The 431,093-nt window shown below is 40.9% G+C and carries 399 protein-coding genes, 1 tRNA gene, 1 other RNA gene, 9 pseudogenes and 5 riboswitches (1 of these 415 only partly in view); of the genes and pseudogenes, 80 read left to right on the top strand and 330 right to left on the bottom strand.

The features are described from left to right. The 7 genes and pseudogenes from KP78_RS07215 to hxlR all read right to left on the bottom strand — a co-directional run. A pseudogene (locus KP78_RS07215) lies at positions 1-192 on the bottom strand (iron-containing alcohol dehydrogenase); the annotation flags it as partial. A gap of 191 nt (positions 193-383) precedes the next feature. Then, complete coding sequence (locus tag KP78_RS07210) at positions 384-1,721, bottom strand: glucose-6-phosphate isomerase (protein WP_041087412.1); 1,338 nt, start codon at positions 1,719-1,721, stop codon at positions 384-386. Positions 1,722-1,792: 71 nt separating this feature from the next. Then, positions 1,793-2,692 carry a phosphogluconate dehydrogenase (NAD(+)-dependent, decarboxylating) gene (gnd, locus tag KP78_RS07205; protein WP_041087411.1) on the bottom strand — a complete coding sequence of 300 codons (900 nt, stop codon included), beginning with the start codon at positions 2,690-2,692 and terminating at the stop codon, positions 1,793-1,795. 82 nt (positions 2,693-2,774) lie between these two features. Continuing rightward, positions 2,775-4,232 carry a glucose-6-phosphate dehydrogenase gene (zwf, locus tag KP78_RS07200; protein ID WP_041087410.1) on the bottom strand — a complete coding sequence of 486 codons (1,458 nt, stop codon included), beginning with the start codon at positions 4,230-4,232 and terminating at the stop codon, positions 2,775-2,777. A gap of 574 nt (positions 4,233-4,806) precedes the next feature. Then, positions 4,807-5,829, bottom strand: coding sequence for an NADH:flavin oxidoreductase/NADH oxidase (locus KP78_RS07195; RefSeq protein ID WP_041087409.1), 1,023 nt, complete (start codon positions 5,827-5,829; stop codon positions 4,807-4,809). A gap of 221 nt (positions 5,830-6,050) precedes the next feature. Further along, positions 6,051-6,842 carry a putative hydro-lyase gene (locus KP78_RS07190; protein WP_041087408.1) on the bottom strand — a complete coding sequence of 264 codons (792 nt, stop codon included), beginning with the start codon at positions 6,840-6,842 and terminating at the stop codon, positions 6,051-6,053. 254 nt (positions 6,843-7,096) lie between these two features. Further along, a complete protein-coding gene (gene hxlR, locus KP78_RS07185) occupies positions 7,097-7,462 on the bottom strand; it encodes a transcriptional activator HxlR (RefSeq protein ID WP_041087407.1) in 366 nt (121 codons plus the stop codon). A gap of 209 nt (positions 7,463-7,671) precedes the next feature. On the opposite strand from hxlR, the gene hxlA reads away from it, so the two are divergent. The 3 genes from hxlA (at position 7,672) to KP78_RS07170 (ending at position 9,719) form a co-directional block, all read left to right on the top strand. Next, positions 7,672-8,304, top strand: a complete 633-nt coding sequence (gene hxlA, locus KP78_RS07180) for a 3-hexulose-6-phosphate synthase (protein ID WP_041087406.1) — start codon at positions 7,672-7,674, stop codon at positions 8,302-8,304. A gap of 9 nt (positions 8,305-8,313) precedes the next feature. Next, positions 8,314-8,871, top strand: a complete 558-nt coding sequence (gene hxlB / locus KP78_RS07175) for a 6-phospho-3-hexuloisomerase (RefSeq protein ID WP_041087405.1) — start codon at positions 8,314-8,316, stop codon at positions 8,869-8,871. Positions 8,872-9,002: 131 nt separating this feature from the next. Beyond that, positions 9,003-9,719 carry a 3-ketoacyl-ACP reductase gene (locus KP78_RS07170; RefSeq protein ID WP_041087404.1) on the top strand — a complete coding sequence of 239 codons (717 nt, stop codon included), beginning with the start codon at positions 9,003-9,005 and terminating at the stop codon, positions 9,717-9,719. A gap of 428 nt (positions 9,720-10,147) precedes the next feature. Here the strand turns inward: KP78_RS07170 and KP78_RS07165 are convergent, their stop codons facing one another. The 12 genes from KP78_RS07165 to yhfZ all read right to left on the bottom strand — a co-directional run bounded on the left by KP78_RS07165 (position 10,148) and on the right by yhfZ (position 22,515). Beyond that, positions 10,148-11,281, bottom strand: a complete 1,134-nt coding sequence (locus KP78_RS07165; RefSeq protein ID WP_041087403.1) for a zinc-dependent alcohol dehydrogenase — start codon at positions 11,279-11,281, stop codon at positions 10,148-10,150. 367 nt (positions 11,282-11,648) lie between these two features. Beyond that, positions 11,649-12,518 carry an aldose epimerase family protein gene (locus tag KP78_RS07160; RefSeq protein ID WP_041087402.1) on the bottom strand — a complete coding sequence of 290 codons (870 nt, stop codon included), beginning with the start codon at positions 12,516-12,518 and terminating at the stop codon, positions 11,649-11,651. A 46-nt stretch (positions 12,519-12,564) separates the two neighbouring features. Further along, positions 12,565-13,383: a histidinol-phosphatase gene (locus KP78_RS07155; protein WP_200889211.1), complete on the bottom strand. Its 819-nt coding sequence runs from the start codon at positions 13,381-13,383 to the stop codon at positions 12,565-12,567. 411 nt (positions 13,384-13,794) lie between these two features. Beyond that, the gene (gene nagB / locus KP78_RS07150; RefSeq protein WP_041087401.1) at positions 13,795-14,544 is read right to left on the bottom strand and encodes a glucosamine-6-phosphate deaminase; all 750 of its coding nucleotides are present in this window, start codon (positions 14,542-14,544) and stop codon (positions 13,795-13,797) included. 54 nt (positions 14,545-14,598) lie between these two features. After that, entirely contained in the window at positions 14,599-15,786 is a 1,188-nt protein-coding gene (locus KP78_RS07145; RefSeq protein ID WP_041087400.1) for a phosphopentomutase, read from the bottom strand. Between the two features lie 3 nt (positions 15,787-15,789). Continuing rightward, on the bottom strand, positions 15,790-16,953 hold the full coding sequence (locus tag KP78_RS07140) for a YhfX family PLP-dependent enzyme (RefSeq protein ID WP_041087399.1): 1,164 nt from the start codon (positions 16,951-16,953) through the stop codon (positions 15,790-15,792). A gap of 7 nt (positions 16,954-16,960) precedes the next feature. Further along, entirely contained in the window at positions 16,961-18,067 is a 1,107-nt protein-coding gene (locus KP78_RS07135) for an aminotransferase class V-fold PLP-dependent enzyme (RefSeq protein WP_041087398.1), read from the bottom strand. A gap of 162 nt (positions 18,068-18,229) precedes the next feature. Next, complete coding sequence (locus KP78_RS07130) at positions 18,230-19,144, bottom strand: phosphotriesterase family protein (protein ID WP_052474662.1); 915 nt, start codon at positions 19,142-19,144, stop codon at positions 18,230-18,232. 52 nt (positions 19,145-19,196) lie between these two features. After that, positions 19,197-20,690, bottom strand: a complete 1,494-nt coding sequence (locus tag KP78_RS07125) for a YhfT family protein (protein ID WP_041087397.1) — start codon at positions 20,688-20,690, stop codon at positions 19,197-19,199. Between the two features lie 10 nt (positions 20,691-20,700). Further along, a complete protein-coding gene (locus tag KP78_RS07120; protein WP_041087396.1) occupies positions 20,701-21,072 on the bottom strand; it encodes a DUF2620 domain-containing protein in 372 nt (123 codons plus the stop codon). Next, positions 21,072-21,428, bottom strand: coding sequence for a PRD domain-containing protein (locus tag KP78_RS07115; RefSeq protein WP_041087394.1), 357 nt, complete (start codon positions 21,426-21,428; stop codon positions 21,072-21,074). The genes KP78_RS07120 and KP78_RS07115 overlap by 1 nt, the downstream gene beginning before the upstream one ends. A gap of 166 nt (positions 21,429-21,594) precedes the next feature. Beyond that, a complete protein-coding gene (gene yhfZ / locus KP78_RS07110; RefSeq protein WP_041087392.1) occupies positions 21,595-22,515 on the bottom strand; it encodes a GntR family transcriptional regulator YhfZ in 921 nt (306 codons plus the stop codon). 394 nt (positions 22,516-22,909) lie between these two features. Between yhfZ and KP78_RS18550 the strand changes: the two genes are divergently transcribed. After that, positions 22,910-23,686 (top strand): HAD family hydrolase, encoded by a 777-nt coding sequence (locus KP78_RS18550; RefSeq protein ID WP_052474661.1) that lies wholly within the window; start codon positions 22,910-22,912, stop codon positions 23,684-23,686. 457 nt (positions 23,687-24,143) lie between these two features. After that, on the top strand, positions 24,144-25,610 hold the full coding sequence (gene katA / locus KP78_RS07100; protein WP_041087390.1) for a catalase KatA: 1,467 nt from the start codon (positions 24,144-24,146) through the stop codon (positions 25,608-25,610). Between the two features lie 264 nt (positions 25,611-25,874). On the opposite strand, the gene KP78_RS07095 is transcribed toward katA, so the two are convergent. The 3 genes from KP78_RS07095 to KP78_RS07085 all read right to left on the bottom strand — a co-directional run bounded on the left by KP78_RS07095 (position 25,875) and on the right by KP78_RS07085 (position 28,722). Beyond that, the gene (locus tag KP78_RS07095) at positions 25,875-27,167 is read right to left on the bottom strand and encodes a glycosyltransferase family 4 protein (RefSeq protein WP_084219798.1); all 1,293 of its coding nucleotides are present in this window, start codon (positions 27,165-27,167) and stop codon (positions 25,875-25,877) included. Next, entirely contained in the window at positions 27,158-27,814 is a 657-nt protein-coding gene (locus KP78_RS07090) for a PIG-L deacetylase family protein (RefSeq protein WP_041087388.1), read from the bottom strand. The genes KP78_RS07095 and KP78_RS07090 overlap by 10 nt, the downstream gene beginning before the upstream one ends. 119 nt (positions 27,815-27,933) lie before the next feature. Next, positions 27,934-28,722, bottom strand: a complete 789-nt coding sequence (locus KP78_RS07085) for a hypothetical protein (RefSeq protein WP_157841457.1) — start codon at positions 28,720-28,722, stop codon at positions 27,934-27,936. Positions 28,723-29,205: 483 nt separating this feature from the next. Here KP78_RS07085 and KP78_RS07080 point away from each other — a divergent pair, with 483 nt between their 5' ends. Both KP78_RS07080 and KP78_RS07075 read left to right on the top strand, forming a co-directional pair. Then, entirely contained in the window at positions 29,206-29,823 is a 618-nt protein-coding gene (locus tag KP78_RS07080) for a hypothetical protein (RefSeq protein ID WP_041087384.1), read from the top strand. Positions 29,824-30,136: 313 nt separating this feature from the next. Continuing rightward, positions 30,137-30,328 carry a hypothetical protein gene (locus tag KP78_RS07075; protein WP_041087382.1) on the top strand — a complete coding sequence of 64 codons (192 nt, stop codon included), beginning with the start codon at positions 30,137-30,139 and terminating at the stop codon, positions 30,326-30,328. A 193-nt stretch (positions 30,329-30,521) separates the two neighbouring features. On the opposite strand, the gene ilvD is transcribed toward KP78_RS07075, so the two are convergent. From ilvD to KP78_RS07055, 5 genes and pseudogenes are all read right to left on the bottom strand, one after another. Beyond that, on the bottom strand, positions 30,522-32,225 hold the full coding sequence (gene ilvD / locus KP78_RS07070) for a dihydroxy-acid dehydratase (protein WP_041087380.1): 1,704 nt from the start codon (positions 32,223-32,225) through the stop codon (positions 30,522-30,524). Positions 32,226-32,488: 263 nt separating this feature from the next. Next, positions 32,489-32,626 (bottom strand): anti-repressor SinI family protein, encoded by a 138-nt coding sequence (locus tag KP78_RS19040; protein ID WP_084219796.1) that lies wholly within the window; start codon positions 32,624-32,626, stop codon positions 32,489-32,491. A 149-nt stretch (positions 32,627-32,775) separates the two neighbouring features. Next, on the bottom strand, positions 32,776-33,378 hold the full coding sequence (locus tag KP78_RS07065; RefSeq protein WP_041087378.1) for a TetR/AcrR family transcriptional regulator: 603 nt from the start codon (positions 33,376-33,378) through the stop codon (positions 32,776-32,778). 461 nt (positions 33,379-33,839) lie between these two features. Then, positions 33,840-34,764, bottom strand: a pseudogene (locus KP78_RS07060) (family 4 glycosyl hydrolase); the annotation flags it as partial. Further along, the gene (locus KP78_RS07055) at positions 34,763-35,143 is read right to left on the bottom strand and encodes a helix-turn-helix domain-containing protein (RefSeq protein WP_041087377.1); all 381 of its coding nucleotides are present in this window, start codon (positions 35,141-35,143) and stop codon (positions 34,763-34,765) included. The gene KP78_RS07055 and the pseudogene KP78_RS07060, both read right to left, overlap by 2 nt. Before the next feature lie 299 nt (positions 35,144-35,442). Here KP78_RS07055 and KP78_RS07050 point away from each other — a divergent pair, with 299 nt between their 5' ends. Next, positions 35,443-35,847: a secondary thiamine-phosphate synthase enzyme YjbQ gene (locus tag KP78_RS07050; RefSeq protein WP_041087649.1), complete on the top strand. Its 405-nt coding sequence runs from the start codon at positions 35,443-35,445 to the stop codon at positions 35,845-35,847. A 122-nt stretch (positions 35,848-35,969) separates the two neighbouring features. Here KP78_RS07050 and KP78_RS07045 read toward each other — a convergent pair whose 3' ends face one another. From KP78_RS07045 to KP78_RS07015, 7 genes are all read right to left on the bottom strand, one after another. Continuing rightward, positions 35,970-36,797: a methyl-accepting chemotaxis protein gene (locus tag KP78_RS07045; RefSeq protein ID WP_041087375.1), complete on the bottom strand. Its 828-nt coding sequence runs from the start codon at positions 36,795-36,797 to the stop codon at positions 35,970-35,972. A gap of 211 nt (positions 36,798-37,008) precedes the next feature. After that, on the bottom strand, positions 37,009-37,401 hold the full coding sequence (locus KP78_RS07040; protein ID WP_084219792.1) for an enoyl-CoA hydratase-related protein: 393 nt from the start codon (positions 37,399-37,401) through the stop codon (positions 37,009-37,011). Positions 37,402-37,590: 189 nt separating this feature from the next. After that, positions 37,591-38,190, bottom strand: coding sequence for a response regulator transcription factor (locus KP78_RS07035; RefSeq protein ID WP_041087374.1), 600 nt, complete (start codon positions 38,188-38,190; stop codon positions 37,591-37,593). Beyond that, complete coding sequence (locus KP78_RS07030) at positions 38,187-39,323, bottom strand: sensor histidine kinase (RefSeq protein WP_041087372.1); 1,137 nt, start codon at positions 39,321-39,323, stop codon at positions 38,187-38,189. Before KP78_RS07030 ends, KP78_RS07035 begins: the two co-directional genes overlap by 4 nt. 144 nt (positions 39,324-39,467) lie before the next feature. Beyond that, positions 39,468-40,520, bottom strand: coding sequence for a Delta(5) desaturase DesA (desA, locus tag KP78_RS07025; protein ID WP_041087370.1), 1,053 nt, complete (start codon positions 40,518-40,520; stop codon positions 39,468-39,470). 196 nt (positions 40,521-40,716) lie between these two features. Continuing rightward, positions 40,717-41,100 carry a PilZ domain-containing protein gene (locus tag KP78_RS07020; RefSeq protein WP_041087368.1) on the bottom strand — a complete coding sequence of 128 codons (384 nt, stop codon included), beginning with the start codon at positions 41,098-41,100 and terminating at the stop codon, positions 40,717-40,719. Between the two features lie 294 nt (positions 41,101-41,394). Further along, positions 41,395-42,330 (bottom strand): SDR family oxidoreductase, encoded by a 936-nt coding sequence (locus tag KP78_RS07015; RefSeq protein WP_422723696.1) that lies wholly within the window; start codon positions 42,328-42,330, stop codon positions 41,395-41,397. A 568-nt stretch (positions 42,331-42,898) separates the two neighbouring features. Between KP78_RS07015 and KP78_RS07010 the strand changes: the two genes are divergently transcribed. Beyond that, positions 42,899-43,102, top strand: coding sequence for a hypothetical protein (locus KP78_RS07010; protein ID WP_041087366.1), 204 nt, complete (start codon positions 42,899-42,901; stop codon positions 43,100-43,102). 93 nt (positions 43,103-43,195) lie between these two features. Beyond that, complete coding sequence (locus tag KP78_RS07005; protein WP_052474658.1) at positions 43,196-43,411, top strand: helix-turn-helix domain-containing protein; 216 nt, start codon at positions 43,196-43,198, stop codon at positions 43,409-43,411. A 173-nt stretch (positions 43,412-43,584) separates the two neighbouring features. Here the strand turns inward: KP78_RS07005 and KP78_RS19980 are convergent, their stop codons facing one another. After that, positions 43,585-43,740, bottom strand: coding sequence for a hypothetical protein (locus KP78_RS19980; RefSeq protein WP_157841456.1), 156 nt, complete (start codon positions 43,738-43,740; stop codon positions 43,585-43,587). Positions 43,741-43,977: 237 nt separating this feature from the next. Here KP78_RS19980 and KP78_RS07000 point away from each other — a divergent pair, with 237 nt between their 5' ends. The 4 genes from KP78_RS07000 (at position 43,978) to KP78_RS19030 (ending at position 46,296) form a co-directional block, all read left to right on the top strand. Beyond that, positions 43,978-45,171: an aminotransferase-like domain-containing protein gene (locus tag KP78_RS07000; RefSeq protein WP_041087364.1), complete on the top strand. Its 1,194-nt coding sequence runs from the start codon at positions 43,978-43,980 to the stop codon at positions 45,169-45,171. A 461-nt stretch (positions 45,172-45,632) separates the two neighbouring features. Then, a complete protein-coding gene (locus KP78_RS19035) occupies positions 45,633-45,746 on the top strand; it encodes a YjcZ family sporulation protein (RefSeq protein WP_327063165.1) in 114 nt (37 codons plus the stop codon). Positions 45,747-45,773: 27 nt separating this feature from the next. Then, on the top strand, positions 45,774-45,983 hold the full coding sequence (locus KP78_RS19710) for a hypothetical protein (RefSeq protein WP_131272606.1): 210 nt from the start codon (positions 45,774-45,776) through the stop codon (positions 45,981-45,983). 175 nt (positions 45,984-46,158) lie between these two features. Further along, on the top strand, positions 46,159-46,296 hold the full coding sequence (locus KP78_RS19030; protein WP_084219789.1) for a YjcZ family sporulation protein: 138 nt from the start codon (positions 46,159-46,161) through the stop codon (positions 46,294-46,296). Positions 46,297-46,562: 266 nt separating this feature from the next. Here KP78_RS19030 and KP78_RS06995 read toward each other — a convergent pair whose 3' ends face one another. The 20 genes from KP78_RS06995 to KP78_RS06905 all read right to left on the bottom strand — a co-directional run bounded on the left by KP78_RS06995 (position 46,563) and on the right by KP78_RS06905 (position 65,940). Next, a complete protein-coding gene (locus tag KP78_RS06995; protein WP_041087362.1) occupies positions 46,563-47,027 on the bottom strand; it encodes a hypothetical protein in 465 nt (154 codons plus the stop codon). Positions 47,028-47,199: 172 nt separating this feature from the next. Beyond that, a complete protein-coding gene (locus KP78_RS06990) occupies positions 47,200-47,457 on the bottom strand; it encodes a hypothetical protein (protein WP_084219787.1) in 258 nt (85 codons plus the stop codon). A 169-nt stretch (positions 47,458-47,626) separates the two neighbouring features. Next, positions 47,627-47,848, bottom strand: a complete 222-nt coding sequence (locus KP78_RS06985; RefSeq protein ID WP_041087360.1) for an SHOCT domain-containing protein — start codon at positions 47,846-47,848, stop codon at positions 47,627-47,629. A 24-nt stretch (positions 47,849-47,872) separates the two neighbouring features. Next, complete coding sequence (locus tag KP78_RS06980) at positions 47,873-49,171, bottom strand: cell wall-binding repeat-containing protein (protein WP_041087358.1); 1,299 nt, start codon at positions 49,169-49,171, stop codon at positions 47,873-47,875. 695 nt (positions 49,172-49,866) lie between these two features. Continuing rightward, positions 49,867-50,748 (bottom strand): MetQ/NlpA family ABC transporter substrate-binding protein, encoded by an 882-nt coding sequence (locus KP78_RS06975; protein WP_041087356.1) that lies wholly within the window; start codon positions 50,746-50,748, stop codon positions 49,867-49,869. A gap of 22 nt (positions 50,749-50,770) precedes the next feature. After that, positions 50,771-51,421: a methionine ABC transporter permease gene (locus tag KP78_RS06970; protein WP_041087644.1), complete on the bottom strand. Its 651-nt coding sequence runs from the start codon at positions 51,419-51,421 to the stop codon at positions 50,771-50,773. Positions 51,422-51,434: 13 nt separating this feature from the next. Then, the gene (locus KP78_RS06965; RefSeq protein ID WP_041087354.1) at positions 51,435-52,457 is read right to left on the bottom strand and encodes a methionine ABC transporter ATP-binding protein; all 1,023 of its coding nucleotides are present in this window, start codon (positions 52,455-52,457) and stop codon (positions 51,435-51,437) included. A gap of 221 nt (positions 52,458-52,678) precedes the next feature. Then, a riboswitch (SAM riboswitch) is annotated at positions 52,679-52,789 on the bottom strand. A 680-nt stretch (positions 52,790-53,469) separates the two neighbouring features. Next, positions 53,470-53,829: a transfer-messenger RNA gene (gene ssrA, locus KP78_RS19025) on the bottom strand. A 151-nt stretch (positions 53,830-53,980) separates the two neighbouring features. After that, positions 53,981-54,445: an SsrA-binding protein SmpB gene (gene smpB, locus KP78_RS06960; protein ID WP_041087352.1), complete on the bottom strand. Its 465-nt coding sequence runs from the start codon at positions 54,443-54,445 to the stop codon at positions 53,981-53,983. Positions 54,446-54,509: 64 nt separating this feature from the next. Continuing rightward, positions 54,510-56,900 carry a ribonuclease R gene (rnr, locus tag KP78_RS06955; RefSeq protein ID WP_041087349.1) on the bottom strand — a complete coding sequence of 797 codons (2,391 nt, stop codon included), beginning with the start codon at positions 56,898-56,900 and terminating at the stop codon, positions 54,510-54,512. Positions 56,901-56,965: 65 nt separating this feature from the next. Beyond that, positions 56,966-57,712: an alpha/beta hydrolase gene (locus KP78_RS06950; protein ID WP_041087347.1), complete on the bottom strand. Its 747-nt coding sequence runs from the start codon at positions 57,710-57,712 to the stop codon at positions 56,966-56,968. A 134-nt stretch (positions 57,713-57,846) separates the two neighbouring features. Continuing rightward, positions 57,847-58,080, bottom strand: a complete 234-nt coding sequence (gene secG / locus KP78_RS06945) for a preprotein translocase subunit SecG (protein WP_041087345.1) — start codon at positions 58,078-58,080, stop codon at positions 57,847-57,849. Positions 58,081-58,290: 210 nt separating this feature from the next. Continuing rightward, positions 58,291-59,583: a phosphopyruvate hydratase gene (eno, locus tag KP78_RS06940; RefSeq protein WP_041087343.1), complete on the bottom strand. Its 1,293-nt coding sequence runs from the start codon at positions 59,581-59,583 to the stop codon at positions 58,291-58,293. A 22-nt stretch (positions 59,584-59,605) separates the two neighbouring features. After that, positions 59,606-61,138: a 2,3-bisphosphoglycerate-independent phosphoglycerate mutase gene (gpmI, locus tag KP78_RS06935; RefSeq protein ID WP_041087341.1), complete on the bottom strand. Its 1,533-nt coding sequence runs from the start codon at positions 61,136-61,138 to the stop codon at positions 59,606-59,608. Further along, a complete protein-coding gene (tpiA, locus tag KP78_RS06930) occupies positions 61,131-61,892 on the bottom strand; it encodes a triose-phosphate isomerase (protein WP_041087339.1) in 762 nt (253 codons plus the stop codon). The genes gpmI and tpiA overlap by 8 nt, the downstream gene beginning before the upstream one ends. 55 nt (positions 61,893-61,947) lie before the next feature. Beyond that, complete coding sequence (locus KP78_RS06925) at positions 61,948-63,135, bottom strand: phosphoglycerate kinase (protein ID WP_041087337.1); 1,188 nt, start codon at positions 63,133-63,135, stop codon at positions 61,948-61,950. A 144-nt stretch (positions 63,136-63,279) separates the two neighbouring features. Continuing rightward, on the bottom strand, positions 63,280-64,290 hold the full coding sequence (gene gap / locus KP78_RS06920) for a type I glyceraldehyde-3-phosphate dehydrogenase (protein ID WP_041087335.1): 1,011 nt from the start codon (positions 64,288-64,290) through the stop codon (positions 63,280-63,282). A gap of 47 nt (positions 64,291-64,337) precedes the next feature. Next, a complete protein-coding gene (locus tag KP78_RS06915) occupies positions 64,338-65,372 on the bottom strand; it encodes a sugar-binding transcriptional regulator (RefSeq protein ID WP_041087642.1) in 1,035 nt (344 codons plus the stop codon). A gap of 132 nt (positions 65,373-65,504) precedes the next feature. Beyond that, positions 65,505-65,744, bottom strand: a complete 240-nt coding sequence (locus tag KP78_RS06910) for a glutaredoxin family protein (protein ID WP_041087333.1) — start codon at positions 65,742-65,744, stop codon at positions 65,505-65,507. Between the two features lie 124 nt (positions 65,745-65,868). Further along, a tRNA-Arg gene (locus tag KP78_RS06905) sits at positions 65,869-65,940 on the bottom strand. 433 nt (positions 65,941-66,373) lie between these two features. Here KP78_RS06905 and clpP point away from each other — a divergent pair. After that, positions 66,374-66,970, top strand: a complete 597-nt coding sequence (gene clpP / locus KP78_RS06900) for an ATP-dependent Clp endopeptidase proteolytic subunit ClpP (protein WP_041087331.1) — start codon at positions 66,374-66,376, stop codon at positions 66,968-66,970. A 98-nt stretch (positions 66,971-67,068) separates the two neighbouring features. On the opposite strand, the gene KP78_RS06895 is transcribed toward clpP, so the two are convergent. The 16 genes from KP78_RS06895 to KP78_RS06820 form a co-directional block, all read right to left on the bottom strand. After that, entirely contained in the window at positions 67,069-67,326 is a 258-nt protein-coding gene (locus KP78_RS06895; protein WP_041087329.1) for an HPr family phosphocarrier protein, read from the bottom strand. A gap of 27 nt (positions 67,327-67,353) precedes the next feature. Next, the gene (gene whiA, locus KP78_RS06890; protein WP_041087327.1) at positions 67,354-68,304 is read right to left on the bottom strand and encodes a DNA-binding protein WhiA; all 951 of its coding nucleotides are present in this window, start codon (positions 68,302-68,304) and stop codon (positions 67,354-67,356) included. A 38-nt stretch (positions 68,305-68,342) separates the two neighbouring features. Then, complete coding sequence (locus KP78_RS06885; protein WP_041087640.1) at positions 68,343-69,323, bottom strand: gluconeogenesis factor YvcK family protein; 981 nt, start codon at positions 69,321-69,323, stop codon at positions 68,343-68,345. A gap of 5 nt (positions 69,324-69,328) precedes the next feature. Beyond that, positions 69,329-70,216 carry an RNase adapter RapZ gene (gene rapZ / locus KP78_RS06880; RefSeq protein ID WP_041087325.1) on the bottom strand — a complete coding sequence of 296 codons (888 nt, stop codon included), beginning with the start codon at positions 70,214-70,216 and terminating at the stop codon, positions 69,329-69,331. A gap of 38 nt (positions 70,217-70,254) precedes the next feature. Further along, positions 70,255-70,713, bottom strand: coding sequence for an NUDIX hydrolase (locus KP78_RS06875; RefSeq protein WP_041087323.1), 459 nt, complete (start codon positions 70,711-70,713; stop codon positions 70,255-70,257). Between the two features lie 345 nt (positions 70,714-71,058). After that, positions 71,059-72,009: a thioredoxin-disulfide reductase gene (gene trxB / locus KP78_RS06870; RefSeq protein WP_041087322.1), complete on the bottom strand. Its 951-nt coding sequence runs from the start codon at positions 72,007-72,009 to the stop codon at positions 71,059-71,061. Positions 72,010-72,082: 73 nt separating this feature from the next. After that, the gene (locus KP78_RS06865; RefSeq protein ID WP_041087320.1) at positions 72,083-73,621 is read right to left on the bottom strand and encodes a tetratricopeptide repeat protein; all 1,539 of its coding nucleotides are present in this window, start codon (positions 73,619-73,621) and stop codon (positions 72,083-72,085) included. 144 nt (positions 73,622-73,765) lie between these two features. Then, the gene (hisIE, locus tag KP78_RS06860; protein WP_041087318.1) at positions 73,766-74,434 is read right to left on the bottom strand and encodes a bifunctional phosphoribosyl-AMP cyclohydrolase/phosphoribosyl-ATP diphosphatase HisIE; all 669 of its coding nucleotides are present in this window, start codon (positions 74,432-74,434) and stop codon (positions 73,766-73,768) included. Then, positions 74,431-75,189, bottom strand: coding sequence for an imidazole glycerol phosphate synthase subunit HisF (hisF, locus tag KP78_RS06855; protein WP_041087316.1), 759 nt, complete (start codon positions 75,187-75,189; stop codon positions 74,431-74,433). Before hisF ends, hisIE begins: the two co-directional genes overlap by 4 nt. Next, the gene (gene hisA, locus KP78_RS06850) at positions 75,189-75,917 is read right to left on the bottom strand and encodes a 1-(5-phosphoribosyl)-5-[(5-phosphoribosylamino)methylideneamino]imidazole-4-carboxamide isomerase (RefSeq protein ID WP_041087314.1); all 729 of its coding nucleotides are present in this window, start codon (positions 75,915-75,917) and stop codon (positions 75,189-75,191) included. Before hisA ends, hisF begins: the two co-directional genes overlap by 1 nt. Continuing rightward, entirely contained in the window at positions 75,914-76,552 is a 639-nt protein-coding gene (gene hisH, locus KP78_RS06845; RefSeq protein ID WP_041087312.1) for an imidazole glycerol phosphate synthase subunit HisH, read from the bottom strand. The genes hisA and hisH overlap by 4 nt, the downstream gene beginning before the upstream one ends. Continuing rightward, positions 76,553-77,146: an imidazoleglycerol-phosphate dehydratase HisB gene (gene hisB / locus KP78_RS06840; RefSeq protein ID WP_041087309.1), complete on the bottom strand. Its 594-nt coding sequence runs from the start codon at positions 77,144-77,146 to the stop codon at positions 76,553-76,555. Positions 77,147-77,181: 35 nt separating this feature from the next. Further along, positions 77,182-78,459, bottom strand: a complete 1,278-nt coding sequence (gene hisD, locus KP78_RS06835; protein WP_041087308.1) for a histidinol dehydrogenase — start codon at positions 78,457-78,459, stop codon at positions 77,182-77,184. Positions 78,460-78,505: 46 nt separating this feature from the next. After that, positions 78,506-79,144, bottom strand: a complete 639-nt coding sequence (hisG, locus tag KP78_RS06830; protein ID WP_041087306.1) for an ATP phosphoribosyltransferase — start codon at positions 79,142-79,144, stop codon at positions 78,506-78,508. Beyond that, entirely contained in the window at positions 79,141-80,328 is a 1,188-nt protein-coding gene (locus KP78_RS06825; protein ID WP_041087305.1) for an ATP phosphoribosyltransferase regulatory subunit, read from the bottom strand. The genes hisG and KP78_RS06825 overlap by 4 nt, the downstream gene beginning before the upstream one ends. A 518-nt stretch (positions 80,329-80,846) precedes the next feature. Then, entirely contained in the window at positions 80,847-81,596 is a 750-nt protein-coding gene (locus tag KP78_RS06820) for a SurA N-terminal domain-containing protein (RefSeq protein WP_041087303.1), read from the bottom strand. Between the two features lie 267 nt (positions 81,597-81,863). Between KP78_RS06820 and KP78_RS06815 the strand changes: the two genes are divergently transcribed. After that, positions 81,864-82,466, top strand: a complete 603-nt coding sequence (locus KP78_RS06815; protein WP_041087301.1) for a biotin transporter BioY — start codon at positions 81,864-81,866, stop codon at positions 82,464-82,466. Beyond that, complete coding sequence (bioB, locus tag KP78_RS06810; RefSeq protein WP_041087299.1) at positions 82,463-83,467, top strand: biotin synthase BioB; 1,005 nt, start codon at positions 82,463-82,465, stop codon at positions 83,465-83,467. Before KP78_RS06815 ends, bioB begins: the two co-directional genes overlap by 4 nt. Positions 83,468-83,637: 170 nt before the next feature. Here the strand turns inward: bioB and KP78_RS06805 are convergent, their stop codons facing one another. Genes KP78_RS06805 through hprK form a run of 5 tightly spaced genes read right to left on the bottom strand, consistent with a single transcriptional unit; the run spans position 83,638 to position 87,556 of the window. Further along, the gene (locus tag KP78_RS06805; RefSeq protein WP_041087298.1) at positions 83,638-84,150 is read right to left on the bottom strand and encodes an acyltransferase; all 513 of its coding nucleotides are present in this window, start codon (positions 84,148-84,150) and stop codon (positions 83,638-83,640) included. Then, positions 84,147-84,800 carry a pyrophosphatase PpaX gene (gene ppaX / locus KP78_RS06800; RefSeq protein ID WP_041087296.1) on the bottom strand — a complete coding sequence of 218 codons (654 nt, stop codon included), beginning with the start codon at positions 84,798-84,800 and terminating at the stop codon, positions 84,147-84,149. The genes KP78_RS06805 and ppaX overlap by 4 nt, the downstream gene beginning before the upstream one ends. Continuing rightward, complete coding sequence (locus tag KP78_RS06795) at positions 84,784-85,737, bottom strand: nucleoside recognition domain-containing protein (protein WP_041087294.1); 954 nt, start codon at positions 85,735-85,737, stop codon at positions 84,784-84,786. Before KP78_RS06795 ends, ppaX begins: the two co-directional genes overlap by 17 nt. A 23-nt stretch (positions 85,738-85,760) precedes the next feature. After that, the gene (gene lgt, locus KP78_RS06790; protein ID WP_041087292.1) at positions 85,761-86,594 is read right to left on the bottom strand and encodes a prolipoprotein diacylglyceryl transferase; all 834 of its coding nucleotides are present in this window, start codon (positions 86,592-86,594) and stop codon (positions 85,761-85,763) included. A gap of 26 nt (positions 86,595-86,620) precedes the next feature. Then, complete coding sequence (gene hprK, locus KP78_RS06785) at positions 86,621-87,556, bottom strand: HPr(Ser) kinase/phosphatase (protein WP_041087290.1); 936 nt, start codon at positions 87,554-87,556, stop codon at positions 86,621-86,623. Between the two features lie 180 nt (positions 87,557-87,736). On the opposite strand from hprK, the gene KP78_RS06780 reads away from it, so the two are divergent. Next, on the top strand, positions 87,737-88,426 hold the full coding sequence (locus KP78_RS06780; RefSeq protein ID WP_052474657.1) for an N-acetylmuramoyl-L-alanine amidase: 690 nt from the start codon (positions 87,737-87,739) through the stop codon (positions 88,424-88,426). 51 nt (positions 88,427-88,477) lie between these two features. Here KP78_RS06780 and KP78_RS06775 read toward each other — a convergent pair whose 3' ends face one another. The 4 genes from KP78_RS06775 to uvrB all read right to left on the bottom strand — a co-directional run bounded on the left by KP78_RS06775 (position 88,478) and on the right by uvrB (position 95,471). Then, positions 88,478-88,720 (bottom strand): hypothetical protein, encoded by a 243-nt coding sequence (locus KP78_RS06775; protein ID WP_041087288.1) that lies wholly within the window; start codon positions 88,718-88,720, stop codon positions 88,478-88,480. Between the two features lie 283 nt (positions 88,721-89,003). Beyond that, the gene (locus KP78_RS06770; RefSeq protein WP_041087286.1) at positions 89,004-90,287 is read right to left on the bottom strand and encodes a DUF4097 family beta strand repeat-containing protein; all 1,284 of its coding nucleotides are present in this window, start codon (positions 90,285-90,287) and stop codon (positions 89,004-89,006) included. 308 nt (positions 90,288-90,595) lie between these two features. Next, complete coding sequence (gene uvrA, locus KP78_RS06765) at positions 90,596-93,481, bottom strand: excinuclease ABC subunit UvrA (RefSeq protein WP_041087284.1); 2,886 nt, start codon at positions 93,479-93,481, stop codon at positions 90,596-90,598. Positions 93,482-93,488: 7 nt separating this feature from the next. Next, positions 93,489-95,471, bottom strand: coding sequence for an excinuclease ABC subunit UvrB (gene uvrB, locus KP78_RS06760; protein ID WP_041087282.1), 1,983 nt, complete (start codon positions 95,469-95,471; stop codon positions 93,489-93,491). 863 nt (positions 95,472-96,334) lie between these two features. Between uvrB and KP78_RS06750 the strand changes: the two genes are divergently transcribed. Next, the gene (locus KP78_RS06750; protein ID WP_041087279.1) at positions 96,335-96,733 is read left to right on the top strand and encodes a S41 family peptidase; all 399 of its coding nucleotides are present in this window, start codon (positions 96,335-96,337) and stop codon (positions 96,731-96,733) included. Between the two features lie 80 nt (positions 96,734-96,813). Here the strand turns inward: KP78_RS06750 and KP78_RS06745 are convergent, their stop codons facing one another. From KP78_RS06745 to KP78_RS06455, 60 genes are all read right to left on the bottom strand, one after another. Next, entirely contained in the window at positions 96,814-97,050 is a 237-nt protein-coding gene (locus KP78_RS06745; protein ID WP_041087277.1) for a CsbA family protein, read from the bottom strand. A 36-nt stretch (positions 97,051-97,086) separates the two neighbouring features. After that, positions 97,087-97,725 (bottom strand): HD domain-containing protein, encoded by a 639-nt coding sequence (locus KP78_RS06740; protein ID WP_041087275.1) that lies wholly within the window; start codon positions 97,723-97,725, stop codon positions 97,087-97,089. A 136-nt stretch (positions 97,726-97,861) separates the two neighbouring features. After that, positions 97,862-99,055, bottom strand: a complete 1,194-nt coding sequence (locus KP78_RS06735; RefSeq protein WP_052474656.1) for a PDZ domain-containing protein — start codon at positions 99,053-99,055, stop codon at positions 97,862-97,864. Positions 99,056-99,247: 192 nt separating this feature from the next. Then, complete coding sequence (locus KP78_RS06730) at positions 99,248-100,678, bottom strand: S41 family peptidase (RefSeq protein ID WP_235420858.1); 1,431 nt, start codon at positions 100,676-100,678, stop codon at positions 99,248-99,250. 92 nt (positions 100,679-100,770) lie between these two features. Then, positions 100,771-101,340 (bottom strand): TlpA family protein disulfide reductase, encoded by a 570-nt coding sequence (locus tag KP78_RS06725; protein ID WP_052474655.1) that lies wholly within the window; start codon positions 101,338-101,340, stop codon positions 100,771-100,773. Between the two features lie 140 nt (positions 101,341-101,480). Then, positions 101,481-102,890, bottom strand: coding sequence for a murein hydrolase activator EnvC family protein (locus tag KP78_RS06720; RefSeq protein ID WP_041087274.1), 1,410 nt, complete (start codon positions 102,888-102,890; stop codon positions 101,481-101,483). Between the two features lie 48 nt (positions 102,891-102,938). After that, entirely contained in the window at positions 102,939-103,823 is an 885-nt protein-coding gene (gene ftsX / locus KP78_RS06715; protein WP_041087272.1) for a permease-like cell division protein FtsX, read from the bottom strand. Continuing rightward, a complete protein-coding gene (ftsE, locus tag KP78_RS06710) occupies positions 103,813-104,499 on the bottom strand; it encodes a cell division ATP-binding protein FtsE (RefSeq protein ID WP_041087270.1) in 687 nt (228 codons plus the stop codon). The genes ftsX and ftsE overlap by 11 nt, the downstream gene beginning before the upstream one ends. Positions 104,500-104,770: 271 nt before the next feature. Continuing rightward, on the bottom strand, positions 104,771-105,094 hold the full coding sequence (cccB, locus tag KP78_RS06705; protein WP_041087268.1) for a cytochrome c551: 324 nt from the start codon (positions 105,092-105,094) through the stop codon (positions 104,771-104,773). 112 nt (positions 105,095-105,206) lie between these two features. After that, positions 105,207-106,079 carry a YitT family protein gene (locus KP78_RS06700; RefSeq protein ID WP_041087266.1) on the bottom strand — a complete coding sequence of 291 codons (873 nt, stop codon included), beginning with the start codon at positions 106,077-106,079 and terminating at the stop codon, positions 105,207-105,209. A gap of 252 nt (positions 106,080-106,331) precedes the next feature. Beyond that, positions 106,332-107,436, bottom strand: a protein-coding gene (gene prfB / locus KP78_RS06695; protein ID WP_106388535.1) for a peptide chain release factor 2 whose coding sequence is annotated in 2 segments (ribosomal slippage) — positions 106,332-107,363 and positions 107,365-107,436 — 1,104 coding nt in all. Because the reading frame shifts where the segments join, the coding sequence is not laid out codon by codon here. Positions 107,437-107,733: 297 nt separating this feature from the next. Then, positions 107,734-110,247 (bottom strand): preprotein translocase subunit SecA, encoded by a 2,514-nt coding sequence (secA, locus tag KP78_RS06690; protein WP_041087262.1) that lies wholly within the window; start codon positions 110,245-110,247, stop codon positions 107,734-107,736. Positions 110,248-110,800: 553 nt separating this feature from the next. After that, positions 110,801-111,628: a DUF1028 domain-containing protein gene (locus tag KP78_RS06685; protein ID WP_041087630.1), complete on the bottom strand. Its 828-nt coding sequence runs from the start codon at positions 111,626-111,628 to the stop codon at positions 110,801-110,803. Positions 111,629-111,718: 90 nt separating this feature from the next. After that, positions 111,719-112,252, bottom strand: a complete 534-nt coding sequence (locus KP78_RS06680; RefSeq protein WP_041087260.1) for a chromate transporter — start codon at positions 112,250-112,252, stop codon at positions 111,719-111,721. Next, the gene (locus KP78_RS06675) at positions 112,249-112,845 is read right to left on the bottom strand and encodes a chromate transporter (RefSeq protein ID WP_041087258.1); all 597 of its coding nucleotides are present in this window, start codon (positions 112,843-112,845) and stop codon (positions 112,249-112,251) included. The genes KP78_RS06680 and KP78_RS06675 overlap by 4 nt, the downstream gene beginning before the upstream one ends. A gap of 41 nt (positions 112,846-112,886) precedes the next feature. Beyond that, entirely contained in the window at positions 112,887-114,497 is a 1,611-nt protein-coding gene (locus tag KP78_RS06670; protein ID WP_041087256.1) for a gamma-glutamyltransferase family protein, read from the bottom strand. 240 nt (positions 114,498-114,737) lie between these two features. Next, a complete protein-coding gene (locus tag KP78_RS06665) occupies positions 114,738-115,844 on the bottom strand; it encodes a YecA family protein (protein ID WP_235420857.1) in 1,107 nt (368 codons plus the stop codon). A gap of 157 nt (positions 115,845-116,001) precedes the next feature. Then, a complete protein-coding gene (gene hpf / locus KP78_RS06660; RefSeq protein WP_041087251.1) occupies positions 116,002-116,577 on the bottom strand; it encodes a ribosome hibernation-promoting factor, HPF/YfiA family in 576 nt (191 codons plus the stop codon). 201 nt (positions 116,578-116,778) lie between these two features. Next, positions 116,779-116,901, bottom strand: a complete 123-nt coding sequence (locus KP78_RS20585; RefSeq protein ID WP_422723693.1) for an ATP-binding protein — start codon at positions 116,899-116,901, stop codon at positions 116,779-116,781. A gap of 45 nt (positions 116,902-116,946) precedes the next feature. Next, a complete protein-coding gene (gene fliT, locus KP78_RS06655) occupies positions 116,947-117,300 on the bottom strand; it encodes a flagellar protein FliT (protein WP_041087249.1) in 354 nt (117 codons plus the stop codon). Further along, entirely contained in the window at positions 117,300-117,701 is a 402-nt protein-coding gene (gene fliS / locus KP78_RS06650) for a flagellar export chaperone FliS (protein WP_041087247.1), read from the bottom strand. The genes fliT and fliS overlap by 1 nt, the downstream gene beginning before the upstream one ends. A 76-nt stretch (positions 117,702-117,777) precedes the next feature. Then, positions 117,778-119,859, bottom strand: coding sequence for a flagellar filament capping protein FliD (gene fliD, locus KP78_RS06645; protein WP_052474654.1), 2,082 nt, complete (start codon positions 119,857-119,859; stop codon positions 117,778-117,780). Between the two features lie 111 nt (positions 119,860-119,970). Beyond that, positions 119,971-120,345 carry a flagellar protein FlaG gene (locus tag KP78_RS18545; RefSeq protein ID WP_052474653.1) on the bottom strand — a complete coding sequence of 125 codons (375 nt, stop codon included), beginning with the start codon at positions 120,343-120,345 and terminating at the stop codon, positions 119,971-119,973. A gap of 91 nt (positions 120,346-120,436) precedes the next feature. Then, positions 120,437-121,582, bottom strand: coding sequence for a UDP-4-amino-4,6-dideoxy-N-acetyl-beta-L-altrosamine transaminase (gene pseC, locus KP78_RS06635; RefSeq protein ID WP_041087246.1), 1,146 nt, complete (start codon positions 121,580-121,582; stop codon positions 120,437-120,439). A gap of 12 nt (positions 121,583-121,594) precedes the next feature. Next, positions 121,595-122,641, bottom strand: a complete 1,047-nt coding sequence (gene pseI / locus KP78_RS06630) for a pseudaminic acid synthase (RefSeq protein WP_041087245.1) — start codon at positions 122,639-122,641, stop codon at positions 121,595-121,597. Positions 122,642-122,651: 10 nt separating this feature from the next. Next, on the bottom strand, positions 122,652-123,665 hold the full coding sequence (pseG, locus tag KP78_RS06625; protein WP_041087243.1) for a UDP-2,4-diacetamido-2,4,6-trideoxy-beta-L-altropyranose hydrolase: 1,014 nt from the start codon (positions 123,663-123,665) through the stop codon (positions 122,652-122,654). Position 123,666: 1 nt separating this feature from the next. Further along, the gene (locus tag KP78_RS06620; protein ID WP_041087242.1) at positions 123,667-124,389 is read right to left on the bottom strand and encodes a cytidylyltransferase domain-containing protein; all 723 of its coding nucleotides are present in this window, start codon (positions 124,387-124,389) and stop codon (positions 123,667-123,669) included. Next, entirely contained in the window at positions 124,386-124,925 is a 540-nt protein-coding gene (gene pseH / locus KP78_RS06615; protein ID WP_041087240.1) for a UDP-4-amino-4,6-dideoxy-N-acetyl-beta-L-altrosamine N-acetyltransferase, read from the bottom strand. The genes KP78_RS06620 and pseH overlap by 4 nt, the downstream gene beginning before the upstream one ends. After that, entirely contained in the window at positions 124,922-126,124 is a 1,203-nt protein-coding gene (locus KP78_RS06610; RefSeq protein ID WP_041087238.1) for an acyl-CoA reductase, read from the bottom strand. Before KP78_RS06610 ends, pseH begins: the two co-directional genes overlap by 4 nt. Then, entirely contained in the window at positions 126,124-127,194 is a 1,071-nt protein-coding gene (locus tag KP78_RS06605) for a LuxE/PaaK family acyltransferase (RefSeq protein WP_041087236.1), read from the bottom strand. The genes KP78_RS06610 and KP78_RS06605 overlap by 1 nt, the downstream gene beginning before the upstream one ends. Then, positions 127,191-128,549: an AMP-binding protein gene (locus tag KP78_RS06600; RefSeq protein ID WP_041087234.1), complete on the bottom strand. Its 1,359-nt coding sequence runs from the start codon at positions 128,547-128,549 to the stop codon at positions 127,191-127,193. The genes KP78_RS06605 and KP78_RS06600 overlap by 4 nt, the downstream gene beginning before the upstream one ends. A 42-nt stretch (positions 128,550-128,591) precedes the next feature. After that, positions 128,592-129,335 (bottom strand): SDR family NAD(P)-dependent oxidoreductase, encoded by a 744-nt coding sequence (locus KP78_RS06595; RefSeq protein WP_041087232.1) that lies wholly within the window; start codon positions 129,333-129,335, stop codon positions 128,592-128,594. Positions 129,336-129,347: 12 nt separating this feature from the next. Then, positions 129,348-129,587, bottom strand: a complete 240-nt coding sequence (locus tag KP78_RS06590) for an acyl carrier protein (RefSeq protein WP_041087230.1) — start codon at positions 129,585-129,587, stop codon at positions 129,348-129,350. Positions 129,588-129,616: 29 nt separating this feature from the next. Further along, on the bottom strand, positions 129,617-130,972 hold the full coding sequence (locus KP78_RS06585) for a sugar phosphate nucleotidyltransferase (RefSeq protein ID WP_041087227.1): 1,356 nt from the start codon (positions 130,970-130,972) through the stop codon (positions 129,617-129,619). A 19-nt stretch (positions 130,973-130,991) separates the two neighbouring features. After that, the gene (locus KP78_RS06580) at positions 130,992-132,161 is read right to left on the bottom strand and encodes a glycosyltransferase family 2 protein (RefSeq protein ID WP_041087225.1); all 1,170 of its coding nucleotides are present in this window, start codon (positions 132,159-132,161) and stop codon (positions 130,992-130,994) included. Between the two features lie 17 nt (positions 132,162-132,178). After that, entirely contained in the window at positions 132,179-133,306 is a 1,128-nt protein-coding gene (locus KP78_RS06575) for a glycosyltransferase (RefSeq protein ID WP_041087223.1), read from the bottom strand. Positions 133,307-133,336: 30 nt separating this feature from the next. Next, positions 133,337-134,902, bottom strand: coding sequence for a glycosyltransferase family 4 protein (locus tag KP78_RS06570; RefSeq protein WP_041087222.1), 1,566 nt, complete (start codon positions 134,900-134,902; stop codon positions 133,337-133,339). An 11-nt stretch (positions 134,903-134,913) separates the two neighbouring features. Further along, the gene (locus KP78_RS18540) at positions 134,914-136,026 is read right to left on the bottom strand and encodes a glycosyltransferase (protein ID WP_052474652.1); all 1,113 of its coding nucleotides are present in this window, start codon (positions 136,024-136,026) and stop codon (positions 134,914-134,916) included. Further along, a complete protein-coding gene (locus tag KP78_RS06560) occupies positions 136,023-136,967 on the bottom strand; it encodes a GDP-L-fucose synthase family protein (protein ID WP_041087220.1) in 945 nt (314 codons plus the stop codon). Before KP78_RS06560 ends, KP78_RS18540 begins: the two co-directional genes overlap by 4 nt. A gap of 97 nt (positions 136,968-137,064) precedes the next feature. Then, a complete protein-coding gene (gene gmd / locus KP78_RS06555) occupies positions 137,065-138,087 on the bottom strand; it encodes a GDP-mannose 4,6-dehydratase (RefSeq protein ID WP_041087218.1) in 1,023 nt (340 codons plus the stop codon). Between the two features lie 15 nt (positions 138,088-138,102). Beyond that, positions 138,103-140,073 carry a glycosyltransferase gene (locus tag KP78_RS06550; protein ID WP_131272603.1) on the bottom strand — a complete coding sequence of 657 codons (1,971 nt, stop codon included), beginning with the start codon at positions 140,071-140,073 and terminating at the stop codon, positions 138,103-138,105. 4 nt (positions 140,074-140,077) lie between these two features. Further along, complete coding sequence (locus tag KP78_RS06545) at positions 140,078-140,983, bottom strand: class I SAM-dependent methyltransferase (RefSeq protein WP_041087214.1); 906 nt, start codon at positions 140,981-140,983, stop codon at positions 140,078-140,080. A gap of 44 nt (positions 140,984-141,027) precedes the next feature. Then, on the bottom strand, positions 141,028-142,023 hold the full coding sequence (locus KP78_RS06540) for a TylF/MycF/NovP-related O-methyltransferase (RefSeq protein WP_052474651.1): 996 nt from the start codon (positions 142,021-142,023) through the stop codon (positions 141,028-141,030). A 114-nt stretch (positions 142,024-142,137) separates the two neighbouring features. Beyond that, complete coding sequence (locus tag KP78_RS06535) at positions 142,138-143,379, bottom strand: hypothetical protein (protein WP_200889210.1); 1,242 nt, start codon at positions 143,377-143,379, stop codon at positions 142,138-142,140. A 359-nt stretch (positions 143,380-143,738) separates the two neighbouring features. After that, the gene (locus KP78_RS06530; protein ID WP_052474650.1) at positions 143,739-144,587 is read right to left on the bottom strand and encodes a hypothetical protein; all 849 of its coding nucleotides are present in this window, start codon (positions 144,585-144,587) and stop codon (positions 143,739-143,741) included. 41 nt (positions 144,588-144,628) lie between these two features. Next, positions 144,629-147,442: a motility associated factor glycosyltransferase family protein gene (locus KP78_RS06525; RefSeq protein ID WP_052474649.1), complete on the bottom strand. Its 2,814-nt coding sequence runs from the start codon at positions 147,440-147,442 to the stop codon at positions 144,629-144,631. A gap of 120 nt (positions 147,443-147,562) precedes the next feature. Beyond that, positions 147,563-148,135: a DUF8042 domain-containing protein gene (locus KP78_RS06520; protein ID WP_041087212.1), complete on the bottom strand. Its 573-nt coding sequence runs from the start codon at positions 148,133-148,135 to the stop codon at positions 147,563-147,565. Positions 148,136-148,380: 245 nt separating this feature from the next. Further along, a complete protein-coding gene (locus tag KP78_RS06515) occupies positions 148,381-149,205 on the bottom strand; it encodes a flagellin N-terminal helical domain-containing protein (protein ID WP_041087211.1) in 825 nt (274 codons plus the stop codon). 176 nt (positions 149,206-149,381) lie between these two features. Next, positions 149,382-149,597 carry a carbon storage regulator CsrA gene (gene csrA, locus KP78_RS06510; protein ID WP_041087209.1) on the bottom strand — a complete coding sequence of 72 codons (216 nt, stop codon included), beginning with the start codon at positions 149,595-149,597 and terminating at the stop codon, positions 149,382-149,384. Further along, a complete protein-coding gene (fliW, locus tag KP78_RS06505) occupies positions 149,597-150,043 on the bottom strand; it encodes a flagellar assembly protein FliW (protein ID WP_052474648.1) in 447 nt (148 codons plus the stop codon). Before fliW ends, csrA begins: the two co-directional genes overlap by 1 nt. A 12-nt stretch (positions 150,044-150,055) precedes the next feature. Further along, positions 150,056-150,634: a DUF6470 family protein gene (locus tag KP78_RS06500; RefSeq protein WP_041087205.1), complete on the bottom strand. Its 579-nt coding sequence runs from the start codon at positions 150,632-150,634 to the stop codon at positions 150,056-150,058. A 32-nt stretch (positions 150,635-150,666) separates the two neighbouring features. Further along, positions 150,667-151,758, bottom strand: a complete 1,092-nt coding sequence (gene flgL / locus KP78_RS06495; RefSeq protein ID WP_041087203.1) for a flagellar hook-associated protein FlgL — start codon at positions 151,756-151,758, stop codon at positions 150,667-150,669. Between the two features lie 21 nt (positions 151,759-151,779). Continuing rightward, positions 151,780-153,387, bottom strand: coding sequence for a flagellar hook-associated protein FlgK (flgK, locus tag KP78_RS06490; RefSeq protein WP_041087201.1), 1,608 nt, complete (start codon positions 153,385-153,387; stop codon positions 151,780-151,782). Between the two features lie 24 nt (positions 153,388-153,411). After that, positions 153,412-153,951 carry a flagellar protein FlgN gene (locus KP78_RS06485; protein ID WP_235420856.1) on the bottom strand — a complete coding sequence of 180 codons (540 nt, stop codon included), beginning with the start codon at positions 153,949-153,951 and terminating at the stop codon, positions 153,412-153,414. Then, on the bottom strand, positions 153,944-154,207 hold the full coding sequence (gene flgM, locus KP78_RS06480; protein ID WP_041087197.1) for a flagellar biosynthesis anti-sigma factor FlgM: 264 nt from the start codon (positions 154,205-154,207) through the stop codon (positions 153,944-153,946). Before flgM ends, KP78_RS06485 begins: the two co-directional genes overlap by 8 nt. A 118-nt stretch (positions 154,208-154,325) precedes the next feature. Then, positions 154,326-154,742 carry a TIGR03826 family flagellar region protein gene (locus tag KP78_RS06475; protein ID WP_041087195.1) on the bottom strand — a complete coding sequence of 139 codons (417 nt, stop codon included), beginning with the start codon at positions 154,740-154,742 and terminating at the stop codon, positions 154,326-154,328. Positions 154,743-154,823: 81 nt separating this feature from the next. After that, positions 154,824-155,546, bottom strand: a complete 723-nt coding sequence (locus KP78_RS06470) for a ComF family protein (protein ID WP_235420855.1) — start codon at positions 155,544-155,546, stop codon at positions 154,824-154,826. After that, the gene (locus KP78_RS06465; RefSeq protein WP_235420854.1) at positions 155,516-156,667 is read right to left on the bottom strand and encodes an ATP-dependent helicase ComFA; all 1,152 of its coding nucleotides are present in this window, start codon (positions 156,665-156,667) and stop codon (positions 155,516-155,518) included. Before KP78_RS06465 ends, KP78_RS06470 begins: the two co-directional genes overlap by 31 nt. A gap of 458 nt (positions 156,668-157,125) precedes the next feature. Next, entirely contained in the window at positions 157,126-157,968 is an 843-nt protein-coding gene (locus KP78_RS06460) for a DegV family protein (RefSeq protein ID WP_041087192.1), read from the bottom strand. 219 nt (positions 157,969-158,187) lie between these two features. Then, positions 158,188-158,724, bottom strand: a complete 537-nt coding sequence (locus KP78_RS06455) for a transposase (protein ID WP_041087190.1) — start codon at positions 158,722-158,724, stop codon at positions 158,188-158,190. Between the two features lie 308 nt (positions 158,725-159,032). Here KP78_RS06455 and treP point away from each other — a divergent pair, with 308 nt between their 5' ends. Both treP and treC read left to right on the top strand, forming a co-directional pair. Beyond that, the gene (gene treP / locus KP78_RS06450; RefSeq protein ID WP_041087188.1) at positions 159,033-160,466 is read left to right on the top strand and encodes a PTS system trehalose-specific EIIBC component; all 1,434 of its coding nucleotides are present in this window, start codon (positions 159,033-159,035) and stop codon (positions 160,464-160,466) included. 142 nt (positions 160,467-160,608) lie between these two features. Further along, the gene (treC, locus tag KP78_RS06445) at positions 160,609-162,297 is read left to right on the top strand and encodes an alpha,alpha-phosphotrehalase (RefSeq protein ID WP_041087186.1); all 1,689 of its coding nucleotides are present in this window, start codon (positions 160,609-160,611) and stop codon (positions 162,295-162,297) included. A gap of 125 nt (positions 162,298-162,422) precedes the next feature. On the opposite strand, the gene KP78_RS06440 is transcribed toward treC, so the two are convergent. Beyond that, positions 162,423-163,028, bottom strand: a complete 606-nt coding sequence (locus tag KP78_RS06440; protein WP_052474647.1) for a Cif family virulence factor — start codon at positions 163,026-163,028, stop codon at positions 162,423-162,425. Between the two features lie 120 nt (positions 163,029-163,148). Here KP78_RS06440 and treR point away from each other — a divergent pair, with 120 nt between their 5' ends. Beyond that, positions 163,149-163,868 carry a trehalose operon repressor gene (gene treR / locus KP78_RS06435; protein WP_041087184.1) on the top strand — a complete coding sequence of 240 codons (720 nt, stop codon included), beginning with the start codon at positions 163,149-163,151 and terminating at the stop codon, positions 163,866-163,868. A gap of 276 nt (positions 163,869-164,144) precedes the next feature. Here treR and KP78_RS06430 read toward each other — a convergent pair whose 3' ends face one another. Together KP78_RS06430 and KP78_RS06425 are read right to left on the bottom strand one after the other, a co-directional pair. Continuing rightward, entirely contained in the window at positions 164,145-164,819 is a 675-nt protein-coding gene (locus tag KP78_RS06430; RefSeq protein WP_041087182.1) for a response regulator, read from the bottom strand. 31 nt (positions 164,820-164,850) lie between these two features. Next, complete coding sequence (locus tag KP78_RS06425) at positions 164,851-165,990, bottom strand: sensor histidine kinase (protein WP_200889209.1); 1,140 nt, start codon at positions 165,988-165,990, stop codon at positions 164,851-164,853. Between the two features lie 337 nt (positions 165,991-166,327). Here KP78_RS06425 and KP78_RS06420 point away from each other — a divergent pair, with 337 nt between their 5' ends. Next, positions 166,328-166,969: a YigZ family protein gene (locus KP78_RS06420; protein WP_041087180.1), complete on the top strand. Its 642-nt coding sequence runs from the start codon at positions 166,328-166,330 to the stop codon at positions 166,967-166,969. A 161-nt stretch (positions 166,970-167,130) separates the two neighbouring features. Further along, the gene (locus KP78_RS06415; protein ID WP_041087178.1) at positions 167,131-168,213 is read left to right on the top strand and encodes an LCP family protein; all 1,083 of its coding nucleotides are present in this window, start codon (positions 167,131-167,133) and stop codon (positions 168,211-168,213) included. 549 nt (positions 168,214-168,762) lie between these two features. Here KP78_RS06415 and KP78_RS06410 read toward each other — a convergent pair. The 7 genes from KP78_RS06410 to murJ form a co-directional block, all read right to left on the bottom strand. Continuing rightward, positions 168,763-169,806 (bottom strand): glycosyltransferase family 4 protein, encoded by a 1,044-nt coding sequence (locus tag KP78_RS06410; protein WP_041087176.1) that lies wholly within the window; start codon positions 169,804-169,806, stop codon positions 168,763-168,765. 198 nt (positions 169,807-170,004) lie between these two features. Beyond that, the gene (locus tag KP78_RS06405) at positions 170,005-171,111 is read right to left on the bottom strand and encodes a glycosyltransferase (protein ID WP_041087174.1); all 1,107 of its coding nucleotides are present in this window, start codon (positions 171,109-171,111) and stop codon (positions 170,005-170,007) included. A 1-nt stretch (position 171,112) separates the two neighbouring features. After that, complete coding sequence (locus KP78_RS06400) at positions 171,113-171,841, bottom strand: WecB/TagA/CpsF family glycosyltransferase (protein WP_041087171.1); 729 nt, start codon at positions 171,839-171,841, stop codon at positions 171,113-171,115. 61 nt (positions 171,842-171,902) lie between these two features. After that, entirely contained in the window at positions 171,903-173,177 is a 1,275-nt protein-coding gene (locus tag KP78_RS06395) for a nucleotide sugar dehydrogenase (RefSeq protein ID WP_041087169.1), read from the bottom strand. Between the two features lie 472 nt (positions 173,178-173,649). After that, positions 173,650-176,094 (bottom strand): cell wall-binding repeat-containing protein, encoded by a 2,445-nt coding sequence (locus tag KP78_RS18535; protein ID WP_052474646.1) that lies wholly within the window; start codon positions 176,092-176,094, stop codon positions 173,650-173,652. Between the two features lie 227 nt (positions 176,095-176,321). After that, positions 176,322-177,671 (bottom strand): O-antigen ligase family protein, encoded by a 1,350-nt coding sequence (locus KP78_RS06385; RefSeq protein WP_162835576.1) that lies wholly within the window; start codon positions 177,669-177,671, stop codon positions 176,322-176,324. A 596-nt stretch (positions 177,672-178,267) separates the two neighbouring features. Next, positions 178,268-179,782, bottom strand: a complete 1,515-nt coding sequence (gene murJ / locus KP78_RS06380) for a murein biosynthesis integral membrane protein MurJ (RefSeq protein WP_041087166.1) — start codon at positions 179,780-179,782, stop codon at positions 178,268-178,270. Between the two features lie 661 nt (positions 179,783-180,443). On the opposite strand from murJ, the gene KP78_RS06375 reads away from it, so the two are divergent. Genes KP78_RS06375 through KP78_RS06360 form a run of 4 tightly spaced genes read left to right on the top strand, consistent with a single transcriptional unit; the run spans position 180,444 to position 183,793 of the window. Beyond that, entirely contained in the window at positions 180,444-181,382 is a 939-nt protein-coding gene (locus KP78_RS06375) for a glycosyltransferase family 2 protein (RefSeq protein WP_041087164.1), read from the top strand. Further along, positions 181,379-183,121 carry a DUF6020 family protein gene (locus KP78_RS06370; RefSeq protein ID WP_052474645.1) on the top strand — a complete coding sequence of 581 codons (1,743 nt, stop codon included), beginning with the start codon at positions 181,379-181,381 and terminating at the stop codon, positions 183,119-183,121. Before KP78_RS06375 ends, KP78_RS06370 begins: the two co-directional genes overlap by 4 nt. Before the next feature lies 1 nt (position 183,122). Next, positions 183,123-183,470: an EamA family transporter gene (locus KP78_RS06365; RefSeq protein ID WP_041087162.1), complete on the top strand. Its 348-nt coding sequence runs from the start codon at positions 183,123-183,125 to the stop codon at positions 183,468-183,470. After that, on the top strand, positions 183,467-183,793 hold the full coding sequence (locus KP78_RS06360) for an EamA family transporter (protein WP_041087160.1): 327 nt from the start codon (positions 183,467-183,469) through the stop codon (positions 183,791-183,793). The genes KP78_RS06365 and KP78_RS06360 overlap by 4 nt, the downstream gene beginning before the upstream one ends. A gap of 724 nt (positions 183,794-184,517) precedes the next feature. On the opposite strand, the gene KP78_RS06355 is transcribed toward KP78_RS06360, so the two are convergent. From KP78_RS06355 to KP78_RS06315, 9 genes are all read right to left on the bottom strand, one after another. Continuing rightward, complete coding sequence (locus KP78_RS06355) at positions 184,518-185,252, bottom strand: SIMPL domain-containing protein (RefSeq protein WP_041087158.1); 735 nt, start codon at positions 185,250-185,252, stop codon at positions 184,518-184,520. 22 nt (positions 185,253-185,274) lie between these two features. Continuing rightward, positions 185,275-187,503, bottom strand: coding sequence for a cell wall-binding repeat-containing protein (locus KP78_RS06350; protein WP_052474644.1), 2,229 nt, complete (start codon positions 187,501-187,503; stop codon positions 185,275-185,277). Positions 187,504-187,990: 487 nt separating this feature from the next. After that, positions 187,991-192,631: a cell wall-binding repeat-containing protein gene (locus KP78_RS21050; RefSeq protein WP_041087156.1), complete on the bottom strand. Its 4,641-nt coding sequence runs from the start codon at positions 192,629-192,631 to the stop codon at positions 187,991-187,993. A 577-nt stretch (positions 192,632-193,208) separates the two neighbouring features. Further along, entirely contained in the window at positions 193,209-194,534 is a 1,326-nt protein-coding gene (locus KP78_RS06340; RefSeq protein ID WP_041087154.1) for a cell wall-binding repeat-containing protein, read from the bottom strand. Positions 194,535-194,847: 313 nt separating this feature from the next. Further along, on the bottom strand, positions 194,848-195,462 hold the full coding sequence (locus KP78_RS06335; RefSeq protein WP_131272600.1) for a hypothetical protein: 615 nt from the start codon (positions 195,460-195,462) through the stop codon (positions 194,848-194,850). Between the two features lie 285 nt (positions 195,463-195,747). Beyond that, positions 195,748-196,365, bottom strand: coding sequence for a hypothetical protein (locus KP78_RS06330; protein WP_041087150.1), 618 nt, complete (start codon positions 196,363-196,365; stop codon positions 195,748-195,750). Between the two features lie 260 nt (positions 196,366-196,625). After that, positions 196,626-197,399 (bottom strand): tyrosine-protein phosphatase, encoded by a 774-nt coding sequence (locus tag KP78_RS06325; RefSeq protein WP_041087148.1) that lies wholly within the window; start codon positions 197,397-197,399, stop codon positions 196,626-196,628. Between the two features lie 20 nt (positions 197,400-197,419). After that, entirely contained in the window at positions 197,420-198,118 is a 699-nt protein-coding gene (locus KP78_RS06320) for a CpsD/CapB family tyrosine-protein kinase (RefSeq protein WP_041087146.1), read from the bottom strand. A 2-nt stretch (positions 198,119-198,120) separates the two neighbouring features. Continuing rightward, on the bottom strand, positions 198,121-198,858 hold the full coding sequence (locus tag KP78_RS06315) for a YveK family protein (RefSeq protein WP_041087144.1): 738 nt from the start codon (positions 198,856-198,858) through the stop codon (positions 198,121-198,123). Between the two features lie 198 nt (positions 198,859-199,056). Here KP78_RS06315 and KP78_RS06310 point away from each other — a divergent pair, with 198 nt between their 5' ends. Together KP78_RS06310 and KP78_RS06305 are read left to right on the top strand one after the other, a co-directional pair. Continuing rightward, positions 199,057-199,875, top strand: coding sequence for an SGNH/GDSL hydrolase family protein (locus KP78_RS06310; protein WP_041087142.1), 819 nt, complete (start codon positions 199,057-199,059; stop codon positions 199,873-199,875). Between the two features lie 22 nt (positions 199,876-199,897). Next, the gene (locus tag KP78_RS06305) at positions 199,898-200,926 is read left to right on the top strand and encodes a C40 family peptidase (RefSeq protein WP_041087140.1); all 1,029 of its coding nucleotides are present in this window, start codon (positions 199,898-199,900) and stop codon (positions 200,924-200,926) included. Between the two features lie 311 nt (positions 200,927-201,237). On the opposite strand, the gene KP78_RS20570 is transcribed toward KP78_RS06305, so the two are convergent. Then, positions 201,238-201,405, bottom strand: a complete 168-nt coding sequence (locus KP78_RS20570) for a hypothetical protein (protein WP_235420853.1) — start codon at positions 201,403-201,405, stop codon at positions 201,238-201,240. A 46-nt stretch (positions 201,406-201,451) separates the two neighbouring features. Next, positions 201,452-201,799, bottom strand: a pseudogene (locus KP78_RS06300) (glycosyltransferase); the annotation flags it as partial. Between the two features lie 274 nt (positions 201,800-202,073). Between KP78_RS06300 and KP78_RS06295 the strand changes: the two are divergent. Next, positions 202,074-203,342: a helix-turn-helix domain-containing protein gene (locus tag KP78_RS06295; RefSeq protein ID WP_041087138.1), complete on the top strand. Its 1,269-nt coding sequence runs from the start codon at positions 202,074-202,076 to the stop codon at positions 203,340-203,342. A 641-nt stretch (positions 203,343-203,983) separates the two neighbouring features. Here the strand turns inward: KP78_RS06295 and KP78_RS06290 are convergent. Together KP78_RS06290 and KP78_RS06285 are read right to left on the bottom strand one after the other, a co-directional pair. Continuing rightward, positions 203,984-204,442 carry an IDEAL domain-containing protein gene (locus KP78_RS06290; protein ID WP_235420852.1) on the bottom strand — a complete coding sequence of 153 codons (459 nt, stop codon included), beginning with the start codon at positions 204,440-204,442 and terminating at the stop codon, positions 203,984-203,986. A gap of 409 nt (positions 204,443-204,851) precedes the next feature. Further along, positions 204,852-205,640 carry a LysM peptidoglycan-binding and 3D domain-containing protein gene (locus KP78_RS06285; RefSeq protein WP_041087136.1) on the bottom strand — a complete coding sequence of 263 codons (789 nt, stop codon included), beginning with the start codon at positions 205,638-205,640 and terminating at the stop codon, positions 204,852-204,854. A 212-nt stretch (positions 205,641-205,852) separates the two neighbouring features. Between KP78_RS06285 and serC the strand changes: the two genes are divergently transcribed. Both serC and KP78_RS06275 read left to right on the top strand, forming a co-directional pair. Next, a complete protein-coding gene (serC, locus tag KP78_RS06280) occupies positions 205,853-206,953 on the top strand; it encodes a 3-phosphoserine/phosphohydroxythreonine transaminase (RefSeq protein ID WP_041087134.1) in 1,101 nt (366 codons plus the stop codon). A 27-nt stretch (positions 206,954-206,980) separates the two neighbouring features. Then, positions 206,981-208,171, top strand: coding sequence for a phosphoglycerate dehydrogenase (locus KP78_RS06275; protein WP_041087132.1), 1,191 nt, complete (start codon positions 206,981-206,983; stop codon positions 208,169-208,171). Between the two features lie 612 nt (positions 208,172-208,783). Here the strand turns inward: KP78_RS06275 and ilvE are convergent. After that, on the bottom strand, positions 208,784-209,683 hold the full coding sequence (ilvE, locus tag KP78_RS06270; protein ID WP_041087130.1) for a branched-chain-amino-acid transaminase: 900 nt from the start codon (positions 209,681-209,683) through the stop codon (positions 208,784-208,786). A 286-nt stretch (positions 209,684-209,969) separates the two neighbouring features. On the opposite strand from ilvE, the gene KP78_RS06265 reads away from it, so the two are divergent. Then, positions 209,970-211,406: a carbon starvation CstA family protein gene (locus tag KP78_RS06265; RefSeq protein ID WP_041087128.1), complete on the top strand. Its 1,437-nt coding sequence runs from the start codon at positions 209,970-209,972 to the stop codon at positions 211,404-211,406. 1,071 nt (positions 211,407-212,477) lie between these two features. On the opposite strand, the gene KP78_RS06255 is transcribed toward KP78_RS06265, so the two are convergent. The 26 genes from KP78_RS06255 to KP78_RS06125 all read right to left on the bottom strand — a co-directional run bounded on the left by KP78_RS06255 (position 212,478) and on the right by KP78_RS06125 (position 244,026). Further along, the gene (locus KP78_RS06255; RefSeq protein WP_041087124.1) at positions 212,478-215,384 is read right to left on the bottom strand and encodes a PQQ-binding-like beta-propeller repeat protein; all 2,907 of its coding nucleotides are present in this window, start codon (positions 215,382-215,384) and stop codon (positions 212,478-212,480) included. Between the two features lie 62 nt (positions 215,385-215,446). Then, a complete protein-coding gene (locus tag KP78_RS06250) occupies positions 215,447-216,421 on the bottom strand; it encodes a Gfo/Idh/MocA family protein (RefSeq protein ID WP_041087123.1) in 975 nt (324 codons plus the stop codon). Further along, positions 216,418-217,014, bottom strand: a complete 597-nt coding sequence (locus KP78_RS06245; RefSeq protein ID WP_041087122.1) for a hypothetical protein — start codon at positions 217,012-217,014, stop codon at positions 216,418-216,420. The genes KP78_RS06250 and KP78_RS06245 overlap by 4 nt, the downstream gene beginning before the upstream one ends. Further along, the gene (locus tag KP78_RS06240; protein WP_041087120.1) at positions 217,007-217,855 is read right to left on the bottom strand and encodes a sugar phosphate isomerase/epimerase family protein; all 849 of its coding nucleotides are present in this window, start codon (positions 217,853-217,855) and stop codon (positions 217,007-217,009) included. The genes KP78_RS06245 and KP78_RS06240 overlap by 8 nt, the downstream gene beginning before the upstream one ends. Further along, entirely contained in the window at positions 217,852-218,823 is a 972-nt protein-coding gene (locus KP78_RS06235) for an acetylxylan esterase (RefSeq protein ID WP_041087118.1), read from the bottom strand. Before KP78_RS06235 ends, KP78_RS06240 begins: the two co-directional genes overlap by 4 nt. Then, positions 218,816-220,426, bottom strand: a complete 1,611-nt coding sequence (locus KP78_RS06230; RefSeq protein WP_235420851.1) for an FAD-dependent oxidoreductase — start codon at positions 220,424-220,426, stop codon at positions 218,816-218,818. Before KP78_RS06230 ends, KP78_RS06235 begins: the two co-directional genes overlap by 8 nt. Further along, positions 220,392-221,462 (bottom strand): Gfo/Idh/MocA family protein, encoded by a 1,071-nt coding sequence (locus KP78_RS06225; RefSeq protein ID WP_041087116.1) that lies wholly within the window; start codon positions 221,460-221,462, stop codon positions 220,392-220,394. The genes KP78_RS06230 and KP78_RS06225 overlap by 35 nt, the downstream gene beginning before the upstream one ends. A gap of 15 nt (positions 221,463-221,477) precedes the next feature. Then, positions 221,478-222,527 (bottom strand): Gfo/Idh/MocA family protein, encoded by a 1,050-nt coding sequence (locus tag KP78_RS06220; protein WP_041087114.1) that lies wholly within the window; start codon positions 222,525-222,527, stop codon positions 221,478-221,480. Then, a complete protein-coding gene (locus tag KP78_RS06215) occupies positions 222,517-223,554 on the bottom strand; it encodes a zinc-dependent alcohol dehydrogenase (protein ID WP_235420850.1) in 1,038 nt (345 codons plus the stop codon). Before KP78_RS06215 ends, KP78_RS06220 begins: the two co-directional genes overlap by 11 nt. Positions 223,555-223,577: 23 nt before the next feature. Then, entirely contained in the window at positions 223,578-224,996 is a 1,419-nt protein-coding gene (locus KP78_RS06210; RefSeq protein WP_052474642.1) for an extracellular solute-binding protein, read from the bottom strand. A 33-nt stretch (positions 224,997-225,029) separates the two neighbouring features. Then, positions 225,030-225,842 (bottom strand): carbohydrate ABC transporter permease, encoded by an 813-nt coding sequence (locus KP78_RS06205; RefSeq protein ID WP_041087112.1) that lies wholly within the window; start codon positions 225,840-225,842, stop codon positions 225,030-225,032. Between the two features lie 12 nt (positions 225,843-225,854). After that, the gene (locus KP78_RS06200) at positions 225,855-226,796 is read right to left on the bottom strand and encodes a carbohydrate ABC transporter permease (protein WP_052474641.1); all 942 of its coding nucleotides are present in this window, start codon (positions 226,794-226,796) and stop codon (positions 225,855-225,857) included. 132 nt (positions 226,797-226,928) lie between these two features. Then, entirely contained in the window at positions 226,929-228,197 is a 1,269-nt protein-coding gene (locus tag KP78_RS06195; protein WP_041087110.1) for a sugar ABC transporter substrate-binding protein, read from the bottom strand. A 232-nt stretch (positions 228,198-228,429) separates the two neighbouring features. Continuing rightward, positions 228,430-229,260 (bottom strand): carbohydrate ABC transporter permease, encoded by an 831-nt coding sequence (locus KP78_RS06190; protein WP_041087108.1) that lies wholly within the window; start codon positions 229,258-229,260, stop codon positions 228,430-228,432. Further along, positions 229,257-230,135: a carbohydrate ABC transporter permease gene (locus KP78_RS06185; RefSeq protein ID WP_041087106.1), complete on the bottom strand. Its 879-nt coding sequence runs from the start codon at positions 230,133-230,135 to the stop codon at positions 229,257-229,259. Before KP78_RS06185 ends, KP78_RS06190 begins: the two co-directional genes overlap by 4 nt. A gap of 54 nt (positions 230,136-230,189) precedes the next feature. Further along, positions 230,190-231,536 (bottom strand): extracellular solute-binding protein, encoded by a 1,347-nt coding sequence (locus KP78_RS06180; protein WP_041087104.1) that lies wholly within the window; start codon positions 231,534-231,536, stop codon positions 230,190-230,192. Positions 231,537-231,788: 252 nt separating this feature from the next. After that, positions 231,789-232,670 carry a Gfo/Idh/MocA family protein gene (locus KP78_RS06175; RefSeq protein ID WP_041087102.1) on the bottom strand — a complete coding sequence of 294 codons (882 nt, stop codon included), beginning with the start codon at positions 232,668-232,670 and terminating at the stop codon, positions 231,789-231,791. After that, positions 232,670-233,986, bottom strand: a complete 1,317-nt coding sequence (locus tag KP78_RS06170; RefSeq protein WP_041087100.1) for a GGDEF domain-containing protein — start codon at positions 233,984-233,986, stop codon at positions 232,670-232,672. Before KP78_RS06170 ends, KP78_RS06175 begins: the two co-directional genes overlap by 1 nt. A 61-nt stretch (positions 233,987-234,047) precedes the next feature. After that, a complete protein-coding gene (locus tag KP78_RS06165; RefSeq protein ID WP_041087098.1) occupies positions 234,048-235,100 on the bottom strand; it encodes a dihydrodipicolinate synthase family protein in 1,053 nt (350 codons plus the stop codon). Further along, positions 235,100-236,116: an NAD-dependent epimerase/dehydratase family protein gene (locus KP78_RS06160; protein ID WP_041087096.1), complete on the bottom strand. Its 1,017-nt coding sequence runs from the start codon at positions 236,114-236,116 to the stop codon at positions 235,100-235,102. The genes KP78_RS06165 and KP78_RS06160 overlap by 1 nt, the downstream gene beginning before the upstream one ends. Before the next feature lie 404 nt (positions 236,117-236,520). Continuing rightward, on the bottom strand, positions 236,521-238,053 hold the full coding sequence (locus tag KP78_RS06150) for an AbgT family transporter (RefSeq protein ID WP_041087092.1): 1,533 nt from the start codon (positions 238,051-238,053) through the stop codon (positions 236,521-236,523). 139 nt (positions 238,054-238,192) lie between these two features. Further along, a complete protein-coding gene (locus KP78_RS06145) occupies positions 238,193-239,503 on the bottom strand; it encodes a hypothetical protein (protein ID WP_041087090.1) in 1,311 nt (436 codons plus the stop codon). Then, on the bottom strand, positions 239,451-240,743 hold the full coding sequence (locus KP78_RS06140) for a M20 family metallo-hydrolase (RefSeq protein ID WP_052474640.1): 1,293 nt from the start codon (positions 240,741-240,743) through the stop codon (positions 239,451-239,453). Before KP78_RS06140 ends, KP78_RS06145 begins: the two co-directional genes overlap by 53 nt. Further along, complete coding sequence (locus tag KP78_RS06135; protein ID WP_041087088.1) at positions 240,736-242,043, bottom strand: amidohydrolase; 1,308 nt, start codon at positions 242,041-242,043, stop codon at positions 240,736-240,738. The genes KP78_RS06140 and KP78_RS06135 overlap by 8 nt, the downstream gene beginning before the upstream one ends. Beyond that, on the bottom strand, positions 242,043-243,242 hold the full coding sequence (locus tag KP78_RS06130) for a M20 metallopeptidase family protein (protein ID WP_041087086.1): 1,200 nt from the start codon (positions 243,240-243,242) through the stop codon (positions 242,043-242,045). Before KP78_RS06130 ends, KP78_RS06135 begins: the two co-directional genes overlap by 1 nt. Before the next feature lie 268 nt (positions 243,243-243,510). Beyond that, on the bottom strand, positions 243,511-244,026 hold the full coding sequence (locus KP78_RS06125; protein ID WP_041087084.1) for a hypothetical protein: 516 nt from the start codon (positions 244,024-244,026) through the stop codon (positions 243,511-243,513). A gap of 263 nt (positions 244,027-244,289) precedes the next feature. On the opposite strand from KP78_RS06125, the gene KP78_RS06120 reads away from it, so the two are divergent. Next, complete coding sequence (locus tag KP78_RS06120; protein ID WP_041087082.1) at positions 244,290-245,231, top strand: hypothetical protein; 942 nt, start codon at positions 244,290-244,292, stop codon at positions 245,229-245,231. A gap of 65 nt (positions 245,232-245,296) precedes the next feature. Here the strand turns inward: KP78_RS06120 and KP78_RS06115 are convergent, their stop codons facing one another. Beyond that, positions 245,297-245,788, bottom strand: a complete 492-nt coding sequence (locus KP78_RS06115; RefSeq protein WP_084219766.1) for a sigma-70 family RNA polymerase sigma factor — start codon at positions 245,786-245,788, stop codon at positions 245,297-245,299. Positions 245,789-246,051: 263 nt separating this feature from the next. On the opposite strand from KP78_RS06115, the gene KP78_RS06110 reads away from it, so the two are divergent. Next, positions 246,052-246,555, top strand: coding sequence for a competence protein ComK (locus KP78_RS06110; RefSeq protein ID WP_041087078.1), 504 nt, complete (start codon positions 246,052-246,054; stop codon positions 246,553-246,555). A 229-nt stretch (positions 246,556-246,784) separates the two neighbouring features. After that, positions 246,785-247,714 (top strand): polyisoprenyl-teichoic acid--peptidoglycan teichoic acid transferase TagU, encoded by a 930-nt coding sequence (gene tagU, locus KP78_RS06105; protein WP_041087076.1) that lies wholly within the window; start codon positions 246,785-246,787, stop codon positions 247,712-247,714. Positions 247,715-247,750: 36 nt separating this feature from the next. Here the strand turns inward: tagU and KP78_RS06100 are convergent, their stop codons facing one another. After that, positions 247,751-248,893, bottom strand: coding sequence for a CapA family protein (locus KP78_RS06100; RefSeq protein WP_041087074.1), 1,143 nt, complete (start codon positions 248,891-248,893; stop codon positions 247,751-247,753). A 306-nt stretch (positions 248,894-249,199) separates the two neighbouring features. Here KP78_RS06100 and KP78_RS06095 point away from each other — a divergent pair, with 306 nt between their 5' ends. Further along, positions 249,200-250,843, top strand: coding sequence for a diguanylate cyclase (locus KP78_RS06095; protein WP_235420849.1), 1,644 nt, complete (start codon positions 249,200-249,202; stop codon positions 250,841-250,843). A gap of 73 nt (positions 250,844-250,916) precedes the next feature. On the opposite strand, the gene galU is transcribed toward KP78_RS06095, so the two are convergent. The 22 genes and pseudogenes from galU to KP78_RS05980 all read right to left on the bottom strand — a co-directional run bounded on the left by galU (position 250,917) and on the right by KP78_RS05980 (position 278,671). After that, entirely contained in the window at positions 250,917-251,804 is an 888-nt protein-coding gene (gene galU, locus KP78_RS06090) for a UTP--glucose-1-phosphate uridylyltransferase GalU (protein ID WP_041087072.1), read from the bottom strand. A gap of 133 nt (positions 251,805-251,937) precedes the next feature. Continuing rightward, entirely contained in the window at positions 251,938-254,007 is a 2,070-nt protein-coding gene (locus tag KP78_RS06085; protein WP_235420848.1) for an LTA synthase family protein, read from the bottom strand. Between the two features lie 226 nt (positions 254,008-254,233). Beyond that, positions 254,234-256,543 carry a S8 family serine peptidase gene (locus tag KP78_RS18530; RefSeq protein ID WP_052474639.1) on the bottom strand — a complete coding sequence of 770 codons (2,310 nt, stop codon included), beginning with the start codon at positions 256,541-256,543 and terminating at the stop codon, positions 254,234-254,236. 384 nt (positions 256,544-256,927) lie between these two features. Further along, positions 256,928-257,458, bottom strand: a complete 531-nt coding sequence (locus KP78_RS06070) for a VanZ family protein (protein ID WP_084219760.1) — start codon at positions 257,456-257,458, stop codon at positions 256,928-256,930. Then, a complete protein-coding gene (gene gloA2, locus KP78_RS06065) occupies positions 257,455-257,835 on the bottom strand; it encodes an SMU1112c/YaeR family gloxylase I-like metalloprotein (protein ID WP_041087069.1) in 381 nt (126 codons plus the stop codon). The genes KP78_RS06070 and gloA2 overlap by 4 nt, the downstream gene beginning before the upstream one ends. Before the next feature lie 592 nt (positions 257,836-258,427). Further along, positions 258,428-259,772: pseudogene (locus tag KP78_RS06060) on the bottom strand (transposase). Between the two features lie 121 nt (positions 259,773-259,893). After that, positions 259,894-260,898 (bottom strand): UDP-glucose 4-epimerase GalE, encoded by a 1,005-nt coding sequence (galE, locus tag KP78_RS06055; protein ID WP_041087068.1) that lies wholly within the window; start codon positions 260,896-260,898, stop codon positions 259,894-259,896. 23 nt (positions 260,899-260,921) lie between these two features. Then, the gene (locus tag KP78_RS06050) at positions 260,922-261,947 is read right to left on the bottom strand and encodes an NAD-dependent epimerase/dehydratase family protein (RefSeq protein WP_041087067.1); all 1,026 of its coding nucleotides are present in this window, start codon (positions 261,945-261,947) and stop codon (positions 260,922-260,924) included. Continuing rightward, positions 261,928-263,298 (bottom strand): UDP-glucose dehydrogenase family protein, encoded by a 1,371-nt coding sequence (locus KP78_RS06045; protein WP_041087065.1) that lies wholly within the window; start codon positions 263,296-263,298, stop codon positions 261,928-261,930. The genes KP78_RS06050 and KP78_RS06045 overlap by 20 nt, the downstream gene beginning before the upstream one ends. Before the next feature lie 384 nt (positions 263,299-263,682). After that, the gene (locus KP78_RS06040; protein ID WP_235420867.1) at positions 263,683-264,027 is read right to left on the bottom strand and encodes a serine O-acetyltransferase; all 345 of its coding nucleotides are present in this window, start codon (positions 264,025-264,027) and stop codon (positions 263,683-263,685) included. A 123-nt stretch (positions 264,028-264,150) separates the two neighbouring features. Then, positions 264,151-265,236, bottom strand: a complete 1,086-nt coding sequence (locus KP78_RS06035) for a CgeB family protein (protein WP_041087064.1) — start codon at positions 265,234-265,236, stop codon at positions 264,151-264,153. Positions 265,237-265,258: 22 nt separating this feature from the next. Further along, the gene (locus tag KP78_RS06030) at positions 265,259-266,491 is read right to left on the bottom strand and encodes an O-antigen polymerase (protein WP_235420847.1); all 1,233 of its coding nucleotides are present in this window, start codon (positions 266,489-266,491) and stop codon (positions 265,259-265,261) included. Positions 266,492-266,603: 112 nt separating this feature from the next. After that, a complete protein-coding gene (locus KP78_RS06025) occupies positions 266,604-267,734 on the bottom strand; it encodes a CgeB family protein (RefSeq protein ID WP_235420846.1) in 1,131 nt (376 codons plus the stop codon). A gap of 10 nt (positions 267,735-267,744) precedes the next feature. Continuing rightward, complete coding sequence (locus KP78_RS06020) at positions 267,745-269,031, bottom strand: lipopolysaccharide biosynthesis protein (protein WP_041087060.1); 1,287 nt, start codon at positions 269,029-269,031, stop codon at positions 267,745-267,747. Further along, positions 269,018-270,115, bottom strand: a complete 1,098-nt coding sequence (locus KP78_RS06015; protein ID WP_041087059.1) for a glycosyltransferase family 4 protein — start codon at positions 270,113-270,115, stop codon at positions 269,018-269,020. Before KP78_RS06015 ends, KP78_RS06020 begins: the two co-directional genes overlap by 14 nt. A gap of 633 nt (positions 270,116-270,748) precedes the next feature. After that, entirely contained in the window at positions 270,749-271,873 is a 1,125-nt protein-coding gene (gene wecB / locus KP78_RS06010; protein ID WP_041087057.1) for a non-hydrolyzing UDP-N-acetylglucosamine 2-epimerase, read from the bottom strand. 4 nt (positions 271,874-271,877) lie between these two features. Next, positions 271,878-272,987, bottom strand: coding sequence for a capsular polysaccharide biosynthesis protein CapF (locus KP78_RS06005; RefSeq protein WP_041087055.1), 1,110 nt, complete (start codon positions 272,985-272,987; stop codon positions 271,878-271,880). Positions 272,988-272,989: 2 nt separating this feature from the next. After that, a complete protein-coding gene (locus KP78_RS06000) occupies positions 272,990-274,006 on the bottom strand; it encodes a polysaccharide biosynthesis protein (protein WP_041087053.1) in 1,017 nt (338 codons plus the stop codon). Further along, positions 273,999-275,243 (bottom strand): glycosyltransferase family 4 protein, encoded by a 1,245-nt coding sequence (locus tag KP78_RS05995; protein WP_041087051.1) that lies wholly within the window; start codon positions 275,241-275,243, stop codon positions 273,999-274,001. The genes KP78_RS06000 and KP78_RS05995 overlap by 8 nt, the downstream gene beginning before the upstream one ends. Before the next feature lie 15 nt (positions 275,244-275,258). Next, complete coding sequence (locus KP78_RS05990; RefSeq protein ID WP_041087049.1) at positions 275,259-276,122, bottom strand: NAD-dependent epimerase/dehydratase family protein; 864 nt, start codon at positions 276,120-276,122, stop codon at positions 275,259-275,261. Continuing rightward, complete coding sequence (locus KP78_RS05985) at positions 276,119-276,757, bottom strand: sugar transferase (RefSeq protein ID WP_041087047.1); 639 nt, start codon at positions 276,755-276,757, stop codon at positions 276,119-276,121. The genes KP78_RS05990 and KP78_RS05985 overlap by 4 nt, the downstream gene beginning before the upstream one ends. Before the next feature lie 87 nt (positions 276,758-276,844). Next, the gene (locus KP78_RS05980) at positions 276,845-278,671 is read right to left on the bottom strand and encodes a polysaccharide biosynthesis protein (protein WP_041087045.1); all 1,827 of its coding nucleotides are present in this window, start codon (positions 278,669-278,671) and stop codon (positions 276,845-276,847) included. A gap of 805 nt (positions 278,672-279,476) precedes the next feature. Beyond that, positions 279,477-279,561, top strand: a riboswitch (cyclic di-GMP riboswitch). A 362-nt stretch (positions 279,562-279,923) separates the two neighbouring features. Here KP78_RS05980 and KP78_RS19015 point away from each other — a divergent pair. Further along, positions 279,924-280,079 (top strand): annotated as a pseudogene (locus KP78_RS19015) (transposase); the annotation flags it as partial. Positions 280,080-280,126: 47 nt separating this feature from the next. On the opposite strand, the gene KP78_RS19975 reads toward KP78_RS19015, so the two are convergent. The 6 genes from KP78_RS19975 to KP78_RS19965 form a co-directional block, all read right to left on the bottom strand. After that, on the bottom strand, positions 280,127-280,333 hold the full coding sequence (locus tag KP78_RS19975; RefSeq protein ID WP_041087043.1) for a hypothetical protein: 207 nt from the start codon (positions 280,331-280,333) through the stop codon (positions 280,127-280,129). A 260-nt stretch (positions 280,334-280,593) separates the two neighbouring features. Continuing rightward, entirely contained in the window at positions 280,594-280,800 is a 207-nt protein-coding gene (locus KP78_RS05970) for a hypothetical protein (RefSeq protein WP_041087041.1), read from the bottom strand. Positions 280,801-281,014: 214 nt separating this feature from the next. Continuing rightward, positions 281,015-282,424, bottom strand: coding sequence for a sucrose-specific PTS transporter subunit IIBC (locus KP78_RS05965; protein ID WP_041087038.1), 1,410 nt, complete (start codon positions 282,422-282,424; stop codon positions 281,015-281,017). Positions 282,425-282,612: 188 nt separating this feature from the next. Continuing rightward, on the bottom strand, positions 282,613-283,605 hold the full coding sequence (locus KP78_RS05960) for a LacI family DNA-binding transcriptional regulator (RefSeq protein ID WP_041087036.1): 993 nt from the start codon (positions 283,603-283,605) through the stop codon (positions 282,613-282,615). 93 nt (positions 283,606-283,698) lie between these two features. After that, positions 283,699-283,836: a YwzD family small protein gene (locus KP78_RS19970; RefSeq protein ID WP_157841451.1), complete on the bottom strand. Its 138-nt coding sequence runs from the start codon at positions 283,834-283,836 to the stop codon at positions 283,699-283,701. A gap of 709 nt (positions 283,837-284,545) precedes the next feature. Then, positions 284,546-284,704, bottom strand: a complete 159-nt coding sequence (locus KP78_RS19965) for a hypothetical protein (RefSeq protein WP_157841450.1) — start codon at positions 284,702-284,704, stop codon at positions 284,546-284,548. A 233-nt stretch (positions 284,705-284,937) separates the two neighbouring features. On the opposite strand from KP78_RS19965, the gene KP78_RS05955 reads away from it, so the two are divergent. The 4 genes from KP78_RS05955 to KP78_RS05940 all read left to right on the top strand — a co-directional run bounded on the left by KP78_RS05955 (position 284,938) and on the right by KP78_RS05940 (position 291,654). After that, positions 284,938-285,603, top strand: coding sequence for a hypothetical protein (locus KP78_RS05955; RefSeq protein WP_041087034.1), 666 nt, complete (start codon positions 284,938-284,940; stop codon positions 285,601-285,603). A 15-nt stretch (positions 285,604-285,618) separates the two neighbouring features. Then, positions 285,619-286,899, top strand: coding sequence for an efflux RND transporter periplasmic adaptor subunit (locus tag KP78_RS05950; protein ID WP_041087032.1), 1,281 nt, complete (start codon positions 285,619-285,621; stop codon positions 286,897-286,899). A 368-nt stretch (positions 286,900-287,267) separates the two neighbouring features. Then, entirely contained in the window at positions 287,268-288,833 is a 1,566-nt protein-coding gene (locus KP78_RS05945; RefSeq protein WP_041087030.1) for an SWIM zinc finger family protein, read from the top strand. Further along, positions 288,820-291,654, top strand: coding sequence for a DEAD/DEAH box helicase (locus KP78_RS05940; protein WP_041087028.1), 2,835 nt, complete (start codon positions 288,820-288,822; stop codon positions 291,652-291,654). Before KP78_RS05945 ends, KP78_RS05940 begins: the two co-directional genes overlap by 14 nt. Before the next feature lie 196 nt (positions 291,655-291,850). Here the strand turns inward: KP78_RS05940 and KP78_RS05935 are convergent, their stop codons facing one another. Next, the gene (locus KP78_RS05935) at positions 291,851-292,225 is read right to left on the bottom strand and encodes a single-stranded DNA-binding protein (RefSeq protein ID WP_041087025.1); all 375 of its coding nucleotides are present in this window, start codon (positions 292,223-292,225) and stop codon (positions 291,851-291,853) included. A gap of 252 nt (positions 292,226-292,477) precedes the next feature. Between KP78_RS05935 and KP78_RS05925 the strand changes: the two genes are divergently transcribed. Continuing rightward, positions 292,478-292,906 (top strand): YwpF family protein, encoded by a 429-nt coding sequence (locus tag KP78_RS05925; RefSeq protein WP_041087022.1) that lies wholly within the window; start codon positions 292,478-292,480, stop codon positions 292,904-292,906. 99 nt (positions 292,907-293,005) lie between these two features. Here KP78_RS05925 and KP78_RS18525 read toward each other — a convergent pair whose 3' ends face one another. From KP78_RS18525 to KP78_RS05880, 8 genes are all read right to left on the bottom strand, one after another. Next, positions 293,006-293,374 carry a hypothetical protein gene (locus KP78_RS18525; RefSeq protein WP_052474636.1) on the bottom strand — a complete coding sequence of 123 codons (369 nt, stop codon included), beginning with the start codon at positions 293,372-293,374 and terminating at the stop codon, positions 293,006-293,008. 329 nt (positions 293,375-293,703) lie between these two features. Continuing rightward, entirely contained in the window at positions 293,704-294,126 is a 423-nt protein-coding gene (gene fabZ / locus KP78_RS05910) for a 3-hydroxyacyl-ACP dehydratase FabZ (protein ID WP_041087021.1), read from the bottom strand. A 156-nt stretch (positions 294,127-294,282) separates the two neighbouring features. Then, complete coding sequence (locus KP78_RS05905) at positions 294,283-294,549, bottom strand: DNA-directed RNA polymerase subunit beta (RefSeq protein ID WP_041087019.1); 267 nt, start codon at positions 294,547-294,549, stop codon at positions 294,283-294,285. 13 nt (positions 294,550-294,562) lie between these two features. Then, positions 294,563-295,402, bottom strand: a complete 840-nt coding sequence (locus KP78_RS05900) for a flagellar hook-basal body protein (RefSeq protein ID WP_041087017.1) — start codon at positions 295,400-295,402, stop codon at positions 294,563-294,565. A 152-nt stretch (positions 295,403-295,554) separates the two neighbouring features. Continuing rightward, complete coding sequence (locus KP78_RS05895) at positions 295,555-296,394, bottom strand: flagellar hook-basal body protein (RefSeq protein ID WP_041087015.1); 840 nt, start codon at positions 296,392-296,394, stop codon at positions 295,555-295,557. A gap of 139 nt (positions 296,395-296,533) precedes the next feature. Further along, positions 296,534-297,535, bottom strand: a complete 1,002-nt coding sequence (gene mreB / locus KP78_RS05890; protein ID WP_041087014.1) for a rod shape-determining protein — start codon at positions 297,533-297,535, stop codon at positions 296,534-296,536. Between the two features lie 200 nt (positions 297,536-297,735). Then, positions 297,736-297,981 (bottom strand): sporulation transcriptional regulator SpoIIID, encoded by a 246-nt coding sequence (gene spoIIID, locus KP78_RS05885; protein ID WP_041087012.1) that lies wholly within the window; start codon positions 297,979-297,981, stop codon positions 297,736-297,738. Positions 297,982-298,548: 567 nt separating this feature from the next. Further along, positions 298,549-299,175, bottom strand: coding sequence for a M23 family metallopeptidase (locus tag KP78_RS05880; RefSeq protein WP_235420845.1), 627 nt, complete (start codon positions 299,173-299,175; stop codon positions 298,549-298,551). A 103-nt stretch (positions 299,176-299,278) separates the two neighbouring features. On the opposite strand from KP78_RS05880, the gene KP78_RS05875 reads away from it, so the two are divergent. Then, entirely contained in the window at positions 299,279-299,806 is a 528-nt protein-coding gene (locus KP78_RS05875) for a VanZ family protein (RefSeq protein WP_235420844.1), read from the top strand. A 312-nt stretch (positions 299,807-300,118) separates the two neighbouring features. Here KP78_RS05875 and spoIID read toward each other — a convergent pair whose 3' ends face one another. The 15 genes from spoIID to upp all read right to left on the bottom strand — a co-directional run bounded on the left by spoIID (position 300,119) and on the right by upp (position 313,226). After that, positions 300,119-301,138: a stage II sporulation protein D gene (gene spoIID / locus KP78_RS05870; protein WP_041087009.1), complete on the bottom strand. Its 1,020-nt coding sequence runs from the start codon at positions 301,136-301,138 to the stop codon at positions 300,119-300,121. Positions 301,139-301,292: 154 nt separating this feature from the next. Beyond that, the gene (gene murA, locus KP78_RS05865) at positions 301,293-302,594 is read right to left on the bottom strand and encodes a UDP-N-acetylglucosamine 1-carboxyvinyltransferase (protein WP_041087007.1); all 1,302 of its coding nucleotides are present in this window, start codon (positions 302,592-302,594) and stop codon (positions 301,293-301,295) included. Between the two features lie 545 nt (positions 302,595-303,139). Beyond that, complete coding sequence (locus tag KP78_RS20565; RefSeq protein WP_052474674.1) at positions 303,140-303,337, bottom strand: DUF1146 family protein; 198 nt, start codon at positions 303,335-303,337, stop codon at positions 303,140-303,142. A 201-nt stretch (positions 303,338-303,538) separates the two neighbouring features. Further along, a complete protein-coding gene (locus tag KP78_RS05855; protein ID WP_041087005.1) occupies positions 303,539-303,943 on the bottom strand; it encodes a F0F1 ATP synthase subunit epsilon in 405 nt (134 codons plus the stop codon). 22 nt (positions 303,944-303,965) lie between these two features. Continuing rightward, positions 303,966-305,375: a F0F1 ATP synthase subunit beta gene (gene atpD, locus KP78_RS05850; RefSeq protein ID WP_041087004.1), complete on the bottom strand. Its 1,410-nt coding sequence runs from the start codon at positions 305,373-305,375 to the stop codon at positions 303,966-303,968. Between the two features lie 222 nt (positions 305,376-305,597). Continuing rightward, positions 305,598-306,458 carry an ATP synthase F1 subunit gamma gene (atpG, locus tag KP78_RS05845; protein ID WP_041087002.1) on the bottom strand — a complete coding sequence of 287 codons (861 nt, stop codon included), beginning with the start codon at positions 306,456-306,458 and terminating at the stop codon, positions 305,598-305,600. 117 nt (positions 306,459-306,575) lie between these two features. Further along, complete coding sequence (atpA, locus tag KP78_RS05840; RefSeq protein ID WP_041087001.1) at positions 306,576-308,084, bottom strand: F0F1 ATP synthase subunit alpha; 1,509 nt, start codon at positions 308,082-308,084, stop codon at positions 306,576-306,578. A 26-nt stretch (positions 308,085-308,110) separates the two neighbouring features. Next, positions 308,111-308,647: a F0F1 ATP synthase subunit delta gene (locus KP78_RS05835; protein ID WP_041086999.1), complete on the bottom strand. Its 537-nt coding sequence runs from the start codon at positions 308,645-308,647 to the stop codon at positions 308,111-308,113. Next, positions 308,644-309,165: a F0F1 ATP synthase subunit B gene (atpF, locus tag KP78_RS05830; protein WP_041086997.1), complete on the bottom strand. Its 522-nt coding sequence runs from the start codon at positions 309,163-309,165 to the stop codon at positions 308,644-308,646. The genes KP78_RS05835 and atpF overlap by 4 nt, the downstream gene beginning before the upstream one ends. Positions 309,166-309,314: 149 nt before the next feature. Then, a complete protein-coding gene (gene atpE, locus KP78_RS05825) occupies positions 309,315-309,527 on the bottom strand; it encodes a F0F1 ATP synthase subunit C (RefSeq protein ID WP_039813889.1) in 213 nt (70 codons plus the stop codon). An 88-nt stretch (positions 309,528-309,615) separates the two neighbouring features. Beyond that, on the bottom strand, positions 309,616-310,329 hold the full coding sequence (gene atpB / locus KP78_RS05820) for a F0F1 ATP synthase subunit A (RefSeq protein ID WP_041086996.1): 714 nt from the start codon (positions 310,327-310,329) through the stop codon (positions 309,616-309,618). A gap of 5 nt (positions 310,330-310,334) precedes the next feature. After that, positions 310,335-310,724, bottom strand: coding sequence for an ATP synthase subunit I (locus tag KP78_RS05815; RefSeq protein ID WP_041086995.1), 390 nt, complete (start codon positions 310,722-310,724; stop codon positions 310,335-310,337). Between the two features lie 6 nt (positions 310,725-310,730). After that, entirely contained in the window at positions 310,731-310,949 is a 219-nt protein-coding gene (locus KP78_RS05810; RefSeq protein ID WP_041086994.1) for an AtpZ/AtpI family protein, read from the bottom strand. Between the two features lie 325 nt (positions 310,950-311,274). Then, the gene (wecB, locus tag KP78_RS05805; protein WP_041086993.1) at positions 311,275-312,435 is read right to left on the bottom strand and encodes a non-hydrolyzing UDP-N-acetylglucosamine 2-epimerase; all 1,161 of its coding nucleotides are present in this window, start codon (positions 312,433-312,435) and stop codon (positions 311,275-311,277) included. A gap of 161 nt (positions 312,436-312,596) precedes the next feature. Next, entirely contained in the window at positions 312,597-313,226 is a 630-nt protein-coding gene (gene upp, locus KP78_RS05800; protein ID WP_041086991.1) for a uracil phosphoribosyltransferase, read from the bottom strand. Positions 313,227-313,747: 521 nt separating this feature from the next. Between upp and fmdA the strand changes: the two genes are divergently transcribed. Next, the gene (fmdA, locus tag KP78_RS05795) at positions 313,748-314,932 is read left to right on the top strand and encodes a formamidase (protein WP_041086989.1); all 1,185 of its coding nucleotides are present in this window, start codon (positions 313,748-313,750) and stop codon (positions 314,930-314,932) included. Between the two features lie 29 nt (positions 314,933-314,961). Beyond that, on the top strand, positions 314,962-315,243 hold the full coding sequence (locus KP78_RS05790; protein ID WP_041086987.1) for an FmdB family zinc ribbon protein: 282 nt from the start codon (positions 314,962-314,964) through the stop codon (positions 315,241-315,243). Between the two features lie 59 nt (positions 315,244-315,302). Here KP78_RS05790 and glyA read toward each other — a convergent pair whose 3' ends face one another. The 18 genes from glyA to KP78_RS05695 all read right to left on the bottom strand — a co-directional run bounded on the left by glyA (position 315,303) and on the right by KP78_RS05695 (position 331,582). Continuing rightward, positions 315,303-316,544: a serine hydroxymethyltransferase gene (gene glyA / locus KP78_RS05785; RefSeq protein ID WP_041086985.1), complete on the bottom strand. Its 1,242-nt coding sequence runs from the start codon at positions 316,542-316,544 to the stop codon at positions 315,303-315,305. A 275-nt stretch (positions 316,545-316,819) separates the two neighbouring features. Next, positions 316,820-317,353 (bottom strand): TIGR01440 family protein, encoded by a 534-nt coding sequence (locus tag KP78_RS05780; RefSeq protein ID WP_041086983.1) that lies wholly within the window; start codon positions 317,351-317,353, stop codon positions 316,820-316,822. A 32-nt stretch (positions 317,354-317,385) separates the two neighbouring features. Then, positions 317,386-317,829, bottom strand: a complete 444-nt coding sequence (gene rpiB, locus KP78_RS05775; RefSeq protein ID WP_041086982.1) for a ribose 5-phosphate isomerase B — start codon at positions 317,827-317,829, stop codon at positions 317,386-317,388. A gap of 38 nt (positions 317,830-317,867) precedes the next feature. Beyond that, positions 317,868-318,317 (bottom strand): low molecular weight protein arginine phosphatase, encoded by a 450-nt coding sequence (locus KP78_RS05770; protein WP_041086981.1) that lies wholly within the window; start codon positions 318,315-318,317, stop codon positions 317,868-317,870. 272 nt (positions 318,318-318,589) lie between these two features. Next, positions 318,590-319,132, bottom strand: coding sequence for a manganese efflux pump MntP (locus tag KP78_RS05760; protein ID WP_041086979.1), 543 nt, complete (start codon positions 319,130-319,132; stop codon positions 318,590-318,592). A 327-nt stretch (positions 319,133-319,459) separates the two neighbouring features. Then, positions 319,460-320,524 (bottom strand): L-threonylcarbamoyladenylate synthase, encoded by a 1,065-nt coding sequence (locus KP78_RS05755; protein WP_041086978.1) that lies wholly within the window; start codon positions 320,522-320,524, stop codon positions 319,460-319,462. A 226-nt stretch (positions 320,525-320,750) separates the two neighbouring features. Then, complete coding sequence (locus tag KP78_RS05750) at positions 320,751-321,374, bottom strand: stage II sporulation protein R (protein WP_041086977.1); 624 nt, start codon at positions 321,372-321,374, stop codon at positions 320,751-320,753. A gap of 72 nt (positions 321,375-321,446) precedes the next feature. Then, positions 321,447-322,313 carry a peptide chain release factor N(5)-glutamine methyltransferase gene (prmC, locus tag KP78_RS05745; protein ID WP_041086976.1) on the bottom strand — a complete coding sequence of 289 codons (867 nt, stop codon included), beginning with the start codon at positions 322,311-322,313 and terminating at the stop codon, positions 321,447-321,449. Further along, a complete protein-coding gene (prfA, locus tag KP78_RS05740) occupies positions 322,297-323,379 on the bottom strand; it encodes a peptide chain release factor 1 (protein ID WP_041086975.1) in 1,083 nt (360 codons plus the stop codon). Before prfA ends, prmC begins: the two co-directional genes overlap by 17 nt. A gap of 53 nt (positions 323,380-323,432) precedes the next feature. Beyond that, positions 323,433-323,897, bottom strand: a complete 465-nt coding sequence (locus KP78_RS05735; protein WP_041086974.1) for a hypothetical protein — start codon at positions 323,895-323,897, stop codon at positions 323,433-323,435. Positions 323,898-323,950: 53 nt separating this feature from the next. Beyond that, a complete protein-coding gene (locus tag KP78_RS05730; protein ID WP_041086973.1) occupies positions 323,951-324,568 on the bottom strand; it encodes a thymidine kinase in 618 nt (205 codons plus the stop codon). Between the two features lie 346 nt (positions 324,569-324,914). Next, positions 324,915-325,115, bottom strand: coding sequence for a 50S ribosomal protein L31 (gene rpmE / locus KP78_RS05725; RefSeq protein ID WP_041086972.1), 201 nt, complete (start codon positions 325,113-325,115; stop codon positions 324,915-324,917). A 131-nt stretch (positions 325,116-325,246) separates the two neighbouring features. Further along, entirely contained in the window at positions 325,247-326,539 is a 1,293-nt protein-coding gene (gene rho, locus KP78_RS05720; protein ID WP_041086971.1) for a transcription termination factor Rho, read from the bottom strand. Between the two features lie 262 nt (positions 326,540-326,801). Continuing rightward, the gene (gene glpX / locus KP78_RS05715; RefSeq protein ID WP_041086970.1) at positions 326,802-327,764 is read right to left on the bottom strand and encodes a class II fructose-bisphosphatase; all 963 of its coding nucleotides are present in this window, start codon (positions 327,762-327,764) and stop codon (positions 326,802-326,804) included. A gap of 81 nt (positions 327,765-327,845) precedes the next feature. Then, positions 327,846-329,132 carry a UDP-N-acetylglucosamine 1-carboxyvinyltransferase gene (locus KP78_RS05710; RefSeq protein WP_041086969.1) on the bottom strand — a complete coding sequence of 429 codons (1,287 nt, stop codon included), beginning with the start codon at positions 329,130-329,132 and terminating at the stop codon, positions 327,846-327,848. Between the two features lie 179 nt (positions 329,133-329,311). Continuing rightward, the gene (fsa, locus tag KP78_RS05705; protein ID WP_041086968.1) at positions 329,312-329,953 is read right to left on the bottom strand and encodes a fructose-6-phosphate aldolase; all 642 of its coding nucleotides are present in this window, start codon (positions 329,951-329,953) and stop codon (positions 329,312-329,314) included. A 216-nt stretch (positions 329,954-330,169) separates the two neighbouring features. After that, positions 330,170-331,027 carry a class II fructose-bisphosphate aldolase gene (locus tag KP78_RS05700; RefSeq protein WP_041086967.1) on the bottom strand — a complete coding sequence of 286 codons (858 nt, stop codon included), beginning with the start codon at positions 331,025-331,027 and terminating at the stop codon, positions 330,170-330,172. Positions 331,028-331,216: 189 nt separating this feature from the next. Continuing rightward, complete coding sequence (locus KP78_RS05695; protein ID WP_041086966.1) at positions 331,217-331,582, bottom strand: response regulator; 366 nt, start codon at positions 331,580-331,582, stop codon at positions 331,217-331,219. 211 nt (positions 331,583-331,793) lie between these two features. Here KP78_RS05695 and KP78_RS05690 point away from each other — a divergent pair, with 211 nt between their 5' ends. Further along, positions 331,794-332,315, top strand: a complete 522-nt coding sequence (locus tag KP78_RS05690; RefSeq protein ID WP_041086965.1) for a DUF2529 domain-containing protein — start codon at positions 331,794-331,796, stop codon at positions 332,313-332,315. Positions 332,316-332,402: 87 nt separating this feature from the next. On the opposite strand, the gene KP78_RS05685 is transcribed toward KP78_RS05690, so the two are convergent. The 13 genes from KP78_RS05685 to KP78_RS05625 all read right to left on the bottom strand — a co-directional run bounded on the left by KP78_RS05685 (position 332,403) and on the right by KP78_RS05625 (position 349,989). Continuing rightward, positions 332,403-333,389, bottom strand: coding sequence for an ABC transporter permease (locus KP78_RS05685; protein WP_041086964.1), 987 nt, complete (start codon positions 333,387-333,389; stop codon positions 332,403-332,405). Beyond that, on the bottom strand, positions 333,379-334,896 hold the full coding sequence (locus tag KP78_RS05680; RefSeq protein WP_041086963.1) for a sugar ABC transporter ATP-binding protein: 1,518 nt from the start codon (positions 334,894-334,896) through the stop codon (positions 333,379-333,381). The genes KP78_RS05685 and KP78_RS05680 overlap by 11 nt, the downstream gene beginning before the upstream one ends. A gap of 70 nt (positions 334,897-334,966) precedes the next feature. After that, positions 334,967-336,073, bottom strand: a complete 1,107-nt coding sequence (locus KP78_RS05675) for a sugar ABC transporter substrate-binding protein (protein ID WP_041086962.1) — start codon at positions 336,071-336,073, stop codon at positions 334,967-334,969. Between the two features lie 98 nt (positions 336,074-336,171). After that, positions 336,172-336,280: riboswitch (SAM riboswitch) on the bottom strand. Between the two features lie 132 nt (positions 336,281-336,412). Continuing rightward, positions 336,413-338,008, bottom strand: coding sequence for a CTP synthase (locus tag KP78_RS05670; RefSeq protein WP_041086961.1), 1,596 nt, complete (start codon positions 338,006-338,008; stop codon positions 336,413-336,415). Positions 338,009-338,313: 305 nt separating this feature from the next. After that, a complete protein-coding gene (rpoE, locus tag KP78_RS05665; protein WP_052474633.1) occupies positions 338,314-338,844 on the bottom strand; it encodes a DNA-directed RNA polymerase subunit delta in 531 nt (176 codons plus the stop codon). Positions 338,845-339,033: 189 nt separating this feature from the next. Then, complete coding sequence (locus KP78_RS05660; RefSeq protein ID WP_041086959.1) at positions 339,034-339,213, bottom strand: hypothetical protein; 180 nt, start codon at positions 339,211-339,213, stop codon at positions 339,034-339,036. Positions 339,214-339,330: 117 nt separating this feature from the next. Continuing rightward, positions 339,331-342,597 carry a fused isobutyryl-CoA mutase/GTPase IcmF gene (gene icmF, locus KP78_RS05655; RefSeq protein ID WP_200889202.1) on the bottom strand — a complete coding sequence of 1,089 codons (3,267 nt, stop codon included), beginning with the start codon at positions 342,595-342,597 and terminating at the stop codon, positions 339,331-339,333. A 15-nt stretch (positions 342,598-342,612) separates the two neighbouring features. Then, on the bottom strand, positions 342,613-343,194 hold the full coding sequence (locus KP78_RS05650; RefSeq protein ID WP_422723695.1) for a TetR/AcrR family transcriptional regulator: 582 nt from the start codon (positions 343,192-343,194) through the stop codon (positions 342,613-342,615). Between the two features lie 84 nt (positions 343,195-343,278). Beyond that, positions 343,279-344,418, bottom strand: coding sequence for an acyl-CoA dehydrogenase (locus KP78_RS05645; RefSeq protein WP_041086957.1), 1,140 nt, complete (start codon positions 344,416-344,418; stop codon positions 343,279-343,281). A 56-nt stretch (positions 344,419-344,474) separates the two neighbouring features. Further along, positions 344,475-345,611 carry an acyl-CoA dehydrogenase gene (locus KP78_RS05640; RefSeq protein ID WP_041086956.1) on the bottom strand — a complete coding sequence of 379 codons (1,137 nt, stop codon included), beginning with the start codon at positions 345,609-345,611 and terminating at the stop codon, positions 344,475-344,477. Positions 345,612-345,632: 21 nt separating this feature from the next. After that, the gene (locus KP78_RS05635; protein ID WP_041086955.1) at positions 345,633-346,484 is read right to left on the bottom strand and encodes a 3-hydroxybutyryl-CoA dehydrogenase; all 852 of its coding nucleotides are present in this window, start codon (positions 346,482-346,484) and stop codon (positions 345,633-345,635) included. A 20-nt stretch (positions 346,485-346,504) separates the two neighbouring features. Continuing rightward, a complete protein-coding gene (locus tag KP78_RS05630; RefSeq protein WP_041086954.1) occupies positions 346,505-347,686 on the bottom strand; it encodes an acetyl-CoA C-acetyltransferase in 1,182 nt (393 codons plus the stop codon). Between the two features lie 191 nt (positions 347,687-347,877). Further along, complete coding sequence (locus KP78_RS05625) at positions 347,878-349,989, bottom strand: (Fe-S)-binding protein (protein ID WP_041086953.1); 2,112 nt, start codon at positions 349,987-349,989, stop codon at positions 347,878-347,880. Positions 349,990-350,165: 176 nt separating this feature from the next. Between KP78_RS05625 and KP78_RS05620 the strand changes: the two genes are divergently transcribed. The 3 genes from KP78_RS05620 to KP78_RS05610 all read left to right on the top strand — a co-directional run bounded on the left by KP78_RS05620 (position 350,166) and on the right by KP78_RS05610 (position 352,130). Then, entirely contained in the window at positions 350,166-351,359 is a 1,194-nt protein-coding gene (locus KP78_RS05620; RefSeq protein ID WP_041086952.1) for a phospholipase D-like domain-containing protein, read from the top strand. Positions 351,360-351,649: 290 nt separating this feature from the next. Beyond that, positions 351,650-351,838, top strand: coding sequence for a hypothetical protein (locus tag KP78_RS05615; protein ID WP_041086951.1), 189 nt, complete (start codon positions 351,650-351,652; stop codon positions 351,836-351,838). 4 nt (positions 351,839-351,842) lie between these two features. Continuing rightward, a complete protein-coding gene (locus tag KP78_RS05610; RefSeq protein ID WP_052474632.1) occupies positions 351,843-352,130 on the top strand; it encodes a DUF5412 family protein in 288 nt (95 codons plus the stop codon). A gap of 209 nt (positions 352,131-352,339) precedes the next feature. Here KP78_RS05610 and KP78_RS05605 read toward each other — a convergent pair whose 3' ends face one another. The 13 genes from KP78_RS05605 to KP78_RS05545 all read right to left on the bottom strand — a co-directional run bounded on the left by KP78_RS05605 (position 352,340) and on the right by KP78_RS05545 (position 364,361). Next, complete coding sequence (locus KP78_RS05605; protein ID WP_052474631.1) at positions 352,340-353,014, bottom strand: hypothetical protein; 675 nt, start codon at positions 353,012-353,014, stop codon at positions 352,340-352,342. Next, entirely contained in the window at positions 353,011-353,604 is a 594-nt protein-coding gene (locus tag KP78_RS05600; protein WP_041086950.1) for a cob(I)yrinic acid a,c-diamide adenosyltransferase, read from the bottom strand. The genes KP78_RS05605 and KP78_RS05600 overlap by 4 nt, the downstream gene beginning before the upstream one ends. A gap of 2 nt (positions 353,605-353,606) precedes the next feature. Continuing rightward, the gene (locus tag KP78_RS05595; RefSeq protein WP_041086949.1) at positions 353,607-354,047 is read right to left on the bottom strand and encodes a bifunctional adenosylcobinamide kinase/adenosylcobinamide-phosphate guanylyltransferase; all 441 of its coding nucleotides are present in this window, start codon (positions 354,045-354,047) and stop codon (positions 353,607-353,609) included. Then, entirely contained in the window at positions 353,999-354,634 is a 636-nt protein-coding gene (locus tag KP78_RS05590) for a histidine phosphatase family protein (RefSeq protein WP_052474630.1), read from the bottom strand. The genes KP78_RS05595 and KP78_RS05590 overlap by 49 nt, the downstream gene beginning before the upstream one ends. Then, a complete protein-coding gene (locus KP78_RS05585) occupies positions 354,586-355,392 on the bottom strand; it encodes an adenosylcobinamide-GDP ribazoletransferase (protein ID WP_041086948.1) in 807 nt (268 codons plus the stop codon). Before KP78_RS05585 ends, KP78_RS05590 begins: the two co-directional genes overlap by 49 nt. After that, positions 355,389-356,894: a cobyric acid synthase gene (locus KP78_RS05580; protein WP_041086947.1), complete on the bottom strand. Its 1,506-nt coding sequence runs from the start codon at positions 356,892-356,894 to the stop codon at positions 355,389-355,391. Before KP78_RS05580 ends, KP78_RS05585 begins: the two co-directional genes overlap by 4 nt. After that, entirely contained in the window at positions 356,891-357,472 is a 582-nt protein-coding gene (locus tag KP78_RS05575) for a bifunctional adenosylcobinamide kinase/adenosylcobinamide-phosphate guanylyltransferase (RefSeq protein WP_041086946.1), read from the bottom strand. Before KP78_RS05575 ends, KP78_RS05580 begins: the two co-directional genes overlap by 4 nt. Further along, on the bottom strand, positions 357,448-358,530 hold the full coding sequence (gene cobD, locus KP78_RS05570; protein ID WP_041086945.1) for a threonine-phosphate decarboxylase CobD: 1,083 nt from the start codon (positions 358,528-358,530) through the stop codon (positions 357,448-357,450). Before cobD ends, KP78_RS05575 begins: the two co-directional genes overlap by 25 nt. Next, entirely contained in the window at positions 358,505-359,473 is a 969-nt protein-coding gene (gene cbiB, locus KP78_RS05565) for an adenosylcobinamide-phosphate synthase CbiB (RefSeq protein WP_041086944.1), read from the bottom strand. Before cbiB ends, cobD begins: the two co-directional genes overlap by 26 nt. 1 nt (position 359,474) lies before the next feature. Continuing rightward, entirely contained in the window at positions 359,475-360,941 is a 1,467-nt protein-coding gene (locus KP78_RS05560) for an adenosylcobinamide amidohydrolase (protein WP_041086943.1), read from the bottom strand. A gap of 2 nt (positions 360,942-360,943) precedes the next feature. Continuing rightward, positions 360,944-361,954: a FecCD family ABC transporter permease gene (locus tag KP78_RS05555; RefSeq protein WP_200889216.1), complete on the bottom strand. Its 1,011-nt coding sequence runs from the start codon at positions 361,952-361,954 to the stop codon at positions 360,944-360,946. A gap of 7 nt (positions 361,955-361,961) precedes the next feature. Continuing rightward, positions 361,962-362,939 carry an ABC transporter substrate-binding protein gene (locus KP78_RS05550; protein ID WP_041087567.1) on the bottom strand — a complete coding sequence of 326 codons (978 nt, stop codon included), beginning with the start codon at positions 362,937-362,939 and terminating at the stop codon, positions 361,962-361,964. Positions 362,940-363,091: 152 nt separating this feature from the next. Continuing rightward, positions 363,092-363,279, bottom strand: a riboswitch (cobalamin riboswitch). 110 nt (positions 363,280-363,389) lie between these two features. After that, the gene (locus KP78_RS05545) at positions 363,390-364,361 is read right to left on the bottom strand and encodes a ring-cleaving dioxygenase (RefSeq protein WP_041086941.1); all 972 of its coding nucleotides are present in this window, start codon (positions 364,359-364,361) and stop codon (positions 363,390-363,392) included. Between the two features lie 363 nt (positions 364,362-364,724). Between KP78_RS05545 and KP78_RS18995 the strand changes: the two are divergent. After that, positions 364,725-365,132, top strand: a pseudogene (locus tag KP78_RS18995) (transposase); the annotation flags it as partial. Between the two features lie 107 nt (positions 365,133-365,239). On the opposite strand, the gene KP78_RS05535 reads toward KP78_RS18995, so the two are convergent. From KP78_RS05535 to speE, 9 genes are all read right to left on the bottom strand, one after another. Continuing rightward, positions 365,240-366,376: a bifunctional cystathionine gamma-lyase/homocysteine desulfhydrase gene (locus tag KP78_RS05535; RefSeq protein WP_041086939.1), complete on the bottom strand. Its 1,137-nt coding sequence runs from the start codon at positions 366,374-366,376 to the stop codon at positions 365,240-365,242. Then, positions 366,373-367,302 (bottom strand): PLP-dependent cysteine synthase family protein, encoded by a 930-nt coding sequence (locus KP78_RS05530; protein WP_041086938.1) that lies wholly within the window; start codon positions 367,300-367,302, stop codon positions 366,373-366,375. Before KP78_RS05530 ends, KP78_RS05535 begins: the two co-directional genes overlap by 4 nt. Before the next feature lies 1 nt (position 367,303). Continuing rightward, positions 367,304-367,780 carry an S-ribosylhomocysteine lyase gene (locus tag KP78_RS05525; RefSeq protein WP_041086937.1) on the bottom strand — a complete coding sequence of 159 codons (477 nt, stop codon included), beginning with the start codon at positions 367,778-367,780 and terminating at the stop codon, positions 367,304-367,306. Positions 367,781-367,926: 146 nt separating this feature from the next. Continuing rightward, positions 367,927-368,562 carry a class I SAM-dependent methyltransferase gene (locus KP78_RS05520; RefSeq protein WP_041086936.1) on the bottom strand — a complete coding sequence of 212 codons (636 nt, stop codon included), beginning with the start codon at positions 368,560-368,562 and terminating at the stop codon, positions 367,927-367,929. 255 nt (positions 368,563-368,817) lie between these two features. Then, the gene (locus KP78_RS05515) at positions 368,818-369,720 is read right to left on the bottom strand and encodes a prenyltransferase/squalene oxidase repeat-containing protein (RefSeq protein ID WP_041086935.1); all 903 of its coding nucleotides are present in this window, start codon (positions 369,718-369,720) and stop codon (positions 368,818-368,820) included. 296 nt (positions 369,721-370,016) lie between these two features. Then, the gene (gene argS, locus KP78_RS05510) at positions 370,017-371,690 is read right to left on the bottom strand and encodes an arginine--tRNA ligase (protein ID WP_041086934.1); all 1,674 of its coding nucleotides are present in this window, start codon (positions 371,688-371,690) and stop codon (positions 370,017-370,019) included. Next, the gene (locus KP78_RS05505; RefSeq protein WP_041086933.1) at positions 371,687-372,130 is read right to left on the bottom strand and encodes a YwiB family protein; all 444 of its coding nucleotides are present in this window, start codon (positions 372,128-372,130) and stop codon (positions 371,687-371,689) included. Before KP78_RS05505 ends, argS begins: the two co-directional genes overlap by 4 nt. Before the next feature lie 239 nt (positions 372,131-372,369). Then, on the bottom strand, positions 372,370-373,242 hold the full coding sequence (speB, locus tag KP78_RS05500) for an agmatinase (RefSeq protein WP_041086932.1): 873 nt from the start codon (positions 373,240-373,242) through the stop codon (positions 372,370-372,372). Between the two features lie 13 nt (positions 373,243-373,255). Then, positions 373,256-374,086, bottom strand: a complete 831-nt coding sequence (speE, locus tag KP78_RS05495) for a polyamine aminopropyltransferase (RefSeq protein ID WP_041086931.1) — start codon at positions 374,084-374,086, stop codon at positions 373,256-373,258. A 316-nt stretch (positions 374,087-374,402) separates the two neighbouring features. Here speE and KP78_RS05490 point away from each other — a divergent pair, with 316 nt between their 5' ends. Beyond that, positions 374,403-376,472 (top strand): transglycosylase domain-containing protein, encoded by a 2,070-nt coding sequence (locus KP78_RS05490; RefSeq protein WP_052474628.1) that lies wholly within the window; start codon positions 374,403-374,405, stop codon positions 376,470-376,472. Positions 376,473-376,770: 298 nt separating this feature from the next. On the opposite strand, the gene KP78_RS05485 is transcribed toward KP78_RS05490, so the two are convergent. Next, positions 376,771-377,286 (bottom strand): YwhD family protein, encoded by a 516-nt coding sequence (locus KP78_RS05485; protein WP_041086930.1) that lies wholly within the window; start codon positions 377,284-377,286, stop codon positions 376,771-376,773. Between the two features lie 13 nt (positions 377,287-377,299). After that, complete coding sequence (locus tag KP78_RS05480; protein ID WP_041086929.1) at positions 377,300-377,956, bottom strand: site-2 protease family protein; 657 nt, start codon at positions 377,954-377,956, stop codon at positions 377,300-377,302. Positions 377,957-378,148: 192 nt separating this feature from the next. On the opposite strand from KP78_RS05480, the gene KP78_RS05475 reads away from it, so the two are divergent. Beyond that, on the top strand, positions 378,149-378,337 hold the full coding sequence (locus KP78_RS05475; protein ID WP_041086928.1) for a 2-hydroxymuconate tautomerase: 189 nt from the start codon (positions 378,149-378,151) through the stop codon (positions 378,335-378,337). A gap of 311 nt (positions 378,338-378,648) precedes the next feature. After that, positions 378,649-379,548 carry a DMT family transporter gene (locus tag KP78_RS05470; protein WP_041086927.1) on the top strand — a complete coding sequence of 300 codons (900 nt, stop codon included), beginning with the start codon at positions 378,649-378,651 and terminating at the stop codon, positions 379,546-379,548. A 131-nt stretch (positions 379,549-379,679) separates the two neighbouring features. Here the strand turns inward: KP78_RS05470 and KP78_RS05465 are convergent, their stop codons facing one another. The 6 genes from KP78_RS05465 to KP78_RS05440 all read right to left on the bottom strand — a co-directional run bounded on the left by KP78_RS05465 (position 379,680) and on the right by KP78_RS05440 (position 386,206). Next, a complete protein-coding gene (locus KP78_RS05465) occupies positions 379,680-381,572 on the bottom strand; it encodes a PTS fructose transporter subunit IIABC (protein WP_041086926.1) in 1,893 nt (630 codons plus the stop codon). Between the two features lie 13 nt (positions 381,573-381,585). Next, positions 381,586-382,500, bottom strand: a complete 915-nt coding sequence (gene pfkB, locus KP78_RS05460) for a 1-phosphofructokinase (protein ID WP_041086925.1) — start codon at positions 382,498-382,500, stop codon at positions 381,586-381,588. Next, on the bottom strand, positions 382,497-383,249 hold the full coding sequence (locus KP78_RS05455; RefSeq protein WP_041086924.1) for a DeoR/GlpR family DNA-binding transcription regulator: 753 nt from the start codon (positions 383,247-383,249) through the stop codon (positions 382,497-382,499). The genes pfkB and KP78_RS05455 overlap by 4 nt, the downstream gene beginning before the upstream one ends. A gap of 170 nt (positions 383,250-383,419) precedes the next feature. Beyond that, positions 383,420-383,923 carry a YwgA family protein gene (locus tag KP78_RS05450; RefSeq protein WP_041086923.1) on the bottom strand — a complete coding sequence of 168 codons (504 nt, stop codon included), beginning with the start codon at positions 383,921-383,923 and terminating at the stop codon, positions 383,420-383,422. 52 nt (positions 383,924-383,975) lie between these two features. Further along, positions 383,976-385,277: an HD domain-containing protein gene (locus tag KP78_RS05445; protein WP_041086922.1), complete on the bottom strand. Its 1,302-nt coding sequence runs from the start codon at positions 385,275-385,277 to the stop codon at positions 383,976-383,978. A 704-nt stretch (positions 385,278-385,981) separates the two neighbouring features. Continuing rightward, complete coding sequence (locus tag KP78_RS05440; protein ID WP_041086921.1) at positions 385,982-386,206, bottom strand: YuzB family protein; 225 nt, start codon at positions 386,204-386,206, stop codon at positions 385,982-385,984. Positions 386,207-386,413: 207 nt separating this feature from the next. On the opposite strand from KP78_RS05440, the gene KP78_RS05435 reads away from it, so the two are divergent. Further along, on the top strand, positions 386,414-387,172 hold the full coding sequence (locus tag KP78_RS05435) for an RsfA family transcriptional regulator (RefSeq protein ID WP_041086920.1): 759 nt from the start codon (positions 386,414-386,416) through the stop codon (positions 387,170-387,172). Positions 387,173-387,215: 43 nt separating this feature from the next. On the opposite strand, the gene lipL is transcribed toward KP78_RS05435, so the two are convergent. Then, a complete protein-coding gene (gene lipL, locus KP78_RS05430; protein ID WP_327063159.1) occupies positions 387,216-388,088 on the bottom strand; it encodes an octanoyl-[GcvH]:protein N-octanoyltransferase in 873 nt (290 codons plus the stop codon). A 126-nt stretch (positions 388,089-388,214) separates the two neighbouring features. Beyond that, positions 388,215-389,186: a phosphate acetyltransferase gene (gene pta / locus KP78_RS05425; protein ID WP_041086918.1), complete on the bottom strand. Its 972-nt coding sequence runs from the start codon at positions 389,184-389,186 to the stop codon at positions 388,215-388,217. A 264-nt stretch (positions 389,187-389,450) separates the two neighbouring features. Here pta and hemQ point away from each other — a divergent pair, with 264 nt between their 5' ends. The 3 genes from hemQ (at position 389,451) to gerQ (ending at position 391,339) form a co-directional block, all read left to right on the top strand. Continuing rightward, on the top strand, positions 389,451-390,200 hold the full coding sequence (gene hemQ, locus KP78_RS05420; RefSeq protein ID WP_041086917.1) for a hydrogen peroxide-dependent heme synthase: 750 nt from the start codon (positions 389,451-389,453) through the stop codon (positions 390,198-390,200). 187 nt (positions 390,201-390,387) lie between these two features. Next, positions 390,388-390,810, top strand: coding sequence for a cell wall hydrolase (locus tag KP78_RS05415; RefSeq protein ID WP_041086916.1), 423 nt, complete (start codon positions 390,388-390,390; stop codon positions 390,808-390,810). A gap of 100 nt (positions 390,811-390,910) precedes the next feature. After that, a complete protein-coding gene (gene gerQ, locus KP78_RS05410; RefSeq protein ID WP_041087564.1) occupies positions 390,911-391,339 on the top strand; it encodes a spore coat protein GerQ in 429 nt (142 codons plus the stop codon). A gap of 77 nt (positions 391,340-391,416) precedes the next feature. Here the strand turns inward: gerQ and KP78_RS05405 are convergent, their stop codons facing one another. The 6 genes from KP78_RS05405 to KP78_RS05380 form a co-directional block, all read right to left on the bottom strand. Then, complete coding sequence (locus tag KP78_RS05405) at positions 391,417-391,983, bottom strand: GNAT family N-acetyltransferase (protein ID WP_041086915.1); 567 nt, start codon at positions 391,981-391,983, stop codon at positions 391,417-391,419. Positions 391,984-392,099: 116 nt separating this feature from the next. After that, positions 392,100-392,471 (bottom strand): DUF423 domain-containing protein, encoded by a 372-nt coding sequence (locus tag KP78_RS05400; RefSeq protein WP_041086914.1) that lies wholly within the window; start codon positions 392,469-392,471, stop codon positions 392,100-392,102. Between the two features lie 39 nt (positions 392,472-392,510). Then, positions 392,511-392,789, bottom strand: coding sequence for a YwdI family protein (locus tag KP78_RS05395; RefSeq protein ID WP_041086913.1), 279 nt, complete (start codon positions 392,787-392,789; stop codon positions 392,511-392,513). Between the two features lie 2 nt (positions 392,790-392,791). Beyond that, positions 392,792-393,001 carry a hypothetical protein gene (locus KP78_RS05390; RefSeq protein WP_041086912.1) on the bottom strand — a complete coding sequence of 70 codons (210 nt, stop codon included), beginning with the start codon at positions 392,999-393,001 and terminating at the stop codon, positions 392,792-392,794. Positions 393,002-393,171: 170 nt separating this feature from the next. Beyond that, complete coding sequence (locus KP78_RS05385) at positions 393,172-393,843, bottom strand: uracil-DNA glycosylase (RefSeq protein ID WP_084219737.1); 672 nt, start codon at positions 393,841-393,843, stop codon at positions 393,172-393,174. A gap of 27 nt (positions 393,844-393,870) precedes the next feature. Next, positions 393,871-394,518, bottom strand: coding sequence for a DUF4230 domain-containing protein (locus tag KP78_RS05380; RefSeq protein WP_084219735.1), 648 nt, complete (start codon positions 394,516-394,518; stop codon positions 393,871-393,873). Positions 394,519-394,827: 309 nt separating this feature from the next. Between KP78_RS05380 and pdxK the strand changes: the two genes are divergently transcribed. From pdxK to bshB2, 6 genes and pseudogenes are all read left to right on the top strand, one after another. Next, positions 394,828-395,664, top strand: coding sequence for a pyridoxine/pyridoxal/pyridoxamine kinase (gene pdxK / locus KP78_RS05375; protein WP_041086911.1), 837 nt, complete (start codon positions 394,828-394,830; stop codon positions 395,662-395,664). A 469-nt stretch (positions 395,665-396,133) separates the two neighbouring features. After that, positions 396,134-396,409, top strand: a complete 276-nt coding sequence (locus tag KP78_RS05370) for a hypothetical protein (RefSeq protein WP_041086910.1) — start codon at positions 396,134-396,136, stop codon at positions 396,407-396,409. A gap of 74 nt (positions 396,410-396,483) precedes the next feature. Beyond that, positions 396,484-396,639: a transposase gene (locus tag KP78_RS19705; protein WP_131272594.1), complete on the top strand. Its 156-nt coding sequence runs from the start codon at positions 396,484-396,486 to the stop codon at positions 396,637-396,639. Continuing rightward, positions 396,614-396,849: pseudogene (locus tag KP78_RS05365) on the top strand (transposase); the annotation flags it as partial. The gene KP78_RS19705 and the pseudogene KP78_RS05365, both read left to right, overlap by 26 nt. Positions 396,850-396,998: 149 nt before the next feature. After that, on the top strand, positions 396,999-397,346 hold the full coding sequence (locus KP78_RS05360; protein ID WP_041086909.1) for a YojF family protein: 348 nt from the start codon (positions 396,999-397,001) through the stop codon (positions 397,344-397,346). Between the two features lie 39 nt (positions 397,347-397,385). Continuing rightward, positions 397,386-398,069, top strand: coding sequence for a bacillithiol biosynthesis deacetylase BshB2 (bshB2, locus tag KP78_RS05355; RefSeq protein WP_041086908.1), 684 nt, complete (start codon positions 397,386-397,388; stop codon positions 398,067-398,069). Between the two features lie 45 nt (positions 398,070-398,114). Here bshB2 and KP78_RS05350 read toward each other — a convergent pair whose 3' ends face one another. The 5 genes from KP78_RS05350 to sda form a co-directional block, all read right to left on the bottom strand. Continuing rightward, positions 398,115-399,557: a glycoside hydrolase family 32 protein gene (locus KP78_RS05350; protein ID WP_041087558.1), complete on the bottom strand. Its 1,443-nt coding sequence runs from the start codon at positions 399,555-399,557 to the stop codon at positions 398,115-398,117. A gap of 5 nt (positions 399,558-399,562) precedes the next feature. After that, positions 399,563-400,519 carry an aminoimidazole riboside kinase gene (locus KP78_RS05345; RefSeq protein WP_084219733.1) on the bottom strand — a complete coding sequence of 319 codons (957 nt, stop codon included), beginning with the start codon at positions 400,517-400,519 and terminating at the stop codon, positions 399,563-399,565. Positions 400,520-400,671: 152 nt separating this feature from the next. Beyond that, positions 400,672-401,718 (bottom strand): PQQ-dependent sugar dehydrogenase, encoded by a 1,047-nt coding sequence (locus KP78_RS05340; protein ID WP_041086906.1) that lies wholly within the window; start codon positions 401,716-401,718, stop codon positions 400,672-400,674. A gap of 137 nt (positions 401,719-401,855) precedes the next feature. Continuing rightward, positions 401,856-402,725 (bottom strand): Cof-type HAD-IIB family hydrolase, encoded by an 870-nt coding sequence (locus tag KP78_RS05335; protein ID WP_041087556.1) that lies wholly within the window; start codon positions 402,723-402,725, stop codon positions 401,856-401,858. A gap of 149 nt (positions 402,726-402,874) precedes the next feature. Beyond that, positions 402,875-403,015 carry a sporulation histidine kinase inhibitor Sda gene (gene sda, locus KP78_RS18990; protein ID WP_235420842.1) on the bottom strand — a complete coding sequence of 47 codons (141 nt, stop codon included), beginning with the start codon at positions 403,013-403,015 and terminating at the stop codon, positions 402,875-402,877. A 442-nt stretch (positions 403,016-403,457) separates the two neighbouring features. Between sda and KP78_RS05330 the strand changes: the two genes are divergently transcribed. Then, positions 403,458-404,810 carry a YjiH family protein gene (locus KP78_RS05330; RefSeq protein WP_041086905.1) on the top strand — a complete coding sequence of 451 codons (1,353 nt, stop codon included), beginning with the start codon at positions 403,458-403,460 and terminating at the stop codon, positions 404,808-404,810. Positions 404,811-404,885: 75 nt separating this feature from the next. On the opposite strand, the gene KP78_RS05325 is transcribed toward KP78_RS05330, so the two are convergent. The 3 genes and pseudogenes from KP78_RS05325 to KP78_RS05315 all read right to left on the bottom strand — a co-directional run bounded on the left by KP78_RS05325 (position 404,886) and on the right by KP78_RS05315 (position 408,383). Beyond that, positions 404,886-406,178 carry an ATP-binding protein gene (locus tag KP78_RS05325; protein ID WP_157841448.1) on the bottom strand — a complete coding sequence of 431 codons (1,293 nt, stop codon included), beginning with the start codon at positions 406,176-406,178 and terminating at the stop codon, positions 404,886-404,888. Between the two features lie 185 nt (positions 406,179-406,363). Beyond that, positions 406,364-407,326 carry an L-threonine 3-dehydrogenase gene (locus tag KP78_RS05320; protein WP_041086904.1) on the bottom strand — a complete coding sequence of 321 codons (963 nt, stop codon included), beginning with the start codon at positions 407,324-407,326 and terminating at the stop codon, positions 406,364-406,366. Between the two features lie 604 nt (positions 407,327-407,930). Next, positions 407,931-408,383 (bottom strand): annotated as a pseudogene (locus KP78_RS05315) (2-thiouracil desulfurase family protein). Positions 408,384-408,627: 244 nt separating this feature from the next. Beyond that, positions 408,628-408,732: riboswitch (SAM riboswitch) on the top strand. Between the two features lie 72 nt (positions 408,733-408,804). Between KP78_RS05315 and KP78_RS18985 the strand changes: the two are divergent. The 10 genes from KP78_RS18985 (at position 408,805) to KP78_RS05270 (ending at position 416,638) form a co-directional block, all read left to right on the top strand. After that, positions 408,805-408,960, top strand: coding sequence for a YezD family protein (locus tag KP78_RS18985; RefSeq protein WP_106388533.1), 156 nt, complete (start codon positions 408,805-408,807; stop codon positions 408,958-408,960). A 75-nt stretch (positions 408,961-409,035) separates the two neighbouring features. Next, a complete protein-coding gene (locus KP78_RS05310) occupies positions 409,036-409,752 on the top strand; it encodes a phosphoadenylyl-sulfate reductase (protein WP_041086903.1) in 717 nt (238 codons plus the stop codon). A gap of 15 nt (positions 409,753-409,767) precedes the next feature. Next, entirely contained in the window at positions 409,768-410,862 is a 1,095-nt protein-coding gene (locus KP78_RS05305) for an inorganic phosphate transporter (RefSeq protein WP_041086902.1), read from the top strand. A 5-nt stretch (positions 410,863-410,867) separates the two neighbouring features. Next, entirely contained in the window at positions 410,868-412,013 is a 1,146-nt protein-coding gene (sat, locus tag KP78_RS05300; RefSeq protein ID WP_041087553.1) for a sulfate adenylyltransferase, read from the top strand. Positions 412,014-412,025: 12 nt separating this feature from the next. After that, positions 412,026-412,634, top strand: coding sequence for an adenylyl-sulfate kinase (gene cysC / locus KP78_RS05295; RefSeq protein ID WP_041086901.1), 609 nt, complete (start codon positions 412,026-412,028; stop codon positions 412,632-412,634). 1 nt (position 412,635) lies between these two features. Next, positions 412,636-414,255, top strand: coding sequence for a nitrite/sulfite reductase (locus tag KP78_RS05290; protein WP_041086900.1), 1,620 nt, complete (start codon positions 412,636-412,638; stop codon positions 414,253-414,255). Further along, positions 414,255-414,473 (top strand): DUF3906 family protein, encoded by a 219-nt coding sequence (locus KP78_RS05285; RefSeq protein WP_041086899.1) that lies wholly within the window; start codon positions 414,255-414,257, stop codon positions 414,471-414,473. Before KP78_RS05290 ends, KP78_RS05285 begins: the two co-directional genes overlap by 1 nt. 4 nt (positions 414,474-414,477) lie before the next feature. Further along, on the top strand, positions 414,478-415,257 hold the full coding sequence (cobA, locus tag KP78_RS05280) for a uroporphyrinogen-III C-methyltransferase (protein ID WP_041086898.1): 780 nt from the start codon (positions 414,478-414,480) through the stop codon (positions 415,255-415,257). A gap of 21 nt (positions 415,258-415,278) precedes the next feature. Further along, positions 415,279-416,031, top strand: coding sequence for a sirohydrochlorin chelatase (locus KP78_RS05275; protein ID WP_041086897.1), 753 nt, complete (start codon positions 415,279-415,281; stop codon positions 416,029-416,031). Position 416,032: 1 nt separating this feature from the next. Further along, positions 416,033-416,638, top strand: a complete 606-nt coding sequence (locus tag KP78_RS05270) for a precorrin-2 dehydrogenase/sirohydrochlorin ferrochelatase family protein (RefSeq protein ID WP_235420841.1) — start codon at positions 416,033-416,035, stop codon at positions 416,636-416,638. A gap of 11 nt (positions 416,639-416,649) precedes the next feature. On the opposite strand, the pseudogene KP78_RS18980 reads toward KP78_RS05270, so the two are convergent. Next, a pseudogene (locus KP78_RS18980) lies at positions 416,650-416,892 on the bottom strand (ATP-binding cassette domain-containing protein); the annotation flags it as partial. A 192-nt stretch (positions 416,893-417,084) separates the two neighbouring features. After that, the gene (locus tag KP78_RS05265) at positions 417,085-418,272 is read right to left on the bottom strand and encodes a glycine C-acetyltransferase (RefSeq protein WP_041087551.1); all 1,188 of its coding nucleotides are present in this window, start codon (positions 418,270-418,272) and stop codon (positions 417,085-417,087) included. Positions 418,273-418,679: 407 nt separating this feature from the next. Here KP78_RS05265 and KP78_RS05260 point away from each other — a divergent pair, with 407 nt between their 5' ends. From KP78_RS05260 to KP78_RS05250, 3 genes are all read left to right on the top strand, one after another. Further along, a complete protein-coding gene (locus tag KP78_RS05260) occupies positions 418,680-420,068 on the top strand; it encodes a tetratricopeptide repeat protein (RefSeq protein WP_041086894.1) in 1,389 nt (462 codons plus the stop codon). An 88-nt stretch (positions 420,069-420,156) separates the two neighbouring features. Then, positions 420,157-421,926, top strand: coding sequence for an ABC transporter ATP-binding protein (locus KP78_RS05255; RefSeq protein WP_052474617.1), 1,770 nt, complete (start codon positions 420,157-420,159; stop codon positions 421,924-421,926). 106 nt (positions 421,927-422,032) lie between these two features. After that, positions 422,033-422,296 carry a hypothetical protein gene (locus KP78_RS05250; RefSeq protein WP_041086892.1) on the top strand — a complete coding sequence of 88 codons (264 nt, stop codon included), beginning with the start codon at positions 422,033-422,035 and terminating at the stop codon, positions 422,294-422,296. Positions 422,297-422,453: 157 nt separating this feature from the next. Here the strand turns inward: KP78_RS05250 and KP78_RS05245 are convergent, their stop codons facing one another. From KP78_RS05245 to ybaK, 6 genes are all read right to left on the bottom strand, one after another. Next, positions 422,454-423,734: a DUF2254 domain-containing protein gene (locus KP78_RS05245; RefSeq protein ID WP_052474615.1), complete on the bottom strand. Its 1,281-nt coding sequence runs from the start codon at positions 423,732-423,734 to the stop codon at positions 422,454-422,456. Between the two features lie 176 nt (positions 423,735-423,910). Next, positions 423,911-424,315: a cytochrome-c oxidase gene (locus KP78_RS05240; protein ID WP_041086890.1), complete on the bottom strand. Its 405-nt coding sequence runs from the start codon at positions 424,313-424,315 to the stop codon at positions 423,911-423,913. Between the two features lie 154 nt (positions 424,316-424,469). Beyond that, positions 424,470-425,567, bottom strand: a complete 1,098-nt coding sequence (locus KP78_RS05235; protein ID WP_041086888.1) for a PRK06851 family protein — start codon at positions 425,565-425,567, stop codon at positions 424,470-424,472. 143 nt (positions 425,568-425,710) lie between these two features. Beyond that, a complete protein-coding gene (locus tag KP78_RS05230; RefSeq protein ID WP_052474613.1) occupies positions 425,711-426,379 on the bottom strand; it encodes a YczE/YyaS/YitT family protein in 669 nt (222 codons plus the stop codon). Positions 426,380-426,603: 224 nt separating this feature from the next. Then, positions 426,604-426,948 carry a YflT domain-containing protein gene (locus KP78_RS05225; RefSeq protein ID WP_041086886.1) on the bottom strand — a complete coding sequence of 115 codons (345 nt, stop codon included), beginning with the start codon at positions 426,946-426,948 and terminating at the stop codon, positions 426,604-426,606. Between the two features lie 233 nt (positions 426,949-427,181). After that, positions 427,182-427,667 (bottom strand): Cys-tRNA(Pro) deacylase, encoded by a 486-nt coding sequence (gene ybaK / locus KP78_RS05220; protein ID WP_041086885.1) that lies wholly within the window; start codon positions 427,665-427,667, stop codon positions 427,182-427,184. Between the two features lie 171 nt (positions 427,668-427,838). On the opposite strand from ybaK, the gene KP78_RS05215 reads away from it, so the two are divergent. Continuing rightward, positions 427,839-429,242: an MFS transporter gene (locus KP78_RS05215; protein ID WP_052474611.1), complete on the top strand. Its 1,404-nt coding sequence runs from the start codon at positions 427,839-427,841 to the stop codon at positions 429,240-429,242. A gap of 143 nt (positions 429,243-429,385) precedes the next feature. On the opposite strand, the gene KP78_RS05210 is transcribed toward KP78_RS05215, so the two are convergent. Continuing rightward, a protein-coding gene (locus tag KP78_RS05210) for a DNA topoisomerase III (RefSeq protein ID WP_041086883.1) crosses the window boundary here: on the bottom strand, positions 429,386-431,093 show its 3' portion. The gene runs 479 nt beyond the window's last position; 1,708 of the gene's 2,187 nt are visible here — the last part of the coding sequence; the start codon falls outside the window, past its right edge; its stop codon occupies positions 429,386-429,388.

Genomic DNA, 431,093 nt, shown 5'->3' with positions numbered 1-431,093 from the left:
TTCTACTCCTTCAATCAGCTGAATTTCAAAGCCAGCTTCTTTTAGATTCGATTCAATTTTATTAAGATAGCCTGATTGTTTAATCGATTCTCCTCCGATAACGATCGTAGCTTTTTGACCTTCAAGATCTTTCAGTGCTTCAATCGCTCCTTCTCCATAAAATACGTCTCTAGGTATTGTAAAACGATTCATATGTTTTATTCTCCTTTTCAAAAAAATGAGCGCTAATCCTCATCAATAACATTTGCAGCACTCTTTCTTTTAATCTAAGTACAACTATAACACCCAAAATATTACCTACACAATATTATTGCTTATACTATACATAATTATAATAAGTATATAAAGTATACCATTAATCATAACAATGTTCTAACACGTTATTATTTAGACAGCCGCTCCATTAATATTGCTTTTTCAGCTTCAAATCCAGGTTTCCCAAGCAGAGCAAACATATTTTTCTTGTACGCCTCTACTCCAGGCTGATCAAATGGATTTACACCGAGCAAGTGCCCGCTTATGGCACAAGCCTTTTCGAAAAAGTAGACCATTTCTCCGTATGTGAATTCATTCATTTCATCAAATTCAATGACGAGATTTGGCACTTCTCCATCAATATGGGCCAGCAATGTTCCCTGAAACGCTTTATTATTCACTTCATTCATTGTTTTACCAGCTAAAAAGTTTAATCCATCAATGTTTTCGGGATCCTCTTGTATCGTTACTTCAATACGGGGCTTCTTCACCTGCAGAACGGTTTCAATCAGGTTGCGCTTGCCTTCCTGTACATACTGACCCATTGAATGTAAATCAGTTGAAAAATCAACAGAAGCAGGGAATAGCCCTTTCTGATCTTTTCCTTCACTTTCTCCAAACAGCTGCTTCCACCATTCTGAAACATAATGTAGAGATGGCTCATAGTTAACAAGCAGCTCGATGTCTTTTCCTTTTCTGTGAAGAACATTTCGAACAGCAGCGTACTGATAGCTTTCATTTGTTGATAGATCTGAGTTGTTGTATTTGCGGGCAGCCGCTTCTGCTCCTGCCATCATTTGATCAATATTAAGACCTGCTACAGCAATAGGCAAAAGTCCTACCGCTGTTAGCACTGAGTAACGTCCGCCTACATCATCCGGGATGACAAAGGTTTCATACCCTTCTTTATCAGCAAGATTTTTTAGCGCACCCTTTTCACGGTCAGTTGTTGCAAAAATACGTTTTTTTGCTTCTTCTTTTCCGTATTTTTTCTCCATGTACTCACGGAAAATACGGAATGCAAGAGCCGGCTCAGTCGTTGTTCCTGATTTAGAAATCACATTAACAGAGATATCCTTTTCCTCTAATAGCTCAAATAAATGAGAGATATACGTTGAGCTGATATTTTGTCCGGCAAAATAAACCTGTGTTTTATCAATCATTTGATTATGAAACGTATGGGATAACGCTTCAATGGCAGATCTTGCACCTAAATAAGAACCGCCAATCCCAATCACAATAAGCGCATCAGAATTACTTTTAATTCTGTCAGCGGCTTGTTTAATTCGTGCAAATTCATCTTTATCGTAGTTAAGAGGAAGATCCACCCAGCCAAGAAAATCAGAGCCCGGCCCCTTTTTGTCATGAAGCATATTGTGAGCGACTTTTACAAACTCACTTAGATTCTCTACCTCACTTTTTTTCATAAATGACAATGCATTTGAATAATCAAACGAAATAGACATTTTCCATTCCCCTTTCATTTAGAAACTTCAGTCTTATGACTGAAGTTTCATGTCTAAAATTTTTGCTGCTGCTATTTCCCGCTCTTTTCTACTGCATGTCCGCCAAATTCATTGCGCAATGCAGCGACTACTTTTCCAGTAAAGGTGTCATTGTCCAATGAACGATAGCGCATCAATAATGACATCGCGATAACAGGAGTTGCTATTTGCAGATCAAGTGCAGTTTCAACAGTCCATTTCCCTTCACCGGAAGAATGCATGACACCTTTAATATCATCTAATTTGGCATCTTTAGAAAACGCGTTTTCAGTCAGTTCCATGAGCCATGAACGGATAACGGATCCGTTGTTCCAAACGCTAGCGACTTTTTCATAATCAAAATCAAACTCACTTTTTTCCAGTACTTCAAATCCTTCTCCAATAGCCGCCATCATCCCATATTCAATTCCGTTATGAACCATTTTCAAGAAGTGTCCGCTTCCCGCTTTTCCAGCATATAAAAATCCTTTTTCGACCGCAGTATCTTTAAAAATTGTTTCTACAACGCTCCAAGCTTCCGGATCGCCGCCGATCATATAGCATGCACCAGTGCGCGCTCCTTCCATTCCGCCGGATGTTCCTGCATCCATAAAGCTCACGCCTATCTCCTTTAGCTCATTGTATCTGCGAATCGACTCTTTATAGTGAGAATTACCAGCTTCGATCACAATGTCGCCTTTACTTAATAATGGTCTTACTTCAGTAAGCACGGAGTCAACGACAGCATGCGGAACCATAATCCAAAGAACACGTGGTGTTTCAAGTGATTCAACAAGCTCCCTTAAGCTTGACGTACCAGTTGCTCCATAGTTTTCCATTTCTGAAACTGCACTTGGGTTTACGTCAAACGCAACCACTCCATGGTTATTATCAATTAAATTTTGACCTAAATTTAATCCCATTTTTCCTAATCCAATTAATCCAACCTTCATCTTGACTTCCTCCTAAAAGATACAAATTCCACTTTTTTATTTTTCTCCATTATCTAGAACTTACACGATTAAAAAATGATTTTTACCACCAATGAAAGCCGTTTTCTTCAAGCAGCTTGTCTGATGCTTCTGGTCCCATTGATCCTGCAGGGTACGTTTGAAGCGGAATGCTGTTTTCCTCGAATGCTTCCAAAACGGGCTGTACCCATTTCCACGATAGCTCGACCTCATCCCAATGCGCAAAAAATGTTGAATCGCCTTGCAATGCATCAAACAGTAATATTTCATAGGCTTCAGGCACTTCTTTTGTAACCGGTGAAAAATCAGCTGTTACAGGTTCTATCATGCCATTTTTCAATGGGTTTTTACTGTTTAACTGGAAGGAAACTCCTTCATTCGGACTTATATGAACGACTAATAAATTCGGTGCAGTCTTTTGATCTTCTGTTTGGTAAAGATCCTTTAATGTGTTTTTAAATTCGATGACGATACGCGTTGATTTTTCTTTCATTCTCTTTCCTGTACGGATGTAGAAAGGTACCCCTTTCCAGAAATCATTGTCTATCCATAAGCGTGCCGCAACAAATGTATCATTTGTAGAAAAAGCATCAACTCCTGGCTCTACTGTATATTTAACAACAGGCTCACCTTTAATTTCTCCTGCATCATATTGACCGCGTATAATGTGAGCTCCGACCTCTTCTTTCGATAATAAACGTAAAGATTCCATCACTTTTCTTTTCTCATCGCGAATATCATCTGCACTGATTTTCTTTGGCAGATGCATGGCTGTCATCATCAGCATTTGAAGCATGTGATTTTGTACCATATCACGAATTGCACCAGCCTGGTCGTAATAACCTGCCCGATCTTCCACACCTACGATTTCACTTGCAGTAATTTGTACATTGGCAATGTACTCTTTATTCCAAATCGCTTGAAGTACCGGGTTTGCGAATTCCAGCGTTTCAAGGTTTTGAACCATTGGTTTTCCAAGATAATGATCAATACGGTAAATTTCATCTTCTTTAAATGCTCTGCTTAATTTAGTATTAAGATCGCGAGCAGACTCCAAATCATGACCGAACGGCTTTTCAATAATTAGGCGTTTCCAGCCTTTCGTTGTTCCTAATCCGCTTTCTTTAATATTTAAGGCAATATCATCAAAAAATTCAGGAGCAACCGATAAATAAAAGAGGCGGTTTTCAGGAAGATTCAATTCTTTCTCTCTCTGTTTAATAAAAGTAAGCAAATTTTTATAGGCTTCAGGCTTTGTCACATCCAGCTGCTGATAACGAAATGCTTTAATAAATTCACCAAACTCGGCATTATTCGCTACAGTTCTTCTGGAAAATGTCTTAAGCGACTCTTCAACATGGGTTTGAAATTCATCATGAGATAAAGATGATCTTCCTAATCCAATAATGGAATAGGCCTCTGGCATTTTCTCATCAAGAAATAAATTATATAAAGCTGGGAATATTTTTCTTTTTGCTAAATCCCCAGTAGCCCCAAACAATACAAATGACATTGACTCCACTTTGCATTCCTCCACTTGATGTTTTTTACAGCACTATATTTTTAAGACTTTCGTCTATTGAAAATCTTTATCCCATCGTTGTCGTTCTCTTCATAGATAGGCACTAGCATTCCCAAATTCCGCAATTACTTGCGTGAGAGTAAGTATAATACGTATATTTTATTTACGTAAGTACGCACTTTATATACATCTAGTTATAAAAAAAGAACATAGTGTGAAAAAATATACTGTATGAGGAGATGAATAAATAATAAGGTAATAAAACGTACGCAGAGAGGTTTTTTAAAGAGGATTTGTACTATTAATGTAAAATTTTATATGAGATTTTTTAAAAAATGCTGCGTTAAAGATAATTTTTTATTTTGTCAAGATGTTTATTATTTCGGGTGTGGGAGACTCCTTCTTAGAAATGCGAGACTCCACAAGCAAGCGTTGAGCCAAGGAGCTTTGGACCGCTTGCAGAAAGTGAATGCCTGAACCGGAAATCAGCAAGTTAACAGAGCCTATAAAAAATAATCTCCATATAAAAGCTCCCTCAAATATTTTTGAGGGAGCTTCAATTATAAATTATTTCTTATCGTATACTGTACGCTGCTGCCAGAGGAACCGGCGTAAGCGGATCTCCTCCTAATTGAAGAGACGCTTCATTCGCCCAGTAAGGATTTCTCAGCATACCTCTTCCAACCGCAACAAGATCGGCTTTTCCTTCACGGATGACTTCATCGCTTAGCTTAGGATCTTCCATTCTGCCTACTGCAATGGTTGGTACATGCAGTGCTTTTCTAATTCCTTCAGATAAATCAACCTGATATCCAGGTCCGCTTGATGCAGGGCCACTTTCTCCTTCACCGCCGGAAGAAACGTGGAATACATCGACACCAGCTTCTTTATAACGCTTTGCCAATTCAATAACATAGTCCAAATCATAGCCGCCTTCTGCGTACTCAACTGCAGAAATTCTAAAGAGCAGCGGCATGTCTTCAGGCATCACTCGACGGGCAGCTTTAATGATTTCTACGCCGAATAAACTCTTGTCTTCACCGTATTTATCTGTACGTTTATTTGTCAGCGGTGATTGGAATTGATGGATTAGGTAACCATGGGCACCATGAATTTCAATTGTATCAACACCAGCATTTAACGCACGTTTAAATGCTTCTTCAAACTTTCCAACCATTTCTTCCACTTCTACAGTAGACAGTTCACGCGGTTCCTTGTACTGCCCTGAAAATTGAATCGCTGATGAGGATACAGGTACTGCTGCATCTTCGGCTTTACGACCAGCGTGAGCAATTTGAATTCCTACTTTTGCGCCGTAAGCCTGGCTTGCTTCTATAATTTTTTTGAACGCTGGAATTTGATCATCTGACCAGAGACCAAGATCATAATCCGTGATTCTTCCATCAGGCTCTACATCCGTCATTTCCATGATGATCAGTCCCGCGCCGCCAATCGCACGGCTTGTATAATGTGAAAAATGCCAATCATTCGGCTTACCGTCCTTTTCCGTTACTGAATACTGGCACATTGGAGGCATCACAATGCGATTTTTCAATTGAAGTCCTTTAATTTGAAACGAATCTAATAATGTAGGCATAAAAACTTCCTTTCCCTTGCAGAATACTGTTTTTTAAGACCTTAAATAAGAAACGCTTTAAGGTACTTAAATATTATTACATTCCACACCGTATGTTAGTCAAACAACTCGGCTTATAATTTGTTCTTGTGTGGGGAAAATTTAACCATAAAAAAAATAGCGCAGCAAAAAGACACGCTATCTACTATAGTATCTTATTAAATTTTGGAACGATTTTTATCCTACAAAACAGAAAACTTTTCGTTTTTCAAATCAGTGATAAACATATGTCCTGGGGCATGTGTAATCATGATTTCCGGCTTTACTTGCATCGCTACTGCCTGCGGAGTGACTCCGCAAGCCCAAAAGACAGGAACCTCTCCCTCTTTTATGGTCACACGGTCACCGAAATCCGGTTCGTTAATATTTTTAATGCCAATGCTTTCAGAATTTCCGATATGAACAGGCGCCCCGTGCACGGAAGGAAAACGGCTCGTTACCTGTACAGCTCGGATGGCATCCTTTTCAGTCATAGGGCGCATGCTTACTACCATCGGACCTTCAAACCGGCCGGCTTTTACACTTTGAATATTCGTTTTATACATTGGAACATTGCAATTTTCCTCATTATGGCGAATTGGAATGCCGTTTTTTATTAGTGCCTCTTCAAATGTAAAGCTGCAGCCAATTAAAAAACCGACCATATTCTCATCCCAAAGATCCGATACATCTGTTTTTTCCTCTACAAGCTCTCCATTTCGATACACACGATATTTTGGAATATCTGTTTTAATATCACCATTTGGCGCTGCTAGACTGGCAATGCCTGATCCCGGCTCAGTCACATCAATGATAGGACAAGATTTCGGGTTACGCTGGCAAAAAAGAAGAAACTCAAACGCCAAGTCCTTTGGAAGCACAGCTAAGTTAGCCTGAATAAATCCGTTAGAAACACCTGATGTTGGCTTCACCCATTGATTATTTCGAATCATTTCACGAGCCTCAGAAGGGCTCATCATCGTAAGAGCAGACATTCGCAAATCCCCCAATTCTTTATACAATTACGCTATTATTTTCCCATTTAAAAATAAGTTCTTACAACTGCCTGAAACTTCAGATAGTTTCTTTTATTATAATCTATTTTATTCGGCAATCAAAATATTTTCCCATCGCTTCAAGGATTATAAAAAAAAACGCATGCAGCAGCCTTTTTAAAAAAGCAGCCACATACGGTATTTAATAAACAGTTCGGTTAATGATATACATGCTTAGGTTCATACGCTTTTGCTTATTTGATGGATTCTCTTCGATCTTCGCTATTCCTGTTGATGATATCCATATAATCTTTACCCCATTTATACATCGAATCCAAAATCGGCATCAAGCTCTGGCCTTGTTCTGTCAGTGAATACTCAACCTTAGGAGGAACAACAGGATATACTTTTCGTTCAACGATCAGGTCTTCCTCCAGCTCTCGCAGCTGGTTCACAAGCATACGCTGCGTAATTCCAGGCATTAGGGCCTTTAATTCACCAAAACGCTTCGTTCCTTCTTTTCCGAGATGCCATAAAATCAGCATTTTCCACTTACCGCCAATAACTGAAAGGGTCAACTCTTTCTCACAATTAAACATTTTTCCTTCCATACGAGACATTCGTTTCACCTCCACCCTTATTATAACCAATAGTATACTTTTTATCACTATGTAAAATAAAAGTGCGTACTTACAAAATAATATTATAGGACTTATAATGATAACTGTGCAGAGATAGGAAACAATTGGTGTTCCTATTTTGAAAGTAATATCAGCCCTCGGGGTATATTACTACTTGCAACAAAAAAATTTTTAGGAGTGTTAAACAGATGAAATTACAACTAGCATTAGACCTTGTAAATATTCCACAAGCAATTGAATTGGTTAAAGAAGTAGAAGAGCATGTAGACGTAGTAGAAATTGGTACTCCTGTCGTTATTAACGAAGGACTTAAAGCAGTTAAAGAACTTAAAGCTGCATTCCCTAACCTAACAGTATTAGCTGACCTTAAAATCATGGATGCTGCTGGATACGAAGTAAGCCAAGCATCAGCTGCAGGCGCTGACATCATCACAATTCTTGGTGCGGCTGAAGATGCATCAATCAAAGGTGCAGTTGAAGAAGCGAAAAAACAAGGCAAACAAATCCTTGTTGACATGATCGCTGTAAAAGACATCGCAACTCGCGCTAAAGAACTTGATGAGCTTGGCGTAGACTACATCTGCGTTCACACTGGTTACGATCTTCAAGCTCAAGGCCAAAACTCTTTCGAAGACCTTGCAACAATTAAAAGCGTTGTTAAAAACGCAAAAACAGCTGTTGCAGGCGGAATCAAGCTTGAAACTCTTCCAGAAGTAATCAAAGCTCAACCAGATCTAGTAATCGTTGGTGGCGGTATTACTGGACAAGAAGACAAAAAAGCTGCAGCTGCTAAAATGCAAGAACTAATCAAACAAGGTTAATCATTCATTATGCAGACAACTCGATATTTTAACGAAATCCTTGATGAGTTAAGTCGAGCAGCAGACTTACTATCTGATGAACAAGCTGAACAGCTGGTCAACCAAATTCTTGAAGCAAAGAAAATCTTTGTAGCAGGAGCAGGAAGATCTGGTTTCATGGGTAAATCCTTCGTGATGCGCATGATGCATATGGGATTAGATGCTTATGTTGTCGGTGAAACGGTTACAGCTAACCTGGAAAAAGATGATATTCTTATCATCGCATCCGGCTCAGGAGAAACAAAAAGCTTAGTCTCAATGGCCGAAAAAGCGAAAAGCTTAGGTGGAACAGTTATTGCTGTGACCATCTTCCCTGAGTCTACAATTGGAGAATTAGCGGATCTAGTCATTAAATTACCTGGATCTCCTAAGGATAAATCGACGAGTGATTATAAAACCATACAGCCAATGGGATCACTTTTCGAACAAACCCTTTTACTATTCTTCGATGCAGTTATTTTACGTTTCATGGAGAAAAAAGGGCTTGATTCCAATACAATGTACGGGAAGCATGCTAACCTTGAGTAATTAAATATTTGTACTGAACAGAAAGACCGAAAGTTCTCTAATAAACTTCTCGGTCTTTCTGTTCAGCTTTTTTAGCTGAAATTGACTATAATAGTATGGGGTTAAAAATTGGTTGGATAAGGAGCGATAAGATGATTTCATTAAATGGAAAAAATGCGTTGATTACTGGAGCAGGAAGAGGCATCGGCCGAGCAACTGCCATTGCCTTTGCGAAAGAAGGAATCAATGTTGGATTAGTCGGTACAACACTCGCAAATCTTGAAAAAGTAGCAGCAGAAGTGAAAGAACTGGGTGTTAAAGCTTCTGTAGCTGTTGCAGATGTTACTGATCTTGAAGCTGTTCAGCAAGCAGCAGATCAAATCAAATCTGAATTAGGCCAAATTGACATTCTAATCAACAACGCTGGAATTGCTAAGTTTGGAGGATTCCTCGAGCTTTCAGCAAGTGAATGGGAAAATATTATAAATGTTAACCTAATGGGTGTTTATAATACTACTAGAGCCGTTCTTCCAGATATGATTGAAAGAAAAGTAGGAGACATCATCAACGTTTCTTCATCTGCTGGTCAAAAGGGAGCTCCAGTAACGAGCGCGTACAGTGCTTCTAAATTTGCCGTTCTTGGATTAACGGAATCACTTATGCTTGAAGTAAGAAAGCATAACATTCGCGTTACGGCACTAACGCCAAGTACAGTTGCTACTGATCTAGCAATCGAAACAAATCTTATCAGCGGCAACCCTGAAAATGTAATGCAGCCAGAAGATCTTGCTGAACTGATGGTCGCACAGCTTAAATTAAACCCGCGTGTTTTCATTAAAACAGCTGGCATGTGGTCAACAAATCCATAAACATAACGAAAATTTAAAAATCGTGCCGACCCATTCCTTCGCTTTCCGCGGAATGGGCCGGCACTTTATTTTCCTTCCTCCTTACGAAGAAATAGGAAGGAAGGATCCATCATGAGACAACCTCAAAACGCCCGTCGCAATCGTCAAATGCTTTCCATTGATCAACTCAACTAGTGCCAATCGATCACTTACTTCGCTCTGTCGGTGCCTACATTGATTTTTCCTTTATTAATCAAACCGTTTCTCCTAAAAAGAGAAGGAAAGGTGACCTCATAATCAAGATGTGTGCTCGATTGTCATTCGACCCCACACTTTAATTCGCTTTCAGGTGACAATTATTTTACATAAGTTAGAAATTCAACACGCTGAAAAAGCAGACCAATTCAATGTTCTGCTTTTCTGTTTATTTGAGTAGATAAAGAAATCAATTAAGGCTTTAATACAATTTTAATGGCATTATCTTGGTGATCATTAAAGATTTTATATGCATTGCTTGCATCATCAAGCGAGACTTTATGGGTAATGATCTCTTTTGGATCAAATTCCTTGTTCATTATTTTTTCATATAGCATTGGCATAATTGGGATAACCGGAGCCTGTCCCATTTTCAAGGTAATGTTCCTTGAGAAAAAAGCGCCAAATGGGAAGTTGTTATAGTTTCCTCCGTACACCCCTGTAATTTGAACAGTACCAAATTTCCGCACCGCTTTTGTTGCAATTTGAATCGGTCCAAGCGTTCCTCCTTGGAGCTTCAGTTTTTGCTCGACAAACTCAAGAGGAGACTTCTTCCCGTCCATCCCTACGCAATCAACCACAACATCTGCTCCGCCTTTAGTAATTTCCTTTAAATGCTCTCCCATATCAGGATATTTGGCAAAGTCAAAGATCTCCACATTATTCATTTTCTTCGCATGATCTAAGCGGTAGCCAATATGATCAATCGAAATGACCCTTTTTGCACCATGCATCCAAGCGAATTTTTGGGCCATCAAGCCTACAGGACCACACCCGAGAACGATTACTGTATCCCCTTCTTTGACACCAGCATGACTTATACTCCAATAAGCAGTTGGAATGACATCTGATAAAAAGAGCAAGGATTCATCTTCCAGTTCACACGATTCTGGAACAAGAAAAGGAGTGAAGTTTCCAAACGGTACTTTTAAATATTCAGCCTGGCCACCTGGGTGATTCCCGAATTTTTCAGTATAGCCAAAATAACCTCCCGAATCATAATGAGGATTTGAGTTATCACATTGGCTTGTCAGATCATGCTGACAATACGTACATTGTCCGCACGCTACATTAAAAGGAACGACAACACGGTCTCCCTTTTTTACTTTCGTTACGTCAGGACCTACTTCCTCCACAATGCCCATAGGCTCATGTCCAATTACATAGCCTTTCGGCAACGGCATATTCCCTTGATAGAGATGTAAATCAGATCCGCAAATCGTCGTTGATGTTATCTTAACGATGACATCATCTTTCTTTTCAATTTTCGGGTCGTCTACTTGCTTTACCGCCACATTATTTGGCCCTTGATACGTTACAGCTTTCATTTCTAACACTCCAATCAAAAGGAAAAGTAGATTTTCATCTTTCATGTTAACGCTCACGAAAATGCCCTAATGCTGACGATTAAATTGATGTACATTTGAAGCCTTTAAATTAACACAGTACAAAGTATTGCCTGAGATTATTCATTTATGCAATTTAGTTAAAAAGGAATAATTAAAAACCTGCTTTACAAGTTATGGATTACGAATTGCTGCTGACATCTCAGCAGACTTTGCCGCGGCAAGATTTCTTCGTCCGACAAAGGAAAAAGCTAGGAAACGCTCCCGGTATTACAGTATCCTCAGCAAATAAAATGTAAAAATACATATAAAAAGAGAAGAGGCTGTTACTCCCTCTTCTCTCTGCTGTTTATATAACTGAAATTGTTAACATCGTTTTTAACGATTCACCCGGATGCACAAAGATTAGCTCTTCTTTGCGATTCAGTTCATCTGTTTTTGCCACCCATGGCTCCACACAAACAAAATCCTGTCCTTCCTCTGTCCATAAATAAACATAGGCAAATTCTTCTCCATAGGTCATTTGAATTTTTTTGTTTAGCTCAGGCAGCTCAAACGCTATTTCCTTTTTCATCCCATCTAATAAGACCACGGATTCCTTTTTCCCAGAAAGATCGATACCGTCACTTACATTTTTAATCTCCCCATCATTATAATCCAGATAGGTTTGAGCATCCGTTTTATAGTTAAGATTTTTATCAGCTGTTTTAAAATAGGGATGAAAACCCGGATAAATTGGCATTTTTTCATCTGATTTATTTACGTATTCCTGATGAATGTTTAACGTATTGTTTTTTAATACATATGTAAAAATGACTTCGAAATCAAATGGATAGGATTGCCTCGTTTCTTTACTACTCGTAAGCTTCAAAGTTATCGAGGCTCCATCGGTTTCGGTTGTTTGTGTTTCCACGACCTCCCACGAAAGATTACGGGCAAATCCATGGTTTTTCATTTTATATTCAATTCCATCCCATTCATATTTCCCATTTTTAAGCTGACCTGATATCGGAAAAAGAATAGGATTACCACCTCTAACGTTTGCATCAGCGTCGTAGAAGGTTTCTTTATTCAGGAAAAATATTTCTTCACCTTCTACTCCAAAGCTTGTAATAATCCCGCCTCTCTCTGGAGCAACCTTTAGCCACGAATCAGCCTTCGCGTCTGTTAACTCATATAGTACATATTTTTGATCATCTAACTGTTTTATCTGATACATTTTCAGCCTTCCCTTCATCCAGCATGAAATAACGAGCCAGTCTTCGTTAAATATCAATCGTGAACATTTTCTGTTCTTTAAAATATACCCATTCTTTAAAGCCGATTTGCTTGAGCCTTTCTCTTACTAATTCAAAATCATCACCGACTCTTTCTGCTTCGTGGGCATCTGATCCAAAAGTAACCCTCACACCATAAAAACTGGCCATTTCGAGTATATCATCTGCAGGATACCAACCACCGCAATCCTTTGTTTTGCCTGATGTATTGATCTCTATTGCAAGATCGTACTGTGCAATGACTTTTAATGTATGGGTTAATGCGTCGGTCTGAATCGTTGAAAAAGCAGGATAAAACCCTTTCATTGCATCAATATGACCAAGAATTTGAAAGATTCCGCTCCGTGCAGAGCGTTCGATAAGATGATAGTACGTTTCTTTTGTTTGCTGTTTTTCTTTAGCAGAAAGTCCTTCCCAGCGACCCTTATTAAAAATGTTAATCCCCTCAACATGATGTACCGACCCAATAATATAATCAAAGGGATATTGTTTATACTGCCTACGATACAGCTCAATGTGCTCCGGAAAAAAATCAGATTCAACACCTAGCAATACATCGATTTTTTCTTTATACTCTTTTTTAAGCTGAAGAACTTCTGAAATATATAAAGGAAATTCTTTTTTGCTCATAGCAATATGAGGATGAGGATGCTCCTCATCGCTTGCAAAATACGGTGAGTGATCAGATATGCCAATCATATGAAATCCTTGTTTAATAGCTGATTCAATATAATCCCGAGTAGTACCTTTAGCATGCCCGCAGCGATGGTGATGGGTGTGAAAATCAAATTTAATAGATTCGCTCATTTTCTATTCACGCCTTTCCAGATTTTAAAAGAGATAAGTTAAATTAGTAGACACTTTCACTTTATAATAAGACTCCGTTAAACATGTCCGGTGAGTTCCTCTTCAGGCGCCCGCTCTAATCAACTCGGTGCAAAAAATGAATGAGAGCTTTTTAGTTGAAAGACTCTATTAAAACAGCCTGTTGAATTCCATTTAAGGCCTTCACTTTCCACGGGCGGTATATCAACGCCTGCGGGGTCTTCGTTTGACGCTTTGCCTAACTCCTTCCGCACCATGTAACCTAGCACCAAAATCTACAAAGATACTTACCATAGCTTATACTAACAATAGAACAAACTCGAATGAAATGAAAATAAGCCTAATCCCTGGTGTCCAGTAAATTTGGCTTATTTTGCAATTCATATAGCATTATTAGTTACTGACAGTGCTGAGCTTTTCAAGTTTTGATGCCGCTTGTTCGTCTGCTACTACAATCACATTCGGATGATTTCTTAATACAGAAGCCGGACAATTATTGCTGATCTCTCCATTAAACATTTGATAGAGGGCTTCAGCTTTTTTCTCTCCTGATGCCAGAAGAACGATTTCTTTACTTTTTAAAATCGTTGCAATCCCCATGGTAATAGCATGGGTCGGCACCTCATCCAGGCTATTAAAATAACGGGAGTTGGCTTCTCTCGTAGATTCTTCAAGCTCTGTCACATGAGTCGTCCGATCAAATGGCGTTCCTGGTTCATTAAAGCCGATATGTCCATTTTCTCCAATTCCAAGAAGCTGCAGATCTACACCTTTCAGTTTATCGATTGCATCTTCATATCTTTGCGTTTCCTGCAGAATATTTTCAGCAGTACCATTTGGAAGATGAACATTTTCTTTCGGTATATCAATATGATTGAACAAATGCTCAAACATGTAATATTGATAGCTTGTTTGAGCATCAGCCGCTATCCCTACATACTCATCCAAATTGTACGTATGAACATGCTGATAGGAAGTCTTTCTCTTTTTAAAATCATCAATTAATAATTCATAGGTTCTGACAGGGGTCCCTCCTGTTGCAAGACCAAGTGAAACCCTGTTAGAAGAACGTACTTTTTCAAGAATTTTTTCTGCCGCAAAAGCACTTAATTCCTCATAGTTTTTAACTTTAACAAGTTTCATCCGCTGCACTCCTCTCGTTAAAGGCAAATATCAAATTTGGATTCTAATAAAGCTCTACAAAATCTCCTGCAGAAAGCTTTTACCAAACTCAGGTTTCTCAACACCTACGAAATCCGCCATCGTTGCTGCAATATCAGCCATTGTATCTCTCGTTCCGATTGTAACTGCTTTTACATGTTTACCAACAATCAATATTGGCGTTTGTTCTCTTGTATGATTTGAATGGCCAATTGTTGGATCGTTCCCATGATCTGCTGTGATAATTAACAAATCGTCATCATTCATTTCTTCTATAAATGATGCTAAAAATCGATCAGACTCTTCTAATACTTCCTTATACCACTGACTGTCTTCTTTATGCCCGGCTAGATCTGTCTCTTGAACATTTACAAGAAAAACAGCGTTCTCTTCACTGTTTCTATAATAGCTGCGGTAGGTCTCCAGCACGTCCTTTGTATTGACCACAGGGTCTTTAAATCCCTCTGCCTGAATTACGTCAGCGGTTTTTCCAATACGGTATACGGGAACGTTGTTTTGTTCGGCCATGTATGCAAATTGTTTTTGGTAATCAACGCCATAGCCTAAATGAAGTACGCGATACCCCTCACCATATACATTTGCTTTTGGACTATCCACTCCCCATTGACCAGGATGATTCTCTTTCACAACCGATAGAATGGTTTCAATTGTTGTCTTTTCATTGCCAAAAATAATCACTCTGCTTGTATCAACATTTTCTCTAACGATTTTCCCTATTTCAGTAAGCTCCTCAAACGATAGATGGTTCAAATCACCGACGACATTTATAATGTTTCCAAGCTGTGATTCAAGATTATCGCCAATAACCACTGAACCATTAACAAGCAATGCCGTTCCCCGGTCAACTGCATATTTTACTTCATAGCCCTTTGCTTCCAGTGCAGCCTTGATATGAATCCCCACATCCATCATTAAACGCTTATTGGGTTCTTTCGGCTTGCTTCCCATTAACTCCTGATGCCCTAAAAATGTATCTGCCCCTGGGTGTGCTAAGTTACTTTTACCGTATGCTGCAACAGGAACACCCTCATTGTCCACTATTTTCCCAAGCCCAAGCTTATATAATGTAGGAATTAATAAATCAACGGCCTCTCGTATATGCTTATAGGTATTGGCATTCACATCTTCAGGCTTGACAATTTTACAATCATCCATTGCCCCGATACCGAATCCGTCGAGTACAAGGAGAGTCATTTTTCTCATTCCTTACATCCCCCTTCTTTGAAAATAAACTAACTCGGGATTATGAAAGTTCACGTTTCTTACATAGGCAACATGAGCCCTTGTAACAAAGATTTGAGTTCGAAATGCTTGTATAACTGAATCCCCGACCTTCATTTGATCTTGTTTTTTTAAACAGCCGTAATAATCAATATTTTCAGGTGACACTAGATCGACAGTTGTACGCTGGTTTAGTACGTCCGATCCATTACTCCCAAATAATGCACCTTCCATATTTGAACGCGGATAATAACCGCCCGCAATTGTATAGGCGTACTCCTCATCCATATGGGAAATTTCAGAAGTATACACAATGCTAGGAATCTCTTGCAAATCATCTCGATACGCATGTAAAGGCGTCGTTCCAGTCAGCGCATGACCAGGTTCACCATGAGTGACACCAAATTCTTTTAGCATTGGAATCGTATGACAGCTTGTCGCACTAGGAGCATTGATATGAGTAACAGCAATCCCTTTATTTTCAAAGATTTCACGTGCCTTCTGAATGGTTTGCATATTAGAAGTAAAAGCGAAATCGTCTTTTTCATCGTTTATTTGTAATACTGGAAAACTGGTTATACCAATGACCCGAATTCCTTTTAATTTCAATATTTCATCCAAATAACCATCCAGCTGACCCAATAAGAAGCCGCCAAATTGGCCAGGATATACCATGTCCTCCGGCTTAATTACTCGAAGAATTACATTTTGAATTTTACCTAAAGCAAGGGCTGCATCAGATAATTGCTTGGCTCTTTCGCTCGAAAACAATGTCACTACTTCAGGCTTTAAATACGTTAATACTTCATTCCATTGGGACTTGCTAGGCTGTACAATATGTCCAATATTACCAATCTCGCAATTGGTCTTTTTGAGCTCAAATGCTTCATCAATATCTACGGCTACTGCACGTTTAATTCCATTTTGTTCAATTACTTGCCCAACAAAGCCGCTTCGGCCGATTTGTTTGGTCATATAATATAAATTCATTTCATGCTGTTGTGCTGTTAGACTGAGCTTATTTACGTTATGTTCAAGTGAATCTAAATCAATTACATACGTATTAGCTGGAATTTTCCCCTCTTGATGGAGATTAGCTGCTGCTCTAATTAGTCCTTCATTTCGTCTTAGTGTCATATTGATAAACATGGGTGTGTTACCCCCTTGATATTTCTTCCATTACATTTTGTAAAATTCGTACAACGGTATTTGCAGAAGATTTCATAGGATTTACTCGTGCCCCATGTTGTCTTAGCTCGGGTCTGCTTTCAATAAAGCTTCCAGATACCCGGTAGATCATTGGTATTAATTCATAGCGCGACTCAGCACCAACCGGATAAGTTGCTGCCCCAAACTTAGAAGCCAATTCAATCACTTGCTCAGCAATTGGCTGCTCGAATTCTATAATGACATTTTTTGATTGTGAGTTTGTCATATAAGCCTGCTTGATTCCGCTTACCTCACCCTCGCTTAACCGGGAGCATAAATGCTCAACCTGCTCATTTTGAATGGCAAGCATCACTGGTGCAGAGGATAAACTGATGAGTAATTCATGTGCTTCATGGCCTTGCACTTGTCCTCCGCCCGAATAATTCCGATCGTGAAGCTGCTGGATTTTCTCATTTCCACCTAGAATAATTCCGATTCCTTCAGGCCCTAAAAGCTTAAAACCAGAGAATGCAGAAAAGTCTGCCCCACACTGGGTGCCGATTTCTATTGTTTTCATGGCACAATAATTATCGTCAACCACAATCGGTAAATCCCGACCATGTTCTTTTACAAGTGAAATGATCTCTTTCAAGTTATAAGTATCGTTCGGCTGCTGACGAGAATGCTGAACATAAAAAACCTTCGATTGTTTATCCTCCTGAAGAGCTTTAATCAATGCGGCTCGATCATTAAAATTAACGCGTTTTTGCTTTAATCCCATTAAACGAAAGGTTTCCTTTGTTGTTGTATACATTGGTGCTTCATGAACAATACACTGTTCACCGGGCTCCATTAATACGCTAAGAATGTTTCGAATGGCGCCCGTTCCACTTCCCCGAACCAATGCACACGCTTCTGAATCAAAGGTTTTTGCCAGTACACTTTCGATCCTCGCTGTCATTAATGGACGATTATAGGCTGGATGAATACCTACATCACCTGTCTGAAAAAACTCATTATTTTTGAATTCCTTTGTTACTTCATCCATTAGCCGAAATTGAAGCTCTTTCGCTTCTTCAAAAGTCATGTTTTTTAATACAGATTGATCAGCCATCACGTACCCTTCTTTCTAACACAAGCTATGTTAAAGTCCATTGTTTATTTATGCACAGCGTTAATTGGAGAGGAAATCAACAGACACGTTTAACAAAGCCCTAATATAAGAAATTAAAGTGAATTTTCGTACGTCTTTCTTCTATAAAATATTGTTATCAAATTAAAAAGCTAAAAACCTACGCGGGTTTTGAACAAGCATTTTATCAATGGTTTCTTCCTTTACTCCGTTATTTAATAATGCAGGAATGAAATCCTCGAAAAGATGATTGTAACCATATCCATCAAAGCTTTTTAGATGAGATTTTCTTGTAATATCACAAGATAGCATCAATTGATCTTCGTACCCGAGATTAAGTAATTCGATCAGATTGCTAAGTCTGTCTGAATCTCTTCTGTAGCTGTTTTTTCCTACTGTATCGAATTGAATAAACGCACCGCTTTTTAACAATTCAAGCTGTTCTTCAATATCTTCATTTAAATCCTGATGCCCAAAAGAAATACGGCTCATATCAGCATTATTTTCTTGAAAAAGATCAAGCTGCCCTTTTCCCATTGTTCCGATTTCACAATGCGTACTGATTGGAGCACCTGTTTTTTTATGAGCAAGGATCGCAGCTTCAAAAACCTTCTTCTCCGTTTCGGTGATCTCTTGATAGCTGCTGCCGATTTCAGCTATCAAACCAGCTTTGATCGTCGTATCGTCCATTCCATCTTCAATTTCACGAATCATGATTTCGGCAAGCTCTTCTTTCGTTTTTTCAAAAACAAAAGATGGATATACTGATTCTTTATAGAAGCCGGTAGAAGCTATAATGACTAAATTATGCTTTTTTGCAATATCGAACATCGCTTTGGCATCCCGGCCCATCCCAATATTTGATACCTCGACGACAGTATTACATCCCGATTCGATAATTCTCTTTATTTCTTGATCCAGCTCTGGTGAATTTTCAAGCTTGGAATCTGCATCTTTTTCCTCGCGAACTTCTGATAGATCAAATACAAGATGCTCATGAATCATCGTTTTTTGTAAAAATTGAGGATCGACCGGACCTGTAACAGATTGAATTTTCATATAAAATCTCTCCTAAAGGAAAAGGTAGGAATGCTCCTACCTTTCAATGAATTTATACTAATTGAAGGAAATACAGTACGTTTAGGATGATACCTGTTAAGATAATCGCTACTGGACCAGCAGCAAGCTTCATAACAGGACGTCCAAGACCTTCGTTGGCAGCATACAGCAAAATGTAAATGGTTAGAGATAAGCCAACTGCCTCTGGTGCCATTACCATTGCGGCAAATGCTCCACCGATAAATAAAGCAAGCTCAATCATCGAGTTCATGGATGAACGGATGTTGTCAGATGCTTCACGCAATGACGGGAAGCGCTGAAGGAAACGTCCAATTCCACGAAGAGCAATAATTTCCAAACAAATCCAAACTGCTCCAGCAATCCCTGCCAAAAATGGATTCGGCAATAAATAACCAATTGGGAATACGAAGGTTAAACCAACAACCCCATATACACCTGTTGCTAAAGCGGTTGTAACGATCAATGGGATAAAACTGATCCCCCTGATAAAATCAGCGATCGCCGCACTTTGTAATAGATCGGCCTGTTCTTGCCCCGTAGCCTGCCATGCCTGCTGAAGAATTGGACCAGACACCTCGGAACCAGTCATTAGCCCCATATTGGCCGCGATAGCTAAAAGTGCACCGATACCTGCTAGAATAGGAATACCTTTATAAATGCGTTTTGTACGAGCGTCAAATAGACTCTCTTCATCTGTATCTACACTGATTGCTACTTTGTTTTTAAGATCTTTTCTGATGGCAAAACCAACTAATAAAATCATACCCATTAACATCAGTACAGCGATTTGCATGGTAAAGCTTGAAATCGTCGTACCTAGTGAAAAATTATTTGTAGCTTGCGAGATTAAATCCTGTATTTGCTGGTTATTCCCAGCAGCATCTGTAAGCGCATTAACTTTGGCAGCAAAGTCACCATCTGCAGGCAGCGTAATGCCAGCCAATTGACTTGCTTGCTCTAAATTCGCATCAGCGTTGTCTGTAAAATTACCGCCAACAACAGGCAGCAATTGACGAACAATCAATACGATAAATCCAGAAATAAGTGCTCTAACCCATCCAAATTGATAGAGGATCGCAATGATCGGAAAAGCAGTAAAGGCAACAAGTACAGGCGTTGATAGTTCACCTAGCGCGCTAAAGATATCAACAGGCAGCATGGCAAAAACGGTTTGAACGCCAGTAAGCCCAAATAATGCTACAAGTCCCCAAGCTCCACCAAGTGCTGCAGCCATCCACCATCTCGTTGCGATAACACCTAAAATATCTGTGGGAAGGAATAATAGCCATGGATTTAATAGATCAAATGACACGGCGAACGAAATTCCAACAGATACGATAAATCCAATACTTAACCCGAATGAAATGGACGCAAGTTCCGTCCGTTTCATTCTGCCTTCCAAATATTCAGGAATAATCGGGCGAATCCCATCATGAAATACCGCTTTACCCCAATGGGCAGCCATTGCCGTTAAAGCTGTAAGTGACATTATGACTAAAACTTCAATTAACGAAACATTTTCCATACCCTACCTCCTACGCAAGGTTATTTTTTTTAAGCAGACTATTAACAATGAGTGGAACTGCTTCTTCAATACCTTCAACGGACATCCCAAAAGCAATTTTACCTTCAGATACCAATTTCTCGATTTCAGCTGGATTTGGTTTTTTACCATTTTTCGCTACAGTCGAGCAATTTGAATAGCCTAAAATACCGATACATACTGAAAGCGCAGCTCCGCCTCCACTATTACAAGCACCTAAATAATAATCAGCGTCTCCAGCCTTTATTTTTTTTGCAGCATCAAAATCAGAAGTAACGGTTACTTGAACCTTATCTCCTCCGGCAGCTTTTGCACTTCTTTCAATAACGTCTTTTTTAAGACCTCCAATAACGATTCGTAACATTATGCATTCTCCTCTCCAGTTAATAGACAAAAGTATAGTGTGATAAAAGCGGCTTCGGCATCAACATTTAAGCTTCCAGCAGATAAAACCTCTTTAGCAAATTGGTAGTATTTCGGATTTGCTTCAATAACGCTTTTAAGTTCATCAGAAATCTCTGTAACAGGATTATTTTCTGAAATTCTCTGTAAGGCCACTGACACATGACTAGCAAAGGATCCAGCATTTTCCTCTGTCAATATTACGTCCAAATATTTTTCAACTTCATCAAAAATACCTGGTAACCGATGATAAATTTCATCGTTTATTTGATTCGTGTCATGCAGTAAATCTACTCTTTCTTTTAAAGTAGCATCCAAGGTTGTTCATCCCCCTTATATTTTCAACCAAATATACAATATACTATATACTGTATATTGAGTTTATTAATTCTCAGCAATTCATAAAGTACAATTAATCATTATCACCTTGAAGCTGATCACCCCCAAAAATGCAGCCAAATGAAAAATCTTTATACAATATATACTAGTATTTTGGAATTATATTCCCCTTAACAACATCTGATTGAATTTCAACGATCTTATTTTTTGAAAGCTGATTAATAATGTACTCCATCTTTCGATTATCCTTCTTTATCACACAAACCGCTTCATTCATTTGACTTTCGTAGTTGATTGCCAGTGGTGAAGCAAGTGATTGAATATGAAATAATGTCGGATCTATTTCATCAACATTCCAAATCGTTGCATCAATTGTTTTTGCCTTTAGATGTTGAAGCATATGCATATAATTAAATTCAAGGTACTCAATAGTTAATCCAGTTGCTTCAGCCTGCGTTAATATCTTTTGATCCGTAGAAAAACTGTCGATTCCAACCTTCATTCCATCTTTGAGCTGTTTATTTTCTGGATTTGAAAAAATAACGGCATGTTCCGAAACATATGTTTTTATTCCAAATTCCAATGCTATTTTTAAATTACTTTCATTTTTTAACGCTTCCTGAGCAGAATACTTTGATATAAGAGCAAAATCGTATCGTCCTTCCTTTACTCCTTCCAGCCTAAGCTTAGAGCCTCTCATAAAAGCGATATTTAGAGAAAGTCCTATTCCTTCTAATTCAGAAGTAAGTCCTGTTGCCAGTCCTTCATACTTTTTGGAATAAGGCAGCGGCATTACAGCAGTAATTTGATTTACTCCTGAAAACAGGAGTAAATTCGACAGGTTCTTAGCTCTTAGAAACGTGCCTAAATGTCCTCTTGGTTCGAGTGTTATACATTTTTCTTTCTCCAGCCTTTTTAATGCAGACTGGATGGTTCCCCTTCCAACTTGATACTTCTCAGAGAAATCACCTACTTTCGGCAGTCTTTCATCCACTTCAATAAAGAGTAATTCCTCAGCGATTTTTTGTAAAACAATACCTTTTTTTGAATAGAGATCTTCTCTCATTCCACATCACCATTTTATCCAATGTACATTTTTTTGTATTTTCACAAATTTAATTTATCATACTCAAAAAACGATTTCAATATTTTTTTCAGAATGTTTAAACTATACATCCATCGACCATGAATGATCAATCATAATCAAAAATGTAATAGCTGATTTATTTTATTGATTATTTCACAAAGTATTGTACAATTTTTTGTACTTTCTCTATACACAAATTATCACATCCAGAAAACGTTTTCAATCATTTTTTCCAAAAAAATATTTCCAATTATTCACTTCAATCATTTTACTTTACTTTCTATATACAATAATCTGTATTTTGTATAATATGTTTACGTTCATATTATTTTGTGTTTTATCGCATATCATAAAAATTTAGAGGAGGATCTTGATGTATAGAATTGTCTTTCTTGATATTGATGGAACTATTTTAAATTCTCAAGAACAGCTTGATGAGCAGCTAGTTAAAACAGTCCGGGAAATTCAACAGAAGGGTGTGCTCGTAGCGTTGGCAACGGGGCGATCTTTAGATGGGGCGATCCCGTATGGTGAAAAATTAGGAACTTCTATCTATGTTACTTATAACGGGGGATATGTTCTTTCAGAAGGCAGTGTAATCCACGATGTCAAAATCCCATCCAGCCTAGCACATGTTCTTTGTAAAAGGACACATGAATTGAACGGAGTCTTTATTCATTTTTCAGATCGCACTTCACGTTCCAACCATCCACCTCGCGGAATAGAATACCTGCTGCCTGAAGCGGTAGAATCGAATATCATCGATACAAAGCAAGACGCGCACCGACTGGCTCTTTATATTCAGGCTGAGCACCGTGCTGCTCTTCAAGAAATGATTACTGAGGCTGCTGGTTTTGATGAAGGAGACCGACTGGAAGTATTTCCAGCAGGCTCAAAATGGACAGGCATTTTACCGCTAATCAATCAGCTTGGAATTACGCAAAATGAAGTCGTTACAATTGGTAATGGCACAAATGATATCGAAATGCTGGAAGCTGCCGGGTTAGGAGTTGCTATGAAAAATGCCCCAGACTCTGTGAAAAAAAGCGCTGATTGGGTGACTGAGGATAATGACCACCAAGGAGTGATCCTTGCTTTAAGAAAAATATTTAATTTAACTGCCTATTCCGACTTAGCAATGAAGCAATAGAAGCGTTTGGCTAGAATCAGCTATTTTGACATTCTTGTCAACGTTCAATCTTCATTAATTATAAGTCTTTTAATTACAGCATGCTCTACAAATTAGAAATCATCCTTGGACAAATTTAAGGGTGATTTTTTCATTTGTTAATATAGTAAATGATTAAATGAGAAACATGATTTCATTGGCTGCTAAAAAACTTTCGACGAAAACAGAAGTTGATCTACACAATCATGCCCGTTAAAGCATCTTTTGGACATCATTGCTTAACCCTCGCCTCTCACTTCTTCAAATATCCACTTGCCTATCAATAGCTTAATTAGTAAATAATGTTATAATTTAAAAGGATATACATTTCTACTATATTTATTACACATTATAATCATTATAATAAAGAATTGATTTTTAAATGATATGTGCTATTATTATAAATGTGTAAAAAATTATATTAAGAGGTGATTCTATAATGAGTAACGAAAAGAAAACTCTTACCACTGGCTGGGGTGCTCCGGTCGGAGATAACCAAAACTCTATGACAGCTGGTTCACGCGGACCAACATTAATTCAAGACGTACATCTTCTAGAAAAATTGGCGCATTTTAATAGAGAACGAGTTCCTGAGCGTGTTGTTCACGCGAAAGGTGCCGGCGCGCACGGTTACTTTGAAGTAACGAACGATATCTCAAAATATACAAAAGCAAATCTATTTTCAGAAGTAGGAAAGCGTACTCCACTATTCACTCGTTTCTCAACAGTTGCTGGAGAATTAGGTTCTGCAGATACTGTTCGCGATCCTCGTGGATTCTCAGTGAAGTTTTATACTGAGGAAGGAAATTATGATATTGTTGGTAACAACACGCCTGTTTTCTTCATTCGTGATGCAATTAAATTTCCTGATTTTATCCATACACAAAAACGTCATCCACAAACACATTTGAAAAACCCTAATGCTGTATGGGATTTCTGGTCTTTATCACCTGAATCTCTGCACCAAGTAACATACCTCATGGGTGACCGCGGTATCCCTGCAACACTTCGTCACATGCATGGCTTCGGAAGCCATACATTTAAATGGACGAATGCTGAAGGCGAAAGCGTATGGATCCAGTATCATTTCAAAACCGAGCAAGGCATTAAAAATCTTACACAAGATGTTGCTGACAAAATTGCCGGTGAAAACCCTGATTACCATACAGAAGATCTATTCAATGCGATTGAAAATGGGGACTTCCCTGCTTGGAAATTGTATGTACAAATCATGCCATTAGAGGATGCAAATACGTATCGTTTTGATCCATTCGATGTAACAAAAACATGGTCTCAAAAAGACTATCCTCTAATCGAAGTTGGTCGTATGGTATTAGATCGCAACCCAGAAAACTATTTTGCAGAAGTAGAGCAGGCAACATTCTCTCCTGGAACTTTAGTACCTGGTATTGATGTTTCTCCAGATAAAATGCTACAAGGTCGTTTGTTTGCATACCACGACGCACATCGCTATCGTGTAGGAGCTAACCACCAAGCATTGCCAATTAACCGTGCACGTAATGAAGTGAACAACTACCAACGTGATGGTCAGATGCGCTTTGACAATAACGGCGGAGGCTCAGTTTACTACGAACCAAATAGCTATGGCGGCCCAACAGAAGCACCTGAAGCTAAGCAAGCATCATTCGAAGTTACTGGACAAGCAGGCAATGTAGGGTATGACCGCGATGATTTCTATACTCAGCCTGGTGACCTATATCGTCTACAAAGCGAAGAAGAGCGCGCACGTCTTGTTCAAACCTTCGTGAACGGATTGAAACCTGTTGAAAAAGACGAAATTAAGCTTCGTCAAATTGGCCATCTCTACAAAGCAGATCCAGAATTCGGAACTCGCGTTGCAGAAGGTTTAGGTTTATCTGTACCTGAAGAAGTTAAATCTAACTAATTTGTAAAATCAGTACCGTAAAAAATCATGACTCTTTTATGAGTCATGATTTTTTTATTCTCAATATTATTCTCCGTTTCTCAATTAGAAAGCATTTGTTGATCTCAATAGATACTTTTTTCATAGGAGTGCATTATGTAACTATTTTTTTCTAGTATATACATCTTGCTATTTCTCATTTTTCCAATTCTCCCGTATACTTCTGAACAAGCAAAAAGAAACAAACGTGGGGGTGTTGTAATAGATGCTGGCGCCCTTCCCCCACTAAAATGATTCATACCCAGCAAGAATCCCTTTCACCATTATTTCCGCGGTTAAGTGTTGATGTGCATAGCTTTTTGCCTTTTCAGCTAACGCTTTTCGCAACTCCCGGCTGCTAATAAGGAGCAGCAGACGATCAGCTAATTCATTTACGTTGCCTGGATCTACCACGAATCCAGTTTGCTGATCTTGTATAATTTCCGGAATTCCACCACAATTCGTGGTAATGATGGCCTGTTCTCCAAACATGGCTTCAATTACCGAAATCGGCATATTATCATTAATTGTTGGCAATACATAGATATCAGACTGCCTTAGCAATTCAGGAATATCACTTCGTACTCCATAAAAATAAACATTTGAAAGCCCCAAGTCCTGAACTTGCTGCTCAAGATTTCCTCTCATTACGCCATCACCTACGATTCGCAGCTCTACATTTGGCAATGATCCCTTAATCTTATCAAGCGCCTCCAATAAATAACGATGACCTTTTCTTGGTGATAAACGAGAGATGACTGTAATGATAATCTTGTCAGTATTTTCACATTTCTTCTCTTCATACTCCCATTCAATACCTGTGTTCACCTTAATCAGCTGATCTTTCCGTGCACCAAATTCACATAATGGTGCACGAAAATTATCACTTATCATAATAACTTTCCTTGCGTTGAAAATCGCTCTTTCTTCAATACAGCGAAAATAGGCTTCCTCTATAGAGCCAGAAATTAATTTGCCAAATTTGAGTCTGCTGCTTGTAAAAGAGCCATGAGGAGTAAAAAATATCGGTTTTTTATACCAATTATTTAATCTTCCTAAAACATTTGCTGTAAATAAATCCTGTGCATGCAATATGTCATAATGCTCAAGATCCATTTCGCTTAAAAACCTCTCATAACGATACAAACCATTACAATTTCTTACGATTCTTTCACTGTATTCGCCATAACGATTTGTAAAAAAATCTCGAAGCACTTGTGAATAATCCGTATACGTTTCATTTTTGCACTGATTTGGAGAGATCACATCCACTTGATGTCCAAGTGACTCAAATCCTTTTTGAAATGTAGAAAGATATTTGGATAGACCTCCTACATGAGGATGATCCCAGAATGTAGTCAGTAAAATCTTTAATCTTTTCTTTTTATCTTTAGAAAGATTTGATTTAAACATAAACGGTTGTTCCTGAACCTCTTCTTTTATTTCCTTTATTCCATAGTAGTGATCCAATGCTTGAATCACATAAGGTGCAGGAAAAGGCAAGGAATTGAAATACTCATTCTTCTCCATTATCTCCATATCTTTCTCGTGATTTCAAACGCTTCAGCGTATGGCACACCAACCGTCATACCTCTTACACGTGCAAGATATCTGACACCATCGTAGGATCTTGGATGAGGAAAATCACGCATTTCTACATCGTAATGATGCAGTGCCTCGATTTTATCTTCTATCTCATCTGTTATTTCCACAAAATAATTCGGCTTGAATGTTTTGTCATCCGTTTGCTGCGACCACTCACTTGATGATACCGTTTCAAAGCAAATAAGATCGATTGACGGAGTACCTGGTAATGGGCGAACAGCTGTTAAAACAGCCTGATACGTAACTTGATGATCTCTGTTAACATCACCATAATGATGTGTAAAAACCATTGATGGCTGATATTCTTTTATTAAAGCTTCAATCTTTTTATTAATGGTATGAAGTGCGAAACTCTCCATTTCTAAATTTGGATAATCTAAACAGATAACTTTCTCAATACCTATATGTTTGTTGGCATTTTCAACGAATTTCTTTATATGATGTGCCTCTTCTTTTCTTCCCAGTGCCATAATAACTGAAATTACCTTATAGCCTTTTTTAATAAGCTTTTTTAAAGTACCTCCTAAACCTAATAATTCATCATCGGGATGTGCAGCTATCACTAATATATTTTTACTCATTCTCATCCACCCTAATATTAATTTATATATATAAATATGAGAGGGAGAAATTAGTGTGCTGATTAGATGACGTTTTATTGTAAAATAAGCCATTTCCTCACATCCCTTTTTACGTTCTATTAGTGTTTTTTAATCGTCAGCGGCACATCAATAAACTGAAACCTCAAATGACCTTCACGATCCACCCATAGAAAATAGTCATTGCTGATAAAAATGAATCTCCCGGTATCAATGATTTTTTTGCCACTGTAAACTGTGATCCTGTCTCCAAGGACCAAGGCATATCGCGCCGTAAGGTTTTTCTGAATCAAATATTCGTTTATGGCTTGCTGTTGAATGGGATTTTCTTTTTGTGCGATTGATTTTTTTTCAATCTCAGATAGCCTTTCTGCCGATTTATGCAGCTCACTGTCGCTCCGATTTTTATTTTTTGCATGTTTTTTGATGCTATTATCAAGACCTTTAGTTTTGATCCCCTTTTTATTCTCTTCTGCTTTTATTCTTTTCTCAGGTCTCTGTGTTTTGATGCTCTTTTCACTCTCTTGTATTTTTATGCTTGTTTTTGAACCTGGTGTTTTGATATTATTTTCTATTTCTTGTGATTTAATTTTTTTAACACGCTTCTGTTTTGGATTGACCTTTTTTATTGAAGAAACTGTACTTCCCTCATCGTTTAGAACTCTTGTTTGCACTGGTCGTTTCAAAATATATTTATCCCTTTGAAATCGTCTTCTTTTATTCTTTTTATGGTCTTTCACAATAGAAATCCGTTCTGTTGGAGTATGAGTCTTCAATCTTGGTTCAGTGTCAATCGCAGGTAATGGGATGGCATCAGGAGAGTTATTGGAATGACGAATTTTTTTTTGCACAGATTTATGCGTTGAAATTTCGGTTAATAGATCGGACACCTGGCGGTAAGTCGGAAGTTTTTCGATATCAGCTGCTCCTGCCTGGTCATTTTTCATTTGGATTTTTTCTGCTTCTTTTTTTAGAAGCGTTAAACGATTAACTTTCGGCTTTTTACCAAGATGAAAAATTCCCTGAGAAGAATCCTCTGAATGTATGATACTGCTTCCTTGTATGAAATGAGGTGGTATGCATTGAATTTTCTTTCTTAGATTAATCCATGCAACCTGTTGGCAGCTGCACGGTATTTTTCTATAGCGACCATCTAATGAATAGAATTCGGCTGGCGAAAAGATAGGGGGGAATATCGTGGTATTTAAATAAAACGCACAATAAATCATAAGTATCACCCCATTTTCATTCAAGTTACTACAGCATATGCCCAGTTACGAAATCGGTGAGGAGAAATGAGTCAACATTTATATGCCGATACATACAATATATTACATTTGTATATTTTGCTAAAAAAAAGAGGAGTGACATTAATGGATCAAAATCATGAAAGCCATGATTTTCATTATGCAACTGATGATAGAGATGAAAGTAATAATTACCAATGGAGCAGTGAAGAAAGTGACTCAAGTTGCGATGACGATAATCAGCCGCCGAATGATGATAGCGACACAATAGCTGCTATCCTAAATCGATTATTTGTCTTAGGGGATAAGCTGCAAGTTTTTGTAGGCGCTAAACAGATCAATGGCACGGGTGTTTTTATTTCCGCAACAAACAATGTACTGATTTGGGCAGACAATAATGGCGACGTTATATTTCAGCACATCGGGGGAGGGTTGGGTGTTCGAAAGGTAGGATCTGGAAAGAATAAAGACAACAGTAAGAAAACTAAGCATTCCAAAGAAAAAGACAAAAACGATTGCCACTCTAAAGGTGGTCATACGTTGGAAAGAACAAAAATTCATCAAGATTTTGGGTCACAGGATGAAATAACTAACATTGAATCAGAGACAACCAATTTAGTAGAAATAGCTGACGAGCAGGAAGCATCATTAGAAATCACATTGCTTGATCATCCGATTGAAAAACACAATGAAAATCAAGATGAGCTCGCTGGAGAGGCTCCAAACACAGGATGGATGCATTAAACTCCACCGCTTTCCCATCTAAGTCCTCCACTTTCTCATTTCTAACGACTGAAAATCCTTTTATTATGCAATATATTTTTCTGATCAAAAACCTACCTCCTGAGGCTAGGTTTTTTTGTTGTATTTTCATCATAAAGAAAGCCTGCTGCAAAGTTACTCATTACTAAATAAAAAAGGAGCTTTATTCTACATTGAAGGAAGGGGAACAGTTTTATTAAATAAATATAATCGACAAAATGGGTATACGCCTTTCCCTCTTACTGGTCTTTTTAATATAAATATATAGAATTTAAAAAAGGAGGAATGAATAAAGATGAGCTTAGGAGCTAGATTAAATGAAGTGTTAAACCTCGGGGACAAAATCCGCGTAAAAATTGGTGATGACAATATCGATGGTACAGGAAGCTTTATCCAAGCAACGGATGACTTCTTAGTATGGGCTGATGATGACGGTGAAGTATTGTTCACAGTTCTTGGCGGCGGCGTATCCATTAAGAAAGTATAATTCATTTTTTGCTGGAGGGATCTCTTATATGAGAGTCTTTCTCCAGCCTCTTACTATTTGCCTGTTGCGGTTCTTCGATGCCTCATCTACGTCATCTTTGAATAACCATATTACTTCGTTCGATCTACAAAAAAATGTCTACATAAACGAAGAGAAGACAGCTACTTTTCGAGTAGCTGTCTTCTCTCCTTCCTTATTCTAAATCAAGATCCGTTACTGCACCTTTTGAAGAGGATGAAACAAGACGGGCATATTTTGCTAAAATTCCGCTCTTATGCTTAGGAGCTGGTTTTTTCCATTCATTTCTACGCTGCTCAAACTCTTCTGGTGTAATGTCAAAATTAATCTCCTGTGTATCACTGTCAATTGTTACAATGTCGCCTTCTTTCAGCAGCCCGATTGGTCCGCCAACATGTGCTTCAGGAGAAACGTGGCCAATAACAAATCCGTGCGATCCGCCAGAGAAACGTCCATCTGTCATCAGCGCGACTTTTCCGCCAAGACCACGGCCAACAATCATAGCAGTAATAGAAAGCATTTCAGGCATTCCTGGCCCGCCTTTTGGTCCTACATGACGGATAACCAGCACATCACCAGCTTTAATCTGATTGTCTTCAATCGCTTTTGTTGCTTCTGCTTCGCTGTCATAAACGCGTGCAGGTCCGACAAAGCGGCTGATTTTTTGGCCTGACATCTTCGCAACGGCACCTTCTGGAGCAAGATTTCCACGAAGAACAACAAGCGGGCCATTTGGCTTTAATGGATTATCCATTGGACGGATCACGTCTTGGCCTTCTTTTAATGAAGGAACCTCTGCCAGGTTTTCTGCTACAGTTTTACCCGTTACAGTGATGCAATCTCCATGCAGCAGACCATTTTCATTCAAAAGCTTCATAACAGCAGGTACTCCACCAACCTCATAAAGATCCTGCATTACATACTTACCGCTTGGCTTAAGATCGGCAAGATGAGGAACATTTTGTCTTACGCGTTCAAAGTCATCAAGTGTTAGGTCAACTTCCGCAGAGTGTGCCATCGCTAAAAGATGCAAGAAAGCATTCGTCGAGCCTCCAAGCGCCATTACAACCGTAATAGCATTTTCAAATGCTTCTTTCGTCATGATGTCGCGAGGGTATATATCTTGTTCGAGCAGGTTTACAACGAGCTCACCCGCTTGACGGCACTCAGATTCCTTGTAGTCGTTTACAGCAGGAGTAGAAGATGAACCAGGAATACTCATCCCAAGTGCTTCTACTGCCGCTGCCATTGTATTCGCGGTGTACATACCTCCACAAGCTCCAGCTCCTGGGCAAGCATGACACTCAACCTTATATAGTTCTTCCTCATTAATTAGCCCTTCTTGGAACTGTCCTACAGCTTCAAATGAAGAAACGATATCGATATCTTTCCCATTAAGCTTACCTGGCTGTATGGTACCTCCGTATACATATACAGACGGAATATTCATTCTTGCAATCGCCATGACACAGGCAGGAGTTGTCTTATCACAGCCGCCAATAGCAACAATTCCATCCAAGCGTTCTGCACTTGTTACCGTTTCAATGGAATCCGCAATGACTTCACGGCTTGGCAAAGAATAAAACATTCCTTCATGCCCCATTGCAATGCCGTCAGAAACCGTAATTGTATTAAAAATCATTGGTGCTCCGCCATTATCTTTAGCTCCAGCCTTCGCTTGTTCAGCTAGACGGTCAATATGTATATTACATGGCGTTACCTCACTCCATGTACTCGCGATACCAATCATCGGTTTTTTAAAGTCTTCATCTTTAAAGCCTACTGCTCTCAGCATCGATCTGTTAGGAACACGGTTCACTCCTTCGCTGATTACATGGCTTCGGATACGCAAATCTTTCTTGTTTTCCAACGTCTTCATCCTTCCTAATTACAAGATCTATCAATTATATAAGTCAGACAATTTTATAAATCGTGACTGTATAATTCATATCATACTCATTTAAGACAAACTTCGCAATGAATAGTCTGAATTTAACGATATTTATATAAGCTAAAGCGTTTTCTCTGTAAAATACTTTTTCAATTAGGAAATATTGGGTTATAAAAACAAAAAACGTACTTACTCATTATAGAAAGTACGGTTACCATATATCTATTAAGTTCTTATAATTGCTGTTGATTTTACTTTATCTCTACTTTATTCTGATGAATAAATTCTCTAACTTCCTCAAGCGTCAAACCGATCTCTCTTGCTGCATGCATAAGAGCTACCCACTCTTCATCAAACACCTGGTTCAGCTTTGCTTCTGTTGAGTTCATATGGATAACCCTCTCCCAGAAATGATTTATTTAATAAATCGCGCTTTAATAAAATGACGAACCGTTTAGACGATTTTGCCAATCAATAATCATTTAGAACAGGTTTCTACGATGATTAAATAGGAAAGTGAAAGCAGAAACATACTTATCTAGCGATCTGGATCGATGAGCAGTCCATACAAAAATATATGCACAATCTCCTTTGCAATACTAAATGGATCCTTTAATCCTGAAAATACTGCCGTTACAGTTAACCTTTCAATAATACCAACTAGACTGTTAGCAAAAATCTCCATATCGACGTGAGCATGGAAATACCCATCCCGTTGTTCAGATCGTAAATTTTCTTTTATTTGAATCGCCATTTGCTTCTTAATTTCTTCTGCCTCTGCTGATATAAAAAAACCAATACGGGTTAAATTTTGATTTTCAGCAAAGAAACGAAAGATTCCCCCTAATCCCTGGGTAATTCTTTCTGGCAGTGAGTTTAAATCAATTCCAGGTTCGAGCCGGCTCTGTTCCGTGAGCTCAGAAAGCTTCGTACGAAACAAGCAGACCAATTCCTGAAATATACTCTCTTTACTTTGAAAATATAGATAAAAAGAAGGTTGAGTTAAGTTTGCTTTTTTAACGATGGTACTAATTTTTGTATCATGATAGCCTTTTTGAGCAAACTCATCTGCAGCAATTGAGAGTAATAGAGCTCTGCTCTGCTCCCCGCTCGCTCCCTTCTTCCTTCCTCTTTGACTCATATATGTACAACTCCCACATAACATTACAATATATTACTTTTAAGTATTATATTGTAGTAATGAGGATTCAGTCAATATAGTTTGGGGGAAAATTTAAATTTTGTTAATATAAACGTTGAATATACATAATTGAAGAGATTAATTTCTTCTCTTTCCATTCTTTCAACAAAATAATAGAGGCAGCGATGGAGAACTTTCTATTCGACGTACAAGTTATAGCTGATTTTCTCTTTTTGCAGATAAGAAATTGTTCAACCGTTCTTTTTGAATATATTCTATACGTTTATGAAAAATCCCTTTATCTATAGCATTCTTTCAAAAGAAGAATTCCTTCCTTTATCAAAATAAACTAGCTTACTTGAATAATTCAATCACAGTTTTATTTGAACATCAAAATCAATTGGTTCCAGCGCATGTCAATAACACCGGAACCAATTGATTGTTCTTGTAATGTTAGGTTGTTAAGCTTCTATCGCTTTAAAGAAAAGAGGCAAATGCTCTTTATGTGCTTCCAGCATTTCATCAACAATTTCCTTCGCAAGTTTATCAGAAGCAACAAGCGGGTTAATCCTTAAAGCGAGGACAGCGAGTCCATAATTTCCTGATACTGCTGCTTCAGCCGCTACCCTCTCGAATGATTTAATTTGTTGTACAAGTCCTCGTACCGCTACCGGAAGATCTCCCATTGCGATTGGCTTAGCCCCTTCCTTCGTAATGGTACAGCTGATTTCAACTGCCGAGTCGTTCGGAATGCTTGAGATGGCACCGTTATTCATTGTATTGACAGGCTGCACTTCACCCTTATCCATATAAATAGAGGTAATTAAACGAACCGCCTCTTCAGAATAATATGAACCGCCTCTTTTTTCCAATTGCGGTGGTTTGATATCAAGGTTTGGATCCTTATACAGCTCGAATAAATCCTTTTCATGTCTTTGAACAACTTCGGCACGTGTACCTTCATTCTCAGCATTTTTCTGTTCTTTCTCTACCATTTCTCTCGTTTTATAGTAGTACATGTGATACGGACAGGTTAAAACATCGAGCGCTTTTACAAATGCAGGCTCCCAGCCAAGTCCTTGAATATTTTTAACGAAACTGCTGTTATTGGGGTCTCTAAGCAGATCGATTACCTTATCTTTAACACTTTCTCCGTCTACATATACGTCTAAGCCATAAACCATGTGTTAAGTCCTGAAAAGTCAATTCGCACGCGTGAATGATCAACGTTTAACAGCTTTACAGTCCCCATTTCCATCCTGATTGGAACATTACACAGCCCCACTATTTTTTTATGTTTGAATAGCGTAATGCAGCTTCTGTTACCATGCCTGCAGGATTCGTGATGTTAATCATCCAGGCATTTGGACAAACCGCTTCCATATTATTTTGTTTTCAGGAGAATTAAACTACCCATTGTATTAAAGCTAAAATCGCGATCCGTCCTGTTAAAGATATATTCTGCTATGCAATAACGCAGTTTTACCTCTTTACCTTTTAGCTTAAAGCCGTAATTCGGTTTTGCTCCAAATTGTATCCCGTGAGTCTCCATAACTTTCTTCACATCACGTAAATTATTTTGAATGGTTGATTTGCTAATGAATAACTCATCTGCTAGTTCCTCTATTTTTAAATAGCCTTCTGCCAGCGACAGCCGATAAATTAAATAGTGCACACGCTCTGCTGAGGCTGCAGGAATTGCTTCATTTTGAATTGATTTTTTTTTGAATATTATCTTCCAAAAAAACGCGAAACAGTTGATCATTATGTATAATCAGCTTATAATCCGCTCCCCTGGTTGATCTGATTTCTCCTCCGTGACCTGAAATAATAGCTTCAAGCTCTTTACGATCGTATCCTGTTTATAACAGAATACTTTATATAATTACTGCCTACAACAGCATTTATCTAATGTTTCATCGTTATTATTGGAGGTTAAATAATCATTAACACATGTTATCGATAGAGGTGTCATCCCATTTAGCAGAAGCCTCCTCCTTCGTTGCTCCAGCTAATTTTGTTAAAACTAAAGGAATAATAAGGAATTCAGAAAGGATGAAAGAGATGGAGAAAATTTATCATATTAATACGAACTACAGGGATCAAATGATCGATATCACAATGATGATCGAGGATTGGATCCGCGATCAAAACGTTCATGATGGGATTGTAATTGTTTCCTCTCTTCATACTACAGCAGGCATTACGGTTAATGAAAATGCGGATCCGGACGTTAAGCGAGACATGCTTATGCGCCTGGATGAAGTGTATCCATGGGAGCATCCTGAGGACAGACATGCAGAGGGGAATACTGCTGCACATTTGAAAACGAGTACAGTTGGTCATTCCCAAACACTGATCATTTCTAATGGAAAACTTGTTCTTGGAACTTGGCAGGGTGTCTATTTTTGTGAATTTGACGGACCCAGGAAAAATCGAAAAGTTGTTGTGAAGGTAGTAAAAGGGTAATATGCGCCCCACCCTTTTTCGGATTTTTTCTCACAAAGAAACGGACTGCCTTGAAAGGTCAGTCCGTTTTTTAAAATTGATCTAACTTATGTATCACATTAAAAAGCCGATTGTTTTTATTGTTACTTCTTTTCCTCAATCAAAAAACTATTGGACATTTCCATCGCTTCTTTCAGCGATTTGTTTATCTCTTCTATCCCATTTACCTGCTTATCTCCTACCTTGACAACATTATGAATGGATTCAGAAATCGACCCTACCACCTTTTGAATATCATTCAAGGAGGTATCAATGAGGGAAGTAAATTCAAAGATATTTGTTGATAATTTTTGAATTTCATTGGCTACAATTGCAAATCCCTTGCCGGATTCCCCTGCTCGTGATGCTTCAATTCTCGCATTGATTCCAAGAAGCTGAACACGTTTAGCAATTTGATTAATATTTTTTATAATATCGTTAATTTCCTTTAGCTTTACCTCAGATTGCTTTTGCTCTTCGGCAAGTGTGCTGCTAGTCAATACTAAAAAATTTGCACCTTCATGTATTTGATTCATATTTTCATTAACAGCAGATAACGATCGCTCAACATTTTCATGAAATTCTTTTAAAATCTTTTCATATTTTGTTTCTAATGCGATACCCAGCCCGCCAATAATTCTATTATTCTCATCATGAACTGGCATCACTCCTGCTGTAAGTGATAAATTATACAAATGCTCAGGGATTTTCACGACAAGCTTTTTATTCTCTCTCACAGCAGCTGAAAGCGGAGTTTGCGGGCTAACCGTGTCACCTACGCTAAGACCCAAGCTGAATTTTTCACCGGGAAATGAACCTATACATACATAATCCTTATCAATAAGCGTAATGTTCGAATCGATCGCTAAAGCATTTTTCAAAAGAGGGATTGCAAATAAAATCTTTTCTAATATTGGGTGTGTTTGATCCATTCTATGCCTCCGTCTTAAATAGTATAAAAGTATTATATCAATATTCCCATAAATTGCAAAATATTCTATTAACATATTTAAACTATCTAGTTATAATATCGACTTTACTTTTTTTATCGTAAAGAAAGGTAGATAGTTAAGTATTATAGAGAATATTTCCCTGTCAAATATAAAAGGACCCACGTAGCCGTGAGTCCTTTTTCAATATTGATCAATAATTTGTAAATACAAGTTTTCGTTTTTCTATAAAAGCTTGAATTCCCTCTTTATGCTCTTGCTTCACAAACATTTCCTCTTGTGCTTTTCTTTCCATATCCAAGGTTTCTTCAAGTCCAACATGAAGAGAATAATTAATCAATGACTTGATTCTTCCATAGGCTTCACTTGGCCCCTCGGCAAGCTGATTTGCCAAATTAATAGTTATATTCCCTAACATAGCTGCAGGAACGACATGGTTCACAAAGCCTAATTGATACGCTTCGGCTGCCAAAACCGGCTCAGCAGAAAAAAAGATTTCTTTCGCAATATATGGTCCAACAACCTTAGTTAATGAATAGGACAAGCCCCCATCTGAACAGAGTCCGACCTTCGAAAAGCTTGCAATAAACTTCGCATCGTATTATTAAATCATATTGATCAAAACAGCTACTAAATTCAGCACAAGGGCTACTATTTGAACATTACATATATATACCAAAACCCTCCAGATGAGTAGGACACTGGGGGGTTTTTCTAGTTAGTATATCTATATAGAAGATGATCTATTTTCATTTATAAAAATTGCATCAGCCAACTATTTAAACCAGCCCTTTTCCTTAAACCGGGAAATCGCTTCAATCCGATTACTTACATCAAGCTTATCAAGGATGACTGAAATATAATTACGGACGGTGCCAGTTGTTAGATATAGCTCATTCGCAATTTCCTTTGTATTTTTTCCTTCCGCAATGAGTTCAATGACCTGTTTTTCACGTTCCGTCAGCGGGTTTTCATCACCGAAAGCCATATCCACTAATTCTGGAGCATAGATGCGGCGTCCATCCATGATCGTTCGGATCGAGTTTGCCAGTTCTTCACTTGGACTGTCTTTTAACAAATAGCCGCTAACTTGAGCTTTTCTGGCACGCTCAAAATAGCCGGCTCGGGCAAATGTTGTCAAAATAATGACTTTACAAGGGTGGTCAATTAGTTCTTCCGCTGCATCCAGCCCGCTTTTCAATGGCATCTCAATGTCCATGATACAGATATCCGGGTTAAGCTGCTTAACCAGTGCCAATGCTTCTTCACCGTTTTTCGCTTTACCGACCACTTCCATATCCTCTTCCAAATCCAGTAAAGATCCTAGAGCTCCAAGTAGCATTCGCTGATCTTCAGCGATCACAATTTGAATCATACCAATCCCTCCTGTTTATTCTGTTGAATGACATTTGGCACCCTAATATTAAGTGTCGTACCATTTGACGTTGAAATGTCCAAGCTGCCATTCACAAATTCCAATCGTTCTCTCATCCCGATGAGACCATGTCCTTTGAATGAATCCATATCACCTTCGATACCAATCCCGTTATCCTTTACTCTTACTAGCAGTTCATCCGGTGACTGCTCAATCAATACCTTACATGAAGAAGCCTTGCTATGCTTTACTACATTAGTGACAGCCTCTTTCAAACACATACTCACCACATTTTCGACTAATAGAGGTGTATTTTTGAGCTTTGGATTTCCTTCAATTGAAGAATCTATTTGTGCAGCAGTCAATATTTGCTGAATACGAAAGATTTCATCCTCCAATTTTGTCCCACGCATATCCGCCACCATTTCACGTACTTCTTTTAAAGCTGTTCTTGCTGTTTGATGAATATCATTAATCTCATTTTTCGCCAAATCAACATCTTTGTACAATAATTTCCCAGCCAAATCACTTTTCAGTCCAATGAGTGACAGCTTTTGTCCCAGCGTATCGTGTAAATCGCGTGCGATTCGCTGGCGCTCTTCCATCACTATAAGTTGAGAAATCCTTATATTAGCATCTTCAAGCTGATCTTCAAGCTTTTCTCGTTTATTTCGATTGTATGTGTTAAATGGCAGCAGAATGACGCCGATCACAGATATGACAATAAACGGGAATTGCGAGAAAAATAATTCGTTTTGTGTAAAAAAGCTTAGATTCACGGCAAGAATTGTTGTGAGAAGATGAACCACGTACAACGTAATAAAACCCACTTTATTTTGAATGTTTCCTATTAAAAACGCTAAAAAGAGTGCGAAATAAACAAACCCAAAATAAAGTGTCATCACAATGCTGATCGCAATTTCAACACCTACCCAAAGATATAGCTTCCAGCCTTTGGAAGTGAAAGAAAAACGGTACGCCATAAAAAACAATAAAATCATCAAAATACCAAAAATAATTTCAATCCAGGAAGATAATCGGAAAAGAAAATAAAATGGCAAAAGACAAAAGATAATCCATACATAGATACTAAGGCCTACATTTTTCGGGAAAATATTATACCAGCTTTGCATAGTTGCCTCCTTATTACCCTCACTTCATTATGAAATAAGCCTATAATACAATAGGAAAAAAAGCTATATTTCTTCTTTATTCATTATGATTAACATCGAAAAAACCATTCAATGCAGCGCTGAATGGTTTTTTCGCATTGCTATTTACTTTCCTTGAAGGCTTGTTTTACTATTATCCATTTGAACGCTTGATTTCGCTTCATTTAGAAGATGCTTTACCTCTTTAAAGCTTACAAACGTTTTTCGTTTTTCATCATATAGACGAAAACGAATCGATTTTAAGCTTGACCCCATTGTAATTGTCGTTGCTTGATGCAATGGCGGTGTGGATTCATGCGCTTTTTCCAAATTATAATTGGGAACTCTCGGGCTTAAATGGTGTACATGATGGTAGCCAATATTTCCTGTTACCCATTGAAGTACTTTTGGCAGTTTATAATATGAGCTGCCATCGACCGCTGCTTTTACATAGTCCCACTCTGTTTCATCTTCAAAATAAGAATCTTCAAATTGGTGCTGCACATAAAATAACCAGATACCAAGTGCTCCCGATACGAACATAATTGGTCCGTGAACAATCAAGAAAGCCTGCCAGCCGATTGCCCAGATTAAAAGTGCGTAGATGGCAACAATCGACAAGTTGATAATATACATACTCATACGTTCTTTTCTTCTTGCATCTTTACGGTTTAAACGGTTTGAAATAAAGAAAAGATAGAGCGGACCTAATCCAAACATAACGATTGGATTGCGGTAAAGACGATACGCAAGTCTCTTTTTAGACGAAGCTGCTACATATTCATCTACTGTCATCACCCATACATCACCCGTGCCGCGTTTATCCAAGTTACTGCTCGTCGCGTGATGAATAGAATGTTCTCGTTTCCATTTTTCATAGGGAAACATCGTAATAATCCCTGTTATCGTTCCAAGAAGATTATTCGCTTTTTTATTCTTAAAGAATGATCCATGACAGCAATCATGAAAAATAATAAAGATCCGAACGACAAATCCCGCTGCCACAACGGCTAATGCTAGCGTTAACCATATGGAGATGGATAAGCTTTGATAGGCAAGGAACCAAAGCAGGAAAAAAGGCGGAATGGTATTAATGATTTGTTTTATACTCGATTTCATATCCGTTTTTTCAAAAGGTGCGACACTTTTTCTTAATTGAGCTGTTTTTTGTTTACTCATGTTGTCCTCCTTAAGCCGGTTAATTTAAGTTCACTGAACTGTTATCCTTATCATAGAAGAATTAAGGAGGACAAAGAAGTCATGATCGTCAAGTAATGAGTATGACAAGTGTCATATATATGATTTTTAAACATCTTTAAACACTGGAGGAGTAACCGCTCATTTAAAGATTTTCTAAAAAAAACTTTTTGTCTATTCACTGTTTTTTTGCTCTGTATGATTTTTTAACGAAAAGCTTTAATTGATGAATGAGCTCTTCGCGCATCTCTTCATCGTCAATAAATTGCATCCCGTAATAGTAGCGGTCATACTTTTTCTTTCTCCAAATAATAGTTCCTTCAACCGTATATTCAGTGTCATTAATTGCAAAATGAACAACCAATTTTACCTGTTTGTCATCTGATACTGGGATGCTTAACAAACTACTTAGTTTCATGCCGCTTGGGCTTAAGTCGATTAACATCGCCTCCCCTTCCGATGTTTCAATCACCTCGCCATTGACTTCAGAAATTGAAAACATAACCCCTAAAGGCTCGTCAAATGAAAAGCGAAAGGCTTCATCTCTATTATGTCTCTTCATCTAATCCACCCTTAAGAAAAATAATTCGAACAATTAAATAGTATAAGAAAAAGACATTGACCACAATATTAATGACCTTTTTCACCTATTTATGAAAGAATAGTGAATATTTGGTGATTAAAGCAGAGAATATATTCTATTCTGCAAAATGTATGTTTTTATGCCAAGAGAGAGTAATAAGCGGAAATTACCTAGAGAATAAATTGGGCTGGTAAATATATCTCTTACTACTAACTGCTTCAATTTAAAAAGAACAACAAAAAAACCGATCAATAAATCGGTCTTTTTTTCAACTTATGAATGCGTCGACTCCCCACCGTCAACATGGAGAACCTGACCAGTGACAAAGCGTGAGTCGTCTGAAGCAAGATAAACATAGGTTGGGGCAAGCTCAAATGGGTGGCCTACCCGCTGCATCGGATTAAATGCCCCGTACACAGCCACTTGGTCGGAAGAGAAGCTTGCTGCAATAAGCGGTGTCCAGATCCTGCCCGGTGCGACGGCATTGACCCGTATTCCTTGATTAACCACATTTTTCGCTAACGCACGTGTAAAGCCAACATTGGCAGCTTTTGTTGCTGTGTATTCAATCATTTGTTTTTCCCCGGCATAGGCAACTACAGAAGATGTATTGATAATCGAACTGCCCGTTTTTAAATAAGGAAGCGCGGCTCTCGTTGTGTAAAAGTGAGAGTATATGTTCACCTTAAAGGTATCATCAAATTGTTCATCTGTTATGTCTAGTAAGCTTAATTGCTGGAATTGAATTCCTACGTGGTTACAAAGAATATCAAGGCGCCCAAACGTGCGGATTGTTTGTTCCACAATTGCCACACATTGCTCTTTATTTCGCAAATCACCCGGCATTAATAGGCAGCGCCGTCCCAGCTGCTCAATTCTCATTTTCGTCCGCTCCGCATCCTCATGCTCATCTAAGTAAGCAATGGCAACATCCGCGCCCTCTTTTGCAAATGCAATCGCTACAGCCGCTCCAATTCCGCTGTCTCCTCCTGTAATAAGTGCGACTTTATCCTCCAATTTACAGCTTCCATGGTAGTTCGGATTTTCAATAATAGGTCTCGGAACCATTAGTCCTTCTACACCTGGATGGCGAAGCTGGCGCTGCTCAGGCAAATTTATGGGGATATCCTCATAACGCGTAATTCGTCCATAGTTTGGGTACATCGGGTAAGGCTGTATTTGTAAATTCGCATCAAACATTTGCTGCATTTGCTGAAGCTGCTGCAATGGATCAGGATAATGGTGTTGTTGAAACGTATTATATTCTGAATACATCTGAAAACCTCCTACTTATCATACTCGCTCTACATTATGTAAGAAGGCTGCTGGTCGTGCGTGTCACCTCTAATTCCTCTAAATTCATGCTCTTTATTTACTTTGTCTGAATACACTAAAATGCACGAAAAAATAAAGGAGGAACTTGAAGTGAGATATGAATTTCATCCCCATGTAAGATTATTGCTCCAAAAATACTCAGATCAAAAAGTACAAATGCTGTACGATGTGAATCCGTATACTTGGTCTATGCCAAAAATTGGACCCAGACCGCCCTTTTATGCAAATCCGCGTTATGTATTGAATTATCCTTTAATTTAGACTTTTAAAATGCCTGTGCATTGATTAATCGATCTATATGCAGATATTTTTCCTACAATCGTACTTTTCGAGATCTAATAGATTGTATATTTTTGGTTTAATAAAAAACTTAAACGTAAAATTATTTTACCTGTCTATGTTAAACTAGTAGCAGTATTGATTGCATAAAGGATGTGGCATCATGAAAAGATTCAAAATCGTTATCCCAATTATGATTATTGTGGCGATATTAGCGACATGGATACTTGCAAAGGATCATTCGGCCGTTCCTCTTCAAACGCGTATTTTAATTATCGCAGGCGGAACACTCTTATCGGGCATAATCACCTATTTTCTTTCGCAGCAAGATGGTGATGGCGTAGACCCGAAACCAGAAAATAAATAATGATCTGCTAAAACCCACCTCGGAATGATATGCTCCCCTTTAGGTAGACAGATTTAAAAATAAAATCTGCTACTTTAAAGGGGTGTATTTTTTGTGCCTAAAAGAACTTACTCTGCGGAGGATAAATTAGAAATCTTGAAAGCATGTGAGGATGGAACCTATTCAATCAATGAAATCACCCAAATATACAATATGCATAGATCTACCATTATGAAATGGAGACATAATTTCGATAAGTATGGTGCCGAAAGTCTTAAAAAGTCTACAACTTCGAAAAAGTACTCGAAGGAACTAAAGCAGCTGCAATAAGAGATTATCAGTCAAGTGAATATTCCCTTAGGGAAGTTACAAGAAAGTACGAACTATCGGATAAAAACAGAAGAAATCATCAGTATTTAGTTTTAAGTGATAAAAACAATGAATGAACTAGGTAAGAGTTTATGACGAAGCTTTTTACCTCTAGTGTTAAGCACTAGAGGTAATTATTTCGTGTTTTGAAAGTCTGGTGTGATTGTTTTTATATGGCCAATGACAAATTTATAGCACATCTCTAAATCTTGAGAAATCTTTTCCTCTTTTAAAATCATTCTTAAAGTCGCTTGCGTATCAATAAGCTGCTGAACATGATTTTGCTGCATGGACTTCCCTCCCTATTGTAATTATTTATCCTTATTATCACCCCATAGAAAACTATTTAATCAGATAGCTATTCAAATTTTTCAAATCGTTCACTTATAAAAGTTTGATTTCTTATATAATCTGCTTCATTTTTGCAATTTTATGTGAACAATCTCTCATATGTATTGACTTTTTCCTATAAAATAATATGATTAATAATCATATTCTGAAAAATCAAATTATTAAGGTGGGACATCATGAAATACGGATTTGCAAATCGAGTAAAACATCTACAATCTTCAGCAGTACGAGACCTCTTAAAAATAGTTGAAAAAGGAAACGTCATTTCATTTGCCGGCGGGTTACCAGATGACAATTTGTTCCCAGTTGATGCAGTGAAGGCTGCTTTTGAAAAATCATTTCATGCAGAAAAATCATCCCTTCAATATGGAACAACAGAAGGATATGCACCATTGCGTGAGGTCATTGTCGAGCAGATGAAGGAGAATGGAATCCAGTCAAATATTGAGGAGATACTGCTGACAACAGGGTCACAGCAAGCGATCGACTTGTTTGCCCGTGTGATGTTTAACCCTGGAGACGTGATTTTGACAGAAAATCCAACCTACCTGGCTGCCCTTCAAGTTTTTCAATCCTACGAGGTTAAGATCGTTCCTGTCCGCTCCGATGAAGACGGGATGCTGCCGGATGACCTCGAATATAAAATGAAAAAATTTAAACCTAAATGTATTTATGTCGTTCCCACCTTTTCAAATCCAGCGGGCAAAGTCTGGTCACTGGAAAGAAGACAATTCTTATTAGAAATGGCGAAGAAAAAAAAGGCCATTATTCTTGAGGATGATCCCTACGGGCAAATTAAATTTAACAGTGAAGAAATCTATACACCAATTGCTGCTCTAGATGATGGAACACATGTCTTATATACAAGTACATTTTCAAAAACAGTCGTACCAGCATTGCGTACTGGCTGGATTAAAGGACCTCATCAGATTATTCGAATGATGTCGCAGGCAAAGCAGGCGGCGGATCTTCACTCTAATTCATTATCACAACATGCCTTATACCATCTTTGCCGTGACTTTGATTTGGACGGTCATATCCAAATGCTTCGAAAAACATACTACGAGCGAATGAGGATCATGCATGACTCACTGCAAGCCGCTAATATACCAGGACTATCCTATGTCATACCAAAAGGCGGTATGTTCCTATGGGTACAATTGCCTGAAGCCATGAACGCGGTTAATTTACTGCATCAAGCAGTTAAGCAAGGTGTCGCCTATGTACCTGGTGCACCGTTTTATGTAACAGATCAGAAGCTCAATACGATTCGATTAAACTACACACATTCCTCACCAGAAAAACTGGTCAAAGGCATGGAATTATTAATAAATGTATTTGCAGAAACAGAGGATCATATTTATTCATAAATACTTTCTCGCTAATATGAAAAAGAGGCTTCCCAAACATGGGGAAGCCTCTTCCTGTTGAGAAGATATTTTTTATCGGTTACTTACGCACGTAATATCTCAGGAATTTTTCATTAGAACGTCTGTAAAGAGTAAAGAACTCATTAAATTGCAGCAATCAAAAACAGCTACGATTCTGTCCACTCTTGTCCCTTCCGTTTCACTTTTTTTATACTACAAATCTTAAAAAATTTGAGCTACAGCCCCCACTTCTTCGCGTATTTCCCCAAAAAAGAGCATATGCTGCACCACACGCTCTTTTTATTAGCGGAATTTTTATTTAGGTATGAACATCAACATTTTAATCACTTTGTAAACCTAAGTAACTTGTCTAATCCATCTTATATCCTAAACCATATTTTACTAGTGGGGCTATATTTTTCTCCCTATGATATTCCAGGGGGTGACAGAAATGATTGGAAGTGATTGATTTGAGTGATGGATTTGGACGTAGTTTTGCATTAGTGGTTGTATTATTCGTAGTTCTTATCATTATTATTATTGGTTGTTCTAGTATGGGGATCGGAAGTTACTAAACCCTCGTCATATGAAGCTGGCTATGCGTGAATTCCGTTATAAGCTGTTGTTATGCAGCTTGCCGTTCACTTCTTGTTAAAAACAGTATTGAAGAGAGACATCAGGGTCGTACTGTGGAGGTTGTAGATCGTAATGGCAGAGTTCATCGAAGTGTGATAGTGGCTGCGGATCCGCCAAGAGGGATGTTTTTATCCGAGACGATTTTAGAAGGAGAAGACAGAAGACGCATCTTTTAAATTCATCATAAAATACTGCATTGTTACTCATGCAGTATTTTATTAGAATTTTTAATAAAGAATAAATTACGAAGATTTGAGAGTTATGTCCAATCCAGCACTTTCTTAAAAACATAGATTAATAATGAGAATGCTCTTTTGCTTCTCAAAAAGGGCTAATAGGGGGTGAAAACAAATGTGTGGATATGGTGGCGGATACCCAGGCGCTGGATACGGTTACGGAGGCGGCGGATATGGCGGCTTGGGCAGTAGCTTTGCGCTGATCGTTGTTTTGTTTATTCTATTAATTATTGTTTTGGCAGCTGTTTGTTAAATGATGATTATTGACGTGAGATTTCGGGTCTGGGTACTTTTTCATTAGTCGTTGTACGATTTTTTCTGCTTATTGTTGTCAATGTTTTTATCTAGGTGTTCACTGACCTTTGGTCAGTAAAAAGTTTGATTAAGTGGAGAAAATAATAAGAAAAATGTGAAATAAGTGAATCGATATCTTCCTAGATCGAATTCACTTATTTTGGTTTCTTATATAAAAAACGTAAGAACGCTCTTCGTTTGGATGTTATTTAAGAAGTAATGCATCTAATCGGTTTTTTCATTCGATTTTAATTTCTTTAACAGTGGCAGAAAATAAGGTTTGGCTTCTTTTATTAATGGTTTTATCTTATTAAATGATTTAACAAGGGTATCCATCGTTACAAAAAGATCTTCGACATTCACATTGTTAAGAAAATTTTCTTGCTGATTAGGAGAAATGCTGACCTTTTCCTTATTGGCTACTGATTCTTTCCTTCTGCTACCAAAAATCCAATCATCAAATGGATGAGATCGCCTTTCCATGGATGATGACTCATTCTGTTCAACCCGTTTTTGTACATGATTTTCATTATGAGCTTTTTCATCCCGCTCTTGTCTTCTATTACCGAAAAACCAATTATTGAACTGATTCGATCTATTCTCGAAAGTAGATGACTCTACCTGATTCAGTATTTCAGCTGAATGCTCCTCGCTTTCTATATGCATCTCCTTAAAATTTTCTTGCTCCATCTATCACGTTCTCCTTTCATTTCCTTTCTACTTAATAGACTATGATCAAACTTTTCATTATGTCTGGACATTTGTATCATCACCTAAATAATAGACAATATTCCAATCATCAAATAAAAACACACACCTGTCTTTAAATGATCGGCAGGTGCGTGAACTGTTTCATTCGTTTTTAATCAAGTATTTCAGACTCTGTACACTCATCATTTGGTTTGTATCCAATTTCCTGGGCATTTTCCAAAGTGGAATCCTCAATAAAATTTGTCGCGTCAGCTTGTTCAAAGCAGCCAGGTGTTACATAGGTTTGTTTATGATGATCTAAAATAACCCGCGGATTTGAAGGCTTGGATAAATCATTCACGATATACATACTAACAGCTGCTAAAAAAAGAACAAAGATTGCTATGGTAAGAGTTTTTTTGTGCTTCATTTTATACTCCTTTAAATAATTAGTAGTAGGGGAATAAATCAATGCCTTATCTATTTTACAATAAAAAGTTGAATTGTTGGCTTCATTTCAAATTACACTTATTTTTGATACACGAAAAAAATAACGCAAAAAAACCGATTTCCTATTAGTAAGGAAATCGGCTTTCAGATTAGTCTCGAGATAAGAGAACCTTTTTACTTTTATATTCTTCTTCATTAATATCGCCGTTTGCGAATTTTTCTTTTAAAAGGCTAAGTGCACGATCTTCCTTTTTATCCGACTCCCTTGAAAACAACCTAAAGACTCCAAAGAATAAAACGGCTAAAATAAGAATCCACATGATCATATTAAAGATTCCTATGCCATTCATGTCGATCATACCACCCATCATAAAAATCAGGCCCTCCTTTTGAAATTAATGACCTCCATGGCCTCCACCATCTTCTGATACAATTTCAAGTTTATCATCAAGAATTCCTTGCGTTGTAAAAGGTACAGCGGCATCAGACCCGATCAAAAAGCCATGATTATAAGGTCCGTTTTGCGGTTCATCTGTAAAGGTTGGTTTAATTTGAGCAAGGAATTCATAAACGGTTTCCGTTACCTCGCCTTCTTCTAACCAAATTAACGGAGAATGTTTACCTAAGTGAGAGAATGGAGCAGCTGCCAAGGCTAAATCACTGGTTGAACTGGAGACAAATGAAAGACCGTGACCAGGTTCAGCCAATCCCCATCCAAATGAAGAATCTTCATCCTTAAACTTGGCAAATTCGATAGATGTTGTCACTGGATCCTCTCCAGCAATTCTCGTTACATTTCCATATTCGGCTAACTCTTTCTCGATTTCAGATGAAATAATTGCGTCAGGGCCTAATACATAAATATCTGCTTCTTCACGCTCTTCCAAGGCTGCAATCGTGGCTTCAGGAATGCCGTTATTGTCTACATATAGTACAGGTTCAGCCATGTGGGCAATCCAATTAATGGCGATTAGTGAATAAAGCTTCGCTTCTTCTTCAGAAGAGACAACAATGACGCCATTTGGAAACTCTCCGCCAGATACCTCTGCATAGATTCGGTCGATTTCAGCCGCAAATCCAGCAGCATCCTCTCCATTAATTTGCTGCGTTTCATACTCTCCTAATTGACCAAGTGTATTTTCCGATGCATCCCCCATAATCATGATCTGTGCTCCATCCACGTTTCCTTTAGGATTTAACCGATTTATTTCATTTAGCGTCTGCTCTGAAACTTCTCCATTTTCCATAAACAACACTGGACCATCATTCGGATGATGAATTAAATCCGCTGCCGCCAAGCTAAATTGCCAGTTTTCCAACGGCGCAAGGATCACCGTTCCAGGCTGGTTCTCTGCGTGAGTAGCCGGCCAAACGGTTTGTGAAGTAAGGACCGCCGTATCTTCCGGATTTTCAGCGTTTAAACGCGTAATATTTTTTGTATTCATGGTCACCAAATTATTCACTGCATTTTCATTCATTTCTGTAGGGGCTGCTGCAAATTCGTCTAGTCGATCAGAAGATGCATCCCCCTCTTCACCTTCCATATCCATATCACCGGCATCCATTTCTTCCATATCTCCATGATCCATATTCTCATGGTCCATCTCTTCATTGCTAGATCCCGAATCCGTACATGCTGCTAGAAATACGGCCAGTAAAGCAGGCAGCAAAAAGACCCATATTGATTTTTTCATATAACGATTCCTCCATCTGCTCATTTTCTTATACAAGCACCCGGTTTCATACCAATTCCCTGTAATTACTGTAACAAGAAAATGTGCAGAAAGTTTGATGAAGCTCTTTATGTAACGCATTTTATGTATTGAGTGGATTTTCCTTGTGTATTCATAAATATAAGTTTAATCATAGGAATGGAGAGAACATAAAAAATCGATCCCTTCATCATAAAGGAATCGATTTTTTCAACTCTGGAAAATCAAGATAAGCGGATGAAAAATACAATAAAAGATAAAATACCAAGAACCACAATCAGAAGCGTTTGTTAGAACGAATCCTTAACACGAATATGAGTTAGTACGCCTCCAATAGCTGTAGCCCCAAGCAAAAGCGCCCCCGCCCTGATATCAACTGGCGTAATTGAATTCTTCTTACCGATGAGTTTATCTGCTTGTTATTTTTAAGCATGGGGGAGACATGTGTATCAAGTGCTACACCATCTTGATACATCTACATAAACATCCATAAATCCTTCTTTGTCCTTCAAATGCAAATCGAGCACAATCCCTGTTAAAGGATTACGCTCGATTGTAGAAAAACTAATTTTTGTTATCTAGATAACACACATATTTAGTTAGCTTCAAAAGATATTAAGTAAGATTATTTACACCACAGCTACCCATCTTCTAAATGAGGTTAATAGCTTTTATTTTCATTCTGCTGCTGGCTGCGTCCATGCATCTTTATAATTCAATAATTCCTCTAAAGATACAAATGTCGGGATTGAGCTTCCTTTATACTCTTCAATAATAAAATTTTCGACTTCTTCAGAATGATAGATTTCAACTAGTTTTTGCAGTTCAGGACGATCGGCGTCCCCCTTTTTAACTGCAATAATATTGATATATGGCTTTGCAGTTGCGCTTTCATGGAATAAAGCATCTTCTAACGTAAGACCTGCTTCAACGGCAAAATTGTTATTAATGATAGATGCATCTACATCATCTAAGAAACGCGGTGTATTTCCGGCTGCAACAGCCTCAAATTGTAAATTTTTTGGATTAGCAGCAATTTTGTCTAAAGAACCGATTCCTTCAAAATCTTCTGTTAACGTTATTAAACCCGCTTCCTGAAGAAGCAGCAATGCCCGGCCAAAATTCGAACCTTCATTCGGAATGGCAATAGTAGCGCCGTCTTCAAGATCTTCAAGGTTAGTATGCTCTTTAGAGTAGATACCCATAGGGGCAATAACAGTCGAACCAATAGCCTCTAACTCTAAATTTTGATTTGCTACAGCCTCATCAAACCAAGAAATGGTCTGAAATGCATTTGCATCAATTTCCCCTTCGTTTAAGGAAACGTTCGGTAGGATATAATCATTAAATTTAACAAGCTCAATGTCCAGCCCTTCTTCTTTTGCAATGTCAACAATATAATCCCATGTTCTAGTATCTCCGCTGCTTACGCCGACTTTAACTTTTGTCAGCTCATTAGAATCACCTGCTGATTCATTATTTTCATTACTTTCGCTTCCACAAGCGGCTGCAAATACTGCAATTGCCAATACCAGTACTGTTAATAAGATTTTCTTCATTTTTCCTACCTCCATTTAATTGTTATCTTCTTCTAATTTTTTTTGAAACAATATTCCCAGTAGATTGTAATAATTGAACAATAATTACAAGCGCTGCTACCGTTACAATCATGGTCATCGTATCAAATCTCTGATAGCCATAGGATAAGGCCAGATCTCCTACACCCCCTGCACCAACTGCACCAGCCATTGCTGTAGCTCCAACGAGACCGATTGTTGCAGTTGTAAAGGTGAGAATTAATGAGCTTAGCCCCTCAGGAATCAAGAAGCGGTAAATAATTTGCCATGTTGTTGCTCCCATCGCCTGAGCCGCTTCAATGATTCCTTTATCCACTTCCAAAAGAGAGTTTTCCACTAGACGCGCAATATAAGGAGCAGCATAAAACACAAGTGGTACAATAGCTGCATTCGTCCCAATTGCAGTTCCCACCACAAACCTTGTAAAAGGAATGAGAGCTACAAGCAAGATAATGAATGGAACAGATCGTAATATATTTATAACTGGATTTAAACTATTAAAAATCCACTTGTTTTCAAAAATATGATCCTTCCTTGTGATGACTAGTAAAATGCCAAGCGGAAGTCCAATCAGCCCTGAAAATAACAATGATAGAGCCACCATATAAAGTGTATCTCCAAATGCAGTCAGCAACTGTTCTGCTGTTATCTGCATCCCCCATAATGTATTAGTCATTTATTACCACCTCCTGTACAAGGATTCCCTGGTCTTTAATATATTGAAATGTCTCGTCGATCTCTCTTTTATCACCCGTCACTTCGATAATTAAATTTCCAAACGGGGTTTCTTGAATCTCAGAAATATTAGCTGATAGAACATTTAAATGAACTTCATATTTTTTTGCGATCGTTGATAATAAAGGCTTACCTGACGTAGATCCTACAAAGTTTATTTTCCAAATGACAGGCGCATCTTTTTCGTTATTTTTCAGGAAGCTTTCTGGAACCTCATCATGGATAACTGTCCGCACAAAGTTTTTTGCGGTATCTGTTTGGGGTTTTGAAAAAACATCAAGCACAGAGCCTTGTTCAACAACCTTTCCAGCTTCCATAACAGCTACCTTATTGCATATTTCCTTAATCACTGACATTTCGTGTGTTATCAGTAAGATCGTAATGTTATATTCCTTGTTGATTTTCTTTAAAAGCTGCAATACCGCATTTGTGGTTTGAGGATCCAATGCAGACGTTGCTTCATCACACAAAAGAATCGATGGATTAGTTGCCAGCGCTCTTGCAATGCCAATCCTTTGCTTTTGTCCTCCGGATAACTGATCCGGATAATTTTTTGCTTTGTTTGATAAGCCAACAAACTCCAATAGCTCTTCTACTCTTTGTTTAATTTCATTACTGGGAGTTCCAGATAAAACGAGCGGCATAGCTACATTATCAAAAACAGTTTTGGAATTTAGCAGATTAAAATGTTGAAAAATCATACCTATTTTTTTCTTCTCTGCTCTTAATTCTTTCGGTTTTAAAGAGGTTAAATCTTTTCCTCCAACAAGCACCGTTCCTTCTGAAGGTTGCTCAAGGAGATTGACCAAACGGATCAACGTACTTTTTCCGGCTCCACTATAGCCGACAACACCAAAAATATCCCCTTTTTCAACGGTCAAATTGATACCCTTCAAAGCTTCGAATGCTTGTTTTTTTGTTTCATATACTTTTTTCACATCTTGAAATTCAATCATAATATCCGCTCCCATGTTATTAATTTATTATCGAAGTAGAAAAATATAGAGCGCTTGTTAATTACTAAAACTCACTTGATTACCAATCCAGTTTTCGTTTCGTATTCCTGTTAAACATAAAAATGCCTCTTCTGTCTTTTGAAAGAAGAGGCATAATACTTTGTAATTTAACTAAAAGAATAAACTAATAAACTCTTAATTTAATTTATCGTAGAAGCTTCTTCTTATCTTTCAGAATTAATCTGTTGGAATTAGCACAGTGTTTTTACAAACGTAAAAATCTGCTGCCGAGGTATCATAGGGCCAAGTCCCTCCACATCTCTAGATAAGAATAACTATTAAGTTATTTTCACACTATATAATTTAATTTTCACAATGTCAATGCAATTTAAAGAGATCATAATTATCTTTCATTTCAAAATATTCGTATATATCTTAACTTGTTTTATAAAATATTCTCGAAACAATAGCCTATAATGTGAATTCTAATTTTAATTTTTTAGCTTATTTAGGGTCGAATGCTTATTATTAACGGTATCTTCTGAAAACGCAGCAGATAGAATGCAAAGCGGACAAACAGAACAGGTGAACAAATAAAAAATGCAGCAGACGAATTTATTAATTCCCAATCTGAATTCCGTAAACAATCTTCTTTATCTATCTTCACAACCATCAAATTTAATACTTATAATAATGATTGGAATGCATATGCAAACCAAGTAATGGATTTATAAAGCTTACAAGAGATTGATGAAAAGGACCCTCTCACAACAATATTTGTAAGCCCGCGGTGATTGATTTAGCAACCAACAAAAGTTTGTTAACAATTGGAATTTTATTAATATCTAAGATTTGGTTAGCAGTAATCTATAGTTCATCTTTTTCTTTGGGAATGATCCATACAAAAAGAAAAAAGAACTACTGATCAACTGTCAGCAGTTCTTTTCACTATAGTACTATTTATTACAATATTTTTTGAAATTAGATTCCACCAAAGATTTAATTATGTATTTGGTGGAGACGGTGGGAGTCGAACCCACGTCCAGAAACTCCAATACTTAAGCATCTACGAGCGTAGTCAGTCTATTCGCAATTCGCCAGCTCTTATGCCGACAGACAGGCGTCCGAGTGGCTAACCTGATTGTTCTCTTCAGGCGACCTCAGGTGGTGGCCGACTGCGTAGCTCACTTCAGAATGAACCTCAGGACAGGTCTACATGAGCGATAGACAAGTGAGGCCTCAAGTGCTTATTAGGCAGCTAGAGCGAAATCTTGTTTGTTGTTAACTATTTGTGTTGACGTTTGTGACGGAGTCGATCCCTCCGGCTCGCAACTCAAGCTCGAAACATTCCTGTCGAATCCGTAACGTCCCCTTAATAAAGGAAGAAAAAGGATGCTATCCACTTTTCTTGTACGGGAATCCAGTCAGAATGACCGGGCAAAAGTTACATAAAGTCATCTGCGACGACCTAATTCAGTATACCATAAAAAACGTTTTTATCAACCTTTTACGTTAGGGAATAATTACCTCAAATTATCCTTAAACGCACGCTCCATATCGCGTTTCGCTTCTTTTTTCTTTAATGTTTCGCGTTTGTCATAATTCTTCTTACCCTTTCCAAGACCGATTAAAACCTTCGCGAAGCCATCTTTTAAATACATTTTGAGCGGCACAATAGAATAACCCTGCTGCTTCGTTTCACCTATTAGTTTATTAATTTGATTTTTATGCAGCAACAGCTTGCGTTCACGCAGCGGATCATGATTATAGCGGTTCCCCTGCTCATAAGGACTGATATGGGCGTTGTTTAAAAATACTTCGCCATTGCTGATTCGCGCAAAAGAATCCTTGAGGTTAATACGACCCTGGCGAATTGATTTGATTTCCGTTCCTTGAAGCACGATTCCCGCCTCATATGTTTCTTCAATAAAATAGTCGTGGTTGGCTTTTTTGTTTTGGGCGACGACTTTTCCTGTTCCTTTAGGCATTTGCGACTCCTCCTACTAGCGAATGAAGCGGCAGAATAGTCATCTGCCGCGCACACTTTCTTTATTACCGCTTTTTCTTACGGCTTTTTTGATTCTTAGTGTTCTTATTCTTTGCGCTTGCTGGAATTCCTTCATAAAACTTTTTCTTTTTGCTTTTTTTCTTTTTTTCTGATGTAGCAACAGACGGACGTTCACTGCCGCTCTTTCGTCTTGAGCCTTGTTTTCCTTTATCGCTAGCGTCATTTCCTCTTCCAGAACGTCCACGGCCTCCGCCTTGGATTACTTTGGCTGTATCACGTCGTTCACGAGGGGAACCCTTCATGCCGACAATTTCAAAATCAATTGCGCGTTCGTCTTTATTTACATTGACTACGCGAACCGTAATTTCATCGCCGATGCGGAAGACATTTGCTGTACGCTCACCAATCATCGCCATATGGCGTTCATCGAAACGATAATAATCATCTGTCATATAGCTTACATGAACCAGGCCTTCGATGGTATTAGGAAGCTCAACAAACATACCAAAATTCGTTACAGAGCTAATGACACCATCAAATTCTTCACCGATCTTATCGAGCATGAATTCAGCTTTTTTCAGCTCGTCCGTCTCTCGTTCTGCATCAACAGCACGACGTTCACGGCTTGATGTATGCTGCGCGATTTCGGGTAGACGTGCATTCCATTTTTGCTGGGTGCTTTCATCAACCTTCTTATTGACTAGGTAGGTGCGGATCAAGCGGTGTACAATTAGGTCAGGATAACGGCGGATCGGCGATGTGAAATGCGTATAGTAGTCTGTAGCCAGCCCAAAGTGACCAAGACTTGATTCATCGTATTTTGCTTGCTGCATGGAACGGAGCATCATCGTTGAAACGACCATTTCCTCCGGACGCCCCTGAACATCATCAATAATCTCCTGCAGTGCTCTTGGATGAATATCATTTGCTGTTCCTTTTACGACGAGCCCAAAATTCGTAATAAATTCAAAAAAGCGTTGAAGCTTTTCTTCTTTCGGATCCTCGTGAATTCGGTAAATAAACGGCAGGTTCATCCAGTGAAAATGCTCTGCAATGGTTTCATTGGCTGCCAGCATAAATTCTTCAATCAGCTTTTCACCCACTGAACGCTCACGAATCCCGATATCAGTGGGGTGTCCTTCTTCGTCAACATATACCTTCGCTTCTTTAAAATCAAAGTCAATCGCACCGCGCTTCATTCGTTTGCCGCGCAAAATGGCTGCTAATGCTTCCATGTCCTTAAACATTGGCACTAGGGGTTCATATTTTTCGATTAAGGCTTCATCCTCATCGACGAGAATGTCATTAACATCTGAATACGTCATGCGTTCATTTGTGCGAATCACACTTTGGAAGATATCGTGCCGTAGAACACCGCCATTTTGATCAATTTCCATTTCACACGAAAGCGTTAAGCGGTCCACCTGCGGATTCAGCGAACAAATCCCATTCGACAAACGGTGAGGAATCATTGGAATAACGCGGTCCACTAAATAGACGCTTGTTCCTCGTTCATACGCTTCCTTATCAAGCGGCGAATTTTCCTGAACGTAGTGACTAACATCTGCTATGTGGACACCAAGAACATAATTTCCGTTGTTTAGCTTTTTCAGTGAAATAGCGTCATCAAGGTCCTTCGCGTCGGCACCATCAATGGTTACGGTTACCTCTTCACGCAGATCACGTCGGTCTTTCAAATCCGCAGGATCAATTTCATCTGGGACAGCGTTCGCTTGTTCAAGCACATCATCAGGAAATTCAATATCGATTCCATGCTTATGAATAATAGACAAAATGTCGACACCCGGATCATTTTTATGACCAATAATCTCGATTACTTCACCCTCTGCACTTTTCCGTCCATCCGGATAAGAGGTAAGCTCCACGATCACCTTATGCCCCTCTACAGCCCCTTTACTGGCGCTTTTAGGGATAAAGATATCACTGGCCATCTTTTTATCATCAGGAATGACAAAGCCAAAGTTTTTGCTTTCAGTATACGTTCCGACGATTTGCTGTACACCGCGTTCAATAATGCGTACAACAGTTCCTTCACGTCTGCCTCCTGAGGACTCTTTTGATATGCGGACCAGCACCGTATCTCCGTGCATAGCATTGCCGCTTTCACCAGGCGGAATAAATACGTCATCCATGCCCGCTTCTTCCGGAATTAAGAAAGCAAATCCTTTTGCGTGCCCCGAGAGCTTTCCGCGGACAAGATTCATTTTTTCCGGCAAGCCGTAGCGGTTGCTTCTTGTACGGACGATACGCCCTTTTTCTTCTAGAATAACCAGCGCCTTCACTAGGTCTTTAAAATCGTCCGAATCTTCAATTTGAAACGATTCTTCAAGCTCCTGAACGGTTAAAGGCTTATATACCTCTTCCCGCATAAATGTAAGCAGGTCATCCATTAATTTTTTCATATGATCTTCCATTCTTTCTTTCCCTCCTTTGCTGAGTTATCTGTTTGATACACAAGAGCTGCTTGTGCTTTTCGTTATTAAACAGACCAGTCCAGCGAATCGAGAAATTCCAATACGTCTTGGTGGAGCTGCTCTTTTTCTTTGTCTAACGTAATGACGTGACCGGATTCCTCATACCATTTTAGTTTCTTCTGTTCTGCTTCAACACCATCATGAATAATATTGGCAGAATCAGTGTTAATCATGTGATCGTTTCGTGCCTGTACGACAAAAGTAGGTGTATAAATCATATCGACTGATTCACGAACCTCTGTAATAAGCTTTTGAAGCGCTTCTAGTGTGTCCATTGGGGTCTTTGCAAATTCTGTCATTTCTTTTTCAATTTGCTCCTCAGACTTACCCTCGTATTTTTTAAACTCGCGAGCATATTGCAGGACACCTTTATACATGACTTCCTCGCTCTTTATATACATAGGGGCGCACATCGTCACAATACCCTTCACAGGTACAGTGTAACCCAATTTCAATGAAAATACGCCTCCTAATGAAAGCCCTGCTACAGCGATTTCTTCAAAACCCAATCGCTTTAAATGATCGAAGCCCATCATTACGTCTTTCCACCAGTCTTTCGGGCCGGTCTTTACAAGTTCCTCAGGTGGTACACCATGCCCTTTATAGTGCGGTGCGTGTGAGGTATAGCCATTCTTTTCAAGAAAGCGGCCAAGCATCCGTACATCAGAAGAATTCCCAGTAAAGCCATGCAGTAAAAGCACTGCACGCTTACCTCCTTCAAAGGTAAATGGCTTAGGCAGATTTAATTTCATAGTTGACGTTCACTCCTGTATAGTCGAATTCTACTTTATTTGTACCAAAGATAAGGTAGGATTACCATTTTTCTGTTTGAAAATAGACATAAAAAAGCCCGACCAACGCAATGCTTGGTCAGGGCACAAGGTCATTAGTTTAAGAAAAAAGCAACAGTAATGGTGAGTACAAAAAATAATACGGAAAGAACAATTGTAATCCGATTCAGAACTAAATCGATACCGCGCGCTTTCTGCTTGCCGAAAAGCTGCTCCGCACCACCTGAGATTGCGCCGGAAAGACCTGCACTTTTACCGGATTGCAATAATACGACCACAATCAACGAAATACAAGTTATAACGAGTAAAACTGTCAAAAATGTAACCATGAGTTCCACCTCCTGAAACGAACTTCACATTATCTCAATCTTATCATAGCACCCGTCGTTAAACAATCTTTTTTCTTGTGCTGTGAGATTCAAATTGGAGATCGTTGGAAGAGAGGAACACAAAAAAACACCGCACCCACTTGCAGGGTACGGTGTTTTCGTTTTTTCTCCTGCGAGCGAGCGCGAACACAGGCGATTTTTGTTGCAAGCTTAACGTACGTTGTAGAACGTTTTTACGCCAAGGTATTGAGCTGTTTCAGCCAATTGATCTTCGATGCGAAGAAGCTGATTGTACTTCGCTACACGGTCTGTACGTGAAGGAGCACCTGTTTTGATTTGACCTGCATTTGTTGCAACAGCGATGTCAGCGATTGTGCTGTCTTCTGTTTCACCAGAACGGTGGGAGATAACAGCAGTATAGCCAGCGCGTTTTGCCATTTCGATTGCATCAAATGTTTCAGTTAATGTACCAATTTGGTTAACTTTGATCAAGATGGAGTTTCCAACACCTTGCTCAATTCCTTGAGAAAGTTTTGTTGTGTTTGTAACGAACAAGTCGTCTCCAACTAGCTGAACTTTGTTTCCAATACGTTCTGTAAGGAGTTTATGTCCCTTCCAGTCGTTTTCGTCAAGACCATCTTCGATTGAGATAATTGGGTATTTCTCAGCAAGCTCAGCATACCAGTCAACCATTTCCTCAGATGTTTTAACAACACCTTCTCCAGAAAGATGGTATTTACCGTCTTCTTTGTTGTAGATTTCAGATGCTGCTACGTCCATTGCAAGAAGAACTTCTTCTCCAGGCTTGTAGCCAGCTTTTTCAATTGCTTCAATGATCGTTGATAGAGCTTCTTCGTTTGATCCAAGGTTTGGAGCAAATCCACCTTCGTCACCTACAGCTGTGTTAAGGCCCTTGCCTTGAAGAACAGATTTAAGTGCGTGGAAAATTTCAGCACCCATACGAAGTCCTTCACGGAATGATTCAGCACCAACAGGCATTACCATGAATTCTTGAATGTCAACATTGTTATCAGCGTGCTCTCCGCCGTTGACGATGTTCATCATAGGTACTGGAAGCTGTTTCGCGTTGAATCCACCAAGGTATTGGTACAATGGCAAATCAAGATAGTCTGCAGCAGCATGTGCAACAGCCATAGAAACTCCAAGAATTGCGTTAGCACCTAGCTTGCCTTTGTTTTCTGTTCCGTCAAGCTCGATCATCGCTTTGTCGATTGACACCTGGTCAAGTACAGAAAAGCTGTCAATAAGCTCAGGAGCAATTACGTTATTTACGTTGTCAACTGCTTTTAAAACACCTTTACCCAGGTAACGGCTTTTATCCCCGTCACGTAATTCAACTGCTTCATATTCACCAGTTGAAGCACCAGATGGAACTAGTGCACGGCCGAATGCGCCGCTTTCTGTGTAAACTTCTACTTCTATCGTTGGGTTGCCGCGGGAGTCAAGTACTTCGCGTGCGTATACATCAGTAATAAATGGCATGTAGTAACTCTCCTTTTAATGATTATTTTTTAATAAGTGAATCGCCTGTCATGTCTACTGGCTTATCAAGTTCTAATAGATCAAGCATTGTTGGCGCAAGATCACCTAAGATTCCACCTTCACGAAGAGTAATTCCTTCTTTTGTGACAATGACAGGAACCGGATTAGTGGTATGTGCTGTCATCGGAGTTCCTTCAAGTGTGATGACCTCATCTGAGTTTCCGTGGTCAGCTGTGATAATCGCATGTCCACCTTTTTCATGGATGAGATCAACGATTTTTCCTAAACACTCGTCAACAACCTCAATTGCTTTTACCGTAGGCTTGAGCATTCCGCTGTGTCCGACCATGTCAGGGTTCGCAAAGTTTAAAATGATCGCATCGAAACGATCGTGCTCAATTGCATTCAGTAACGCGTCCGTTACTTCATAAGCACTCATTTCTGGCTTCAAATCATACGTTGCTACTTTTGGAGAATCAATCAAAATACGTTCTTCACCTGGGAATTTCGCTTCACGGCCTCCGCTCATAAAGAACGTGACGTGCGGGAATTTTTCCGTTTCTGCAATACGCAGCTGAGTCCGCCCATTTGCAGATAGTACTTCCCCAAGCGTGTTTTTCAAGTCTGTACTCTTAAATGCCACAATCGCATTAACCTTAACACTATAGTGTGTAAAGGTCACGAAGGTTAGCTCGTTTGGCTTGTTCTGACCAAGAGCAAATCCATCAAAAGCGGGATCCGTAAAGGCAGTTGATAGCTGGATCGCACGGTCAGGCCGGAAGTTGAAGAAAATAACGGAATCATGGTCCTGAATACGACCAACTGGCTCACCGTCTTTTTGAATAACAAATGGCAATACAAACTCATCGTGTAAATCCTGTTTGTAGGAGACTTCTACCCCTTCAACAGCAGAGGTGTGGACCGGACCAACACCATCTACCATAACACGATAGGCTTTTTCAACGCGTTCCCAGCGATTATCACGGTCCATTGCATAGTAACGGCCGGAAATCGATGCAAATTCGCCTATTCCAAGCTCACCCATTCTAGCTTCTGTGTTTTTAATGTACTCTAGCGCTGTTGTTGGACCTACATCTCGTCCATCTAAAAAGCCGTGTACATACACTTTTGATAAACCATTGTCTTTAGCAAGCTTTAATAGGGCAAAAAGATGATTGTAATGACTGTGTACACCGCCATCTGAAAGAAGCCCCATTAAATGCAGTGCTTTGTTTTGCCGCTTCGCATTGTCCACTGCTTGAAGGAACTCCGGGATATTGAAAAATTCCCCGTCACGAATGGAAATGTTAACACGCGTCAAGCTTTGATAGACTGGACGACCAGCACCAATGTTCAAATGGCCTACTTCTGAGTTGCCCATTTGTCCATCCGGAAGACCTACTGCTTCACCACTAGCAATAAGCGTATTGTGCGGGTATTGTGTCCAGTAACGATCGAAATTTGGTTTGTTCGCGTGTGCGACAGCATTTCCTTTTGTTTCTTCTCGAAGGGCGAGCCCATCGAGAATAATTAAAGCAACTGGTGCTTTACTCATTTGCACCAGCCTCCAACAATTGCAGGAAAGATTCAGCCTCTAAGCTTGCGCCTCCAACAAGAGCACCGTCAATATCAGACTGTGCCATGTATTCTTTAATGTTAGAAGGTTTTACACTACCGCCATATTGAATACGTACTGCATCTGCAACATCTTGTGAGAAGCTTTCTGCAACGACCTTACGAATGTGAGCACATACTTCGTTTGCATCTTCAGCTGTAGAAGATTTGCCTGTACCGATTGCCCAGATTGGCTCGTAGGCAATAACCGTTTGTTTCACTTGGTCATCAGAAAGACCATTTAGTGCTGCTTTTACTTGTCCTGCAACAAAATCATTTGTTTCATTGTTTTCGCGCTGTTCAAGCGTTTCACCGCAGCAAACGATTGGCACTAGGCCGTGTTTGAAAGCAGCAATCGTTTTTTTGTTCACAGAATCATCTGTTTCGTTGAAAAGCTCACGGCGTTCTGAGTGTCCTAAGATCACATACTCCACCTGTAAGTCTTTAAGTGCGACAGGACTGATTTCACCTGTAAATGCACCATTTTCTTCGAAGTGCATGTTTTGCGCGCCAATCGCTACATCTGATTCCTTCGTTAAGTGAACAAGACTTTCTAAAAATAGAGCAGGTGAACAAATCACAGACTCAATTTTATCTTTAGCAGGTACTTTTTGTGAAACTTCTTCTGTAAAAGCTTTCGCTTCTGACAGTGTTTTATTCATTTTCCAGTTACCAGCAATAATTGGTTTACGCATTGTTTTCATCCTTTCTTGGTCAAACGGATACTGCTGCCGCCCTTCGATGGAAGAATTATTCCTTGTCGTTAAGTGCAACAACGCCTGGAAGTTCTTTTCCTTCCATGAACTCAAGAGAGGCACCGCCACCTGTTGAGATATGACTCATCTTGTCTGCAAGGCCGAATTTTTCGACTGCTGCTGCTGAGTCGCCACCACCGATGACAGAATATGTATTCTGTGCATCTGCTAATGCTTGTCCAACTGCCTTTGTCCCATTTGCGAATGTATCCAGTTCAAATACACCCATTGGTCCGTTCCAAATAACTAGCTTGGACGTCTTAATCACATCGCTGTATAGCGCACGTGTTTTCGGTCCGATATCAAGTGCCTCCCAATCAGAAGGGATCTCATTGATTGCCACTTCTTTCGTGTTCGCACTATCAGAAAAATCATCCGCTACAACAACATCTAGCGGCATGTAGAATTTAACGCCTTTATCTTCTGCTTTTTTCAAAAATTGCTTAGCTAAGTCAATTTTGTCTTCTTCAAGCAATGATTTACCAATTTCGTGGCCTTGTGCTTTTACAAACGTGTAAGCAAGTCCGCCGCCAATAATCAGGTTATCAACGTTATCCAACAGATTATCGATTACACCGATTTTATCCTTTACCTTTGCTCCACCGACAATCGCTGTAAATGGACGTTCAGGATTTGATAAAGCTTTGCCAAGCACATTCAGCTCTTTCTCCATTAAGAGACCTGATACAGCTGGCAGGTATTGTGCGATTCCTGTTGTTGATGCGTGAGCACGGTGAGCTGCACCGAATGCATCGTTAACGTATACATCTGCTAGATCAGCAAATGCTTTTGCAAGCTCTTGATCATTTTTTTCTTCGCCCGGATAAAAGCGGACGTTTTCAAGAACAAGAACATCGCCTTCATTCAGCTCGGCAATTGCGGAAGCAGCTGCGTCTCCATATGCTTCATCCACTTTCTTTACATCTTTCTCTAAAAGCTCAGAAAGGCGTTTTGCTACAGGAGTAAGACGAAGCTCTTCTACTACTTCCCCCTTTGGACGGCCAAGGTGACTAGCAAGGATCACTTTTGCTCCTGCATCCACAAGGTGTTGGATCGTTGGTAGTGCCGCACGAATACGCGTGTCATCTGTTACATTGCCATCTTTCATTGGGACGTTAAAGTCAACGCGGCAAAAAACTCGTTTACCTTTAAGCTCAATGTCTTTTATGCTCATTTTGTTCATTGCAAAAGGCCTCCTTATAACGTGATATGAAACTTTCTTGAAAAAGGGGAGGGGGGATTTGTTCCCCTCTCCCCATTATCCACTCTTATTATAGAGGATGGTCCAGTTAAAAACCAATCATTCTCTATAAAAGTTTAAGATGGATTATAGTCCTTTTTTAGCCATAAATGCAGCAAGATCAACTACACGGTTAGAGTAACCAGTTTCGTTGTCATACCAAGAAAGTACTTTTACCATGTTTCCTTCAAGTACCATTGTTGAAAGACCATCAATGATTGAAGAATTAGTGTTGCCATTATAGTCAGTAGAAACAAGTGGCTCGTCGCTGTATTGAAGAATTCCTTTAAGGTCGCCTTCAGCAGCTTCTTTAAGAGCAGCATTGATTTCTTCAACTGTTACTTCTTTATCAAGCTCAGCAACAAGGTCAACAAGTGAAACATTTGGTGTTGGTACACGCATTGCCATACCATTCAATTTACCTTCAAGTTCAGGAAGCACAAGAGAAACAGCTTTCGCAGCACCAGTAGATGTTGGGATAATGTTCTCAGCAGCCGCACGAGCACGACGGTAGTCTTTGTGTGGAAGGTCAAGAATTTGCTGGTCATTTGTGTATGAGTGAATCGTTGTCATCATACCGCGTTTAAGTCCGAACGTGTCGTTCAATACTTTTGCGTATGGAGCCAAGCAGTTTGTTGTACAAGATGCGTTTGATACCACGTGGTGGTTAGCAGCATCGTATTTGTCTTCGTTAACACCCATAACGATTGTAATATCTTCGTTGTTAGCTGGTGCAGAAATGATAACTTTTTTCGCTCCGCCTTCCATGTGCTTAGCAGCATCATCACGGTTTACGAAACGTCCTGTTGATTCAACAACAACTTCTACTCCAAGCTCTCCCCATGGAAGTTGAGCTGGGTCACGCTCAGCAAGAACTTTTACAATTTTACCGTTAACAACTAGGTTGTCTTCACCGTCAACTGTAACTTCAGCATTTAATGAGCCGTGAATTGTATCATATTTAAGGAGGTGAGCAAGCATATTAGCATCTGTAAGGTCATTGACTGCTACTACTTCTACCTCTGGGTTATTTAGTGCTGCACGAAATACGTTACGTCCGATTCGTCCGAATCCATTAATACCAACTTTAACTGTCATGAAAATGTTCCTCCTTATTTTATATTAGGATGGTTAAAAAATTTATTTTAAAAGGGTGTCCCTTTCAAAAGCTCTTTTGCTGCGCCTTCATCCGTAATAAGAATAGATGAAGATTGCGGTGCACCTTTAAAGTAGGCTTGAATGGCGTTAGCCTTCGAGGAGCCGCCTGCTACGGCATATATATTTGGGATTGAAGCCAGATCTTTTAATTGAAGGCCGACTGTTTTTACTTTATGAACAATCTTTCCATTCACATTAAAATAGTAACCAAATGCTTCCCCAACTGCTTCTCCAGCTAAAATCTTCTCCATATCTTCTTCGCTTGTATTGCGACGCTTTGCCATTGCGGCTGCATCCCCAATACTATGCAAAACGATGTTGGCAGAAGTGATGAGTGCCATAACCTCTTTAATACCCGGCTCTTTCATAATGGAGTCGTATACCTCACGACTCACCTGGTCTGGTACATAAAGCACACGATGCTTGGCCCCTGATCTTTGCGCCATGGTTGCACAAATGGTGTTGGCCTGATTATGTACATCCTCCCCAATGCCCCCTCTAGCTGGAACAAAGAGAATATCACGCCCGGCAAAATCCGGTGTCAGCATTCTTGCTGCCGATGACATCGTCGTACCACCTGTTACAGCGATAATAGTATGGTCCGTTACGCGCTTCTTCATGCTTTGAATTGCAGCACGACCAAGCTCTTCTTTGACCCAAGGTGAATCATCACTATTGCCAGGAACAATGATGACATCCTTAATTTGCAGAAGATCCTTTACGGATTTCTCCATTACATTAATACCCGATATTTCATTCATCATGCCCTCAAGAGGAAGTAAAATTTCTAATCCCTCTTCCGTTAAGCTCATTCCTGATGAATGTACTCGAATTAAATCCTGCGTTTTCAGAAAATCAACCTCTGCCCTCAGCACTCGCTCGGTCATTCCCAGCGATTGTGCTAAGCCTCTTCTTCCGACCGGCTGTAAAAAACGGATCGACCGAAGAATTTGATATTTCTGCTGCATATCGTCAAGCAGGTTAGGCACCAGTCGCTTTTGGATGTCAATTAATGTTGGCATTTCAAAGCTTCCTTTCTTTGGTGGACTTTTCTCGTCCCGCATAGACATATTATGTCCCATTCGGACCAAAAAAATAACCCTGCTTACATTTTTAATCATAACAGGGTTTAAATATTGTTTCAAGAATAAAAGTCAAGAGTTTTTTTGCAAACGTTTACTTAATGTGAAATAGTCTACCTGCCCATACTGAATCATTTCCCCTTCAACCATCACCACAGGAATCATTAAACCGTACTCCTCCGTCCACTCATCCCGATCTTCTATATTTAATTCAATGAAATTAAATGCAATGTCTTCCTGTACAAGCTTAAGCATAAGCTTCGCCTCCTCGCAGAGAGCACAATTAGGCCTTGAATACAATGTGACGTCCATGATCATTCTCCTTTGATTGGTTCACTTTAGATATGATTCTTTTATTAATTGAAATGATACAGCAATTACTAGCATAGAATAAAGAAAAACCTCCATCTGCACAAGCAGTGGAGGTTTTCAATTACGCCCTCGGAGGGGATCGAACCCCCATTTCAAGAACCGGAATCTTACGTGTTATCCATTACACCACGAGGGCAAGATTAAAAGCTGAAATGGCTCGCTCAGCCGCGACAAGCATAAGACGCATTGTCCTAGTAGGCGCTTTTTGCCTACTTGGGCAGTGTGGCTTATGACCTCGAGAGGCTAGCCATTGAAGCTGGATCTCTCAAAAGCTGAAGCTGGCGTTTAACTGCGACAGGCGCAAGATGCTCGAAAGTAGTATCTGCATTTCTAAAATGCTCGTTAAGTACGCTTACCTATTATAATGGAGGAGAATCGCATATGCAACCATGATTTATCTTATAAAATCGAAAAAGCTTACACTTGTTAAAGTCCGGATAAAATGGTTATGATGATAATAATACCTCTTGAAAAGTCAGCAATCATATAGTTTGACCTTTCTTGACCTTGAGTGTATGATATCAATACATAATTGAAATATTGTAAGAGAGAAAAAGGAGGAACTACCAATGAATTTGATTCCTACAGTTATTGAACAAACAAACCGCGGAGAACGTGCATACGACATCTACTCTCGTTTACTTAAGGACCGTATTGTAATGCTTGGGAGCGCAATCGATGATAATGTTGCAAACTCAATTGTTTCTCAGCTGCTATTCCTAGAAGCAGACAACCCAGAGAAAGATATTTATCTTTATATCAATAGCCCAGGGGGCAGCATTACTGCCGGTATGGCAATCTATGACACCATGCAATTTATTAAACCAAAGGTACAAACGATCTGTATCGGAATGGCTGCATCTATGGGTGCATTCCTCTTGGCAGCTGGTGAAAAAGGCAAACGTTTTGCTTTACCAAATGCAGAAGTAATGATTCACCAGCCACTTGGCGGTGCACAAGGTCAGGCAACAGAAATCGATATCGCTGCAAAGCGCATCCTGTTCCTTCGCGACAAGCTAAACACAATCCTTTCTGAGCGTACTGGTCAAGATTTCGAAACCATCTCACGCGATACAGAACGTGATAACTTTATGACAGCTGAACGTGCAAAAGAATACGGTCTAGTTGATCAAATTATGACTCGTAACGATATTTCAAATAAATAAAAGTAAAAGAAGGCTGTTCCATTTGGAACAGCCTTCTTTTTTAAAGTAATGAGTCAAAGTTCGATACCTATCGACCAAAGTGCAGGTTATATCGAGAATTAGCTATTATCCTCAACAAACTCAGAAAGCGTTTGCAACGCTCCCTCTTCATCACTACCCTCAGTAATTAACGTAAACGTCGTACCAGCTCCTAAAGCTAAGCTCATTAGCCCCATGATGCTTTTCGCATTTACCTTTTTTCCATCCTTTTCAATAAAAACATCAGATTTAAAGCGTGTAGCTTCTTGTACAAAAAGGGCAGCAGGTCTTGCCTGCAATCCCGTTTTAAGATTTATTTGTACATCTTTTTGTTTCATCCAATATCACCCCTTTTCATCGTTTTTTTATAAACTTTCTACCATTTCTCCACGGCGCAATCTCTCAGCTATTTCATCGATTTTTCGCAGGCGGTGATTAATTCCCGATTTACTGATTGTTCCTCCTGAAACCATTTCACCAAGCTCCTTAAGGGTAACATCCTGATAGGCTACTCGAAGCTCAGCGATCTCTCGAAGTTTATCCGGCAGAATTTGAAGACCCGCGTGACGTTCAATAAACCGAATATTTTCAACCTGCCGTATGGCCGCTCCGATGGTCTTATTCAAGTTCGCTGTTTCACAATTCACAAGGCGATTTACTGAATTTCTCATGTCTCTTACAATTCGAACATCTTCAAATCGCAGAAGCGCCTGGTGCGCTCCAACCAAACTGAAAAACTCAGTAATCTTTTCCGCTTCCTTTAAGTATGCAATAAATCCCTTTTTACGTTCAAGTGTTTTACTGTTTAAACTAAATGTATTCATCAGGTTTGACAGTGACTCGTTGTGTTCCTCATAAAGAGTAAAAATCTCTAAATGATAGGAAGAGGTCTCAGGATTATTGACAGATCCTCCGGCTAGAAAAGCCCCGCGAAGATAAGCACGCTGACAGCATTTTTTACCTAAAATTGAAGGAGAGATATCATGATTGATGGTAAAGCCTTCCCCCAATATGTTTAAATCCTCTAAAATTTCCCTTGCCCGCTCAACGATTCGGACAATATACACATTATTCTTTTTTAGTCTCATTTTTTTTCGTACAAGAAGTTCAACTTGAATACTATAGCTCTTTTTTATGAGTGTGTAGATTCTTCTTGCGATCGCTGCATTTTCTGTTTGAATATTTACGACAAGCAGGCGATTGGAGAAGGAAAGAGACCCATTCATGCGGATAAGGGCTGACAGCTCTGCTTTTGCACAGCAGGCTTTTGTTTCAATTTGAGTCAGCTCTTTTTTTGTCTCAGATGCAAACGACATCTCTTCCACCTACCTTTCTTATAAACCTTGCAATATTTTCATTTGGCCAGCTTGTCACGATGGTCTGCCAACAGCTGCGTCAGAATCTTCGCAACGCTATCTGTATCATGACGAATAAGGCCATGATGGTATGAAATAATTTTATCATAAACCACTTTCAATCCGAGTGATTTCAGCTGCTCGATATCAAATAGTACCGGCTTCGCCATTTCTTCATCATAACGGGATTGAATCATCTCTGGAACAAGCTCGTTATTCACAAGTACATAATCAATACAGGATTGACCCAAATGCTTGTAGATCGCACGAATATGGTCAGATGCTGTATAGTTTAGTGTTTCACCTGCCTGGGTCATCAGGTTGCATATATAGACCTTTGGTGCCTTGCTATTGCAAACAGCTTTACCAATTTCCTTTACAAGTAAATTGGGCAGAATGCTCGTATAGAGTGAACCCGGACCAATGATCACCATATCAGCTTCTTCTATTGCTTCAACAGCTTGAGGCAACGCCTTCACGTGTTCCGGTGATAAAAACACACGATCGATTTTTTTACCCGAAAAAGGGATTTTAGACTCTCCGGATATTACCGTACCGTCTTCCATTTCTGCTGATAGAACAATGCTTTGATTTGCAGAAGGGAGCACTTTCCCTCTTACGTTTAAAACGCGGCTCATTTCCTGCACAGCATGTACAAAATCACCAGTAATATTGGTCATTGCTGCAATGATTAAGTTGCCGAGAGAATGACCTCCCAATTCATTGGTACTGGCAAAACGATACTGAAACATTTCCTCTACTAACGGTTCGACATCCGAAAGTGCAGTAAGCACGTTTCGAATATCACCAGGTGGCGGGATATTTAGATCCTTTCTAATACGCCCAGAACTTCCCCCATCATCTGCTACGGTAACAATGGCTGTTATATCCAGCGGGTAATGCTTTAGTCCGCGAAGGAGGACAGAAAGCCCTGTTCCTCCTCCGATTACTACAACCTTGCCATTCGTAAGCGGGACAATTGAGGTCACGTATCCTTCACCTGTCGCTTTTCAATATCTCGATGTGTAACTCTCGTATGGTAATCCTTCGCAAAGGAGCGGGCGATCTCCTCTGTAAGGGCGACAGATCGATGTTGTCCGCCTGTGCAGCCTATGGCTATGACAAGTTGACTCTTTCCTTCACGCTTATAATGCGGAAGCATAAATGCTAACAAATCGATGGTTTTCTCTAAAAATTTCTGTGTTTCATTCCACTTCATTACGTAAGTGAATACTTCTTCTTCAAGACCTGTCTTCGGCCGCATGTGATCAATATAATGCGGGTTAGGAAGGAATCGCACATCAAACACTAAATCTGCATCAATTGGCAGTCCATGCTTGAAACCAAATGACATTACATTGACCGTGAAGAGTGATTTTTTATTTGCAGAGAATTCCTCCAAAATCTTTTCACGCAGTTCTCTTGGCTTCATACTGGACGTATTATAGATGATTTGTGCGCGGCCTTTTAATTCCTCAAGCAGCATTCGTTCCTGCTTAATTCCTTCTAGAGGAGAACCGGCTGGAGCAAGGGGATGTGAACGTCTTGTTTCTTTATAGCGTCTTACAAGCGCCTCATCATCAGCATCTAAATAAAGAATTCTTGGGGGGACGTGATCATTTTCACCAAATTGATCCAATGCTTTGAAAAGGGAGTCGAAAAACTCACGCCCCCGTAAATCCATAACAAGAGCTACCCGATTCATTTTGCTGCCGGATTCCTTCATTAATTCTAAAAACTTAGGCATTAATGTTGGAGGGAGATTATCGACACAGAAAAAGCCTAAATCCTCAAAACTTTGGACTGCAACCGTTTTGCCTGCTCCGGACATGCCTGTAATGATTACCAACTCTACATCGTTAACCGTAGTCATAAGCCAAACCTCCTTAAAGGAAACGCATTTTTTTATAGTTAATTTGGGTCTAATCGATAGGACAATAATTTGAAATCCGGTGTGTATGTAAAAGTTCCGTACATCACTCCTTGTCCATGGATGACATATTCAAGGATATGCCGATCTCCTTCAGCCATCGGCAAGGATTGAATGGCTTCAAAGGGCTGCCACTCGAGTATGCCTTCTGGAGAATTCTCTATTTCGACGCCGTCTGCTTCTGTTGCTAAAAATGTGAACATCATCCATTCGGAAACGACTTCATTTTCATCCTTAATGATAAACGTAAAGATCCCTTTTATTTCTGGGTTTTTTACGTAAATTCCTGTTTCTTCTCTGTATTCACGAATACATGCATCGCGAACCGATTCACCCGGTTCCATTTTCCCGCCAGGTGCAACCCACCAGTCGCGGCGAGGCTTTTGAAGAAGCAGGGTTTGCTGACCCTTAACATATAAACAATTTGTTATTCGTTGCATCTTTCTCACCTGCTCAGTTATGTTCATTCATTTTATTATACATGCTTTTTTTCCATGGAACAATTAAGATGAAACGCACAGCTTTTCATAATTTTATGCAAGACATAATTGTTTCATGAGAATATCCTCACCAACTCACCGTTTTTAGACAAAAAAAGGGCATCGACGCTAAGGTCCATGCCGGTAAGTAATATATACTAAAAAGGGGGTTAATTACTTAAATCCAACTATACAGATTTATTGTTGCATCCTTGTTACAGCAGGGTAACGTTTTTATAATTTTTTTGTATAGTTACATAAATCAAAAGAAGGATGACAAGCGCTAATCGCTGTCATCCTTTGTTCCTATTGTCTTACTTTTAATGACTCCATCAGTTCTTCAACATAATGCTGAACAGATTGTGCGGCAATGCTGCCATCACCTGTTGCGGTTACGATTTGACGCAGTGATTTTTCACGAACATCTCCAGCTGCGAAGATACCTGGAACACGGGTCTCCATGTTGCTGTCTGTTACAATATACCCCTGATCATTTGTAATACCAAGAGATTCAAACGGCTTGGTCAGCGGGACCATTCCAATATAAATAAATGCTCCATCCGCTTTAAATTCCTGTTCACTTCCGTCTTTCGTTGAAACAAGCGTGACAGAACCAACCTTCCCATTCTCTTCGTTGATTTCTTTTATCGTATGATTCCATATGAAATCAATTTTTTCATTATCAAATGCACGCTGTTGAAGGATTTTTTGGGCACGAAGCTCCTCACGGCGGTGAATGATTGTTACCTTGTCAGCAAAACGTGTCAAATATACGCCTTCCTCAACAGCAGAGTCTCCTCCGCCTACAACTACAAGATTCTTTTGTTTAAAGAATGCTCCATCACACACTGCGCAATAGGATACGCCGCGTCCGCCAAGCTCTTTCTCACCTGGAACGCCAAGCTTTTTGTACTCTGCGCCAGTTGAAAGAATAATGGAACGTGCTTTAAATTCCTTCGAGCCTGTTTTAATCGTTTTATAATTCTTGCCGTCAATAATTTCTTTCACGTCGCCGTATGCATATTCCGCACCAAATTTTTTCGCATGCTCAAACATTTTATTTGATAAATCCGGTCCTAAAATATGGTCAAATCCAGGATAATTTTCTACATCCTCTGTATTTGCCATTTGTCCGCCTGGAACACCGCGCTCAAGCATGAGGGTCGATAGATTCCCACGTGACGTATAAACTGCAGCTGTCATACCAGCAGGACCTGCACCAATAATAATCACATCATAAATTTTTTCTTCTGACATGACATGTCACTCCTTTTTCCACTTTATCTATTCTTATCGTACGGGATGAGTATGTACTCGTCCACTTTTCTGCCTATGGAAGAAAAGCGTCCACTTCATTTACATACTTGCGAACGGTTGCCGATGCAATGCTGTATTTTGATGCCATTTCCTTTTGGGTAACCGCTTCTCCCCGTAACTTTTTCCACACAAACTCCACTGCTGCAGATAAAGCCTGCACATTCTTGAAAGAATACTCCGCCATTCTTCCATGATAAAAAATATGAAACCACATATAATATAACCCTTCATTTGCTTGGTTATTTGCTGCATGTGTTTTATGCAGCAAGCATCCAACATCATGGGCGCGCTTTAATGCTTTATAGGAAGCGTCATTTGCTTGCGGCTGTTCCTTTTGCTGATGGATCGTATCAGCCAACAGTGAATAATAATCTTTTTCAATATATGTTAAAAAGGACGGCAGTGATTTTTGATTTAGCCGAAAAAGTGCAGATCGATTTTTTGATAAAAATGCTTTGAACATCTTAAACATCCGTTCCTCCGGATACTGAGATTTCTTCATATCAAGCGAATGCTGCTCTATTGGTGATGGACTGGGAAGATGCTCAGCCGGTGATTGATCGCCCCAGGGCTCCATGCCATCTTTTTCCGGCTGTTCAGCAATTACACGTTTCCATGCATCACGAGCGACTTTTTCGTGACCTGAGTGCCAGGCTGAGTGCGCCAGCCAAAAATAAAAGCCCGCATCTCCTTCAAAGCCTCTTTTCACTAGGCTTTTAAGCCAAGCATATGCCTGCTCATGGCGTCCAACCAATGCAAATGTCGCGCCAAGTTTAAAACGGTGCTCAAACAAAAATGGGCGTACATGCTCAAGGGAATCCATCAATTGCTTCAGCTCATCTGTACGCTGCTGGTAATGATAAAAGACTGCTAAGTTGCATAAGGCGTGAAGATTTCCTGTGTTCCGGTTCAGCACATCTGTCAGCAGCGCCGTTGCTTGGTCTGCATCACCAAAATAGAAATATGCCAACGCAAGATTATTATAGGCTGACCAATAGTCTGGAAAACGCTCGATGACATCTTCAAGGATTTCAATTGCTTCTTTAAAATTCCCCTCTTCTAATAGCTTTCTTGCTTTTTCCTGCTGTATAATCAGCTCATCTTGTTTAAAATCCGGATCAAACTCATCATCGTCTTCGAGTGAGAGCAGGTCGAGCAAATCTTCTGCATCCTCCACAAATTCACCATCTTGATTTTGATCCAAATAGGCTGTGGCATGTTTATACGCTTCCTGAAATAAACCGAGATGCGCATAATTATTGGCGATGAAATAATGGGATTCTGTCATGGAAGGGTCGATCGTTTCCATGATCATTTCCAATAATTCATTCGACTGCTGGAATTCACCGATCTCCGTTTGAATGATGGCCATCTGCAATGGAATCATCGGCTCTTCTGGCTCCAGTTCTCTCGCTCGCTGTAAGTACTTCAACGCTTTGTCAAGCCGACCGCGATGGTACATTGACATTCCTTTGCGATAATAAACGTCACCTGATGGGGTAAACGGAAGCACCATGCCCCTTTTTTCCGTACGCTTGGATCCTTTTCTCATGTATATCCTCCGAACATTGTAGTAACCCATCAATGATAGCATATAACACGTCAACAAAAAAGACGGAGATCCCACAATTCGTGGTCCTCCACCTTTTAGCTATTATTCATTTATTTAACCATTCATATTCTTACTTTAAATTGATTATTCCGAGGTTTCTTTGTTGTCTGATTTGGTATGGCGCTCAGCAAGCACGTTCAACACTTCTTCAAATGGAAGATCTTGCTCACGAAGCAGCACCATTGTGTGGTATAGCATATCTGCTACTTCCCATTTCAACTCTTCTTTATCACGATTTTTAGCTGCAATAATGACTTCAGATGCTTCTTCTCCTACTTTTTTGAGAATTTTATCGACCCCTTTTTCAAATAAATACGTCGTGTAGGCACCTTCTGGACGCTGCTCGTCTCTTTCTGCAATCAGCGCTTCAAGCGTTGTTAAAATATCCGATGCGTCTTTAGCAGGTTCCTTTTCGCCGGTATAAAAAGATGCGGAAAAGCACGTCTCTTCTCCAGTATGGCAAGCTGGTCCGTTTGGCAACACGCGAACAACTAACGCATCCTGATCACAATCAAGCTTGATTTCAACAATACGCTGCGTATTTCCGCTTGTTGCTCCCTTATGCCAGAGCTCTTGTCTTGAACGACTGTAAAACCACGTTTCACCCGTTTCAAGAGATTGCTTCAATGATTCTTCGTTCATATAAGCCAGTGTTAAAACTTCCGATGTTTTTGCATCTTGAACAATCGCAGGGATTAAGCCCTTCTCATCAAAGCGAATGCTCGTTATGTCAAACGATGCTGATACCGTCATCGTACATTCACTCCCTCTTTTTTCAAATGCGCCTTTACTTCAGCAACACTTGTTTCTTTATAATGGAAAATTGAAGCAGCAAGAGCTGCATCGGCTTTGCCAGCTATAAAAATCTCTGTAAAATCTCCAGCTCTGCCTGCTCCTCCGCTTGCAATAACCGGCACGGAAACAGCTTCGCTGATCGCTTTTGTAAGCGCTACGTTAAAGCCTTGCTTTTCGCCGTCGCTATCCATGCTTGTAAGAAGAATTTCTCCTGCTCCGCGCTCAACTGCTTCTTTTGCCCAGGCAATGGCTTCTTTATCCACAGGCTTTCTGCCGCCATGTGTGTATACGCGCCATGTTCCAATTGATTCGTCCCATTTTGCATCAATTGCCACAACAATACACTGGGAGCCAAAATACTCCGCGCCTTCTGTAATAAGCTCGGGATTAAGGAGAGCCGCCGTGTTAAGCGACACCTTATCTGCGCCCGCCCGAAGAATACGGCGCATATCTTCAAGCGAATTAATTCCTCCCCCAACCGTAAACGGAATGGCAAGCTCGGATGCCACTTCCTCTACCACATGAACCATCGTTTTTCGTCCCTCATGTGAAGCCGATATATCTAAAAACACCAGCTCATCTGCTCCTTGCTCATCGTACATGCGAGCAAGCTCTACAGGGTCCCCAGCATCGCGCAGGGATAGGAATTGAATGCCTTTTACGACTCGGCCTTCCTTTACATCAAGACACGGAATAATCCGTTTGGTCAGCATCAGGATACCTCCTCTACCGCTTCCTTAACGGAAAATTGATTCGTGTAGATCGCTTTTCCCACGATCGCTCCGGTAACACCGCTTCCTGACACAGCTTGAAGGATGCGCAGGTCTTCCAGCGAGCTAACGCCGCCGGAAGCAATTACTTCAGCACCAGTTGCTTCTGCTAATTCAAGCACTGCGTCTACATTCGGTCCGCCAAGCATACCGTCCGTCGCAATATCGGTAAAAATAAATGTAGTCGCACCTGCCTCTGCCAGCTCACATCCAAGATCTACTGCTCGCTGAGAAGAGGTTTCAAGCCACCCATGCGTTGCAACATAGCCATTTTTAGCATCAAGACCAATGACGATGCGAGAGCCGTACTTTCCTAGCCATTCTTTTACAAGCTCCGGATTGGACACCGCAAGACTGCCGATGATGACACGATCTACACCTTGATTTAGGTAGTGAAGCACATCCTCTTCTGTGCGAATGCCGCCGCCGACCTGAACCTTTGCATCGAGTTCATTGACTACACGGAGGACGTATTCATCGTTAATTCGCTTTCCGTCCTTTGCTCCATCAAGATCGACCATATGAATCCATTCAGCTCCTTCATCTACAAACTTCTTTGCCATATCAAAAGGAGAATCTCCATAAACTGTTTCTTGATTGTAGTCTCCTTGAACTAGACGCACGCATTTGCCGTCACGCATATCGATTGCCGGGTATATAGTAAAACTCATGCTGTCACCTCCAAATTTTTCACAAAACGAATATAGTTTTCAAGCAAGCTCATGCCAAGATCGCCGCTTTTCTCCGGGTGAAATTGCATACCAAATATCTTGTCTTTTCCAACCACTGCCGGGACTTGACCAAAATAGTCAGTTGATGCAACCAGTTCATCAGATGTTTCGCCCGTCACGTGATAGGAGTGGACAAAATAGACATGCTCTTCCTTCAGTCCATCCACGAGCGGGGACGGCTGATGAAAGGTCAATCGATTCCAGCCCATATGTGGAACTTTATACGTTTGTCCATCCTGATCGATTCCAGAGAAGTGAACAACACGCCCTTCCAATAAGCCCAGGCCTTTAAAAAAACCGTTTTCTTCACTTTCTTCAAAGAGAAGCTGCATTCCTAGGCAAATGCCAAGAAGAGGCTTTCCAGCTATCACTTCCTCATGTAAAAACTGATCCAATCCTGTTTCACTTAACAGCTTCATTGCATCTCTAAAGGCGCCTACACCAGGGAGAATCAACCCGTCTGCATGCTTTAGCTCCTCTTTTTTATCACTAATGATATAGGGTACATTTAGTCGTTCAAGCGCTTTGCTGACGCTAAACAAATTCCCCATCCCATAGTCAATAATCCCGATCATTTACAACATTCCTTTCGTAGAAGGCACACCCTTTACGCGCGGGTCAATGGTTGTTGCTTCATCTAGTGCCCGTCCAAGCGCTTTAAATATCGCTTCAATCATATGGTGAGTATTGTGTCCATAATGTACGATTACGTGCAAATTCATCCTTGCTTCAAGCGCCAGCTTCCACAAAAACTCGTGAACAAGCTCAACGTCAAATGTTCCTACTTTATCCGTCGGGAAATCAGCGCGCATTTCGAGATGAGGACGATTACTTAAATCCACCACAACCTGAGCAAGCGATTCATCCATTGGCACAAATGCATTTCCATAACGGCGAATACCCTTTTTATCTCCTAACGCTTCAAGAAGTACTTGTCCAAGAACGATTCCAATATCCTCTGTCGTATGGTGATCATCAATTTCAGTATCACCCTTTGCATCGATATGCACATCAAAATGACCATGCTTCGTAAACAGATCCAGCATATGCGTCATAAAAGGTACAGCTGTTTGAATGTCCGATTTTCCTTCACCATCAATCGCAAAGGATAAGTTAATATCCGTTTCGTTCGTTTTACGGTAAAATGATGCCTGTCTCTTTTGATCCATGCTCTGCTCTCTCCTTCTTTGTTGCCTATCTTTTATTATTTTTCCTCGGATTTAAAACGGGCTTCCAATGCACGAGCATGCGCTTCCAGCCCTTCAAGTCTGGCAAAATCAGCAATTTTCTGTGCATTAAGCATAAACGCTGCTTCACTGTATGCGATAATACTTGATTTTTTGACAAAGTCCTCTACGGATAGCGGACTTGAAAATCTTGCTGTACCGCTTGTTGGAAGCGTGTGGTTCGGCCCTGCAAAATAATCTCCAACTGGCTCTGAGCTGAATCTTCCTACAAAGATCGCACCTGCATGACGAATGCGCCCTACTACTTCCATCGGCTGATTCACTTGAATTTCCAAGTGCTCTGGCGCAATTTTATTGACTGCTTCAATCGCCTCAGCCAATGTATCGGCCACGTAGATGGAACTATTTTCTTCAATCGCCGCACGAGCCATTTCGTGTCTAGGCAGCTCTTCCAGCTGTCTGTCCACTTCTTCTGAAACAGCTTCAGCAAGAACCATTGATGTAGTCACAAGATTCGCCTGTGACAGTTCGCCATGCTCTGCTTGAGATAATAAATCTGCCGCAACCTCTGAAGCAACCGCTGTTTCATCAGCGAGAACCGTAATATCACTTGGTCCTGCAATCATATCAATATCGACGATTCCAAATACTTCTCTTTTGGCCAGCGCCACAAAGATATTGCCTGGTCCTGTAATTTTATCAACAGGCTTAATCGATTCTGTGCCATAAGCAAGTGCTGCAACTGCCTGTGCTCCACCAATTTTATAAATGTCACGAACACCAGCAATCCTTGCAGCAGCAAGCACACCGGCAGGTACTTTGCCATCTTTTCCAGGAGGCGTAACCATCACTACTCGATTAACACCCGCAACCTGTGCTGGAATGGCATTCATTAAGACCGAGGAGGGATACGCTGCTGTTCCCCCTGGAACGTATATTCCAACCGCATCCAGCGCAGTTACTTTTTGACCGAGGATCGTCCCGTTTTCTTCTGTCGTCATCCAGGATTGCTGTACTTGACGTTCATGGAAGGAAGCAATGTTATTCGCTGCCTCCTGTAAAATCGATAGCATACGCTCATCGATTTGTGTAACAGCTTCGTCGATTTCAGCATCCGTAACTTTAAGGTTATCAAGCTGTACCCCGTCAAATTCCGCCGTGTAGTATTTGATTGCCTTGTCTCCCTGCTCGCGAACATCATCTATAATCGTTTGAACTGCTTTTCGCTGCTCCTCCGTCCCATGATCAAGAGAAGAGCGTGGAATTCTATAGCTTGAAAGCGATCGTATATCCATTCAATTCATTCCTTTCCATGCGCCTTGAACCGTTGTTCTAGCAGCCTTATTTTACAGGTTTCACTGAAATAACTTGACCAAGACGATCGACCATTTCTTGAATTCGCTCATGCTGAATACGGTAGCTGACCGGATTCACGATGAGCCGGGAAGTAATATCTACGATCCGTTCATATTCCACTAAGCCGTTGTCTTTTAATGTTTGTCCAGTTGATACTATATCTACAATCCGATCAGTCAACCCAATAATTGGAGCAATTTCAATCGATCCATTCAGTTTGATAATTTCAACCTGTTCTCCTTGCTCTCTAAAATAAGAGGAGGCTACATTCGGATACTTCGTTGCAATACGAGGCGCCACTTCGTTCATGGTCGTATTTGGAAGACCGGCAACCGCTAAGTAGCAGTGGCTGATATGAAGATCGAGCAGCTCATACACATCACGCTCTTCTTCAAGCATCACATCTTTCCCAGCGATCCCAAGGTCTGCAACCCCATGTTCCACATATGTTGGAACATCCATTGGCTTTGCTAATATAAAACGAAGATTTTCTTCTGGCACTTCTATAATAAGCTTGCGCGAATCATCAAACTCCGGCGGAAGCTTATAGCCTGCCTGCTTCAGCATGACAACTGCCTCTTCAAAAATTCTGCCTTTTGGCATCGCGATCGTTAATTCCTTCATAGCCTTTCGTCCGCCTTTCCTGCCTGTCCAACAAAATAGTGAATCTGCTCAAACTGCGCTGTATAACGATCTAAATCGGATACGCCTGTAATGTCCTGTATAATCACCTTTTCTCCTTTTTCCCGAATCGTTAAAGCCAGTTCAATTGCTTCCTGACGGCGCTCCTGAGAAAACAAGATTAAGGATGTATGATCTTCCACTGCTGGAAGTGATAAAGCCTCCATTAAATAATCCAGGCGAATACCAAAGCCAGTCGCCCCAACATCTGCACCAAATTTCTTCAGCAGCATGTTGTAGCGTCCGCCATTACCGATTGCAAAGCCTACTCGCTCTGCATAAACTTCAAACAAAACGCCTGTGTAATATGTCATATGGCTAACGAGGCTAATATCCATTTTGACGTAGGACTCGATTCCGTAATCCTTTAACAGACTCCAAAGCTCCTCTAGCTCAGCAAGCGGCCGCATTCCTGTTTCGCCTTCCAGCAATTCGTACGCTTCTCGAATGCTTTCCCCGTTTCCTCGAATGGACAGCAATCGATAAAGACGTTCTTTATCAATAGATGATAATGGCAGTCCTTCTACATGCCTTTTGAAGCCCACATAGTTTTTATCATATAAAAAGCGTCTAAGCTGCTGCGCACGCTCTTCTGTCCCAACAATTTGCATAAACAGTGCCTGTACAAAACCCATATGACCAACCGAAATCGTGAAATTTTCAAGACCAGAAGCCTTTAGCGAAGAAACGAGTAAGGCAATCGTTTCTGCATCTGCACTAATGGATGAATCCCCTATGCATTCAATCCCCATTTGCTCAAATTCCGCCGGGCGTCCACCTTCACGCTGCTGGGCGCGAAAAACATTTGCTGAATAGGCGAGACGCAGCGGATTTCGATCCTTTAACAGCTTCGAAGCGGCCACACGAGCAATCGGCGCCGTCATTTCTGGACGAAGCACAAGCGTGCGTCCTTGCTGATCCAATAGCTTAAACAGCTGCTGATCTAAAATAGCAGACGCTTCACCAACCGTTTCATTATATTCAAGCGTTGGTGTTTCTAAAAACTGATAGCCCCATTTCTCCATTTCAGCTGCTACTTTATCCGTAATTTCTTTTTTTATTTTATATAAATGAGGAAATGTATCTCTCATTCCAAGCGGCTTTTCAAACATAAATAAATTCGACACGTTTCGTACACCCTTTCATGATCACGACAGCTGTAAACTAATTTCGTTGATTTTATTATAGTATAACTTCTCAGACAGAAAGTTAATAAAAACTAAGGAAAACTTCACAATATTGTGTGCAAATAAATAGATTTAACTACAAATCCTTTAGTTCGCTAATATGGTAGTAAATTAAAGATATTAGTAGTGTACTAATTCTGCTATGCGACGTCAAGGAAAGAAGATTAATTTTCACATGATAAATCGCTCGTTTAAAAGAATACAAAAACAGCGCATTCTCCAACAAAATAAGGGGAATGCGCTGAATCTTTTTTTCTTTATTTTTAATTAAGGCCGTGTTAAAGATCATTGTTTATTATTACACTAGGTTGATTGGAGCGCAAGGCGTGAGACTTCTGCGGGGAAAGCGAGTCAAAGGGAGATCCCACATGCCCAAAGCGCCGAGGAGGCTCCCAGACCGCCTGCGGAAAGCGAACGCCTGCAGCGGAAATCAACCGGCTAGTTTAACAAAGTCTTAATTAAATTAAAAATTCAATCTCAGCGGCTTCTTTTAATTCCTCCACATGCTGAACGAGCAATTCCTGAGATCGTTCTCTTTCCAGTTGGGATCGAATATCCTCCTGGACATCTTCTAAAGCTGGAATTTCCTGATCAGACTCTTCATATTGTACTGTTAATTCATCGTAAGAGGCTTGGATGTCTTCATCCGTAACTTCTTCTATTGGAAGTGTTTCTTCTATATACTTATTATATTTAACCTGATTTTCAAGCTGGGTGTTTAACATTTCTTCATCCATTTCGGCTTGTGCCAGCAATTCATCAAATGCTTCTGCACCGCCATATTGCTCAGCTATTGCGCTTCTCTCTTCCTCTATTTCTTCTTCTGAAACATTGATTCCCGACTCATTGGCTTTTTGAAGCAACAATACCTGTCCCACTAAATTATCCAGTGTCATGGTTTTAATCTGCTCTGCTGCTTCTTCCGTTGTCGGGTCCTGTCCCATTGACTGAAATTGAGTTTGGCTTGGTGTCAATAAGGCATTATATTGCTCACCTGTAACTTCTTCACCGTTCACAACAGCAACAATTTCATCCTCAGCAACTTGCTGCTCTTCCATTTTCGCTTGCATTTCCTCCATCTGCTCTTGAGCGGCTGCCTCTTCCTGTGTCGGTTCTTCGTTTTGTTCCTGTCCTTCTTCGTTATCCCCGCAGGCAATAAGTGCAAGCGATGCAATCCCGGCTATAATTGGGAGCAATAATTTTTTCATTTAAAAATTCCCCTTTCAAATTCCTGCGACCGTTAAAATTTAAGTGCTTATGAAGCATTGTAACGAACATTGACATAAATAAAAACCAATAAGGCCGGATGTCATGAAAATGACATCTTGATGACATGAAAAAAGATCGAATAAAGCAATGAATCTTAAAAAACATTGAAGTAAAATAATTAAGTAAACCGTTTTTAAAAAATAGTTGACTAAAAATTAATTTTATTCGTATACTCTAAACAGTATATCGTAAAGGAGAATGAAAAAATGGTTAAATCACCTATCCACGGAATGGTTTTGGCATCCATGTTCGCAGCACTAATGGCAATTGGTGCAAACATTATATCGATCATTCCATTTTTCGTAATTGGCGGTGTGCCGATTACCCTTCAAACAATTGTCTGCATCCTTGCCGGGCTTTTATTAGGAAAAAAATGGGGTCCAATTGCAATGGTTATCTATCTGATGATTGGAATTGCCGGTATGCCGGTATTCGCGCAATGGTTTGGCGGCATTGGGATTATTATACGTCCCACTTTTGGCTTTTTACTATCTTATATTTTAGTTGCATGGGTTGTCGGAATTGTAACAGAGAAAAATAATTCCTTTGCGATGTTATTGGCTGCCTCGTTCATCGGCACTGCCATTAATTATGGAGTCGGGACAAATTGGATGTACATGGCTTACAAGCTCTGGTTTTCAGCGCCAGAAGGATTTACATACGGAATGGCCTGGATGTGGATGCTTGCCCCTCTTCCGAAGGATATAGTCTTGGCAGTCGTTGCCGCATCCGTATCCTACAAGGTACTTCAAGTTTTTCCAGAGACTCGCCGTAAGAATCCAACATTAAAAAATGAGGTGACGGGATGAACTGGCTAACGCTTGCAGAAGACGCACTCAATGGCCACACCTTAACAGATCAAGAAGCATATGCCTTTTTAACAGCATCAACAACCGAAACAATGAGCCAGCTCGATGCTGCATACAAAATCCGTCATCATTATTATGAAAATGACGTGAAGCTTAATATGCTGATCAATACGAAGTCGGGGCTATGCCCTGAAAACTGCCGCTATTGTTCGCAATCTTCAGAATCCAAAGCGCCAATTACAAAATATAAAATGATGTCAAAAGAAGAAATTGTAGAAGGAGCAAAAAAAGCAGCTTCTCTTGGTGCAGGAACCTATTGTATTGTCGCTAGCGGCAGAGGACCTAGCCGTCACGAGCTTGACACCGTAAAAGAAGCCGTGAAGGAAATAAAAGAAACGCTTCCGTTAAAGCTTTGTGCTTGTCTCGGTCTTTTGGCAGATGAACAGGCTGAATCATTAAAGGAGGCTGGTGTTGACCGTTATAATCACAACCTTAATACGTCCAAGGATTTTCATGAAGACATTGTGACCACACATAGCTTCAACGATCGGGTTGATACAGTGGAAAAAGTGAAATCCGCTGGCATTTCCCCCTGCTCAGGCGTCATTATCGGAATGGGAGAAAGCCTAGAAGACATTATCAGCATGTTCAGATCCCTGCAATCACTTGATGCTGACTCCGTTCCGATCAATTTTCTGCATTCAATTAAAGGAACACTATTCGAAGAGAAAGACTCGTTAAATCCAATGTGGTGCCTGCGCATTATTGCGTTTGCCCGTTTTATGCTTCCATCAAAGGAAATTCGAATTGCAGGAGGAAGAGAAGTAAATCTGCGTTCAGCTCAGCCACTAGCTCTTTTTGCTGCCAATTCTATTTTCCTTGGAGACTACCTTACAACATCTGGTCAGGAAGCCGAAAAAGACATCGCTATGATTCAAGATATGGGTTTTAAGGTCGAAGAAAATGCATTTAACCGAAGTGCCGAGCATTTTCATGCGTGATTGATAGAGGAAAAACAGCAAGCCACCGAGGAACGAGTGTGTTCTCGGTGACTTTTTTTGTATTCAAACAGTGAAACGGTCTTCAAATATGGCTGTATTGACGATTGACCATGCTGACCAGTAAAAAAGCTGCTCCCAGTCAGTGACTTATCGGAACAGCTCTACTCGTATTATAAGGAATCATTCGTCTTCTCTGAATCCTCTTTTAGCCGAAGGATCTGCATTGGATTGCCGCCTACAAATGAGCCCGGCGGCACGTCCTTATGTACAAGGGTGCTTGCAGAGACAATCGCGCCGTCTCCAATTTTCACACCAGGAAGGATGGTGGTATTCGCTCCAATTAGTACTTCATCCCCAATTTCAACCGATCCCAGCCGATACTCATGAATCAAATATTCATGCGCTAAAATGGTGGTATTATACCCAATGATACTATTTTTCCCTACTGATATTTTCTCCGGGAACATGACGTCAAGCATGACCATTAATGCAAAGGAGGTCTGTTCACCAATCTTCACACCCAGAAAAGTACGATATAGCCAATTCTTCATTCCAAGAAAAGGAGTGTAGCGGGCTGCTTGAATGACAATAAAGTTGCGCATCACTTTCCAAAACGGCACCGTTTTATACACATGCCATAAGGAGTTTGATCCTTCTACCTTATGGCGTTCAGTTCTTCTCATCGATGCTGCTCCGGAAAAAGCTTTAGCAAATCCTGCATCGTTTCAAGCATGTAGTCAGGCTCATATCCGGCTAAATATTCTCTTCCTTTTGATGTCCAAGCAACACCCGCTGTTCTCGTCCCTGCATTTTTTCCTCCAAGGATATCATGGTGATTATCTCCCACCATAAGACTTGTGTCAGGGGAAGAGCCTAAAGCGATCAATGCTTTATTCAACGGCTCTGGATCGGGTTTTGCATTGATTACATCATCAAGACCAATTACGACATCAAAATAGTGATTAAGCTTCATAAGCTTTAATCCCATCATGACCACATCGTTTCGCTTTGTGGATACGATGGCCATTTTGACCCCTCTATCATGAAGCGCTTGCAAGGTCTCTCCCACCCCTTCAAAGCCTGTTACCAGTAAATCGTGCTGTGCTAAGTTAAACGCACGATAATAAGCAACCATTTCATCAACCTTCGCGGGGTTAATTCGTTCAAAGGATTCCACAAGAGGAGGTCCCATAAACTGAAGAACGTCGTCACGTCCGTATTCCCCAGGAAAATAACGATCCATCACGTGTAAAAATGATGCAATAATGAGTTCATTTGTATTGATTAACGTACCATCCAAATCAAATAATATGGTATCAATTGGCTTGTTCATATTCTAGCTTCCTTTCTTTTGCCGCATCACTTCGTTTCCAAATATAAGCAACGATCATCGTTAATATAATGGCCGTTGTAATTCGAATTAAAAATAACGGCAGAATCGGTATACCCAACGGAATAAATATTAGTGTATCCTCAACAACGGCATGACACGAGACAAGAAAAATAAAAGCAAGCGTGGCATCCTTTCTGCTAACGCCGTCTTCTTTTACTGCTTTAATCATGACTCCCGCTCCATAAGCAAGACCAATTGTCAAACCAGCCACGAGTGTCATAGACGTATTTTCTTTCATACCAAGGCCTCGTGTCACAGGTGCCATCCAGCGAGAAAAAACGTCAAGCCATTTCAAATCCTTCATCACTTGGATAATGATCATTAAAGGGACGACAATAATCGCAAGCTGAAGCACACCAAACCCTGCCTTTTCAAGTGCCATTAACGTGATGGCTGCCCAGCCCGAAGGCTCTTCCTGCTGTGGAGGGACCAAACCATATTGCGCGATTTCCTGACCGCCGCTCCAAACAAGATTAATGACAATAGCTGATATAAAGGCAAGACCCAATCTGACGACCAAAACGACCCAGAGCTTTACGCCTACTTTCAGCGCAACCCCTGTTTCAATTAATAGATTATGGGAAAATGACAGCATGACAGCAATAATAAATACTTCCTTTACTGTCATCTCAAGAGATAGGATCCCTGCAATACCCGCGTACAAATTTAAAAAGTTACCTAAAACAAGGGGAATCGCTGCTTCTCCACTTAAACCGAATATACCCATGAACGGTGCAATTAGCTCCGTCACCCAAGGTAAAACGGGTGTATACTGCAAAAGTACAACAATAAACGTTACCGGAAAAATAATTTTCCCCAACGTCCACGTTGTTTGGAGGCCTGATTTCAGTCCCTCTTTCAACGTCGAGCTAGTCAATAGAATCTCCCCCTGTCTTCAACCTATGCATTTTTCTTATCAGCATACCTCACATTTGACTGACCTGTTTTACGGCGATACAGCATAATGGCAATGGCGCCTATAATGAGTACAATCGAAATAAATTGTGCTACACGAATGGATTCCGTAAGCATAAGGCTGTCCGTTCTCAAGCCTTCGATAAAGGCTCTTCCGATCGAATACCAAATCACATATGTCAGGAAAATTTCGCCTCGTCCTGGATTAAACCGTCTCATCACTAAAAGCAATATAAGACCAGCCAAGCTCCACAAAGATTCATATAAGAAGGTCGGATGGTAATAAGCGTATGATCCATTCACTTCTATGTACATCTGGTTAATGATCCAGTCCGGTAAATACAGACCCTCTAAAAATGCTCGTGTCACTTCACCACCGTGTGCTTCCTGGTTCATAAAGTTGCCCCATCTTCCAAGCATTTGTCCTAAAATAATGCTCGGAGCTGCGATGTCCACGATCTTCCAAACTGAAATTCCTCTTCTTTTAGCAAAAACAATGGCTGTTACAACCGATCCAATTAATGCTCCATGAATCGCGATTCCACCATTCCATATCTGAATAATGGCACCCGGGTTGTTTGCATAAAACTCCCATTGAAAAATAACATAATAAATCCGAGCAGAAATAATCGCAATTGGCACTGCCCAAATTAATAAATCAGCAAAGGTATCCTTAGGAAGACCAATTCGATCCGCTTCTGAATTCGCTAAAAAGTAGCCAAGTATAATCCCCGTGCCAATGATAAGCCCATACCACGCAACATTGATTGGACCAAGGCTTACAGCAATCGGATCAAGCGGCTGTATTGCTGCTAACATAATCATTCTCCCTTCACATGCACAAGTTAAATATCGTCATGCTCACCATCTACAATGACATCAGCTAAGCGGTTTGTGAACTGTTCAGCGGCATTAACACCCATACGTTTAAGTCTAAAATTCATCGCAGCCACTTCAATAATAACGGCTAAATTTCGGCCTGGTCGAACAGGCAGCGTGATTTTTGTAATCTCAGAATCAATAATCTTCATCTTTTCTTCATCTAAACCAAGACGGTCATAATGCTTGTTTTTATCCCACAGCTCCAAGTCAATGACAAGGGTTACTCGTTTATGGCTTCTTACTGCCCCTGCTCCAAACAAAGTCATTACATTGATAATGCCCAGACCGCGAATCTCGAGTAAATGCTCGATTAATTCCGGTGAGCTGCCAATCAGTGTATCCTTATCTTCTTGACGAATCTCTACACTATCATCCGCAATAAGCCGATGCCCTCTTTTTACAAGCTCAAGCGCTGTTTCACTCTTCCCAACACCGCTTTTACCAGTAATCAGAACACCAACACCATAGATGTCTACAAGTACACCGTGCAGCGCCGTTGTCGGAGCAAGCTTGCTCTCCAGATAATTTGTCAATCTACTTGAAAAACGCGTCGTCTTAATCGGTGTTTTCATAACCGGTACCTGCTGACGTTCAGATGCCTCAATCAGCTCTGTCGGAACTTCCATATCTCTCGATAAAATAATTCCCGGTGTATTAACAGTGCAGAGCTGTGTCATTCGATCCATACGCTCTTTAACAGAAAGCAGCTCAAAAAAAGACATCTCTGAACGACCAAGCAACTGAATACGTTTTGCCGGATAGTAACTAAAAAAACCAGCCATTTCTAAACCAGGACGAGAAATATCGCTCGTTGTAATTGGACGGTGAATCCCTTCCTCCCCGCTCACTAGCTCAAGCTTAAACTGTTCTATGATATCCTTCGTTGTTACCTTAACCACATCTGTTCCCCCTACACTATGTAATGGTGGCTGCAAATGAGCACCCTGCATTTACTTCACATACTTTCTATTGTAGCACTTTGGAAAATGATTCACTACACCAGACGACTCTTTTCTTCCTGCATAGGTGTCGTTATCTAGTGCTGCATGCTATATGGAAAGCGAGAGGAGGAATGAAAATTGACAACAATTATTATTGATGCAGGCCACGGCTATGATACACCAGGAAAGAGGAGTCCAGACGGGATGGTTGAGTATGCATTTAACCGGGCTGTTGCGACAGAAACCATGAAACAGCTTCATCTGGCAAACATCACGACCATTCAAACACATGATGACAAACGAGACGTCCCGCTTGCTCAACGAACAGCCATCGCAAACCAAGCACAAGCAGACTACTTCATTTCCATTCATGCAAACGCATTTGGTGACGGAAGCTGGAATGACATACATGGAATCGAAACCTACGTTCATCAGAATGCATCACCAAATGCAAAACAGCTTGCCAGCGCCGTCCATAAAAGACTGATAGCAGAAACTGCACGCAGGGACAGAGGAATCAAAACGGCTAACTTTCACGTACTAAGAGAAACAAGAATGCCTGCCATTCTTGTTGAATGCGGTTTTATGACCAACCGTTCCGATAAAGCGCTGCTTGCATCCGAATCATACCGCAAGCTTTGTGGTCAAGCAATCGCACAAGGAGTCCTTCAACAGCTTGGAATTGAGATGGCCTTACCACCTTCAAAATCCGCTTCAGAAATGTACCGGGTTCAGGCAGGTGCATTTACGAATCGAGCAAGAGCAGATTCCCACGTTAAGGCATTGAAAAAAGCAGGATTTGATGCATTTGTCAGCTCTTCGAAATAAGTGCTGCAACGAAAAAAGTGACCTTTAATGGTCACTTTTTTGCCGTACACATTATGCTGTTTTCCCTGAAGAAAAACGGGTCTTAAGTCCAAATCCCAGAGCACCAATAAAAATCAACGATCCAATGATTCCTGTACCTAATAGAAAGATGACTAATACCCACTTGAATACAGTGATCATATCCACACCCAGCACATACATTCCGAGCAATGAGAACAGGATGCCTATGCCTAAAAATACTGCTCCGGCTGTTCCTAAAATAAACCAGGTTGTGCGCTTAATTAAATCATCCACATCATTCACCTGCCTTCACTCGTATTGTTTGTTGTATTTCGATTTGTCTTATGTATGACTATACCATTTAATCCATTGTTAAAAACATGATTGAAGATAAAAAATGGACAGAAAGATCCGCCAGTAATACAGCGAATTTTTCTGTCCTGTTTGATTTTTAGGCTTAGTTAAACGTGTCTGTTGATTTCCACTAAAGGCGCTCGCCTTCCGCTGTAATCAACGCTGTGCAAAAATGAACAATGGACTATAACATAGTTTATTTTTAAATGGCCAGCTCCCGACATTACTCCTCAGGATCGGTGCTTTGAGCATTCTCTTGAGAAGACTGCTCTTTGGCAGCAGCTTGCGGTTTTACACTTACTACTCCCGTTTTAGCGTCTGCAAACAGATACAGTTTAGTGCCTTCAGGACGTTCACGTGTAAATCGAAGCTTGCGTTGCATAATTTCTTCGCGTTCTTCAATATGATCCATTTCCCGGTGATTAATGTCAAAGCGGCCAAAATTAGATTTTAATACTCCATCAAGCGGTATACTTTCCGGAACATAAAGCGTGATTGAGCCGGCTAACGTTTTTGCTTCCATTTTACGAGCTGAAGTACTTGAGGTTTTACATATAACATTGCCATTTATAGACTGCACTTCCATTTCATCAATGGCACCCTCCACAGCCACTTTTCCATTTACGGACTCTGCTTCAATTGAATCCGCCCGAGTATTGGAGACATCAATTCCCCCGTTTGCAGTCTCGAGCTCACCTTTTTCAATCAGCATGTTGGCCAATTCTATTTTTCCGTTTGCCGTCTTTACTTTCACTTTATTGACATTAGCAGATTCCCCGTGGAATTTCCCGTTAAATAATCGAATATCCCAACGATTATAACTTAATTTCGGTACATAAATAACAGTATCAATCTTCATCATTTTTAAGTCCGAAACATAACGAAGCTTTTTATTTTGAACATTGAAAATGACATTCTCTACAAGCTGAGCAAGTGCTTTTTCCTGGTTGTCGGATCGATAAACTTTCACATCACAATCCGCCTTTACGTAATTTTCATCCCATGGACGAATTTCTACTTTTCCATTGGCGACGCTAATTTCAATATCAAGAATGTCATTATCATGACTTTCAAAGGTATGAGTGAACTCAAGAGAAGGTCCCATATTAAATTCCAAGTCTAATCCCTTCACCTTTTCAAAGGCATTTTGAACGAAATCCATGATTCGATCTGTCGGATTCGTCCCTTGCTTGTTTTGCTTTTCAGATGTTGATTTCCCTTGCTGAAAAAATTCATCGAAATTAAACGGGAATTCCTTCTTTTTAGAACGGTTAGTGTTACTGCTCTCTGTTGATGACGAAGAAGAGCTTGAATAGCTCGTTGTGCTCTCCCCATGGCTCGTTGATGCACTAGTTGATTGTTTATCCGTATGAATTGAAGTACTGTCGGTTTGCTGTGATGCACGAGCAGGTTCTTTCTCTAAGGCTTCAAGCAATATCAACGCTTCTGTAGCAGTTATTGTGCCCTTTTCTACCAGATTCAAAATTCGCTTACGTTCGTTTTGCATTGTGATCGACACACTCCTTATGTTGAAATTGTAGTCCTTTTATTCTAAATCGTCCTGACTATTCATACGTTTCGTCATTGGAAAAGTTTCATTTTTTAACCTGCGTTGTCTATTAAAAATCTCAAATATTGCCTGTAAAACCTTCAGGCCTGAGACTGATTTCTAATAAGGCGGCAGGGTGAAGGTAAAAGGACTGATCAACAAATGCCCATGACTTAAAATCGTCCAGCTTTTGCTTATCAGTCCTTCAAGAGTAACAGCGGATATATATTTAACGATCTAACTTCCAGCTATAATGGAGCATTGTTTTAAGTTGATGAAGTAATCGGCTCACCAGTTCGTTCTTCCATTTGCTTTTCCATTCGCGCGCGATCTCTTTCAATCACTGGCTTAAGATAGCGTCCGGTATAAGATTCCTTGACTTGAATAATTTCCTCGGGAGTTCCGGTTGCGATAATCGTCCCCCCTCGATCGCCTCCTTCAGGACCTAAATCGATAATATGATCAGCCGTTTTAATCACATCAAGATTATGTTCGATGACCAGTACTGTATCCCCATTTTCGACAAGCCTTTGAAGTACCTCTAAAAGGCGGGAAATATCGTCGACATGCAGACCCGTTGTCGGTTCATCCAAAATATAAAAAGATCGTCCTGTTGAACGTTTATGCAATTCAGAGGCCAGTTTAACCCGCTGCGCTTCCCCCCCCGATAGGGTAGTTGCCGGCTGCCCTAATTGAATATAGCCAAGACCTACATCAACAATGGTCTGCAGCTTACGGCTGATCTTCGGAATATTTTTAAAGAAAACAAGTCCATCTTCTACTGTCATTTCAAGCACATCAGAAATATTTTTTCCTTTATACTTTACTTCAAGCGTTTCGCGATTATACCTTTTCCCATGACATACTTCACATGGAACATATACGTCGGGAAGAAAGTGCATTTCAATTTTTATTATTCCATCTCCACGACAGGCCTCACATCGGCCACCCTTTACATTAAAGCTGAACCGCCCTTTTTTGTAGCCTCTCACCTTTGCTTCATTCGTTGTGGCATACACATCGCGAATATCATCAAAAACGCCCGTGTAGGTTGCAGGATTAGATCGCGGCGTCCGACCGATTGGAGATTGGTCAATGTCAATTACTTTCTCCAGCTGATCAATCCCTTTAATAGATTTATGTTCTCCAGGCTTGCTTTTGGCATTATTGATCTTTTGGGCTAGTGCTTTATGCAGAATGCCATTAATCAGTGAACTTTTTCCGGAGCCGGAAACACCGGTAACAGCTGTAAAAACGCCCAGCGGAAAATCAACATTTACATTTTTTAAGTTGTTTGCCTTCGCACCTTTAATTTCAATTTTTCGTCCGTCACTCGTTCTTCTTTCATACGGAAGCGGAATGAATTTCTTGCCTGACAAATATTGTCCAGTGATTGATTTACGGTTTTTCATTACCTGTTTCGGCGTTCCAGCAGCTACAATCTGTCCTCCATGCACACCCGCTCCAGGTCCAACATCAATTAAATAATCTGCAGCCAGCATCGTATCTTCATCATGCTCAACGACGATCAAGGTGTTGCCAATATCCCGCATATTTTTTAACGTATCAATCAAGCGGTCGTTATCACGCTGATGCAGACCGATGGATGGTTCATCAAGAATATAGAGAACACCTGTTAATCTAGATCCAATTTGTGTAGCCAGACGGATTCTTTGTGCTTCTCCGCCAGATAACGTGCCTGCCGTTCTGCTTAAGGTTAAATAATCAAGACCTACATTAATTAAGAAGTTAAGACGTTCATGAATTTCACGTAAAATCAATTTTGCGATTTGTGCTTCCTTTTCGGTCAGCTTTAATTGACCGAAAAATTGATTGGCTTCTTCAATCGAAAATACGGTTGTCTCTCCAATGTGCAGTCCATTTACTTTAACCGCCATTGTTTCTTTTTTTAATCGATGACCATGACAGGTCGGACAATCCTGCTGCGCCATATATTTTTGCATCTGTTCACGAATGTAATCAGAGCTTGTTTCACGAAAACGCCGCTCTACATTTCGTAAAACACCTTCGAATTCAATATGATTTTCTCTGATCTGTCCGAAGTCGTTCTCATAACGGAAGAAGATCGTTTCTTTGCCAGACCCGTATAGGATTTTATCCATTTCTTTCTTAGGAATATCCTTTACGGGAATATCCATATCGATCCCGTAATGCTTGCATACAGCCTCCAGCATCAAAGGATAATACTGGGAGCTTGTTGGCTCCCAAGGCGCAATGGCATGCTCTTTTAGCGACCTGCTCCAATCAGGAATTACCAGATCAAGATCAACCTCAAGCTTTGTACCAAGTCCATCACATTGCGGGCACGCGCCAAAAGGACTGTTAAAGGAAAACATTCTCGGCTCCAGCTCGCCAATCGAAAAGCCGCAAATCGGGCAAGCATGGTGCTCGCTGAACATCAGCTCTTCATGATCGATAACATCTATTAATGCTCGTCCATCTGCTAAGCGGAGGGCGGACTCCAGAGAATCTGCTAAACGGGATTCGGATCCTTCCTTTACAACAATTCTGTCCACTACTACCTCAATGGAGTGCTTTTTGTTTTTTTCAAGCACGATCTCATCGCCAATATCAAGCATTTCACCATCAATTCGCACACGAACATAGCCTTGTTTTTTGATATCCTCTAATATTTTCGCATGTGTTCCTTTACGTCCTGAAACAATGGGTGCAAGGACTTGAAGACGTGTGCGCTCTGGATATTCGTAAATGCGATCGACCATCTGTTCAATCGTCTGAGAAGTAATTTCGATCCCATGATCGGGACAAACTGGCCGGCCGATACGTGCAAAAAGCAGACGCAAATAATCATAGATTTCCGTCACTGTTCCCACTGTCGAACGCGGGTTTCTGCTAGTCGTTTTCTGATCGATTGAAATGGCAGGAGAAAGCCCTTCAATAGCATCCACATCGGGCTTATCCATCTGACCAAGAAACTGTCTTGCGTAGGCGGACAAGGATTCTACATATCTTCTCTGACCCTCAGCATATATGGTATCAAATGCAAGTGATGATTTACCTGAACCTGATAGCCCTGTCATGACGACAAGCTTGTCTCTTGGGATTGTTAAATCTATATTTTTTAAATTATGGGCTCTTGCTCCTTGAATGATGATTTGATCTTTAGCCATAAAAGGGTCATCCTTCCGCTTTTAACTCTAATATAAGGTCACGCAGCTCTGCAGCTCGTTCAAAATCAAGCGCTTTTGCTGCTTCCTTCATTTCAATTTCCATTGATTCAATTACTTTAGCACGCTCTGGCTTGGACATTTTCTTCAGCTTGCTTGCTGGAGAATCATAAACTTCCGCTTCCTCAGCGGCATGCGTGGCCCGAATAACATCACGGATTTGTTTCTGAATGGTTTTTGGCGTGATGCCGTGCCGTTCATTATAGGCGATCTGCTTTTCACGTCTTCTTGACGTTTCTTCCAATGCTTTGGTCATTGAATCAGTCATTTTATTTGCATACATGATGACATACCCATTGGAATTACGGGCTGCCCGTCCGATCGTTTGGATCAGTGACCGCTCAGAGCGCAGGAATCCTTCTTTGTCTGCATCCAATATGGTGACAAGTGAAACCTCTGGAATATCAAGCCCTTCTCTTAAGAGATTAATTCCGACAAGAACATCGTATTTTCCAAGACGTAAATCACGTATAATTTCAATTCGCTCGAGCGTTTTTATTTCTGAATGCAGATATTGAACCTTGATTCCGATTTCTTTTAAATAATTGGTTAAATCCTCAGACATTTTTTTTGTTAATGTCGTAATAAGTGTCCGTTCATTACGTTCAATTCTCTCTTGAATTTCACCTAATAGATCATCAATTTGTCCCTCACTTGGACGAACTTCAATAATTGGATCTAAGAGTCCCGTCGGTCGAATGATCTGCTCGACCATTTCCTTTGTATGTTCTATCTCATAAGGTCCTGGCGTAGCAGAAACATAAACAACTTGATTAACATGCTTTTCAAATTCCTCAAATCTAAGCGGCCGGTTATCCAGTGCAGAAGGTAAACGGAAGCCATGGTCAACCAGTACTTTCTTCCTTGCCTGGTCACCATTGTACATCCCTCTAACCTGAGGAAGCGATACATGGGATTCATCCACTACAAGCAGAAAATCCTTTGGGAAATAATCAATAAGCGTATAGGGCGTGGCACCCGCTGGCCTTAGTGTCAAATGACGGGAATAGTTTTCGATTCCAGAACAAAAGCCCATTTCTCTCATCATTTCAAGATCATATCGAGTCCTCTGCTCCAAACGCTGTGCTTCAAGAAGCTTGTCTTCCTCCCTTAACACATTTAGCTGTTCCTCCAGCTCCTTTTGAATATTTTCAATAGCAACCTTCATCTTTTCTTCCCGCGTTACGAAGTGAGAAGCTGGAAAAATAGCTACGTGATCTCGGTCTCCCAGAATTTCACCCGTGAGTGCATCGACTTCACGGATCCGGTCAATCTCGTCTCCAAAGAATTCAACCCGTATACAGTGCTCATCACTTTTGGCTGGAAAAATCTCCACGACATCACCGCGTACGCGAAACGTCCCCCGCTGAAAAGCAATATCATTTCGCTCATATTGGATGTCTACCATTTTTCTTAATAGCTGATTACGTTCTATTTCCATTCCCGTTCGAAGAGAAACCACCAGTTCCTTATATTCTTCCGGGTTACCAAGACCGTAAATGCACGATACACTGGCAATGATAATAACATCGTCCCGTTCAAACAGAGCGGATGTTGCAGAGTGGCGCAGTTTATCAATCTCATCGTTTATACTGGCATCCTTTTCAATGAAAGTATCAGTTTGAGGTACATAAGCCTCCGGTTGGTAGTAATCATAATAGCTGACAAAATATTCGACCGCATTATTTGGGAAAAACTCTTTAAATTCACTATAAAGCTGGCCAGCCAGCGTTTTATTATGTGCAATGATAAGGGTGGGCTTTTTTACTTCCTGGATCACATTTGAAATCGTAAATGTTTTACCAGTCCCAGTAGCACCAAGCAATGTCTGGTGCTTCATTCCTTGTTCTATTCCTTTAACAAGCTTTTTTATTGCCTCGGGCTGATCCCCTTCAGGCTTATACGGTGATTGAATATCAAACTGCTGGACCATGAATGCCCCTCCCGTTACTCGATCTTCTAAAACTCTTCTTCTATATTCATACCCTATATCCTAAGATGAAACAGGGATTACGTCAAAATTAATGTGTTTTCTTAAATATGTTTTATTTTATCACAGCCTTTATCAAAAAAGATAGCAAAAACAGAACGTATATTCGTATATAATAGAATGGGGAAATCTATAAATTATCGCTTTTCAACCTTCAGTTTTAAATAGATAATTAGAAATAACAGAAAACTCACCTTCAAAATTCTCTAAAGGGCCGATTTTAGTATTGAATAATAAACCGGTATTTATTTCCATACTATTGCTCTCGATGTCAGGAGCTGCATTTATACCTTCCTTTTTTCTTTTTTCATCAGATCAAAATCTCTCAAAAAATGATCTGCTAGAAAAACAAAGTAAAGTCTGGGACAAAGACTTAGCCTATTTTGTCCTTCTGATTAAACGAGATCATTACAATCCTTTTTACTACACTAGCGAAGAGACCTTCGATCAAGCCGTGGAAGAACTTCGTTCAAAACTTCATCGTATGTATAGACCGGTCAACATTTTATAGTGAGCTGAAAAAGCTCATCTCTCTGCTGCGTGATGCTCATACAGATCTCTATAATTACGATACCGTTCATTATTTCCCTATTTCATTAGAGTCGTTTGGCGATGAACTTGTTATTACAGGTGCATCAACTCCTTACAAGGAATTAATTGGTGGAAAGGTGCGCTCTTACGGCCGGTAGAGCTCCTGACGTTTTTTATCAGAGCTTGATCAATATGTATCAAGTGAGGATATCTGCTGGGTAAAGGCTGTTACAACTATTGAAGGAACAGACCCTGTACTTTTAGAGGGAATGGGCTTGATCGGACGTAATCATGAATTAACAGCAGAAATTGAGAGAGAGGGAAATAGGCAGACTTCTGTAATTGAGCCAAGTTCATACTTTTCCACAAATAGCTATAAACATTACTATGATACCGCTCATATCGATCCACCGTTTATGGACATAAACCGGATCTATTTTCTTGATCGGGCCTATACACATTTGTATAGCTATCACAAAATTGAAGATACGATTGCTTATTTTCAAATTAACAATCATGAAGAAGATCCTGATTATTCGGTTCTTGACTTTTCACATGATTCAAAACGTATTTTTCGCGATGAAAATGTAGAGCATATTATCATTGATTTACGCCAAAATACAGGAGGATATCCAGATATTTTTTCTGAGTGGATCTCTGATTTATTGGAGTGATCTAGAACAAATCCTAACCGTTTATATGTTTTAGTGAGCTATGGTGAATCTGCACATAAAAAAAGCGCAGCGTTTTTGCGCTACGCAATTTTTTCTTTTTTTTTATTAATAAATCGGTTAGCAAACCATAGTCCAGCTGTCAGCGAGGCTGCATCTACAATGATGATAAGCCAGCTTCCAACGTATCCTTTGTATGAAGACGCTGCGATAAGAGCTACCGTTAATAACAATCCTACCGTGCGGCTGTATGTGACCCTAGTGAATAATACAACGAGCAGTGCTGGAGCAAAAATCGCCATAATTAGTTTTGTCCCCATATTATCACCTCAATCCCTGCCTCCATCTTACTCAACTCACTGAATATCTGCAATAAGGTTTTGCGTCATTTCGTTCAATTCGGAATGGGGAATGAATTTTTCATTAAGCAGATCTGGCAGTACGTGTTCGAGGAAGAATTTTACGCAGTCCATATGCTTAAATTTCAAAATGGTCGACACGGCCTCCTGGTAGATTTCAAAAAAGATTGGTTCCGGATTCCCTTTTTGGATCTCACCAAAGGACTCGTATAACAGATCCACTTTGTCGGCAACCGATAAAATACAACCTTCTAGTGAATCATTCTTCCCTTCCTTAAAGCGTTCCAAATAGATCTCTTGGTACTCTTTAGGAAATTCCGCTTTCACAAATTTTTGTGTCATTTCTTCTTCCACTTGAATAAAAAGCTGGTTTAACTCCGCTGAAGCGTATTTTACAGGTGTTTTAATATCACCCGTGAAAATTTCGGGATAATCATGGTTAAGCGCCTTTTCATAGAGGACTTTCCAATTGACTGTTTTTCCGTGATGTTCCTCAACTGTGCCAAGAAACTGGGCAATCTTCGTCACTTTAAAGGAATGAGCAGCCACCGTATGTTCGTCATATTTAAATTTTCCTGGACAGCGGTAGAGCTTTTCCATATCTGATAAACTTTTAAAATACTGATGAATTCCCATCCAATGTTCCCCTTTCAATTGTTTCTCGTATATGATTTTACATATCGTAGCACCTGCCAGACCGCTATACAAGAAACGATGATAAAAATTACATAAAAAAACAACAGAAGAGTAATACTCTTCTGTTGTCTATTCATTATGCACTATCTGATTCATACTGACGCATACGGTCTTCGACCATAATAATCCCTAATTGATGATGCTGGCCTTCATGCAAAGCTCGCTGGACATATCGGATTTCTCCATTATGCCCCACCACTTCAAGCTTGCAATGAGCACGATTTTTTTGAAGTGCTCTATAAAACTCGCCTTCATCCTTCACTAATTCTCCATTTATCTTTTGGACAATTTCACCACAGAATAGCCCCATTTGCTCTGCAGGAGTGCCAGGAAGGACATCTACAATAATTATGCCTCGATCACGATTGATAAAATGGTAGCCTGATTGTCGGCACACCGCTCTTATTTTTAGCGCTAAATAAATTCTTCCGAAAAAAGCAATTGCAAACGCAGCAATCCATATGTATGGTGCCCACCAGCCTGCTGCTGCAAGCGCGGTTACAAATGCCCCAAGCCAAATAATCCCTTTGGATGCCTGACGAATAACTGGAGCAGGAACATCGTGCACAACGGTTAATTGAAAGCCGAGTATAAATGGAACTATTATTAATGACCAAGTAGTGGTACCAATCGTCATTACAGGCCACCAGCCTGCCATCTCTCCCAGTGCTCCGCTCGGGATCAGTAAAAATAACGGTACAAGCCACATTCTTTTTGTTAGAAAAGCACCAGCTTTTAATCCTCTTGGGGTTTTAATAAACCGGGGCGATGATTTTTTAGACGCATTCCATTTTATCAGCAAGCCTTCCGCAAACAGCAGGATCCCCATTACCACACTAGTGACGCCAAGTGCAGAGTACTGAATGGTTTCATATCCCGACAGGATGGAAAGGTTCCATGGTAAATAGGGAAGCAGCAGCATAATCAAACCGGCAGCAGGTATAATCAAAGCGGCAGATAACACCCTGAATTGCATTGTCAGGGCTCCTAACATCATTAGCATACTGACCACGATCACCCATGCAATCGGTACCTGTACACCTACTGCAACAAGCGCGATAGATGCGAGTAAACCAATTAAAAGACCCCAAGAAAACAAGCTCTTTAATTCCAACATCCATGATTGAACGCCGACACGAAGGTCATTCCTTTCACGCTTCACTCTTACTAGTCCTGCAATAATGGACATGAGGATGGCGACATATAAAACTGGATTGATTATCGCACCAATCATACCTGATCCAATTTCTCTTATCCATTGATCGATCACATCGGACACCGCCCTTTCTTTTTCATTTGTAAAAAGGTATAAAGAATCGTTAGTAGTATGATTAAAATGGCGATTCCACTATCATCACATATAGATTATCTTATCAGGAAGATTCTGATCATGCTCATTGTATCAAATCCTGACGTGATCGACATGAGAAATTTTATGCAAAATACAAGTATTTTCTTTTATTTATGATTCTTTCTTACTTATTATCTCGATCGCTTTTTGGAGCTGATGATCATGCGCCAAATTTTCTTTATAGGTTTGGATCGCTTTTTCCAGCTCTAGCAGCGTAGCTGTATTGGCCTCTCCACTTTCCTTTAGCCCCACTGATTTTTGAAAAATCTGTATAGCTTTTTCCGTTGATGCACTAAAATAACCATCTGTACGGTCTACCTTATATCCTAATCCATTCAGCAGCGATTGCAATATAGCTACCTTTTCATCATTCATCCCTTTTTTCAACACAACGGCGGACTGTAATGGAACCAGATCGTATACCGGCGGCTGATCAACTGGAATCGTCGGTTTAACACCTTCTCGGTGAATCCAGCGCTTATTTGGGGTTAGCCACTTAAACATTGTCAGCTTCATCTGGCTCCCATCCCCAAGATCGACTGACTGTTGAACCGTTCCTTTTCCAAATGACTTGCCGCCAACAAGCGGATAACCCTCAACTTCCTGCAGACCTGCAACTAAGATTTCAGCTGCGGATGCACTTCCTTCGTTCATCAATGCTGCAATTGGATACGACTTGCGTTCCTCTAAAGGAGATGTTAATGCTTCTCGATCTCCATCTCGTTTTTCAATATGCATAAACGGTTTTTTATCCGTAACGAACTGATGAAGAACCTCCTCTACACTCGATAGTAAGCCCCCTGGATTGCCTCTTACATCCAAAATTAAGCCGTCAATCCCTGCTTTTTCTAGGGAGGCAAGGGCTTCTTTTAAATCATTAGCTGTTCCCTCAGCAAATGTTGTAATTTCTAAATAGCCGATATGACCATCATCTGTTTTAATTCGCTCACTATGAACCGTTTCAATCGGAATGTCGTCACGCGTAATGGTGATGACAAGTTCTTTTTTGCTGTCTCCCCGTTCGACCCCAACCTGGACTTTGCTTCCTTTTGGACCACGAATTTTTGCGGTTACTTCATACAGAGTTAACGATTGCAGGCTTTGACCATCAACAGATCTCAATCGATCATTAGGTTTAAGACCTGCTTTTTCGGCTGGTGATCCCTTAAATGGAGCTACGATGATGAAATCTTCCCCTTCCTTTGTCAGCTCGGCTCCAATTCCCGAAAAAGAAGAATCCAATGATTGTTCAAATTGCTTTGAGGTCTCTTGATCCATATAAACCGAATAAGGATCGCCAAGTGACGCCACCATGCCCTGAATCGCCCCATCCATCAATTGGTTGGGGTCTACATTCTCAACATAGCTGTTTGTTATGAGGTCCTGAGCCTTTTGTAATTTGCGCATCGTTTCTGTTACTTCAGATTGAATTGCTCCCTTGTCTTCCGGTGCAGGGAGCCAGATGCGCTCGACCGCGAAAAAAAGCGCAGCACCAACCAATGCACAACTGAGCATTAGGAGCAGTCTTTTTGCGTTCTTCAACGTAATCCTCTCCTGTCATAAAAAGTCACTACATCTGAATCTATGTCATGGAGTGAAAAGTTAGACGGACATGCTATGTATATTGTGCACCATTAATTACCAATCTCTTCTGTGAGCATTTCCCTCGTTACAGGTCCTATAATTTTTTTTTGAATTTGTCCCTGTTCATTTACGATAAAGGTCGTAGGCAGTGTCATAATCATATATTGTTTTTGAGCTTTTCCTTCCTCGTCCAGGACAACTGGAAATGTCAGCCCATATTCCCTTGCAAACTGTTCAATTTTATCTTTACCATGGTCCTCCTTCGTTAAATTTACAGCAACGATCTCCACTTGGTGGACATCTCGATACTCCTCATAATAGCTTTGCAAAGCAGGCATCTCTTCTCTACAAGGCGGGCACCAGGTTGTCCAAAAATTAACAATCACTTTTTTGCCTTTTAAATCAGATATTTGAATCGTTGTTCCATCCAATGCTTTTAATGAAAAATCAGGAACTCGTTGTAGCGCCTCATTCACAACAGGAGCTGTGTTTACTGGAGCTTCTTTTTCAATGATTGGTTCATCAAACGTACCTACGCCAGTTAGCAGAAGATAAAAACCAAAACCACCCATGATAAGTGTCCATATACCTGAGTGTAAAAGCCAGGCAATCTTTTTCAATGATCATTTTCCCTCCTCTCTCCAAATAACTGGATGATAAGAGTATACGCAGAAAAGCGGCATATAGGAGTTCATTTTGTAGAACAATATAAAAAAGAGCCACCGCTTAAAGACAGTAGCTCAGTTTTACATTCTTTAGATTAGAATGAAATATATTTTCTAGGGTTAACAGCGTTGGATTTTGAACCGTTCCAGCCGCCTTCATGCAATTCAAAATGCAAATGAGAACCAAAGGAATAGCCAGTGTTACCCATTCCGCCAATGTATTGACCTTTTTCAACATAAGAACCATTTGAAACTCCGATGCTGCTAAGATGAGCATAAACGGTTGTATACGTGCGTCCATTAATACTGTGAGTGATCATGATCATATTTCCATATCCACCATTATGGCCACTCTTAGCTTGTACATACCCACTTGCCGCTGCAACAATCGGGGTACCAACAGGTGCTGCAACGTCAATCCCATAATGGATACGAGTGCTTCCGTTTAATACATCATAACCAAATTCTGAAGTTGTACGTCCGTATGCTGGCGTCGTCCATGCTCCTGCGCTAACTGCTGGTGCCGGGGCTGGAGTTGATGGTGCAGGTGCAGCAGGTGCTGATGCAGCAGATGATGAGCTTGAGCTGCTGTTTGTGCTTGCTTGGCTCGCTGCCGCTGCCGCTTCAGCCTCTGCTGCTGCCGCTTCAGCCTCTGCTGCTGCCGCTTCACGCTGACGCTGTTCTTCTGCTTGTCTTTCTAGCTCACGCTGACGAGCAAGCTCTGCTAATCGCTCTTGTTCAGCTAGAATTTCCTGTTCAATGCCGGCTTCCATTTCATATAGCTCGCCATCTTTTTCTTCAAGCTGACTTCTTTCTACTTCAAGCTCCTTTTGTTGAGCTTCAAGCTCTGCCATTAGTGTGCTCTTTTCGCTCTTTTGGCCATCTAGGTTAGCATATAAATGATCAAGCTCTTCTTTTTGTACTTCAAGTCCAGCCAAATGATCCTTGACCTCTTGTTCTTTTTTCTCTAATGACTCTTGATCCTGGCGCTGTTCTTCCATAATTTTACGATCTGCTGTTACCAGTGTGTTTACAGCCGAAAAACGATCAATAAAATCACCGAAATTTTGAGCACCAAGAAGGACATCTACGTAACTTGCAGAACCTCCGCTTAATTGAATGGCACGTGCACGCTCTTCCAATAGTTCAGTACGTTGTGCTATTTTTAGCTTGAGTTCTTCAATCTCTTCTTGCAGCTTTGCAATCTGAGCATTGGTTTCATCAATTTGACCAGACACCGTTTCAATTTCTGCTGTTGTTTTCTCAATTTCTGCATCCAGCTCTTTAATTTGTGCTGTCACTTCATTTTGATGAACAATAATTTCATCGATTCTTGTATTTTTTGTATCGATTTCACTGTTGATTTGTTCACGCTCTTGTTGAATTTCTTGCTTTTGGCTATTTAAATCGTCTATTGATTCTGCTTTCACCGCCCCGGAAAGTGCAGGTACACTTCCCAGAATCAGTGCTGTTGCAATGGACAAGCTCCAAAATGACTTTTTCAAAATGCGTGCTCCCTTCTTATCTAGCAATTAATTTCCCTTATATAAGCTTTATACTCTTAAAAACTTTCGAACGGACATGAAGCTTCCCCATACGCCAATTACCACGCCCATTAAGAGAATAAGAGCATTTATTTGATAAATAAATGGTGAAAATTCTAGAATTTGAATAAATGATCCTTCTAATCTAGGAGACATAAATTCATAAACATTGTAATAAAGTATCGAAACTAGGGTAATAGGTATAATAGATCCAATAATACCTAACCAAATCCCTTCAAAAATAAATGGGATCCGGACAAACCAATTGGATGCACCAACTAGTTTCATAATTTCAATCTCTCTTCTTCTCGCTACGATTGTTATTTTAATTGTGTTAGAGATTAAAAACATTGCGGTGAAAAGCAATCCGAAAATTAACACTGCTCCAACATTACGGCTGATTTCAAGAACGCTAAATAGCTGTTCTATTTTATCCTCTCCGTATTCAACGGCATATATATAATCAAAGGAATCAATTTGAGTAGCTATTCGCTCTGTCTGTCTAGGATCAACGGCCTGCACAACAAACTTATTGCGAAGTGGATTATTTTGTTCAAACAGTGACATTTCATCACCGAAATCATCAATTAAACCTGATAGCTCTTCTTCTTTTGTAGAATATGAGACGGATTCGACTCCTGATAATTCATTAATCTGCTGTTCAAGTGAAGCAATCTCTTCATTTGTGGCTTCAAGCTCAATATAAACATTCATCTCTACATCATTTTCAATATCTGTAGCCGCTTTATTCATGTTAAGCATTAGTGCGGTGAAAACGCCTACTAATAGAAGAGTTACTGTAACAGCACTAACGGATGCGAAGGTCATCCAACCATTTCTTGCAAGACTCTTAAAGCTTTCCCTAATATGCCGGCTCCACGTTCTAGCTTTCATAACCGTATTCCCCCCGTGCCTCGTCCCGAACAATTAAGCCGTTTTCAATCGCGATTACTCGGTGGCGAATGGTGTTTACTATTTCTCGGTTATGAGTTGCCATAACAATTGTCGTACCTCTAGTATTGATCTCTTCAAATAGATTCATAATCTCCCATGACGTTTCCGGATCCAAGTTTCCAGTCGGCTCGTCCGCAATCACCACTTTCGGTGTATTTACGATTGAACGTGCAATGGATATACGTTGCTGTTCTCCTCCGGAAAGCTCATCGGGCATCATGCGGGCTTTATGTTTCAACCCAACTAGGTCCAGCACTTCCATGACCCGCTTTTTGATTGATTTTGGATGTTCCTCGATTACTTCCAATGCGAATGCAATATTTTCATAGACTGTTAATCTAGAAAGTAATTTAAAATCTTGAAAGACTACTCCAATATTACGTCGCAAGTACGGAACGCGGCTCGCTTTTAAATTTGTAATATCAACACCATTGATAAGAATATTGCCTTTTGTCGGCTTTTCTTCTCTATACATCATTTTAATAAATGTGGATTTTCCAGCACCACTTGGTCCTACAACGTAAACAAACTCACCTGGCTTAATATGTATGTCAAAATTATTCGCGGCCATGATGCCGTTTGGGTATCTCTTATAAACTTCCTTCATCTGAATCATTGTATACTCACCTAATCACTTTATTATCTTTCTGGGTTGCATGCTAGATCACAGAGGTGTATCTTTCCAATCAAACCATTTCCTACCAAATGTCGATAGAAAAACTTCTAATTGTCAAAATACAGTGGATACGCTCGATTTTTTGCCACAAGAGTATTATAACATCCTAAATTTTTTTGTTAACGATATTTATATTACAATTATATTTCGCTGTTGAAATAAAAATAGTATCTTTTACCATTTATGAAAAAAATTATATTTAATTCTGTTACTATTGCTTCTCTGAAAGCCATTCAGCAACCGCTTCAGCCTGCTCTCCTTCGAGCAATCCACCTGGCATACGGCCTTTACCTTCAACTATAGTCTCTAAAATTTCATCTTTCGTTAAGCTTGAGCCAATTTCCTGCAAGCTCGGACCGCTTGCTCCCTCTAAGTTTTCCCCATGGCAGCCTATGCAAGAAGAGCCCGCATATATGCCCTCGGGATCGGTACTATCTGTGGATGCACCTCCTGAAGATTGATCATTTCCGGCTCCGCCGCATGCTGTAAGCATAAGTGATGCACTTAAAATCGTACCTATCCAACCCTTTTTCATCTTCATCGCCTCTTTTCTATCTATTTCTCTTATTGAGTTTAGTTTTAAGTATGTGAATGATACTCAATTTACGATATTCTGTTAAACACATATTTCCCTATTATACCTATTTTTATGATCTTTTAAAACCCTCACCCAAAACTTCAGAGGCATCACTAACAATAACGAAGGCGTTTGGATCAATCTTTCTTATTGCTTGCTTTAGCTTAGTAAACTCCGTTTGGTCAATCACACACATCAGTATAGGCCGTTCATGGTCCGTATAGCCTCCTTGAGCAGATAGCTTTGTTACACCGCGATCTACTTCTTCAAAAATGGCATGACTGATTTCCTCTTGTCGATTTGTAATAATATAGATCATTTTTGAACGACCAAAGCCAATTTGAACCAAATCTATGGTTTTGCTCGTTACATAAAGACCGATCATAGCATATAGCCCACGTTCAATATCAAAGACAACGGCTGCTGAGAGCACAATGAGCCCATCAATTAGCGCCACACATGTTCCCAGCCCAAGCCCTGAATATTTATGGATGATTTGCGCAGCGAGATCCGTTCCTCCAGTTGAAGCCTTTCCTCTAAATACAATTCCAATACCAATACCTACACCAATTCCACCAAAAAGAGCTCCGAGAAGCGGGTCTTCTGTCCATGGCTCCCATCCTTCAGTCAAATAAACAGCTAAAGGGAGAAAAAATGATCCGATTGCGGTCTTAATTCCAAATTGAAAGCCAAGAAAGATAAGCCCTGCAATAAAAAGCGGTACATTAAATAAAATCTGGACAAGCGATGGCCGCCATCCAAAAACATTGTTCAAAATGGTACTTATTCCACTGATGCCTCCTGAAGCTACTTCATTCGGCAGCAAAAAAACGTTAAAAGCGATGGCTACTACGATAGATCCCATTATAATATAAGCATAATCCATAGATTTATGTAAAATACTTGGAGCAGCTTGCTGGGAACGGCGTTTTTTCTTATTCATCAATCTCCAGCCTCTCATGTTAAAAATAATCGTTATCATTATTCCGCTTGAGAGTATAGCATGAAGCAGATAGGCTGTGAATAACAGTCGAATAGAGCAGTACCGTGTTAAAGGAGAAAAGGCTTTATCTCTGTCGGCATGGAAAAACCCCGCATCTTATTGAGTGATGTGCGGCTTTTTCAAGCACGTTAATCTCCCAGAAAGAAACGAGGTGGTATAGAATTGCATAACTATTAGATATTGAAAACCTTATTATCCGTTAAGGCGTGAGCGTAAATACGCATTTATAAATGGATCTAAATCTCCATCCATTACACCCTGTACGTTTCCAGATTCTGTGCTCGTTCTATGGTCTTTCACCATAGAATATGGATGGAATACGTAAGAACGAATTTGACTCCCCCAGCCTATCTCCTTCTGTTCACCGCGAATCGCAGCAAGCTTCGCTTCCTGCTCTTCAATTTTTAACTGATAAAGCTTTGATTTCAGCATTTTCATTGCTTGATCACGGTTTTTAATTTGTGAACGTTCATTTTGACAAGACACCACAACTCCGGTTGGAATATGTGTAATCCGAACCGCTGAATCCGTCGTATTAATATGCTGACCACCGGCTCCGCTTGCACGGTACGTATCAATTTTCAAGTCCTCTGTACGGACTTCAATTTCAATTTCTTCATTGAATTCAGGCATAATATCGCATGACACAAAGGAAGTATGCCGACGGCCAGATGAATCAAAAGGAGAAATGCGAACAAGTCGATGAACACCTTTTTCAGCTTTTAAATAGCCATAAGCATTATGTCCTTTGAATAAAAGTGTCACGCTTTTGATTCCTGCTTCATCACCTGGCAGGTAATCCATCGTTTCCACTTTAAAACCGTGCTTTTCACCCCAGCGTGTGTACATACGAAGGAGCATGGAGCCCCAGTCCTGAGATTCTGTACCGCCAGCACCTGGATGTAATTCCAGTATCGCATTGTTTTTATCGTAGGGCTCGCTTAAAAGCAGCTGCAGTTCAAAATTCTCAATGGTTCCAAGAAACTCTTTCATTTCTGAAATCAGCTCTTTTTTTAGTTCCTCATCCGGTTCTTCTTTCAATAAATCATGAGTTAATTCAAGATTTTCATGCGTTTCCACAAGGTCTCTATAGCCATGCGCACTCTCTTTTAGGCCATTTAATTCATTAATAATTCCCTGTGCTTTTTGCTGGTCATCCCAAAAGCTTGGTTCCGCCATCATTTCATCGATCTCAGATATTCTTGCTTCCTTATTATCTAAGTCAAAGAGACCCCCTGAAGTCCGCTAAAACTTTAGCTGTTCTCTCTAACTCTGCTTTTACTTCAAACATTTCCATTTGTATATCCACCTTAAAAAGTATTTTTGATATTTTTTGATTGTAGGTATTTTTATAGAGCGCCAATTAGTCGTCTCGTCTTATGCTTGTCGGAGCTAAACGGGCGTTTTCTCTTTTCTTTGATCCAGCTCCAACGCCCAGCCCCCTCGAGGTCATAAGCCCCACTGCCTATGTTGGCAAAGAACGCCAACATAGGCAGCGTGTCTTGTGCTTGTCGGAGCTAAACGGGCGTTTCCTCTTTTCTCATAACACTGACCCGTTATATTCAACGGGTCAGTGATTTAGAAGATGCTTAAATTAATTTACGGCTCCATGGCAGTTTTTGAATTTCTTGCCGCTGCCGCATGGACATGGTTCATTGCGGCCTACGTTCATTGTTTTGCGTGCAGGCTGCTTTTTCTTTGCTGCTCCGCCGTCTTCTTTCGGGTTTACGGCTTGGCCTTTTGCGACCTCTTGACGCTCAAGGTTATTTCGAATTTCTGCTTTCATGATGAATTTAGATACATCTTCATTAATGGCTGCCATCATGCTTTCAAACATGGCAAAGCCTTCGTTTTGATATTCACGAAGAGGATCAATTTGGCCATACGCACGGAGGTGAATTCCTTGTCTTAGCTGATCCATCGCATCGATATGGTCGATCCATTTTGTATCGATCGCACGCAGAAGAATAACCTTTTCAAATTCGCGCATACGCTCAGCAAGCTCTGCTTCACGCTCATTGTAGCGCTCTTGAACCTTATCCCAAATATGAGCTTTAATTTCTTCATTTGTCTTGCCCTTCAGATCGTCTTCCATAACCGCGCCTTCTGGTAAAAGGTTTGCGAAAATATAATTTTCCAATCCTTTAAGATCCCATTTCTCCCGCTCTTCATGTGATGGAGCATATTGATCCACGGTATGGTGAATCGAACTTTCAAGCATTTTCTCGATAATTCCTCGAAGATTTTCAGCATCCAAAACCTCAAAGCGGTCTTTATAAATGACTTCACGCTGCTGTCGCAAAACATCATCGTATTGAAGAAGCTGCTTACGAGCATCAAAGTTATTGCCTTCCACTCGTTTTTGAGCTGATTCTACTGCACGTGTCACCATTCTGCTTTGAATAGGCTGGGTATCATCCATGCCAAGACGAGCCATCATATTTTTCATATTATCTGAACCAAAGCGCCGCATTAGTTCATCTTCCATTGAAAGGTAGAACTGCGTAATCCCTGGATCTCCTTGACGGCCTGAACGGCCACGAAGCTGATTATCAATACGGCGTGACTCATGTCGTTCTGTACCGATAACCGCAAGGCCTCCAACATCTTTAACGCCTTCTCCAAGCTTAATGTCTGTTCCGCGTCCTGCCATGTTTGTCGCAATGGTAACTGCTCCGCGTTTACCTGCATCCGCGATAATTTCAGCTTCACGGCCGTGGTTTTTTGCATTCAGGACATTATGGGGAACTCCTTTTTGCTTTAGAAGGGTTGAGATAATTTCAGATGTTTCGATCGCAACCGTACCAACCAGCACTGGCTGGCCTTGCTGATGGCGCTCAACTATATCCTCAACTACCGCCATAAATTTCCCTTTTGTAGATGCATAGATTAAATCAGCACGATCATCACGAACGATTTCACGATTTGTTGGAATTGAAATGACGCGCATATTGTAAATGTTGCGGAATTCTTCTTCCTCTGTTTTTGCCGTCCCAGTCATACCGGAAAGCTTTTCATACATACGGAAGAAGTTTTGGAACGTAATGGTCGCCATCGTCATGGATTCATTTTGAATCTCAAGACCTTCCTTCGCTTCAATCGCCTGGTGCAGCCCGTCACTGTATCTGCGGCCTTTCATTAATCGACCGGTAAATTGGTCAACAATGACTACTTCCCCTTCTTGCACAACATAGTCAACATCAGCCTTCATGCTTACATGCGCTTTTAATGACTGAGTGATGTGGTGGTTCAGGGTAACGTGCGTAATATCAAACAGGTTGTCAATTCTAAACGCTCTTTCCGCTTTGTTAATACCTTCTTCCGTTAACTGAACACCTTTTGTTTTTTCATCATAGGTGTAGTCTTCATCAGCAACAAGCGTACGGACAAAAGCATTTGTTTGTATATAAAGCTGTGTTGATTTTTGCGCTTGACCTGAAATGATCAATGGTGTTCTCGCTTCATCAATTAAGATGGAGTCAACCTCATCGATTACAGCAAAGTGAAGCGGCCGTTGAACCATTTGTTCCTTATACAGCACCATATTATCACGCAAATAGTCAAATCCAAGCTCGTTATTCGTACTGTACGTAATATCGGCCAGGTAGGCTTCACGCTTTTCTTCTTTTGTTAAACTATTTAAATTCAGCCCAACGGTTAGTCCAAGGAATTCGTAAAGCTTCCCCATTTCCTCTGCATCTCGGGATGCTAAGTATTCATTGACTGTAACAACGTGGACACCTTTTCCGGTGATCGCATTCAAATAAACAGGCATTGTTGACGTCAGCGTTTTCCCTTCACCCGTTTTCATTTCTGCGATGTTTCCTTCATGAAGAGTGATCCCCCCCACCAGTTGAACTCGGTAAGGATATAATCCGAGGACACGCTTCGCTGATTCACGGACGACCGCAAAAGCTTCTACTAACAAGTCATCCATTGTTTCACCATTTTGGTGACGGGTTTTAAATTCCTCGGTTTTATTACGCAATTCATCGTCAGATAAGAGCTGCATATCGGATGCAAGCGCCTCAATCTGATCTGCTAATTTATCAAATTTCTTTAAATCGCGTTTATTTCCATCAAACACCTTGTTTAAAATTCCAAGCATGTAAATAACGCTCCTTTATTGTTGGCTATATGGTTTAACCAAGCCTATTATCATCATCATGTGAACCGATGTTAGCACCAAATTTAATACCAGTGACATATCACAAGTATCTTACAACAGAAAAGCAATCATATATATCTGTAAACATAGATCAAATCTATACAAGTCAATTGATTTTCAGACTTTTTTCACCTATTTATCTTACCATTTCAGCTCACTTGTTACAAGACAGCCGGGTCAAGAGGAAATGGGAGGGTGTAAAAATTGATACTGAATCCTTTGGGTGGGAGAAATAGTAAATTATTATAGGAGAGATTTCTTTGACAACCTAGTTACTCGTAATTCTTGAAGCTGAAAAGATTCTTCGAGGTGGATATTAATTTCAGTATGTAAGTAAGCAGCAGGACGCGGGCGACCTTTGTGCCGTTCCCTTAAAGTATAAATTTTTTCACGGAATGTAGCATCCGCATCACCGCAAGAAGTTCTGCTTTCTCGGTACGGTCATTCTCACAAGAAAATCGGCATTCTCTGCAATTGAGAACACCGATTTTCGTTAAGAGCGTGTCATATGTTCAAGTACGTCCAGGTCAATAAATCCGTCTTCCTGAGCTCGCATTTCAAAATTTTCGGTGTGGAGATAGTCCTTGAAAGTATGCAGTAATGGCTGATCTTCTTTTTTATAGCCAAGTCTCGTCAGCTGGTGATCAAGTGTTTCAGCTATTTGTTCTTCGATTGGTACAATTCTGTCTTTCTTCGATTTTGAAAAGTAAAGCTGGTGAATTCGATGAATACGGATGAGCTCATCAACCGGGGTCTTATGATCATCCACTCGAAGATCAATAAAACGATCACTAAAACCACCGTATCCCCCTGCTTTCTTTACGACCAGAAGCGCCGCAGACTGCTGTCCTCTTGAATCGCCGCCTGCCTGTTGACCTGCAGCCAATGAGGCAAGCAATCGATCTGCTAATGTCCCTTCCGTTTCTTCAAATGTCTTTGCCATCGCTTCGACTGTACCAGCAATTAGTATATTTCCTTGTACAGCATAATGCTTTCCTGTTATTCCTCCTGCCCAATCATAGCATTTCTCTCCTGTATAGGTTGCCGCATTCCCCTGGCCATCAATCATTCCAACCTGGCGTAAAGCTCGATCTTCATCTATAGAAGTCAGTAGATCAATCGTTTCCTGCGCACTTTTTCCTGAAGACATATGCTCCATCCCTTCAGGACCATAAGATGTGTTTGCATAAGACTGTGTCGCAACAGCACCAACACCTGCAACAGCAAAAGGAACAACTGCCCCAACAGCCAAAAATTTCGACTGCGTTGCCACACCCCATTCTTTCTCAACCGGATCATACCCCACAATTGAATACGTGATCTTCCACACTCCTTTTTTTGCTTTAGTTCACTGAAGGGGACTAAAGCGTCAATACCTCCTTGTCCCTGCTGCATTTTGCTGTTCGCTGAATCAGCTTCCAAGGAAAATTGCACCATAAAGCAGTGCACCTGCAATGACAATAGCCGGATGCACTTTAAAGCGCTCCATCAGCACAAAGCTGATGACTGCAAGAACAATGGTCTGAGTCGTGCCTGTTGCTTCGATTGCATCTGCAAAAAATCCCCATGTCATCACGCCAAGAAGGACCGCAATAGTCGGCCTAACGAGCGTAGACATTTGTTTGACACGCGGCGAGTCCTTGAATTTCATTATTAAGCCAAGGAGGAGGACCATTAATATAAGAGATGGAGCGACAGTAGCGAATAATGCAACTCCGGCACCAAGCACTCCGCCTTCCATAAAGCCGATATAGCCAGCCATTTTTGTCGCAATCGGACCTGGCAAGGAATTGCCAAGTGCAAGCACCTCACTGAATTCCTGTGTGGTCATCCAACCATATCTTCCGACCACTTCATTTTCAACAAGCGGAATAGACGCTGGTCCTCCGCCGTAGCCGAGTATACCTGGGATAAAAAAAGCTAAGAAAAGCTCCCAATAAATCACTGTGTGTCACCTCCTGACACTTGTCCAGCAGGCGGTGTTTCTTTTTTCTTTTCTTTACCAAAAATCAGTGCATACAAAAGAAGGGATAAAATAAGAATGGCAGGGTGAACATTCAACCACTCCAACAAGAATAAGCTTGCAGCAATCATCACCACAGTCAGTACCCAGCCAAATGAACTTTTCGATTTTTTCACGAAATCCCAGGCCAGGACAGCAAGCATTACCCCAACAACCGGAACTACAGCCTGTGACATGCCGTTCACCCACGGTCGGTCTTTGTATGTATTTAAAACGGTCAGCAGAAGGATCATCGCAACGACGGTTGGCACAGTTGTCGCGACCACAGCATTGATCATGCCGAACACACCCCCGACCCGGTATCCAATATATCCCGCCATTTTTGTCGCAATTGGACCTGGCATAGCATTTCCAAGCGCAAGCACGTCGGAAAATTCATCCTTGTCCATCCATTTGTAGTGTTCTACCACTTCCTTATGCACGAGAGGAATGGAAGATGGACCGCCCCCAAACCCAAAGATACCTACTCTAAAAAACGCCAAAAATAACTTGCCTTGCTTTCCTCCATCAACCATAAAAATCCTTCAACTCCAATTAGCCGTTCAATTCTGCCAAGTTACCAGGCAGCAATATGTCCGTCCGTTCTTGATTCTGTCCCCCCGCGCAACACACTCGTTTCAGGGTCACGCCAAATGATCTGTCCCCGTCCGAAAGCTCCTCCATCATTCATCACCTGAATGTTATGTCCCTTTCTTACGAGCGCTTGAACTAGATGGTTCGGGAAGGACGGCTCTACTTGAATATTTGTGCCATTTGTCCACTGCCAGCGCGGCGCATCTAGTGCCGCCTGAGGATTTAAGTGAAAATCAATTGTATTTGTCATTACCTGAAAATGTCCCTGCGGCTGCATATAGCCACCCATCACGCCAAATGGCCCCACCGCCTTGCCGTCTTTTGTTAAAAAGCCCGGTATAATCGTATGATAAGTGCGTTTTCCTGGCTTCAAGGCATTTGGATGCTCAGGATCCAAGCTAAAATCATGACCGCGATTTTGCAGTGAAATGCCTGTCCCCGGAATCACAATCCCCGAGCCGAAGCCCATATAATTACTTTGTATGTATGAAATCATATTCCCTTCATCATCCGCCGCAGCAAGATACACCGTCCCCCCCTTTGGCAGCTCGATCGGCGTAGGATTCATCGCCCCGTCCCCGATTGCAGCGCGGCGCTTATCCGCATACGCTTGCGACAGCAGTTCTTCTTTAGAAATTGGCATATCTTCTGGCTCAGTAATAAATGCTTTGCCATCTGCAAATGCCAGCTTCATCGCTTCAATCTGTTTATGATAGGTTTCAGCACTTTGGAATTCATTAAATTCAAAGCCCTGTGCAATATTCAGCGCCATCAATGCAATCATTCCTTGACCGTTAGGAGGAATCTCCCACACCTCATAGCCTCGGTAGTTAACAGAAATTGGATCTACCCATTGCGGCGTAAAAGCAGCCAAATCCTCTTTTGATAAAAACCCGTTGTGTTCCTTCATGAAGGTATCGATTTTTTCCGCAAGCTCACCCTTATAAAAACTTTCACTCTTTGTATCTGCAATGGAGTGAAGAGTTTCTGCGTGTCCTTTAGATGACCACATTTCTCCAATCTCAGGTGCCACACCATTTGGGGTAAACGTATCGAACCACGGCTTAAATTCTTCTCCTTTAAAAATCTCTATGTACCTTTTCGTTGCAAGCTGCCAATACTTCCCTAGAACTGGTGAAAGGGGATAGCCTTCTTCAGCAAGGCGAATCGCAGGTGCTAACACATCCGCTAAAGGCAGTTTGCCGAATCGCTCAGATAATGACGCCCATGCGGCTGGAACACCTGGAACTGTAACAGGTATAACACCGTGCATCGGCATTTTTTCATGTCCTTTATTTTTCAATGCATCAATGGAAATATTTTGTGGGGCAGGTCCGCTGCTATTCAGGCCGTGAAGCTTGTCCTTCACCCATACTAGAGCAAATGCATCCCCGCCAATCCCATTCGAGGTTGGTTCCACAACTGTTAATGCTGCAGCTGTCGCAATTGCCGCATCAATTGCATTTCCTCCTTTTTGCATTACCTCAAGCCCCGCCTGAGCAGCAAGCGGCTGTGATGTCGCCACCATTCCTCTTTTTGCGAATACGGTCTGGCGCTGTGATGCAAAAGGATGATACAAATAATCCGTTGACATACTATTCACTCCCCATGTAAGTCCCTATTAATCAATAGGCACCTCCTTATTTCGTATATCAAAAATAATCTCTTCCTATTATATTGCAAATCTTACAAAAATTCTATTGTCCATGCTATCTTTAATAAAGGCTTAAAGTAAAAGAAGCTAATTCTTTACTCTTAAAAAACACTAAATTATCACCCTATTTTTCATATAAAATTAGAGAGACCGCCCAATGACAGTCTCTCCGCTAATTTATTATTCAGCTTCTGATTGGTCCTGCAGCGCCTTAAGCTCCCGCTGGAACCACGCATCAATTTTCCTTACAGTCGAGGATACACTTGCTGCAGGCATGTCAAATGCTTCGCCCGCTTCTTTTTGAGATATTTCATCAGTTGCATGCTGTCCCATTAAATACGTAATAGCAGCCGCATACGTTTGCGGCTTACGAATGCGTGAACCATGCTCTGCAAAATAGCTCGCTGCTAAATGACAGGCAAAAAGTGCAAGATTCTCGTCTCCACGATCATCCCAAAACGTCTTTAACTTCTTGATTGTCTCGCTTTGATCCGTTTTTTCAACGCTTTCTGTCATCGCTTCTAGCCAATTCTCTTCATTTTCTGAAGAAGAGCGCTCCACTAATGTCCGAATCAATTCTACCAATGTATTCGTTTCAAGCCATTTCGAACGATCCATTGCTTCAATCCCAAGCTTCGAAATTTGATTTATGATTGCAGTACGATCTTCCTTCGTATAAACTGCCGGGAACATAAAACCATAAGGAATCCACTTATTTTCAAACGGAAGCAGTACCGCAAACAAATAATCTATCGGTGCCCACTGATGAAATTCCGGTAAAATGACCGTGTATTCCGCTCCATCAGTCAAGTCCTTCAGTACAATCTCACGCGTTGACTCTTCCATATAGATGACCTCACCAATAACCGGCCTAGGCTCATGCCATGATTCCATCAAATCCCGCATTCTAGGACGCTCAGTTGTCTCTTGTCGATCATGTAAAAAAGCAGACCAGTGCGTCGCTTCATCTGACTTGCGCAAACCGAACATAAACGTTAAAAAGACCGTTAAAAACTGAGGCTCTTCAAAGGATTTCGACAGTGTCTCCACTGCATATGTTAAATCTTCCCGATATGTACCTTGCTCAGGAACCATTCGTTCATTGAGAAATTGGAGCTGCTGATCCATTTGCTCAGTTATCAGGATATCCTGGATTGATACCATTTGTTGATTGGCATGACACTTTTTATATTTTTTTCCGCTTCCACATGGACACGGTTCATTTCTACCTACCACTTGCATTCTGGCACTTCCTTTATCACATTGTTCTAGCGTACATTGTACCATGTTACAGCAAAAAGTAAAAAATCGCTCCCAGTTTCTCGGAGCGATTGCTTTATTTATAGAATGACTCTGTTAAACTAGCGTGGCGATTTCCGCTTCAGGCGTTCGCTTTCCGCTCCAATCAACAATTGGTTTTAACATGGCCTAAAGAATAATAGAATTAAACTTCTGTCTCAATTAAACCGTATTTTCCATCTCGACGTTTATAGACGATATTTGTGCCATTGGATTCTGCATCCGTGTAAACATAGAAGCTGTGACCAAGCATATTCATTTGCAAAACGGCTTCTTCACTGTCCATCGGCTTCAGATTAAATGTCTTTGTACGAACAATATCCATGTCATTATCCGTATCCTCATCAACAGCAGTAGCTGCTGTCCCATTCAATATGCCATCAAATGCGGCAAAGAATTCTTGCTCATTTCCTTTTTCTCGGAATTTGCGATTCACTTTTGTTTTGTGTTTACGAATCTGGCGCTCTAGTTTATCAACAATCAAATCAATCGCTGCGTACATTTCTTCGTGACGTTCCTCTGCACGAAGCGTTAATCTTGGCATCGGGATGGTTACTTCCACTTTTGTCTGTTTATCATTGTACACCTTTAAATTGACATGCACATTCGCATCAGGTGTATCGTTAAAATACCGCTCTAGCTTATCAATCTTCTTTTCCACATACTCGCGGATTGCTGGAGTTACCTCAATGTTCTCGCCTCTGATGTTGTAGTTTAACATATAAACTCCTCCTTTAATAAAGCTATACTGCTTAATTCTCTTTTACCCTTCCAAACTCCTTCTTAATCTAAAAATTTTATTGAATTTTTTTAAAAAATTTAGGGAATGGTGGGAGGTTGTGTCAAATCGTGTAGATTGTTTTTGGCAAGTAAAAAATCTTTGAAACGGCTGCTAAAAATGTACCACTTGCTAAAATCTTTCCTACTTTTGTAATAATGACTCTCTATAACGATGACTATCACCATTAAATACCACCAAGTGAGAGTGGTAGATTAGTCGGTCAATGACTGCTTTACAGAGTATTTCTAATTGAAAAGCACACATTAAAAATCCACCAGTGATACCGATCCTGGTGGATTTTTTGATAAATTACTTTCTCTTGTCATAAAAAGCACCATCGGTCCCACGATGTCGCGCATAGGGGTCACTGTATTGATTCGTGTGCTTTTTCTTTTTATTTTGTAGCTGAATATCTTTTTTTACATCGTTAAAGGATTGCTGAATGAAATGAGTTATCGTTTCATTCAATTGAAAAATCCTTTTAACAATAGTATGTTCCTCATCGGTTTTAGGAGGATTCAATTTTTTAAGTAACAACTCACGAGCTTGATGAAAACGATCAATTCTTGCGATAACGTCTTCCCGTTTAGCAGATTGAGCTTCGTCGTTGGCATAATACAAAAACTGTTGATGCAAAGCATACAACTCCTTAAGCACCGACATTATGCCTGTCCACTTTGCCCAAATTGTTTTTGACGATTAAGTTGAATTGCTTCCTTCCATGTATCACGTATGTCCGTCATAAGACCTTCTGCCTCTTCAAGCGCTCGCATGTCGTTGTTGATATTTGCATCTATGAGCCGACGATTTATATAGTCATAAATTCGCAGGAAATTTTTAGAAATTTCCACATTCATATCAAGTTTAACCATCAATTCATGTACAATGTCCTGAGTACGGCCAATTAATCGATTTTTTTCTTGAAAGTTCTTTTTTTCAATCTCGATTTTTGCCTGTTTCATAAACTTTAAGCTGCCATTATAAAGCATTAATGTTAATTCAGCAGGTGATGCTGTTGTGACTGAATTATTCTGATATTTACTATAAGGATTAGATACACTCACTTGGTTTTAGTCACTCCTCTATTTACTAGGGAAAATATGCAATGAATAGAAATTCTTTATAGACGAAGATCCATTTTTATTGTTGTGGTGCCATACCTAGCTGCCCCATCATGAAGTTAAGCTGGTCATTTTGTCGTTGCATAGCTGTTTCAAATGCGGTGAATTGTGTCCAATAGCGGTCTTCTGTTGTCTGCAATCTACGTTCAAAATCACTAATGCGTTTATCCATGTCATTAATACTTCGTCCCATGGTGAAGGATGCATTAGGACGCATGCCATTTCCAGCATGTTCAGTAATACTTGTTACAGCGGTAGTAATGGTGTCTCTAAGAGTGTTTGCAATCCCCGGGGCATCTCCATCATTACTGGCAAAGATTTGATAAACAGATTCAGCATCTTGTTCAAGAGCCGTACGAAGTTTATCTTCATTGATTTCCAGCCTTCCGCCTTCCATGTAATTACGAGTGGTTGTGATCCCAATTTGTGTGAGTTGTGTGAAGTCTCCTCCTGTATTGACAGATCGGTAAAAATTCGAACGCATTCCATCCACCGCACCACGTAAAAATTGATCGTTACGCAGCATCCCGCTCCTTGCCTCTTTTTCCCATTTTTCAATTTCTTTTTCTGAAAGCTCTGCACGTTGTTCATCATAAAGCGGTTTATAATCACGGTTTACATTCTCACGAAGCTTTCCATTCATTTCACCAATCAGTTCATTGTACTGATTGACAAATTTTTTGATTGCTTCAACGGCGCTGTCCGTATTATTCGCAGATGATAGTGTCACGGCACCTTCGGCTTCTGTAAATGTATCTTTCAGCGTAAATGTCATACCGTTTATAGTAAAGTTATTTGATGTTCTTTCAGTTTCAAGACCGTTTAGTTGAAACTTTGCATTTGTTCCACCTTGTTCAGGATTTGTCAATTTTAATACATTTTCAAAGAAAGCATCTCCGGTAAAAGACATTTCTGCACCAGCTGTATTAAAATCTCCTGTTTCTGTTCTTGTAATCGATACTTTATCCATTGTAGAATCATAAAACATACTAACACCAATACCTGAGTTATTAATTTGAGAGATTACACTATTAAAGGTTACTCCAGCGTTAAATTTAAAAGTCTTTTGAACAGGTCCGTTTTCTTGATGCACCGTCATCTTTGCCTCTAGGTATTCGTGACTATACATGGCACTGACTTCTGTATTAGCTGCTAAAGGTTCTCCAAACGTCATCTTACCTTCTCTGTCAACCGAAAATTCATTCGCTAATAAAGTCCCGCCATCTGTTCTAAGTGTTAATGTTCGCTCATTTGAATATGTGATCTGTCCATCGGCAGCTGTTGTGTAGTCACGTACAATAATCTGGTTATTCTCAAAGCTAACTGGACCTTGCTGTCGAAGTTGTAGTGTACTTGTAGATTGGTTTCCAGTACGCAACGTATCTTTTTGGAGGTAATCATAGCTAATTGAGATTGAATCTCCAGCTGCTAACGTTTTGCCAAAAGTTAATGCTCCAGTTGTAGCATCAAGCCTTACATCACTCTGTCCAAGCGCTGCATTTGGATCTGTTACTAATGTATAATTAACACCGTTTACAGAAATAGCTGGTTCTGCAGCAGCTTTAAACTGAATTTCTCCACCATTTGTGAGGGTCGAAAGTTTAAATTTATTTCCAGAAGTTTCTACTTTAAGCTCTTCAGTTACACCGGTTCCAGTACCACTTGACGTAGATTTAAATAATAGACCAGTACCCATTGCATCGCGCTGTGATGAGAGACTCTTTGTTGGGTCAAGCTTAGTTCCCGCTTGCGAAATAGAAACAGCACTCGAATTTGTTGCAGCTGTCGCCAGCTGTGTAACTTTTTGCATTGTATAGGATACGTTGCCTGCAGTAGAGTTTGCCGTAGCTGTTAATCTATCCGGATTACTCGACGTAACGATTTTAGATTGATAGGTACTTTGCAACCGCATGGATAATAGACTATCACGAAAGCTTGTAAGCTTTGTGTTTATCGCCCTGTAATCCTCCTGCCTCCATTGAAGAATCTGCTTGTTTTGTTTAATTCGATCGAGCGGAAGCCTCTCTGCTCTCATTAAACTATCGACAATACTTTGTGTATCCATGCCTGAAGCCATTCCACTAAAACGAATCGTATTCATGATATCCATCCTTTCTTACAACCCGAACTTATATCTATTAATTGTATCGACAGATATAATTAATATTTAATAGTAACAGACCAGATAAGATAAGCTTACTCGTCTGAAGTATTAAGCTTTTTCATCAATCATGAAACCCATATATTCCACCATTTTGGAAACCATATTCAAAAAATCTTCTGATGGTATTTCGCGAATGACTTCTTCTGTTTTTCGGTCGATTATCTGGATGAAATAACGGTCAGTATCATCATGAAGATTAAAGTGCACGGTTGTGTAATTGACTTCAAATAATTTATTTGTTTGGTCAACCTGGCGTTGGAGTTCCTCCAATTTTTCTAAACTGTTATCCCTCTCCTTAGCGTTTTCTACTGCTTCACTTGCAGAATGGATTGGGACACGTGGCATATTAACTTCACGTTCATTCACTATCTTGTTTAGTGTCTCAGGATTTACCGTAACATTTGATGCAACTTGTATCTTCATCATCATCCCTCACTTAACCATTTTTTAATTTATATCGGTTATAGGTGGATACTCTTAAATAGTTGTCTTAGAGAATATATCTGTAAAATATTCAGAGGAGCACCTTATTTACGCTCCTGACAACATCCAAAACATCTTGATCCGTCATTTTCGGATAAATTGGTAATGTAAGTACTGCTTCATACCATTGTTCTGCTTTTGGACAAAGCCCCTTCTTATAACCAAGTTCTTTATAATAAGGATGCCAGTAAACCGGGATATAATGGACATGCACACCAATATTCATTGCTCTTAATTCTTCAAATATCTCTCGTCTTGTCTTTTTCAGCTCATTAAGTGATAGTTTTAACATATATAAATGCCAACCTGATTGTGTTTCTTCTAGCTGGTGTGGTGCTGTTACTATTCCAATTTCACGAAACGCTCTGTTGTAAATCCCTGCTATTTCACGACGTTTTTGTATAAAGGAATCGACCCTGTTAAGCTGTGAAAGACCAAGCGCAGCATGTATATCCGTCATTCGATAATTAAAACCAAGCTGGACCATTTCATAATACCAAGGACCTTCATCCCGTGTTAGATTTTCACTTGTCATCCCATGTGAACGAAACCTCTTAAGTTTCTCATAGAGATCAATGGAGTCTGTTACGATGATACCGCCCTCACCAGAAGTAATAGGTTTAACGGGATGAAAACTAAACATCGTCATATGAGCCTGTGTACCAACTTTTCTTCCTTTGTAATCCGCACCAAAAGAATGAGCACCATCCTCAATCACAATTAATTCGTGATCTTTAGCAATTTCCATAATCGTATCCATATCAGCTGGTTGACCTGTAAAATCAACTGGCATAATCGCTTTAGTTTTAGGAGTGATTTGTCTCTTAATCTCTAAAGGGTCAATATTATAAGTCCGCTCATCAATATCAGCAAAAACAGGTGTGCCTTTACAATATAAAATCGCATTAGATGTTGCAGCAAACGTAATAGGAGTCGTGATTACTTCATCACCCTCACTTATTCCTGCTGCATGACAAGCACCGTGCAAAGCAGCTGTACCGTTCGAAAAAGAGACTGCGTACTTTGCTCCAACATAATCAGCAATTGCTTGTTCAAATTCTGTTACTTTCGGACCCTGTGTTAAATAGGGGGACCTTAAGGTTTTAATCACAGCTTCGATATCTTCTTCATCAATCCATTGCTGACCATAAGGCAAATAAGATTCTCTTTCTTTCATAGGTTTCATTCCTTATAATAAAATCTCCCAGCTGAGAGGGGTTCCTTTTACAACATCATGCTTTACGGTTTTTCCGATAACAAGATCTAAATATTTCGGCGGAAGACCATGCCCTGGACGAATTACACGCACATTTTCTTTCGTTAATAATTCTCCTGCTTTTATATCTTCTCCAATATACAGTGATCGACGATGTTCAAGCGACGGCTTTTCAGCATTGGTTGGCCCATAATGAATATTTCCAAGACTCCTCCATGCACGTTCTGTTTCTTCTGCAAGCATCCTTAGTTCATGCGGTTCCAACGAAAAAGCCGCGTCCACGCCTCCCTCTGCACGCGATACAGTAAAATGCTTTTCCACCACAGCCGCGCCCAGCGTTACTGCGGCAATCGCTGTACCTACACCCATCGTGTGATCAGATAATCCAACCTCTGTTCCGAACAAATCTTTCATATGCGGAATCGTTTCAATATTTGAGTTTTCAGGTGCAGCCGGATATGTACTCGTGCACTTTAATAAAATGATCTGATCATTTCCTTGCGCTCGAACACTCCGAACCGCTTCATCAATCTCCGCGACAGACGCCATACCAGTTGAGATTATAATTGGTTTACCTGTCGCAGCTACTTTTTTGATAAGGGGAATATCCACATTTTCAAATGACGCAATTTTATATGCAGGTACGTCCAGTGTTTCTAAAAAATCAACAGCCGTTTCGTCAAACGGCGAACTGAAAGCTACCATACCGTACTCTTTACAGTGGTCAAAGATTGTTTTATGCCATTCCCAAGGCGTATAAGCCTCTTTATATAAGTTATATAAAGATTGTCCTTTCCACAGGTTTGTATCATTTTCGATTAAAAATTCACCCGTATGGATATCAAGCGTCATCGTATCAGGAGTGTATGTCTGTAATTTCACCGCATCCGCACCCGCTTCTGCCGCCAGTTCTACAAGACGCAGCGCTCGTTCAAGTGATTGATTATGATTGCCAGACATCTCTGCAATAATAAACGGCTTTACTGATTTTCCTATTTTTTTAGTACCGATTTCGATCATTTCCATACCCTCATCCCATGCTAAGAATTCGATCAATCCAAAGATTTGGCCCACTTGGATTATTTGTAAGCTCAAATCCGCTGATACTCATTTTTTTTAGCTCATCCTGCCGATCTTTTAATGATATAAGCAGTCTCTCATACGTCTGTTCTGTCACTTGTTCATGCCAGCCAAGATTCCATATAGCACCTAAAGAAGCAGCCATTTCTGTTGACTCCAGTTGATTCTCCGCAACGATTGTACTTGATGAGGGCAGACCGACATAACAACGTTCCCATGTAGTACTGCCGCCTGCTCCAATTGAAAAATCTGCCAATACCATCAGAGCTGCCAAGTAATCAATCTGGCAATGATAGAAAACCCCTTCTTCTTCACATATACGTTGAATAGTTTTCTTATCAAGATTTCCACTTCCAACAACAACATCAACATGTTCAAAAGAAGTTCTGCCCTGCGATAATGCATTTAATACTTTCATCGTTTCTCCTGTAGGGTCCGTTCCCCCCATAAACACAAGGAGCCTATGCATCTTACCTGTCCGTGACCTCAAATTTATGCGTTCCTTTATAAACTCCTTACGCATGATTAAATAACTCGGTCCGAGCAGCTTCTCACAATGTGCCGGGACGAGCGCATCGTATCGCGTCTTAAAATCTGGCACGACATTTTGATCAATCAGCATATCACAGTCATGCATACGATTCGCCAGATCATCAATGACAACAATTTTCTTGACGAGCGGACGAATTGTTTCTTCCCATTTATAATCTATAATGTAATGATCAATCATGCACAGATTGTACGAGCCGTCCTCAAGAAGGTGTTTTCCATCTTCCTCAGCACTTAAAAGATAAGTTTGAAAACCTGCGTTCTCCACCACTTGAGCTAGATGCCCTGGTAAATCTCGCATAGCAAACATTACGTTGTGTCCTTTTCCCCTTAGCTCTCCTGCTATTGTCAAACATCTCATCACATGCCCGCTGCCAATAGTAACTGAAGCGTCCGTTCTGATTAACACCTTCATATTAAATCACCGGTTTCTGTTCAATATGCTTGTTTAGTACTGCGATTTCTGGATTTTTTAATAAATACTGGATCACTTCTGAGCTTGATACAAGCTCATTTTGAAAATGCTTGGCGACCGTCTTGCACAATTCATAGTCCTCTTCTGTATCTAGCGTTATCCGTAACGAGCTATGATGATGACTCTTTGGCGTTTCATATTCAACCCGTGTAAACTCGTCCCGGAATTCATACGCATAATACGTTACATGCTCTCGATGACGCACTTCTTTTCCTCGCTCGTGAATTGACAATAACGACTTGAATGAAATTAATTCAACAGCCAAACCGCGCGGCAGCTCACCAACCAAATCAACAATATCCACCTGTTCACGTTCCATCAGCATTACAATTTCATCTGCCATTTCATAATCAACAAATGGACAATCTGATGTCACTCTCATCACATAATCTGGCTTATATTCTTTCGCACATTGAACATAGCGATCCAGCACGTCATCCTCAGATCCACGAAAATATGAAATATTATGTTCTTTGCACCATGCTACGATCTCATCATCCTGCGGTAATACAGATGTTGCCACAATAACATCATGGACATTCTTTATTTGTTTACAACGTTTCGTTACGTAAGATAATACATCTTTATCTCCAAGCGGCTTTAACACTTTACCTGGCAAACGGGATGAGCCCATACGTGCTTGAATAATTACGATTGTTTTCATGCCACCACATCCGCAATATACTTTTTAAACTTCGATCCTGTTTCTTCCCATCGTTCTTTCGTCATTTCGTAAACATAAATATCATGCCAGCGGTCCTTTTTTAAAATATGCTTTTCAAAAAAACCGATTTCACGTGCTCCCTGTTTTACATGCAGCTTGCGGACAGCTTCATTCTCTGCCATTACTTCTCCCATTAACTTTTCAAATCCTAATTCATTGAAAGCATAGTTGTACATATAAGCACCGAGAAAGCCTGCTAACATCGAGAATTTAGGATCGCCAATATAAAAATTCCAGTACGCCCGTTTATGTTTCCAATCAATTGATGTGATCGAAATAAAACCGATAAGTGCATCGCGGTAAGACATCAACCAATAATGGCCATTTTCGTCTTTTCTGATTGATTCCAGCCATATTTTTTGATTGCCGAAATCATATTCAATATCGGTATACATATATTTTGTGACAAAATCGCTTGTACGCCAATCCAGTACAAGCTGTAAATGTTCTTCTTGAACGTGTATCCATTTCATCATATAATCACAACCTCTCTCGTAAAAGATTGCAGAAAGTTTTGCCCATCCCATACACCATCAAAATTCAATGCCTGTCCAATTGGAACAATACGATCAATTCCTCTGGCAGATACAGCTGAGGCAAATTTGATTAATTCTTCTTTTGAATAACCAAAATAGGCAAGTGTCTGATCTTTATCAACAATCGTCGAACTGACACCCCGCAGATCAGAAACTTTGCATTCGAAAAACAGCCCGCCGCCGCAATGACGTTCCCTCACTTTTGCAGGAATGTGATCAAAGAAAATTCGAGAATACGAAATGCCCCTCTGAACCTGTTTCGATTCAGGCTCTGCAGCCAACCATAAACCTGTTGCAAGTTTCTGTACCTGTACCGCCGCCATCAGCTCATATTCTTTTTCATGCACGATCCTTTCAAATGAAGGCCAAAATTCTCTCTGTGAAGATTCAACTGCTTCGTCTGTTCCTGTCCATATAATCAATCTTGGTGATGAGCATGCCATCTGGTCAAACCAGAAAGAATCATTATAAAACTGTTGAAGAAGCTGCTGTTTCTCTTCTTGATTAGCATTCATCACTACTTCCGCATTCAACACCGCAAGTGAAAAACGATCCGGAAAAACAAGTTCGTTCGCCATTGGTGCCAGCGGGATTTTCCGAATTGCTTTAACCGTCTCGTCCCCTCCCCACACAACACGCGTATGGCATCTTTCCGATAAATAAGCAGTTACGTGATCATCATGTCCATACGTAAGCAACATCGTCCGTTCCGCCACAGCGGCATGCTCCGGATCCTGAAGTATCTCCATCATGACCGACAACAATTCATTTGTCTGCGGCTGCTCTTTACTTGATAAGCGGAGCACATTCCGGTTCCCTGCTAAAAGCGACAGCATCCAAGAATAAACAAAGATTGTATCAACATTTGACGGAGCCAGATGAAAGATTGTCCCTCTCGCACGAATAAACTGCCCATTTGTCCGTTCATGCCATGATTCCTTCATTTCATGTATATGGGCTTTGCGCAGCCAATAACCGAGCGCCATAAGCTCTGGATAATGACGAAGCCGCAAAAATCTCTTTGACAGTCCCTGCACAAATAACAGTACATCCGGATGAAATGGTGTCAGCAATTCTTTTTTTTGCATATTGTTCAAGATTGTTTTCCAATCATTAGATTCAGGCCAAAAAAGACGCATTAGCCATTCCCTCCTCTCTGTCCAAGGGCAAACGTATCACTGCACCCACGCAATTCCGCTTTTGGAATCCGTCCCGCTACTTCAAAGTATTTTCCTTTCCAGCCGCACAGACAATCATCTTCTCCTAAAATAGTGCCGAGATCTTCTGTCAACAAGCTGTGGCCCGGATAGCTTTTTGGCAGCACACTCATGACTTGAATCAATCCTTGACTGCCATATGGAATCGGATCAAACGTGATCGGATCACGAATGATCACATCTGCATATTTTGGCGTATGCAAATGCCCTTGTGCACATTCTATAAAAATGGAACCGACCTGTTCAACCATGCCATAATAATTATGGATATGACGAATACCCATCTGCTCAAACAGCTTCTTTTTAAATGTATTGGCATCAACAGCCTCTTCCTGAAGCTTTTTCCAGCCACCGCCGTGAATAAGTACACTGTCGCCCATATCAACCTTTATACATCGCCTCACCGATTCCTGATAAACATACTTCCAGATCATAAATGTGAAGCCAAACAGCATAATTTTAGAGCCTTTATGCTTCTCCAAAAAATCCTCTAAACCAGACCAATCCATTGTCATATCATCATTCAATGCATAAAAGTGCTTCCGGCCAAATGTGGAAAAGCCGAGTATTCCCGCTCCGCGTGCACTAAAGGAACGACGGTCTTTCAACACTGACTTTGTGTCTAAAATAATCATCGGAAGCCGCTTTCCGCCAAGCACCGGCCTCATCACATCCACCAATGCTTTCGCCTGGCTGACTGCCGTTTCTTTATCCAGATAAATTTTCGACACTTGCTGGCCTGTCGTTCCGCTTGATGTAAGTACTTTAACAACCTGCGCCTGTGAAACGGACATAAGGTCCATTAATTTAAATAGCTGTACAGGCAAATAAGGAACCTCTCCAAGAGATTTAGCGAGCATAAATCCTCTGCTTTTTTCAATCATTGCCTTGTATGCATTACTGTTTTTCACATGATGCACTGTCAAATCATTTAACTTCTCAAGCAGATATATTTCTTTTTCCTTTTTTTTCAATTCATATGGATAGATCATTTAAAACCATCCTTTATCGCTGCATAATCTGTTTTTCCATTCGACGTGCGTGGAATAGATTCCATAACATGAATCCGAAAAGCGGATTTATGCAATTTATACACCGAATCCAAACATGATTGCACAACTCTTTTTGCCTCTTCTGATTCTACCGCGACAATCAGCCAGTCGTCGGTTCCAGTACATGCGACTGCCGCCTGAAGCTCCGACTCCAATCTTTTTTCTACCTCATCCAAATTCACACGCAGGCCAAACAATTTCACAAACCGCTTAATACGCCCAGTAATTGTGTAAAAACCATCTTCATCAACCATTGCTGTATCACCCGTATGAAGAACCCCATGAAGTTCATCGCCTTTTCTCAAATCTTCCAGGCATTCTGCGTACCCCATCATCACATTCGACCCTTTATAAATGAGCTCCTCTGTTTCCCGATCAATTTCAAACGAACCGCCTGGAATTGGAACACCAATCGAACCTGTCTTCTCGAGCAGTCGATCCGGAGGAATATAGGACATACGCGGTGATGCTTCAGTCTGTCCATACATGACATAAAACCGCTTATCATGATCTGCCGCATATTCACCAAACATTTTCACCAATCGCTCATCCAACCGGCCGCCTGCCTGCGTATATGAACGTAAATGGGGAAGATTCATTTTAAAAAATCCAATTCGCTGCAGCATTTGATAGGTAAATGGTACACCTGCAAATGACGTCGCTTTCTGTTCCTGGAAGAAAGGCCAAAAGGATTTTGCCATTATACTTTCATCCGTCAATAATACAGTCGCACCTGCAGCCAAATGACTATTTATAATCGACAAACCGTACGAATACGAAATTGGTAAATTCAGAACACCGCGTTCAACGGCATCAAGATGCAAATACTCCACAATTGATTCGGCATTAGATTGAATATTGTCATATGATAAACGAACAAACTTTCTGCTTCCTGTTGTTCCAGAAGTACTGAGTAATACTGCCAAATCAGGATGAATGTTTGCAGATACAGGAACACTTCTTATCCAAAGCGCTTCCCCTGCACTTTCATACTCCCCCATGTTTATTGATCCATAAATCCATTTAGGTTTATAAGTGTCGATAATACCTTTTAAAAGTTTTCTGTCCATTTCTACGCTTAAAAGCATGACTGCCTGGCTTGATTGTAATGCAGCAAGATATGTTACAAGCACATCATAGTTATTTTTACAAAGAATCAGAACAAGCTGTTTATTATTTTCATTGAACTTCCATTTTCTCTGTTCTACCGCCTCTTCCAAATCCATGTATGTATAGGATTGATCAGGCATTACTACTGCCTGTCCTGCTCGACCAGTGAAGTTCCAGAACCTCATAGCCCTCACCCCTTTCGAAACTATTTAGTCAAAAGAGCATGGTTAGATCACCATGCCCCCATCAACTCCTATGACCTGACCAGTTATATAAGAGGACATATCCGATAGAAGAAATGAGATAACACTTGCTACTTCTTCTACATGTCCAAAACGATTCATTTTGATTGTTTCCAAAAGCTTTTCTTTTTTATTTTCCATATAATGGGCAGTTAAGTCTGTTTCAATAAACCCTGGAGCCACAGCATTAACTCGCACACCTTTACCTGCCCATTCTTTAGATGCAGACAAAGTAGCTCCAATCACTGCAGCTTTACTGGCTGCATAAGCCGCAGAACCTTCGCTGCCACGGGTGCCAATAATTGAACTTACGTTAACAATAGATCCTTGCTTATTTTTCAGCATTAATCGTGAGGAGAGCTGCATATGTAAAATAACCGAAGTAACATTTACATCAAGCATTTCTTGAATATGAGTTGTTTTTACCATCCCCATAAGACCTTCAGTCATAATACCCGCATTGTTCACTAGACCATCTAATCGTCCGAAAATCTTTTTTATTTGCTTAAATGCCAGTTTCATACCAGCTTCGTCACGGACGTCATACGCGACACGTAAAGGCTCTAAACCTTCAGCTGATTGAATTAGCCTCACTGTTTCATCCATACTTTCTTCTGATCGACCATGAATAATAACTTGAGCCCCTGAGGCAGCCAAAAATACTGCTGTTGCCTGTCCAATTCCTCTTGCCGCACCAGTCACAAGAATAACGCGATTTCCTACAAGCATACAGATATCTCCCTAATCAAATGCAATATCATACTTCGTTAAAATCTCTTTTGCTTTTGAAAATGAACTCAGATCAAGTACGTCATCAGTATCAAGCATAATGTCAAACTGATCATCAATTTCTGCGACGAGCGCCATGTGAGCTACTGAATCCCATTCGGCAATCGAATTATATGTTAATTCATCTGTTATAAAAGATTCCTCTATATCTAAGGCTTCTGCAAATACAGATTTTAATTTTTGTGTATTCATTACTTTCGACCCCTAACTCTTTCTTTATTTTAAAGACACAAATCTATTGTTTCTGTCCAATCTTTTGTTATACGGACAATATCGTCTTCTACCAGCGGAGAACCTATTTGGACTTCGATAAATTCAGTATCAGTTTCAGCGTAAATAGCATGCTTAGAACCCATAGGTATAGTTAAGACATCTCCTGATTTTACAGTACGTTTTACACCATCCTGCACAAAAATCGCACTACCAGCAATAATTGTCCATGTCTCTTCCCGGTAATAATGATATTGATAGCTTAAGTTTTTCCCTGCTGTTATGCATAATCGCTTCGTAAGTATTTCTCGGTTTTCTTTTTTTGTATGGTCAAGTACCCGATACCATCCCCATCTTCGTTCTTCATACATTGGTCTTGAAAACAAACCATCAAGCAACATATCCTTCATACGAGAACTAGCAGGCTTATCGGTTACTAATATACCATCTGCACTGACGGAAACAACAGCATTGGAAATACCGAGCACCTTAACAGGCAGATCAAGTTCATTAATAATGTGTGTATTTAGACTATCTTCACTTAATGCACCATTGCCGATAATAACACTAGACATCTCTTCAGTTATTGTATTCCACGTTCCAAGATCCTTCCAATAGCCATCATATGTTAGAGCTACAATTTCCGATAAATGCTCTACAACTTCATAGTCAAAACTTTTTTTGGGCAAACTCGAAAATTGTGATAGCAGAGTATCATAGTGAACAGAGAATCCTCTTTCCGTAAGAATATCAAGTATCAGCGACAACCGGAAAGTGAAAACACCACTATTCCAGTATCCCCCATCTTCAATGAGTTTTTCTGCCGCTATTTCAGTTGGCTTTTCTACAAAACGCCTTACTTGCAAATGATCCCTATATTGTTCTGGAATTAAATAACCATATTTAGAGGACGGGTACGTGGGTTTCACACCCAGCAGTCCCATTTCTGATTGTGTTTCCTTCACAAGCGTCCCAAGTTCTCTTACCTTTTCATAAAATGCTGTATCCACAAACGTATCAACTGATACCACGCTAACAATTTCATCTGGAGCCATTCCCAGTTCTGAATGCAAATATACGCTAGAAAGCGCAATGGCTGGAAACGTATCACGTCGTTCCGGCTCCATCACAATCGGAATAACACCCAATTGATTTTGAATCATATCTATCTGTGCTATATTTGTTGCAACAATCATATCCTCAGGTGCCACAACTGTTGATAGCTGTCGGAAAACACGCTGTACCATCGATTCAAATTCACCTGTTTCTTCATGCTTCAGCACTTTCAAAAACTGCTTCGCACGTGAATCATTCGATAATGGCCAAAGGCGTGTTCCTGAACCGCCGGATAATAATATTAATTTCACAAAACTTCACCTCCATCTTTTAATCTTTGCTATACGTCAGCAATACCGGCCGTAATTCTCTAAGAGTAAATCGATAAGGATCTACCTTTACTTCACCCAGCTCCGCAAGTTGAAGATTATGCTTTGCATCTAAATAACCTGGAAAACAAAACAACGACTGGTTAAAATATTGAATTGCGTGAAATGCATCACCGTTTACCATTGAAAGTATCCCTGCATTATTTAAAGAGGCTCCGTGCTCTTTATTTAAAGAAAAAATAATCTTGTACTGTTCAATTGCCAGTTCAAAGTTTTGCTTATGAATGAAACAAACAGAACGTAAAAAACAGAATGTAATATAAGAGGCAGATTCTTTTTTAATATTTAAACTGGTTAAAAGACGTTGACATTCTTCTAATTTTTCATAACGCAGCAAAAACAACGCATAATCCAAACTATTTTTTTCAAAAGAGAAATTCCGTTTAAAAAGCTTTTCTTTTATATAATCAATTCCATATTTATCTAATATAAGTTTCTCGGCATTATGTGAAACACTCATGCTTGAAGTTGTATTATTCAAATGACGGCGAATAAGCGATAACGGCTCATCAATATATTCAATAGTAAAATGCTCTAATAACCGAATCCATAGATCTACATCTTCATCGTATTTTAAAGAAATATTAAAACTGCCAGTTTCCATTAAGGCTATTTTTTTCACAAGAACACCCGAAGGAGAAACGATCGGATTACGCATTAAAATATCGCAGAATCCTTCTTCTCCTGCTAACCGTTTTCCACGCAAAGGTTTTGAAATTTCTGTTGACTGCTCATCTACCTGCTGAAAGGCCGTATAGACCATTGCAATATCATAATCCTTTGAGCTAGTTGCAAGCTTTGATCTATACGTTTCAATCAGATTCGATCTACACTCATCATCAGCATCTAAAAATAATATCCAATCTCCTGCTGCGATCTTCATTCCTAGATTACGCGCATTGGAAACACCTTTATTTTCTTGTTTAACTAACTTTATCATTGGATATTGCTCTTTTAAACCCTCTACTATATGGGATGTTTGATCGACACTGCCATCATCAACAACAATGATTTCTTGTACGGGAACAGTCTGTTTTAAAATACTTTTGATTGCTTTCGTTATATACTCTTCAGCATTAAATGCGGGCATGACAACTGAAATAGTACTCACATATATAACCTCTTCCATTAATCTCGATATGGAGAAATAAAATTCAATCCTTCAACTAATCCAATTGACCTCAAATATCCTGAAATCTCTTTATAGGCATGATAAGGGGATACAAGTATTTTTGTATTTTTTAACAGCAGTATGTCTTCAGGATGATTCACTTTCTTATCCATTACAATTGCCTGTTGTTTTTGCGGATCCATGTCAATAAAACCTTTAAATAGATGCTTTTCGTGCTTTAAAGAGTGAAGAACAGTTTGTCCTGCTTCGCCTGCCCCCCATATCCATCGTTCATGTTCTGTCTCTTCACTTCCAAAAAACGCATTAATTTTTATTATATTGATAAGGGGATAAAAAAACGTACTTTCTAGAAAACGAAAGTTATTAAATACAATTTGTCCTCCACCGTTTTCAGTGGACACCTTATTAAAATATTTATAAAGCTCTTCTGTATACTGTTGATGTACCTTTACATCCCCTATTTTACTAGAGTTATTAGAGCCATGAATCCGATAATAGGAAAGCGGCTCTTCTATTGTTTGAATACAGCCTTTTAACACGCTTAACAGCATAAGTCGTGTGTCAACATACATGGTAGATAAATCATCCTCTTCTAACGGGAGCAGTTCACCTAATATCTCTCTTTTAAAAACCAGCCCACTCGTTGGTACAAAGAGATGAAAAAGATTCTGTGATGAAAATATATATTCTTTATAATCGTCAACTTTTTTAAAAACGGGAATAATTCTATCTGCCAGCTGTCCTACACCATTCATTTCTATTAACGGATGCTGCAGTGTGTCAACATTTGGGTCTCCTTCAAATATCTTGATAGCTTTTTCTATTTTCTCGTGATGAAAAATATCATCACTATCAAGTAAAAATATAATATCTCCACTGGATTTTAAAAATGCTTGATAAACCGCATTCATTTGATTAATATTTGGTGTCTTTCCATAATTCGGTTTTGAAATAATCGTTATTTGATCCTTGTATTTGTTGAGTACTGTCAAAGATTCATCGGTTGAACCGTCATCATATACAACAATCTCTATATTAGGATATGTTTGTTGCAGTACTGATTCAATACAATCATCAAGAAACCTTCCATAGTTGTAGTTATTAATTAAGACAGACGCATGCATTTACTATCCCCCAATAATTAATTTTATTAATTATAGAAGTTCCACCCAATCAAAAATGTGTTTTTCCGGAATTTTTTTTTCAAAATTTTCTTTTATGTCTTTTCTTGAGAGAGATTCTACCGAAACAATAACAGCATCATACAAATCTTTATTTTCTTCCAGCCAATGCTCGTTATATATGGGAATTTGATTTATTGAGGATGGCTGAATTTTAAAATTATCAATAAAGCTGACAATTTTAAACTTTTCTTTCAAAAGATTTGCATAGATAAAATGAGACATGTACATTGTTCCGAAAATGACAACATTTTTAATCCCGTTTTCCTTTAATAATGTTAAATTACCATCCAAGCGATTATAATAGTTTTCCAACCATTTTTTTTTAGCTGACATTGTTTGCTGATCAGCCGCAATACTTAGTACGTTAATAATACTATTAATATTATTCTCCTTAGATTCCACTTGATTTAGCGGCATTTTATCAATAATTTTTATCCATTCATTGGCTGTTTTCTCAATTTTAAAATTTTGCGAGTTTAGAATTGCTGCCTTGCTTATTGCATTCATTTTAATCTTATCCGCGTATACACTATTTATTTTTTCAAACATGTCTTTTACATTCCCATATTCACATAATAGACCGTTAATATTGTCATTAATAAGATAATCTGTAACACCCTCGATTTTAAAGGCTACAGGTATGCACCCCGTGCTCTGCGCCTCAAGTATGGATAAACCAAACCCTTCTGACAGAGAGGGAAATATCAAAAATTGTGCTTTCTTCATTTCATATATGACGTTTTCTTTTGACATATTTCCCATTATAGAAACAAAGTTAGTAAGATGCCTTTCCTTCAGCAATTTTTCCAACTGATTGCGATCAGGACCATCACCTATTATTGTAAGCTCGAAATGCTGGTTAAAATGTAAAGAAAATATATCCAGGAGCTCTGGTATAAACAATACACCTTTATCCTTATGAGAAAGACGACCGCAATATAGCAGTTTAAGTTTATTCTGATCAGCTTTGTCTCTACTGCTACTTTTATCAAAATAATCATCGCTAACGCCATTTGGTATGAGAAAAGTATTATTTAATTTGTGCTCATTCATAATTTTTTTTATTCGGGGACTCACTGCAATAAAACCATTTATGTGCTCATTATTAGAAAAGGCTACTGCCGTCGATGCCGAATCCAAAGCATGGAGAACTGAAATCTTCTTGATATTGGAATGCAGCAACGTTGATAGAGCATTTCCAATCATAGTGTCATTAAAATAAACCGCATCAAACGACTCTTCATTTATGTGGCCCGCTATTCTATTAATAAAAGTTAAAGGGTCGCTGTAATCCCAAATACAATACTTTTTCACCTTTATACCAATAACTTCGGCTTTTATATCCCAGAATCCCGTTCCTTCTGTGCTGATAATACAAACGTCATGGTTCGCTTTAAGACATTCCGATATTCTTAAAATTAGATTTTCAATGCCGCCTACATCTAAACGTCTTACTATTAATGCAATTTTCATCTGCACTTTCCTTTCAAGAGCCACGTTAGATTTTACTTTATCGACGATCACATCATAACTCATATATGTCTCTCTTAGTCTATCTCGCTAATTAGATTTCTCCAGCTTAAGCGTATGATGCTTTTCTTTAATGCAAAAGAATCTAACTGTTGTTCAGCAGCGTCTTCATGATATCCTTGAAAACCATAAATAACAGCATCTAATAATTGTCCCTTCTCGATCAACCCTTCTGGGGGGAATACCTTCACGCCATTCATTACAATACCTTGTCTTTCACGATTGTTATCAAGAAAACCACATACTTTTATGCCATTTTTCTTCAAATCATGTGCAATTAAGAGAGCCATCTCTCCACTGCCAAAAATCATAACGTTCTTTATTTGGCGCTGTTTTAAAGGTTCACTAATGGACTTATTACTAAAAATAACTTTTTCAAGCCATGCCTTTAAATAGTCTTCATTTGTGCGAGATACACTCACATCAAAAACAGAGTCGTTGTCTGGAAAATAATGATTGATAATACTTTTTGTTTCTTGTTTTACAATGGGCGATGTCTCTATATGACTTGAAAGACCACCCAATCGAAAAACGGTCACAAGTATTGGAATATGGAATAGCATGTTTTCATATTTCAAATATATTTTCGTAAGAAGATCAAAATCCGCTGCGATTCGATATGTTAAATCGAAGCCCCCAAATTCAAGAATCACTTTTTTAGAAAGCAGTGTTCCCGGGTGCGGAGGCATTGATCCATTCTTTATTTTTTCTAAGTTGAATAACTCACCATAACGACTTATAAAGCCAGACAGCTCATTTTTTATATAAATGTCTCCATACACACCTGCAGGATAATTTTTATCTTTCAGAAAATCCGCTAACTGTTCAATGACCGATTCAGCGAAAAAATAATCGTCAGAGTTTAAAAATAAAATATATTCACCGCTTGCATATTCAATTCCTTTATTAAAAGCATCATATACGCCGCCATCCTTTTCTGATACCAAAACAGCAATGCGATCCCGATATTTATTCACAATCTCCATCGTTCCATCACTCGAAGCACCATCGATCAAAATATATTCAACATTGTCATATGTTTGATTAATCACACTCTGGATCGTCTGTTCAATTGTTTCTTCACTGTTAAAGCAGGCGGTTATAATGCTGATTTTTGGCTGTTTGTTCATTGTTTCACCACATTTTCTACATACCATTGATACGTTTGTACTATTCCTACATTTAACGGCTCATTAGCCTGCCATCCAAGCTCTTTTAATCTTGTTACATCTGTCACTTTCCTTGGTGTCCCATCTGGCTTCGATGCGTCAAATACAAGGTTTCCTTCAAAGCCAATCACGTCACAAAGCAATTCGGCGAGTCCCCGGATCGAAATTTCTTCTCCAGTTCCGATATTGACGAACTCACCAATATGCTCAGCTTCATACCGCTCCATCAAAAACACACATGCAGCCGCTAAATCATTCACATGCAAAAATTCCCTCAGTGGATTCCCCGATCCCCAAACAGTGACTGTTGGTCGTTCGTTTACCTTCGCTTCATGAATTTTCCGCATAAGCGCAGGCAGCACATGTGACGTTTCCAAATCAAAATTATCATTCGGACCGTATAAATTTGTCGGCATCACGCTAATAAAATTTGTACCGTATTCTTTATTGTACGCATTGCACATTTTAATGCCGGCAATTTTCGCAAGGGCATAAGGTTCATTTGTAGGCTCCAGTTCTCCCGTCAACAAATACTCTTCTTTCAACGGCTGCGGGGCCAATTTCGGGTAGATGCACGTACTGCCTAAAAATAGCAGCTTTTTCACTCCATACTGCCGCGAAGCTTCTATAACATTCGATTGAATCATCATATTTTCATATAAAAATTGTCCTGGATATGTTGCATTTGCCATAATCCCGCCGACTTTTGCCGCAGCTAAAAAGACATACTCCAGCTTTTCTTCTTCAAAAAATGTCTCAACATCCGATTGCTTACGAAGATCCAGCTCGCTGCTTGCCCGCTTCACAATATTCTCATAGCCCAGTGACTCTAGCATCCTAACAATCGCAGAACCTGCAAGACCGCGATGACCAGCTACATATATTTTCGACTGTTTTTCCATTTTTCCGCACCTTTGCTGTAATCTCTTTTTTATTATCGGTCCAAAAGAAAGGAACTGAATATAGTTTTTTACATTCAGTTCCTTTCTATAAAATTATTTATTTTTTCGCGTTCTTCAAATCCGACTTCATCATCATCTTCACAAGCTCATCAAAGCTTGTCTTCGGCTGCCACCCTAGCTTTTCTTTCGCTTTCGCCGGATTGCCAAGAAGCAGGTCCACTTCTGTGGGGCGGAAAAACTGGGGATCAACCGAGACGACTGTCTTGCCTGTTGCCTGGTCGACACCCTTCTCCTCCGCACCATTCCCCTGCCATAAAATCTCTATTCCAGTCTCCAGAAATGCGCGCTCCACGAACTCACGAACCGTCCGCGTCTCACCCGTCGCAATCACAAAGTCTTCCGGCTGATCCTGCTGAAGCATGAGCCACATTGCTTCCACATAATCGCCGGCAAAGCCCCAGTCGCGCTTTGAATCGAGATTCCCTAGATACAAGCAATCCTGCAAACCAAGCTTAATTCGGGCCGCAGCCATTGTAATCTTTCTCGTTACAAAAGTCTCTCCGCGCAATGGCGATTCATGATTAAATAAAATCCCATTGCAAGCATACAGATTGTATGCCTCTCGGTAATTCACTGTAATCCAGAAAGCATACAACTTCGCCGCTGCATACGGACTGCGCGGATAAAACGGCGTCGTCTCACTTTGCGGTGTCTCCTGCACCTTCCCGTACAGTTCACTTGTCGATGCCTGATATAAGCGAGTCTTTTCCTCTAAACCCAGAATCCGAACAGCCTCCAGTAAACGAAGCGTCCCGATCCCATCCGCATTCGCCGTATACTCCGGCGTCTCAAACGATACATGTACATGACTTTGCGCCGCCAGATTATAAACCTCATCCGGATGCAGCTCTGATAAAAGCCGGATAACATTTGACGAATCCGTCATATCTCCATAGTGAAGTGTCAACCGCTCGTCATGTACAAGATGCTCAATCCGGTCAAGCTTCTCAATTGACGAGCGGCGGATAAGGCCGTGAACCTTATAACCTTTTTCGAAAAGAAACTCAGCTAAATAGGCGCCATCCTGACCAGTAATGCCTGTGATTAATGCTGTCTTCATACAATTTTTCCTACCTTAGTTATAAATTTTAATAAGCGGGTTTAAAACAGTTTGGCAAAGCTGTTCATAAATTTCTTCTTCAAAGCTCGCTGATGAAATTAAAATAGGAACAGCAGAATGTATATCCTCCAAAGAAACAATTTCATAATGCTCTAATAGCTTTGTTCCAATCAAAGAGGGGTTTTGGTCAATGATTTTGATTGCTCTTTCGCGTAGATATACACTTTCCTCCAAAAGCTCTATTGTATGAGTACCAGCTCCATATACATAGACAGAGCCACTAAATTTCAGACGCAAGTAATCATCAATTAACACACCCACTGACTCTGTTGAGTATTGTTCAGATGAACACCGGATAACATCTCCACTAAGAATAGACTTTTTATTCTCTTTGAAAAAAGCAGATGAATAGAAATTGCTTCCAAATGCCGTATTCAGTCCATCTGTTTCAATCGCTGAGATTGGCTTAAAAAATGCCTTTCCGTTTTTTCTTTTCAGCACAGTTTTGCTCGTCAATACATCTGTATTGATTCCTTTATACAACATCGTTTCTATAAAATCATCACTGTATTCAAATCCCTGTCTATATAAAAAAACAGCATCCACATCGTCAATATCTTCATAGCCACTATGCAAGACAGCAAAATTCCGCTTAATTGAACTTTTCTTCACACCATCTTTTTTCATATGCTCAGCATGTAAAAATTCCGGCCGTTGTTTCACCACATCCGGCACAAAGTTCAGATCAAACACAAGAACTTCCTCTTTTTTTGCTTCAAAATGACGAATCGCTTTTTCATATACCTTCAAATATTTTTCCGTCACAAGCCGATGATCAAAATATTTTACACAATAGTCACGTGCCTCGGTCGCAAAAGTATGACGAAGCTCTCTATCCTTAACAAGTTGTTCCGAATACTTATACAATTCCTCAACATCTTTATAAGGAGCTACAAAACCGTTCTTGCCATGCTGTACAAGCTCTGGAATTCCACCCGTCGCAAACGTCACAATTGGCACGCCACATGCCATTGCTTCCGAGATGACAAGCGGACACGTATCAGCAATCGAAGGAAACAAATAAAGATCAAACGTATTATACACCTCAGCCATCTCTTCCTCCGTCGAAAGGTAGCCGACATGATACAAATGGTCTCCATCAAAACCTTTCTTCTCGCCGCCCACGTTTACAAGCAACACATTATAGCCCGATTTAACTAAACGATCCACCACCGCCTGAACATAACTGCCGCCTTTTCGCTCCTGGCCAAATGTGCCACCATTCGCTACTGCCCCGATAATAACCCGGTCTGTTGGAATCCCATACTTCCGGCGCATAGACTGCTTATCCATCGGGCGATATATATCAATGTCCACACCATTCAAGATGACCTCGAAAGGCAGATCTTTCAACAGCCCTGCAGATGCCATGTTGCCTATCCACTCTGCTACAGGAACAATATAAAAATGAGAATGTTCGTATACATCTTGTTTTTCGATCCAGTTCAACGCCGTACGATCAACTTGAATTGAGGGATACTCATTTAAATCGGGACAATCACCACATCCGAAACGCCACTTTTCACAATCATACGAATACGAACAGTGACCAGTAATTGATTGCATATCATGAAGCGACCAAACAATCGGCTTTATATGTGATAAAGCCGAGAGAGCATAAGGATGAAGATAATTTCCATGGGCATTATGAAGATGAATTACATCTGCTTCCTGCACAAGAGGATTTTCAGACAAGAAAAATGCGCCAAGGGTATCATAATCTACATAGCCTTCTTCCACACTTCGTTTCATAGTATGTTTATTTCTTTTGGTATCAAAAGGAGCAACAACCAAATTATCTGATTCTTTATTCCCCACTAGCACCCGACAGTCATGACCAAGATCAATTTGCTGTTCGACAAGCCGCATCATCACTTTAGCTGCACCGCCGCGAAGATCGTTTGTATTTATATGGAGTATCTTCAAAATATTATCCTTTCTTCTTGAAAACGACACCGTGAGTATGTCCCGTCATGTTAGACTTTATATATTCATAAGGCAGTATTGTTCTATTCATCACTTTTAACATTTCTTTTTGAACTAAAATTCTTTCTTTATCATCAAAAAGCCCATATAGTGGCAATTGTTTTCTCAAGTGTTCAATCACTTGTTCATAATGTATGAGGCGCATTTTTTCTTCGTAGTAGTCAACCAATTCGAGGTCAAATAATTGACCTATGTTCAGCAAAGCATTCTTATTCCATCTCGATGTATGGTGAGGCGGAAAGTCAAGAATATTATTGTCTTCAAGATGTTTACTATAATCCGAATCATTGTTTGGAACCATAAAAATAATGTGTCCCTCTGGATATAATTTATCGATTTGTTGCCTGATAAATTCTCTTGGTGCTTCAACATGTTCAAGTACCTGAAAAGAAACGATTAGATCATATCGATCATTTTCGGAATCTAATTCGATTCCCTTATTCCGGAGTTCTCTTACCGCTTCTGTATTATACTCACTCGCTTTTACAGAAAATGCGTCTTTAACCTTATTCAAAAACGCTCCTTGCCCAGCACCTACTTCTAAAATACTGTTGGGCTTAAACTCAATAATCTTCTGTAAGACATAGTCAAATTCAGGTTTATCTTCTTGGTAATACCAATCAAATTGCTGCAAAGTTTCGTAAAGGCTACTGTCTCCCGGACGACAACCCTCAAAAAATTGTATACTGCAATCAGCACACTGTTTTAGAAAAAATGATTCCTCACTAAAAAAACTTTTCGTTTTTAACTCTTTAGATAATCCATCAAATTTATCGATAATTTCTGCTGACGAATAAACTTTCCTGATTATTATCTTCTTTGACCCACATAATACACAGCTACTTTGCATAACGTCACCTTCTATTGTCTTGACTTTAAATCTTGTTTATCCGATTAGTTTTTGATACCTAGGCGACCCGAAAAATCAATTTTATTCAATAATATTTTCACTTGGTGTTGTAGAAAATAATCATTTACTGCTTTACGAGCACCTTGCCAAAAACCGTAATCGTCAATAATCAGGACCCCATTTACTGACAAAAGCGGGTACAGATTCTCAAGTTCATGATACGTTGATTCATACCAATCCGTATCAAGACGAAGCAAAGAAATCTGCTCAGGCATTGTTCTAAGCAATGTCTCTTCCACTTTTCCTTTTACAAAATGTATATTTCCTATAGGATAACCTGTGCTTTGCAGATTTTGCTGTACATCCTCTAAGGATGCATAACACCATAAATTTACCGAATCTGTTTGTGACTGAGACCACTCCTCTTCCGCCGTTTTTCCGCTAAAATCAATATCAATATCAGACGGTTGCGACATCCCTTCAAAGGTATCGTATAAATAGATATGACGATCCTGGACACCAAGTACTCGAAGTGTTTCAGCAATTATCATGGCACTTCCACCACGCCAAACACCGCATTCAACAAAATCACCTCTAATATCATTTGCAACTACGTACTTTACAGCCTGATATAAAGAGTACAGCCGCTCTATAGATGTCATGGAGTAATTTTTGACTTTTACGTATAACTCAATAAACTCGTCTTCAATATCCGGACTAATGCCTAAGACACCTCGTAATTGTTCCGAGGATAACAAAGCTGCACCATCAAAAAAATGCACGCCTTCTATTAAGCCCATTGAAACAAGCTGCTTTGAAATATCCTCATAATATGAAGACGCAATGAATATAGGATACTTTTCAAGATCGCTTTGATCAGTAAACTGTTGGGGAGTATAAACTTTAACGTTATGGAACAATTCTCCATGTTTCTGTTCATCATTATCCAAAAAGGCGTAAATAGCCGAAGACCCAATCTGCTGAAGTACAGCTTCTGCAAAACGTCCTGTGCCAAAGATAACTTTTTTAATGACAACCACCTCTATTTCCTTTTTAATCTTTTTGATTACTTTTCTTCCACTAATTTAGTTGCTCCTCATAATTCTTCCAAAGAAATAAAATGCTCATTTTTAAAACTGGTTCATTGCTTATAATTAAATTAATTCTTTCCATGAAATTATATTTACTTCTGGGTGATCCTTATATAATTTTTTTATAATCTCCTTATCATGATCCCCTTCTATCGTTACAACAATCGTTTCAATATCGTTATTTCTTACTTCGTTTAAAGAAATAACTTTTGCTCCACTAATTAATTGATCGTGCAAATTAGGATTGCTATCGATTAAATATTGAATTTTTATATTAAAATCTGCAGCATGCTTTAATATAAAGCGCCCCATTCTGCCAGCTCCATATAGCGCTAACTTTTCTTGTCCAGCACTAATAAGAGAATTAAAAATAGATTTTTCCCCTTTTAAGATTCTTTCATAAAGAGGAATTTTCTTGAGACCTATCGAAGATAACGATTCTTTTTGTTGTTTCATTCCAAAGATATTTTCTGATGTATAACTGTCAGAGTTCTTGTTTCTAATAATAAAATTCGGATGTAAAAATGGCTTCTCAATAGCGTAAACTGGCAAATTCCCTGTTAACTGATCACTGCCTTTTGTATGTGTTGCATTTTCTCCAAATCCAATATTAGAAACCAAGTTACGCTTCGGCAAAATAGTTAACCCATTCTGAATCCAACAAGCAAACGTCCAAGCATACGCCCATGAGTCGACTTGTTTTTGATATGTTTTTTCAAAAATATTCTCCCAGTAATATTCTTCAAATTTATTATCCAGAATATCTTTTAATAATCCCTCTTTTTTTATTGCTGGCCAAAGATTCATGTCCACATCAAAATGCTTCCACGCTCTTCTCCATGTTGCCCATCCCCATACATGGTTATATAAAGAAAAATAATAACTGTGTGGAATATTGAAATCAGCATTCTGGAAATTATCCCCTGAAACAGCCATTATACGGGTATCGTCAGCGTACCATTCAAGTAACTCTTCACAATACGCAAAAAAGTCTAAGTGCGGCACACAATCATCCTCTAAAATAATAGCACGCTCCACTTTATTAAAAACCAGGTCAAGACCGGATGAAATTCTTTTCTGGCATCCCAGATTCATTTCTGAATAAAAAAAAGTAACATTACAGTCCCAATCTACATTTATTACATCTCTTGCCTGCTTACATAATTCAGTTTCGTTTAACCGGTCTGTTCTCGGTCCATCAGCAATTACAAAGAGTTCTTCTGGTTTATAATCTCTTATTTTTTCAAATACTATTTTTGTTGTATCGGGACGATTGAAAATAATAAATACTACAGGTGTTTTCATTTAAATATCTCCCAGTTTAAATTAATAAAAGTTTATTTCTTGCCTTCTATAAATAAAGATGAATGGTTGAGTTCTCCACCTTTATTTTCTGAAATAATCTCCCTTTTCTGAAGAAAGCTATTGCAAATCACAATCAAACAACCTGCCGTATCTATCATTTTAAGAAGATGAGATGTTATAGGTCTAAAACATCTTGAGTTTAACCCCTGATTTTGTCCAAATCATTAGCAAAAAAGACAGTATATTAACATTTAAAAGCTTTACTGTATTAACAATGTTCATGATCATATTGTCTGTACATAAAAACATTTTTTAAAAAGAGATTAAGTTTGAATAGCTATCGCATTTTATCTCTATTTTCACAAATTTAACCAATTTTTATCTTTATAAAAAATACTAGTTTGTGATTTAAAGTCAAACATTGGCATCATACCAATAAAATCTATCCTTTTATAACCTTTATCCTGCAAAAACTTATACCCTTCTTCATAAGAAATTCTATCTGTATTATCCCAAATGATGACTCCACGTTTACTTAAAGAATGAGCACTATTAATAGCACAATTTACTCTATCACGACCATCTATAACCACAATATCTAAATCTCTATGTTTTAAAACTTCTTTTGAGTATTGACCATTGTATGCTAATTTTTTATAAACTAAATCAACGTTAGGATTGATGAGTTGTTTTCTTGTTTTCTCAAACCACTCTTTATCGTGTTCTACCGAAAACACTTTATTCACTTTCTCCGACCACCACAATGTACTGCTGCCAGATCCATATTCAAAGACATTTAAATCCTTTGTGATTCGAGTCGACAAAAACTCGATACAAGGATATGCTATCCACGGTAATGGTGATCCATCTTTATCCACAGAGGCATGTTCAACTCTGCTTCTATAGAAACCGCATTCTTCTAAATAACTTAGTTTTTTCTGACTCATATTTAGATAAATTGATTCGTATGGTTGCTCATGTATAGTTTTCACAGTAACATTTGTAAATTTTGAAAGAATCGCTTTAACTTCGTTAGCAGCAGTTTTATTGCCAAGAGCCACCATTAACATATCAATTTCTTTTAAAATATTTTGTGGAACTTTAGAAATATCTTTATAGACTGGCACCTTATCTAAAATTCTTTGATCTGTTATTATTTCATTTCTATCAATATAAAAAAGGACTGAGTATCCTTGAAAGCTCAACATTTGGCTCGCATAATAACCTGAACTGCTTGCGCCATAGATCCCTACTTTAATAATATTCCCTCCCCAGGCAGCCTTAATAACGGACGAAAACCTACATGTGATCCTACGGTATCTTCACTTCGAATGTAAATTGTATTAAATTCTTTTTCTTTAGTTCCAGAATTACCTCCTCTAAAACCGACGAAATTTACTCTTTCTTTGATATCACACCATATTATTTCACTTAACCATGTTGAAGAATTCCCATCATAATTCCAAATAATATTATTTTTATTGTATTTTTTATTTTTCTCATCTAAAACAATTAATCTTTCACAGTCAGTTTTTTCATAAAATTGTTGGTTGCCTGTTGGTAATCCAATATTAAAATGATCATTTAATTTATTTTTGCTGCGCAGCGAAAATATTACTTCTTTCCAGCTAATATAATTCTGCACAACCCGATCCGCAATTAACCTCTTCTCACCATCTACATCATCCACCATGATTAAATAAAAATCCCCATCTGGATTTGGACTAGCTTCCACCAAGTGCTTGCCTGTTTCTTCGCCCAGACCGGTGAATTCGCCAACTGTATTATAGGTACCTTTATAGTGGCAACGGATGCGCTTGCCGATTGCGAGTTCATCTATATCTGTGACTTCATGAATGTGAAAAGCCCGTTCTTCCTCGCCGATTTCGATGCCCTGGAAGATGAAGTGCGGGTTTTCTGAGAACATTTCAATTGTTGCATCGTGCGTTTTTTTGGACAGTCCTGTCATTTCAATAAGCTGCTGACGCTGGAATGAGCCGAATTGTTCGGGATTGATTGTCTGTCTGACTGTGGCGGTTGTTTCTTTGCCATCGATCGTCAATTTTAGTTTAAGCGGATTTTCTGAATGATTAGTGCCTAGTACTCTTAGTTTGGTACCGGTGAATGTAAATTTAACAGTCGCGCCTGTTTGTTTCGTTTCGACACCAATTGTATAAATTTCAGGCAGTGATTCCGCTGTTTCCTGGCGTGTGAACGGTTTTTTTGTCCAATCTTTTTCATAGTGAAAGATACCGCTGGTGCTGACGCATTCTTTCCATTCGTCATTTTGGAGTAGATTAGGTATTACACTAGACAAAATAACAGGTGCTATTTCTTTATATACATTTTGACAAATAGCTAAATACTGGGAATAAGCTTGTATGACACGTTTCACTTTTTCTGTTGTCAAATCCATCACACGAATACTTTTTGTTTCAACCTGTAATTGCTCAAAAAATACACGCGTGATTGGCCGCAGAACAATGCTGTACATTACATTCTTAGTGAACTTTTTAAATAGTTCATCAAACTGTTCAATCCACTTCTGGATCTGGTTCGCATTCATCCCATCAAAAGAAGATGCACTCTTCTTTTGAAAGTGTGCCATGATTGCTTCATATTGCTCAAGAAATGAGCGTGTATCACGTTGAAGTTTTTCAAGCTTTTGAACAGCAATTAGTGAGGGGTCTGTTTGTCCATAGTGATGCCAGTCCGGATCCACAACTCGTTCTGTTAATTCATCCTTTATTAGTACATCAAGCGGCTTATAAGCTGCTCCTTTAATAGTCGCCCCGCCTTTTGTTGTATTAATGACTTGCAATGTACTATATTGTTCGATGTACTTCTCCATTTCATGACGCATCCGGTCAAAGGGGTTATTCGTTTTAACATTTCCACCTAACGTACCTTCTACCTCATGTGATTTGATTACATCCTTTGCTTGCAAATCGGCTCCCACAATTTCTTTCTTTTCTTTATCGTAGCGAGCAATTTCCTTTGAGTAATAAAGGTCATTTTTAAAGGCAAAGTTTTGACCGGCGAGAATGACTTTTCCTGCTCTCAGCTCATGAAGCAGCTGCAAGGTCACAATTGCTATTGAAGTTGAATCATTCAGTTTCACCATTGACTTTTCAAGAAAATACGGTGTAACAGTATCCTGCGAGGTTAAAAAATTAAATTTCGGACCTTTGTACATTTGAACAGTTTCAAATCCAACTGTTGATCCAAAAATCATCGGAATGGTTTCAATGTTTTGTTCAATGATTTGTTGAAAAACAGTATGATTATGAGACTGCGGATCGTAGGTAAGGACGGCATCTGGATAAATCCCCTGTGCAATCAGCGCTTTATTCGCAGAACCAACTGCAAAAATATACGCAAGTCCCTTTTCTTTTATATAGCGCAGATTATCCATTTCTTCATTTAATGATGGCCCAGCTGAAGCTAAAACAACAGGCTTCCCTTCGAATGGATTATTCTCTTCAAGCAGCATATTCGGTGTTTCAAAAACCTGCTTTAAGTTCATTAACGCATTCAATGTCCAACGCTTTGCAAAGTTCATTTCCACATATGTGTTTGATCTTTTTTCCTGCATAACCTGCTTGAATCGCAAGGAAAATGCTTTCAATTGCTCACCTGCTATTTTTTCATAAACAGGAAGGACAATGAGCAGCACTTTATGGTGCAGAAAACGAGAAAATACTGCTAAATGCTGTTCCATATGGGCAGGCGTTTCTTCTACAAATGCATGTTCTACATAATTCACAGGAAACTGAATATCTCGGTCTGCCGCACTGCTTACTTCACGAATCGGTTCGTATGTAGAAGCGAGCTTAGTGGGATAACGTTCGAAAAACATTTTGACATGATAGCCAATCCCGACACCATAAAACAGAACATGTTCGTATTGCTGAATTTCATCTTTATATGCATCGAGCACCCGCTCTGCCTCTTTGATTGGATCGTATTTGCTATGTATCGGCACCATTTTCCCTTCGTGCTCGACCTGCAAAACGAGCAGGCCGTTTCTACTCGTCATTTTCTCAATTTTTCGTGATACCATACCCTTAGTTCCTTTCTATTGTGCAACTATTACAGCTGCTGTGCCCATTTATGTCCATGCCAATATATATAGGTCCAGTTCGCTCCATAAAATAGCTCCTTTAATCCCGTCGATTACTCATCAATGATGAACACTCTGTTTTAGATCTGTTAATGTTTCTATAATTTCATATTGGATCATATCTGCAATTGTAATGGTATCTTTAATTTCAAGTGCTTCAACTAATTCGATTAGTGCGGATTCTATTTTGGCGGAAACATTTTTATAATAAGACTGTGCATTTTCTTTTGAATGTAAGGAAAGCGTTTCTACCGCACTGTTAATCCATTGCAATCCGTCCGTAAATTCAACAAAGGACTCCCATACTTTATTAGACTCACCTTGATAAAATTGATCTGACAGCTTTGACATAACTGGCAGTGCTCGCTCCAGATACTCATTTAATGATTGCTGAAGCTCGATCGTTACTTCTTGCTTTGTTTTCATAATAATTTTTATCTCATTAATTTCAGATAGTTCTTTCAAAAGATATTGGTAATGATTTTCATAGACATCTATTCCATCTATATTCAAATGACTAAACACAAGCTTGTCAGTCGATGCAATGCCCGCATTGATATCTTCGATCATTCGATTAACTGCTTCAGTTTTATTTTCATACTCCTTTATTTCACTTGGAAAAAAAATCTTCATTTTTCAAACCTCCGTCACTCATATCATATATATTTTATCGGTTAAAGTCGAAATATGTTGAGATGTTGTTTGGAAAATAGGCCACTGTACACAGAACTTCATTCTAGCAAAAAGGTGTATTCTTTAACATATCGAACGAATACCAAAAAAAGGAAATTAAACTTCTACTAAATTTATTAGACAAAAAAGGTGTTCCCCATTTATAGGGAAACACCTTTTTAGAATGATAAAACTAAGGGTGAATATTAACCCAATAGTTGCAATACAGATTGTGGAGCTTGGTTTGCTTGTGCAAGCATAGCTTGAGAAGCTTGTCCAAGAATATTCGCACGTGTCATTTCCATTACTTCTTTCGCCATGTCAACGTCACGAACACGAGATTCAGCAGCTTGAAGGTTTTCAGAAGAATTATTCAAGTTTGAAATCGTGTGCTCTAGACGGTTTTGCATAGCTCCCAAATAAGAACGTCCTTTTGATACACTTTCAATTTCTGCGTTAATTGTGTCGATAGCTGCAGTAGCACTTCCACCACTTGCTAAGCTTAGGCTGTTTACATTTGTATGAACACTTGTTAAATTCACACCGCTTGTAGCAAAATCAACTGTAGTTGTTTGTGAAGTGTTTGCACCTACTTGAACAGCAACTCCGCTAGCAGTACCATCAAGAATATTTTGCGTATTAAATTGAGTATTGTCTTTAATACGTGCAATTTCATTTGATAATTCATTAAATTCGTTTTGTATTGCTTCACGGTCAACAGTAACGTTTGTATCATTCGATGCTTGAACTGCTAATTCACGCATTCTTTGCAGAATGTTTTGCGCTTCTCCAAGTCCGCCTTCAGCAGTTTGAATCATAGAAATACCATCTTGAGCATTACGAGAAGCCTGATCAAGTCCACGAACCTGAGCACGCATTTTTTCAGAAATTGATAATCCTGCTGCGTCATCTCCGGCTCTGTTAATACGTAGTCCTGAAGATAATTTTTCCATTGCTTTTGAAGCAGCGCCTTGGTTTACGCCCATTTGACGGTGAGTGTTTAATGCTTGAATATTATTATTAATAATCATATAAAGTTCCTCCTTGATTGTTTTTAGTCCCACATCCATGTGGTCTAGGCAATCAAAAAGCCTGGCGGCCGCCCATGCTTTTTGATTGCTACGTAATTATTATCGGAACGTTCCTTAAATCTTTAATACTATCTCAAAAAAAAATAACCATATTTCTGCTTTTCCACAGAAAATGGTTATTTTTTAAACATTGCGGTTATATCAATCATTTGATTGGCAGCCAGATTGTTCTCTTCCTGAATCGTTTTATACAGCTCAGTTCTGAAAATATCTATAGTACTGGGTGCATCAATACCAATTTTAATTTGATCACCATCGATCTCAAGGATTTTGATTTCAATGTTATCTCCGATCATGATCGATTCATTTCTTTTTCGCCTTAGCACAAGCATTATTTCCCCTCCTGTACGGGGAGATGTTTTGGTTTAAAAATAGAATGTTTTGGTGTATACGAAGAATCGTTTATAATAAGCTGCTTTGCCTTGCGTTTTATAATGTTAACGACAACGGGCGCCTGCAGATTGGCTGTAGTGTTCTCGAATGGTGAGTGTACCGTTAAGATCGTAAAGATTTCGACTTGATCCGGCCTCTCAATTTCGAGAGCTGCAACGACATGATCCGGTATATCCACTTCATAATCTGGTTTAAAATCAAAAGGATTTACAATAATGAAAGCAATACCCGGTTCATCTGTAGATTGCAGAACGCTAAATGCAATGTCCTGTTCGATCGGCAATAAGACAAATGATTTATGGTTAGGGAAACCTGGAATTCCTTCATCAAATGTAATGATGCTTATTTTATCAAGTTCAATTTCACCATGATATTTCGTTTGCATGGTATTCATCCTTTATGCATTTAGATTTACGTTTTGACCAATATATTCAAAATCGATATTTGGCATAGTCTGGATATAGGGTTCTACCGACCAAGGTGGAATTTCGATCCGCGGTTTGTGAGATTGATACTGAATGACCGGGTCATTTATTTGCACATCAATCTTCAACTCAGATGGACTGTAGTCAATTCTAACATCAAACGGCGACTTAGGAATGTAGCCGATTGCTAGCTGCTTAATTGGTCGAGCACTATTTTGTTTAGCAATAGCCGCAACTGCCCCTCCGCCGTTTTCGATCCGCATCATCTGATCGCCTTGCTGAGCATTCTTTTTTACATTTTTAGAGAATTCCACTAAAGAATTTGCTGCATGCTCATCCGCTCGGCGCAGTGGACCTTTGCGGTCCATTGCAACAAAAGCTTCCGTTTGATTAATCGAGAGTTGTCCCGGTCGAACATCCATCATGATCTCGGCTTTATCCTGTTGAATCGAAAGATCCGCTTTTTGCTGCTTTATCGACATCGTTGGTTGATTGTAACGAATGCCCGTTTGAGCATTCGTGATATGGTAACGAAGAGAAGGTTGGATCATTCGATTCACCTCCATTTTGTTTTCATTTATGTTTAACGAAGGAAGTCCATAAGAGTTGGTTGGATAATTCTTGAACTACTTGCCAGAGTCGCACGCAATAACGTTTCTTCAGACAACATGTCAATTATAACACGTTCCGCATCCACGTCCTCGTTCTCTGACATAACTTTTGTTGCAATTACTTCCTGTTCTGATAAACGGTTCTCAATCATTTCCACCCTGTTGTATTTCGCCCCAATTTCAGAGCGTTTAGATAAAAAGGCATCCATGTGTTTGTCCAGTTTACCAATAAATGATGATAGTTCCTCCCCTTTTGCTCCCGAACTAAGCTTCTTTTGCAGCACGTGCAGGTCCCCAAAAAATGTCGAACTAAAAGATTCACCAGGAGCTATATTTACTCCGAGCTCAATCCCTTTCATGATTTCTATATTTATGGACTCATTGTTAGATGGAATAGCGGACTTTTCTATTACAACCACGTCGTTTGCTGGAAGCACTGTTCCTGTAGAAGCTTCTTCAAATACAGTTCCATTCAGTACATATTCAGCTGTACCATCAGTGAATGCCCCCAAACCTCCATTAGCAGTATCATCCCATTCGAACGTTTTGCTGTTATAAGTGAGGATATATGTATTCTCATTCCCAGCTGCTATTTCAGAAGGGTTGATATCTATACCTTCAGCGTTGTAAGGTGGATTAATTGTATCTGTACCATTAAAAATGTATTGATTATTTACTTTTGTGTTTGTTAGCGTTCCGATGTGCGCTATTAGTTGTGTGACCTCTTCAGACAAAGATTTTCGTTGATTTTCGTCATACGTGTCATTGGATGCTTGGACTGTTAAGTCACGGACTCGTTTCATCACTTCCCCAACCTTATCAAGAGATGAATCAGCGTTTTCAACCCAGCTGTATACCTGTGCAAGGTTCCGGTCCAAATACTGCCTCGTTTCCATTACCTCTGTGCGGTACCGAATGCCTTTCATTGCTACAACAGGATCCTGGGATGGCTTTGTGATCTTTTTACCTGTGTTCAGCTGATCCTGATATGTCTGCATTCTCTGGTAAGACTGACTTAAGTGTCTCAGCGAGTTATTGCTGAGCATGGATTGTGTAATCCTCATCTAATTAGTTCACCTGCTTTCTTATCGGCCGACGAGGCCCATTCCGTTAATGATTTTATCGAGCATTTCATCCACAGCGTTTACCATTCTTGATGCTGCATTAAAAGCCTGCTGGTATTTGATCATATTGGTCATTTCTTCATCTAGCGATACCGAGCTGACTGAGTCACGGTTGCGCTGGATAGAGTCAAGGAGAACGCTGTTATTGCCGCCTAAACGATCTGCTGCAGAGGTAAGCACACCCATATTTCCGATAACGCCTTGATAGTAGTTTGTTACGCTTGTTTCTTGTCCGTTAAAATCAAGTGCTTCATCCTTTACGCGGGTAAGCGCCAAGGCAATCGCTCCATTTCCAGAAAACGCAATGGCAGGATCCCCGGATGGTTTTGATGCAGCAATCCGATCCGGAAAACCATCGATTTCGGCTGAAAGCTTTAACAAAGCAGCGGCCTTCGTTGGATCAGCAAGTGATGCTGCATCAAAAAAATCAACCTTAGGATCCGTTGGTTCACCTTTTCGTATTTCATCAAGGTTCCATCCTTCGCTATGAACCTCATTAAATCGTTGAGCAAAGTTGTGGGCAATTAAGTTGATTTCTCTAAGCATTGCAGGATACGTACCGTGAATTTCCGGAACGGAATCTGGATCTGCTGGATCGGCAGGCATTTCATAACCAAATCCATGAATATGTCCAAGCAGCGTACCCTCCGAAGTAAAACTGTTCATATCGAATGTTTTCGACTGGGTTTGACTCCCTCTGCGATCAAGTTCACCAATTACAACACCCGTTACATATTGACGATTCGGGTCCATATCCACACGAATTTGATTATACTTATCCACTTTCCCATCCACTAAAAATGCCATATGACGTTTTTGATCGTTTATCAGCTCAATAGTCGCCTTCCCTTGGGCAGCTCCTGACGAGTTCCCGCCGCTGCTGGTGTAGGTAACCTTGATTGACAAATGCTTTGACAAATCATCAATGAGTGTGTCCCGCTGATCATATAAATCATTTGGCAAATAGCCATTCGGTTCAATTTCACCAATTTGCGTATTAAGTGCATGTATTTGACGAAGGATTCCATTGACTTCAAAGGATGTGTTATCAATTTGTGAGCCGATATCCGTTTTATTCACGTTCAATCGATTGTCCAAATAATTAAAGGTTTCTGCAAGTGCTTGTCCTCGCTGAAGGACAACGGCTCTTGCTCCAGCATCCTCAGGATAGACAGAGAGATCCTCAAGCGAAGACCAAAACTGGTCCATAACCTTTGCCAAGCCTTGCTCTGACGGCTCATTCATGACTTCTTCCATACGGTGAAGAGCGGACGCCTGTGAGCTCCAGTAGCCAAGACCTGTATTTTGCTGGCGATATTGAGAATCCAGGAAGGTATCCCGATAGCGCTGAATCGCTCCAGCCTCAACACCGGTTCCAACTTGGCCAGGCATTTCCGGGCGATTAAAAGCAGCTGTTGGAAAGCCATCCGTCGCTTTAAAATCTACACGCTGGCGTGAAAAACCAGGAGTGTTAGCATTCGCAATATTATGTCCAGTCGTATAAAGGGCACTCTGCTGCGTAAAGATTGCCCGTTTAGCGGCTTCAAGTCCTTGAAAGGTTGCTCTCATACTAATTTCCCTCCGTCTATCCCATTACGTGCGGGAATCAAACATTGAATGATTCGGTCGCAATCTGCTGGGTTTTCCTTGTTTATTGGAATAATTCATTGTTGATTGTTTTGGCATAATCATATCCATTGTCATATTCACGAACTGCAGCGATTGAAGAGTCAGCTGCCGATTCAGTTCATTCTGCTGGGACAGCTCCGCAACGACCATGATGAGCTCTTCTTTTTTTGTTTGGAGCTGTTCTATCATGACGGGATCCTTAAGCACTTCTTGTATGTCTGTAAGCGTGGGAATCGCAGCTATGGATCTTCCTCGTTCTTTTAGTAAAGCAACAGCCTGTTCCTGCCGCTGCTGTTCAATTGTATTGATGGCAGCTGCATACGTTTGTTCTTGTTTCAAAAGCTCCTGCAGGCCTTCAATGTTTGTTTCTTTTATGTGAATGGTTTTTTTATGAGCGGCCTTTAGGAGCCCATCGTGTAGCTTCACTAGCTTATCAAGCGTCTCGAGCAATGCTGCTTCTGACATATTCCATTCTCCTTCATTCTGCTGTTTATTCTCACCCACGATAATGCTTAAACAGGTCTTCTGCTACTTTTTTGGAATCTACTTTATAGTTTCCACTCTCAACGTCCACTTTTAATTGATCAATGCGGGCTTGACGCTCCATTTGAATACGTGAGCCATCCTGCATCTCTTTTGCAGCAGAGGAAATTTCAACCTTGTCTGAGACACGATTTTTTTGCTGCTCAGCCAGCTCTGCTTTTTTCTGCTGTCGATTGTAGGGATTGATATTCGGATTATTAAATGGATTAATTTTCACCAATGTTCACCTACTTTCTTTAGATTAAACGATTGTTCTTTGACCATTATATCGGCTATATTTGAGAAAATTAAAGGTGCATGGGGAAAATAGAAAGAAAGTCCCATGCACCTGCTATTTAATCGCGATTTTTTGAAGATAAATACGTACGTTTTTGACTATTGGCCATCTGCTCTTTAAAAGCTTCATTTGATTCATGAAGCTCAAGATCGTTTTTAATCGATTCTTGGCAGTTTTTACAAAGCTTGGCCGTATTAATTAATGTGCCGCAGCTATCACAAGGGTAACCGATCCCAGGAAATTGTGCGGGTTGCAGGCGGCGCTTTCGTACCCACTTATGAAGCAGCTTATCCGTTACCCCCGTTACCTCAACAATTCGTTCAATGGTTGCGGCCCGGTTTTCCCTTTTACGCAAAAAATGATAGACCGTAGTAAACATGTCCTCTTCTAGCTGATTGCATTTTGAACAAACCTCACGCAGTCCATTAAATGAAAAGACCGCATTGCAGGTCGGACAATTTCTAAGTTCCCCCACAAGATGACCCCCCTATGTTCTTTTGGAGTTATTATACTACAAAAGTCACACATTAGTAGATCTTTATTCATATCTGATATACTATCGACCAATTGTCATCGAATTAACAGCCTTAGCTTCTGCATTTTTCAACGTATAAGCCGCGTGGCGAAGCGTAGTACCTGTTGTGTAAAGGTCGTCGATCAGGAGGATTTTTTTCCCTGGCAGCTCTTCTTTACCGACGAGAGAAAATGGATTTTCAGTATGTATTCTCTCCTTTTTTGATTTCTTGGATTGCTTTTCCCCGTCCTTCCGAGCTAATAGAGAGGTAAAAGGTAAGTTTGCTTCATATAAAAGCGCCTCTGTTTGGTTAAATCCCCTTTCGTGCAATCGTCTATTGCCAAGCGGAATGGGAACAATTAAATCATAAGCTGGGAATTCCCGGATCATTTTATTCATCTCGTCCGCAAAACAAGATGCAATTTTCCAATCTCGTTGATATTTTAGCCGCTTGATTAATTCCTTTAAGGCTTCATTGTACATATAAAGTGAACGATTTTGGTCTAGTACGTTGTGATACAAAGGATCCTTAGTCCATTGCAGACAATCTTGGCAGACCTGATTTTCTTCGGACATAGTTTTTGAGCAACGTGTGCAGATTTTTTGGAGTGAAATCGGTTCAAGCAGCGCCGAGCAGTCTTTGCAAAGCTTGTTGGATGGCGAAGGGTGAAAAAGATCCCCCCAGCCAATGGATTGAGGAATTTTTTTATGGCAAGAGACACAGTGATTCACTTCTAGGTACCCTTTTTGGCTGTTAGAAGCCACCCTTTCTTCTTTGCATCAAGATTCATCTGTCGAATATGAGCTTGTGCCTCCAGGATTGCCTTCGTATACCCATGGTGAAAAAAGGTGACATTCCCCTTTGGAAAATCTTTATTTCTTCCTGCTCTTCCCGCAATCTGAACGAGAGCGCTTTCTGTAAAAATTTCCTCCTCCGCCCCCAGCACAGCCACCTCGACTCCTTTAAACGTGACGCCTCGTTCTAAAATCGTTGTCGTCAACAAAAGCGCGAGTTGATTGTCACGCATTTGTTGAACCCTTTCTTTGCGCCCGGGATCTTCTGCATGGACGGCGGCAATTTTGGCGGTGGTTGATGTACTAAGCAGCTTTTCGAGTCTTTCCATATAGGGGATATTCGGAACAAATACAAGAATAGGAATTTGATTGGTGAGGCGGTGGATAATCCATTTTTGAAGTGGAATCGGAATGCGTTTTCGATCAATGCTCTTTTTCCAATTCCCTATCCATTTTGGGACTGGTTCAGGTAGAGGATGAGCGTGGTATCTAGCCGAAATGGCGACCATGGGGAGTTCGCCCCTTTTCGCAGCGGCTTGGATGGATTTATTTGGCGTGGCTGATAAATAAATGAGAGTAGCGTCCTTTTTACGGGAATGTTCCACTGCTTTTTGAAGAGATTCGTCCATGGAATACGGGAAAGCATCGACCTCATCTACGATCATAACGTCAAAAGCATGTCTATAGCGGTAAAGCTGATGTGTCGTGCTGATCGTGATCATTGCAGACCCAAACCGGTCTTCACTGCCGCCATATAGGCCAGCGACTGTTGATGAACTGAAGGCTTGTTTTAAACGCGGAACGAGCTCAAGCACCACATCCGTTCTTGGTGTAGCAATACAAACACGTAAACGCTTGGACAAAGCATATTCTATTCCCGAAAAAAGCATTTCCGTTTTACCAGCTCCGCAAACGGCCCAAATTAATAATGAGGTTTTGTTTTTTATCGCTGCAACGAGGTTCATAGATGCTTCATGCTGCGGCTTCGACAGCGTACCTTCCCAGGAGAGGATGGGTTCTGTTGGTAATGAAAGCGGGGCTTCTGGTCCACACCATAGAACAATCGGTGTGCAGCTGGAGGCTTTTCCCATGTTTATGCACTTCCTGCAGTACGTGCACTCTTCTTTACAGCGGGCACAAGGATGGGAGAAAAATAAAGTGGGATCTTGTTGATGACATCGTAAACATCGTGGTTTTGAGTTGGAGCTGAGAATAGAAGGTTCATAGGTAATAAAGCCAGCGAGGTGATGTTGGTGAATGACGTCCAGTGGATAAAGCGTGGTCACTTCGTCTAAAAGAAGCTGGCGGCCGCTGAGAAGCGATCGCAGTGATTCAGAAAATGGAAAATCTATATTAAGCGGAGGTAATTCTCTAGTTTCCGAGATTCGGGTAAGACGGTGATTTTCATGAGCAAAATCTTGCGGGATCCAATACGGGGATTGATCGACAAATCGCATAGGCGACCTCCTTTTATGGGTGGGTGTGGGGCATAGTAAGAGGAGAAGAAAGGAGAATAGATTAGCTCCACCCTCTTCATCCTAATTGTTGATTATTTTTTCATCCAGCCAAGCCCCATGGAGCCTTCTCCTAAATGGGTGCCAATTACTGGACCAAAGTAGCTTACTCTAAACGTTACATTTGGCAGCTGCTCCTCGATCTCCCGTTTCCATTCAAGCGCCTCTTTTTCACGGTTTGCATGGATAATCACCGCTTGCAGCTCGTCATATTTTTTCGCATCCTCAGAGAGCAAGTCTACGATTCTTTTCATTGCTTTTTTTCGCGTGCGAATTTTTTCAAAAGGAACAATTTTTGTGTCAACAAAATGCAGCAGAGGCTTCACCTGAAGCAAACTTCCAATAATCGCCTGAGCACTGGATAGCCGGCCGCCTCTCTGAAGGTGCGAAAGATCATCAACCATAAAATAAGCGCGCGCCGTTTTCTTTAACTCTTCTAAATGGGCGAGGATGACCTCTGCAGCACTACCCTTTTGAGCCATTTTGGCTGCCTCAATGACAAACATCCCCTGAACCATACAGGAAACCTCTGTATCAAATGGATGAACGCGAATGCAATCAACCATTTCTCCTGCCTGCACTGACCCTGCAAAGGTGCCGCTAATTCCACTGGATAAGTGAATCGATACAACATCATCATACTCTGCAGAAAGCTGTTCAAAAAGCTCGGCAAACTGACCGACTGGCGGTTGAGATGTCGTCGGAAGCTCTTTCGCCTCACGCACTTCTTTATAAAACGCAATAGCCGTCAGATCAACTTCCTCCTGGTAGATCTCTCCACTCATAATAACGCTAAGCGGGATCATATGTATGTCCAATTTTTCTCGCAATTCTTTCGGTATATAGGCTGTACTATCCGTCACAATTGCCGTTCTCATTTAAACCATCCCTATCTGCTTTCATAATTTCCATCTTAATTAACTGGATATGTGATCAACAAAAGGCCAGACCAGCCCTTCTCGTATATGTAAATACTATCCTTTTCATTTTATCCGATACCCTGTCCTTTTGCATCATCTTTTTGGGGGGCAAACGCTTTTGTATGTTAAAGGGGTCAGACCCCTTTAGCGTACAAAAGTGTCTCATGATCCTTGATTTTAAAGGTTTTCATGCATAAATATTTCGTAGTGTGTTCTCTGCGAATGAGGAAATTGCTGTAATACGAGATTAGTGGAAATATTGTTGGGGTTATTGGAAGTGAGGTAGGCGTTATAACTGCTCCATGGATAATCAGCTAGAGTAAAACTAATATTAGCTTTCATGGGGTTTTGATGGATGTAGCGGCAGGCATCTAGCAGATAAAAAGATCCTGTAACTAGTTTTGAATAAAATCTTCCTTGGAATACGTGCCCGATTTCTTGACGCCGCAAATTAAAATAGCGGGCATATTCCCCATTGAGCATTTTCATGACGGCTGAAGGAGAATCTTCTTTGTACTGGATAAGTAAGTGAACATGGTTATCCATCAAACAATAAGCAAGTAAGTCATAGGAATATACATTCTTCGTCTTTCTTAAGATGGCTAGGTACGTTCTGAAATCTCGACGGTCCCCAAAAAGCTTCATTCTTCGGTTACCACGCACTATAATGTGGTACACCCCATCTTTGATCCAAATTCTTGGCCCTCGCGCCAAACTGTCTCCCTCCTTTCTTTTATTTTTTTGTTCTCTGTGTAATTCTTTGTGAACGCGGTAATATCCTCTTTTTTTATGCTTTAATTTGCTAAAGGGGTCTGACCCCTTTAGCAAATTAAAGCATCTTTCTTCTTGACAACTTGTATATACAGGTATAAGATAACCTTTGTTAATGTAAGCGCATCACATTAGAAACGTTTTCATTCAAATTCCATGTCGGTATAACTTTACGTCAATAGGGAATGTGTTAAATACATGCAATTCTATTTTTGGAAATTAAATGAAAACGGTTACTGGAGGGAAACATAATGAGTGTGAACAAAGATGAAGTTCGCAAAATAATTGAAGCAGTAGGTGGTCAAGAGAATATCGATACGGCTACACACTGTGTAACACGTCTGCGTTTTGTCCTGCACGACGACAATAAGGTAGACAAAAAGATGCTGGAGTCGATCGACGTTGTTAAAGGATCATTTGCTAATAGCGGCCAATTTCAGGTCGTGATTGGACAAGGTCTTGTTGATAAAGTGTATAAAGTGTTGGCAGAAGAAACAGGGATTCAAGAAGTTTCTAAGGATGATGTTAAAAATGCGGCATCGAAGAAGATGAATCCTATCCAGCGCGCCGTAAAATTGCTTGCAGATATTTTCATTCCATTATTGCCTGCAATCGTTACGGCTGGTTTACTGCTAGGTTTAAACAATGTTCTAACAGCTCCAGATTTATTTGGTCCTGATCCATTAATTGTCATGTATCCACAATGGGCTGATTTGGCAGAAGTTATTAATATCATTGCCAGTGCCGCCTTTGCTTTTTTACCAGCACTCATAGGTTGGTCGGCAGTTAAGCGTTTTGGCGGAAGCCCGTTAATGGGAATTGTACTCGGTCTTGTATTAGTTCACCCAGGTCTTTTAAGTGCATATGCTTATCCAGCTGCGCTTGAAGAAGGCACAGTTCCAACATGGAATTTATTTGGATTAACGGTTGAATCCATTGGCTACCAAGGTCAAGTATTACCGGTATTGTTCGCTGCTTATCTTTATGCAACGATTGAGAAATTCTTAAATAAGCGTGTTCACGACACTATTAAATTATTGGTTGTTGCACCTGTTTCATTGCTTGTTACTGGTTTTGCTGCGTTTATCGTAATTGGACCGCTTACTTTTGCGGTAGGAAGTACGATTACAGACGGCGTTATTTGGGTCTTTAACAACTTTGGATGGCTTGGAGGATTAATCTACGGAGGATTTTACGCAATACTTGTTATTACAGGAATGCACCACACGTTCCTTCCAGTAGATCTTCAACTGATTTCTGATCAAGGCGGTACATTCCTATGGCCAATCCTTGCATTATCTAATATTGCTCAAGGATCAGCAGCGTTCGCCATTTTCGCGCTAACATTCTTCGCGAAAGAGAAAGATGAAAAACTGAGCGGACTTGCAAGCTCCTCCGGGATCTCCGCATGGCTCGGTATTACTGAACCTGCTATGTTTGGGGTTAACCTGCGCTACCGCTTCCCATTCATCAGTGCATTGATTGGTTCTGCAATTGGCGGTATCCTGCTTGGCTCAAATTTTGTCCTTGCAAACTCAATCGGTATCGGCGGTATACCCGGCATTATCTCGATCCAAAGCTCCTTCTGGGCAGTATTTGGAATCGGTATGGCAATCGTAATTGTCGTGCCATTTACATTAACATTGCTTTACGGCTTACTCGTTAAAAAAGGAAAACTAGACTAATAATCGCAACAGGCGTTCGCTGGACATCGTGAATGCCTTGTTGCATATAGGCGCTTTAGTTCGTTGAAGGGGTCAGACCCCTTCAACGAACTAAAGCAACATTTGTTTACAGAAGAAAATTCTTATATAGGAAGTGATCATAGTGGAGCAGGTTTGGTGGAAGAAGGCTGTTGTGTATCAAATTTATCCGAAGAGTTTTAATGATACGACTGGGAATGGTGTTGGTGATTTAAACGGGATTACAGAAAAGCTTGATTATTTAAAGCAGCTGGGTGTTGATGTGGTTTGGTTAACACCGCCGTATAAATCCCCTCAAAACGATAATGGCTATGATATCAGCGATTATTTTGCCATTCATGAAGAGTACGGTACAATGGATGACTTTGATCGTATGCTGGCAGAGGCACACAAGCGCGATATTAGAATCATCATGGATATCGTTGTAAATCATACCTCCACAGAGCATGAATGGTTTGTGGAATCCCGCAAATCCAAAGATAATAAATACCGTGATTTTTATATTTGGAAAGATCCTAATCCAGATGGATCAGCTCCGACAAACTGGGAATCTAAATTCGGCGGAAATGCTTGGCAGTTTGATGAAGCAACTGGTCAATATTATCTTCATCTTTTCGATGTCACACAGGCTGATCTAAACTGGGAAAACGAAACGGTTCGCCGCGAAATATACGAGATGATGAATTATTGGGCAGAAAAAGGCGTTGATGGCTTCCGTTTAGACGTTATTAATCTTATCTCAAAAAATCAGGATTTCCCTGACGACGACGGCTCTGTTGCTCCTGGAGACGGAAGGAAGTTTTATACAGACGGGCCTAAGGTGCATGAATATATGCATGAGATGAATCGTGAGGTTTTCTCAAAGCACGATATGCTAACGGTTGGTGAAATGTCTTCTACTACAATTGACCACTGCATTAAATACTCGAATCCAGCACGACAAGAATTAAGCATGACGTTTAACTTCCATCACTTGAAGGTTGACTATCCTAACGGAGAAAAGTGGTCAGTTGCAGATTTCGATTTCCAGCAGCTAAAGGATATTTTAACAAAATGGCAAGTTGGTATGCATGAAGGCGGAGGCTGGAATGCTTTGTTCTGGTGCAATCACGATCAGCCTCGCATTGTTTCCCGCTATGGCAATGATGGCAAATATCATAACGAGTCAGCGAAAATGCTTGCAACAACCATTCATATGATGCAAGGCACGCCTTATATTTATCAAGGTGAAGAAATCGGGATGACAAATCCTAAATTTACTTCAATCGATGAATATCGAGACGTTGAGTCGCTAAATATGTATAATATACTTCTTGAAAAAGGAACATCAGAAGCGGAAGTTTTAGAGATCCTTCGTCACAAATCCCGTGACAATTCACGTACGCCTGTACAATGGAATCAAGAAGAGAATGCCGGCTTCACAACTGGCACTCCATGGATTCCTGTGGCTAAAAACTATAAGCAATTCAATGTTGAATCAGCATTAGAGGATAAAAATTCGGTGTTCTATCATTATCAAAAACTGATTGAACTGCGCAAAAAATATGATGTTATTACAGATGGCAACTATGAGCTACTGCTTGAAAATGACCCATCATTGTTTGTCTATACACGAAACACAGAAAAAGAATCACTGCTTGTATTAAACAACTTCTATGAGCGCGAAGTAACATTTACCCTTTCAAAAGAAGCCGCAAAAGCTTTCGAAGGGCGCAAAAGCAATGTTTTAATAAAAAACTACGATGACGTGAATGGAACAGCTTACAGCTACACGCTGCGTCCATTTGAGTCCATTGTGTTTCATTTAAGCTAAAATGAAGACCAGCCTCTCCATAAGCTGCACCTTAATTCTTAGACAATGTGCGCAGTTTAGAGAGGCTGGTTTTTTTGTATGAAAAGAGCGCCCTGTTTTCACAAAACAAGGCGATCTCCACTATCCTACTCTTCCGCCATAAAGAAGATTGAGTCGATTTTCCATTCTTCATCTTCAAGTTTAAATAGTGTAATTTGGCGGCCCGAGCGAGTAATTTCAGTTTTCGTGCTAGGATCGATGGTTGTGACGACAAGGTCTGCATAAACCTGTGCAGTATCATCTCCATAGTCAATGATTGTTTGAAGCTCGACTTCACGGTTTACGTCAAAGGTTTCAAACACCTCAGCCACGGCCTCTCGTTCCTCCTCAAGCGTAAAGTTTGAAGGATTCTCAGAAAGCGTGGACATATAACCATCTAAATCCTCACGATTAAATGTGTCGATATAATGGTTAAACACTTCAAAAACAGCATTTTCTACATCAGCCGGCACATTTGATGCTTCCTGTACTTCACCGTCTTCATCTAATTCAAAGCCAACACCGGATTCTCCGTTATCATCCAATTCTAGCTCATTGGAAGATGAGGCATGAGTGTCAATGCTTTGACCAGTTTGTCCATCCTCTGTGGACCCGTTATTTTGTACTGGTTCATCGCTGCTGCAGCCAGCTATAATCAAAGCGAGTATACCGGTGCTCAGCCCCATCATAATTTTCTTTATTTTAAGAGTCATTTCGAACCGTCCTTTCTCTTTCAATATCACGACTGTCTCGTGCTTAAAAAGCAGATCGCCCTTCAAATCACCCCTGCGATCATATCCCCCATTATGATACAATAATCTAGGGTGATCAATATGACAACAACCAACAAATATATGAACATTTTTCAGGAGCTGGCAAATGAAATTGAAAAAGGCGTTTATGAACCACATTCGCTGCTTCCTTCTGAACATGATCTATGCGATCGCTTTAATACCTCAAGAGAGACCATCCGAAAAGCACTGACTCTTCTTTCACAAAACGGATTTATCCAAAAAATGCAGGGAAAAGGATCTCTTGTATTGGATGTTAGTAAAATGAACTTTCCTGTTTCAGGTCTCGTTAGTTTTAAAGAGCTGCAGCAGTCGCTAGGCCGTAATATTACAACCACGGTACATAAGCTTGAGCTTATAGAAACATCTTCCTGGTTCTCTTCTAAGCTTGACAGCCCTCCAGACTCCCTCGTTTGGGAAATCGTTCGTTCACGTAACATTCAAGGAGAACGAGTCATTCTTGATAAAGACTGGATCCTTCAGGAGCGTGTACAATCACTCACAGAGGAAGTTTGCAAGGACTCAATCTATGCGTATTTAGAACAAGAGCTTGGTCTTGCGATTAGCTATGCAAAAAAAGAAATTACCGTAGAGCCTGCTACAAAAGAAGATCGTGCTTTACTTGATTTAGATGGATACAGTCACATCGTCTTAGTGAAAAATTTCGTACACCTAGAAGACACGACACTTTTCCAGTACACAGAATCACGTCATAGACTGGATAAGTTTCGTTTTGTCGATTTTGCTAGGAGACGTAAATAATCAGTCTTGAGCGTACATTAGAATATTCTTGCAGCTGCGCCTCCTCTTCCATCGCAGAAGAGGTTTTACTTTTCTCAGGAATGGTCGATGATTCAGCCGTTAAAAGGAAATAATCATTATTCTAAAGGAAACCAAATTGATTTCACTGATTCAAAACAAAACCCACCTCAGACTTATGGTCAAACATGGGCTTTTATAAAAATTCCCATGCTATTTCCATAAGCTTGAAGTGGGGCGTAATTGCTGCCTAAAGATTCTAGTTGTCATAGTACCTTATTATCGAACCTCTACCCATCCATTTTTAATAGCCGTAACAACTGCTTGTGTCCGATCATTTACATTCATTTTTTGTAAAATATTACTTACATGGTTTTTTACCGTTTTTTCAGAAATATAAAGTCCTTCTCCGATTCCTCGATTACTCTTTCCATCAGCAAGCATTTGAAGAACCTCACACTCACGTTTTGTAAGCAAATGAAGCGGTCTGCGAACTTCAACCTGCTGGAAATTACCTGTAAATTCAGCTTCAGCTAAACGACGGAATTCATTCACTAGATTTGTGGTTACCTTGGGATGCAAGTAGGAACCGCCTTCTGCTACTACTTTAATGGCATCGATTAATGCATCGGCGTCCATTTCCTTGAGCATATAGCCGAGAGCACCTGATTTCAATGCATGTGAAACATAGTTTTCATCATCATGAATAGATAGAATGATAATTTTGGCATCACTATGTGTTTCAATTAGCTTTGCTGTTGCGTCAACACCATTCATTTCTGGCATGTTAATATCCATAAGAATTACATCTGGCTTGTATTGTTCATATAGCCCAACAGCTTGACTTCCATCGTCTCCTTCAGCCACTACTTCAAATGAATCCTCAAAATCTAATATACGCTTAACACCTTCTCGAAACAGCTGGTGATCATCAATAATTATAATTTTTGTCATTTACATTTCCTCCTTGAACATATGAGATTCGTCATATTAACGGTATTTGGATCATTACAACAGTACCGGAGCCTTTTTTAGAATCAATGGATATTTGACCATCTAGCAGCTCCGCTCTTTCTCTCATGCCGATCAAGCCAAAAGATCCTTCTTTTTGTAGGCTCGTATCGAAACCTTTGCCGTTGTCTCTAATCACGGCAACAATTCGATCACGCCTTGATTCAAATTTGACTTGAATTTCGCTTGCCTGTGCATGCTTCAAAGCATTTTGAACAGATTCTTGTATTAATCGAAAGAGAGCAACTTCATATCTTCCGTTTAAGCGGCGTTCTTCTCCAATCTGGGTAAATACTATTGTAGTCCCCTTATTATACTCTTCGATCGTACTTAAGTATTTTCTGAGGGTAGGAATCAAACCAAGGTCATCCAGTGCCATCGGACGAAGGTCGTAGATAATTCGGCGAACCTCTGATAAGGCAGAACGAACCATCTTTTTTAGGCTTCTGATTTCTATCATTGCCTGATCTGCTCCCTTATCCTTAAATACACGTTCGATAAGGTCGGACCGCATCAATACATTAGCCATCATTTGAGCTGGACCATCATGTATTTCCCGGGAAAGTCTCTTTCGTTCTTCCTCTTGAGCCTCAATAATCTGAATTCCAAATTCATGTTTCTTCTTTGCGTCTTCAAGGGCAGCGCCCATTTGTTTCAAATCACTCGTTAAATACGTTAATACTACTGATATTTGAGTTACGAGATTTTCAGCGCGATCAATAGTTTCCAGCATACTTCGCAATCTTCGTTCAAGGTCATCTCTTCTATCACGAAGTTGTTTTTCTTCCTGGCGATTAATTGAGAGATTCATCTGGAGATCGTGAGCCGCTTCATAAGCCTGACGGACCTGTTCTTCCGAGAAACTTTTAAAATGGTGACTAACTTCAGCGAGTCGTTTGCGAGCGAAGCGGCATCGACGTTCAAGGTCATCGCCTTCATAGATGACTTTAGTGATTTTCTCCCTGATTTGAGATAGTTCTTCAGCAAGATCCTCATAGTCTTTGCGCGTTCTCTCACCAATTTCAAAAATTTCCGTCTTACTTTGATCCACCGTATCGATCATTTTACCCAAGATGATATCTAACATATGGGCATCTATCCTATTTACGGACACTATCCAGACTCCTTCCTCTAATTGTTTATCTTTACAAAAAATTATACTGTTAAACCTGTAAAAAAGAAAGTTTTCTACGGTTTATGTTCGTACCACATTATCACTCGAATTTCGACAATAAAATTACTTTTCAAGAATAATATTTCCAACCATTTTAATAAATAATTGAATGTCCTTAATTATAACATCGTCATAAAGTCGCGATATTAAAGTTGCATTACAATTGGCACAAGCCAGGTTTCGTTTTCTTTTCAGAGTCTCTTGTCATGACTTTCACTCATCACTATTGTTATAATAATGTAACGTACGTTTTTTAACTGACAAGGAGCGATGTTTTATGTTACCTCAATACTACACCGTTAGCCCTTATGGGGAAAAAGAAATAGTCATTCAAAAATCACGCTTCATTGCACACGTTAAACGTGTCGAAACAGAAGAGGAAGCGCTAGAATTCATTCAATCCATTAAAAAACAGCATTGGAATGCCACGCATAACTGCTCCGCGTATATGATTGGTGAACAAAATCATATCCAAAAAGCCAATGATGATGGCGAACCTACTGGAACAGCCGGAGTTCCTATGCTTGAAGTACTAAAAAAAAGAAACCTTAAGGATACAGCTGTAGTCGTAACTCGCTATTTCGGTGGTATAAAGCTTGGTGGCGGGGGATTAATACGTGCTTACGGCAAAGCGGCTACAGAAGGGATAAATGCGACAGGTGTTGTTGAACGGCGTCTCAATCGCATCATGAAAACAACCATTGACTATACATGGCTTGGTAAAATTGAAAATGAACTGCGATCATCCGTCTATCCTATTAAAGAGATTCACTATTTAGATTCCGTCACCATCGAATCATTTGTCGAAGAAGATCAAATTGAAGCCTTCTCCTCATGGATGACGGAAATGACGAATGGCCAGGCAGTGATTGAAACAGGTACAGCCCTTTATCAGGAGAAAAAAGTTCCTCATAATTGACTTCGCATTGTAATTTCTTATTCTTTCCATTTTTGCACTTTGACTCTTTATTGTAATGTTTTTAACATTTTACTCACGGGTATTTACATAGTACAATGTAACTTAGTGTAATTTTATAGTTTACTATTAAACATCCCTTTATTAAAGGAGAAGGACTAAAAATGGAGAGAAAATATCATAGAAAATTAGCTGGTCGTAGAAAGGTACGCAAGCGGGTTTTGCTATTTTTAGTACTTCCGCTTTTTTTACTAGCAACCTCAGCGACGGTGTACGCAGCGTATTTATATAATCAGGCTCAGAGTGCTGTGAATGGTTCTTACGATGCCCTTGACCGTGATCAGTCAGATAAACGCGATGAAATTGTAAACCCTGATTTTGATAATATCTCGATTTTATTTATAGGGATTGATGCAAGCGACAAAAGGGAAGGCAACGGAGTGACCTCTGAGAATAGCCGAACAGATGCTATGGTTCTCGCTACACTTAATAATAATGACAAGTCCGTTAAGCTAGTAAGTATCCCACGTGATACTTATACGTACATCCCTGAAGTTGGTTATGAAGATAAAATCAATCATGCCCATGCCTTCGGTGGCCCTCAGGCATCCATGGAAGCGGTCGAAGAGCTTTTAGATATCCCGGTAGACTATTACGTTCGATTGAATTTTAACGCATTCATTGATATTGTTGACTCTCTAAATGGAGTTAAAGTCGATGTACCTTATGAGCTCTCCGAACAGGATTCACAAGATAATAAAGATGCCATTCATTTAATGCCAGGTATCCAGACGCTAGATGGCGAAGAAGCACTAGCATTTGCTCGGACTCGACACTATGACAACGACATTGAAAGAGGCAAACGCCAAGTTGAAGTAATAGAAGCCATATTGGACAAATCGATCTCTGTATCATCTATCCATAAATATGGAGATGTCATTCAGTCAGTAGGTAAAAACCTAAGAACGAATTTAACTTTTAATGAAATGAGATCCTTTATTTCTTATGCTGCAAGTTCAGACTTAGACGTCCAATCGCTTTCTTTGGCTGGTGAAGAAACGTATATAGATGGAATATATTATTATTCACCTGACCAAATGGAGCTTTGGTCCCTTCAAGCCCGATTAAAGCAGCATATGGATCTGAAGACGGTTGATTCCTCTGATTATCAACAAGATCAGCTTCAGGATGGCTCAGTTCCTGAAAGCGAGTCACAGGAATCTGGTTCTGAATTAAATTTAAATTAAATCGTTTCTCTTTTTTAAAGATCCACAGTATTTCAATATGAAACTTGTGGATCTTTTTTATTTAACGACTATTATTGGTTAGCTTAACAGGATAAATGAAAAGTTTACGCTTTCTTTTTTAGAAACTAGCAGCCTCCCACGTTATGTATTAATTTCGGTCGCCACGCTTAATCAAAATCCTATCGTCATATGTTCAAATCCTTCTTTTATCCTTATTACTGTATCCCCTTTATGAACCATTTCCTAACGCATTATGCTATTAATGATTAAAAAAATTATGGCTCCGGGTTATACATTGCATCTAATCCTCAAAAGCTGTCCACACCACTCTGTTCATGGATCTCCTATATAAAAAAGACTGCTGGCAATAATGTTTTTCACGCTGCTGGCAGGCATAATGAGTAAAATCCAAATGATGAAATAACAATACAATTTCTCCTGCTTCGAGAGACAGCTTCACTGTTCATCTTAATATTTTTCCGCTTATAAAAAACCTGTGCGAAAAGGAAGATCCTTTTTTACACAGGTTTTTAGGAGAAATCTATTAATCTATTTTCTATCTCTCACCAGTCTGAGTAACGGTTTATAGTCTTTTCCTAATAAACCAATACTTTCTACAATAACTTCAATTGCAATCAGTACAACGATGATAATCAATACCGCACCTAATCGCGTTGATTGAGAAAAGATAAAGGCAGACATGCTGAACATAGCGGCAATTCCATAAATAATTAATACTGTTTCCTTATGGGAGAAACCGACTCTCAATAAGCAATGATGCAAATGTGATTTATCTGGTGCAGAAATAGGCTGTTTATTTAAAATCCTTCTCATAATGGCAAAAAAGGTATCGGATATTGGTACACCTAGAATCAAAATAGGTATCAAAAAAGATATAACCGTAACGTTTTTAAACCCAAGAAGTGCCAAAACGGATATCATGAATCCCAAGAACAGTGCTCCAGTATCACCCATGAAAATTTTTGCCGGATGAAAATTATACAGTAAAAAACCTAGTGTACTGGCTGCTAAGATGGATCCAAAAATAGCTACATATGTATCACCCATGATAATCGCCATTCCTGAAATGGTGATTAACGCAATCGAGGATACACCAGCCGCTAAACCGTCGAGACCATCAATTAAATTAATTGCATTCGTAATACCAACAATCCAGAGAAGTGTTAAAGGTACACTTAAGTATCCAAATTCTAGTACGCCTCCACTAAATGGAAGGTTAATATATTCAACTTGAATGCCGCCCCATAAAATCACAACTAAAGCTGCTAGTAACTGCCCTAAAAGCTTAAGCTTAGGCGATAATTGAAACCGATCATCTAATGCTCCGGTAATAATAATAATGGTTGCCCCAACGATAATGGGCCATGTACTATCTCCTGCAGGCTGAATAATCAATATACCTATAAGAAAACTTAAATATATCGCTAATCCTCCCATACGAGGCATGATTGTTTTATGAACTTTTCGGTGATCTGGAGTATCTGTAGCACCAATTGCAATCGAAAATTTCTTTACAAGTGGTGTTAAAAGTATCGATAAAAGAAAAACCACTATCAAGGCTACATATAGCATGCGTTCCCTCCTTCATAAAACGAATTGCCTTAAGGACAATGTTTAGATTATATACTATTGAATGCAGGCGAAACGATACGCCTTGTATATTATACCATGATTCAGAACAAATGAAACATTTCTCTATAGCTATTCTCATTCAAAGCATGTATTGAATTTGATGTCTATATACTTTGACGAATGATTTTGAGATAAGTTTCACTCTGCATAAATTTTATTATATTCCTTCGCAATTGATTCTTGGAGGTGCTGTAAGGAAAAATGGCTTTCAGCATATTTTTTTAAATGCTTGCCCTTCACACTTAGCTCTCCAGTGACCTTTTCTTGATTTGCCTGTATCAGCGCATTACTCAAAGCAGCTGCATCCTCAACCGGTATGACCCAGCCATAGGATGAATCAGGAATCAACTGGCGAACTCCCCCAACATCTGTTGTTATAATCGGTGTACCTTCTCGAGCCGATTCTAACAAGACGAGTGGGAAGCTTTCGCTTTTTGATGTTAATAATGACACATCTGATATAGAAAATATTTCTCCAATATCGGTTCGAAATCCAAGAAAACGAATTTGGTCTTGGATCCCTAATTGACGTGCTTCCTGTTCAAGAGAATCCTTTAGATCCCCTTCTCCTACTATGAGAACAGTCACTTTTATTTGTTTCTTTACATCAGCTATCGCTTTAAATAAGGTCAAATGTCCCTTCACGGGATGAAGACGCGCCACGATCGCTGCAACAAAATCGTCCTCACCTAATGAAAAATCCTTACGACTAGGTGATGTTGTTACTTTCCCCTGATCAAAAGAAATCCCATTGTAAATTGTAACAATTTTGTTGTCAGGTATACCATATTTTTTTACCATCGATTTAAATCGTTCAGATACAGCGAAAATCTTATCCGTTTTTGCCAATGACCATTTGTTAAGCTTAGCAAAAATAGTACTCATTTTTTTATTGTGCATAAAATCCAAATCAGGGTCACTATGAACAGTCACGACCCATTTAAACGATGATGTTAATTTTATCAATCGAATAAACAGATTTGCACGAGCCCCGTGGCTATGAACAATGTCAATGTTGTTTTTGGCAATAAATGACCGTATATTGGATAGCAAAGATAAATCATATCGGTTTTTTTGACTAAAAAGAGTGACGTTTATCCCTTTTGCCAGCGCTTCTTCATATAGCTTCCCCTTTTGAAAAACAGCCAGCATCATGTCATGACTTGAGCTGCTTTCAAATAACGATAAGACATGGTTTTTTGATCCCCCAGTTTCGCCCCCGCTAATAACATGTAAGATTTTCATATTAAGCGTTCCTTTTCTTTTGCTTAAGGATTAAGAGCAAAAAGCGTGGAAGTGCGAGCTGGCGCTTTAAACGCGATGGCTGACTGATGAGACGGTACAGCCATTCCAGACCTAATTTTCGGAAAAAGATTGGCGCTCTTTTTACATTACCGCTGAAAACATCAAAGCTGCCGCCAACTCCTTGATAAATCGCAGGTGAAAGTTTGTCCATATTTCTTTCAATAAATAGCTCTTGTCTTGGGCTGCCCAAAGCAACGAAAACAATGTCTGCATTTGCCTCATTGATACGATCAATGATTACACTGTCATCTTTTTCATACCCATTTAAATAGCCTGCGACTTGAATTTCAGGATGAAGCTGTTTAATTTTTCCAATGGCTTTTACAACCGTTTCTTCTTTTGCTCCATAGAAGAAAACCCGATATTGCTTTTCGCTTGCACGCTGCAATAAATTCTCCATCATACCAACGCCGGTAATACGCCAGCGTATGGACCCGCCTAATAGTTTTGACGCAATAGAAACCCCCACACCATCAGGAATCTGATAAGCGGAGTCATTAAGGAGCTTAGAAAGCTCGGGATCTTTTTGAGCCATCATGATCTTTTCAGGATTAATGGCCACGATTCGCCCTTTGTCTTTATTCTCAATACGACGATCTATATCTTCAAGTAACGTCTCTATCGGTAATGCCGTTACGTTCACGCCTAAAATTTCCTCTTTCAGATTCATACCGTCCTACCTCTCTGCAACTCATAACCGCTGCCTGCTTAAGGCATAATAATGAAATGCATTATACGTTCTTAGAATCACCTAATTTATACACTTTAAAGCCTCCATGTTCCCATGATGAACGATCGATACAGTTTTTCGTATCAAGTATCATTGGCGTTGAAGGTAAATGTTGAATGGTTTTTGCATCTAAATCCTTAAAAATTTGATGATCCGTTAAAATAAGAATAAGATCTGTAGCTGAAATAGCAGCTTCTAACGAATCTACTTGTTCTGGGAAGGACATTTTGTTGTTATGCGGATCAAATGCAGTAAACGAAATATTTTCTTCTCTTAGGTGACGAATAACTTCCATTGATGGACTTTCACGAATATCATCTATATTTGCTTTGAAAGCAAGCCCTAATACGGCAACCTTTCCGTTTTGAACACCATTTTCTTTTAGTACAGCTTTAACTCGACCAACCGTGTAAGAAGGCATCGAATCATTTGTGTTGCGAGCTAAATGAATGATTTGGGCCAGTTCCGGTTGTTTTTCTACCAAGAACCACGGATCTACAGCAATACAATGTCCGCCTACTCCTGGTCCAGGAAGGTGAATATTTACACGTGGATGGAAATTGGCAAAGTGAATGGCTTCCCATACGTTCACACCTATTTGGTCACTAATTTTCGCCAGCTCATTCGCAAACGCAATATTTATATCTCGATACGTATTTTCAATTACCTTTACTAGCTCGGCAGTAGTGGCATCCGTAACGTGAATGGTTCCTTTAACAAAAGTTTTGTAAAGTTCTACCGTCATTTCTGAAGAAACAGAATTAATTCCTCCTACAATGCGGTCATTTTCAACCAGTTCAGTGAATACTTTACCTGGAATTACACGTTCAGGAGAATGGGAGACGAATAATTCATCGCCAATTTGGAAGCCTGTTTTCTCTAGTACTGGAAGCATTACATCCTCTACAGTTCTTGGTGGCACCGTTGACTCCAAAATCACCAAGTTTCCTTTTCTTAGGAAAGGCACAATTGATTTTGTCGCTTCCTCAACATATTTTAAATTTGCAGATTTATCTTCGTTAATCGGAGATGGAACGGCAATGATAAAAACATCAGCTTCTTCAGGTGTTGTTGAAGCTGTAAATGTATTTTTATCAATTGCTGAATTAAGTAATTCCTTTAGCCCTGGCTCAATAATATGAACTTCACCTTTAGAGAGGCTAGAAATAACTGACTCATTTACATCTACACCATGGACTTTAAAACCGTTATTGGCAAACATGACTGAAGTTGGCAATCCAATATATCCCAAACCAATAATACATATCTTTTTCATAAAAAAATCTCCTTGTCTTTTCATATAAACCACTGTGAATTATACAGAAATTATAACTTTGTGTAAAACCTGATTGACTAACCCTATAAATATTCCAGAATCGTGTATTGCAGGATATCCTTGAACAAATTCAAAGCATAAGTCTCTTCTCATTGTTCCATAAGATACCCTGTTTTGTTTTAATAAATTCTTTTCTCTCTTATATAAGAATGCAGCAGGGCAAATCAGGATTTAGTACAGATTACTTTTAGATACCCGATATGATCAATTGTATGCATAAAGCAGAAATAGGCTCAAAAATTCTTCTTTTTTATCGATTTTGAACGCATCAAGTAAAACGATTTTACTTATCACTTTAAACAATCAAAGAATATTATAATATATCTAAGCCTTAAGATGTTATTACTTTTTATGATATTTTGATTACAAAAAATCCGAATGAAAGTATTTCATTCGGATTTTAATGAAAGTATTAATTTAAAACATTTTTTTCCAGACCTTGTCTTACCTGAGGCGTGATAACATTTTCAGAACCTAAATAGAAATAGGTTGGAATCGCATTTACACTGTTAAGATAAGTTGAAACCTGAGGTGGAATTGCTGTGCTTCTTGTAAGAATAATAGGCGAGTTGTATTTTGCTGCCATCGCTGATCCTGATAAAGCATCAACAATCTCATCACCACGTGCAAAGAAGACATGTGTTAATTCCTCATTTTGAGGGTAGTATTTTTTAGCAATCTCTACACTTGTTGCATATCGGTCACTTCCACTAACACGAATAACCTCAGCACCTAATCCTCTAAGCTCAGCCGCTACATTGTTTGAAACAGGACCAACCCCGCCAATGATTGTTACTTTCTTTACATTTTTGGCTTTAATAAACTGAACAACTTCAGCTGGCAGTTTATTAACATCTGTTAACAAAATCGGTATGGATTGAGATCCAGCGTAAGGTGCAATGGACAATGCATCTGGTGATTTTTCATTTCCAGTAGCCAAGAAAATTTCATTCACTGATGTTCCAGTAAATTCATTCGCCACGGATGAAGCTGTTTGATTACGATTAGCTCCATTCAGTCGTTTTACTGTCAGTCCCATTTGCGTGGTAAGATAGTTCTCAACATTTTTAGAGATTGCGCCTTCCCCGCCTAGCAAATAGACGGTTTGAGGCTTCAATCGAATAATTTCATTCATAACGGCCTCTGGCAAAGCATCTGTCATGGTCAATAGCAACGGCGAGTCAAGATGCGCTGCAAGCACGCTGCCTGTTAATGAATCAATCGGCAGATCTCCGCGTCCTAAAACGACTGCTTGTGGCTGCTCTCGCTGCCAGCCATGATTTGAAATGCTGACGCCAGTTTCATAACGTCGTAAACCAGCAAGTGAATAGGACTTAACACTCTTAGTTGGATCTAAGTAACTAGATGTGATATAACCAGTTTGTCCACTTGCCAATTTGACAGGAACAAATGTAAAGTGGTTATTCAATGAATTTGGGTATTGTGTTTGACCAGATAATACCGTTACTTGCGTCCCTTTTGGCACACTGTATAAGACAGTGTTTACATTGTTTATACTACGAACATTAACATTTACTTCATTTGTATAAGCTGTAACACCAGGTGTTAACTTCGCTTTCGTAGTAGTTAATGGAGCAGACGTACCATAAGAAGGATTTTCAAAGCGCAAAAGTGACGCCCCAAGAATATTCGTAGTGAGCTCATAAATTGGAAAAGGAGTCACTTTAATTAAGCCTAAATTTTCAATATGACTCATGATACGTGATTGATAGGCAGTAACTGGGTTAATGGTGGGGTCATTGCGTGATAGCATTCCGTTATAGGCCATTGCAGCAAAATACCAGTTATCAATCATTTCACGGTTGTTATTATTTAGTGATGGAATGAGCGGTTTGCCGTCTGAATGAATAGAATTTGAATAAAGCCATTTTGACTCCAAAATTTTTAATCCTTCAGAAATATTAAAACGAATATCTGTCTTAAGCTTCTCAATATATTGTTGTTTTGCCGGTCCTTCAGGCATTGAACGCCAGTCTGATACCTGCATAATTCCAATTCCAATGCAGTCGTATCCCAATTTAACGTTTGTACCATCCCATGCTAAAATATTTTTATTGACAGCTGCTCTCTCTGGCGTACATACACTTTCATAATGATTCACTGGAACAGATCCAGTATTCCAATATTGTGCCCAAGTAGCCTCCTGATAAGCAATAGCCTTTACAATTTCAGGAGGAATATTTAGTTTTACCGCTTCTTCTGTTAAAATACGATTAATTTCAGCTGGAGAAGGATTTGTCCCAACAACTGTTACCGGATTTGCAGATTGCAAAGACTTGCTGATTTCTTTTCCCGACGATGCAATGACATCCTTCTTGATTCCTTCTCCATATATGTATTGATCTACGGCGACTCTAGTTGGATCAACCACTGAATCACCCTCTGCGAAGATTGGATAAGTCATCTTTAACACATCCCCAGAAAGCTCAAACGTAGCACGCTCATACATTTCTGAAGAAAAAACTTGTTCTAATTGATCATTAACCTGTTGAAGCACTTCATAGTACAAAATATTCCCGGAACCGTCTAATCGGTACATAACGGTTACAAATGTATTCCCATTATGACTAGTCTCAAATAGAGCTTCAACCTTCCCAAAAGCTATTTCATTTGAGTATAGTTTTTCATCCTTAGAAGAGATTGATATAGTAGATTGTTCACTATTATCTACCTTTACTTCCCACTGATTTCCCAATTCTATAGAAGTTTCACCCATTGGAAAACTGGTAGTATTTTCATCAGCCAAGGCAGGGGCTGTCATAAACATCACAACTAATAATGGCAGCATCACTTGAAAAAAACGAGGGAAAAACGTTCTCCCATTGGAAAAGCCCATTTCAACACACTCCTTTTAAGCTACATAAAAAAATGGATACAAGGAATATCTTCCTTGTATCCATTTTACTTTATAGATAACTAATTTACTATATGATATTTTAATATGATAAAAATGGTTCTTTATACCCTTATCATTAGTTGAATATATTAATAAATATAATAGTAAATAGATTTTCGGAATAAAAGTATTATCATCTAATCCGTCGGGATCCAATCACAAATTTATTATGTGGTCTCTAAGTGATGATGCAAATACGTAATGGCTATGGCCAAATAGATGCTGACACCTGGTGAAGTGAACACATGGCCTGCAAAATGAGCAATGCCCAGTCCCAAGAAGATACTTGAAATGATTAATGCATTATGCGGAGTAAAAACCGCGGAAAATCTTTGCATTAATCGCTTAATCACGTTAAAACCAAAGTAAAGCATCGGTAAGAAGTATAGGATAGCACCTATTAGTCCCATGGAATAAAAAATATCAGAATAATCCATTTCAATCATTTTTGGCGTTTTTTCGAAATTACCGCCATACCCCATGCCAATTATTTTTTGGCCAACAGGGGCCTCAAGATAATATTGTTCGTATTGGTAAAGATATAAATCCCTGCTGCTGAGCATGATATTTTCAATCCTGCTTGTTTCAGGTTCATCCACTTCTTCTTCTTCTGGATCAATATTTTCCTGCTGCTCTTTTTCCTTGGTATCCAGCAGTTCTATGTGCGCGTACGTATTCTGAAAGACGGGTACGATTGGTGTAATAATTCCTAGTATAATAAGTAATACAGCTGTGAAAGCACCATTTACTTTTAATAATTTACGCTCACCTTTTTTCAAAAAGAACGAAATTAAAATACTTGCTAATCCAATCCCCAACGTAATGACAACCGCTCCGTAGCCTACCTTTGTTCCAATCATCAGTAGTGAGTAACCCCCAAGCATGAAGGGGATCCATAAATAAAGATGTTTTATTTCTTTTGTCATCATAATGGCAAAGTATAAAGTAATAGGTAAAATGATGGCTAAAAGCCCGCTTAACTCATTACCTGCAAAAAACCAGCCAGTAAAACCAGTTTTGGTGTATTCATAACTTTTCAAGCTGGTATTCGTCACTATTGAAATGAACATGACCATGCCTATAATACTTGTACTGATTACTATCCCTTGTATAAATCTCCTTTTAAGTTGGAGATCCTTTGAAAAATATTTAAACATAAATCCAAAGTTCAACAAGATAACGTTAAAATAACTAAGCTTCACTAAAAATTTGATTTCTTCTATTAAATAAAAATTTGGTTTTGAAAAATGATTTACAAGCAAATGAAAAAGCAGGAACGCTCCCCAAACAAGCAAATAAAGAGTAGCGTATTTGGCATATTTACTTTCTTTATAATTCACTATTAAGAATAGTGCGCTTAACACCATATATAATGTCCTTATTAGAACACCGACAGTGGCACTTGTCTCAAGTTGGGTTATGGTAAACGTGGTGAAAATATCTATTAGGGGTTGTAACGCAATGAAAAAGAAAAAAAGCAGCGTTATTTTATGGTTTTTATGCAAATTGAGTAACATGTTTTCATTCCTATCTATCAAGATCTGGTTAATCATCATAATGAAAGCTGGTACTAATCAAAACATCATTCCTAAAACAACGAAACTTTTCAGTACCTCATAAATAATAGCGAAGAAAGCACTTTGTTATCAATAAGAAATTTGATTTTTTTTCGAACATCTCATGAACTTCATAAATTTCCACTTATTTAAAAAAATTCATCACACGCTATGAATGAGAAGATTGGATGTATAATCATGAATTTTCCACTTCAAGTGATTTAACTATATATGAATTTACCTTAACAATACAATCCATTTTACCAAATGAACAGTCTTCTTTTCTCCCAATTATTATTCAGATCTAATATTACTTTCGTATACATCCATCGTCATCTATCTATATTTCCAGTTACAATCAAACATTGAAGAAGAAGACTCTATTGAAGACAAGGCGGAAATCACCGCCCTAATAAAGAATAATGATTTCAACAATATAAAATGCTTGCTATCTATAATAAATGATCGCTCTTTCTGTTGCCAAGATAACATGACTTTTTATTGCATTCCAGTGGAAGGTTCCACCACTATTTCTTATATCATCTCAATGATAATCTTTATTTTTTACGGTTTCTTAATTCATTCAAAATAAATGAAAAGCTGCTTATTTTCAAGATTTTGCTGAACAGAACAAATATAATCGCACCGAGTACGCCCGCAGCAATCATTTCGATCAGGGCTGAGGATGAACTTGTAACTGGTTTAACCAGGAATAATACGCCTAGCATGATAACTACCGCAGTCAATATTTTACTTAATTCCACAAGCATCGGTTTATAATTCATTCCGCCTATTAGCTTGACGAATATATAAAAGCTTGCAGCAAAGTAGAAGAATGCCATAACTGAAGAAGCCAGAGGTATTCCATTATAGCTTCCCATTATTTGAGTAAACACAAAATTGAGCAACACGTTAACAAGAATTGAAACCAATCCAACTGCTAAGATTAAACGGCCTTTTTGAAGCGCATAGAAGCCTTGATTTAATATCGCTTGAAGGCTGAAGAAAACGACAGATCCAACATAAAAATAGGCAACGACAGTTGTTGCCGATGTAGCACTTGCCGTAAAAGCACCTCGCTGGAATAAAAGCTCAATGATATTCGGCATCAGCCACATCATCCCCCCGATCGCAGGAAGAAGGAAAAAGGTCATCGTCATGATTCCGCGTTCAATCCCCTGCTTAAACAAAGCGGTATTATTTGTTGCTTGAGCACGGGATAGCATTGGGAAAATAATTGTACCAATTGTAACACCGATAATAGCTTGAGGGAAATGCACTAAATTTTTCGCATAAGTAATATAAGTCACAGCACCTTCTTGGAAATAGCTAGCAAATATACCATCGATAGCCAAATTAACTTGACCAACTGCAACTGTAATCGCAACTGGGATAAAAATAATATAGAAAGACTTAATTTCACTCCAGTCAAACTTCGCACGCAGTGTAAAGGTACCTTTTGGAACGAAGAAGATTAATTTTAATAATAGGGAAAGGAATGTTCCTAGTAGATAACCCCATGCAATCGCATAAACCCCGATCGTATCTGCAAAAAGAATGGTAGCCGCAATCGATGACAAAATGACAACTATTTGTGAAACAACAGAGAGTGCGAACTTATTCTGAGAATCAAAATACGCCTCCAGCACAGCGTTCATTCCTACGAATCCAATAGATCCAAAAAGAATGGCTGAAACCACGATCGCAATTTGGGTCCCTTCCTCGGTGAACCCACCGTAAACAACAGGAATATAGACGGGAGCTAATAATGCACCCGCAAGCGACACCAATACACTAAAAAAGAATGTACTTTTCATCACTTGAGAAAAATGATGCCGCTCTCGCTGTTTTTCAATCGCATTTATATAACTGGGAACAAAAGCACTTTTCATTCCAGTTATTAAAAACAGGATAAACATATTGGGTATAACAAAAGCAGCATTATAAACGTCTGCTCGAAAACTATCCCCAAAATAAAAAGCAACCAGCATATCTCGAATCAAACCTGACACTTTAAGAAATAACGAGGCAAGTATGAACAATATACTTGCCACTTTTAATTTTGACTTCACAATAACTACCTCTTCTTTCGATATAGAAATAATGTGTGCGGCACTTCCCTAAAACCAAAGCCATTGCTGCATTTTTTGGCATATCTTTTATTACAAGCTCTCATTAGTACATTATAAGTATTCCATATTCATGAAATTACAATATATTTTATAGATTCTTGTCAATTTGTAAAGCTTTTTAAAGTTCTCTTCCCAGAGCCAACAAATCTAACTGTGACATGCCCTTGTTCGCTCTTAATCGCTGCTAATTTCTTTGATCTTTTCCTTTTACAGGCTAAGTGCACGGATTTGTCATTGACTGAATTACGTTAAAAGCAGCGCATAAAAAATATCCTATTATAATGTAACATAAAAACATCCTTTCATTTATGACTGATGTGCCAGCTAACCAAAAACATTATTTTCTCCAAAGATCATTCGCCGCACAGCGTATAGCATCCTAATAAAAGCTGTATACTCATGTTAATAAAGGATGAATCCGTTTACAGTCAATTAATTTCCAAAAAAGCATGTTTTATAGGTCTAAATACCCTTTATAGTTATATGTAAATAAAGGATACTAAAGTTTGTATGTCCTAAAGGAAATAGTTTCTGTTCTTAAATGCACTATTTTTAATAGGATAAATAGATTCGGAAGAGAGTAAGTCGAAGAGGTGACACAATGAAAATTGCGATTTTACTTCCATGCTATAACGAAGAACAAACCATTGGAAAAGTAATCGATGATTTTAGGAAAGAGCTTCCTGCAGCTGATATTTATGTTTATGACAACAATTCAAAAGACCGTACGAGTGAAGTAGCGTTAGCGCATGGTGCTATCGTGAAAAAGGAGTACAAGCAAGGTAAAGGAAATGTCGTACGCTCCATGTTCCGGGATATTAATGCTGATATTTATGTCATGGCAGATGGTGACGATACATATCCGGCCGAATTTGTACATGAACTGATCCGTCCCGTTGTAGAAAAAGAAGCAAATATGACGATCGGTGATCGGTTATCAAACGGAACCTATGCGAATGAAAATAAGCGTAAATTCCACAATTTAGGTAACAATCTAGTGAAAGGCCTAATCAATAGCCTTTATAGAAGTGATATAAAGGACATTATGACTGGCTACCGTGCATTTGATAAGCTTTTTGTAAAGTCAATGCCAGTAACAAGCCCAGGGTTTGAAATTGAAACAGAAATGAGTTTACATGCGCTGGACAAAAAATTCACCATCCTTGAGGTTCCGATTGACTACCGTGATCGTCCTGAAGGCAGTGAATCAAAGCTAAATACATTTTCAGATGGCTGGAAAGTGCTTAATATGATTTTTACTTTATTTAAAGAATTTAAGCCATTTCAATTCTTCAGCCTTTGGGCAGGTCTTTTCTTTGTTTTAAGTCTAGTGGTCGGTGTACCGGTTATTTACGAATTTTTCACCACCGATTTTATAACGAGGGTACCATCTGCCATATTAGCAGTCGGGCTAGTATTACTGGCTGTTATCTCATTCGTTTGCGGGCTGATCCTGGATACCATTGCCTCCCTTTCAAAAAAACAATATGAGTTAGAATTAAATCGATTAATTTTAACGTTACGAGGTGAGCGCAAGTGAAAACTTGGGCCTTTCGTGCAGCAGTCTCAGTCGTGGCATTAGCTATGACTGTAGGCATGCTGTTTTATTATTTCCCCATACGTGACGTCCCTTTGTTGGTTCTTTTCTTATTTATAGTAGCAGGCATTGTTGTTTTTCAAGTTTTTGTTTCGATTGTGACGCAAGCAAATCGATATACAAAACGTGAACAAGCCTGGACCATAGCTGCTGTTTCCATTCTAACTGTTCTATGGCTTATTAGCTCAAAAGGACCTCAATTTTTTTTAACAGATAATGCCTGGTATATGCAATGGTTCGTATATTTATCTGCCTATACCTGGATATGGGTAACATTTATTTCATTAATTGGATTAGGTTATCGCCTGCAAGACCGAAAAACAGCCACTCAAACGGGGAAGAGATCTTATTGGCTCTATTTTTCGTTATTCTTTTTCATTGGGCTATTATATTTTGCTGCCTACTTCCCTGCCGGCATGTCTCCAGATTCACTGGCTTCATGGGATCAAGCTCATACACGAGAATTTAATAATTGGCATCCAATTATGTTTACTTGGATTATCATGGGATTAATACAGATCTGGGATTCCCCCGCTATCATGAGTTTATTCCAGATTACAATCCTTGCTGCTATACTCGCTTATGGCTTTTATAAAGCTGGAAATCTTGGTGTTTACAGACCGCTGATGTGGGCGATGGCTTTTATCATCATGGTCATTCCTTCTTACGGATCGTATACGATCATTATTTGGAAGGATATCTTGTTCAGTGCGGGACTGCTTTTATTTACCATTCAAATGTATTCCATTGTTCAGTCAAAAGGACTGTGGCTTAAAAATAATCTCAATGTTGTGATGCTGTTTATTTCTTCATTTATTATTATTTTTATTCGCCATAATGGGTACCCGATCTTTATTATTATGATGATTATTCTCGGCATCACTTATCGCAAACAGCTGTGGAAGCCAACACTGGCATTGTTTGTCTTTTTAGTGGGAATCAATCAAATTATTTCAGGACCTGTATCAAGCGCATTAAATATTGGGGAATCTGATCCCAATGAAGCGTTATCCATCCCAACACAGCAAATTGCTAATGTGATTGTCAGCGATGGAGATCTGACTGAAGAACAATTAGATTATTTCAATGAGATTCTGCCTCTTGAAATGTGGGAAGAAAAATATGTCCCTCACACAGTAGATCCAATTAAATTCACGTGGGATTACTACAATAGAGAGGTTATTTTTGATGACTTCCCCTATTATTTATCCACTTGGTTTGCTGTTGTAAGACAAAATCCAGCGCTTACGATTGAAGCCTTTTCAGATCAAACCGCTATTGTATGGAGAATGAGTACGCCGCGATACGCGTTTCAGCGAACATACAATAATACGATTACACAGCCAAATAAATATGACCTTGAAATACAAAGTATTAATCAAACATATGCTGATAAGCTCTCAGCCTACTTAGATAAATCAAGATTCTTTCCATTCAAAATTGTTTGGAGACCAGCCTTCTATGCGTTTATCATTTTGCTTTCAGCTATTCTTTTATTTAGAAAGCATCGCTTAGCAGCTGCGATTATTGTACTTCCGTTCTTGCTTAATTTAGCATCCGTTTGGGTAGCATTGCCGGCGCAGGATTTCCGATATTTATTTGCAAACGTGTTAATTGCCTTTATTCTGCCTCTTCTCGCATTGGTTCCAAAGGAGAACGAAAAGAAAGCATTAGGTGACTAACATGGCACAGTCAAAAGAAAAGAATTTATACCCAATCGGGATAGCAATCATGTTGGTTGCCTCACTTTGCACCACAACCGGACAGCTTTTTTGGAAGCTGTCCGAATCATCCTTTAACATTGAGCTCATCATTGGCTTCTTTCTTTATTTTGTGGGGGCAGTATGTATGATTATCGCTTTCCGATTTGGAGAATTATCAAAGCTTCACCCTTTTCTAAGTGTTGGTTATATTCTGAGCACTTTTTTTGGCTATTTTTTTTTACAGGAAGAGATCGGTTTAATGTCATTAACGGGTATTGCGTTCATCATGGTCGGGGTCACCCTTATAGGCGGTGATTCATCAAAATGACAAGTGTGCTCATACTATTATTTATGACCTTTTTTGGAGCGCTTGGAGGCTTCTTCTTTAAAAAAGCAAGTGCTGTACTAAAGGAAAACCGCCTATCATTCTTGGTGAATATGGGGATTGGGGGAAGCTTCTATGTTGCCGGAGCACTACTCAATATTTTGTTATTAACGAAATTACCCTACTCTATTGTTTTTCCATTAACAGCGATTACTTATTTCTGGACACTTTTTATATCAAAAATTTGGCTGCAGGAAGCGTTGACAACGAAAAAAATAATCGGTGTCGTTTTTATTTTAGTTGGATGTTTTTTTCTTGTGCAATAAAAACTTGTCTCGTTAGCTGTCTTCATCCTCTTAATGGATGGAGGCAGTTTTCTGTTTTTTCTGTCGGAAATAAAAGACTGTGTAATACAGATAAAACGGCATAAAGAGGGGCAGTCCTATACTTCCAAAAATTAAAACCCAGGCAGGCTAAAAAACGATTATTTTAGCCTGGGGTTTTCTGTATTCTGGTCTTTTCTGAAAGTATCCTGACGGATGCCGGCTACATTCAGGATGCTGTTGGTCATTACCAGCAGCCCGAACTCGATGTTGATTTTGTTTAGTCCACGTAACGAGAACCAGTGGAACGACCGATTACGCTTGATGCAGCTTACACACTCTCTGCTTCTGCGTTCCGAAAGGAGTAAAGGGTAGTTGCGCTTCACGTTCAAGAGCTTTTTTTAATCTTTAATTTCATTTTTTCAAACACTGGATTTCAATGTACTCGCCTATTCTCTTTAGCTTTTATACACTAAACTTTCACCGGAGCATCAGAACAGCCCACATACTTGTGAACCTTTACGGCCCGGTCCATAACCAGGCGCATTTTTTTTGATGTGTTAATGCTCAAATGTGATCTCCTAGCGGGCTGTGCGGACAAATGAAATGATCCTCTTTTTCGTCGTAAAAATAAAAGCAGACGCAGGCTCGGCATGGTGGTTTTGGAACAGAGAAAAAGAGCTGCCAGAAGTCAGCTTTCACTGACTTTCTGGACAGCTCTTTTTTATTACCTAGCTAACTCAGTTATGTTCGATAGCTCCGTATTAATAACAGTTGCATTTTCTCCATCAGTCTCGATCGTTTCTTTAATTAATCCAACATTAGGAGCATAGTAGCGTGTCGTCACTGTTTTTTGGTCAGATGCTTCTGAAGAAATGGTTTGTTTCATTACCAACACCTCAGTGTACGCAGCATAAGGCACAGTGATTTCTTCATTCTGAGCAATAACTTCCCATTCAGGTCCATCGCCCATACCTGTTCTTGTCAAACTCATTGCATCACTAGGTGATTCAACCGTTTGAAAGTTTGAAATCATGCTTTGAGTGGATTGTGGGTTCTCTTCCTTATAAACATTCGACATTTCTTCTTCTGTCCATTTAAAGATATTTAATGTTACAGCGTCACCAAACCGAGTTAACTCTTGAACGAAGTTTTCGTTTTGATCAATAATGTCATGATAAATCTCGAATTCGTCCTGTTTAAATACCTTTGTCACGTTTGAAGGGGCACGATATTTCTTAAACCCGTTCTGTTCATTTTCTACAAGGACTTGTTCCTCTTCACTGCTTTCTACTGTTTCATTAGTTTCTTCTTGAACAGCGTCTGCTGTTTCAGCGGTTTCTTCACTGCCAGCAGGATTCGCGTTTTCTCCTTCACCATTTACAGAGGAGGTGACGTTCCCTGCTCCACATCCAGCAAGCAGCCCTATGATTAAGAAAAGCATAAATAATTTTACTTTCATTTTTTTCACTCCTCAACTCGTCTTATTTCGTTAAATTCACAATTCGATTAGTCACATTATTTTCAACTACACCGCCAACCGTAATTACTTTTCCCACTACATTTTCCTTACCGTACGTCTGCATAAATTGATCGATTTGAGGATGCAGCTGTTGATCAGCCAATATTAATGGTGCTGAGTACTTTTTAGATAATGCAGATGCAGTTAAGGCATCAGGGAAATTGTTTCCTGTCGAAACAAGAACGGTTGTAGAGTGCAGATCTTTATAGTAGTGATTCAAGACTGCAGCCAAGGTCTCGTAGCGGTTTTGTCCGGATAGTCGAACTACGCGATCCGCTCCTAGATCTTTTTTAATCGTCTCTTCTATTTTCTGAGAAACAACGCTTGTCCCGCCGATAATGGATACCTCTTTATTTTGCAAGTAGCTTAACGTACTGGCAGGAATCGTGTTCGGATCAACCAATACAATGGAAGATTGATTATTAACAGCAACTGGTGCTGCCCCAAGTGCATCCGGGTAATTATTACTTGCAACAACCATTGTACTATTTACATTTGTAAGTTTTTGATTAATTTTCGTATTCGTTTCTACACGATTATTCCCTGAGATTCTTTCAACCGTATATCCGATAGATGTCAACGTATTGAAGGCTGTCTGCGAAACCGCTCCTGTGCCTCCAACAATCACCACTTTCGTTGCCTTCAAGCGTTTTAATTCATTTAATAATGTCGCATTAACATTTTGCGGCATAGTTAAAAGAATAGGTGCGTTTCCTAGCTGCGCTGCCAGCGGACCAGCCGATAAGGCATCTGCAAATTGTACTGCCGTTGACAGTACGACTGTTTTCTCCTGCTTATTTGAAGCAAATCCATTTGGATACAATTCTTTAGAAACCTCAATTGCTGTCAGCTCTCGATCAGCGGCAGAGACTTCATCAGATTTAAAAACAAATGAGTAGTTTGGATCTACAGTACTAAACAGATTTTTTCCGGTTTTATTATTAATTACATTTACATTTTTCCACAATTTAGCGTAGTCAACAGCCTCTTTTTCATTATAGAACGCCTTTAAAGTTCCCCTGCTAGTATGGCGAACCTCAAAGTTCTTTGTGAGATAGTTCGTCCATAGAATATAACCTGAATTCGTATCAATCACATACGTATTTTTATAATTCTTAGCATAATCAATGGCACCTGCTGAATTGTAATTTTTCTGCAAAATCCCTTGACTAGCATGAACTACTTGGTAATTCTGTGTTAGGTAATTTGACCAAACCACTCTAGCTCCCTTGTTATCAACCACACGTGTATTATTCCAGTTGCTGGCAAAATTGATAGCCTCTTGCTCTGTCACAAAGTAATGTTTGAATGTAGTTTGAGATGAGTGATATACACCGTATTGATAAGAGATATTATTAAAAATTTCTTTATTTGTTTTCTTGTGAATGACACGTACATTCGTCCGCGCTTTCGCATAATTTAACGCTTCTGTGTTGGATGTGGACTTAAATAGTAATTTATTCGTGTGATCATAAACAAAGTAGATATCAAAATATCCGTCAATCCCGTTTGCAATTCCTGCTGCTACTTTTGTTTGGAAGTCTCGCTGCTTAATGAGCCTTTCCTCAGTAGGGTTCGTCATATAGCCTACCTCAATCAATGCAGATGGCATTTGTGCGTTACGAATGACAAAGAAATCCTCATGAATCAATCCACGTCCTTCAGGAACTGGGGCATTACTTAAAACACCATTATGGATTTCAGCTGCCATCCTCTTGCTGTCAGGAGAATATTTCACTTGCAGGGGATCTGGGGGATAATTAGGGTTAACATTCGCTTTATCAAAATAATACGTTTCATAGCCTCTAAAACTAGGGCTGCTTGTTGCGTTATGATGGATAGAAACAAAAACCGATTGATCATTTTTCCCATTGACGTAGTCATTTGCGAGCTTCATTCTTGCTGCAAGATCTGCACTATTAGGGGAGGCAAAATTGCGATCTGTTGAACGCGTCATATAGACCTCATAGCCGCGTCTTTGAAGCTCATCACGCAATAGCAATGATACTTGTAAATTTGCATGCTTTTCATGGTATCCAGTCGTACCGCCTGAATACCCTGTCGTACCGGAATATATTCCACCATGGCCAGGGTCAATTACGACAATATTCTTCCCTGTATTGGCCTCAGCGCTATAAGGAAAAACAACACTTAACAACAACAAAACTAGTAAAGACTTAACAACTCGCATAACAACCTCCAGATTCCTATTTATTGAAAGATATATTAAACTTTAATCCTATTTTAATTGTCTATTTCCAAGCGAAAAATAGGATTACTATGTATATCTTCAATCATAATCATACATATAATATCGGACGTATCTCAACATTTTTTAGCAAAAAATTAAAATAGCTACTATACTATTAGACAATTGAACCTTTTTCTGGATAAATATCATAAATACTAGGCATATAGACATATTTCCAAATTCATTAAATATTTCTATTCTTTATCAGAGGCTCTCTTTATCATTTTTAGTTACTTCATACAATTTATTTATATCTATGAACCTGCTAAACTATGTTTCTCTATAAAACGAATTGTACTCTTCATTTTCCTTCCGGTATAACGATCAGACTGACATTCGATAAGCATGAATAATATGTATAATAAAAGCTTGCAGTACCTCTAAATGAGGACTGCAAGCTTGTTAAAGGATTGGGTTAGGCTTAGTTCTATTTTTCTAGATATTCATTCAACTGAAGAAGCACCTCATCTGAAACTGCAATTGTTCCACCAATCACTTTTGCAAATCTGATGTGATCAGCCGCTTGTAGATGGCTGCCTAGTGCTTCAGGAACCGTTCCTCCGACTAGATAAAGAGCACTGCCGTTTTTCGCAGCTGTAGCAGCTCCAGCTAATGCATCCGCATAGTTTGCTCCAGTTGCAAAATAAGCGGTATCGGAAGTATGCCCGAAGAATTTAGCTACTGCCAAAGAAGTTTCATATCGATTGGCTCCAGCTAATCGATAGGCACCTGGTGCTTGCTTCGCTACTTCTTCAGAAATGACACCCGTTCCACCGATAACAAAGGTACGTTGTGTTTTCAACTTCACTAACGCATCTTGTGTTGCCTTCGGCAATGTTTTACCGTCTGTTAAAAGGATCGGCATATTGCGCTCAGCTGCATAGCTTGCAACTGATAAGGCATCCGGGAAGTTTAGCGCATTGACGAGCACTGCTTCTTTGGCTGTACCGAATTCACCTGCAATTTTACTTGCTGTTTCCATTCGGTTTTCACCAGACAGACGTGTCACCTTAATACCATAGTTTTTAAGCTGTGTTACGATATCAGGTGAAATCGCTCCGTCTCCACCAAGGACATAAACATGTTTAGCACTCAGGCGTTTGATTTCGTCAAATGTTGCCTGTGGCATTGCTGTAGGGCGAGATAACAGTAATGGAGCATCATGTTTCTTCGAAAGCGGAACACCAGCTAATGCGTCGGCAAAATTATCACCGCGTGCAAGAATAACCGTCTCGGCTGTATCCCATGAAGATTGGCTAAGTTCAATCGCTGTTGCGTAACGATCCTCTCCGTAAACACGGTTTACAAACAGCTCTGATTCATTTCGTGTAATGGACAATTCGTATACCGTTTCATTGCCTGCAGTATCAATAGCAACAAATTCAAAGACATTTACTCCCAATTCAAGATCAAGCGTGACTGGCACAGATCCTTCAAAAGGCTTCAAATAATCAGAAGAAGCATTGAAGCTGCTGAATAATACATTATTGTTCAGTGATAATTCAATTTCTTGAAAATTATCTCTTAGCAAAACGTCTACTTCTACCTGATCAACGCTATTACCAACAAGATTGTCAGTATTCACCACAATGCCCGGGGCAGCTGTATCAACATAGAAGCCTCGCGCTATACTGGTTGAGTTTCCATTCCAATCCGTTACTTCAAATGTGATGTCGTGTTTGCCATCAGAATCAACGACAACCTCAGAAGAGAATACATATGTGCCTGCAGCTGCAGGAGAGAATGGTACTTCTTCTCCGTTCACTTTTAAAGATTTTAATCTTCCAGCTTCTACAATTTCACCCGCTACAGGGATCGTACGAGTATTATACGTAACGAGAGGGGCCGGTGCGTTATCATCCAGCAGAATGACCGGATCTGTCGTATCGCCGGCAACCATTCCGGCAAAGCCAAGATTTCCAGCTTGATCATATGCGACAATATTTATATCTACAACATCCTCAGCATTAATTCCAAAATCATTCAGGTTAACCGACGTTGTACCTGAAGGGAAAAATGCAGTTGGCTGAATATCCGTAGAGTTAATGTAAATATCAAATCCAAGAACACCTACTCCTTCATCGACACCTGCAAATCCTACTGTATTTGTCTCTTTATTGTACGTTAAACCTTCTACAATAGGTTCAGTGTTGTCAACATAGACCGGAATTTGTTTAGACTGCCAAGCTGCTCCATCATAATCCACGCGAGACTTTATTTCATACAAGTACACTCCATCTTCAACACCATTTTTTTGAACCAATCCATCCCAAGAACGTGATGGATTAAATGAAAAATATGAGCCATTTCCGTTGTTAAAAAAGTTTTTGCGAACATTATTCTCTAATGAGATTGTTCGCAGCTGAGTTCCACCAGCATCCAATACACCAAATTGAACTTCTTTAGCATTACGCAAAAATGTTGGCAAAGGATAGATATCATCATAGAAGCCATCATTGTTTTCTGGAGACAGCGGATATACCTGCTGACCATTTACGTCAATACTGTCAACAAAGAATCCGTCTCCTTCAAGCATATCGTAAGGGAATAAGTAATCCTCATAGAATCGTTCTCCTCCTTCTAACGTCATATGATCCACGATTTCTGGACGATCCCATGCGCCATAAAAGCCGAGATAAGGAACGACTAAATCCGGATTCCCAATATCTGTTGATTCGAGCTTTACAAAGCCCTCTACAAATTGATCTAATGGAAGATCCTTTAGTACTTCATTTCCTAAAGCGTCTGTTCCTTGAGCTTGAGCGTTTGAAAGATCAAGCGTGATAGAGAAGTCCACACTTCCGTTTGCTGGAACTACAACTGTTTCAGGACCATGCACAATAGCTCCTACTAGCTCTTTGGCAACAAGTGCATTGTAAGTAACAGAGGCCGTTTCTTCAAATGAATCGGCTAGAACAGATGTAGTAACCGTATATTTCGCTTCCGTCTCTGTTAGATTTGTGGCTGTTAATGTCATAGTGACAGTATTAGATGTGAAATCTTTTAAGTTTACTTTTGCTTCATTTGTAATACTCTCCGTAACAAATACAGGCGTTGAAACAGCTGCGTACGTTTGCATCATTCCAGCACCTTGACGGCGCGGAGAGATCGGCTGCCCTTCTAAGTCATGGACAACATCTGCTGTGTTAAGAAGCAGCGCCTTAGCTAAACGCGTTCTCTCATCTGCCGTGTATCCTGCAAATCGGTCATCTGATAATAAATACTGCTGTACAAGTGCACTGCCGCCAGCAACATGAGGCGCTGCCATTGAAGTACCGCTCATTACACCATACTGATCATCATTTAAAGTCGAGAGAATACTACCGCCTGGTGCAGATAATTCCGGCTTAAACTCCAGATCTGGAGTTACGCCCCAAGAAGTAAAATCAGTTGAACGGCCTACTTCAGGTCCTTCCACTACAGCTGTCTGATTTACATCTAATGAAAGCTGACCGCCATCTGCCAGCGCCTGTTCTAGCGCTAATCCAGCCGCTCTTTCTATTTTCATAAACGGAATATCCCATCCGCCTTGATCCTTGAAAAATGTTGGTGCAGTAGAGTTATAGACGATGATCCCAGCTGCTCCCGCCCTTGCAGCATTAACCGTTTTATCAAAAAATGTCAATTGACCGCGCTCTACCACTACTACCTTGCCGGTAACATCGATTCCTTGATAATCGCTTGGACTTCCTAAAGCATTAGGCTTTCCACTCAATGCTTTTAGACTGACTACTTCCACATTTGCTAAGCTGCTCCAGTCATCGACGCCATATCCTTTAAACGCAGGAACTCCATCACCATTAATTGTATGCGTGTACAAATTGACCACATTCCCAGTTGCAGCTACTTGAATCGTATCTGCATTTAAACCAGGCGCTCCTACTACTCCGATATCCGGATTGTCATAATGCGGATTATCATACCCATAACCTATGTGACCAGAGTTTCCAGCTGACACGGAGGAAACAATTCCATTTTCAACTGCCCGTGTAATTGCTAAATCCTCAGGAGATTCTTGCTCATAGAAGGAAGCAACAGACCCCAAGCTCATGTTTAATACATCGGCACCAAGTTTAATAGAATCATCGATTGCAGCAAGGTAAATATCAGAATATGTAGATGGGAATAGAGGGTCGTTACTGAATACCTTCATACCCAGTACTTGTGCTTCTGGTGCAACCCCTTTAATGCCGCCATTTTCAGTATCACCATTTGCAGCGACTGTCCCTGAAACGTGCATACCATGCTCAGATGCACCAGGACCAATGTCTTTAATGGTGTTATTTAAATCATAGTAATTGTAGCCGTAAGGTACTTTTTCGGAATAGTATTCTCCACGAAGATTTTGTCCTTCCTGAAGCTGTGCCACCTCTTCAGCAGTTAATCCATTTTCAACACCCTCACTTATGATAAAGTCTTTATGGTCAGGATCCACTCCGCTATCAATAACAGAGACGATCATTCCCTCCCCTTTAAACTTCGCATCAGCCCAAGTTTGATAAGATTGAATGAACTCATGGCTCGTATCCATGTCTGGCTCTACCTCAGGACGCTCGTACTCATTGGCAATATAAACTTTTTCGACTCCAGGTAATTTCTCGATTTTCTCTAAGTCTTTGAATTTGATAATACCGCTGATCCCATTAAAGGAAGCAGTGAAATTATTCTTGTAGTCTATCTTAATGGCTTGTGACCTTATAGAGTTTTTTAGTTTTTCTTGAGAAGTAAGTGCTTCTTGTTCGAAAGATTCTTTTTCTTCAGTGGAGAGCTCTTTATATAGAACTCCTTTTTCTGTGGCGTATTGAAGTGCAGTTTGACCTGATAACTCTACAATAACCCTGACATCATCACTATTTTTCAGCGACGATTTTGCATCAGTCACCTGACCCATTTCCTGTTGAAGCTTTGCTAGCTTTGCCTTTGAGTTAGACAACACATTTACGGGGACTTCCTTGTTTGTATCTTTATTAACCTTATTACCTTCTTGACCGAATGCCAATGCCGAGTTTCCAAGAACAAGTGAAGATGCCATTGCAACCGTTAAATATTTTTTCCAATGTTTACTCAATTAGTATTTACCCCCTTTAATAGTAAAAAAAGATTGCTAAATACCATTTATACCTTCCTTCACATCTTTTTTCAATATAATACCAACAATGTTAATTTTATTAAAAAATTTCTGAATAGTCAATATATTTTAAGGTGCCTTTGTAAAACTAGTGTCATATTTGTATGTTAATTTTAATAAAAACACAAATATATGAATATTAATACATATTTTCATATAATTTATATCATGAATCAACGCATTAATTAGAAAAAGTATTATAGATAAATACTCTAATATTTATCGATTTACTATAATTAGTGTTTGTTTTATCATAACTATTTTTTATAAATATTAATTTTGCAAGCTTACTAGTAGATTACAAACGGTTTATCTTATATTCTTAATTTTTGGGCTTCTCGGATAAATAAAAAACTTGTAAAGAAACAAAATGTCTCTTTACAAGTTTTTTATTTATTAGCTATGTTAAACTTGTCAGTTGATTTGCGCTCCAGGCGGTCGCTTTCCTAAGCAGGAGTCTCTCGCTTACGCTACAATCAGCATCGTGCCAATATCAACAATAATCTCTTAACTTAGTTTATTTATTAATAATATCTACTGATCCAAGGTAAGCATTTTTCCAGTATGAGTTGCTTAACGATGAAATTTCTACTCCTCGATCACCTGAATGGATAAATTGATTATTCCCAATATAGATCCCTGCGTGCGAAGGTCCTGGTTTATAAGTTTCAAACATCACGACATCCCCCACTTTAGGAGAACTCACTTTAATACCATAATTCCATATTTCAGCTGTTGTTCGTGGAATATGGATACCATGCTTCGTTTTAAATACATAGGTTAAGTAGCCGCTGCAGTCAAATCCGGCAGGAGTCGTGCCTCCCCATTTATAAGGTGTGCCAATATATAGTTTGGCTGTTGCTACAATTTGGGCAGAAACATCAACTTTAGGCACAGGCTTCGCAAAGGCTGCATCCTGCACAACTTGATTACCGCCAATAACGTTTACCTTTGTAACTCCTTTATTTTCCAGCACCGTTCTTACAGGTGCAGGCATAGCAGATTTACGAACAAGTATTACAGGTTCCTTTTTCTTCGCTGCAAACACTGAGCCTGTAAGCGCATCGGCAAAACCTTCACCAGTTGCAACCGTTGATGTTGACATTTTTGCCGGGTAAAGCTCCTGAACAACTTTCGCCGCCGTCTCATAACGATCCTGGCCAGCTATTCGATAAGGTTTGGGAAGCTGCCTTGCAACCGCGTCTGACACGACGCCTGTTCCCCCAATTATATATGTACTAGAGTATTTCGTTACTATGTTTTTAACATGACGGTTAACTTCTTGTTTACTTGTTAAAAGAATCGGGTACTGATTAACAGATGCAAAAGACGCAATTGCAAGACTATCTGCAAAGTTAGAGCCGTTCACAACAATTGCTTTTGTTCCACCAATTTTCTCCGCAATTTTTACTGAAGTTTCATATCGGTCTTCACCATAAATTCGTTCTGACGCAATGCCCAAACTTGAAAGCTGCTTTTCTACATTTAGTGAAATGATAGAAGGACCGCCAAGAATGATTGCCTTAGTTGTTTTTAAACGTTTTAGCTCATTCACCACGGTTGCATCTATATGATCCTTACCCGTTAAAAGGATCGGGGCTTTAAGCTTATGGGCTAACGGTGCGCCAGCTAAAGCATCCGGAAAATTATTACTAACTGCTAATACAACGGTTGATGAACCAGTAGACCACCCTTGCTGTGAAACTTTTACAGCTGTTTCATCTCGATCAGCACCGTATATTCTATTAATCTCGAAGGAGCTTGCCTCAACTTTATCATGTAGGAACAGGGACAAAAATAACAGAGTGACGATAAAAGTTACAGGGTTTTTAAATAATTTCAAAACAGCGCCTTCCTTTCACCTTGTTCTTTAATAAAGATAATTCTATCATCTTTCAAAATTAAAATAAGTTACATTTTTATTACAATAGATATATAGGTGTAATATTACTTCATTTGCTAGCATTTACTAAATCTTCTAACTGAAAAAAGATGATGAGCAAATTCCGGCTCGTCATCTTTTATTAATAATGGCTATTGATAAAGATAATTGATTTTGGCACGTTGTTGATTGGAGAATAAGGCGCGAAGCTCACGAACCGCCCTCGGAAAGCGAACGCCTGAAGAGGAAATCAACATGCAAGGTTAACACCGTCTTAATAATAAATAAAATTCGCAATTTCACGTAAATATTTCTTCTCGATTTCTTCTTTTACCCAATTCTCTAATTCTTGCTCCACCCCCCATTTTCCATGCTTCTGCAAATAAAAACACGAATCAATCAACCAGGAGTTTAACAACGAATGATCTATGTATTCTCTTTCAAGACCATTAATGCCCTCATCATTTGTCATATATCGTTCATAATAGTAATCATAATGCCGCTTAATATGTTCATCCATTTCTAGTTTAATTTTATCTTGAATTTGAATGATATGACCATCTAATTTTGCTGGATGCAAAAATCTATTCTGATTCATCAAAACGATTATAAGTGTGGAAATCTCTTTTTGGACTTCCTTATAAAAAATGATATTTTTTATAAGTGAGTCCTTGTACTGCTGCTTGGAGGTAGTGCTCAATCGTTTTTTTTCAATTAAATCTCTCATTCTTCTTTTTGTAGATATTGGTGTATAAGGCTTCGTTAATCCTTCCACCATTGCAGCGATTTGCTTTCGAAGCAGCTCTTTATTTTCTTTTAACACTGCACTGTTCATTTGTTGACCGGCATGCACCGAAGCTTTCTGTTGTCTAGACGGCTCGAAACTCATGCTCCCATCCCCTTCCAGTAGCTGCATTTTAAACTCAATTGTCACAAATGGAACTTCTTTTAATCACCGGATTCTCCCACAAAAAATGAATTGAAAATAGATGAACCTCTTCAATACTATCATAATTTTTTCTTAAGACAGATATATCAAGCTTATTTAATCAAATATGGTTGGATGCACCTTTTTTATAATTTCACTTCTCTTAGGCAGCTCTTGTTTAGCTATTGACAAAAAAAGACCTAAAGAACCATTTTTATGATTCTTTAAGCCTATATCCGTTTGCTGCTAAGCTTCTTCTACGTAAAGAAAAGCGACAACCTGCAAATAAATCAAATTTTCTATTTCACTAAGCAGCCATTTTCCTGATATTCCTTCTCCATGTTCCCATTGTTCTTTTTTAATATACAAACAGCACTCGATAAGCAGCGTATTGAATAAACTGCCTTCCATATACTCCTTTTCAAGTCCCGTTATCCCTGTAGGAGAGTTTAAATACTTCTCAAAGTAATCATCCAGATGCTCAGAGAGATGATGGTCAATCTCTTTTTTAACTTGTTTTTTTATCCCAAGAATATGATGTTCAATGTCAGCTGTATCATTAAATTTTTCCCATTTTAAAATTCCATATAATGTCGTTCTTAATTCAGCTTTTACAACCTTTAAAAAGATAACACTATATAATAGAGACTCTTCGTACATCGTTTGGTCTGGGTTTAAAAATTGCTTGCGTTCCAGTGCGCTATATAAACCCTCAAAAATTGATGTTCTAGTAAACGCTTTAGAAATATTGTTTACCATAGTATTAATTTCTTCTCTAACGCAATTTCTTTTTTCATTCTTCTCCTTATCCAGCTGTTCATCGATCTCTTGCTGCTTCTTTTTATGATGATTAAAAAAACGCATGGGTGGTCACCTACTAAAGATGAATTTTCAAAGGCTGAATGATTGAGTTATCGTTCTGCAGCAAAGAATCCTGCTTTTAAGGAAATTCCCAATTGGCATTCAATAAGTATTTTGTGGGTTTTGACGTTAATACAAGGATAATCGCTACAGAATAAAAATTCAAGATCAGCGGTGTCTCTCCATTTAACATTAATAAAAGCCCTAATGTGCAGGTATACTGTACACGTCAGGGCTTTTCAACATTTTACTGGTATGAAAGATTATGAACGATTCAAAAGCTTTGCCCAGAATCCCTTGGATTGAAGAGGTGTTGGCTGGCGAAGAGATAGCTGTTCTCCATATAACACGCATCTGGCGTTCTCCATAACCTGAAAGTCATTTCCGTAGGTTGAATGGAGCGTTTGAACGGCTCGATTAAGAGCAAATCCTCGGTTCTTTATATCATGGGCGTCGGATGCTACAAAATGCGCAAGGCTGTTTTCAAGCAATTCAAATGAAAAGCGCTGAAGCTTCTTACCGAAATCTCCTGCAACACTTGCAGCTGTAACCTGAGAGGTAGCTCCCTGATTAATGAGCTGAAAAAGCTTGTCTGGCGACTCTACAATAGCCGAATTACGCTCTGGATGGGCTATGATCGGAAGTAAGCCTTCTACGAGCATCTCATAAACGATTCTCTCCGTATAGGCCGGCACTTGACTTGTAGGAAGCTCAATCAAAATATATGAATGCTGACCTCCTAATGAAAGGATATCTCCATTACGAAAGTCCTCCAATAGCTCACCGTACAAGCGAACCTCTTGCCCGGGATGGATCGTTACTGGCAACTCTCTTTCCTTCAGTAATCCATTAAGCTTTTGCACATGCTGAAGCACTTCATCCATAGGATTGACATAATGTCTATTTCGATGATGAGGAGTGGCAATAATGTCCGTAATGCCATCTTCCATTGCTTGATAGATCATTTCTAACGTGTTTTCAAAATGAGCAGGACCATCATCAACGCCAGGAAGAATATGACAATGTATATCAATCATGCCAAGCCCTCTCTTTCTTATCAGTTACCATAATAATAGTAATCTTCGCCATTTTCCATTTTTTTGTCATTTAATATGACGCCTAAAATTTTCGCTTGTGCTGCAACCATCAGTTCTTTCGCTTTTAATGTCTGGTCTTTGTCCGCAACTCTTGAGCGGACAACAAGAATAGAACCATCGCATTGGTTGGATAAAATTTGAGCATCCGTTACAGCAAGAACTGGCGGTGTATCAAAAATAATTAAATCATAGTGCTCTAGCGCTGTTTCAAAAAAGCGTTCCATAATTCTGGACGACAGCAGTTCAGATGGATTTGGAGGAATTGGGCCGGACGTTAATATATCCAGCTTCTCAACATCCGTTTTCTTAGCTGCGTCTACTAATTCGATTTGTCTTGTCAAAACATTGGTTAGACCGGATGTATTCATCATATTAAATGTATAATGAACCGTTGGTTTTCTCATATCAGCATCAACTAATAGCGTTCTTTTCCCCTGTTGAGCAAATACAACAGCGAGGTTTGCAGCCGTTGTGGATTTACCTTCACCCGGACCTGAAGAGGTAATGGAAAGCGTTCTTATATCATCTTCAATCGCAGAAAATTGAATGTTCGTTCGAATGGTTCGATACTGCTCAGAGGCAACTGATTTGGGATTATATTTCGTAATTAAATTACGACTTTGTACCTGTGAATTGTTTTTCCTTCCTTTATTCGCCATTCCTAGCTTTCACTCCTTACATGTGCGGACCTGGAACTTCTTGCCGGCGCTTCTCGCGTAATTTGTTGATCCATCGTGCCGATCACGCCCAACAAAGGAAGTGCCAATGTTTTTTCTATATCTTGTTCTGTTTTTATTGTGTTGTCTAAATATTCCAACAGGAAGGCAACGCCCACTCCTACCATAAGACCTACAACAAGCGCAATGGCCATGTTTAAGAATGGTTGAGGACTAACAGGTGATTGTCCTGGAGAAACTTCTGCCGGAGCTAATATGCTGACATTATCTACACTCATCAAATTAACAATCTCTTCTTGAAAAACGGCTGCCGTCTTATTAGCGATTTCTGCAGCGACATATGGGTCAGGGTCTTGAACAGATAAATTTACAACCTGTGAATCACGCTCTGTTTGAACAGTAATTTTCGAGTTAAGCTCCCCTGTTGTAAAGGCTCCGTCCATTTGTTCTGCTACTTTGTCAAGAATTACTGGACTTTTAATAATGACATTGTATGTATTTATCAACTGCAGATTCGCCTGAATATCTGACACATTTAAGTTCGGCTGCTCGCTTTTTTCCTGGTTTACTAAAAGCTGCGTAGAGGATTGATAAATTGGAGTTATGACAAAAAAGGACACTGCCCCGCTAATTGACACTGCTACTAAAGTAATAACGATGATCATCATTATTCTCTTTTTCAGCGTGCCAAATAACTCCTTCAAGCTAATTGTTTCTTCCATTCGGTTGGTTCCTCCTGACTAAGTTCAAAATAACTTCTCCATTATAGCACAATGATTTCCAAGGAAAACTAGTGAAATGTAAAAATATGATAGAATTTTTTAAGAAATCTACCATTTTTTAAACATCTCTTATATAATATAAAGCATATTTAATATCGGTTCTTTTATATCATCTTTTAAGAGGGAGATTTAACCTATATGATTAATAAGGCAATCCTAGTACTATGTATAGTATTAACGGGTTTCGTTGTTTTCTGGGGACAGCATTCATGGAGCAAGCAGCAAGAAAGCATACATACACATACGGCCACTCCAGTCTCTAATAAAGAATCAGAAGATAAAGCAGCAGATGAGCCTAAATCTGTTAATACAAATCCCGCCGACTCTGAAACACTATCAAATTTAATCAGTAACCAGCCGGAGAACGTCCAAAAAATGTGGCTGGAGCATCAACAAAATGATCGGCCAGTCGATATTACTTTTGTAGCTTCAGGTTTTGCCCTTCTTTCTGAGGAGAATTGGACGACACTGCTAGAGGATGAAATGACAGCAGTCTATGAAGATGAAGATCTTCAATTAAATTTTACTGTGGTTGAATGGGAAGGTAATTCCGTTGACTGGCTCACCTCAATTAAAAACTCTTCCACTGATTTTGCTGAAGCAGATTTAGTCGTCTATGAAATACCTACAATATATGACAACGGTGAGGTTGAACCGGAAGATCAGCAGATTAATATGGAAGAATTCATTTCATTCTTGCTAGAAAATTATCCAGATACACATTTGTTTGTACAGCCATCCCAGCCATTGTATAATGCGGCAATTTATCCTGAGCATGTTGCTGGAGTTAGACTGATCGCAGAACAATTAAATATTCCTTATCTAGACCATTGGACTGACTGGCCGGACTCAGATGATCCAGAATTGGAGAATTATTTAACTGAGGACAGTGACCCAAATGAACTGGGTAATTCCACGTGGGGTACTTATCTGTCTAACTATTTCACAGGAAATTAAAATTAGGAGAGTGACTGTTTAAATGAAAAAAACGATGTTTGCTGTTGCAGCAGCTGCTGCCATTACGTCATTTGTCGGTTTAGAAACGGATGCACAGGCAAGTACTTATAAAGTTAACTCCGGCGATTCTTTATGGAAAATTGCGAACAAGCATAGTACAACGGTTGCTAACCTAAAAACGCTAAACGGGTTATCATCCGATCGCATTTTTCCTAATCAAGTACTTAAGGTTGCAGGTCAAGCAGCAACACGTACTGCGCCTTCCACTTCACCGGTAAACAACGGAAGCGCTGCTACTTACATAGTAAAATCCGGCGACACACTAGGTGGAATTGCAAACAGAAATAATATGTCATTAGCAAGACTGATGGAACTTAACAGCATTAAAGGCCATTTAATTTTCCCTGGACAAACATTACGTTTAGATGGTACAGCTCAAACTGCAGCACCGTCTGCACCTAGTGTAAGTGCACCGTCACAAAGCACTACTTATCAAATCAAGCCGGGCGACACTCTTGGCAGAATTGCATTAAATAATAAAGTAACCGTTGCAAACTTAAAAAAATGGAATAATCTTTCATCCGATCGTATTTTTGCAGGTCAATCGCTGATCATTCAGGGTAGTGGTTCAACTAATGGAGCGACTCCATCCAGCCCAGCACCAAGCGGCAGTGTGAATCCCTCTCCAAATGTGAGCAGCGGTGTAGTTGATATCGCAAGAAGCTTAATGGGTGTTCCGTATGTATGGGGCGGTACTACTCCAGCCGGCTTTGATTGCAGCGGCTTTATCTACTACGTTTACAAGCAAGCAGGCTATAATATTTCAAGAACCAATGCGGAAGGTCAGCATGCTCGTTCTTATGATGTTTCTTCTCCTGCTGTTGGAGATCTTGTATTTTTTGAAAATACCTATAAAGCTGGTATATCTCATGTAGGAGTTTATATTGGCAACAACCAATTTATCCATGCAAACGATGGCGGAGTTCAAATCACAAGCTTAAGCAACTCCTATTGGAAATCAAAATTCGAAAGCTTTAAGCGTTTCTATTAATTTGACTCTGTTAAACTTGCCTGTTGATTGGAGCGAAGGCCCTTCGCTCCAATCAACAGCGTGCAAAAATCAACAATAATCTTTAACATAGATTAATTTAAATAGTATAGAAAAAGAGGCGACCACCAATGATCGCCTCTTTTTCTATGTCACTGACGGTCTTCCAATCGCAGGATATTGAGAGATGATCATTAGGTCAAATAGATTTCGTCCATCAAAATAATCGGTCTTTCCACGTAGTTATCATAGTTTTCCAGATTAATAAACGCCGGCCATTCTGTTGTAATAAAAACAGCGGTTGATTTTTCCAGTCAAGTCTCTAGTAAATCGTGATAAATAACCTTGTCTCCCAGCTTTGTACGCTCGAAAGTGGTTTCAATTGGCGATTCTATTTGCTCATATAACCTTCGCATTATTCGCAGCGAATGGGCAGTGGAACCCGCATAGATAATCCGATCTGGATGAAAAGCATCATACATCGCTGCCCCTTCTCTTAAAAGTTCCGGTTTGGAAACTAAATGAATATCATCTCTGATCCGGCCATAATGATACGCAAAAAAAAAAAAAAAAACGATTCGTTGGCTTTCTATGATTCTCTTCTTTTTTGTATTCAAAGATTTCCACGTCACTAAAAGCAAGGTCCGCATGACTCATCTCATTTACCCTTCGTTCGATATGGCCTGGCAAGAGTAAATCATCATCTTCACAAAGTAAAATATACTCACCGCGAGCGTATGATACTCCGTTATTTCGCGCTTCAACATGGTATAATTTTCTAGATGGATTGATGATCGTCAAATTCAAATCAGCGTATAAGGACTCTACAAGGTCAATGCTTTCACCGAAATCATTTACAATAATTACTTCCATTCTTTTAAAGGATTGCTGACTTCAGCTTTCTAGCAGCAGCTCACGCAATTCTAATGGGCGGTTAAATGTGGGAATGATTACTGATACTAATGGGATCATCACGCTACCAGACCTTTCCTCTGAAATTATCTTTATTACATCCTGCCAATTGGCTGCAACGACACTTTGAACTTTATGAAGTCTTTTGAGTCATGTAAACTATTAATTACTAGAAAATAAATTTTTTGAATTTTGAGTAAAACAAACCTTCATTCTTATGATAAAAGGTGGTTGAGTGATGAACGTCGGACCGATCATAAAGTATTATCGAACAAAAAAGGGATGGACACAGGCAGAGCTCGCGAATAAGATTTGTTCGATTTCCCATTTGAGTAAAATTGAAACGAATATGTATGCTGCCAATGAAGAAACGCTTGCATTGCTATTGAACAAACTTGAGCTGACGCTTGAAAATGAAAGGGAACGCATGGCTGGAACAGGTTCAAAGCTTCAGGAATTTATCCTGTCAATTTTTTCACTTGATCATGAACAGGCTGATCAGCTGTATGAAGAGCTGATCCAGGAGCAGGATTACTTGGCATCAAGTGATTTCGTGAATCTCTATCATCTATACTTGTACCGCTACTACTGCTGGAAGGAACTAGAGGAAGAGGAATTACGTATACATACAATGATTCAGCGAATAAAAACGACATTTACAAATGTTGAAGCGAATATTTTTACTTTCTTTCAAGCCATGACGCTCGTACAGCAGCGAAATAATGAAGAAGCGCAGAAATTCTTTTATGATTTTCTGGCCAATCCCCTTCCGATCGGGAAGTATTGGTTAGGAGAGGCCTATTTTCAGCTGGCTAACACACACAGCAAGCTCAACCAACCAGAGGCTGCCTTTATCTATGGACGAAAATCCTTTGACCTTTTTGAAGAAGAAGCTAATTGGAAAAGACAAATTCATGCGCAAATGATTCTTGGCATTAATTATATGCGTCTTCGTTTATTTTCAGAGGCTGAGACCTTGTATAAGAAGCTTCTTCGCAATACGCGGTTGTTTTTTCGCGACACTTATCACCCCTATGTGCTGGTCAATTACGGGGTGTGCTTGATGCACCAAAAAAAGTATGCTGAGGCACGGGGGGAAATAGAAAAAGCACTAAAGGTTTTACCTTCCCAAACAAAGAAATATACCATTGCCCTATTCTGCTGGATCGAAATCGGCTGGAAAGCAGGGTTAACCAATACAGAATGGAATGAAAAATTAAAGGAGCTGCACCTTTTAAGCCTTGATTTAGAAGATAAATTATTTTTTCATTTTTCAGTTTTCTATGAAAAAAAACAATTTTCCCAACAAGATGCAATGGAATATGCGATCAAGTGGCTGTATCCATACTTGATAAAAATGAAGCATTATGAGAAAGCTGAAGTCATTGTAAAAGAAATCACAGATTATTACAGTGAACAAGATGATCTTATAATGACAAGACATTACTATGATGAATGGAGAAAATTGATCGATCGGGAGAAAATATATAATGAAAATGATCTGTAAAACGCTCAGCCAAGTATCTTAAAGTGACACTTTATTATTTTAGGACTAGTTTTAACGTGTCTGTTGATTTCTACTGCAGGCGCTCGCGTTCAGCGTGGCGGGCGGTGAGCCTCCCAGGTCGCAGGCTGAGTCTTATCTGTCCCGCTTCGCTTCAGCCCATAGAAGTCTCACACACCCGCTCCAATCAACAATGGGCTTCAACATGACTTTATTTTAAAATAATTTTATTACATAATTTGTTCTTATCATAATCAACCTGTTTGATTTAAATTCTAGAAAACAATAGATTGTAATCATTATTAATAAGCCTAATGGTCTGGATTCAGCTTGTGATCCCTTTTTCCGGAAGATGATCGATTTTCCCGATAGACTGTGCACTAAATCTATTTTAAAATAAGAATATGAAATGACCCAGCAATACCCTCTCTTGACCGCCTATGCGATAGGCGGTCCTTTTTTTGTCTATTTCTTTTCTCACGCATATAGAGAGAGGATTGAACCAGAATATCAAGATGGTAAAAGAAGTGGTGAAAAATTTGTTGCCTAGATCAAGGGAATAATAAAACCACTTACCTGCACCAAAGGTATGTTCTTTCCCTTCGGTTACGAGATAAGTGGTCGACCTATTAATTCCGGAGACATTAGTGAGCCGCCTCCTCTGCCTTGAGTTTATCTGTTAAGAGCATAAACATTTCACGGTCTCCATCTGACAGTGCTTTATCAATTAATCGCTGCAGATTTTGTATTTCGAGATGAAATATTTCTTCATTAAAGGACTCCGCCTCAGCCAGCGTTTTCGCCTCTTGAATATAAAAGGTTGTAATGGATTTGAGGTGGTCAATTAAATCGGAAATTTGCAATAGCTGAAACAGAGGTATTCTAAAAATCCTCGTGCCTCTCTGGAAAACAAAAATATCGGTCAGGTTCTCAATCTGCTTCGTTTTCAAATTAATACGGATTTCATTTGATTCAACTGGAATAAACTGATAAACCTCAGTCCCTTTCACAACGGAGAAATACTGATACGCAAATACAAGCTTAAGATCATTTCCTTCCTGAAGCGTATAAAACGGTTTCATCATTTTTATCATCAGCAACATGGTACCCTCCCCCTGTCTGTAATCCATTTAGAATATTCAGTTATTTATCTATATTATCGTACATTTTATGTAAAAGATAAAGCGATAATGCTTACCAATTACGCTTTAGTTCGCTGAAGGGGTCAGACCCCTTCAGCGAACTAAAGCACTCAATTCCGTTGATACATCAGCATTTTTGTGTTCGCTGGTAATGCAGTGGTTCTTATTATAGCTTTTACTCTTTAACAATTCGTCATAAATAAACGTTATAGCCTTTTCATTCCATCACGATTAATTGAGACGACGGCTGAACGAAAGACTTTCTTTCAATCATCAAATTTTTAAAAAAGAGCGTCTAGTAACTATAAAACTTCAAAAAATAAGCCACTTTCCTAAAAGGAAAGTGGCAATCTATTGGATCAATAAATTTTTAGTTTAAGATTTTAACTGTTACTTCTTTGACGCCCCAGCTAAGCGCTGCGTCTTGTGATGGGATAAATACATCAATTTTGTTTCCTTTGATTGCTCCGCCAGTATCTCCAGCAATTGCTTCTCCGTAACCTTCAACCCATACTCTAGAACCTAGTGGAATGACGTTAGGATCTACTGCAATGACTTTTTGATTAGGATTTGCACGCAAGTCGATGCCTGTAGCAGTCGTTCCTGAGCAACCGTTACAGTATGCCGTATAGGCAGTTGCTGTCACAGTCATTTCCTGTGCTGCTTCTGATGATGGTGCTTCTGCACTTGTGTTCTGTACAGCCGTTTCTTCAGCTGGTGCTGATGTTTGTTCAGGAGCTGAAGTTTGTGCTGGCGCTGATGTTTGTACTGCCGCTGCCTGTGCAGTGCCGCCTTTTACAACAAATTCTTGACCTGGGAAGATCAAGTCGCTGGTTAAACCGTTCCAGCTTATTAATGCATCTAATGAAATCCCGTGAGTATTAGCGATTTTATAAAGCGTGTCACCACTTACAACGGTATAAGTAGCTTTTTCTTCAGAAGCTGAACCGCTAACCTTTAACTCTTGATTAGGGTATATAATTGTGGAAGCTAAACTGTTCCACTCTTTAAGATCTTGCACACTGACGTTATTTGACTGAGAAATCCCCCACAACGTGTCTCCTCTTTGTACCGTGTGAGATGTTGCTGCTGATGCTTGACTTGCCGCTCCGGCAGTCAACGCTGCGATTGCTGTTAGTGCAACGATTTGTTTTTTCATGAAATGAAGCCCTCCTTTTCACTAACAGGAGTAATCATAACATCTATAGATTGCGAGAGAATGTCAAAACTATGTAATTGAGTTAACAATTAGATTACAACTAAAACTGTGCTTCACTCATTGACACCTGTACGTGAGAAAACTATACTTGGAATATCTTTGTGAAGGATGTTTCATAGCAAAAAAAGAGTAGAATAGGAGTTGGACGTAGGATGGAACGTGTAGTGAATTTTTCGGCAGGACCTTCTGCCTTACCCCTTGAAGTACTAGAGCGAGCGCAATCTGAGCTAATCAATACGCGCACCTCAGGTATGTCGATTATGGAAATGAGTCATCGATCAAAGATATTTGAAGGAATCCTTCAGGAAGCAAAAACGCGTTTACGATCGTTAATGAATATTCCAGATTCTTATCAAATTCTTTTTTTACAGGGTGGTGCTTCCCTGCAATTTTCGATGATTCCATTAAATTTATTACAAAAAGATCACCAAGCTGCCTATATTATGACAGGATCATGGTCAAAAAAAGCATATGACGAGGCAAAAAAGGTTGGTCAAGCTACGATCGTGGCATCATCAGAGGATGATAAGTTTCGGTCAGTTCCAGATTTGTCCTCACTCAAGCTGCCAGAAAATACTGCTTACCTTCATATTACCGGGAATAATACTATAGAAGGAACGAGAATTTCATCTCTTCCAAATATCGGAGACATTCCTATTATAAATGATCTCTCATCAAGTATTTTATCAGAGGAAATTGATGTTTCCTCATACGGCGTTATTTATGCGGGTGCACAGAAAAATTTAGGCCCTTCAGGTGTAACAATTGTGATTATTCGAGAAGACCTAATTGGACATGCTCCTAAATCCACTCCCACAATGCTGAATTATGAAACTCATTCGAAAGCAGATTCACTCTATAATACTCCGCCGACGTTTGGCATTTATATGATCAACCTTGTGCTTGAATGGATCGAATCTCTCGGAGGCGTTAAAGAGATGGAAAAACGCAACCGTCATAAAGCAGGGCTTCTCTATGATGCGATTGACCAATCCAATCTATTCAAGTCACCCGTCAATAAAGCGGATCGTTCCCTTATGAATATTCCATTTACAACGGGTAATGATGAATTAGATAAAGCTTTCGTAAAGTTTGCTGCTGATCGCGAGCTATTGGAGTTAAAAGGACATCGTTCAGTTGGCGGTATGCGTGCAAGTATTTATAACGCCATGCCAGTACAAGGTGTACAGCGATTAGTCGATGCAATGAATGAATTCGAAAAAACACATGCGGTATCAACAATCAAAGATTGATATTCAGCTTCTAGGAGGACTTCAAAAGTGACTCATCATATTAAAACGTATAACCAGATTGCCAATGCAGGACTTTCTCTTTTAGACGAACAATATAAAGTTAATGCAGCTGACGCGGATCCAGACGCGATTCTTTTAAGAAGCCACTCACTTCATAACGAACCACTCCCTTCTTCTGTTCAAGCCATTGCAAGAGCAGGAGCCGGAACAAATAACATTCCTGTTGAAAGCTTCACTGAACAGGGTGTGGTCGTCTTTAACACGCCAGGAGCCAATGCAAATGCCGTTAAAGAGCTTGTTCTATCTTGCTTAATTGCTTCTGCTAGAAATCTTTTTAGTGCTATTACATGGACGAACTCCTTAAAAGGTTCAACGAATGTAGCACAGCAAGTAGAGGCGAACAAAAAAGCATTTATTGGAAACGAAATCCGCGGAAAAAAACTCGGTGTTATCGGCCTTGGAAATATCGGATCCGTCGTAGCAAACGACGCACTTTCACTCGATATGGATGTTGTAGCCTACGATCCGTTTGTATCTGTTGATGTAGCCTGGATGATTTCAAGGAACGTTCAGCGTGTACACAATCTTGAGGAGCTTTTAGCTACTTGTGATTACATTACCATCCATGTTCCACTCTCTGAAAAAACAACAGGATTTATTGATGAAAAGGCCTTTAAAGCAATGAAAAAAGGCATTCAATTTATCAACTTTGCCCGTGGTGAGCTTGTTGATGAGCAAGCACTTGAAGCCGCCCTTAAAGACGGCACTGTCGGAAAATATATTACAGATTTCCCGAATGACCGAATCTTTGAGCTGGAGAATGTTGTAGCCATTCCTCATTTAGGAGCATCAACGCTGGAATCTGAAGAAAACTGTGCCGTAATGGCGGCAACGCAGCTGAAGAACTTCTTAGAAACAGGTAATATCCGAAATGCAGTAAACCTGCCAAATATTGATTTACCTCTTACATCACCAGGCAGATTGACCATTATGCATAAAAACGTTCCTAACATGGTAGGTCAAATTTCAACCCTGCTGGCAGAACGTGCATTTAACATTGCAGACATGGTAAACCGAAGCCGTGGAAGCTGGGCATATACACTGATTGATATTGATAATAAACTAACAGACCCAGAAGCAGTGGACATCTTAAACCGCCTTCAAAATATCGAGGGAGTCGTAAGAGCCAGACATATCGCAAACGGATGGCATAAATAAGAAAAGCGCAAGCGCCCGCTTAGCCCCGACCAGCATAAGAAACACTGGACTGGTCGACGCTTTTTGTCGACTAGGGCAGTGGGGCTTATGACCTCGAGGGGCTGGGGGCTGGAGCTGGACAATCAAGAAAAGCGCAAGCGCCCGCTTAGCCCCGACTAGCATAAGACACACTGGACTGGTCGACGCTTTTTGTCGACTAGGGCAGTGGGGCTTATGACCTCGAGGGGCTGGGGGCTGGAGCTGGACAATCAAGAAAAGCGCAAGCGCCCGCTTAGCCCCGACTAGCATAAGACACACTGGACTGGTCGACGCTTTTTGTCGACTAGGGCAGTGGGGCTTATGACCTCGAGGGGCTGGGGGCTGGAGCTGGACAATCAAGAAAAGCGGAGATCCAGATTTATTGGATCTCCGCTTTTCTACTTTTGGGGAAATTCTGCTTATTTTTGGTTAAACACCTAGAAGCTTTACAGGGGGTTTCTTCCAGATGAAAAGTCACTCTTTTCCTCCTTTTATTTCAGAATAGTTTTACTTAAAATTTATTTCCTCTACCCCTTCAAAACTTTTTAAACGACATAAAAAGACCCCAGCTCACGATCCGCTGGGGTCCTACGATTAACTTACTTCACTATTACTTGTACCAATTTTTACGCCATCTCTTATAACTAGCTGGCGAAAATCCTGCAAAAGCTCCTGTGTGACCGGTCCAGGTACACCCTCGCCAATCGTACGGCCATCTACATCAACAACCGCAATGACTTCAGCAGCTGTACCAGTCAGAAACACTTCATCCGCTGTATACACATCATGGCGTGTAAAAACCTGCTCTGTCATATCATAGCCCTTGTCGATCGCAAGCTCCATAATGGCATTACGGGTGATCCCTTCTAATGCACCAACATAGCCAGGCGGCGTCATAATTTTATTGTTTCGAACAATAAAGATGTTATCTGCAGAACCCTCTGCAACATAGCCTTGGTCGTTCAGCATAAGCGCTTCAGGAACACCAGCGAGCGATGCTTCAATTTTAACAAGAATATTATTTAAATAATTTAACGATTTTACTTTTGGACTTAGGACATCTGAGCGGTTACGGCGACTTGCCACCGTAACAATATTAAGTCCCTTTTCATATAGTGCTTCAGGAAATAACGCCAGCTTTTCAGCGATGACAATGACCTGTGGATCCTTACATTTAAATGGATCAAGCCCAAGATCCCCTTGGCCTCTAGATACAACAAGCCGAATGTATCCGTCCTGCAGCTCATTTTTTTGCAGCGTTTGAACGACAATATCACTTAATTCATCCAAGGTATAAGGGATTTGCAGCAAAATTGATTTCGCAGAATCCAGTAAACGCACCAGATGCTCCTTTAAGCGAAAAACATTTCCATCATATGCTCGAATTCCTTCAAATACCCCGTCTCCATATAAAAATCCATGGTCATAAACGGATATTTTAGCATCCTCTTTTTTCACAAATCCACCATTCATAAAAATCCACTGTTCTGCCATCCTTTTCACTCCTTTGTATCCTCTTCAACTACTGATGAGCACAATCATAACGCGGGTTTCAAGAAGGGTCAACACCTCGCTGTCACATTCTTCATTGTTATTAAAAATTTCAAAAATGTTAAAATGCGATCAAACCCTTGAGCCACTTGATATGTAAACGCTTCAATGTACAAAAGCTATTGTAAAATAAAATATTTTCAGAAAATAATAGTTGAACTCTTCTCAATCCCTATGTACAATGAAGAACATCTCATTGCAAGATTTGTCGAAAGGGCGTGTCAGTCACATGATTACATTTTTTGGAGCTTTACTATTTCTAATCGTAGGTTATTTCGTTTATTCAAAGGTCGTCGAGCGAATTTTTGGTATAGATGACGATAAACCTACTCCAGCATATACACAGCAGGATGGCATGGATTATGTGCCAATGCCATGGTGGAAGGGTTCTCTTATTCAACTATTAAACATTGCAGGACTTGGTCCGATTTTCGGCGCCATTATGGGTGCTTTATATGGGCCTGTAGCCTTTATCTGGATCGTAGTCGGCTGTATATTTGCAGGTGCCGTTCACGATTACTTCTCTGGAATGCTTTCACTTAAACATAACGGAGCTCAGTTTCCTGCACTTGTAGGAAAATATTTAGGAAAACCTGCTCAATCCTTTATCAATGTTATATCCATTATTTTAATGATGCTTGTTGCAGCTGCATTTACTGCAGGTCCTGCACAGCTGATTGCACAAATTACACCGCTTAACTTTACAGTGGCACTCATTTTAGTATTTGCTTATTTCTTACTTGCTGCACTCTTGCCAGTCAACAAAATTATTGGCAAAATTTATCCACTTTTCGGTGCGATCATTATATTTATGGCAGTAGCGATTGCGGGGGCACTTGTTTTTTCAGGACAAAGTATTCCGAATTTGACGTTTTCTAATCTTCATCCTGGCGAATTGCCGCTTTGGCCTTTATTGATGGTTACCATTTCTTGCGGTGCTATTTCTGGTTTTCATAGTACCCAAAGTCCAATTGTCGCCCGTACGCTTAAAAAGCAATCGGAAGGACGAAAAGTATTTTACGGAGCCATGGTTGGTGAAGGAGTTATTACCCTCATCTGGGCCGCTGCTGCAATGACCTTCTTTAGCGGTACTGGTGGTCTTCAAGCCGCAATCGCAGCTGGAGGTCCAGCAGGTGTAGTAAACGAAATGTCTACAAGCCTTCTTGGCACGCTCGGTGGTATCCTAGCCATTTTAGGTGTTATCATCCTGCCGATTACAACAGGTGATACAGCCCTGCGTTCTTCTCGTATGATGCTAATGGATTCATTGTCTAAGGCTTCAAAAGCTTTTCAAGGAAAAAAAGGTGTTGTGATTTCAACGCTGTCAGTTACGATTCCAACCATTCTTCTAGCATCCATTGACTACTCATTCCTATGGAGATATGTTGGCTGGAGCAATCAGGTTGTCGCAACTGTCATGCTATGGACCGCAACCATGTATCTATTGAAAAATCAAAAGTTTCATTGGATTACTTCGATTCCAGCACTGTTTATGACAGCAGTCGTCACAACCTACATTTTTTATGCACCAGAGGGATTAGGACTCGATTACACCCTATCGCTCATTCTCGGATCACTTTTATGGTTAGCCGTTGCCATCTGGTTCGTTATCCAGCTATGGAAGCACCGTGATTCAGATATTCAAGCAACCGTGGATCATCATTGATCTCATTATTAAGCTGGACCAAAAAGACAAGCAGCTGAGCTGCTTGTCTTTTTTTGAAGTGGATATAAACGTGTGGCCTATCCATTTTTTTATGGAATGGAGTGCAATCATGGAAGTGAAACGCTTTTGTTCGCTAAAGGGGTCTGACCCCTTTAGCGAACAAAAGCATCAAGAAACCCAATAGCAACAGAGTTTACTCTAATATACCCGTTCGCTGAAAAAAGAAGATCGTAGGCAGCAGGAAGTTCTTAACGTGTCTTTTTTACCTAGAACATTCTTTGCAATATCAAATTATGACAAAAATTACGATTTTCCCTGCATATTGTTAAATATTGTGTTGTTATAAGTTAGTTAAATATCATTTTCATTAAAATCCACCGAATCGATTGAAACGTCCACATATTACGAATACAATTTGAAAAAGGAGGTAATTACTTTAATGAAATATTTGCTTGCTTCTAAAACCTTTGATTCTCCAATTTTTATATTGCGATGAAATTACAGCCCTCCAATGAACGAGTATGTTCTTTAAATCCTATAGCTCCAGCTGCTAGCTCATGTTTACAAAAGAAGAAACGAAAAGACTCTTTATTTTATTGACTTTGTTAAACGTGTCTGTTGATTCAAACACGCAGTGTCACCTAGTCTTAGGAGCATATATTGAGTTTTTCACAAAGTCACTAGGAGGTGCATACAACAGTGAAACTTCTTAATATCCTCTGCCCCATTTCCACAGGAATTTTTTCACTTTATATATTCATAAAGTTTTCTACAAATCTCTTGCCCCCTGCATTTAGTGAATCCTTTTACTTAGAGTTTATTATGGCATCTAGCATCATCGGCCTCTACACCTTTCGAAATTGGCGAATTGACGCCAGAGCCGAAGAGGCCTATCACGCAAAAACACCCGGCTATAACCGAAAATAATCGGTCATAGCCGGGTGTTTTATTTTATTCATATACTTTTGTTCGCTAAAGGGGTCTGACCCCTTTAGCGAACAAAAGTATTGTACCCAGCAAAAAAAGCGACGAGCAGATGAACTGCTTGTCGCTTTGTCTGTCGCTTGCCGTTTAGTGCTGATAGTAGTGTAATGAAAATTTCTCTTTATCTAACTCAAGGTATTTTTCCAATACGACTCGGGTAGCGGGTATGTGCCGTTTGGCTTTAATGTTCACTTTATACACTGTTTCTTCTGTCCAGTCATTTCCTTTGGATGATCCGATTATTTTTATTTTTTCCTCGCTTTCCGGCAATTGAACGACTATGTCTCTTCCGGATTTCTTGGCAAGTCCCTGTTCAAAATCAACAATCGAAAAATACTCGTTTTCAAATGGCAAATTCCCAAGACGAATGGATAGTTCATCTCTGTTTTTCGCTTTGATGTAAAATGAAAGTTCTTCATTTACTTTAGCACGTTTTTGCGGAGCATACAGTTCAATTTCGTCTGGCTGTTTGATGGGCAATTCAAATAGCTTAGATCCCATCGCGTAATAGATAGATCCATTTGTTCCAAGAGACATCAGGTTCACCGTGCCGTCGACGAGCTGCTGAGTATTTAATGTTTGTGGATCAACGACTGTCAGCTTGCGGTTAAGGGTTGTGTACAGTAAGCCATCATTGCCCCACTGCAAGTAAAATGGACGGAATTTACTGCTGTTAAAGGCTGTCTCATATACAATTTTACTTTTCACTACCTCGAATGTTTCTGGATCCATTGCGAAGATGATCCCATCAATAATCCCCCATAACAAACCGTCCGGACCAAAGGATAGATCGCCAATCATTTGCATTTTATTCGTGTAGCCAGGTATTTCAGGAGTGAATTCCTTTATTACCTGACCCGTTTCTACATCAAAAACAAACATTTTGGCTTCATCGGCTGCTGGATTAATTCCGAGCCCTCCTGTAATGGAAGTCCCGCCAAATAATTTACCGTCTTTATACGCTAAGCCAAATATGCTTTGGTCTTTGACGATATTGCGATAGGTTTGAGATTCAATGACCATTTCGCCCTTTTTATTTTCTTCTTCACTTACAACCGTTATGGCACCGCCAAGCTTGCCGTAGCCAGGAATGGTTCCAATAAACAATTGATTATCTCCTGTTGTCATAGCAAATGGCCGGTCCTGTTCATCTTCTATATCAAGAAAAAGTCCCGGGTTCCCTAAGCCATTTTCCTGATAATCAAATGGTTTATTAGGATCGTAACGATACATTTTAGCGCCAGGATATGTCCCAAAATAAATATTTCCATTATACTCATGGATGCCCTCTGATTGATGGAATGCTTTATTTGAGTAGACATATTCCTTTGATTTCTGATCAAAAACACTCACTCCACGCTGATAACCGCCTGCATAAACCTTTCCATCAATGGCACTCAAGGCATTGATTGCAACTCCCCGCGCTTCCACTTCAGGAAAATGCAGCTCATACCAATCATTTGTTGGATTGTAGAAAAAGGAGTCAGTAAATGCTGCCATGCCGGCAAGGACTGTTTGTCCGGCATTTTCTCCTTCGTTAAGCGTAATCCATGCATGAGCCTTCACCGAGGTATCCCCTGGCACTGGTGGTATATTTTCCACTTTTGCTGTCGTATTTTCAGCCATGTTATAAGTAAATAATTCATCACCGTTTTTGTAGTAAATTAAAACCGGATTGTATGGAGAGGGTGGAGACATTTTAGTCTGAAAATCAATTGTTTTTAAATGTTCTCCCGTTTCTTCATCCATTACATACATTTTTGAACCGTTGTGAACGAATAATTTCCCGCTATAAACCTCAATTTCTCCAATTGTCGTTTTTTGCCCGGAAACCGGGATCTCCAGTTCCGTTTTTTCCCCAGTTTTACGTTCATATCTGATAAGTGCTGCGTCCGTTCCAATCCCTGTATAAACATATTGATTACTGACACCGAGTCCGCGTGCGTATTGCTGTCCTTCTTTCATCGGACCTAAATCCGTATACTCCCCAGTTGCAATGTCATATTCAAACACTTTACTGTTTGGATAGGTGGCACCATAAATCTTACCGTCACTGCTTGGCTCCAGATCCCAAATGAATTTATCAGATGGATTAACTCCTAGATTTTCAATTCGTTTTTCTGCTGGAAGATATCGATAAACAACGCCATTTGTTGTACCGGCAAAATAAACATTCCCATCACTTGCAACCTCCACTGTCCATGCCACATCAAGACCAGGCATTTCCTGCGAAAATAAATGCTCTCCCGTTTCCGCATTCACAGCATAAAAGACAGCCGGGGAGCCAGTAACCACAATGTACTGTTCATTCACTCCATTATTTACACCATAGGCTGCACCTTGCGACAAAGGAATTTGAACAGCTTCCCCGTGGTCAACAGGAGCTTCGAATTTTTCAGTAACAGGAACTACAGGCTGGACAATTTTTTTGTAAAGTTTCACATTATCAACATAGGCTTTGCTTGTCCCGCCGGCTCCCATATAGAACCAGATTTTTGCTCGAGTTGCAGTTTCTGGAGCAGCCCCATCAATCGTAAGAGTCCTCCATTGTCCTTCGGTATTTGCTAGTTCTGTTGCGGAGCCGACCTCTCTGCCATTTTGATCGAAAAACTTAATATAACCTCTGACACTTTTGCTTGCGACAAAAACCTCAGATGTCATGCGATACGTCTCTCCAGGCTCGATCGTGACATAGTGGCTTGTCAAACCAATGGAAGCAGATGTGCTTTGGTCATCAATTAATAAACTATGATTTCCGCTGAAAACAGGATCTTCTACAATCTCCACAGCCGTTCCTGCTGCAGGGTTCACCGGAACTCTGTCCCAGCCTGGAATCACATTATTCTGTAATACTTCTTCAAAATCACCATTTAACAAATTCATTTGTTCTAAATCAAATTCTTCTGCCTGAACAGGGGAGTGACTGATCATAAGGATTTCAAAAAACAATACAAGACTGGCCGTCAGCATCAACGCAATTTTAAATGCTTTCATTTTTTTCCTCCTTTTAATCAGTGCTAACACAAACTCTTATCTAGATTAAAACAATGAATATATTAGCGTTTATTTAATATCGTAACACCTTCATATGCCGCAAATGCAATTTCAGCAGCACGTAGACCATCTTCTCCGGTAATAGATGGCGAACGTCCTTCTTTTACGGTATCAACGAAATCACGAATTAATCCCATATCCATATCTTCTCCTGATACGACATGCTCATAGGCTCGTCCTGATTTTCGATACACATGTCCTCTTTCACCAAATCCGTCAGCATAGAGTGTTTTCTTTGTCCCGATTACTTCTATTGTTACGTCTCCCCAGGATGGAAATCCGGATGGGCGGGACCAGCTCGCATCATGAGAGGCAATAATCCCGTCCTCAAAAATGAGCGTTAATAGGCCCATATCATCAATTCCATCTGAACCGAATTGCGTTCCCCATTCTGCATGCACTTCTTTTACTTCCGAACCGGTAATCCAGCGCATGATGTCTGCCATATGGACCGTGTGATCGAGCAAGGCACCGCCGCCTGACAAAGCTGGATCCGCAAACCAACCTCCTGGGTTCTGTCCACGGTTTGTAGTCCGGATTGCAACAATCTCTCCTGCCTCTCCTGCTTCAACCGCTTCCTTCAGTCTTCTGATCGGCGCCGCGAACCGGACTGGAAACGCGGTTTGCAGGATTACTTGCTGATCGTTACACGTACGAATCATATTTTCCGCTTCTTCGGTTGATAAGGATAACGGTTTTTCACACATAATGTGCAGCCCGGCTTTTGCAGCAGCAATAACTTGGTCGTGGTGGTGTACATTTTCACTGCAAATAATGACGGCATCCAGACCTGATCTAAAAAACTCTTCAAAACTATTATAAAATGCAGCATTAAATTGTTCAGATGCTTCCTTTCCTCTTACTGAATTATCATCCCAAATAGAGATTAGATTGACATTTTCCTGCTTTAATTGAAGCAGGCATTGTGCATAGCTATAAGCGTGCATATGGGCAAAGCTCATGATGCCAATATTCATGTCCATTCCCCCGTTCTCTCACTAATCAGCTGGCGCACGGCTTCACGTTCTTTAAACCCTTCACCTGCCGGCCATGCGAAATGGATGCAGGAAGCAATGTCCACTTCGGGAGCAGCGGACACCCCGCTATAGGGTTCACTGCTATTGTATTGAAACGTTCCTTCCATACTGCTCCATTCCATTTTCATAGCAGCCGTTCTATCAACAGATGCTGTTAATTCCCAATGAACGGCAGCCAGGGACTCAAAACGAATGAGTGCAATTATGTGACGCGGCCCATTATCCTTCATGTTTTCCGTTACATGCAACCGTTCTGGCAAACCAAACCATCGCGTCATCATCATGATATCTTCCTCAAGCCAGGAATGAGCTGCGTTTTCTATGCGATGCATTCGAAGCACCCCATTGCGTGACCATGATTCTTCTTGAAAAAGCTGATCAAGAGCCGGAAAGGCTTGCTCTCCAAAGCCAAGTGAGAAAAGCCTGTCACTGCTCTCTATTTGCGCACTGACTGAGGCATAGCTGGCCTCTTCCTGAATTTTATTTTCACGAATTCTTTTTCGATCCATCCATTCTGGCAGCTTGCTAACCATGGTTTACCTCTCCAATCCAGCGTTCCAGCCGTTTAATTGTTTCAATATTCGCTACTTCCGGTTCAGCGTATCCTTCATATTCAACGGATAAAAAGCCGTTATAGCGTGCTTCAGATAGACGATGAACAATGGACTGTGCCGGCACAAGACCGTCACCAGCAACTTCGCCAATCCATTCCTCACCTGATAAAGAGCGAAACCCTTTCAGCTGCTCCTCAGGAAGCTTTTTTCGAAAATCTTTAAAATGAACGTGGAAAATATGCGGCATAAGCTCCTCAAGCGAAGCAAGCGGATCTCCTCCAACGAGCAAAAAATTTCCTGTATCAAATGTGGAACCAACAAATGGGGATTGAACCTCTTCTATAATGGAACGAACCTGTTCACTTTTCCCTGCTAAAAGTCCATGATTTTCAATGGCTAACCGAATACCAGCCTGACTCGCTTCTTCTGCACATCTTGACAGTCCTTCCACAATCCAGCTGCGCCCTTGGTCAAATGTGATCCCTTCCTTTACATCGCCACAAAACACACGAACGATAGAGGTTTCCAGCATTCGTGCTGTTTCAATCGCCCGAAGCACCTTTTCCTCTTCCTTCCTTCTTTCGGATGCATCAGACTGCACAAAATCATTTGAAACATCATAGGCAGAAACCGCGATCCCCGCTTCATTCAGCCATTTTTTTGCTTCAAGCAGTTCATCGTTTTTGCCATCGCTGTAAAAGTCCAGCAGCTCCGCTCCCTGCACCTCATGCTTAATGAGAAAATGAGCGAAATCCACTGCCGTCCATTGTTCTTTTTTTACAAGACCGTTCATACTGTACATGCTAATACTCGTTTTCATTGATTTTCCCCTTTCCTATAAGAATAGGTACTCATTTTTTCAGCTGTGTACGCGAGCTTTTTCTCCTCGTGAAACGGATTTACCTCATGCACATAACCGTGGTATACCTCGATATGTTTTTCTTTTGATGGAGAAGCATCGAAAACATTGAACACGGTTGAAGGAGGCGTCACCTTATCAGCGGTTCCAATCGCCATATATAACGGACTGGTTATCTTGCTTGCAAAATGAACCGAATCAACATAAGACAGCGTTTTCATCAAATCCTCCCAATTTCTGCGAAGCGGATCATGCCGTTTGCCGTACTGAACAATTTCCATATAGGGTCCTTCAGATGCCTCTTCCACCGCATCCGGAAAATCAGATAAAAACGGCCAGTCGCTTAAAATAAATGATGGGTTGTAACAATCATCGTCCATTGTCATTAACGCGCCCGAAGCAAGCGCCAACCCTCCGCCCTGTGATGAGCCATTTAATATCACGTCTTGTACGGAAAACGGAAGCCCTCCTGATAAAAGCCACTGTAACTGAAGCCATCCGTCTTTTATGACATTTGTAAAATAGTATGTTTCCGGAGCATCTGCGCCGAGCAGCATCCATCCCGGTACTGCCGCTGCCCTCCTGTAGCGTGCATGGTCTGGTGAGAGTCCCTGTCCGCGTACATCAAACACAGCAACCGCCAACCCGAGCATCGCCCATTTGAGAAAATATGAAGGAAAACCCTTATCTCCCGTATAACCAGGGTAGCAGATCATCAGCGGGCCTTTTTTTAAATGCTTTGGAAGCAAGCAAATGCCATTGATCGGTGTCCCGTCAAATGAAGTAAAGGTGCAGTTAAGAAGGCGGATCGAAGAAATAGGATAGTCCCTTTCCGTCCATTCCCCCTGCCACTCCGATTTTTCAGCTTTACGTTTTTGTGCCGACCAAAACGCTTCAAAATCCAATGGGAAATAAGTACTTTTATCCACGAGAAGCCGTCTCTGCTGTCACTTTAAATCCATCCGGCCAATCAATTTCTACACCGTGATCGGTTAGCTGCTGTTGAAAAGCAGTCAAATGCCCCTCGTCCTCACGAATGGCGGATGCCAGTAAATGATGCTGCAGCGCATACGATACAGCTTCACCAGCAGCTTCACCGATATTCCATTCCACTGGATGAAGGCGGAAGCAGCCATTTGTAATATGCGTAGTGCCGATATTTTTGCATGCTCCGAGGACATTGTCGGCATCAACCGGAATCAATGCACCGAGCGGAATATGAAAAGGAAGAGCTGGAATATCCAAATAATTATTCCCGGACATACTTGGATGAAGATCGATGCTGTATGAGCCAATCCCTACTGAATCATTAAAACGGGTGCCAAGACCTTCAGGATGAAAAGAAGGTGATACATCCTGCTCTTTGACTGTCACATGCGCATTCATTCTTCTTGATTCCCGTATATATGGGGCTTTTGCCAGCCCATCCTCTGTATTAAATACATCCATTCGCAAACGAAGACCCGGATATCCGATGCCTCCATCTGGAAGCGGAGCCTCTGTTTGCAGCCAATATAAAAGAGATAAACTAAGCTGCTTTGCCCGGTAAATATGTTTTTCCTTTTCTTCCTCGGACACATCGTAAATATTGCCAAAGAAATAGTCATTTTGTGGCCAGTTCATTAAAGAGATATCTCCTGATTCCCCTTGTTCAAACTGTGTAGCAGAATAGCAGCGTCTATAGGTCCATAATGGAAAATGCCCGTCCTCTCCAAACAAGCTGTACGGCCTCTTTTCGCCTGTATGCGGATGCGGAGCATAAAAGCTTAGCATTGCATCCGGCCAAATATCTGGTTTACACGATTTCCAGTAATCATACATCTCCGGCTTTTCGATCACATGTGATTCGCCAGGGCGATGCTCCATTGCAAGAACATATGTAAAGGCCTGAATATCTAACGGGTCAGCTGTTTCTCTCGCGTGAGGCTCCCCTGTTTCACTTTTTGCTTCGGCTCCTGTACGATACGGAAGATCCAGTAATGCAAGCAATTCACCTGTTTCAGTTGCATCGATAAAATAGGGCGCTTCCACTCGGCTCTGATTATTTTCATGAATAAGCTCCAGTGCAACCGCATTTCTTTCACGGCGTTCTCCTGCTAAAATACGTGTATTTAGTTTGATTGTCAGCAGTCCTTCATTTACATGCGGCTTCAGCATTTCAAGTAGAACCTCCGCCGAAACTCCCGGTTCATGACAAATCTTGCTTACAAGTGCTTCACCTGGATTAAATTGTGATGATTTAGCTGAAGCAAGCACCGGAGTTTTATTCAGATAGTGGCTTCGAATACGATCTCGATATTCTCGGTAGGAAGCTGTACAACCAAACTCCTCGATCCACGGATGCTCATCAGGCGGTACTCCCTGCGCAGAGGACTGCCCTCCAAGCCAATCCGTTTCCTCTATTAAAAGGACGCGAAGCTTGCCACGACATGCGGCCAGTGCAGCGGCACAGCCGCCAAGACCTCCTCCTGCAATCACAACATCCCATTTCATCCCGTCACCCTCTTTCATCAAATCGTATTTCGGAACCATTTTCAGCAGATTGATAGACTGCTTCCAGCATTTTCATTACCGTCACACCGTCCTCCACCGGACTTAAAATTTCGCCTTCACCTCTACACGCTGCAACAAAAGCAGCTACTTCGTTGGAGAATGCTTTTTCAAAATCAAAGCTTAACTGGTCTATTTGCGGAGAAACATTGACAATTGTATTATGTTTTTCTGAAACAATCGCAAGCTCGGGTTCAATTTCTGCTCCGCCTTTATTTCCATATATTTTCACACTTATCTCATCCTTTACAGCATGGAGGGTGAAGCTCACATCAACAAATAGGGAAGCCCCATTCTCAAATTTAATGATGGCAGACGCCAGGTCCTCTACCTCATTAATCGTAGGATCATAATCAGCAGCTTGATAGAAAGAAAGATTCTTAATATTAGAGCGGTTGCCTAGACGATGATAAACAGATCCCGTTACAGATACTGGCTTCGGTCTGCCCATCAAATACCAGCACACATCGATCATATGAACGCCTAAATCGATCAGCGGGCCGCCGCCTGAGCGGGACTTGTCAGCAAACCATCCCCCAGGATTACCAAGTCTGCGGATGCAGGAGGCTTTTGCATAATAAATTTCACCAAGATCCCCTGCATCAAGAAAGGTTTTTAAAATTGCTGTATTGTCGCCATATCTTCTGACAAATCCAACCTGCAATAATTTCCCTGTTCTCCGTACAGCTTCTTCAATGGCCTCTGCTTCCTCAACATTCATGGACAAAGGCTTTTCAACAAGCACATGTTTTCCTGCTTCCAATGCAGCAATAGCAATTTCAGCATGGCTATTATTCCAGGTACAGATGCTGACTGCGTCTACATCACTTTTTTCAAGAAGCTCGCGATAATCCGTGTATAGCTCGCTAACGCCAAACTTTAATCCCTTTTCTTCCAGCCTTGACTGGTTCAAATCACAAAATGCCGTCACACGCACATGAGGATGTGCCATATACGGCTGAAGATGATAAGTAGAAATATTTCCTAATCCGATCATGCCTATTTTTAACGGTTCCATAACGCTTCCCCCTAATTAGATAATGATTTCCCGTTGCTCATCTGAAGAGTGATAGATTGCTTGAATCATTCGCAGTACGTCCATCCCTTGTTCTGCATCACATATTGGTCGTTCATTTGAACGAATACAATGAATAAAATGGTGAATTTCCTCCGCAAATGGATCGTTTTTTTCGATTTTAGGACGATGTTCAGTAAACAGCCCGTTTTCTTCCTTGAAAAGAGTAAGCGGTGTTAATCGAATACCTCCTTTGTCACCCAGGATTTCAAGCTGAATTGAATCATCCTGTTCCGCATTTGCCGACCAGGCTATTTCCAGCTGCACAATGAGCTTTTCGGAAAAACGAATCGTTGCAGCTGCAAAATCCTCTGTATCAAATGGATTGATTAAAGGAGAGGAAAGTGATGTCCAGTTAGATTGAAAACGAGTGTGAAGGGGACCAATGCCTTGAATCACGTGACCTGACACAGACTTAAGAGCAGGACAGCTCAAAAGAAACCAGATAAGATCCAAGGCGTGCACGCCAATGTCCATCATAGCCCCGCCCCCTGACAATCGGCTATTGGTAAACCAGCCTACAGGCGTACCTCGTTGTCTTCGAACCCGAACCCTTGCAAAATAGGGCGATCCGATAACCCCATCCTTCATCCACTCTTTTAAAATGACGGATTCGTTGCGAAAACGATGAGTCATTCCGACCATTGCCGTTACATTCTTTTGTTTGATTAATGCAAGCAGTTCATTCTCAACGACTGTACCAATTGGTTTTTCAATCAGCATGTGTATGCCGCGTTCTGCTGCAGCTTTTGCCAATGGAATATGACTGACATTTGGTGTACAAATGGCAACAGCATCCACATTTGCTTCATCCAAAAGCTTTATTGGATCAGAATAAACATTTTTTACACCCCAAGCCGTTTTAACATGTCGAATACGTTCCTCCGAAAGATCGGCTGCAGCCGTGACCTCCACTCCTGAGATAGCCGAAAAAGCTGGTAAATGAGCTTGCTCGGCAACTGCACCAGCTCCAATAATCCCAACAGTTATCTGTTTATTAGATGACATCAGGAATTTTTCCACCTTCATCATATTGAAAAACAGAGGTAAGTAAATTCTCGGAGTTGGTATCGTGCAAAAGAGTCTCATATGCAAGCTGAGCCTGTGAAAACAATTTTATTTCTTTAATATAAGGAGCAACTGTCACTCTCTTTTCCATCAGCAGCCTGATAAACTCTTCCATATTTCGTCCTTCCGTCCACCGAACAAATCCATACGGATAGTCGATTGCTTCTCTTTCATAAATGGGATCATAGCGCCCAGGACCTCCAGCACGTGAAATATAGATTTCTGCCTCTTTTCCAAACATCAAATTCCGCGGAAATGAAGGCTCAATATCACCAACGACCACAATTTTTCCTTTGTCACGCACCCATTCCAGGCTATTTTTTGTGATTTCTGAACGTTTGCCGCCCATGCACAAAAGAACTGCATCAACGCCACGACCACCCGTTCGTTTTGCGATCGCTTCGTTTAGCTTTTTACTATTTGTATAAACCTCTTTCCCTGTCATAGCAGAAAACTGTTTCGCTCGGTTTTCGTCTACCTCCAACGGGTAGACAGGATATGCTGCAGCTGCTGCTATTTGGGCTATCAGCTGTCCCAATATACCAAGTCCAGCCACCACCACTGATTCGCCAAAACGAAGATCCGCCTGTCTGAGCGCATGGATCGCAATCGTTCCCAATCCGACAAAAGCAGCTTCTTCCGGAAGGATTTCATCAGGGACCGGTATGCATAGCGTTTGGGGTACAAGCAAGTATTCTGAATGGGCAACATAGGGTGCACCGTAACACGCAACCAGCTGTCCGATCTCAAAACGTGAGCATCCCTCTCCCGCCTCTACCACCATTCCTGATGCACTGTAGCCGAGCGGAATGGTTTTCTCCTCGCTAATTGACAGCATGGAGAGCTCTGTACCCGGACTGATCACAGAGTAAGAAGTTCGAACCAGGACATACCCCTTTTTCACAGCAGGTATTGACTCATCTATTAATAAAATTTTCTCGTTTTGAGCGACGATCTTTTTCATCATGCCATGCATCCCTCCCTTCTAAGTCAAGATTGGTTCATATTCATTTGTGCACCTTGCACTCTTTCTTCTAATAAACGTGCTGCTCTTTTTCCAAGCATTTCTTCACTCATCATTCCTGAAAAATAATAACGAAGCTCTTTTCTTAAAATCTCAACGTCCGCTTGGGAAAGTCCAAGGGCTGAAAAAGGACTAAACGTCGGAACTGTTTCTCGATATAAATAATATCTGGATGGCTTAACGATCTTCTCATTGCCAGTTATTTCAGCTACTGACTTTCTGGCAGGAATACTGAGCGTTTCACGTCGGATAATTTCTTGAGCCTCTTCACCAGTCATATACCGAACAAAGCACTCAGCAGCCTGCTTTCTTGAAGATTGAGCATTCACTGCTAGACCAATCGATAGAAGGAGGGTTTTAGCTTCTTCCGCATAAGGTAAAGGAGCCAGATCAAAAGGAATATCAGATTTAGCCATCTCATTCAGACTAAAATAAGACGTCATCACCATCGACAGCCGCCCTTCTAAAAATAACGCCTCTGCGTCACGGTCACTATCCGAAAGAAACGTCTGCATCAAATCCTGCTCATCAAAAAGCTTTCTTAATAAACGCGCCGCCTTGATTAATCGCTGTTCTCCGTTAACTTTTCTCATCCCCTCTTCCCTTTGAAAGCGCAAGCCTTGCTGCAAAAGGAAAATGGGCCAGCGATTGACGGAAAGCGGATGAAAATAAAATCCTGCAAGCAGATCCACATTAGCCTTTTTCAAGCCATCCGCTTGCTGCAGCAGCTTCTCCCACGTCCAGCTGCTGTCCGGGTAGCCAATGTCAGCTTTATCAAAATGCTCCCGATTATAACAAAGTACAATCGGCGAAAAGGTTAGCGGTTGAACATATGTGCTTTGCTCTGTTTGAAAAGGTGCCGTGACAAAGGAATAAATGTCTTCTTCAATTGGCAGCGGTTCAAAATACGAATGTTGAATACCTTTGAATTTATCAAAGTCATTTAAGTTAATTGTCACAGCATCGATCATATCGTTTTCGAAAAAATCACCTACGTTCTGACGGTAATGCTCATAGGAAAGAGCAATGGTTTGCACCTTGATCGAAGGATAGGCTTCTTCAAATTTTTTCACCAATGTATGAAAACGAATTTCACGTCCAAGGGTAGGATAGTAACCAACACGCAAAATCGTCTGATCAAACGGACGATTCGACACAACGATGTTTCCTACTCTTGATTTCTTTACGATAAAGCCTTCTTGAACAAGAATTTCCAAGCCTTTTCGCACAGAATTTTTACTTAGCTGAAACTCCTCTACAAGTGCGAGTTCCGAGGGCAAATATTCGCCAACCTGAATCTCGCCTTTCATAATTGAATCCCGGATACTTTCCATCATGTTATCCAGTTTTTTTGTAAATTCTTCTCTTGATGTTTTTTTTACCATGGCAAATCCCTCAATTCATGCATTCTATTTCTATTATTTCATGCCTGTTAGAGCAATGCCCTTTACAAAATACCGCTGAAAGAATAAGAAGATCAGAAACGTAGGGATAAAGGATATAACGGAACCCGCCATCTCCACTCCAAAATTTCCTTCCTTAGTTAAAAGCGACGCCAGACCAACCGTTACCGGGTACATCTCCTGGCTTGTTGTAAAAATAAGCGGCGTTAAAAGATCATTCCAGTTTGCAATAAAAGCAAATGTTCCTACCGTTGCAATAACTGGCTTTGCAAGCGGCAGCATAACTTTAAAAAAGATGGTGAAATCACCTGCCCCATCCATCCGGGCGGCTTCCTCCAGATCTGCTGGAAGAGTCATCATATATTGCCGAACAAAAAATACACCGAGGATACCCCAGATTTCTGGCACGATAAGCGGATAATACGTATTAATCCACCCAAGCTCACTGAACATAATGTAACGCGGGATGATAAGAAGCTGACTCGGCAGCATAATGACGGCCATCATGAGCCAAAATATCCCTTCTCGGAACGGGAATTGCTTTTTGGCAAAAATATAGCCGAGCACAGCGGCAAAAAACATTTGGGAAAAAACCGGTATAAACGTAATCACAACAGAATTGAAAATCCACCGCAGAAACTCAGAGTTTGTTAATATATACGTGAAATTAGATAGTGTCAGGCTCTCATTTAATACCCAGCCGAATGGATTGCCGACAGGCATAATCATGCTCACAATCGAGCCGGATATCATGATGAGGAAAGGGCTTAGGAACAGAAAGCCCAGTATTAACAGCGGAATGTATACCACATTACCTTTTACGTGCATTCTCTTCCCTCCCTATTTATAGCTGACTTCTTTTCCAAAATATTTTCTCTGAATAATCGATATCGCAAAAATGATGAAAAATAGAATATAAGCAAGTACACTGGCGTAGCCTAACCGCAGATTCGTAAACCCTTCTCGGTACAAGTAATACACAAGCGTCGTTGTGGAATGATTAGGGCCCCCTTGAGTGAGAAGATAAGCCGAATCGAAAATTTGAAAGGAACCGATGGTGGTAATAACCGCCACATAAAAATGTATAGGCAGCAGCAAAGGAAAAGTCACACGCCAAAACATGTGCCAGCCGTTTGCACCATCGATTTTAGCTGCTTCATAAAATTCATGCGGAATCGACTTCAGTCCAGCATAATAATAAATCATCGTACTCCCACAAACCTTAAATATACTTAGTCCAGCCAGAACAATGAGCGCTTGGCTTGAATTTGAAAGAAAAAGCTGTGGCTCCGCACCAAACACGGATAACACACGATTGATCATTCCCTCTTCCGTCCCTCTAAAGAGCCACGCCCAAATGCCTGAAATGATAACAAAGGACGTCACAACCGGCAAAAAGAACACAGCCTTGAAAAAACCTGTTCCCTTCTTTTCCGTATTAATCAACAGCGCCAAAATCAAGCCAAGCGCCATCGTTGGAACAATGTAATAAAGAGAGAAAAGCACGGTATTCCAAACCGCTTTCCAAGCGAGCTCATCAGAAAAAAATGCTTTCCAGTTATCAAGCGCAATAAACTCCGGTGTCCCGATAACCGGCCATTTCATAAATGTAATATACAAGCTAAAAGCAATGGGAAAGAGCTGAAAAATCGCAAAGTGAATTAATATTGGAACGAGAAATATGTAAATCAACGCGTACTTTTGCCAATGACGCTTTAGTCTATCTTTACGCGAAATTTCGGGAATCGCTTGCTTACCCGATTGTATTGAACGAGCTTCCATCTTATTCACCCCCGGGTGATCTATGCTGCTTTTTAGGAAAAAACCGGTCCAGCGGAAAAGATGATGTCTATTCCCTTCCACAGGATCGGTCCATTTCCGACCTGCAGGAAAAATCTTCCCTGCAGTCAGGCATTACATTCTATCTATTTCAGACTGGATGGCAGCAGCTGCAGCATCCGCCGCTTCTTGCGGTGTCTTTGTCCCTTCCATCATGGCCTGCATCTCAGCCTGCACCAACGGAATAATGTTACGTGCTACAGGATGCATAACGCCTGGTTTTGTCACATCCAAATATTCTGTCAGCTGCATCATATCTGCATTTCCTTCAAAGATTGATGCACCAGACGCACGCGGCGGAATATACTTCGTTAATGTATTAAACGCTTTTGTATGCTCTTCATTTGTCATTTCTTTTACTAATAGGGAAGCTGCTTCTTTATTGTCGGAATTTGAAGCAACAACGAACATCCCGGTTGTACCAAATGTAGCCTGCTCTTCTTCCATAAGCGGCGGTCCCACAACATAGTCAGTGAACCCGCGATCTTCCATCGAACTAAAAGTCAGCCCTGTACCAAACACAGAAAATATATTGCCTTCAAGGAACGCTTCAAAGTGGCTAAGTGTGTTAATTGAGTCTGGAGGAATCACGCCATTTTTATACCATTCATTAACGAGTTCAAAAGCTTTGACGAATTTTTCACTGTTGATCAGCACTTCACCGTCTTCAGATAAAATGTCGCCTCCTGCTTGCCAGATTAATGGATAGATCGTAGCATTCGGTGTATTTGCCCCTTCAAAGGAGCGCCCATAATAGCCTGCATCTACTGCTTTTTCAGCCAGCGCATTAAACTCTTCCCATGTTGTTGGCGGATTTTCAGGATCGCCGCCGACTTCTTCAAGAATATTTTTGTTGTAGATTTGAGTTGTTACTTCTCTTAAGATCGGAAGTCCGTAAAGATCACCTTGATACGTGACCGCTTCAAGTGTAGTGTCAGCGTAATCATCTTGGCCCCAGTCATCCCCTATATAATCTGTAATTGGTTCAAGAACGCCCGTTTCAGCGAATTGAGCCATCATATCTGGTATCAAATAAAATACATCTGGTCCCTGATTTGCCGCTAAAGCCGTCAATAGCTTCTGCTCACGGTTTGCCCAAGGAATTTCTTCAAAATTCACTTCGACACCCGGATACTGCTCGTTAAAAGATGCAGCCATATCAGCAAAAACCTTCTCCTGATCCGCCTTTAAATCTGATGCAACATAAGGATGCACCCAAACCGTCAGTTCACCGCCAAATTCCCCATCCTCAGCAGCACCTTCTCCTTCTTCATCACTGCAAGCAGCCAATGACATTACCAGCAACAGCAATAAAAGCAAAAAACCACCCTTTTTAATCAACATTCATTTCTCCCCTTTGTTTTTGTTTTTTGGTTCATATCTGGTACTTAAAATAAGATTACGAGACCCATTATAATAAGTCAATACTATTTTTATAATGTTCAGAATTTTATTTCTGCTTATCTTTTACCATAATAATTTGTATATTTGTAAAATATTAATAACTACTGGTTCATTTTATGTGAACCAGTAAAAAAGACATGGAAAACCCACGTTACACCAGCTCGGGACATTTTTATTCTTTCACAGCCCCTGCAGTTGAGCCTTCGATTAAACGACGCTGAAAAATGAGATAGAAGATTACAACTGGAATAAATGACAGCACAATTCCCGCATAAAGCGCGCCCCAGTCCGTGTGATACTGCTGCCTCATCATAATATTGGCAAGCTTTACTGGCAGCGTTTTCAATGGATCGTCACTTAATAAAATGAGCGCAAGTATATACTCGTTCCAAATACCTACAAAATTAAAGATTGCCGCGGAGATAAGACCTGGCTTTGCGAGCGGCAGCATAATCTTCCAAAACGCTTTAATCGGGCCGCAGCCATCAATTGTAGCAGCCTCTTCTAATGTGTGAGGAATCTGATTAAAAAAAGCAATCAGCATAAAAATAGTAAAAGGCAGAGAATACGCAACGTAGACTGCGATAAGCCCAAGATGAGAATTCACGAGTCCAAGATCGTTCATCAATAAGAAAAGCGGTGCCATCGCTAGAAAGGTAGGCAGCATCAGCCCGGTCAAAAATGTATTTTGAATCGCGATGCGGAAACGAAATCGCTTTCTGCTTAACGCATAGGCTGCCATAGCTGAAATTATTACAATGAAAAAAACCGTAATAACTGTGACAAAAATACTGTTTAAAAACCCGATCCCTAAGCCTCCATCAGTCCAAGCCCTGACATAGTTATCAAGGGCGGGAACGGTTGGCAAAGAAAACGGCTCAAGCAGGATCGCCGCTGATGGTTTAAGAGAATTGATAAACACCCAAAGCACCGGCAATAAAATGAGCAGACTGCAAAGGATTAACAGCAGATGAGAGCCTAGATTTCGAGTTGCTCTGTTCAAACCTTTTCCCCCCTTGTCAATCTAAGTGTGAGCATTGATGCGATAAAAATTAAAATCAGGAAAATCACGCCCAATGCCGAAGCATAGCCAAAATTAAAATTTTGAAAGGCTTGTTCATAAATATAGAGCGAAATCGGTTCAGTCGATCGATTCGGACCGCCCGAGGTTAAAAGCTGCGGCATTTCAAATATCTTCAATGTATTAATCAGCGTAAAAACAATGACAACCTGAAGAACATCCTTTAATAAAGGGAGAATAATATAAAAGCTTTTTTGCCATTTTCCCGCCCCGTCGATTTCGGCTGCTTCCGTCAGTTCCTCCGGAATATTAAGAATCGCTGCCAAAATAAGCACTGTATAGAACCCTACCATGCTCCAGACATTAACAAAAACAACGCTGCCAAATGCTGTCTCAGTCCGCCCCAGCCATTCAGTCGTATACTGCTCCAAGCCAATCGCATTTAATAAGCCATTTAGCATGCCGCTCACTGGATTAAAAATAGTAGCCCACAGCATAGCAATGGCGACACCCGGTAAAATATACGGAAAAAAGACTGTCGCCCGATAGGTATTCAACCAGCGGGATTTTAATAGATTTGCTATCGTTAATGCAAGGCCGATCGAAATGATTAAAACAAGCGGAACCTGAAAAAGAATATACTTACCTGTAATCTTCATTGCGTTTATAAAAATAGCATCTGACATCATTCGCTCATAATTTCCAAAGCCAATCCATGTTTTTTCCCCGAGACCACGCCATTGATACATACTCATCCACAAAGCTTGAATAGATGGATAGAGTACAAAAAGCCCGTACAGGAATAATGCTGGACTAAGAAAAAACACAAGGGCAAGCCTGTCCCCTTTTCTTTTCATATTAGCCTCTCCTTTTAAAACCGGGGATGACAGGATTGTCATCCCCGGCCTTGTCTACCAAGAAAACTCCATTTTTTGAATACTGCTGTCATCACGAACCTGTGCAGCAAACTCCTCTGCCCTTTGAGTAAATTCTTCCGGTGTTATTTCATTCAGCATCAAGCTTTGGTAAATATTAATCATATTATTTGTCATTTCCGGATACGAGTCATTAATGGCTGTTGGTGCATAGCTGCCTTCCGCTTCCTGCATGACAGTAAGTGCGCTCTTCAGTGCATCGGAGGAAATCGCATCCTCTGTATTTTTCACGACACTCGCCAGCCCTCTTGATTCGACCATTTTCTTTACTTCTTCACTGCTGGAAAGGAATTTTAAAAATTGAACGGTCTCTTCTTTATTTTCACTGTCCTCTGTCACATACCAAGCACCGCCCCAGCCTGTTGAAACAGGCGCTAAAAATTCCGCATCACTGCCTTCCCAAATCGGCTGATTCATGGCACGAAGCTTAAAGTCTTCTGGAATGATGTCGCTCATTTCCCCTTCAAGCCATGTCCCAGCAGTAGCAAACAACGCTTGGTTTTGGAAAAACAACGTTTGTGCCTCTGTATGTGATAAGCCGAAGGTCCCTTCTAGGAACAATCCTTCTTCCACCATTTTTTGTGATTCACGTGCAGCCTCTGCAAAGGCTTCAGATGTCCATGCACCCTCCTTCAGGTTAAACGCATCTAAAACAGCCTGCTTGCCTCCTATACGCTCAACCAGCGGGATAAAAATCCCGTTAAAATAATATCCTGGGTGCATACCAGGCACGGCAAATAAAGGAATTTCTTTTTCAGCTGCCTGATCTTTTAACACATATAAGTCCTGCCACGTTTCTGGCGTTTCCCATCCGTTTTCTTCAAACAGTGCTTCGTTATACCACCAAACATAGCCTGAGGAGAAAACAGTAGGGATTCCAAGTGTTTTGCCGTCTCTTTTCAGGTTGAACTGCCCTTGTTCAAACGTATCCAGCCATTTTTCTTCTCCACTATATGAATCTTCTTCAAGGTAGTCATCCAAACCCAAAATTTTACCATCATTAATGACTCCCATAATGTCAAAGCTTGGACCAGGAACCATTAAATCAGGCACATCATTTGATAGAAAACGTGTTTGCAACTGCTGATGGATGTCCGGACTCGCTATCACCTCTACGGAAACGTTTTCATTTTGTTCCATATACGCATCTGCAGAAGATTTTACCCATTCTGACCCAAAACCTCCTTCAAACATCATCACCTCAATCGTTACCTGATCATCTTTATTTTCCGTACCCGTCTCACCGCTGCTATCAGATGCCCACGGTGCATTACAGCCTGCTAGTAAAAGAATTGAAGCAAACAGCATTCCAACTTTTTTCATCCTTATCCCCCGTTTCTGTTGTTTTGTACCAAATTAATAAGTAAATAAACCTTTTATAATAGGCTTTGTTAAACGTGTCTGTTGATTTCCACTCCAGGCGCTCGCTTTCCGCGAGGCAGGCGGTGAGCCTGCAGGAGTCTCGCGTATCCGTTCCAATCAATGCTGTGCAAAAAATCAACGATAGACATTTAACATAGCTTATATAATAAAAATTATTCCAGGAAAAATGTGATGATCAATCTGATCGTTCTCCTAGAAACTTTTTTCACTTCTTTTCGTATTCACCTCTTCTATTAACCGAATAAGCTGAAGTGTTTCCTCGATATTGATAGGAGAATGGCTAGTTTGAAAGAAACGGATGATTTCTTCAAGCAAACTCGCATAATAAGGTTTTTCATCCTTCCATATTTCTACTCCTATCGTATCCGCTGCTGTATGTAAAACTGCGCCAAACAAATTATGGCACTCGTAGTCCCCACGGACGATCGCACTTTTTCCATCATCAAAGCGGATCGTGCATACCTCATGGTTTGGAAAATGCTCGTTGTGTACTTCTTTAAAGCTTGTCCCAAGAGCCGCAATGACGAGTTCAAGCATATGAATTCCGTACCAGAAATAACCTGGTATGTGGGGCTGCAGCGGAAGCGGACCGTATACATAAAGAGATTCCAGCTGGCCATCAGCTTTATCCATTGCCTCCCGAAAGGATTGTGCATACCGAAGTGAAGACGAACTCATAATCGGCATGTCATATTCAGCACACAAGCGCATCATTTCAAGCACGTCATTAGATGAGAGTGCAATGGGCTTGTCAATAAAAACCGGCTTCCCGTAAGGAGCGATTTTTTTTACCCATTCCAAATGTTTGCGACCATCCACAGCGGTTAAAAGGATGGCATCAATGTCTGCACAGAAAGCACTAAGATCCTCCATAAGCTCGACTTGATACTTTTCCTTCACAATTTGAGAAAAAATAGCCACCCGATTTCTGCTAATCTCCAAATCCGAAGAGTAAAAGGGAATCGCTTTGGTCACACGGGCTCCAGAAATATGATGAGGGTCGTGTTGATCATTAAGCAGTCTTGTGAAAATCTCACAGTGAGACGTATCTAACCCAATCATCCCGATGTTCATCACACAAGCTCCTTTCCAAAATCCAGCATAAATACCTGTCTTGGCCGCCCTCTTGCTGATAATTTTTCTGTACCGATAATTTTAATGATTTCTGCATCGACCCAGCTTAAAATGATGCGATGCGAGCTGCGGATCGTAATACCTAATATTTGCGCCAGCTCATGGGCCGTAAATTGATTGACCTTTTTTCTTTTGATCAAGGCAATAATTTTTTCAAAATGGGCTGCATTCATGCCCGCTTTTTCGGCTTGTTTTATTAGATGCTGGTCTGTTACGGTAAGCGGATATGTAACAGGCGCTGCCACCTCGACCGGACCAAACACACTGCGGTCTTCTCTTACAATAAAGCAGGACGAACCTCCATATTCCTGTGCTTGAAATAACGCGATACGCGAGTGGGTGCCTGCTTCAATGGCACTTCTGCCAAAGCCTACACCGATTGAGATCCGCATATTAAGGACGCGCTTTACCTCATCCAAAATCGGCATCCATTTATAGCCCTCCGTTACACGCTCGAACGTCCCTCGATTGGTGATAAATAAATATTCATCTCCACTGATGGATGTTAAAAAGCCGTCCATCTGCTCCACATAATCCAGCAGCAGCCGATACAGCTGAGCATTCCGCTTCTGTACCTGATGGGCTGAAGCCAGCTGCTTTACGAGCTTCGAATAGCTATCAATTTGAATCGTGCCAAATACTACTTGGGATTCGCGTTCTCTTCGTTGATCCGTTGCCAGTAAAAGCCGTTCCAAAATCACTATAATGTCTTCTTCAGCAGGCTTTAACCATTCATTTGGTATCCCTTTTTCCGTCAAAAGCTCCGCTATTATTTTCATACTCGTTATAATGACCGTATCCCCGGCTGAATGCTGCGCCTCATGAAAGGACAGAATGTCATCCACATTGTCCAATGTCACAGGTCCCTCAAAGACAGTAAATGAAAAGGATTCATCCAATGACTTTCTTGCTTTTTCCACATAGGCAGGGGCAATTCCATCCAAGCTGATCCGTTCAAAGCTTTGCTTCCTGCGTAATCGGTAAAGTGCTTGATATAGACCAGCTCCCTTCAAGGGGATGTAGAAAGCCGGAAGCTCGTTAGGAATTTGCGATTTTGCTACTAGATAAGGAAGGCGTCCAGAGTATAAATAGGCATCTACTTCTCTATCTAATTCATTTGTAAAAACGGCCGCATCAAGCAGCTGGTCGGAAAAACGAAAAACCGGCTCTATAGAAGGAAACATTGTCAAACAATTTTCCATCTGTTCACGTACCCATAACGGGCCTATTACACCTAATCGAATCCTGTTTTCCATACAGGCCCTCCCAATCTTCTGTAGAAAAGGACCCTCTTGCTTGTCATAAATGTCCTTCTCTTTATCTCGATTGTACCAAAAATTCCCGTACAAACTGATCATCATGTAAGTCAGGGTATATGGCATAAATGCGATCGATTTCTTCCGCTTGACCTTGAGAGAGCACTTCATGGTCCGACAAGCACCAATTTCCTTTGATCAAGCCTTGTCGAGCCAGCACTTCATTAATTCCAGCAATACAGCCTTTATATTGATTAGCCGCATCAAAGAATGCCGCATTTGAATCCGTTACCTGCTGTGCAACGGTCAACCAGTTCGAATCCAATGCCTGCAGCTTTCTTACCTCTTTTATTTCATTGAAGAGCTCAACAGCCTTCTGCGTCCAAACAGCCCAATGTCCAAGCAAGCCCCCAACAATTGGTTTGGAAATTATTTTTCCTTCCATTAAAAAGGAGTAGGTTGTCAATAAATCGATGACGATATTATCATCGTTGCCCGTATAAAGCGCAATTTCATCCGCTCTGGACGATTCACAGACGGCGCGCACCACGTCCAGCGTCTGGTATCGATTAAATGGCGCCATTTTTATCGCAAGGACATTGGGAATTTCAGCAAACTGCTTCCAAAAATTAAAGCTAAACACACGGCCGCCAACAGAAGGCTGGAGATAAAATCCGAAAACAGGCAGCACCTTTGCAACCTCGCGGGTACGTTCAAGCAACTCTTCCTCTGTATAAGCAGTGAGACCTCCATTGCTGAGCAAAGCAAGATCGTAGCCAAAAGATTTTGCCAATTCCGTTTCATGTAACGCCAGTTCTGTCGGACCGCATACACCGGCGATTTTTAAAAAGGGCCTTGTAAGCTTGGCTTTTTCAATTTCCTCCGCGGCCATTCGAAGAACCGGTTCCAGCAAGCCATGCTTTGGATCACGTATTTCAAATTGTGTTGTATGCACGCCAACAGCAATACCGCCAGCCCCTGCTTCGATATAATAGCGGGTTAATCTACGCTGCGCTTCTTCATCCAGCTCCTTCTTCTCGTCTAAGGCAAGCGGATGTGCTGGAATCACTGTCCCCTCATGTAAAAACGCATGCAACTCAGAAGAGAGCGCCATTAAAATGTCCCCCTTCGCTGCTGAAAATGAGTAGGCTTATTAATGGTTGTTCCTCCATCCATAACCCACTCTGCCGTCCAGTCGATCATTTCTTGAATCGACACACGTGGATAACCAAAAAGCTGATGAGCTTTACTGGCATTATTAAGCAATGCTGTCGGCTGTTCAGTGCCTGTAAGCAGCGGCCTCTTCTCAAAGCGTTTACCAAACTCCTGCGCCAACCATCGTACAGGAATGGTTTCAGGGCCTGTGACATTTAACCTAGCAGGCGGTAATGCGGCAATGAGTAAAGAACGAATCGCATATTCATTCGCATCCCCTTGCCAAATCACATTGACATGTCCCATGGACAAATCGATTTCCCTTTCTTCATAAACAGCACGAGCGATTTCAAGCAATACACCATATCGCAGATCAATGGCATAATTCAATCGGAAAATAGCAAGCGGAGTTTGGTCGCGATGTGAGAAATAACTAAATACACGCTCACGTCCCAAGGAAGATTGCCCATATTCACCGACGGGATTTACCTCATGGCTTTCATCACAGCCTCCTTGGATGACAGGAACAAGCGGGTATACATTTCCTGTCGAAAAGGCCACAATACGAGATCTTTTAAAATGTTCCGCCACTCTTCCCGGTAAATACGCATTCATGGCCCAAGTAAAATGTTCATTGCCCGTTGTACCGAATTTATTTCCAGCCATGTAGATAATATTTTTTTCAACCGGCAGTCTCGAAAGCTCATCATCATTCAAAAGATCAGCTGCAATCGTTTCTATCCCTGCTTCCTCCAGCTCCTGCTGCAGGGTACCCGTTGAAAAACGTGATACACCAATGACTTTTTTACTCAAACCTGCAGCATCAATCGCCCGTTTTGCCATTTTTGCAAGCGATGGGCCCATTTTCCCGCCAACACCTAAGATTAAAAGATTCCCATCTACTCTTTTCATATCATCAATTAATGCTTGAGAAGGAGCTGTCATCCTCTCTTCTAATTCTTCCACCGTTTTCATGTACTCGACCCTCCATACTGTCTCTAATAAAATACTTCTTCGTTATTCGACTTAAAATTGATTAACATGAGTAACCAGCATTTTTTTGCCATAAACGTGACACTTTGCAGTAAGGGCCTATCTGGCGTGATAGACAGCCCCATCCCCTTCCAGTCACCATAAATATTCAGAATCTTCACTTTCAATAGTAAGTGACGCCATAAATTTATGACATGTCTTTTAATCGTCTTTAATTCACGTCTCTTATTCCTCTCTTCTCTTATTAACAAAATAAAAGTGGCTGTTACAATACAGAACCCGTGAAAAAACAAAAAAGACCATGAGATGTAGATATCTCATGGTCTCTCCCTTGCTTTCGTTCGCTAAAGGGGTCAGACCCCTTTAGCGAACGAAAGTGTCCTATATTATCTATAAACGCCTACACCTGGACCAAATGGGATGCCGCCGATCGCAAAGATTAGCAGCAGGATGATCCAGCAGCCTAGAAAGGCGATGGAGTATGGCAGCATGAGAGCGATGAGTGTGCCGAGTCCCGCTTTTGGATCGTATTCTTTCATGTAGGCAAGCACTACTAGAATGTACGGATTCATGGGTGTGATGATATTCGTTGATGAGTCTGCAATTCGGTAGGCTGCTTGGACAAAAGCCGGATTGTAGCCAAGCACGGCAAACATTGGAATGAATACAGGTGCTTGTAGAGCCCATTGAGCAGATCCACTAAAGATCAACAGGTTTAATAAGGCAGTGAAGAATACAAAGCCGATAATCGCGATTAATCCGGTCATGTTAACGGATTCTAAGAAATCAGCTCCACTAACCGCTACCCATATTCCAAGGTTACTCCAGTTAAAATAAGCAATAAACTGAGAGGCAGCAAAAATTAATACAATGTAGCCTGACATATCCTTAATCGCTTCAGCCATATATTTCGGTACATCACGTGTAGAGGTGATTTTTTTCACGGTGACGCCATAGGCTACACCCATTACAATAAAAAAGAATAACGTAATTGGAACAATTCCACTTAGAAACGGTGACGGAATAATTCCTCCATCTTCATTTCTGAGTGCTGATCCCGGCCAAGTCAAGCCGACTAACAGGATAATGATATAAATCGCTCCGCTAATGACAGCATTTCTAATTCCTTTTCCTTCAAGCGGAGATGGCTCCTCCAATTTTTTATTCACTTTTCCTTCATATTTACCAAGCTTTGGTTCAATAATTTTATTCGTAATGAATGCCCCTACAAATAACAGCATAAAGGACGAGACAATCATAAAATACCAGTTATCTACCGGTGTAACGATAATCCCAAAATCACGTGCTGCTTCTGTAGAAATACCAGAAAGAAGGGCATCCGTACCTGTAATGATAATGTTTGCCGTAAAACCAGCACCAACGCCTGCAAAACCTGCCGCTAAACCTGCTAAAGGGTGGCGTCCGACCGTATAGAAAACAAGTGCCGCCAGCGGTGGGATGATGACAAAAGCAGCGTCAGAAGCTAAGTTCCCCATAATTCCTACAAAAATAACGGCATATGTAACAAGAGCAGGAGGTGCTTTTAAAATCGTACGTTTAATCGCCGCTTCCAATAGCCCAACCTTTTCAGCTAATCCAATCCCGATCATCATTGCTAAAACAAGCCCAAGCGGTGCAAAGCCTGTAAAATTGCTTAGCAGGGAGGATAGCATATACTGGAGTCCTTCACCTGACACGAGGCTTTTTATGGCAACGTCCTCTTCCGTTTGAGGGTGTACAACGCTTACGCCAAGACTTGAAATGAACCATGATAATAAAATGACAAAAACACTTAAATAAACGAATAACATAAACGGATCCGGAAGCTTGTTTCCATACTTCTCAATCCCGCTTAGAACCTTCATGAGACCTTTTGACTTTTGTTTCTCCGAATCTTGAGTATGAGGTTTTTTAGCCATCAAATCACTCCCTTGAATTTATTAAAGGAACTTTTCCTTATTTGTTCCGTTAATAAATAATTCGCTATTCATTTAAAAATTCCTTTTTTTCCGACAAATTTTTTTAAAAAAAATATAGAACCTGCCAAATCAACAGGTTCTACTCAGATAATCGATATAGTTTTCTTGGACGTCCTCTGCCTCCGGATTGTTCTTCACCGCAAATCGTAACAAACCCAATCGATTCGAGTTCTGCCATAACACGGCGGCCATTTCGTTCTGTACTTTGAAGCCATGTCGCAATATCATGCGTGGAAATGGTGTCCTTGTCATAACGTTTCATCCATGCTCTTATACGGGAAGCAATGGCTGGACTGATTCCCGCTTCCTTGAACCTTTTCATCCATTCTTCTCCGAGAGACCGTACAGAAAATGACATTGACTGCTCACCTGGGACGTGCTCTTGTATTTCTTTATCTTCATTGACGCTGACAATCATGGAATGCTCATAGCGCCTCGCATGCTGCAGTGCCAGCCTTACATGATCCTCGGCCTCAGTAACAGTAGCACCTACTCCCAATCCCATGCGTACCTGAAGCCCCGTATCCAGTGCAATATGATTAACTGTGTCATCAAATGAGGACGTTTCTTGTGATCGTTCAAGCTCGCCTCTCGTTGAAAAAATGAAAAATAAACCGTCACCCATTTTCACAAGGGAGCCTTGTACTGCCCGCGTCATTTGCAGCAAAATTTTCTGCAAATCAAGCTCTTTTTCTTTTTGAGTAAAAGAGTGCTGAGGTTCATGTTGAATAGACATGGATGGGGCGATCGTTTCGCATCCGATTATCGCGATTTGGGCATTACGGTATTTTTCCGATTTTGCTCTGCCAATCAATAATCGAAATACCATCTGGATAGCAATATTTGTCGGGACAACCCTGTAACAGGGAATTCCTTGTGCCTGCAATTTTTGCTGTACTGCGTGGATACAAGTAAGCGCAACATCCGCTTCTTTATTTAAAAAACGCGTCCGGTGAAAGCTGACTAATTCCTCCACTTCTAAATATCCTTCATAGGGATAAGTGGAGAAGGTGATATTTTTAAAATCATGAAATTGTGTAGCTCCTTCAATTTCCTTAGGGACGATCGTATCGATACTTGCAGAACGAATGAGCTTTTCCTCCTGATATTGCGCTTCAAGAAGAGCACCAAAAAAGCTTGTGCCGTGAAGCGGCGGATATGCTGCATGCTCTTCCGTGATCAGGCCTTGAGAGTGCGCAAAATGATAAGGAGACTGCCCGGAAAAAAACCATTGATCTACTGCTTGTCCATGCGTTTCGATAATGCTTGCAATCTCCTGCACATCGTTATATGAAAAGGATTTAACTACTACATCATGAAAGCTTTCCGCAACAAACTCAATTCGTTCGATTGAGTCTATGGGTCCTATGATCCCGATTTGTATGGTCACTGACTTCACCTGCTTCTTGCCGCAAAAATGCGGACAGTATGGAAACACCCATAGCAAGGTCCTCTATGTCTGCGTGTTCCTCCGGATGATGACTGAGCCCATCACGGCAGCGAATAAATAATAAACCTGAAGGCCATTTTTTCGCCATATTCATGACATCATGGCCTGCACCGCTGTTCATAACATGGCTTTTGAAGCCTGTTTTTTCTCCCGCTTCTTTAATACGGTTCATAATAGAAGCATCTAAATGAACAGATGGATTATGTACGAGTGTTTCTATGGTTATTGTACCATCTAGCTGCTCTTGAAGTCTTTTACACTGTTGAACTATTTTTTCTGCCATCTTTTCTTTTAGCGCATCCTCCACGCTTCGAATATCAATTCCAAGCTCGACTTTGCCTGGGATCACATTCATCGAGTTTGGTGAAAGCTCCACTGTACTTACGGTTGCAACAATTGGGAGCTCAGAGCCAGCACTTAATGAGGCCGCTTCCTCTGACACAAACGTGACAAGCGGCGCAATGGCAACCAAGGCATCATTTCTCTCTCCCATTGGGGTAGTTCCTGTGTGGCCAGCCTTTCCATTAACCGTTATCTTCAATCGAATGGGACAAGCAATCCCTTGCACGACTCCAAATTCAGCATGATGACGTTCAATCTCAAGACCTTGCTCAATATGCAGCTCTACAAAGCTTTTTATTTCACTTTCGTCACGTTCGGCTGCCATGACATTTCCCCAGTCAATGCCGACTTGTTCCGCTGCTTCTTTGATTGTCACTCCATGAGCATCCTTCACACTTCCTATGCCCTTATCCAGCATTCCCGCCATTGCTTTACTGCCAATGGTCGAAATGCCAAAACGTGCTGATTCCTCTGAAATAAAGCAGACAACTTCAATGGGATGAGAAGGAATTACCTGTTCATCCTGAAGCTTTTTAACAGCAGCTAGTCCGCATAGCACACCCGCAGCTCCGTCATATCCCCCCCCATTTGTAACAGTATCCAGATGCGAGCCCACCACGACGGCTGGCAATATTGACTGCGCTGGATTCCATCGTGCAATGATATTTCCTGCTGGATCCTTCTTCACGGAAAGACCGAGATCCGATGCCGTTTTACAAAAAACAGCCATCGACCGCTGCTCATCCAAGGACAGCCCAAGCCTTGTAAATCCTTCTGCCTTCTGCATTTTATTCGTTAAATTTAAAGCAAGAAGTGTTGTTTCAAGCCAATTATTCATTTTCCTTCAGCTCCTTTGATGTTTGATAAATCAGACGTGTATAGACGTCTACTCCCACTTGTAAAACATGTTCATCTATATCAAAATCAGGTTGGTGATGTCCTGACGCAAGAGGGGTTCCAAATATCATATACGTCGCCTTGCCCCCTTTTTTTCGAACGTAATTCATCATGACACTTGCATCCTCCGAGCCTCCCAGCGGCTGCACCGGAAAAACCTCCGTAATGATCCCGCTATTTTCTGCTGCCCGCTCAAGCAGCGGGGCAAAAGACAAATCAGATGCTGCTGTCTCTCCTTCTCCAACATAATCAATCAAGACCTCCACTTCATATTGCTGTGCTGCTTCTCGAATGATGTGTTCTGCTTGCGTGACGACCCATTGATTTAGAATTGTTGTCTCTCCTCGAGTTTCAACCTCCATCACGGCTTCATCTGGAATAATATTACGCCCTCTTCCTGCTTTCATTGAGCCGACATTTAACCTTGTAGTCCCGCCTGGGTGCTTAGGAAGGGAAAGCAGCTGAACCGCAGCCGAAGCTGCAGCCAGCAATGCATTTTTCCCTTTCTCAGGCTCCACGCCTGCATGAGCAGCTACTCCTTTGAAGGTCACATCAAGCTTTGTCGTCGCTAAAATTTGATCCGATGATGCGGCAACCTGTCCAACGGCAAGCGAACGAATGCCGACATGCCCGCTTAAAAACAAATCGACTCCATCCAGCCACCCATTTGCCACCATGGCCTTTGCTCCACGACTCCCTTCTTCTGCCGGCTGAAACAATAGCGTTACCTTGCCATTCCATTTGGGTAACTCAGATGACAGCTTCTGCGCCACACCCAATCCGATTGCTGCATGTGCATCATGACCGCATGCATGCATCTCTCCAGGATGGGTAGATGCAAATCCTTCTCGGTTCGGCAGATGATTCTCATTCGTCGTTTCATCAATGGGCAGCGCATCTATATCAAAACGCAATGCGGCATGCTGACCAGTTCTGCCCGAATCAAGCGTTGCAACAACACCCGTGAATCCTCCCGCAAGCTTTTCCAAAAAAGCTTCTGGAATACCTGCATTACGCGCACGATGTTTGGATGCTTCAAGCACATTCGACCTTGGTACGCCATACCTTGCTTCTTCATTCATCACTTCTTTGCCGACCGTAACCGTCCATCCCAGCTCATCAAGCATTTTTGCTAAAAAATAGGTGGTCTGAAACTCAGTAAAGCCAACCTCTGGAATCTGGTGCAGCGTTCTTCGCCATTTTATAAGTGAATTTTTTTGATTTTCTTCTGATATCTCCATTATTTATCACCGCTTTTTCTTGCTGAAAGTTGATTCAGTGCCTGCTTTGCCAATGCAGTCATCATTTTCACACCCACAGGCAATGCTGCTTCATCGAGCTGAAAACGCGAGTCATGCAGCGGACGCCGTTCAAACGCTTCATCATTTCCTGTTCCGAGCCAAAAAAAGGCACCTGGGTACTCTTCTAGAAAACGAGAGAAATCCTCTCCGCCAAGTGACGGATTCACTTCAGGTGCTGCTTGCTCACCAAAGGTCAACATTGCGGTCTGCTTAATACATTCTGCCCATTCTGGGGTATTGATGGTCGGAGGATAGCCATCGACATAATCAACCTCAACTTCAACATCAAATGTTGCCGCTGTACCTTTAGCGACTTCCACTAAACGCTTTTTCATCTGTTCTTTTATATCCTTTTCAAATGTTCGAACCGTCCCCGTGAGCGTCACGCGATCCGCCACAACATTATAGCGATAGCCGCCTTCAATGGTCCCAATCGTCAGCACCGAGGATTGCAGCGGATCCATATTTCTGCTTATTACGGTTTGCAGATTTGCAATCAGCGATGACGCAACAATAATCGCGTCATTCGTCTGATGCGGCATACTTGCATGTCCTCCTTGCCCCTTTATTTCAATGGTAAAACGGTCAGAGGCACCCATCATTTCATTCGCTCGTACACCAATCGTTCCTACTGGCAAATCCGGCCACACATGCTGTCCAAACACCACATCTGGTTTCCAGCGGTCAAATACACCATCCTCCATCATTGGCTTCGCTCCACCAAGAGGCCCCTTTTCCTCTGATGGCTGAAATACTAGTAAAACCGTTCCAGCAAGCTGATCCCGCTGTTCAAACAGCACTCTGCCCGTCTCAATGAGCATGGCTGTATGTGCATCATGACCACAAGCATGCATAACACCATCTATTTTTGAAGCATAGAGATCATTTGTTTCCTCCTGGATCGGCAGTGCATCCATATCCGCTCGAAGCGCAACGACTCCCCCTTTATGTGTACCTTCAATCACACCGAGCACGCCTGTTTTTGCATACCCTATTGCAAACGGGATCCCAATCCTCGTGAGCTCCTCCTGCACAAGCTTACTCGTTTGCCACTCCTCTCCGCTTAATTCCGGAAACTGGTGCAGCTCTCTGCGCAGCTCAATCACCCGCTCTGTTGTGATCACTTGATCGTTCTTCATACCTATCCACTCCATTCTATTCATTTAAGGAATTTTTCCTTAAATAGTCCGTTAATAACCATTTCTCTCCGACCACATAAAATTCCTTCTTTTTGAAAAAAAAGATACGATCAATCTTTGAAAAAGCACATCTCAAAGAATCATCGTATCCTTATGCTTTCGTTCGCTAAAGGGGTCAGACCCCTTTAGCGAACGAAAGCGTCAATTCGAATAAAAATATCAACTTTTAAAAAAGCATCAACTTAAAAAACATCAGTCTCCCTGCATGCTATTCATGAAGCGGGAGCTCCTGCAGCCGGCTTGGCAGTAGGACGATGGGGATTTCCTTGGTATATTCTCCGTATATTTCTGTCATTTCTGATTGCAAAAGCCCAAAGAGCTCGTCCATCCACTCCTGAACTTCATTTTCAGCAAATACTTGATCGATAAAAAAAGAAATACTGCCGTTTGATTTTTCGTGGTCTTTTACTCGGAAAGCTTTGACTTCCTCAACAGTGTTTTCAAGCCTAATGGATTCCAGGGGTTTTCGAAAAAACTCAAGTGTAATGCCCTCCATTTCATTGCGCTCAAAAGATTCCCGTTCCCCTTCATAACGAATAGCAGCGATCTTTTTATCTAGCTCAGAGTCCTTCATTTGATTAACTATACGCTCAGGCAGCTTGAACACCGCTTCTGTTATCGCCCCGTTTTTATGAAGATCCTGCTCATCAACGATCCATTTTAAATCACGAAGCTTTTTGCAAATCTCAATAAACAAAACCTGTCCTACTGGATCTCGTTGCATCCTAAACCCTCCCATTCTATGTATTGTTATTTTGTATATGTCCTTTATTCAACTTTTGCAAACGCTAGTATATTGTTTTAGCATAATAATCGATACTTTTTTCCTCTATTAACCCACACATAATGCCCAAAGACCTATATGACTCTCAATCATCGGTTTACACGTCCAGTAAAAATGTTCTTAAAAAAGAACAAAACAATTGATTATTAAAAAAATACATACTATAATAATACTAAAGACACGTATTAAAAGGAGGAAACGTTATGAGTGAGGTGGAACTTAGCCTTAGCGTTCGCTATAAAGACTTTGAATATACAGTTAAAGGGGACCAAACCCTGCTTGATCGACATGAACCCATTGCCTTAAATCTATTGAATCAAGTCATTGACCTTGAAAAACAACAGCCTTCTAAGTTTCTACCAAAAAAGCTGCAAACCTCAATAACACCAACACGTTCACTAGCGGATGAAAAGGTTCCTGAATCAGCAGCACACAGCGTTTCCGCTTCAGATAAAAAGGAAATTCAGCTTTTTCTTGAAGGACTTCCCCTTCAATCAGAATGGCAGTACACGCTGGCCATTGCTTATTACATTACGCAGCATCATGGCCACCCTGCTTTTACAGCAAAGGCCGTACGCAAGCAATTTCGCGAATCGCGGCATAATGTACCAAACAATATCCACTTGAGCGTACATACTTGCGTCAAGAAAGGTTTTTTAATCGAATCAGGCCTTTCCGATTTGCAAAAAACATATGAAATTACCAGCACCGGTATTCAATATATTTCAGATTTAAAGATACCCAACGACAGCATAAGCTCGGAAACAGCACTTTCCTTTGACCCTTCTTCTGGACCGTCAGAGAAGCAGCTTCAATTGTTGGATATCACTATTCAGGATCTAAATTTAAACAATAATCCGAATCCGATACTGATGGAACGCATTGACGATCAAGCCCTGAGCATTCTGTATATTTACAGAAATGAACTCGACTATCCATGCCTTTCAGCACAGGATGTTTACTACATTCTGCGCGATGTTTTCTCCTATAACCATTCGTCAAAAGCAGTCCAAATCGCCTTGAGCCGCTCTCGTCCAAAAGTAGAGAAAATCAAAAAGGATGGCCAAATCCACTACCAGCTAACACAAGTCGGAATCGAGTATCTGGAACAGCGGTTGAACCAACAGCTTCCAATAAATGAATAAAGAGAAGATCGTGCAGCAGACACGATCTTCTCTTTATTTTGAAAAAATCGTCCTCGCACAGCCTCTCACCATGCAGTCTCGTTATTCGCCTTCAGCTTATCCATCGCTCCTTTTTTCCATTTCTTCACTGCTGATTGACTGACTCCTTCATACTGTGCAATTTCTGCCGTTGTCCACTGATAGTGAAAGGTAAAGAGAATCCACTTTTTTTGCTGGAGAGAGAGATGATCTGCATAGCAAGCTAAGAATTCTTCTTCAAGTGTGCGATCCGTTCCCCCGTCCATTTTCATTTCCCAAAATTCCTCGGCGACGATGACTTCTTTTTCTTTGTAGCGATTATCTTTTCTCATATAGGTCAGCATCCCGCCGCGAATCGATTGATAGGCAAATGGCGTAAAGGCGCCTTCATTTTCATCAAAGCGTTCCCATGCCTTCCATAAAGCCAGCAAGCCTTCTTGAAAATAAATGTCATGATCCTGTTGAATATGCAGCTTTTTGATCATATGGTAGATCATCGGTTTGTATTGAGCTAAAATTTCATCAAAATTATGCATCATTTTCTCCACTCAGGAGACGCGCCATCCAAATCATTCTCGAGTACCGTAACTGTACCGAGAATAACTTCGGCTGACGAATGGTCATTTCGCTTAAATCAAACGCCAAAACCGTTGTTTAGAGAAAACGGGAGGGGTTCAGCCTGTAAACGGCAGCCCCTAATATAAAAATGATGTTTTTTATGTAAATTCAACATAAATTTCAATTTATTATTTTTATAGTCCGAAAGATTTAGTATACTAATAGAAAGGAATGGAGGGGTACTATGATTTATTCAACGAATTATCATTATTCAGTCGGTACGACGACCATGGCTTTGGAGCGCGCTTTTCATATGGAGTACGAAACAATCATCCATGATACGAGGGGGACGTATTATACGAAGCAAACCGTTAATTCCTTGCTCGATGATAGCTGTATGCGGGGAGGAAGCACGGCGCAGGGAAGACTTCATGCAGCCAAGCAAGCCCTCACAATCCGCAATAAGATTCCTCTCATTATTGATCCCTATTCCTATCTAGTCGCTTTTCCTACTCATTCACCCAAGCACGAGCAAAACATCTGGTTTTTTCCATCACATATTATTGGCTATCATCCTCACCCTCATCACCCCAAAAAACTAGTTGTTACCCTAACCTACAACCGCTCCATCACCGTACATTGCTCCCAGGCGACATTCCGCAATCAACAATTGCTTACTTCCCACCTGGTATGTCAATTTTCTCTTTTTCCTAGAATGCGAGAAGGGGCAACTTCCGAATTAAAATAACGTTATAGTGAGTAAATCGTTTAATACTCACTGCTACATAAAAGTTGGACACACACAGTCTGCACAAAAACTTGTGTAAAATGTATTTACATAAAGCTTGCTACAGAAACTCCATATAAAGATTGCATTGTTCAGGATATTTCATGACCAAGCTCATGTGGATATTCCAATTTAATGTCTTTCATGCTATGTTAAATAGGACAAAATGTTGAAACGAGGGACTGCGTAGATGAGATCGTCGAATCGTAAAAAGAAAAGAAAATGGCTGAGATGGGTGTTACTTTCAGTATTGGTGATCATGATTGGAGCCGGGGCGTATGTCTTTAGTATTTTCCAATCGTTGAGCTCAGCGACGGATCGTATGCATCAGCCGATTGACCGTGAAGTCTCCGATAAAAGACCAGAGGCGGTTAAGTTTAACGAGCAGGATCCTTTTTCTGTTCTGATGCTTGGTGTGGATGAGCGTGAAGGCGATGCCGGCCGTTCCGATACAATTATTGTGATGACCGTTAACCCGGCTGAACAAACAACCAAATTATTAAGTATTCCGCGTGATACGTTAACAGAAATTGTCGGTCGAGGAACGAATGATAAAATTAACCATGCCTACGCATTTGGCGGAGTCGAAATGGCGATGGATACCGTTGAGAATTTCTTGGATATTCCAATTGATTATTATGTCCAGGTAAATATGGAAGGCTTCCAGGATATTGTTGATTCCGTTGGCGGAATCACGGTCAATAACAGCTTTGCCTTTGAATCTGGCGGCTATTCATTCTCAGAAGGCCAGATTACATTAGACGGGGAGGAAGCACTTGCCTACTCCCGTATGCGCTATGAAGATCCGAATGGCGACTTTGGACGACAGGAGCGTCAGCGTCAAGTCATTCAAGCCGTTATTCAAGAAGGTGCCGACATTTCATCTCTATGGAACTTCGGAAATATCTTTGATGCGCTGGGAAGCAATATTAAAACGAATTTAACGTTTGATCAAATGGTGGAAATTCAGGGTGAATATCGTGCTGCGGCATCGAATATTGAACAAACCTCCATTGAAACCGGATCAGGTCAACGAATTGATGGGATTTACTACTATGTTGTACCTGAAGAAGAGCTCGCTGCCATCCAAGCCTCTCTAAAGGAACAGCTGAATCTCTAGATAAAAAGACGAATGCCTCCCACGGCATTCGTCTTTTTATGGTGTCATATTTTGATTAATATGCTCGATTGTCTCTTCATACGACACCCCTTCTATTGCGCTTGCAGGAGAATCCTTCATGGGAACGATGAGGTATTCACGCTGCGATCCACGAATCACCTGTGTCGGCTCAATGGCCGGTTGGCTAAGCGAAACCTCTGATCGAGACCCTCTTGTTACTTTTTTAATATTAATCGTTGCTACTCCGCCAATATCTGTATACGGAAAGTTTTGACCAGAATAGAAATTTCCCAGGGAATAAAAAACGACAGTCTTTCCTCCATCCGAACGTTCAATCTCATCGATTGGCTGAAGCACATGAGGATGATGGCCAAAAATAATGTCGACCCCTTCTTCTGACAGCCTTTCTGCTAATTCGACCTGTGATTGATTTGGCAGCTGTTCATACTCATTCCCCCAATGCAGGTGAACGACTACCACATCTACATTGTCTCGCAGCACACGGATCTCTGAAACCATTCGCTCTGGCTCCAGCAAAGCAACCGACTCCTCAAATCCAAAGGGAATTGGAATTCCGTTTGTACTAAACGTGTATGCAAGCACACCTAGCTTGATCCCATTAATCTCTTTCACTCTATGATTCTGTCGATCTTCCACATCTCGATATACACCTACATAGGGCATCCCAATTTCATCATAAAAATCCATCGCGGCCATTGCGCTATCAATTCCTCGGTCCATTATATGATTATTTGCAGCCGTTACCATATCTACTCCAGAATATTGTAGATCAGTGACAATTTCATGCGGACTGTTAAATGCCGGATACGATGACAATCCGAGTTCAATTCCACCAGGATTCGATTCCTGGTTCGCCATCATAAAATCTGGTGACGAGAGTAAAGGCATGACGGATTCAAATGCCGGTTTAAAATTAAAGCCTGTATCGGTTGCTGCATATTGATAGACAGCATCGTGCAAGAGTACATCACCAATCGCTCCAATGGTAATCGTTGTCGTCATTTCCATTCTCTCAGAAAATGCCGACTTCACCTCTCCGCCTGTCTGTCTACTAAATGCCTCTTTATCCTCAAACAGCATTTGAGATTCCTTCAGATTGCACCCTGCTAGTCCGATCGCCATAAATAAAAAGAATAGAATGAATCTCACCTTATTCATGTAAATCTCCTCTGTTCATTTCTTAATCTTACATCTTATTTTAACTTACAGCCTGGTCTAGAGCATTAGGAGAAATCGTCGAATTTTCACCTTTAGAAGATAAATCTTTTGAAATCCTTCAGGAAACAGTGAAAATTGTCATTAAATAAATTGATTTGAGCACATTCAGGGGTTTCCACCTAGATCATAGTGGGAATAGCAAGAATACCATGACTTTTTTCCTACAACCCAAACGGCCTATTTACTTACTCTACTATGAAAGGTGTTCAGGAAATGAGACCCTATTCACAAATACAAAGAACGAGCATGCTATTATTATTACTACTTTTTGCATCAGCTGTGATCTTCATGGAGAAAGGAGTTGCCATCTATATTCCGGTTTTTTTAGCCGGAGCAGTCTCTATAACGATACTGTACTTTTTTGCCTATAAAGAAGATTTCTTTTTGCACAGCGGAGGCCCAATAATTCTTTTTTATATATTGCTTACATACGGCTTGCCAGCCTTTGTCTTAACCTGTGTTACAGCCACTTTTCTACAGCTATTATTTGTACGGCACCAGCGTTCTTCCTTTCAGCGTGTTACAGCGCTATTGTTTGCTGGCATGGTGATTCTGTTTGTGGCCGCCGCTTTCCAAATCATTGATTTTAGCACAGGTCAGCCGTCTATATTACTTGCAGCCCTGGCATATTTAATTTTTGTCTCACTAATATGGATAATTTCATATCAATTGTCTGGATGGTTTTGCAAAAAAGAAATGGATCTGTTTGCCCTATTCAAATCAGCCTTTGTATCAAGTCTGGTGCAGTGGGCATTATTTATCCCCCTGTCCTTGTTATCAATTGCATCACCATTAATTTTATTACTGTCAATAACAGGTGTTTTTGTCACTTTACAATATGCTTCTTCTCAAATCATTCCAAGACTCAGACTATTTGGGTTCATACGAATTGTTTATAAAGCCGTGCTCGAGATCGAACAGCAGCACACGCTTGAGGCCATTACACGAAGACTTGCCTACAGGCTGCAGTCGACATTGATGACAGAGGGGATCTACTTAAAAATGGGGAATGAAGCGAGTCAGTACCCTCCAAAAAGCTTCTCATCCATCCAATGGACTTCTTCAGTGCATCACACCGATTATCAAACATTTTCACATAGAAAAATGTCGGGTGAAATCCAAACGGTGTTTATTCGCCATTATCAGTGGGGCTCATTCAGACCGGTAACGATCGGACTTTTATTTCCATCAAAAACAATCCATGCGAAACAAATGAGCCTTGCCATCCTTCCTCTCCTTCATACGCTGGGACTTGTTCAGTCAAATTGGGACCGTGAGAAGAAGCTGCTTGAAAGGGCTGAAACAGACAGGCTGACAGGATTAAAAAATCAGCGTGCCTATTATGAAATCGTAGAAAAAGGAAGAGAAGCTATTGAGCATTTTCCTTTATCCTTTTTTGTTATGGACATCGACAACTTCAAAAAATTTAATGATCAATACGGTCATTCGATTGGAGATGAAGTATTGGCTGGAACCGCATGCCGAATCCAGGAAACATTACGAGATTTAGAGATTCTTCACTCTTCGGATCTGCCTGTCTACCGGTCCGGCGGGGAGGAATTCAGCATCCTGCTGGAGGAATGCACCGTTAAACAAGCACTTCATATTGGAGAGTCGATTCGCCAATCACTTGCGAATAAACCGTTTACCTTTACGCTTAATCAAAATGAAGTGCCCGAAGAAATTAAAAGCACCGTTACGCTGAGTATGGGGGTGCATACGATTGAAGGAATAGAGGAATGGAATCATAATCTTTGCCGTACCATTCTGGAGGAGGGCTTTCACCAAGCAGACCACGCGCTTGTTCATGGCGCTAAAAAAATGGGGAAAAACCAAGTAGTTCACAGTCAGGAAATGAGCAAGAATCAACTATCAGAAATTGCAACTTAGTCCGGCAATGACAAACAAGACAAGCACCCTGCTGTTCCTTCAGGTGCTTGTCTTGTTTTATCGTTTTATATGATTAATTATTAATGGATTCATTTTTCACGATATTCTCCAAATAAGCGAGCAGATCTGATCGCAAGTCATCACGCTGCAGGGCAAAATCTACCGTCGCCTGGACAAAGCCGAGCTTATCTCCAATATCATAACGGGTTCCTTCGAATTCCTTCGCAAGGATCACCTGTTGTTTATTTAATTTTACCAGTGCATCTGTCAATTGGATTTCACCGCCAGCTCCCGGCTCAAGCGTGGCCAAAATGGAGAATATTTCTGGTCGCAGAACATAACGGCCCAAAATAGCAAGATTGGAAGGAGCCTGATCCACATTTGGTTTTTCTACCAGATTCTCAATGTGAATGACGCCATCTTCAATTTCCTGTCCTTTTGGAGCAATGATTCCATACTTGGAAACCGCGTCATCTGGTACGGGCTGAACGCCAACAACAGACGAATTATAGCGCTCGTACACATTAATTAACTGCTTTAGGCATGGTGTTTTCGATTGGACAATATCATCCCCCAGCAGCACCGCAAAGGGCTCATCTCCAATAAAGCTGCTTGCGCAGGCAATCGCATGGCCCAATCCCATCGGCTCTTTTTGACGGATGTAATGAATGTTTGCCAAATTGGAAATTTGTTTAATTTCTTCAAGGATCGCATATTTTTCTTTCTTTTCAAGCGTCTCTTCTAATTCGTATGACTTATCAAAGTGATCCTCAATGGCCCGTTTCCCTCGACCACTCACAATAATAATATCCTCTATTCCTGAAGCAACTGCTTCTTCCACGATGTATTGAATCGTTGGTTTATCAACAATTGGAAGCATTTCCTTTGGCTGCGCCTTTGTCGCTGGAAGGAATCTGGTCCCTAGTCCGGCAGCGGGGATGATCGCTTTACGCACTCTCATGAACATTCACTCCTAAATTTTTGAGTATTAACAAACCTATCCAGTTTTTATTTTATACTATTTTTACCCGTTAGAGAAATGATTAAATGAAGAATTGTTATTAATTTACGATTTGATCATGCCCCTCAAGTCATCATTCATAAAGCTCATCAAGGCTAAATTGGCTTCCTGAAAGAATATCAAATTGGAATTTATGATAATCCTCCATGATTGGGATTACATGCCTTGGCAGCACTTCAAGATTATCAACGGTTTGACCCTCTGGATTCATATAGATGAGATTTTTAAAAGCCGGAACTTCCTTTTTCATCTCGAGCAAGTAGTCGTAAAATAACGGACGATCGAATTCCAGCGCTTCTGCTAGCATTGGGGCAAGATAAACCGGGCTAAACGTGCCAAGATCACCTTCCATATGCAAATCAAAGTTTGAAATAAACAGCAAGGGTGTTTCATAAAATTCCTTTGTCTTTTGCTGATTTAGTTCATCACCGAAGCCTGTTTCATTATAGGCTTGAAGATTTGGACCCAGAGCAGGCAAATGGTCTCCCCAGAATACAACGATGGTCGGTTCATCCATTTGCTGAATTTCTTCCTCTAACCGTTTCAGCGCGAGATCAGACCGCTTAATCCCTTCAGAGAAAACCTCAATTTCACTCTTCATTTCAGGAGACAGTCCCTCACCTTCCACCTCAATGGTACTCCCGCCTTCGTATTTTCCTTGATGGTACGGGAGATGATTGGCAATTGTTACGGCGTGTATAAAAGCCGGTTCGTCTGATTGGCGAAGGGTATCCAATACCTCGTTCACAACCGAATCATCCGATACAAAGTCACTATTATCCTTTTCTGTATAGATCATGTCATCCAGGAATTTATAATTTTCGAAGCCCAGATTTGGATACACGCGCTGCCGCATATATAATATTCCATTGTTTGGATGCATCGCTACACTATAATATCCCATATTATTCAAATAAGAAACAAAGGTTGGGTACTCTTTTTGGGCTAAAATATGTGGAAACGGCAGCCCTCCCGGATTAAAAAAGCTCATGGAATAGCTCGCTAAGGCTTCAAATTCTACATTGGCTGTTTCTCCACCAAACGCCGGACTGAGAATGGACCCTGATGGATATTTCTCCATCAGCTCCCTCGTATGCTTTAACGGATCCTCCGAAAAAGTGATATCCAATTCTGTTGGATCCCAAAACGTTTCATTCATAAAGAAAACAATATTCGGCTTTACTGCCTCCTTGTCTTCGCTGTCAGAACCAGCTGCTAATTCCTGCGCTCTTTCCACAGCTTCCTTCATCGCATTCCGTGAATAGTTATCTGGTCGTGAAAGCACGTTAAGCTTAATATTTGACACCATCCCAATAACCGGACCGTTGTAATGATAGTTCATAAGCTGATTCCACGGCATAAGCGCTGCATAGTCATCAAAATACTTCTCAGCAAAGGTATCCTCATAGAATAAAAAGGATTTTATTAAAAAGACCAGGGGAATAAGCATGATGAGCCTGGGAATGAAACGAAGCTTTATTTTCGGCAGTAAGTACCATAAAGCAGCGAGCACAGCTATGCCAATGAAAGACAAAATGACCATTGGAATAGAGATGGAATCCCGTATCATCGGAAGAACCTCACCTAGTTGGGTAACCTGTATAAAATCATTCGGAAAAAGCGGTTCATTGCGAAAGTTTTTCTTATAAAAATTCACAATCGCTAAAATATAGAAAAGAACAAAGGAGATTCCAGCACTTAAAAACGCCTCGCCAATTAGTAAGCTAAGACCTGCTGCAATGAGCGCCAAGATAAAGGAACTAAAAAAGTATCTCTCCGGATACGTTTGAATCCATTCGATGGTATTTCCGGGTACCTCAAGACCTAAATGATAGAGGAGAAAAATGAAGGCTGAAAGCAGACCAACTGATACGGAAAATAGCAGAGAGGAATAGACAGAATAATATTGATTGGAAACAAGATTATCGGTCCAATCCTTTTTATTTAAAAAGTAGATGGTCAATAGCCATAACACGGCCGATACAGATGTAATCAACAGCAGGAATGCCCCTGAATGAACTTGGGCCCAGTCAATAATGGCATTTACATCATTTGTCACACTCATGGTAATGACACTATATAAAATTATGTTCATGAATAGATAAGTTAACAAGACTGGCAACGTTAAATAGTATTTTTTCAATGATTTCTCCCCCATTTACACTGACTAAACAATTTTAACATAAAATTTACATTTTTACATTAATTCTGTATTAATCCATAAAGCTAACATTTATAGGGGGAAAACATAAAAAAGGCATCACCTGGTTAAAACAGGTGATACCTTCAGCTTGTATTCGTATGATTTACTGATTTTATGTGCTACTAGATTCGTATTTTCACAGACTGAAAACTGGATATTGAAACTGTTAAGGCTTTAAGACGTCCTCCAGCTGTTGACGAATCCCGTTCCCAATTAGTCCTTCTCCACCGATCACAGTGAATCCTTTATAGCGCGTAATCAAGCTTTTCGTTTGCGCTGGCATGACGGTATTTTGGACGAGCAGCATCGTTCCGTTATTTCTTGCGGCAATGACCGAGCCTGCCAGTGCATCCGGGAAGTTTTCTCCAGTTGCAATTAACGCAGTGTCCGTCCCTGCACTTAAGTTTTCAGCGATTGCTTTTGCTGTATCATAACGAGTCGCTCCCCCGTATCGAACCGGGTTTGGAAGACGGTTAAACACCGAGTTGTTCACTACACCTGTACTTCCAACGACGATGGTGCTCGTTTTGCCATTCAGTGCAGCTGTTGTATAGGACGGAAGGGCGGTTGAACGCGTCAACAAAATCGGAATGCCGTTTTTCGCTGCATATGGCGCAACCGCAAGAGCATCCGGGAAATTACCGCCAAATGCAATGAATGCCTTTGAAGAGTTTAACTTTTTGGCAATTAAAGCGGCCGTTTCATAACGGTCGGCTCCTCCAATACGCTCAACCTCTATGTCCATCCATTCTAATTCCGCTCTGACATTTTCCGAGATGGCACCTGGGCCGCCCAGCAGAATAACCTTTGTTGCTCCTAATCGAAGGATTTCATCTCTTGTTTGAGCGCTTAAGGCACCTTCACGCGTTAATAAAATAGGCGCTTTTTCTTTATAGGCAAGAGGGGCTCCGGCTAATGCATCCGGGAATTCACTGCCTCTTGCCAATACAACGGTATGAGCCGCAACCCATTCTGTTTTAGACAGCTCCACAGCCGTCGAGTAACGGTCTGCACCAAAAATACGGTCCGTTCTGACAGGGTTGCTGAAGGACAGCACCGTGATCTTTTTCTCGACACTGCTATTTCCCAACCCATCGATTACAGATACAAAAATCTTTGTACCCTCCGGCTGAACTGGAATCGGAACAGAGAATGCAGTACCAGCAGCGGTTCCTTCTGCTAACGGCCCCCATTCATCACTGATTCGAATGGTTGCATTCGCTAAATTACTAGAGACAGTTCCACTTATTACCCCATCGTTATCAAAAACCTCTGACACGGCTGGCACTGGCAAATCTTTTATATTCAATGCTTTCTTAGCATTCACACGTCCATGTCCATAATAGTCATCTCTGCCGGCTGCACCAAGATCATCCGCAGTGGTCGTCAATCGGGTTGCCAGCTGGGTATTCGTCAATTGCGGCTCACTCGCTAAAACAAGTGCCGCTACCCCAGCCACCACTGGAGATGCCATTGACGTACCACTCATTTCCCCGTACCAATCAAAGGGAAGCGTTGAATAAACAGAAGAGCCTGGTGCCGCTATGTCCACATAGGGCCCGAAATTAGAGAAATAGGAGCGTCCATCTGATGCAGTGGTGGAAGCAACTGAAATGACGTTATTGTATGACGCTGGGTAGGATGGATAATTTACGTTATCATTCCCGGCAGCTGCAACCACAAGAACACCACGTTGATGAGCATACTGAATCGCATCATTTTCATTACTGCTGTATTCATATCCTCCCAAGCTCATATTAATAATGTCAGCACCTGAATCGACAGCATAATAAATAGCATCGATTACATCTGAAAGATAAGCACCATCGTATCCGTTAAATACATCGATCGGCATAATATTGGCATTAGGTGCTACACCAGCTCCCCCGGTCAAGTTATCCATTGAGGCTGCAATAATTCCAGCTACATGGGTGCCGTGTTCTCCCGGCCATAAATCATATTGACTGCCCGTCACCATATTGAAAGGTGCTACAATTCGATCCGCCAGATCTTGATGAGTTAAATCAATTCCGTCATCAATCACGGCTACTGTCACCCCAGCGGAACCCGTTGATTTATTCCACGCGCGTGCCGTTTCAATACTTCTGTGATGCGTTTGATACAGCGTAAAATCAGGATCATTTGGTGTGTACATCAGCTGATAAATATGATCGGGCTCCACGCTTTCTACATTCGGTTTCTCTTCTAACTCCTTCATAAAGCCTTCAATACTCTTGCCCTCTGGCACCTCTACCGTTAAAAGCTCATTACTCTTACCGTCTTCTGATAGCGTCGTAATCGTCTCCGCATTCTTTAACGTATTGAGGGCATCATCCTTCAACTTCACAATTACCCGGTCTGTTTCAGCTGCTTCAGGTACAGAAACACTATTTTCCTCCGCCTGGGTTAAACCATTCGGTAAAAGCTGAGAGCTCCCCAAAAACAAAATGACCAGTACCACTAGCATTCTCTTCATACTCTTCTCCTTCTTAAACCTGATCATAGTCATGGATTATGCCGGTTTATATCATTTGAAATGCAAATAATCTATGTATTCATATGAAATATATATTCCTAGGTTAAAAGGTTGTTTTCATCACACTTTATCTCAATAACTTACAACTAAATAATACCTTATATTTCAAATATTAGCCATATAATTATAGTCAGAAAGGGTTGTAGTTATATTTATTTATGAGGGTAGAATAAATTTTCTGCTAAAAGGAGATTTGATTTTTATTGGATAGAATGGAAGCGTTTATTTAGGGGCTTTTTCATTTTGTTCATTAAAAGAGCAGAGAACACTGAAACTTATTCTCTGCTCTTAGTGTCCTAATGTATAACTGTTGCCAGAAATCAATTACCTTCTTCTTAAACGCCACTTTCGATATACACTATACCCGATAATCGCAATCAAGCCACCAATCGTGTCCAAAATGACATCCTGCACGAGCGGTGTGCGCCCTCCTGTGAGATGCTGATGAAACTCATCCATTACTGCGAATAAAACAACAAAGAAAAATGTGGTGATGGCTGCTCGAAATAGATTGTTTAATATGTAATTCAAAAAGCTGATTAAAAATAAACCGATCAAGAAGAAAATCGTCACATGGGCAAGCTTTCGTATAAAGAACTCAATGAACCCAGCATAGCCATGAGTAGCTATACTAACGGGTCCCCCTCCATAGGTGAAGTTAATCCATGTAAGGTATTCACGGAAATATTCTCTCGATAATAGTCGATCAAGCAATGGAACAACGGTCTGCTGTTCGTATGTTTGAGAAGAAGAATAAAGAACCGCTGCGCAAAATAGTAGAAATGGGACCAATCTTATTAAAATACCGCCTAACGTAACACCGCGGCGATGCTTGTTTACTCGTGTATGTCTCAACGCTCAACCACCTCGATTGGAAGTCCATCTGGATCAGAAAAGAAAGTAAATCGCTTCCCGGTAAATGGATCGATTCTTACATCCTCTACCATAATCGAAAAGGAGGTTAAATACTCAATCACTTGATCAACATTCTCTACCTGAAAAGCAAGATGACGCAGGCCAGCCGCTTCAGGCCGGGATACACGTTTAGGTGGCTGCGGGAAAGAGAATAGTTCTAGTTGAAAGCCTTCACCTTGCAGGTCGAGTTTATATGAATCTCGATCTTTTCTGTATACTTCGTTTATGACTGTAAAGCCTAATATGTTTGTATAGAAGTGCTTTGAGTGTTCGTAGTTAGTGCAGATGATTGCTATGTGGTGGAGCTGTTGGAACATAATAAAATAGCCTCTTTCGATTAATTATCATTCATTCATATCAAACGATTACCTATACCTACAAAATAAGTTTCCTTCAACAACGATTTGATTTACCCTTATTTCGAAATGAAATTTCTCATTATGAACGGTTAAGTAATTGCATTATATATTGACCTAATAAACCTGCCCATAATGCAGGGTTAAATTCCGATTTTTAACACTTCTCAACAAATAACAGAACATAAGTTTGATATTTTAAAAACACACCCACAAAGCCAACACATTAGCTCAGTGGGTATTCAACTTTTGATTCTCTTACCATTCACCAAATTCAGCCCAATCTCCACACTCGCCCCAGCGCTGTCAATGAGTATATCTTAAACTTCGTCGCTGCAGCCGGAGATAAAAAGCTTGGAATTCAATTGAAGCTTCTTAGATCAAGCTCCTCGATTACCCATTATTCCTGTATTCAATTCGTTAGATGCTGCGGCCGATTAATGTTACAGGAAGAAGATTGATTAACGTCTTCAAAAGAATAACGGCTGTATAAGATGGCATTTTTTAATGTTACAAAAATTTGATCTTGCTTTTAGCGTTTTTAAAAATTGAATTAAGCTACTTGAATGTTCTCCTTGTTGGCAATGGATTTAGCTATACGATCACATGCAAGCTTCGCTGCGTTATAAACTAAATGCGTCAAATCAAAATGTAATTTTGCACGTTTTCCTGTACGATATCACACATTGTTTAGCTGAAAGAATTCTTTTAAATAAACAATGACGCGTTCTATTGCACTACGTTGCTTGTAAATGTTTTTCCATGCTTTTGACTCACGAGCTGGGGCTGTATAGCGTCGCAAATCGGTTGTAATTTCCATTTTATACACCTTCTGGCATAGCTTGTCTTCTGCTAATGGGCAGTCTTTACACTCTTTTGGACGCGTATATTTTAACGTCTCGTACGTCGCATCGTAACTATCGTATCGATACGAATGTTCTCGGACACAAGTTAGGGCAAAGTGCTTATCAAATCCCTCTAGCTCTGATTCATTTTTCTTGTTGTAAGCAATAACAGATTGCGCTCCGATTCGGTAAATCTGTTGGTAAATAGCCGGATAATCATAACCTGCATCAAGTGTACTATAAGAAATTTTCAGTTTAGAAAGACGGTCTTGAATTCCTTTTAATAAAGGTATTACAGCTTTTCCATCATTCAGGTTTCCAGAGGAAAAGAGCGACTGAAGGATGTACTGACTTTTCGTTCCGACAGCGAAGTGTCCATTGTAGACAAACCAAAAACGTTCTTTCCTACACTATTTCCTTGATGCCCCACTTAGGGTCAAGAGGAACAGCGGATCGTAACTCGACTAAAGACGCATCAAGTTGAGCTTCAATTCTTTTCTCGAAAATAGGGAGAGCCGCTTCTCGTTCCGCTTGTTCTTGAAGCCATTTTTCTTCTCTTCTTTTGATTTGCGGCCGCGCTTCTTGGGTTCAGGCTTAGACTTTTCTTCGTTAGATGGGGCCTGATCTCGAGCTTCGATGTGAGTCGCATCAATGGCAACTGTATCATCTGTGATAAATCCTTCCGTCATCGCTTGAAGGATGAGCGTTTCTTGAACACGTTCAAGAACAGGTGATTCCGCTATTTTAGAAAGCATTCTCGTGTGAGAAGCTTCAGATGGAATCGCATCAGAAAGAAGGAACCCACAATTCAAACGGAACATATAGTCATGTTTGAGTCGTTTAATCAGATCCTTTATCGTCGGAATACGTTCAAGATCTCTGGCGACAAGTGAGTAGATCATAGCTGCGTAATTAAGTTGAACAGGCGCGCCGTAAAGGGCTTTTTTGACACAATAGCTAAGAGTGGATCAATGTAAATCGTTGAAAAAACTGCCTCAAACGATGGGTAGTTCTAGATCGTATAAATAGGCTTCCTTGTCGTATAATAGTCATAAGGGAGTCTTCCTCCAGCCGTAGTTTTGTTTGGTCACTTAACTAATTCAACTTTTGGGGAGGTATTCCTTTTTTTTATTGCTTAAAAGCCTTGAGCCCGTAGGGACTTAAATTATGAAATTCATTCATCTAAATCCTTATAAATTTTCTCAAATCGCCAAGCATCTCTACACATTGTAATAACGTCTCGTTTAGCAGTCCAACCAAGTTCTCTCTTAGCTTTTGAAGCGTCCGCATAACAAGAAGCAATATCTCCAGGTCTACGATCTACTATTTCATAAGGAATATCAATACCATTAGAATCTTCAAATGCTTTTACTAACTCAAGGACACTAGTGCCTTTTCCAGTTCCTAAGTTATAAACATGAGCACCTTCCTTGAGATTATCTAACGCTGCAACATGCCCCTCTGCTAGATCTAAGACATGAATATAGTCTCTTATACCGGTACCATCTAATGTTGGATAGTCGTTTCCAAAAACGTGAAGTTTCTTCAGTCTTCCTTTAGCAACCTGAGTAACATAAGGCATAAGGTTATTGGGTAAACCATTAGGGGCTTCACCAATCAAGCCACTTTCATGGGCTCCGACTGGATTAAAATATCTTAGAAGAGCAACTGAAAATTCTGGATTTGCTTTAGCTAAATCAGTAAGAATCCTTTCACTCATAGCTTTTGTTTCACCATAGGGATTCGTTGTTGGTAAAAGATCCATTGTTTCAATAAATGGCACTTTATTTTCTCCATATACTGTGGCTGATGAACTAAAGACAAACTGATTCACATCATATTTCTGACAAGCTTTTGCAAGAACCATAGTACTAACAATATTGTTATAATAATAAGTTAATGGTATGTCTACTGATTCTCCTACTGCCTTCAATCCAGCAAAATGAATAACACCATCTATTTTATTATTATTAAAAATAACATCAACAGCTTGTTCATCCGTTACATCAATCTCAAAAAAAGTTACTTCTTTATCCGTAATTTCTATAATTTTCTCGATGGTCTCACGCCTGCTATTACAAAGGTTATCGGCAATTATAACTGAATGCCCTGCTTCCAATAATGCAATACATGTATGTGAACCTATATATCCGGCGCCTCCTGTTACTAAAATATTCATAGTTATATCTCCGCTCCTATGAGTTACTTCTGCCCATAATAGTCCACATACCAATCCGCAAACTTCTGCAATCCTTTTTCTATCGAAGTCTCTGGTTTGAAATCAACAGCTTTTTGTAACAAATCTGTTGAAGCATAAGTAGCTGGGACATCACCAGCTTTAATTGGTTCAAATATTTTCTCAAACAATACTTCTTTATCTAATGCATTACTCAATGCTTTTTCAAGTGTTTCAATGAATACCATTAACTTTTCCGGACTATTATTTCCAATGTTATAGATATTATTTTTAACTTCACCTTTAGGTGGATTACTTAATAAACGCTCGATTCCTTCAACAATATCATCTATATAAGTAAAGTCCCGATAAAGATCATTTTTAAAGTCTCCGTTATTGAATATTTTAATTGGCTCACCAGCAAAATATTTGTCCGTGAACCCAAAGTAAGCCATATCCGGTCGCCCCATAGGACCATAAACAGTGAAGAATCGAAGCCCCGTAGCTGGAATATTATAAAGGTGGCTATACGTATGTGCCATTAATTCATTTGACTTCTTAGTAGATGCATATAGCGACACAGGGTTATCTACAAAATCTGTTTCCTCAAAAGGAACTTTTTTATTTGCTCCATAAACAGAACTAGATGATGCATACACAAGATGATCTACTAGATGATATCTACACGCTTCAAGTATATTGTAAAAACCAATGATATTACTTTGAATATAGACATCTGGGTTCTCTATTGAATAACGTACACCAGCTTGAGCTGCTAGATTCACAACAATATTGGGCTTCCACTCTTTAAAGGTCTTAATGACTATGTCCTTGTCTGATATATCCCCTTTAATAAAAATAAACTTTTCAAAGTGTTCTAGTTGATTTAAACGTGTGTATTTAAGATTCACATCATAGTAATCATTGACATTATCTATACCTACCACTGTGCAGCCTTGCTCTAATAATTTTTTAGATAAGTAGAATCCAATAAAACCAACTGCTCCGGTGATTAAGTATGTTTTACTAGGATCAAGAGTTGTATAATTCAAGGTTCCTCGACTCCTTAACAACTGATCTAATTGCAGGTTTCCTTCCGATCGAGTGGTACTCCACTCCTGCTTTTTGCATATCTTCAACTCTGTAAATATTTCTTCCATCATATACTAAAGGCGTTCTCATTAACTCCTTAAAGATTTCAGGGTTTGTTGCTTTGATTTCTCCCCATTCAGTAAAAATAAAGCATACATTGGCACCATTTAAAGCCTGCTCAACATTTGAAACATACGTTATACTTCCTTTGCTATCCTTACCTTCTGGATGTACTTTAGCAAAATTTTCTGTACCAGCAGGGTCATAAGCATAAATATTTGCACCATGCTCCAATAGTAAAGGAACATTTTCAAGAGATGCTGCTTCTCTTAAATCATCTGTGCCAGGTTTAAATGTCAATCCCAGTACCGCTACCTTAAGACCGTTAAAAGTAATGAGTCTTTTACTAGCCTTTTTATACAATAAAGTCTTTTGATCTTTGTTCACATCAATGGCAGCTTTCACTGTTCTTAACTCATAACCGTTCTGTCTTGCAATATAATCCAGTGCTTTTGTATCCTTAGGAAAACAAGAACCGCCAAAACCAATCCCTGCATTTAAAAACTTGCTTCCAATGCGCTCATCAAAGCTCATCCCTTTTGCCACTTCCTGAACGTCAGCACCGACAAGTTCACAAAGATTTGCAATATCATTCATGTAAGAAATTTTAAGGGCAAGAAAGTCATTCGATGCATACTTAGTCATTTCTGCGGATCTTCTATTTACTGAAACGATAGGCAAGTTAAAAGGATCATAAATATTCATAAGCAATTCTTCTGCCCACTTACTTTCTGTTCCAATAATAATCCTTTCCGCATGCAGGGTATCGTGTACGGCAGAACCTTGTGCCAAGAATTCCGGGTTCGAGGCTACTTCTACTTTCACATCATTTACTAAAAAGTCATGAATAAACTGCTCAACTTTGTCATTTGTTCCGACTGGGACTGTAGATTTTACAACGACCAAACAATCCTTTTCTATCGTTTCTGAAATTTGCCTTGCAACGGTTGCAATATATGAAAGATTGGCAGAGCCATCCGTTTGTTCTGGAGTACCTACACCGATAAAAATTGCATCTGCATCCTTATAGGCTGATTTGTAATCTGTTGTATAATCAATTTTCCCAGCAACATAATTCTTCTGCATCAATTCTTCTAAATCAGCTTCATAGATTGGTGATACACCAGACTTCATGAGGCTCACTTTTTTTTCATCAATATCAACACAAGTCACTTGATGGCCAACTTCGGCAAAACATACGCCTGCCACCAAGCCGACATAGCCTGTTCCTGCTACCGCAATATTATACATAGTCATAACTTCCTTTACTATTGTATTAAAAATCGTAAATCTCTATGACTTTATATCGACTTAAAAATTTATTAATGGACTCAATTTCTTTCCTTAATATAACAAGGGAGTTCTTATCTCCTGCTTAATGAAATACGAAATATGTCATATTCAAATGGTCCAAGTTCATTGTCAAAAATAGAGTTTTAATATTATTAAAACAGTTTAGTACACAGGATTTTCTATCCCTCTATAATGACATTGTTTATACGAATAATTTTAAGCACTTAAAACATCCAAAAATTTTTGGGAGTTTAGAAAAGAATTCAATGTTATTAGCAAGTTAGCCAGTCTCAAGCAATAAATCTAAAAACTCCTGTAATAAAAATAATTCTGATTAAAATCCTATTTATTTAACTTTTTTGCTGGTATACCTGCATATACTCCATTTTCTTCAACATCTTCCAAAACAACGCTATTTGCACCAATTACCGCTCCATCCCCGATTAACACATTTCCTATTATTTGAGCACCAGCAAAAATAGTTACATTATTTCCTATTATTGGATAATCTCGTGTAGAATCAATATTTCCCTTTTTTTTTCCCAACGTTACATTTTGGTAAAGTGTTACATTATCTCCTATCACTACCCCGTCTCCGATAACAATACTTGTAGGATGTGGAATTTTCAAATTTTTCCCTATAATACTGTTCATACCAACTGAAATTCCATATTTATTAATTAACATATTTTCCAAGATTAACGAAATAAATTTGCGGTTTTTATACTTTATTCGTAGATAACATAATTCTACTGAATTTTCGGTTGGTAATAATATTTTGTACAGGAGCTTTTTAAGCATTTATTATCTTTAACCTTCCTTCTTATTTATTAGGTCTTTATAAACATTAATTATTTCATCAACCCTATCACTAACTTCGTGGCCGTCAGAGATTAATCTCTTATAACCATTTTGAGCAATGCTTTCTCTTTCTTTATCGTTTTCTAAGTAATATTCTATCTTTCGCGTAAATTCAGTTATATCTCTAAAATACTCAGCTTCTTCACCTTCTTTAAACATGCTACTTAAATCTGCTGTGTACTCTGCTAGCATAAAAGTTTTAGTCGCTGGTATTTCAAAACACCGTCTTGTATAAGTATCCTTATTTAACTTTGATAGGAAAACTAGAGCAATTTTTGTACTATTAATTGCTATGTTATAGTCCTCTTTTAGATGTTTAATTTCACCTAGTCTCTTTATGAAAAAATCATAATATTTCGATTTTTCCCACCCACTACCAAATAATTTGATAGTATAATCTTTCATAATTAATTCCTTTAAAAATTCATCTCGATTATCATTTTCAAAATGACCTATAAAAGAAACATCACTCTGATATTGGCTTCCTACAGTAGATGGATCAACAAAATTATTTTGTTCTTTTATATAGTAAGATCTAAGGATACTTGAGTTATTTATACCCCTCCTCCTATAATCCTCTAGATTTGAATATCTGTAAGCAAAAACATGATCACAGTAACTCAAACTCTTAAAGTAGTTCTTCCAAAAGTATTTTTTATAATCTAAAGAGAATGGATTATCATTATTATAAGTGAATATCTTAATTTTTTTTGATTTAATATTTTTAAGTACAGAAGGTCTTGTAAATCTATCTCTATACAAGAACACCAAGTCTGGATTTTCTTTCCTAATTATCCTTTTTAAATCTAGGTTCATTTTAAAAATTATTGGGCCAATATTGTACTTACATTGAAAAAGATACCCAAAATCTTTAACTTCCCTTTTCTTTTTGCCTGTTCCTACAAGGTTGGGTATACTTTTAAAATAAACATTCGTATCAAACTTAATTACATCGTGTTTTTTATCTCGGAAAGCTTTATAAAATGATTGGGCATATATTTCCCAATAAAAATCCCCAACAATTAAGATTTTCATATATAATCCTCGCTTTAATTTACTATACCTTAACTTTTTTAAATAGAATTTTTATAATTACCATATATACTGGAAGATATATCATTTGACTAAATAATCCTGTAAAACTCATCCAAAAGGTTACTGTAACAGTTGTTATTAAAGTTGCATAAACAGGAATATACTGCTCATTATATGTCCAGTGTTTAAGCAGTTTATAAAAATAGCCAAAAGCAAAAACTAAAACAACACCTAGCAAACCAAAATTAGCTATCATCTCACCAGGAATAGTAATTGCATCCATTGTTGAACTAGGACTACCCATAATCGTATTAGCTGAAATAATCCCATACTGAATTGGTTTTTCTGGAAAAATTGGTCTAGGAACAAAAAAATACAACATCTCAAATATAGTTTGTCCAAGTAACCAATTTTCATTACTAGAAAAATAATTTTGTACCCTCGCAAGTGCAAGCAACGATATACCAAAGTTGTTTTGGATTTGGAGAAGTAGACTTTCAAAAAACGTTATCTCATTTCCCCAAACAGAGCTATTTAGCCTACCTCTAATAGCACCAAATGTTAAAAAGAATATAACAGAAACTAATCCAAAAGCTACAAATCTATTTTTGATTTTTTTGCTTATTTTAAAGTTAAGTTTATGTTTGGTTTTTTGCATCCTGAAAATTTCCACTACAATTAGTGATATGAAAAAGTTTAAAATCGTTCCTCTATGCAAACCTGTTAATATTAAAAGAAATGTAATTAAAGGAATAACTAATCCCCATAATATCTTCTTGTTGTAATTAAATCTATTGTAGAATAAAAGACTATTAAGAAGAATTAAAAGTGAACTACTTTTACTAGAAATTAAAAAAACAATTTTCTCAAAAATATTTGCCGATTGCATTGTTTCTAAGTAGACTCTTTTAATTTTGAAGTCATAATAATTTTCGAAGCCACCCAGGTTTCTAATTTCTATATAACCGTTCAAAATGACATTAAAAACAGTGATAAGGTAGAAAATGTATAGTAACTTATAATTTAATTGATACTCATTCTTAAAGTATGGCTTGTTCTCAAATAGTCTAATAACTTTGGTTCGATAACCCAAAGTGAAGAAAAACGCGGCAACCACAAATATAAAAACTGATTTAAGTAAATCATATTCACTTATATAACCATAATATGCTGGATATACAGGTAAACCGGAAATTTCAAACAAAATTGCAGGCATAAAAACATCAATTAACAATAATATATAGAATAATGCCAATGGCGTGATTTGGAACATTTCATTTCGGAAATGCCTTATTAAGATTATTAAAAAAAACATACTCACGAAAATATATAATAATAAATTCACCTTTCTATCACCTGCATATCATTTATTTCAGAAATTTGTTAAAGATTTCTTTTAGTCGAACTTGATAAGTATGAGCTGCCAGAGCTTTTTCATAACCATTTTTAGCAATTTCATCCCTCATTTTATCGTTTCCTAAGTATAGGTTAATTTTTTTTAATAATTCATCTTTCGTTTTATAAAAAACAATTTCTTTATCTCCTTGATACAATTCAGTTAACTCTTGTGTGTAATTGGTTATATACAACGTTCCTGAAAGAGGAACCTCAAAATCGCGAAGCTTAGGATTCATTAACTTACTGCTATAAGCTATGTTTGCAGTTCCCAGAACAATTTTGCAAGAGTTATAAAACTCATTGTTATCATTAACATCTAATACCCCACTTCCCCAACCTGGTCCATATGCTTTAATGTTAATTCCGTTCTTAGTTAAAAATTGAATCAGTTCTTTTCTTAAGCCATAGTTCCTACCAATAAACCCAACATCATATTTTTTTTCAATATTTTCTATAGGAAAATATACTTCTTCATTACTTGCAAGGGGAAAGTAGAAAGCAGGGATTCCCTCTTTTAAATACCATTCTACGCATTCTGGAGTTGTTACTAATACTAAATCAACAATTTCATTTAGGCCTGCAATACCTTTTTCATAGCCGTTTTCTATTCCCAACTTATAAGATAGTCTCTCATCCATACCTATATTTATAATTTTAAATCCATACATTTCCTTTAATTTTTTCATTTTTTCTATATTTATGTTAAATCCAAATGATTGCATCATCAAAATGTCAGGAACCCAGTTTTCTTCTCTTTTATAAGAATCGAATTGTTCACTCAACCAATCAAGATTTTGATCCCTAGCTTGTCCCCTGGAATATTGTCCGTAACTGCCATCCCTTTTATAAAATAATTTCAAATCGTACATATTTGCAAGTGCTTGGTTAAAGCCACCAAAATCCTGAAGAGGATCTCCTCCAAAATAAAAAACTTTTAAAGCATTTTTATTTACATCACTCCATCCCCTGCTTCTTAATAAATCATCAATGTCATTATTAAAATCCATTTTCCTATAATAATTAAAGTTTTTTTTGTATTTACTTTCCACTTGATATGCTTTTATATTTTTATTAATATTCCAAATTAATTTATTTTTCAACAACAAGTCTTTAAGCACTCATATCTTCCCTTCTAATATGTCTGTATGAAATATATAAGACAATAATTGCATAAACCACCTGACCTAATATGTGATTTAATATCGCTCCTATAAGACCGTAATTATTTATAATAAAAAAACCTGCGATTGCGGGTAGCAATCCTGATAATATTGTAGGAAATAATAATTTCTTTGTTTCACCACTTCTAAATATTTCAAATGTAGATAACATTGCTATGATATAAAGTGATGAGGAAAGGGTTATAAATGGTATATATGGAGAAATATCTAAATATTTACTATCAGCTAAAATTATGACTAAATAATCACTTGTGAAAACAATGAAAATTGTATATAGAAATAATAAGATTCCTATTATCATTAAGTAACTTTTATAAAATGAATAACTTGTTTTAGTATTTTTAGAAAATATATATGGCATAAAAAAATTGTTGACAATTCCATAAAACGCATTTGGCAAAAAAAATGATAATGAAACTAAAATTGTATAAGCTGCAACTGTTTCTGGATCTAAATAGTAATCAAGATACCATCTGTTAACCATATTTTGCAACCACCCAAAAATTGCCCATATCATTAATGGATAAGAAAATAAAATAATATCATTATAGAATTGCTTTATCTTATTTACTTTTATATAACCATAAATTGTATTGAATTTTTTATATGAAGTTAAAATCATAATAATATTTCCTAGCATGAAAATAATTAATACATTATTTATGGTAAAAACCTTGAAATAAGCTAATAAAATTAATAATATTGTTCTAAATATTAATTCAAATAATCTTAAAAACATAACCCTTAATCTGTCTCTAGATGCATTATCCATAACCAAAAGGCTGCTCTTTAATATTTCTGTAAATGTAAATAAGATGAAATAAACAAAGAATGAGGACAGAATAGTACTTGTAAATACTGTACTAGTAACAATCCCTAACACAATAAAGTAAACAACGAATAAAAATAAATAAACTAAATAAACATTATTTGTAAAATAGTACTTTTCTTTTGAATTAATTTTATGGTAAGTTAACTTAGCAATAGCTTGATCAAATGCGGTAAAAGGTAGCATAGAAATTAATACATATATTGATAATAATAATGCCCAATTCCCATACTCTAATTTACTGAAATTAACTGCTAGAAGCTTATTTTGAACAACTAACTGCAATAATAATATTATCTGTGAAAAGGCACTTAAAGTTATTTCTTTTTTATTATTAGTCAAGAAACTTACCTTGTTTATACCTTTAAATGACTTAATTATTTTCAAGGATGTCTACTATCCTCCCAACAAATTCTTTTTCAGTGAAATATAGGTTGTAATAATTATAATTTTTCATCATAGAGTTTTTATCAAACTTTAGTTTTTTAATCCCCTCTACTATAGTAAAGTAATCTTTATTATCACAAGCATAGCCATTTATATTGCCTGAAAAAATATCACCTATTCCTCCAACATTTTCATCGGTAATAACGGAGCAAGCGTTAGCATATGCTTCTAAAATGGAGATAGGTTGTCCTTCATCCTTTGAAGGCAAAATAAAAATATCACTTTTCAAAAGCAATTCTTTCTTTCTAAAACCGTCCACAACCCCATTGTAAATTATTTTTTCCGGGTTCTTATTTAAATAATCCATTATTTTTGGCTCTATTTTCGGCTCTATTTTCCCCGCTAAATTAATTAAAATTTCCTTTTCACTAAAAGATTCTGAGGCTTTTAGTAATGTTAGTATACCTTTATCTTCCATCAAATTACTGAGGAATAAAACATACTGTTTCTCTTCAATCTTCTTATTCTTAATCTTTGTTTCTAATTCTTTTGGACTAGCAACAAATCTGTCTTCAACTCCATTTTCACATATGAATATTCTATCTTGTGCAACTATCCCCTCAAACATAAACCTCAGTGAATCTCCTAATAAAATTATACCTTTAGCTCTTTTAAGAAAAAATTTAATAAGAAATTGTTTTAATTTTGGTTGTCTATCATATATCTCTCTAAATTTACTACCATGTATATGCAAATAAAAAACTTGTTTCTTTATTATTGCAACTAGCATATATGGAATGAATCTAGCAAAGCCATAAAAGCTTTGTCCAGGTGTCATATATATACATTTGTAATGATTTGTTGTTACCATATATATTTCTTTAAACATATACTTAAGTATTTTTAAAAACTTTAGTAGTCTGAATTCCCCTTGATTTTCTTTATTATCAAATTTTACTTCTTTTAACGTATCTATAAATTCCACTTGATATTTGTATTTCAAACCACTTAAAAGCATTTTATTAGCTACAGTCATTCCATTTATTTGTTTTGAAAACGGCCCTATCATTAATATTTTTTCCATTGATAACTCCCTACAATAAAGTACATATTGTCAAAACTTTTTTATTATATAAGTTTAATAGCCTTTGATTTAGAAGGCTTATAAGAAAAAACTTGTCTACCCTAAATCCTATAGATAACTTAGGTTATCATACACCCAAAATCTCGAAAAAAGGAGACAAGTCATTAATCCAATTATTAACTTATTTGATTGAACGTATAAAGTACCAAGATCAGATTTCGTACATCACTTCCTCTACTTGTTAGATAGAGTATGTTTGAAAAACCTACCAAGGCATGTATAAATATATTTTGGGAATTTTCAAGTCCATTATCTAATGAGCAAGTTCCAGAAAGGTTAAGAAATCAGTAACATAATTGATAACTAGTAAACCCATAGGAATAAGACGGAATCATTATAAGATGAATTATGATTGTTGGCCTTAGATCTTTCTTTAACTTGCCACTTTTATCTTTAGAAGATTTTTTGCAGTGCTTCCACGTCAAATGTCTTGAAGATAACTATTGTTAACGAATATCGATTTTTAGTCCCCATTTAGTTAGGTGAAAACTGTTCTGCTATTTCCAGGTTTAGAAATATCTACATTTCTTAACTTCACTATTAATATATCTTTTATGGTCATAGAGTAAGCTTTTATTTCCCCCAAACAACTCTATTCACATAATCTGTATAGGACAAAATAATCCTAAGTACTTTATCCGATACATTAGGCATACTATAATCCCCAACAAGCCTTAAAGTTTCTTTTTCTTGCGCTTCTAATATTTCTAATCCTTGTAATACTTTTTCTTTCATAAGTCCTACCATCATTACTGATGCCTCTTCCATCGCCTCTGGTCTTTCATGAGCTTGTCTAATATTAAGTGCTCTAAACCCAAGGATTGAAGATTCCTCACTAATCGTTCCACTATCACTAAGAACCGCTCTAGCCTTAATTTGAAGCTTAACATAATCATTAAACCCTAAAGGTTTCATCGTTTTTACTAATGGATTAAATTCTATCCCTTTAGCATTAATCATATTTCTCGTTCTAGGGTGTGTACTTACAATCACAGGCATATTATACATTTCTGCAATCGCATTTAAACTATCAACTAGATTGAGGAAATTAGTTTCTGAATTAATATTTTCCTCTCTGTGAGCTGACACGACAAAATATTTTCCTTCTTCAAGTTCCAATCGCTCTAACACATCTGACTTTTCAATGTCATCTTTTCTTGAATTAAGAACTTCAAACATTGGGCTTCCCGTTTTAATGATTCTATCTGCCGGCAGACCTTCTCTTAACAAATATTCTCTTGCGATATCACTATAGGTTAAGTTGATATCTGCTGTATGATCGACAATTTTTCTATTCGTTTCTTCTGGAACTCTTTGATCAAAACATCTGTTCCCTGCTTCCATATGGAAGATTGGAATTTGTCTTCTCTTCGCTGCAATCGCACATAAACAACTATTAGTATCGCCAAGTACTAAAACCGCATCCGGTTTTACTTCATCCATAATAGGATCAATTTTAACTAGAATATTTCCTATTGTTTCTACTGCTGTTCCAGTAGCTGCATTAAGAAAATAATCCGGTTTTTTCAGATTGAAATCATTAAAGAATACTTCATTTAATTCATAATCATAATTTTGTCCTGTATGAACAAGTGTATGTTCTATTGCATTTGAATCTTCTAATTTATTAATTACAGCTGACAGTCTTATAATCTCTGGTCTAGTACCAACAACTGTCATGACTTTTAGTTTCTTCATTTAATTATACCTCCAAGAAATAGGTGTCTGGCTTTTCGGGATCAAAGTATTCATTCGCCCACATAATGGTGACCATATCAGTGTGGCCCAGATTTTCAATATTATGAGTGTAACCAGTAGGTATATCTACTACTTCCATTTTTTCTCCACTAACAAAATATTCAATAATTTCATCTGAACCAATTTTCCTAAAACGGATAACTCCTATTCCACTTACCACAAGGAATTTCTCATTCTTAGTGTGGTGCCAATGATTTCCCTTGGTTATTCCAGGTTTAGAAATATTAATAGAAACTTGCCCTCTATCCGGGGTCTTAATAAACTCTGTAAAAGATCCTCTTGGATCTACGTGCATCGTAAGATCATAACTAAATTGATCTTTTGGCAAATAACTCAAATACGTACTATATAATTTTTTCGCAAATGAATTAGACATATCAGGAATAGAGCGATCTTCACGGCTTTTTTTAAATGAATAAATCAAATCAACGATTTCTCCAAGAGTAGTAGTGTGTACTACTGGAACTTCACAAAAATTTCCAACCGAATTTTCATTACCGTTCAAAGCATTAACCAGTTCTTCGACAACATCATCAATATAAACTAAGTTCATCACAACGCTTGGATCATTTATAGTGATTGGAGATTCATGAGCAATGCTATGACAAAATGTCGCTACTGCACTGTTATAATTCGGTCTACACCATTTTCCAAACACATTAGGAAAACGGTAGACGAGTACTTTTGCTCCTGTTTCTTTACTGTATTCAAAGAGCAAATTTTCACCTGCTTTTTTACTGTTACCGTATGGGTTATCGAGTTCAGCTTGAATAGAAGATGAAAGCATGACTGGACACGTGTTTTGATGCTTTTTTAGCGTATCAAGCAGGGTTGATGTAAAACCGTAGTTCCCATCCATGAATTCAGACTGATCCTTGGGACGATTCACTCCAGCAAGGTGAAAGACGAAATCCGCTTCTTTACAATATTCATCGAATAAAGAAGTATCTGTTTCCTTGCAATATTCAAAGATATTATTATAGTTTCGGTTTCTTAATTCTGCTATAAGATTCTTACCGATAAAGCCCTTCGCACCGGTCACTAGAATCTTCATACTCAGCTCCAACCTTTCAATTCTTCTTGAACATAGTCAAGCATTAATAACTTATCTTTAATCTGCTCGATAGTTAATCTCTCTGTATTATGAGAGTTATATTCTTCTTCAGTAGATAATTTTTGGTCCCCTTCTACGAAATATTTATCATAATTAAGGTCTCTCTTATCTGCAGGTACTCGATAAAAACCACCTAAATCATGCGCAACTACATGTTCTTCTCTAGTGAGTAGCGTTTCATATATTTTTTCACCATGACGAGTACCAATTACTTTTATTTCATTGTCCGCATTGAATAGCTCTTTAAGTGCTTGAGCTAAATCGCCAATAGTCGATGCCGGTGATTTTTGTACCATGATGTCTCCAGCTTCAGCATTTTCAAACGCGAACACTACAAGCTCCACTGCTTCCTCAAGACTCATTAAAAATCTAGTCATATTAGGGTCTGTAATCGTTAAGGATTGTCCATTTTTAATCTGTTCAATAAACAGCGGAATTACTGAACCTCTAGATGCCATTACATTTCCATAGCGTGTACCGCATATTAGAGTCTTATCTGGGTCTACTGTATTCGCCTTAGCCACAAACACCTTTTCCATCATTGCTTTAGAAATTCCCATTGCATTTATAGGATAAGCAGCCTTGTCTGTAGACAAACAAATCACTTTCTTTACTCCACTTTCAATAGCTCCGGTAAGGACATTGTCTGTACCTAAAACATTTGTTTTAACAGCTTCTAATGGAAAAAATTCACATGATGGGACCTGTTTTAGAGCAGCCGCATGGAAAATGTAATCAACGCCGTACATTGCATTTTTGACACTAGCTAAATCTCGTACATCCCCTATATAGAATTTGAGCTTTTCACTTTTATAAATCTTACGCATATCATCTTGTTTCTTCTCGTCTCTTGAAAAAATTCGGATTTCTTTTATATCTGTATCTAAAAATCTCTTCATAACAGCATTCCCAAATGAACCCGTGCCACCAGTGATTAGTAGTGTTTTATCTTTAAACAATTTGTTTATCCTCCAATTTCTGATTATCTCTAAAGTGTATGTCCATTCTGTTTAACAGTTCTTCTTTATTAAAGTTTTCATCGTAGTAGTTTCTAGCATTAAAACCTAATTGTTTTAATACCTTGCTTGACTTCGATGATAATTCAATTATAATTTCTGAAAGCTTTTGAGCATCGCCAGCTGGACTAGATAAACCTGCATCTGCCTCTTTAATGATTTGATTTGTTTCACCATCAGCTGAAGCAATGATTGGAATTCCACACGCCATATAAGATTGAAGTTTTGCAGGAATTGTCATAGAGAAGAGGGGACTGTTAGTTAGGCTTAAGAATGCCGCATCACTAGCCGCCATAAATTCTGGTATTCTATTAGCTGATTGTTTTTCAATGAAATTAAACATGTCGGAGACATTATTAGACTTCACTAAGTCAATTAATTCATTTTTATATCTGCCGTCTCCAACAATATTAAATCGAATATTTCTTTCTAAATTTTTTTCTTTTATTATCAATGCAGCTTTTTGTAATATATCTAAACCTTGGGCGTGTCCTATATTACCTGCAAAAATTATATTAAAAGCGCCGTCAATAGCTATTTTAGGATTGCTTGTTTTTTCTAAAGGTATATAGAAATCTTCTGCATATTGTGGCCAGTACTCTACCTTTTCAGCTGGAACACCACGGTTTTCAATTGATTTGACAAAACTATGGGATGTGGTAAAAATTTTTGTGCAGCGGGTATAGATGTAATCTACCATCTTACCAATGGCTCCAATAATATGTTTATTCTTTATCCCAGTAATAATTTCAACATTTTCAGGCCAAAGATCTTGCACATATAAGTAACAGGGTATTTGCCGTTTCTTCGCATACCATACCCCAGGTAAGGCTTGTGTCATCGGCGACACTTCAAATATAAAAACATAATCCGCTTTTATTTTCGTAAGTGCTTTCCAAAAGAAACCGGATACCACAAAGGATACATAATTTAAAGCAAGCATTATTGGATTATTTCCTCTTGGTATAAGTGGAATTCTAATAATCTCAATACCGTTATACATTTCTTTTCTTTTCTTAAACAGTCCATATCCATTGTAATATTTCCCCTGAGGGTAATTTGGAATCCCGGTTATAACTGTTACTTTATATCCCCTTTTAACCCATTCAGTACAGATGTCATTAATACGAAATTGCTCAGGGTAGAAGTATTGTGCAATAACTAAAATATGTTTTTTCAATTTCCTATTCACCCTTCACCTTTTATTTTCCGTCAACTCAATGGTTTCTCGTAAATTTCTAATTTGGTAGTTCTCTTCATAAGAACTCATAGTTTGATCATAAATCAAATTGCCAAATACCTTATTAATCAGTCCTAACTTCAATCCTAAAAGCTTTAATACTGGATTGAATACTTTAGCGAGAATTATTTTCTTCCCATGCACCTCAGCTATCAACCTCACCATTTCACTTGTCTTAACATATTCACTATTTTGCGGAAAGAACAAACCGCTTTCTTCATTCTCAATCATTAGTCGAATAAACTCACACAAATTATCTATATGAAGCATACTACGCTGATTATCAACGTCGGGGAAAACAGGAAGTTTCTTAGCTGCTTTTGCAAGTTTTAGATAGTTGCCTTTAGAACCCTTCCCATATATCATTGGTGGTCTTAGAATTACAACCTTAAATACATCACTCTCTAGAGATGTTATACCATCTTCTGCTTGCAGCTTACTATTACCGTAAAAGTTACTCGGCGTAGGTACTGTTTTTTTATCAATAACTCTTTTGTCGCTGCTGCTATCACCATATACAATAATGCTGCTCATAAAAATAAACTGCCTCACACCTTCAGCCTTAGCCTTTTTAGCAGCTTCAATTGTTAGATCACGATTAACTTTATAATATAATTCTTCCATCTTTGGGTCGGATGAGACATGAGCTATACCTGCCACATGTAAAACAGCATCATAACCCGAGAAATCTTTTTCTTTCCATGTATCATTTCGTAAACTAATTGAGTCTACCGAATACTTGTCAGGAGAGTTTTCTAACCACTTTTTAAAGCTTTTACCAACATAGCTGTTTACTCCTGTAATTAATATATTTTTCACTTCGTTGCATTCTCCTTAGTAGCAGCAATTTCTTTCTTTATCGTTGTCCCAGTCGTCCGACCTTCAACAACGCCATCACTCTTAATAACACTCATGATAGTACCAAAAAAACATTTAACGTCCATCCATAAACCAATCTTTTCAACATAATCCCCATCCAGCTTGGCCTTTACCACAATAGGAAGTTCATCTCTACCATTGATCTGTGCCCAGCCTGTTAACCCAGGAGGTATATCATTTGCACCATGTTTATCACGTTCAGCAATAAGATCGTATTGATTCCATAATGCTGGTCTAGGGCCAATAATACTCATCTGTCCAACAAATATATTCCAAATTTGTGGTAGCTCATCTAACGAAGTTTTTCTCAGAAACTTCCCCATTTTTGTAATGTACTGCTCTGGGTTATCCAAGAGATGTGTCGGTGTATCCTTTGGTGTATCTATTCCCATAGTACGAAACTTCAAAATATTAAAATATGCTTTGTTGATTCCAACACGCTTTTGTTTGAACAACACAGGACCTTTTGAATCTAGTTTAATCCCTAAAATCAGAATGAAAAAAATAGGCGATAGTACAATCAGACCTATTAAAGAAAGAACAATATCTATTAATCTTTTTATTTTCAAATACAATCTTTTCACACTCCAACTATGAAACCACATTTTTTAAATTTCTTTCATTCCAATAAAACGGCCCAAATCACCTTTACTAAGTCGAGCTTAAGAACTTCTCTGTCCAACCACCAAACTCCCTACAATTTTCCGATTCGCCACTCCAATCAGTGTATCAACCATCTCTATATTATTCATTGCTAGTAATTTCCCAATTGTAAAATCTAGCTCATACTGACTAATTGGCGTAGCCTTCCCAACATAAATCTTCGGAAACACTTTTTCACTTTGAATCTCATCTTCATTCAAAAGTTCCTCAAATAGTTTTTCACCCGGACGGATACCACTAAAATTAATCTTAATTTCATCCTCAGTGTATCCGGAAAGACGAATCACGTTCTTAGCCAAGTCAACAATTTTAACCGGCTCCCCCATATCAAGCACGAAGACCTCACCTCCGGAAGCCAAGGCCCCAGCTTGAATCACTAATCTAGAAGCCTCTGGAATCGTCATAAAGTAACGGGTCATATCTGGATGAGTAACGGTTACTGGTCCACCCGCTTCAATTTGCTTTTTAAATAATGGAATGACACTTCCTCTAGATCCAAGTACATTTCCAAAACGAACAGCTGCGAACTTCGTTTCACTTTTTTTTGCGAGGTTTTGAATAATCATTTCCGCAAAACGTTTTGTCGCTCCCATAACATTAGGAGGATTTACTGCTTTGTCAGTAGAAACCAGCACAAAGTTTTTCACGCTAAATTCATGGGCTGCTTCCGCTACGTTTTTCGTACCAAAGATGTTGTTTTTAACTGCCTCCATCGGATTAATTTCCATTAATGGAACATGTTTATGTGCGGCTGCGTGATAAATCACACTTGGCCTATATTCACTCACTACATCAAATATTCGCTTGCGATCCTGTACGTCCGCAATAATTGGGATAATATCGATCTCTTGTGCGTAAAGTTTGCGAAGCTCCATGTCGATTGTATAAATAGAATTTTCCCCATGCCCTAGAAGAACAAGTCGCTCGGGTTTAAATTTACACACCTGACGGCAAATTTCTGATCCAATCGACCCACCTGCGCCTGTAACGAGTATTGTTTTGCTTTTTAATTTTTCTGAAATACTTGCCATATCAAGCTCAACCGGGTCACGGCCAAGCAAGTCCTCAACCTGGACCTCGCGTATTTGGCTGACTTCAAGCCTTCCAGTCATGATATCTTCAAGAAACGGCAGGATTTTTGTTTTAGCAGATGTTTTTGCACACTCACTGTAAATCCGCTGAAGCTCTTTTTTACTTAACGAAGGAATGGCAATAATAATATGTTCAATTTGATTTTCCTTCACAATCGACTCAATATGTTTAACTCCCCCAAGGACGGGTATATTCATAACCTCTAGATTGTGTTTTGTAAAATCATCATCAATAAACCCAACAGGCTGAAGCTCAGACGATTGTTTTTGCCTTAATTCACGGACAACGCTTGTTCCAGCTGCTCCAGCACCAATAATAAGTGCTCTCTTTTGATTAGGATTTGGTTTTATGTATGTATCACGGTACATTCTCCAGGCGAAACGAGATCCGCCGATCAGGAGAATATGCAGCATCCATGTGATAATAAGTGTTCTCGTGTAAAAAGTCCCGATTATCACGAATTGAGCAATGGCCGCAATGGCAACGGAAAATGTAACAGCTTTTATAATCGCTGTCAGCTCGCTCATACTAGAGTACTGCCATACTCTTTTATAAATACTGTAACGATAGGCAAAAAAGTGATGGCTTAATAATAGAATGATTGAACTAACAATCAGTACTAATGAAAAAGGGTTTGAAGCAGGGATTAATAAATAATAGCTAAAGAAGATTGAAGTGAGGACAATGAGTGAATCAATTAATACTAATAAGGCAATTCTCTTCTTATATGTCATGCCTCGGCCGCCTTTCTATATTTTGATAAAGTTGAAATAGTTGTGCTAAATCCTTGTTTATTTCTAAAACGTTGCCGCATAAAATAAATACCTAATGAAAAAACACAAGCATTGTATGCCTTTTCATTAGATATTTATTATTTAAATGTATTCAAAATGAAAATTTAGGCATTTAACCCATCCTCACACCACACCACTGACATTTCAAGTCTAAGGCATTACATAATTAACTGTATACCCACGGCGCGATCGAGTGCCTCCATTGATAATGGTATTGGAGACAGTACCAAGCAGTGATTAGTGTTAAAGTTTTAGCCCTTCAATCCAATCACTTGTATGTCAAAAATTAATAGAAATTTTAAGGAAATTAGAAACAAAAGTCACTGAAATGTCATTAAAAATAGTTGAATAGCACTCTTTTATTTCAAGTATATCTATATTATCATCTTTCTGGACAAATTAGGGGTTTATTTGTCATTTAAATTCGACATTTTTTTCTAAAAATGAGAAATTGACACACGGCTACATAGTTCGACAATTTCCCAATCCTTTGGTTCCTTCATTGGTCCTTTTTTCTTCTATTTTTCTTCCCTTTCTGTATTTTTCAGCAAAAGATCTATCAAAGTGTTCTCTAATGGAAATGAAGAATCCCTCTCCACATTTACATTTATACACCACTATGCAGTCCAAAGATCCTTATAGAACACATACCTTATCCACTAATACTATTATACCAATACATTGGTAATTATTATTTGTAATGTATATTTATTGTATTTTAGTATTTTATAAGGTATATTTAGTACTAAGATAAAGGCAAACTAGCTGAAAGGCTAGGGCGCAAAGTCACAGATCTAAGGCATTTATGCTATGATAGCTGGACTGCCGAAAATACTGAATCTCAGGAGTATTTTAGGAGGAATTAAATTGAGGTGTACTATAGTGTCTCTTCTAGAATGGAAGTGTGCAATAAAATGAAGAAGATAAGGTACTGGATTGATTGCCATTTTAAAAAGAAACATAGATACAGTTTATACACAGGCAAATGCATTGCTTGCGGGAAAAAAAAGTAAGATAACCTGCTTTTCACCCACTTTCTACGCTCTAATCGACCAAGTCTTCAAGCAAATTAGAAATCGCTTTGCTTCGACTTTTACTCGTTAATATAATAAATTCAGACACCCTGTGTTCGTTATCCTTTCGAACACAGGGTGTCTATTTTTTCATAACCTAATAATCAACAATACTGCAACTCTTTGGACAAATTAAACACTACCGAAAGTTTGACCGGTTTTCTCTAAGAGGTCTATCCAAAAACACCACGGATTGGGGTCTTATTTGTGTTGCCCATAATTCGAAAAAATGGGATGAACATAGACAAAACAAAGTTAAGATAGTGAAGGTTTGAGGGGAATCTCTCCTCAAATTTTCTATAAATAACCTGAAGAGGCTGACTCAAAAGATCGTTGAACGACGACTCCTAGGGTCCTTTTCCAAGCGCTTCTCTAATTTCTTCACTGTTTCAGCTATTTTTTCAGAAGAAATTGGGGCTTTTTCTAACTTCTCCATTAGATCCAGTTCCTGTTCTGCATCTTCGTCTTCCTTTGTCATCTGTTCAATCTGAAGGACTAACTGTTTATATGCTGATATTGATTCTTGCACCCTGTTGATTGGAGTGGAAGGGGGGAGGCTCCTGCGGGAGAAGCGAGTCAACGGGAGACCCCGCAGGCGCGAATGCGCCGAGGAGGCTCCCGGACCGCCCGCGGAAAGCGAGTCCCTGGAGCGGAAATCAACAGGCCAACTTTATACACTATTTTCTTGGAAAAAAGATGGGATGAACATAGACAAAACAAAGTTAAAATAGTGAAAGTTTGAGGGGAATCTCTCCTCAAATTTTCTATAAATAACCTGAAGAGGCTGACTCAAAAGATCGTTGAACGACGACTCTTAGGGTCCTTTTCCAAGCGCTTCTCTAAATTCTTCACTGTTTCAGCTATTTTTTCAGAAGAAATTGGGGCTTTTTCTAACTTCTCCATTAGATCCAGTTCCTGTTCCGCATCTTCGTCTTCCTTTGTCATCTGTTCAATCTGAAGGACTAACTGTTTATATGCTGATATTGATTCTTGCACCCTGTTGATTGGAGTGGAAGGGGCGAGACTCCTGCGGGAGAAGCGAGTCAACGGGAGACCCCGCAGGCGCGAATGCGCCGAGGAGGCTCCCGGACCGCCCGCGGAAAGCGAGTCCCTGGAGCGGAAATCAACAGGCCATCTTTATAGAGCTATTTTCTTGGAAAAAAGAGGGTGCCCAAAAGCTTTATACTTTTGGGACACCCTCTTTTTCTCATTATGCTGCTTTCTTCAATTCCTGTTGCATTTTGTCATTGAAGCCGATTGTCCATGTAAGAGCGAAGGCTACACTAATGGAAATCAGGTTAGCAACGATATAGAAAACGATTTGTTCATTCAGGTAAAGCAAGGTTCCTGGAAGTACGGTTACGGCCATGCCTGTTCCTTCAAGCTTAACAAGTGAGGCGAAGAATCCGCCCGCCGCTCCTCCGATAAGACCCATGATGAATGGCTTCATGTAACGGAGGTTGACCCCGAAGATCGCTGGCTCTGTAATGCCAAGGAATGCTGAGAATGAAGATGGCAATGCCAGTGCTTTTAGTTTTTTGTCTTTTGTTTTTAGTCCAACGGCTAGACAGGCTGCGCCTTGTGCGGCGATGGCACAGGTGATGATGGCGTTGAATGCGTTCACGCCGCGAGTTTCAAGCAGCTGGATTTCCAGGAAGTTGAAGATATGGTGTACCCCTGTTACGACGACGATCTGATGGAAGAAACCGATCAGAAGGCCGGCGATGCCAAAGGGCAGATCAAGTACGGCTACTGTTCCTGCAAGGATTGCTTCTTCTACGATATGGAAGATTGGTCCGATTGCAAAGAGTCCAAGAAGGATCATAATAAGCAGCGTTAAAAACGGCGTTAGAATAAGATCCAATGCTTCAGGTATTCTTTTACGCAATGCACGCTCAAGCTTTGCTCCTAAGAAACCGATGAAGAAGGCTGGCAGCACAGATCCTTGATAGCCAAGGACCGGAATAAACCCAAACATCATCAGTGCTTCTGCGCTTCCATTACCGACAGCGTAAGCGTTTGGCAGCGCCGGGTTCACCAGCATCAGACCGAGCACGATCCCGATGACCGGGCTTCCGCCGAATACTCTAAAGGCTGACCAGGCGACAAGTGCCGGCAGGAAAGCAAAGGCTGTATCTGTTAACACTTGTGTAAAGAGAATAAAGTTTGCTGAAATGTCCTCAGGTACGAGTCCGAACCAGCTTAATACCTCAGGATGCGTGATGAGTCCGCGAAGACCCATGAATAGACCGGTTGCTACAAGGACGGGAATAATCGGCACGAATACATCGCCAAACGTACGAATCATACGCTGAAACATGTTTCCTTGCTTTTTGCCTTGCTCCTTTACTTCTTCCTTGGATGAGCCTGCGATGCCGAGCTTTTCCACTTCTTCATAGATTCGGTTAACGGTTCCAGTACCGAAGATGATTTGGTATTGGCCTGAATTGAAGAAGGCCCCTTTTACTTTGTCTGTGTTTTCGATGCGTTCCTGATCGATTTTTTCCTTGTCATGTACCATGATGCGCAGACGAGTTGCACAATGCGCCATAGAAGCAATGTTTTCCTCACCGCCGATGGCTTCGATGACTTCTTTTGCAATGTCACGATTTTCTGCCATTTGTTCCTCTCCCTCTCTTGTTTAAATTGTTATGATCCAAAATGACCAATGAAATAAAATTCAGTATAAAACTGTGATGTGAAATCGATTCCATATTCCAGAAAAAGAAAGAATGTGGAGGTTATGGTACCGATTCCACATCCATTAAATTCACCTTAAAAAACTTACTGTAACCGATTTCAACTTCATCATAAACTATCTCTTTCAATAAGTCTATAAGAAAGTGCAGATTTTTTTTCGTCATTATTTTTGCCATCAATTTTATCCAAAATGATCCTGGCAACTTCTTCTCCAGCTGTCTTATAGTGGTAATGAATCGTTGTCAAAGGCGGCGTTACGTAGCGGCTCAGTTCAGAATTTCCCATTCCTGTAATGCCAATGTCATGCGGAATAGAAAGACCTCTTTCCTTTAAATATTGCATGGCTCCAATCGCCAGACGGTCGGTTACAGCGATGACAGCCGTCGGTGCCAGCTTGTCTCGGCTCTCAAACATCCTCTTGATCGCTTCATTTCCGCTATCAATGTCGAATTTTGCTTCCTGAATCCAATGTTCATTCAGTGGCAGCGCATGATCACGCATCGCCTGGATAAATGCCCGCTTTCGCTCGTAGCCGACAGCTTGGTCTGCTTCTGGAACCCCAATAAAGCCAATTGACGTGTGACCCTTTTTGATCACATGCCTGGTGATGTCATAGGCGGCCTGATAGTCGTCATAATGAATGGATGTCACACCGGGAATTTCCTGGCCGAGCACTGCGAAGGGAATGGTGAGCTTATGAATTTCTTTGATTAATGCATCGCTTACGTTTGTCGCGACTAAAATGATTCCGTCCACCTGTCTTGCTTTTAACAGCTTTAAATAGTCGATTTCAAGGACTGGGTCCAAATTGGTATTGGCAAGGAGAACCTGATAGCCGTAATGAGAAAGCTCCTCTGTAATCCCGCTCACCATTCGGCTGACTGTTTCTGTGCTGATCTTTGGCAGAATAACGCCAATGACCTTTGTTTGTTTCGTTCGGAGTGATTTTGCGTACTCACTTGGGATATAGCCGGTTCTTTTGATGGCTTGAAGCACCCGTTCCCGCGCATCATCACTGACGTATCCAGTATCGTTGATAACCCTTGAAACTGTGGTACGGGACACCTTTGCGATTTCGGCAATATCTTTAATCGTTGCCACTCCCGTATCTCCTCTCTTTTCTAGGATGGTTCTAGCTTCTAGCAATAGTATACAATAGAAAAAACCCGCCAACGAGTGACAGGTTCATGACAATTACTTATTTTTTAATTCCTCGATAAGCCAAGTAACCATTTCATTCATGGTGATCTCTTCATTGGATCCCTTTATATAGGCTTGCTCTAACACAACGGAAAGCTGCTCATGTGTTAGGGTTGTTTTTTGAGTTTCCATAACGGTTCTCCTCTTATACTAGTTGTTTAAGATAGTACAACTATACCTGTTAATAGAACTCATTAAACTATACCACGGAATCCATTTTTGTCAATTACTGTAGTGAAGGCTCTTTCCTTATCATAAACATTGTTTGATAGGAGGCAGGCATCGTATCCCCCGTAAGACAATAGCATATGATTTTCACGAGTGTTTCAACGGATAGCGGTTCTGTTTGATTAATCGAGAATGTGAAGGTTCTTTTGATAAGATCGATTGTGATGAAAATAGAGAATGGTGTGTCCTTATGTAGAAGAAGCTGGTAGGAATACGTATGTAGTGAAGTCGTTGATGAGTGATCGAGGCAATTCTTTAAAAAACAGGTCTGTTCCGCGGATAAAACCGTGCCTAATTTTCTTATAAAGGATTGTTCATGCAAATGACTGATTGCTTAAACGTATTGCCATTGCTGAAAGTCACTCGTAAGCTTGCTTAAATCCGTAGATGAAAAACCAGTAAAAGAAATCGAGAAAGTCCCCATAAAACCCTCCATTTTATACAGTTTTTTCTTACACGAACATTTTACTATATAAAAGGGGAGATTGACTAGTCCTTTTTTCATATTAATGGGTTTTTTTACAATTCGTTCTCATTGTCGCTTATCTGAAATAATTAGGATTTGCGCTGTAAAAGGACGGACGGATTTTATCAGCCTGCTAGTGAAATCCTGTCAGCCAGAGCATTTTGTCGAGTGATCATGATTTGTGTCTTCCGTTATTCTGCTTGCCAGCCATTGAAGAAATTCCTGCTCCTTTTGCTCAAGGTCGCGGTGAAGGATGTCTTCAAATTCACCTTTTAAGAGCATATACTTTTTTAGCATTTCGTTCATATAAGGCCCTCCTTATTATCAATTTCTTGTATAGTAATAATCTGTTTTGGTTCATTGTACAACTTTTAAAAAATTCTTTCAATTCGAATTTTACTTTTTTGGTAAAATGGTATTGTTAATCGTATGAAAAATGATCCAGAATATGACTTTTCATTTGAAATTTTTTCAAACAGTGACAGCGTTCGTTTTTTTCTTTACAATATAGATAGGAAGTGATTTTAGGAGGTTCGAAAATGAAGTTTCGTTTATTTCGGGGATTATGGGAGCCTTCCGATTTCCTTGGAAGCTGGAAAGAGGCTGAGGTTTTTATACATATACGGCGTCATATCATTGCACTATTCCTATTAGGCGGACTAATCTTCGGATTAAACGGCTGGATCGGAATTGGAAGCGAGTACTGGTCGGGACAATTTGTTACGCTGCACGGACTCACATACGATTTGCAGCGATTATTCTTTTTCCTTGGAAGAATCCTGCTTGGGCTTTCCTATGTTGGCGTGCTGCTGCTTGTCCCTTCACTGCTTTACTGGATGCTGATACGTGATGCTTCTTTTAAAAAACTAGTGATTGTGCAAATATTCCCGGTTTTTATTCTATTAATTGAGCAGCTTGCTTTTATCCTCTTACTAATTTGGCAAGGGATCAACTGGTATTCCTCTCCTCTTTCATGGGGTGTGATTGCCCAGCTGTTTATCGAGAATGACTGGACTATTTATTTTCTAGGCTCCATCTCTATTTTTAAATTATGGGTCATGTATTGGCAGTTTTTATCGTTGCGGTCGGTTGCACAGCTGAAATGGTGGGCGGTTGTGGCCATCATCCTGACACTGAATATTGCATTTTGGAGCCTTACCGCGATGTTTGCTACGATTAATTTTCACCAGTTATTATACAGCTAAAGGAGGGCAAACAACGTGAATACGCGAATCAAATGGGGAATTGCCGGCTTAGTCAGTGTGTTGTTTGTCGGGATTAACCTTTATTTAATCAAGTATGATCCAATGACGATTGATCGTACGTCCGTTGTGGTGGATCCCACCCAGGCAAAGACGGAGGATTTAGAAGAGACATTGGTGAAAAAAGGCGTCATTGATACGGCCAGGGAGCAAAACGTTTATTTTTCGGAGCAGCTTGGCATGTTTACTCGCTTCTTAGTAGAAGAAGGACAAACGGTCTCTGCTGGAACACCGCTCTATGAATATACCGTTTTGGATTTGGAGGAGCAGCGGCTTCTTTTTGAATCAGAGGTGGAACAGATCAATAGTGAGATTGAGAGTATTGAAGAGTATATCTCCACCCTCACTCAGCTGTCACGTCAGCTTCCTGACAATATGAATCAGTCCACCAGAAACTCCAGTCCATTCAGCCCGTTTAACAACAGCGACCTGCTTGGAACAATTGAACTGGAAATTGGCATTGATCTATCTGAGGCAACGCTTGAGCAGACACGATCACTGATAGCCCAAAAAACAGGCGAACAAGAAGCAGCGGTTGGAAGATTGGAAGCAGAAGCCCAGAAGTATGAACGGCTGATCAGCGGACTTGAAGAGAGCCCGGTTGTGACGGTGGAAAGTGACTATGATGGTGTGATTGCCCAGCTTTCCGCTGGTCTTGAAAATCCGCTTATTACCATCTTCACGCAGTCACTTGCCTCTAAAATCGTATTAACGGATGAAGAAGCGATGGAGGTTATCTCCGGCATGGCAGCGCGAATCACCTCTCCTCTGGCGCGTGCAACAGTGGATGGGGCTGTCGTCAATAATCCGCGCATACCGGACGAGGAGCCAAGGGTAAACGAGAAAAGTCATTATACAGTTGATGTTCAGCTGCTTGATCAGAGCGAGGAATGGTTTATCGGCCAGCATGTGTTAAATGAACTCGTTTTGGCTGAAGCCTTCGGCACGACGACGATTCCGGTGATCAGTCACAATGAACAACTCGTCTACGTCCTTTCTCCCGCAGGACAAATTGAACGGCGCATCGTTGACCTCGGACTGCGTGCAGAGGATCGTCAGGAAATTCTCACTAGCCTGGAGCCCGGTGAATGGATCGCTGTTGATCCGGAACAGGTGGAGCGCTTTAACCAGCATTACCTAACGCCAATGAACAGTGAGCTGCTAACCTTTGATAACTGGGACACACTTGGCAGACGGGATAACCTAAAGCATTTATTATTGGGATTTATACCGAAGTAAAAGAAGAGCTGGCATTTGCCGGTTCTTTTTTTGTTGGGGCGGGGTGGGAGATGCTGGGGGCGATGTCGTCATGTTTAAACATAAACCTTCAACTTAAGACCATATTTGTGCAGCTTTGACCCATAAATGAGCGAATCAATTACGAAGGTTTATAAAATTCTCCTGCTCTCAAAAAGCCGGCAGTGGAGACATTTTCACAGACGATTTATTGATCAATTTTTATATCTTCACGTGATTGGTTCGTTTTTCCTTAAAAATGGAGTATAATAAAAGGTATGTTTTTTTTCATTTATGGGACGTACCGGTTTGATCGTTTTGTGCGTTCATGAACATAGTAAGTAGGACCATTAATAAAGGTGGTAACTCGAATGTCGATATCTTCCCCATCATTTACAAGTGGAATGGAGCAGCTGGAGAAGAAGCTTTTCCACCAGTTTCATCCTTCCAACCAGCAAGATGAACGCCTGATTCAAAAAGGGCTTTTCTTATACAGACAAGGGACTGTTACGGATACAGCCTACGATCCTGCTCTTCATATGGTGAAAGCAAAGGTGCGTGATGTCTATCAGGTAAATGTAAGAATTTCTCTTGATCCTGAAAAAACAAGCAGCTGCAGCTGTCCTGAAGAGGAATGGTGCCGTCACCGAATGGCTGTGTTTTTTAAACTCTATCAGCAGATTGCCAGTGTCGGTCAATGGGTGAACAAATGGAGAAATCAAAAAACGGTTCAGCTCCAGTCAGAAAGATCACCCGCTGCGTGGAAGAAGCTTGTGCAGCGCGCAGCCGAGCCATTAAATATGAATCAGCTGCTTGCTCAGCCTTTTTTGCTGGAGCATTACGTTGCCAATATGCGTTCGACGATTCAAAAGCAGGCGCCAATGGAAAAGGAATGGAAGCCTCTTTATGAGCTTCATACCTCTCTTTTATTGTTTATTGAATTAACCGAACGCATTGCTTCTGTCGATCGCAATGCCTTAAAAAATGATGAGGTCGTGCATGTATTAGAAGGATTGCTCGATAAAATGGAGGATGCGATGTCCGATTTATCCGTTTATGCGCGTCCATTTGCCTTTGATCCTTTTTTAGAGGCTATGAGAAAAGAGGCAAGTCAGCTTCTGGATTATGAATCCTTTCCAATGGCGTTATCTGTTTATTCTCTTCTATGGTTTCAGCTTTTTACCACGAAGTCCTGGCGTGAAAAGGAATTAGATGGCCTTTCGTCAGCTGGCACCGAAAAAGAAAATAACTTTTTCGCACGAACGGCGCTAGCCTTATTGTTAATGAAAAATGATTTGTGGAAGGAACAATTCCGCCTTTCTTCCCCATCCATTGTGCCGCATGCGGTGCGTTGGATGGAGTGGCTTCTATGGGATGACCGGATTGAGGCTGCGGTAACGATTTTAAAAGAGCTTCCGTATAAAATTCCTGCCTTTATGGATGAGCTTTCCTCTGATATCGAACAGCGGGCCTTCGCTCATTGGCTGATCAGAAAGCTTGAGACGGGACGAATCCGCATGCAATCACCTGAGGCATCCATTGCCATCCACGAGGTGCTCTTGCCGTTCAGTGCAAGACATCTCGGCTCGCTGCTTTTAGAGTCCGGGCGTTATCAAGAATGGGTCGAGCTTGTTCACTGGATTGGCTTTCAGCCTGAAGAGCTTGAAATTGCCGGCTTTAAACAGTTGATCGAAAAGAAACCGGAATACGCTGTTCCCCTTCTTCACCAATGGATTGATCAGCTGATTGCAGAAAAGCAGCGCGACAGCTACCGAAAGGCTGTCAGGTATTTAAAAAAACTGAAGAAAATTTATATCCAACGAAATCTCTCCTCCAAATGGGAAATGTATTTTCAAGCAGTTCTTGAAAAAAACCGCAGACTGCGTGCGTTTCAGGAAGAGTGTAAAAGGGGGCATTTGATTCATGTGGATCAGTGACGTCAAAATGATTGATCTAACACAGCTAAATGACGGTCACTTTGCCCTTCAGGTGCTAAATGGTGAAGGGGACCCTCTTGATCCAAACGGCTGGAAGCATCACCTATTGCTGTGGCATAAGGAAAGCTATTATGGAACGATGCTCCATCAGCATGCAGAAGCTCCCCCGCACAGCATTGTGTTGGATGGCTGGGCTACACTGACGTTATTATCTCAGCCAAGCTTTCACGGCCGAATGCGATGGGATATGTCGGAGACCGCACAGTTTTATTATGATGCTGCTCCGCTTTTGTTTGAATGGATTACAGAGGGCAAATGGATTGGCGAATGGCACCGGGAGATCGATATGACCGAGGAGCAGCGCTTCACCATGACGCTCAGCGAAGAGTTCTGGTCGGAATGGATTGATATGTCAGGACCTGAAGCCGCTTCGCTTGAGGAAAAAACGAAATCAAGTGTGAACAACTGGTATCAGCAGGCGATCACTTATTTCTTCCAGCATCACCACCGCAGCCAAGGGCTTGCGAAGCAAATATTCAGCCAAAATCACGCATTAACGGCCGCTGATCTGGCGACCTATTTCGATGAAGATAAATGGTCAACATGGGTGCAGGAAGAGGATCTTACGTATCCGTATCGCTTTGGCATCCGTTTTGAGGAGCCTGATTCAGAAGAAGGCGATTGGACGATGCAGCCATTTTTGCGTGATCGCAGGCGCGCTGACTGGACCTATGATATCAATATGGCGCTTCCTCTTGAACGCTCGCTTCCAGACCGGTGGAAAAGCGAAAAGAATGAAATAGAGCGAGAGCTGCTGCGCTGGGTTCGGCTGATCCCTTATTTGCAGGACGAAAACGGCGAGTGGCAGACGAAAATGACCGAGGAGCGAGCGTGGCTATTTTTAACTGAAGGCAGCCAGAAGCTTCTGGCACTGGATGTTGAAATCCTGCTTCCTGCATGGTGGAAATCAATTCAGCAGTCAAGTGTTTCATTAAAAGCCGCTGTCCGGAGCGACCGCAGCTATCGTCCCTCCTTTGTGGGGCTTGACGCGCTGGTGGATTATGACTGGAAGGTTTCCATCAACGGCAGTGATCTGACAGAGGAAGAATTTATGGAAATGGTCGAGCAAAAACGCCGCTTTATTCAAGTGAACGGTGAATGGATCTCTCTTGATCCAGCCCTGATCACTCGTATTCGCGAGGCCATGTCCGCAGCAAAAAAGAAGGGCATTCGCATGCGTGATCTGCTGGAGCAGGAGCTTGATGAAGCAGAAGATGAGTCAGCACCTGAAGAAGCAGAAAGTCTTCGCATCCAATATGAGCTGAACCGCTCGCTTAAATCCATGATGGACTCCTTGCATGATATCGGAAAGGTTCCTTTACTGAGTCCCCCTGCAGCACTTCAGGGGGAGCTGCGTCCTTATCAGCAGCAAGGCTTCAGCTGGATGGCTTTTTTACGGTCGAACCGCTTTGGCGCCTGCTTGGCTGACGATATGGGACTTGGAAAAACGATTCAGCTCATCAGCTACATGCTTCATGTAAAAGAAACAGAAAAATTAAAGACGCCATTTTTAATTGTGTGTCCAACGTCTGTTTTAGGGAATTGGCAGCGTGAAATTGAACGATTCGCCCCGAGCTTATCGCTGCATCTACACTACGGACCGAATCGTGAAAAGGAAGAAGCCTTTACGTCAGCGATCAAACATGCGGATATCGTCTTAACGTCATACGGCTTATGCCATGTAGACCAGGAGGAGCTCGGAGCCACTGAATGGTCCGCTGTTGCACTGGATGAAGCACAAAATATTAAGAATCCGCATACGAAGCAGTCAAAGGCCATTCGCAGGCTGCAAGGTCAGCACCATATTGCCCTAACAGGTACACCGATGGAGAACCGGCTTTCTGAGCTTTGGGCGATTTTTGATTTTATCAATCATAGCTATCTCGGTTCGCTCTCAAGCTTCCGCCAGTCCTATGTCGTACCGATTGAGCGTGATGGTTCAGAAGTTTATACACGCAAGCTGCAAGGAAGAATTCGGCCGTTTTTGCTGCGCAGAACAAAGAATGATCCTGCCGTTGGCTTAAATCTTCCGGATAAGATTGAGCAAAAGGAATTTTGCCCGCTAACGGCTGAACAGGCTTCTTTATATGAACAGCTGGTAAAGGATACGCTCGAAAAGATACCGGCTTTAGCTGGAATTGAACGCAAGGGACTCGTTTTGCAGATGCTGAATCGATTGAAGCAGCTATGCGATCATCCCGCACTCTTTTTACACGAAGACGAGCCGGATCACGTCATCTCTCGATCTGAAAAAATGCTAAAGCTTATGGATTTAGTCGAGCATATTATGGAGGCTGGAGAGGCGACCATTATTTTCACGCAGTATATTTCAATGGGAAATATGATCAAGTCTGTGCTGGAGAAGGAATATGGTGTTAAGGTTCCGTTTTTAAACGGCTCTACGCCAAAGCAGCGACGGGACGAAATGGTGGAGCAGTTCCAGCGGGGTGACTTCCCGATCTTCATCCTGTCTTTAAAAGCAGGGGGGACGGGATTAACGCTGACGGCTGCCAACCATGTGGTTCATTATGATCGCTGGTGGAATCCTGCTGTCGAAAATCAGGCAACCGACCGCGCCTATCGTATAGGTCAAACTCGTTTTGTGCATGTGCATAAATTTATCAGCTCTGGAACAGTCGAAGAAAAAATCGACACGATGCTGGAGAAAAAACAATCATTGAATGAAGAAATCATAAAAGGCGATCAATGGATCACCGAGCTTACGAATAAAGAGCTTGAGGATCTGCTCGTCTTAACGTAAGAAACAAAGAGGAACCCCAGTCGATAATCGACTGGGGCTTTTAATTATGGGGAGGTTCTTCGATAAAACTGGGTGCTGCTTCGAGGAGGTATACATATTTCGCAGAGGATTTGGAGGGTGCAATATTTTATTGGATAAACCTTGCATTTGAACGGGATAATAAGTGTGAGTAATGAATGGTGAATGGCAAAACCGATTAAAGCGTTTCCATATGAAGAGGTTCTCGTTCTGAGGCGGGTGTAAAGTCTGGGCGTTTTGATTCAAGGAAACGAACAGATTCAGCAAGTACTTCCGTCACGTATTGCCGATTCCCGTCCTCTTTATCAAAAAATCGAGTCTGAATCCGCCCGGTGACGCCCACGAGTGAGCCTTTATGGCAGTATTGTGAAGTATTTTCTGCAATGCGGTTCCAAATGGTACAAAGGACAAAATCTGCATCGTTGTCTCCTTGCTGATTTTTAAACGGACGATTTACTGCCAGCACAATCGATAACACGCTTTTTCCATTTCCAATCGTTTTAAGCTCCGGATCTCGCGTTAGCCTTCCAACAAGCGTGACTTGATTAATCACCTTTCTTACCTCCTTTCGTTTTGTTAGGTTCATCATAAACAAAGCAAGGAGCGTTGTAAAAGCAGGAAACTAGGCGATTAAGAGGTTGAGATTGGGTGAAAAACATATTTTCTGATAGAAAATTCATCATTCTTTTTAATGATTGATAAATTAAAGGATGAATATGATCCATTTTTCAATTTCTCCATGAAATTTTACTTGAGCGACTATGTTATAATAAATCCAAATAAAAACGACTAGGGAGGTTCAGTGATGAAAACATTCAAGCTTATTCAATTACAGATTGTTGAAGAGGAGCAGACTCGTCAGTTCGACCTGATTGATGGTCTGATTATCAATAAAGAAGATGACAAGCAAACGTGGATCCTCGAAGCTTTTTTACCTGGAGCCGACTATGACTACTTTAAAGATATACAGCAAAAGCGTGAAGATTTAGAGGTATGGGCCGTAATTACAAGCAACAAAAATGACCCTGCTGCCTTTTTCGCACATGTGCATGAAGTAAAGCACGTGGCAGATAAAATTAGCGTACTATTCACAGGACATCTCAGAAACCGCCGCAATGAATACGCTGAACAGCTGCTTGATCATCTCGTATCAACTTCTGATTTGAGCGGCGAGAAGCTTCTTGAGGAGTTTCGTGATCAGATGAAAGAGCGCCCTCGATTGAAGAAGGTGTAGTTTATATTCAAGTAGGAGCTGGCGCTTGCCAGCTCTTTTTCATATGATTAGGAGGAAATAAAAAAGAGGGGAACTCCCCCTCTTCCACGTCACAAGTATTTATTCATCGACGTTATCTGTATCTTTACGATCAATGTCATCTTCGATAGGTTCTTCTTGCGGGGTATTGTCATCAGTCATGGCGTCTTTATCATCGTCTGTGTTGATATCAGTGCCGTTGTCGTCGTTGCCCATGGTACCGTTGTTGTCGTTATTGCCATTGTCCATGCCATTATCGTTGTCATTAGGATCAACAGCGTCACCAGCGTCATCGATTAGGTCGCTCGTCTCATCACGGACTTCATCCGTAACATCGTTTGCTCCATTGTTGTCAGTGTTGTCATTATTCGCGTTGTCGTCCGTGTTACAACCAACCATTAAGGCAGCAGCAATCATTGTACCTCCAACAATTTTATACCATTTATTCATGTATGCCCTCTCCTTTTGAAAGTAGTGACCATTTGTCGGTCTCACAATAGTTTCTCCATGGAGAGGATTTTTATGTACAAGCCTGAGAGTATAAAAAAAAGAAAATGGAGAAGGCTATTGCTGTTCACCATTTTCGGTATTTTATTTGGCTTTGTTAAACGTGTCTGTTGATTGCAGCACGCAGGCGCTGCTTGCTTTCCGCGGAACGGACCGTGAGCGCTTCGCGCCTATGGTGTCTCCCACTGACTTGCTTATCTAAGCAGGAGTCTCGCGCCTTACACGCCAATTATCATCGCGGAAAAATCAACAAGTGACTTTAAAATAGTTTTTTATTTAATTGCAAATGTGATTTCGGTTTCACAGGCGATTTCGCCGTCTACGGTTGCGATGGCTTTCCCTTTACCAATTGGTCCTTTGATTCGTATAATTTCAACCTCTAGGCGCAATTGGTCTCCAGGCTTCACTTGGCGCTTAAATCGGCAGTTGTCGATTCCCGCAAAGAATGCAAGCTTTCCTTTGTTCTCTTCCATTTTAAGCATGGCAACCCCGCCTGTTTGTGCAAGAGCCTCTACGATTAACACGCCAGGCATAACTGGGTAGTCAGGAAAGTGACCATTAAAGAATTCTTCGTTTGCTGTAACGTTTTTAATGCCGACTGCTCGTTTTCCTTCTTCAATTTCTACGATTTTGTCAATTAATAAAAATGGATAGCGATGTGGAATGATTTCTTTAATTTGCTGGATATCTAACATATTATTTCCTCCTTAATGAAAAGACTGTGTTAAATTTGCCTGTTGATGTCCGCTTCAGCCCCCAGGAGTCTCGCGCCCTTTGCCCCAATCAACATCGTGCAAAAATTAACTATTATCTTTAATAGAATTTAGATAGAAAAGGAAAAGAGCGTTGTTTCAGCTTTCATCCTTCATCACAATATCATAAATATGTGTCCATGTTTCTTTATTGAGTGCGTCTAAGGGATTTCCGTCACCAATGACGCCGTACCCAATCATTAGACCGCCAACGAGACTGCCAGCCACGAGCAGTAAAACGAGAAGAACACGAACCGTAATTGGAAAAAGGCGAACCTGAACCCATCGCGGTTTACGTTTCGGCTCTTGATCCTCTTGTTTAGTATTTTGTTGTTCTATATTTTTCGTTGCTCGATTCTCTGCCATAATAAGAACTCCTTTAGCGCAATCCGTTTACAAGACCTAGCATTTGGTCTGAAATAGAGATTGCTCTTGAATGGAATTGATAATTCCGTTGAACATTGATTAGATCCGTAAATGCTCTTGGAAGGTCCACGTTGGACTGCTCAAGCGCTCTTTGGCGTAGAGCAATGTCTTGCCTAAGGCCGCCCTCCATTTGTACCAGCACTTCTCCCTGGTCTACTCCAAGCTCAGCCAGATTATCCGGAATGCTATAGTATTCGTTTGAAACGCGCTCCATCATTTGAGGGCGCTGGACATTGACGATTCCAAGCTCCACAGCCTGCACCCCACCGCCTGCATTGCTGATAACAAGCGTCCCGTTATCATTAAGTCCAATATTCGTATTATCACCATCGAACAGAATCACGTTATCATTTTGGTCCAATATGGGGTTTCCTTGACCGTCTACCAGCATGACTTCATCTGCGTTGATTGGCGATAAATTAAAGGCGCCATTCCGGGTATAATTGATTTCTTGTTCACCGTTCTCATCCTGCACAAGCACCTTAAAGTATTGGCTTGTCTGTTCAAAGGCAAAATCTAATAGACGGCCTGTATCCTGCATAGCGCCTTGTTGTTTGCTGTACTGTGTTTGGCCCAATTTAGCGCCGACTCCAATGCGAATACCAAGAGGTGTATTTCGGTCTGCAGCATCGTTTCGCTGGTTTTGAAATTCCTGTGTCAGCAAGGATGTAAATGTCGCGTTATTCTCCTTATAACCGTATGTATTTACGTTGGCAATATTGTTTGAGATAAGATCAAGCTGCTTTTGCAGCTGTCCCATCGTGTTGGTTGCCGTTACCATATTCCGAATCAACGTGCTTCCCCCTTTTATACGATTACGCATTTCTTTTCTTTTTGGCTATGTCAAACGTGTCTGTTGATTTCCACTTCAGGCGCTCGCTCCAATCAACGCTGTGCAAGCATCAACAATGGACTTTAACATAGCTTTCTTTTTATAGAAAAAAGTTAATTTACCCGTCCTACTTCATTCACTGTTTTTTCCATGCTGCGATCGTAGGCTTGAAGGACTTTTTGATTGGCCTCAAAGGCTCGGTACGCGGTCATTAAATCCGTCATTGTACGGGCACTGTCCACATTGGACTGTTCAAGTGCGTTTTGTTGGACCTCAAAGGTGATATCAGCTTGTCCGTATGCGTTCGGCAGGACTACACCATCCGGCGGACGAAGCAAATCGTCCCCTTCTTTTACAAGTGCTTGCGGATCGTCCGCATACGCAACGCCAACACGTGCAGCCTCTTGCCCATCCACCATGATACGGCCATTCTCTAATAGCTGAAACTGGTCATTCTCAAGCTCAATTCGATTGCCCGCTTCATCAAGTACATAATAGCCATTTGCAGTCGTAAGGAAGCCCTCAGCATCTAGTGTGAAATTACCGTTGCGGGTTAGCCGGTCTGCTCCATCCTGGTTTTCCAGAACAAAGAAAATCGCGCCAGGTAATCCCGTTTCTTCATTAATCGGCATTTCTCCCTGTATAAGAGCCATATCCGTTGAAAATCCTGTTTCTCTTACATCTCCTTGAGAGAAAAGAGGAATGGTTTCCTGCATGTATACACCTGTGTTCAAAGCGCCGACAGTAGGCATATTCAAAAGTGAAAGTCCATTTTCCGTCGGAATCTTTGAATCGCCAAGACTAGATAACAGCATATCAGGAAACGCGCGCATCGTAGCCTGGTCCGCCTTGAAACCAGGTGTATTAACATTAGACATATTGTTTGTCAGCAGTTCAGTTCGACGCTGCTGTGCAATCATGCCGCTTGCTACTGTATAAAATCCTCGGAACATTTGATCACCTCATTATTGTCATATTTCTATTATAAACAAACACCGTCGAAATGTGGATGGTTGATAAGACGGGTTTTTTAGATGTTCTCCAAAAATCGACATCCAAAAAACCCGGTTGTTCCAGTTTGAGAAGCTTTTCTTACCCTAGCTTGCGATGAGGAATTTTATCAATGTTTTCAAGCATAACGCCCGTTCCAATTGCGACACAGTCCATTGGATTATCCGCTACAAAAACAGGGACCTTAAGCTCTTCAGCCAGCAGCTGGTCGATGCCGTGCAATAGTGCCCCGCCGCCAGTTAGAATGACACCCCGGTCAATAATATCCGCTGATAGTTCAGGCGGCGTTTTCTCTAGAACATTCTTGGCTGCTTGTACAATCACTGAGATGGATTCACGCAATGCTCCTTCAACTTCACCAGAAGTAATGGTAATGGTTCTTGGCAATCCACTTACCATGTCACGTCCGCGAATTTCCAGCTCCTCATGACGTGCATTCGGAAACACCGTTGCGATATTAATTTTAATCGCTTCAGCTGTGCGCTCACCAATCAACAGCTTGTACTCTTTTTTTACATAATTTAAAATGTCTGCATCGAATTGATCGCCGGCCATTTTAATCGAAGAAGATGTGACAATGTCGCCCATCGAAAGTACTGCAACGTCTGTTGTTCCGCCGCCGATATCAACAACCATATTTCCGCTTGGCTGGAAAATATCCATGCCGGCTCCAATCGCGGCAACCTTTGGTTCTTCCTCTAAATAAATTCGCTTTCCTCCGCTTTTTTCAGCAGCTTCACGAATTGCTTTTTGTTCGACGCTTGTAATATTGGTTGGACAGCAAATTAAAATGCGCGGCTTTGATAAAAAACCTTTTACATTCAGCTTATTAATAAAGTGTTTAAGCATCGCCTCTGTAACATCGAAATCAGCGATGACTCCATCTTTTAACGGACGAATCGCTACAATATTCCCCGGTGTGCGTCCCACCATATTACGTGCTTCTTCTCCAACCGCCAATACTCGGTTTGTGTTTTTATCAATCGCTACAACGGATGGTTCATTCAGAACAATGCCTTTTCCCTTAACGTGAATTAATAGGTTCGCTGTACCAAGGTCAATTCCTATATCCTTTGCAAACATCTCTTGTCGTTGCTCCCTTCTACTATTCATAATCAATTTATAGACAAATGTACCTAAATTTTAATGGGTTCTTATCAGCTCAGGTTCATAAGCAGAAAAGGCTCATAGTAAATACAAAAGTGAACATAGTCCAATAAGTATATATTACCACAACAAAGACAAGAGGTCATGAACCAAACAGACGTTTGATTCTTGACCTCTTACCTTTTGTATTTTTGCTTCGTTGCTTGCCCGCCCCTTAGATGCCGAATCGATTTATGATAATCGAGAATATGTTTTACTTCGTTTGCCAATGCCGGATTTAATTCGGGCAGTCGCTCAGTCAGATCCTTGTGCACTGTGCTTTTCGATACACCAAAGGTTTTGGCAATGACACGTACAGTCTGCCTCGTCTCCACTATGTGTTTGCCAACCAAGAGCGTTCTCTCCCTGATGTAGTCGTGCACTGCTCCGGCCTCCTACAGGGGATACTTCCCAAAAGGAGGTGTCCCCTCCATTTGTCCCATTATATGCAGAGAGGACCTGCTTCTATGCTCTTTTTTCATCAGGAATTGACGTAATTCATATGTTTATAAAAACACACCCTATTATCTTATAAAAGGCTAAAGATCATTGTTGATTTTTGCACGATGTTGATTGGTACGTAAAGCGTGAGACCCCTGCTTAGAGAAGCCACCGTCATAGTGAGACCCCACAGGCGCATAGCCAGGCTGCCGAAAAAGCCGCTCATTTTTAAACTCGTAAAATCAATTCCCAAAATAACATTGATTTTACGATTGATTGTGCGGGACATGACCGCTACATTATTATGAAAAATGAGAGATAAAGTGAGGATTGATTTTTCGCTGTTTTTGAAAACCTTACTTTTTCAGTGCCCTCCGAATTAGTACCGAGGAGCGTCGGACCGCCTACGAAAAGTAAACGTCTGCGTTCTGCAATCAACAAACACGTTTAACTGAGTCTTATAAAAAAAATCGTCCTTTCCACCAAAAGGCGATAAAGGACGACCATTTTTATTCATTAATCAATGACGTTGGATTAACTGGAATTCCATCTTTGCGGACTTCGAAATGAAGATGAGTGCCCGCTTCTGTGTTAAGCTCGCTCACACCAGCCATTGCCAGCGGCTGACCTTGCTTTACGTTGTCTCCAACCTCCACGGTAATATCTTCAATCGCCTGGTATCTAGTGACAAGTCCATCTCCATGTTCAATTTCGATGGCATTGCCGATAAACGAATCCTCCTGTACCACTGTGACCGTACCGCTCATGGCAGCTACGACCTCAAAGGATTCCCCTTCCTGCACAATGTCAATTCCAAGGTTTGGAGAATAGGTTTGATTGACGACGACTAAGGCCGCTTCCTGCTCTTCAGCAGATGCTTCTTGATCATAGAAAGAACGGTGAATAACTGCAGCTGATGGATCAACGACGGGCATAATTAATGATTCTGCTGATTGATTTACTTCTTGCGCATCACCGTTTGCATCTAATGCTGACCAGTCATTTTGTCTAACACCAAATTCATTGGTAACTTCGGCAACCTCTTCTTCACCAGGGCTTTGCAATACAAGAACGGTTGAGACTACGATCGCAGCAACTCCTAGATAAAGGACAGGCAGCGACCAGCGTTTCTTCATAAATGCTTTCCAATTTGATTTTAGGGTAGAGTTCTTTTTGTCTCCCTCTCTCATTTTCATCACCTCAGCAACCATTCTGAACGGTTGGAGGAAATTCTATACATTGTCACAAAAAATTTTATTATCGACCATAAAATGGAAAGTGTTTATGCTACAATTTCTCTATCTAGTGATGATCGATGACGAAAGGAAATCATTCATGAGGCAACTGATAAAAGTGACACTGACCATTCTTCCGTTTCTGTATATGGCCCTTATTTGGCTGTTCTCCAGCCTTCCGCATAATGCCGTCATGGAGCTGCCTTCCTCATCTGCCGACCGGTTTATAAAAGAAGCTTTGCATGTCGTTGAATTTGGCCTTTTACATTTATTATTCGTCCTCGCGTTATTGGCGAATGGACGGTTATCCGATACAACGCATATCTTTGCCGCGGTGTTCGCTGGTTTTTATGGATTGCTTGATGAAATTCACCAAGCCTTCGTGCCTTCACGATCGGCGACTGTCATTGATGCAATCAAGGATCTAACCGGCGTCATCATTGCCTATTTGGTCATTAAGCATACCTGTTTTTTCGGATTTGACCGACGCTTAGGCCGGCTGCTGCATTCATTTCAACGCTGGGTAAGGTGACCGATTCATTCAAGAAAGCAGAAGCGTTAAAATTGGCTAGGAGCGGTGAGTCAGTACAGCTATCAATTAAAACTCAGGGCTTGTCCCATAAGTCAAAGAATGGATGACTTATGAGGCAGGCCTTTTTATATTTACACCCTTTTAGCGCCTAGTTTGAACAAACCAACGGCGGCTCGGAATTGTTAATTTGGCTCATCTATTTTAAAAGGACTCACAGATAAATCCTTCAACCTGGAAAACCGTTCGTCCTTGTTCTTTTCGCAAACGAATGCCCCACCGAGAAACGTTTTTCTCGGTGGCATATGGTTTATGTTATCTTTGTGCAATAACAGCCGATATAAACGGCTCCACTGATTCGATTTTGACACCTTTGAAGTAGTGCGCAAGAATCTCATCATATTTCTTTCCTTCCTTTGCCATCCCGTTCGCTCCGTATTGACTCATCCCTACCCCGTGACCATAGCCCTTCGTTTGAATGACGACAGCGTTCCCTTTTTGTTTCCAGTGAAAATCAGTGGAACGAAGCTGAAGCTTTTCACGAATTTCTCTTCCGGAAAAGGTCTCTCCTGCAATGCTGACCGTTTTGATTCGATTGCCAGGCGTGCGTGCCGTCACAGTGCCCATTTCTCCTTCCTGCAAATTGATTCCGAGCTTTTCCTCAAACTCATTCACAGGGATTGTTACCTCAGCAAGGAAGCCTGGCGAAGTCTTTTCATCCCATTCACTTGGAACGGACTTAAGATAGGGCACATCCTCTTCCCAATAATCCTTTGCATTTTCTGTCCACCCATTGCTTGTTGAAAAGAAGGATGCGGTGATCGGCTTGCCCTCGTATGTTAAAATTTCACCCTTTGTGGCCGCTACCGCTTCTTTAATTTTCTTTTTTTGCCATTCATAATCCTTGCCCCAGATTATTTTCAGTTCGTCATCGCTTTTGTAAACCTGATGTGCGACCGTGTCTGTAATATCAGCCGGCATTTCCAGTCCGGACACCCCTCCGCTAGTCATCATCCGTGTTATATAGGTTCTTGCCGCGAGTGCCTGAGCTTTTAATGCTTCTTCTTCAAAAGAAGCAGGCATCTCACTTGCCACAACACCCTCCACATATTTTTCAAGCTCCATTTGCTCGACCTGCTGCTTGCTAACTCTAAAAACAGCGACAGTAATAGCCGCATCCTCTGGTTTTTCAGTATTCTGCTGTTCGATTGCTGGTTGGTTCATTTCTTGTGATGCACCTTCCTTTTTTGCTTGCGGGAGTAATACAACAGCAGGAATGCATAGTAGGATTAATAGGTATGAAAAGAGAACGATCCATAGCGGTTTCTTTTTCATTCATTAGCCTCCCTCTTAAAAGTTATCTCCTGCCACTCTATGTAGGTGAAGGAGAAAATATGAAAAAGCAGTATACACGTAAAGATTCACGTATATACTGCTTATAAGTAATAAGAGTATGAGTAAATATAAGTTGGATTATATAAGTTCAGTATTATGCTTGAACAGTTACTTCGTCTCTCACTTCTACTGTATCGTTAATGCGTTCAACATCTGCACCAAGTGCAACAAGCTTTCCGTGGAAATTCACGTAGCCGCGATCTAAATGCTTAAGCTCAGTGACCTGTGTATAGCCTTCCGATATAAGACCTGCCAGGATCAGTGAAGCACCTGCTCTTAAATCGGTTGCAGCAACTTCAGCACCTTGAAGATTGTTTGGACCGTTCATAATGACAGAACGTCCTTCGATTTTAATATTCGCATTCATGCGTCGGAATTCTTCAACATGCATAAAGCGGTTTTCAAACACCGTTTCAGTAATAACACTCGTGCCTTGTGCTTTCAGCATCAATGCCATCATTTGAGATTGCATATCTGTTGGGAATCCTGGATGCGGCATTGTTTTAATATCAACCGATTTTAAATTTGGCTGTCCTATGACACGAAGACCTTCGCCTTCTTCAATGATCGTTACACCCATTTCTTTCATTTTGGCTGTAAGTGAAGCTAAGTGCTCAGGGACTGCATTTTCAATGAGTACATTTCCGTTTGTAATGGCAGCTGCAACCATAAATGTCCCTGCTTCAATACGATCTGGAATAATGTTGTGTACAGCACCATAAAGCGCTTCTACCCCTTCAATACGGATAGTGTCAGTTCCTGCACCTTTAATATTGGCCCCCATTTTGTTCATGAAGTTTGCCATGTCAACGATTTCTGGCTCTTTTGCACAATTTTCGATAATGGTTGTACCGTTTGCCAATGTTGCAGCAGCCATAATATTTTCCGTTGCGCCAACACTAGGGAAATCAAGATAAATTTTAGCTCCAGCTAGACGTCCGTCAACCTTCGCTTCAATAAAGCCGTTTCCAACTGTTATAGCGGCTCCCATTGCTTCAAAGCCTTTCAGATGCAAATCGATTGGACGAGATCCAATTGCACATCCTCCTGGCAATGCAACTCTTGCATGACCATTACGAGCAAGAAGCGGACCCATTACCTGTACAGATGCACGCATCTTTCTTACATACTCAAACGGGGCTTCGAGCGCAAGCTTATTAGATGCATCTACAACCACTTTATTTTCTTCTATTGTGTATTCTACATCTGCATTGAGATGACGAAGCACTTCATTAATTGTTTTTACGTCTGATAATGCCGGAACATCTAATAACGTACTTTTCCCTTCTCCTGCAAGCAATGCTGCAGCAAGTATAGGAAGAACTGCATTTTTAGCTCCTTCTACTTTCACGGTTCCTTCAAGAGCATTTCCACCACGAACAATAATTTTTTCCAAGTGAGTTCCCCTCCGCGTCTTATTCTATTAGTACTATTCATATTCATTGTGAGCGACTGAAGTGAAACCTATAGGTATTCGCCTCTCAGTGTCTGTCACATTCAAAGGTCAAAGTTATCAGCATCAATGTTCATAGATCATTTTATAAGTTACATAGCCGAATCAAAAAACTAAAACATCTCAAATCTTATCACTCAATAAGCCTTTAATACAAGAGAAAATAGTCACAATTCCATACTAAATATGACGTTTTTCGACATTTACCTTCATAGCAAACTTTTAAAATTCACTGTAAGTGTAACATTTTCAAAGATATTCATGATTTATCATATGCAAGATCTTCGAATTTCTCTTATATATAGAGAGTATCAAGTGCTGCTACTAAGTAACTGTCATACTTTTGTAATAACCTGATGGTTGTTTATTCCACGATTTGCTAAAGTTAAACCCTTTTTCGCGTAATTCATAAATTATATCGACTTTATTTCGCAACTATTAATCACAAAATGGACATATAGTGAATACGTGAAAAATGGGTTTTTAGATCACCACAATAAAGGAAGCTGCTGAGACCATGTTGAGTACGATAAAAAGAAATTTGCCACCGAAGAACCAATGGCGATACTTAATAAAATCAATAGCACCCGCGCCTGCATCACACGGTTTGGTTTAAGCGCCTTATCGATTCGGAGGGCTTGAAGCGCCCAGAAGCTAAGAGCGATAAAGACAAGGTGTATTAGCATACTAAGGAGTGCTTGTTGTCCAAAAGCAACCACTACTTTCACCTCCTGCGACACATACTTGATCAGTGTATCACAAATAGATGAGAAATTAATGAGAAAAAAGAAAGATAAATAATAAAAACCGGCTCTCATTCCGGAGACACATAAGATGTCTTTAATCCAGAAATAAGGGCCGGTATATTCTACCACATACGGAGGTATTTAACGTTTGTTCTCATGAACGTCAATACGGTTCATTGCACGTTTTAGAGCAAGCTCCGCACGTTTGAAATCAATGTTGTCCTGCTTAGCTTGAAGGTTTTTCTCAGCACGCTGCTTCGCTTCCTTCGCGCGTTCGATGTCGATTTGGTCAGCTGGCTCTGCAGCTTGAGCAAGAATGGTTACTTGCTCAGGACGAACTTCCAAAAATCCTCCACTGACAGCTACATAATCAGTGCCTCCGTCTCTTTTCAGACGGACGGCGCCAATTTCAAGCGGTGCTACCATCGGGATGTGCCCTGGCAAAATCCCTAGTTCACCACTTTGAGCTTTTGTGCTTACCATTTCCACATCAGACTCGTACACAGGGCCATCGGGAGTGACAATATTGACTTTAACGGTCTTCATTTTTTCCCCTCCTGGTCCCTAATTATACCTCTACGCCCATGTTCTTCGCAGCTTCAATAACTTCTTCAATGCGACCTACAAGACGGAACGCATCTTCAGGAAGATGGTCATATTTGCCATCAAGAATCCCTCTGAATCCAGCAATTGTTTCTGCTACTGGTACATAAGAACCTTTTTGACCTGTAAACTGCTCCGCCACGTGGAAGTTTTGAGATAAGAAGAATTGAATACGGCGTGCACGAGACACGATTTGTTTGTCTTCATCCTGAAGCTCATCCATTCCAAGGATCGCAATGATATCTTGAAGCTCCTTGTAGCGCTGAAGCGTTTGTTGAACTTCACGCGCAATGGAGTAATGCTCTTCACCAACAATTTCAGGTGACAATGCACGAGAAGTTGAGGCAAGTGGATCTACCGCTGGATAGATACCCATCTCTGAAAGCTTACGCTCAAGGTTTGTTGTCGCATCCAAGTGAGCGAATGTTGTCGCTGGCGCTGGATCCGTATAGTCATCGGCTGGTACATAGATCGCTTGGATCGATGTAACAGAACCAACGTTAGTAGATGTGATACGCTCTTGAAGCTGACCCATCTCTGTTGCCAATGTCGGCTGGTAACCAACGGCAGATGGCATACGGCCAAGAAGGGCAGAAACTTCAGAACCTGCTTGTGTAAAGCGGAAGATGTTATCGATGAAAAGAAGAACGTCCTGTCCTTGCTCATCACGGAAATATTCAGCCATTGTCAAACCGGAAAGTGCTACACGCATACGTGCACCAGGCGGCTCATTCATCTGTCCAAATACCATCGCTGTTTTCTTGATAACGCCTGAATCTGTCATCTCGTGGAAAAGGTCATTTCCTTCACGAGTACGCTCTCCAACACCGGCGAATACGGAAATACCACCGTGCTCTTGAGCGATATTGTTGATCAATTCTTGGATAAGTACAGTTTTACCAACACCTGCTCCTCCGAACAGACCAATTTTCCCACCCTTGATATAAGGAGCCAAAAGGTCAACAACCTTGATTCCAGTTTCAAGAATTTCCGTGTCTGTTGAAAGCATTTCAAATGTCGGAGCTTGACGGTGAATTGGGTCACGGCGAGTGCCTGGTGCCAATTCATCCGCTAAGTCAATCGCTTCTCCAAGTACGTTGAATACACGGCCAAGCGTAACATCACCCACAGGAACAGAAATCGGTGCGCCTAAGTCTGTAACTTCAGCACCACGAGTTAATCCATCTGTGGAGGACATTGCGATGGTACGAACGGAGTCATCACCAAGGTGAAGAGCGACTTCTAACGTTAAAAGGGTGTCAGTGCCTGTACCAACACCAACTGTTAATGCGTTATAAATTTCAGGAAGATGGCCGTTGTCGAATTTTACGTCAACAACCGGACCCATTACCTTAAGAACGCGTCCTTTATTCATACTTTTCCCTCCTAGCTTGCTTTTGACGATCATCGATTATTAAGTACGACTGAGGTGTTCGACTCAACGAGGTGAGCAGATTTACACAGTCATTTCGGTTTGTCTAGTTCCAGCCCCCAGCCCATCAAAGTCACAAGTCACTTCCCTGCGGGGGCAAAGTACGGCCTCCTCGGGAATCGCCTTGTGCTATGCCTGAGACTGTACGGGCGTTTGCACTTTTCTTTATTCTAGTGCCGCTACTCCGCCAACGATTTCCGTAATTTCTTGCGTAATCGCTGCCTGGCGAGCTCGGTTATAAGATAGAGATAGCGAATCAATTAAGTCTTTCGCATTATCTGTGGCACTCTTCATAGCCGTCATACGTGCAGCGTGCTCACTTGCTTTTCCATCAAGCAATGCGCCAAAAATTAGGCTTTCTGCGTATTGTGGAAGAAGCACTTCAAGAATTGCATCTGCAGAAGGGTCAAACTCATAGGATGAAAGCTTCTTTGAAACGGAAGCGACATCGGTTAGAGGAAGAACTTTCTTTTCTGTTACTTCTTGAGAGATTGCGCTGACGAAGTGGTTGTAGTACATATAGAGCTCATCAAATGCCCCGTCTGCATACATGGCTACTGCCTTCCCTGTAATTTCCTTAATATCAGCAAAAGTTGGCTGATCAGGTAATCCAAGGATGCTATCGATAATGTTAATCCCTTTTTTCGCAAAAAAGTCGCGGCCTACGCGGCCTACTGTCATAACAACATACTCGTCCTTGCTGGCATGGCGATTTTGGATCGCATTATTAGCAGCACGCAAAACGTTACTGTTGTACGCTCCTGCTAATCCACGGTCAGACGTGATGACAAGATAGGCTGTTTTTTTCACAGGGCGGGATACGAGCATTGGATGGCTTGCATCCTTCGCACCCACTGCAATGGAGGCAACTACTTCCTGAATTTTATCCATGTATGGAACGAATGCTTTTGCATTTGACTCCGCACGGCTTAATTTGGAGGCAGACACCATTTCCATCGCTTTCGTGATTTGACTTGTCTTTTTTGTCGATGTGATTCGGTTTTTTATATCGCGTAACGATGCCATTGGTTCTCACCACCCTTTTGGTTGAAAATATGGATCCGGTGAGGCAGACGGTATGCCTGCTCACCGTTCAAAAAGAATTATTGCTGCTGTTATTTAGCGTAAAAAGACGATTAACGATTATTCGCTTTTTGCAAATGTCTTTTTGAATTCATTGATTGCCGCTACCATGTCAGCATCTTCTGGAAGACCTTGTGTAGTGCGGATATGATCCAACAATTGGGTATGGTTAGAATCCAACCAGCTTAGCAATTCAGCTTCGAAGCGGCGAATATCCTGAACTGGAATGTCATCCAAATGACCTTTTGTTAATGCGTAAAGAATCATAACTTGTTTTTCAACCTTTAGCGGTTTGTTCAAGTCCTGCTTCAATACTTCAACGGTACGAGCTCCACGATTCAGCTTGCCTTGTGTCGCTTTATCAAGGTCAGATCCAAATTGAGCAAAGGCTTCAAGCTCACGGTATGCTGCCAAGTCAAGACGCAGTGTACCAGATACCTTCTTCATCGCTTTAATTTGTGCAGATCCACCTACACGAGATACGGAAAGACCCGCATTGATCGCTGGGCGAACACCCGAGAAGAACAGGTCAGATTGTAAGAAAATCTGTCCATCTGTAATCGAGATTACGTTTGTTGGAATATAAGCTGAGATATCACCAGCTTGCGTTTCTACGAATGGAAGAGCCGTAATGGACCCTGAACCAAGTGATTCGTTAATTTTAGCAGCACGCTCTAAAAGACGTGAATGCAGATAGAATACGTCACCAGGATATGCTTCACGACCTGGAGGACGACGAAGCAGCAAGGAAAGCTCACGGTAAGCAGCCGCTTGTTTAGATAGATCATCATAAACAACCAATACATGCTTGCCATTTAGCATAAATTCTTCAGCCATTGTAATTCCTGTGTAAGGTGCTAGGAATAATAATGGAGCTGGCTGAGATGCAGAAGCCGTTACAACGATTGAGTAATCAAGCGCTCCGTGCTTACGCAACGTTTCAACCGTTCCACGAACTGTTGATTCTTTTTGACCAATTGCAACGTAGATACAGATCATATCTTGGTCTTTTTGGTTCAGAATTGTATCGATGGCAACAGATGTTTTACCTGTTTGACGGTCACCGATGATCAATTCACGCTGTCCGCGGCCGATTGGCACAAGTGCATCGATCGCTTTAATTCCTGTTTGAAGCGGCTCGTGAACGGATTTACGTGCCATTACACCAGGAGCCGGGCTTTCGATCGGACGAGATTTTGTTGTAGGAATCGGACCCAGTCCATCCACTGGCTGACCAAGCGGGTTTACTACACGGCCAATTAATTCCTCACCAACCGGTACTTCCATAATACGGCCCGTACGTCGAACTTCATCGCCTTCTTTAATGTCACGGTATGGTCCAAGAATAATAATACCAACGTTATTCTCTTCCAAGTTCTGTGCCATACCCATAACGCCGTTGGAGAATTCAACAAGCTCTCCAGCCATGACGCTATCAAGGCCATGAGCACGAGCAATACCGTCTCCAATTTCGATGACGGTACCGACATCTGTAACTTGAATTTCCGACTGATAGTTTTCAATCTGCTGTTTTATCAGCCCACTGATTTCTTCAGCTTTGATGCTCATGAATGTCACCCCTCATTTTGAAAATCTTATCGAAGTAATTCCCGTTCAAGACGATTAAGCTTTCCACGAAGGCTTCCGTCAAAAATACGGTTGCCAATGCGCAGCTTCAATCCGCCAATCAGCGTAGAATCCACTATATTGTTAATTTGTAAGCTCTGTTTTCCAACGCGTGCTGCAAATGCAGATGACAGTGCTGCTTGATCTGCTTCGCTTAGCTTTGTAGCAGAATACACATGTGCAACGGCTGTGCCGCGTGCTGCTAATGCCAGCTCAATGAAAGCATCTGCAATCGCAACGACTTCTTCGTCACGGCGTCGATCAATAAGAATACATAATACATTGATTACGTACGTGGACGCACCACTGAAAGTTTGTTGGATCAGCTGCTTTTTTTGTTCTTTTGTAAGCTTTGGAGATTGCAAAAGCAAAGAAAAATCAGGATTTTGATTAAACACATCACGAACGACGCGCAGATCTTGTTCCACTGTTTCCACTTGCTGATGCTGCTGTGCTAGCTCAAAAAGAGCCTGTGCATAACGGTTTGCGACTGTAGATTGTCTCATCGCAGATCGCCTGCCTTCGCAATTGTCTCATTGATTAGCTGTTGTTGCTCCTCAAGAGTCAATTCTTTCTCAATTACTTTCGATGCAATCAAGACGGATAGAGATGCCACTTGCTCACGAAGTGCTGCAACCGCCTGATCTTTTTCAGTCTCGATCTCACGCAAGGCGGATTGTTTCATACGGTCAGATTCTGCACGAGCGGCAGTAATAATCTCTTCGCGCTGAAGCTCACCTTGTTTACGTGCGCTTTCAATCAGGTTTTGTGCATCCTGACGAGCTTCTTTCAGTAATTGACGTTGCTCTTCTAGCCGTTGCTTTGCTTCAGCACGGCTTTTTTCAGCCGCTTCAATTTCGCCAGCAATGTGATCTTCACGCTGCTTCATGATGCCCATTAACGGACCCCATGCGTATTTTTTTAACAGGAACATTAAGATAGCGAACATAGCCAGCTGGAATAAAATATCTCCGCCATTAAAGTCTGCTACTGCTCCAAGGATGAATGCGTCAAGTGTGAACACGCTCGTTTCACTCCCTTCAAGAGTCAATCTTAGTACGGTCGATGTATTAATCGTCCTTCTTCTATTATTAAAGAAGGATTATAGACATAAAGGAATGGCGAAGGTTCGCTTGGAATGATCTTCGCCATTTTTGGAACGCTGCTAATTGATTATTGACCTTGTACGATGAACGCGATAACTACCGCGATGATCGGAACGGCCTCAACCAATGCAACCCCGATGAACATTGTTGTTTGAAGCATACCGCGAGCTTCTGGCTGACGAGCGATACCTTCAACTGTTTTAGATACGATCATACCGTTACCGATACCTGCACCTAGTGCTGCTAATCCTACTGCCAATGCTGCTGCTAATAGACCAATTGAACCTGTCATAATAGAAAAGTCCTCCTTGTAGTGGATAATAGTTTTTTGTTTATTATTTGTTCAAACAAATGAACGGGTAAATATATTAATGGTCATGACTCACCTTGTGAGACATGTAAACCATCGTTAACATTACAAAGATAAAGGCTTGGATACCACCGATAAAGACGGAGAAAGCCAACCAAGCGAGTGTTGGAATTGCTGCTGCAAGCCAGCCAAAAGCTCCGGTTGCTGCAAGTCCTCCTGCCAGCAATGCTAGAAGGATCTCCCCTGCATAAATATTACCGTAAAGACGCAAACCGAGTGTTAACGTATTCGCAAACTCTTCGATTATTTTCAGCGGGAACAAAAATCCCATCGGACGGAAAAAATCTTTTCCATATTCCTTGAAGCCTTTCATTCTTATGCCATAGTAATGTGTCAAAACGACAACCATCACTGCTAGCGTCATGGTAATTACCGGATCAGCCGTAGGTGACTTCCACCATAGCTCGTGATCATATACAATCGCAAACGGCAAACCAAGAAAGTTTGAGATTGCGACATACATAAGCAAGGTAATGCCAAGAATGTGGAAACTGCCGCCAGTCTTCCAGTCCATGTTGCTCTTGATGATATTACGGACAAAATCCATGATCCATTCCATGAAGTTTTGCATACCTGTTGGCTTCATAGCTAGGGTTCTCGTGGAAATTAAAGCAATAATAAAAACGATTGCACTTGCTACGGTCACCATTAGGACATTGGAAAGATTAAAGGTCAGCCCCATAAAATCAACCAATGGTGCTCCATGATCCATTTATTTCACCTCTCTTCCCGCTTATTAGATAGGATAAATTGCTGAATAAAATAATCTATCATAATGACGATATATACCATCATTAATCCAATAACAGTGGAAATCATATGGATGAATTCCGGAAACTCCAGTGCAATAAGCACTGCAAACCCAGCTGAGGCCATTCGTGTAAATGTACCAAGCGATCGCACTTTTTTCCCTTGATCCAAGGCGCGGTCAAAACGCTCCATTCTTTTTTTTATCAGCCATAAATTGAAAAGACTTAATGAACTTCCTATTATTAAGCCTAGAAAAACGGCAGGATACGGAGTGAATCCCCATCCAAGGACAAAAATGGACAGCAAGTATAAAATATATTTGGTATACCGCTGGAAGTGCTGTTTTAGGTCAGGCATTTTCTATTAATCTCCTGAGTAGAATTGATTCACTGTACGAAGCATGGCATAAATCCCAGTCGCAAGACCGATCAATAAGCCTATGATCAAAAACAGCGGTTCTGTGTCCCATTTGTGATCCAGCCACCTTCCAGTGAAAAGACCGACCAGCATGGAACCAGCTAGTTGTGACAGAATGGCAGTGTATAAAGCCATCGCTCGGTACGGACGTCGTTGCTGACGCATAAGCGCATCCTCACATTCAGAGAATGGATTTGGGGGTGGGCAAAAAAAAGCCTTTTTCAGACAATATCCGAACACAATTCAGTCTTATGAAAACCTTATCATTATACCCTTTAAAAGCATACAATAGGCATTATTGTATGTCAACGAGTTGTCGACAAAAAGTTCACAACATCACATAGGTTATAATGTAAGTTCACATTTTAGACAAAACGAAAGCACGGGGGACATTTCCCCCGTGCTTTTTGAAGGGGGTCAGACCCCTTCAACGAACTAAAGCGACCACGAACCCCCACTGCGACAATGTTTTAGTGTTCGCTGGGCGTTTCTATTGCTGGTTGTTTTCTACTGTAAATGGTGCTGGGCGTTCATTGAGTTGGTTAAAATGGAAGCGGATGGCTTCTGCGATTCGCTTCGATGCGTTTCCGTCTCCGTATGGGTTAGAAGCTTTCGACATTTTTTCGTGTGCAGCAGCATCTGACACAAGCTCTTTTGCCATTCTGTAGATGGTTTCTTCGTCAATTCCTGCAAGCTTCAATGTTCCTGCTTTAATGCCTTCCGGACGTTCTGTTGTATCGCGCAGAACTAAAACAGGTACACCAAGTGATGGTGCTTCCTCCTGAACGCCGCCTGAATCTGTCAATATTAAGTAGGCCTTAGAAGCAAAGTTATGAAAATCAATGACATCCAAAGGCTCAATTAAGTGAATTCGTTTGTCTTTGCCAAGGATCTCCTGCGCTATTTCTCTGACAGCCGGATTCATATGCACCGGGTACACAACCTGTACATCTTCATGCTCGTCCACAATGCGCTTAATGGCGCGGAACATATTTTTCATCGGCTCCCCGAGGTTTTCGCGGCGATGAGCGGTTAATAGAATCAAGCGGTCATCACCAAGACCTGTTAGAATCTCATGGGTATAATCCTCTTTTACTGTTGTTGATAAGGCATCGATTGCTGTATTTCCGGTAACAAAAATGGCCGCTTCCGGTTTATTTTCTCTTATTAAATTTTCAGCAGACTGATCTGTAGGTGAAAAATGAAGATCTGCCATTACACCTGTTAATTGACGGTTCATTTCTTCAGGGAACGGGGAATATTTATTCCATGTTCTGAGTCCTGCTTCAACATGACCGACAGCAATTTGATTGTAAAATGCAGCTAAGCTTGCAACGAATGTGGTCGTTGTATCTCCATGCACCAACACGATATCCGGCTTCGTCTCTTTCATAATTCGATCGAGTCCTTCCAAACCGCGTGTCGTCACATCGATCAATGTTTGACGATCCTTCATAATGTTCAAATCATAGTCTGGTGTTATATCAAAAATGCCCATAACCTGATCGAGCATTTGACGGTGCTGGGCGGTCACCGTTACGATTGGCTCAAAAAATCCACTTTGCTTTTTTAGTTCCAATACTAGCGGCGCCATTTTAATCGCCTCTGGTCTCGTACCAAAAATCGTCATTACCTTAATTCTCTTAGCCATCATTCAAGCTCCTCTCATCATCACATACAGACGAATATATCTGCTTAAGATTTTATGTAAAACGCTTTAGTTCGTTGAAGGGGTCAGACCCCTTCAACGAACTAAAGCGCACCTCCACCCTACTGCTTGCTGGTTTTGTGTGTTCGCTGAGTGGTTGAGTATTATTTTGTGCCGAAAAGACGATCGCCGGCGTCGCCGAGCCCTGGGACGATGTAGCCTTTTTCGTTTAGCTTTTCGTCAAGCGCCGCGATGTAGATATCCACATCTTCGTGATGTCTTTGGATTTCTTCTACACCTTCTGGAGCAGCCACAAGGCAAAGGAATTTAATGCTTTTTGCTCCGCGTTTTTTTAGGGAGTTAATCGCTTCTACTGCTGATCCGCCTGTTGCAAGCATCGGGTCCACAAGAATGAAGTCACGCTCTTCAACATCCGATGGAAGTTTTACATAGTATTCAATTGGCTTTAAAGTTTCTGGATCACGGTATAGACCGACATGTCCAACCTTTGCAGCTGGAATAAGCTTTAGGATGCCATCCACCATGCCAATACCAGCACGTAAAATAGGTACAATTGCCAGTTTTTTCCCTGATAGGATTTTACCTTTAGCAGGACTTACTGGTGTTTCGATATCAATTTCCTCTAATGGAAGGTCACGGGTAATCTCAAATGCCATTAATGTAGCCACTTCATCTACAAGCTCACGAAAATCCTTGGTCCCCGTTTCTATTTGGCGAATATGTGTCAGTTTGTGTTGAATTAACGGATGGTCAAATACGTATACTTTTCCCACTATGTTTCCACTCCTTTTTTATCTATGTATTGTTTATTTCTTTCTATTATAAATTGAAATCCTTACGAAAGGTATCATACTTCCGACTTTTTGACAAGAAGTGACTCGACCTAACTCCCCTTCCCAGACGAGCCTCTAATTATTTTAAAATTCAAACAATTAATGCTATAATATTGGTTACCAAATAGAATAATCAAGCGGCTGCTTGATTATTCTCCCATTGATTAAATCCCATTGGTTAGACAGCATTCATTTTCCTAGCATAATCTATTCAGTTTTACGCACAGGTCTGCATAATATTTCAATTCATTCCTCTAGATTTCCATAATCCTACCTTCTTAGATTTTGCATAGTCTTTTAATCATTCAATTTTATAATCTATGTTTCATATCTCTTTTCCAACATGCATGTTCACTGCCTTTTTTGGAACATCTTTTTTTAAATGAAAAAAGTGATTTAAATGCGATTTTTTCCATTTCTATCACTGTTTTCTATATATAAAGAAAGAAGGAGGATTTTGTATGCCAAAGACACTTTTTAAGGTCGATTTAACAAAACCGATGGAGGAGCAGGAGGTTCCAGGTCACAACAGGTGGCACCCCGACATTCCTGCTGCAGTATCAGTCAACCCCGGGGATGTATTCAGAATCGAGTGCAAGGATTGGACTGATGGACAGATATCGAATAATGATGATCCATCTGACATACGTGATGTAAACCTTCACCGGGTTCACGTCTTAAGCGGGCCTATCCATGTTAATGGTGTTAAGCCTGGTGACCTCCTTGTAGTAGATTTATTGGACATGGGTGCCCTACCTGACTCTGAATGGGGATTTAACGGGATATTTGACCGGCAAAACGGGGGCGGCTTCTTAACCAACCACTACCCCGAAGCGGCAAAATCCATATGGGATTTTCATGGAATCTACACAAGCTCGCGTCATATCCCGGGTGTGAAATTCCCAGGTATTATACACCCCGGCTTAATCGGCGTCGCTCCTTCTCATGAAATGCTGGATACATGGAACCAGCGGGAAAAAGCGCTCGTTGATACAGATCCTGGCCGTGTGCCAGAATTAGCCACGCTTCCAAACCCGCATTCAGCCGTACTTGGAAATGTTAAGGGCGCTGAGTTTGACCGAATTGCTAGAGAAGGAGCTAGAACTGTTCCTCCAAGGGAAAATGGTGGGAACTGTGATATTAAAAATTTATCAAAAGGTTCACGCATCTACTTTCCTGTTTTTGTGGATGGGGCAAAATTATCAATGGGTGATTTGCATTTTTCGCAAGGGGACGGGGAAATTTCTTTTTGCGGCGGAATCGAAATGGCGGGATGGATCGATATTCACGTAGAGGTTATCAAGGGTGGGATGGAAAAGTACAGCATTTTCAATAACCCTGTTTTCAAGCCTGGGCCGGTGGAGCCACGCTTTTCGGATTATCTTATTTTCGAAGGAATCTCCGTGGATGAATTTACGGGCAAGCAGCATTATCTTGACGCTCATATCGCCTACCGCAGAGCTTGTTTAAATGCGATTGATTTCTTAAAAACACAAGGATATTCCGGTGAGCAGGCATACATGCTTCTAAGTACAGCACCAGTGGAAGGACGCATCAGCGGGATTGTTGATATCCCGAATGCCTGCTGCACCGTTGCCATTCCAACGGAAATATTTGACTATGATATACGTCCAAAGCTGATATAAGCAAAGCATTAAACAAGAGGAGGATTCACATGCCTTTTTATACATTTGAATGCATCCAGTGCGGGATTTATGACGAATGGCATAAGAGTACCGCCAGCTATAATGAGGAGGCAAAATGCCCCAGCTGCTATCAGGAAAGGAAACGTGTCTTCTTGCCGCCGAATCTTCTTTTCACCTCTCAAGCATTAAGAAAAAGAGTTGATAGCGGCATGGAACCGAAGATTGTCAAAAAAGAGAATATTGGCGGCAAACCAAGGCATCATCATAAACACAGCCAACAGCCTAAGCGTCCATGGCAGATCAGCCATTAGACCTACGATCAAAAGAAGAAAAAAGCAGAGGAATTCGATTCCTCTGCTTTTTTTGCTAATTACATTGATGGGTATAAAGGATACCTGCTTGTTAATGCTTCAACACGTTGAGCAGCTTCTTTTAGCTTAGCTTCATCTTCGTGGTTCTTTAATGTGAATGAGATAATGGAAGCAATCTCTTCCATCTCTTCTTCTTTAAATCCACGTGATGTAACCGCTGGTGTACCAATTCGAATTCCGCTTGTAACGAATGGGCTCTCTGGATCAAATGGGATTGTATTTTTATTAACTGTGATTCCAACTTCATCAAGCACAGCTTCCGCAACTTTACCCGTTAGGCCAAGTGAACGAAGATTTACAAGTACAAGATGGTTATCTGTACCGCCTGATACGATGGTGATGTCTTCTTTTTTGAAAGCTTCAGCCAACGCGGCAGCATTTTTAATCACTTGCTTCGAGTATTCTTTAAAGGAGTCTTGCATTGCTTCGCCAAATGCCACAGCCTTCGCTGCAATTACGTGCATTAACGGACCACCCTGAACGCCAGGGAAGATAGATTTGTCGATTTTCTTTGCGAATTCTTCTTTGCAAAGGATTAAACCGCCGCGAGGGCCTCGTAGTGTTTTGTGCGTCGTAGAAGTAACAAAATGAGCATGTGGCACTGGATTTGGATGATCTCCAGTTGCAACAAGACCTGCGATATGAGCCATATCAACCATTAGATAAGCGCCAACTTCATCCGCAATTTCACGGAACTTAGCAAAATCAATCGTACGTGAATAGGCGCTTGCACCCGCTACGATCATTTTCGGCTTATGCTCTAGCGCTTTTTGACGAACATCTTCGTAGTCAATAACCTCTTCTTCTTTTGATACACCGTATGCCACAATATTGTAAAGCTCACCGCTGAAGTTTACAGGGCTGCCGTGTGTTAAGTGACCACCGTGAGACAAGTTCATGCCTAGAACCGTATCACCCGGCTTTAGAACAGCAAAATAGACGGCCATATTTGCCTGTGCACCGGAGTGCGGCTGAACGTTAGCGTGCTCTGCGCCAAAAATTTCTTTCGCACGATCGCGAGCCAAATCTTCAGCGACATCTACATATTCACAACCGCCATAATAACGACGGCCAGGATAGCCTTCTGCGTATTTGTTCGTTAATACGGAGCCTTGTGCTTCCATGACTGCTTCGCTGACAAAATTCTCGGAAGCAATCAACTCAATTTTCGTGCGTTGACGCTTCAATTCATTTTGCATCGCTTCATACAATGCCTGATCCTGCTGCTGAATCTTATTCATTGTGATCCCCCTCATTATCTTCGGGATGTTTCCCGTCATTGGTCCAAATTCATCTTCATCTTATCACGTTTTGTCGCAGCGTGGAATGAAAGTTTCGTATAAAAACGCTATCATAACGGATGTTTTTCGAAAATTCATCTAATAACATTCGTGAAAACGCTGATTTTCCCATTAAATAAGAAGGTTTAATCCACTTTTTTACACCAATTCACTTAGAAACCCGAATAAAAAAACAACGAGAAATGATACCTCGCTGCTGTCTATTTTCAATCATGCTATTCACGTTCATAAATGGCTCGAGCACCGCCGATAAGCTTGGGTCTTGTTCGGGCAAGTGTAATATGAGCCTGTCCAAGCGATTTTGTTGAAACACGTACCGGCACTGCTACGTGTTTCAGATGCATCCCAATAAATGTATCACCAATATCAATCCCGCCATGCGCTTTAATATGCTCAACAACGACTGGGTCCCTCATTGTGTTAAAGGCATGAGATGCCATAGCACCACCCGCAGTACGAACCGGCACGATGGTTACTTCTTCGTACCCTTTTGCTTCTGCTGTTTCACGATCCATCACGAGTGCTCGATTAATATGCTCGCAGCCCTGAAATGCAAGCCTTACACCGGTTTCCTCCGAAAATTTTTCAAACGCCTCGTAAAGATCCGAAGCGACTTCATTTGTTCCCGCTGTCCCAATATGCTTACCAGCGACTTCAGAGGTGGAGCACCCAATAACAAACAGCTGGCCAGCCTTCAGCTTTGCCTTTTGCTGAAATTCACGCAAGATCTTACTTAATGCTTCCTTCATCTGTGTTCCCCCACGCTCCCTGCACTGCTAATTCACAACTGATCTTCATATTGTTTAATTTTATTCAAACGGTTATCATGACGTCCGCCTTCGTAATCCGTGCTTAACCATATTTTTGCAATATCGCGTGCAAGTCCAGGCCCGATCACTCGTTCACCCATCGAAAGCATATTCGTATCATTATGCTCGCGTGTCGCTTTTGCACTAAACGTATCATGCACAAGCGCACAGCGGATGCCTTTTACTTTATTCGCCGCAATACTCATGCCAATTCCAGTACCGCAAATTAAAATCCCGCGGTCAAATTCGCCGTCTGCAACCTTTTGCGCAACAGGAAGTGCATAATCAGGATAATCAACTGATCCTTCACAGTTACAGCCGAAGTCTTGATATTCGATGTCAAGCTCTGTTAATACTTCCGCAATTTCTTTTCGTAAGTTAACCCCACCGTGATCAGATGCCAACGCTACCTTCATCGTCATTCTCCTCCTAGTCATCACTCAATGTGTCCAGCTTAACTCCCTTGTGTCTGTCGGTCTAAATTTGCAATAAGAGGCTCCATTAATGCATTGAGCTCCTGAAATGTTTCTCTATACATTTCAATCGATCCTCCAAACGGATCAGATACATTAAGCCCCATTCCTGTAGCAAATTCCTTCACCGTGAAAATTCTATCCATCGCAAACGGGAACTGCTCCATTAGCATTGCCTTGTGAGCCGCGGTCATCGCGAATACATAATCAGCCCAATGCACATCAGCCTGTGTCACACTATGTGAACGATGGTTATGAGGAATTCCCATTTCATCGAGCACTGCTTGTGTATGATGAGAGGCTTCTCCCCCCTCCATCGCAAAAATGCCTGCTGAACGTACCTCTATAGAATCAATTTGTTTCGCGCGAAGTATGGCCTCAGCCATTGGACTTCTACAAGTATTTCCTGTACAAACAAATAATATGTTCATCCTGCTTCCCCCCGTGCTGTGCTGATTTCTTGCCAATCTGACAATAGATACAGAACCCTGTGCACATTTATCTTATTGATTATCATATCACAAACTTGTCTTTTTTTCGCTTATTGGAATCCCTTTCAATCCATTCTTTCAATATCATTATTCCCACTTTCCAATTAAATAGACTAGTAGCCAATAAGGAGGGTGGTTCACATCTAAATTTCGGAAAAACAAAAGAGAGCGGACGTTTGTCTGCTCTCCATTTCAGCTTATGTATAAAATCATTATCCACTTATCAACATTCTAAGTGCGATGGCTAACAAAATACTCCCACCCACCACTTCGCTATATCTGCCGATCGAATGTTTTAGCACCTGCCCCAGCTGCAGGCCCAAGCGTGTCATCAGTGTTGCACAAATGCCAAAGAGCAGAATCGATACTACGATACTCATATGTTTTATTCCGAGTGTGACTCCTACAGATAGACTGTCAATAGAGACTCCAAAGGCGAAAAGAACCCATTTTCCTCCTGTGAAGGATGCAACTTGCATGGCTCGTCCCTTTAAACCAGATCGAATCATCTGAGCACCCACTGCCAGCAGCAAAGCACCCCCAAGCCACGAAACAGAATCGGATAAAAAGCTCCCCACCAGCATGCCGATAAGGGGCATAATCATATGAAAAACACCTACAACAATACTGCCAAACCATTTCTGTTGATGGCGTAAATTCTGTGTGCCAATGGCAATGCTTGCTGAAAATGCATCCATTCCAAGTCCCAGCGCTAACCAAACGATCAGATGGATCTCATGCGACCATCCGCCCATGGGATTCCCCCTCATTCACTCTTCTATTTTGACTGTATGCTGTTCTCGGTAAAAATAGACTGAGGAACTGCTTGATTCCCGTTTGTGTGCATAACGAAACGGAATGGGCTGAGCGCAGTTAACAGTAAGAAGTGATTTGAATGGATTTGTGGATAAACTTTTCTTTTATTGACAACAGCTGTTTAAATAGAAATTGTCTTCATTTCTGTTAATTTCCTCCCTATTCGACATCTCTATTTCTCACGATTAGTAAAATCCAAAAATAGAGATGAACGTGTTCTCCAAGCATTGCCTGGAGTCCCGTTCATCTCTTTCATTTCTTTAATTCTACTCAACAACCGGCTCTTGTCCCTCTTTTAACCATTTGTGGCCGGCTGCTTTTTCTAACCGATTCATAATGGCTGCACCCATCCCCCTCGGCTCATAGCTTTCTGCCAAAATCAGGTCGATGTCATGATGGTCAAAGGAGCGAATACTTTGATAGAGGAAGTGCGCCACTGTGGATAAGTCAGTTGCACTGCCGCACGTTACGAGGAGATCTGCTTTAAGCTCTCTAGTCGTTTCCGAGGTTGCTAAGACACCTACTTTTTTTCCTTGCTGTTGATAAAATCGAATGGTGTTCTGCATCCACCGGATTGAACCGGATGTGACATAAAGAGGCGCTTGTGGCGCATAGTGTGTATATTTCATACCGGGTGAGCGCGGTGCCTGTGCCTCATGCTGCAAAGAAGCATCCACCTCGACTTGACCAATACATGCCCTAATCTCTTCCATCGTAACACCGCCTGGTCTTAGCACCATAGGAGGGGTTACTGAACAGTCAACTACTGTCGATTCAACACCAACCCCGGTTTCACCGCCGTCCACTAAACCTGCAATTCTGCCATTTAAATCCTCCATCACATGATCTGCTGTCGTCGGACTCGGCTTGCCGCTTCGATTTGCACTTGGGGCTGCGATTGGGAGACCGGATGCTGAAATGATTTGGAGAGCAACAGGATGACTTGGCATTCTAATACCAACTGTTTCAAGACCCGCCGTCACTTTTTTCGAAAATACGCCTTGTTTTTTTGGAAAAATGATCGTTAATGGTCCAGGCCAAAAGCGTTCCATTAATTTTTCTGCTTCTTCTGTTATTCCCGTAACTAGCTGGGTAAGTTGTTCTTTTGAAGAAATGTGGACAATTAACGGATTATCAGATGGACGCCCTTTTGCAGCGAAGATTTTTTCCACAGCTTCATCCGATGTTGCGTCCGCACCAAGTCCATAAACCGTTTCAGTTGGAAAAGCGATCACTTCTCCACGGCGCAGCCATTGGGCAGCTTCTTCAATCTGTGGATATTTTTTATTTTTATCCACATACTTATTCACATTCCAACGGGTTGTGTTCATGTGAAGCACCTCCCAATTTGTTTTATAAAATTTAATAAATTTTGTTGGATAATACGCTATTTTGTTTAATTATATCGTTATTTATCTCAAATTATTAGTATTTCAATTTGAGAATATAGCTTCTCACAAGATAAGTTATACACAATCTGTGCATAACTTAATCAATTATGTGCACAACTTTGTGGGTAACCTTATTCTTTTCGTAAGCACTTACACAACCCATGCCTTATTCCTTAGAAATCCAGTTCCAACCCTTTTGAAACCACTTTACGATATAGGAATCTACCTTTATCGTCGCGGCAGTTGTTTCTACTTCTGGGGATAAGTTTGTTTTACAAGACTTTTCCTTGATCGGTTTTTCTTGATCCTCTTTTGAAATTAACACTTTTTCACAGAATGACGGAAAGATCGAGCACCACCAATTTTCTCCTTTTCCTTCACCCAGTGTGATCACGATCGTGTCAAAGACGCCTGCCGGATATTGTTCACCCTCTGTTTGTTTAACAGGAAAAGCATGCTGCTCAAAACGAACTGTTGCATGGTACGGTTCCTCTCGCGCCAGTAACGCTTGCTCCACTTTTGCTTGCCACTGTGGAATATGTTTTTCAATTTCTTTTATCAGTGATTCTTTTTCCCACAGTTTTTCACTTGCAAGGGTTGAGAGAATTTCCTGCTGCATCAGGTAGTAGACTGCTTGTTTGGTAAGCTGGTCGTCTTCTGTATCACTATTGGCAAGAACGCGAAAACGAAGATCTTCCTCTTTAGAGTTTTCACTAGCAGCAGCAAAACCATTTATTTGAGATAGCAAGATTATCATCATAAGTATCGTGAACAGCCATTTCGTTTTCATTGTCATTTCCCCCACACTTCTTTTACGAGTCAGTGTGGACGATCTGTCATTTTTTTAAACGTAGGCTATCCATTACGCTTTTATTCGACAAAATACCATTCGATCCTTACCGTTAATATCATGCACAATTTCAACCTCTTCTTGTGGAAAAGCTTTTTTTAGCATTTGCTGGACTTTCTGCCCCTGTCCTGCCCCTACTTCAAACCCAATCAACCCCGGACTATTCATTCGTTCTGGCAATTGCTCACACATTTTACGATATAATACGAGCCCCTCTTCATCTGCAAACAATGCTTGATGAGGCTCATGCTTTACTACAACATCCGACATCGTTTCGCGGTCTGCATAAGGAATATAAGGGGGATTGGATAACACGATGTCCAGTTTTTTTGATCGATCAAGAGGCCGAAGTAAATCCCCTTCTAAAAATTCCACGTCCGCTCCAAGTGATGCAGCATTATTTTTTGCTATTGTTAATGCTTTTGTGGATAAATCAACTGCCTTGACCTGCCACTTTGGACGTTCAAGCTTTAAAGTGACGGCAATGGCTCCGCTTCCTGTGCCGATATCTGCTGCGAGAAGCTCGGCTGACGCAGGGAAAAGCACATCGGATCGCTCAAGTGCATAAAAAATAAGCTCTTCTGTTTCCGGACGTGGAATGAGAACATCTCCATTCACCTTAAACATCCGGCCAAAGAACGATTCAAATCCAATAATATACTGCACGGGAATACCATTTGCATGCCTTTGAACAGCTTGTTGAAATCGTTCAAAATCTTCAGCATGCAGTTCATCCCGCATGATCATAAACAGCGTCGTTCGATTTATTTTTAGTATATCCAGCAGTAAAAGCTCTGCTGCATGCGCCTCGCGTCCATGCTCCCCTAAAAAAGAAGAAGCCCATTTTAGGGCCTCATATACTTTAAAAATTTTCTCCATTATTTAAGGTCTCCATTTTTTGGGATTGCTCTTCCATAATGAGCGCTTCGACAACTTCATCAAGCTTACCTTGCAGAATTTGGTCAAGCTTTTGAATCGTCAAGCCAATCCGGTGATCCGTTACACGGTTTTGTGGGAAATTGTACGTCCGGATCCGTTCAGAACGATCTCCAGAACCAACTGCTGACTTACGCACAGCATCGTATTCCGCTTGTACTTCACGCTGGAATTTATCATATACACGAGCACGAAGCAGCTTCATCGCTTTTTCTTTGTTTTTGATTTGGGATTTCTCATCCTGAATGGACGCCACGATTCCTGTAGGGATATGCGTCAATCGTACCGCAGACATCGTCGTGTTAACCGATTGTCCGCCAGGTCCACTGGAAGCAAAAGTATCTACGCGAATATCTTTATCGTGAATTTCAATTTCAACCTCTTCTGTTTCCGGTAAACAAGCTACTGTCGCTGTAGACGTATGAATGCGGCCGCCTGATTCCGTTTCAGGGACACGCTGTACGCGGTGTGCACCGTTTTCGTACTTCATTTTTGAATAAGCTCCATTGCCGTTAATCATAAAGATGATTTCTTTGTAGCCGCCGACACCCGTCGTACTCGCTTCAATTACTTCCGTTTTCCACCCTTGTGACTCCGCAAAGCGACTGTACATACGATAAAGGTCGCCTGCAAACAACGCTGCCTCATCTCCGCCTGCAGCACCGCGAATTTCCATGATTACGTTTTTATCATCATTAGGATCTTTGGGAATCAATAAAATACGGAGTTTTTCTTCTAATTCTTCGATTTCCCTTGAGAGCTCATTTACCTCTTCTTTGACCATCTCGCGCATGTCTGCATCAAGCTTGTCATCAAGCATTTCCCTTGCTTCCTGATATTGCTCTTTTGCTTCTTTATACTGACGGTACGCTAGGACAGTGTCTGTTAAATCAGATTGTTCCTTTGAGTACTCACGCAGTTTGTTATTGTCACTAATGACTGTTGGGTCACTAAGCATTTCATTTAATTTATCATAGCGGTCTTCTACAGATTGTAATCGATCGAACACTTTTCTTCACCTCTTAAATTAGTATATAGGAAGAAAAGTTTGTAAACAATCCCTTAGCTGAAGTGACCCGTTATTTGTTTACTGGCCGGAGTGCTTCCCACCATTTCCACATTCACGATATACCTAGGCAAAGCGTTCTGTAATGCTTGAATGAGCTCTGATGGATCCACACCCGTATCATCTACTCGGGAAACTGTCGCATGAAGCTCTTCACCAGTGATGCTGACCGAATTAAGCTGATAGCCTGGGTGAAGGGCAATCACCTCGGCCACTTTTTCTTTATCCTGTGTGTAACGTCCTTTTTCAGCTGTAATATCCGTAATATTCGGATTTGTGTCATAAGGCAATCGTTCTTCAGCTTCCTCACGCTTATGGGCTCTTTCTTCCAGTGAATCGTTGTCAACGAAGTCCTGTCCGTCTTGATCTTGACCGCTTGTAAACATCGAAGGAAGACCTCCGCTGCCGCAGCCTCCTAAAGGGATTAACATGAGTCCAATGATCAATATTTTTTTCAACATAAAAACACCTCCCACTTAAGTTTTTACTTAAGCAGGAGGTGTTATGCATCTTACTATTGATGCTTTGCAGCTGATGTTTCAACGATAGCGCTAACCCCATTTGGAACCGCATGGTGATGCCTGCAGCGCGGTTCATAGGCCTCAGAAGCACCTACTAAAATGATTGGGTCATCATATCCTGCAGGCTGTCCCTCAATAAGACGCTGGGTTCGGCTGGCAGGGGAGCCACAGACAGCACATACTGCTTGAAGCTTGGTCACTTGCTCCGCTAATGCCATTAAGTGCGGTACAGGACCAAATGGTTCTCCTCGAAAATCCTGATCGAGTCCAGCCACAACAACGCGGTAGCCTTTATTGGCTAATTCCTGTACCACCTCAATAATTCCTTCATCAAAAAATTGCACTTCATCAACTGCAATTAAATCTGCTTCCGGAGTCACCTGTTCCAAAATTTCAGTGGATCGTTCAACCGGCACGGCGATCACAGAAGCCCCATTATGTGACACAATCGCTTCTTCACTATATCGGTCATCTAACTTCGGTTTAAACACATGAATACGCTGCCTTGCAAACTGAGCTCTGCGCACTCGTCTGATCAATTCCTCCGACTTACCCGAAAACATACTCCCACAGATGACCTCTAGCCAACCTGATTGTTTCATCACATACATGAGACATCCTGCTCCTTTTTATATACTGTTTCTACCGACGCTTTTGTTCGCTAAAGGGGTCAGACCCCTTTAGCGAACAAAAGCACTCGCATACACTGATAGATCAACGTTTTATGTAAAAAATAAAAGAATGATCTCCTTTGTTGTTCGTTGTAAATGGGAGTCATTCGTCTTTTACTATCATTCGTTTGTTGGATCTGAAATTATTCACTGATTGCCATTTTACTGAAGTTTACAAACAGAAACAAGGGGGAATCGACTCAGTCCGGCAAATCCCCCCATATTTTTGTCATTTTTCGCACAAAAAAACAGGCAAGACAGTAGCCTTGCCTGTTCTGATTTACAATTACTTAAGACCGTATTTTTTGTTGAAACGATCAATACGACCATCTGCTGCAGCGAATTTTTGACGGCCTGTATAGAATGGGTGACACTCAGCGCAAACCTCAACACGAATGTCCTCTTTTACAGATCCAGTTTCGAATTCGTTACCACAAGTACAAGAAACTTTTGCTGTCTTGTGATTAGGATGAATACCTGCTTTCATCTCTTTCATCTCCTTCCGCCCTGAACCATCTGGAACAGAGTAAGTAATTACAAGAATAACATGTAATAACACGCTTTTCAAGCGCACTGCTTGTATTATATCAGCAGCTCTTCATATAGGCAACCGTCATTTTATTTATTGCGGCTTGCAGAACTGCTGTTTTGGTGGACCTTCATTTCTTCATTCAAGTTCTCAAAAAACTCTTCATTGGACTTGGACAGGCGAAGCTTACGCATAAAGCGTTCTGCAAAGTCATGAGAATCAGACAACGCACGGCGAATGGCCCATAGCTTGTCTAAGTGACCTGCTGGAACAAGAAGCTCTTCTTTTCTTGTACCGCTTCTGCGTATATCGATTGCAGGGAAAATTCGACGCTCTGCCAGGTTGCGATCCAGATGCAATTCCATATTTCCTGTTCCTTTGAACTCTTCATAAATCACTTCATCCATACGAGAGCCTGTATCGATAAGTGCGGTTGCAAGAATGGTTAAGCTCCCGCCTTCTTCGATGTTACGTGCAGCACCAAAGAAACGCTTTGGACGGTGGAAAGCAGCTGGATCAATACCACCTGAAAGTGTACGTCCGCTTGGAGGAATAACAAGGTTATAGGCACGTGCAAGACGCGTAATACTATCCATCAAGATAATCACGTCACGTTTATGCTCAACAAGACGCATCGCCCGCTCCAAAACAAGCTCCGCTACTTTAATATGGTTTTCAGGAACCTCATCGAAGGTTGAACTCACAACATCCGCCTGAACTGAACGCTCAATGTCTGTTACTTCCTCTGGGCGTTCATCAATTAAAAGCACAATTAGCTCTGCTTCAGGGTGATTAGTCGTGATTGAATTGGCAATTTCCTTTAGCAGCATCGTTTTACCTGCCTTGGGAGGGGCTACAATTAATCCACGCTGACCGAATCCGACAGGCGAAATCAAATCGATAATACGTGTTGATAATGCCTTCGGCAGTGTTTCCATTTTAATTTGACGATCGGGATATAATGGAGTAAGCGCCGGAAAGTGAACGCGTTCCTTCGAGGTTTCAGGATCGTCACCATTGACTGCTTCTACATGCAGCAGTCCAAAGTAGCGCTCGTTTTCCTTAGGAGGACGAACCTTGCCTGATACTTTATCGCCATTTCGCAAATCGAAACGACGGATCTGGGAAGCAGAAATATAAATATCTTCCGAGCTTGGAGAATAATTAATTGGACGAAGGAAACCGAATCCTTCTGACTGAATAATTTCAAGAACACCTTCCATGAAAAAGAAGCCTTCTTGTTCTGCTCTAGCCTTTAAAATCGCAAAAATTAATTCCTTTTTCGTCAATTTACTATAGTAAGAAACACGATATTCTTTCGCCAGCTCATATAATTCTTTGAGTTTCATATTATCAAGTGACGACATTTTTAATTCTTCCATTAGTACACCACACTTTATCTGTTTTTCAGTTTTCTATCTAGCTTTGTATTAGTGAGAAAATTGGATTGGTAAGGGTTTTTTGCTAGAAGAAAAGAGGGTTGATTCATTGAATCGTTGAAATGGTCAACATTCGGCTGTTCGATGTAATAAACCATCCCTATTTTACCCATAATTGAGGTCACAATCAATGTTTAATGAGGAAGAAGCTTCGACATTCTATCAGAGAACGTGTCGAAGCTTCTTAATCTTAGGCAATTACATCCTATTTCATTACTAGGTTTGGTTTCTTATTCAGGCTGTGTGTTCCTTCAACAAATCGGATCGTACCCGATTTCGCACGCATAACCAGTGAATGGGTTTCACCATATGTTCCTTTAAATTGAACCCCTTTAAGGAGCTCCCCATCCGTTACGCCAGTAGCAGCGAAAATCGCGTCATCTCCGCGTACAAGGTCTTCCATCAGCAAGATTTTGTTTACGTCGATATTCATCGCTTTACAGCGTTCTGCTTCTTCGTCGTTCTGAGGGATCAGCTTGCCTTGAATTTCTCCGCCTAAGCATTTTAAACCTACCGCAGCAATAACTCCTTCTGGAGCACCACCTGAACCAAACAAGATATCTACACCCGTGACATCAAAAGCCGTGTTGATGGCTCCTGCAACATCTCCATCATTAATGAGCTTAATTCTAGCGCCTGCACTTCTTAGCTCTTCAATGATTTTTGCATGGCGCGGGCGATTCAAAATCGTGGCAACCACGTCTTGAATATCTTTGTTTTTGGCTCTTGCTACTGCCTTAAGGTTGTCCAAAACCGATGCGTTAATATCAATTTGACCAACAGCTTCCGGACCAACTGCGATTTTATCCATGTACATATCTGGTGCATTAAGCAGATGCCCATGATCAGCTACTGCTAAAACGGCAAGAGCATTCCAGCCGCCTGATGCAACAATATTCGTGCCTTCCAACGGGTCCACAGCTACATCCACTCTCGGTCCATATCCTGTGCCGAGCTTCTCTCCAATGTAGAGCATAGGCGCTTCGTCCATCTCGCCTTCACCAATTACAACGGTCCCCTTCATCGGAATGGTATCAAACACATCTCTCATAGCCGTCGTGGCAGCGTCATCCGCCTCATTTTTAAGTCCTCTTCCCATCCATCTGGCAGAGGCAAGGGCTGCTGCTTCCGTGACACGTACTAGCTCCATTGATAAACTACGTTCCATGTGATCCATTCCCTTCTGAACTTTTTATCCAGGGATTAGTATAACACATTAAACCTTTAATGTGTTATACTATTTTTTCCTTCACGTGTTTTTCACTTGATCAAGCTCTTCTTCTGTCATTTTCTCCCGCCAAACCACAGCACCGAGCCCTGTTAATTTCTCAACCAGATCACTATAGCCGCGATCAATATGATCAAGTCCTGTTACTTCCGTAATACCCTCTGCCATTAAGCCAGCAATCACAAGTGAGGCCCCGGCTCTGAGGTCACTCGCTTTCACTTTGGCTCCCTGCAGCTTTGTTACTCCATAGACAATGGCTGAACGTCCTTCTGTTTTGATGTTGGCATTCATTCTTCTGAGTTCATCAATATGCTTGAAACGTGCAGAATAGATGGTATCCGTTACGACAGACGATCCTTCGGCACGGGTTAGAAGCGTTGTGAAAGGCTGCTGCAAATCAGTTGGAAAACCAGGGTATACAAGCGTTTTGATGTCTACTGCTCGAAGCTTGTCAGATTTTCCGATATAAATCGATTCATCTTCCACTGTAATCGGCACACCCATTTCACGAAGCTTTGAAATCAATGATTCCATATGAAGAGGAATCACGTTTTCAACTGTTACACCATCTCCTGCAGCGGCGCCAAGAATGATATAAGTACCTGCTTCAATTCGGTCAGGAATAATGGTATGTTGTGTTCCGCTCATTTCTTCTACACCATCAATTCGAATGACATTTGTGCCTGCTCCTTTAATCCTTGCCCCCATATTGTTAAGCAAGGTCGCCACATCAATAATCTCAGGCTCTTTTGCTGCGTTTTCGATGATCGTTTGCCCTTTCGCCCTCACAGCAGCAAGCATGATATTGATCGTTGCACCTACACTCACAACGTCTAAATAAATGCGTGCACCGATTAATTCATCTGCCCGGAGATAAATGGCACCTTGTTCATTCGTAACTTTGGCACCGAGGGCTTCAAAGCCTTTTATATGCTGATCAATCGGCCTGGGCCCAAGATGGCAGCCTCCAGGAAGTCCGATTGCTGCTTTTTTGAAACGTCCCAGCATCGCGCCCATTAGGTAATAAGACGCTCTCAGTTTCTTTACTCGGCCACTAGGCAGAGGCATTGCTACCATTCCGGATGGATCAACACGCATTTCACCATCTTGAAAGACAACGCTTCCACCTATTTCCTCCAACAGTTCTTGAAGTGTCCTCACATCCGAAATGTCCGGCAAGCCTTCAATAATTGTTGGGGAGTCTGCCAAAATAGTCGCTGGGATCAACGCAACAGCACTATTTTTTGCTCCGCTGACTTTTATGGTCCCCTTTAACGGGTGACCCCCTTCAATTTTCAGTTTCTCCATGGCTGAAGCTCCTTTCGCTATTCCTAGAAGGAAGAATCGCGAATTGGTTTGCTGCAATTTTTGGTGTAATCATGCTATTCAACAATTCGACCCTCACCACACGATGCTTCTTTGATGACTTTCCCTTAGTATGTGCACATTAATCCCAATAATGTGAAAGAAATGGTAAGTTGACAAAATTATTTTTGTGCATTCCAATCGTTTAGAAATGCTTCGATTCCTTTATCTGTCAATGGGTGATGGAACAGCTGTTTCAATACTTTTAATGGGCAAGTAGCGATATGCGCCCCTTTTAAAGCAGCAGCAGTGACATGTTGAGGATGACGGATGGATGCTGCGATAATTTCCGTCTGGATATCATGGATGGCAAAAATATCGGAAATGGTGTCAATTAATTCAAGCCCATCATGGCCGATATCATCCAATCTTCCAAGGAATGGCGATACGTATGAAGCTCCTGCTCTTGCAGCTAGAAGGGCTTGGTTCGCACTGAATACCAGCGTAACATTCGTTTTAATTCCTTCTTTTGCTAGAGCCGCAACCGCCTGCATTCCATCTGGTGTCATGGGGACTTTAACGGTGATATTGGGTGCAATTTTAGCTAATTCTAGACCTTCCTCAATCATTCCTTTTGCATCTAGCGCAATGACCTCAGCGCTTACCGATCCATCTACCAAATTGGTGATTTCACGCAAGCGATCATGAAATGTAATATTTTCTTTTGCTACTAAAGTAGGGTTTGTTGTTACTCCTGCAACGATTCCCCATGAATGCGCTTCTCTAATTTCATCCATATTTGCCGTATCAATAAAAAATTTCATCTTTGCATCCCCTATTCTTGACTAAATTTTCAAATAATTCTCTATGAATGAAAAGGCTGACTCCAAAAACAAGACTCAAATAGGGTGATCAATTTCGAGCGAAATATACACGCTTTTACATACGATCAGCCTATTTGATGTCCGGCTCTTTTCAATGAGTCAGCCCCTCAAATGATTTGACTCAATTCCTTATATCGTGGAAACCGAGGTAATCAATTACGCTTTGTTTGAAGAACCAAATTCACGCATTTTACCAGCAACTGTTGTTTTAATTGCTTCGCGAGCAGGTCCTAAATATTTACGTGGATCATATACTTCAGAATCAGCCGCTAATACTTCGCGAACTTTTTTCGCGGAAGCGATTTGATTTTCTGTGTTTACATTAATTTTAGCCGTTCCAAAAGAGATCGCTTTTTGGATATCTTTTGTAGGAATTCCTGTTCCTCCGTGAAGGACAAGCGGAACACCAGTAGCAGCGCCGATTTCTTCCATTTCTTTGAAACCGAGGTTTGGTTCACCTTTGTAAGGACCGTGAACAGAACCTAATGCAGGCGCTAATGTGTCGATTCCAGTACGCTCAACAAGCTCCTTACATTCTGCTGGATCTGCGTAGATAACGCCATCAGCGACAACATCATCTTCCTGTCCGCCAACTACTCCTAGCTCAGCTTCGACAGAAACTCCCTTTGCATGGGCATACTCAACTACTTTAGAAGTGGTTGCAATATTTTCTTCAAAAGGACCGTGAGAAGCATCGATCATGACAGAAGTAAATCCTGCTTCAATCGCCTGGACACATTTTTCATAGCTAGAACCGTGATCCAAGTGGATCGCAACAGGAACAGTGATCTTCATGTCTTCAAGAAGACCTTCTACTATTTTTACAACTGTTTTGAATCCGCTCATGTAACGAGCAGCACCCTCAGATACACCAAGAATAACAGGGGATTTTTCTTCCTCTGCTGCTTGAAGAATCGCTTGAGTGAACTCAAGGTTGTTCAAATTGAATTGACCAACTGCATATCCTTCTTCTTTTGCTTTATTTAACATGTCTGTCATAGATACTAAAGGCATACTGTTTGTTCCTCCTTATATTTAAGTGATGTAATCGCTGGAATCCAGGAATATGTATGTGCATATCCTTGTGACTCAACAAATATTTTCACTTGTATCATATCAAAAAATACGCCTATTGACTACGTTTCACACTTATTTGTGAAAAATCCCACAATTAAAGCGGTTTCAATAGCGCGGGTTCAATTATTATGCCCCTTGCAGCAGATATTTCTTCACTGCCTGACGAATATCATCAATATCAAACGGCTTTGCAATATGTGTAAGAGCTCCCAAATTCTTTGCTTCTTGAATCATATCCAGCTCACCATATGCGGTCATGATGACAACACGAATATCCGGCACCTTTTGCTTCATTCGCTTAAGAATTTCAATTCCGTCCATTCCCGGAATTTTCATATCAAGCAGCACTAGATCAGGATCTTCTTTAAGTAAAGCCAACGCCTCGTGGCCATTGGCAGCCTGGTACGTTTTGTAGCCCTCTTTGTTTAACACTTCATTAAGTAAAATCCGGATGCCAAACTGATCATCCACGATCAAAATTTTCTCTTTCAACTTTTCCACCCCATTAAAGATAATCAGACATCTATGCCTGCTATTTTTTTCACTGTTTTTTATTTTTCTTACTTTATTATGGTATATTCTACAGTTATTGCACAACTCCTGCTAATTTGCTTTTTTAATAAGAAAGAATCGTTTTACATACTTCGACAATAAAAGCTATAATGAAACGCAATTAATGGTTCACGGAAAGGAATGTTGAACGATGTTGAAGATGTTTACCACACAGCTATCCGGATTATTAACAAGGCTTCACAGCAAAGAAGAGGCTGAGTTAGAAAACGGTGCCCGTCTCCTTGCACAAGCAGCCGTAGGTGAAGGCATTATTTATATAAAGGGCTTTAATGAAATGAAGGGTATCGCTGCGGAAGCCATTCATGGAGAGGAACCGCTGCAAAGCGCTCAGGCGCTGCTGAATGCAGAAGAACTAACGATTGCGGATCGCGTGCTGCTTGTTACACGCAGATCTACTGACGCAGAAGCCATTCAGCTTGCACAGCAGCTTACGGATCAATTTATTCCATTTGTCGTTATCTCAGGCGCCGTAAAGGATTCCGAACATGACCTTGTATCACTTGCTGATGTCCACCTCAACACACAGATCATCAAAGGAATTCTTCCAGCTGAAGATGGCACGCGATTTGGATTTCCATCCAGTATTGCTGCTCTTTATTTGTATCACGGTCTGAAGTTTACCATTGACGAGATGATAGAGGATTATGAATAAAATAGATCTCTAGCTGAACATTCCTAACAAATGAAACAGGCAAGCAGGCTCCATTTTCCCCTGGTCCCGCTTGCCTTTCTTTTATCCTTATACAGCTTTTCTTTTTGCATATACATACGTTACGGCAAGCGCCAGAACGAGCACGCCGCCTTTGACAATATCAAAAGCATAGTATGGTAAATTCATCATCGTCAGCCCATTTAATAAAACCCCAATTAGAACCGCTCCAAAGAAGGTTCCGATGACATTTGGTCTCCCCGCTCCAAAAACAGAGAACCCAACAAACACGGCAGCTACCGCTTCCATTAACAACGGTGCTCCTGCATCCATTTGACCGGATCCAACACGAGCAGCAAACAGAATTCCAGCAATAGAGGCAAATACCCCGGCGATCATGTAAGCAATCATTTTCACCTTTCCTACACGAATACCTGACAGTCTTGCTGCTTCTGCATTTCCGCCGGTCATGTAAAGGATTCTTCCCCATCTTGTATGATGCAAGAGAAAATAGACAAGGGCGATTAAGCCAATCATGAGCCAAACAGGGACCGGCAGCCCTAAAATATGCCCCTGTCCAAGCCATAAGAAGCTGTCGTAAAAGGCACCCGGCGCTATCGCTCCGCTTGTCAGCGGCATGTTATTGTAAATGGAGTAGCCTTCCGTATAGGTACGGTGAATCCCTGCAACAATATACATCGTTCCAAGGGTAACAAGTAAATCTGGAATGCCCAGTTTTACGATCATTAATGAATTCCAAAGCCCAACCAGCATTCCAACAGCAATCGGCAGAATGATCACCAGCCACAGCGGCAGCTCGTACCAGACCATAAATGATGCTGTTACTACTGTGACGAGCGACATCGTCGAACCAACAGACAAATCAAAGCCGTTGACGATTAACGTGAACGTTACGCCTAACGCTAGAATGGTCACGATGGATATGGAGCGTAAAATATCCGTTATATTTCCATATGTAAAGAAATAAGGACTGTACAGACTAAAAACTAAAATGACGACAGCCATTAACAGCACTGCCCCGTATTTAAATAGAAAATCGATGATCTTATCTTTCATTTGTTCCTTCCTTTCCACCACTCGCATACAGCAAGATCCGGTCCTGCGTCACCTCATCAGGCGAGAGTTCTTTGACAATGGTTCCATCGTACATGATTAAAATGCGATCGGATACGCGGATCACTTCGTCTATTTCACAGGAGAAATAAAGCACCCCTTTTCCTTGCTCGGCAAGATTATCAATCAGACGAAAAATCTCTGCTTTGGCTCCTACATCCACACCCTTTGTTGGTTCATCAAAAAGAAAAACCTTCGCGTCGCCAAGCAGCCATTTACCAATCGCTACTTTCTGTTGATTCCCTCCACTCAGACTGCCGACCACTTGTTCACTATGCTGTGCCTTAACGTGAAGACGGTCTATAACGGAGCTTGCTTCTGCTGTTTCTTTCTTTTTTTGGATCCATAGCCATTTAAACCATTTTTTCAAATGCGGAAAACTTGTATTAACTCGAATGGATTCTTCAATAAATAATCCTTCTTTTCTTCGCTCCTCAGGAATCAACGCAAAGCCCGCTTCAATGGCATCAACCGGGTGTTTTAGCCTCAGGGGCTGGTGATTTAGATGAATCTCTCCCTTTATTTTTTGCTGCATGCCGAATAATGCTTTTGCTGTTTCTGTTTTTCCTGCTCCTACAAGTCCTACAATTCCGACTACTTCTCCAGACGAGACGGAAAAGCTCACATCCTGAACGATTCCTCCATCTGATAGATGACTTACACGCAGCAGCTCATCCCCAACAGAAGATGATCGGGAGCCACGATCCAGCTGTTCATCCAACGTACGTCCAAGCATTATCTGCACCATTTCTTGCGGACTTGTTTGCGCTGTCTCGGCTGTTTCGATCGTTTTCCCATCCCGCATAACCGTTATCCGATTGGATAGTTCAAAGATCTCCGGAAGACGATGTGAGATAAAAACAATTCCAATTCCTTCGTTCTTTAACTGATCGACTACACGAAAGAAATGCTTTGTTTCTTCGAGGCTAAGAGGAGCTGTTGGCTCATCAAATAATAATATGCGTGCGCTTTGACTTGTCGCTCGCGCTATAAGCACCATTTGTTTTTCTGCAAGGGTTAGCTCTGCTGGCGTTTTTGCTGAATCAAGCTGAACGTTAAGCTTAGCCAGTATTTTTTCCGCCTGTTCATTTAGTCGTTTTTTTGATACGAGCACTCGCTTGTCCGCTACTATTTGATCCATCGCGATATTTTCAGCCACTGTCATATCCTGTACAAGCGAAGTATCCACTTCTTGGTATACACAATGGATCCCTGCTGCCTTTGCATCTGCAGGAGAGTTTATTGTGACGGGCTTTCCATCAATCTCGATTGATCCTTTTTCCAAGCTATATGCACCTGTTAAAATTTTCATTAGGGTACTTTTCCCGGCTCCATTTGCTCCAATCAGTGCGTGAACCTCACCTGAAATAAGCTCAAAGGAGGCTTTTTCCAGTACACGCACAACGCCAAACGACTTATCAATATCCTTCATTTGGAGTAATTTGCTCATCGTTTTGTCCTCCCATGGCTGAAAGCTGATGCAAAAAAATCGCACCAGCTTCCATTTTGGTTCTAAAGAGTTAGTTAAATGCTGCTTCTAGCTCCTGTAATGCTTCAGTATAGCCTTGATCACTTGCACCCCAGCCATCGACATATTCGCTTAGCTGCTCTGTCGTAATTTGTTCATCTGGAAGTGCCTCTTTTTCAACAAATACCGGCTCCAGCAGCACGCGTTCTACTGATCCCTCTTCGTTTAGCTGCTGGTAAGCATAACGTACTTGAATACGTCCAATATCAGTTGGATCAACAGCAGCTGATGCTACCCAAGGGCTGTTCTCCTGCTGCATCATTTGAAGGTCTTCATCACTCATATCAATCCCATATACCTTGATATCTGTACGTCCTGCCTGTTCTAGCGCACGAACAGCACCTTTTGCAAATTCATCCCATGATGCCCAAATTGCGTCAATATCTCCTTCATTCGGATATTGCTTAAGAACCGCTTCAACCTGTGCTTGTGTATCAAGGGCAGTATTTTGAGTTGCTGCTCCAAACGCAGCTACTTCATTGATTCCTGGGTTATCCTGCAAAAATTGCTGATATGCAATTTGACGGCGCTCCATTGGAGCAAAGCCTGCTACCCAGATTTTCACGATATTTGCTTCTCCATCAAAATCCTCTGCCAATCGACCAAGCGTCATATTAGCCATGTCCTGGTCACCTTGTTCGAGGACCGTAATGCCTTCAAGATCTGCATCAAATGCTACTACGGCAATTCCCGCTTCAACCGCACGATTTACTCCATCCTGAAGTGCTTCTTTCGTACCATGGTCAATGAGAATCGCATCAAACTGCTGGTTAATGGCTGCATCAATATTGGATGCCATTTTAGCCAGGTCACCGTCTGATGTGAAGACTTGTGTTTGTCCGCCAAACTTCTCCACTTGCTCTTCAACACCCGCAATGTATTGTGCCGAAAAAGTCCCTAAATTGATTTGCATAATCAAGGCAACTTTCTTTCCTGCAAGAGGATGATCCGCTTCTTCTGTTTCTGCTGCTGTTGACGCTGCATCGGTATCTTCTGCTTCTGCCTCTTCCCCTGTTTCTCCTTGAGGCTGGCATGCCGCCAAAGCTAATGTTAACAATAGAATAAGTGCTAAGATCCAGCTATTTCTTTTTGTCCCCATTCTTCATTCTCCTTCTTTTCTTTACCTATTTTAACAATCCATCCGTCGTGACAAATCCATTAAAAAACCCCTCTTCACCTAAGGGAAAAGAGGGGTTTCTCGTATCTCTCAGGATTACCATCCTGCAGGAATTAGCACCTTACCGCAAATATGCGGCAGGTTGCCGGGCTTCATAGGGCCAGTCCCTCAGCCTACTCTTTATAAGTAGCTTATTTAGTTTAAGATACATGGTTGCCGAACGTTTAAATTGCTATTGCTTGTTATGGTACTTCGTCACATAGCAAAAGTCAATAGCTTTTCACAGAATATTTCATATTATTACAACTATCGCAATAATTTTTACTTCTGCACGGTCGCCTTAATAAAGTCACGGAACAATGGCTGCGGACGAGTTGGACGTGATGTGAATTCAGGATGGAACTGAGATGCCACAAACCAAGGGTGGTCAGCTAGTTCAATAATTTCCACAAGACGGCCATCCGGGCTTGTTCCAGAGAATAGGAATCCTGCCTCTTCCATTTGCTCACGGTACTGGTTATTAAATTCATATCTGTGACGGTGACGCTCATATACGACTTCATCACCATATGCTTCTATCGCTTTTGTATTGTCATTTAGCTTACATGGATAAAGGCCAAGGCGAAGTGTTCCACCTAAGTCTTCTATGTCTTTTTGTTCTGGCAGCAGGTCAATGATAGGATATGGCGTTGCAGGCATAATTTCTGCTGAATGAGCTCCTTCAAGACCAAGTACATTGCGAGCAAACTCGATTGATGCCAGCTGCATGCCAAGGCAAATTCCGAAGAATGGTGTTTTTGTCTCACGGGCAAAGCGGATTGCTTCAATTTTCCCTTCAATCCCACGGTCTCCGAAGCCTCCAGGAACTAAAATACCATCTACATCGCTAAGCTCCTGCTCGACATTCTCTTTTGTCAGCAGCTCAGAATTCAGCCATTTTACTTCTACGTCCACATCAAACTGATAACCAGCATGCTTTAGCGATTCTACAACAGAAATATAAGCATCCTGAAGTTCAACGTATTTGCCTACAAGGGCAATTCTCGTTTTGCCTGACAGATTGCGAACTCGGTCAACCAGTGCATTCCACTCATTCATTTCCGGCTCAGGCACGTCCAGTTTTAAATGTTTGCAGACAATACTGTCCATTTTTTGCGCTTGAAGAGCTAAAGGAACAGCGTACAATGTATCTGCATCCGCCGCCTCAATAACAGAAGCTTCGTCAATATCACAGAACAAGGCAATCTTATCCTTCATATCTTGAGAAATTGGCATTTCAGTACGCACAACAATGATATTTGGCTGAATACCAAGACTGCGCAGCTCTTTCACGCTGTGCTGAGTTGGCTTTGTTTTCATTTCCCCTGCCGCTTTGATATAAGGTACAAGCGTACAGTGAATATACATCACATTGTCACTGCCAACATCGCCCTTGATTTGACGAATGGCTTCTAAGAATGGCAGAGATTCGATATCTCCAACCGTTCCGCCAATTTCTGTAATGACGATATCTGCGTTCGTTTCACGACCCGCTCTGAAAACACGCTCTTTTAGTTCATTTGTAATATGTGGAATGACCTGAACAGTTCCACCTAAGTAGTCGCCTCGGCGCTCTTTTTTCAACACAGTCGAGTAAATCTTACCCGTTGTTACATTGCTGTATTTATTAAGGTTGATGTCGATAAATCGCTCATAGTGACCAAGATCCAAGTCGGTTTCAGCGCCATCATCGGTTACAAATACTTCCCCGTGCTGATAAGGACTCATTGTCCCCGGATCCACGTTAATATATGGGTCAAATTTTTGGATTGTCACCTTTAATCCTCTGTTTTTTAGAAGTCTTCCAAGGGAAGCTGCTGTAATTCCTTTTCCAAGTGAGGAAACAACGCCGCCTGTTACGAAAATATACTTTGTCATGCTGATTTCTCCTTTCGACTCTGTGCACGTTCTATTGTTTGAATAGGAAGGGATATTTAACCGTTCTATTCGAATTCAGGGTGTTCAGGTGTGCGTTGCACGCATGTAAAAAAATTCTCTCTTATGGATGAAAAAATCCTTTCACAAACTAAAAATAATTCCTGAAAAAAACAAAAAGCGCCCCCTCCTACGTTTAAAAACGCAAGGGAGCGCGAATATCTGCGATTGTTCCTTTTTCAAGGAGCCCAGATAAAATACTACCATCATTTGAATAGATGTCAAGCAGGTTTTTGTCGAAAAAAGAGTTATTTAAGGTCGTCCTTGTCGTTGTCCAGGTCGTCCTCATCTTCATCCTCATCATCATCTTCGTCCAAATCGAACTCATCTTCTTCGATTAAATCCTCATCGAAATCTTCATCGTTGTCCTCATCATCGTCTTCATCGACAAGATCTTCGTCCAGCTCATCGAATTCAAGATCCTCATCATCATCAAGATCGTCATAATCAAGATCATCAGCAAGTACTTTTTTCTTTTTCTTTTTCGCTTTAATCGCACTTGTAATATGTTCATCTTCAGCTTGATCAAGCGGGTACCAGGTACGCAGCCCCCAACGATTTTCACCTAATGCGATAAAACGTCCGTCCATATTTAAATCTGTATAAAATTGAACCATACGAGCTTTAACTTCTTTATCTGTAAAGCCTAGAAGTGTTTTCCACTCTTCCAGCATTTGTTCAAATGTCATCGGCTCATGACGATCAACAAGTAAATAGTGCGTAATCTCAATAAACGAATATTCACGTAGTTCTTCTTTTGATAGGTTCTTAAGTTCCACTATGTGCACTTCCTTTCTGAAAAGCATAGACAGCTTGCTCAGCTGCCAAAGCTAGACCATTCCCAATTTCAATAGGATATTCCTTCATACTTCAAAAAAAAGAGAATCTCTCTTTTGCGTGAAAGCATAATATTCATTATAACCAAACTAATGGCCTTTATGCCACATCTTCTCACTTGAAAACTCGAATTAATCGTTCGACTCTTTTTTTCTCTTAATTCGATCTTTTTTCGCTTCGATATAAGCCAGGTAATATAGCACGAATGAACAGATTAACAAAGGGATGGAGCCAAGCATACGGTTATATAAATAAAAGACGAGAGCAATAAGGATGATTAACGTTCCGTATGTAATAAATGTTTTAACCATTGGCACACACCCCAGCCTGTAAAATGTCAATCGAATGCAATCCGCTTCTTATTCAACCATATTATAGCTTAAATGAAAAAGCCTGGGGCAGAATACCTCCTGCACCAAGGCATATTTTTACATATTCCGGCGGTATTGTCCACCCACTTCGTATAAAGCATGTGTAATTTGCCCTAGACTTGCCACCTGAACCGTTTCCATCAGTTCAGCAAAAAGGTTGCCCCCTGAAACAGCCGTTTCTTTTAATCTGGCAAGTGCTTCAGCCAAATCATTTTGGCGCGAAGCATGGAACGTCCGGAGGTTGTTGATTTGCGTTTCCTTCTCTTCTGTCGTCGCACGCGCTAATTCCATGCTGTTCACGTCATCTTCGGAAGGAGGATTGGGATTTAAATAGGTGTTCACTCCGATAATTGGCAGCTCTCCTGTATGTTTTTTCATTTCATAATACATGGATTCTTCTTGTATTTTTCCTCGCTGATACTGTGTTTCCATCGCTCCCAGCACCCCGCCGCGATCATTGATGCGCTCAAATTCCTGCAGCACCATTTCTTCCACAAGATCCGTCAGCTCTTCTACGATAAAGGAGCCCTGGAGAGGGTTTTCATTTTTACTTAAGCCGTGTTCTTGTGTAATAATCATTTGAATCGCCATCGCCCGTCTTACTGAATCCTCTGTTGGTGTTGTAATGGCTTCATCATAGGCGTTTGTATGCAAAGAATTACAGTTATCCTGCAGAGCCATCAATGCCTGCAGGGTTGTACGAATATCATTAAAATCAATTTCCTGTGCATGCAATGAGCGTCCTGACGTCTGGACGTGATATTTCAGCTTTTGACTGCGTTCATTTGCTCCATATTTATCCCTCATCACGATCGCCCAGATGCGGCGTGCTACTCTTCCTATCACGGTATACTCAGGATCCAACCCGTTTGAAAAGAAGAATGACAGATTCGGTGCAAAAGAGTCGATCTCCATTCCTCTGCTTAAATAATATTCTACATACGTAAAGCCATTCGCCAGTGTGAATGCCAGCTGGGAAACCGGATTAGCACCCGCTTCCGCAATATGATAGCCTGAAATGGATACAGAGTAATAGTTTCGTACTTTATGGTCAATAAAATATTGCTGAATATCCCCCATCATCCGAAGAGCAAACTCGGTTGAGAAGATGCATGTATTTTGACCTTGATCTTCTTTTAAAATATCCGCTTGGACCGTCCCCCGCACGACTTGCAGTGTCTTTTCTCGAACATTCGAAAACTCTTCCACCGATAAGAGCCGCCCCAGCTCTTCTTCTTTGCGCTTCACCTGCTGGTCGATGGCCGTGTTCATAAACATGGCTAAAATAATCGGTGCAGGTCCATTAATGGTCATCGAAACAGAGGTTGAAGGTGCACAAAGATCGAAGCCGTCATACAGCTTTTTCATATCATCAAGCGTACATATGCTGACCCCGCTTTCGCCGACCTTGCCATAAATATCAGGACGATAATCCGGATCCTCCCCGTACAAAGTAACTGAATCGAAGGCTGTGCTTAAACGTTTCGCATCGTCGTCCTTTGACAGGTAATGAAAACGGCGGTTCGTGCGTTCTGGTGTTCCTTCTCCTGCAAATTGGCGTTTTGGATCCTCTCCAGACCGTTTAAATGGAAAAACACCTGCTGTAAATGGAAATGAGCCCGGAACATTCTCTTTTAACACCCATCTCATGATTTCACCGTAGTCCGCATATTTTGGAAGCGCCACTTTTGGAAGCGAAAGACCTGACAGACTTTTTGTCGTTAATTCTGTCACCATTTCTTTTCCTCTAACACTGCTCGTGAATTTATCTTTTTCATATAGCTCTTTTTTTGCTGCCCATTCATTAAGCACTTTTTTCGTTTCAGGTGTCAGCTGCTCGAGCACTTTATCTTTTAGAAGTGTCAAAGGTTTAGTCGAGTCTTCATCCCCTTGTTCCTTGAGCGCTTCAATTGAACCTTCAAGCTGGAACAGCCGGCGGGCAAGCTTAACCTGCTGTTCACCCTGTGAATGATAGCGTCTGACGGCTTCTGAAATTTCACGCAGATAGTAGCGCCGATCATTCGGGATAATGACATTTTGCTTTTCAACCTCTGCTTTGGTCGAAAAAGCAGTTGCCCAATGAAGCTGTGTCTTTTCGTTTATCACCTTGATCAGCGCTGCAAAAAGAGCATTCGTTCCTGCATCATTGAACTGAGAGGCAATCGTTCCGAAAACAGGCATATCATCCAAATCGCGGTCAAATAGCATATGGCTTCGCTGATATTGCTTTTGCACTTGCCGCCTTGCATCCTCAGAGCCCTTTCGTTCAAACTTATTTATGACAATTAAGTCTGCGTAATCAATCATATCAATTTTCTCAAGTTGGGATGGGGCACCAAATTCGCTTGTCATGACATACATGGAGACATCGGCGATTTCAGCAATTTCCGCGTCGCCCTGGCCAATTCCGCTTGTCTCAACAATAATTAATTCAAATTGAGCAGCCCTGACGACGGCAATCGCATCTCTTATTGCAAAAGAAAGCTCACTTTTTGATCCTCGTGTGGCCAGGCTTCTCATATAGACCCTGTCCGAGAAAATCGCATTCATCCGTATCCGGTCTCCCAGCAAAGCGCCGCCTGTTTTTTGCTTCGTTGGGTCAATGGAAAGAATGGCGACTTTTTTATCCGGTATTTCATTAATAAAACGCCGAATCAATTCGTCCGTAAGCGAGCTTTTTCCTGCTCCACCGGTACCGGTGATTCCGATCACCGGCGCTGTGCCTCCGATATTCTTTACATCATTCATGATGTTTTCCCATACTTCTTGGTCGCTGTCATCTGCGTTCATTCTATATTCAGCCAGTGAAATGAACTTAGAGACCACAGTCGTCTTGCCATCCTTCAACTCTTTGAGCTGAGCTGTCATCGATTTCTCAACGGTTTGGAAATCGCATTCCTGAAGCATTTGGTTGATCATCCCCTGAAGACCGTTCAAACGGCCGTCTTCAGGAGAGAAAATACGGGCAATTCCGTAATCGTGAAGCTCTTTTATCTCACGAGGAATAATTACCCCTCCCCCTCCTCCATAAAGGCGTATATGAGGGGCTCCTCTTTCCTTTAACAGATCGTACATGTATTTAAAATACTCTACGTGTCCGCCTTGATAGGAAGAGATCGCGATGCCTTGAACATCCTCCTGAATCGCAGCATTCACCACTTCTTCCACTGAGCGGTTATGGCCGAGGTGAATCACCTCGGCTCCGCTCGCTTGCAGAATTCTCCTCATGATGTTAATTGATGCATCATGCCCATCAAAAAGACTAGAAGCCGTGACAAATCGCACATGCTGCGTTGGTCTGTAAATTGGTGCACTCACATCCATTTTTTATTCCCCCTTTTATTTGACCGTATAATATCCCTTTATTCCCTGGAACAGCAATTCCGTTTGCCGCACAATATATTCATCAATCGTATACGTTTTCTGCAAAGCCCATCGTCTAAATCCCCACATTTGTCCCTGCACAAAAATATTTTGTGCGAGAAGGTGAATTTGACTTTCGTCCATGTGAAGCTCCCCTTGTTCCACACATTGACAGATTAGTGTTTCAAACATTTTAACCATCTCAAGCTCTTTTTTCAGCACATACGGCAGTGCATCCTTAGATAAGGATTTTGCTTCCTGATACATCACCAGTACCTCATCCTGCATTTCATCCACGACCTTGAAATAGTGAGCAATCCCAACAGTCAGGTTGTGAATAGCTCCTCCGCTTAAGTCCACTCCCTGAAGCTGGCCGCGAACCTCGTCATAAATCCGGTCGCAAACTAAATAAAGCACATCTTCCTTTGTACGAATGTATTCATAAAGTGTGCCGATGCTGAATCCCGAGGCTCGAGCGATCTCTCTTGTCGTCGTCCGGTGGAATCCCTTTTGTTTAAAAAGCGACACAGCTCCACGAATCATTTGATCTCGACGCATTTCAACCAATCGTTCATCCTTTACTGACGATTGGACCTCTCGCCGTTTGTCCAAATGCATCAGCCGCCTTCCAATTAAGATTGCTTACTTCGTGACCATTCTACCAATGACCAGGCGCTGAATTTCCTGTGTTCCTTCGTAAATCTGCGTGATTTTTGCATCACGCATAAAACGCTCCACCGGATAATCCTTCGTATATCCGTATCCGCCAAAAATTTGAACCGCCTCTACTGTAACCTTCATCGCCGTGTCCCCCGCAAGCAGCTTTGACATGGCAGATTCTTTTCCATATGGAAGTCCTTCTGATTCAAGCCATGCAGCCTGATAGGTTAATAGACGAGAAGCTTCAATGCCCGTCGCCATGTCCGCAATTTTAAAGGACACACCTTGATTCGCTAAGATCGTTTTCCCGAACTGCTCTCTTCCCTTTGCATATTCAATTGCTGCATCCATTGCTCCTTGTGCAATTCCAACTGCTTGCGCTGCAATTCCGTTGCGTCCGCCGTCCAGGGTCATCATGGCAATTTTAAAGCCCTGTCCTTCTTCTCCGAGAAGATTTTTAAGCGGGACTTTGACATTTTCAAAGATTAATTCTGTAGTTGGGGATGAGCGTATCCCAAGCTTTTTCTCTTTCTTCCCGACGGAAAAGCCATCCCAGCCCTTTTCAACAATGAACGCGCTGATTCCTCGCGTCCCCTGCTCGGCATCTGTCACTGCAAAAATAATGTACAAATCAGCAGCGCCGCCATTTGTAATCCACACCTTGGATCCATTCAATAAATAGTGGTCATCCTTTTTCACCGCACGTGTTTTCATGGAAGATACGTCAGATCCTGCGCCCGGTTCTGACAGACCATATGCCCCAAGCATTTCACCCTGAGCCAGCGCACGAAGATAGTGCTGCTTTTGCTCTTCTGATCCAAATTTATAAATAGGCCAGCTGGCCAATGATAAATGTGCTGAGAGCGTAACTCCTGTTGAAGCACATACACGTGATAACTCCTCCACTGCGATAACATACGCTAAATAATCACTGCCGATTCCCCCGTATTCTTCCGGCCAGGGAATTCCGGCCAATCCCAGCTCCGCCATTTTCGTGAAAATCCCGCGATCAAAGCGCTCCTCTTCATCTCTCTCTGCCGCAGTCGGCGCCACTTCTTTTTCTGCAAAATCACGGACCATTTTCCGAATCATTTCATGCTCTTCTGTCAGTTGAAAATTCATTTTTATTCCCCCGTATCTCATTCCAAAAAATTTGTAATCGTGTCGTTGACCTTGAATTAACGCGTTACATGCTTACTAATAACAATTCGCTGAATTTCACTTGTTCCTTCATAAATTTCACATATTTTCGCATCACGGAATAAGCGTTCGACTGGATAGTCTTCTGTGTAGCCATTTCCTCCAAAAACTTGAACGGCTTCAATGGCATTGTTCATGGCAGCAGTAGAAGCAAAGAGCTTCGCCATGGATGCTTCCTTTCCGCAAGGCGTTCCTTGTGAATGCAAATAAGCAGCTTGATAGACTAAAAGACGCGCCGCTTCTGCTGCTGTTGCCATATCGGCAATCTTAAAACCGATTCCCTGCTGCATGGAAATAGGCTTTCCAAACTGCGTGCGTTCTTTCGCATAGCCAACCGCATATTCATATGCTGCTTCAGCAATGCCAAGCGATTGAGCAGCAATGCCGATGCGTCCTGTGTCTAGATTGGCGAGGGCAATTTTAAAGCCTTCTCCCTCTTTTCCAAGCAGGTTTTCTGTCGGAATCTTCATATTGTCAAAGGTTAGCTGAACCGTTCTAGAACCGTGCAAGCCCATTTTTTCTTCGTCTTTTCCGATCACGAGACCTTGAGTGCCTTTTTCCACAATAAAAGCGGAAACCCCCCTCGTACCGGCAGTTGGGTTAGTAGAAGCAAAAACAATATACGTATCCGCTTCTCCTCCATTTGTAATAAACATCTTCGAGCCGTTGAGAATGTAATAGTCTCCCTTTTTTACCGCACGGCTTTTCATGCTGGCCGCATCTGATCCTGCTCCTGGTTCCGTCAGACAAAAAGCCCCCAGGTATTCACCCTTCGCAAGCTTCGTGACATAGCGCTGTTTTTGCTCTTCCGTACCAAAATAAAGAATCGGGTTCGTCCCAACCGAGGTGTGAACCGACAAGATCACCCCGATCACCGCACTCACCTTCGATAGTTCATGCACAGCAATGATATAGGAGGTATAATCCATTTCTGATCCGCCGTATTTCTCCGGTACCGAGATCCCAAGAAGACCGTGAGCAGCCATTTTTCGAATGATTTCCCGAGGGAACTCTCCCTGTTCCATTCGTTCAATAAAGGGAGCCACTTCTTCTTTCGCAAAGTCACGGACCATTTTTCTCATCATTTCTTGTTCTTCCGTGAAGCGTAATTCCATCTGATGCTCCCCCCAAGGTTGTTATTCGTATATGTAGAAGCCCCGTCCAGTCTTCTTCCCAAGCCAGCCTGCTTTTACATATTTCCTCAGCAATGGACACGGACGGTATTTGCTGTCACCAAAGCCTTCATGCAAAATTTCCATAATGGACAAACATGTATCAAGTCCGATAAAATCAGCGAGCTCAAGAGGCCCCAGTGGATGGTTCATACCGAGCTTCATTACATCGTCTATCGCTTCTTTGGATGCTACGCCCTCAAAAAGCGTATAAATGGCCTCATTGATCATGGGCATCAGGACTCGATTGGATACGAAGCCTGGAAAATCATTCACTTCAACCGGTGTCTTATTCAACGATTTTGTCATTTCTTCGACTCTTGTATAGACCTCGTTCGTTGTGGCGAGCCCGCGAATAATTTCTACCAGTTTCATCACGGGAACCGGGTTCATAAAGTGCATGCCAATCACTTTTTCAGGGCGTTTTGTCGCGGCTGCAATCTCAGTGATCGGCAGTGATGATGTGTTGGTTGCCAAAATAGCATGAGCGGGTGCAAATTTATCAAGCTTTTTAAAAATCTCTGTTTTGACCGTCATATTTTCTACTGCTGCTTCTATAACTATGTCTGCACCTGATGCATCGTCAAGATTGGTAGAGCGGATGATCCTATTTAAAGCAGCTTCTTTTTCTTCAGTTGTTAATTTTCCTTTTCCCACCTGACGAGAGAGGTTTTTTTCCATTACTGTGAGTCCCCGGTCAAGTGAATCTTCCTGCAGATCATTCAGCAGTACATCATAGCCTGCCTGTGCACAGATCTGGGCAATACCGCCGCCCATTTGTCCTGCTCCAATGACCATCACCTTTTGTATCTTCATTGCTTTCCCTCCCGGTTTCGCTATTTTACTTCGATCATGACCGCATCCCCTTGACCCGTTCCGCTGCAAATGGCTGCAATCCCAATCCCTCCGCCTCGACGCTTCAACTCATAAGCAAGGGTTAAAATGATTCGTGCACCGCTCGCTCCAATCGGGTGGCCTAACGCAACTGCTCCCCCGTTGACATTCACCTTGGACTCATCCAGATTCGCAATTTTGGAGCTCGCAAGTGCCACAGCTGAGAAGGCTTCATTGATTTCAAAAAGGTCGATCTCTTCAAGCGATTTCCCCGTTTTATTTAATAGCTTGTTAATCACTAATCCCGGCGTTTGCGGGAAGTCCTTTGCTTCTGTCGCCACTTCTGCGTGTGCAAGGATGGTAGCGAGTGGCGTGCGTCCCTCTTGCTCTGCCCGTTCGTCACTCATCAGCACCATTGCGCATGCGCCGTCGTTAACTCCAGGTGCATTCCCTGCTGTAATCGTGCCGTCTTTATCAAATGCTGGATGCAATACAGAAAGCTTTTCAACAGATGTATCCTTGCGCGGTGCTTCATCCTGTTCCACGATGATCGGATCTTTTTTGCGCTGCGGCACTTCGACCGCGACAATCTCTTCCTTCAATTTCTCTTCTTCCATCGCTTTTACCGCATACTGGTGACTTCTATATGCCCATTTGTCCTGTGCTTCTCTCGTTAATGAAAACTCCTCTGCCGTTGAATTGCCGTAAGTCCCCATATGCACGCCCTCAAAGCAGCAGGTCAGCCCATCATGAACCATCATGTCTTTAATCACCGCATCTCCCATTCGAAGACCTGAGCGTGCTTTGTCTATAAAATAGGGTGCGTTGGACATGGATTCCATTCCTCCAGCGATGATGACGGATTCATCTCCTAATCGAATAAGCTGATCTCCCAATGTGACGCTTCTCATGCCTGAAGCACAGACTTTATTAATGGTTTCCGTCTTTACCTCCCATGGTATCCCGGCTTTTCTAGCTGCTTGCCTGGAAGGGATTTGTCCCTGCCCCCCTTGAAGAACTGTCCCCATAATGACTTCATCAATATCCTCTGCCTGAATGTTCGCACGTGTTATGGCCTCCTTAATAGCAAAGCCCCCAAGGTCTGCAGCAGTAAACGACGATAAAGCCCCTCCAAATTTCCCAAAAGGTGTGCGCGCCCCATTTATAATGACTGTTTTAACCAAGATACTCTCTCCCCTTTGTTGTTATTTATTCGTTCGAATGCTATCCGACTGAACGCTCGCTCAATGGCTTTCCAATAGAAAAGGGACAAGAGAAGTCCCTGTCATTTCCATTGTAAGCGATTACACAAATATGCGACAAGGGGGTTAAGCAGAATTTTATTTACGAATCTGCTTAACCCCATAGTGCTTTTTTATGCGATTACTTGCTCTCTCGCCTTGCCGATCACGCTAAGTTCAAGAAGCTCTGCGACATCATATGTGCCCACCGTTTCTTCAACCTCTTTTGCTTTTGTTCCATCGGATAGCATGGTCAGACAGTATGGACAGCCTGAGCTAATGACAGAAGGGCCGACAGCAAGCGCCTGTTCTGTTCTCGCTACGTTGACGCGGTGGCCTTTATCCTCTTCCATCCACATTAATCCTCCTCCAGCTCCACAGCACATACCGTTTTCACGATTACGCTCCATTTCAATAAGCGTAACACCCGGAATTGATTTGAGGATTTCACGCGGCGGATCATACACTTCATTGTATCTCCCTAGATAGCATGAATCATGGAAGGTAATCTTCTCATTTACTTCATGCATCGGATTTAATCGTCCTTTTTCTAAAAGCATCGCCAGAATTTCTGTATGATGGTAAACTTCAGCTTTTAACCCGAAGTCAGGATACTCATTTTTAAAGATATTGTATGCATGAGGATCAATCGTAATGATTTTCTTCACGCCGTTCTTTTCAAACTCGGCTATATTTTGAGTCGCAAGCTCCTGGAATAAAAATTCATTTCCCAGTCGTCTTGGCGTATCCCCAGAATTTTTCTCTTTATTGCCAAGAATCGCGAATTTAACGCCCGCTTCATTCATGAGCTTGGCAAAGGATAGTGCGATCTTTTGACTGCGGTTATCAAATGAACCCATTGAGCCTACCCAGAACAAGTATTCAAACTCTTCTCCAGCTTTGTTCATTTCTTTAACCGTCGGTACGACCACATCCTCGCGCGCTTCACGCCAGTTTTCACGTTCCTTTCGGTTTAGTCCCCAAGGATTTCCTTGACGCTCAATGTTTTGCATTGCACGCTGTGCATCCGGCTCCATTTTCCCTTCTGTCAAAACTAGATAACGGCGAAGGTCGATAATTTTATCTACGTGCTCATTCATAACCGGACATTGGTCTTCACAGTTGCGGCATGTTGTACATGCCCAAATCTCTTCTTCTGTGATCACATCGCCGATTAAGCTTGGATGATACATATCAATCGCTGCTTCCTGTCCGCCATTCATGGCCGCAGCCGCAATCTGATTCCCTTTTGCATTTGAAAATGCAGGAACGGGCACCCAAGGACTTTGAGAAGTGACTGCTGCTCCTGTAAAGGTTAAATGATCACGAAGCTTCGTAATCAGATCCATCGGTGAAAGCATTTTGCCCGTTCCCGTGGCGGGACACATATTCGTACAACGCCCGCATTCTACGCAGGCATATAGATCAATTAGCTGAAGCTGTGTGAAATCCTGAATTTTGCCGACTCCAAATGATTCTTGTGTTTCATCTTCGAAATTAATTTTGCGCAGCTTGCCAGGATTGTCGATTCGATTAAAATAAACATTTACCGGTCCTGCAATCAAATGCGCGTGCTTCGACTGCGGCACATACACTAAAAATGCAAGCAAGAACAGCAAGTGTGCCCACCAGGCTAAATAAAATAGAGCTACCGCTGCGGTTTCACCCATCCATCCTGTTGCAAACGCGACGGCAGAGGCCACTGGTTCCGATAATGTCAGATCATGGTTAAACCAAACGAGTCCTGCACCATTTCCCACCAGCACGGAAAGCATGAGCCCACCAATAAAAATAAGCACTAAGCCGGATTTAAATCCTCGCTTTAAACGAACAAGCTTTTCGACATATCTTCTATGAAAGGCCCATACTACCGCTGCTAAAATGACCAATGTAACGATCTCTTGGAAGAAGGTAAAGATTGGATACAACGGACCCAGCGGCAAATGCGCTCCCGGCACTAATCCCTTGTAAATAAAATCAATTGCCCCCAATTGAACGAGAAGAAAACCATAAAAGAACATTACGTGAATCATACCGCTTTTTTTATCCTTCAGCAGCTTCTTTTGTCCAAATACTTGGACCATAATTTTTTTCATTCGCTCTTTTACGTTGTTATCAAACTCAGTCTTTTTTCCAAGCTTGATAAAATCCATACGCGTTTTAATTAAATAGCCAAACAACCATATTGCGTAAGCGGTTACAAGAAAGAACGCAATCCAGTTGATTATCAGTAATGTGTTCCCCATGATTGTTGCACTCCTCCTCCTTTGTTGTCGTTAAAACAAGAAATATTCTGAATTCCTACCTCCATTATATAATGAATGAGCATTCAGTCAATCGTTTTTCATGGATTTTCGTCACTTTATCCAATGGATTTTATAAGAATGGACATACTAGAGGAACTGACAGAGGGGGGATTTGGATGGAAATAATGGTGATGGCCGGAATTTTATTTTTACTTGCGCTTTGGCTTCGTCTAGACTGGCTGATTGGACTCTCTTCTATCAATAAAAAATGCCACCCCTCTATGTACCCAATTCGTCATGGAAATATTCAATTTTATGATGATGGGATGGATTGGATGAAGGTGCTGCAAGAAGATTGTGAAAAGGCCTCCTCTTCGATCTGTATTTTGTTTTATATCGTAGAGCCTGATGATGTAGGACGCAAGCTTTTGGAGCTGCTAAAGCACAAGGCGAAAAACGGTGTTCAGGTGCGATTAATGATGGACGCATTAGGTAGCCGCAAAATGAAAAAATGGATAAAGCCTTTGCAAAATGAAGGCATTGCTATAGCGATGAGCAGACCGCTGATCTTTCGCGGTTCTTTTTTCAATTTACAGCGACGCAACCATCGTAAAATTGCTGTAATTGATGGATCAATCGCCTATATTGGCGGGTTTAATATCGGTCGAGAATATGTACATCTTCATCCTGTTCTCACACCATGGAGAGACTATCACCTCCGTATAATTGGTGAAAGTGTTCAGGATGCGCTGAAAGAATTTGAAGTGGATTGGAAGCGGGATGTGAAGAATACATCCCCGTTAGAAGCCGCCAGTCCTTCGTATCCAGTTGGAGAAACTCGTCATCGCATTGTTCCTTCATCATCAGTAAAGCTTGAAGATTTTATGATCGATTTATTTGATAAAGCGGAGCATTCAATCTTTATCGGGTCACCTTATTTCATCCCGACAAACTCTTTATTTTCTTGTTTGCTTCGTCGTTTGGAAGAAGGAATTAGTTTAACACTGCTTGTGCCTGGTACACCTGACCATCCGTTTGTGAAGCCGGCCTCCTATCGTTATTTGCGCCAATTAATTGACCATGGGGCTTCTGTTTATCAGCTGGAGCATGGGTTTTACCACGCTAAGGCCTATATGATTGACCGCCGTCTTTGTGACATTGGCACGACCAACTTTGATCGGCGCAGCCTGCTTATTAACGATGAGATCAATGTACTCATAGAAGATCCGGTCATTATTGAGCAGTTGGACAAAAGCATTCAAGAGGATCTAGAGCGGTCTATTTTATTGAACAGAGAGCATCTTCGGCCTAAATCTCTAGCTGAATACGGGAAAGAATACTTAGCACGTGCATTTTCACATTTATTATGAGGAGAGCATTAAAATCATACATGCTTTCCTTGTTTTAATTTAACATAAAATATTCTAAAAATAAAAATTATTTTGATAAAATATTCAAGTAATTTGAAATGAGCCGGCTTTTAGTCTCCTTTAAAAGAGAAACCTGTTCCACTTTCACAAGTATGTAAGCTCTCTTTGGTGTGGATCTGTTTTTAAGAAGGTTTCACGATGAAAATTTTTAATATTGAATTTTTTGTTTAAAATCAAACGGCTAGGAGCATAGTAGAAAGGAACATTCTATTCTAAAATGGCAGACAATCGTGATTATCAGTCCAGCTGGAGAAGCCTGTTTTCCAGTTATACAAGGTTTTGTTGTCGTAAGAGGACAAATGATTGAAGTTGACTTGTTTCTTTACCGGTTGATTTCCGCTTCAGGCGTTCGCTCCAATCAATATCGTGTAAAATCAACCATTATCTTTAACACAGCCTGTTTCTTAAAGGAGGCATAACATTTTGAGTAGAAATATTGATACTTTTAACGAAGAGAAAATGATTTACAAGAAGATTTTGAGCTTGATTGTAATTGGAGGTTTATTATTTATTGGCCTCATTACATATGGCTTGTATTGGGCATTCTTTGATACGGATAGACCGACAACGGATCGTCTTACAGAAGCATCTCCTGATAAAAACGAAACGTTGAAAGCATTCGTTTCAAATGGCGGCGTCGCAACCTTTTATTTTATGCCCAGTCAATTAGTGTTTAACGATCAAGAAAACAAAACAGCAACTATTGATTGAAAAGACCGCAAAAATTCGGCAGCTTTTTTTTAACGCGATCAGCACACTAGCATTAGCACGCTGGAAGGACCTTAAGACAAACGAGATACTAGAAATCTATTTCAGGGTTTACTGCCATTTTCAAAAAAACAGATAAATCTTTTGTAAAAATAAAGGTGGACTCCACTACAGAAGAAGTCCACCTTACCTGCTGAAACCATTTAGGCACGTTACATTCTAAGCTGTTCCCCCACGATCCAGCAGGTAGATGGACCTGCAGAGACGGTTAGATCGGCTTCAAACGACGGCATGTCTGCAGCAGCCAATCTATACTGAGATGCAAGCTGCTCCCATTCCTTTTGAACTCCTTTTGAACCAACTGGCCACAATGCAGCTGTGTTTTTATTCTTAAAAATATCCAAGGCTTTAGAAAGCGGCGCTGCGCAATCAGCTTTAGAAATAACATCTTCTCCAACAAGCGGTTCCCCGATCAGCGTCCATTTGAGTGACGCAGGTTTTTCTATTGTAAACAATCGTGTTCGCTCTCCTAACACCGTGATGGCTACAGCAGATTGCTTTAACATCATATTAGATTCCGTACTTCCAGTGATCGTTACATTTTGCAGGCCCAGCTCACCGATCCCCTGATGTATTCCTTCAACCAGCTTGCCCCACGCCTGCTCTCCACAAAAATTATGCAAAATAACCGTTCTTGGAAGCGCGCCTGCAGAGAGGCAATCCAAAACCGCCACACGAAAAGAATAGTAGGATACGACGGAATACGGAACGATGATTTCATCCTCCTCTTTCTCGCCAATCGCTCCGCTATTATCCGTTGTCATGACCCAGGTCTCAGCCCCAACGGACCACTCCAGCGCATTTCTTCCGGTAAGTGACTTTTTCATTGCTCGTCTTGCCTTGGAGCCTGCTTGCCAGTGTGAAAAACCTTGGCACTGCGAATGTATTCAACGTCTGGAATACCTAGGCGAGCATTGACTACGCGCGCGCATGCAAAGAAATAATCCGATAAGCGGTTGAGATATTTCTGGGGAGCGGCAGGAAGGCTTTCATCCGCCTTCGCAAGAGATACAACCAGACGCTCTGCTCTTCTCGTTGTTGTACGCGCTATATGTAGAGAAGCGCCTGCTGGTGATCCGCCAGGAAGGATAAAGCGTTCCAGAGCGGGGGCCTCATCCATGATTTGATCAATTCTTTCTTCAAGGTGATCGATGGCTTTTTCATCCAGCTTCCATTCTCTTTTTGAAGAAACATTAGCTAAATCGCCCCCTACATCAAACAGCTCATGCTGGATGGCTTCAAGGTCCTGCAGAATATCAGTAAAAAGAGCTGGATCAAGCTCAGTTGCGGCTTTTCCAACAAAGCTATTCACCTCGTCGATCGTTCCATATGCTTCAACACGAATATTGTCTTTATCTACTCGTCCTCCGATTAGGCTTGTTTGGCCTTTATCACCTGTTCTCGTATAAATTCTCATCGTCATTCCTCCTTTTTTATTCTTTCAGCAATTCCATACCAGATTCTTGTCACCTGTGATGCCTGATTTGCCGTATATTGATGACACCAGCCAGCCACATCACGAGAAAGCCGCTTTGTACGATCCAGCGGGACAATTCCTTTTGATTGATCGCACCCAATGATGAACACTTGGCGCTCACTGTCATTTTGCTCCCATTGATCGAGCAACTCAACTTCTGCTTTCCATCGATCCAATACGGCTTGTTCTTTTTTTCCTGCAGCAAGCTCATGTTCGATCCAGTTCTCGATACCCAGCCATATGACAGCTTGCTTTTCGGGAGACATATTCTCTTTTGGTAACGTCCTTATTTGAATCGCATGTTCTGCTATCCCTGCTGTCTTCAGCTCCGCTTCTACCCATTTTCTTTTTCCATTATAGGCACCGCCGATAACAAAGTGCATCTTTCACCCCTCCCAAACGCTTCTCTGTCAGACCAGACAAGGGTTACGCCTTGTCCATGCAGCGGCTTCCAATCCCAAAAGGACTGTGGAGTTGGCGCAAGCTGTACAAGCAGCTGTCGAATCGGTCCTCCATGTGACACAATTGCCATGTTGGAGATATGATCGCGCAAGCATTCCTCCCTTATGGTCTGTAACCATTCATTTAATCGTTCAGTAAAAACTAAAAAGGACTCACCGTTTTCAGGCTCCATATTGGTCGGATCATTGAGCCACTTGGAAAAATCCGTTCGATTCATCAGCTCATCCGCCTTCCTCCCTTCCCATTCACCAAAATGAATCTCCCTCAGCCCTTTGTGGTAAATTTTCTTTTGGTTTGGAAAAAGGATGTCTGCCGAGGCTACGCATCGAGTCAGATCACTTACATACACTCTTTGGGCTTCCGGACGATATTTCTTTGTTTGCTGAAGCACTTTTTCTCCATCTGCAGCAAGCAGTGCATCCGTCCAGCCAATATATCGTTTTTCTTGATTCGCCTGTGTTACACCATGACGATAGAGAGATAACACCACACGACGATCCAGCTCCATAGTTCTCCTCCTTCTAGGCACGCGCCTAATAAATCACCCGTTATGCCTCCAAATTCCTTTTGTGCAAAACGGATAAAGACGATTAGAAAAATAAACCATCCACCTGCTAGCAGGACAAGAAGCATCCAATCTCCATGCATGAAAATGAACGGTAAAAAGAGCAAAAATAAAGCGGTCAGCAATGGAAGGATTACATGCTTTTGTTTAAGAGATTGCCTCAGAAAATAAGCGAGTCCATCCTTTCTTGCTAAAGGCAGTCGAACTAAAAACAGCGCCATCATCAGCCGAGAAAGAACAGGAATCCAAATAAGCCAAACGGCTTCTACGCCAAAACGATGCGTGACATCAACCAGAAAAACTGCCTTTGCTACAAGCAAAACAACAAGTGACAGCACACCAAACGCACCCACTCTTGGATCCTTTAAAATTTCATGACGTTTTTCCATGCTTTGATAGGAAAAATAAGCATCGCTGACATCTGTCCAGCCGTCCAAATGGAGCCCGCCGGTCCAGCAGATAAAGCTGATCCAAATAACAAAAGAGGTAATGAGTGCACTGGCATCGAAAACAGTAGCTGCCGCGTGAACCAGCGCAATTGTTGCCCCTCCAACAGCAGCACCAACAATCGGCATACTCCCAATCATCCAAGGAATTGTGTGTTCATTCATTGAAATTTCACGACGAATCGGCAAAGTAGTAAAAAACTGAAATGCGAGTATTAATCCTTCGAACGGAGCACGAAGCTTTGCTTTCTTCATGCTTTTAGTCCCATCATTTCACGTATTTTATTCCATTCCAGATGGGGCCTTATGCTGTTGGCAAGCTCGTCATAAACGTCTGGTCTTCTTACATTGCCTTTTACTTCCTCTAGCCCGATTGACCTTCTCATGCTGTTTAACAAATAACGCCGAGCGTTAGGGGTCCTAAACAGATCATGAAGATAAGTTCCGATGATTCGCTGATCAGGTGACCAATAGCCGCCGGTCTGACCATAATCCATTTTTATAAAAGAGCAGAATTGATCATTATTTTTCATGACGGTTTGACCTAAATGAATTTCGTATCCTTGTATGACAAAAAGCGGATCTCCCGTTTCAGATAGCAGACAGCCTCTTTTTATCATCACTTCTTTTTCTGTCTGAAATACAGTGTTCGATGGAAACAAACCAAAGCCTCTCTCTGTCTCTCCTTTTTTTCCTGTATCCGTGCCGAATGGATCCTCCAGACCTTCACCCATCATTTGAAAACCGCCGCATATACCGATGATCCAAACGCCTTCTTGCTGACATTGCTCAATCTTTTTCCCCCAACCAAGACGTTTCAGCTCACGAAGACCCTGAATCGTGCTTTTCGTTCCAGGAATGATCAGAACATCCGGCATTACCGTCATCTCCTCCGGACTTCTCACCCATGTTAAAGACACATCCGGCTCCTGCAGCAATACCTCCAAATCAGTAAAATTAGATAAATAGGGAAGCTGAATGACAGCAATTGAAAGCTGCGTGTATTCCGGCAGCCCTTTTCTTCTCGTAACAGCCGCCACTCCAAGCGAATCCTCCTGTTCAATGCCATGATCACCCAGATGAGGAAGAACGCCTAACACAGGAACACCAGTATGCTCTTCAATCCATTTGACCCCATCATCAAAAAGCGATCGATCACCCCGAAATTTATTAATAATAATTCCCTTTACCCGTTCACGGTCCTCTTTAGGTAGCAGCGACAGTGTGCCAACAATACTGGCAAACACACCGCCTCGTTCAATATCTGAAATAAGGATGACCGGAACATCAGCCATGCGAGCAACACTCATATTCACAAGCTCGCGGTCCTGTAAATTCATTTCAACCGGACTTCCTGCTCCTTCAATCACAATGGCTTCATATTCCTTTTCAAGTACAGAAAGGGATGTTGCAACGGCCGCTCTTCCCGTTTCATAAAATCCCTTTCGGTAGGCCATGCCATCGTATGTCACATGACGTTTTCCAAGCAAGACCACTTCTGATGCACGGTCGTTTTGAGGCTTCAGTAAGATCGGATTCATCAAAGCAGATGCCTTCACGCCTGCAGCTTCCGCCTGTATTCCTTGAGCGCGGCCAATTTCAAGACCATCCATTGTTACAAAGGAATTGTTGGACATATTTTGCGATTTAAAGGGAGCGGCCTTTACACCGTCTTGTAAAAGCAAACGACAAAATGCAGTGGCAACGAGACTTTTCCCCACATCTGAAGAAGTCCCTTGAAGCATGATTCCTTTCATGTTTGCCACTCTCCTTTCCTAACCAAAGCTAGCCCTGCCTCCATTTCAATGGCTGCTTGACTATTTGTGACCAGCCATTGATGCAATTCACCCGTCATTTGTTGATAGATAGCTGTAAGTCCCTCGGTAAACACATCCTCTCCAAGCACTTCATTTGAAATGATGAAGCATGTGTGAAGGTGTTTTTTTGCCCATTCAACAAAGTGGACTAACTCATTATATATTCTTGCTAATTCAGTGTGATCTGTCCACGCTTCACTGTTGCCTCTTGGCAGTATGAGTTCATTGGTCAGCCATGTAGTGACGCAGTCCCACAGGACAATATCGCCTTCATGCAGCTTTTTCGTGCACGAGAAAAGATCAACGGGCTGCTCAATGGTGATCCATTCGAAGTGAATGCGATCCTCCTTGTGTCTGCTGATTCTTTTCTTCATTTCATCGTCAAATGCGGCACCTGAAGCGATGTACACTAGTCTTCGATTGGTCTTTTGGGACAGATGGATGGCTTGATTCTCACACCAGCTTGTTTTCCCGCTTCTTACACCGCCAATTACTATAATAATTGCTCCTGATGCCATGCTGTCACCGCCTGAATTAATTGATCATTTTGCTCTTTTGTTTTTATCCCAGCTCTTAGCCACCGGCCCTCCAGCCCCTTGTAATTGTATGTGTGACGGAGAACGATCCCCCGATGCAGGAGCCACCTGAATAGATCAGCTGTTTGACTGGCATTCTGCGGCTGAAGCAAATAAAAATTTGCCTCACTTAAAGAATAGCGGAATCCAAGATCATCCAAAAAGGCGAAAAGCCGCTCCCTTTCTGTCTTCATGTATGTTCTTGTTTTTTCTTGAAAAGCTTTATCTCGCAGTGCTTCTTCACCAGCAAGAAGTGATAGAGCGTTTACATTCCAGTGAGGAAGCAAAGAACCAAATTCAGCTAATCGCCCTTTCGTACCGAGTAAATAGCCCAGCCTGAGCCCCGCTATACTATACATTTTCGTCATCGAACGAAAGATGAGCAAGCTGCTGCTGCCTATTTGATTGGCAAAGGAGTATTCCTCTCCGATCATATCAATGAACGCTTCATCTAATAAAATCGTCGCTCCGTATCGATCTGCCTGCTTTATCCATCGAGCAAGCGTGTCACGGGAATATTTAATGCCGGTCGGGTTAACCGGGTTGCATAAAAATAAAATATGCCCCTTTATTAAAAAATGCATAATTTCTTCATCAGGGCTTTGCCAGCCAGTTTCTTCTGTCGTGATAAAGGATTGAACAATCCCGCCATTCGCTTCCACTACTCTCACATACTCACTAAAAGCAGGGTGAACGATACCGACGATCTTTCCTTGAAACCATCTTGCCACCACCATCATTAGCTCAGCTGCGCCGTTACCAAGTAAAACCTGCTCAGAACCTAATCCGTGATAATCGGCAATTGCCTGACGTAAGGCTTGACCTTCAGGGTCTGGATAGGATGAAATAGCGGATTGCCAAGCCATCCATTTTTCAGAAATGGCTGAAGGCGGACCAAGAGGATTGCTATTTTCACTAAAATCGATGATTTGTTCAGGTACTGGTATCCTCATTGATTGATAAAGGCTGCGCGGATTAGCGCCATGTAAGGGCAAGGACATAAAAACTCCCTCCTGTGATCCAGCAAAGTAGTAAAAACCAGTAAACAGCGTGATCCATAATGCGAATTGAATGATGAATGTGTCGAGATGCTAATCTATGTTTCCCGCTTCCGATAATTGGGCGATTAGAAATTATACCTTGATACGTATTACGGCCGCCAAGCTTAATATCAAGCAGCAGCGCGACTGCCGCTTCTCCCCATCCGCTATTAGGACTTGGGTGTTTTTTCGCTTCTAAGGGAAGGTGCTTGAAGATGAACCTTCGCTTTACCCCATGTACAGGACGGATCGCCCAGATCATACAAAAAGCCGTCATTCTGCTCGGAATCCAGTTTGCAAAATCGTCAAACTTAGCAGATGCCCACCCATATTGTACATAGCATTCATTCCGATAGCCTACGATGGAATCTCCTGTGTTGATCGCTTTATACAACCAAATAGCAGGCGCACCGCCAATAAGCGCCCAGAAGAGAGGAGCCGTAATGCCATCGCTCGTATTTTCCGCAACTGTTTCAATTGTACCTCTTACAATTTCGGACTCATTTAATTGATCGGTATCCCGTCCAACAATCCAAGATAGCTTCGTGCGTGCTGTTTCGAGATCAGCTTCCTCGAGCGGCAATAACACATCGAGTGCGGCTACTTTTAAGCTTTTCGCAGCGAGAGCTGATGTAATCAATGCGATTTCGAATAAGAAGCCAGCGATCCAGCTGATCTTGTATGCACCCTCAACCATCCCCCATCCAATTACGCTGACAACTAGCAGCACAATGATAAGATGGATGATCCCTTTTAGCTTTCGATGGTTTCCTTTATTCAAATTCCTCTCAAGCAGCATAATCAACGAGCCAATCCACCTTACAGGATGCGGCCAGTTTGGGGGATCTCCGATAAAGCGGTCCAGTATTAACGCAATGGTCATGGCAGATAAATGAACGACCATGCTACAAACGTCCCTTTCGCTCGCTATAGGTTTGGATAGCTTCAACCGTACATTCAAATACTCCCTTACCAATCAATTTACCTAAATCAGTGATGGAGCCGGCATATTGCACTTTTTTGCCCGATTGAGTTGCAGCAACCAACAGGCTGTCTGTCGATGTACCTGTTGCAAGCGTGTTCGTCAGTGGGTCCATAATTTCCTTGTGCTGCAATGCCTTTACCTTCGCCTCCGTCGCTGTCATCATCGCTTGAATAAACGCTTCATCCGAAAGCTTCCCATTTACAAAAAGCCATGAATTGATAGTTCCGACTGTCCATTGACGATCTCTTTTATAAGCCACTGAAACATCCACTGCATTGCCGACTCCTGCTGTTACAGCGACAACAAGGGAGAGATCATTTTCTTTATATTCTTTTATAACAACGTCCTCTACCCTCACGGCTGTCATCATCCCCACGGTTTCAGAAAGATTCCAGCCGTTCTTTTCTACGTAGCTGCACATTTCCTGGTAGCTGTCATCGCATTGATAATCCATCGGGACATGGCGATTGACGAAATGGCGATACCATCCAAGACCAGCTCCGATCACCGCTGATGATAGTGTTTTTAACGGCTGAGGTGCGCAGAAAAATATTCTTTCATCCGAAATGTTGAATTGCTCTTTTGAAATGATTTGATGATCTGGCTGCCTGTGATTGGGCATTAAGGTGATTTGAGGCTTCGGCAGCTCAGGATGCACCTGTGTCTCTACTCGCGCGCGGTATACCTGTTCAACCGTTTCTTTTTTCAGTACATCTCCAGGGGATGACAGACGAACCGTTTCACCATTGTGCATTAACAGTAAACGATCGCAATATAATGACGCGATATTCAAATCATGAAAAATAGAGATAACGGTTAATTCATGGCCACTCGTCCATTCCTTTAGTAAATCCAGCAGAAGCTTTTGATAGGAGAGGTCCAGGTGATTCGTCGGTTCATCCAGCAGCAGCAGCTTTGGCTCTTGAGCCAAGGCTTGCGCAAGAAAAACACGCTGTCGTTCACCACCCGATAAATCCTGAATCGATTGCTTTTCAAATTGATAGACACCTGTTCGTTTCATGGCGTCCACAACTGCCTTTTCATCATTTACTGACCATGAGGCAAATACACCCTTTTGATGCGGATAACGCCCCATCGCCACCGTCTCGCGGACCGTGTAATCAAACGCATGACTGTGAAGCTGAGGAAGAACGGCTACCTCTTTCGCCAATTGTTTGGCAGAATAAGAATGAAGCGGCTGGCCTTTAAAAGAAATGGACCCTTCCTTATACGGCAATAGTCCACTGATCATTTTCATCAGTGTCGTCTTGCCGCTCCCATTCGGACCTAATATGCCAAGCATCTCTTGCTTTTGCAAATGGAAGGAAACGTTTTTCACAATGGTGTTATCCCCATACCCTCCACTTACATTGTTGACTTCTAGCATAGCTATCCTCTTCTTTCTCTCCGTTGTCTCATTAATATTAATCCAAACACCGGGGCACCAAGCAACGCTGTAATAACACCGATTGGAAGCTCTGTCGGAGACACAATCGTCCTCGCCACCAAATCACAAATAATTAACAGGCTCGCACCGTTGATCATGGAAAGCGGCAGCACATGATGATGATCAGATCCCCACGCCCTTCTCACCATGTGGGGGACAACTAGCCCAATAAAACCGATCGTACCTGAAACCGCAACCGCCGCACCGGTAAGCAAAGAGCCGGAGGCCAGCACCCAATACTTTCGCGCCTGAACATTTACACCGAGATGATGCGCGCGTTCTTCCCCAAATGCCATCGCATTTAATTCTCTCGCATTCCACATAAGTATAGCCGAACCAAATATAAAAAATGGCGCAATAAGGCGGATGTATTCCCAGCCGCGCATGGATACACTTCCTAAAAGCCAAGTAATAATCTGGCGCAGCTCCTCACCTGTTAATGCAATCATAAGCGAAAGAATCGAACCGAGGAATGAGCTGAAAATAATCCCGGTTAAGATAATAGTCTCCATTTTCATGGATTGCTCGACAAGCCTAGCAAAGCCAAGCACAAGAATTAATGTGACCAATGCTGCGATAATACTCACAACAGGCAATGTAAAGCCGCCCAAGCCTGGAATCGTGATCCCGAGAAAAATGGTCATCACTGCTCCGACAGCTGCACCAGATGAGACACCCAGCGTATATGGATCTGCTAAGGGGTTTTTCAGCAGCCCTTGAAAGGCGGCACCCGCAATCGCCAACGATGCACCCACTAAAGCTGCCAACACGACACGAGGAAAGCGAATGTTCAGCACAATCGTTGTAAGCATTGGCTCAATTCCCTCATGACTACCAAAAAAAGTGCCCCAGAATATCCGGAGCATCTCTTTTATTGGTACGTGCACCGTTCCAATCGTTATCGCTAAACAAAAAGCGATGACGAATAGAATCAATGACACCGTGTATCCCATTATGACTTTATTCAGCGAAAACTTCTGGATAGATTGCTTTAGCAAGCTCTAACGTACCTTCTACTAATCTTGGACCAGAGCGATTGACTGGATCTGATTGTACTTCATGTACCGCTTCATTTTGTACAGCTGTAATGCCGCTGAAGCCAGCATGCGTTAACCATTCTTCTGTTGCATTTTCTACATAGTTGTAAGTTAGTACAACTGTATCAGGGTTTCTATTCACGATTTCTTCCTCAGAAAGCATAGGGAACCCTTCTTGATCCCCCGCAACATTATTTGCTTTGATCAATTCCAGCATTTCAGCCATAAACGTATTGTTTCCAGCCGTATAAATTTCTGGCAGACCTGAAACCGCCACTAATACATCTTTGCGATCTCCTTCTTCAATAGCTGAAGCCCGCTCTTCAATTTCTGCAAAGCCTTCTTGCATTTCAGCAACAACTTCGTCGGCTTCTTCATTTTTACCTGTTACTTGACCGATCATATCAATTGTTTCATATACTTGTTCAAATGAAGTTGCATTTTCAATCACAACCACTTGGATTCCTGCATCTTCAAGCTGCTGCAGCCCCTCCTCTTGCAGGCTGTTTGAAGCATGAGCCAATACTACATCCGGCTGAAGAGAAATAATTTTTTCAACATTAAATTCCATACCGCCGATTTTTTCAATATCTGCGGTTTCAGCAGGATAGTTATCATGATCAGAAACGCCAACGATCGCATCTCCTGAGTCTAGTGCATACGCGATCTCTGTATTACTTGGAATCAATGATACAATTGCTTCCGGTTGTTCTTCAATCGTAACTTCGTTTCCTGATGCATCTGTAACCGTTACAGGAAACGCCTCTTCAGCTGCTTCTTGTGATGCTTCTTGTGTTTCGTTCTCTGTGTCCGGCTCCGCTGCCGGATCTGTGTCACTGCATGCTCCAAGCAATCCCAGCGCAAGTAATAGACCGGCAATCCATGTCCAATTCTTCTTCATTTCTGTTCCTCCCAAAAATAAAATAATAACCACAAAAAAACATCTCACGACCGTTCGGAGATGTTCGGGCTGCATTCGTTCACGATCAAGAAGCAAGCACTTACTGCTTAATGAATAGAAACCTGCAACACCGCCTTTTCCTCGCAGGCTTGTGGTGTGGCGAAATTCAGGCAGGTCTCCTGGCTTCTGGTCAACGTTCCTTGCGCCTTCCCATAGCACACGCTACAGTGGCAACTTGCAAGTCACTCCCATTTACAGTGGCGGGACCGCGCTGGATTTGCACCAGCTTCCCTTTTAACTCTTTCATCCTTGAAAGAGCACCTGAATTCATCCGTATGAAATGTTTTTCAATTTTCATTATACCGAATGGCTGTCAATCTCGCATCCTATTTACAAAAAACCTTTGTCTATTCGACAAAATACGTCTGCTAGACAAAGGTTCCTCGATTATTATTCTTTTAACGTGAGCGGACGAAGGGATGCTTCAATTTCCTTGCGTTTTGGTTCAAGGAATGGAGGCAATGCAAGTGCCTCTCCTAAATGATCTGCATCTTCATCGGTCGCAAAGCCTGGCTCATCGGTCGCAAGCTCATATAAAATGCCGTTTGGCTCACGGAAATAGATGGAACGGAAGTAGAAACGATCTACCTCGCCTGAAGTTTGAAGTCCGAAGCCTTTTAAGCGCTCATTCCATTTATCATAATCTTCAAACGTCGGTATCCGGAAGGCGACATGATGCACACTGCCGCGGCCCGGACGCTCTGGCGGAAGGTCAGGACGCTCTTCTACATGGACCTCTGCACCCGTTCCCCCTTCAGCAACCGATAAGACTTGAATATCAGGAAAATCTCCTGCATTCGATGGATAAGTTCCAATCACTTCAAAGCCCAGCACCTGCTTAAGCACTTCAATGGTCGATTCTGCTTTGCGAACAGTTAATGTTACCGGTCCAAGCCCAACAACCGCATGCTCGGCCGGTACGCCAGCTCCTGTCCAAGGCACACCTGGCGCAACTCCCTTTTCTCCGTTATCAGCTACAAGCATTAATCGAGATCCCTCAAAGTCTTCAAAATAAAGCGTATCGCGGTTTGCTCTTTTTTTGATGTCTTCTTGTATTACATTGAACGATGCAAAGCGTTCCTTCCAATAATGAAGAGATTCGGTTGTCGATACGCGGAAAGCCGTGTTCGAAATACTTGATACACCTGGGTAGGTACGTCCTGCCATCGGAATATCAAAATACGTCATATCTGTCCCCGGACTTCCTACTGCATCTGCATAAAACAAGTGATAAGATGATGTGTTATCCTGATTCACTGTCTTTTTAACAAGTCTCATTCCTAAAATTCGTGTAAAGAAATCAAAGTTATCTTCGGCTTTTGCAGTAATCGCTGAAACATGATGGATTCCTGTTACCTTCATCATTAAACACTCCCTATTGATCTTTTATCTTGAATTCGAGATATTTGATTTAATTATAAATTATAATAGATGAATATGCAAGAGAGAAATATAAAATTAAGACGCTGTTGACGTTGTGTGTTGATTTCCGCTCCAGGGACTCGCTTTCCGCGGGCGGTCCGGGAGCCTCCTCGGCGCATTCGCGCCTGCGGGGTCTCCCGTTGACTCGCTTCTCCCGCAGGAGTCTCGCCCCTTCCACTCCAATCAACAGGGTGCAAGAATCAATATCAGCATATAAACTAAGGTAAAAAAAAGAAGAAAATCATCCTTTTTGGTATAATAAAGTCACCACAACCTGCCATACGAGAAAGAAACGATTTTCTTATGTTTAGAGACTATTACACGAATCAATTAACACTTCCAATGGATATTCAGGTTCTAATTCCCCAACAGCACCTTGCCCGTTTGATCGACTTCGCAGTCGATAAGATAAATCCCACTATCTTTACATCCCTTTATCCTGGAGGTGGAAGGCCTCCCTACCATCCTAAGATGATGTTAAAAATCATTCTTTACGCTTATTCAAACCGCACTTATTCTTCTCGTCAAATTGCTAAACAGCTGACTGAGAACATTCTTTTTATGTGGCTATCCGGAGAACAGCAGCCATATTTCCGCACCATTAATCGCTTCCGATCCGAACGCATGAAAGATGTGATTTATGAGACGTTCTTTTCCATTGTTGACCTATTGAGGGAAGAAGGTTATGTGAAAGTTCGAGGGGAATATCTCCTCAAATTTTCTATAAATAACCTGAAAACAGAAAAAATGCTTACAAGATAAAAAAACTGATTCAAAAGAGTCGTCGTTTAACGATCTTTTGAGTCAGCCTCTTTTCATTATGCCAATGCTTGCGCTAAATCCTCAAGTAAGTCTTCAATATCCTCAATACCAACCGAAATACGAACAAGTCCGTCTGTAATACCAAGCTCTTGACGGCGATCAACCGGAATAGATGCATGTGTCATTTTTGCTGGGATCGAAATTAAGCTTTCAACTGCTCCAAGACTTTCTGCTAGTGTGAAATAATGAATCTTCTCTAGAACTTGAACTGCTTTTTCCGCACTTCCAACATCAAACGAAATCATGCCGCCAAATCCGCGTGACTGTTTTTTCGCAATGTCGTGTCCTGGGTGAGAAGGGATTCCCGGATAATGAATTTTCTTTACTGCTTCGTGCTTTTCAAGAAACGCAACGATTTCTTTTGCATTTTTTTCATGCTCTTCCATACGGATTCCAAGCGTTTTAATCCCACGGATCAATAACCAAGAATCCTGCGGCCCGAGAATAGCGCCCACGGAGTTTTGAACAAAGTGCATTTTTTCTGCAAGCTTCGCATTTTTCACCACCACAAGTCCGGCTACTACGTCACTATGTCCGCCAAGATATTTCGTCGCACTGTGAACAACAATATCTGCACCAAGATCAAGCGGATTCTGGAAATACGGCGTTGTAAAAGTATTATCAACGATTGTCAGCAATCCATGCTCTTTTGCCACCGCAGAAACAGCTGCAATATCCGTTACTTTCAGCAAAGGATTCGTAGGCGTCTCGATGAATACAGCCTTTGTGTTTTCTTTGACGGCAGCCGTTACGTTATCAGGGTTGCTTGTATCAACAAATGTTGCTTCAAGCCCTAGCGTGTTTAATACCTTTGTTATTACGCGATACGTACCGCCGTAAACATCGTCCGTTAAAACAATATGAGACCCTGCACCAAGCATCATCATAACCGAACTAATCGCACCCATCCCTGATCCAAATGCAAAGCCAGCATGCCCGTTTTCAATATCTTTAATTAGCTCTTCCAACGCATGGCGTGTAGGGTTTCCGGTACGTGAATACTCGTAGCCTTGACGAAGACCGCCTACTCCATCCTGTTTGTACGTGCTTACTTGATAAATTGGTGTAGATACCGCACCGGTGGCTTCGTCACCGAAAATTCCGCCGTGAATAAGTTTTGTTTTTGGTTTCATCTTTTATTTCCACCCTCGTATATATTCTGACTTAAATAACGCTCGCTGCTATCTGCAAAAATGGTTACAATATGACTTCCAGTATCGGCACTTTCAGCTTCTTTTAAAGCGGCATAAAAAGCGGCGCCTGATGAGCTTCCGACAAGTAATCCTTCTTTTGCCGCAAGCTCCTTCACCCAATAAAAGGCATCCTCGTCTGTCACTGTATGAATCCCATTAAAATAAGCACGATCCATATAATCAGGCAGGAATTCCATCCCGATCCCCTCCGTTCTGTGAGGTCCGGATGCGCCGCCATTGATGGTTGATCCCTCAGGCTCTACAATGACGGTTTTGATGTCCTGTTTCTGCTCCTTCAAGAATCTGGCTGCTCCCATAAATGTACCGCCAGTGCCTGCTCCAGCAGCAAAAACATCAATTTGACCATCCATATCCCGCCAAATTTCAGGTCCGATCGTTTTATAGTAGGTCAACGGATTTGCCGGGTTGTCAAACTGTGCTGGAGAAAAAGAGCCGTCCATTTCCTTTACTAGCGACGCTGCCTTTTCAATAGCACCTTTCATGCCACCTGCTGTCGGCGTGTTGATCACGGTTGCTCCAAGCGCACGCATCAGCGTCTGCTTTTCCACACTGAATTTCTCCGGAACAACAAAGATCACGTTAAAACCACGGCCTACAGCCGCAAGTGCCAATCCAATTCCCGTGTTGCCAGCAGTGGGTTCAATAATGGTTCCTCCTGGGGCTAGCTTTCCTGACGCGATGGCATCCTCAAGCAATTCGAGACCAAGGCGATCCTTAACACTTCCACCAGGGTTAAAGTATTCCAGTTTTGCAAAAATACGCGCTTCATTTGGAATCTTGATGTGTGTGATTTCAACAATAGGTGTATTTCCAATCAGATCTTGTACGCGTTTTGCTACGTTCATTTTATGCTTCCTCGCCAAAAACGTCTTTCCACTCATTGCGTTTAGAAAGCATTTCACGCGCAATTTCCTTCGCCCCTTCTAAGCTGTGGTTTGCCGCCCAGCCGCACTGTACTTCATTGCAAGCAGGGACCTCCGTCGCTTCTAGCACATCTGCAAGGGTTTTAGCTAAAACTTCCAGGATTTCATCGTAGTCATTATGATTGATAACAGACAGATAGAAGCCTGTTTGGCATCCCATTGGTCCGATATCAATGACATTTGCCATATGGTTGCGAATATTTTCGGCCATTAGATGCTCCAATGAATGAAGGCCATCCATTTTCATAAATTCCTTATTCGGCTGCTTAAAACGAAGATCGTATTTATGAATTTCATCTCCATTATGGCCCGTTGTTACACCAACCAAGCGTACATATGGTGCTTTTACCTTTGTATGATCTAAATTGAAGCTTTCAACATTCATTTTTTTCGTTGTCATTATATATTCTCCCCTTTACAAAAAGTTAGTCTGTCTTTACTTTCCATCTTACATGCTGAATATGTCAGCTGTACAGAGATTCGGGACCATATCTTACTTATTTAATCATAGTGCCTGTCGGACACCCTGATCAGGCACTTTATTCGTTATTTAGTCGCCCAAATAAACCATACATAGTCATTTAGCTGAGTGAAGCTTACCTTAAATCCAGCATCCTCAAATATTTTTTGCATGATGGGCTTCGTTGTATAATATTCTCGCTTTAAATCCTCAAGCAAGTTCGTATAGCCTTGCTTCTCTGCTTTTTGCCATTGCTTTTGACGAGCTTCATCGTCTTCAAACATCGTATCTGCGAATACAATTTGTCCGTTTCCCGACAGAATGGACGCATAATGCTTAATTGCTTCCGCTTTTTCACTATCGGTCAAATGATGAAAAGCATAGGTGCTGACAAGCGTATCGATCGGATCATCAGGCAATGAAAAACTCATAAAGTCGCCATCTACTACAGATATTTGCGGAAAACGAGACTGCGTACGTTCTCTCATCGCAGCATTGGGTTCAACACCAATGACTTCCAGTCCATGACGCAATAGCTTTTCTGTTAAATTACCTGTACCAACGCCAAACTCTACGGTCAGGCCTTTAGCACGATCGGCAACTTGCTGCAATATATCATCGTACCGAGCAAATACTTCTCGATATTCCTCGTCTTTTCCGTTGACAGAGTCATCATATGTCTCTACCCATTCATCAAAAATCCCTACAAACTCACGACCCATTTCGTCACGCTCCATTCAAAATAAAGTATTCTTACCAAGATACTCGGATTAATGCGGGTCGGTGACTAGCATAACAAAAAAAAGAGCGAATGTCATCCATTTCGCCCGTGAAAATAATGCCATTCGCCTTTCTGTTTATAGGGGTTAAAACAAACATGTTAAAGAGCTAAAATTAAGCAAGCATATGCGTTAACGAATGCTTCTTATAGGAATGGTATCACTTTAGGGCTAAGTTTATACAGCTTTAATTCAAAGCTAGAAGCATGCCATAACTGTGATATAGCTGCACCATTCTTTTTTAGCCTGCTCCCATTCCTTCGGATACTGCCCCCACTCCCATCCTGGCTTCCAATAACCCGCTTTTTCTAGCTGACTGGAAAACCATTGATGATTTTCTTCGACAACCCCCTCTAAAACAGAATATAAAGGTGAATTCTCTTCTTTAACGATGACCATTGGCTGCAATCCATATCCCGCCCACTGTTTTTTAGTTAGAAGGAAGATTTCATTTACGTTTTGTCTCATTTTTCTAATGATTCGCGCGCGTATTTCTTCATTATTTGTCAGCTCCGCCAAGCGGTAATAGCACTGTACCTCATGCATTTCCCATTCATCTATTTCATCCCAGCGTTTCATCACACTGGATTGGATTTGTTCGAGGATACGCAGAGGTATGTACTTTCGATAATGTTGAAAGTAACCAAGGATTTCCGCCGCAGGGTTGCCCGGCGTCTTTTCAAAGCTTGTTTCACCCGTTTCTTCATTCACATTCCACCATGGTGCACGAGGCACTTGATTGATCGCAGCTGGTACAATCGGCCAAGTTCCATGAGTGGCATTGTATTGCTGGATCAAGTAATTTAATCCTTTCTGTACCATCTGGTGGTCTCCGTTCACTGGAAGACGGGATAAAAATTGAAAGGCAATCGTTGTATTTAATACGGAAGATTCGGTTAAACGACTGTCAGGCTCTAAAGCATGACCAAACCCGCCATCTTGATTTTGATAGCTTTGCAGCGCTTGAATAACATCCTCGGCACTCCCTTTTCCTTGCCGATAAAGATAAAATGCACGGTCCACCGGCCGCGCCTCATGCATGATGTAATGATCAATTGCTTCAATTTGTTCTTTTGATAAATACTTCATCAATAGATTCATTGGAGCGCCTCCCAAATACATACATTCGAGAAGAGATAGAAAAATCCTTTTTATAAAAGACTGTGTTAAACTTGCTTGTTGATTTCCGCTTCAGGCGTTCGCTTTCCGCGGGCGGCCAGGGAGCCTCCTCGGCGCTATGCACCTGTGGGGGTCTCCCTTCTACTCGCTTTTCTAAGCAGGAGTCTCACGTATCCGCTCCAATCAACATCGCGCCAAAAATTAACAATTATCTTTAACACAGCTTTATAAATAGAGATTCATAAAAAAACTGCCCCACTTAAGCGGGACAGCCTATCTTACATTTTATCCGGTGCTTCTACGCCAATCAGGGCAAGAGCATTTTTAACGGTTATGCGAACGGCTTCAATTAGCTTTAGACGTGCTTTTGAAAGTTCCGGCTCATCCGTATCCAATACTTTATTTGAATTGTAGAAGCTGTGAAATACTGAAGCAAGCTCGTTAATGTAGGTAGCAATTCTGTGCGGTGTACGCATGACGGCTGCGTCACTAACCACCTGCGGGAAATCGCCTAGCTTTTTCAACAGGTCAACTTCTTTTTCTGTACCAATTAGAGAAAGGTCCGCTGATCCGCTGGTATCCAAAGCTTTTTCCTCGCCTTGACGCAGGATGCTGCAGATTCGCGCATGTGCGTATTGTGCATAATAAACTGGGTTTTCATTGGATTGAGATACAGCTAAATCCAAATCAAAATCCATATGAGAATCGCCGCTGCGCATCGCAAAGAAATAACGAACTGCATCAAGACCTACTTCATCTACAAGCTCGCGCATGGTTACAGCTTTACCAGTACGTTTACTCATTTTCATTTTTTCGCCGTCTTTATACAGCTGAACCATCTGGATGATGGAAACCTCCAGATCCTCGCGGTTGTATCCAAGAGCTTCAACCGCCGCTTTCATACGAGGAATATAGCCGTGATGGTCTGCTCCCCAAATGTTGATGACTTTGTTAAAGCCGCGCTCAAATTTATCGCGATGATAGGCTAAGTCAGGTGTTAAATACGTGTAAGAGCCATCGTTTTTGATTAATACGCGATCCTTGTCATCGCCGAGCTCCGTTGAACGGAACCAGGTTGCCCCATCTTGTTCATAAACGTGACCGCGCTCTTTCAGCACCTCAAGCGCTGCATCAATTTTTCCATTTTTATAAAGAGAGGTTTCTGAAAACCATACATCAAACGGGACACGGAATGCTTCAAGATCATCTTGGAGCTTTTGAAGCTCATACTTCAAGCCGTATTCACGGAAAAATTCATAGCGCTCTTCATCGGAAACTTGCGTATAGCGATCGCCAAACTCCTCAGCCAATCGTTTCGCAATGCCAATAATATCTTGTCCGTGATAGCCGTCTTCAGGCATTTCCTTGTCTTGTCCAAGCGCCTGGAAGTAACGGGCCTCCACTGATAATGCAAGATTATGAATCTGATTACCTGCATCATTTATGTAGTATTCACGTGTCACCTCAAAGCCTGATTTCGCGAGTACGTTACATAGTGAATCACCTACAGCTGCTCCTCGTGCATGACCAAGATGAAGATCGCCCGTTGGATTCGCGGATACAAACTCAATTTGAACCTTTTGTCCCTCTCCTGTGTTTGATTCTCCATAAGCATCACCTGCTGTAATAATCGCAGGAATTAAATCCGTTAAGTAGCTGTTATCCATATAAAAGTTGATAAATCCAGGGCCGGCAATATCGATTTTTTGGATGGATGCCTTAGAAGAATCAAAATGCTCGACTAGCGCTTCTGCAATCGCACGAGGGGCTTTTTTGGCAATACGCGCAAGCTGCATGGCCATGTTTGTAGAGTAATCGCCGTTTGCCTTGTCTTTAGGTGTTTCAAGAACCAACTCCGGCAGCTGCTCTTCTGCTGCTAATCCCGCTTTTAAAACGGCCTGCTTTATTTCTTCCTTTAAGTTTTCCTGCACTTGCTGGGAGATTGTTGTCATTGTTTAGGTGCCTCCTTATATTCAATCGTCATTGTGTAAGTACCAACCTTATTGCCTGTCATTTCAAGCGTGTACTTCAGATGGAATTTTCCTGGTATGTCGCTTGGTGTATTGTGCTGTATGGATTGTGTATCTGTTACGAGTGCAATCGCGCCGTGTTCCGTGTCATAGGAGCCTGCCATTTGCCCTCCTGTTTGAAACGCCAGCCTCATTTTAAGCGCACCATTTCTTAAAATCAGAGCATTTTCTTTCTCCATCTTTACAATGGTACGAACCGTTCCTGCTTCCTGCACTTCATTATATTTTAAAAAATTCACGTTGTTTTTTTGAATCCATTCCCCCGTTGAGGTGAAGCTGAATTCTTCTCGTGAACCATCCGTTTGAGAAACAACAGTTGTTAACTTTATATCCACAGGGGTTGAGACGGATGCATCAGTCACAAAACCCACTCCTTTACAACGGTCTATGTGAACAACCATCCATTCTGTCAGCTGTCTTAGACAACAGCATGGATCGTTGCACATACCGTAAATTTCTAACTTTTCTATTATAAAAATCTTTGCGTGAAAATGCAATGTCAGAACAGCCTAGATCAACGAATTTGATCGATGCTTGTCGCTTTTTTACGCAGTATAAATACAAAACAAGTCTGGCCCTGCAGCCAGACTTGTTACATGAATTATTTCACCCAGCCTAAAAGCATTTCACGCATCAGCTTGCTAGCCGTGTTGGCCGTTTGCTCAGATGGATCGTAAATAGGTGCTACTTCTACAAGATCGCCGCCTACTACGTTCACTTCAGATCCTGCAATCGCGTGGATGGCGCCAAGCAATTCTCGTGATGTAATGCCGCCAGCATCCACAGTACCAGTACCAGGAGCATGTGCTGGGTCCAGTACATCAATATCAATCGTGACATACACGGGACGTCCAGCAAGGGTTGGAAGAATTTCTTTTAACGGCTCCAGCACTTCAAATTTCGAGATATGCATACCATTTTCCTTTGCCCATTCAAATTCTTCTTTCATTCCAGAACGAATGCCAAAGGAATAGACGTTTTTCGGTCCAATATGCTCTGCTATTTTTCGAATAGGAGTAGAGTGAGAAAGCGGCTCTCCCTCATATTCTTCTCGCAGGTCCGTATGCGCATCAAAATGAATGATGGCTAAATCCGTGTATTTTTTCGCAACTGCCTTCATGACTGGCCATGAAACAAGATGTTCGCCGCCCATTCCAAGCGGAAATTTCCCGTCAGCCATCAACTGATCGATATAGTCCTCAATGACCTCAATACTTTTTTGCGGATTACCAAACGGAAGCGGAATATCCCCTGCATCAAAGTAGTTCACATCATCAAGATCTCTGTCCAGGTAAGGGCTATACTCCTCAAGACCAATGGATACTTCACGAATACGCGTTGGCCCAAAACGGGATCCTGGACGGTAGCTGACTGTCCAGTCCATCGGCATGCCATAGATAACTGCCTGGCTCTCTTTATAGGAAGGTTTGCTTTTAATAAATACGTTTCCTGAATAAGCTTCATCAAAGCGCATGTTTATTCCTCCCTTACTCTGTTAGATCACGAACAAATTTTGGCAGTACAAATGAAGCGTTATGAAGCTCTTTTGTATAGTACTTCGTGTCAATTTCATGGAAACGCTCTTCCCTTACTTCAAGTGGATCATACTTTTTTGAACCAAGTGTAAACGCCCAAAGACCGCTTGGATATGTTGGGATATTCGCTGTGTAAAGGCGTGTAATCGGGAAGATTTCTTTTACATCAGACATCACCTGACGGATAAGATCCGCTTTGAACCATGGGTTGTCTGATTGTGCAACAAAAATTCCGTCTTCTTTTAGTGCTTTCGAGATTCCGGCATAAAAGCCTTTTGTAAATAGATTAACAGCTGGTCCAACAGGCTCTGTTGAATCCACCATGATCGCATCATATTCATTTTCACTTTCAGCAATATGAAGAAAACCATCGCCAACCTTCACTTCAACACGCGCATCCTCTAAATCACCTGCAATTTCAGGAAGGTATTTTTTTGAGTACTCGATTACTTTTCCATCAATTTCAACAAGCGTTGCTTTTTTAACAGATGGATGCTTTAGCACTTCGCGAATAACACCGCCGTCACCGCCGCCAACAACCAATACGTTTTCTGGTTTTGGGTGCGTAAACAATGGTATATGTGCCACCATTTCATGATAAACAAACTCATCACGCTGAGAAGTCATGACCATGCCGTCCAAGAAGAGCATGTTGCCCCATTCAGCTGTTTCAGCCATATCGAGCTGCTGAAATTCCGTTTTTTCAGTGTGTAGTGTTTTGTTAATTTTCATTGTTATACCAAAGTTCTCAGTTTGTTTTTCAGTAAACCAAAATCCTGCCATGATCATTCTCCTTTTTCTTCGTACTTTATCCTAAAGACATGTGTCCGAAACGTTAATATTGTCCTTAAAAATAGCATTATGTTTTCTTTTCAACTCTACCGCAAAAAAAATGCGCATGAGGAAAAGTATAGAGAAATTCATTAAAAATTCAATAGCTATTTTATGAATCTTGTCGAACATTGTATATTCACTTCTAAAAACAATCAAAACAGACGATCCATACTGATCATTCTAACCTAAAACAATCCTTGATCAAACGTTTAAAAAGCTCCACGCCACCACATACTAGACGTAAACGACAAATGAGGTGTTCTCAGTGGACAGATTGTCAAGACGTAAAAAAAGAAAATGGGGAAAAGTCATGAGATGGAGTCTCCTAGCCTCTGTTGCACTGATAGCACTTTATAGTGTCTTGATGGCAGGAATTTATTTGTATGCAAAAACAACAGGACCTCCTTCTGTAGCTGTTAGTCAATCAACCTTACTTTATTCTGCTGATGATGAACCCATTGGAGAGCGTCATTCAGGAGAAAAAAGATACTGGGAGCCTCTTGAAAATATAGCACCTGACATGATTAACGCCACTCTTGCGATTGAAGATCGGAAGTTTTACGATCATAGCGGGTTTGACTACAAGCGAATAGCAGGGGCAGCGGTTGCTGATATCAAAGCCATGTCCATGGTCCAAGGCGCAAGTACAATTACGCAGCAATATGCACGTAATCTCTTTCTCTCACATGACAAAACATGGACGAGAAAAATAAATGAAGCACTTTATACTGTTCGTCTTGAGTGGAATTATAATAAGGAGACTATTTTAGAAGGCTATTTAAATACAATCTATTATGGGCACGGGGCATATGGTGTAGAAGCTGCCAGCCAGTATTATTTCGGAGTACCAGCAGACAAGCTATCTCTCGCACAAGCTGCATTATTGGCAGGAATCCCTAAATCACCCTCTGGCTATTCGCCCGTTGATCATTTTGTTAGATCCAAAGAACGGCAAGAACTCATTTTAGCATCAATGGTAGAAACGGGAATGATTACACAAGGGGCTGCTGATGAAGCAAAGGATGAACCACTGACCATTATCGGACAGCATCCTCACACGGCAAGAGGGATCGCTCCTTACTTCCAGGATGCCGTTTGGGCAGAGCTTGAAAATGAAATTGGAATTGAACCCCACTATTTAAAATACGGCGGCCTAAAAATCTACACAACACTGGACATGGAAAAGCAGACAATCGCAGAGGAAGTCGTACAGGAGGCTGTACCCAAAGATTCAGAAATTGAGATCGCAATGACCGCCATGGACCCAAATACTGGATATGTAGAAGCATTAATTGGCGGTAGAAATTATGACAACAGTCCGTTTAACCGTATGACACAAGCAAAGAGGCAGCCCGGATCAACGATAAAGCCCCTGCTTTATACAGCAGCGCTTGAGCATGGATTCACGCCAGCTACCACCATGCGCAGTGAACCTACTACCTTTACATTTGATGAAGGGCGAGGGGAATATTCTCCTCAAAATTTTAATCACAAATATGCCAATGATGCGATTACGCTTGCACAGGCAATTGCGATTTCAGATAATATTTACGCCGTAAAAACCCATTTATTTTTAGGTGAGGATGTTTTGAATCAAATTAGGAAACGATTTGGCCTGCACACACCCATCGAGGATGTGCCATCCGCTGCGCTCGGGACATCGGAGGTTGTGCCCATCGAAATGATCAACGCCTATAATATTTTCGCAAATGGCGGCAATCAGACGAAGCCTGTATTTGTAAGAAAGGTTGAAACAGCGGATGGCACGGTGATTTATGAACATAAAAATAAGCAAAAGGAAGTCATTAATTCCAAAATTGCCTTTATCATGGCCCATATGCTGACAGGGACATTTGATCCTGCATTAAATGATTATTCCACGGTTACAGGAATTACATTACTACAGGAAAAAACAAGGGAGTACGCTGCAAAATCAGGTACGACCAATACAGATCAATGGATGATCGGGTTTTCCCCTTCTCTTAACGCAGGCATTTGGACAGGCTATGATGAGGGAAAAGAAATTACATTAAATGACGATAAAGCGGTTGCCAAAACAGTGTGGATTCGATTTATGGAGCGGGCACTTAAAGGATTGAAGAAGGAGTATTTTGTTCCTCCGAAAGGCGTTATAGCGGTTGATATGGATCCACATAGCGGGTTATTAGCTTCAGAGCAATGCGGAAGCCCTCGCTCCGCTTATTTCCTAGACCGTACAGAGCCGCTCGAAGCATGCTCAAGCGAGGCAGATACGACTCCTCCAGGAGAACCAGTGATGACACCTGCGGATACACCAGAACCCCCGGAGCACATATGGCTGGAGGATTTGTTGTGAGTAATTTGATTTAAGCTTGGAGCAAATGAGCGAGCGCCTTCCGCTTTTCTTGGTCTTATTTCGGTGACGGCTTGTAAATGTTCTCTGCCTGCAAAATTAGGGCGTGAACGAGCGGCCTGCGCTGTTCTATATAAAAAACCTCGAGGTGTGCGACCTCGAGGTTTTTTTGTCCTAGCTACTATTTATGCAGCTTTATTGTTAGTGTACTCCGTTTCCCCTTTGAGAGCAATAATGGAAAAGCTTTTTTACGGAAAACGTCACAATTTGTTCACGGAATTCCCAGTCTTCAGGAATTGCTTTATTTTTGAACTTCTAACGCTTCGTGAAGCAATAATTCTGAATTCTTCCACATATCCGCATTGTGGTTTTTAAGGAATGCAGCCAGGATTTCTTTTGACCTGTCATCCATCTTTTCGACCACGATTTTTCGTTTCATTGATTTGTCCATTAAATTCACGTGCTCAGGCAGCAGCTTATAGCCTCGTCGTTTTTCACGATTAACGACCATTTCACATGCAGTAACTCCCGCATAATAAGGTCCTTGTGCTTTACGGTCAATTGTGACCCAAACGAGCCAGTATGGTTTGCCGCCTTCAGAGTCCTCACGATTTGTTGTGAATTTAATCCCTTTTTCTACCTTGCTTCGAGCATGCATAGCCCCAATATCGACTTCTGCTTCTCCCTCTTCCACATCAATAATAACAGGAGAAACGTTATCTAAACTTAAGGCGCCAACACCATATCCTCCGTGTCCATCAGTAGGATCGCTTTTAATAATATTAAATCCTATATTTTTTTTCTTATTTTCACTCATAAAAGACACTCCCTTATCCATTTAATCCAAATAATAATCCAAAGAACTTTCCAAATGTATGCTGAATAGCTGGAATCATCGTGCCAAACAGCGGCGAAATCGTGTATTGACTAAGCGGCGTTATGGCGATGATGAGAAAGATGATTCCGCCATACGGTTCATATTGAGTCAGCTTAGGCCTCACATTGTTTGGTACAAGATCAGCAATAATTCGATAGCCGTCAAGCGGAGGAAGCGGAATTAAATTAAATATAAACAACAGGATATTTAAATATACCATCGTATTTAATAAACCAATGGCAAATGGCGGCAGTTCTACCCCGCCGATCACCAATCCCATATACAGGCCTTGAGCAATAAAAGCAAGCACCAAATTGGTTAGCGGGCCTGCAATCGATACAAGCACCCCTGCTAATCTCGGCCGTTTAAAATAAAAACGATTAACCGGTACCGGTCTTGCCCAGCCGAAGCCAATGATAAGAATCAAAATCGTTCCAATCGGGTCCAGATGTTTTATCGGGTTAAAGGTTAACCTTCCCTGATTTTTTGCGGTCGGGTCTCCAAATTTATATGCAACATATGCGTGGGCATATTCGTGAAGCGTAAATGCAATTATTAGTGTAAAAGCAATATACACAAGCTGTTCCGGATTACTAAAAAGCGAAAACATACGGCCTCGCCTTCCTCTCTGACCTCAATTGAAGATAAGACCTGCTGCACCAAACTGCACGATTTTTCAGACTAAACACTTTGTGTTTGCTGCATAGTCGTTTAAACTGAAAGAGCAGACTGTTCTTGAAACGATTGTACCATATTATCGCTTCACAGCACGATGCTTAACCACCTTGAAAGGAGAATGAATATGCCATACGTAACAGTAAAAATGCTTGAAGGACGTTCTGAAGACCAAAAGAAAGCCCTCGTCGAAAAAGTGACAGATGCTGTTGTCGAAACGACAGGCGCACCAGCAGATAAAGTGGTTGTTTTCATCGAAGAGATGAGCAAAAACCACTACGGCGTTGCCGGCAAGCGTTTAAGCGACCAAGAATAGTGTGGACGGCTATGTTCATTATTTTGTGATCAATTAGCGACATAATGAACATAGCCCATGCTAACACCTGATATTTTATGAGTTACCTGTGCGTTATTATGCTCTACTATTGATTTCCTTTAACAATAACCCTTAATCTATTTATCCCGCCTTCGTTTACCTCATTTCCTAATTATAGAAATACAGCCTACACTTATAATCATCCTATCTTTTATCGCCTTACAGTGTTGAATGCCTTTTGCTCATTTGTTATAGTTAGTTCATTATCTTTCAGCAATATTCTGTAAGTTGCGACAAGGAGCGTTATACCAATGAAAAAATATCAGACTTTCGCCTTTCTCTTTTTGGCCACCTTGTTTTGGGCCGGTAATTATACGTTTGGAAAATATGTAGTAGAAGAAATGACGCCCCTGCAAATAACCTTTTCAAGATGGCTTATAGCCGTTTTTTTATTGTTTCCGATTGCTCATTTCATTGAGCGTCCGGATTGGAAGAAGGTTTGGAAAGAGTGGAAGGTTCTTACGGTAATGACGCTTTTGGGGATTATTGCGTATAACTTCTTTTTATATCAAGCGCTGCAATTCACTACTCCTGTAAATGCTGCACTGGTCAATTCGATTAATCCTGGTTTAATTGTCCTTTTATCCGCCTTTCTTCTAAAGGAAAAAATTACAGGATCCACTATGATTGGACTTCTGATTTCATTGTTCGGTGTTCTGCTTGTATTGACAAAAGGACAGCTGCAGCAGGTGTTTTTAATGGATTACAATCAAGGTGATCTTCTGATGCTTTTAGCCATTTTGGTTTGGGCTTTTTATTCGATCATGGGTCGAAGAATGCAGAGCATTCCACCGATTGCAGCATTATCGGTCTCTGTATTAATTGGCTTAATTATACTTCTTCCTTTTGCTATTTTATCGGGCAATCCGTTTCCTGTTAGCAGACAGGCCACCCTTGGAATATTGTATATGGGAATTTTCCCTTCTGTTTTATCCTTTATTTTCTGGAATTCCTCCCTTCGTCAAATTGGTGCCGGCAGCGCGGGAGTTTATTTAAATTTAATTACTGTTTTCACAGCCGTTCTGAGCCTGCTTTTAGGAGAGGTTATTACAACCGTGCAGGTTCTTGGAGGCTTACTTGTTTTTACAGGTGTTTATATAACCAGTCAAAAACGGATTGCGCTTAAAAGTTTGCTATCTAAAAGCAGCTGATCCCTTGAATAAAGAGAAAATTCGGCTGATAATCGAAATGCTTATTGATGCTTGCCCATAAATTTAATTAAAAGCAAAAAAAGCCTCCTTTTCATCAATAGAAAAGGAGGCTTTTTTTTACTATTTTTTCTTTACACTTTTGCAACCGGCTTTTTCAATAGTCCAACCATTATCGCGGTTACGACTGTACCAACAGCAATGGCAAGTGTGTATAAAAGAATGCTTAGTACGCCGCCTTCAAGTGTTGCGAAGACGAAAATTCCTCCGTGAGGAGCCCGAAGTGCAAGATCAAACCATAGCGTTAGTCCCCCTGCAATGGCAGAACCAGTAATAACAGATGGAATCACTCGTAATGGATCACTTGCTGCAAATGGAATGGCTCCTTCAGTAATGAAGAACGCTCCCAAAAAGTAAGCAGAAAAACCAGCTTTTCGTTCTTGATCTGTAAACTTTCTTTTAAATAATGTTGTAGCCAAGGCCAGTCCAAGAGGCGGAACCATCCCGCCAGCCATAACGGCAGCTTGAGGTCCAAACTGTCCTGATGCAGCTAATCCAAGGGCAAATGCATACGCCGCTTTGTTAACCGGTCCACCCATATCGACAGCCATCATTCCACCTAAGACAATTCCCAAAATCGCTAAATTTGCTGTACCTAACCCATCCAGCCAGCTCGTAATTCCTTCATTTATCGCGCTGAGAGGACTTACTGCAAAGTACATAATAAACCCTGTAAGGAAAATCCCCAATAACGGATAAATTAACACAGGCTTTAACCCATCCAAAATAGCAGGCAGGTTTTTAAAGAGTTTCTTTAATCCAAGAACAATGTAACCCGCTACAAACCCGGCGATTATACCACCTAAAAATCCTCCGCCGCCCGTTGCGGCCATTAATCCGCCGACCATACCTGGCGCAAAACCTGGACGATCAGCAATACTCATGGCGATGAATGCTGCAAGAACCGGAACAATAAGGAAAAATGCGTTGGCGCCTCCGATTGTTCTTAATATCTCACCAAATGGTGTTAACGTTCCTGCGATCTGATCCTCAAAAGCAAATGATGCAGCAATTAAGATTCCTCCACCAACGATAAATGGAAGCATATTGGACACACCGCTCATTAGGTGCTTGTAAACGCCTGAGCGGCCCTTTGCTGAATCAGCGTTGTCACTTGCATCCCTTGATGCGCCTGATCCTTTGTACACAGGAGCATCCTGACGCTGCGCTCGTTCAATGAGCTGCTGCGGTCTGCGAATGCCGTCGGTAACACCCACTTCGATTAAATGCTTTCCTTTAAAGCGCTCCATATCTACCTTTGTATCTGCAGCCACAATGATCGCGACAGCGTTCTCAATTTCACCAGCTGTCAAAATGTTTTTTGCTCCATCAGAACCATTTGTTTCTACCTTTATATCAACATTCATTTCTTTTGCTTTATTTTTCAACGCATCTGCTGCCATATACGTATGGGCAATCCCTGTCGGACAAGCCGTAACCGCCAAAATTTTCCCTTTAGGAGCAGCTTCAGCCTGTGCTGCCTGCTCTTCACGTGCATCCTCACGCTCTTTTTCTTCTTCATGGTGAGAAATGATGGCGATCACTTCTTCAGTTGAAGAGGCCTCAAGCAAGCCTTTTCTTACTTCATCTTTTAAGAGTAAAACGGATAAACGGCTTAGTGCCTGCAAATGCGTGTCGTTTGCTCCAGCTGTAGCTGCAATCATAAAGACAAGGTGAGCCGGCTGACCGTCAAGTGATTCATAGTCAATGCCGGCCTTTGAACGACCAAATGCAATAGCCGGTTCTTTTACCGCTTCCGTTTTGGCGTGAGGAATGGCAATCCCTTCTCCAATACCGGTTGTTGTTTGGTCTTCCCGTGCCTGGATGGCTTTTCGAAATTCAGAGCGATTATTCAGCTTCCCTGCTTGATCCAGTATTGCGACCATCTCTTCAATCGTTCCTGCCTTATCCGTTGATTGGAGTTCAAGATTCATTGTCGCTTTAGTTAGTAAATCAGTAATTTTCATAAAAAACCCTCCTTTAAACTAGTTTTTGTATACGTACATGCGGCTTTAGCAGTTCAACCTCTTCACTTGTCGCCAACCCTTCTGAAAAAGCAGTAGCAGATCCAGTTGCGACACTAAGTCGAAAGGATTCTTCCAAAGAATATCCTTTCGTTCGGCCTGCAAGAAAACCAGCAACAGATGAATCCCCCGCGCCAACACTATTTCTTACCGTACCTTTTGGAACCTGAGCCTGGAGCGTTTCTTCTTTTGTCAGTAAAACGGCCCCCTTTTCTGCCATGGACACCATAATATGCTGAATATCGTAGTTTAGCAGTTTCTTGCCGTAGATAATTGCCTCTTCTACCGTGTCGATCTCAACGCCAAAATATTCACCAAGCTCATGATGATTTGGTTTAATCAAGTAGAGAGGGTTTGAAAGTGCTGGCTCTAATAATGATTTTTCCGCATCAATGACAACCTTCATGCCCCTCGCTGCAGCATTTTCTGCTAATGTTCCATATAAGGTTGAAGGCACGGATGAAGGAATACTGCCAGCAAGCACCAGCACATCACCTTCGCCATATTGCTCCAATTGCTTAAGCAGTGAGGTTAAGTGGGCTGTTGAAATGGTTGGACCAGCTGCATTTATTTCTGTTTCTTCTCCCGTTTTCAGCTTAATATTGACCCTTGTCGGTTCATCCACTTCAACAAAATTCGCTTTAATCCCTTTTACAGCAAGTGACTGTTTAATAAATCCTCCACTGAACCCGCCAATAAAACCAGTTGCAGCACTATCCACCTGAAGCTCATGCAATACCTGTGAAACGTTTATCCCTTTGCCTCCTGCAAAATAGGATGCGTCATTCGTACGGTTTAGTGACCCAACGTGCAATGAATCCAAACGGACAACATAGTCAACAGATGGGTTTAAGGTCACGGTGACGATCATATTGTTACCACCTTTACTCTTGTTTGTTTTGTATAGCGGGATGCTGTTTCCGCTTCTAATTCATTTGTAATGAGAGCCGCTTCCTTAATGTCACCAAACTTAGCAAATGCAATCTCTCCTACCTTGCTATCGTCCGCCAGTACAAACGTCTCTCTGGATAGTGAAATCGCAAGCTCTTTCACCTGTGCTTCCTCCGGGTCTGGTGTTGTATAGCCAAACTCTGAATGAACACCATTGGTCCCCATAAATGCTTTATCAAATCGGTAATCTCTCATTGACTCCAGAGCTCCGCGTCCTATCATGGCATTTGTTTTCGGCTTAACAAAACCACCGATTAAGTAGGTTTTAAAACCTCTTTCAAGCAATGCCTTCACATGCATCAATCCATTGGTTACGACGACAATTTCCTTTTCCGGCAGGAATGGGATCATATGCTGTGTTGTTGTTCCTGCATCGATAAAAATGCAGTCGCCTTCTTCTACTTGTGATGAAGCATATTGCGCAATTCTCTGCTTTTCTTGAAGGCTTTTGGATGTTTTTTCAGAGACGCTCAGTTCTTGAAGTTTTCCTTTAAGAAGCTTCGCTCCCCCGTGCACCCGCTTGATGTATTTCTTTTTTTCAAGCTCCGTCAAATCCCTTCGAATAGTGGATTCTGAGGAACCTGTGACCTCCACAAGCTCTTGAATCTTAACAATATCCTGCTGTTTCACCCGTTCCAGAATGAGACCGTATCGTTCATCTGTCAGCATATAAACTGCCTCCATTTCAATTCCTTGCTTTTAGTATAAAGATAACGCTTCCAAAAATCAATCAAAAGTTTTCAAATTCATTCAAAATCGATCAATTTTTATTTCAAAAGCAGTTGATCAATAAAAAAGATCACGATGCGTCTCAAATCTGCATCGTGATCGCTCGCTTACTATGAAAAAGTTTTTAAATGCTCGATATAGCTAAAAGCTTCATTGATTTCTTCAGCGGTATATTTTTGTTTGCTTTTCACAATATGAATCTTATCCACAAGGGCTTCTCGTTCAAGCCCTTCGAAATAGAGCACCGTCGATACAAGCTCTAAAAAACGTGAGGATTGAGTATTTAAATCGCAGAGACAGGATTCAAGATTTCGCATTACACTCACTTGCTGAGCGTCGAGAAATGCTTGTCCTTCTTCCGTCATTCCATAACGGTATTGTATATACCCACTTTTCTTCTCTTTCTGCTCAGTAAGAAAGCCCATATTACAAAGCTCCTCCACTCGCAGCGTAAGCTCCTCAGAGTATGGGCCAAAAAAATGAAATTGATATTTTTCGTGAAAAGGGAATGATAGCTTTTTAGCAATGTAGATCATCTTCTGCAGTTTTTTTCGTCCTATTATTTCTCCGGAAGCGAAAAATGCCTGCATGAGCCTTACATGATCTTTCATCATGGAAATTCACCTCCTTTTACATCTCTAGCTGTCAAACTTTACAGCAATCATTCTATTCGATTCCTAATATTTCTCTTATCTGCTTCTTAACTGCTCGCTTTGAGGAGTTATCTAAGATGAAATCTTTTGGATAATATAGCTTATGGTCTGTCCTGCGCTTACCGGAAATTGCGTCAACAATATCTGACTGCCTTGAAAGCTCTCGCAGCTCTCCGCTAGGCAGCAGCAAATGAATCGGCACTCTCTCTTCTTCCTCTCCAGGACGATAAAAATCGTACGGAAGATCAGAAGAGGAATCAACGACCAAATAGTATTCGGGATCAAGCCCTGCTTTTTTAAAGAGCTTTTCAAGCTCCTGCAGCTTTTTATATTCTTTCGAAGGATCAAATTCTACATATTTATATAGGTTTCGATTCATAAATCGCCGGCAAAGATCCCGTAAAATCGGATCCTTTTCATCCTCCCACATTTGGAAATAATACATGATCACAGACTCATCCAGCTTAAGATAGTCTTGCAATGTTACATTTCCCTTAAACATGGACAAGAAATGGTAAGGCTCGTAAGCAAAAAAATACGCCTGTTCACTTAATTCCTTAGCCCTGTGAAGTATTTTGGTCAAAATGACTTCAGCACTTCTTGTCACAGGGTGGAAATAAACTTGCCAGTACATTTGATAACGGCTCATAATATAATCTTCCACTGCGTGCATTCCACTGTGCTTGATGACAACCTGATCATCAAGCGGACGCATAACGCGTAAAATTCGCTCCATGTCAAAATGACCGTAGCTAACCCCTGTAAAATAGGCATCTCGCTGCAAATAATCCATTCGATCCGCGTCAATTTGACTTGATATTAAGCTAATAACCTGCTTATTTTCATAGGTTTTCGCAATCACATCGGCCACTTTTTGAGGGAAATCATCCGACACACGGGTAAGCACCTTGTTTACCTCTGTTTCTCCTAAAATGATGGCTTGTGTAAAGGCTTCGTGGTCCAAATCAAACACCTTTTCAAATGAATGAGAGAAAGGGCCATGTCCTAAATCATGTAAAAGTGCTGCACAAAGTGACAGCAAGCGCTCATTTTGATCCCATTCAGGCCGTCCTGCAAACACGTCATCCACAATACGGCGAATAATCTCATAGACACCAAGAGAGTGATTAAGCCGGCTGTGCTCTGCACCATGAAAAGTAAGATACGTAGTTCCCAGCTGCCGAATTCTTCTCAATCGCTGAAATTCTCGCGTTCCAATCAGGTCCCAGATTACTCGATCGCGTACATGAATATATCGATGAACCGGATCCTTGAATACTTTTTCTTCATATAGTTTCTCTGTGGAATACGTCATCATCTTCCCTCTTCCCGAAAGATATATTTTTATTATAACGACATTTTTTTATTGAAACACCACTTGACATGGCACGAAATGACAAATTTCTACAATAACCCTTGCTATCTCAAGAATTGAGACAGGATATTTTTTATTTTAAATGCTATCGGCGCGGATAAGTGAGGCTCCTGTGGAAAAAGCAAGTCAAAGGGAGACCCCAAAGGCGTATAGCGCCGAGGAGCTTCGGACCGCCCACGGAAAGCGAGCGCCTGAAGCGGAAATCAACAAGCTAGTTTAACAGAGACATTTTAAAAAGCGAAACACATTTCTAGTATAAATCGCAGTCGAGCTTTGGCTCATAACTATGTAATGAAGGCCCATAATTTTTGATTTCTATCGTCTTTAAAACAAATAGACAGTCATTCATTCGTCTTTCCAACTGAAATAATTTACCCTTACTTGGATGAGGTTTCCTCTCATTATCTGATTCAAAAGATGACATTCTGCTTCAGGATGCAATTTTACTTCTTAATTTTAAGCTGAATCTCATGTTTCCCGCTTGGCATATGCACTAGATCATGATAAAAAAGGCTAGCAAACCTTACGCATCATGATAGCTACCGATCCATTCTTTATGGATGGTTATGAATGCGTAAGGTGCTAGACCTTAAGCTTATTTTCTCGCAAAACGTTTTCTAGTAAATCAACCACGTCTTCGAGCTTTATTTCTTTAATTTAGCGTGAACTTTATCCATAAGCTCTTCTTCTGTCAATGCCGCGACAGGGCGATTATTGACAAAGGTAAACGTCTTTTTACGGCCTGGACCGCAATATGATTGGCAACCAATATCAAATGAAGCGTCAGGATCGATTTCCTTCAGCTTTGGAATCAATGTCTTTATATTGACGGCTTGACAATCATCGCAAACTCGGAATTCGTTTGCCATCTGTCGACAACCTTTCTTTGTGAGTCTCTTTTATTCACTATCAGTCATTGTACCGATTTGAAGACTTCTTTTCAAGGTCTATAACCCAATTGTTCCGTTGTTTTACTTTTAAGAACCTGTGTGATGTATGAAATCTTTTTTTCCAGGTGAAACTGAAGGTATGGATACTCGTCCAAATGAAAGATTAATGGAACAGGAGTGAATAGAATGAAACAACGACAAGATGCTTGGATGGAAGAAGATGACTTGATGCTTGCTGATACGGTGCTTCGTCACGTTAGAGAAGGCAGCACACAGCTTAACGCATTTGAGGAAGTCGGAGATAAACTAAACCGCACTTCAGCTGCTTGCGGATTTCGCTGGAATGCAGTTGTCCGCCAGCAATATGAAAAAGCACTTGATCTAGCAAAAAAGCAACGCAAGCAGCGTTATCGTCTGCTTGGAAAAGAACAAGGCGGAAAGAAGAAAATACTTTACCAGCCGCCAATGCCTACAATTGATGATTTAACCACTGCAGACCTGCCTTTTTCAGAGGAACCCATTTCTTCTGAAGCAGCAAAAGTAAGCTACCAGGCTGAAATAGCACAGGAAACGGCGCCAATCGTGGAATCTATCCGCCAGGCACCGGTTTCATTACGCCAAGCACCACTTTCTTCTTTGTCGCTTGAGGTAGTGATTGCTTATCTGCAGCAGCTAGGGCAAGCCCGTGGTCAGGATGAGCGGGCAAAATGGGAGCTTGAACGTGTTTTGGGTGAGAATCGCGTATTAAGAGAGCAGTGCGCTATGTTAGAAGAAAAAGTGACTAGACTTGAAGAACAAGAAGGCACCATGCAAGAGGATTATGAAACGCTGATGAAAATCATGAACCGTGCAAGAAAGTTAATTCTCTTTGACGATGAGGATATACCATCCAATACGTTTAAAATGGATCGAAACGGCAATCTCGAAAAAATAGTAGAAAACTAAAAAGGTCTGCCCGCACAGGTTTCATACTGTCTGGGCAGACCTTTTATTCTATTAATGCTTTTGTGTTGCGGTCCATTACACGAGTTAAATAGGCATCATAGAGCAGTTGTTCCTCCGCATTTAACTGACCGGCTTGAATGCTACCACTAATTGATTTAAGGGATTGCATAAAGCGCAGCATGCCATCCTGAACAGTCAGCTTCACGCCAAGAAGCTCCGATAATGAAGCCATCACGGTTGGCTGAATTTCAGGATAAGCAAATTTAGTTTTTTCTCCCTTTACCGCCTGCTCATAAAAATGCTGAATCAATTCCGCTCTTTTCGCCCCGCTTCCAGACAAACATAAATAAATCTGTACGGCTACCCCGCCCCTGATTCGGCGCTGTGAAATGCCGGCAAATTTCTGTCCGCCAATGCTAAGATCATAGCTTCCCGGACAATAAGAGCCGGCTACTTCATACGCTTCAATTTTCGCATCAAAATCCGAAAACATGGTGCGGATCAGTTCGACCATCGCCTCATAGCCGCGGTTAATATCAATCCCTTTTTCATTTTCAGCGAAAATTAATGATAAATTAAGTACACCGTTATCCAGCACAACGGCAAGCCCGCCAGAATTTCTTACAATAGAGCGAAAGCCCGCTTTTTCAAGAACAGCTATTCCATCATGTAAAAAAGGTGTGCGTGTATCTTGTATACCAAGCACCACGGTATCATGATGCACCCATGCACGAGCCGTGGCAGGAGCATCTCCTGAACCAACCGATGTGCATAACGTATCATCCATTGCAAACGACTTTAGGCCCTCAAACATCGGACCAAAGCTGGACTGGTCAATAATCCGCCAGATTGGCTGTCTCAGCAGCCCCAACGCTTTCTCTTGCTCCATTTCAACCGTATCTCCTCTGCCATTCATATTGACGAAATTATACCATAGAACGCTTTTGTTCGCTGAAGGGGTCTGACCCCTTTAGCGAACAAAAGCACACAAAAAACCTTGCCGAATCAGGATTCGGCAAGGTTTTTTGTTCTTTGGGTCATTTTAAAGTGCTTGTCCTGCAGTAATTAATGCAAGCTTGTACACGTCTTCTTCGTTGCATCCGCGGGAAAGATCGTTCACCGGTGCATTCAATCCTTGAAGAATTGGTCCAACAGCTTCAAAATTTCCTAACCGTTGGGCAATTTTGTACCCAATATTTCCAGCCTCAAGACTAGGGAATACAAATACGTTGGCATCCCCTTTAATATCAGATCCAGGTGCTTTGCTTGCAGCAACTGATGGAACAAATGCTGCATCAAATTGGAATTCTCCATCGAGCGTAAGATCTGGAGCCTGTTCTTTTGCAATTTTCACCGCTTCTGCTACCTTTTCTGTTTCAGGTGATTTAGCAGAGCCTTTTGTTGAAAAGCTTAGCATGGCAACGCGTGGTTCGATATCAAACATTTCAGCGGTTTTCGCGCTTTCAAGGGCGATTTCAGCTAAATCCTGGCTATCTGGAGAAATATTGATTGCACAATCTGCAAATACATATTTCTCATTCTCACGTACCATAATGAAAACACCTGAAGTCTTTTTAATACCAGGCTTTGTTTTAATAATTTGAAGAGCAGGGCGGACCGTGTCAGCTGTAGAATGAGCCGCTCCGCTTACAAGACCGTGCGCTTTTTTTGTATAAACAAGCATGGTGCCGAAGTAGTTTTCATCCAATAGAATTTTACGTGCATCCTCTTCAGTTGCTTTGCCTTTACGACGCTCCACAAAGGATGCTACCAGCTCGTCCATTTGCTCATACGACGCAGGGTCCAAAACCTCACAGCCATTCAATGATACATTTAATTCTGCTGCCTTCTCTTCTACTTTATCTTTATTTCCAATTAATACTGGTATTAAAATTTCATCTTTCGCCAAACGGCTTGCCGCGCTTAAAACACGCTCGTCCAGCCCCTCAGGCAATACAATTCGTACGTCTTTCCCTTTTATTTTTTCAGTCAATGTAGTAAATAAATCGCTCATCATTGCGACCTCCTTAAACCGTCTATATTATTAGCATACCCCAACAGCATTAGATTTCAAGAAAAACCCATTATGTCAGCGGTTACACTTTTAATGTCTGTTTTTTCTCATAATTTTAAATGGTTTTTTGGTAAAAATACTTATGACTGCCTCCTGTTGAAACGGATGTACAATTCATGAACAATGTGTATGATTTGTCTCTGTTTAGGCTTATTATGATATGATAACGATAGAAAATACATATAATTCAAGGAGTGACTTTGAATGAGTGAAGCAGCAACAACTCTCGATGGCTGGTATGGCCTTCATGATTTTAGAAAAATGGATTGGGCATCCTGGAAACGTCTTTCAAGCGATGATCGTGCAGCTGCCATCAGTGAATTTCAAGGATTTTTAAAGAAATTGCATGATGTGCAGAACACAGAGCAGGGAAGCCATTCTTTCTACTCTATTGTCGGTCAAAAAGCGGACTTTATGCTCTTTATTTTACGTCCAACTATGGAAGAGCTTAACGAGCTTGAAAATGAATTTAACAAATTAACGATTGCTGATTTTACAATACCAGCCTATTCTTACGTTTCGGTTGTTGAGTTGGGAAGCTACGGGTCTAAGGACTCGGATGAAGATCCATACGAAAACCCCTACGTCCGTGCTCGTTTATATCCTCAGCTGCCTAAAACGAAGCATGTTTGCTTCTACCCAATGGATAAGCGCCGTGATGGCGACGACAACTGGTATATGCTGCCAATGGAAACACGCAAAAAGCTAATGTACGACCACGGGATGATTGGCCGCAGTTATGCAGGGAAAATTAAACAAATCATTTCTGGTTCCGTCGGCCTAGACGACTGGGAATGGGGCGTAACGCTATACGCAGACGACGTCCTTCAATTTAAAAAAATCGTCTATGAAATGCGTTTTGACGAAGTGAGCGCCCGCTACGGCGAATTTGGTGCTTTCTATGTCGGCAACCTGCTAGAAGACGAAGATCTGCCTCGTTTTCTTAGCGTTTGACCGCAACAAAACAAACTTAAACTTACAACTCCATAACGAACAAAAACCGCGTCCAAAAACCGTTATGGCGCGGTTTTTTGTGCTTTTGTTCGCTAAAGGGGTCAGATCCCTTTAGCGAACAAAAGCACAGTCATGTGTTGATCAGTCCTCGCATATAGTGGAAAGCGATGGGAAAGGAGTGAGGGGGTTGGCTGTTGTTGCCCACAATGAGAAGCATGTAGAGCTTTTGGCAAGGTTAATGAGGGCAGAGGCCGAGGGGGATGGTCAACTTGGAATGTTGATGGTTGGAAATGTCGGGGTGAATCGGGTTCTTGCGGATTGTCTCGATTTTATGGAAATTAACGATCTTGAGGATATGGTATTCCAGCGTCCAGGCGGATTTGAAGCTACAATGAAAGGCTATTTTTATCAGCGGGTTCGCGAGAAGGATAAGCAGCTTGCACGGAGAGTCATCAGAGGGGAACGTTTCCATCCTGCCGAGAATTCACTCTGGTTTTTCATGCCTGAAGGGGACTGTCCTCCTCAGTGGTATGGCCAGTGGAACACAGGCAGATTCAAGTCGCATTGTTTTTTTGCTCCATTGCCGGAAGTATGCCCTCGGGTTTTTTAATCTGTTAAGTTGTTCGGTTGCTTTGTTCACCATCTACTAAAGGAGGGTTTCATTTATGACTAATCCAAGTCAGCCCCAAAATCCGAAGCCGCAAACACCTATGCAGCCATCCGGGACTCAACCGTATCCATACTATCAGCCTTCTCAGCCCGCTGTTTATCCAGGGTTTACGTATCCGCAGACTACACAGCATTACCAATACATCCCAATGCCACAAAGTATTCCTAGCGCCAGTCAACCAATTCCCGGAATGCTTCCAACAGAGGAATCCTACATTGAAAATATCCTTAGACTGAACCGAGGAAAGCAAGCAACTGTCTATATGACATTTGAAAACAACCGTGAATGGAATGCAAAGATTTTTAAAGGAATTGTAGAAGCAGCGGGACGTGATCATCTTGTTTTAAGCGATCCTAAAACTGGTACACGATATATTTTACCGATGATCTACTTTGATTACGCAACCTTTGAGGGGGAAATTCAATATTCGTATCCCCTAGGCTCGATGGCACATTATTCGCCGCGTTAGATTAATGACCGACTCCTCTCTCGCCTGTCAGCCTCACTTCATTTACAAAAGGCTGACAGGTGAGAATGAGTGGTTTTTTATTCGTTGAAAAATTCATCCCTTAAAATAGCGTACATCTTCATATTGCGATGGACTCCTTTAACATACATTTCATTTCGAAGCGTCCCTTCATAGGTCATCCCTATTTTTTGCATGACACGCTCTGAAGCTTTATTTTCCTCAAAGCATCTGGCCTGAATTCGTTCCAGCTCCATTTGTTCAAATCCAAATTTCAAAAGAGCTGCTGCTGCCTCCGGGACAATTCCTGCTCCCCAATAAACCGAGGACAAGACATACCCGATTTCTGCCTTTTTGTGTGCCGGCGACCAGTTCACAAAATCGGCCGTTCCAACCATTTTACCGATTTCTTTTAGCTCGATGGCCCAAGGAGCCAGTTTTTTCTGTTCATAAAGCGGAAAGACATAGTCCAAAAATACGCGTACATCCTCTTTTGAACGATATGTATTCCATGTCACATAGCGAGTCACTTCCTCTACTGAACCATATGTATAGATATCATCCACATCGGATAATTTTATCGGACGAATCAGTGTTCGCTCTGTTTCGATCGTTGTAAATGAACCATAGATATCTTCAATCTTCATCACCACTTCTCCTTTCTCTTTCTCCTAGTCCTTGTTCTGTACATTCAATGCTATTGCTTCATATTCCTCCATATAAAAAACCTGTCTTTTCAAAATCTGAAAAGACAGGTTTATGTTTAAAGCACACGAATCGCTGCAATAATGACACAGATCCAAGCAGCCAAAAATGCCACGCCGCCAATCGGAGTAATTGCTCCGAGAATGCTGACACCAGTTAAGCTCAAAATGTACAGGCTTCCAGAGAAAAAAATGATTCCCACGAGCATGAGCCACCCTGCCCAATTTAATAATCCTGTTGCCGGCAGGTTAGCCATCAGGATCCCAATGACTAAAATACCCGTTGCATGAAACATCTGATATTGCACCGCTGTATTCCATGTGTCAAGATATTTTGGTTCTACTCGTCCTTCTAGCGCATGAGCTCCGAACGCACCAAGCGCTACAGATAAAAATGCATTAATCGCTCCGATGATGATAAATAATTTCATTCAAACTACTTCCCTTCTGCAGTCAATTACATGTCTTCGTTAAAAATCAAACAAGGAATCGCCGTTGGCCCCATCTTCTTGTTGAAGAGGCTTCTCGGACGGAACACTTAATGTCTGCTGCATCGGCTGGTGAGTAACCTGAGCCGGCGGTTGATAGCTGGCTGATACGCTCGCAGACGGTGTCGATTGATCCAGTGCAAGGTCACATAATGTACGTATTGAATGCAGGCGCTCTCTCATTTGTGCAGGATGAGACTGCTTCGCTTGCTGCACTTCCTGTTCGATTTTCGCCAGTAATTGTTCAAAAGAAATACTCATGATTAAACTCTCCTTCCATCACGACTAGCTGGTTGTACTGGACGTTTTTTCTGTTCAAAAGCAAAGCACGGATGTCCGGACGCCCGAAACACTTCTAGTGATGGCAGCTGCTTCGTTTTAAATTGGTGAACTTTGCAGCCTTTCGGAAATTGCGGGTCCCATGTTACAAAATAATGACGGCATTCATGACAGTTGATGCGCTGGTTTTGCATCCTCCCTGCCTCCTTACATAAAAACAGATGAATTGTGTTCATTGTACCATATGGCACTCATGCCGCAAAAAATCCGGCAGTTATTTTAACACTCGTATCTTTGACAACGGCGCAAAGTCTTTGCAGCTTCTTTTCATATTTTCACCCAATCACCTGCTAAAACTACAACCTTATAGAGACCAATCCACAGGCTCGATCTCTTTAGAAACCAGGAATTCATTTGTTTTTGAAAAGGGCTTGCTCCCAAAAAAGCCTCGGCGCGCGGAAAGCGGACTTGGATGAGGTGCTGTCAAAACAAGATGGTTATTTTCATTAATAAGGGATTGCTTCAATTGTGCAGGCTTTCCCCATAATATAAACACCATCGGCTTTTCACGCTCGCCTAACAGTCTGATGATTTCATTCGTTAATGTTTCCCAGCCTTTTTGGCGATGGGAATTGGCTTCACCTTTTCTAACGGTTAACACTGTATTAAGAAGGAGAACCCCCTGCTCTGTCCAGTTTTTTAAATACCCGTTTTCAGGCGTTTCAATTCCAATATCCGCTTTCAGCTCTTTGAAAATATTTTTTAAGGAAGGCGGCGGCTGTATACCTGGCTGGACAGAAAAGCTTAACCCGTGGGCCTGACCCGGTCCATGATATGGATCTTGCCCGAGGATTACTGCCTTCACTTCGCTAAATGACGTGCTTTGCAAAGCATTATAAATGTCGTGCATCGGCGGATAAACCATTTGGGATGAATATTCTTCCTTCAAAAATGAACGGAGCTCTTGATAATAAGGCTTGTTAAACTCATCCTCTAGCAATTCCTGCCAGTCGTTCTGCAAGATCATATTAGACATACGGTACCTCCTTGTCTTACTTCAAATCTATTGGTCTTTGAAATGAATGGTTGTATCATAGCCGGCATAGTCAAAGAATTCCTTCAATACACGTTCGGCATTGCTTTCCGCCTGGCTTAAAAGTCCTTGTTCAATGGCTTCTTCTTGGATGATTTCCTGCGCTTGTGCCACAATTTCAAAGCCCTCTTCCCAGTTGACATTGCTTCTGAATACACCTTCTACTGAAAAGGCCTGAACATTCTCCATATCTACTGCCGGCTTTTGAAGTAAAACAGCATGAGGCACTGTAATTTGAATCGTACGTGCCTCTTCATCGATCACAATATCCTCTTCCGTAATTCCTTCAAGATCCACTCCGGCAAGTACCGTTCCAGGAACAATAAGAAGTAAATGCCGCTGTGTACCCGGAAGATCTATAGAGATGTCCTGCCCAAATAATTGATTATCTGATTGTTCAACAACCGCTTTTACAAATGCCTGTGATGTTGCAAGTGCACTCATATCCCTTACCTGTTCAACAAATGCATCTGAATCCTCTTCAAACGTGCTGCCAGAAAACCGATTTACCATAAAAATTGAGACTGCTGCCAGCAAAATTACTAACGCCAGTGCCAGGAAAACATATTTTAACCGCCATACCCAAAAAAGGGTTTTACCCGTTTTTATCACTCTCATTGATTTGGGTATAACGTCATTTTATTTAGTTTGAAAGCTTTGCTTGTCCGCTTTTTTATTTCGTTATGCTTCGTCATCCCTTCCCCTCTTTCCATGACAATGATTTCTTTTATTATACGGAAAAGGTCGAATATTGGAAACCGGTACTTCTTAATGCGCCGTTAGTAAATTCTCTTTATTTGTCGGCACGCGACACGTTCTTCATTGCACAATGATTCAGTTTCTGGAAATGACATGGTATGCTAGAGACAAATCCAATGATGTCCAGGATGGACGTTAATGGAGATCTACTACAGGAGGGAATACACAATGAATTTGAAAAAAACATTAACAATAGCTGGTTCAGATACAAGCGGGGGAGCTGGAATCCAAGCCGATTTAAAAACCTTTCAGGAGCATGGAACATACGGTATGACAGCATTGACAACCGTTGTTACAATGGATCCCAATGGCTGGCACCACAATGTTCACCCGCTGCCGATTGACACATTGAAGGCACAGCTTGATACAGCACTTTCCACCGGAGTGGAAGCGATTAAAACAGGCATGCTCGGCTCCGTTGAAATTATCGAAACGGCTGCTGCTGCAATTGATCAAGCTCAAACGAATAAAGTCGTGATTGACCCGGTTATGGTGTGTAAAGGGGAAGATGAAGTGCTGCACCCTGAAACAGTCGGTGCGATGCAAGAACACTTGCTTCCACGTGCATTGGTCGTCACACCAAACCTGTTTGAAGCTGGCCAGTTAGCTGGAAATGGACCGCTAAAAACCATTGAAGACATGAAAGCGGCTGCCAAAAAAATTATAGACTTTGGTGCGAAATCAGTCGTCATTAAAGGCGGCAAGCAGTTGGCCCATGAAAAAGCAGTTGACCTATTTTATGATGGTAAAGAATTCGTTTTACTTGAAGCAGAAAAATCTGCCACTACTTATAACCACGGTGCCGGCTGCACGTTTGCTGCTGCTATTACAGCCAATCTGGCAAATGGCCTGGAAGTAAAAGAAGCAGTTTCCAACGCGAAAAAATTCGTTACTTCAGCCATCGAGCACGGCTGGAAGCTTAATGAATACGTTGGTCCTGTTATGCACGGTGCTTATAACCGCTACGAGGCAGCAGAAGTGAAGGAAGAAACAATAAAAGCATAATCCGTCATCGGGAGGCAGCGGATATCTTCGCCGCCTCTTTTTACACCGCTTATCAGGAGCGGTGTTTTTTAATGGAAAAAAGGTCTCTGGATGCACTCAACCTTTTATGCATATAGAGAATGTACTAAAATCCAGATCCATTCCTTCTCATTTGGCTATGTTAAAGTTCATTGTTGATTTTTGCACGATGTTGATAGGAACCTTCTGCTTAGAGAATCGAGTTAAAGGGAGACCCCACAGGCCCAAAGCGCCGAGGAGCGTCGGACCGCGGAAAGCGAACGCCTATGTGCTGCAATCAACAGGCAAGGTTAACAAAGTCTCTCAGTTAAATCACCCCGCTCCGAACTGAAATAACGACTTAAATATATCTGCAAACAACGCATGTTCACCCCAAACAATCCTGTTCCATGTTTAATGATCAATAAAAAAGGAATACATACACTAAAATCAATAAAAATGAGGTGGAAGCATGTTCAATTTTATTATCGCGATCGCTGTAGGAATCGGACTATTCATAGGCTTTTGGCTGATAACGGAATCAATTGGCATTGCGCTCGGCGCAGGAGTTGTTGGATTAATCATTGCCATTATTGCTGTGTCCTTCTATACCGGCCAGCGCCAGCAGCAAATTAAACAAAACAAGGAAGCGCCTCTCAACAAGGATCGCACTCCTGAAAGCGTCAATAATGAGGGCTATAACCCAGAAAAAAGAAAAAAAGAACGCATTGAAGACCCTACTAATTAATAAAAACCGCTATCCAATTATGAACTGCACCCCAATTGTTAGACAAAGCTAACAATTAGAGGTGTAGTTTTTTTATGACAAAATATTCGATAGAAACCAAGCTAGCTGCCATTTATACATATCTTGATGGTGTAGAATCCTTCAAAGACACAGCACAAAAATACAACTCTGTTAAAAGGTTGGGTAGCTGGGTACCGAGAAAATGGAATCATTCAAAGCATGTCCCGTAAAGGGAATTGCTTGGATAAAACGCAGTCATGGAGAATTTCTTTGGCTTATTAAAGTCTGAATTACTTTATTTAAAAGAATTTGAGAGTATAGAGCAGTTTAAAGTAGAATTGGCGAACTACATTTATTACTATAATCACAAACGGATTAAGCCAAAATTAAAAGGCATGAGCCCGGCTCCATACCGTACTCATGCCCAGGCAGCTGCTTAAAATCCGGGGCTGGCTTTATGGGTTCAGATCATTACTGGGTAGCTGTTTTCACTTTTGCAGGTCAAGCGTTCCTTTCGCAATTTTTTCACGCTTCTAGTAATATAAAGAAGGAACGACAAATGGAACGAATGATGACAAGGAGGAGCAGTATGCAGCCTGTCAATTTAGAAAAGGTGCAAACGTTAATAAACCGCTTCGCGGGAAAAGATGTCTATATACATTTAGAAACAACCAATGGAGCGTACGCTGCTCACGTGGATGAAAAGTTCTTTAATGCCGGCGCTTTTATTCGCAATGCCAAAGTGCGTTATGAGCTTGGAAAAATTATTGGAGAAGCTCCTTCACGCGTTGGTCTAAAGCTTGAAATGGGATGGATTTACGCACAGGGCATTACGCATTACGAATTTGATTCGAAAGAACGGCTGCTAATGGCTGGACATGATTATCAAGGAAAGCTTGCTGTCTCTCTTCAGATTAGCGAGACTCCTTTTGAATAATCTGCGTCCCTTATATTCATCTGAAAGGAGCACTATTGAATGATTGCTAAAGAAAAACATGTACTCGTCATTTTCCCTCACCCTGATGATGAAGCTTTTGGGGTATCAGGGACGATTGCTTCTCACATTCAAGCGAACACGCCTGTGACATACGCGTGCCTGACACTTGGCCAAATGGGCCGTAATCTTGGAAACCCTCCATTTGCAACAAGAGAATCCTTGCCGCTTATCCGTAAACAGGAGCTTCTTAATGCGGCTCAAGCAATGGGTTTAACTGATTTGCGTATGATGGGGCTGCACGATAAGACCATCGAATTTGAAAATGATGAAAAAATGGTTAAAATGATGCGCGATCTAATCGATGAAGTTCAGCCTTCATTGGTTATTACTTTTTATCCGGATTATTCTGTTCATCCTGATCACGAAGCAACAGCCAGAGCTGTAGTGCGAGCGGTGGGCCGTACACCTGAGGACGTACGACCAAAGCTTCACTGTGTAGCCTTTGCCAACAATACACTTGGAGCGCTTGGAGCGCCTGACATTCTGCATGATGTATCAGCGGTTAAAGAACAGAAATTAGACGCCATGCGTGCACATATTTCCCAAACGGCTTGGATGCTTGAAGATCTTGAAAAGCGCTTAGGTGAAAATGAGCCTGAAGCGGTTAAGTGGGTTACGACTGAACGCTTTTACACCTATCGATGGGATCAAGGTTATAAATAAAAATAAACGCCGGGCTGACAACAACAGCCCGGCGTTTTTATGCTTTTACAAATCCCACTTCTTCAAATTCCCTTTCAACGTACCGTCCGCCAGGATAAAGATCGTTTCGTTCTCAGGGTCAGGGAAGATTCGCGCACTGAATACCTCTTCTCCACCATTGATAAAAATTTCGATCGATGAATGATCCAAATAGACAGTTAAGGATAAAAGCGAGGACAGTTTACATTGCCTTTTTTCCCAATTCCCATCCACATAGCTTTTTCTCGCTAACGTAAACAGTTTTTTTGCAGGCTCATAAATAATACGTGCATGGTCGCGCACACCAATTTCCACTAGCTGTGCATTCGCTAAATCAATGTCTGTAAGCTCCAGCTCCATTGTTTTACCGTTTAATCCAGGCCAAACGATTTTTTCATTGGAAAGAGCAACCTCTGCATCGACTGCCTGGTTTTTTCGCAGTTCTTTCAGTTCTTCGGCCGGTGCCTGAAAGAGCTTGCCGTTTACTAGCGTAAGCTCTCTCGGGAGCGTCAGATTATGAATCCACTTGTGCTTAATCGTAGGATGCTCCTGTTCATTCTGATCCGGAACACTCATCCACCCGATTAACAGACGTCTTCCTTTATCATCGCTTGTCGTTTGCGGTGCGTAAAAATCAAATCCGCGATCAAGCTCGGTAAAATTGCCATGTTCAAATGCGGCTTTTTGGCAATCCAGTTTACCAATAAAATAACCTGCTTGATACACATTTTGATAGTGTAATCCATCGGCTTCCAGTCCCTGAGGAGAAACAATAAGAAGATCTTGTTCATTAAGCGTAAATAGATCCGGACATTCCCACATATAGCCGAATTCACCCAGCGATCCAATTCCGCTCCCCGCAATGGCGCCAAGATGAGACCATTCCAATCCATCTTTGGAATGAAACAGAGCTACCATTCCTTTTTCATCTGTGCTTTGAGCACCGACTACCATGTACCAATCGCTTCCCTCTTTCCACACCTTAGGATCTCTAAAGTGAGCAGTATAGCCATCAGGAAGCTCCAGCACAACACCTTTTTTATGAAAAACACTCCCGTCATATGAGGTGGCTAAGCATTGATAGCTTTGTCGCTCGCCTTGTTCATCCTTTACATTGCCAGTATAGTAAAGACGCAGCTCTCCTTCATGATCAATCGCGCTGCCGGAATAACAGCCATTTTTCTCAAACCACTCAGAAGGAGTCAGCCCAATTTCTTCATGCTTCCAATTCACTAGATCCGTGGAGGTGTAATGTCCCCAAAATTTAGCGCCATGATCCGTATCAAAAGGCATCCATTGATAGAACACATGATAGATTCCTTGCCACTGAATCACACCATTTGGATCATTTAATAAACCTACAGGCGGCATTAGGTGATATAAAAGGCGATAAGGATCTGCCTCTACCAGTTTTTGATGCTGCTGAATTTCAGCATAAGCCAAATTCCGCAATTCTTGATCTTTTGTCACTGCTTTCACCCCTCGAATTTCTCCAAATAACGCTTCACCTCATCAATTGTTGGCAGTGCGGTCATTGCCCCTTTCGTTGAGGCTGCAAGTGCACCAGACACACTTGCAAAGCGAGCCATTTCTTTTGCTCCTTCAAGTGACAAATCTGCAATGTTTCCATCGTATTCATTCAGCGCGTATAGAACGCCCGATACATACGCATCGCCAGCACCTGTGGTATCCACTGCCTCAACCTTCATCGCCTGTACATGGGCATGTCCTTCTTTTGTAAAAATATAGCTTCCTTCACTGCCGAGTGTAACAAGAATGACAGGAATCTCATATTGCTGAAGCACCTCTACCCCTTTTTGAATATCACTTAGGCCTGTTAAGAATTCCAGTTCCTCCTCGGATATCTTTAGAACATCCGCTTGATCAAGCATCAAAACAATCGTTTCCCTTGCCTGCTCTGGACTTTCCCAAAGTCCAAGTCGAAGATTCGGATCATACGAAACAATCAACCCATTTTTATGAGCGAGTTCAACCGCTTTAATGGTCGCACTCTTTGAGGGCTCGCTAATCATAGAGATAGATCCAAAATGCAGGACCTTGGATTTATCGAATAAGGAAGCATCTAATTCGTCTGGTGTTAAAAAACGGTCTGCACTTGGATTAATGTAAAAATCAAAGCTTCGTTCCCCGTCCTTGCCAAGTGTAACGAACACAACCCCTGTACGAACATCATCTGTTAATTGTAAGGAGGCTGTGTGAACTCCATATTGATCAAGCGTTTCTTTTAAGAAACGACCAAGCACGTCGTTTCCAACCTTACCTACAAAATGAGATTCTGCCCCGAGACGTGCTGCTCCTACAGCCACATTGGCTGGAGCTCCACCTGGACTTTTGTGATAGCTGCTGTTTGTCTCGTCCATTGGAATAAAGTCAATTAATGCTTCTCCTAAACTAATAATGCCTGATTTCATCATGCTCCTCCTTTATTTATTTTTATCTTGTTTTTTCTGTATATTCACTGAATGACTATTTTAAGGAATCGATTCCATATTAGTTTATCACAAATGTACTTATTTTTTTATTCACACTTAAAATGAAATATTGCTATTTTAAGACAAAATATTTACGGCAGCCGCACACGAACGAGCTGATCATCGACACTTGATGGGTTTCCTCTGCCATCACGATTATTAGTAGCAAAATATAACTCCCCATTCCTTACTTTCACATCGCGGATTCTTCCGTAAACCTCTATTAAGCTCGCAATTTCTCCTGTCTCAAGATTGACAGATTTAACACTCTCTCCTCGAAGCGTGGCAAAGATTAATTCTTGATTGTACACGGCTGCTCCTGATGGCGCCCAAGTAGAAGCTCCTGAGTGCACGAATGGTGATTCCAGGCCCTCTCGCTGTTCATCTCCTTCGATCAGCGGCCATCCATAATTTGCTCCTGCTCGAATTCGGTTTATTTCATCTTTGGCTGATGCCCCGTGCTCAGTAGCAATTAGTTCTCCAGCCTCTGTCCAAGCCAGCCCCTGCGGATTTCGATGTCCTGTGCTATATACCGGAGAACCTTCGAAAGGGTTGTCCTCAGGGATCGTTCCATCCAAATTAAAGCGCAGGATTTTTCCGCTTAACGAATCCATATCCTGGGCTAATTCAGGAACAGCCGCATCTCCTATTGTCACAAAAAGCTTTTGATCTGGGCTGATGGCCAGCCTTCCTCCATGATGGACATTTCCTGTTTCGATATGATCCAATATGATATTGCGCTCAAACCACTTTCCTTCCAATTGCTCCAAGCTTACAACACGATTGTAATCGACTCCTCCTTCTATATACGTGTAATAGGCGAATGCTTGCCTATTACTTGAAAAATCAGGATGCAGCACGAAACCAAGCAGTCCCGCTTCAGCTGCTCTTGATAATTCCTTTTCAAACTGAATATCCTGCCTTGTTGTAATATCCCCGTCAACCATGACAATAGAGCCATTTCGTTCGCTTAAAAAAATGACGTCACCAAAGAAATCAATCGACCAGGGGATATCCAGGTTTTTAGCTACGACTTCCGCCTGAATCTGACTGTCAGCTTCTTGGAATACAGGCCCTGCAACGCTTTCTTGTTCATTTTGAGGCTGACATGCAGCCAGCAAAAGAACAGCAGCCAACATCAGCCAAGGTATTATCAGCGGTGCTTGGAATTTTTTTTATTTGTCAATATGATTGTCCCCTTTTTAGAACAAGCCTACATTTTATGAATAAAAAAAACCCGCTACAAACAGCATCCTGTTGCCATAGCGGGCAGTGGTTAAGAAGATGGCACCATAATCAGCTGCTGGATCGCTTTCGCTACTCCATCTTCACGATTCGTTGTTGTGACATGGGTACAGCGATTTTTGATATCCTCTGGTGCATTGCCCATCGCGACTGAGTATCCAGCCTTCTCCATCATAGAAAGGTCATTGTAATTGTCTCCAATGGCCATTACCTCATTGAGCGAAATGCCTTCATTCTGACAAAGCCATTCAAGTGCAAGACCTTTTTGTGCATATACGCTAGTAATTTCAAGGTTTTCTTTACCAGAAGAGCTAATAGCAAGTCCTTCAATGGTTTGAAGAAGCTCACTCGCTTTTTCAAGTGAAGCTGGATTCGAAGAGAATGCGAGAAACTTATAAACCGTCTGTGATTCATCGTTAAAAAGATTATTGTAATTCTCTACAACCGTGATATGTCCTTTATCATAACGTTCATTCGCTCCTGCTTCTACATGTGGAAGCGGGGTATCGGGATTAGAAGTAAGGAAAATATCAATTAATAATGCCATTCCCTGTGCACGGTCATTCGTAAATGTTCCTTTATTTGTATAGATCTCAAAATAGATATCTAATGCTTCCAACTGCCGTGCCGCTTGTCGAGCAATTTGTTTATCAATGCCGCGCACTAATAATTGTTGACCATTTTCATCTCTTACTTCCGCACCGTTTACACCGATCACTGGACAGGTAAGGCCAGCTTCCTTCAGCGGTATCGATGCTTCCAGGTAGGATCGTCCAGTTGCTACGACTACTTTCACACCCAGTTGCTGCGCTGCTTTAATTGCGCGGATGTTCTCTTCCCCTACCACATGGTCTCCATTTAAAAGTGTCCCATCCATATCCGTTGCCATTAATCGTATCATGTATGTCACCTTTCCTCTTTGAGTTACGGACATTGTAACATATCCTACAATATGGAAACCCTTTCAAAAGCTTATTTTAACATTCTTCATATAAACATTACATGAACCCATAAAAACAAAAGCATCGCAGACTCAGACTGCAATGCCATTTATACTTTAGAGTGCACCAGCCCTCTTATAATCAATTCTTGTTCTAACAGGCTAATAAAATCCTGTGACATCTGAATTTTAACTGCTGCTGAAAAAGCCTCCATCAGCTTTTCATCAGAGAGCTCATGCATTGAGTTCATTTCCCTCACGTTTTCTACACCTCTTTAGAATATCTTTATCTTTTTAGTAGTTACCCATCTGAATGAAATATATTCATTTTTTATTAAGTTTTTGTTCTTCAAATATCTCTATATTTAGACAATTTCATCTATATTGTATGAATGCGATTGAAATCAAATCATTTTTTATTAATTTACATTTAGGGTTGAATTTTAAAGAAAAAGTGCATTAAAATAGGAGAGTTCTAATTTTTATACATTATTGGTGGAGTCGAATATTTCCATCTTTAAAAAGAAGGCTTTGTTAAAGGTGTCTGTTGATTTCCACTGAAGGCGCTCGCTTTCCGCGGTCTCACCTGTCCTGCTTCTGCCCGCAGGAGTCTCGCGTATTCGCTCCAATCAACGCTGTGTAAAAATCAACAATGGACGTTAACATAGCTAAAAAGAAAAAAGGAGAGTATTTATGAAGCATGTAAATGCGATTGATTATATACGGTTTATTGTTCCGTCCCTTATTGGTATTTTTCTTTTTATGACGCCTGTCCCCTCTGAGGATGGGTTGACTATACCGATTGCTGTTCTATCTGGCTGGCTTCAATCCTTAATGGGCGGGGTGATCCCAGCCATTATGACAATCATCATTGTCTTCACCGCAATTATGACAATGATCACCCAAATAATAAAACCAAGATATATACGAAATAGTGACTTTTGGCAAAGGTTATTTTACGTTCATTGGTTTTGGTTAATTGTCCGTATTGCCGCGGCCATTTTTGCTGTAATGGCATTGTATCAAATGGGTCCTGAGGCAATCTGGTCCGATTCTACTGGTGGACTTTTGCTAAACGAGGATGGTCTGTTAACCATTTTATTCTCCGTTTTTATATTTGCAGGGATGTTCTTGCCGCTATTATTGAATTTCGGTTTATTGGAATGGTTTGGAACTTTAATGACGAATATTATGCGGCCGCTATTTCGTTTGCCTGGGCGTTCTTCCATTGATGCACTTGCTTCATGGTTAGGGGACGGTACAATTGGCGTTTTATTAACGAGCAAGCAATATGAGGATGGGTACTATACAAAGCGAGACGCTGCTGTGATCGGTACCACGTTTTCTGTTGTATCCATCACATTCAGCATTATCGTGCTCAATCAAGTTAAGCTTGGCAGTTATTTCGTGCCATTTTACTTAACGGTGACCTTTGCAGGCTTCATAGCAGCGCTGATCATGCCGCGCATTCCACCGCTTTCTCTTAAGAAAACAACCTATATTTCCGATGCAGAAGAAGACGATAGCCTTGAAAAAATCCCTGGAAATATGTCAAGAATTCAGTATGGAACGGAGATGGCTCTTGCAGCTGCTAAGCGCAACAATAGTCCAAAGAGATTTGTCATCGATGGCGGGAAAAACATTCTCGATATGCTGATGGGTGTTGCACCTGTTGTAATGGGATTTGGAACCATCGCATTGATTCTTGCTGAATATACAAGCCTTTTTGTTTATTTAGGAGCTCCATTCGTACCCATCCTAGAGCTGCTTCAGCTTCCTGAAGCAAATGATGCTGCTCAGACGATGGTCATTGGTTTTGCTGATATGTTTCTTCCCGTTATTATCGGTGCAAGCATTGAATCTGAGCTGACACGCTTTGTCATCGCAGCCGTTTCTGTCACTCAGCTTATTTACATGTCTGAGGTAGGCGGATTATTGCTTGGGTCACGTATCCCTGTGACGTTTTTTGATCTCTTAATCATCTTTCTTTTGCGTACATTGATCACATTACCGATCATCGCGGGAATTGCACATCTGATTTTCTAATCCATTGTTCAATGGGCGATACGCGGTTTAATTGACTACAACTGATCCTGTCCATAAAAACAAGCATCCAGCCATTCATAAAATGGGGAATGCTTGTTTTTTTTCATCGAATCCCTCTGATTCATCCTTATGCACGGGAAGCTTGACAATAACGGTTGTCCCTTTATCCTGCTCACTTTGAATATCAAAATGACCATGATGCTCACTAATGATCTTTTGACTAATGGTTAACCCCAATCCCATCCCTTTTTCCTTCAATGTAAAAAATGGTTCGCTAATCTGCGGTAACCGTTCCAGGGGAATTCCAACACCATTATCACTCACCTTAATTTCAAGCATTTCATCTTTATATTGTGTGGATATCGATATTTTTCCGCCGTTCGGCATGGCTTCAATCGAATTTTTCACAAGATTAATAAAGACTTGAATGAGCTGATTTCGATCCCCAAAAACACAGTAATTGTGAGCAGCTAAAGCGATTACTTCAATATTAATTCCATTCCCAGCCTGGAGCTTCATCACATTCACCACGTAGTCCATTGCTTCCTGGAAATAGAAACATTCCTCCACTCGTTTATGCGGTTTGGACAAGATCAGAAACTCCTCGACGATCAGGTGTATTCGATCAATCTCTGAAGACATGATCTCTACCTTTTCTGCTGATATATACGAATCCTCTCTCATTAGCTGCACGAATCCTTTTAAACTCGTTAAAGGGTTTCTAATTTCATGCGCAATACCAGCAGCCAGTTCACCCGCAACTGACAGTTTTTCTTGCTTGACCAATCGTTCCTCTGCTGCTTTTTGTTGAGAAATGTCACGACCGATTGTAATAAGCGCTTTTCTGCTTCCATCCTCATGAAAAATAGGAACCTTGATTACATCAAATGTTTTTAACTCTCCTGACCGCAAATGAAAAGCTTCTTCGCTTCTTGTTGTTTCGGCTTTTTTCCACGTCTTTTCATCCGACACCACGCAATAATCCAATGCTTCTTTAAAGAACGTACTCATCTCACCGAGCTCACTATCAGACTTTCCAATATATGATATATTTTCCAGTTCATACAATGACCGGCCAAAATCATTCGTTCGAATCCATCTGCCTTCTCCATCTTTGAAGCAGACAAAATCCGGCATCGATTGAATAAGAGCCGTCATTTTAAATTCTTCTTCTTCCATTTCTTTAAGTAATCGCCTAACAGCCCTATATTTCTTTAACATCATGATTCCAGCAATCAGCAGGATTAGAATTACGCCCGTTTCCAGCCACACTAACCACCATTCCGTAATTACGCCCGTTATTCCCACTCCAATAAGTGTGAGCTCTAAAAGACACAAGAAAAAAAACAGCATAATAACTACTCGCATTTGGTAAATTGCATAGGATTGTATCAATTTTATCACTCACCTCTTTTATGGTTTAAAGGTCTGTAAGCCTAGTTTTCATTTTTATACTTCTTGTCTCTATCATAACATGTCGAATTTTGTAGTAAAAGAAAGATTTCTTCCGATGTAAAATGGTGGCTGACCTGTTTAGATCAGCCTCCGGACGTTTAGATTAGAATCTTTGTTTGAAGTTTCGCTTTCAGCTTTTCCAGCATGTCTTTTGTCATGGATGATAAATCATAGGCTGCGCTAAAGCCCCATTCTTCAATGGCTGCTGAAGGATCAATTGAGTCCGGCCAGCTATTAGCAATGGCTTGACGAGTCGGATCAACAGCATAGTTCATTACAAATTCAGGAATATGCTTTCTTATTTCTGCTGCAACCTGCTCAGGCTCGAAGCTCATCGCCGTTACATTAAAGGCGTTGCGGTGTTTTAATCGAGCCGGCTCTGCTTCCATTAAATCGACAATCGCTTGAAGGGCATCCGGCATATACATCATATCCATATACGTTCCTTTATCAATAAATGATGTATAGGTTTTATTTTTAATTGCTTCATAGTAGATTTCTACCGCGTAATCAGTTGTACCCCCGCCCGGTGGCGTAACATTGGAAACCAGACCCGGAAAACGAACCCCTCTTGTATCTATCCCAAAACGTGTGAAATAGTAGTCACATAGAAGCTCGCCTGCCACTTTATTAACACCGTACATCGTCGTTGGACGCTGAAGGGTATCCTGCGGTGTTAATTTTTTTGGCGTATCCGGACCAAACGAACCGATTGAACTGGGTGTAAAAAACTGAGCTCCATGCTCTCTAGCAACCTCAAGCGCATTCACGAGGCCACCCATATTCAAGTTCCATGCAAGCTGTGGTGACGCCTCTGCTTTTGCTGAAAGCAAGGCTGCCATATGCATGATCGTATCGACATTATACTTTTTCGCTGTATCATACATTTGCTGGGCATCCGTTACATTCAAAAGCTCAAATGGGCCCTCGTCAACCACTTCTTTGTCAGCCGTTCGTATATCTGACGCTATAACATTATCAGCACCATATTCCTTACGAAGCTTTGTGATTAATTCTGAACCAATTTGACCCAGCGCTCCCGTAACTAATATTCGCTTCATATCATCATTCCTCCTCTAGTTTATCGCGATTGAAACACAAGAGCCTTTACCATCTTAAAAGAACAAGTGTCCTCTCAGTAAAAACACTCATGTTTAACAAATCCTTTATATACATATAATTTATCATAAATTGATCAAAATGTTTATACTGAGAGGACATTTATCGCTTGAAATTTTTCTTTACTTAACGAGAAATAATGAGCTCCAGCCTCCTGTTCAATTTGATAACGTTTTCCTCCATTTCTCTCTATATACTATGAAAACTGCCATCAATTCTTTAATGCTGCAGAACGCTTGTTAAAGAAAATTAACCACCTTAATTAAATTAGCTGTAGTTTACCAAAAAAAATACACCACTCTCCTTTTTGAGCGGTGTAAAAAATCAGTTTCTCACTGGCTAACAAATGATTAATTTCTTCTTTCTCCATCAATTCTTTAAATAACATTACCAATATGTAGACTTATAAATTCGGTAAACTAATAAAAAATTGCATTATGTTTAATAGTAGCTGTTTTTCATCAGACACTACTTATTTGATTTCAAAACTTACTGAAATCCTCACCTTCCAATTCTTTTCATCTGCTTCATAATGGTAAGCCAAATTTAAAGCTCTAGCAGCTCAATTTCTGATCGTACAGTAAAGCCTTCTTTTCTAAGCAACGCTGTTGCAACACCTTCCCCAGAATTGGTCTCGTTTTGAAAGGTACCATTGTATATCTCCATTGATCCTCAAGAAGGACTATTTTCTTTTAAAACAACATCCGTTACATGGTGTTCTTTAGCTAGTTCAAGTGTTTGATAGGCCCCTTTGATATAAAGATCTTTAACATCCCGTCCTCCATATTCAACAACTCTTGCTTTACCAATGAGCACATCTTTTCCTGAGCCGCCAATAATCTCAGCTGGCGGCCTTGGCGTAGAAAACCCTCCTAACAATTCGGGACATACTATCATTGCTTTCTTTTTATTAACTAGCTCCTGAATCCTGTGATCAAGACGATCTGTTCCGTTATAGCGACATTTCAAGCCTGCAAGACAAGAACTGACGAGAATCATTCGGTAGGACCTCATTTCTATTCACTTTTTTAAATTGTTCACCTACTATCCATATTTAACTTTTCGACATATTTATTTTATTTCCTTCATATAAATAATTGCTGGTTTACTCCTCTTTTTAGTTCGTAAAACAAATCCTTCAGATCTGTATGTAATCAAATAAAACAAAATTTTGAAATAACTTTCACAAAACGTGTTGACAAATCATACTGATATGGTAGGATTAATTCCAACAACTGAAAAACGCTTATCGAGAGCGGCTGAGGGACTGGCCCTTTGAAGCCCGGCAACCTGTGAAAGCAAGGTGCTAATTCCAGCAAAATGGAAATTTCATTTTGGGAGATAAGGTGCTGAAAAACTTTGACGCGCCTTTCCCCAAGATCACAGGGAGAGGCATTTTTCATTAAAGGGGGCGAATGATTTGACAGCACCAGAGTGGGAAGAGGTAGTGGAACATCTTGAAGAAATGATTAAAACAGTAAAATTCGGATCCATCACCTTAATTGTTCAAGATGGAAAAGTAGTTCAGATTGAAAAGAATGAAAAGGTTCGCCTCCAATCATATAAATCACGCTGACTAGACAACTAGAGGCGGTCCTTCACCAATCCATGGTGGGGGACCGCCTTTTTTACGAAAGGAGATCATGTAAACATGGCAACTGCAGTAACGTATAATGACTGGCGTTTCATATCAGACACCTTTGACATCCAAGATGGAACAAAAGGTGCTCGTTCAGTACTAGAGTGGGCGTACAGTGTTTATCAATCTGAAAAAATAGTCTATGCATCTAGTTTTGGTGCTGAAGCAATCGTCTTGATTGATCTTATCCAGCAAATCAAACCAGATGCACATATCGTATTTTTGGATACTGGCTTACATTTCCCAAACACATATGATGTGATTGACCAAATTGAAAAACGTTTCCCTTCACTCCAAATTGAACGAAAACAGCCGGCACTTACAGTGGATGAGCAGGCACAGGAATATGGATCTGCTTTATGGAAACGAGAACCGAATCAATGCTGCAATATTCGAAAGGTCATTCCATTGCGGGAAGCACTGACACCAAGGGAAGCATGGATTTCAGGATTGCGCAGAGAACAATCTCCAACCCGTGCACATACTGAGTTTTTAAATAAAGACGATAAATTTCAAAATATTAAAATCTGTCCACTGATTCACTGGACATGGGATGAGGTCTGGGCCCACATAAAAGAAAAGGATCTTCCATATAATCAGCTGCACGATCAAGGATATCCGAGCATTGGCTGTTTTCCTTGTACAAAGGCAGTGGGAGTCGACGGCGACTCACGAGCAGGAAGATGGTCTGGCAATACCAAAACTGAATGCGGCTTGCATTCAATGTAATAGGAGGTCATCACGGTGCTCACAATCATTGCCATTTCCACAGGATTCTTTTTTGCGATGAACATCGGTGCGAGCGGGGCTGCAGCATCCATGGGCATTGCCTATGGCTCAGGTGTAATCAAAACCCGACTAATCGCATTGGTTTTATGCGCGATAGCGGTCTTCTTTGGCGCTTGGCTCGGTGGCGGTGAAGTCGTGAAGACCATCGGTAGCGGCATCGTTCCAAGCAGTACTTTTACGACAGCTATTGCGGTCATCGTACTCGCTTCCGCTGCCCTATCCTTGTTTTTAGCAAATATTCTTGCTATCCCGCTTTCAACAAGCGAAGTGACAGTCGGCTCAGTTGTAGGAGCTGGAATCGTATATCAATCAGTCTTTGCAGATAAACTTTTATGGATCATGTTTTTTTGGTTATTAACACCGCTAGTTGCTTTTTTAGTGGCCATTCTTGCCACCAAGGTGTTAGCGGTACCCTCAGTCAAAAAATGGATCGCAGCACCAAAGGCTGCTCCTATTTTAGCCATTCTCGTCGTTGTAACTGGTTTATTTGAAGCATTTTCGGCAGGGATGAATAACGTAGCAAATGCGGTTGGTCCATTAGTAGCAGCAGGTCTTCTCTCCACAAATAGCGGTATTCTCTGGGGAGGATTATTTGTCGCTTTAGGCGCCCTTGCCCTCGGTCATCGTGTACTTGAAACGAACGGCAAGAAAATCACCACTCTTCGATTAGAAGAAGGGTGCGTCATTTCAGGAACGGGTGCAGGGATCGTGACGACAGCATCGCTTTTTGGAATCCCGGTTCCATTAACACAAATCACGACCTCTTCCATTATTGGGATTGGTTTTGCCAAACACGGCCGAGCTGTACTCAAAAAGGACATTGTCGTTCAAATGCTTACGGTTTGGATCGTTTCACCAGTAATCTCTATGGTGCTTTCTTACACCATTATTCAGCTCATCATTGAAAAAAATGTATATCCAGTCATCGCCATGATCGGCGTTATTATTTCTATATTCGGCATCTTGTTTTTAATGAGACGTCCAACAGCAACTGTGACTGCCGCTCCATCAAATGAAGCAAATGAATTTAAACTAGTGAAGAAAGGTTGATGAAAATGGCTTTACCAACACCTCATGGAGGAAAACTAATCCAAGCATTTGATCCATCTTATGATCTAACATCCGTTCAAAAGGAAATCTCAATTGATGCCATTGCTTTAAGCGATCTTGAATTAATTGGAGTCGGGCTATTTAGTCCATTAACCGGCTTTTTAGGCCAATCAGATTATGAATCTGTCGTCAATACAATGAAACTAGCAAATAATACTGTTTGGTCCATTCCAGTAACACTTCCTGTATCTTATGAAACAGCCGATACACTTGTGGTTGGTGAAAAAATAAAGCTTTCTCATGAAGGTGAAGTATATGGGGTCATTACTGTTTCCGATTGGTATGAACCAGATCTAAAAAAGGAAGCACGGGAAGTATATCGTACTGAAGACCTTGCTCACCCAGGAGTGAAACGATTATTCGAACGCGGATCGGTTTATGTAGCTGGTGAAGTGACACTTGTGAAAAAACCCGAAAAAGGCGTCTTTGGAGATGTATGGCTGGAGCCAAAAGAAACACGTGCTCTCTTTGAAGAAAAAGGATGGAAAACCGTTGTTGGCTTCCAAACAAGAAACCCCGTTCACCGCGCGCATGAATACATTCAAAAAGCAGCGCTCGAAACCGTTGATGGATTATTTCTAAATCCTCTTGTAGGTGAAACAAAATCGGATGATATTTCAGCGGATGTTCGACTAAAAAGCTACCGCGTTTTATTAGAAAACTATTATCCAAAAAAGCGTGTTCAGCTTGGGGTCTACCCTGCAGCAATGCGCTATGCCGGTCCTCGTGAAGCAATCTTCCATGCGATTGCGCGCAAAAACTTTGGGTGCACGCACTTTATCGTTGGCCGCGATCACGCAGGTGTCGGCGACTACTACGGCACATATGATGCACAGTACATTTTCAGCGAATTTACAGAAGAAGAGCTTGGCATTAAACCCCTATTCTTTGAACACAGCTTTTATTGCAATAAATGTGAAGGAATGGCTTCTGACAAGACATGCCCACACGGCAAGGAAGACCGCGTGATCCTATCTGGAACAAAGGTACGTGAAATGCTTCGCTCTGGCATCCTCCCTCCTTCTACGTTCAGCCGTAAAGAAGTTGTAGAGGTGTTAATCGAAGGACTAAAAGAAGAAGCAACAGTGTAAGGAGGCAAATAAATGACAAACTCAACAAATGTAACGTGGCATGAAACAACCATAGCAAAAGAAGATCGACGTGTTCAAAACGGACATGGCAGCTATGTGCTTTGGTTCACCGGCCTATCAGGCTCAGGAAAATCAACGATTGCAAACGCCGTTTCGAATGAATTATTTCGTTTAGGGATCAACGAATATGTCCTCGACGGTGATAATATCCGCCATGGACTAAATAAAGATCTAGGGTTTTCAGATGAAGATCGCACAGAGAATATTAGGAGAATCGGCGAAGTGGCTAAGCTGTTCGTGGATAGCGGCAAGGTTGTCACAACTGCATTCATATCCCCTTTCCGTTCAGACCGTGATCAGGTGAGGACATTATTCGAAAAAGGAGAATTTATCGAGGTATTTGTTGATTGCCCTTTAGAGGAATGTGAAAGGCGTGATCCAAAACAGCTTTACGTTAAAGCAAGACGAGGAGAAATTAAAGACTTTACAGGGATCGATTCTCCGTATGAAGCACCTGAACGGCCAGAAATCGTGATCAAGTCCGATCAGCTTAGCGTTCAGGAGGCAGTTAACCAAATTATTCAATATTTACGCAAACAAGACGAAATTCAGGAGGATTAATATGGCTTACGTAAAACAATGGGCAGAAAATGAAAAGTTAAATAAAACAGAGATTGCCAAGCTGGAAAAAGACGGATTGAAAATTATTGATGACATTCCGTATTATGCAGAAAACGGATTTGATTCGATTCCAAAGGAACAGTGGGACTTGTTTAAATGGGCAGGACTTTACTTGCAGCGTCCGAAAGAAGACGGCTATTTCATGATGCGTGTTAATGTACCATCCGGTATTTTAACAAAACCTCAGGTGGAAACATTAGCTGGCATTGCAAAGGATTATGGACGTGGCGTCTTTGATATTACAACTCGTCAGGCTATTCAGTTCCATTGGCTGGAAATTCAGCAGATTCCAGATATTTTCAAACGATTAGAAGCCGTTGGACTATCCAGTGCCGGTGCTTGCGGAGACATCACACGCACGATCGTCGGAAATCCAATTACAGGTCTGGATCCTGATGAATTGTTTGATACGAGCGCCATTGTAAAAGAAGTATACGACTACTTCCAGCGCAATGAAGACTTCTCAAACTTACCTAGAAAATACAAGCTTTCTATTAGCACCAACTTAAAAAACGCATCCAATGCAGAGATTAACTGCGCATCCTTCACTCCTGCTGTCAAAGTCATTGACGGCGTAGAGAAGAAAGGCTTCCATTTAAAGGTTGGAGGCGGTTTATCAGCACGCCCTTACTTGGCACAAACTGTTGATGCTTTTATTGATCCGGAGCGCACGCTAGAAGTAGCTATTGCTGTCACAACGATTTTCCGTGATTACGGCTATCGTGAAAAACGCCATCTTGCTCGTTTGAAATTCCTCATTGCTGATTGGGGCGTTGAAAAATTCAAAGAGAAGCTGGAAGAATTCACGGGTCCTCTTCCTTCTAAAGGTGAAGAGCCAGTTGAGGAATGGAACGCAGGTTATTTCTATGGTGTTCATGATCAAAAGCAGGAAGGACTTAAATTCCTTGGCTTCAATGTACCAGTAGGACGATTGGATGCTGAAGAGGTATTTGAACTTGCACGTATCTCGGGGAAATACGGAAATGGTGAAATTCGCACATGTAATTCACAGAATTTAATCATTCCAAATGTTCCTGCTGAAATGGTCGATGAGCTGCTTGCTGAACCGATTTTTGAACGTGTTACCATTAATCCAAACTCCTTTATGGGTCATGCGGTTTCCTGCACAGGGATCGAATATTGCAACTTGGCGCTTGTTGAAACAAAAGAACGGATGAGACATGTTGCACTGGAATTGGATAATCGAATTGAATTAGATGTACCTGTTCGTATGCATATGGTCGGCTGCCCGAATTCTTGCGGCCAGCGACAAATCGCTGATATCGGCTTGCAAGGGATGAAGGTTCGAAACAAAGAGAAACAAATGATTGAAGCTTACGAGATTTATGTTGGCGGCACATTAAACGCTGGCGGTCAATTTAACGAAAAACTTAAAGGAAAAATACCTGCAGAAGAATTAAATGATGTTTTAGTGAATCTGCTGCAGTACTTTAAGGCAGAAAAAAATGCAGGGGAATCCTTCTTTGATTTTGTACAACGTGTTGGTATTGATACTCTTCAAGTACAATTAGATTCTATTCTAGAACCAGCAGCATCATAATGGCTTACTTGTATCGATTTGATGTATCCATAGGAGAAAAAAATGTAATAGCCGTCATTTATGCAGATGACGATGAAGGTGCATTTCAGCATTTGGATGTAGAATTAGAGAAATTTTACCTAAAAGAGCCAGATGTAAATGAGATCACGCTTCGTGAGAAGAAACGAATTGTTAAAAAGAGCGGATTTATCCTCGACGAAGACGAGAAAGGGTGGTAAAACGATGGTTGGAACAGTCTATTTGGTGGGTGCGGGTCCTGGAGATCCAGATTTAATTACGGTAAAAGGATTACGCTGTCTCCAGCAAGCAGATGTGATTCTATACGATCGTTTAGTAAACCCTGTACTGCTGGAGCATGCAAAAAAAGATGCACAGCTTGTCTACTGCGGTAAACTCCCGCATTTTCATACAATGAAGCAAGACACAATCAATCATTTCCTTGTTAAATATGCAAAAAAAGGACTTAATGTTGTACGATTAAAAGGCGGAGATCCCTTCGTCTTTGGCCGTGGCGGAGAAGAAGCTGAAGAATGCGCCAAAAATGATGTACCATTTGAAATTGTTCCCGGCATCACTGCAGGTATTGCGGCAAGTGCTTATGCAGGAATTCCAGTTACACACCGCACGTTGAGTAAAAGCTTTGCATTTATCACTGGGCATCAAGCTGCTGATGACAAAGAAGCTGAATACCAGTGGTCGCATCTCGCCAAGGCGGTTGATACAATCTGCGTGTACATGGGAGTCTCTCACCTTCCCAGCATTACAAAGCAATTAACACAGCATGGAAAATCACCGCACACCCCTATCGCACTTGTACATTGGGGAACATTGAGTGAGCAGCGCACAGTTGTCGGCACGTTGGAAACTATTGTAGAATGTGTGAAAGAAGCAAAAATTCAGAATCCAAGTATGATCGTGATCGGAGAGGTCGTTCGTCTCCACCATAAGCTGAACTGGTTTAATGAAGAAATTGCCCCAAATCTTCCAGCCGCTCATGGATAAATCGAGAAAGGAGTCTTCCTGATGAAAGCTATTTTATACATTGGACATGGTACACGCTCCAAAGAAGGGGCAGCAGAAGCAAAGCAATTTTTAAGCAGCGTCATCAACCGGATCGACGCACCCATTCAGGAAATCAGTTTTTTGGAGCTGACAAAGCCTTTTATTGACGAAGGCTTTGAACGCTGTGTAAAGCGAGGGGCGACAGAAATAACCGTCATCCCTCTTTTACTTTTATCAGCAGGACATTTTAAAGAGGATATTCCAAATGAGCTTGCACCTTTGCAAAAAAAGCATCCGCATATTCAAGTCAAAATGGCAGATGCTTTTGGTGTGCAAGGGCGAATTCTCGATGCTATTACCGAGCTTGTTAAGGATACAGCGAAAGGCGTAAATATTGATGATTCTCTGCTTATTGTTGGGAGAGGAAGCAGTGATCCCTTGATTCATGAAGCCTTCGCACAAATAAAAAAGGGGTTAGCAGATCGTCTTGGAATCAGCCTTGTTCATGTCTGTTATTTAGCTGCCGCCACACCGCGATTAAAAGAAGGTCTGGAAGCCATCTCAAACGAAGCTGCTGGCCGTGTAATTGTCATCCCTTACTTGCTTTTTGCCGGACTGCTTCTGGATGAAGTGATGGAAAGTGTTCATCACAGACAGCAGCAAGGACAAGCCATTATTTACACGGATGTCCTTAGCCGCCATCGGGTAATTCAGGATATTGTCATCGAACGTGTAACAGGAAAGGAACCGGCAGATGCAGCCTCTTATTATTGACTTGCATAAAAAAAACATTGTCATTGCTGGGGGTGGGAGAATTGCCGCTCGCAAAGCAAGAGTGCTGGGTGCAGAGCAAGCCACTATTACGTTTATTGCACCCGAAATCTCTAAAGAGGTCTATGAGCTTTCCCGGGATAAAGGCTATTCCCTTATCCACCGAAAAGCTGAGCCTTCTGATTTTGCAGAAGCCATGCTTGTGATTTTGGCAACGAATAACCGGGAAGCAAACCGTACATTATGCCAATCTCTTCCCCCCCACCAGCTCGTGTGTGTGGTAGATGAGTCGGGTGAAGGAAATGTCACCTTCCCTGCCACTGTCAGACGGGGACATTTACAGGTTGCTGTTACATCAAACGGCTCAAGCCCAAAGCTAACGCGAAAGCTTAAAAAAGAACTGGAAGCACAGTTTGATTCATCCTGGGAACCCTACACAGCTTTTTTAGGTAGAAGCCGAGAGCTTATTAAGAAGCTCCCCCTTTCTTTTGAAGAAAAAAGCGAGCTACTGCTAGAGTTATTGGAGGATCAATATCGTCTTAGCGAAGAAGCTCAAGAAACGATCTGGAGAAAATTGCAATCCTTTCAACAAAATCAAATCGTTAAGTAAAAGGAGACGTTTGATTCATACGGATCCAGGAAAATGATTTGAAGGTCTTTTCTTTTCTTTCGCATTTCCTTGCGGCTTAATGAAGTAAGGTCTGTCCCCTCAAACGATACGATTCCGGCAGTCGGTTCGTCTAAACGAAGTATTGCTCTTCCGGTCGTTTACTTTCCACAGCCGGATTCTCCCACAATACTAACAGTCTCTCCTTCATAAATGGTAAAACTGATATCAACTACCGCTTTTACATGGTTAGTCGAAGGCTTCTCTACTTTACCTAATGGCATTTATCAGCTGCATGATGTAACCATGACGGAATAATGATTGTAAAAACAAAAAGCTGCCGGGAGCCTTTGGCAGCTTTTTGTTTTTACTTGTATTTAGTATGAATACAACAAACCCGACCTAGCGCACGCTGCTAAGCCGGGGCATTTAAAACAATTATGATTCAATTAATTGATGATTGACAGTTCTTTCCCAACTTTTTCATAAACAGCTAATGCCTGATCCAGCATTTCTTTTGTATGAGTGGCCATCGGCATATTTCTCACGCGGCCTGTACCTTGAGGAACGGTTGGGAACACGATTGATTTTGCGTAAACCCCTTCTTCTCTAAGTCGTTTGCTGAATTGCTGGGTAAGCTTCTCTTCCCCTATAATACATGGTGTAATAGGCGTTTCGCTTTTACCAATATCAAAGCCTAATTTGAGCAGACCTTCCTTGAGGTAACGGCCATTCTCCCATAACTGATCATGCAGCTCCGTGCTATCCATGATCATTTGAACGGCTGCTGTAATGGCTGCCGTGTCTCCAGGAGGTAAAGCCGTTGAAAAAAGAAATGGACGGGAACGGACTTTTAACCAGTCAATCAAATCCTTAGATCCAGCTACATATCCTCCAACAACGCCGATTGCTTTTGATAGAGTGCCGATTTGGAAGTCGATCTCTTTTGACAGACCAAAGTGCTTAACGGTTCCAGCTCCTTTGCCCATTACGCCGGATCCGTGTGCATCATCAACATAAGTGATGAGGTTAAATTCCTTTGCAATCTCCACAATTTCAGGAAGCTCTGCTAGATCTCCATCCATTGAAAACACGCCGTCAGTTATAACCATCACTTTATTATATAAACCTGATTCAGCTGCCTCTTTTGCTTTTGCCCGTAAATCGTCCATATCAGAGTGATTGTAACGAATAACCTTTGCCTTTGAAAGGCGGATGCCATCAATGATTGACGCATGGTTCAATTCATCAGAAAGAATGGCGTCATTTTTATCCATCACACCTGAAATTGCTGCCATATTGCAGTTAAAACCAGATTGATAGGCAATAGCTGCTTCTGTCCCTTTAAATTCTGCCAGCTTTTCTTCGAGCTTCACGTGAAGATCCATGGTTCCATTAATCGTACGAACTGCTCCGGCACCAACGCCATATTGATCAATCGCATGTTTAGCGATTTCTTTTAGATGATCATTTGTTGCAAGGCCAAGGTAGTTATTTGAAGACAAATTAATAAGCTCTTTGCCACTAATTTTTATTACGGGGCCATTTGGACCTTCTACTGGATCGATTTCATTGTATAGTCCGCGATCCCTTAAATCGTTCAGGTTGTCCTGTAAAAATTGATCTAATTTTTTCACTTTCTTTATTCCTCCTTCGTTTTCCAATGCATACAAGACGACATTTGTCCTCCTCACACATACACCATTATCTAAAAATCATTTATTTATTAGTATTTAACTCGGTAATATTTTATCATGTTTACTTGATACGGACAACGAATCAAGTAAACAATTGATCCGCTTAATAAAATAAATGGCTGTTCAAACGCAAAAAAGAATCGGCTAACGCTAACCCTTTTCTGTTCATTTCCAGTCACATTAAACGACTATTAAATTCATAATTTTAAGGGATTTTCCTGTTTTCCAATCCTGAAGTACAGCATATCAAATCCATTCATATTACTTGTTTTATGGTTAGCTGTATTACTTTTATGCATAAAGCCTATTAATATGATATGGTAGAAATACAAAAAGGAGGGATCAAGATGAACCGTTTAACTACGATAACCTTGCTTGAAAAAGGAAAAAATAAAATCCTGCTCCAGCCTATTAGATTGGCTGTCCATCAGCCTTGTTCTATTATGGAAGCTGTCTCTCCAGCCAACGAACTTTATCATGTATATTTTTATAAGCAGCAATTCCTTGCCGCCAAAAAGGTGACCCGCTCAAGAAGGAGCAGTTATCTTGAACAGGCGTTTACAAAAGGAATTGTTTTTTTATGTCCTCATCCCGCTGCCACACTGCTATTAGTCAATCATGAGCATGTAAAGAACAGATCTCTCACTGACCTTCTGCAGTATGTGAAAAAACGCTTCTCACCGTTAGAGATAGCTCAGATCTTTAGATGCTTTGATTCACTTATTCAGCCGGATAAGCTGTTCAAGGTCATGCGTGAATCTTATTATGAGTACCGTCGTGAAGGGAAATGGGGCAAGGCTTACTCTGTCCTGCTAACGCTTGAAGAAGCCTTTCCTTCTCATGAATGGGTGACCCATACAAAGCGAGATCCAAGCTTTTCAAGTTATCACAAAATCTATCAAAGCATGGATCAGACCCTTTTAAAGAAAGACCCCTCCACTATGGAATGGCTATTATGGAAAAACAGATCCCATGCCCCATATCGATCGCTTTGGTTTAACACATTTGGATCTCAGTCATCACACACAATAGCCGTATTCTCTCTTCTTTATGAGCAACAGTTAACGAATGACACCTCTCTCGCAACACATTTTCTCGAAACTGCCAATCATCTCTTTACACAAACCGAGCTAACGCAAATCCTGCTTCAACTGGCATCTGATCCATCTGCTTCGGCCTCCATTTTGCGGCAAGCATTTCGCCAGGCGGTCAAATTGCATGCGTGGGATGATGCAATGAAGACATTCATCGATCATCCATTTCCACTGGAACTGCAGGATATAAAATGTCTTACAGAAGCCATTCCGCATGTGAAGTGGGACAATCCCCAGTTACCGCTTGAGAAATTAAGTCGCACGCTTGTACCCGTTTTAAAAAATCAAAAGAAGGATTTAGATATGATCTTAACTGCATGCATTCCAATTCTAAGTCGATCTCATGATCTGCACGATCTGCTCCATTGGCTTAAACCACTAAACGATCATCAATGCAAACTGCCGGTGCAGCAAACCTTGCAGCAGCTCTCCCATTATGCAGAAGATCCAGATAAGCAATTTCAGGCTGGTGAACTTTACTACAAGCTTGGTTTGAAAAAAGAAGCCATTGACTCTTTTAACTGGGAAATAGAGCTCCATCCTGACGATCCATCACCAGTTAGGCGTCTCTGCTCTCTTTATCATGAATTAGGTCAGACTGATGAAGCCGCTGTATACCAGCAGTTATTAAAAAGCATGTAGGATAAGAGCTGAGAAGGGAAAAAGGGATATACGGTCACTTTGTGGTACATTTATAGCAGGAACTTATTGCTAAAGGAGATTGTTCACAATGACCACACAAACGGATGAGAAAAAAACCATTCAATGGCGGGCATTTATTCACCTTTTACGTCAGCTTGCCTGGCCAAAATGGGTAACATTTTTTGCTTTATTACTCACTTTAATTGAGACAGGTGTTAGTTTAATTATCCCTCTTGTAACAAGGGATCTTGTTGATACCGTGTCATCCACATCCATCAGCTGGTCTACTCTTGGACTGCTGATCGGAGTTTTTTTAATACAAGGGATAACCGGCGGCGTCTCGTTTTACCTGCTTACCTATATTGGTGAAACGATTGTTGCTAACTTACGTAAAAAGCTTTGGCACCATATTTTGCGCCTTCCTGTCCCTTATTTTGATCGCCATGAATCAGGTGAAACGATGAGCCGTGTCACACAGGATACTGCCACGTTAAAGCAGCTTATTGCAGGACATCTCGTTACGTTTGTATCTGGGCTGATTTCGATTATCGGTTCGGTCATTCTTCTCCTTTATATTGATTGGAAAATGACACTTATCCTGCTAATCGCTGTGCCTGTTTCACTCGTTATCATGATGCCGCTTGGCCGCATGATGTATAAAGTGTCAAAAGCCGTGCAGGATGAAATGGCCTCTTTCTCCGGTTTATTGGGTCGTGTCCTATCAGAGATTAGACTTGTTAAAGCTTACAGTGCAGAAGAAAAAGAGACGCTCAAAGGGACATCTGGCATTCAGTCACTTTTCCGATTCGGCTTAAAGGAAGCCCGTATTCAAGCCGTAATCACACCTTTTATGACCTTTATTATGATGGCGCTGCTTGTCGTAATACTGGGATATGGCGGAATTCAGGTGCAGTCAAACCAGCTATCGGCCGGAGACCTGGTCGCCATTATTTTTTATTTATTCCAAATTGTCGTCCCGTTTACTCAAATGGCTACCTTCTTCACAGCATTCCAAAAAGCAGTTGGTGCCACTGAACGAATTCAAGAGATATTGGATGTTGATATTGAAAAAATATCAAAACGAGAAAAAATCAAATGGGAGCAGCAATCCCTTCATTTTGAACAGGTTGATTTTCATTATGAAAATAGAAAATCCATTCTGCATAACCTCTCTTTTGATGTTCCTTATGGAAAAACGACCGCTTTTGTCGGACCAAGCGGTGGCGGGAAAACCACTATTTTTTCTCTTGTTGAACGCTTCTACTCTCCATCCTCTGGGACGATACAGCTTGGAGAAAGAGATCTATCAAGCTTCCATTTATCAGCTTGGAGAAGCGGCATCGGCTACGTATCTCAGGAAAGCCCGCTTATGTCAGGAACAATCAAAGAAAATATTTGCTATGGAATTGAGCGGGAAGTGGATTTAGAAACGATTCGAGCTGCTGCCAAGGCTGCGAATGCGGCTGATTTCATCGAAAATCTGGAAAAAGGATATGAAACGGAGGTTGGAGAAAGAGGCATTCGTCTGTCTGGCGGACAGCGTCAGCGTATTACGATTGCACGTGCACTTATTCTCGATCCGGAGCTTTTACTTCTGGATGAAGCTACATCCAACTTAGACAGTTCATCTGAGATTTTGGTACAGGAAGCATTACAGCGCTTAATGACCGGTCGCACAACACTGGTCATTGCACATCGACTATCAACAGTTCTACATGCCGATCAAATTATTTTCATTGAAAATGGTCATGCTACGGGTATTGGTACTCATGATGAACTGTATGCAACACATGAACTGTATCGTCAATTCGCCCAAGGACAATCTTTGCTTGGCCAGGATCCGAGTTCCATTTCATAATCAGCTTTAAAGCAACACAAAAAAACCATTTTTCAAGGCAGCATAAACGTTTTAACACATTTCTTTTGATAAACTGGATGTATGATCGATTCAGGAGGTAAGAAATGTGAAGAAAATAATCACGCTGTTATTTATGTTTACCATCATCTATTCAGCACCTCCACTAGCCTATACTGGGTGGGCGGAAACAAACACACTTGAATCACGGACCGAATATGAAATAACAGGAAAACGTTTGATGGCAGCAGCTGCAGAGCCTATTTATGAGGAATCCTCTTCCACCAACTCTGTTATCATGCCTATCGCGATCGTCGTTTTACTCATCATTGCTATTGGCGCAACCGTCTACTTTATTCGGAGTAAAAAATAGTATTTTTTCGGTTTTATTAGGACATTGCCAGAATCCTATTCTCAGCAGCGGGCAGAGCGCTGCATCGTGATCTTCCTCGAGCAAGCTATTTTTTTCTACCACTTTACATTTTTCCGGGCTGTCTTTCACCTGCAAAGACAGCCCTTTAATGATTTAATCAGACTGTTCCCTCCTTTTTGTGTTGCAATAGCTGCTGATCTAGGACAGGCAGCGCATTCATATCAATGGTTTCCAACACATAATCTCTCATTTGAACGATCGTTTTGCGATGAGTTAGCGGTGAACCCTCGGCCGCAAATTGTAAAGCATCCAGCATAGCGATGATGACGGAAACATCTTCTTTTCCATAGTGACGCAGCTGATAAAAGGTTCCATGCAGTATCTCTTCATAAGACTGAAGGGAAAAACGGATGTAGGGAACTTTTTCACTATCAATACATACCCAGTCACGAGTTGGAAGATGACTGATATTTCCAAGCAACCTGCCTAAGTGCCGAATACAATCATTTGCTGTGTTTGGATCATTAATTCCAGGAGAGATTGCACGCAAGGCCACTTCAACCATTTTTTGAAATGCGAAAATCGGATCCTGATCAATGTCCCTTTCCCTTCCAACCATAAAACATCCGCACAGGTCGATCTCTTTCACTTCAGGAATGCGATCGCTGTCCACATATACAGTTAAAAGCGGACTCATACGATGGACAAAAGAGCCGATGGGCATGTTTACTCTAATAAATAGTTTATGTTTTTTTGCTAACGCCAGCAGCGCATCATAATTCACAAACTGAATGTACCCGTATTTACCAGCTTGTACTTGATAACTTGAGTCTGGTACTTTCCATTCTGCTTCATGAAAAAGAGAAACCTTGTCCTTTTTTTGAAGATTTAGGTAATAGTCAATCACTCGATCCGCATCATTAGATAATTGCTCGATCAGACTGCTTACTTGAATACTGGTCGCTACTTGGTGAATGAAAACAGCAAAATAAACGAGACAAATCGTTGCTAGGACCACACCTACTGCTGCTGCAATCACCGGTTCATCCGGCTGTGATTCTCGCATCAAAATTAAAGAAAGGGTGGGATAAATAAATCCCCCCATAAAAACTCCCAGCACTCTAAGAGTTAATTGATCTGTAATAAAATTTTTAACCGTTCTCGGCGAGTACTGAGAAGAATAGGTGGTCAACACCACCATAATTGTAGAAAACGTAAAGGTTGTCATCGTCAATAAAGAAGCTGACAGTCCAACAAGGATGGTTTGAGCAAGCGGCACAGATGTGAGAAGAATCGGAGGAAGAAAGCTTTCCAACTGTGATGACCAATGAATATCAACCGCAGCAACCCCTCCAGCTAAGCCCGCAGCGAGCAAACTGTAGATAGCCGGGATTAACCATACTTTATCTTTTAACTTCAACACCCATCCCTTCACCATACTCATTCTCCTTCGTTTTTCATGTTTCAAATGTTTTTCTTATACAATCTAAGCTTTCTTTACCCATTAATAAGGAAAATAGAAACCCTTTTTAAAATAGGCACTATAAAAAAACTGCTGATATCCACCTCAGCAGTTTCCTGTCCTCCCTCTTACATCAATTAATTTTCACACCCCTAAGAAGCTACATCCCGATCAGATTTGCCAATATTTAAAGTACCAACATGTGCAAACACATTGAACATAAATAAAATCACACCTAAAATAACGAGGAGAGAGCCGCCAATTACGACAGGCATCAATGCCATATTTCCAGTAATAATCTCCACTGCAAGCCCGCCCTGCATCACTGGAACACCAATGTTATGAAGCCAGAATTGTGTTTTAGCAAGCTTCGTATTGCCTGCTCTCGGATAGAAATGATAAACAAGTCCAAACAATGCCATTGATACCCAGCCAAGCAGATTAATATGTGCGTGAACCGACGTTAGACGAAAATCCTGCATGATGCCCATGACCAGACCCATCAAAACGCCAATTGTAAAATAAACGGCTGCTACCTTTAAAAATCTTTGCCCCATATCGTCCTTTCCTCCTTTTATTTGTTCAAGAATCAATATCTAATCATATAATTAGATATTTACTTCTTTAAACCTTTATATAATTATAATTTTCAATTTATTTAAGTTGATGATAACTTACATAGGTACAATTTGAATAAAGACCCCTGCTGCATCAACCTGAAATGATGGATTCTTCTATTTGTTCTTGAATGGATTGCTGGATCTTATTTATTTGTTCAAAATCCATTGCCTGAATATAGATTGTTTCCAATTCATCATGCAAATACTTGGCTTGCTTCAAATAGGCGGTTCCTTCTTGCATTTTTTTATTGTAGCGTTCGCGAATTTCTCCGATTATTTCAGCATTCACTTCATCGGTGCCAGGTGTAACTAATTTTTCATACATATCAAGAATTTCATCTCCGTCCCGTTCCGGAAAATATTCATGAGGGGCTGTACTATCAAAAATCGCAAAGCCAAGCTCTCGAACAATCACCATATCCAGGCTCTCCGGATCAAATCCACAATGGTACACTTCCACATCAAGACCACGCTCTTCAGCTGTTTTGGCTAACCTTTTCAGCAAAGTGGATTTACCTGTTCCAGGGCGCCCCTTTATGAAGTATCGTTTTGGCAGCTCATGTGTCAGGTTAGGGATATAATCGACCGCTCCCTTCGGAGTAGCCGCCCCTAAAAAGCGATGGTAAACAGCAGCTGGTTTGTTTAATCGAACATTTCCAACCAGCTGCTGTATATAGGAAGCAGCGAGGTGATCTGCAGCTTGTATGTCGAACTGATTAATATAAATCTCTTCCCATTCATCATGAATGGCTAATGCTTCAGCAAATGATCGATACGCTTCTTGAAAGCATTTATCAATTTTCTGATTGTAGCTCACCACTTCTTCTGCATGCGCCTGAAGCTGTTGACGATCCCATGCCTCACCAAGGTTTACATACTCTTCTTTTGCACCAGGTGCTTTTGGCTCTAATATATGAGGAGCAGTACCGTCTACAATTCCTACACCTAATGAAGGAATGATCACACCATCTAATGAGTCAGGATCAGATGAGCAATGAATCCATTCGATATCATAGCCTCTTTCCAGCCATGCATGCCCCACCTGTTTCATAATCGTAGATTTTCCTGTTCCTGGGCCGCCTTTCATGATCCATAGCCGTTGAAGTGAGGATACATTTGAATCGAAAAAGTGATGAAACCCTTTCGCCGTGTTGCCTCCTGCGAAATAATGTCGTATTTTACCTGACATGTTTCATTCCCCCCCGTTAATTCAGCATACATACTATGTATATGAGGAATGTTTTAAAATATGCATTCATTAAAAAGGTGGCACGTCATACTAAAAGATGTGTTAAATACAGAAAAAAGCTTGTAGAGAAACGAGTTGTTTCTCTACAAGCTTTTTGCGTTTTCCGATGGGTGATGACGATGACGGGTTAGTGAAGCTCCGTTTCCATCAATTAATCGTTGAAGGAGCAACGTGCACTGCGGCAAAGAAAGATTTACGATTGAACCAACAAAAAGGGCTGTGATAATTGTTCCCACACCGATAGGTCCACCAAGACCCCAGCCAATTGCCAGCACAACTAGTTCAATTCCTCTACGAACTTTGCTAATGCTCCAGCCCGTTTTCTCGACGATCATCATCATGACTGTATCTCTAGGTCCCGCACCAAGATTAGCTGCGACATAAATACCGACTCCGTACCCCATCACAATGACACCTGCTAAAAAGACGGCAATGACACCTGGCATAGTGGATGGTTCTGGAATCAGCCAGTTAAATACATCAATAAAGATCCCGACAAGCAGCATATTTAAAACGGCTCCAATACGCGGAGGCTTCTTCGTCACGAGTACTGTACCTCCAATAATGACAATACCAAGCAAAATCGCCCATGTTCCCACGCTTAAACCAATCTGTTGATAAAGACCAACATGAAGTACATCCCAAGGACTAATCCCTAATCTCTGCCCCTTGATTGTCAAACTGATTCCAAGAGCCAGCACCATTATTCCTACCGTAAAAAAGAGCCAACGCAATACATAGGCTCGTTTCATTTTACATTCCTTCTTTCTAAATCATGCAAATCTCTTTCGATCAGCTAAATGATTATCTTCCACTTTACCACAATTTTCATGACTGAACATATTTAAAATCTATGTAAGCCATTACATCGAGAAAAAAATTTATTTCTATAAAATTGGGTTGTTTTTTTCTTAAAGCTCTATTAAAAGAAGCCTGATTCCATTTTAGGGAATCAGGCTTCTTTCTATAAAATCAATTAAACTGTCAAACCTTCTGGCGCGTCTTTAACGACTACAATGACTTTTCCTCGGTCCAGCTTATCTTCCAGGTTCTCAGCCTCTGAATCTGTGAAGCCCAGCTCTTGGAATTGGGCACGAAGCTCGTCCCCTTTTTTACGGAAAATATTTTTTGTCGCCGTGCCGAGACCCGTTTCAGCTACACCAACTGTATTTACATCTGCATTAGCCGCAACACGATCCGTACGATCGTCATCATGCGTGACAATATAGATATTTTCTTCGACTACACCCTTTGTTTTAATGGAGCTAACTGCATTTACAACCTCTTCATCATTTGAAAATTCCTTGTAAAATAAACCCATTGTTATCTCCTCCTAAAATAGTCTTTTAAAGTTGTCTACAGGGGAAATATTACCCGGCTGACAATGAGTCAAACATACGGGAATCTTTGAAACTTGAGATTATGAAATTAGTCCTACAATAGAGAGAAAGAATAAATGCTTACGCTGTAAGCATTTATTCTTTCTCTCTGTTCATGCTTATAAAATGAGCTGAAAATAAAAAAAGGTAAAAAGGCTTATATGCTCGTTCGCAATTATTGCAGCAGATCCGCCGCTTCCCCATTTGTTATTTTGAGAAGATCCTCCACACAGAGCTCGATTTGCATACCTATTTGTCCCGCACTCACAACAATCGTCTCATACTCTCTCGCTTCCTTAGCAACCCAGGTTGGATAAGATTTTTTCATTCCAATTGGTGAGCATCCTCCCCTGATATAACCCGTTTTTTCTTGAATATCCTTCACCGCAAGCATCTCTATTTTCTTCTCACCTGCTAGGGCGGCAGCTTTTTTCATACTAAGCTCTTGGTGTACTGGGATAAGAAATACGTATAGCCCACCGCTAGTCCCCTTGGTCACAAGTGTTTTATAAACCTCATTTACAGAACGATTAACCTTTGCTGCAACGGAAACTCCATCAATTTTCCCGTCACTTACGTCATATTCTGCCGTTTCATATATGATCTTTTCCCGATCAAGCTGCCGCATTGCATTCGTTTTGCCCTTGCTTCCCTTCCCCATACATACTCACTCCTTTATCAATGCTCTGTGTGTTTATTATAACGAAAATGACGAATAAATTGATCTCTAGTATTTTTTCTTAAAAGCCCAGAAATTTTACATCTTACAATTTTAGGTCTATGATTATTTAGGGAATCTAAAAAATATTTTACCAGAAAAAGGGAGTATAAGATGTCGACGATCACGAGAAATTCTGTTGAAAAGCTCGAGCTTAAAGTAGGACAAAAACGTAAGCTTGTCTTTCTTATTTGTCTTATTCTCGCTTTCAGCGTAATGAACGGAACCATGTTTAATGTGGCAATACCAGATATTTCAGCAGATTTTGCGCTTTCTCCTTCACAGGTCAGCTGGGTAATGACAGGTTATATATTGGTATTTGCCATAGGATCTTTAATGTACGGAAAGCTTGCTGATCTATTTCCAATCCGTACTTTATTTACAGTAGGTATTTCACTTTTCTCTTTAGGAGCATTTATCGGCTTCCTTTCACCATCCTTTGAAGTATTAATGGCAGCACGCGTTCTTCAGGCGATGGGGGGAGCAAGTATTCCAGCACTATCCTTTCTAATCCCGGCAAGATTTATGCCCTATGACAGAGGTAAAGTGTTTGGATATGTTGCTTCGACTGTTGCTTTTGCATCGGGGATCGGTCCCATTCTCGGCGGTTTGATCGGGGGTGCATTTAATTGGCGGTTTCTTTTTATTTTTTCAATGCTTGCCGTCCTATCCATCCCATTATTTCGTAAATGGCTGCCTCATGAGGAACGCAGAACAGGAACCATTGATTTACTAGGAGCCTTTCTAATTGCTACTTCGGTAGCGAGTTTGCTGTTTTTTATTACGTCATCTCAACGGAACATGCTGCTATCCTTCGTTGTCTTTTTCTCCTTATTTATTTGGCGCACAATCAAAGCAAAGGAGCCCTTTATTCAGCCATCCATTCTAAAAAATAAACGCTACACCGTCACCGTTATGGCAAGCTTCTTTGGCACAGCGGTATTATTTGGCCTTATTTTTGTCATTCCGATTATGCTGCGGGATTTAAATACGCTTTCGACCATCGGCATTGGACTCGTACTATTTCCAGGAGCGATTCTTTCTGGAGTGATCGGTCAATACGGAGGTAAATTAATTGATCAAAGGGGTGGTGTCCCGGTTGTGAAATTAGCGCTGGCTCTTGTCGCAGCCGGAACGCTGCTCATATCAATCTTTGCGGGTCGGGATGCCTGGATTATTTCTATCTGTATGGTTGTTGCCTATCTTGGATTTCCGCTTATTCAAAGCTCAACGGCTGATCTTCTATCCTCTACACTGGAATCTCATCAAAACGGGGTAGGAATCGGATTGTTTAATCTATTGAATTTCACGGCAGGGGCATTCTCAAGTGCTATTTTGGGTAGTATTCTTGAGATTGAAGAAGTAGCAACAAGATGGAATCCTCTTTCAAATACAGGTAATAATGTGATTTATAGCAACTTGTTTATAAGCTTAACGGTGGTTGCTGTAATAGCTGTTATTGCGTTTACAGTTCTTTATCAAAGAGCTGATCAGCAGTATTCAAACGAGAATACGTAATAATAGAAAGGCTGGCTCATCTAATTGGATGAGCCAGCCTTTTGTTTGTTGATTTTATAGCAATGGAGTATCAATAACATTTGTAAAAATAGAAAGGGTTATTAATCTGTCCATTTTCAAGTATTTGCAGGGGGTACTCAAAATTACAGCTTTAAATTCTTCAAAGCCTCTGCCAATGCATTATTGACCGGCTCATCCTTATTTTGCTTTTTCATGTAGTTTGCAACATCACGTTTTCCGGCTTTGCTATTATTGCTTTCTTTTCTTCGTTTTTCGAAAGCCGAAAGCTTTTCACGGTGTCCGCAAACACAGCTGAATGTTTGCCCTTCCCCTTCACCGCGAAGCTCGAGCTTCTTACGGCATACTGGACAGCGTGCATTCGTTTTTCTAGCAACGTTCTTGCGATGACCACATTCACGATCTTGACAGACAAGCATTTTACCTTTTTTTCCATTTACTTCAAGCATCAGTTTTCCGCAATCCGGACAATGGGTCCCGCTCATATTATCATGTTTATATTTTGCCTCGCTATTTTTAATTTCGCGGACGACTTGATTCGTAAAGGCTGTCATCTCGCTTAAAAACGCTTTTTGCTTTAGTGATCCTTTCGCAATCGCAGCAAGCTTCTGTTCCCACTGCGCCGTCAGTGCAGGTGAACGCAAGTCTTGAGGAACAAGTTCCAGCAGCTGCCGTCCCTTTGACGTCAAAATAATATCATGCCCGCGTTTTTCGATTAGGAAGCTATTAAAGAGCTTCTCAATAATATCAGCACGTGTAGCTACCGTACCGAGACCACCTGTTTCTCCGAGTGTTTGTACAAGCTCTTTTTTCTCATTTTTCATAAAGGCCTTTGGATTTTCCATAGCAGACAAAAGCGTTCCCTCGTTAAAACGTGCCGGAGGCTTTGTTTCTCCTTGAGTAAGCTCAATAGCCTGTACCGGGAAGCTCTGCCCTTTTGATACATTTGGCAATGTTTGAGATCTTGACTCCTCCTGCTGCTGATCTTCATCTTCATCATATTGATCAAAGACAGCCTTCCACCCGATAACAGAAGGGATTATTCCTTTAGCCGTAAAGGTTTCTTGTCCAATTGCTCCAGTAATAACCGTTTGCTCGTACTCGTGCGCCGGCAGCAGAACGGATACAAATCTCTTTGCAATCAAATCATACAGCTTCCACTCTTTATCACTTAAATTGCTTAGAATTAGACGTTCCTCCGTCGGAATAATGGCATGATGATCAGACACTTTCGCATCATTCACAAAGCGGCTATTTGCCTTGATCGGCTTTCTTAAAATTTTCGCAATATGCGGTGCATATGGCTGTACCTGCATGCCTTTTAAGCGATCAGCAATTGTTTCCACAATATCCGCAGAAAGATATCTAGAATCAGTTCTCGGATACGTAACAACCTTATGCTGTTCATAAAGTCTCTGCAGCGTAGAAAGTGTTTCCTTTGCCGTAAATCCGTAACGCTTATGGGCATCCCGCTGCAGCTCTGTTAAATCATATAATGCAGGTGCATAGGATTTTTTCGCTGTTTTTTTAACTTCCTGAACCATAAGCTCTTTTCCTTTAAGAGCAGCCTCAATCTGTTCTGCAGCCTGACGATCAAACGTACGAGTTTGCTTCGAAGTGCGATCCTGCCATATCAGTGACAGCTCTTTTAACCTTGCTTTCAAACCATAGTATGATTGTGATTTAAATTGAAGAATTTCTTCGTCTCTCTCAGCAATAATGGCCAGTGTCGGCGTTTGTACACGTCCGCATGAAAGCTGGGCATTATATTTTGTCGTTAGCGCGCGTGTTGCGTTAATGCCAACAATCCAGTCGGCTTCCGCTCTGGCAACA

Origin of the sequence: Jeotgalibacillus soli (assembly GCF_000829435.1) — a bacterium.
GTDB classification, from domain to species: Bacteria; Bacillota; Bacilli; order Bacillales; family Jeotgalibacillaceae; genus Jeotgalibacillus; species Jeotgalibacillus soli.
This window is presented reverse-complemented; position numbering and strand designations above follow the sequence as displayed.

Excerpts from the sequence above, each read along its gene's own strand:
- lgt (WP_041087292.1), bottom strand. The coding sequence starts at position 86,594 with ATGTTAGCAGCAATACAGCCGCTTGATCCGATTGCTGTAAGCCTTGGT.
- KP78_RS05390 (WP_041086912.1), bottom strand. The coding sequence starts at position 393,001 with ATGCAAAACCAGCGCATCAACTGTCATGAATGCCGTCATTATTTTGTA.
- rho (WP_041086971.1), bottom strand. The coding sequence starts at position 326,539 with ATGGAAGAATTAAAAATGTCGTCACTTGATAATATGAAACTCAAAGAA.
- KP78_RS07065 (WP_041087378.1), bottom strand. The coding sequence starts at position 33,378 with ATGAGTCAAAGAGGAAGGAAGAAGGGAGCGAGCGGGGAGCAGAGCAGA.
- hxlA (WP_041087406.1), top strand. The coding sequence starts at position 7,672 with ATGAAATTACAACTAGCATTAGACCTTGTAAATATTCCACAAGCAATT.
- KP78_RS05465 (WP_041086926.1), bottom strand. The coding sequence starts at position 381,572 with ATGAAAATTACTGATTTACTAACTAAAGCGACAATGAATCTTGAACTC.
- KP78_RS05545 (WP_041086941.1), bottom strand. The coding sequence starts at position 364,361 with ATGAAGGTAACAGGAATCCATCATGTTTCAGCGATTACTGCAAAAGCC.
- hemQ (WP_041086917.1), top strand. The coding sequence starts at position 389,451 with ATGAGTGAAGCAGCAACAACTCTCGATGGCTGGTATGGCCTTCATGAT.
- KP78_RS05260 (WP_041086894.1), top strand. The coding sequence starts at position 418,680 with ATGAACCGTTTAACTACGATAACCTTGCTTGAAAAAGGAAAAAATAAA.
- gpmI (WP_041087341.1), bottom strand. The coding sequence starts at position 61,138 with ATGAGTAAAGCACCAGTTGCTTTAATTATTCTCGATGGGCTCGCCCTT.
- KP78_RS06305 (WP_041087140.1), top strand. The coding sequence starts at position 199,898 with ATGAAAAAAACGATGTTTGCTGTTGCAGCAGCTGCTGCCATTACGTCA.
- KP78_RS05575 (WP_041086946.1), bottom strand. The coding sequence starts at position 357,472 with ATGGCATCAGGAGCAATTATTATAGTAATTGGCGGTGTAAGAAGCGGG.
- prmC (WP_041086976.1), bottom strand. The coding sequence starts at position 322,313 with ATGGAGAAAATTTTTAAAGTATATGAGGCCCTAAAATGGGCTTCTTCT.
- KP78_RS05620 (WP_041086952.1), top strand. The coding sequence starts at position 350,166 with ATGGAAATAATGGTGATGGCCGGAATTTTATTTTTACTTGCGCTTTGG.
- atpD (WP_041087004.1), bottom strand. The coding sequence starts at position 305,375 with ATGAATAAAGGACGCGTTCTTAAGGTAATGGGTCCGGTTGTTGACGTA.
- gnd (WP_041087411.1), bottom strand. The coding sequence starts at position 2,692 with ATGAAGGTTGGATTAATTGGATTAGGAAAAATGGGATTAAATTTAGGT.
- KP78_RS06045 (WP_041087065.1), bottom strand. The coding sequence starts at position 263,298 with ATGTATAATATTGCGGTAGCAGGAACAGGCTATGTCGGCTTGGTGGCA.
- KP78_RS06120 (WP_041087082.1), top strand. The coding sequence starts at position 244,290 with ATGAGTGAGGTGGAACTTAGCCTTAGCGTTCGCTATAAAGACTTTGAA.
- KP78_RS06165 (WP_041087098.1), bottom strand. The coding sequence starts at position 235,100 with ATGGCGCTCTCTTCTGAGTTGCATGCGTTTTTACATGAGGGGACAGTG.
- KP78_RS07050 (WP_041087649.1), top strand. The coding sequence starts at position 35,443 with ATGGAGAAAATTTATCATATTAATACGAACTACAGGGATCAAATGATC.
- KP78_RS06140 (WP_052474640.1), bottom strand. The coding sequence starts at position 240,743 with ATGAATAATTGGCTTGAAACAACACTTCTTGCTTTAAATTTAACGAAT.
- KP78_RS05770 (WP_041086981.1), bottom strand. The coding sequence starts at position 318,317 with ATGAACATATTATTTGTTTGTACAGGAAATACTTGTAGAAGTCCAATG.
- KP78_RS05980 (WP_041087045.1), bottom strand. The coding sequence starts at position 278,671 with ATGACATATAAGAAGAGAATTGCCTTATTAGTATTAATTGATTCACTC.
- KP78_RS05475 (WP_041086928.1), top strand. The coding sequence starts at position 378,149 with ATGCCATACGTAACAGTAAAAATGCTTGAAGGACGTTCTGAAGACCAA.
- KP78_RS18525 (WP_052474636.1), bottom strand. The coding sequence starts at position 293,374 with ATGAATAAATGGTATAAAATTGTTGGAGGTACAATGATTGCTGCTGCC.
- hxlR (WP_041087407.1), bottom strand. The coding sequence starts at position 7,462 with ATGTCTCGTATGGAAGGAAAAATGTTTAATTGTGAGAAAGAGTTGACC.
- KP78_RS07190 (WP_041087408.1), bottom strand. The coding sequence starts at position 6,842 with ATGTCTGCTCTTACGATGATGAGCCCTTCTGAGGCTCGTGAAATGATT.
- KP78_RS05395 (WP_041086913.1), bottom strand. The coding sequence starts at position 392,789 with ATGAGTATTTCTTTTGAACAATTACTGGCGAAAATCGAACAGGAAGTG.
- KP78_RS06245 (WP_041087122.1), bottom strand. The coding sequence starts at position 217,014 with ATGGTTAGCAAGCTGCCAGAATGGATGGATCGAAAAAGAATTCGTGAA.
- csrA (WP_041087209.1), bottom strand. The coding sequence starts at position 149,597 with ATGCTTGTGCTAAGGCGAAAAAGAAATGAATCGATCATGATCGGAGAT.
- KP78_RS07125 (WP_041087397.1), bottom strand. The coding sequence starts at position 20,690 with ATGGAAAATGTTTCGTTAATTGAAGTTTTAGTCATAATGTCACTTACA.
- KP78_RS05320 (WP_041086904.1), bottom strand. The coding sequence starts at position 407,326 with ATGAAGCGAATATTAGTTACGGGAGCGCTGGGTCAAATTGGTTCAGAA.
- KP78_RS05760 (WP_041086979.1), bottom strand. The coding sequence starts at position 319,132 with ATGGGCGGATGGTCGCATGAGATCCATCTGATCGTTTGGTTAGCGCTG.
- KP78_RS06110 (WP_041087078.1), top strand. The coding sequence starts at position 246,052 with ATGATTTATTCAACGAATTATCATTATTCAGTCGGTACGACGACCATG.
- pseG (WP_041087243.1), bottom strand. The coding sequence starts at position 123,665 with ATGAAGGTGTTAATCAGAACGGACGCTTCAGTTACTATTGGCAGCGGG.
- KP78_RS05345 (WP_084219733.1), bottom strand. The coding sequence starts at position 400,519 with ATGAAATCAGGCATTATTAGTTTAGGAGAAGCATTAATTGACTTTATT.
- KP78_RS20565 (WP_052474674.1), bottom strand. The coding sequence starts at position 303,337 with ATGCTAATACACCTTGTCTTTATCGCTCTTAGCTTCTGGGCGCTTCAA.
- KP78_RS05455 (WP_041086924.1), bottom strand. The coding sequence starts at position 383,249 with ATGCTGACAGATGAACGATACGGTCTCATTCTGGAACGGGTGAAACAG.
- KP78_RS05780 (WP_041086983.1), bottom strand. The coding sequence starts at position 317,353 with ATGAAGGAAGCATTAAGTAAGATCTTGCGTGAATTTCAGCAAAAGGCA.
- fliW (WP_052474648.1), bottom strand. The coding sequence starts at position 150,043 with ATGCAAACGAAATATCATGGTGAAATTGAACTTGATAAAATAAGCATC.
- spoIID (WP_041087009.1), bottom strand. The coding sequence starts at position 301,138 with ATGAAAAAGAAACCGCTATGGATCGTTCTCTTTTCATACCTATTAATC.
- KP78_RS19965 (WP_157841450.1), bottom strand. The coding sequence starts at position 284,704 with ATGAACGAAATGCTAAAAAAGTATATGCTCTTAAAAGGTGAATTTGAA.
- gerQ (WP_041087564.1), top strand. The coding sequence starts at position 390,911 with ATGCAGCCATCCGGGACTCAACCGTATCCATACTATCAGCCTTCTCAG.
- serC (WP_041087134.1), top strand. The coding sequence starts at position 205,853 with ATGGAACGTGTAGTGAATTTTTCGGCAGGACCTTCTGCCTTACCCCTT.
- KP78_RS05755 (WP_041086978.1), bottom strand. The coding sequence starts at position 320,524 with ATGAACACAACCCGTTGGAATGTGAATAAGTATGTGGATAAAAATAAA.
- KP78_RS06665 (WP_235420857.1), bottom strand. The coding sequence starts at position 115,844 with ATGGTACAATGTACGCTAGAACAATGTGATAAAGGAAGTGCCAGAATG.
- atpB (WP_041086996.1), bottom strand. The coding sequence starts at position 310,329 with ATGGATCATGGAGCACCATTGGTTGATTTTATGGGGCTGACCTTTAAT.
- KP78_RS07030 (WP_041087372.1), bottom strand. The coding sequence starts at position 39,323 with ATGCAAAGCTGGTATAATATTTTCCCGAAAAATGTAGGCCTTAGTATC.
- KP78_RS05585 (WP_041086948.1), bottom strand. The coding sequence starts at position 355,392 with ATGAAGAAAGCAAAGCTTCGTGCTCCGTTCGAAGGATTAATACTCGCA.
- KP78_RS06410 (WP_041087176.1), bottom strand. The coding sequence starts at position 169,806 with ATGCTATATGTAGCCTTGATAGTGGTTTTTCTTTTATCGATACTTTTA.
- KP78_RS06875 (WP_041087323.1), bottom strand. The coding sequence starts at position 70,713 with ATGCAACGAATAACAAATTGTTTATATGTTAAGGGTCAGCAAACCCTG.
- KP78_RS06745 (WP_041087277.1), bottom strand. The coding sequence starts at position 97,050 with ATGGGGACAAAACTAATTATGGCGATTTTTGCTCCAGCACTGCTCGTT.
- nagB (WP_041087401.1), bottom strand. The coding sequence starts at position 14,544 with ATGAAACTTGTTAAAGTTAAAAACTATGAGGAATTAAGTGCTTTTGCG.
- hpf (WP_041087251.1), bottom strand. The coding sequence starts at position 116,577 with ATGTTAAACTACAACATCAGAGGCGAGAACATTGAGGTAACTCCAGCA.
- KP78_RS06670 (WP_041087256.1), bottom strand. The coding sequence starts at position 114,497 with ATGTCAACGGATTATTTGTATCATCCTTTTGCATCACAGCGCCAGACC.
- KP78_RS06250 (WP_041087123.1), bottom strand. The coding sequence starts at position 216,421 with ATGAATATTGGCATCATGAGCTTTGCCCATATGCACGCTTATAGCTAT.
- KP78_RS06675 (WP_041087258.1), bottom strand. The coding sequence starts at position 112,845 with ATGGTTGATGGAGGAAAGCAAGGCAAGTTATTTTTGGCGTTTTTTAGA.
- KP78_RS05670 (WP_041086961.1), bottom strand. The coding sequence starts at position 338,008 with ATGACAAAGTATATTTTCGTAACAGGCGGCGTTGTTTCCTCACTTGGA.
- KP78_RS06310 (WP_041087142.1), top strand. The coding sequence starts at position 199,057 with ATGATTAATAAGGCAATCCTAGTACTATGTATAGTATTAACGGGTTTC.
- KP78_RS06170 (WP_041087100.1), bottom strand. The coding sequence starts at position 233,986 with ATGGAAAACAGGATTCGATTAGGTGTAATAGGCCCGTTATGGGTACGT.
- KP78_RS06915 (WP_041087642.1), bottom strand. The coding sequence starts at position 65,372 with ATGCCAACATTAATTGACATCCAAAAGCGACTGGTGCCTAACCTGCTT.
- KP78_RS07090 (WP_041087388.1), bottom strand. The coding sequence starts at position 27,814 with ATGAGTAAAAATATATTAGTGATAGCTGCACATCCCGATGATGAATTA.
- KP78_RS06135 (WP_041087088.1), bottom strand. The coding sequence starts at position 242,043 with ATGGAGATATCAGAAGAAAATCAAAAAAATTCACTTATAAAATGGCGA.
- KP78_RS06985 (WP_041087360.1), bottom strand. The coding sequence starts at position 47,848 with ATGATGGGTGGTATGATCGACATGAATGGCATAGGAATCTTTAATATG.
- KP78_RS07075 (WP_041087382.1), top strand. The coding sequence starts at position 30,137 with ATGAGCTTAGGAGCTAGATTAAATGAAGTGTTAAACCTCGGGGACAAA.
- KP78_RS05880 (WP_235420845.1), bottom strand. The coding sequence starts at position 299,175 with ATGAAGAAACGCTGGTCGCTGCCTGTCCTTTATCTAGGAGTTGCTGCG.
- KP78_RS05360 (WP_041086909.1), top strand. The coding sequence starts at position 396,999 with ATGCAGCCTGTCAATTTAGAAAAGGTGCAAACGTTAATAAACCGCTTC.
- KP78_RS05905 (WP_041087019.1), bottom strand. The coding sequence starts at position 294,549 with ATGGCAGAGAATCGAGCAACGAAAAATATAGAACAACAAAATACTAAA.
- KP78_RS06820 (WP_041087303.1), bottom strand. The coding sequence starts at position 81,596 with ATGAAAAAATTATTGCTCCCAATTATAGCCGGGATTGCATCGCTTGCA.
- uvrA (WP_041087284.1), bottom strand. The coding sequence starts at position 93,481 with ATGGCTAAAGATCAAATCATCATTCAAGGAGCAAGAGCCCATAATTTA.
- KP78_RS06295 (WP_041087138.1), top strand. The coding sequence starts at position 202,074 with ATGAACGTCGGACCGATCATAAAGTATTATCGAACAAAAAAGGGATGG.
- KP78_RS07080 (WP_041087384.1), top strand. The coding sequence starts at position 29,206 with ATGGATCAAAATCATGAAAGCCATGATTTTCATTATGCAACTGATGAT.
- clpP (WP_041087331.1), top strand. The coding sequence starts at position 66,374 with ATGAATTTGATTCCTACAGTTATTGAACAAACAAACCGCGGAGAACGT.
- KP78_RS18535 (WP_052474646.1), bottom strand. The coding sequence starts at position 176,094 with ATGGGCTTTTCCAATGGGAGAACGTTTTTCCCTCGTTTTTTTCAAGTG.
- KP78_RS05235 (WP_041086888.1), bottom strand. The coding sequence starts at position 425,567 with ATGTCAGGTAAAATACGACATTATTTCGCAGGAGGCAACACGGCGAAA.
- flgK (WP_041087201.1), bottom strand. The coding sequence starts at position 153,387 with ATGAGAGCAACCTTTCAAGGACTTGAAGCCGCTAAACGGGCAATCTTT.
- KP78_RS05835 (WP_041086999.1), bottom strand. The coding sequence starts at position 308,647 with ATGAGACAATCTACAGTCGCAAACCGTTATGCACAGGCTCTTTTTGAG.
- KP78_RS05245 (WP_052474615.1), bottom strand. The coding sequence starts at position 423,734 with ATGGTGAAGGGATGGGTGTTGAAGTTAAAAGATAAAGTATGGTTAATC.
- KP78_RS06360 (WP_041087160.1), top strand. The coding sequence starts at position 183,467 with ATGACAAGTGTGCTCATACTATTATTTATGACCTTTTTTGGAGCGCTT.
- icmF (WP_200889202.1), bottom strand. The coding sequence starts at position 342,597 with ATGGATGTGAGTGCACCAATTTACAGACCAACGCAGCATGTGCGATTT.
- KP78_RS06965 (WP_041087354.1), bottom strand. The coding sequence starts at position 52,457 with ATGATTGAATTTCAAGATGTGAAAAAAGTATATGAAACAAAAAAACAA.
- KP78_RS05480 (WP_041086929.1), bottom strand. The coding sequence starts at position 377,956 with ATGTTTTCGCTTTTTAGTAATCCGGAACAGCTTGTGTATATTGCTTTT.
- ftsX (WP_041087272.1), bottom strand. The coding sequence starts at position 103,823 with ATGAAAGCTAGAACGTGGAGCCGGCATATTAGGGAAAGCTTTAAGAGT.
- KP78_RS07015 (WP_422723696.1), bottom strand. The coding sequence starts at position 42,330 with ATGCAGCAAATGTTTGATGCGAATTTACAAATACAGCCTTACCCGATG.
- tpiA (WP_041087339.1), bottom strand. The coding sequence starts at position 61,892 with ATGCGTAAACCAATTATTGCTGGTAACTGGAAAATGAATAAAACACTG.
- KP78_RS06095 (WP_235420849.1), top strand. The coding sequence starts at position 249,200 with ATGCTATTATTATTACTACTTTTTGCATCAGCTGTGATCTTCATGGAG.
- KP78_RS06415 (WP_041087178.1), top strand. The coding sequence starts at position 167,131 with ATGGAGAGAAAATATCATAGAAAATTAGCTGGTCGTAGAAAGGTACGC.
- glpX (WP_041086970.1), bottom strand. The coding sequence starts at position 327,764 with ATGGAACGTAGTTTATCAATGGAGCTAGTACGTGTCACGGAAGCAGCA.
- KP78_RS06545 (WP_041087214.1), bottom strand. The coding sequence starts at position 140,983 with ATGCAAAGTAGCTGTGTATTATGTGGGTCAAAGAAGATAATAATCAGG.
- KP78_RS07045 (WP_041087375.1), bottom strand. The coding sequence starts at position 36,797 with ATGGATCAAACACACCCAATATTAGAAAAGATTTTATTTGCAATCCCT.
- fliT (WP_041087249.1), bottom strand. The coding sequence starts at position 117,300 with ATGTCGGTGCTTAAGGAGTTGTATGCTTTGCATCAACAGTTTTTGTAT.
- KP78_RS06230 (WP_235420851.1), bottom strand. The coding sequence starts at position 220,426 with ATGGTTCCGAAATACGATTTGATGAAAGAGGGTGACGGGATGAAATGG.
- KP78_RS05520 (WP_041086936.1), bottom strand. The coding sequence starts at position 368,562 with ATGGGTCGTGAGTTTGTAGGGATTTTTGATGAATGGGTAGAGACATAT.
- KP78_RS06520 (WP_041087212.1), bottom strand. The coding sequence starts at position 148,135 with ATGAAGATTTTTTTTCCAAGTGAAATAAAGGAGTATGAAAATAAAACT.
- KP78_RS05515 (WP_041086935.1), bottom strand. The coding sequence starts at position 369,720 with ATGAATCTATTGATGAAGTATTTATCAAAAGAACAAATTGAAGCAATT.
- KP78_RS05230 (WP_052474613.1), bottom strand. The coding sequence starts at position 426,379 with ATGAAACGAGCCTATGTATTGCGTTGGCTCTTTTTTACGGTAGGAATA.
- sat (WP_041087553.1), top strand. The coding sequence starts at position 410,868 with ATGGCTTTACCAACACCTCATGGAGGAAAACTAATCCAAGCATTTGAT.
- pseC (WP_041087246.1), bottom strand. The coding sequence starts at position 121,582 with ATGAAAGAAAGAGAATCTTATTTGCCTTATGGTCAGCAATGGATTGAT.
- KP78_RS18545 (WP_052474653.1), bottom strand. The coding sequence starts at position 120,345 with ATGAAGATACAAGTTGCATCAAATGTTACGGTAAATCCTGAGACACTA.
- KP78_RS05450 (WP_041086923.1), bottom strand. The coding sequence starts at position 383,923 with ATGATGAAAGATCATGTAAGGCTCATGCAGGCATTTTTCGCTTCCGGA.
- flgL (WP_041087203.1), bottom strand. The coding sequence starts at position 151,758 with ATGAGGATTACACAATCCATGCTCAGCAATAACTCGCTGAGACACTTA.
- KP78_RS06285 (WP_041087136.1), bottom strand. The coding sequence starts at position 205,640 with ATGAAAAAACAAATCGTTGCACTAACAGCAATCGCAGCGTTGACTGCC.
- KP78_RS06700 (WP_041087266.1), bottom strand. The coding sequence starts at position 106,079 with ATGAATAAGAAAAAACGCCGTTCCCAGCAAGCTGCTCCAAGTATTTTA.
- KP78_RS06990 (WP_084219787.1), bottom strand. The coding sequence starts at position 47,457 with ATGAAGCACAAAAAAACTCTTACCATAGCAATCTTTGTTCTTTTTTTA.
- KP78_RS05895 (WP_041087015.1), bottom strand. The coding sequence starts at position 296,394 with ATGTTCCGAGGATTTTATACAGTAGCAAGCGGCATGATTGCACAGCAG.
- KP78_RS06515 (WP_041087211.1), bottom strand. The coding sequence starts at position 149,205 with ATGATTATTAATAATAATATTCAAGCATTAAACACTCACCGTCAAATG.
- ilvD (WP_041087380.1), bottom strand. The coding sequence starts at position 32,225 with ATGAAGACGTTGGAAAACAAGAAAGATTTGCGTATCCGAAGCCATGTA.
- secG (WP_041087345.1), bottom strand. The coding sequence starts at position 58,080 with ATGGTTACATTTTTGACAGTTTTACTCGTTATAACTTGTATTTCGTTG.
- KP78_RS05335 (WP_041087556.1), bottom strand. The coding sequence starts at position 402,725 with ATGATACGATTAATGGCAACGGATATGGATGGGACACTTTTAAATGGA.
- KP78_RS07130 (WP_052474662.1), bottom strand. The coding sequence starts at position 19,144 with ATGAAAATTCAATCTGTTACAGGTCCGGTCGATCCTCAATTTTTACAA.
- atpA (WP_041087001.1), bottom strand. The coding sequence starts at position 308,084 with ATGAGCATCAAAGCTGAAGAAATCAGTGGGCTGATAAAACAGCAGATT.
- hisA (WP_041087314.1), bottom strand. The coding sequence starts at position 75,917 with ATGAGTTTTACTATATACCCGGCAATCGATATGCGTGACGGCAAATGC.
- KP78_RS06590 (WP_041087230.1), bottom strand. The coding sequence starts at position 129,587 with ATGAATACACAAAAATTAAAATCTGTATTTGCAGAAGCCTTAGATATA.
- gap (WP_041087335.1), bottom strand. The coding sequence starts at position 64,290 with ATGACAGTTAAAGTTGGTATTAATGGATTCGGACGAATCGGACGTAAC.
- KP78_RS05440 (WP_041086921.1), bottom strand. The coding sequence starts at position 386,206 with ATGGCAAACGAATTCCGAGTTTGCGATGATTGTCAAGCCGTCAATATA.
- KP78_RS05325 (WP_157841448.1), bottom strand. The coding sequence starts at position 406,178 with ATGCGAGTAGTTATTATGCTGTTTTTTTTCTTGTGTCTTTTAGAGCTC.
- KP78_RS05590 (WP_052474630.1), bottom strand. The coding sequence starts at position 354,634 with ATGGAGCTGGATCGTCGTGTGGTGTTATCTCTCTATCGTCATGGTGTA.
- wecB (WP_041086993.1), bottom strand. The coding sequence starts at position 312,435 with ATGGCTAAGAGAATTAAGGTAATGACGATTTTTGGTACGAGACCAGAG.
- KP78_RS05330 (WP_041086905.1), top strand. The coding sequence starts at position 403,458 with ATGAAGCATGTAAATGCGATTGATTATATACGGTTTATTGTTCCGTCC.
- KP78_RS06405 (WP_041087174.1), bottom strand. The coding sequence starts at position 171,111 with ATGAAAATCTTACATGTTATTAGCGGGGGCGAAACTGGGGGATCAAAA.
- KP78_RS18530 (WP_052474639.1), bottom strand. The coding sequence starts at position 256,543 with ATGAAGAGAATGCTAGTGGTACTGGTCATTTTGTTTTTGGGGAGCTCT.
- KP78_RS05735 (WP_041086974.1), bottom strand. The coding sequence starts at position 323,897 with ATGTTGAAAAAAATATTGATCATTGGACTCATGTTAATCCCTTTAGGA.
- KP78_RS05550 (WP_041087567.1), bottom strand. The coding sequence starts at position 362,939 with ATGAAGAAGAATTGGACATGGATTGCCGGTCTATTACTTGCGCTGGGA.
- desA (WP_041087370.1), bottom strand. The coding sequence starts at position 40,520 with ATGAGTAAACAAAAAACAGCTCAATTAAGAAAAAGTGTCGCACCTTTT.
- KP78_RS06570 (WP_041087222.1), bottom strand. The coding sequence starts at position 134,902 with ATGAGTTATGATGTGATCGTCGATAAAGTAAAATCTAACGTGGCTCTT.
- atpG (WP_041087002.1), bottom strand. The coding sequence starts at position 306,458 with ATGGCATCGTTACGCGATATAAAAAACCGAATCACATCGACAAAAAAG.
- cccB (WP_041087268.1), bottom strand. The coding sequence starts at position 105,094 with ATGAAAAAGGGTTGGATAGGTACGATTTTAAGTGCATCACTTATGCTT.
- treP (WP_041087188.1), top strand. The coding sequence starts at position 159,033 with ATGAGTGTGAACAAAGATGAAGTTCGCAAAATAATTGAAGCAGTAGGT.
- fabZ (WP_041087021.1), bottom strand. The coding sequence starts at position 294,126 with ATGTTAGATATCCAGCAAATTAAAGAAATCATTCCACATCGCTATCCA.
- KP78_RS05685 (WP_041086964.1), bottom strand. The coding sequence starts at position 333,389 with ATGAAAGATAAGATCATCGATTTTCTATTTAAATACGGGGCAGTGCTG.
- ppaX (WP_041087296.1), bottom strand. The coding sequence starts at position 84,800 with ATGAACAAGCCAATTGATACCATATTATTTGATTTGGATGGTACGTTA.
- KP78_RS05940 (WP_041087028.1), top strand. The coding sequence starts at position 288,820 with ATGTGGATCAGTGACGTCAAAATGATTGATCTAACACAGCTAAATGAC.
- KP78_RS05240 (WP_041086890.1), bottom strand. The coding sequence starts at position 424,315 with ATGGGGCAAAGATTTTTAAAGGTAGCAGCCGTTTATTTTACAATTGGC.
- KP78_RS06015 (WP_041087059.1), bottom strand. The coding sequence starts at position 270,115 with ATGGAAAAAATATTAATGATAGGGCCGTTTTCAAAACAAATAAATGGA.
- KP78_RS05600 (WP_041086950.1), bottom strand. The coding sequence starts at position 353,604 with ATGAGAATTTATACGAGAACAGGTGATAAAGGCCAAACAAGCCTAATC.
- KP78_RS05340 (WP_041086906.1), bottom strand. The coding sequence starts at position 401,718 with ATGTTGGCTGCTGTTCTTTTGCTGGCTGCATGTCAGCCTCAAAATGAA.
- sda (WP_235420842.1), bottom strand. The coding sequence starts at position 403,015 with ATGAACTCAATGCATGAGCTCTCTGATGAAAAGCTGATGGAGGCTTTT.
- pta (WP_041086918.1), bottom strand. The coding sequence starts at position 389,186 with ATGAGCGATTTATTTACTACATTGACTGAAAAAATAAAAGGGAAAGAC.
- KP78_RS06195 (WP_041087110.1), bottom strand. The coding sequence starts at position 228,197 with ATGTTGATTAAAAAGGGTGGTTTTTTGCTTTTATTGCTGTTGCTGGTA.
- KP78_RS06815 (WP_041087301.1), top strand. The coding sequence starts at position 81,864 with ATGGTTAAATCACCTATCCACGGAATGGTTTTGGCATCCATGTTCGCA.
- KP78_RS06365 (WP_041087162.1), top strand. The coding sequence starts at position 183,123 with ATGGCACAGTCAAAAGAAAAGAATTTATACCCAATCGGGATAGCAATC.
- KP78_RS06100 (WP_041087074.1), bottom strand. The coding sequence starts at position 248,893 with ATGAATAAGGTGAGATTCATTCTATTCTTTTTATTTATGGCGATCGGA.
- KP78_RS05310 (WP_041086903.1), top strand. The coding sequence starts at position 409,036 with ATGGCAACTGCAGTAACGTATAATGACTGGCGTTTCATATCAGACACC.
- KP78_RS06210 (WP_052474642.1), bottom strand. The coding sequence starts at position 224,996 with ATGGTAAAAAAAACATCAAGAGAAGAATTTACAAAAAAACTGGATAAC.
- gloA2 (WP_041087069.1), bottom strand. The coding sequence starts at position 257,835 with ATGTTCCAACAGCTCCACCACATAGCAATCATCTGCACTAACTACGAA.
- KP78_RS07095 (WP_084219798.1), bottom strand. The coding sequence starts at position 27,167 with ATGGAGATAATGGAGAAGAATGAGTATTTCAATTCCTTGCCTTTTCCT.
- KP78_RS05680 (WP_041086963.1), bottom strand. The coding sequence starts at position 334,896 with ATGAGCAAATTACTCCAAATGAAGGATATTGATAAGTCGTTTGGCGTT.
- KP78_RS05445 (WP_041086922.1), bottom strand. The coding sequence starts at position 385,277 with ATGACGTATTCCACAGAGAAACTATATGAAGAAAAAGTATTCAAGGAT.
- KP78_RS07055 (WP_041087377.1), bottom strand. The coding sequence starts at position 35,143 with ATGATCAACTGTTTCGCGTTTTTTTGGAAGATAATATTCAAAAAAAAA.
- KP78_RS06005 (WP_041087055.1), bottom strand. The coding sequence starts at position 272,987 with ATGAAGATTCTAGTGACCGGTGCGAAGGGCTTTATCGGTAAGAATCTT.
- KP78_RS06560 (WP_041087220.1), bottom strand. The coding sequence starts at position 136,967 with ATGGAAAAACAGTCGAAAATATATGTAGCTGGTCATCGCGGTCTTGCA.
- KP78_RS06420 (WP_041087180.1), top strand. The coding sequence starts at position 166,328 with ATGTTACCTCAATACTACACCGTTAGCCCTTATGGGGAAAAAGAAATA.
- hisG (WP_041087306.1), bottom strand. The coding sequence starts at position 79,144 with ATGAAGGAATTAACGATCGCGATGCCAAAAGGCAGAATTTTTGAAGAG.
- tagU (WP_041087076.1), top strand. The coding sequence starts at position 246,785 with ATGAGATCGTCGAATCGTAAAAAGAAAAGAAAATGGCTGAGATGGGTG.
- KP78_RS07135 (WP_041087398.1), bottom strand. The coding sequence starts at position 18,067 with ATGGCTGATCAATCTGTATTAAAAAACATGACTTTTGAAGAAGCGAAA.
- KP78_RS05555 (WP_200889216.1), bottom strand. The coding sequence starts at position 361,954 with ATGGGATACACGGTGTCATTGATTCTATTCGTCATCGCTTTTTGTTTA.
- hisD (WP_041087308.1), bottom strand. The coding sequence starts at position 78,459 with ATGGATATACGATCGCTTTCAAGCTATAGAATTCCACGCTCTTCTCTT.
- KP78_RS06740 (WP_041087275.1), bottom strand. The coding sequence starts at position 97,725 with ATGGGAATTCATCAGTATTTTAAAAGTTTATCAGATATGGAAAAGCTC.
- hisIE (WP_041087318.1), bottom strand. The coding sequence starts at position 74,434 with ATGACGGTATCAGCATCGTTTGACATAACGAGCATTCGCTTTGATGAG.
- KP78_RS06970 (WP_041087644.1), bottom strand. The coding sequence starts at position 51,421 with ATGCAGATAACAGCAGAACAGTTGCTGACTGCATTTGGAGATACACTT.
- KP78_RS05675 (WP_041086962.1), bottom strand. The coding sequence starts at position 336,073 with ATGGGGACAAAAAGAAATAGCTGGATCTTAGCACTTATTCTATTGTTA.
- ilvE (WP_041087130.1), bottom strand. The coding sequence starts at position 209,683 with ATGGCAGAACAGTGGATTTTTATGAATGGTGGATTTGTGAAAAAAGAG.
- KP78_RS06805 (WP_041087298.1), bottom strand. The coding sequence starts at position 84,150 with ATGAGAAGAACTGAACGCCATAAGGTAGAAGGATCAAACTCCTTATGG.
- KP78_RS05370 (WP_041086910.1), top strand. The coding sequence starts at position 396,134 with ATGTTCAATTTTATTATCGCGATCGCTGTAGGAATCGGACTATTCATA.
- KP78_RS07160 (WP_041087402.1), bottom strand. The coding sequence starts at position 12,518 with ATGTATCAGATAAAACAGTTAGATGATCAAAAATATGTACTATATGAG.
- argS (WP_041086934.1), bottom strand. The coding sequence starts at position 371,690 with ATGACAACAATCTCCCAGCAAGTGCAGGAAAACTTAAAGGAAGAAATA.
- bshB2 (WP_041086908.1), top strand. The coding sequence starts at position 397,386 with ATGATTGCTAAAGAAAAACATGTACTCGTCATTTTCCCTCACCCTGAT.
- cbiB (WP_041086944.1), bottom strand. The coding sequence starts at position 359,473 with ATGGTCGTTCATTTATCTGCCATGACCATTGCGTTAATACTGGACCGC.
- KP78_RS05400 (WP_041086914.1), bottom strand. The coding sequence starts at position 392,471 with ATGAAATTATTTATCATCATCGGAGCGATTAATGCATTTTTATCTGTA.
- KP78_RS07145 (WP_041087400.1), bottom strand. The coding sequence starts at position 15,786 with ATGAGAAAAATGACTCTCCTTGTACTCGACGGATTCGGTATCGGGGCA.
- KP78_RS05470 (WP_041086927.1), top strand. The coding sequence starts at position 378,649 with ATGAAAAAATATCAGACTTTCGCCTTTCTCTTTTTGGCCACCTTGTTT.
- smpB (WP_041087352.1), bottom strand. The coding sequence starts at position 54,445 with ATGCCTAAAGGAACAGGAAAAGTCGTCGCCCAAAACAAAAAAGCCAAC.
- KP78_RS06355 (WP_041087158.1), bottom strand. The coding sequence starts at position 185,252 with ATGAAAGTAAAATTATTTATGCTTTTCTTAATCATAGGGCTGCTTGCT.
- mreB (WP_041087014.1), bottom strand. The coding sequence starts at position 297,535 with ATGTTTGCAAAGGATATAGGAATTGACCTTGGTACAGCGAACCTATTA.
- KP78_RS06975 (WP_041087356.1), bottom strand. The coding sequence starts at position 50,748 with ATGAAGAAAATCTTATTAACAGTACTGGTATTGGCAATTGCAGTATTT.
- KP78_RS06995 (WP_041087362.1), bottom strand. The coding sequence starts at position 47,027 with ATGGAGCAAGAAAATTTTAAGGAGATGCATATAGAAAGCGAGGAGCAT.
- KP78_RS06255 (WP_041087124.1), bottom strand. The coding sequence starts at position 215,384 with ATGAAAGCATTTAAAATTGCGTTGATGCTGACGGCCAGTCTTGTATTG.
- KP78_RS07035 (WP_041087374.1), bottom strand. The coding sequence starts at position 38,190 with ATGATTCAAATTGTGATCGCTGAAGATCAGCGAATGCTACTTGGAGCT.
- KP78_RS06035 (WP_041087064.1), bottom strand. The coding sequence starts at position 265,236 with ATGAAAATCTTAATTGTTGGGGATTTTTATTGGGAAATATATGCCCAA.
- KP78_RS05385 (WP_084219737.1), bottom strand. The coding sequence starts at position 393,843 with ATGTCTAATATGATCTTGCAGAACGACTGGCAGGAATTGCTAGAGGAT.
- KP78_RS06375 (WP_041087164.1), top strand. The coding sequence starts at position 180,444 with ATGAAAATTGCGATTTTACTTCCATGCTATAACGAAGAACAAACCATT.
- speB (WP_041086932.1), bottom strand. The coding sequence starts at position 373,242 with ATGCGCTTTGATGAAGCTTATTCAGGAAACGTATTTATTAAAAGCAAA.
- KP78_RS06600 (WP_041087234.1), bottom strand. The coding sequence starts at position 128,549 with ATGAGGTTCTGGAACTTCACTGGTCGAGCAGGACAGGCAGTAGTAATG.
- KP78_RS06325 (WP_041087148.1), bottom strand. The coding sequence starts at position 197,399 with ATGATTGATATACATTGTCATATTCTTCCTGGCGTTGATGATGGTCCT.
- KP78_RS05855 (WP_041087005.1), bottom strand. The coding sequence starts at position 303,943 with ATGAAGACCGTTAAAGTCAATATTGTCACTCCCGATGGCCCTGTGTAC.
- KP78_RS06175 (WP_041087102.1), bottom strand. The coding sequence starts at position 232,670 with ATGAACATCGGGATGATTGGGTTAGATACGTCTCACTGTGAGATTTTC.
- KP78_RS05380 (WP_084219735.1), bottom strand. The coding sequence starts at position 394,518 with ATGAGAGTGATAAAAACGGGTAAAACCCTTTTTTGGGTATGGCGGTTA.
- KP78_RS06215 (WP_235420850.1), bottom strand. The coding sequence starts at position 223,554 with ATGATGAAAAAGATCGTCGCTCAAAACGAGAAAATTTTATTAATAGAT.
- KP78_RS06895 (WP_041087329.1), bottom strand. The coding sequence starts at position 67,326 with ATGAAACAAAAAGATGTACAAATAAATCTTAAAACGGGATTGCAGGCA.
- pseI (WP_041087245.1), bottom strand. The coding sequence starts at position 122,641 with ATGATCGAAATCGGTACTAAAAAAATAGGAAAATCAGTAAAGCCGTTT.
- rpiB (WP_041086982.1), bottom strand. The coding sequence starts at position 317,829 with ATGAAGGTAGCGTTGGCATCTGATCACGGTGGGGTTAACTTACGAAAA.
- KP78_RS05815 (WP_041086995.1), bottom strand. The coding sequence starts at position 310,724 with ATGCCTGACCTAAAACAGCACTTCCAGCGGTATACCAAATATATTTTA.
- KP78_RS05535 (WP_041086939.1), bottom strand. The coding sequence starts at position 366,376 with ATGAAACCAAAAACAAAACTTATTCACGGCGGAATTTTCGGTGACGAA.
- KP78_RS05255 (WP_052474617.1), top strand. The coding sequence starts at position 420,157 with ATGACCACACAAACGGATGAGAAAAAAACCATTCAATGGCGGGCATTT.
- hisH (WP_041087312.1), bottom strand. The coding sequence starts at position 76,552 with ATGATCGGGATTATTGACTATGGGATGGGGAATTTGTTTAGCGTCAGC.
- KP78_RS06910 (WP_041087333.1), bottom strand. The coding sequence starts at position 65,744 with ATGGACGTCACATTGTATTCAAGGCCTAATTGTGCTCTCTGCGAGGAG.
- KP78_RS18550 (WP_052474661.1), top strand. The coding sequence starts at position 22,910 with ATGTATAGAATTGTCTTTCTTGATATTGATGGAACTATTTTAAATTCT.
- KP78_RS06160 (WP_041087096.1), bottom strand. The coding sequence starts at position 236,116 with ATGAAAACGGTGGAAGAATTAGAAGAGAGGATGACAGCTCCTTCTCAA.
- KP78_RS05405 (WP_041086915.1), bottom strand. The coding sequence starts at position 391,983 with ATGAAGATTGAAGATATCTATGGTTCATTTACAACGATCGAAACAGAG.
- bioB (WP_041087299.1), top strand. The coding sequence starts at position 82,463 with ATGAACTGGCTAACGCTTGCAGAAGACGCACTCAATGGCCACACCTTA.
- KP78_RS06290 (WP_235420852.1), bottom strand. The coding sequence starts at position 204,442 with ATGTTGCTGATGATAAAAATGATGAAACCGTTTTATACGCTTCAGGAA.
- KP78_RS06395 (WP_041087169.1), bottom strand. The coding sequence starts at position 173,177 with ATGAAAAAGATATGTATTATTGGTTTGGGATATATTGGATTGCCAACT.
- KP78_RS05225 (WP_041086886.1), bottom strand. The coding sequence starts at position 426,948 with ATGGGTTTATTTTACAAGGAATTTTCAAATGATGAAGAGGTTGTAAAT.
- KP78_RS05290 (WP_041086900.1), top strand. The coding sequence starts at position 412,636 with ATGGCTTACGTAAAACAATGGGCAGAAAATGAAAAGTTAAATAAAACA.
- KP78_RS05810 (WP_041086994.1), bottom strand. The coding sequence starts at position 310,949 with ATGCGTCAGCAACGACGTCCGTACCGAGCGATGGCTTTATACACTGCC.
- KP78_RS06315 (WP_041087144.1), bottom strand. The coding sequence starts at position 198,858 with ATGGAAGAAACAATTAGCTTGAAGGAGTTATTTGGCACGCTGAAAAAG.
- KP78_RS07165 (WP_041087403.1), bottom strand. The coding sequence starts at position 11,281 with ATGAAAGCTGTAACGTATCAAGGGCCAAATAATGTGGCGGTAAAGCAA.
- rnr (WP_041087349.1), bottom strand. The coding sequence starts at position 56,900 with ATGGAAGATCATATGAAAAAATTAATGGATGACCTGCTTACATTTATG.
- hxlB (WP_041087405.1), top strand. The coding sequence starts at position 8,314 with ATGCAGACAACTCGATATTTTAACGAAATCCTTGATGAGTTAAGTCGA.
- pseH (WP_041087240.1), bottom strand. The coding sequence starts at position 124,925 with ATGATGAAATGGATACACGTTCAAGAAGAACATTTACAGCTTGTACTG.
- KP78_RS05700 (WP_041086967.1), bottom strand. The coding sequence starts at position 331,027 with ATGCCTTTAGTATCTATGACAGACATGTTAAATAAAGCAAAAGAAGAA.
- rapZ (WP_041087325.1), bottom strand. The coding sequence starts at position 70,216 with ATGACTACGGTTAACGATGTAGAGTTGGTAATCATTACAGGCATGTCC.
- KP78_RS06430 (WP_041087182.1), bottom strand. The coding sequence starts at position 164,819 with ATGACAAAAATTATAATTATTGATGATCACCAGCTGTTTCGAGAAGGT.
- KP78_RS07020 (WP_041087368.1), bottom strand. The coding sequence starts at position 41,100 with ATGAAGAGACATAATAGAGATGAAGCCTTTCGCTTTTCATTTGACGAG.
- KP78_RS06320 (WP_041087146.1), bottom strand. The coding sequence starts at position 198,118 with ATGGCGAATAAAGGAAGGAAAAACAATTCACAGGTACAAAGTCGTAAT.
- KP78_RS06225 (WP_041087116.1), bottom strand. The coding sequence starts at position 221,462 with ATGGAACCGTTAAAAATAGGCATGATCGGATTAGGAAATATTTCTACT.
- KP78_RS06130 (WP_041087086.1), bottom strand. The coding sequence starts at position 243,242 with ATGAAGAACGATCAAGTGATCACAACAGAGCGGGTGATTGAGCTGCGC.
- katA (WP_041087390.1), top strand. The coding sequence starts at position 24,144 with ATGAGTAACGAAAAGAAAACTCTTACCACTGGCTGGGGTGCTCCGGTC.
- KP78_RS06180 (WP_041087104.1), bottom strand. The coding sequence starts at position 231,536 with ATGAAAAAAGTTGGAATGCTGTTTGCTTCAATTCTTTTACTAGCAGGC.
- KP78_RS07140 (WP_041087399.1), bottom strand. The coding sequence starts at position 16,953 with ATGTTTATCAATATGACACTAAGACGAAATGAAGGACTAATTAGAGCA.
- KP78_RS06620 (WP_041087242.1), bottom strand. The coding sequence starts at position 124,389 with ATGAAAACAATCGTAATTATTCAAGCACGTATGGGCTCATCCCGTTTG.
- KP78_RS07000 (WP_041087364.1), top strand. The coding sequence starts at position 43,978 with ATGAAATACGGATTTGCAAATCGAGTAAAACATCTACAATCTTCAGCA.
- KP78_RS19030 (WP_084219789.1), top strand. The coding sequence starts at position 46,159 with ATGTGTGGATATGGTGGCGGATACCCAGGCGCTGGATACGGTTACGGA.
- galU (WP_041087072.1), bottom strand. The coding sequence starts at position 251,804 with ATGAGAGTGCGTAAAGCGATCATCCCCGCTGCCGGACTAGGGACCAGA.
- KP78_RS05955 (WP_041087034.1), top strand. The coding sequence starts at position 284,938 with ATGAAGTTTCGTTTATTTCGGGGATTATGGGAGCCTTCCGATTTCCTT.
- KP78_RS05925 (WP_041087022.1), top strand. The coding sequence starts at position 292,478 with ATGAAAACATTCAAGCTTATTCAATTACAGATTGTTGAAGAGGAGCAG.
- KP78_RS05215 (WP_052474611.1), top strand. The coding sequence starts at position 427,839 with ATGTCGACGATCACGAGAAATTCTGTTGAAAAGCTCGAGCTTAAAGTA.
- KP78_RS06265 (WP_041087128.1), top strand. The coding sequence starts at position 209,970 with ATGATTACATTTTTTGGAGCTTTACTATTTCTAATCGTAGGTTATTTC.
- rpmE (WP_041086972.1), bottom strand. The coding sequence starts at position 325,115 with ATGAAAGCAGGTATTCATCCTAATCACAAGACAGCAAAAGTTTCTTGT.
- cysC (WP_041086901.1), top strand. The coding sequence starts at position 412,026 with ATGACAAACTCAACAAATGTAACGTGGCATGAAACAACCATAGCAAAA.
- KP78_RS19970 (WP_157841451.1), bottom strand. The coding sequence starts at position 283,836 with ATGGAAACTCAAAAAACAACCCTAACACATGAGCAGCTTTCCGTTGTG.
- KP78_RS05790 (WP_041086987.1), top strand. The coding sequence starts at position 314,962 with ATGCCTTTTTATACATTTGAATGCATCCAGTGCGGGATTTATGACGAA.
- fmdA (WP_041086989.1), top strand. The coding sequence starts at position 313,748 with ATGCCAAAGACACTTTTTAAGGTCGATTTAACAAAACCGATGGAGGAG.
- KP78_RS06200 (WP_052474641.1), bottom strand. The coding sequence starts at position 226,796 with ATGGAAGCTCGTTCAATACAATCGGGTAAGCAAGCGATTCCCGAAATT.
- KP78_RS05595 (WP_041086949.1), bottom strand. The coding sequence starts at position 354,047 with ATGCACTTTGTTATCGGCGGTGCCTATAATGGAAAAAGAAAATGGGTA.
- KP78_RS06460 (WP_041087192.1), bottom strand. The coding sequence starts at position 157,968 with ATGAGAACGGCAATTGTGACGGATAGTACAGCCTATATACCGAAAGAA.
- KP78_RS18540 (WP_052474652.1), bottom strand. The coding sequence starts at position 136,026 with ATGAACAAACAGCCAAAAATCAGCATTATAACCGCCTGCTTTAACAGT.
- KP78_RS20570 (WP_235420853.1), bottom strand. The coding sequence starts at position 201,405 with ATGTATGATGCTTTTCATCCAGATCGGATTATCTATGCGGGTTCCACT.
- hisB (WP_041087309.1), bottom strand. The coding sequence starts at position 77,146 with ATGGATCAAAAGAGACAGGCATCATTTTACCGTAAAACGAACGAAACG.
- KP78_RS06770 (WP_041087286.1), bottom strand. The coding sequence starts at position 90,287 with ATGCAAAACGAACGTAAGCGAATTTTGAATCTGGTAGAAAAGGGCACA.
- KP78_RS06530 (WP_052474650.1), bottom strand. The coding sequence starts at position 144,587 with ATGTTGAGCTTTCAAGGATACTCAGTCCTTTTTTATATTGATAGAAAT.
- KP78_RS05660 (WP_041086959.1), bottom strand. The coding sequence starts at position 339,213 with ATGGTTAAAACATTTATTACATACGGAACGTTAATCATCCTTATTGCT.
- ybaK (WP_041086885.1), bottom strand. The coding sequence starts at position 427,667 with ATGGGGAAGGGAAGCAAGGGCAAAACGAATGCAATGCGGCAGCTTGAT.
- KP78_RS06500 (WP_041087205.1), bottom strand. The coding sequence starts at position 150,634 with ATGATCCAACCTTCTCTTCGTTACCATATCACGAATGCTCAAACGGGC.
- KP78_RS06465 (WP_235420854.1), bottom strand. The coding sequence starts at position 156,667 with ATGGGAAAAGCCTCCAGCTGCACACCGATTGTTCTATGGTGTGGACCA.
- KP78_RS05625 (WP_041086953.1), bottom strand. The coding sequence starts at position 349,989 with ATGGGGAACACATTACTGATAATCAACTGGATTGCGTTCTTTCTTGTA.
- KP78_RS19705 (WP_131272594.1), top strand. The coding sequence starts at position 396,484 with ATGACAAAATATTCGATAGAAACCAAGCTAGCTGCCATTTATACATAT.
- KP78_RS06575 (WP_041087223.1), bottom strand. The coding sequence starts at position 133,306 with ATGCATGCGTCTGTCTTAATTAATAACTACAACTATGGAAGGTTTCTT.
- KP78_RS07210 (WP_041087412.1), bottom strand. The coding sequence starts at position 1,721 with ATGTCTATTTCGTTTGATTATTCAAATGCATTGTCATTTATGAAAAAA.
- KP78_RS05690 (WP_041086965.1), top strand. The coding sequence starts at position 331,794 with ATGTTGAAGATGTTTACCACACAGCTATCCGGATTATTAACAAGGCTT.
- KP78_RS06925 (WP_041087337.1), bottom strand. The coding sequence starts at position 63,135 with ATGAACAAAATGAGCATAAAAGACATTGAGCTTAAAGGTAAACGAGTT.
- KP78_RS06865 (WP_041087320.1), bottom strand. The coding sequence starts at position 73,621 with ATGAGAAAAGGATCCAAGCGTACGGAAAAAAGGGGCATGGTGCTTCCG.
- KP78_RS05750 (WP_041086977.1), bottom strand. The coding sequence starts at position 321,374 with ATGAAAACGAAATGGCTGTTCACGATACTTATGATGATAATCTTGCTA.
- KP78_RS05710 (WP_041086969.1), bottom strand. The coding sequence starts at position 329,132 with ATGGAGAAACTGAAAATTGAAGGGGGTCACCCGTTAAAGGGGACCATA.
- uvrB (WP_041087282.1), bottom strand. The coding sequence starts at position 95,471 with ATGGTCCAGCAGTTTGATATTCAATCACCGTATAAGCCTGAAGGGGAT.
- KP78_RS05560 (WP_041086943.1), bottom strand. The coding sequence starts at position 360,941 with ATGCTAGAAGTCAACAATGTAAGTGGAGGGTATGGGGATAACACCATT.
- KP78_RS05945 (WP_041087030.1), top strand. The coding sequence starts at position 287,268 with ATGTCGATATCTTCCCCATCATTTACAAGTGGAATGGAGCAGCTGGAG.
- KP78_RS19040 (WP_084219796.1), bottom strand. The coding sequence starts at position 32,626 with ATGAACTCAACAGAAGCAAAGCTGAACCAGGTGTTTGATGAAGAGTGG.
- KP78_RS05525 (WP_041086937.1), bottom strand. The coding sequence starts at position 367,780 with ATGACAACGAAAAAAATGAATGTTGAAAGCTTCAATTTAGATCATACA.
- KP78_RS06330 (WP_041087150.1), bottom strand. The coding sequence starts at position 196,365 with ATGCGTTTTTTTAATCATCATAAAAAGAAGCAGCAAGAGATCGATGAA.
- KP78_RS06240 (WP_041087120.1), bottom strand. The coding sequence starts at position 217,855 with ATGAAAACGAGTATTAGCATGTACAGTATGAACGGTCTTGTAAAAAAA.
- whiA (WP_041087327.1), bottom strand. The coding sequence starts at position 68,304 with ATGTCGTTTGCATCTGAGACAAAAAAAGAGCTGACTCAAATTGAAACA.
- KP78_RS06605 (WP_041087236.1), bottom strand. The coding sequence starts at position 127,194 with ATGATCTATCCATATGAATTGAAAAAAAAGGAAAAAGAAATATATCTG.
- KP78_RS07170 (WP_041087404.1), top strand. The coding sequence starts at position 9,003 with ATGATTTCATTAAATGGAAAAAATGCGTTGATTACTGGAGCAGGAAGA.
- KP78_RS05650 (WP_422723695.1), bottom strand. The coding sequence starts at position 343,194 with ATGCGTCGAGATCAAATGATTCGTGGAGCTGTGTCGCTTTTTAAACAA.
- KP78_RS05275 (WP_041086897.1), top strand. The coding sequence starts at position 415,279 with ATGAAAGCTATTTTATACATTGGACATGGTACACGCTCCAAAGAAGGG.
- cobD (WP_041086945.1), bottom strand. The coding sequence starts at position 358,530 with ATGTCCTTGCCCTTACATGGCGCTAATCCGCGCAGCCTTTATCAATCA.
- ftsE (WP_041087270.1), bottom strand. The coding sequence starts at position 104,499 with ATGATTCAGATGAAGGAAGTTTATAAGAGATACCCAAACGGCATCATG.
- treR (WP_041087184.1), top strand. The coding sequence starts at position 163,149 with ATGACAACAACCAACAAATATATGAACATTTTTCAGGAGCTGGCAAAT.
- cobA (WP_041086898.1), top strand. The coding sequence starts at position 414,478 with ATGGTTGGAACAGTCTATTTGGTGGGTGCGGGTCCTGGAGATCCAGAT.
- KP78_RS07010 (WP_041087366.1), top strand. The coding sequence starts at position 42,899 with ATGAAAAGATTCAAAATCGTTATCCCAATTATGATTATTGTGGCGATA.
- KP78_RS05530 (WP_041086938.1), bottom strand. The coding sequence starts at position 367,302 with ATGAACGTAGCAAAACGCGTACAAGATCTGATTGGAAATACACCTATT.
- KP78_RS05435 (WP_041086920.1), top strand. The coding sequence starts at position 386,414 with ATGAAACAACGACAAGATGCTTGGATGGAAGAAGATGACTTGATGCTT.
- KP78_RS06525 (WP_052474649.1), bottom strand. The coding sequence starts at position 147,442 with ATGGTATCACGAAAAATTGAGAAAATGACGAGTAGAAACGGCCTGCTC.
- pfkB (WP_041086925.1), bottom strand. The coding sequence starts at position 382,500 with ATGATCGTCACCGTGACCTTAAACCCATCTGTTGACTATGTTGTCCGT.
- wecB (WP_041087057.1), bottom strand. The coding sequence starts at position 271,873 with ATGAAGAAACTAAAAGTCATGACAGTTGTTGGTACTAGACCAGAGATT.
- KP78_RS07195 (WP_041087409.1), bottom strand. The coding sequence starts at position 5,829 with ATGCCTACATTATTAGATTCGTTTCAAATTAAAGGACTTCAATTGAAA.
- eno (WP_041087343.1), bottom strand. The coding sequence starts at position 59,583 with ATGCCATTTATTACTGATGTATACGCACGCGAAGTACTTGACTCCCGC.
- fsa (WP_041086968.1), bottom strand. The coding sequence starts at position 329,953 with ATGAAATTTTTTATTGATACGGCAAATATGGATGAAATTAGAGAAGCG.
- secA (WP_041087262.1), bottom strand. The coding sequence starts at position 110,247 with ATGCTTGGAATTTTAAACAAGGTGTTTGATGGAAATAAACGCGATTTA.
- KP78_RS06400 (WP_041087171.1), bottom strand. The coding sequence starts at position 171,841 with ATGAATCTGAAAGAGGAAATTTTAGGCGTGAACGTAACGGCATTACCG.
- KP78_RS07120 (WP_041087396.1), bottom strand. The coding sequence starts at position 21,072 with ATGTTACGAATCGTTATTGGAGGTCTTAAAAAAGACGTTATTGAAAGA.
- KP78_RS06220 (WP_041087114.1), bottom strand. The coding sequence starts at position 222,527 with ATGTCATCTAATAAACAGATAACTGTTGGGATTATTGGAGCTGGTGCA.
- KP78_RS05730 (WP_041086973.1), bottom strand. The coding sequence starts at position 324,568 with ATGTATGTGATGAAACAATCAGGTTGGCTAGAGGTCATCTGTGGGAGT.
- fliD (WP_052474654.1), bottom strand. The coding sequence starts at position 119,859 with ATGAATACGATTCGTTTTAGTGGAATGGCTTCAGGCATGGATACACAA.
- KP78_RS07155 (WP_200889211.1), bottom strand. The coding sequence starts at position 13,383 with ATGAGCGAATCTATTAAATTTGATTTTCACACCCATCACCATCGCTGC.
- KP78_RS06595 (WP_041087232.1), bottom strand. The coding sequence starts at position 129,335 with ATGCTTGTAGGAAATCGCGTTATTCTTGTGACTGGTGCGGCAAGAGGA.
- KP78_RS06350 (WP_052474644.1), bottom strand. The coding sequence starts at position 187,503 with ATGCGAGTTGTTAAGTCTTTACTAGTTTTGTTGTTGTTAAGTGTTGTT.
- KP78_RS06185 (WP_041087106.1), bottom strand. The coding sequence starts at position 230,135 with ATGAAAAGAAAAGGGGACAGGCTTGCCCTTGTGTTTTTTCTTAGTCCA.
- KP78_RS19980 (WP_157841456.1), bottom strand. The coding sequence starts at position 43,740 with ATGCAGCAAAATCATGTTCAGCAGCTTATTGATACGCAAGCGACTTTA.
- KP78_RS06610 (WP_041087238.1), bottom strand. The coding sequence starts at position 126,124 with ATGCGTCTTTTTTGGCCTGAATCTAATGATTGGAAAACAATCTTGAAC.
- KP78_RS05640 (WP_041086956.1), bottom strand. The coding sequence starts at position 345,611 with ATGGAATTACGCTTCACGGAAGAACAAGAAATGATGAGAAAAATGGTC.
- KP78_RS06440 (WP_052474647.1), bottom strand. The coding sequence starts at position 163,028 with ATGACTCTTAAAATAAAGAAAATTATGATGGGGCTGAGCACCGGTATA.
- KP78_RS05285 (WP_041086899.1), top strand. The coding sequence starts at position 414,255 with ATGGCTTACTTGTATCGATTTGATGTATCCATAGGAGAAAAAAATGTA.
- KP78_RS06205 (WP_041087112.1), bottom strand. The coding sequence starts at position 225,842 with ATGCACGTAAAAGGTAATGTGGTATACATTCCGCTGTTAATACTGGGC.
- hisF (WP_041087316.1), bottom strand. The coding sequence starts at position 75,189 with ATGCTGACCAAACGGATTATTCCGTGTCTTGATGTAAAGGAAGGCCGA.
- KP78_RS06950 (WP_041087347.1), bottom strand. The coding sequence starts at position 57,712 with ATGAAATTAAATCTGCCTAAGCCATTTACCTTTGAAGGAGGTAAGCGT.
- KP78_RS05965 (WP_041087038.1), bottom strand. The coding sequence starts at position 282,424 with ATGGCAGAAAATCGTGACATTGCAAAAGAAGTCATCGAAGCCATCGGC.
- glyA (WP_041086985.1), bottom strand. The coding sequence starts at position 316,544 with ATGAATAAGATTCAGCAGCAGGATCAGGCATTGTATGAAGCGATGCAA.
- KP78_RS06040 (WP_235420867.1), bottom strand. The coding sequence starts at position 264,027 with ATGTTAATTAATAAATATGGAATTTCAGTTGGTATGAACAGTATTATA.
- gmd (WP_041087218.1), bottom strand. The coding sequence starts at position 138,087 with ATGAAGACAGCATTAATCACAGGCATTACTGGTCAGGATGGCGCCTAT.
- KP78_RS06385 (WP_162835576.1), bottom strand. The coding sequence starts at position 177,671 with ATGTTACTCAATTTGCATAAAAACCATAAAATAACGCTGCTTTTTTTC.
- yhfZ (WP_041087392.1), bottom strand. The coding sequence starts at position 22,515 with ATGAGAGAAGATCTCTATTCAAAAAAAGGTATTGTTTTACAAAAAATC.
- KP78_RS20585 (WP_422723693.1), bottom strand. The coding sequence starts at position 116,901 with ATGTGTGCTTTTCAATTAGAAATACTCTGTAAAGCAGTCATTGACCGA.
- pdxK (WP_041086911.1), top strand. The coding sequence starts at position 394,828 with ATGAATTTGAAAAAAACATTAACAATAGCTGGTTCAGATACAAGCGGG.
- KP78_RS06150 (WP_041087092.1), bottom strand. The coding sequence starts at position 238,053 with ATGGCTAAAAAACCTCATACTCAAGATTCGGAGAAACAAAAGTCAAAA.
- KP78_RS06125 (WP_041087084.1), bottom strand. The coding sequence starts at position 244,026 with ATGCAACGAGATCCAGTAGGACAGGTTTTGTTTATTGAGATTTGCAAA.
- trxB (WP_041087322.1), bottom strand. The coding sequence starts at position 72,009 with ATGTCAGAAGAAAAAATTTATGATGTGATTATTATTGGTGCAGGTCCT.
- KP78_RS05485 (WP_041086930.1), bottom strand. The coding sequence starts at position 377,286 with ATGAGTGAAAATAAGAAAAAAAATATAGGATTTAATATTATTAAAAGC.
- KP78_RS05635 (WP_041086955.1), bottom strand. The coding sequence starts at position 346,484 with ATGAAGATACAAAAGGTGATGGTCATTGGAGCAGGACAAATGGGCGGC.
- galE (WP_041087068.1), bottom strand. The coding sequence starts at position 260,898 with ATGAATATTTTAGTAACAGGAGGCGCCGGATATATAGGTTCACATACA.
- KP78_RS05605 (WP_052474631.1), bottom strand. The coding sequence starts at position 353,014 with ATGAAAAAGTCACTTACCGGAAGAAATGCGCTGGAGTGGTCCGTTGGG.
- KP78_RS05645 (WP_041086957.1), bottom strand. The coding sequence starts at position 344,418 with ATGAATTTTCAACTGACAGAAGAGCATGAAATGATTCGGAAAATGGTC.
- KP78_RS05580 (WP_041086947.1), bottom strand. The coding sequence starts at position 356,894 with ATGAAAGGAATCATGCTTCAAGGGACTTCTTCAGATGTGGGGAAAAGT.
- KP78_RS06535 (WP_200889210.1), bottom strand. The coding sequence starts at position 143,379 with ATGAAAACACCTGTAGTATTTATTATTTTCAATCGTCCCGATACAACA.
- KP78_RS06115 (WP_084219766.1), bottom strand. The coding sequence starts at position 245,788 with ATGATGCATAATTTTGATGAAATTTTAGCTCAATACAAACCGATGATC.
- KP78_RS06335 (WP_131272600.1), bottom strand. The coding sequence starts at position 195,462 with ATGAGTTTCGAGCCGTCTAGACAACAGAAAGCTTCGGTGCATGCCGGT.
- KP78_RS06980 (WP_041087358.1), bottom strand. The coding sequence starts at position 49,171 with ATGAAAAAATCAATATGGGTCTTTTTGCTGCCTGCTTTACTGGCCGTA.
- speE (WP_041086931.1), bottom strand. The coding sequence starts at position 374,086 with ATGGCAGGATTTTGGTTTACTGAAAAACAAACTGAGAACTTTGGTATA.
- lipL (WP_327063159.1), bottom strand. The coding sequence starts at position 388,088 with ATGAATGGCAGAGGAGATACGGTTGAAATGGAGCAAGAGAAAGCGTTG.